376 protein-coding genes, 4 tRNA genes, 2 pseudogenes and 1 riboswitch (1 of these 383 cut by a window edge) are annotated in these 461,373 nt (G+C 38.7%); of the genes and pseudogenes, 227 read left to right on the top strand and 155 right to left on the bottom strand.

Annotated elements, in window-relative coordinates:
• The 4 genes from CPS_RS19600 to CPS_RS19585 all read left to right on the top strand — a co-directional run.
• Nucleotides 1-719, top strand: partial view of a DUF885 domain-containing protein gene (locus tag CPS_RS19600; protein ID WP_011045108.1) — the end only. It extends 1,069 nt beyond the left edge of the window; the window shows 719 of its 1,788 coding nt (coding positions 1,070-1,788); its start codon lies off the left edge, out of view; its stop codon occupies nt 717-719.
• Nucleotides 720-1,024: 305 nt separating this feature from the next.
• Nucleotides 1,025-1,107: riboswitch (cyclic di-GMP riboswitch) on the bottom strand.
• 115 nt (nt 1,108-1,222) lie between these two features.
• Nucleotides 1,223-3,166 (top strand): tetratricopeptide repeat protein, encoded by a 1,944-nt coding sequence (locus CPS_RS19595; RefSeq protein ID WP_011045107.1) that lies wholly within the window; start codon nt 1,223-1,225, stop codon nt 3,164-3,166.
• Nucleotides 3,166-3,702 (top strand): hypothetical protein, encoded by a 537-nt coding sequence (locus tag CPS_RS19590; RefSeq protein WP_011045106.1) that lies wholly within the window; start codon nt 3,166-3,168, stop codon nt 3,700-3,702. The genes CPS_RS19595 and CPS_RS19590 overlap by 1 nt, the downstream gene beginning before the upstream one ends.
• A 99-nt stretch (nt 3,703-3,801) precedes the next feature.
• Nucleotides 3,802-5,415: a GGDEF domain-containing phosphodiesterase gene (locus tag CPS_RS19585; RefSeq protein ID WP_011045105.1), complete on the top strand. Its 1,614-nt coding sequence runs from the start codon at nt 3,802-3,804 to the stop codon at nt 5,413-5,415.
• 47 nt (nt 5,416-5,462) lie between these two features.
• On the opposite strand, the gene rraA is transcribed toward CPS_RS19585, so the two are convergent.
• On the bottom strand, nt 5,463-5,960 hold the full coding sequence (gene rraA, locus CPS_RS19580) for a ribonuclease E activity regulator RraA (RefSeq protein WP_011045104.1): 498 nt from the start codon (nt 5,958-5,960) through the stop codon (nt 5,463-5,465).
• A gap of 336 nt (nt 5,961-6,296) precedes the next feature.
• Between rraA and CPS_RS19575 the strand changes: the two genes are divergently transcribed.
• Together CPS_RS19575 and CPS_RS19570 are read left to right on the top strand one after the other, a co-directional pair.
• Nucleotides 6,297-8,189, top strand: coding sequence for a putative bifunctional diguanylate cyclase/phosphodiesterase (locus CPS_RS19575; protein WP_187148279.1), 1,893 nt, complete (start codon nt 6,297-6,299; stop codon nt 8,187-8,189).
• Nucleotides 8,190-8,527: 338 nt separating this feature from the next.
• A complete protein-coding gene (locus tag CPS_RS19570) occupies nt 8,528-10,387 on the top strand; it encodes a methyl-accepting chemotaxis protein (RefSeq protein ID WP_011045102.1) in 1,860 nt (619 codons plus the stop codon).
• Between the two features lie 131 nt (nt 10,388-10,518).
• Here CPS_RS19570 and CPS_RS19565 read toward each other — a convergent pair whose 3' ends face one another.
• The 5 genes from CPS_RS19565 to priA form a co-directional block, all read right to left on the bottom strand.
• Nucleotides 10,519-10,896: a gamma-butyrobetaine hydroxylase-like domain-containing protein gene (locus CPS_RS19565; RefSeq protein ID WP_011045101.1), complete on the bottom strand. Its 378-nt coding sequence runs from the start codon at nt 10,894-10,896 to the stop codon at nt 10,519-10,521.
• 161 nt (nt 10,897-11,057) lie between these two features.
• The gene (gene hslU, locus CPS_RS19560; RefSeq protein ID WP_011045100.1) at nt 11,058-12,389 is read right to left on the bottom strand and encodes an HslU--HslV peptidase ATPase subunit; all 1,332 of its coding nucleotides are present in this window, start codon (nt 12,387-12,389) and stop codon (nt 11,058-11,060) included.
• A gap of 75 nt (nt 12,390-12,464) precedes the next feature.
• Nucleotides 12,465-12,983 (bottom strand): ATP-dependent protease subunit HslV, encoded by a 519-nt coding sequence (hslV, locus tag CPS_RS19555; RefSeq protein WP_011045099.1) that lies wholly within the window; start codon nt 12,981-12,983, stop codon nt 12,465-12,467.
• A 307-nt stretch (nt 12,984-13,290) separates the two neighbouring features.
• Nucleotides 13,291-13,866, bottom strand: a complete 576-nt coding sequence (locus CPS_RS19550; protein WP_011045097.1) for an SPOR domain-containing protein — start codon at nt 13,864-13,866, stop codon at nt 13,291-13,293.
• 85 nt (nt 13,867-13,951) lie between these two features.
• Entirely contained in the window at nt 13,952-16,162 is a 2,211-nt protein-coding gene (gene priA, locus CPS_RS19545; protein ID WP_011045096.1) for a primosomal protein N', read from the bottom strand.
• 306 nt (nt 16,163-16,468) lie between these two features.
• Between priA and rpmE the strand changes: the two genes are divergently transcribed.
• The 5 genes from rpmE (at nt 16,469) to dnaB (ending at nt 20,805) form a co-directional block, all read left to right on the top strand.
• The gene (rpmE, locus tag CPS_RS19540) at nt 16,469-16,681 is read left to right on the top strand and encodes a 50S ribosomal protein L31 (protein ID WP_011045095.1); all 213 of its coding nucleotides are present in this window, start codon (nt 16,469-16,471) and stop codon (nt 16,679-16,681) included.
• A gap of 296 nt (nt 16,682-16,977) precedes the next feature.
• On the top strand, nt 16,978-17,598 hold the full coding sequence (locus CPS_RS19535) for an RNA polymerase sigma factor (RefSeq protein WP_420794798.1): 621 nt from the start codon (nt 16,978-16,980) through the stop codon (nt 17,596-17,598).
• Complete coding sequence (locus CPS_RS19530) at nt 17,591-18,166, top strand: hypothetical protein (protein WP_138140321.1); 576 nt, start codon at nt 17,591-17,593, stop codon at nt 18,164-18,166. The genes CPS_RS19535 and CPS_RS19530 overlap by 8 nt, the downstream gene beginning before the upstream one ends.
• An 86-nt stretch (nt 18,167-18,252) precedes the next feature.
• The gene (locus tag CPS_RS19525; protein ID WP_011045092.1) at nt 18,253-19,218 is read left to right on the top strand and encodes a DUF4097 family beta strand repeat-containing protein; all 966 of its coding nucleotides are present in this window, start codon (nt 18,253-18,255) and stop codon (nt 19,216-19,218) included.
• 168 nt (nt 19,219-19,386) lie between these two features.
• The gene (gene dnaB / locus CPS_RS19520) at nt 19,387-20,805 is read left to right on the top strand and encodes a replicative DNA helicase (protein WP_011045091.1); all 1,419 of its coding nucleotides are present in this window, start codon (nt 19,387-19,389) and stop codon (nt 20,803-20,805) included.
• A gap of 246 nt (nt 20,806-21,051) precedes the next feature.
• On the opposite strand, the gene CPS_RS19515 is transcribed toward dnaB, so the two are convergent.
• From CPS_RS19515 to CPS_RS19490, 6 genes are all read right to left on the bottom strand, one after another.
• Nucleotides 21,052-21,471, bottom strand: a complete 420-nt coding sequence (locus tag CPS_RS19515) for a secondary thiamine-phosphate synthase enzyme YjbQ (protein WP_011045090.1) — start codon at nt 21,469-21,471, stop codon at nt 21,052-21,054.
• A 33-nt stretch (nt 21,472-21,504) separates the two neighbouring features.
• Complete coding sequence (locus tag CPS_RS19510) at nt 21,505-22,458, bottom strand: LysR family transcriptional regulator (RefSeq protein ID WP_011045089.1); 954 nt, start codon at nt 22,456-22,458, stop codon at nt 21,505-21,507.
• Between the two features lie 396 nt (nt 22,459-22,854).
• Complete coding sequence (locus tag CPS_RS19505) at nt 22,855-23,385, bottom strand: VOC family protein (protein WP_011045088.1); 531 nt, start codon at nt 23,383-23,385, stop codon at nt 22,855-22,857.
• A 185-nt stretch (nt 23,386-23,570) separates the two neighbouring features.
• Nucleotides 23,571-24,431 carry a formyltetrahydrofolate deformylase gene (gene purU / locus CPS_RS19500; RefSeq protein ID WP_011045087.1) on the bottom strand — a complete coding sequence of 287 codons (861 nt, stop codon included), beginning with the start codon at nt 24,429-24,431 and terminating at the stop codon, nt 23,571-23,573.
• A 128-nt stretch (nt 24,432-24,559) separates the two neighbouring features.
• Nucleotides 24,560-24,811 carry a VF530 family DNA-binding protein gene (locus CPS_RS19495; RefSeq protein ID WP_011045086.1) on the bottom strand — a complete coding sequence of 84 codons (252 nt, stop codon included), beginning with the start codon at nt 24,809-24,811 and terminating at the stop codon, nt 24,560-24,562.
• 148 nt (nt 24,812-24,959) lie between these two features.
• Nucleotides 24,960-25,688 carry a glutathione peroxidase gene (locus CPS_RS19490; protein WP_011045085.1) on the bottom strand — a complete coding sequence of 243 codons (729 nt, stop codon included), beginning with the start codon at nt 25,686-25,688 and terminating at the stop codon, nt 24,960-24,962.
• Between the two features lie 295 nt (nt 25,689-25,983).
• On the opposite strand from CPS_RS19490, the gene hutG reads away from it, so the two are divergent.
• Both hutG and CPS_RS19480 read left to right on the top strand, forming a co-directional pair.
• Nucleotides 25,984-26,772: an N-formylglutamate deformylase gene (gene hutG / locus CPS_RS19485; RefSeq protein WP_011045083.1), complete on the top strand. Its 789-nt coding sequence runs from the start codon at nt 25,984-25,986 to the stop codon at nt 26,770-26,772.
• A gap of 89 nt (nt 26,773-26,861) precedes the next feature.
• Nucleotides 26,862-28,256: a formimidoylglutamate deiminase gene (locus tag CPS_RS19480; RefSeq protein ID WP_011045082.1), complete on the top strand. Its 1,395-nt coding sequence runs from the start codon at nt 26,862-26,864 to the stop codon at nt 28,254-28,256.
• A 47-nt stretch (nt 28,257-28,303) separates the two neighbouring features.
• Here CPS_RS19480 and CPS_RS19475 read toward each other — a convergent pair whose 3' ends face one another.
• A complete protein-coding gene (locus CPS_RS19475) occupies nt 28,304-28,660 on the bottom strand; it encodes a hypothetical protein (RefSeq protein ID WP_041737144.1) in 357 nt (118 codons plus the stop codon).
• A 174-nt stretch (nt 28,661-28,834) separates the two neighbouring features.
• On the opposite strand from CPS_RS19475, the gene ccoG reads away from it, so the two are divergent.
• The 3 genes from ccoG (at nt 28,835) to CPS_RS19460 (ending at nt 32,012) form a co-directional block, all read left to right on the top strand.
• A complete protein-coding gene (gene ccoG / locus CPS_RS19470; RefSeq protein ID WP_011045080.1) occupies nt 28,835-30,298 on the top strand; it encodes a cytochrome c oxidase accessory protein CcoG in 1,464 nt (487 codons plus the stop codon).
• Nucleotides 30,298-31,284: a serine/threonine protein kinase gene (locus CPS_RS19465; RefSeq protein WP_011045079.1), complete on the top strand. Its 987-nt coding sequence runs from the start codon at nt 30,298-30,300 to the stop codon at nt 31,282-31,284. The genes ccoG and CPS_RS19465 overlap by 1 nt, the downstream gene beginning before the upstream one ends.
• Before the next feature lie 83 nt (nt 31,285-31,367).
• Complete coding sequence (locus CPS_RS19460) at nt 31,368-32,012, top strand: thiol:disulfide interchange protein DsbA/DsbL (RefSeq protein WP_011045078.1); 645 nt, start codon at nt 31,368-31,370, stop codon at nt 32,010-32,012.
• A 143-nt stretch (nt 32,013-32,155) separates the two neighbouring features.
• On the opposite strand, the gene CPS_RS19455 is transcribed toward CPS_RS19460, so the two are convergent.
• The 3 genes from CPS_RS19455 to CPS_RS19445 form a co-directional block, all read right to left on the bottom strand.
• Nucleotides 32,156-33,226 (bottom strand): trypsin-like peptidase domain-containing protein, encoded by a 1,071-nt coding sequence (locus tag CPS_RS19455; RefSeq protein WP_011045077.1) that lies wholly within the window; start codon nt 33,224-33,226, stop codon nt 32,156-32,158.
• Between the two features lie 137 nt (nt 33,227-33,363).
• Nucleotides 33,364-34,743 carry a Do family serine endopeptidase gene (locus CPS_RS19450; protein ID WP_011045076.1) on the bottom strand — a complete coding sequence of 460 codons (1,380 nt, stop codon included), beginning with the start codon at nt 34,741-34,743 and terminating at the stop codon, nt 33,364-33,366.
• 127 nt (nt 34,744-34,870) lie between these two features.
• Complete coding sequence (locus tag CPS_RS19445; protein ID WP_011045075.1) at nt 34,871-35,326, bottom strand: YhcB family protein; 456 nt, start codon at nt 35,324-35,326, stop codon at nt 34,871-34,873.
• A gap of 419 nt (nt 35,327-35,745) precedes the next feature.
• Between CPS_RS19445 and zapE the strand changes: the two genes are divergently transcribed.
• A complete protein-coding gene (gene zapE / locus CPS_RS19440) occupies nt 35,746-36,861 on the top strand; it encodes a cell division protein ZapE (protein ID WP_011045074.1) in 1,116 nt (371 codons plus the stop codon).
• A gap of 113 nt (nt 36,862-36,974) precedes the next feature.
• Here zapE and CPS_RS19435 read toward each other — a convergent pair whose 3' ends face one another.
• The 4 genes from CPS_RS19435 to folB form a co-directional block, all read right to left on the bottom strand.
• Nucleotides 36,975-37,817: a tetratricopeptide repeat protein gene (locus CPS_RS19435; protein ID WP_011045073.1), complete on the bottom strand. Its 843-nt coding sequence runs from the start codon at nt 37,815-37,817 to the stop codon at nt 36,975-36,977.
• A 95-nt stretch (nt 37,818-37,912) separates the two neighbouring features.
• Nucleotides 37,913-38,731, bottom strand: coding sequence for an undecaprenyl-diphosphate phosphatase (locus tag CPS_RS19430; RefSeq protein WP_011045072.1), 819 nt, complete (start codon nt 38,729-38,731; stop codon nt 37,913-37,915).
• Nucleotides 38,732-38,792: 61 nt separating this feature from the next.
• The gene (gene folK / locus CPS_RS19425) at nt 38,793-39,290 is read right to left on the bottom strand and encodes a 2-amino-4-hydroxy-6-hydroxymethyldihydropteridine diphosphokinase (RefSeq protein ID WP_011045071.1); all 498 of its coding nucleotides are present in this window, start codon (nt 39,288-39,290) and stop codon (nt 38,793-38,795) included.
• On the bottom strand, nt 39,290-39,661 hold the full coding sequence (folB, locus tag CPS_RS19420) for a dihydroneopterin aldolase (RefSeq protein WP_011045070.1): 372 nt from the start codon (nt 39,659-39,661) through the stop codon (nt 39,290-39,292). The genes folK (CPS_RS19425) and folB overlap by 1 nt, the downstream gene beginning before the upstream one ends.
• A gap of 155 nt (nt 39,662-39,816) precedes the next feature.
• Here folB and plsY point away from each other — a divergent pair, with 155 nt between their 5' ends.
• On the top strand, nt 39,817-40,407 hold the full coding sequence (plsY, locus tag CPS_RS19415) for a glycerol-3-phosphate 1-O-acyltransferase PlsY (protein ID WP_011045069.1): 591 nt from the start codon (nt 39,817-39,819) through the stop codon (nt 40,405-40,407).
• Nucleotides 40,408-40,664: 257 nt separating this feature from the next.
• Here the strand turns inward: plsY and tsaD are convergent, their stop codons facing one another.
• The gene (tsaD, locus tag CPS_RS19410) at nt 40,665-41,714 is read right to left on the bottom strand and encodes a tRNA (adenosine(37)-N6)-threonylcarbamoyltransferase complex transferase subunit TsaD (RefSeq protein WP_011045068.1); all 1,050 of its coding nucleotides are present in this window, start codon (nt 41,712-41,714) and stop codon (nt 40,665-40,667) included.
• A 565-nt stretch (nt 41,715-42,279) separates the two neighbouring features.
• Between tsaD and rpsU the strand changes: the two genes are divergently transcribed.
• The 12 genes from rpsU (at nt 42,280) to CPS_RS19350 (ending at nt 63,933) form a co-directional block, all read left to right on the top strand.
• A complete protein-coding gene (gene rpsU, locus CPS_RS19405) occupies nt 42,280-42,495 on the top strand; it encodes a 30S ribosomal protein S21 (RefSeq protein ID WP_011045067.1) in 216 nt (71 codons plus the stop codon).
• A 51-nt stretch (nt 42,496-42,546) separates the two neighbouring features.
• Nucleotides 42,547-42,996: a GatB/YqeY domain-containing protein gene (locus CPS_RS19400; protein ID WP_011045066.1), complete on the top strand. Its 450-nt coding sequence runs from the start codon at nt 42,547-42,549 to the stop codon at nt 42,994-42,996.
• A 188-nt stretch (nt 42,997-43,184) separates the two neighbouring features.
• Nucleotides 43,185-44,942, top strand: a complete 1,758-nt coding sequence (dnaG, locus tag CPS_RS19395) for a DNA primase (RefSeq protein ID WP_011045065.1) — start codon at nt 43,185-43,187, stop codon at nt 44,940-44,942.
• Nucleotides 44,943-45,159: 217 nt separating this feature from the next.
• Nucleotides 45,160-47,010, top strand: a complete 1,851-nt coding sequence (gene rpoD / locus CPS_RS19390; RefSeq protein ID WP_011045064.1) for an RNA polymerase sigma factor RpoD — start codon at nt 45,160-45,162, stop codon at nt 47,008-47,010.
• A gap of 108 nt (nt 47,011-47,118) precedes the next feature.
• The gene (locus CPS_RS19385; protein ID WP_011045063.1) at nt 47,119-47,736 is read left to right on the top strand and encodes an outer membrane beta-barrel protein; all 618 of its coding nucleotides are present in this window, start codon (nt 47,119-47,121) and stop codon (nt 47,734-47,736) included.
• A gap of 177 nt (nt 47,737-47,913) precedes the next feature.
• A tRNA-Ile gene (locus tag CPS_RS19380) sits at nt 47,914-47,990 on the top strand.
• A 658-nt stretch (nt 47,991-48,648) separates the two neighbouring features.
• The gene (locus tag CPS_RS19375) at nt 48,649-49,362 is read left to right on the top strand and encodes a hypothetical protein (RefSeq protein WP_011045060.1); all 714 of its coding nucleotides are present in this window, start codon (nt 48,649-48,651) and stop codon (nt 49,360-49,362) included.
• Nucleotides 49,362-55,943 (top strand): beta strand repeat-containing protein, encoded by a 6,582-nt coding sequence (locus CPS_RS23030; RefSeq protein ID WP_011045059.1) that lies wholly within the window; start codon nt 49,362-49,364, stop codon nt 55,941-55,943. Before CPS_RS19375 ends, CPS_RS23030 begins: the two co-directional genes overlap by 1 nt.
• 310 nt (nt 55,944-56,253) lie before the next feature.
• Nucleotides 56,254-58,953, top strand: coding sequence for a tetratricopeptide repeat-containing sulfotransferase family protein (locus CPS_RS19365; RefSeq protein ID WP_011045058.1), 2,700 nt, complete (start codon nt 56,254-56,256; stop codon nt 58,951-58,953).
• A gap of 70 nt (nt 58,954-59,023) precedes the next feature.
• On the top strand, nt 59,024-60,439 hold the full coding sequence (locus tag CPS_RS19360; protein ID WP_101157394.1) for a TolC family protein: 1,416 nt from the start codon (nt 59,024-59,026) through the stop codon (nt 60,437-60,439).
• Nucleotides 60,429-62,732, top strand: a complete 2,304-nt coding sequence (locus CPS_RS19355) for a peptidase domain-containing ABC transporter (protein WP_011045056.1) — start codon at nt 60,429-60,431, stop codon at nt 62,730-62,732. Before CPS_RS19360 ends, CPS_RS19355 begins: the two co-directional genes overlap by 11 nt.
• Nucleotides 62,722-63,933 carry an HlyD family efflux transporter periplasmic adaptor subunit gene (locus CPS_RS19350; RefSeq protein ID WP_011045055.1) on the top strand — a complete coding sequence of 404 codons (1,212 nt, stop codon included), beginning with the start codon at nt 62,722-62,724 and terminating at the stop codon, nt 63,931-63,933. Before CPS_RS19355 ends, CPS_RS19350 begins: the two co-directional genes overlap by 11 nt.
• Nucleotides 63,934-64,054: 121 nt before the next feature.
• Here CPS_RS19350 and CPS_RS19345 read toward each other — a convergent pair whose 3' ends face one another.
• Entirely contained in the window at nt 64,055-64,330 is a 276-nt protein-coding gene (locus tag CPS_RS19345; protein ID WP_011045054.1) for a metal/formaldehyde-sensitive transcriptional repressor, read from the bottom strand.
• A gap of 104 nt (nt 64,331-64,434) precedes the next feature.
• On the opposite strand from CPS_RS19345, the gene dmeF reads away from it, so the two are divergent.
• From dmeF to CPS_RS19310, 7 genes are all read left to right on the top strand, one after another.
• On the top strand, nt 64,435-65,346 hold the full coding sequence (dmeF, locus tag CPS_RS19340) for a CDF family Co(II)/Ni(II) efflux transporter DmeF (protein WP_011045053.1): 912 nt from the start codon (nt 64,435-64,437) through the stop codon (nt 65,344-65,346).
• A 332-nt stretch (nt 65,347-65,678) separates the two neighbouring features.
• Nucleotides 65,679-66,341, top strand: a complete 663-nt coding sequence (locus CPS_RS19335; RefSeq protein ID WP_011045052.1) for a fused MFS/spermidine synthase — start codon at nt 65,679-65,681, stop codon at nt 66,339-66,341.
• On the top strand, nt 66,334-67,269 hold the full coding sequence (locus CPS_RS19330) for a spermidine synthase (RefSeq protein WP_011045051.1): 936 nt from the start codon (nt 66,334-66,336) through the stop codon (nt 67,267-67,269). Before CPS_RS19335 ends, CPS_RS19330 begins: the two co-directional genes overlap by 8 nt.
• Nucleotides 67,270-67,454: 185 nt before the next feature.
• Nucleotides 67,455-68,081, top strand: coding sequence for a uracil phosphoribosyltransferase (gene upp / locus CPS_RS19325; protein ID WP_011045050.1), 627 nt, complete (start codon nt 67,455-67,457; stop codon nt 68,079-68,081).
• Between the two features lie 56 nt (nt 68,082-68,137).
• On the top strand, nt 68,138-69,463 hold the full coding sequence (locus CPS_RS19320; RefSeq protein WP_011045049.1) for a uracil-xanthine permease family protein: 1,326 nt from the start codon (nt 68,138-68,140) through the stop codon (nt 69,461-69,463).
• A gap of 472 nt (nt 69,464-69,935) precedes the next feature.
• Complete coding sequence (locus CPS_RS19315; RefSeq protein WP_011045047.1) at nt 69,936-70,376, top strand: YtoQ family protein; 441 nt, start codon at nt 69,936-69,938, stop codon at nt 70,374-70,376.
• Between the two features lie 149 nt (nt 70,377-70,525).
• Nucleotides 70,526-71,398, top strand: coding sequence for an urea transporter (locus CPS_RS19310; protein WP_011045046.1), 873 nt, complete (start codon nt 70,526-70,528; stop codon nt 71,396-71,398).
• A gap of 61 nt (nt 71,399-71,459) precedes the next feature.
• Here CPS_RS19310 and CPS_RS19305 read toward each other — a convergent pair whose 3' ends face one another.
• The 11 genes from CPS_RS19305 to CPS_RS19260 all read right to left on the bottom strand — a co-directional run bounded on the left by CPS_RS19305 (nt 71,460) and on the right by CPS_RS19260 (nt 80,035).
• Complete coding sequence (locus CPS_RS19305) at nt 71,460-71,972, bottom strand: GNAT family N-acetyltransferase (RefSeq protein WP_011045045.1); 513 nt, start codon at nt 71,970-71,972, stop codon at nt 71,460-71,462.
• An 87-nt stretch (nt 71,973-72,059) separates the two neighbouring features.
• Nucleotides 72,060-72,926, bottom strand: coding sequence for a pantoate--beta-alanine ligase (gene panC, locus CPS_RS19300; protein WP_011045044.1), 867 nt, complete (start codon nt 72,924-72,926; stop codon nt 72,060-72,062).
• A gap of 110 nt (nt 72,927-73,036) precedes the next feature.
• Entirely contained in the window at nt 73,037-73,831 is a 795-nt protein-coding gene (panB, locus tag CPS_RS19295) for a 3-methyl-2-oxobutanoate hydroxymethyltransferase (protein ID WP_011045043.1), read from the bottom strand.
• An 82-nt stretch (nt 73,832-73,913) separates the two neighbouring features.
• The gene (gene folK / locus CPS_RS19290; protein WP_011045042.1) at nt 73,914-74,414 is read right to left on the bottom strand and encodes a 2-amino-4-hydroxy-6-hydroxymethyldihydropteridine diphosphokinase; all 501 of its coding nucleotides are present in this window, start codon (nt 74,412-74,414) and stop codon (nt 73,914-73,916) included.
• A 10-nt stretch (nt 74,415-74,424) separates the two neighbouring features.
• Nucleotides 74,425-75,849: a polynucleotide adenylyltransferase PcnB gene (pcnB, locus tag CPS_RS19285; protein WP_011045041.1), complete on the bottom strand. Its 1,425-nt coding sequence runs from the start codon at nt 75,847-75,849 to the stop codon at nt 74,425-74,427.
• Between the two features lie 196 nt (nt 75,850-76,045).
• Nucleotides 76,046-76,267, bottom strand: coding sequence for a hypothetical protein (locus CPS_RS24195; protein WP_011045040.1), 222 nt, complete (start codon nt 76,265-76,267; stop codon nt 76,046-76,048).
• 81 nt (nt 76,268-76,348) lie between these two features.
• The gene (locus tag CPS_RS19280; protein WP_011045039.1) at nt 76,349-77,041 is read right to left on the bottom strand and encodes an SDR family oxidoreductase; all 693 of its coding nucleotides are present in this window, start codon (nt 77,039-77,041) and stop codon (nt 76,349-76,351) included.
• A gap of 64 nt (nt 77,042-77,105) precedes the next feature.
• Nucleotides 77,106-78,053, bottom strand: coding sequence for a tRNA glutamyl-Q(34) synthetase GluQRS (gene gluQRS, locus CPS_RS19275; RefSeq protein ID WP_011045038.1), 948 nt, complete (start codon nt 78,051-78,053; stop codon nt 77,106-77,108).
• A gap of 41 nt (nt 78,054-78,094) precedes the next feature.
• On the bottom strand, nt 78,095-78,541 hold the full coding sequence (gene dksA, locus CPS_RS19270; protein ID WP_011045037.1) for an RNA polymerase-binding protein DksA: 447 nt from the start codon (nt 78,539-78,541) through the stop codon (nt 78,095-78,097).
• A gap of 273 nt (nt 78,542-78,814) precedes the next feature.
• On the bottom strand, nt 78,815-79,528 hold the full coding sequence (gene sfsA / locus CPS_RS19265; protein ID WP_011045036.1) for a DNA/RNA nuclease SfsA: 714 nt from the start codon (nt 79,526-79,528) through the stop codon (nt 78,815-78,817).
• Nucleotides 79,529-79,603: 75 nt separating this feature from the next.
• A complete protein-coding gene (locus CPS_RS19260; RefSeq protein ID WP_011045035.1) occupies nt 79,604-80,035 on the bottom strand; it encodes a hypothetical protein in 432 nt (143 codons plus the stop codon).
• A 553-nt stretch (nt 80,036-80,588) separates the two neighbouring features.
• On the opposite strand from CPS_RS19260, the gene hrpB reads away from it, so the two are divergent.
• Nucleotides 80,589-83,120 carry an ATP-dependent helicase HrpB gene (gene hrpB, locus CPS_RS19255; RefSeq protein ID WP_041737143.1) on the top strand — a complete coding sequence of 844 codons (2,532 nt, stop codon included), beginning with the start codon at nt 80,589-80,591 and terminating at the stop codon, nt 83,118-83,120.
• A gap of 85 nt (nt 83,121-83,205) precedes the next feature.
• Entirely contained in the window at nt 83,206-85,515 is a 2,310-nt protein-coding gene (gene mrcB, locus CPS_RS19250; protein WP_011045032.1) for a penicillin-binding protein 1B, read from the top strand.
• 76 nt (nt 85,516-85,591) lie between these two features.
• Here the strand turns inward: mrcB and CPS_RS19245 are convergent, their stop codons facing one another.
• Nucleotides 85,592-85,936 carry a DUF3718 domain-containing protein gene (locus CPS_RS19245; RefSeq protein WP_011045030.1) on the bottom strand — a complete coding sequence of 115 codons (345 nt, stop codon included), beginning with the start codon at nt 85,934-85,936 and terminating at the stop codon, nt 85,592-85,594.
• Nucleotides 85,937-86,447: 511 nt separating this feature from the next.
• On the opposite strand from CPS_RS19245, the gene CPS_RS19240 reads away from it, so the two are divergent.
• From CPS_RS19240 to CPS_RS19195, 11 genes are all read left to right on the top strand, one after another.
• Nucleotides 86,448-86,759 (top strand): YebG family protein, encoded by a 312-nt coding sequence (locus tag CPS_RS19240; RefSeq protein WP_238383561.1) that lies wholly within the window; start codon nt 86,448-86,450, stop codon nt 86,757-86,759.
• Between the two features lie 30 nt (nt 86,760-86,789).
• On the top strand, nt 86,790-87,545 hold the full coding sequence (locus tag CPS_RS19235; RefSeq protein ID WP_011045028.1) for a M48 family metallopeptidase: 756 nt from the start codon (nt 86,790-86,792) through the stop codon (nt 87,543-87,545).
• A 597-nt stretch (nt 87,546-88,142) separates the two neighbouring features.
• Complete coding sequence (locus CPS_RS19230; protein ID WP_041737142.1) at nt 88,143-88,508, top strand: response regulator; 366 nt, start codon at nt 88,143-88,145, stop codon at nt 88,506-88,508.
• Nucleotides 88,505-89,113: a hypothetical protein gene (locus CPS_RS19225; RefSeq protein WP_011045025.1), complete on the top strand. Its 609-nt coding sequence runs from the start codon at nt 88,505-88,507 to the stop codon at nt 89,111-89,113. The genes CPS_RS19230 and CPS_RS19225 overlap by 4 nt, the downstream gene beginning before the upstream one ends.
• Entirely contained in the window at nt 89,113-90,117 is a 1,005-nt protein-coding gene (locus tag CPS_RS19220) for a GGDEF domain-containing protein (protein ID WP_011045024.1), read from the top strand. Before CPS_RS19225 ends, CPS_RS19220 begins: the two co-directional genes overlap by 1 nt.
• Before the next feature lie 147 nt (nt 90,118-90,264).
• Complete coding sequence (gene thrL / locus CPS_RS24375; protein ID WP_011045023.1) at nt 90,265-90,339, top strand: thr operon leader peptide; 75 nt, start codon at nt 90,265-90,267, stop codon at nt 90,337-90,339.
• 152 nt (nt 90,340-90,491) lie between these two features.
• The gene (gene thrA / locus CPS_RS19215; protein WP_011045022.1) at nt 90,492-92,969 is read left to right on the top strand and encodes a bifunctional aspartate kinase/homoserine dehydrogenase I; all 2,478 of its coding nucleotides are present in this window, start codon (nt 90,492-90,494) and stop codon (nt 92,967-92,969) included.
• The gene (gene thrB, locus CPS_RS19210) at nt 92,969-93,955 is read left to right on the top strand and encodes a homoserine kinase (RefSeq protein ID WP_011045021.1); all 987 of its coding nucleotides are present in this window, start codon (nt 92,969-92,971) and stop codon (nt 93,953-93,955) included. Before thrA ends, thrB begins: the two co-directional genes overlap by 1 nt.
• Before the next feature lie 72 nt (nt 93,956-94,027).
• Complete coding sequence (gene thrC / locus CPS_RS19205; protein ID WP_011045020.1) at nt 94,028-95,332, top strand: threonine synthase; 1,305 nt, start codon at nt 94,028-94,030, stop codon at nt 95,330-95,332.
• Nucleotides 95,333-95,523: 191 nt separating this feature from the next.
• Complete coding sequence (gene ung / locus CPS_RS19200) at nt 95,524-96,201, top strand: uracil-DNA glycosylase (RefSeq protein WP_011045019.1); 678 nt, start codon at nt 95,524-95,526, stop codon at nt 96,199-96,201.
• Between the two features lie 145 nt (nt 96,202-96,346).
• On the top strand, nt 96,347-96,649 hold the full coding sequence (locus CPS_RS19195) for a hypothetical protein (RefSeq protein ID WP_011045017.1): 303 nt from the start codon (nt 96,347-96,349) through the stop codon (nt 96,647-96,649).
• A 49-nt stretch (nt 96,650-96,698) separates the two neighbouring features.
• Here the strand turns inward: CPS_RS19195 and CPS_RS19190 are convergent, their stop codons facing one another.
• The 4 genes from CPS_RS19190 to trxA all read right to left on the bottom strand — a co-directional run bounded on the left by CPS_RS19190 (nt 96,699) and on the right by trxA (nt 100,196).
• On the bottom strand, nt 96,699-97,271 hold the full coding sequence (locus CPS_RS19190; RefSeq protein WP_011045016.1) for a GNAT family N-acetyltransferase: 573 nt from the start codon (nt 97,269-97,271) through the stop codon (nt 96,699-96,701).
• A gap of 104 nt (nt 97,272-97,375) precedes the next feature.
• The gene (locus CPS_RS19185) at nt 97,376-98,329 is read right to left on the bottom strand and encodes a D-2-hydroxyacid dehydrogenase (RefSeq protein ID WP_011045015.1); all 954 of its coding nucleotides are present in this window, start codon (nt 98,327-98,329) and stop codon (nt 97,376-97,378) included.
• 143 nt (nt 98,330-98,472) lie between these two features.
• Nucleotides 98,473-99,678 carry an NnrS family protein gene (locus CPS_RS19180; RefSeq protein ID WP_011045014.1) on the bottom strand — a complete coding sequence of 402 codons (1,206 nt, stop codon included), beginning with the start codon at nt 99,676-99,678 and terminating at the stop codon, nt 98,473-98,475.
• A 188-nt stretch (nt 99,679-99,866) separates the two neighbouring features.
• Nucleotides 99,867-100,196: a thioredoxin gene (gene trxA, locus CPS_RS19175; protein WP_138140320.1), complete on the bottom strand. Its 330-nt coding sequence runs from the start codon at nt 100,194-100,196 to the stop codon at nt 99,867-99,869.
• A 215-nt stretch (nt 100,197-100,411) separates the two neighbouring features.
• On the opposite strand from trxA, the gene CPS_RS19170 reads away from it, so the two are divergent.
• The 5 genes from CPS_RS19170 to CPS_RS19150 all read left to right on the top strand — a co-directional run bounded on the left by CPS_RS19170 (nt 100,412) and on the right by CPS_RS19150 (nt 108,087).
• A complete protein-coding gene (locus CPS_RS19170; protein WP_011045010.1) occupies nt 100,412-101,350 on the top strand; it encodes a LysR family transcriptional regulator in 939 nt (312 codons plus the stop codon).
• A gap of 95 nt (nt 101,351-101,445) precedes the next feature.
• A complete protein-coding gene (locus CPS_RS19165; protein WP_011045009.1) occupies nt 101,446-102,135 on the top strand; it encodes an alpha/beta hydrolase in 690 nt (229 codons plus the stop codon).
• Between the two features lie 73 nt (nt 102,136-102,208).
• Nucleotides 102,209-103,135 (top strand): tetratricopeptide repeat protein, encoded by a 927-nt coding sequence (locus tag CPS_RS19160; RefSeq protein WP_011045008.1) that lies wholly within the window; start codon nt 102,209-102,211, stop codon nt 103,133-103,135.
• Nucleotides 103,136-103,703: 568 nt separating this feature from the next.
• Nucleotides 103,704-106,100 (top strand): TonB-dependent receptor, encoded by a 2,397-nt coding sequence (locus CPS_RS19155; RefSeq protein ID WP_011045007.1) that lies wholly within the window; start codon nt 103,704-103,706, stop codon nt 106,098-106,100.
• 403 nt (nt 106,101-106,503) lie between these two features.
• Nucleotides 106,504-108,087 carry a tetratricopeptide repeat-containing sulfotransferase family protein gene (locus CPS_RS19150; RefSeq protein WP_011045006.1) on the top strand — a complete coding sequence of 528 codons (1,584 nt, stop codon included), beginning with the start codon at nt 106,504-106,506 and terminating at the stop codon, nt 108,085-108,087.
• A 382-nt stretch (nt 108,088-108,469) separates the two neighbouring features.
• Here CPS_RS19150 and CPS_RS19145 read toward each other — a convergent pair whose 3' ends face one another.
• From CPS_RS19145 to CPS_RS19135, 3 genes are read right to left on the bottom strand one after another with little or no spacing between them, the layout of a single operon-like run.
• On the bottom strand, nt 108,470-109,843 hold the full coding sequence (locus CPS_RS19145) for a sigma 54-interacting transcriptional regulator (protein ID WP_011045003.1): 1,374 nt from the start codon (nt 109,841-109,843) through the stop codon (nt 108,470-108,472).
• A 15-nt stretch (nt 109,844-109,858) separates the two neighbouring features.
• On the bottom strand, nt 109,859-110,458 hold the full coding sequence (locus tag CPS_RS19140; RefSeq protein ID WP_011045002.1) for a hypothetical protein: 600 nt from the start codon (nt 110,456-110,458) through the stop codon (nt 109,859-109,861).
• Nucleotides 110,455-111,990: a HAMP domain-containing sensor histidine kinase gene (locus tag CPS_RS19135; protein WP_011045001.1), complete on the bottom strand. Its 1,536-nt coding sequence runs from the start codon at nt 111,988-111,990 to the stop codon at nt 110,455-110,457. Before CPS_RS19135 ends, CPS_RS19140 begins: the two co-directional genes overlap by 4 nt.
• A gap of 353 nt (nt 111,991-112,343) precedes the next feature.
• Between CPS_RS19135 and CPS_RS19130 the strand changes: the two genes are divergently transcribed.
• Nucleotides 112,344-112,712: a hypothetical protein gene (locus CPS_RS19130; RefSeq protein WP_011044999.1), complete on the top strand. Its 369-nt coding sequence runs from the start codon at nt 112,344-112,346 to the stop codon at nt 112,710-112,712.
• A gap of 612 nt (nt 112,713-113,324) precedes the next feature.
• Complete coding sequence (locus CPS_RS19125) at nt 113,325-115,517, top strand: M3 family metallopeptidase (protein WP_041737140.1); 2,193 nt, start codon at nt 113,325-113,327, stop codon at nt 115,515-115,517.
• 151 nt (nt 115,518-115,668) lie between these two features.
• Here CPS_RS19125 and CPS_RS19120 read toward each other — a convergent pair whose 3' ends face one another.
• Entirely contained in the window at nt 115,669-115,926 is a 258-nt protein-coding gene (locus CPS_RS19120) for a DUF2164 domain-containing protein (RefSeq protein WP_011044997.1), read from the bottom strand.
• A 194-nt stretch (nt 115,927-116,120) separates the two neighbouring features.
• Between CPS_RS19120 and CPS_RS19115 the strand changes: the two genes are divergently transcribed.
• Complete coding sequence (locus tag CPS_RS19115; protein WP_011044996.1) at nt 116,121-117,041, top strand: putative porin; 921 nt, start codon at nt 116,121-116,123, stop codon at nt 117,039-117,041.
• 139 nt (nt 117,042-117,180) lie between these two features.
• On the opposite strand, the gene CPS_RS19110 is transcribed toward CPS_RS19115, so the two are convergent.
• Nucleotides 117,181-117,639 carry an Lrp/AsnC family transcriptional regulator gene (locus CPS_RS19110; RefSeq protein WP_011044995.1) on the bottom strand — a complete coding sequence of 153 codons (459 nt, stop codon included), beginning with the start codon at nt 117,637-117,639 and terminating at the stop codon, nt 117,181-117,183.
• 365 nt (nt 117,640-118,004) lie between these two features.
• On the opposite strand from CPS_RS19110, the gene iscX reads away from it, so the two are divergent.
• The gene (gene iscX, locus CPS_RS19105; RefSeq protein ID WP_011044994.1) at nt 118,005-118,211 is read left to right on the top strand and encodes a Fe-S cluster assembly protein IscX; all 207 of its coding nucleotides are present in this window, start codon (nt 118,005-118,007) and stop codon (nt 118,209-118,211) included.
• Nucleotides 118,212-118,473: 262 nt separating this feature from the next.
• The gene (locus CPS_RS19100) at nt 118,474-120,162 is read left to right on the top strand and encodes an NAD-dependent malic enzyme (RefSeq protein WP_011044993.1); all 1,689 of its coding nucleotides are present in this window, start codon (nt 118,474-118,476) and stop codon (nt 120,160-120,162) included.
• 130 nt (nt 120,163-120,292) lie between these two features.
• On the opposite strand, the gene CPS_RS19095 is transcribed toward CPS_RS19100, so the two are convergent.
• The 4 genes from CPS_RS19095 to CPS_RS19080 all read right to left on the bottom strand — a co-directional run bounded on the left by CPS_RS19095 (nt 120,293) and on the right by CPS_RS19080 (nt 126,553).
• Entirely contained in the window at nt 120,293-120,994 is a 702-nt protein-coding gene (locus tag CPS_RS19095) for a response regulator transcription factor (protein WP_011044992.1), read from the bottom strand.
• Nucleotides 120,995-121,018: 24 nt separating this feature from the next.
• Nucleotides 121,019-123,028, bottom strand: a complete 2,010-nt coding sequence (locus tag CPS_RS23025; protein WP_011044991.1) for a cache domain-containing protein — start codon at nt 123,026-123,028, stop codon at nt 121,019-121,021.
• Between the two features lie 466 nt (nt 123,029-123,494).
• Nucleotides 123,495-125,120, bottom strand: coding sequence for an acyl-CoA synthetase (locus CPS_RS19085; RefSeq protein WP_011044990.1), 1,626 nt, complete (start codon nt 125,118-125,120; stop codon nt 123,495-123,497).
• 17 nt (nt 125,121-125,137) lie between these two features.
• Nucleotides 125,138-126,553 (bottom strand): solute carrier family 23 protein, encoded by a 1,416-nt coding sequence (locus tag CPS_RS19080; RefSeq protein WP_011044989.1) that lies wholly within the window; start codon nt 126,551-126,553, stop codon nt 125,138-125,140.
• A 370-nt stretch (nt 126,554-126,923) separates the two neighbouring features.
• Here CPS_RS19080 and CPS_RS24190 point away from each other — a divergent pair.
• From CPS_RS24190 to CPS_RS19025, 11 genes and pseudogenes are all read left to right on the top strand, one after another.
• Nucleotides 126,924-127,123 (top strand): annotated as a pseudogene (locus CPS_RS24190) (hypothetical protein); the annotation flags it as partial.
• A 138-nt stretch (nt 127,124-127,261) separates the two neighbouring features.
• The gene (gene ndk, locus CPS_RS19075) at nt 127,262-127,693 is read left to right on the top strand and encodes a nucleoside-diphosphate kinase (protein ID WP_011044987.1); all 432 of its coding nucleotides are present in this window, start codon (nt 127,262-127,264) and stop codon (nt 127,691-127,693) included.
• A 267-nt stretch (nt 127,694-127,960) separates the two neighbouring features.
• Nucleotides 127,961-129,121: a bifunctional tRNA (adenosine(37)-C2)-methyltransferase TrmG/ribosomal RNA large subunit methyltransferase RlmN gene (locus tag CPS_RS19070; RefSeq protein ID WP_011044986.1), complete on the top strand. Its 1,161-nt coding sequence runs from the start codon at nt 127,961-127,963 to the stop codon at nt 129,119-129,121.
• 75 nt (nt 129,122-129,196) lie between these two features.
• The gene (gene pilW, locus CPS_RS19065) at nt 129,197-130,771 is read left to right on the top strand and encodes a type IV pilus biogenesis/stability protein PilW (RefSeq protein ID WP_011044985.1); all 1,575 of its coding nucleotides are present in this window, start codon (nt 129,197-129,199) and stop codon (nt 130,769-130,771) included.
• Nucleotides 130,764-131,756, top strand: coding sequence for a RodZ domain-containing protein (locus CPS_RS19060; RefSeq protein WP_011044984.1), 993 nt, complete (start codon nt 130,764-130,766; stop codon nt 131,754-131,756). Before pilW ends, CPS_RS19060 begins: the two co-directional genes overlap by 8 nt.
• Nucleotides 131,757-131,823: 67 nt before the next feature.
• Nucleotides 131,824-132,954, top strand: a complete 1,131-nt coding sequence (ispG, locus tag CPS_RS19055) for a flavodoxin-dependent (E)-4-hydroxy-3-methylbut-2-enyl-diphosphate synthase (protein ID WP_011044983.1) — start codon at nt 131,824-131,826, stop codon at nt 132,952-132,954.
• A 182-nt stretch (nt 132,955-133,136) separates the two neighbouring features.
• Entirely contained in the window at nt 133,137-134,417 is a 1,281-nt protein-coding gene (gene hisS / locus CPS_RS19050; RefSeq protein WP_011044982.1) for a histidine--tRNA ligase, read from the top strand.
• Between the two features lie 23 nt (nt 134,418-134,440).
• On the top strand, nt 134,441-135,112 hold the full coding sequence (locus CPS_RS19045) for a YfgM family protein (RefSeq protein ID WP_011044981.1): 672 nt from the start codon (nt 134,441-134,443) through the stop codon (nt 135,110-135,112).
• Between the two features lie 51 nt (nt 135,113-135,163).
• Nucleotides 135,164-136,408 carry an outer membrane protein assembly factor BamB gene (gene bamB, locus CPS_RS19040; protein ID WP_011044980.1) on the top strand — a complete coding sequence of 415 codons (1,245 nt, stop codon included), beginning with the start codon at nt 135,164-135,166 and terminating at the stop codon, nt 136,406-136,408.
• 483 nt (nt 136,409-136,891) lie between these two features.
• Nucleotides 136,892-138,388, top strand: coding sequence for a ribosome biogenesis GTPase Der (gene der / locus CPS_RS19030; RefSeq protein ID WP_011044978.1), 1,497 nt, complete (start codon nt 136,892-136,894; stop codon nt 138,386-138,388).
• 97 nt (nt 138,389-138,485) lie between these two features.
• A complete protein-coding gene (locus CPS_RS19025; protein WP_011044977.1) occupies nt 138,486-139,160 on the top strand; it encodes a PilZ domain-containing protein in 675 nt (224 codons plus the stop codon).
• Here the strand turns inward: CPS_RS19025 and CPS_RS19020 are convergent.
• Both CPS_RS19020 and xseA read right to left on the bottom strand, forming a co-directional pair.
• Nucleotides 139,152-140,585, bottom strand: coding sequence for a sensor domain-containing diguanylate cyclase (locus tag CPS_RS19020; RefSeq protein ID WP_011044976.1), 1,434 nt, complete (start codon nt 140,583-140,585; stop codon nt 139,152-139,154). The genes CPS_RS19025 and CPS_RS19020 overlap by 9 nt on opposite strands.
• 113 nt (nt 140,586-140,698) lie before the next feature.
• A complete protein-coding gene (gene xseA / locus CPS_RS19015) occupies nt 140,699-142,033 on the bottom strand; it encodes an exodeoxyribonuclease VII large subunit (RefSeq protein WP_011044975.1) in 1,335 nt (444 codons plus the stop codon).
• 220 nt (nt 142,034-142,253) lie between these two features.
• Here xseA and guaB point away from each other — a divergent pair, with 220 nt between their 5' ends.
• The 6 genes from guaB (at nt 142,254) to CPS_RS18985 (ending at nt 150,845) form a co-directional block, all read left to right on the top strand.
• Nucleotides 142,254-143,726 (top strand): IMP dehydrogenase, encoded by a 1,473-nt coding sequence (gene guaB / locus CPS_RS19010; protein WP_011044973.1) that lies wholly within the window; start codon nt 142,254-142,256, stop codon nt 143,724-143,726.
• Nucleotides 143,727-144,077: 351 nt separating this feature from the next.
• Complete coding sequence (gene guaA, locus CPS_RS19005; protein ID WP_011044972.1) at nt 144,078-145,655, top strand: glutamine-hydrolyzing GMP synthase; 1,578 nt, start codon at nt 144,078-144,080, stop codon at nt 145,653-145,655.
• A gap of 337 nt (nt 145,656-145,992) precedes the next feature.
• A complete protein-coding gene (locus CPS_RS19000; protein WP_011044971.1) occupies nt 145,993-146,340 on the top strand; it encodes a RidA family protein in 348 nt (115 codons plus the stop codon).
• A 203-nt stretch (nt 146,341-146,543) separates the two neighbouring features.
• Nucleotides 146,544-147,263 carry a glutathione S-transferase family protein gene (locus CPS_RS18995; RefSeq protein ID WP_011044970.1) on the top strand — a complete coding sequence of 240 codons (720 nt, stop codon included), beginning with the start codon at nt 146,544-146,546 and terminating at the stop codon, nt 147,261-147,263.
• Complete coding sequence (locus CPS_RS18990; protein ID WP_011044969.1) at nt 147,264-148,769, top strand: protein adenylyltransferase SelO; 1,506 nt, start codon at nt 147,264-147,266, stop codon at nt 148,767-148,769.
• Between the two features lie 3 nt (nt 148,770-148,772).
• Nucleotides 148,773-150,845 carry a RecQ family ATP-dependent DNA helicase gene (locus tag CPS_RS18985; protein ID WP_011044968.1) on the top strand — a complete coding sequence of 691 codons (2,073 nt, stop codon included), beginning with the start codon at nt 148,773-148,775 and terminating at the stop codon, nt 150,843-150,845.
• 130 nt (nt 150,846-150,975) lie between these two features.
• Here CPS_RS18985 and CPS_RS18980 read toward each other — a convergent pair whose 3' ends face one another.
• On the bottom strand, nt 150,976-151,554 hold the full coding sequence (locus tag CPS_RS18980) for a bacteriohemerythrin (protein WP_011044967.1): 579 nt from the start codon (nt 151,552-151,554) through the stop codon (nt 150,976-150,978).
• Between the two features lie 421 nt (nt 151,555-151,975).
• On the opposite strand from CPS_RS18980, the gene CPS_RS18975 reads away from it, so the two are divergent.
• Nucleotides 151,976-152,851 (top strand): DMT family transporter, encoded by an 876-nt coding sequence (locus CPS_RS18975; RefSeq protein ID WP_011044966.1) that lies wholly within the window; start codon nt 151,976-151,978, stop codon nt 152,849-152,851.
• 155 nt (nt 152,852-153,006) lie between these two features.
• Nucleotides 153,007-154,833 carry a DUF885 domain-containing protein gene (locus CPS_RS18970; protein ID WP_011044965.1) on the top strand — a complete coding sequence of 609 codons (1,827 nt, stop codon included), beginning with the start codon at nt 153,007-153,009 and terminating at the stop codon, nt 154,831-154,833.
• Nucleotides 154,834-154,926: 93 nt separating this feature from the next.
• Here the strand turns inward: CPS_RS18970 and CPS_RS18965 are convergent, their stop codons facing one another.
• Both CPS_RS18965 and CPS_RS18960 read right to left on the bottom strand, forming a co-directional pair.
• A complete protein-coding gene (locus CPS_RS18965; RefSeq protein ID WP_041737137.1) occupies nt 154,927-155,814 on the bottom strand; it encodes a prenyltransferase in 888 nt (295 codons plus the stop codon).
• Nucleotides 155,815-155,828: 14 nt separating this feature from the next.
• On the bottom strand, nt 155,829-156,284 hold the full coding sequence (locus CPS_RS18960) for a hypothetical protein (protein ID WP_011044963.1): 456 nt from the start codon (nt 156,282-156,284) through the stop codon (nt 155,829-155,831).
• Nucleotides 156,285-156,711: 427 nt separating this feature from the next.
• Here CPS_RS18960 and CPS_RS18955 point away from each other — a divergent pair, with 427 nt between their 5' ends.
• Entirely contained in the window at nt 156,712-157,716 is a 1,005-nt protein-coding gene (locus CPS_RS18955; protein WP_011044962.1) for a tetratricopeptide repeat protein, read from the top strand.
• Nucleotides 157,717-157,751: 35 nt separating this feature from the next.
• On the opposite strand, the gene CPS_RS18950 is transcribed toward CPS_RS18955, so the two are convergent.
• The 10 genes from CPS_RS18950 to CPS_RS18905 form a co-directional block, all read right to left on the bottom strand.
• Nucleotides 157,752-158,612 (bottom strand): hypothetical protein, encoded by an 861-nt coding sequence (locus tag CPS_RS18950; RefSeq protein WP_011044961.1) that lies wholly within the window; start codon nt 158,610-158,612, stop codon nt 157,752-157,754.
• A gap of 268 nt (nt 158,613-158,880) precedes the next feature.
• The gene (locus tag CPS_RS18945) at nt 158,881-160,509 is read right to left on the bottom strand and encodes a nitrite reductase (protein ID WP_011044960.1); all 1,629 of its coding nucleotides are present in this window, start codon (nt 160,507-160,509) and stop codon (nt 158,881-158,883) included.
• 292 nt (nt 160,510-160,801) lie between these two features.
• A complete protein-coding gene (gene cobA / locus CPS_RS18940; protein WP_011044959.1) occupies nt 160,802-161,680 on the bottom strand; it encodes a uroporphyrinogen-III C-methyltransferase in 879 nt (292 codons plus the stop codon).
• Nucleotides 161,681-161,817: 137 nt separating this feature from the next.
• Nucleotides 161,818-163,050 carry a heme d1 biosynthesis radical SAM protein NirJ gene (nirJ, locus tag CPS_RS18935; RefSeq protein ID WP_011044958.1) on the bottom strand — a complete coding sequence of 411 codons (1,233 nt, stop codon included), beginning with the start codon at nt 163,048-163,050 and terminating at the stop codon, nt 161,818-161,820.
• Between the two features lie 368 nt (nt 163,051-163,418).
• A complete protein-coding gene (locus CPS_RS18930; RefSeq protein ID WP_011044957.1) occupies nt 163,419-163,970 on the bottom strand; it encodes a siroheme decarboxylase subunit beta in 552 nt (183 codons plus the stop codon).
• A gap of 89 nt (nt 163,971-164,059) precedes the next feature.
• Nucleotides 164,060-164,572 (bottom strand): Lrp/AsnC family transcriptional regulator, encoded by a 513-nt coding sequence (locus CPS_RS18925; RefSeq protein WP_011044956.1) that lies wholly within the window; start codon nt 164,570-164,572, stop codon nt 164,060-164,062.
• Complete coding sequence (locus CPS_RS18920) at nt 164,565-165,683, bottom strand: siroheme decarboxylase subunit beta (protein ID WP_011044955.1); 1,119 nt, start codon at nt 165,681-165,683, stop codon at nt 164,565-164,567. The genes CPS_RS18925 and CPS_RS18920 overlap by 8 nt, the downstream gene beginning before the upstream one ends.
• Before the next feature lie 2 nt (nt 165,684-165,685).
• The gene (locus CPS_RS18915; protein ID WP_011044954.1) at nt 165,686-166,927 is read right to left on the bottom strand and encodes a cytochrome D1 domain-containing protein; all 1,242 of its coding nucleotides are present in this window, start codon (nt 166,925-166,927) and stop codon (nt 165,686-165,688) included.
• 121 nt (nt 166,928-167,048) lie between these two features.
• Nucleotides 167,049-167,420, bottom strand: a complete 372-nt coding sequence (locus tag CPS_RS18910; protein WP_011044953.1) for a c-type cytochrome — start codon at nt 167,418-167,420, stop codon at nt 167,049-167,051.
• A gap of 351 nt (nt 167,421-167,771) precedes the next feature.
• On the bottom strand, nt 167,772-168,338 hold the full coding sequence (locus tag CPS_RS18905) for a bacteriohemerythrin (RefSeq protein ID WP_011044952.1): 567 nt from the start codon (nt 168,336-168,338) through the stop codon (nt 167,772-167,774).
• Between the two features lie 399 nt (nt 168,339-168,737).
• Here CPS_RS18905 and CPS_RS18900 point away from each other — a divergent pair, with 399 nt between their 5' ends.
• From CPS_RS18900 to CPS_RS18885, 4 genes are all read left to right on the top strand, one after another.
• The gene (locus tag CPS_RS18900; protein WP_011044951.1) at nt 168,738-170,366 is read left to right on the top strand and encodes a cytochrome D1 domain-containing protein; all 1,629 of its coding nucleotides are present in this window, start codon (nt 168,738-168,740) and stop codon (nt 170,364-170,366) included.
• A gap of 291 nt (nt 170,367-170,657) precedes the next feature.
• Nucleotides 170,658-172,469, top strand: a complete 1,812-nt coding sequence (locus CPS_RS18895) for a NapC/NirT family cytochrome c (RefSeq protein ID WP_011044950.1) — start codon at nt 170,658-170,660, stop codon at nt 172,467-172,469.
• A gap of 471 nt (nt 172,470-172,940) precedes the next feature.
• Nucleotides 172,941-173,354 (top strand): VF530 family DNA-binding protein, encoded by a 414-nt coding sequence (locus CPS_RS18890; protein ID WP_011044949.1) that lies wholly within the window; start codon nt 172,941-172,943, stop codon nt 173,352-173,354.
• A gap of 34 nt (nt 173,355-173,388) precedes the next feature.
• Nucleotides 173,389-174,021, top strand: coding sequence for an alpha-ketoglutarate-dependent dioxygenase AlkB family protein (locus CPS_RS18885; protein ID WP_041737136.1), 633 nt, complete (start codon nt 173,389-173,391; stop codon nt 174,019-174,021).
• 40 nt (nt 174,022-174,061) lie between these two features.
• Here the strand turns inward: CPS_RS18885 and CPS_RS18880 are convergent, their stop codons facing one another.
• The 3 genes from CPS_RS18880 to CPS_RS18870 all read right to left on the bottom strand — a co-directional run bounded on the left by CPS_RS18880 (nt 174,062) and on the right by CPS_RS18870 (nt 178,501).
• On the bottom strand, nt 174,062-174,637 hold the full coding sequence (locus CPS_RS18880; RefSeq protein WP_011044947.1) for a hypothetical protein: 576 nt from the start codon (nt 174,635-174,637) through the stop codon (nt 174,062-174,064).
• A 242-nt stretch (nt 174,638-174,879) separates the two neighbouring features.
• A complete protein-coding gene (locus CPS_RS18875; RefSeq protein ID WP_011044946.1) occupies nt 174,880-176,217 on the bottom strand; it encodes a multifunctional CCA addition/repair protein in 1,338 nt (445 codons plus the stop codon).
• A gap of 118 nt (nt 176,218-176,335) precedes the next feature.
• A complete protein-coding gene (locus CPS_RS18870; RefSeq protein ID WP_011044944.1) occupies nt 176,336-178,501 on the bottom strand; it encodes a TonB-dependent receptor in 2,166 nt (721 codons plus the stop codon).
• A 166-nt stretch (nt 178,502-178,667) separates the two neighbouring features.
• On the opposite strand from CPS_RS18870, the gene CPS_RS23020 reads away from it, so the two are divergent.
• Nucleotides 178,668-180,359 (top strand): AAA family ATPase, encoded by a 1,692-nt coding sequence (locus tag CPS_RS23020; protein ID WP_011044943.1) that lies wholly within the window; start codon nt 178,668-178,670, stop codon nt 180,357-180,359.
• Nucleotides 180,360-180,473: 114 nt separating this feature from the next.
• On the opposite strand, the gene leuD is transcribed toward CPS_RS23020, so the two are convergent.
• From leuD to gmd, 11 genes are all read right to left on the bottom strand, one after another.
• The gene (gene leuD, locus CPS_RS18860; RefSeq protein ID WP_011044942.1) at nt 180,474-181,070 is read right to left on the bottom strand and encodes a 3-isopropylmalate dehydratase small subunit; all 597 of its coding nucleotides are present in this window, start codon (nt 181,068-181,070) and stop codon (nt 180,474-180,476) included.
• Nucleotides 181,071-181,099: 29 nt separating this feature from the next.
• Nucleotides 181,100-182,515 (bottom strand): 3-isopropylmalate dehydratase large subunit, encoded by a 1,416-nt coding sequence (leuC, locus tag CPS_RS18855; RefSeq protein ID WP_011044941.1) that lies wholly within the window; start codon nt 182,513-182,515, stop codon nt 181,100-181,102.
• A 1-nt stretch (nt 182,516) separates the two neighbouring features.
• The gene (gene leuB, locus CPS_RS18850; protein ID WP_011044940.1) at nt 182,517-183,605 is read right to left on the bottom strand and encodes a 3-isopropylmalate dehydrogenase; all 1,089 of its coding nucleotides are present in this window, start codon (nt 183,603-183,605) and stop codon (nt 182,517-182,519) included.
• Between the two features lie 73 nt (nt 183,606-183,678).
• Nucleotides 183,679-185,259 (bottom strand): 2-isopropylmalate synthase, encoded by a 1,581-nt coding sequence (gene leuA, locus CPS_RS18845; RefSeq protein WP_011044939.1) that lies wholly within the window; start codon nt 185,257-185,259, stop codon nt 183,679-183,681.
• A 393-nt stretch (nt 185,260-185,652) separates the two neighbouring features.
• On the bottom strand, nt 185,653-186,696 hold the full coding sequence (locus CPS_RS18840; protein WP_011044937.1) for a CDP-glycerol--glycerophosphate glycerophosphotransferase: 1,044 nt from the start codon (nt 186,694-186,696) through the stop codon (nt 185,653-185,655).
• 18 nt (nt 186,697-186,714) lie between these two features.
• Nucleotides 186,715-187,113 (bottom strand): adenylyltransferase/cytidyltransferase family protein, encoded by a 399-nt coding sequence (locus CPS_RS18835; protein ID WP_101157157.1) that lies wholly within the window; start codon nt 187,111-187,113, stop codon nt 186,715-186,717.
• 28 nt (nt 187,114-187,141) lie between these two features.
• Nucleotides 187,142-188,533: a capsule assembly Wzi family protein gene (locus CPS_RS18830; protein ID WP_138140316.1), complete on the bottom strand. Its 1,392-nt coding sequence runs from the start codon at nt 188,531-188,533 to the stop codon at nt 187,142-187,144.
• A 701-nt stretch (nt 188,534-189,234) separates the two neighbouring features.
• The gene (locus CPS_RS18825) at nt 189,235-190,329 is read right to left on the bottom strand and encodes a glycosyltransferase family 4 protein (protein WP_011044934.1); all 1,095 of its coding nucleotides are present in this window, start codon (nt 190,327-190,329) and stop codon (nt 189,235-189,237) included.
• 133 nt (nt 190,330-190,462) lie between these two features.
• Nucleotides 190,463-191,635: a DegT/DnrJ/EryC1/StrS family aminotransferase gene (locus CPS_RS18820; RefSeq protein WP_011044933.1), complete on the bottom strand. Its 1,173-nt coding sequence runs from the start codon at nt 191,633-191,635 to the stop codon at nt 190,463-190,465.
• Entirely contained in the window at nt 191,628-192,569 is a 942-nt protein-coding gene (locus tag CPS_RS18815) for a GDP-L-fucose synthase family protein (RefSeq protein WP_011044932.1), read from the bottom strand. The genes CPS_RS18820 and CPS_RS18815 overlap by 8 nt, the downstream gene beginning before the upstream one ends.
• A gap of 13 nt (nt 192,570-192,582) precedes the next feature.
• On the bottom strand, nt 192,583-193,707 hold the full coding sequence (gmd, locus tag CPS_RS18810) for a GDP-mannose 4,6-dehydratase (protein WP_011044931.1): 1,125 nt from the start codon (nt 193,705-193,707) through the stop codon (nt 192,583-192,585).
• A gap of 185 nt (nt 193,708-193,892) precedes the next feature.
• Between gmd and CPS_RS18805 the strand changes: the two genes are divergently transcribed.
• Entirely contained in the window at nt 193,893-194,777 is an 885-nt protein-coding gene (locus tag CPS_RS18805; RefSeq protein WP_011044930.1) for an alpha-1,2-fucosyltransferase, read from the top strand.
• Between the two features lie 447 nt (nt 194,778-195,224).
• On the opposite strand, the gene CPS_RS18800 is transcribed toward CPS_RS18805, so the two are convergent.
• Nucleotides 195,225-195,830 carry a TIGR04211 family SH3 domain-containing protein gene (locus CPS_RS18800; protein ID WP_011044929.1) on the bottom strand — a complete coding sequence of 202 codons (606 nt, stop codon included), beginning with the start codon at nt 195,828-195,830 and terminating at the stop codon, nt 195,225-195,227.
• Between the two features lie 302 nt (nt 195,831-196,132).
• On the opposite strand from CPS_RS18800, the gene CPS_RS18795 reads away from it, so the two are divergent.
• The gene (locus CPS_RS18795) at nt 196,133-197,740 is read left to right on the top strand and encodes an inorganic triphosphatase (RefSeq protein ID WP_011044928.1); all 1,608 of its coding nucleotides are present in this window, start codon (nt 196,133-196,135) and stop codon (nt 197,738-197,740) included.
• 5 nt (nt 197,741-197,745) lie between these two features.
• Complete coding sequence (locus tag CPS_RS18790) at nt 197,746-198,657, top strand: L,D-transpeptidase family protein (RefSeq protein ID WP_011044927.1); 912 nt, start codon at nt 197,746-197,748, stop codon at nt 198,655-198,657.
• Nucleotides 198,658-198,766: 109 nt separating this feature from the next.
• Here CPS_RS18790 and CPS_RS18785 read toward each other — a convergent pair whose 3' ends face one another.
• From CPS_RS18785 to CPS_RS18745, 9 genes are all read right to left on the bottom strand, one after another.
• Entirely contained in the window at nt 198,767-199,024 is a 258-nt protein-coding gene (locus CPS_RS18785) for an Lpp/OprI family alanine-zipper lipoprotein (protein ID WP_011044926.1), read from the bottom strand.
• 118 nt (nt 199,025-199,142) lie between these two features.
• Entirely contained in the window at nt 199,143-199,481 is a 339-nt protein-coding gene (locus tag CPS_RS18780) for a hypothetical protein (RefSeq protein WP_011044925.1), read from the bottom strand.
• A gap of 12 nt (nt 199,482-199,493) precedes the next feature.
• Nucleotides 199,494-200,135: a hypothetical protein gene (locus tag CPS_RS18775; RefSeq protein WP_011044924.1), complete on the bottom strand. Its 642-nt coding sequence runs from the start codon at nt 200,133-200,135 to the stop codon at nt 199,494-199,496.
• Nucleotides 200,136-200,270: 135 nt separating this feature from the next.
• Nucleotides 200,271-200,960, bottom strand: coding sequence for a PspA/IM30 family protein (locus CPS_RS18770; RefSeq protein ID WP_011044923.1), 690 nt, complete (start codon nt 200,958-200,960; stop codon nt 200,271-200,273).
• Between the two features lie 51 nt (nt 200,961-201,011).
• Nucleotides 201,012-201,425: a YjfI family protein gene (locus CPS_RS18765; RefSeq protein WP_011044922.1), complete on the bottom strand. Its 414-nt coding sequence runs from the start codon at nt 201,423-201,425 to the stop codon at nt 201,012-201,014.
• A 169-nt stretch (nt 201,426-201,594) separates the two neighbouring features.
• Complete coding sequence (locus CPS_RS18760; protein ID WP_011044921.1) at nt 201,595-203,301, bottom strand: polyamine aminopropyltransferase; 1,707 nt, start codon at nt 203,299-203,301, stop codon at nt 201,595-201,597.
• 60 nt (nt 203,302-203,361) lie between these two features.
• Nucleotides 203,362-203,640 carry a hypothetical protein gene (locus tag CPS_RS23780; RefSeq protein ID WP_041737135.1) on the bottom strand — a complete coding sequence of 93 codons (279 nt, stop codon included), beginning with the start codon at nt 203,638-203,640 and terminating at the stop codon, nt 203,362-203,364.
• A gap of 42 nt (nt 203,641-203,682) precedes the next feature.
• Nucleotides 203,683-204,585: a DUF350 domain-containing protein gene (locus CPS_RS18750; protein WP_011044919.1), complete on the bottom strand. Its 903-nt coding sequence runs from the start codon at nt 204,583-204,585 to the stop codon at nt 203,683-203,685.
• A 31-nt stretch (nt 204,586-204,616) separates the two neighbouring features.
• Nucleotides 204,617-205,603 (bottom strand): hypothetical protein, encoded by a 987-nt coding sequence (locus CPS_RS18745; protein ID WP_049757935.1) that lies wholly within the window; start codon nt 205,601-205,603, stop codon nt 204,617-204,619.
• Between the two features lie 130 nt (nt 205,604-205,733).
• Between CPS_RS18745 and glnE the strand changes: the two genes are divergently transcribed.
• Entirely contained in the window at nt 205,734-208,592 is a 2,859-nt protein-coding gene (glnE, locus tag CPS_RS18740; protein ID WP_011044917.1) for a bifunctional [glutamate--ammonia ligase]-adenylyl-L-tyrosine phosphorylase/[glutamate--ammonia-ligase] adenylyltransferase, read from the top strand.
• Between the two features lie 36 nt (nt 208,593-208,628).
• Here glnE and CPS_RS18735 read toward each other — a convergent pair whose 3' ends face one another.
• Complete coding sequence (locus CPS_RS18735; RefSeq protein WP_011044916.1) at nt 208,629-209,327, bottom strand: TcpQ domain-containing protein; 699 nt, start codon at nt 209,325-209,327, stop codon at nt 208,629-208,631.
• A 176-nt stretch (nt 209,328-209,503) separates the two neighbouring features.
• Nucleotides 209,504-210,442 carry an LpxL/LpxP family Kdo(2)-lipid IV(A) lauroyl/palmitoleoyl acyltransferase gene (lpxL, locus tag CPS_RS18730; RefSeq protein WP_011044915.1) on the bottom strand — a complete coding sequence of 313 codons (939 nt, stop codon included), beginning with the start codon at nt 210,440-210,442 and terminating at the stop codon, nt 209,504-209,506.
• Between the two features lie 130 nt (nt 210,443-210,572).
• Here lpxL and CPS_RS18725 point away from each other — a divergent pair, with 130 nt between their 5' ends.
• The gene (locus CPS_RS18725) at nt 210,573-211,667 is read left to right on the top strand and encodes a glycosyltransferase family 4 protein (RefSeq protein ID WP_011044914.1); all 1,095 of its coding nucleotides are present in this window, start codon (nt 210,573-210,575) and stop codon (nt 211,665-211,667) included.
• A 102-nt stretch (nt 211,668-211,769) separates the two neighbouring features.
• Here CPS_RS18725 and tolC read toward each other — a convergent pair whose 3' ends face one another.
• Nucleotides 211,770-213,119, bottom strand: coding sequence for an outer membrane channel protein TolC (tolC, locus tag CPS_RS18720; protein ID WP_011044913.1), 1,350 nt, complete (start codon nt 213,117-213,119; stop codon nt 211,770-211,772).
• A gap of 143 nt (nt 213,120-213,262) precedes the next feature.
• Between tolC and CPS_RS18715 the strand changes: the two genes are divergently transcribed.
• The 12 genes from CPS_RS18715 (at nt 213,263) to CPS_RS24185 (ending at nt 227,256) form a co-directional block, all read left to right on the top strand.
• Entirely contained in the window at nt 213,263-213,907 is a 645-nt protein-coding gene (locus CPS_RS18715; protein WP_011044912.1) for an NUDIX domain-containing protein, read from the top strand.
• A 79-nt stretch (nt 213,908-213,986) separates the two neighbouring features.
• Entirely contained in the window at nt 213,987-214,481 is a 495-nt protein-coding gene (locus CPS_RS18710; protein WP_011044911.1) for a DUF1249 domain-containing protein, read from the top strand.
• A 62-nt stretch (nt 214,482-214,543) separates the two neighbouring features.
• Nucleotides 214,544-215,335 carry a metallophosphoesterase gene (locus tag CPS_RS18705; protein WP_011044910.1) on the top strand — a complete coding sequence of 264 codons (792 nt, stop codon included), beginning with the start codon at nt 214,544-214,546 and terminating at the stop codon, nt 215,333-215,335.
• Nucleotides 215,336-215,458: 123 nt separating this feature from the next.
• Complete coding sequence (locus CPS_RS18700) at nt 215,459-216,076, top strand: YqiA/YcfP family alpha/beta fold hydrolase (protein ID WP_011044909.1); 618 nt, start codon at nt 215,459-215,461, stop codon at nt 216,074-216,076.
• A 97-nt stretch (nt 216,077-216,173) separates the two neighbouring features.
• Nucleotides 216,174-218,060, top strand: coding sequence for a DNA topoisomerase IV subunit B (parE, locus tag CPS_RS18695; protein ID WP_011044908.1), 1,887 nt, complete (start codon nt 216,174-216,176; stop codon nt 218,058-218,060).
• Nucleotides 218,061-218,127: 67 nt separating this feature from the next.
• The gene (locus CPS_RS18690; protein WP_011044907.1) at nt 218,128-218,505 is read left to right on the top strand and encodes a hypothetical protein; all 378 of its coding nucleotides are present in this window, start codon (nt 218,128-218,130) and stop codon (nt 218,503-218,505) included.
• Entirely contained in the window at nt 218,506-219,747 is a 1,242-nt protein-coding gene (locus tag CPS_RS18685) for an HlyD family secretion protein (protein WP_011044906.1), read from the top strand.
• A 198-nt stretch (nt 219,748-219,945) separates the two neighbouring features.
• Nucleotides 219,946-221,847, top strand: a complete 1,902-nt coding sequence (locus CPS_RS18680; protein WP_138140315.1) for a tetratricopeptide repeat-containing diguanylate cyclase — start codon at nt 219,946-219,948, stop codon at nt 221,845-221,847.
• Entirely contained in the window at nt 221,844-223,139 is a 1,296-nt protein-coding gene (locus CPS_RS18675) for a GGDEF domain-containing protein (RefSeq protein WP_011044904.1), read from the top strand. Before CPS_RS18680 ends, CPS_RS18675 begins: the two co-directional genes overlap by 4 nt.
• Nucleotides 223,140-223,638: 499 nt before the next feature.
• The gene (gene parC, locus CPS_RS18670; protein ID WP_011044903.1) at nt 223,639-225,948 is read left to right on the top strand and encodes a DNA topoisomerase IV subunit A; all 2,310 of its coding nucleotides are present in this window, start codon (nt 223,639-223,641) and stop codon (nt 225,946-225,948) included.
• A 125-nt stretch (nt 225,949-226,073) separates the two neighbouring features.
• A complete protein-coding gene (locus tag CPS_RS18665; protein ID WP_238383560.1) occupies nt 226,074-226,928 on the top strand; it encodes a metallophosphoesterase in 855 nt (284 codons plus the stop codon).
• The gene (locus CPS_RS24185; protein ID WP_238383559.1) at nt 226,891-227,256 is read left to right on the top strand and encodes a hypothetical protein; all 366 of its coding nucleotides are present in this window, start codon (nt 226,891-226,893) and stop codon (nt 227,254-227,256) included. Before CPS_RS18665 ends, CPS_RS24185 begins: the two co-directional genes overlap by 38 nt.
• 79 nt (nt 227,257-227,335) lie before the next feature.
• On the opposite strand, the gene CPS_RS18660 is transcribed toward CPS_RS24185, so the two are convergent.
• Nucleotides 227,336-228,061, bottom strand: coding sequence for a YebC/PmpR family DNA-binding transcriptional regulator (locus CPS_RS18660; protein WP_011044902.1), 726 nt, complete (start codon nt 228,059-228,061; stop codon nt 227,336-227,338).
• A 556-nt stretch (nt 228,062-228,617) separates the two neighbouring features.
• Here CPS_RS18660 and CPS_RS18655 point away from each other — a divergent pair.
• The gene (locus tag CPS_RS18655; RefSeq protein ID WP_011044901.1) at nt 228,618-229,478 is read left to right on the top strand and encodes an N-formylglutamate amidohydrolase; all 861 of its coding nucleotides are present in this window, start codon (nt 228,618-228,620) and stop codon (nt 229,476-229,478) included.
• Between the two features lie 87 nt (nt 229,479-229,565).
• On the opposite strand, the gene CPS_RS18650 is transcribed toward CPS_RS18655, so the two are convergent.
• Together CPS_RS18650 and CPS_RS18645 are read right to left on the bottom strand one after the other, a co-directional pair.
• The gene (locus tag CPS_RS18650) at nt 229,566-231,731 is read right to left on the bottom strand and encodes a cation:dicarboxylate symporter family transporter (protein ID WP_011044900.1); all 2,166 of its coding nucleotides are present in this window, start codon (nt 231,729-231,731) and stop codon (nt 229,566-229,568) included.
• Nucleotides 231,732-231,859: 128 nt separating this feature from the next.
• A complete protein-coding gene (locus CPS_RS18645; RefSeq protein WP_011044899.1) occupies nt 231,860-233,386 on the bottom strand; it encodes a response regulator in 1,527 nt (508 codons plus the stop codon).
• A 94-nt stretch (nt 233,387-233,480) separates the two neighbouring features.
• Here CPS_RS18645 and CPS_RS23015 point away from each other — a divergent pair, with 94 nt between their 5' ends.
• The 4 genes from CPS_RS23015 (at nt 233,481) to CPS_RS18625 (ending at nt 242,035) form a co-directional block, all read left to right on the top strand.
• Nucleotides 233,481-238,532, top strand: coding sequence for a response regulator (locus CPS_RS23015; protein ID WP_011044898.1), 5,052 nt, complete (start codon nt 233,481-233,483; stop codon nt 238,530-238,532).
• Nucleotides 238,533-238,634: 102 nt separating this feature from the next.
• Nucleotides 238,635-239,693: a response regulator gene (locus CPS_RS18635; protein ID WP_011044897.1), complete on the top strand. Its 1,059-nt coding sequence runs from the start codon at nt 238,635-238,637 to the stop codon at nt 239,691-239,693.
• A 154-nt stretch (nt 239,694-239,847) separates the two neighbouring features.
• The gene (locus tag CPS_RS18630; protein ID WP_011044896.1) at nt 239,848-240,969 is read left to right on the top strand and encodes an HlyD family secretion protein; all 1,122 of its coding nucleotides are present in this window, start codon (nt 239,848-239,850) and stop codon (nt 240,967-240,969) included.
• Nucleotides 240,959-242,035, top strand: coding sequence for a DUF2955 domain-containing protein (locus CPS_RS18625; RefSeq protein WP_049757933.1), 1,077 nt, complete (start codon nt 240,959-240,961; stop codon nt 242,033-242,035). The genes CPS_RS18630 and CPS_RS18625 overlap by 11 nt, the downstream gene beginning before the upstream one ends.
• Nucleotides 242,036-242,040: 5 nt before the next feature.
• Here the strand turns inward: CPS_RS18625 and CPS_RS18620 are convergent, their stop codons facing one another.
• From CPS_RS18620 to mutY, 13 genes are all read right to left on the bottom strand, one after another.
• Nucleotides 242,041-242,553 carry a hypothetical protein gene (locus CPS_RS18620; RefSeq protein ID WP_011044894.1) on the bottom strand — a complete coding sequence of 171 codons (513 nt, stop codon included), beginning with the start codon at nt 242,551-242,553 and terminating at the stop codon, nt 242,041-242,043.
• 124 nt (nt 242,554-242,677) lie between these two features.
• Nucleotides 242,678-243,559: a LysR substrate-binding domain-containing protein gene (locus CPS_RS18615; protein ID WP_187148317.1), complete on the bottom strand. Its 882-nt coding sequence runs from the start codon at nt 243,557-243,559 to the stop codon at nt 242,678-242,680.
• 455 nt (nt 243,560-244,014) lie between these two features.
• Nucleotides 244,015-244,491, bottom strand: a complete 477-nt coding sequence (locus tag CPS_RS18610) for a hypothetical protein (protein WP_011044891.1) — start codon at nt 244,489-244,491, stop codon at nt 244,015-244,017.
• A gap of 100 nt (nt 244,492-244,591) precedes the next feature.
• The gene (locus CPS_RS18605) at nt 244,592-244,846 is read right to left on the bottom strand and encodes a cytochrome C oxidase subunit IV family protein (RefSeq protein ID WP_011044890.1); all 255 of its coding nucleotides are present in this window, start codon (nt 244,844-244,846) and stop codon (nt 244,592-244,594) included.
• Between the two features lie 9 nt (nt 244,847-244,855).
• Nucleotides 244,856-245,473: a cytochrome c oxidase subunit 3 family protein gene (locus CPS_RS18600; protein WP_011044889.1), complete on the bottom strand. Its 618-nt coding sequence runs from the start codon at nt 245,471-245,473 to the stop codon at nt 244,856-244,858.
• 88 nt (nt 245,474-245,561) lie between these two features.
• A complete protein-coding gene (locus tag CPS_RS18595; protein ID WP_238383558.1) occupies nt 245,562-246,380 on the bottom strand; it encodes an SDR family oxidoreductase in 819 nt (272 codons plus the stop codon).
• 123 nt (nt 246,381-246,503) lie between these two features.
• Nucleotides 246,504-247,430, bottom strand: coding sequence for a helix-turn-helix transcriptional regulator (locus tag CPS_RS18590; protein WP_011044887.1), 927 nt, complete (start codon nt 247,428-247,430; stop codon nt 246,504-246,506).
• The gene (locus CPS_RS18585) at nt 247,423-248,244 is read right to left on the bottom strand and encodes an SDR family oxidoreductase (protein ID WP_011044886.1); all 822 of its coding nucleotides are present in this window, start codon (nt 248,242-248,244) and stop codon (nt 247,423-247,425) included. The genes CPS_RS18590 and CPS_RS18585 overlap by 8 nt, the downstream gene beginning before the upstream one ends.
• A gap of 283 nt (nt 248,245-248,527) precedes the next feature.
• Nucleotides 248,528-249,079: a DUF4136 domain-containing protein gene (locus tag CPS_RS18580; RefSeq protein WP_011044885.1), complete on the bottom strand. Its 552-nt coding sequence runs from the start codon at nt 249,077-249,079 to the stop codon at nt 248,528-248,530.
• Nucleotides 249,080-249,361: 282 nt separating this feature from the next.
• Nucleotides 249,362-249,437, bottom strand: a tRNA-Thr gene (locus tag CPS_RS18575).
• Nucleotides 249,438-249,538: 101 nt separating this feature from the next.
• Nucleotides 249,539-249,614, bottom strand: a tRNA-Phe gene (locus CPS_RS18570).
• 214 nt (nt 249,615-249,828) lie between these two features.
• Nucleotides 249,829-250,101, bottom strand: coding sequence for an oxidative damage protection protein (locus CPS_RS18565; protein ID WP_011044884.1), 273 nt, complete (start codon nt 250,099-250,101; stop codon nt 249,829-249,831).
• 98 nt (nt 250,102-250,199) lie between these two features.
• Nucleotides 250,200-251,288: an A/G-specific adenine glycosylase gene (mutY, locus tag CPS_RS18560; protein WP_011044883.1), complete on the bottom strand. Its 1,089-nt coding sequence runs from the start codon at nt 251,286-251,288 to the stop codon at nt 250,200-250,202.
• A 139-nt stretch (nt 251,289-251,427) separates the two neighbouring features.
• On the opposite strand from mutY, the gene CPS_RS18555 reads away from it, so the two are divergent.
• Together CPS_RS18555 and trmB are read left to right on the top strand one after the other, a co-directional pair.
• The gene (locus tag CPS_RS18555) at nt 251,428-251,766 is read left to right on the top strand and encodes a YggL family protein (protein WP_011044882.1); all 339 of its coding nucleotides are present in this window, start codon (nt 251,428-251,430) and stop codon (nt 251,764-251,766) included.
• 156 nt (nt 251,767-251,922) lie between these two features.
• The gene (trmB, locus tag CPS_RS18550; protein WP_011044881.1) at nt 251,923-252,657 is read left to right on the top strand and encodes a tRNA (guanosine(46)-N7)-methyltransferase TrmB; all 735 of its coding nucleotides are present in this window, start codon (nt 251,923-251,925) and stop codon (nt 252,655-252,657) included.
• Between the two features lie 303 nt (nt 252,658-252,960).
• On the opposite strand, the gene CPS_RS18545 is transcribed toward trmB, so the two are convergent.
• Nucleotides 252,961-253,323: a hypothetical protein gene (locus CPS_RS18545; protein WP_011044880.1), complete on the bottom strand. Its 363-nt coding sequence runs from the start codon at nt 253,321-253,323 to the stop codon at nt 252,961-252,963.
• Between the two features lie 403 nt (nt 253,324-253,726).
• Between CPS_RS18545 and CPS_RS18540 the strand changes: the two genes are divergently transcribed.
• The 5 genes from CPS_RS18540 (at nt 253,727) to CPS_RS18520 (ending at nt 258,220) form a co-directional block, all read left to right on the top strand.
• Nucleotides 253,727-254,776, top strand: a complete 1,050-nt coding sequence (locus CPS_RS18540) for a S1C family serine protease (protein ID WP_011044878.1) — start codon at nt 253,727-253,729, stop codon at nt 254,774-254,776.
• Nucleotides 254,777-254,937: 161 nt separating this feature from the next.
• Nucleotides 254,938-255,606: a GntR family transcriptional regulator gene (locus CPS_RS18535; RefSeq protein WP_011044877.1), complete on the top strand. Its 669-nt coding sequence runs from the start codon at nt 254,938-254,940 to the stop codon at nt 255,604-255,606.
• Nucleotides 255,607-255,839: 233 nt separating this feature from the next.
• Nucleotides 255,840-257,369, top strand: a complete 1,530-nt coding sequence (locus CPS_RS18530) for a SulP family inorganic anion transporter (protein WP_011044876.1) — start codon at nt 255,840-255,842, stop codon at nt 257,367-257,369.
• Between the two features lie 286 nt (nt 257,370-257,655).
• Nucleotides 257,656-257,976 carry a DUF1289 domain-containing protein gene (locus CPS_RS18525; RefSeq protein WP_011044875.1) on the top strand — a complete coding sequence of 107 codons (321 nt, stop codon included), beginning with the start codon at nt 257,656-257,658 and terminating at the stop codon, nt 257,974-257,976.
• A gap of 168 nt (nt 257,977-258,144) precedes the next feature.
• Nucleotides 258,145-258,220 (top strand) — tRNA-Phe (locus CPS_RS18520).
• 327 nt (nt 258,221-258,547) lie between these two features.
• On the opposite strand, the gene mutS is transcribed toward CPS_RS18520, so the two are convergent.
• Together mutS and CPS_RS18510 are read right to left on the bottom strand one after the other, a co-directional pair.
• On the bottom strand, nt 258,548-261,166 hold the full coding sequence (gene mutS / locus CPS_RS18515; protein ID WP_011044873.1) for a DNA mismatch repair protein MutS: 2,619 nt from the start codon (nt 261,164-261,166) through the stop codon (nt 258,548-258,550).
• A gap of 133 nt (nt 261,167-261,299) precedes the next feature.
• Nucleotides 261,300-261,920 carry a LysE/ArgO family amino acid transporter gene (locus tag CPS_RS18510; RefSeq protein WP_011044872.1) on the bottom strand — a complete coding sequence of 207 codons (621 nt, stop codon included), beginning with the start codon at nt 261,918-261,920 and terminating at the stop codon, nt 261,300-261,302.
• Nucleotides 261,921-262,042: 122 nt separating this feature from the next.
• On the opposite strand from CPS_RS18510, the gene CPS_RS18505 reads away from it, so the two are divergent.
• Nucleotides 262,043-262,939 carry an ArgP/LysG family DNA-binding transcriptional regulator gene (locus tag CPS_RS18505; protein ID WP_011044871.1) on the top strand — a complete coding sequence of 299 codons (897 nt, stop codon included), beginning with the start codon at nt 262,043-262,045 and terminating at the stop codon, nt 262,937-262,939.
• A gap of 273 nt (nt 262,940-263,212) precedes the next feature.
• A complete protein-coding gene (gene recA / locus CPS_RS18500; protein ID WP_011044870.1) occupies nt 263,213-264,250 on the top strand; it encodes a recombinase RecA in 1,038 nt (345 codons plus the stop codon).
• A gap of 133 nt (nt 264,251-264,383) precedes the next feature.
• Here the strand turns inward: recA and CPS_RS18495 are convergent, their stop codons facing one another.
• Nucleotides 264,384-264,875, bottom strand: a complete 492-nt coding sequence (locus CPS_RS18495; RefSeq protein WP_011044869.1) for an FKBP-type peptidyl-prolyl cis-trans isomerase — start codon at nt 264,873-264,875, stop codon at nt 264,384-264,386.
• Nucleotides 264,876-264,922: 47 nt separating this feature from the next.
• Complete coding sequence (gene ygfZ, locus CPS_RS18490) at nt 264,923-265,897, bottom strand: tRNA-modifying protein YgfZ (RefSeq protein ID WP_011044868.1); 975 nt, start codon at nt 265,895-265,897, stop codon at nt 264,923-264,925.
• Between the two features lie 196 nt (nt 265,898-266,093).
• On the opposite strand from ygfZ, the gene CPS_RS18485 reads away from it, so the two are divergent.
• Together CPS_RS18485 and CPS_RS24330 are read left to right on the top strand one after the other, a co-directional pair.
• Complete coding sequence (locus tag CPS_RS18485; protein WP_049757932.1) at nt 266,094-266,399, top strand: succinate dehydrogenase assembly factor 2; 306 nt, start codon at nt 266,094-266,096, stop codon at nt 266,397-266,399.
• Nucleotides 266,332-266,823 (top strand): protein YgfX, encoded by a 492-nt coding sequence (locus tag CPS_RS24330; RefSeq protein WP_337998950.1) that lies wholly within the window; start codon nt 266,332-266,334, stop codon nt 266,821-266,823. Before CPS_RS18485 ends, CPS_RS24330 begins: the two co-directional genes overlap by 68 nt.
• 29 nt (nt 266,824-266,852) lie before the next feature.
• Here the strand turns inward: CPS_RS24330 and nadB are convergent, their stop codons facing one another.
• Nucleotides 266,853-268,451: an L-aspartate oxidase gene (gene nadB / locus CPS_RS18475; protein WP_011044866.1), complete on the bottom strand. Its 1,599-nt coding sequence runs from the start codon at nt 268,449-268,451 to the stop codon at nt 266,853-266,855.
• Between the two features lie 509 nt (nt 268,452-268,960).
• Here nadB and rpoE point away from each other — a divergent pair.
• The 11 genes from rpoE to CPS_RS18420 all read left to right on the top strand — a co-directional run bounded on the left by rpoE (nt 268,961) and on the right by CPS_RS18420 (nt 278,655).
• Nucleotides 268,961-269,587, top strand: coding sequence for an RNA polymerase sigma factor RpoE (gene rpoE, locus CPS_RS18470; RefSeq protein WP_011044865.1), 627 nt, complete (start codon nt 268,961-268,963; stop codon nt 269,585-269,587).
• Nucleotides 269,588-269,633: 46 nt separating this feature from the next.
• Nucleotides 269,634-270,335, top strand: coding sequence for a sigma-E factor negative regulatory protein (locus CPS_RS18465; RefSeq protein WP_011044864.1), 702 nt, complete (start codon nt 269,634-269,636; stop codon nt 270,333-270,335).
• Nucleotides 270,336-270,407: 72 nt separating this feature from the next.
• The gene (locus CPS_RS18460; protein WP_011044863.1) at nt 270,408-271,421 is read left to right on the top strand and encodes a MucB/RseB C-terminal domain-containing protein; all 1,014 of its coding nucleotides are present in this window, start codon (nt 270,408-270,410) and stop codon (nt 271,419-271,421) included.
• Complete coding sequence (locus CPS_RS18455; protein WP_011044862.1) at nt 271,414-271,893, top strand: SoxR reducing system RseC family protein; 480 nt, start codon at nt 271,414-271,416, stop codon at nt 271,891-271,893. Before CPS_RS18460 ends, CPS_RS18455 begins: the two co-directional genes overlap by 8 nt.
• Nucleotides 271,894-272,102: 209 nt before the next feature.
• A complete protein-coding gene (gene lepA, locus CPS_RS18450) occupies nt 272,103-273,893 on the top strand; it encodes a translation elongation factor 4 (protein WP_011044860.1) in 1,791 nt (596 codons plus the stop codon).
• Between the two features lie 106 nt (nt 273,894-273,999).
• Nucleotides 274,000-274,932, top strand: a complete 933-nt coding sequence (gene lepB / locus CPS_RS18445; protein WP_011044859.1) for a signal peptidase I — start codon at nt 274,000-274,002, stop codon at nt 274,930-274,932.
• A 44-nt stretch (nt 274,933-274,976) separates the two neighbouring features.
• On the top strand, nt 274,977-275,771 hold the full coding sequence (gene rnc / locus CPS_RS18440) for a ribonuclease III (protein WP_041738109.1): 795 nt from the start codon (nt 274,977-274,979) through the stop codon (nt 275,769-275,771).
• Between the two features lie 3 nt (nt 275,772-275,774).
• Nucleotides 275,775-276,692, top strand: coding sequence for a GTPase Era (era, locus tag CPS_RS18435; protein WP_011044857.1), 918 nt, complete (start codon nt 275,775-275,777; stop codon nt 276,690-276,692).
• 14 nt (nt 276,693-276,706) lie between these two features.
• On the top strand, nt 276,707-277,417 hold the full coding sequence (gene recO / locus CPS_RS18430) for a DNA repair protein RecO (RefSeq protein WP_011044856.1): 711 nt from the start codon (nt 276,707-276,709) through the stop codon (nt 277,415-277,417).
• Between the two features lie 43 nt (nt 277,418-277,460).
• Entirely contained in the window at nt 277,461-278,201 is a 741-nt protein-coding gene (gene pdxJ, locus CPS_RS18425) for a pyridoxine 5'-phosphate synthase (RefSeq protein WP_011044855.1), read from the top strand.
• 220 nt (nt 278,202-278,421) lie between these two features.
• Nucleotides 278,422-278,655 carry a hypothetical protein gene (locus CPS_RS18420; protein WP_232769248.1) on the top strand — a complete coding sequence of 78 codons (234 nt, stop codon included), beginning with the start codon at nt 278,422-278,424 and terminating at the stop codon, nt 278,653-278,655.
• Nucleotides 278,656-278,737: 82 nt separating this feature from the next.
• Here CPS_RS18420 and barA read toward each other — a convergent pair whose 3' ends face one another.
• Nucleotides 278,738-281,584 (bottom strand): two-component sensor histidine kinase BarA, encoded by a 2,847-nt coding sequence (barA, locus tag CPS_RS18415; RefSeq protein WP_011044853.1) that lies wholly within the window; start codon nt 281,582-281,584, stop codon nt 278,738-278,740.
• 187 nt (nt 281,585-281,771) lie between these two features.
• Here barA and rlmD point away from each other — a divergent pair, with 187 nt between their 5' ends.
• The 5 genes from rlmD to CPS_RS18390 all read left to right on the top strand — a co-directional run bounded on the left by rlmD (nt 281,772) and on the right by CPS_RS18390 (nt 287,638).
• Nucleotides 281,772-283,181 carry a 23S rRNA (uracil(1939)-C(5))-methyltransferase RlmD gene (gene rlmD, locus CPS_RS18410; RefSeq protein ID WP_011044852.1) on the top strand — a complete coding sequence of 470 codons (1,410 nt, stop codon included), beginning with the start codon at nt 281,772-281,774 and terminating at the stop codon, nt 283,179-283,181.
• Between the two features lie 66 nt (nt 283,182-283,247).
• Entirely contained in the window at nt 283,248-285,461 is a 2,214-nt protein-coding gene (gene relA, locus CPS_RS18405; protein WP_011044851.1) for a GTP diphosphokinase, read from the top strand.
• Between the two features lie 84 nt (nt 285,462-285,545).
• Complete coding sequence (mazG, locus tag CPS_RS18400) at nt 285,546-286,394, top strand: nucleoside triphosphate pyrophosphohydrolase (RefSeq protein WP_011044850.1); 849 nt, start codon at nt 285,546-285,548, stop codon at nt 286,392-286,394.
• 10 nt (nt 286,395-286,404) lie between these two features.
• Entirely contained in the window at nt 286,405-286,989 is a 585-nt protein-coding gene (locus tag CPS_RS18395) for an RNA methyltransferase (RefSeq protein ID WP_011044849.1), read from the top strand.
• 244 nt (nt 286,990-287,233) lie between these two features.
• Nucleotides 287,234-287,638 (top strand): YbaN family protein, encoded by a 405-nt coding sequence (locus CPS_RS18390; RefSeq protein WP_238383557.1) that lies wholly within the window; start codon nt 287,234-287,236, stop codon nt 287,636-287,638.
• A 117-nt stretch (nt 287,639-287,755) separates the two neighbouring features.
• Here CPS_RS18390 and CPS_RS18385 read toward each other — a convergent pair whose 3' ends face one another.
• Nucleotides 287,756-288,352, bottom strand: coding sequence for a DUF4202 domain-containing protein (locus CPS_RS18385; RefSeq protein WP_011044846.1), 597 nt, complete (start codon nt 288,350-288,352; stop codon nt 287,756-287,758).
• Nucleotides 288,353-289,146: 794 nt separating this feature from the next.
• Here CPS_RS18385 and CPS_RS18380 point away from each other — a divergent pair.
• Together CPS_RS18380 and eno are read left to right on the top strand one after the other, a co-directional pair.
• Nucleotides 289,147-290,775, top strand: coding sequence for a CTP synthase (locus tag CPS_RS18380; protein WP_011044844.1), 1,629 nt, complete (start codon nt 289,147-289,149; stop codon nt 290,773-290,775).
• Between the two features lie 166 nt (nt 290,776-290,941).
• Nucleotides 290,942-292,240, top strand: a complete 1,299-nt coding sequence (gene eno, locus CPS_RS18375; protein WP_011044842.1) for a phosphopyruvate hydratase — start codon at nt 290,942-290,944, stop codon at nt 292,238-292,240.
• A gap of 203 nt (nt 292,241-292,443) precedes the next feature.
• Here eno and CPS_RS18370 read toward each other — a convergent pair whose 3' ends face one another.
• Nucleotides 292,444-293,247 (bottom strand): alpha/beta fold hydrolase, encoded by an 804-nt coding sequence (locus tag CPS_RS18370; protein WP_041737133.1) that lies wholly within the window; start codon nt 293,245-293,247, stop codon nt 292,444-292,446.
• A gap of 396 nt (nt 293,248-293,643) precedes the next feature.
• Nucleotides 293,644-294,606, bottom strand: a complete 963-nt coding sequence (gene tal, locus CPS_RS18365) for a transaldolase (protein ID WP_011044840.1) — start codon at nt 294,604-294,606, stop codon at nt 293,644-293,646.
• A 266-nt stretch (nt 294,607-294,872) separates the two neighbouring features.
• Between tal and yaaA the strand changes: the two genes are divergently transcribed.
• The 4 genes from yaaA (at nt 294,873) to aqpZ (ending at nt 298,864) form a co-directional block, all read left to right on the top strand.
• The gene (gene yaaA, locus CPS_RS18360; RefSeq protein WP_011044838.1) at nt 294,873-295,646 is read left to right on the top strand and encodes a peroxide stress protein YaaA; all 774 of its coding nucleotides are present in this window, start codon (nt 294,873-294,875) and stop codon (nt 295,644-295,646) included.
• Between the two features lie 78 nt (nt 295,647-295,724).
• Complete coding sequence (locus CPS_RS18355) at nt 295,725-296,258, top strand: DUF2062 domain-containing protein (RefSeq protein WP_011044837.1); 534 nt, start codon at nt 295,725-295,727, stop codon at nt 296,256-296,258.
• The gene (locus CPS_RS18350) at nt 296,258-298,057 is read left to right on the top strand and encodes a TIGR03545 family protein (RefSeq protein ID WP_011044836.1); all 1,800 of its coding nucleotides are present in this window, start codon (nt 296,258-296,260) and stop codon (nt 298,055-298,057) included. The genes CPS_RS18355 and CPS_RS18350 overlap by 1 nt, the downstream gene beginning before the upstream one ends.
• 108 nt (nt 298,058-298,165) lie before the next feature.
• A complete protein-coding gene (aqpZ, locus tag CPS_RS18345; RefSeq protein ID WP_011044835.1) occupies nt 298,166-298,864 on the top strand; it encodes an aquaporin Z in 699 nt (232 codons plus the stop codon).
• 95 nt (nt 298,865-298,959) lie between these two features.
• On the opposite strand, the gene CPS_RS18340 is transcribed toward aqpZ, so the two are convergent.
• From CPS_RS18340 to fldB, 3 genes are all read right to left on the bottom strand, one after another.
• Nucleotides 298,960-300,189, bottom strand: coding sequence for a porin (locus tag CPS_RS18340; RefSeq protein ID WP_011044834.1), 1,230 nt, complete (start codon nt 300,187-300,189; stop codon nt 298,960-298,962).
• A gap of 311 nt (nt 300,190-300,500) precedes the next feature.
• Nucleotides 300,501-301,754, bottom strand: a complete 1,254-nt coding sequence (gene srmB / locus CPS_RS18335) for an ATP-dependent RNA helicase SrmB (protein WP_011044833.1) — start codon at nt 301,752-301,754, stop codon at nt 300,501-300,503.
• A 307-nt stretch (nt 301,755-302,061) separates the two neighbouring features.
• Nucleotides 302,062-302,580 (bottom strand): flavodoxin FldB, encoded by a 519-nt coding sequence (gene fldB / locus CPS_RS18330; protein WP_011044832.1) that lies wholly within the window; start codon nt 302,578-302,580, stop codon nt 302,062-302,064.
• A gap of 244 nt (nt 302,581-302,824) precedes the next feature.
• Between fldB and dsbC the strand changes: the two genes are divergently transcribed.
• The 3 genes from dsbC to CPS_RS18315 all read left to right on the top strand — a co-directional run bounded on the left by dsbC (nt 302,825) and on the right by CPS_RS18315 (nt 306,244).
• On the top strand, nt 302,825-303,619 hold the full coding sequence (gene dsbC / locus CPS_RS18325; protein ID WP_011044831.1) for a bifunctional protein-disulfide isomerase/oxidoreductase DsbC: 795 nt from the start codon (nt 302,825-302,827) through the stop codon (nt 303,617-303,619).
• A 130-nt stretch (nt 303,620-303,749) separates the two neighbouring features.
• A complete protein-coding gene (gene recJ / locus CPS_RS18320; RefSeq protein ID WP_011044830.1) occupies nt 303,750-305,504 on the top strand; it encodes a single-stranded-DNA-specific exonuclease RecJ in 1,755 nt (584 codons plus the stop codon).
• Nucleotides 305,505-305,527: 23 nt separating this feature from the next.
• Nucleotides 305,528-306,244 (top strand): ABC transporter permease, encoded by a 717-nt coding sequence (locus CPS_RS18315; protein ID WP_011044829.1) that lies wholly within the window; start codon nt 305,528-305,530, stop codon nt 306,242-306,244.
• Nucleotides 306,245-306,386: 142 nt separating this feature from the next.
• Here CPS_RS18315 and phbB read toward each other — a convergent pair whose 3' ends face one another.
• Nucleotides 306,387-307,109: an acetoacetyl-CoA reductase gene (gene phbB, locus CPS_RS18310; protein ID WP_011044828.1), complete on the bottom strand. Its 723-nt coding sequence runs from the start codon at nt 307,107-307,109 to the stop codon at nt 306,387-306,389.
• A 688-nt stretch (nt 307,110-307,797) separates the two neighbouring features.
• Between phbB and CPS_RS18305 the strand changes: the two genes are divergently transcribed.
• Nucleotides 307,798-308,574: a 3-hydroxybutyrate dehydrogenase gene (locus CPS_RS18305; protein ID WP_011044827.1), complete on the top strand. Its 777-nt coding sequence runs from the start codon at nt 307,798-307,800 to the stop codon at nt 308,572-308,574.
• Nucleotides 308,575-308,664: 90 nt separating this feature from the next.
• Here CPS_RS18305 and CPS_RS18300 read toward each other — a convergent pair whose 3' ends face one another.
• Nucleotides 308,665-309,882, bottom strand: a complete 1,218-nt coding sequence (locus tag CPS_RS18300; RefSeq protein WP_011044826.1) for a polyhydroxyalkanoate depolymerase — start codon at nt 309,880-309,882, stop codon at nt 308,665-308,667.
• A 479-nt stretch (nt 309,883-310,361) separates the two neighbouring features.
• On the opposite strand from CPS_RS18300, the gene CPS_RS18295 reads away from it, so the two are divergent.
• The 8 genes from CPS_RS18295 (at nt 310,362) to CPS_RS18260 (ending at nt 320,050) form a co-directional block, all read left to right on the top strand.
• Entirely contained in the window at nt 310,362-312,125 is a 1,764-nt protein-coding gene (locus CPS_RS18295) for a PHA/PHB synthase family protein (protein ID WP_011044824.1), read from the top strand.
• A 154-nt stretch (nt 312,126-312,279) separates the two neighbouring features.
• Nucleotides 312,280-312,711, top strand: coding sequence for a polyhydroxyalkanoate synthesis repressor PhaR (phaR, locus tag CPS_RS18290; protein ID WP_011044823.1), 432 nt, complete (start codon nt 312,280-312,282; stop codon nt 312,709-312,711).
• 104 nt (nt 312,712-312,815) lie between these two features.
• Nucleotides 312,816-313,679: a TIGR01841 family phasin gene (phaP, locus tag CPS_RS23010; protein WP_011044822.1), complete on the top strand. Its 864-nt coding sequence runs from the start codon at nt 312,816-312,818 to the stop codon at nt 313,677-313,679.
• Nucleotides 313,680-313,862: 183 nt separating this feature from the next.
• Nucleotides 313,863-314,234 carry a phasin family protein gene (locus CPS_RS18280; RefSeq protein WP_011044821.1) on the top strand — a complete coding sequence of 124 codons (372 nt, stop codon included), beginning with the start codon at nt 313,863-313,865 and terminating at the stop codon, nt 314,232-314,234.
• A 233-nt stretch (nt 314,235-314,467) separates the two neighbouring features.
• Nucleotides 314,468-314,839 (top strand): TIGR01841 family phasin, encoded by a 372-nt coding sequence (phaP, locus tag CPS_RS18275; protein WP_011044820.1) that lies wholly within the window; start codon nt 314,468-314,470, stop codon nt 314,837-314,839.
• 660 nt (nt 314,840-315,499) lie between these two features.
• Nucleotides 315,500-316,598, top strand: a protein-coding gene (gene prfB, locus CPS_RS18270) for a peptide chain release factor 2 (protein WP_011044819.1) whose coding sequence is annotated in 2 segments (ribosomal slippage) — nt 315,500-315,574 and nt 315,576-316,598 — 1,098 coding nt in all. Because the reading frame shifts where the segments join, the coding sequence is not laid out codon by codon here.
• Nucleotides 316,599-316,677: 79 nt separating this feature from the next.
• The gene (gene lysS, locus CPS_RS18265; RefSeq protein ID WP_011044818.1) at nt 316,678-318,252 is read left to right on the top strand and encodes a lysine--tRNA ligase; all 1,575 of its coding nucleotides are present in this window, start codon (nt 316,678-316,680) and stop codon (nt 318,250-318,252) included.
• Nucleotides 318,253-318,703: 451 nt separating this feature from the next.
• Nucleotides 318,704-320,050 carry a sodium-dependent transporter gene (locus CPS_RS18260; RefSeq protein ID WP_011044817.1) on the top strand — a complete coding sequence of 449 codons (1,347 nt, stop codon included), beginning with the start codon at nt 318,704-318,706 and terminating at the stop codon, nt 320,048-320,050.
• Nucleotides 320,051-320,187: 137 nt separating this feature from the next.
• Here CPS_RS18260 and CPS_RS18255 read toward each other — a convergent pair whose 3' ends face one another.
• The gene (locus CPS_RS18255) at nt 320,188-320,880 is read right to left on the bottom strand and encodes a TIGR01621 family pseudouridine synthase (protein WP_011044816.1); all 693 of its coding nucleotides are present in this window, start codon (nt 320,878-320,880) and stop codon (nt 320,188-320,190) included.
• Between the two features lie 78 nt (nt 320,881-320,958).
• On the opposite strand from CPS_RS18255, the gene CPS_RS18250 reads away from it, so the two are divergent.
• The 3 genes from CPS_RS18250 (at nt 320,959) to CPS_RS18240 (ending at nt 328,037) form a co-directional block, all read left to right on the top strand.
• Complete coding sequence (locus CPS_RS18250) at nt 320,959-323,838, top strand: M16 family metallopeptidase (protein ID WP_011044815.1); 2,880 nt, start codon at nt 320,959-320,961, stop codon at nt 323,836-323,838.
• A gap of 167 nt (nt 323,839-324,005) precedes the next feature.
• A complete protein-coding gene (gene gshA, locus CPS_RS18245) occupies nt 324,006-325,595 on the top strand; it encodes a glutamate--cysteine ligase (RefSeq protein ID WP_011044814.1) in 1,590 nt (529 codons plus the stop codon).
• A 1,821-nt stretch (nt 325,596-327,416) separates the two neighbouring features.
• Complete coding sequence (locus CPS_RS18240; protein ID WP_011044813.1) at nt 327,417-328,037, top strand: hypothetical protein; 621 nt, start codon at nt 327,417-327,419, stop codon at nt 328,035-328,037.
• 335 nt (nt 328,038-328,372) lie between these two features.
• On the opposite strand, the gene CPS_RS18235 is transcribed toward CPS_RS18240, so the two are convergent.
• From CPS_RS18235 to CPS_RS18225, 3 genes are all read right to left on the bottom strand, one after another.
• Nucleotides 328,373-329,659 (bottom strand): HlyC/CorC family transporter, encoded by a 1,287-nt coding sequence (locus CPS_RS18235; RefSeq protein WP_041737130.1) that lies wholly within the window; start codon nt 329,657-329,659, stop codon nt 328,373-328,375.
• Nucleotides 329,660-329,751: 92 nt separating this feature from the next.
• A complete protein-coding gene (locus CPS_RS18230; protein WP_011044811.1) occupies nt 329,752-330,549 on the bottom strand; it encodes a cytochrome C assembly family protein in 798 nt (265 codons plus the stop codon).
• A 114-nt stretch (nt 330,550-330,663) separates the two neighbouring features.
• Nucleotides 330,664-331,764 (bottom strand): SO_0444 family Cu/Zn efflux transporter, encoded by a 1,101-nt coding sequence (locus CPS_RS18225; protein WP_011044810.1) that lies wholly within the window; start codon nt 331,762-331,764, stop codon nt 330,664-330,666.
• A 197-nt stretch (nt 331,765-331,961) separates the two neighbouring features.
• Here CPS_RS18225 and ffh point away from each other — a divergent pair, with 197 nt between their 5' ends.
• From ffh to rplS, 6 genes are all read left to right on the top strand, one after another.
• Complete coding sequence (ffh, locus tag CPS_RS18220; RefSeq protein ID WP_011044809.1) at nt 331,962-333,353, top strand: signal recognition particle protein; 1,392 nt, start codon at nt 331,962-331,964, stop codon at nt 333,351-333,353.
• Nucleotides 333,354-333,672: 319 nt separating this feature from the next.
• Complete coding sequence (locus CPS_RS18215; protein WP_011044807.1) at nt 333,673-335,298, top strand: putative bifunctional diguanylate cyclase/phosphodiesterase; 1,626 nt, start codon at nt 333,673-333,675, stop codon at nt 335,296-335,298.
• A gap of 178 nt (nt 335,299-335,476) precedes the next feature.
• Complete coding sequence (gene rpsP / locus CPS_RS18210) at nt 335,477-335,722, top strand: 30S ribosomal protein S16 (protein WP_011044805.1); 246 nt, start codon at nt 335,477-335,479, stop codon at nt 335,720-335,722.
• Between the two features lie 28 nt (nt 335,723-335,750).
• On the top strand, nt 335,751-336,281 hold the full coding sequence (rimM, locus tag CPS_RS18205) for a ribosome maturation factor RimM (protein ID WP_011044804.1): 531 nt from the start codon (nt 335,751-335,753) through the stop codon (nt 336,279-336,281).
• Between the two features lie 39 nt (nt 336,282-336,320).
• Nucleotides 336,321-337,082, top strand: coding sequence for a tRNA (guanosine(37)-N1)-methyltransferase TrmD (gene trmD / locus CPS_RS18200; protein WP_011044803.1), 762 nt, complete (start codon nt 336,321-336,323; stop codon nt 337,080-337,082).
• A 35-nt stretch (nt 337,083-337,117) separates the two neighbouring features.
• Nucleotides 337,118-337,471, top strand: coding sequence for a 50S ribosomal protein L19 (gene rplS / locus CPS_RS18195; RefSeq protein WP_011044802.1), 354 nt, complete (start codon nt 337,118-337,120; stop codon nt 337,469-337,471).
• Between the two features lie 309 nt (nt 337,472-337,780).
• Here rplS and CPS_RS18185 read toward each other — a convergent pair whose 3' ends face one another.
• A complete protein-coding gene (locus tag CPS_RS18185; RefSeq protein WP_041737129.1) occupies nt 337,781-338,017 on the bottom strand; it encodes a hypothetical protein in 237 nt (78 codons plus the stop codon).
• A 164-nt stretch (nt 338,018-338,181) separates the two neighbouring features.
• Between CPS_RS18185 and CPS_RS23530 the strand changes: the two are divergent.
• Both CPS_RS23530 and CPS_RS18180 read left to right on the top strand, forming a co-directional pair.
• A pseudogene (locus CPS_RS23530) lies at nt 338,182-338,394 on the top strand (RidA family protein); the annotation flags it as partial.
• A gap of 409 nt (nt 338,395-338,803) precedes the next feature.
• Nucleotides 338,804-339,460: a TetR/AcrR family transcriptional regulator gene (locus tag CPS_RS18180; RefSeq protein ID WP_011044798.1), complete on the top strand. Its 657-nt coding sequence runs from the start codon at nt 338,804-338,806 to the stop codon at nt 339,458-339,460.
• A 185-nt stretch (nt 339,461-339,645) separates the two neighbouring features.
• Here the strand turns inward: CPS_RS18180 and ribA are convergent, their stop codons facing one another.
• From ribA to CPS_RS18165, 3 genes are all read right to left on the bottom strand, one after another.
• Nucleotides 339,646-340,254, bottom strand: coding sequence for a GTP cyclohydrolase II (ribA, locus tag CPS_RS18175; RefSeq protein ID WP_011044797.1), 609 nt, complete (start codon nt 340,252-340,254; stop codon nt 339,646-339,648).
• Between the two features lie 279 nt (nt 340,255-340,533).
• Complete coding sequence (locus tag CPS_RS18170; protein WP_011044796.1) at nt 340,534-342,024, bottom strand: CoA-acylating methylmalonate-semialdehyde dehydrogenase; 1,491 nt, start codon at nt 342,022-342,024, stop codon at nt 340,534-340,536.
• Nucleotides 342,025-342,126: 102 nt separating this feature from the next.
• Nucleotides 342,127-343,470: an aspartate aminotransferase family protein gene (locus tag CPS_RS18165; RefSeq protein WP_011044795.1), complete on the bottom strand. Its 1,344-nt coding sequence runs from the start codon at nt 343,468-343,470 to the stop codon at nt 342,127-342,129.
• Between the two features lie 313 nt (nt 343,471-343,783).
• Here CPS_RS18165 and CPS_RS23005 point away from each other — a divergent pair, with 313 nt between their 5' ends.
• The 6 genes from CPS_RS23005 (at nt 343,784) to CPS_RS18135 (ending at nt 351,158) form a co-directional block, all read left to right on the top strand.
• A complete protein-coding gene (locus CPS_RS23005) occupies nt 343,784-344,134 on the top strand; it encodes a LysR family transcriptional regulator (RefSeq protein ID WP_049757929.1) in 351 nt (116 codons plus the stop codon).
• 781 nt (nt 344,135-344,915) lie between these two features.
• Nucleotides 344,916-346,457, top strand: coding sequence for an NCS1 family nucleobase:cation symporter-1 (locus CPS_RS18155; RefSeq protein ID WP_041737128.1), 1,542 nt, complete (start codon nt 344,916-344,918; stop codon nt 346,455-346,457).
• A 105-nt stretch (nt 346,458-346,562) separates the two neighbouring features.
• Nucleotides 346,563-348,005, top strand: a complete 1,443-nt coding sequence (hydA, locus tag CPS_RS18150; RefSeq protein WP_011044792.1) for a dihydropyrimidinase — start codon at nt 346,563-346,565, stop codon at nt 348,003-348,005.
• A 186-nt stretch (nt 348,006-348,191) separates the two neighbouring features.
• Nucleotides 348,192-348,920: an outer membrane protein OmpK gene (locus CPS_RS18145; protein ID WP_011044791.1), complete on the top strand. Its 729-nt coding sequence runs from the start codon at nt 348,192-348,194 to the stop codon at nt 348,918-348,920.
• A 210-nt stretch (nt 348,921-349,130) separates the two neighbouring features.
• Nucleotides 349,131-350,066: a LysR family transcriptional regulator gene (locus tag CPS_RS18140; RefSeq protein WP_011044790.1), complete on the top strand. Its 936-nt coding sequence runs from the start codon at nt 349,131-349,133 to the stop codon at nt 350,064-350,066.
• 198 nt (nt 350,067-350,264) lie between these two features.
• On the top strand, nt 350,265-351,158 hold the full coding sequence (locus tag CPS_RS18135) for a DMT family transporter (protein ID WP_011044789.1): 894 nt from the start codon (nt 350,265-350,267) through the stop codon (nt 351,156-351,158).
• 651 nt (nt 351,159-351,809) lie between these two features.
• Here CPS_RS18135 and CPS_RS18130 read toward each other — a convergent pair.
• Nucleotides 351,810-352,103, bottom strand: coding sequence for a DUF4172 domain-containing protein (locus CPS_RS18130; protein ID WP_041737127.1), 294 nt, complete (start codon nt 352,101-352,103; stop codon nt 351,810-351,812).
• 488 nt (nt 352,104-352,591) lie between these two features.
• Between CPS_RS18130 and CPS_RS18125 the strand changes: the two genes are divergently transcribed.
• The 12 genes from CPS_RS18125 (at nt 352,592) to CPS_RS18070 (ending at nt 365,250) form a co-directional block, all read left to right on the top strand.
• A complete protein-coding gene (locus CPS_RS18125) occupies nt 352,592-353,545 on the top strand; it encodes a DMT family transporter (protein ID WP_011044788.1) in 954 nt (317 codons plus the stop codon).
• A gap of 535 nt (nt 353,546-354,080) precedes the next feature.
• Complete coding sequence (gene cofG / locus CPS_RS18120) at nt 354,081-355,259, top strand: 7,8-didemethyl-8-hydroxy-5-deazariboflavin synthase CofG (protein WP_011044787.1); 1,179 nt, start codon at nt 354,081-354,083, stop codon at nt 355,257-355,259.
• Between the two features lie 11 nt (nt 355,260-355,270).
• Nucleotides 355,271-356,560: a 5-amino-6-(D-ribitylamino)uracil--L-tyrosine 4-hydroxyphenyl transferase CofH gene (gene cofH / locus CPS_RS18115; RefSeq protein WP_011044786.1), complete on the top strand. Its 1,290-nt coding sequence runs from the start codon at nt 355,271-355,273 to the stop codon at nt 356,558-356,560.
• Complete coding sequence (gene cofD / locus CPS_RS18110; protein ID WP_041737126.1) at nt 356,557-357,543, top strand: 2-phospho-L-lactate transferase; 987 nt, start codon at nt 356,557-356,559, stop codon at nt 357,541-357,543. Before cofH ends, cofD begins: the two co-directional genes overlap by 4 nt.
• Nucleotides 357,544-358,176 carry a 2-phospho-L-lactate guanylyltransferase gene (gene cofC, locus CPS_RS18105; RefSeq protein ID WP_011044784.1) on the top strand — a complete coding sequence of 211 codons (633 nt, stop codon included), beginning with the start codon at nt 357,544-357,546 and terminating at the stop codon, nt 358,174-358,176. It abuts the gene before it with no gap.
• Nucleotides 358,161-358,934 carry a coenzyme F420-0:L-glutamate ligase gene (gene cofE / locus CPS_RS18100; protein ID WP_011044783.1) on the top strand — a complete coding sequence of 258 codons (774 nt, stop codon included), beginning with the start codon at nt 358,161-358,163 and terminating at the stop codon, nt 358,932-358,934. The genes cofC and cofE overlap by 16 nt, the downstream gene beginning before the upstream one ends.
• Nucleotides 358,931-359,608, top strand: a complete 678-nt coding sequence (gene npdG, locus CPS_RS18095) for an NADPH-dependent F420 reductase (RefSeq protein WP_011044782.1) — start codon at nt 358,931-358,933, stop codon at nt 359,606-359,608. Before cofE ends, npdG begins: the two co-directional genes overlap by 4 nt.
• Before the next feature lie 51 nt (nt 359,609-359,659).
• Nucleotides 359,660-360,661: a TIGR03842 family LLM class F420-dependent oxidoreductase gene (locus tag CPS_RS18090; RefSeq protein WP_011044781.1), complete on the top strand. Its 1,002-nt coding sequence runs from the start codon at nt 359,660-359,662 to the stop codon at nt 360,659-360,661.
• Nucleotides 360,662-360,930: 269 nt separating this feature from the next.
• Complete coding sequence (locus tag CPS_RS18085) at nt 360,931-362,166, top strand: Zn-dependent hydrolase (RefSeq protein WP_011044780.1); 1,236 nt, start codon at nt 360,931-360,933, stop codon at nt 362,164-362,166.
• Between the two features lie 200 nt (nt 362,167-362,366).
• On the top strand, nt 362,367-363,554 hold the full coding sequence (locus CPS_RS18080; protein ID WP_041737125.1) for a Re/Si-specific NAD(P)(+) transhydrogenase subunit alpha: 1,188 nt from the start codon (nt 362,367-362,369) through the stop codon (nt 363,552-363,554).
• The gene (locus tag CPS_RS18075; protein ID WP_041737124.1) at nt 363,554-363,841 is read left to right on the top strand and encodes an NAD(P) transhydrogenase subunit alpha; all 288 of its coding nucleotides are present in this window, start codon (nt 363,554-363,556) and stop codon (nt 363,839-363,841) included. The genes CPS_RS18080 and CPS_RS18075 overlap by 1 nt, the downstream gene beginning before the upstream one ends.
• A 2-nt stretch (nt 363,842-363,843) precedes the next feature.
• Entirely contained in the window at nt 363,844-365,250 is a 1,407-nt protein-coding gene (locus tag CPS_RS18070; RefSeq protein WP_011044779.1) for an NAD(P)(+) transhydrogenase (Re/Si-specific) subunit beta, read from the top strand.
• Between the two features lie 811 nt (nt 365,251-366,061).
• Here the strand turns inward: CPS_RS18070 and fdhA are convergent.
• The 9 genes from fdhA to CPS_RS18025 all read right to left on the bottom strand — a co-directional run bounded on the left by fdhA (nt 366,062) and on the right by CPS_RS18025 (nt 377,378).
• The gene (fdhA, locus tag CPS_RS18065) at nt 366,062-367,258 is read right to left on the bottom strand and encodes a formaldehyde dehydrogenase, glutathione-independent (RefSeq protein WP_011044778.1); all 1,197 of its coding nucleotides are present in this window, start codon (nt 367,256-367,258) and stop codon (nt 366,062-366,064) included.
• Between the two features lie 435 nt (nt 367,259-367,693).
• Nucleotides 367,694-368,293 carry a helix-turn-helix domain-containing protein gene (locus tag CPS_RS18060; protein WP_011044776.1) on the bottom strand — a complete coding sequence of 200 codons (600 nt, stop codon included), beginning with the start codon at nt 368,291-368,293 and terminating at the stop codon, nt 367,694-367,696.
• Nucleotides 368,294-368,507: 214 nt separating this feature from the next.
• A complete protein-coding gene (gene purU, locus CPS_RS18055) occupies nt 368,508-369,377 on the bottom strand; it encodes a formyltetrahydrofolate deformylase (RefSeq protein WP_420794794.1) in 870 nt (289 codons plus the stop codon).
• 181 nt (nt 369,378-369,558) lie between these two features.
• Nucleotides 369,559-370,155, bottom strand: a complete 597-nt coding sequence (locus CPS_RS18050; protein ID WP_011043291.1) for a sarcosine oxidase subunit gamma — start codon at nt 370,153-370,155, stop codon at nt 369,559-369,561.
• Complete coding sequence (locus tag CPS_RS18045) at nt 370,148-373,171, bottom strand: sarcosine oxidase subunit alpha (RefSeq protein ID WP_011043290.1); 3,024 nt, start codon at nt 373,169-373,171, stop codon at nt 370,148-370,150. Before CPS_RS18045 ends, CPS_RS18050 begins: the two co-directional genes overlap by 8 nt.
• Nucleotides 373,168-373,467, bottom strand: a complete 300-nt coding sequence (locus tag CPS_RS18040) for a sarcosine oxidase subunit delta (RefSeq protein ID WP_011043289.1) — start codon at nt 373,465-373,467, stop codon at nt 373,168-373,170. Before CPS_RS18040 ends, CPS_RS18045 begins: the two co-directional genes overlap by 4 nt.
• A 12-nt stretch (nt 373,468-373,479) precedes the next feature.
• Nucleotides 373,480-374,730 carry a sarcosine oxidase subunit beta family protein gene (locus CPS_RS18035; protein ID WP_011043288.1) on the bottom strand — a complete coding sequence of 417 codons (1,251 nt, stop codon included), beginning with the start codon at nt 374,728-374,730 and terminating at the stop codon, nt 373,480-373,482.
• Nucleotides 374,731-374,807: 77 nt separating this feature from the next.
• On the bottom strand, nt 374,808-376,061 hold the full coding sequence (gene glyA, locus CPS_RS18030) for a serine hydroxymethyltransferase (protein WP_011044775.1): 1,254 nt from the start codon (nt 376,059-376,061) through the stop codon (nt 374,808-374,810).
• Nucleotides 376,062-376,280: 219 nt separating this feature from the next.
• Nucleotides 376,281-377,378, bottom strand: coding sequence for a hybrid-cluster NAD(P)-dependent oxidoreductase (locus CPS_RS18025; RefSeq protein WP_011044774.1), 1,098 nt, complete (start codon nt 377,376-377,378; stop codon nt 376,281-376,283).
• 352 nt (nt 377,379-377,730) lie between these two features.
• On the opposite strand from CPS_RS18025, the gene CPS_RS18020 reads away from it, so the two are divergent.
• Nucleotides 377,731-379,014 carry an aromatic ring-hydroxylating oxygenase subunit alpha gene (locus tag CPS_RS18020; RefSeq protein ID WP_011044773.1) on the top strand — a complete coding sequence of 428 codons (1,284 nt, stop codon included), beginning with the start codon at nt 377,731-377,733 and terminating at the stop codon, nt 379,012-379,014.
• Nucleotides 379,015-379,761: 747 nt separating this feature from the next.
• Nucleotides 379,762-381,354 (top strand): BCCT family transporter, encoded by a 1,593-nt coding sequence (locus CPS_RS18015; protein ID WP_011044771.1) that lies wholly within the window; start codon nt 379,762-379,764, stop codon nt 381,352-381,354.
• A gap of 836 nt (nt 381,355-382,190) precedes the next feature.
• Here the strand turns inward: CPS_RS18015 and CPS_RS18010 are convergent.
• Genes CPS_RS18010 through CPS_RS17990 form a run of 5 tightly spaced genes read right to left on the bottom strand, consistent with a single transcriptional unit; the run spans nt 382,191 to nt 388,298 of the window.
• The gene (locus tag CPS_RS18010) at nt 382,191-382,418 is read right to left on the bottom strand and encodes a formate dehydrogenase subunit delta (RefSeq protein ID WP_011044770.1); all 228 of its coding nucleotides are present in this window, start codon (nt 382,416-382,418) and stop codon (nt 382,191-382,193) included.
• Nucleotides 382,419-382,456: 38 nt separating this feature from the next.
• Complete coding sequence (gene fdhD, locus CPS_RS18005; protein ID WP_011044769.1) at nt 382,457-383,308, bottom strand: formate dehydrogenase accessory sulfurtransferase FdhD; 852 nt, start codon at nt 383,306-383,308, stop codon at nt 382,457-382,459.
• Complete coding sequence (gene fdhF, locus CPS_RS18000; protein WP_011044768.1) at nt 383,295-386,195, bottom strand: formate dehydrogenase subunit alpha; 2,901 nt, start codon at nt 386,193-386,195, stop codon at nt 383,295-383,297. The genes fdhD and fdhF overlap by 14 nt, the downstream gene beginning before the upstream one ends.
• Before the next feature lies 1 nt (nt 386,196).
• The gene (locus tag CPS_RS17995) at nt 386,197-387,810 is read right to left on the bottom strand and encodes a formate dehydrogenase beta subunit (protein ID WP_011044767.1); all 1,614 of its coding nucleotides are present in this window, start codon (nt 387,808-387,810) and stop codon (nt 386,197-386,199) included.
• Nucleotides 387,807-388,298, bottom strand: coding sequence for a formate dehydrogenase subunit gamma (locus CPS_RS17990; protein WP_011044766.1), 492 nt, complete (start codon nt 388,296-388,298; stop codon nt 387,807-387,809). The genes CPS_RS17995 and CPS_RS17990 overlap by 4 nt, the downstream gene beginning before the upstream one ends.
• 457 nt (nt 388,299-388,755) lie before the next feature.
• On the opposite strand from CPS_RS17990, the gene CPS_RS17985 reads away from it, so the two are divergent.
• The 15 genes from CPS_RS17985 to CPS_RS17915 all read left to right on the top strand — a co-directional run bounded on the left by CPS_RS17985 (nt 388,756) and on the right by CPS_RS17915 (nt 408,374).
• Complete coding sequence (locus CPS_RS17985) at nt 388,756-389,817, top strand: GlxA family transcriptional regulator (RefSeq protein WP_011044765.1); 1,062 nt, start codon at nt 388,756-388,758, stop codon at nt 389,815-389,817.
• A gap of 169 nt (nt 389,818-389,986) precedes the next feature.
• Entirely contained in the window at nt 389,987-391,879 is a 1,893-nt protein-coding gene (locus CPS_RS17980) for a hypothetical protein (RefSeq protein WP_011044764.1), read from the top strand.
• A 228-nt stretch (nt 391,880-392,107) separates the two neighbouring features.
• The gene (locus CPS_RS17975; protein ID WP_011044763.1) at nt 392,108-393,094 is read left to right on the top strand and encodes a dipeptidase; all 987 of its coding nucleotides are present in this window, start codon (nt 392,108-392,110) and stop codon (nt 393,092-393,094) included.
• 3 nt (nt 393,095-393,097) lie between these two features.
• Nucleotides 393,098-393,652: a 4-vinyl reductase gene (locus tag CPS_RS17970; protein ID WP_011044762.1), complete on the top strand. Its 555-nt coding sequence runs from the start codon at nt 393,098-393,100 to the stop codon at nt 393,650-393,652.
• Nucleotides 393,653-393,700: 48 nt separating this feature from the next.
• Nucleotides 393,701-395,761 (top strand): dimethylglycine demethylation protein DgcA, encoded by a 2,061-nt coding sequence (dgcA, locus tag CPS_RS17965; protein WP_011044761.1) that lies wholly within the window; start codon nt 393,701-393,703, stop codon nt 395,759-395,761.
• Nucleotides 395,762-395,880: 119 nt separating this feature from the next.
• Nucleotides 395,881-397,866, top strand: coding sequence for a (Fe-S)-binding protein (locus tag CPS_RS17960; protein WP_011044760.1), 1,986 nt, complete (start codon nt 395,881-395,883; stop codon nt 397,864-397,866).
• Nucleotides 397,863-399,113 (top strand): electron transfer flavoprotein subunit alpha/FixB family protein, encoded by a 1,251-nt coding sequence (locus tag CPS_RS17955; RefSeq protein WP_049757927.1) that lies wholly within the window; start codon nt 397,863-397,865, stop codon nt 399,111-399,113. Before CPS_RS17960 ends, CPS_RS17955 begins: the two co-directional genes overlap by 4 nt.
• Entirely contained in the window at nt 399,100-399,891 is a 792-nt protein-coding gene (locus CPS_RS17950) for an electron transfer flavoprotein subunit beta (RefSeq protein ID WP_011044758.1), read from the top strand. Before CPS_RS17955 ends, CPS_RS17950 begins: the two co-directional genes overlap by 14 nt.
• A gap of 163 nt (nt 399,892-400,054) precedes the next feature.
• Complete coding sequence (locus tag CPS_RS17945) at nt 400,055-401,251, top strand: MFS transporter (protein WP_011044757.1); 1,197 nt, start codon at nt 400,055-400,057, stop codon at nt 401,249-401,251.
• Nucleotides 401,252-401,948: 697 nt separating this feature from the next.
• A complete protein-coding gene (betI, locus tag CPS_RS17940) occupies nt 401,949-402,554 on the top strand; it encodes a transcriptional regulator BetI (RefSeq protein WP_011044756.1) in 606 nt (201 codons plus the stop codon).
• Nucleotides 402,541-404,004 carry a betaine-aldehyde dehydrogenase gene (betB, locus tag CPS_RS17935; protein ID WP_011044755.1) on the top strand — a complete coding sequence of 488 codons (1,464 nt, stop codon included), beginning with the start codon at nt 402,541-402,543 and terminating at the stop codon, nt 404,002-404,004. The genes betI and betB overlap by 14 nt, the downstream gene beginning before the upstream one ends.
• A gap of 50 nt (nt 404,005-404,054) precedes the next feature.
• Complete coding sequence (gene betA, locus CPS_RS17930; RefSeq protein WP_011044754.1) at nt 404,055-405,740, top strand: choline dehydrogenase; 1,686 nt, start codon at nt 404,055-404,057, stop codon at nt 405,738-405,740.
• Nucleotides 405,741-405,858: 118 nt separating this feature from the next.
• A complete protein-coding gene (locus CPS_RS17925) occupies nt 405,859-407,076 on the top strand; it encodes a BCCT family transporter (RefSeq protein WP_011044753.1) in 1,218 nt (405 codons plus the stop codon).
• A 48-nt stretch (nt 407,077-407,124) separates the two neighbouring features.
• Nucleotides 407,125-407,844, top strand: coding sequence for a TorF family putative porin (locus CPS_RS17920; protein ID WP_011044752.1), 720 nt, complete (start codon nt 407,125-407,127; stop codon nt 407,842-407,844).
• Between the two features lie 83 nt (nt 407,845-407,927).
• Entirely contained in the window at nt 407,928-408,374 is a 447-nt protein-coding gene (locus tag CPS_RS17915) for a MarR family winged helix-turn-helix transcriptional regulator (RefSeq protein WP_011044751.1), read from the top strand.
• A 162-nt stretch (nt 408,375-408,536) separates the two neighbouring features.
• Here the strand turns inward: CPS_RS17915 and CPS_RS17910 are convergent, their stop codons facing one another.
• From CPS_RS17910 to CPS_RS23000, 3 genes are all read right to left on the bottom strand, one after another.
• Complete coding sequence (locus CPS_RS17910) at nt 408,537-409,763, bottom strand: carbohydrate porin (protein ID WP_011044750.1); 1,227 nt, start codon at nt 409,761-409,763, stop codon at nt 408,537-408,539.
• 479 nt (nt 409,764-410,242) lie between these two features.
• The gene (locus CPS_RS17905) at nt 410,243-410,980 is read right to left on the bottom strand and encodes a dienelactone hydrolase family protein (protein ID WP_011044749.1); all 738 of its coding nucleotides are present in this window, start codon (nt 410,978-410,980) and stop codon (nt 410,243-410,245) included.
• 81 nt (nt 410,981-411,061) lie between these two features.
• Nucleotides 411,062-411,652, bottom strand: coding sequence for a TetR/AcrR family transcriptional regulator (locus tag CPS_RS23000; protein WP_011044748.1), 591 nt, complete (start codon nt 411,650-411,652; stop codon nt 411,062-411,064).
• A 101-nt stretch (nt 411,653-411,753) separates the two neighbouring features.
• On the opposite strand from CPS_RS23000, the gene CPS_RS17895 reads away from it, so the two are divergent.
• The gene (locus CPS_RS17895; RefSeq protein WP_011044747.1) at nt 411,754-412,677 is read left to right on the top strand and encodes a DMT family transporter; all 924 of its coding nucleotides are present in this window, start codon (nt 411,754-411,756) and stop codon (nt 412,675-412,677) included.
• A 292-nt stretch (nt 412,678-412,969) separates the two neighbouring features.
• Here the strand turns inward: CPS_RS17895 and CPS_RS17890 are convergent, their stop codons facing one another.
• Nucleotides 412,970-413,827 (bottom strand): PD40 domain-containing protein, encoded by an 858-nt coding sequence (locus tag CPS_RS17890; RefSeq protein WP_011044746.1) that lies wholly within the window; start codon nt 413,825-413,827, stop codon nt 412,970-412,972.
• A gap of 85 nt (nt 413,828-413,912) precedes the next feature.
• The gene (locus CPS_RS17885; protein ID WP_011044745.1) at nt 413,913-414,812 is read right to left on the bottom strand and encodes a TolB family protein; all 900 of its coding nucleotides are present in this window, start codon (nt 414,810-414,812) and stop codon (nt 413,913-413,915) included.
• A gap of 391 nt (nt 414,813-415,203) precedes the next feature.
• On the opposite strand from CPS_RS17885, the gene CPS_RS17880 reads away from it, so the two are divergent.
• The 3 genes from CPS_RS17880 (at nt 415,204) to arfA (ending at nt 416,190) form a co-directional block, all read left to right on the top strand.
• Nucleotides 415,204-415,386: a hypothetical protein gene (locus tag CPS_RS17880; RefSeq protein ID WP_011044744.1), complete on the top strand. Its 183-nt coding sequence runs from the start codon at nt 415,204-415,206 to the stop codon at nt 415,384-415,386.
• A 55-nt stretch (nt 415,387-415,441) separates the two neighbouring features.
• Complete coding sequence (locus CPS_RS23520; protein ID WP_081428748.1) at nt 415,442-415,765, top strand: tyrosine-type recombinase/integrase; 324 nt, start codon at nt 415,442-415,444, stop codon at nt 415,763-415,765.
• Nucleotides 415,766-415,971: 206 nt separating this feature from the next.
• Entirely contained in the window at nt 415,972-416,190 is a 219-nt protein-coding gene (gene arfA / locus CPS_RS17875; protein ID WP_011044741.1) for an alternative ribosome rescue factor ArfA, read from the top strand.
• 74 nt (nt 416,191-416,264) lie between these two features.
• Here the strand turns inward: arfA and hemF are convergent, their stop codons facing one another.
• Complete coding sequence (gene hemF, locus CPS_RS17870) at nt 416,265-417,203, bottom strand: oxygen-dependent coproporphyrinogen oxidase (protein WP_011044740.1); 939 nt, start codon at nt 417,201-417,203, stop codon at nt 416,265-416,267.
• A 289-nt stretch (nt 417,204-417,492) separates the two neighbouring features.
• On the opposite strand from hemF, the gene CPS_RS17865 reads away from it, so the two are divergent.
• From CPS_RS17865 to CPS_RS17850, 4 genes are all read left to right on the top strand, one after another.
• Nucleotides 417,493-418,794: an ammonium transporter gene (locus CPS_RS17865; protein ID WP_232769242.1), complete on the top strand. Its 1,302-nt coding sequence runs from the start codon at nt 417,493-417,495 to the stop codon at nt 418,792-418,794.
• Nucleotides 418,795-419,053: 259 nt separating this feature from the next.
• Nucleotides 419,054-421,957 (top strand): hypothetical protein, encoded by a 2,904-nt coding sequence (locus CPS_RS17860; protein WP_011044738.1) that lies wholly within the window; start codon nt 419,054-419,056, stop codon nt 421,955-421,957.
• Nucleotides 421,958-422,135: 178 nt separating this feature from the next.
• Nucleotides 422,136-424,829, top strand: coding sequence for a TonB-dependent receptor domain-containing protein (locus CPS_RS17855; protein ID WP_011044737.1), 2,694 nt, complete (start codon nt 422,136-422,138; stop codon nt 424,827-424,829).
• A 257-nt stretch (nt 424,830-425,086) separates the two neighbouring features.
• Entirely contained in the window at nt 425,087-425,719 is a 633-nt protein-coding gene (locus CPS_RS17850; RefSeq protein ID WP_011044736.1) for an SOS response-associated peptidase, read from the top strand.
• 20 nt (nt 425,720-425,739) lie between these two features.
• On the opposite strand, the gene CPS_RS17845 is transcribed toward CPS_RS17850, so the two are convergent.
• Nucleotides 425,740-426,801: an AraC family transcriptional regulator gene (locus tag CPS_RS17845; RefSeq protein WP_011044735.1), complete on the bottom strand. Its 1,062-nt coding sequence runs from the start codon at nt 426,799-426,801 to the stop codon at nt 425,740-425,742.
• Nucleotides 426,801-427,736 carry a GGDEF domain-containing protein gene (locus tag CPS_RS17840; RefSeq protein ID WP_011044734.1) on the bottom strand — a complete coding sequence of 312 codons (936 nt, stop codon included), beginning with the start codon at nt 427,734-427,736 and terminating at the stop codon, nt 426,801-426,803. The genes CPS_RS17845 and CPS_RS17840 overlap by 1 nt, the downstream gene beginning before the upstream one ends.
• Nucleotides 427,737-428,127: 391 nt before the next feature.
• Here CPS_RS17840 and CPS_RS17835 point away from each other — a divergent pair, with 391 nt between their 5' ends.
• The 3 genes from CPS_RS17835 (at nt 428,128) to CPS_RS17825 (ending at nt 433,359) form a co-directional block, all read left to right on the top strand.
• Entirely contained in the window at nt 428,128-430,965 is a 2,838-nt protein-coding gene (locus tag CPS_RS17835; RefSeq protein WP_011044732.1) for a TonB-dependent receptor, read from the top strand.
• Between the two features lie 98 nt (nt 430,966-431,063).
• Nucleotides 431,064-432,452 carry a metallophosphoesterase gene (locus tag CPS_RS17830; protein WP_011044731.1) on the top strand — a complete coding sequence of 463 codons (1,389 nt, stop codon included), beginning with the start codon at nt 431,064-431,066 and terminating at the stop codon, nt 432,450-432,452.
• A 229-nt stretch (nt 432,453-432,681) separates the two neighbouring features.
• Nucleotides 432,682-433,359: a hypothetical protein gene (locus tag CPS_RS17825; RefSeq protein WP_011044730.1), complete on the top strand. Its 678-nt coding sequence runs from the start codon at nt 432,682-432,684 to the stop codon at nt 433,357-433,359.
• 384 nt (nt 433,360-433,743) lie between these two features.
• Here the strand turns inward: CPS_RS17825 and pdsO are convergent, their stop codons facing one another.
• A complete protein-coding gene (pdsO, locus tag CPS_RS17820) occupies nt 433,744-434,580 on the bottom strand; it encodes a sortase-associated OmpA-like protein PdsO (RefSeq protein WP_011044728.1) in 837 nt (278 codons plus the stop codon).
• Between the two features lie 288 nt (nt 434,581-434,868).
• Between pdsO and pdsR the strand changes: the two genes are divergently transcribed.
• The 3 genes from pdsR to CPS_RS17805 are packed head-to-tail and all read left to right on the top strand — an operon-like array spanning nt 434,869 to nt 439,519.
• A complete protein-coding gene (gene pdsR, locus CPS_RS17815) occupies nt 434,869-435,585 on the top strand; it encodes a proteobacterial dedicated sortase system response regulator (RefSeq protein ID WP_011044726.1) in 717 nt (238 codons plus the stop codon).
• A gap of 1 nt (nt 435,586) precedes the next feature.
• A complete protein-coding gene (gene pdsS / locus CPS_RS17810; RefSeq protein ID WP_011044725.1) occupies nt 435,587-437,803 on the top strand; it encodes a proteobacterial dedicated sortase system histidine kinase in 2,217 nt (738 codons plus the stop codon).
• A gap of 12 nt (nt 437,804-437,815) precedes the next feature.
• A complete protein-coding gene (locus tag CPS_RS17805; protein WP_011044724.1) occupies nt 437,816-439,519 on the top strand; it encodes a SulP family inorganic anion transporter in 1,704 nt (567 codons plus the stop codon).
• A gap of 132 nt (nt 439,520-439,651) precedes the next feature.
• On the opposite strand, the gene CPS_RS17800 is transcribed toward CPS_RS17805, so the two are convergent.
• Together CPS_RS17800 and CPS_RS17795 are read right to left on the bottom strand one after the other, a co-directional pair.
• Entirely contained in the window at nt 439,652-439,861 is a 210-nt protein-coding gene (locus CPS_RS17800) for an NF038104 family lipoprotein (RefSeq protein WP_011044723.1), read from the bottom strand.
• Between the two features lie 180 nt (nt 439,862-440,041).
• On the bottom strand, nt 440,042-441,241 hold the full coding sequence (locus CPS_RS17795) for an NADH:flavin oxidoreductase/NADH oxidase family protein (RefSeq protein ID WP_011044722.1): 1,200 nt from the start codon (nt 441,239-441,241) through the stop codon (nt 440,042-440,044).
• A 123-nt stretch (nt 441,242-441,364) separates the two neighbouring features.
• Here CPS_RS17795 and CPS_RS17790 point away from each other — a divergent pair, with 123 nt between their 5' ends.
• The 11 genes from CPS_RS17790 (at nt 441,365) to CPS_RS17745 (ending at nt 457,673) form a co-directional block, all read left to right on the top strand.
• Nucleotides 441,365-442,258 carry a LysR family transcriptional regulator gene (locus CPS_RS17790; protein WP_041737122.1) on the top strand — a complete coding sequence of 298 codons (894 nt, stop codon included), beginning with the start codon at nt 441,365-441,367 and terminating at the stop codon, nt 442,256-442,258.
• A 549-nt stretch (nt 442,259-442,807) separates the two neighbouring features.
• Entirely contained in the window at nt 442,808-443,629 is an 822-nt protein-coding gene (locus CPS_RS17785) for a DUF3450 domain-containing protein (RefSeq protein ID WP_011044720.1), read from the top strand.
• A gap of 116 nt (nt 443,630-443,745) precedes the next feature.
• Nucleotides 443,746-445,119, top strand: a complete 1,374-nt coding sequence (locus CPS_RS17780) for a MotA/TolQ/ExbB proton channel family protein (protein WP_011044719.1) — start codon at nt 443,746-443,748, stop codon at nt 445,117-445,119.
• Between the two features lie 3 nt (nt 445,120-445,122).
• Nucleotides 445,123-445,650, top strand: coding sequence for a MotA/TolQ/ExbB proton channel family protein (locus CPS_RS17775; RefSeq protein ID WP_011044718.1), 528 nt, complete (start codon nt 445,123-445,125; stop codon nt 445,648-445,650).
• Between the two features lie 76 nt (nt 445,651-445,726).
• On the top strand, nt 445,727-446,137 hold the full coding sequence (locus CPS_RS17770; RefSeq protein ID WP_011044717.1) for an ExbD/TolR family protein: 411 nt from the start codon (nt 445,727-445,729) through the stop codon (nt 446,135-446,137).
• A 44-nt stretch (nt 446,138-446,181) separates the two neighbouring features.
• On the top strand, nt 446,182-446,829 hold the full coding sequence (locus CPS_RS17765; RefSeq protein ID WP_049758058.1) for an energy transducer TonB: 648 nt from the start codon (nt 446,182-446,184) through the stop codon (nt 446,827-446,829).
• A gap of 73 nt (nt 446,830-446,902) precedes the next feature.
• Nucleotides 446,903-448,267, top strand: coding sequence for a tetratricopeptide repeat protein (locus CPS_RS17760; RefSeq protein ID WP_011044715.1), 1,365 nt, complete (start codon nt 446,903-446,905; stop codon nt 448,265-448,267).
• A 188-nt stretch (nt 448,268-448,455) separates the two neighbouring features.
• Nucleotides 448,456-448,680 (top strand): hypothetical protein, encoded by a 225-nt coding sequence (locus CPS_RS23965; RefSeq protein ID WP_011044714.1) that lies wholly within the window; start codon nt 448,456-448,458, stop codon nt 448,678-448,680.
• 95 nt (nt 448,681-448,775) lie between these two features.
• Nucleotides 448,776-453,773, top strand: a complete 4,998-nt coding sequence (locus tag CPS_RS17755) for an alpha-2-macroglobulin family protein (protein WP_011044713.1) — start codon at nt 448,776-448,778, stop codon at nt 453,771-453,773.
• 7 nt (nt 453,774-453,780) lie between these two features.
• A complete protein-coding gene (gene pbpC, locus CPS_RS17750) occupies nt 453,781-456,195 on the top strand; it encodes a penicillin-binding protein 1C (RefSeq protein ID WP_202944296.1) in 2,415 nt (804 codons plus the stop codon).
• 368 nt (nt 456,196-456,563) lie between these two features.
• Nucleotides 456,564-457,673, top strand: a complete 1,110-nt coding sequence (locus CPS_RS17745; protein ID WP_011044711.1) for a DNA alkylation repair protein — start codon at nt 456,564-456,566, stop codon at nt 457,671-457,673.
• A gap of 34 nt (nt 457,674-457,707) precedes the next feature.
• Here CPS_RS17745 and CPS_RS17740 read toward each other — a convergent pair whose 3' ends face one another.
• Nucleotides 457,708-457,998: a hypothetical protein gene (locus CPS_RS17740; protein ID WP_232769240.1), complete on the bottom strand. Its 291-nt coding sequence runs from the start codon at nt 457,996-457,998 to the stop codon at nt 457,708-457,710.
• Between CPS_RS17740 and CPS_RS17735 the strand changes: the two genes are divergently transcribed.
• The 4 genes from CPS_RS17735 (at nt 457,976) to CPS_RS17720 (ending at nt 461,211) form a co-directional block, all read left to right on the top strand.
• Nucleotides 457,976-459,103 (top strand): Kelch repeat-containing protein, encoded by a 1,128-nt coding sequence (locus tag CPS_RS17735; RefSeq protein ID WP_138140311.1) that lies wholly within the window; start codon nt 457,976-457,978, stop codon nt 459,101-459,103. The two genes, CPS_RS17740 and CPS_RS17735, sit on opposite strands and share 23 nt — an antisense overlap.
• 197 nt (nt 459,104-459,300) lie before the next feature.
• Complete coding sequence (locus CPS_RS17730; protein ID WP_011044709.1) at nt 459,301-459,678, top strand: DUF2237 family protein; 378 nt, start codon at nt 459,301-459,303, stop codon at nt 459,676-459,678.
• A gap of 85 nt (nt 459,679-459,763) precedes the next feature.
• Nucleotides 459,764-460,720 carry a prolyl aminopeptidase gene (pip, locus tag CPS_RS17725; protein WP_011044708.1) on the top strand — a complete coding sequence of 319 codons (957 nt, stop codon included), beginning with the start codon at nt 459,764-459,766 and terminating at the stop codon, nt 460,718-460,720.
• A gap of 173 nt (nt 460,721-460,893) precedes the next feature.
• Nucleotides 460,894-461,211 (top strand): DUF6172 family protein, encoded by a 318-nt coding sequence (locus CPS_RS17720; RefSeq protein WP_011044707.1) that lies wholly within the window; start codon nt 460,894-460,896, stop codon nt 461,209-461,211.
• The last annotated feature ends 162 nt before the right edge of the window (nt 461,212-461,373 follow it).

Here is a 461,373-nt window from a genome sequence, read left to right as displayed (position 1 = left end):
GGTTATTTAAAACATTACCAAGAACACCTTATGGTGTGATGGCAGTACCTGCCAATATAGCGCCTAAATATACAACGGGACGATATGCTGGATCATCACGTGATGATCAGCCAGGAAATTATTGGGTCAATACTTATAGGTTAGATCGTCGACCACTTTATGTTTTAACAGCACTAACCTTACATGAGGCCGTGCCAGGACATCATTTGCAAATATCATTAGCGAAAGAAATGAAGGATGTAGCGAAGTTTAGGAATAGAAGCTACATTTCTGCTTTTGGTGAAGGTTGGGGGTTATATTCTGAATATTTAGGAATAGAAGCAGGTATGTATGAAGACCCATATCATAATTTTGGTCGCTTAACCTATGAGATGTGGCGTGCCTGCCGTTTAGTTGTTGATACTGGAATGCATACGCAAGGATGGAGCCGAGAACAGGCAATGGACTTTTTAGCCAGTAATACCGCATTGTCACTACATAATGTAAAAACGGAAATAGATCGATATATCTCATGGCCAGGGCAAGCTTTATCTTACAAAATAGGTGAGTTAACGATTAAGCGCTTACGAAAAGAGGCGGAACAAACATTAGGTGAAGATTTTGATTTACGAGAGTTTCATGATCAAATACTAAAGCATGGTTCAATGCCATTATCTATGTTAGATAAAATCATAACGCAGTATATAAACGACAAAGATAATAGTGTGACAAAATCATAAAATAAACTTTCTGAACTTCAATCCTAGTTTAGTGCGGCCTGGCGCAAAGAACTTTGTGTTAGGCTCTTATACTTATCGGATTAATTCGGGCTAACTGAGTAATAAATTAGTCCGATTGGTCTTACTTTCAAATGCAGACATACAAGCACTATTTTTATTAGCAATTTTTAAATAGTGCTAAATAAATTATAGGTAAAGAGCAGCAAGTGATGGGTTGAGAAATACAGGGAAAGAGGCCACGCAAAGAAACCGGAAGAAACAGATAGTGAACTATCGAATTAAGATAAGCCCCCACTATATCTAAAATTTGCAGTCCCGCTATCATAGGTTTCCCATTAGACCGGTAACTTTGCGTCTCTAACTTTCATTAGATTTGCCCTTATCAAGCTTGGTAGCTCAACCCCATTATTATAAGATGAATTCCTTAAATGTAAACAGAAAAGGCTATTTTTGTTTACCTTTATGAGGTAAAAAGAGTGATGAGTAATATTGGATAACCTCCAATGTTTTATTTTTCAATTACTAACGGTATAGATATGACGATAAAACGATTGTTTCTGTTTATAGTATTTACTTTTAAAGTGCAGTTACTTTCTTTTATTTTAGTCAGTACTGCTCACGCACAAGCCGCGTCTGAACAAGCCGTATTAAGTAATCAAGTTCAGCAATTATTGAAAGTAGATAATGAAATGATTGATGCTGATATAGTGAAGTCACTGTCGGAAAAAATCATTAATAATCGACACGATTACTCAAATGATATCCTCGCAAAAGTCTATTTACTTTCTGCAAAGGTTGCTAGTAATCAAGGAAATATGAACAACGTTTTTGAGTTTACTAAAAGAGGCTTAGCAGCAAATAGTTTAGATAAAAAAATTAAATTGGCGCTGTTATTCAAATTAGCGGATGTATATGTAGCCAGAAAAGAATACAAGCAGTTGTTAGAAGTGACTGAAGAAGCAGTAAGGAATAGTGAATTTAGTCGTAGTGTTAAGTGTCGACTATTGTCGCTAAGTTATCGTAGCGTCGCGTTTGCAATGCTAGGAAAACATCAGCAGGCTTTGGCCGACCTACAACAAGTCGAGCTTGGTATCAGTAGTAGTGAACTAACAGAGCATATTCAATTACTGACTATTTTAGCCTTGGCTTATCACCATTTAGGAGACTATCAAACATCACTAACCATGCAGTTAAAAATATTAAAATTAAGATTTGAAATGAATCAAAAAAGAAATATTGCTCAAACCTATTTATATCTAGGGTATGCCTATTTTTATCTACAACGCTTTGATGATGCATATAATGTTTTTTGGGAATCTAAGAAATCTGCTGAGGGTAATAATGCACCTATTAATGTTGCTCATGCTGATAAGTGGTTAGGTATCGTTTTAATGAGACAAAAACAATTTCATGCAGCACTTGAACCTTTACAGCAAGCAATAGAAGTTTTTCATCAACATAATATGCTTTCTGAACGTATAGAAACGTCGGTTGCTCTGGTTAGTGCTAAATTAGGTGTTGAACAAATAACTGAAGGTTATGCCTTACTAAATGAAGTGGTACGCCTTCTTAACGGTAAGAATATTGCGTCAGAATATACAGGCTTTTATCGAATGGTTGCAGAAATGCACTTTTCTCAAGAAAACTACCGACTTGCTTATGACTGGCGTAAAAAATATAGTCAAATATTACTCGACAACCTTAATGATAAAAGAAAATCGTTTAGTATAATGCAGGGTTTATCTCATTTAGCGGTTGGGAAAACACCCAAAATTGAGCCTGTTGAAGAGTCAAAAAGACTTGCTGTTAAATTAGCTGAAAGCAGTGAGCTATCAAGTAGCTTTATAGGGAAGTATGAAAAACAACGTATCATTATTATAAGTTTATCGGTATTAGTTGCTTTATTAATACTCACCTTGGTAGGTTTGTTCTTGAGGTCAAGAGCGCAAAAAATAAATAGGGCATATCAAGAGCTTGAAAAGCCAAGTCATAGTATGGCGAGTCCGATGCAAACAAAATTCACTTACCAATTGGCCTTTAAAAAGGCAAGGAAGTTTCGATACCCTTTCCATGTAGGTTACCTGGTTGTTGAGAATTGGCAGGAGCTTGTTTTTCATTTTAATAGTAAAACGATTAGTGAAGTGACTAAAGGTTTGGCCAGTGTAATTAATGAACATATAGCAGAGTTTGACTATGTGGGATTGTTAAATGAAGGTGAGTATTTACTGCTTTTTGAGCACCAAAGTAGCCAAGAAGTTAATGAAAAGTTAGACAAGCTAGTGCAAGCTGTAAATACAAGAGCTTTTGCAAATTTAGGTGATTTTTCAGTGACAATGAAATATTCGTTAAATATGGCAGGTTTTAAAGATATTGATCCGTATCTATTTTTGGCACGCATTGATGAGTCTGTTAATATTGCGCAAGTTAATCCGTCTAAGGCACCTTAATGTTTTTTGTTTCAGTTATAACGATTGTTTTTGTATTTATTAGTATTTACTTCTTTTTTCGTGCAGAAAAATTGCAGAGAAAGCTAATAACTCAACAGCGAGAAAGTTCATCTACCCGCAAGGAAAATAAGGTGTTAGTAGAGTCGATGACCCTTGTTGCTACACGTGAGCAGGAATTTGCTAAGGAAAGATTAAAGCGTTTAATCGCTTATGCTAAGGCGAATGAGCATGAGCAACTTTTAATACATACAGAATTGATCACTCCATTAATTAATAACTACAGTATTATTTTCCAAGAATGTTTAAAAGGGAAAGGTCGCCTTAAAGCTATTAGTCAGAAGTGTTTTGAAAATCAAGACAGCTCAGCTTATAAAAAATTTGTTGCTATGTTAGTCACGAGTAATAAACAATTAAAACGCTATTGGTCTAGTGATAGTTTAAATGGTTTTCTTTTTTTAGTTGAAGCCTTACTAACCGTTGATGGTGATTGCGCCCACGCATTAGTAATAGATCAAAAAAGTAGCTGTCTATCTTAAAAGGGCATCCTTAAAATTTAGTATTTCTGTACAAAAGGTAATAATTTTATTAGGCTAACTAATTGCTTTGATAAAATCTCCTAGGATAGGTGATTAAATATGAATCGTTTTAACGTTAAGTACTTTGTATTACTTATCATAGTAATTATAATTATTGCTTTATCGGCTCTTTTTGCGCAACTTTATAGTGATAAGCTCCCGCTTAATTTGACCGCTATTGTTAGCTATGTTTTTATGGTTCTTACGGCCAGTGTTCTGGCTCTATTCTGTATTCAAAAACTACTTATCTCTACATCGTTAACTGACGATAGTAAAGCCATTAGCGTTGAAGAGCTATTTTCTTATACGCATGATCCGACAACAAACTTACCAACTGCGCAGCAAGCGCTAAGAGCTTTTGACGTTGCTATCAAGGCTGACACTGGGCAACGTTACGCTGCCGTGGTATTCAAGCCTATCAATTTTCAACAAGTAAATAGTTTGCTGGGCTATCATAATTCTGACTTGTTATTATTGCAGTTTGCGTACTGTTTACAGCAAAGAATAGAGGATAATACAAGTTTACTAAGCTTTGGTGTTAATCCTCAACCAGTAAGAATAGCTCGCTTACAAAGCCTACAATTCTTGGTAGTTTACAATTTAACTGATAGCCGTTTTGATGATAAAAGTATGCTTAATGAATTGTGTCATCAATTAGCTGACTCTGTGCCTGATGCTATGAGTTTTAAGAGTTTTTCTGTAAATTTTGAACTTGCTTTTGGTGTTGCTATTTCAGGGGAAAATGGTGATGACTTTGATGAAATTATTGATCACGCAGGTGATGCTTTACTTAAGGGTTTAAAGACGCAGCAGCAAATTAATTATTTTGATAATAACAGTATTTCATATAACCAAGTTCAGCTTGCTCGAATGGAAGCGTTACGTCGAGATATTAAAGAAGAGAAGTTATTTTGTTATTTAAAGCCCCAAGTAAATATTAATAACCATTATATTGTAGGTTTTCAGTTAAAGGTTCATTGGTATGAACATGACTCGGTTAAACCATTGGAGTTATCTGAATTTTCTGAGCTTGCTGAGCATAGTGGTGAATTGTATTTTTTGACCAAATATATGCTTAACAAAGCTTTCTCTACTTTAGATAGCTTGCATAGAATAGGCGTACATCAACGTATTTCTGTAACTTTGTCGAGTGAAAGCTTATTTGAAGTAGATTTGGTTGATTATATTGAGCAACAATTAAAACAGTTTAATATTGCCGGTAAATACTTAATGATTGAGCTAAGTGAGCAAGTATTGCTTAGTGCAAGTCATCGAGTAAAAGCCATTATTGATCAGCTAAAATCATTAGATATAAACATTTCCATCGCTAATTTTTCAGGTAGTTATGAGGCGTTACGTTATGTCAGAAAAATGGCAATCCATCAACTTAAAATAAATTGTCAGCAATTAACGAATGATAGTAGTAATCGGGTAGATAAGGCGATAACTAATGCACTTGTTACACTGACTCGCAGTATGAAGATTCCACTTGTAGGTACTGATATTGACAGACATGAAGCTTCGGAAGCATTTATTGCCATGGGCGGAGAGTTAATTCAAGGTAATATTATTCACCCAGGAGTAGTACCTGAGGAGATAGAAATTTGGTTAGAGAAGTGGTATTTGCAACACCCAGCATCAATACCGCCAGAAGTCAGACCATCTATCTATTAGATCTTAGGTACTAGGAGTTATGTCTCTGGTTGTAGGCTAAGTTATTACTAAGCCATACTTGATGCAATCTCGAGTGCTTCAGGCGACAGTATAATACCGGTATTATCAGCGTAGATATAATCATCAGGTAATAAGGTCACTCCGGCAAAATTAATCGCCATATCAGTTTCTCCAATATTTTGCTCACTTGCCCCAACTGGAATTGCTCCGAGCGCCTGTATACCAATATCTACTCCATCTAAAGCATCTACATCACGTACACTGCCATAACAAACAATTCCTTCCCAACCATTGTTAGCAGCACATTGCGCGATACCTAAATCAATCAGAGCGCGTCTCGTGGATCCTCCACCATCAATGACCAATACTTTCCCTGTGCCATATGTAGCAACGAGTTCATTGATCAAACCTAGATGCTCAAAACACTTTAACGTAACAACTTTGCCAGCAAATGAACTGCGACCACCGTAATTACAAAAAATGGGATCAACAACATCAATCAAATCGGCATAAAAGTCACATAATTCAGAAGTGTTATATTGCATGTTAGTTCTCTTTCGTCTGAAGATTAGGGGCTATGCCAGTATATATTGTTATGTTAAAAATAAAACCTATTATATATTTATCGGGTATGACTTGAATTTAAAGGTAAAAGCCTCTTTAATAGCACACATGTTTAGTGGTTTAACCTAAAGTACTTTAGCAGCTTACACGTTCCAGACAGGTATATTAATAGCCATGATTAAAATTTCTTTATGATCGAATTTATAACACCTCGAACTTTTTTATTTTCGACACAAACAGTGGTTTTTTCAGTACTATTATTTGTCTTTTATATTTTTTATCGCACCTTTTCGCGTAAATATGTTAAATATTGGCTAATGAGTATAGGTGCACTAAATTTTAGTTATCTGATTAAGTCTTTTGTGCCGTATTCTAGTCGTAATTTTTCAAGTGACTCTTGGCAAATATTAGCTGAATTATTACTACAAATTTTCCAATATTCGTTCTTGATTTTCCTGATTTTTGGCGTTTACATTGCAAAAAACAACAAGGAATTGTCTAAAGAAATATTAAGCGGTGGCATTGGTGCAATTATAATTCTCAGTGTCATCTCGACAATGTTTTTTGCCTTTGACCCAAGCCAAGCATTTAACCACTTTTATTTAACCATAAGCCTTCCTAGTTTTATTTTTGGCTGCACTTTTCTTTCATTAGCCTGTTATCTTTTATTTGACAAAAAAAGCTACTTTTCAAGTCAAGTTTTAATGTATTTCTCTGCCATTTTTGGCTTGCGGTACTTAATGCATTCTTTTATTTCCATTGTTGCTTTAACGGAGCCTTGGTTCCGTCAATTAGAACTATTCCTATTATATTTCGATGTTGCTGCACATAGTATTCTTGGCTTTACCTTGCTTATTTGGATGCAAGGAGCTGAAAGGTTTGCCACGTTGAGTGCGATAAGTAGAGCGCAGTACCTAGGTAAACATGACTCTTTGACCGGGGCACTGAACCGTGAACAAGTGATGGCTAAATTGTCAGATAAAATGCAAGAGCTGACACACGCCAATAAAATAAACAAGAATCAGATGAAGTTGGCAGTTTTTTTAATTGATATAAAACAGTTTAAATTTATAAATGATACTTATGGTTTAAAAGTTGGGGATTTTATACTGGGAGAAATTGCCAGCCGTCTGAATCATAGTGTATTTATACCACAAGCTGTTGGTCGCTTAAGTGGTGACTCTTTTATGTTTGTCATTGAATTTGAACAAATATCACATGTTGATCGAGCGGTAAATCATATTCATGAACTCATTGAACGTTGTTTTCGCTATGAGCAACAAGAAATAACAATTCAAGGTAGCGTAGGTTATTGTTTCTATCCCGATGATGCGGATAAGTCTGAAGATTTACTACAAAAATCCAACCTTGCCCTACATCACGCCGAAACCAATAATATTCCTTCTGTTGCTTTTGAAGAGGGGATGCAGGCACAGGGCCGGCATTTAGTCTTGATGGAGAAACAGCTACGATCTGCCATAGCTAATGATGAGTTTGTTTTATATTACCAGCCACAATTAAACTTATTTACCAATAAACTCGAAGGGGTAGAAGCCTTAGTACGTTGGCAGCATCCTGAAAAGGGCTTACTCTCCCCTGGTGACTTTTTAACAGAACTCGAAACGTTAGGCATGCATAATGAGTTTGATAATTATATTTTAGTCAAAGCTTGTCAAGCAAGTGAGCGTTGGTTCAAGTTATATCAACGACGTGTCGCTATTGCTGTGAATATAACGGCAGTCGAATTTCAGAATGAACAACTGGTTACTAATATTCAAATGTTATTGCATAAATACGGTATACCCTCTAAATATATTGAATTAGAGATTACTGAAAATGTAGTGATGACTGATATTACCAGAGCAATGGATAGCATAGTGAAACTACAAAGCATGGGGATTAAAGTCTCCATTGATGATTTTGGTACAGGTTATTCATCTTTAGCGTATTTGCGAGACCTGCCAATAGATAAAATAAAGATCGACCGTAGTTTTATTAATGAAGTTGCTATCAATGATTCTGACCTCACTATTGTTAAGTCTATGGTTGACCTTTCACATGGCTTGGGTAAAAGGGTTTTAGCTGAAGGTGTTGAAACTATCGAACAACTCAATCTGCTTCGTCATTTAGGTTGTGATGCAGTGCAAGGTTATTTTATTAGCAAACCACTACCTGAGAGTAAGTTAGTACGATACCTTAAGAAAAAATAATTTAAGTTAAACCATTTTGAGGGGGAATACACGTAAGCCACTCTTATTCATAATAAATGTAGTTCATTGTCTTTTGTTATGATTGACGATGAATGGATAACTGCCTGTAGTTTATAATTTAAAACTAAAAAAAAACCGATACTTACCGATACAGTTCTATAATACACGCAGAAAAGGCAAAAATAGTACATCTTAGGCTTATTCAACTCTGTACTAGGTTGCCACCATCGAACTAAATCACATTGAAAAGACAAAAATAAATTGACTAGTAATACCAATCGAATTTCCGTTAATTCACGCTTTATACAATATATGTTAAATTTTTAAGGTTAGACCCTATGCTTATTAAGAACAAATTAATCGCTAATACTGCAATTTTAGTACTGGCTATGATCCTAATGTTAATGTTGCTGAACTATGAAAGTTCGGCATTACAACATGATATAAATATTGCAAAAAGTATAGGTAATATTAAAGCGTCAGTACTTGAACTAAGACACGAAGAAAAAGACTTCTCTGCTCATAAAAAGTTAACAAATTCAGACCAATTTAATAAACAAATGAAAAACGTTCAGCATCAAATTAATGCGTTGTCAGATGACTTTGCAGAGGTTGGTCTTTCTATGCCGGAATTGACAAGTATGGGGAATATTCTTGTTCAATATCAAGATCAATTTACGCATCTTGTCGGGTTACAAAAGAAAATTGGCCTAGATGCTAAATCAGGTTTATATGGAGAACTTCGGGGTGCGGTTCATAGCGTTGAGACGCTTATTGGCAAAGACAATTATCGTCTACGTAGTGAAATGTTGCAGCTTAGACGAAACGAAAAAGATTTTATGTTACGTCTTGATGAAAAATATGTTGATAAACTTAATAAAAATGTTAACAAGTTACTGACCTCAGTCCAAGCAAGTAACTTCACCTTCGCTAAAAAGCAGGAAGTGAATAAGCTAATCAAAGCCTATCAAAATTCTTTCTCAAATCTAGTCATATCCCAAAAAGAGCTCGGTTATAATGAGAAGATGGGCAGCAGAAATAAAATGCGTCATGTAGTTAATCAAGTTGATAATGAATTGAAAAAGCTACTGTCTCATAGTGAATCTGCGGTGAAAGAAGATGTGAATTTTATTAATACATTGGCCTATAGCCTTTTTTCGGTTGTGCTCGTAGTTGCTTTAGTAAGTGCTTGGTTAATCGGAAAAAGTATTTTGAATCGAATTAGCAATCTACAAAGTAGTATGAATAGTATCGCTCAGAGTAATGATTTAACTATTGCAGTCGATGTTAGTGGTGGAGATGAACTATCGGATATGGCGACAGTGTTTAACCATATGTTAACTAACTTTAGATCACTTATTGTAGAAGTAAATCATTCAGTTAATACTCTCAATACCGCTACAGGCAGCTTGGCTGAAAATATTTACAATGCTAATGAGGGTGTAGAAACTCAGATGCAGCAAACGGATCTTGTAGCAACTGCAGTAACAGAAATGGTGGCAACAGTAGATGAAATTGCGACTAATACGCGAGAAGCAGCCCATAAAGCTGAAGTAACGAATAGTAATGCAGGTAAAGGTAAAGCAGGGGTGGAACAGACCATCAACCAAATAGGCCAATTATCAGAAAAGCTATTGGATTCAGAAAACGTCGTTAAAGAATTGGAAAAAGAAAGTGTCACTATTGCTTCAGTATTAGGTGTTATTCGTGGCATTGCCGAACAAACAAATTTATTGGCGTTAAATGCAGCAATTGAAGCAGCAAGAGCTGGAGAGCAAGGTCGCGGTTTTGCTGTAGTTGCTGATGAAGTGAGAACACTTGCCAGTAGAACTCAAGACTCAACGCAAGAGATAGAAACAATTATTGGCTTATTGCAAAAACGTACTCAAGAGATAGTCACTCTAATGGCGGAATGTCGTAATCAGGGGAAAGAGAGTGCTGAGCAAGCAAGTTCTGCCGGAGCAATGCTTGATGAGATAACACAAGATGTTGCTTTGATTATGGATATGAATAGTGCCATTGCTACGGCGATTCAAGAGCAAAGTACTGTTGCATCGGAAGTTAACCAACATGTAGTGATGATCAGAGATGTGACAGAGCAATCGGGTGATTCTGCGAAACAAAATGAGCAAATGAGTGAAGAGTTGTCTCAACAGGCCCAAGTGCTAACTACAGAGGTTAGTCGCTTTACTGTATAAGATAATGGTATAGCATTATCATTTTTAATGATGTAAATAAAAATGCCCTGACTCTTTGAGCGTCAGGGCATTTTTTATTAGGTATGAAACGTAAACGTAAAACTGATATCTAGTCGGTGAAGCTGAGAGGTTTATAACTGTTTAAAGTCAATCATAGCTTCGCGGGAGTGACCGCTATCTTTAAGAGCACTTAAATAAGTTTGCCACCTAGTTTCATATTCAAGTGTTAATGTTTGCAGATACTCTTCACTAAATATTGCACTATGCTCATCATCAAATATCAAGCGATAACCGTGCTTAGCGACGCTCTCGATACTTATTAAAAGTACATTCTTTTTATGGCTAGTTACTTGAATTTGACCTGCTTTGTTTTTTTTAGCTGAGTTTGCATCAGAGCTAATACGCAAATATTCAAAGCTTAGTTGAGTACTAGTGATATTCTCATTTGCAGAGAACTCAACCGTTAGATTGTGTAGGGCACTATCTATAATAAAACGAGTAATTTTCATTGTAGTAAACCATCTAACCTTTATTTATCTACCAGATATTCGATGGACCAGTAAATAAGTCCGTTGAGTAACACGTAATAAGTATCTATACCCGTTCCACTTGAAGATGCATGATTCAGCCTTCCTGAAACGAGCATCTTCAAATGGAGCGGGTATTGTTATTAAAGAATAAAGCGACTTAAATCTTCGTCTTTAACTACTTCACTTAATATCTTAGTAACATAAGCTTGATCTATGCTGATGGTCTCACCACTGCGTTGGTCAGCATTAAATGATAAATCTTCAACCAAACGTTCCATCATAGTATGTAAGCGACGAGCACCAATGTTTTCAGTTGTCTCATTCACTTGCCAAGCTGAATCAGCAATTGCTTTAATACCATCATCGGTAAAAGTTACTGACACACCTTCAGTAGCAAGTAATGCGATATATTGCTCAGTAAGTGAGGCAAAAGGTTCTGTTAATATACGAACAAAATCATCGGCAGTTAATGCTTGTAATTCTACTCGTATAGGTAAACGACCTTGTAATTCCGGGATTAAGTCAGATGGCTTAGTCATTTGAAAGGCGCCGGAGGCAATAAATAAGATGTGATCTGTCTTGATCATGCCATGTTTAGTACTTACGGTTGAACCTTCTACTAACGGCAGTAAATCGCGCTGTACACCTTCACGAGAAACATCCCCACCGCCAGAGCTATCAGCACGTTTACAAATTTTGTCAATTTCATCGATAAAGACAATACCATTTTGCTCTACTGCATCAATAGCTTTTTGCTTAATGTCATCCTGATTAACTATTTTAGCCGCTTCTTCTTCTTGCAACGCTTTTAGAGCATCTTTAATCTTAAGTTTGCGCTTGTTAGTTTTCTCACTAGACATGTTTTGGAACATGTTTTGTAATTGTGAAGTCATATCCTCCATACCTGGAGGTGCCATGATCTCAACACCAACTTGTGGTGCTGCTAAGTCAAGCTCAATTTCTTTATCATCTAATTTTCCTTCGCGTAATTTCTTACGAAAAATTTGACGAGTATTACTGTCATCACTTTTTTCATCGTTACCAAAGCCGTCACGAGCAGGAGGAAGCAGAACATCTAAAATACGCTCTTCAGCCGCTTCTTCAGCAAGATGTTTAACACGATCCATCTCACTTTCTTTAACCATTTTTATTGCCATATCAGCAAGGTCACGAATAATAGTTTCTACTTCTTTACCAACATAGCCCACTTCAGTGAACTTAGTCGCTTCCACTTTAATAAATGGTGCGTGGGCAAGTTTTGCCAAGCGGCGAGCTATTTCAGTTTTACCAACACCCGTAGGCCCAATCATTAAGATATTTTTAGGAGTAACTTCGTTACGCAGATCTTTATCAAGCTGCATTCTACGCCATCGGTTTCTTAGCGCGATGGCAACAGCGCGTTTGGCATCACTTTGACCAACAATGTGGCTATCTAATTCATGAACAATTTCACGTGGGGTCATATTTGACATAATTTATTCCTCGTTGTTGCCTAAGGAGTGTTTTACTCATACTCAGGCAGCATGTTAATCAGTTTCTGCTAAGGGCTATAGTTCGTCTATAGTTTGTTCTTGGTTGGTAAATACACAGATATTACCAGCAATAGTAAGTGATTTTTCTACTATTTCTTTGGCACTTAAGTCGGTATTTTCTAAGAGAGCTGTTGCGGCTGATTGCGCAAAATTACCGCCACTACCTATAGCGATAAGATCATGCTCAGGCTGAATTACATCGCCGTTACCGGTAATGATCAATGATGCTGTTTCATCAGCGACAGCAAGTAAGGCTTCAAGTTTTCTTAACGCTCGGTCGCTTCGCCAATCTTTAGCAAGCTCGACAGCGGCTTTGGTTAAATGACCTTGATGTTGTTCAAGCTTACTTTCAAAACGCTCAAATAATGTAAAAGCATCGGCTGTACCACCGGCAAAACCAGCGAGTACTTTGCCATTATATAAACGACGTACTTTACGAGCATTTCCCTTCATTACCGTATTGCCAAGTGATACTTGACCATCACCACCAATTGCCACTTTGCCATTACGTCTAACTGAAACGATAGTAGTCACATTAACCTCATTTTAACTCAATTCTTTGATGTTAATGTAATTGGGATCTTTACTGGCTTTTCAAGGAGTGTGATGAATATTATAGCCATTACTATTCAAAGTGCAGAATTTCAGAGGGAGTTAAAATGACTTTAGGCATGATAAATAATCGAAGCATAGTCATTCTATACATTGATTATTTAACGGAGTATAAAGTGATTTTAAAGCCATCGAAGAAGCGCTTGGGTAACACTACTTGATCACAGCGCCTTGAATTGAAATTGCTCAAGTGCTCTGAAACCTGCATCTTGATTGGTAACGGGTATTATTATCGCCATAACCAAATTTGACAGTAATTAATATTATTACGTTTGAGCTTATGTTTATCTTTTTCAGCGAGACGTTTACGGGGGTAGGGGCCTAAGAAAACTTTATGCCAAGTGCCGTTTTTACCTGAGACACTTTGTACTTGCGCTTCGAGTCCAGAAAAAGCTATGCGTGCTTTTAATGTTTCAGCTTGCTTCTGTGTTTTGAATGAACCACATTGCATTTTATAAGGACCTTTTTCTTCGACCTTATATTCGCCAACTTCAATTTCTTTGGTTTCTAAATCTTTAACATAAGTCCATTTTTCTTTCGGAGGCTTAGGTAATTCATCTGTTTTGTTTAATGATTTTTTTTCTTTTGTAATTTTTACGGGTTCAATTAATGGTGTCTTAGTGCTGGGGTCCGTTTTTAATGACCATAAGCCATAAGAAAATACACCAATGAGTACTATCAGTAACAGGCTAATTAATTTTGCTTTAAGTGGTACTGCGCTGGAGTTTTTAGATGCCTTTTTACCATTACGGTTATTTTTTTTCTTTTTTGCGGGGGCGCGGGAAACGTAATCTTGATTAGCCATGAAATGCGGAGAGTCGCTAAGAGGAAAATTTTAGCTAGTGTAACCGAGCTGACATAAAAAAACACGGTTACCTTAGGCTTTTTTGTTACCAATTAAGATCGATAGGATCAATATCTAAACTCCAACGAACCTTACCCTGCCATTCATTGTTAGGTATTTGAATAAGTAACTGCAAAATTGCGCGATGTAAATCTTTTCGTGATTTCGCTTGAATGATCAAGTGATATCTAAATTTACCTGCTTTTTTTTCCATTGCCGCTGGAACTGGGCCGGCAAACTCACAGCCCTCTAGTCGTCGTTGTGTTAAAGCGCGTAAAAATTTTTCTGGGTAAGATGGATAATTCGCATCAGCTCGTAACAGCGCTTGAAAAGTAAAAGGTGGTAATAGTGCTTGTTTTCGCTCAGTGAGTGCTTGGTGGGCAAAATGGTGATAACCATTGTGTACTAAATCTTGCAACAAAGGATGATCAACAAAGTTACTTTGCACTAATACTTTCCCGGGTTTACTGGCACGTCCAGCGCGTCCTGCTACCTGAATCAGCAATTGAGCCATTTGCTCACTTGCGCGAAAATCAAAACTAAATAAAGCACCATCAACATCGAGCACAGCTACTAGCGTGACATCAGGAAAATGGTGTCCTTTTGCTAACATTTGTGTTCCAACCAGTAATTGATGTTTTTTATCAGTGACCTCTTGTAATAATTTTGCTAATTCACCTTTTTTACGAGTGCTATCTCGATCGATACGCACAATAGAACTTTCAGGAAATAGTTCTTCTAAACGAGACTCTAATTGCTCTGTGCCCTGGCCTAGTGGCGCTATACGAACACTACCGCAACTAGGACACTGCGGAGGTATGCGCTTTTGACTGCCACAATGATGACAAATCAGCAGTTGTTGCTTTTGGTGTAAGGTATAAGGTTTATCACAGCGTTGACATTCTGCAAGCCAATGGCACTCTTGGCAGTTTATAGCTGGCGCATAACCTCGACGGTTTAAAAATAATAATACTTGTTCACCACGGGCTAAGGTTTGCTTCATTTCATGTTTAAGTGTGCCAGATAAACCAAACTCGACTTGCTGCTGGTTCATATCAATAAGGGCTATTTTAGCTTTATTACTTTTACCTGCTCGGTTAAGAAGTTGGTGGTAGCTATATTTTCCAGATAACGCATTTTGCAAAGACTCAAAACTAGGCGTAGCGGTGCCTAAAACGATTGGAATATTTAATTGCCTTGCGCGTAAAATAGCCATGTCTCGGCAATGGTAGCGAAAACTATCTTGTTGTTTTAATGAAGAATCATGCTCTTCATCGATAATGATCAATCCAAGGCGATGTAAGGGCGTAAAAACTGCTGAACGAGTACCAATAACAATAGCGGCACTTCCTTGTTGAGCACTTAACCAGGTGGCTAAACGTTCTTTATCATTCAGCCCTGAATGGTGCAACGCAATAGGCACATTAAAGCGTTGTTCAAAGCGGTTTAATGTTTGGGGTGTTAAGCCAATCTCTGGCACTATCACTAATACTTGCTGATTATTGGCAAGTACTTCTTCCATGGATTGCAAGTAGACTTCTGTTTTACCACTCCCCGTAACCCCATCAATTAGATGGCACGAAAATTGTGCTAAAGAATGGTTTATAGCACTAACAATAATGGCTTGTTCACTTGAAAGTACTAACCTGTCAGCTTGATTGAGGGTATTCTCTTGCCAAGTATATTGGCTCGCTACCTGTTCTTTCTCAATGATTAACGCTTTGCTCTGCAAAGCGTTTAACTGTGCTTTGCTATATCCCAATGTGCGCAGCTCTACCCAACTGATGCCGTTATGGTTGTTAATTATTTGATAAAGAGCGAATTGCTTAGCGGCTTTTTTCTCTAATTTGGCTAATAGGTCACTGTTATCTTCACTTGGGCATTGTGCTTGCCATACCATCGGAGGGCTTAAGGTAATATTTTCTATTTTTCGAAGCAAAATAGGCAAGGCTTGTTGGAAAACATCGCCAACGGGGTGGTGGTAATAATGAGCACATAATTGTAAAAAACTAACCAGTGACTGACTTAAGTTGAAATTATCATTAAGACGAGTAGTAATGTCTTTTACCTTACTTATCTCAAAGTCACATTGTGCTTGTGCATCAATAACGATACCAATCACCTTTCGTGGACCAAAAGATACCGCAACGCGTTCACCGACTTTAATAGCAGGGGAACTTAGCGCTTCTGGTACTCGATAAGTAAATAACTGTCGCATAGGAACAGGAATCGCAACTTGAATGTATTGTTCAGGCACTTTGAATCAGCTGCTTTTTGGTTGGCAATGGTTAGGGCTATTTTGCCCCGTGTGATGAATACTGCCAAGTAACAATATCGCTTATTTTCTAAATAACCTTAACGAGCCTTTTTTTAGTCAGTATTGGCTTATTTATGTTGCAGTTATTCAGGCTATCCTTTATTATTCGCCCCCATTAATTTTTAACTACGTATGGTGCTTGGCATTTCGGTTATCCTTATTAGAGTAAACTCTCAAAGGGTACACAGTAAGTAAATGGCTAAGTGGCGATGCGCCCAATTTCTCTTTAAAGAGATAGAGGTTCCTATGAAAAAAGATATTCATCCTAATTACGTTGAATTCAATGCAACTTGTTCTTGTGGTAATGTTGTAACAACTCGTTCTACTATAGGTAAAGACATTCACCTAGACGTATGTTCAGCTTGTCACCCATTCTACACTGGTAAGCAAAAAGCTGCTGAGACCGGTGGTCGTGTTGATAAATTCAACAAACGTTTTGCTGCAATCGGTAAGAAGTAAATACTTCCCCTGTTGTAATAAACGTAAAAAAAGCGCCTATTGGCGCTTTTTTTGTGCCTATTAATTGATGCTATTTCTCACCTCGATTTCTCCACTGTAATCACAACTATCAGTTATACTTTTTTATCATATAAATTTTATTAAATACTCTTTAAACCTTTTTGCTGGGTAAGGTATCTTAGTTAATATTGCATATCATTTTAGAACATTATTGTAGATAACTTATTGGATAATTATTTTGAACCAAATAGAGACTTTAGCTTTTGGATAGCCAAATAAGACAAGATAAAAAAGTCATTGACCTAAAGGCGCGCTTTAGTGCCAATAAAGATCATCACTCCGGTGATAGTGATGATGAACAGTTATGGATAACAGAAGCTAAGCAAGGGTCTCAAACCGCTTTTTATCAGCTTTATGAAAAATATCATCGGCGAATTTATGCCTTGTGTTGGCGCATGTTGGCAGATAAAGACAGTGCTGAAGATGTCTGCCAGGAAGTTTTTGTCGTCTTGTGGCAAAAAATTAATAATTTTCGTGGTGAAAGTAAATTTAGTACTTGGCTACACAGTGTCGCAACAAATGTAGTGCTGGGACACCTACGTAAACATAAAAATTGGTTGCAGCGTGTTTTTAGTATTGAAGAGCAAGGGGTTGGCGTTCAAGAACCTAGTGTTAGTTTAACCGATGATTCAACGCTCACGCTATTAGACCAGCACATTGCCCGTTTACCAGAACGAGCACGCTTAGTTTTTGTTTTGTTTGCTGTTGAGGGCTATCGCCATGAGGAAATTTCCACCATGTTAAAAATGGCAGTAGGCTCGAGTAAGTCGCAATACCACAGAGCGAGAAGCTTATTAAAAGAATCATTAATAGCTAATGGTTTTGTATCGATTGAGGAGGAAATAAATCATGAGTAAATATAACCCTCAAGACCACATGCATCTAAACAATAAAATTTCAGATAAAACACTCGCAGAGCAAGTGGCAACGTTACCCGTTGAAATGACACCCGAACGAGACTTATGGTCAGGTATCGAGCGAGCCATCAATCATAAGAGGCAAGAAGTTGCAGCAGAAAATCAAGGTAATCTTTTTATGCCAAGTGCTTGGGCTGCTTCTATTGCACTGGTAATGTTGGTGTCTTGGTTTACTTTTTCACCGTCGATTAATAAAGAAAGTGAACCCGTATTGGTAAAAACTCAAGAAAAAAATGGCGTTACTCAAGGGCAGTTGGTTAATTTTATGCAACAAAACTTTAAAAAACAAAAACAAACGTTATTAGCAAGTTATGGCCAGCCTACTGTTGATAAATTACCTGCAGCAATGCAACAAGAGTTAACGCAATTATCTGATGCAAGAGCATCAATAAGAAAAGCACTGCTAACAGATGAAAATAATACCGACTTATTAAATTTATTAGACTTTACTCAGCAACAAGAATTAAAGCTGCTACAGCAATTATATCGCCAATATCAAGTGATTTAGCTATTTACAATGTTAACGCCCAGCAGAGTTAACTAAAGACATAGTTCGCTAAACACCGTAATAAATAGCAAAGATAAGAGGTTACAATGAACAAATTAACAAGAAAAACACAGCAATGCGCAACTATGCTCACAATGACAACTTGTTTACTACTAAGTGGACCATCATTTGCAGATACTGAAATTGCAGAAAGTATATCAAGTAATAATGTCACTAATGTATCGATTAATAATCACAGTGGTCTTATTAATGTTGTTGGATGGAATAAAGATAAAATATCCGTTACCGGCACACTAGATGATGACGCAGAAAAACTCATTTTTGAACAAAAAGGTGCACAAGTTCTTATTAATGTTGAATACTCTAGAATGGATAATTGGAGTGCAGATGGTTCAAAGATCACTGTTTTTATGCCAAAAAATATCCGCATGAAATCTTCAAGTGTTTCTAGTGATATTCATTTATCTAACTTACATGGCGGTGTTGAAGTTATATCGGTTAGCGGTGATGTTTTGGCAAAAAACGTAACGCAAAATGTTGAACTAAGTAGTATTAGTGGCAATATAAATAGTGACAAATTGTCTGGGAAGATCTCATTGTCAGCCGTTAGTGGCGACATAAATGATACCGACTCCACCGGTCGGTTAGAAATTAGATCGGTCAGTGGTGAGGTGATTATTGACAGCCAAGCGAAGGAAGTTTTTTTCAATAATGTTTCAGGTCGAAGTCAGCTTAATTTAGCTGAAGTGATAGAGCTACGTATTAGAACGGTTAGTGGTGATTTAGAAGCAAAGCTCATCTTAAATGCAAAAGCCTTGCTTAAAGCGTCGACAGTAAGTGGTGATTTAATATTTACTTTTCAAAAAGGTGTCGATGCTGGTTTTAACCTTAAATCAAGTGTTGGCGGCGACATAGATAACAATATCACTGATGTTAAAACTGAGCATGATGAATATGGCCCAGGTGCTGAGTTAAATTTTCAAACGGCCAATGGCAGTGCTTTAGTAAGAGTGTCAACGGTTAGCGGTAATATTGAGGTTAGCAGCAAGTAATCTTTTTAACTTCACGGCTCTTTTAGGTGAAACTTTTATATTCTGATAGGCTAAATTCTGCTACATTAGCACTCCTTTTTTAGATACTCGTTTACGTTGTTTTGTCTTAGTTATAGTAAGAGTTAAAGCAAGCGCGAGTATGGTGATGTAGTAGAGTAGGGTTAGGTAATGGCCGACAAAAAGCCAGGTAAATTTTCAAAAGAAAGACAATTCATTAAAGACAAACAAATCGATGAATTAAAAGTACCTCCGCATTCGCTAGAAGCTGAACAATCGGTTCTTGGCGGACTGCTACTTGATAATGAAACGTGGGATCGAGTTGCTGAAAAAGCCGTTGCCGCTGATTTTTATAGTCGCTCACATCGCCTTATTTTTGAAACCATTGGTGGGTTAATCGAATTAGGCGAACCTGTTGATTTAATCACCCTGTCTGAAGCCCTAGAAAACGACCAAAAACTTGACGATGCTGGCGGTTTTGTTTATCTCGCAGAGATGATGAAAAACACGCCAAGTGCGGCAAATATCACTGCTTATGCTGACATTGTACGTGAACGTGCAGTAACCCGTGAAATGATCAGCGTGGCGAATGAAATCGCTGAAGCAGGTTATGATACGCAAGGACGAAGCAGCGCCGATTTACTCGATTTTGCTGAAACCAAAGTTTTTGCAATTGCTGAAAAACGAGCCAACAAGAATGAAGGCCCTGAAAGTCTTAATTCAGTGTTAGAAAAAACTGTTGATAGAATTGAAAAACTCTGTTCAACGCCATCAGGTGGTGTTACCGGTGTGCCGAGTGGTTACGCTGACTTAGATAAAATGACAGCAGGTTTACAAAAGTCTGATTTGATCATTGTTGCAGCGCGTCCATCGATGGGTAAAACAACCTTTGCGATGAACTTGGCCGAACATGCTGCGATGACACAAGAACATCCTGCACTTATCTTCAGTTTAGAAATGCCTGCAGATCAAATCATGATGCGTATGCTGGCGTCTTTAGGCCGTATTGATCAAACTAAAATCCGTACTGGTCAGTTAGAAGATGAAGATTGGGCTCGTCTGTCTTCAACCATGGGCTTGCTCATGGAAAAAGGCAAAATGTTTATTGATGATGCGGCAGGGCTAACGCCGACAGAAGTGCGTTCAAGAGCGCGAAGAATACATCGCGATCATGGCGGTATTAGTATGATCATGATTGATTACTTACAATTAATGCGAGCACCACAATTCTCTGATAACCGTACCTTAGAAGTTGCTGAAATTTCGCGTTCACTCAAAGCCTTAGCTAAAGAATTAAAAGTGCCTGTTGTGGCATTATCTCAGTTAAACCGTGGTTTGGAGCAACGTTCGGATAAACGACCAATTAACTCAGATTTACGTGAGTCAGGTTCAATAGAGCAGGATGCAGATTTAATCATGTTTATTTATCGTGATGAGGTTTATCACGATGACAGTGAATTTAAAGGCATGGCAGAGATTATTATTGGTAAGCAACGTAACGGACCGATTGGCCGTGTGCCATTAACCTTCCAAGGTAAGTATTCTCGCTTTGATAATTATGCCGGACCACATGTATTAGAAGAAGACTAAACTAATAGCTAAATAACATTCATCTTGTCGTTGTATGGTCCAATTTAGGCGTCAAAAGTATTCATTGATAGTCATCAATTCCGTGCTTTTTTCTTTAACTTGAACCATACAACTTAAAGCTGAATGCCATTATCGTAAGTCAATTCGGCAATGACGTCGTTGAAGTTAGGTTATTAAATAGTAACCTCTAAGTCGTCATCCTCGTGGTGTTTGAGTCGAGGATCTAGCTTGTTATCTCTTAGCTATTTACTCTCCATTGATGGTAGCCACAATCGTTCGGTTGCTGGCATGGTCTCTATGCTCACCTAAATATATTCCCTGCCAAATCCCAATATTTAATTGCCCATGACTAATAGGTAAACTAAGGCTATTACCCAGTAGACTGGCTTTTATATGGGCAGGCATATCATCATCACCTTCGTAAGTATGCTGATAATAAGGCGCTCTTTCAGGGACAAAGTGATTAAAATGCGCTTCCATATCTGAGCGTACCGTTGGGTCGGCATTTTCATTAAGGGTAATGGAAGCAGAGCTGTGTTTTATAAAAAGATGAAGAATGCCACAGTTAACCTTGTTCAGCTCGTGCAGTTGTTTTAGGACTTCATCAGTGATTAAATGAAAACCACGTTTTCTTGCTTTCAACGTTATTTCAGTTTGATACCACATGGTTTACCTCAATTGTTAGTTATACCAACCGTATTAATCATTTATATACAAATTTGTAAACTCTCTGATAGCTTCAGGTAATAGTTTTTCTATCATATCAATTTGTTTACTATTTTTATCATAACGGGCATAGAGCTTTTTATGAATGCCTGTTTCACCTAAGCGCATACAACGAAATAGTGACTGTTTGGTTACGCTTGATACTAGCCAATCAGGTAATGTAGCCACGCCCATATTAGCTGAGACCATTTGCAACATAACATGGCTATTAGTCACCTGCTTTATCTTACTCGGTTTGCATTTGGCTGGCGTTAGAAATAATTTAAATATATCTAACTGCTCGGGTGGCAAAGGATAGGTTAGTAAAGTCAACTGGCTAAAATTCTCGGGCAGTAAATAGGGCGTTGTTGTCACACCACCTTGAGAAAAAGATCCGACCCGTTCTGATAATTTCAGTTTGCTAGCTTGTTGATTAGAAAGAACAGCCATCACCTCAAACTGACCAATTTCTTGGTAAATGACATTTTCTTCTGCTAATTTCTCGTCAGTAAACAGAATGTCAGCTTTCTCTTCACTTTGATTTTTATGTTTATTAATTTCAAACGACTCATCAATAAACTCGAGTTCAACGTTATTTTTTTGCTGTGAAAAATGGCTTGTTACCGGCAATAACCACTGAAAGCAGGCATGACATGCTATGGCTATTTTTAAAGAGCTTAGGGCTAAAGATGGTGATTTTAAGGTGATATTAGCTTCTTTAATTTTTGGCAATAACTCTTCACCAAGACTAAGTAATACTTTTCCTGCTTCAGTAAACTCAACCGGTGAAGTATTACGAATAAACAAAGGCGCATTTAAGCGTTGCTCAAGATCCTTTATTTGATGCGACAAAGCAGACTGACTACTAAATAACACTTCAGCTGCTTTGCGAATATTCCCTGTATTGGCAAGGGTTGTAAGCGTTTTTAAATGTTTTATCTCGAACATAATTAATTTATTTCAACTCCTTGATGAATTTATTGAGCTTGTCTCGAACGTTCTTTTCCTAGAGTATAACCATTTAAACGTCTAGACGTCCATTTGTTTTTTTGTAAGGGATGACAACTAGCCCGTTAACAGAGTTATACCCAAGCTCCTTGAGAATATGTATTTCAGAGTTACTCAGTTGAGTAAGCACAAGGTACATCAATGTAGAAATGCTTATTGCCGTTAAGCAATTATGTAAAGAGTATGAAGCGTAATTTTTCTGATTTATCTTAGTGAGTTTTAGCTGCTATTAATTTGAGTTGACGAGACAAACTGCAAAAAAAAGCACCTCAGTGATAACTTAGGTGCTTTTTATCTTTTTGTCTGTAAAGTGAGTGAAACGTGAGCGATAGTAAATTAATCTTGCTCGTGTAACCAAGCAGCATGTCGCGGTGCACGTTTAGTCACTGACCATTCTTCAATCATATCGTGAGCAACTCTGTTAAGTTCTTTATATTGCTCTTCTGTACCTGTGTCGGCAGCAAGTTCTAAACGGTGGCCGTTAGGATCAAAGAAATAAATAGACTTAAAAACACCGTGGTTAACTGGACCTAAAATTTCAACGCCTTTACTTTCAAGCTCTTCTTTAGCAGAGACTAATACATCATAACTCGCTACTCTCAAAGCAATGTGCTGCACCCAAGCCGGAGTATTCTGATCTCTGTCCATGGCTGGAGAATTAGGTAATTCAAAAAAGGCTAAAACATTTTCATTTCCCGCATCGAGGAAAATATGCATATAAGGATCTGGCGCTTTGGTTGAAGGTACTTCATTTTCAGCAATAGCGAGCACTAAATCCATGTTTAGCTTGTCTTTGTACCAAGCGGTTGTTTCTTTGGCGTCTTTGCAGCGATAAGCAACGTGATGAATTTTTTCTATATTAATCATGATCAGGACTTTTTATTAAAATAGGTTATGAGGTAATTTTAATCACAAAGTGGACACTTAGGCTAATTTTACCCTTATTTAGTAAAACACTTTACGTCAGGGGGAGTTGACGGCTGTACAAAATTAATTACAGCCGACCTTGAAATGTATCGTTAGACTAAAATCAAACTAAAATTAAAACAAAGCTAAGCCAGAATAACTGTTTTATCGCCATTGATACAAACGCGTTGTTCAGCATGTATCCTTACGGCATGGCTTAATGCTGTCGCTTCTAAATCATGGCCCATATGTACCATTTGCTCTATGGTAAAAGCGTGGTTAATTGGTTTTACTTCCTGAGCAATAATTGGACCTTCATCAAGATTCGCTGTTACATAGTGCGCGGTTGCCCCAATGACTTTAACACCACGAGCATGAGCTTGGTGATAAGGGCGAGCACCTTTAAAGCTAGGTAAGAATGAGTGATGGATATTAATGGCCTTACCTTGTAGTTGCTGGCATAAACCATCAGAAAGTATTTGCATGTAACGGGCTAATACTAATAAGTCGATATTAAGTTCTTCCATTAAGTCGGTAATTTGAGCTTCTTGTTCGAGTTTGGTCTCTGCATTGACGGGTAAATGGTAAAAGGGAACATTATGCCATTCACTTAACGCCTGACAATATTGATGATTAGAGATAACGCCAACGATATTGATCGGTAAAGCACCAGAACGCCACTTAGTTAACAATGAGACTAAACAATGATCGTCTTTTGACACCGCAATCAGGACATTGGGTACATCAGCACGTTTACGTAATTGATATTGCATGGCGAGTGGTTTGGCTAACTCATTTAATGCTTTAACGAATTCACTACTGGAAACCGTTAAGTTACGATCATCAAAAGCAATACGTGAAAAAAAGGTTTCACTATACGGGTCACTGTACTGTGATGTTTCGGTGATAAAAGCACCGTGTGAAAACAAACTTTGCGATACTTTGGCTAACACGCCAGTGTTGTCCGGGCATTGCCAAGTTAAAATATAATGAGTAGCTGAAGACATAATGTACTTATGTGCCTATTTAGTAATTAGTATTACCGCCATCATTAGATATTTTTCGTTGCAATACCAGTACTTTGATCCTATATCTTATTAAATTAGTAGCCAGAGATGCGAATGAATCTGTCGACCTAATCCAAATCACCTGATTCAAATGAATTTTGAATTTTAATTTTATTTTTAATGTAAAGCTGCTCAACCTTTTCTCTAGCCCACGGCGTTTTACGCAGAAACTTTAATGTAGATTGAATACTTGGGTCATCAGTAAAACATTTAATTTTGATTGTTTTACCTAACGTTTCAAAACCAAAGTAGGCTTCTAATTCAGTAACTATGGTCTTGAGAGTTAGGCCATGAAGAGGGTTATAAGGCTGGTTATCCATTATTTATTCCAATAAGTAACATTGTTACTAGCTATTGAGAACTAGTAGTAGCATGTAAACAAAAAACACAATAACGAGAGTATATCATTATTGTGTTTTTATTGGGGTATAGCTTAGTTTTTTAGTGCTTTAATAGTCTAAATACGTACTAGCTAAAGTGCTTTACTAATTCATCATTACCGCCAATATGTTTACCATCGATAAATATCTGTGGTGTAGTATCAGCATTTGAAATAGCACGCATTGCCGTGATTGTTGTGTCTTCACCTAATACTAATTCTTCATACTGTAAACCTTGCTCAGCTAATAATGCTTTAGCTTTAGTGCAGTGAGAACAACCATGTTTGGTGAAAATCGCCACTTCAGTGCTTTGAACTGCTTCAGGGTTGATGAAGTTAAGCATGGTATCAGCATCAGATACTTCAAATGGGTCTCCTGGTAAATCAGGTTCAATAAACATTTTTTCAATAACACCATTTTTAACTAACATAGCATAGCGCCAGCTGCGTTTGCCGAATCCTATTGCCGCTTTATCAACTAATAAACCCATGCCTTGTGTAAATTCACCATTACCATCAGGAATGAAACTAATGTTATCGGCGTCTTGATCTTTTGCCCAAGCATTCATTACAAAGGTATCATTTACAGAAATACAAATAATTTCATCAACGCCGTTGGCTGAGAATTTAGTCGCTAATTCGTTATATCGTGGCAGGTGAGATGATGAACACGTTGGTGTAAATGCACCAGGTAATGAAAAAACTACTACGGTTTTGTTGGCAAAAATTTCCTCTGAATTGCGAGTACTCCATGTGTCATCAGCTATAATTGGAAAGGTAACTGAAGGGACTTTTTGGCCGGTAATATCAGTAAACATAATGAAATCCTTTAGGGTTAGTTGTCATTCTTTGCCAAGTAACTACTTGACTCAATTCGTTAAGATGCAGCTATTATGATAGCTCAACTATTTTAAGTAAAATCTATTAAACCTATCAATGTAATAGGTAGCACCTATTACAAAGGTGAATTAACAACATATCAAAATTCTCAGATTAAAACGAGCAAAAGAAAAGAATTCCATCTGTCCTTGCTCAGAGTAACTAACGCGTGATAAATTAGCTGTCACCAAGTTGTATATACAATTTGATTGGTAGTCAATTTTAGGGGATAGTATGAATACAAGTTATGACTTGGTCACGGGTAATATTGCTATGCTAATCAGCATGCCGCATAACGGGCAATTAGTTCCCGAGAGTATTGCCTGTAACATGACAAAGACTGGTCATCAGGTCCCTGATACCGATTGGTATATGGATAAGCTCTATGATTTTGCTCAAGATCTTGGTATTTATATTATTAAACCTAAATACAGTCGCTATGTTATCGATTTAAATCGAAATATTGATGGTATAAATTTATACCCAGGAGCAAACAGCACAGAGCTTTGCCCAACGACCTCATTTGATTTATCTCCATTGTATATAACGGGTAAAGAACCTGATGAAGCGGAAATTAAGCGAAGAATTGACGGCTACTGGCAACCTTATCACCAAGCCTTAAAAAATACGTTAGCCGATATGAAAGCACAATATGGCAGAGTTGTCTTACTTGATGCTCACTCAATATTGTCACATGTACCTCGTTTCTTTGAGGGTCAATTGCCTGACTTTAATTTTGGTAGTGCTAATGGTGTAAGTTGTAGTACTGAACTGATTAATAAAATCGAAAACCTTGATTTATCGCCTTATTCTACGGTGATAAATGGCCGCTTTAAGGGCGGATACATTACGCGTGGTTATGGTAATCCAGCAGAGAATATACATGCGCTTCAGTTAGAGTTATCACAACGAACTTATATGGATGAACCAAGTGATCATTACAATGAAGATAAAGCAGAAAAAATAAAAGATAAATTACAGATATTTGTACAGTGTTTAGTTGATTTCACTCGAGAGAAATAAGTGATATAGCGAGATTGATTTCATCTTTATGGCAAATTACTCAGGTAATTCCAAATAACAAATTCAGTAGAGTAAATTAGTAGAGCAATATGAAACTATACGCAGAGAATATTTTATTAAACGATGGTTGGGCAAGTAAACAAACTATCACGATAGAGCAGGGCATAATCACTGCCGTAGATGCAGGCAAGATTGAAGGCGCGGAAATAGCTAAAGGTGCTGTGATTCCTGGCATGGTTAATTGTCATTCACACGCTTTTCAGCGCGCTTTTGCAGGTTTTAGTGAGCAAGGCAGTGAAGGACAAGACAGTTTTTGGACGTGGCGAAAAATCATGTATCAATTTTTGGCACAGCTAACCGAGCTTGATGCTAAAAATATTGCGAAGCAGCTGTATATTGAAATGCTAAAAATGGGTTATACCCGTGTCGCCGAATTTCATTATTTACATCATGATATAGATGGTAGTACTTATAATTCTAGTGTTACTACAGACAAGTCAGCTAGCTTAGCAACGATGGCACAAGCTATTTTTGATGCCGCAAAAGAGTCTGGTATAGGTTTGACCTTGTTACCTGTACTTTATCAACACAGTGGCTTTGGTGAACAAACGCCGAGTGATGGACAAAAGCGATTTATCAATTCTACTGAGCAATTTAATCAATTAGTCAGTGATTGTTTCACCTTAAGTGAACAATATTCGAATACTAATGTGGGTATTGCGCCTCACTCTCTACGTGCCGTTGATAAAACATCATTACTTAGTGCGGTGAAACATGTGCGTAGCTTAGACAATCAAGCCCCAATTCATATTCATATTAGTGAGCAACAAAAAGAAGTTGATGATTGTTTGGCCCATTTTGGCCAAAGACCAGTGCAGTGGCTGCTTGATAATGTCGAACTTGATAAGCATTGGTGTTTAATTCATGCAACGCATATTGACGAAGCAGAAAGAAAAGGCATTATCGCTAAAGAGGCTATTGCAGGAATTTGTCCGACAACTGAAGCTAATTTAGGTGATGGAATTTTCCCAACGACAGAGTTTCTAGCAGATAAAGGCACTATAGCCATTGGCTCTGATAGCCACATTTCAGTAAACCCGATTGAGGAATTACGTTGGCTTGAATATGCACAGCGCCTAATTAAGCAACAACGTGCTATTTTAGCTACAGATGAACAGGCTTCCGTTGGGCAAAATTTATGGCAGCAAGCGGCAATAGGTGGAGCGCAGAGTACCAATAGCAATACCGGAAGTTTAGCCATTGGCAAGCAGGCTGACTTATTAGTACTGGACAAGGATAAAACCAAGTTATTTGCCAGTGCTAGCCAACAGTTACTTGATAGTATGATTTTTGCGAGTCAGCAAAATCCAGTGTCAGATGTGATGGTTAATGGTGTGTGGCAAATAAAAGCGCAACAGCATGTTGAACAAGAGCAAGCGAGCGATAACTTTGCTAACTTACTCGTTAGGTTATCTGCTAGCTAGTATTGTTTATATCTATAGATCTGGGGAATGTGCTTTAAATCTAAGATTTAAAGCATGCTTGTATAACGATCTATAGTTGAACAAACTTTCTTTTCATTGGTAATATGAAAATCAATGTCTCTGGTATCGGTTTTACAAATGCTTAAGTAAAATGCCTTTACATTATCCCTTGACGAGGTGATTTCTTTTAATCGCTCAACTTCTTTCTCTGAAAAATTCTCTAGCTCACTTTCTAAATCTAGATAAATCTTATCGGCTTTCAAACGGACTTTAGTATCACTGAATTCACCGAAACCATCAAGCAGAGCTTGCTTCTGCTCGTTATAAAACTCAGTTACTTTCTCGTTTGGATAGAAATGTAAATAGAGTGATGCGGCCACGATTAAGATCAATAAATGCTTCATAAGATGCCATATAATAAATGAGAAGAGTCGATTTTATATTAATTAGTTGTTTTAAGGTATAAATTATTAGCTATTGTCGGCTTTTGTTAATAAAATCATTTATCTTTTTGATACTAGCTTGTAGCCAGTTAGTCATATTTTTAGTAGTTATTTTTCGCTTAACAAGGATTTATCGTGAGAGCAAACGACCAATCATCCTCTACGCCTAAGACAAATAAGCCTGTGGTAGAGCAGCATATCCCAATCAAAAACGTCAAAATTCATGGCAGTAAAAATACTGGTAAAGAACGTTATAAGCCAGGTGACCAAATATATGTTCGTAAAGTATCTGGTTTTTTCCAAAAGCTAAGACAGCGTATGAACTTGGTTTATTTTGCTTTCTTTTTAATTCTTCCTTGGCTTCAGTTCAATGGTCATCAAGCTATATTGTTCGACATCAGTGAACAACGCTTTACCATCTTTAACTTAACACTCTGGCCACAAGATTTAACCTTATTGGCATGGTTTTTTATCTTAGGTGCATTTCTCCTCTTTTTTGTTACCACTTTTTTAGGTCGTGTTTGGTGTGGCTATATGTGCCCACAAACCGTTTGGACTTTCATTTTCATATGGTTTGAAGAAAAAATTGAAGGTACGGCTAACCAGCGCAGGAAGCTAGATGGGCAAAAAGTGACGGGTAATAAGGTTATTCGAAAAACCTTAAAACATAGTGCTTGGTTATTATTTTCCTTGTTTACCGCGATGACATTTGCTGGTTATTTTTCACCGATGCAAGAGCTATTCGTTGATGTCTTTACTTTCGATACCAGTGTGATGATGGCGGGAATTTTAGCTTTCTTCACCTTTGCCACCTATGGCAATGCGGGTTGGATGCGAGAGACTGTCTGTTTGCACATGTGCCCTTATGCGCGCTTTCAGTCAGCTATGTTTGATAAAGATACTTTAACTGTTGCGTATGATGTTGAACGTGGTGAGGGACGAGGTGCTCGTGGTCGAAAACAAGATCATAAGGCGATGGGACTTGGCGACTGTATAGATTGTAATTTATGTGTTGAGGTTTGCCCTACCGGTATCGATATTCGTAACGGCTTGCAATATGAATGTATTAACTGTGGTTCTTGTGTTGATGCTTGTTCGGGCGTTATGGATAAGATGAATTATCCTCAAGGTCTCATTCGTTATACTACAGAGCATGAATTGCAAGGCAAGAAAGTTCACTTAGTTCGTTCTAAGCTTATTGGTTATGCGGTCTTGCTTGTTATCATGAGTACCATGTTAATACTCGAAATTGTTAATCGTGTACCTTTATCGTTAGATATCATTCGCGATCGCACTGAGTTAGCAAGAGAAAACTTTAATGGTGACATTGAGAATGTTTATACCTTAAAAATTCTTAATATGTCACAAACAGATAATACTTATAAACTTTCTGTAAAAGGTATTGAAAATACCCAGTGGCATGGTAAACAAGAAGTGGTGGTTGAGGCTGCGACAGTCTACACACTACCTATCAGTATTTCGGTTGATCCTTATGAATTGGAAAAGTACATGAGTAATATTACCTTTGTTGTAGAACAAGTTTCACCAGAAAGTGAGGCAAGAATCGAGCAAGAAAGCCGATTTTTTAATAAACGCTAATGGCATCATTTGATTTCAGTGCCTTGTCACCAGATTTAATAATTGATGGCTTAGAGAGTGCTGGTTTTAGTGTTGATAGTGGTTTATTAGCGCTTAATAGCTATGAGAACCGTGTTTATCAATTTCATGATGATAATTTAGTTAAATATGTAACTAAATTCTATCGGCCGCAGCGTTGGCAGCTTGCGCAAATAAATGAAGAGCATGACTTTTCTTTTGAGTTGGAGGAACAAGAGTTACCGATTGTTGCACCACTTAAAATAAATGGACAAAGTTTATTTGAGCATCAAGGTTATCATTTTGCGGTATTTCCTTGTCGAGGTGGACGTATTTTTGAGGTTGATAATCTTAACCAGTTAGAATGGATGGGGCGCTTCATTGCGCGCATCCATGCTGTCTCGTCGCAGAATGATTTCATACAACGACCAGATTTCAACAGTGATGAATTGCTTTTTCAAGCGCGTGAAACTATCAAAGCTTCAAATTATGTACCCAAGAGTTTAACGACAGCCTTTTTTACTATTTTGGACCAAGTCATTGCGGTAGCAGCTGAGCAGTATTTACCTGCACAAGGCATGCAACAAATTCGCTTACACGGTGATTGTCACGCAGGTAATATTTTATGGCGTGATGAAGGACCTCACTTTGTTGACTTAGATGATTGTCGAACAGGACCTGCTATTCAAGACCTTTGGATGATGCTATCAGGTGATAGACAACAGCAGCTGTTACAACTTGATACACTATTAATGGGGTATGAGGAGTTCTTTACGTTTGAAAATGACCAGCTTCTTTTGATAGAATCACTAAGAACTATGCGCGTTGTTAATTACATGGCGTGGTTATGTAAACGTTGGCATGATCCAGCTTTCCCACAAAACTTTCCATGGTTTAATACTGAGAAGTACTGGGAGCAGCAGATACTAATGCTTAAAGAGCAAATGTCAGCACTGCAACAACCGCCGTTAAGTTTGAATAATTTTTAGCCTTAATTACGGATAATGAATAAGTAATGTAAATTACTTAGGTTAGTTACTGTAATAGGGCAATTTTACTTTAGGAAATAATAATGAATAAATTACTAAAATCTCTTTTGTTAATGCCGTTGTTGGCTTTATCGGTAAACGCCGCAGCTGCACAATACACTGAGGGTGAGCAATATACTAAAGTGAATGAAACGGTAACTAAGAAAAAAGAAGTGAGAGAATACTTCTCAGTATATTGTGGTCACTGCTTTAAATTTGAGCCTATCATGCATAGTCTTAAAAAGAGCTTACCTGAAGATGCCTCATTTGAACGTAATCATGTTGATTTTCTTCGAGCAGCTAGCCCTAAAATTCAACAAATGATCACTAAGGCTACCGTGGTCGCAGAACAATTAGGTGATTCAGATAAATTAATTGGTGCAGTATTTAACTATATCCATGTACAACGTGCTGTGATTACGACAGAAAAAGATTTGCGTAATATCTTTGTATTAAATGGTGCTGACGGCGACAAGTTTGATAAATTGATGAAAAGCTTTAGTGTTAATTCACAAGCGAAAACAATGAAAAAGTATCAAGAAAATATGACGGCTAAACGTGTATTAACCGGCGTACCAACGATTATTGTTAATGGTAAATATAAAATTGATCCGGCAAAATTAGATCGTAACAATTTTGAGCAAGACTACCAAAATTTAGTAAAATACTTACTTGAATTAGACTCATAAGCGCTATAACCAATAGCGTTTAGTTGGTATTACTATCAGTTAATATAAAAAGTTAATAAAGGTAGTTAACAAAAAAGGCAGACGGTATAAATACCGTCTGCCTTTTTTTTATGAGTATCTAAATTGATTTGTTGTGGCTTAAATTAGTTTCTTAATTCAATGATTTTTACCTTAGCTTCTATGGTATTACCTTGTCGGTAAATCTTGAAGGTTAGCTCTGTATTTGGCTGGGTTTCAGCAATAATATCTAAGGCACCAGTTACGCTATTAATCGACTCATTATCGATCTGATAAACTACATCGCCAACTTGTATTCCCGCTGCTTTTGCAGGGCTATTATCCATGACTTCTTCAATAACAAAGCCTTTTAGTTCTTTATGGTAACGGTTAGTGGAAATACCTAACCAACCTCGTACCACTTTGCCATTTTCAATGATTTGTCGCATTACCTTGTAAGCCAATTGATAAGGTACAGCAAAGAAAATGCCTTGGATTGATAATTGTGGATTTGACTGGGTGAATTTTCTTGAATTAATGCCGACTAAAATACCATTACTGTTGATAAGTGCTCCACCGGAATTTCCTTCATTGATGGCAGCATCCATTTGTAAAAACTCTAAATAGCTAGTGTTACTCAAACCATTACGGCCTGTTGCACTAATAATGCCTTGAGTCACTGTTTGACCTAAATTTAGTGGGTTACCAATCGCAAGAACAATATCACCAACTAGCGATGTTTGCTGCTCCTTTTGTGGGATTACAGGCAAGTTGTTAACATTGACTTTGAGAACCGCTAAGTCAGTATAATGGTCAAAACCTATCAACTCGGCTGGATATATCTGGCCATCTTGCAGTAGTACCTGAATAAGGTCTGCTTGGCGAATTACGTGTAAGTTAGTCAATATATAACCATGGGTGTCCATAATCACGCCTGAGCCTAAGCGAGTACTTTTACGCGCTTTTCGACCGTATTGTGGATTCACTTCAATTTGTTGAGAATAAATATTAACAACAGCAGGGCTAGCGATGCTAACTGCTTTGGCAAATGAAAGTGGTGCTTGTTGCGCTTGACTACCTTTAAAAAGGCTTGTTGCTAAACTGGTATCGTTTAAGCCAGGAACTAATCCAGGTATTAGGAGTAATAACACTACAGCGATCAGGACACCGTAACTTATTGCTGTAATTGTATATTTGATTGAAGAAAAGAGTTTCAAAGGTTATCTTATTTTATGTTGTACCAATGTTTTCAGTGTAACATAAAAAAAGCTGATTACATTGAGTTCGACCGATGCAAGTCGGTCTCGTCAATCTAATCAGCTTTAGGTATTATTTACTCAATAACCTTATATTATTAACGGATCATTATGTACTGGGAATGATTATCCCGAACAATATTTAGCGCTAGTACACCACTTTTATCTTTAAGGTAATCACGTAATTGAGCAATATCTTTGATACGACTACGGTTAACGCCCGTGATAATATCACCTGCTTGAAATCCTGCCCTTTGTGCCGGAGAGCCTTCGGCAACTTGTTCTATGATAATCGCCTGTTTCTTGGTGTCATTTTCTAATTTAGTACCATCTAACATAGTGTGAATACTGGCGGCAGTAATATCTGCACTTTGATCTTGCTTTAACTTAACGGTAAATACTTTGTTGTCTCCATCTCTTATCACCGTTAACTTAACTTTTTTATTCGCACCAATTGAACCAATTTTAGCGCGTAGTTCAAAGAAGCTTTTAATGGCTTTACCATTCACGGCAATGATCACGTCACCTGCCTTAATACCCGCTTCGTCTGCAGCAGAGTCAGGCATCACTTGCTCAATAAAGCCACCTTGACTTGTTTCTAGCTCCATTGCTTTGGCAATTTCGCTGTTAACACTTCGTCCAGATACACCCAGAATACCGCGGTGTACTTCACCAAATTCAATTATCTGCGTAATTAGGTTATGCATCATATTACTCGGGATAGCAAAGCCAATACCGACATTACCACCACTAGGCCCTAATATCGCTGTGTTGATACCAATCAACTCACCGCGCAAGTTAACTAAAGCGCCACCGGAGTTACCACTATTTATGGCAGCATCGGTTTGAATAAAGTCTTCATAATGTTCGATATTTAGATTACTACGTCCTAGCGCACTAACAATGCCAGAAGTAACGGTTTGTCCTAGACCAAACGGACTACCAATCGCGACAGTGAAATCTCCAACACGCAAATTATCGGAATCGGCTAATTTGATTTCACTTAAGTTTTCAGAATCAATCTGTAATAAAGCAATGTCACTTTTTGCATCGCTACCGATTTTCTTCGCTTCTAACTGACGACCGTCTTTTAAGGTGATCATAATTTTGTCAGCATTTTCTATGACATGGTTATTGGTAACAACATAACCTTCATCACTATCAATAATTACACCTGAGCCCAAGCCGCGAAATGGTCTTTGTTGAGGTTGTCCTTGATTTTTTTCTTTATTACCAAAGAAAAATTTGAATGCGTCAGGTACATTTTGTTGTGGCACATTATGGGTGCCTATTACAGAGATACTAACAACAGCTGGAGTCGCATGTTCAAGCATTGGAGCTAAGCTGGGCATTACATGGCCATCTACTTGGGCAGGTAAGTTTGCTAATGCAGGAGCGCTAGTAAGTGCTAAGGTCGATGATAATAATGCGGCACTGATGACAATTGATAATTTAGATGATGTAAATGATTTTTTCATATTTAAGCGTTCTCCGAGGTTTATTGTTAACCCAATAAAAAAAGCTAACTATAGTTCAGTTAACTTTAATAAATACTCCTAAATAGACTGAACTAAAAAGCTTTAGTTCAGTTAATCATGTATCAAATTACACTGTAGTTGTAACTTTTTGTTTCTGGTCGGCAAATAAACCACTTGGGTTTCCTGAATAATCAAGCGGTGCTTCAGTCATGGCTTCAACTGCTTCACTAGCGCGCTTTTGGTGACGTAAAGTCGCCGTTTGTGCTAGTTGTTGCTGAGTTTCAGCAGAGAAAAATGGCATACCTTCAGCTTCTACTGTAGTTGCTTTTTGCAATAACTGAGTACTTTCTTTCATTTGCTTCATGGCTGTTTGACAAGTGTTATTCATTTGGTCAAGTAATTTGGCTGAGCTGTCTAAATGCTCGGCAACATCTAACTTGTATTGATCTAAAGCTGCTTCACTTTTATTGACTTGGTCCGCTAATTTACGTTGCTCTTGGCTTGTACTAGAAAGAAGACGATTTGCGAAAAAACCACCGATGCCGCCGATGATAAAAATGACTAGAGCTATTACTACATTCATAGGGTGTACCTTACATTGTAAATAGAAATTAAATATGGTGCCAAGATAGATTATACTATCATCTAAACAATTTACTTAGTAAAAATATCTAGGTAAAAATTTATTTTTCAAGTGTATATTCCGGTTATCAATCAAGATGCATGTTTCAGAGTGCTGAACAATTTCATTTTAAGACGCTGTAATGAAATAATGGTTATTCCATTATAAGTCACAGCAACAATTAAGTGATGTTGCTCAAGTGCTTCTTCGATGGATTTTAAATAACTTTATACCGAGCTAAATAATTAAATCATAGTAATAACTATGTTTAAATTATTTTTCTTGCTTAAAGTGATTTTAATCTCTACTGAAATTCTGCATTTTGAATGGTAACTGGTATCGACATATTAATAATTGATTCAAAATAACATAGGCTCTCAATGATAAAGCTCTCTCCTATAGATAAGTATAAACAAGATTTAACCAGAGATGATTTTCTCTTTGATGCAGCACAAGAAAATGCGGTTATTCACTTACAACGTTTATATGACGACTTACAAAGCAAGCCATTAGCTGTTTCTGGTTTTAAAAAAGTACTTAACCGTTGGAAAAAAGTTTATAAAAAACAAGAGCAGGAGCCTATCAAAGGATTATATTTTTGGGGAGGTGTAGGTCGGGGGAAAACATATTTAGTTGATACCTTTTTTGAGAGCCTACCTTTCAATAATAAAATGCGTGTGCACTTTCATCGTTTTATGCACAGAGTGCATCAAGAACTCAAAAGTCTGTCTGGACAATCCGATCCGCTAAAAATTATTGCTAAGAAATTTGCAGATGAAACACAAATTATCTGCTTTGATGAGTTCTTTGTTTCTGATATTACCGATGCCATGATTTTAGGCACATTATTTGAAGAGTTATTTGCGCATAATGTCACGTTAGTAGCGACATCTAATATTATCCCTGATGAGTTGTATCGCAATGGTTTGCAACGTGAGCGCTTTTTACCGGCTATAAAACTTATCAATAAGCATACTCTCATTGTTAATGTAGATAGTGGTGTTGATTATCGTCTAAGAACCTTAGAGCAAGCGGAAATCTTTCATTATCCACTTGATGCCCAAGCAGATGAAAATTTAAAGCACTACTTTAAGCAACTCTCTACAGATGAAGGTAAATCAGGGCAATCCATTGAGATTCATAACCGTCCATTAAAAACTGTTTTAGTGAGTGATGGCGTGGTGTACTTTGACTTCTCAGTACTTTGTGAAAGTGCACGTAGCCAAGGTGATTATATGGAAATTAGTCAACTTTATCACACGGTATTAATGGCTAATGTTAAAGAAATGGGCCCTGATAGCGATGACACAACTCGCCGCTTTATTGCGTTAGTTGATGAATTCTATGAACGTAATGTGAAGTTGATTATGTCGGCAGAGCTGCCTTTAGATGATTTGTATAGCGGTGGTCGTTTAGCCTTTGAATTTAAGCGTTGCCTAAGTCGTTTACAAGAGATGCAATCTCATGACTACCTTGCCAGTGAACACCTTCCATAGGCGGTTACTTTTAACTGGAAAGTGTCTCGACCAAAATAAAAAAGCCCGATTCATTAATGAATTGGGCTTTTTATTAGTTCTAACGCTAATTTTGAAGCGTTTAGTGATAGCTATTAATACATTAAGGTGTATAGCTTTCTACGAAACTTTGCTGCCAGCGGATCGCCATCAGGTAAGGCTTTTAATACATCAAGAAATAGCTCTTTGCTTCTCTCTTTTGTACTTTCATCACCTGCTTGTACTAAACGAAATAATATGGTGAGTGCATCTTCTTGACGATTAACTTGGCTGTATTGAGCTGCAAGTTGTTGACTGACATTGATATCATCAGGCGTTGCTTCTAATTGTGCTTCTAATGCTTTTATTTCTGGAGAGTTTTCCGCCTGCTCAGCTAATTCTAGCTTGGCTATTAAAGCGTGATATTGACTATCTTGGTCAACCATCATTATGGTGTCTAATAATGCCTTTGCTTCACTGGTCTTTCCCGTTTGTAAGTAAAGATCAATTAATATTACCTTAATATCAGCGCGATTATTATCAATTTGATAGGCCTGCATGATGATATTTTCAGCTTCAACTAATAGATTATCCCCAAGTGCAGCTTTTGCTTGTGCAAGCAGTATATCTTCAGGTTTTGGTAAGTGACTATCTAAAAACGTAGCAATGCTTGCATCATCTTGTGGTCCAGAAATTCCATCTAGAGGCTGGGCATCTTTTAATAAAATAGCCGTAGGTAAGCCTTTAATACCAAATTGCTCAGCGATTTGCCCTTGGCTTTGACAATCAACAGTCGCTAAAGTGATATGTTCGCTTAGGTTTGATAGCTTAGCCGCTAGTTTATTTCTTAGTTCAACACTCTCAGGTACTTGTTCAGCCCAAAAGCTAACGAGTACTAATTTGTTTTTTGATTCTTCAACAACGACTTGTTGAAAATTATCTAGAGTAATGGCAATCATATTTTATTCTCGAATGTGTTAGTAATATCTTGAAAATTATATTTTTAATATGTAATGGGTGCTGTTTCTACTGAGCCTAGGTATAAGAAAGCCTATCACAAGATAAACCAAAGTAAGCCAACACCTAGAATTAATCGATAGATAACAAACGGCATCATCCCTAGTTTCTCTAATAAAATGAGAAAATAATGAATACAAGCATAGGCGCTAACAAATGCTAACAAACTACCTAATCCCATAGCAAACCAATCGACACTCTCAGTTGATAAAATGAGTTTTAATGTTAGATAACTGCCGGCCATAGCAATCGCAGGAATAGACAGTAAAAATGAAAAACGAGCGGCATTATCACGGCTTAAACCTAACATTAAACCGATAGTCATGGTGATGCCTGAACGTGAGGTTCCAGGAATTAAAGCAACAGCTTGTGCTAAACCAATTAACATTGCCCCCTTAAGCCCCAGTTTCTCCATTGGCTTATGTTCAGTGCGTTTACCGGCCTTGATATCGGCAAAACCTAAAAGGAAACCAAATAACAGGGTAGTCATGGCAATCACTAACGCAGAACGTAAGTGTTCTTCGATAAAGTCTTTACCCAATAAACCAAATAAACCGGCGGGAATTGTAGCGAGTAGAATCCACCATGATAATTTGGCATCAAAACCCCCACGACCTTTCTCTGGACCGACTCCAACAGTACCTAACCAAGCAACTGCCATAACGCCAAGTTCTTTACGAAAATACATCATAACGGCTAATAAAGTGCCAACATGAACGGCAACATCAAAGGCTAGTCCTTGATCTTGCCATCCTAAAACTTGCGAGGGTAATATCAAATGCGCTGAACTTGAAATAGGTAAGAATTCGGTTAAGCCTTGTAATAAGGCTAGGATAATTATTTCTAAAGTGCTCATGGGGTGTTAGTTGTCCTTTACTATTTTGGATGGGGGGAAATAAATTCAATCAGAATCGTCACTACCAGCAGTTAGCTACTATGCTAAGTTGCTGACTGGTTTTATTATAACCTTGCCATAAATCTCGATAAGTTTGTTTTACAATCGGGTGGGTAAGCTCAGGTGCAACTTGACTCAATGGCCATAAAACAAAGGCGTTTTTAATTATTTCATCTCGAGGCAGTTGCGCAGGTTCGTTAATAATTAAATCATCAAACAATAACAAATCAAGATCTAAGCTACGCGGGCTAAACTTCTTCGCGTTATGGTCACGGCCGTGAGAAAATTCTATGGCGCGTAACATACTCGCCACTTCTTCGACATTTTGTGTGCATTTGATGCCTATCACCATATTATAAAAAGCAGCACCATCAAAACCAACGGCCTTGCTTTCAAATAAGGAAGATAATGTTAACTGTTCAAAAGGCAGCTCAAATACTTTAGCTAATGAGAGTAGACCTTGCTTAACGTAATGCTCACGGTTAATGTTGCTGCCTAATGAAATATAGATTTGAGCCATTAAGAGGATATCTCAACAGCTTGCGTGCCACGTTCAATTTCAACACCAACAGTTTGGGCATTATGAACTGCGCCAGGTTTGCCAATGAATAGCTTTAACCAAGGGATTTGGTATTGTGTCATTAAATAACTGGCTAAGCGCTCAGCAAGCGTCTCAATTAAGTCAACGGGATTGTCGTTGGCAAAGCGCTCTATAGCGACTGAGATATCGGCATAATCCAATGTTTTGGCTAGTTCGTCATTGAGTGCTGCATTGGCCGTGTTCCAGCCCATGGCCAGATCAATAACCAAGGTTTGTTTTATTTCTTTTTCCCACTGAAAAAAACCAATGGTGGTTTGGATACTTAAACCCTTAATGAACACCTTATCCATGATTTACCTGTTATGTTGTTAGAAGAACTATTGCAGTACTTAAGCAATTGTTACAAAATAAGAAAGGATTTTACCTGCGAAGTGGTAGAAAAACTAGCAGAGATGAAGATAGAATATTAACCTTATAGTACTTAACAATGGATTTCGTCATTTAGATGTTGCTACTTACGCTCACTATGATCATTGCGGCTTACCTAATAGGCTCTATTTCGAGTGCTATTTTAGTATGCCGATTTTCAGGTCTTCCAGATCCTAGAACAACAGGATCGAAAAACCCTGGTGCAACTAATGTGTTACGTATAAGCAATAAGTTCACTGCTGCAACGGTATTATTTCTTGATATTCTTAAAGGGACTATTCCTGTTTGGGGAGCTTACTTTTTAAAAATAGATTCTCTCTATTTAGGTTTTATTGGTGTTTCCGCTTGCTTAGGGCACATGTATCCAATATTTTTCAATTTTAAAGGCGGAAAAGCAGTAGCTACTGCGCTGGGGACTTTATTACCCATTGGTTTTACGTTGGGGGGATTGTTAATTCTTACGTGGGTATTAGTGGTGAAGCTTACTAAATATTCTAGTCTAGCAGCCATTGTCACTGTCTCTATAGCACCACTTTATGTCTATTTCTTAAAACCGCTATATGTTTACCCAACTTTGATGCTTAGCGCTCTGATACTCTTTCGCCACCGAGATAACATTAAGCGTTTACTTAAAGGGACAGAAAGTAAAATCACTCATAAAATTTAATAAAACCTCTAATAAAACTTAGTAATCACCTATAACACATATAGTGTACAGGTGATTCGTGTTTTATGTTCAGTTGTTAATTAACTGGAGGTAAGGAATTTAAAGCCCATCGTGGATTAGCTTAAAAGGTTAAGTCTGCTTGGTTACTGCTTTTAAATGTTATAAATTTACGTAATCATCCAGCATAAGCAATCATAGCGCCCTGAATATCAGTAGTGAAAAATTCAGGGCAGCACTAGCTGCTTTTTACTTGTTGGCTATTTTACTGGAGGTAATGAATCGAGCGCCCATCGAGGGTTAGCTTTAAAAGTTAAGTCGGCATCTGTTCCTGCTTTTAAACGCTGTAAACCAGCATAAGCAATCATAGCGCCGTTATCAGTGCAAAACTCAGGACGTGGATAAAATACACTGCCACCAAGTTTCTTTGTGGTTATCGCCAGTTGCTCTCGTAAAGCTGTATTGGCGCTTACACCACCAGCAATTACTAATCTGCTTAATTTTTCTTGTTGCAAGGCGCGTTTACATTTTATCGCTAAGGTGTCTACCACTGCTTGTTGAAACGCATTGGCAATATCAGCATGGGTTTGCTTAAGATCGCTATCTGACAAATTCAAACATTCTTTGCGAACTAAGGTTCCTGCCGCTGTTTTTAAACCACTAAAGCTAAAATCTAAACCAGGTCTATCAGTCATAGGGCGGGGTAATTTAAAGCGTCCTGCTTCACCGCTTTCAGCCATCTTAGATAAAGCCGGTCCACCAGGGTAGTCTAAACCTAGCAATTTAGCTGTTTTATCAAACGCTTCACCGGCAGCATCATCAACTGATTCACCAAGTAGTTTGTATTCACCAATAGCATCGACACGTACCAGCATGGTATGTCCGCCAGAAACTAATAAAGCGACAAAAGGAAACTCAGGTACATCATCTTCAAGCATAGGCGCTAATAGATGACCTTCCATATGATGTACAGGAACTGCGGGTAGCTCCCAACCATAAGCCAAACTTCGACCAATGGAACAACCAACCAAGAGTGCGCCAACTAAACCAGGACCAGCAGTGTACGCAACACCGTCTAGATCTTTGGGGGTAAGGTTGGCATCTGCCAATACTTCCTTAATCAGAGGAATAGTCTTACGTACATGGTCTCTTGATGCGAGTTCTGGTACTACGCCACCGTAATCAGCATGAACGGCTATTTGACTATACAAACGATGGGCGAGTATACCTTCAGGACTATCACCTAAACCGTCATCATAAATGGCGATACCTGTTTCATCACAAGAAGTTTCAATACCCAAAATACGCATAAATATGTAATCTCAAAAAAAAGCTCAAAAGGAGGCTCAAAAAATAGGAATAGTAGCCAATAATTACTTGGCAAAATCCCCGTAATTATTGGAGGGACGATTTTACTGTGTTTATACCCGTTACCAATCAAAGTGCAGAGTTTCAGTGGGAATTAAAACCACTTTAGGCAAGGTAAATGATTTAAGCATAGTCATTCTATGGTTAGATTATTTAACGCAGTATAAAGTGATTTTAAACCCATCAAAGAAGCACTTGAGAAACATCACTTCATCGTTGCAGCGACTTATAATGGAACAACCATTATTTCATCACCGCGCCTTGAATTGATATTTCTCAAGCGCTCTGAAACCTGCATCTTGAATGATAACGGGTATATAAGACAGACACCAGCGTATTCAAACAATAACCCTTAAATTAACCTTTACATTAGCGGTGGCTTAGCAGTAGAATACGGCACCAATTTTTAATAGAGTGGGTGTGGATGAGGCAAGCAATGCAATTTTTTGCATTGTTCAGTCGAAATCAGTCACCAATTTATATAGCTACCCTAAGGTAATAAAGTACATGCCAGTAATTAAAGTAAGAGAAAACGAACCATTTGACGTTGCATTACGTCGTTTTAAACGTTCATGTGAAAAAGCAGGAATCCTTTCAGAAGTTCGCCGTCGCGAATCTTATGAGAAGCCTACTTGGGAACGTAAACGTAAGAAAGCCGCTGCTGTTAAACGTGCTGCGAAAAAAGTTTCTCGTGAGAACGCTCGTCGCGTTCGCATGTACTAAGAATTATCTTAGTATAACTATTCTAAGAGATTGCCTATTATGGAGAGAGAAATGTCACTTCTAATACAACTCAAAGATGAAATGAAGATTGCTATGCGAGCCAAAGACAAATTACGTCTTGGTGTAATTCGCATGGCTATTTCTGCAATTAAGCAAGCAGAAATTGATCATAAAACCGAAGCAACTGATAAAAACATCATTGTGATTTTAACCAAAATGGTTAAACAGCGTAAAGAGTCTATTAAGATGTTTACCGAGGGTGGTCGTGATGAATTGGCTGAAAAAGAAGCAGCGGAAGTTGTTGCTTTGAAATTTTTTATGCCGCAACCGCTTAGTGCAGAAGAAATTAATGAATTAATAAGCAAGGCAATCATTGAATCTGGAGCAGCCTCTATGGCTGATATGGGCAAAGTGATGGCAGTGTTAAAACCTTTAATGCAAGGCAAAGCTGACATGGGCGCAGTAAGTGGTCAAGTCAGAGCAGGTCTTCAAGGTTTATAGTTAAGGTTTTATAGCTAACACTATATTAGTGCATTAAACAAAACCGTAATGGCTTTAGCTATTACGGTTTTTTTATGACTTTTTTTTAAGATTTCTTTAACTGAAACTTAAGAAATCGAACTACATTCTTATTCGTATTGTGTAGAATACGAATGTGATATTTCCTTTAACGGTGACGCTTAAACATTATGGCTGGACGCATTTCTCGACAATTTATTGATGACTTACTCAACAGAGCAGATATTGTTGATCTAGTTGATAGCCGAGTACCGTTAAAAAAGGCGGGTAAAAACTACCAGGCCTGTTGCCCATTTCATAATGAAAAATCACCTTCCTTTACTGTGAGTCAAGATAAACAGTTTTATCACTGCTTTGGCTGTGGTGAACACGGTAATGCTATTTCTTTTTTGATGGAATTTGATCGTCTTGATTTTGTTGATGCGGTTGAAGAACTTGCTTCTCATTGCGGAATGGAAGTAGTCCGAGAAGAAAATACTGCTAGCCCAGAAGAGCAACGTCGACAGCAGCAAGTTTACCAACAAAAACAAGATGACTATGAGCTAATGTCGCAAATTAGTCGTTTTTTTCAGCAGCAATTAAAAGTGGCTAGTGACAAAGAAAGAGCTATCGACTATTTAAAAGCTCGAGGGCTCAGTGGTGAGGTTGTTAAGCGCTTTGGTATTGGCTACATAAGTGACGCTTGGGACGGCGTGATGAATAGTTTTTCGCGTAATGGTCAAGCCAATCAGCAATTGATCGACTTAGGTATGGCCATTTCAGGCGATAAAAAACGTCCCTATGATCGTTTTCGTGGACGTATCATGTTTCCCATCAGCGATAAACGTGGTCGAGTCATTGGCTTTGGTGGGCGTGTTTTAGGCGATGAAAAACCCAAGTACTTAAACTCGCCAGAAACACGTGTTTATCATAAGGGCCAAGAACTTTACGGGTTACATGAGGCTAAGCAAGCCAATAAACAACTTAAGCGCTTGATTGTTGTTGAAGGTTATATGGATGTCGTCGCGTTAGCACAACATGGTGTCGATTATGCTGTTGCTTCGCTGGGAACCGCAACGACTTTTGAGCAATTACAAACCTTATTTCGCACTGTTCCTGATGTTATCTGTTGTTATGATGGTGATAGAGCGGGTCGCGACGCTGCCTGGCGAGCGATGGAAAATGCCTTACCTCTTATTCGTGACGGTTTTTCATTAAAATTTGTATTTCTGCCTGATGGTGAAGACCCCGACTCTTTGATTGGAACTCAAGGCCAGCAGGCTTTTGAAACTATTATTGATAACGCCGTGCCGTTATCCAAATTCCTCTTTGAGCAACTCATGCAGAAAGTTGATATGAGCTCTCTAGAAGGAAGAGCTGCATTAGTTGAGTCATTTCAGCCTTATTTATCTAAGCTTCCTGACAGTATTTTAAAAGATGCAATGCTTAATGAAATAGCTAACAATTTTGGTACTGGTAGCGAGCAATTTCTAGCCAAGTTTACTAAGAGTATAAAAAGTACGGCAGTAAAAACGGCAGTTAAAACCAGAACAAAGGTCACCCCAGTAAGATCAGCACTTGCTTTATTGTTAGAACATCCCCATATAGCAAATAGCTTAGGTGATATAAATGTGTTGCAACCATTAACTGTGCCAGGAATACCGCTGTTAATGCAAGTGTTAGGTATATGTCAGCAAAACCCTGATATTAAATCACCACAATTGCTTGAAAGTTTTCGCGGAACTGAGCAAGGCACACAATTAGCAAAGTTGATGTGTTGGCAGCACAATGTGGAAGCTGATGCAGCAACTGATGTGTTTCTTGATAATATTGAGAAGCTTCTGAATGACTTTGTTGAGCAACGTACTGAAGTATTATTACAAAAGGCACGCGCTGGACAAATGACAGCTGAAGAAAAGCAAGAGTTACAAGCATTACTGAATGCTTAATGGTTAGTTTTAGCTATACTTAGTAAGCATGAATGAGATTAGCGTTATTATATTAGCGTTAAATGCTAACAAGCGATTAAGACAGGATATTTGCTGGTAACTGCTTTAAAAATTCGCTATAATTTCCGGCTTTATTGCGTCATTTATTAGCTTTTACTAATGTTTTAAGCGCATATTTTACATCCCATATTTATAATATACAGGTGGACACTCGTCAATGGAACCAGCCCCTCAATCTAGACTTAAAGACCTGATAACCAAAGGTAAAGAACAAGGTTATCTAACGTTTGCGCAGGTTAACGATCATCTTCCACAAGACATAATCGACTCTGATCAAGTTGAAGATATCGTTAGTATGATTAACGATATGGGTATTCAAGTATTTGAAAATGCGCCGGATCAAGATACCTTGATGATGGCTGAAGCAAATACAGATGAAGATGCAGCCGAAGCAGCAGCACAAGCACTTGCGACTGTAGAAAGTGAAATTGGTCGCACAACAGATCCTGTACGTATGTATATGCGTGAAATGGGTACTGTTGAACTTCTAACGCGTAAAGGCGAAATCGTCATTGCTAAGCGTATAGAAGAAGGTATTAAAGAAGTTCAGCGTAGTGTTTCTGAATACCCACCAGCAATAAACTATTTATTAGATATGTGGGATAACTTTGAAGCGGAAGAAGTCCGCTTAACTGATATTATAATCGGCTTTTTAGACCCAGATGCTGAAGATGACGATGTTGCCGCTGCAGCGACGCATGTTGGTAGTGAATTATCGAAAGAAGATCTCGCCAATGAAGATAGCGAAAAGAAAGAAGGCGACGCTGAAGAAGAAGATGAAGAAGAAGAAGATACTGGACCAGATCCAGAGCTAGCGCGTGAAAAATTCACTTTGCTACGCGAAGCACATGAGAATGCTACCAAAGTAGTCAAGAAGAAAGGCCGCGGCCATAAAGACGCTCAAGAAGCTATTGATGCGGTTGCCGAAGTTTTTAAAGAATTCCGTTTAATTCCTAAATTATTTGATAAGTTAGTTAAAAACATGCGTGGCATGATGGACAGACTACGTGTTCAAGAACGTTTGATCATGAAGCACTGTGTTAGTGCTGGTATGCCTAAGACTACATTTATCAAAATATTCCCGGGTAATGAAACCTCAAAAGAATGGTTTGAAGCAGAAAAAGCTGCAGGTAACCCGTATTCAACTAAGCTTGGTGATATTGAGCATGATGTTGAACGTTGTATCTACAAACTTAACCAAATTGAAGAAGAAACCCACCTAAATATTCACGGCATTAAAGATATTAACCGTCGTATGTCTATTGGTGAAGCGAAAGCACGTCGTGCAAAGAAGGAGATGGTTGAGGCAAACTTACGTTTAGTTATCTCAATTGCGAAGAAGTACACCAACCGTGGCTTACAGTTCCTTGATTTAATCCAAGAAGGTAACATTGGCTTAATGAAGGCCGTTGATAAATTTGAATACCGTCGTGGTTACAAATTCTCAACTTATGCAACATGGTGGATCCGTCAAGCAATCACTCGTTCTATTGCTGATCAGGCGCGTACCATTCGTATTCCTGTGCACATGATTGAAACCATTAATAAGCTAAACCGTGTTTCTCGTCAAATGTTACAAGAAATGGGACGTGAACCTACGCCAGAAGAATTAGCTGAACGTATGGTAATGCCTGAAGATAAAATTCGTAAAGTATTGAAAATAGCTAAAGAGCCAATTTCAATGGAAACGCCAATCGGTGATGATGAAGATTCACATCTTGGTGACTTTATTGAAGATGGTAGTGGTGAGCTTCCTGTTGATTCAGCGACTTCAGAAAACCTTAAAGGTGCAACTCATGAAGTACTTGCTGGTTTAACTGCTCGTGAAGCGAAAGTACTTAGAATGCGCTTTGGCATCGATATGAATACTGACCATACTTTGGAAGAGGTTGGTAAGCAATTTGATGTTACTCGTGAACGTATTCGTCAAATTGAAGCGAAAGCTTTACGTAAATTACGTCATCCATCTCGTTCAGAGCAGCTTAAAAGCTTCTTAGATGGTGAATAAAAGTTAAAATTTAAAATAGTACTTTAAATTCTATTTTAAATAGACATAAAAAAGAGTAAGTTAGTAACCTAGCTTACTCTTTTTTACTTTCTAAGATAAGGAATCTTTATGCGCGTTATTTTAGCCCTGTTTTGTGCTCTTACCATCATATCTATGCCCTCTATGGCAAAACAAGCACTAGAACTTGAAGTTACTCCTTTGATTGGCTATCGCTTCGGTGGTGATTTTGATACTACTCAAGATAATATTAACAATAGAATAGAATTAAGTGATGATACTAGCTACGGCTTATTAACTGCTTGGTCTTTTGATCGAAAACGACAAGGTGAATTCTTAATAAGCCATTACAATACTAACTTTTCTGAGTCGAATGATTTTTCAGCAAGCAATACGGGGCTTGGTATCACCTATGCTCACCTAGGCGGCAATGTACCTATCTCTGAAGGACCGATTCCTTTTTATCTAACAGGCGGCCTTGGTTTAACTCACCTTGCTCCTAATGATAAACAGCTCAGTAATGAAACACGCTTTTCAGTGAATATTGGTTTAGCGAGTAAAATTGAATTAAGTGAAAAATTTAGCCTGAGGCTAGATAGCCGTGTATACGGAACATTCTTTAATTCTGATAGCGCAATATTTTGTGATGTTGAAGCTTGTGCTATATACATCTCTAGTAGTATTTGGGTTCAAACTGAGGTGAGTGTAGGGTTAACTTACCGATTTTAGTGCGAAGATACCTCTGTTTGTTTAAGAAATGAGCGGTCAGTAAAAAAACACGATTATTTAAAGTTCATTAGGTGACAATAAAATAAAAAATGCTTATACTGCACCCGCTTTGTTAGTTCACTCATTTAATTGTACTAACAAACGCATTAGAATATATCAGGCCAAACATGTGAAAATGGGCCTTTAGCTCAGTTGGTTAGAGCATCCGACTCATAATCGGCAGGTCCGCAGTTCAAGTCTGCGAAGGCCCACCATTTTCCTAGGCACATCCACAGTAAACAATCATTAATCTAATCAATGAAAATCAAATCAAGGTTTGCCTGTGAGTTTAGTAGGAATTTATTTTTGCTATTTATCCCTGACCTAAAAAATTACTCACGTGTCTCTTAAAATATTTTACACTTATTTTAATGTTCTGATTAATTTCCACACTTTTGAAGTGTTAATTTTTTAAGTGAAACACTGCCAATGCCCTTGTACGATAAAGCATCTATCTCTTTCATTTTATTAAACTGACAAATACTATTCATATTAGAAAATATTGAGCCATCTCTTGAGGCTTTGTTTAGGCCATTAAATAACCATCTACCTTTCCATCAACACTAGTAAAACTATAATCATATAAAAATCCGACGTCTCTAACTGTTAATTGTACTTATAGAACATGGTTTTTTTATGAATTGAAGGCCGCTTAGGTAATTAATTTTATTCGTTAATTTTATCCTTGATAGGGCTCGTACTTTCTACTATTTTCACTTCAATTCTGGCTTTAACCCTAGGTTGTTTTTATAGTTATTTAACCTCGAGTTATGATCTCCTGCCTCTATTTCAATTTTAAAAACGCTATTAGCGTTAATTGTAGGTCTCTACTAAACTAATACCATGTCGTTGATATAGACGAGATGGTTTCTTATGAACAACCACGTATTTAGACAAATTATTCATTCACTTTTCAATCTTACCGACACACAAAAACGTGAGTTGCTTGATGCGGTTAAAGCTAAATTAAATCGTACTCAAACTGAATCAATGATTGAAAATATTAAAGGTGAAGTAATTTGCTTTCCACATTGCGTTAGCACTGCAATTTTTCGATGGGAACATTGGCTTTTTACTGCGCAAACGGAAGCAAGATCTAATGAGGGCAGTGACAAAACAGAAGCGGATGAGATGTTCTTTTCAATCTCATTTGGAGGTGCTCAAAATATCTTCAAATATATACCCAGAAAACGAAGTAAACAAGACGAAAAGTACTCTGATAAAGATAAAAAAAAGTCACGCACTGTTAAAGAACGAAGCGATAAAACGGCAAACTATCTGCTTGGTAAACACAATAATGACGCTTTAATTGAAAAACTCGAACAGATTGTAAATACATATTTAATTCTCTGCACAGATGGCGCACACGCCTGTAAAAATTTATTAAAAAAGCATGACATCATTCATCATCTGCTGATCGCTTTTCATTGTGTGAGCAGTTATTTTGGTTGGCGTAGATTTCTTGAAAGTGGAGTCAGTAAAACAATAAAAACAGATGCGTTGAGCATAGTATTCAATAATGGATTAATTCAGATATTTCAATCCTACAACATTGAACGCTATAGAGCCGCTTTAAAGGGCATATAATGATAAAGTTAACTTTACTTGTTGAATTAGCAAATGGCGAACGTCAAACATTTACTTTGGTCGAATTACAGATTTTGACCGCATTAAATGGTGCAATTTATACGGTAGTTAAAGAAGGAACTCAACAAGCTCCTCAAGAGTTAGTGTTAAAGCGTAAAGATGATGATTTAACAGTAGAGGTAGAAGGAGTAATTGTTGCTCAAGTTGAAGGTTTTTATAGTGAATCGATGAATGCGACTTTCTCAGCGGATGGTAGTTTTACGCCCGCTGAAGGGATGAGTATCAGCAGTACGGATAAGCCAGTGATCGCTGAGGGCAATGAACCTATTGTTCGAAAAGCACAAGAGGATAATGATTTTTTAGGACTGTCCCCTTTAACATGGGGTGTTGCCTTATTTGGTGCTAGTGTGCTTGGCTCCGTAGCGTTGGATAGTGATGATGAAGATTATCCAAGCTACCAGGTGACCTTGGATCCAGTAGCTGGTCCTTTTAAGTCAATTGCGACTATTACATTGTATGATAAAGATGGTAATGAACTGGCAAATAAAGAGCATGATTTTAGTGATGGACCGGTTGTTTTCACCATTGATAATGGTTATCAAGGACCACTATTAGCTAAGGTTGTCGATAGCAATGGTAGTGAAGGTGATTATATAGATGAAACTACTGGGAAACTTGTTAGTTTAGGCGATTCGTCACTGCGTGCAATGGGACACACTGATGGCTTTGGTGATGTCACTATGAGCATTACTCCTTTAACTGAGCTTGCTTCGCGTCAGGCAGGTATTGGTGAAGACAATAAAGTAACAACAGAAAATGTTGCAGTAAACGCTGAGGTTTCCAAGTTATTTGATGTTGAAGACATATTAGCCCCAGTAACAACTATTTTAGATGACGATTATGACAGTTCAGATGGCCTTAATGCCGCCGAGCAATATGGTAATATTTTGGCATTGCTATCAGGAACAGAGAATGCATTAGCAAGCTCGGGTGGGAGTGATTCAACATCAATGCTGAGTATTGATGTGACCATTAATAAAATAAGAATCGAGATAGAAACGCAGGCTGATGGTGAGTTGGCCTTTACAAAGTCTGGATTTGAATTACTGCAGGACGGGTTGGAGGCATTTGAAGCAGGTGTGAATGCTGAAAAGGCTGACTTAGCCGCCGCATTGATTAAACCTCCTGTCATTGATACGGAGCGGGGCAGTGTTAATAAAGTCGAAAGTGAAGCAGGTGTAGCTGTTCAGGTAGACAATGTAAACATTGGTGATTCGGTTGTTATCCAATGGGGTAACCAATTTCATATTGTTGAAATTAGTGGTGCTGAGCTGATAGATGGCGTAGCAACCATTTTAGTCCCTGGCTCAGTTATTAATGCTGCCGGTGAGGGACGTATTGCAGTTACCTCTCATATAAGTGAACAAGTTATAAGTCCGGCAGCCTTTATTAATGTAGATACCACTAGCGCAGTTTTTGATTCTAGCTCTCTTGCGTCTGATTTAGATGAAAACAGTGGTACTCACCAGGTTGTTTATCAAGCAGTCACTAATGATGAGAATGCCAGGTTTAGCTTAACGGGTGATGATGCATCTTTATTTGCTATCAACAGTAGTACGGGGACGGTGATCTTAACGGCAAATCCTGATTATGAAAGCAAAGCCGATTACAATTTTACCTTAGTGGCGAGCGATCCGGCAGGTAACATTAGTGAGCAATCAGTCACGTTCGATATTACCGATCTTGATGAAGTCGCGCCGACGATTACGTCAGCAAGCACGGCTAGCACAATCGATGAAAACAGTGGCTCCGGACAAGTGGTGTACACAGTCACGTCAACTGATAGCAGTGATATTACCACGGGCGCAACGTCTTACAGCTTAAAAGCCGGTGATGATGCGGCCCTATTTAACATCAACAGCAGTACCGGGGCAGTGACGTTAACGGCCGATCCGGATGATGAAACCAAAGCCGATTACAACTTTACCGTGCTGGCGAGCGATGCCGCTGGTAACAGCAGAGAACAAGCGATCACGCTTGATATTATCGATCTTGATGATGTTGCGCCAACAATCACCTCAGCTTCAAGCGCGACCGCCCTTGATGAAAACAGTGGTGCCGGTCAAGTGGTATACACTGTCACGTCAACTGATAGCGATGATGTTTCTTCGGGCAGCACGGATTACAGCTTAAAAACCGGTGATGATGCAGCCTTATTTACCATCAACAGCAGTACCGGGGCGGTGACTTTATCTGCCGATCCGGATGATGAAACCAAAGCTGATTACAACTTTACCGTAGTGGCAAGTGATAGTGCTGGTAACAGCACTGAGCAAGCGATCACACTCGATATTATCGATCTTGATGAAGTTGCGCCGACGATTACCTCGACGGCGATAGCGGCAGCCCTTGATGAAAACAGTGGCGCCGGACAAGTGGTCTACACGGTCACGTCAACCGATAGCGGTGATATTGCTACGGGCGCAACGGCTTACAGCTTAAAAATCGGTGATGATGCAGCCTTATTTACCATCAATAGTGGTACCGGGGAGGTGACGTTAATAGCCAATCCGGATGATGAAACCAAAGCCGATTACAACTTTACCGTAGTGGCAAGTGATAGTGCTGGTAACAGCACTGAACAAGCGATCACGCTCGATATTACCGATCTTGATGATGTCGCGCCGACGATAACCTCGTCGGTGACAGCAACCGCTATAGATGAAAATAGCGGCGTGGGTCAAGTGGTGTATACGGTCACGTCAACCGATAGCGGTGATATTGCCACGGGTGTAACGGCTTACAGCTTAAAAGCGGGAGATGATGCAGCCTTATTTACTATCAACAGCAGTACCGGGGCGGTGACGTTAACTGCCAATCCGGATGATGAAACCAAAGCCGATTACAGCTTTACCGTGGTGGCGACTGATACCGCTGGTAACAGCAGCGAGCAAGTGATCACGCTCGATATTACCGATCTTGATGAAGTTGCACCAACGATCACTTCAGCTTCAAGCGCGACCGCCCTTGATGAAAACAGTGGTGCTGGCCAAGTGGTCTACACGGTCACCTCAACCGATAGCGGTGATATTGCCACGGGCGCAACGGCTTACAGCTTAAAAACCAGTGATGATGCGGCCTTATTTACCATCAATAGCAGTACCGGGGCGGTGACCTTAACAGCCAATCCGGATGATGAAATCAGAGCCGATTACAACTTTACTGTGGTGGCGACTGATACCGCCGGTAACAGCCGTGAGCAATCGATCACGCTCGATATTACCGATCTTGATGAAGTCGCGCCGACGATCACCTCGGCGTCGATAGCGGCAGCTATTGATGAAAACAGTGGTGCCAGTCAAGTGGTGTATACGGTCACGTCAACCGATAACGGAGATATTGCTACCGGTGCAACGGTTTACAGCTTAAAAGCGGGAGATGATGCGGCCTTATTTACCATCAACAGCAGCACCGGGGCGGTGACCTTAACGGCCAATCCGGATGATGAAAGCAAAGCCGATTACAACTTTACCGTGGTGGCGAGCGATGCCGCTGGTAATAGCACTGAGCAAGCGATCACACTTGATATTACTGATCTTGATGATGTCGCGCCAACAATCACCTCGGCGACAACAGCAACCGCCCTTGATGAAAACAGTGGTGCTGGCCAAGTGGTATATACGGTCACGTCAACTGATAGCGGTGATATTGCCACGGGCGTAACGGTTTACAGCTTAAAAGCCGGTGATGATGCAGCTTTATTTACCATTAACAGCAGTTCGGGGGCGGTGACCTTAACGGCCAATCCGGATGATGAAAGCAAAGCCGATTACAACTTTACCGTAGTGGCAAGTGATGGTGCCGGTAACAGCAGCGAAAAAGTGACCACGCTCGATATTACTGATCTTGATGAAGTTGCACCAACGATCACTTCAGCTTCAAGCGCGACCGCCCTTGATGAAAACAGTGGCGCTGGCCAAGTGGTCTACACGGTCACGTCAACCGATAGCGGTGATATTGCCACGGGTGCAACGGCTTACAGCTTAAAAGCCAGTGATGATGCGGCCTTATTTACCATCAATAGCAGTACCGGGGCGGTGACCTTAACGGCCAATCCAGATGATGAAAGCAAAGCCGATTACAACTTTACTGTGGTCGCGAGTGATGGTGCTGGTAACAGCACTGAGCAAGCGATCACGCTTGATATTATTGATCTTGATGATGTTGCACCAACAATCACTTCAGCTTCAAGCGCGATAGCCCTTGATGAAAACAGTGGCGCCGGCCAAGTGGTATACACGGTCACGTCAACTGACAATGGTGATATTGCTACCGGCGCAACGACCTACAGCTTAAAAGCCGGAGATGATGCGGCCTTATTTACCATCAACAGCAGTACGGGGGCGGTGACCTTAACGGCCAACCCGGATGATGAAAGCAAAGCAGATTACAACTTTACTGTGGTGGCAAGTGATGGTGCCGGTAACAGCAGCGAAAAAGCGATCACGCTAGATATTACCGATCTTGATGAAGTTGGACCAATTATTACTTCAGCTTCAAGCGCGACCGCACTTGATGAAAACAGTGGGGCTGGCCAAGTGGTGTACACGGTCACGTCAACTGACAATGGTGATATTGCTACCGGCGCAACGACCTACAGCTTAAAAAGTGGGGATGATGTGGCCTTATTTACCATCAATAGCAGTACCGGGGCGGTGACCTTAACGGCCGATCCGGATGATGAAAGCAAAGCTGATTACAACTTTACTGTGGTGGCGAGTGATGGTGCCGGTAACAGCAGCGAAAAAGCGATCACGCTTGATATTATTGATCTTGATGAAGTCGCGCCGACGATAACCTCGGCGGCGATAGCGGCAGCTATTGATGAAAATAGTGGTGCTGGCCAAGTGGTTTACACGGTCATGTCAACTGACAATGGTGATATTGCTACCGACGCAACGACCTACAGCTTAAAAAGTGGAGATGATGCGGCCTTATTTACCATCAACAGCAGCACCGGGGCGGTGACCTTAACGGCCAATCCGGATGATGAAGGCAAAGCCAATTACAACTTTACCGTAGTGGCAAGTGATGGTGCCGGTAACAGCAGCGAAAAAGCGATCACGCTCGATATTACTGATCTTGATGAAGTTGCACCAACGATCACTTCAGCTTCAAGCGCGACAGCTATTGATGAAAACAGTGGTGCTGGCCAAGTAGTATACACGGTCACGTCAACCGATAGCGGTGATATTGCCACTGGCGCAACGCTTTATAGCTTAAAAGCCGTTGACGACGCAGCCTTATTTACCATCAACAGCACTTCGGGAGCGGTGACCTTAACCGCCAATCCGAATGATGAAACCAAAGCCGATTACAATTTTACCGTGGTGGCTACTGATTCGCCCGGTAACAACAGCGAAAAAGCGGTCACGCTTGATATTACCGATCTTGATGAAATCGCGCCGACGATCACCTCGGCGGCGACAGCAACCGCTATTGATGAAAACAGTGGTGCTGGTCAAGTGGTGTACACGGTCACGTCAACCGATAGCGGTGATGTTGCTATAGGCGCAACGGTGTACAGCTTGAAAACCGGTGATGATGCCGCATTATTTACCATCAACAGCAGTACAGGAGCAGTGACCTTAACGGCCAATCCGGATGATGAAACCAAAGCCGATTACAGCTTTATCGTGGTGGCGACCGATACCGGCAATAACAGTAGTGAACAAGTCGTCACGCTTGATATTAATGATCTGGATGAAGTCGCACCGATTATTAACAGTGTTGTATTAAGTGATACAGACTTAGCTAAAAGTGAAACGGCGACTTTAACAATTACTTTTAGTGAGGCGGTAACCAATTTTACTAACGACGACATTGATTTAACGAGTGCAAACGGCACACTGTCGGCAATTAGTACAAGTGATAGCGGCGTGACATGGACCGGTACATTTACACCAACAGATGGGATCACAGATACGAGCAATACTATAACCGTAGTCAATACGGGGATAGCTGATTTAGCAGGAAATGTGCCAACAGACCCCGTTACATCAGATAACTTCGCTATAGATACTGCAGTGGTGGTCAATGAAACTGTCGTGGTGTTTGATTTAGTCGGAGGGACTTCATCGGACCATTCAAGCCGAACATTCGACAGTAATACAACTTATACGATCTACATTAAGGTCAATTCGAGTGTTAGTACTTTACTCACTAATGAAAACAGTGCAAATGGGACATGGGGTTTATGGTCGGGGGCGGATAATTTGGGCAGCGATGACCGAGTGATAATCGCCGGGAATGGCTTGGATTTAAAAGGTGGAGCGGGTAACGTTTCGGTGACTTCCGTATCCGAAACGAATAGTGCATTAAACCTATTGGCTGCTGGTCCAACGACAGTCGTGGTTATTAATCAGGAGGGGACGTTGTTTCGTAATGTAGACGGAGGAAGCGACACTTTTGATATTTGGACCGGAATAGTACCTAATATGCAGCTAGACGCTGGGGCAGGCGGCGAGTTATACACTAATACCATGCCAGTGGGCATAATGACCAGCCAAGGTCTCGCGTAGCGCTTCATCGGTAAAGGTTGCCAGTTACCATTGTTACCAACACTGATCATAATTTGTCGCCAACGACATTGTTCGTTGGCTTGATAAACAGCGTTGTTTAGTGTGTTCGTAATGCTGACATATTTTTGTTATATCATGTTTTAGGCTCTGGGCAGCGGCATAAAACCTTTGTTCATTAATTTGATAACTTAGCTAATCAAAGCCTTTATACATTCGTCCTATTAAGGTTTTATTGGGATAGTGCTTAAATAAAAGTGAATAAACCTTGATTCACTTAGAAATTAACTAATAACAATATGAAGAAGTAGTGATGAACGAATTAATTCTGTTGCGACAACTTGCCGAAAATCAACAATACCCTAGTTTGCTCGAATTAGCGCAATCACTTTGGTATGACAGCGGCAACCCAGCAGTATTGCCCTTGTTAGCTACAGCTAACGCCCATATGGGATTAAAAGAAAATACCCAAGCCTTATACCAACAATCGCTTAAACATTTTGACGTGCTTGATGTCGATGCCCGCTGTGATTTGGCTGTGGTGTTAATTGTGATGCAGCGTATAGATGACGCCATTAAAATGTTAAGTGATATCTTGATGGAACAAGGTAACCATGCATTAGCTCTGGCACGCTTAGCATACTGTTATTTAGCTTCTGGTCGCTTAGCTGAAGCACAACACTTTTTTGAAAAATCACTAATAATCACTCCTGAGCGCTTCATCGTACACCGCAATTTAGTGGCCGTATATATTGCACAAAATGAGCTCAACCAGGCACAAAAACAGCTCGATAGCGCAACAGAAGTGTTAGTTAATTATCATAAGGTCGGTGATCCGCTTTACCAGCAATATTGGTTTCAACTGAACACTACGCAATTACAACTATGGGTAGTACAAGGTTTATTTTGCCCTGCTGAAGAATGGCTTACTCAGTTAAGTGTGCGACAACAAGCGGGTGACTATGATGAAGCCGTATTAGTACAATACGTTAAAAGCTATAGCCAAGTGTTAGCGGAAAAAAATTTTCATCAACAAGCAACGAATATTCTACGTGAATACTTAAAGCAGTATAACAATAACGTAGAGCTATGCATGGCACTTGCTGAACTAGCGCAGGTACAAGGGCACTTTATGCAGGCGATTAGTTTACTGCAAAAAGCGTTAAAAAAGGATGAAGGAAATAGTGACCTTTGGGTGCAGTTATCAACAGCCTGCTTGCACCGTTTTGATAAAAAGGCACGCAAAGCGGCAGTACGGGCTGTCAGTTTGGCAGAAGCGCTAGAGATTACAGATGAACAATCCTTAGTGTTGATTAAAATGAAACAAGCACAGGCAAACAATGCTTTAGCTGAAGTGGAATGCCAAGAGCAAAATTTTGAAGTTTCAGAGAAGCTCTATCGTGATATTTTGGCTGAGCACAGCCATTTTTTACCGGCACTGCAAGGATTAGGTCAGCAACAAATGCAGCAGGGGAATATTGATGAAGCAGTAGCCTTATTTGAACGTATTAAAGATATTGACCTACTGAAAGGGTGTTCGGCACTAATTAATGTCCGGCGTTTTCCTGATGATGTAGAAGCCTTAGATAAAATGGCTATCGCGGCCAATAAACCTAGCATGGAAGGCTCGTTGCGCGCCGGTATTTTGTTCCAATTAGCAGCCGCGTGGGAAAAAAAGAAGGACTATAATAAAGCCTTTAGATTTGCTGAACAGGCTAATAACGCCAGTAAAAAGTTTTTATCATACAATGCTCAAAAACACCGCGAAGACTGTGCAAGATTACGTGCTTGTTTTAACAAAACCTTGTATCAGCATCGTCCTAACTACGGTATTGAATCAACAATACCGGTATATGTGTTAGGCATGCCGCGCTCGGGTACTACTTTGGTTGAACAAATATTATCCGGGCACAGTGATATTTTTGGTGCCGGTGAGTTAGGTGTTATTCCGCAAGTTATACAAGGGATAAATCGCTGGGAACGCCACACTGGCTCTGGTCGACAATACCCCGATTGTATTGACGATTTTAATGCCGATACCATCGCAGGTATTGCCAATAATATGTTAAAAGAATTACAAGAACTCGCCGCTGAAACTAAGCCAGAATCAAAATACGTGGTGGATAAAATGCCGCATAATTTTGAAAATATTGGTTTAATTAAATTTTTATTTCCCAACGCTAAAATCATTTCAGTACGTCGCGACCCACGCGACATAGCTATGTCGAATTATTTTACTGATTATCAAGCTAAGCATGGCGGTATGGGCTTTGCCTATGATCTAGAGCATATTGGAGAACAATTAGCCGATCATAATCTGTTAATGCATCATTGGCAGCAAACCTTTCCTGATGAAATTCTAGAAATTAATTATGAAGATGTCGTTGACGACATAGAAGGCTGCGCCCGTAAAATGTTGAGTTATATTGGCGTAAACTGGCAACCCAAAGTACTTAAATTTAATGAGTTAGTACGTACAGTGAAAACAGCCAGTGTTTGGCAGGTACGACAACCTATTTATAAAACATCAAAAGGTAAGTGGCTGCGTTATCAAACTCGGTTAACACCATTAATCAAAGGTACTAATGCAAAAATAGTATCACACCCTATAACTGATTTGCTCACCTTGCCTGAGCCCGGTTTTTTAACTGACGGTGTCGCACTATACAAAGAGGGTAAGCTTGATGATGCTGAAATGTGCTTTAAAAAGATGCTACATCATAACCCTGGTCATGCAGCGTGTCATTATATGATCGGGCTGGTTTATTTGACTAAAAACCATGCTCAAGATGGTATTAGGCACTTTGAAAAAGCAGTTGCTAGCTGTCCTTGGCAAAAAGAATGGCGACAAAACTTATTGAAAGCATACGAGCAAGAAGGTGAAACCAATAAAATAGCGGCGTTTAAGAAAGGTAACCAACGAACGACTGCCAATGATGCCAATAATGCCGTTACCTATGATGAACATTTCACCAGTGATGCTTTTACGACGAAAACGACAGTTTCTCAATAAAAAATAGCACAACTACGTCTTACTATTCAGACTTGAGGTGTTTATTAATCGAACAGAGGCTTAATATTTAATGCAAAAAAAAATGCAAAAAGTATGGACAACTAATGGCAGGTTAAGTCGCAGGTATTCCTTATCTATGCCTAGCTTGTCATTACTCATGTTGTCGTTAATCGTACTGGTATCAATGGCAATAGAGGCAGCAGAGTTTCAGGCCCAGTATACTCCTAATATAGAGGATAATACTTCGACTATGTCATCAGTTACGCTATTTAAACAGGGGGATTTTACACAACTTAAAAAGCGAACCTTACCACGTGATTTTTTAAACGCGTTACAAGCGGTTATCATTCATAACCCAGCATTAAAGGGCCAACAAGCGGCTCTTAATTCGTATGAGGCGGATATAGACAGTGCAAAAGCGAGACGCTACCCCACGCTGTCTGCACAGGCTAACAATTTAAATAATGATGCAGACCAAGGAACACTACGCTTAAATCAACCGCTGTGGGCCTTTGGTAAAATAGATACGGCGATTGATGAAGCGACCGCCAATTATACCGCTGAGCAATGGGGCTTAATACAAAATCAGCGTGAGTTGATAAGCGATACCGCAAAAATTTACGCTAAAATACAAGGGATTAAACTACGTATTACCGTGGCAAAACAGAATATTAAGGAACATGAAAACTTACATGGTCGCATTTCTCGTCGTCAACAAGGTCAGTTAGCCTCTAATGCCGATACCCGCTTAGCTTACTCGCGTTTACTGCAAGCCCGTTCAAGATTACAACGTATTATGGGTGAGGAATTAGTGGCTCAAGCTGAGTTACAGGCATTAACACAAATACGGGTTTCAACGGAAGGCGCTATTGATGATAGTTTATTAGGTTTGCCCGATCGTTTGGTGGTTAATAAATTAGTAATGAAAAATGATGCAAATATTCGCTATAAGCGTGAGCAACTTAAGGTGGTGCGTTTAAATTTAAAACAGGAAAAAGTGGCATCACTGCCGACCATTTCTTTTCGTGTTGAGTATGATTTTTTAGATAACGATATAAATGTCGACCAAACTCGGGCTGGCTTAGTATTTGAAAGTAATATGGAAGGACTTGGCTTAGTAAGTGCAGGGCGTGTAAACGCCGCTGCTGCGCGTTTAAATGCCGCAGATGAAGAGGTGAAATCTGCCTTGAATGATGTTAGGCGCCAAGTTAATGTGTTAATGATTAATAGGGGCGTGCAGCGAGACTTAATGCGTTCACAAAAAGATATAGTAGATGAAGTTGAAGCGACGATGGCATCGTTTTTACGCCAATATAATTCAGGACGTAAATCATGGGTAGAAGTACTTAATAACCAACGCGAGCTAACAGAGTTACGTTTACAACTCGTACAGATAGCAAGTGATTGGCAACAGTTGTCGTTACAGTTATTGACCTTAATGGGAACCTTGGATGATCCCGCAGGATTAAAGCATTATGAACAGTAATCATATCGCAGAACAGCAAACTGTAGAAAACGCATCCCCACAAACTGCTGCACCCGATGTAGTCGATGAATTAACGTTAGAGCAGGCTTTATTACAACAAGCGCTGCCTGTTAACGTGTTAAAAAATTTATTGGATAAGTTAGAGACTTCGGTGCAAACAGGTGCTTTAGTTAACGCTTGTCAGCAGGCTGAAACGCAATTGCCACAAGCGCCGGTGATTAAACGACTGTACTTTGTTTTCAATGCATTAAAATTAAAAGGCATACAAGCAGCCCAAGTCAGGTGGACGCGTTTTGATCAACGTCGATTACCGGCCATGCTTTTTACGCACTCGGGCTGGATATTGGTTGAACATGCAAAAGAGAATAAGTTATTAGTGACGAATGAGGCAGGTGAGAGCGAGCATTGCACACACGAGCAACTCGAAACGGGCATTGTCTTGTGGCTGCGCGTCGCAAAAAAAAGTGAGCAAAGCTCCATTTTTTCATTAAAGGGTAATATTGCCGCTAGACTTGTATTTAGTAAAATGTTTAAAAATCGTCGTTGGTTAATCGATATTATCGTTGCCACGGTTATTATTAATGTTTTGGCGGTATCAACGGCTATTTTTGCAATGCAAGTTTATGATCGAGTGGTTCCAACTTTAGCGTATGCCACTTTAACTACCTTAGTCATGGGGATGTTTATTGTCGTTGTACTGGATTGGTTTTTAAAAACAATCCGTGCACGTACCTTAGACAGTGTGAGTTGTGCGGTAGATAAAGCGGTATCACAACAAGTATTTGACCATGTGATGCATTTGCAGTTAGATGAGCGCCCTCGTAGTTTGGGTACACTGGCCGCGCAAGTGAGTGGTTTAGATTCGGTCAGGCAATTCTTTAGTTCAGGGGTTGTTTTTGCTTTAGTAGACCTACCTTTCGCCTTATTTTTTATTGGTATGATTGCACTTATTGGCGGCCATATTGGCTGGGTTTATCTGATGTTATTACCTATAGCACTAACTTTAGGCTGGATGACACAAAGACGATTACGCCGATTACTTAAACAGCAAATGATGCGCTCTAATGAACGTCAAGGGTTATTAGTTGATGCTATTAAAGGCGCTGAATCTATTCGGGCGAATAATGCAACATGGCGTTTTTCAGCACAATGGCAAGAGATAACGCAAACTATTTCGAGCTATAATATACGCCAAAAAGCGATCAGTAATTTTGCCACTGTTAGTACAGGCAGTTTATCTACTGCTGCTTATATCAGTGCTATTGTTGTTGGTGTTGGCCAAATTGAAGCAGGTAATTTAACCATGGGGGCCTTGATTGCTTGTAGTATTTTAGGTGGCCGTGTTATTGCCCCTGTTGCACAAAGTGTGCAGTATTTTTCGCAGTGGCAAAATGTTGCGCAAGCATTAGAAATGGTGAATCAGGTATTATTATTGAACACGGAGCGCCGCGTAGATCAAAATTTATTATTACCTGATGAGTTACCTAAAAAAATCAGTTTAGACGGGATAATGTTTTCCTATCCTGAATCACCTATACGGCAATTAAATATTAATAAATTAACCTTTACTGCGGGTGATCGTGTTGTATTGCTCGGCGCGATAGGATCAGGTAAATCGACCTTACTTAAAGTGTTAGCAGGTTTATATAAACCTGCGGAAGGCAGAATTAAATTGGGTCAGGCTGACTTATGGGAAATAGAGCCCAATATTGTCGCTGATCAGGTCAGTTACTTACCCCAAAGTGTGCATTTATTTAAAGGAACTTTACGTAGCAATTTAGCATTATCTGGCGCGGTAAGTGACTCTCACTTGTTACAGGTATCTGAGCAACTTGGTATAGATAAAATTGCTGCGGATGATTCGTTAGGTATGGAATTAGCCATTAGTGAAGGTGGAGAAGGATTATCTGGTGGTCAACGTCAGCTGGTTGGTCTTGGTCGAACCTTTTTAGCACAACCTAAAATATGGTTGTTGGATGAGCCTACAGCGACTTTAGATAACGAATCGGAACAAAAAGTATTACAGGCATTGCTAGACAATGTTAAAACCGATGATATTTTAATTATTTCAACTCATCGCCCTGCTTTAGCGGCGAAGATGGCGAATCGCGTTATTGTGATGCAGCACGGTGAGATAATCAATGATGGGAAACCTGAGGATGTTCTGTCCAAAATCATGTCTAATGTTACGAAAAATAAAGCAACTGTCTCAAGCAGAGATGCTCCAACATTACGCACACCAAAAGGTTTTGTCGCGGCTAATGTGAATCAAGGTGACAATCATGTTATTTGATAGTTTTTTTTCCAATGATGACGATAATCAAGAGTCAACTGCGCGTTTAGAGAGTTATTACCTGCGTAACTATTCATTAGTGTTATGGGGGATATTGATCGGGCTGGTTGTTTTTGTGCTGTGGGCTTCAAACTTTCGACTTGACCAAGTGGCGCGAGGTACAGGCGAAGTGATTGCTAGTAGCCGTGTGCAAATTATTCAATCAGTTGATGGGGGAGTGATTTCCAATTTATATGTAAAAGAAGGGGATAGTGTTACTAAAGGGCAGGTAATTGCGACATTAGATACCACGCGTATTGGCGCTGCAGTGAAAGAGGTTGATGCTCGCCTTTCTGCATTAAGAGCAAAAGCAACGCGATTGCGTGCAGAAATTCTTGGCAATAAAACGTTAGTTTTTGCTGATGATTTACTGCGCTTTCCTGAGCAGATAAAGGTTGAACGTGCTTTATTTGAGCAAAAAAGTACCACCTTGGCTGAAGAGTTAAAGGCTTTAAAAAAGGGTGTGGATTTAGCGCGAGAAGAGTCTGAATTGATTAAAAAATTATCAGCATCAGGTGATGTGAATCGTACCGAAGTTATTAGAGCCGCTAGAAGCTTGAATGACAGTGAAGCTAAATTATTGAATAGAAAAAATACTTACCTTGAAGATGCAGGGGCAGAGTTAGCAAAAGCTGAAGATGAAATTGCACAAAATGTACAAGTTTTAACGCAACGTAAACAACAATTAGAAGATAGTATTTTTAAGGCATTATTACCAGGCATAGTGAAAAATGTGCGCGTAACGACCATCGGCGGAGTCTTGCGCGCAGGGGAAGAGTTGATGCAAATAATTCCTGTGGGTGATGAGTTAATTCTTGAAGCGAAAATTAGTCCTGCAGATATTGCTCAAGTGCGTAAAGGACTTAATGCCACTATACGTTTTGACCCGTTCGATTACACTATTTATGGCGGTGTTATTGGTGAGGTCGTTTATGTTAGTGCTGACACCTTAAAAGAAGAAAAAGGCCAAGGTGAAGAGATTTATTATCGGGTACACGTTTCAACAAAAACAAACCCTGTGACAACGACTTCGGGTAAGGTTTTAGATATTTTACCGGGTATGACAGCTCAGATTGATATTAAAACAAGTGACCGTACAGTGTTGAATTATTTACTGAAACCTTTGCGTAAAACATTGGCAGAATCTTTTGGTGAACGCTAAATAACGTTAAGCACTACTTTTCACATTAACATTAATGCATAAGGCTGAATAAAAGGTAAACATCCACACTTTTTATTGATAACCCGTCTCGAAGAAAAAATAAAATTCGCCATCGCTCCTTTTATTTTAGATAACTCTTTAGAACAGTAATAACTTGCTCAACTTCTTCTGCTCTTTCTTCTTGAGTCAAATCATCGGCACCTAAATGTTCTCTCAAGTGACCTTCTAATACTTCTTTCATCAGTCCATTAACAGCGCCTTTAATCGCCGCTACCTGTTGTAAAACAGCCATGCAGTCTGGCTCACCCTCTAAAACACTTTCTAAAGCAATAGACTGACCTTTTATCCGTCTAACGCGACTGAGCAACTTCTTTTTACTTGCTATGGTATGTGACATCTTCTTCCTTTACTTGAAAATAAATATACAGGGGGGTAGTATATTTCAGGTTTAAAATATATGCTATTTCTAAGTAATGTAAAGTAATAAGTTTAGGAAGTTCGATGGAAAATGATAGTAGTATTCAATGGGAGCATTCTCATGATTTCGGTCTTGATAATAAACTTCATGAAAATAAAGTTAAAACTGTTTTCTGGTTAACTACAGTGATCATGGTGCTTGAAATTGGCGCTGGTACTTGGTCGGGCTCTATGGCCCTTCTCGCTGATGGTTGGCATATGGGCACTCATTCCGCAGCATTTTTAATTGCTATTTTCGCTTATTCTTATGCAAAAAAACATGCAAACAATAAGGATTTCAGCTTTGGTACTGGTAAGGTCAATTCTTTAGGTGGTTTTGCCAGTGCAATTGCATTAGCAATAGTTGCTTTGATGATGATCGTTGAGTCGGTTCAAAGGCTATTAGAACCACAATCAATTCATTTTAACGAAGCAATCGTTGTTGCCATTATAGGTTTAGTTGTCAATGTTGCCTCTGTTTTTATCCTACATGATGACCATCATCATCATGGAGAGCACCATCATGATCACGACCACAATATGAAAGCAGCCTACTTTCATGTACTTGCGGATACACTCACATCGCTATTAGCCATTGTTGCTTTATTAATAGGAAAATATGTCGGCTTAATATGGATGGATCCTTTAATGGGGATTGTTGGCGCTATCGTAATCTTACGTTGGTCATATGGTTTAATTAAGGATTCTAGTAATGTTCTTCTCGATAAATCGGTAAAAAAATCAACGTTAGAACAAATTTCAAAGGCATTGAGCAAAAAAAACACGGTAATTAACGATATACATGTTTGGACAATAGCGACTGCTCACCAAGCTGCAATTCTTAAAGTAACTTCTGCGCAACCGCTTAATTCAGATGAATATGAAGGTATTTTAAGGGAAATTTTGCCGCAGCTTTCACATATATCCATTGAAATTCGCCATGATTATAGCTTATGACACTTTGAGATGACTGAATATCATGATGACTCCCACGGTTCATTGAAATAACGAAAGGCAATTATTTGGGGTCGTTAATAAGTGGTATAAGAGCTTTATTACTACAAGTATGATGCTCTTTCATCATGATGATTTTATCTTATTTCATGACTTTCATCAGTTCGGAAAGAGCTACTTGTTATATTTTTGTGAAGCCAACTTGCTAATTAACATCTGAAATAATACAGAAAAGAACAACGTATTATTAGCTATATAGTGTTGCTTACTACCCAAAATCAGAAAAATAATTTACAGTGCCTATATAAATTTACATAATAAAAATTATATAAAGCATGCAAGAATCCAAAAATTCTATTAATTACAATAACCTTTTTATTTATTTTCTCGCTTTTACTAGTGGCTTTTCCATAATGTGTATTGAGCTGCTAGCAGGACGGATTCTTGCGCCGTTTTTTGGCAGCAGTGTCCATATATGGGGCAGCATCATCACAGTGTTTATGCTCAGTTTAGCGTTAGGTTATTTATTTGGCGGTAAGCTATCCACTCGCTCTGCATCACTTACCCGCTATGGTGCTATTTTCATTATTGCTGGTCTCACCTTGCTTCCAATAGTCACATCAAGCACTTGGTTAATGGAAAGTATTTTCTTAGCGATAGAGGATTCTCGTTATGGGTCTTTATTAGCCTCAACAGCACTCTTTTTTATTCCAACGATTATTTTAGGTATGTTATCCCCTTACTCGGTAAGATTGTTGGTAAGAAACTCTAATGAAAGTGGTCAAGTTGCCGGAAAGCTATATTTCGTTTCTACTTTAGGTAGTGCTATAGGTACCATTATTACTTCTTTTTACTTAGTCTTGTGGTTTGATATAGATACGATTGTGGTAAGTATTAGTCTGTTACTTAGTTTATTAGGTTTCATCACGATTGTGGTTGCAAAAGCGAACGAAAATTTATTTAAATCGAAAGCACAACGAGATATTAGTCATGCTTAATTCAGCAGGTAAGCTTATCTACGGCCTTTGTTTTTTGTTGGTAGTTTGTGTCAATAATGCAATGGCTGAAGTTATTCACAGTGAGCGCTCTTTATATCGAAATATTCTCGTGGAAGATAATGGCGATTTACGTTGTTTAAAATTTAATGTTAAGAGTACTAAAACGCGGCAAAGTTGTCTTCTTAAGAGCCAGCCACAACAATTAGTGTTCAATTATACTAAACAATTACTCACAGGTTTATTGGTTAATCCTGAGCCCAAGCATATTTTGATCATTGGTCTTGGCGGCGGCACAATGTCAAATACCTTGCACCAATTGTTGCCTGATAGTTATATTGATAATGTCGAAATAGATGAGAGTGTTATTAAAGTAGCTCGACAATACTTTGGCTTTTTAGAAAATGATCAAATAAAAACCTATAGTCAAGACGGGAGAGTTTTTGTCAAAAGAGCACTATTAAAGAAGCAAGAGTACGATTGGATTATACTTGATGCTTTTAACGGTGATTATATTCCAGAGCATTTAATGACCAAAGAGTATCTAGAAGAAACTAAACGTTTGCTTTCTCCCCAAGGTATACTCACAGCTAATACCTTCTCTTCTAGTCAGTTATATAGATATGAATCAGCAACATATAAAGCTGTTTTTGGTGACTATTATCAAGTGAGTAATCCTGATAATAGTAATCGAATAATATTAGCCCGTAATAGTGGACTTGATGAAAACCTTTACAAAGAGCTAGCGGCTGCAGAGCAAAGCGAAAGTATCACTCAGTTAGCGATTAAATTACTCGCCATTGGTGTCGAGGTAAAGCAACTTTATAAAAATATAAAATCAACTGCTACACATCAAGACTGGCCCGATGATAGTCCAGTACTAACGGATCAGTTTTCTCCAGCGAACTTACTTAATATTGATGTTGATTAACGGTGACGTTACTACAAAAAGTTGACTACAATTTTTACTAGCGAGAAATAATTTTCTCGTTAGTAATTACCACAACTCATTTTCTTTGATCTTGCTGACTAAGTAGAGAAATATAGTTAAAATCTCTCCAATATCCGATCAATTTATGTGAAAATAAGCAAAATTTTTTCATTGGATTATAAAGCATGTCAGTATTCGAAATAAAACACCCTCTAGTACAACACAAAATTAGCCTAATGCGCGCCAAAGACATGAGTACGCGCAGCTTTCGTCAATTATCAGCAGAAGTCGGCTCCTTATTAACTTACGAAGCGACTAAAGATCTTGAATTGGAAAACTTCCAAATGGAAGGTTGGGATGGTGAAATTACCGGTCAACGTCTAGTTGGGAAAAAAGCGACTGTAGTGCCAATTTTACGTGCTGGCATCGGCATGTTGGACGGTGTATTAGAGCTAATGCCTAGTGCAAAAATTAGTGTCGTGGGTCTTTATCGTGATGAAGAAACGCTTGAGCCCGTTACTTATTTCGAAAAGTTAGCTGGTGATATAGATCAGCGCCTCGCCTTAATTATCGACCCTATGTTAGCGACTGGCGGTTCAATGAATGCGACCATCGACATATTAAAAAAAGCAGGTTGTAATGACATTCGTGCTTTAGTATTAGTCGCTGCACCAGAAGGCATTGAGAAGGTTAAAAGTGCTCACCCAGATGTAGATATCTATACCGCATCGATAGATGATCATTTGAACGAGAGTGGTTATATCATTCCTGGTCTTGGGGATGCAGGCGATAAAATATTTGGCACCAAATAAAGCTAGTCAATAGTCGCGAATGAATTTAATAATAAAACCACTTAATAGGACGTTTTATGTCAGAACCTTCTTTAGATAAAAGTAGCTTCAACCAACCTTCTTGGCGTAATGCCCTTGCTGGGTTGCAAATGCTGTTCGTCGCTTTTGGCGCATTGGTATTAATGCCGTTAATCACAGGGTTAGACCCAAGTGTCGCCTTATTTACAGCAGGTATTGGTACTATTCTATTTCAGTTTATTACCAAGCAGCAAGTGCCATTATTTTTGGCATCTTCGTTTGTATTTATTGCGCCAATAGCCTACTCAGTCCAAACCTGGGGTATTGCAGTAGCTATGGGCTCTTTATTCGTAACTGGCTTAGTCTATGTACTGATTGCCAGCGTCGTTGCCGTTCGTGGGGCTGGTTTTTTACATAAGCTAATGCCTCCGGTAGTAACAGGTCCTATCATTATGGTTATTGGACTCAGTCTTGCGCCGATCGCAGTAAATATGGCTATGGGTAAAGCTGGTGATGGCTCAGCTGTGCTGTTCCCTTATGCTGACTCACTAATTGTTTCTATGTCGGCATTAATAACCACATTATTGGTTGCGACATTAGGTAAAGGCATTTTCCGTTTAATTCCAATTATGGCTGGAGTGTTTGTTGGCTATATCATGGCGTCAGTTATGGGCATGGTCAGTACAGAAGCCATTGCTAATAGTGAATGGTTCGCCATTCCTAACTTTGTAACACCAGAGTTTAATTTAACCGCTATTCTTTTCATGCTACCTGTAGCCATCGCACCTGCAATTGAACACGTCGGTGATATCATCGCGATTGGTAGTGTAACCGGTAAAGATTACACTAAAAGTCCTGGTTTACACCGCACACTATTAGGTGATGGCCTAGCTACTTCACTAGCTTCGTTATTCGGTGGACCGCCAAACACCACCTATTCAGAAGTTACTGGTGCGGTAATGCTCACTAAAATGTTTAACCCTAAGATCATGCTTTGGGCTGCCGCTTTTGCTATTGGCCTCGCATTTGTTGCTAAGTTTGGACTTGCACTGCAAACCATTCCAGCACCAGTTATGGGCGGTATCCTGATCCTGCTTTTTGGTTCGATCGCAGGTGTAGGTATGAACATTCTAATAAAAGCTCAAGTAGACCTTGCTGAACAACGTAATCTGGTAATTGTCTCAACTACGTTAGTCTTTGGTATTGGTGGCATGGCTATTGGCAATGATGACTTTAGCTTAACAGGTATTAGTTTATGTGGTTTAGTCGCCATTGCACTAAATGCAATTATTCCACAAACCCAGCTTGAAGAAGAGAGCCTTGTACAAGAAGAAACTATTGTAGAAGATCTGGTTGAGCATGCTAAGGGCAAAGAAATTAACTAAAACATTCTCTGTTAATTGAAACAACTAATACCAATTCCATTAAGTTTGTGAGCTGATTGCGTAGGAAAAGTAATTCAAGGGTAGGCGCTTGATTGACCAATAGCAGGCTATTGGGATTGAGAGCAACGCTGCCTTGGAGTATTTTAACCAACACAAGTGGGCAATAATTTAATGGTATTGGTATAAAGCCCTTTTATGGTTACTTAACTACAAAAGGGCTTTATAACTTACAATGTTGGTTTTGTCTGTCGCCTTTTAGCAAGATTGTTATGATGGATTAGCATTTTGAGTTTAAATCCCGTTTTATTTCAATTTCGCTTAAAATTAAACACACCCCCATTTTTGTTGTATCCCACATAGTGGAATGTTATTCCATTATATTCACATAGTGAACAACAATAATTCATGTATTATGGGTAAATATAACCTTCGCTAAATATAGCTTTAGCTAACTCTAACTAGGGGCTTAATGATGAAATTATCAGTATATCTTTCCGGTGAAATTCATACCGATTGGCGCGAAAAAATTATTCAAGGTTGCCAAGAGAGCAACTTAAACATCGTCTTTTCTTCGGCGGTTACTCATCATGAAACGAGTGATAGTGCGGGTGATCATCTTGGTGCTGAAACAGAACAGTTTTGGCGTGATAATAAATCGGCCAAAGTGAACGCCATACGAACAAAAACGCTTATTGAGCGTTGTGATGTTGCTATTATCCGTTTTGGTGATAAATACAAACAATGGAATGCTGCTTTTGATGCCGGTTATTGCGCTGCATTAGATAAGCCTTATATTACCTTACATAGTGAAGAGTTGATTCACCCGTTAAAAGAAGTGGATGCCAGTGCACAAGCTTGGGCTACATCGGTTGAAAAAGTGATAACAACGCTAAAGTATATTAGTAGCAACTAGCTTTAAACACTAATTTCACTAGCCACTGATAGTTTTAGTGGTAGTGAATACCTAAGGTTATCCTTCCTTTATTCTAGCGGTATAACCGTTAGGATAAGTCGCAGCTTGACTTGTTACTGTCGATACAGTTTTGCGGTCAATAAATAATCATGAATTATCCAGCTGAAAATTTCACTAAACGTTTTTTAAGTAGCTTAGCTCAAGTTATGTTGCAATCAAATACTGTCACTGGCTTCCTATTTTTGGTAGGTATTGGATTAAACTCACCTACAATGTTGCTAGGATGTATACTGGCAATTTTATCGAGTTTAGCCGTTGCTAAATTATTTCAGTATGATTCAAACTGCGTAACTAAAGGTTTTTATGGCTTCAATGCTGCTTTGGTTGGTATCGCAGTATTCTCCCTTTTACCTCTGAGTTTTATCTCTCTTGTTTTGGTGCTATTGGGAGGTGCTTTTTCTGCGCTTCTTATGCATGTGATGATAACTAAAATACCAAGCATTCCCGCGTTGACTACACCCTTTATTCTTTCAACATGGACGATTGTGTTGATCATTGATTCTGTAGGATTAGCAGATCCAATGTCGGGGAGTTTTACTGGCTCTATATCACCGACACTCATTGATTCTTTGCACGGAGTTCTTCGTGGTGTAGGGCAAGTTATGCTGCAAGACAGTTGGCTTTCAGGTGCAGTATTTTGTTGTGCACTGCTGTTCAGTTCCTATAAAACCGCAGTATGGGCAATATTGGGATCACTTATCGGCCTGCTGGTCGCGACTACTTTTGGTTTTTCTCAAGAGAAAGCAATGATGGGACTTTATGGTTTCAATGGCTGCCTTGTCGCTATCGCGCTTGTCGATCGCTACCCTAATAAGTATTGGCTTATCATTTTGGCTATTTTATTCTCAGTACTGTTTACAAGAGTTTTTGAGATGATAGCCATACCTGCTTTTACCGCGCCGTTTGTTATGACTACTTGGCTTATGATTGGCATTGTTAAATTAAAGGCTGACTTTGATTAAATGACTAGTTAATTCTTCAAATCAAGCATTGTATAAACAAGGCTGATTCTTATTACATCACTTATTGATGAATAAAAGCTTTGAGTTCAGGTTTATGTTTTAAATACAGTTGGAATCGATTATATAGAGCAGGATTTAAAAATTTACACAATAAGTCGTCTGCAATAAGAGTAAATCCATTCTCTAGGTATAGTTTACTTAACGAAGTGTGTGCAAAACAAATTAGCGGCTGATGATGCGTTATCGTATGTTTTAGTAGTTGCACTGCATAACCTTGCTTCTGATAATCAGGTGAAACAAGCAATGCATGTAGTAAGTATTGTGGTTTATCTTGGCTCAAGTCTTGAAAAATATCGGTGGACGTCACTTCAGTAGCTGTGTCTATCTGTTGCGATTTATTGCCTTGTGAGATAATTACGCTAGCAATAATGTTGTCACCCATCTTGATAAGGTAGCAATTATCAAAGCCAATAAATCTTGCTGAATAATGGTTATCTTTATAGAAGCGTAAAATGGCCTTTTTATCGGTTTTCTTCGACAGTTTTGGATAAGAACTTAATGAACTATGAGACATTGTTATGATTGTATCGGCACTAATTAAATGTTTACTCAGCTAAAAAGAATAAGCGAAGTAAACATTTAAAGTAATGAGCAAAGGGCGTTAAGCTAGGTTTACTTGCAAGTTATCAATTAAACGAGCTTTACCACAATGTGCTGCCGCTAGAATAACTAACTGAGTATCATCTTCACTTGCTGGCTGCAATGTTTCTGCGTGACAGACATGTAGATAATCTGTGTGTAAACCAGCATCATTAATTGTCTTAGCAGCATGTTTAGCTAAGCCAATAAAATCAATACTATCTTGCTGAGCATAACCTGCTCTAATTTGTTCGCCTAACCAATGTAAGCTTTGGTGTAGGGCAGGTGCGATAGCTTTCTCTTCCTCTGTCAAATAACCATTACGAGAACTCAGAGCCAAACCACTTTCTTCTCTTATGGTTGCCACTGGAATTATAGTGATTGGCATCGACAAGTCTTCAACCATTCTTTGAATGACTTGTACTTGCTGATAATCCTTTAAGCCAAAACAAGCCACATCTGGTTGTACTAGATTAAATAGTTTACAGACAATCGTGGCAACACCACGAAAATGACCAGGACGACTCTCCCCACAATATCCGTCAGAGATATTTGGTACTTCAACAAAGCTTTGTTTAGCGAGGCCTTTGGGGTAAATAATGTCAGGTGACGGTGTAAATAGTAAATCAGTACCAGCGGCAGTCAATTTTTGCTCATCATTGATCATCGTGCGCGGGTAGTTTTCAATGTCTTCATTTACGCCAAATTGCATTGGATTCACAAAAATACTGGCAACAACCTTATCAGCATGTTTGTGTGCTTCAGCTACTAACGAAATATGGCCTGCATGTAAGTTACCCATAGTAGGGACAAAAGCAACGGTTAAACCTTGTTGACGCCATGCTTTTACTTGTGCACGTAATTCACTAATTTGACTGACTGTTTTCATAAATTTATCTTGCCGTTATTTTTTATAAGTATTCTATTGTTAGTATCTTATTAATAGAGCTATGTTTTGAATTTTTGCTAAAAAGCACTAAATTCATTTGTTTGTTGGGATTACTTGAATATATGCTCATCACCTGGGAAGTTACCTTCACTCACTTCACTGATATAGAGCTCAACGGCTTTTTTAATATCACCAGTATCTTTTAAGAAGTTGCGCGAAAACTTAGGCATATAATTACACGCAATACCTAAGGCATCGTGCATAACTAAAATTTGTCCATCAGTGTCTTTACCTGCGCCTATACCAATAGTTGGAATAGTAAGCGCTTGCGTGATGGCTTCACCTAAAATCGCTGGAATACATTCAAGTACCAATAGTTGAGCGCCAGCTGCTTCAAGTGCTTTTGCATCAGCGATCATTTGTTGGGCTTTGTCATCGTCACGGCCTTGCACTTTAAAGCCACCGAAAATATTAACTGATTGCGGTGTTAAACCTAAATGAGCACAAACGGGAACACCGCGTTCAACAAGGGCAGAAATAGTGCCGTTAAGCCAAGCACCACCTTCTATTTTTACCATACTAGCGCCTGCTTGCATTAACAGCGCTGCATTTGCTAGAGCTTGCTCTTCGTTGGCATAGCTCATAAAAGGCATATCGGCGATAATAAGGGTCTCTTCAACGCCACGTTTTACACAACGTGTATGATAAGCCATATCTTCGATTGTCACAGGTAATGTGCTGTCTTGCCCCTGTAATACCATACCTAAAGAGTCGCCAATAAGTATGGCGTGTATGCCTGCTTGATCAAATAATTTTGCAAAGCTGGCATCATAGGCAGTAATAGTTGATATCTTTTTGCCTTGTTGTTTCATGTTAAGCAAGCTTGCAGTAGTGATTTTAGCCATGACTTTTCCGAATAGGTTAATTAGCTTATTAAGCAGTTAGCGTTAATGAGTATACTGTTAAGGGTAATAATTTTAATATTCATTATGTTGATAATGATAATTTGACTATGCCATTACTGTTGATTTCGCTAGCAAGTTCGCTGATTAAGCTACGGTCTGGTAATTGTAAAGAAGGCGCAATCTCTGCGAGAGGAAGGAGAACGAACTCTCTCAGCTTCATACCATAGTGAGGAACAATTAAGCGCTCATTCTCTATGAATTCATTACCGTACAGTAAAATATCACAATCGAGAATTCGTGCGCCCCAACGGTTATCTTTTCGTACCCGCCCAGCCAAATTTTCTATGGCTTGTAAAGCGTCTAATAATTCAAGTGCAGATAAACTTGTCTCGATGGCAATTACCGCATTGATGTAATCATCTTGATCTTGTGGGCCCATCGGCTTACTCAAGTACAAAGAGGAAAAGGCAATAACATGACTTGCGGATATTTTACCTATTTCTTTAGCTGCGTTGCTCACCTGAATCCTTGGATCTGATAAGTTACTACCTAAACCAATATAAGCTGTTACTTTGTTTTGCATCAGCTTGCCGTTATGCTTCAGGTGGTTTTGCAGCAGGCTTACGACGTTTCTTTGCTGGGCGCCTTTTTGCGCCTTGTGGTAATTTTACGCCTTTGATCATTTGAAGACGAGCTTCGTTTGAGACCTCTTGAAAATCTGTCCACCAGTGTGCCAATTCTTTAAGCTCATCAGTATCTTCTATTTGTGCGCGTAGTAACAAGAAGTCATAACCTGCTCTAAATTTAGGATGCTCTATCGTTTTAAATGCTCGTTTTCCTTCGCGGCGGCCTAACTTATCTTGCAGGATCCAAATATCTTTAATGACGGCTTGGAAACGTTTAGGAATCGCAATACTGCGTTGCTGCTCTGGCATTATTTCATTTAGGGCAGCAAAGAAGATATCTTGTGGAGTCAGTTGAGTCGTGACTTTAATTTGTTGAATATGCTTTTGTAATGGATACCAAAGCATAGCAGCAAATAAAAACGCAGGCGTTACTCGTTGATCATTGTTTATGCGTTTGTCAGTGTTTTCCATCGCCAGCATAATAAAGTCGAGTAAAAAACGTTGCTGGTCTGATTCATCGTTAAGTGCTTGTTCAACAGCAGGGAAGAAATAGCCAAAGAGGTTATAACTACGTAGTTGCTCAAAGTTAGCGACAGCTTTACCTGCAATGAACATTTTTAAGAATTCTTCAAATAAACGAGCCGCAGGAATATTGGCCATTAAAGTAGATAATTCTTTGATCGGTGCTTTAGTATCATCACTTATTTGCATATCAAGCTTGGTAGCAAAGCGAATGGCTCGTAGCATACGTACTGGATCTTCACGGTAACGAGTTTCAGGATCGCCAATTAAGCGAATCACCTTATCGTTTACATCTTGAACGCCATTAGCAAAATCATAAACTTTAAAGTCTTTAGCTGAGTAATATAACGCATTGATAGTGAAGTCTCTACGTTCAGCATCTTCCTCGATACTACCGTATATGTTGTCACGCAATAGCATGCCATCTTCGCTTTGCTTAGAGGTTTTCTTGCAGCTTTTTTCTTGTTCAGAAGCATTATCGTGATGGCCCCTAAAGGTTGCAACCTCAATTATTTCACGACCAAAAACAATGTGTGCTAAGCGAAAACGTCTACCAATTAAGCGACAATTTCTAAACAGCTCTTTAATTTCATCAGGTGTCGCATTTGTTGCAATATCAAAATCTTTAGGTTTAAAGCCTAATAAAATATCACGAACGCCGCCACCAACAAGGTAGGCATCAAAACCACCTTTATTTAAGCGATATAATACTTTAAGTGCATTTGGGCTAAGTAATTTACGTGAAACGGGATGCTGATCTCGTGAGAAGATCAATGGGTTATCAAAGGATGCAGTTGTAACATTAGTGTTGCTACGGGCGCTTTTCTTAGCGTCCTTTTTAGGGGTCGTTTTGGCGATAGTTTTACTCACTTTTTTGGAGAAAACTCTTTTGCATAAATTAATAACGCTTTTGATAGTCACAGGCCTTTAATACAGACATAAAATAGTGGCGCAATGATATAACAGTGGAGGGCAAAAGAGAATAACTGTCATGGCAAATAGCATGAAAAAGCAGCAAAAAAAGGATAGAAAAATAAGCTTGAGAAGCAAAGCTCATTTTTCTTTCTTAAACTGACTTATTTAGACTAGGGTCTGTTAATCTTTCGAGATTGTTTTTGCAGCGGTTTGCTGGGTATTTATACAAGGCAGAGCCTTTGCTATGTGGTTGTTCCACATAAAAAGGCGATAACGCCGTAAAAATGTCCAACAAATGCTGTCCGAAGGATTCGGCTAAAAGTGTTTTACTCTTTGTTGAGTAGAATTTGCTTAGAATGACTAGGCTACACACTACTCGCCGCGATTAAAGCGCTTTACTCTCTTTTAAAAAAGCGAACAAAATTTAACCGCAAAAAATCAACAGATCCTAAATTTACCAAGGTAATGTTTCGCCATTTGAGTGCTTAAATACACCTGAATCTGCCATGGATAAGTTATCCATTAAGGCAATTAGTCGCTCAGCTGCTTCGCTCGCGCTAATGTCACCATTACTCAAAACGCCATCGCGATTTACCATCTCGGTTTGTACATAACCAGGATGATAAATCCCGACTGCAATATTTTTATCATCGAGATCTCTTGCCAATGATACTGACGCGATATTAAGCGCCGCTTTTGACATGCGGTACCCATATCTTCCTCCTGAAGTATTATCAGTGACAGAACCCATTCTAGAGGTGATTAAGCCAATTTTACTACCTGAAGATAAGTTAGAAAGTAAAGCGTGACTCAAACAGAGTGGCGCAAGCGCGTTAACATTAAATTGCTCAATAATGGTGTCTTTGTTTAAATCACTAAGTTGCTCATCACGTAAAATACCCGCATTGTTGATCAATAAATCAATGTTGATACCGTTGAGAGATGTTACCGCTTTCTCTATACCTACCTGGGTTGCAATATCAATTTCCTCAACCACATTGACACCAAGTGCATCTAAATCCTTAGAGCTTTGACGACAAAGTGCATAAATGATATCACCACGTTGTTGAAAAATTTTAGCCATGGCATACCCGATGCCACGATTGGCACCAGTGATTACGATAGTATTGCGTGTATTAGTAGACATAATATTTCCTTTATGGACGAATATTTTTAAATGAGTAATGCTTCAAAAACTACTTTAGCTTAGTTTAATCAATGTTTATTTCAAAAGCTTTGGGAACAAGGTCCCGTTGCCAATGAGTTATGGCCCATTGAATGATCTCTTCAACGCTAGCACTGACTAAGTCAGGTATGGATTTTTGGCCCAAAAAGATTAGCGCCGCAATAAGCGCAGGTTGTGGGTTAGCATTATTAATCGCGGGTGCTTTATTTTGTTTACTAAGCTTATAACCTTCACTCGTGATTGCTAAAGGAATGTGACCGTATCGTGGCGTTGTGCATTTTAAAAAACTATTGTTTAATGTTTGAAAAAGAGTCAGCTGTCTAGCGGTGGGTTCGAGTAAATCACAGCCTCTGACAACATGGGTAATGCCCTGTGCTATATCATCAGCGACTACCGCAAGCTGATAAGCAAACAAACCATCTTTGCGATGAATAATAAAATCTTCATTAGCTAAGGCTTTATTACAAACAACGTGATCTTGAAATAGGTCATTAAATTGATGTAAACCGTATTGGTTAACAAGCCTAGTGGCGTTGCCTTGTGATTTATAATTAGCTGTGCGGCAATGGCCTTGATAGATACCACCGATAGCCTTGATTTGAGAGCGAGTACATTGACAATAATAGCTTAACTTCTGTTGTGCGAGATTAGATAAAATATCACGATAGTATTGAGATTGTGTACTTTGATAAAGCGCAGTTTCATCCCAGTGTAGCCCAAAAGCTTCAAGTGTCGTTAATATTGCGGTGCTGGCGCCTTTTTGCTCACGAGGCCGATCAATATCTTCGATGCGAATTAACCATTTTCCTTGCTCGCCGTGATCATTAACAAACGCTTTTGCATCAAGAAAACTCGCTAAAGCAGCGATGAGAGAACCAAAGTGAAGTAAACCGGAAGGGGATGGTGCAAAGCGACCACGATATTGAAAAGCCTGCTTAGGCTCTAGTGGTCGCTTGATATGCAAGTTTTGCATGTGAACTATGTCTAGTTACAAGTGGCTAAGGTTAGCTACTTTTAGCCAGCCATTTGGCGTTCTTTAATTTCAGCTAACGTTTTACATTCAATACAAAGATCGGCAGTAGGACGGGCTTCTAAACGACGAATGCCAATTTCTATGCCACAAGACTTACAAAAGCCAAAGTCGTCATCTTCAATTAACTGCAACGTTTTTTCAATTTTCTTGATAAGTTTACGTTCACGGTCTCGTGTACGTAATTCAAGACTAAACTCTTCTTCTTGAGCCGCTCTATCCACAGGATCTGGAAAGTTTGCTGCTTCGTCTTGCATATGCGATACGGTACGATCAACTTCTTCACGTAACTGTAAGCGCCAAGCATCTAAAATTTTCTTAAAATGCTCTTGCTGAGGCTCTTCCATGTACTCTTCGCCAGCTTTTTCTTGATATGGCGCAACGCCTGCTAAGGCAAGAATACCTAGTGGCTTGTGTTTATTTGTTGGCATGCTTATTCTCCCAATGCTACATAGACCAAGGCAATTTATTAATATATCACGTTTTACGTAATATGATGCCTTTGTTGTAAGTGCCAATATGTTATATATGACCCGATGAATCAGGACTATATTGTGTCGCTCATGATAAAAATCAACAAATTAGCTAAAATAAATATTTTGTCTAACGTTATCAACTAGTTAATGAAAATTATAATTTTCACACTGTTTTTTAAAAATTTTGAGCAAGCTTTTTTAGCAAGTTTTACTAGGGTGAGTCAATCTTTATCGTTCAATAAAGGGAATTTTTTCTACTAACTTAACATCTAGCTCTCCGAGTTGTAGTGAAAAACCTGCTTTATAGGCGATTATTTCAACACCGGCAAGGCGAGCTTCTTTGAGTAATTTTGCATAAATTGGATCAACATGACTAGCGGCAGAAATATCATTGATGCCACTATGTAAAACGGCAAATAATAAAACAGCCTTGTGTCCTTGTGCGACCATGTCCATTAATTCACGTAAGTGTTTTTGTCCACGTGTGGTAACCGCATCAGGGAAATAGCCATGACCACTCTCTAATAATGTGACTGATTTAACTTCAATATATGTGTCAGGGGCATTATTATAAGTTGCTAAAAAATCAACTCGGCTGTTTTCATTGCCGTATTTTACTTCTCGTTTTAATTCATTGAAGCCAGATAATTCTTTGATTAAATCTAAGTGTAACGCCTCTTCCACCAACTGATTAGCGCGCAAGGTGTTGACGCAAATAAAATGGTCATCTTGGCTTTGGGTGATCTCCCAGCTAAATGGATATTTTCGCTTAGTATTGGTTGAGGTGGTGTACCAAACAGTATCATCGGGCTCTGCACAACCTTTCATCGCACCCGTGTTAGCACAATGTATGGTTGTTTCCTCACCACAATTAAGTTCAATATCAGCTAGAAAGCGTTTATAACGCTTAATTAATTTGGCGGGTTGCACTTGAAGTATCATAGTAAAATGAGCTAATTAAGTTAGTAGCTCATTATAATGTCGTTTTTTTTTGGTATTGTCATTTTAATTAACAAGTTAAGCCTTTCGTTGTTTGTTTTTTAATGAATTTGCTTGCTCTATAAAATCATTGAGCCAATCAGCAGCAATTTCACTATCACTAAAAACATGAAACTCTATTTGGCAGTCATGGTAAATACGCTGCAATTGCATTTGTTGCATATCTGCATAGGCGCTATTTAAAATAACAACAGCAATAGCAATCATGCCTTTTTCTTGTCGATATTGAGTTGTTTCTCTTAACTGCTGTTCGGCATCAGGGGTGAAAACACTACTACCACGAAAGGTGATTAATGACCCCCATGGTTCACCAGTCATTTTTTCTATTAGTTGTTTTATATCTTGGTGGTAATTTTCCGCAGTCACGTCATTAAATGGTTCTTGTACATCAACCAATAAAATATTACTTTGTTGTTCAATGATATAACTTCCATGTGCCGAATGTTGCATGTTATTTCCTCTCTGATTGTCTCTGATTAATAAAGGGGAACGTTAAGTAATAACAGGCTTTAATTAATTTGCCAAGTAAGCAGATAAATATTTTTTTGCAAGTTTTCGCCATCATTCTCTTAGATTCTGAATGATCTTTTTTTACTTCAGCAGGGAGTATATGTTTTTTAAGCTTTTATCTTAGCTTCTGCCTAAGTTTTTCTTAAAAATTTAGACCAACTGGGATAAAATTATTTTGCATCTCTTGCCGTTTAATCTAACTTTCTATTTTATCCATTTTATGTCACAAGCTCATAGGTTTGCTTAATCAGTTTCATCGTCATGCCAACGTAGTTCTTATCGAAAAATTCACGCCTGTTGATTAAGTTAAGAAACATTATGCAGCCATATTATCGAGCTTCGCCATTAAAATTCAAAGCATCTGATTGAGTAATAGCCAGCTATTGAGATTGAATAAAGCGATGAAGTTGATTGTTTAAACTGTTTGGCAATATGCCCGACAACTAATAATTGCTATGATAGCAGCCCTGTTTTTAATAATTTAATTTTGTCGATGACCGTGACTACTTATTTACCAATAGAAGCAATTAAGCAACAATTTTGCCAAAGCCTCGATGAGCAAAATACCCTCATATTATCGGCTCCTCCTGGAGCGGGTAAATCAACTTGCTTACCTCTATGGTTATTAACGTTGCCAAGTTTGGCTAATAAGAAAATTTATTTGCTACAACCTAGACGTTTGGCCGTTAAAAATATAGCAACATTTTTAGCTGCACAGCTGAAAGAAAAGGTAGGGGAAACTGTTGGTTATCGATTACGTAATGATAGTAAAACATCAACGAGTACCCGTCTTGAGGTCATTACTGAAGGCATATTAACGCAGATTATTCAAAAAGATGCCGAACTATTAGGTACGGCATTGGTCGTTTTTGATGAATTTCATGAACGAAGTCTTCAGGGCGACTTAGCTTTTGCACTCACCCGTGAAGTACAAACAGAATTACGTGATGATTTAAAAATACTGCTTATGTCGGCAACGTTAGATATTGAGTATTTAAGCCAAGCATTGCCTGATGCTTATTTGTTAAATAGTGAAGGACGGAGCTATCCTATAGAAGTGAGTTATCAAGCCCCTAGGGCTCATCAACGTTGGCGTGAACATGCATTGGCGGTTATTAAAGATAAAATGTATAACCACATAGGCTCAATCTTAGTTTTTTTACCGGGTGTGGCCGATATTCGGTTTTTACTTGATAGCTTAATGGCTCAAAAAGTGGAAGGTGTCAAAATTTGTCCCTTGTTTGGGGAGTTGAGTTTAAAGGAGCAGCAGCAGGCAATAGCACCCTGTCTAAGTGGACATCGTAAAATTGTTTTAGCTACAAATATTGCAGAGACTTCATTGACCATTGACGGCATTGATCTTGTTATTGATTGCGGCCTTGAAAAAGTTGCTGTTTTTGATAGTGCTAGTTTGATGAATAAGCTAATGCAAAAGCAAATATCAAAGGCTTCAGCTGTACAAAGAGCGGGGCGAGCAGGGCGATTAATGCATGGGCAGTGTATTCGCTTATACGGCAAAGATGATTTTGAGCGTAGACCGCTGCACAGTGTTAATGATATTCAACAAGCTGATTTACTACCTACACTCATCGAAGCTGCTCGATGGGGAGTCACAGCCTTAGCTGAGTTGCCTTTATTGGAACTGCCCAGTAAAGCTAAAGAGCAACAAGCGTGGCAAGAACTACAAAGCCTAGACATTGTTGATGATAAATACCTGCTAACCAAACACGGTGAAAAAGCATCCTGTTTGCCTTGTCACCCACGGTTTGCTCATATGATATTAATGGCACAAACCCAAGGGCCGAATATAACGCTGTTGGCTTGTTTAATCGCCGCTTTACTCGAAGAACGCGATATTTTAAAAGGAGAACAAGCGAAATATGATTGTGATTTAATTCATCGGTTGCAATTACTTATTCAGCATAAAAGTAATAAAAATCCATTGTTAGAACGGATTCTACAACAAGCGAGTCGACTGGCTCAAAATGTACAATTACGTTTTAGGGTTCATGATCTGGATTTAGCAAAAACAGGTGTACTGCTCGCTTATGCTTATCCAGAACGCGTGGCTAAAACCAGAGGGAATCATGGTGATTTTATTTGCGTTAATGGCAAAGGAACCTTAGTGAATGAACAAGATGCTTTAGCAGGTGAAGACTTTATTGTTATCGCTCAAACGAGTCAACTAGGTGGCCAGTTAACGGTGAGATTAGCTAGTCAGATTAGCTTAGAAGAAATAACCAATACCTTTGCTGCACAGATAAAGCAGCAAGATATAGCAAATTTTGATAATAAAAGCGGTAGAATAATCGCTAAAAGACAAACCTCATTAGGTGCAATAGTCCTATCAGATCAGCCATTGAAACAAGAGGTAACCGCTGAATCAATTAGTGCTATGTGGTGTAGTTTAGTGATGAAAAAAGGGTTAAGTTTTTTATCCTGGCAGGCCAAAGATTTAGCACTAAAAGCGCGTTGGTTATGGTTGAACAAGTACTTTCCGGAATATGATTTAGTGGTAATCGATGATGAACTGCTATTGGCAAAATTAACAACGTGGTTTGCTCCGTTTGTTGGCGGTATAAAAACTAAAGCGCAGCTCGATAAACTCGATTTATCATCGATGTTATTATCTTTACTTAGCTATCAAGAACAAAAAATATTAAAACAAGCTGCACCTACTGTTTATGTTGGACCAACGGGAAGGCATTGCCCAATTAGTTATTCTCAAGATGAATCTCCAAAAGTTTCATTACCTATGCAAGAATTATATGGTCTAACAATAACGCCCAATGTTGGCGCTATTGCGGGTATAAGTGAACAAAATCAAGGCATACCTCTACTTTTAGAGCTACTTTCACCCGCGCAACGCCCTATTCAAGTAACACAAGATTTAGTTAAATTTTGGTCTGGTAGCTATCAAGCAGTGCAAAAAGATATGAAAAGCCGTTATCCTAGGCATTATTGGCCAGATGATCCTGTTAACGCTAAGGCAACTAATAAAATGAAGCGTCATATAAAAGAATAACTAGCTTTGGAGTTGGAGAGTATTTAACTTTTCAGTTGCAAAAGTAATCATTACAAAACAACAGCCTCAAGCATATCGAAAAATAATGTCAATAAATAAAGCAACAAAACGCAGCAGCCCTGTGGTCAAAGAAAAATCAGTAATGCGCCGAATAGGTATAACTTTAGGCAAGTTGATGATTGCCACTGTGTTTACGGTAGGAATTTTTTCTATTTATCTTGATGCTAAGGTAAGGAAAAAGTTTGAAGGTCAGCGTTGGCAAGTACCTGTACAAGTTTATGGTCAAATAAAAAAATTGCAGCTAGGTGAACAGGAAAACCTAGAAGAAATAGCACAGTCACTAAAAATTAATGGTTATCAGAAAGTTAAATTTGCCACCCGAGCAGGCCAATTTTCTCAGTCGGCAGAACGTTTGAATATTTTTCAACGTGCTTTTGACTTTGCTAATGGTGCCAATTACGCACAACAACTCAGCATTGAAGTCGTTAGCGAAATTGTTGTCTCCCTGAGTGTTGATGAGCAAGCTGTTTCTACTTTAATACTTGAACCACAATTACTTGCGCGTTTAGTTCCTGATAATAAGGAAGATCGTGTACTGGTGTCGTTAGAAGAACTACCTAGTCAATTGATTGATACATTATTGTTAATTGAAGATCGTGATTTTTATCATCATCATGGCGTTTCTCCCGTTGGTATCTTTAGAGCACTACTTAATAATATTCGCGCTGGACGTACGGTGCAAGGCGGTAGTACCTTAACTCAACAACTCGCAAAGAATATGTTTCTAAGTCGCGAACGCACGCTGTCTCGAAAGATTAAAGAAGCACTAATGGCGGTGATCCTAGAGCTTAGATACAGTAAAGATCAACTGCTAGAAGCTTACATTAATGAAGTCTATTTAGGGCAGAATTATGCTAATGGCGTTTATGGTTTTGGCTTAGCCGCACAGTTTTATTTTGGTAAAAAAATTAATGAATTAAGTCATGCCCAAATGGCTTTATTGATAGCTCAAGTTAAAGGACCAAGTTACTACGACCCATGGCGTCATCCAGAACGTGCGACAGAGCGCCGAGACCTTATTCTTAGGCTTATGTTTGAACAACACTTATTACCACTTGTTGATTTTGAACAGGCAGCAGAATCAACACTATCTATTAGGTCTAATCGACGATTAGCCAAAAAAAATTACCCGGCTTATTTACAACTAGTTAATGCAGAATTAAATCAACACCTGTCGAGTTTTACTCAAAAGTCAGGTATTAAAGTATTTACCGGATTTTCACACAGAAGCCAGCAATTATTAGAGCAAAGTGTTGCCAAGCAATTACCTTTACTAGAACGGAAATACCACCAAAAGAATCTAGAAGCGGCGATGGTGGTTACTGATATTGCTAGTGGTGAAATTAGGGCGCTCGTTGGTGGTCGGGAAAGTGGATATGCCGGCTTTAATCGAGCACTTAATGCTAAGCGTCATATTGGTTCATTAATTAAACCAGCCATTTATGTTGCGGCACTTGAGCGTTATCAGCAATATAATTTTGCTACTATTTTAGATGATAAGGCGATTACCTTAAGAAATGGTACCGGTAAAAAGTGGCAACCAAAAAACTATGATGGGAAATATCGAGGGCAGGTTTCGTTAATTGAAGGGTTAGTCTTTTCACTCAATGTACCCACTATTAATTTGGGTATGAGTTTAGGTTTGGATAGCGTAGCCGATGCTATTAAAGCGTTGGGCTATCAGCAGAAACTTAAAATGCGTCCTTCTGTTTTATTGGGTGCAGTGAATATGTCGCCATTGGAAATCAACCAATTATATTTAGCGATTGCTAATAATGGTTATTACCAAAAGACCCATACCATCACCAAAATACTCTCATCAAATAACGAGACGCTCTGGCAAAAGCAGCAATCAAGCGAGCAACGTTTATCAAGTAATGCGGCCTATTTACTTGATTACGCTTTAGAAAGAGTCACTCAAGTGGGCACAGCTAGATCACTTACTTGGCGTTTAAATAACAAAAAAGTCGCGGGTAAAACAGGTACAAGTAACGCCTTACGAGATAGTTGGTTCATCGGTTATGACAGCAAGCATTTAATAACAACCTGGTTGGGTAAAGATAATAATAAACCAACGGGTTTGACGGGGAGTAGTGGAGCGTTACCTTTGTTCGCTGACTTCATAAATAAACAGGGCGTAATAAATAAAGTTGAAGCTAAACCAGAAAGTATTGTGGTCACTCTTTTTGAGCAGCAAACGGGTAATGCAGTCACAGATAAATGCGCCAATACGGTGATCTATCCTGCGGTGCGAGACGGCATTGTAACTTCAAAGGACTGTTTACAAGAAAAAGAGGATCATAGGTCTTGGTTTGAAAGGGTTTTTGGCGAGTAGTGAGTTTTTAAGTTTACTAGCTGTAAATATGAGCGCTCAAAATTATCATGTTGAGCGCTCTTATTTAGTCATCATATTAAAAAGTTACTTGTACTTTTGTTAATGCTGCAACATCTGTAATGCGCACATTACCTAAACTTTTTTGTAATCTAGCTGCCGTTTTATCAGCACCATAGCTTTCTGCAAAGGTGATAACATCCTCACCGTTACACATTAATTTCAACGCAACTGTTTTAGTTTTTAAGCGATAATATTTAGTTGTGCCTTTGAACTTTATAACACTATTGCTCTTAGCGGCTTTACAAACATCTATCAAGGCTTTTTCCATATAGGGAGTCATTGCTGCTTGGCTGGGTAAACTAATAGCTAATAAAGGTAAAGTAGCGGCAAGAGCAAGTAAGGTTTTTTTGAAAGTAGTCATGGTAGTTCTCCATAGGTTTATTTTATATCGTTAGTTTTTATTTGGCCCTGTTATGCAAGGCACACCATAATAGTGGACTCTTTTTAGTTAAAAGTTGTAACCATTTACCCAGAGGATGTAAGTAAAAATCAAGCGTTAAAACGTGTATATTCGCTAAGTGATTGATTGCCTTTTTATTCAGCAGAAAATGTTGTTTAATACTGACATTAATATTTACATTTGGTGATACATTGACATCTGAAAGTTGCAGTAGAGGCTATTAAACTTGCGATGATTAACGCGTTTTTAAAGCTTCAATGATCTGGCTTATTGAAAGTAGTTATATTTAACTGTTTTTATATACAGCTTGAGTGCTAATTATGCTATTGTGATGAATATTATTTATGTAAACGTTAATTTTTTAACAGCGTTATGAGCCTTTAATTAGCTCAAAATGTAAGAATGGGGAAATCTAATGGCAGTTGAAAGTCGGTTTGTAGTAATTAGAAACGGGGTAGAGGCGAAAACATTTATGGATAAGAAATCAGCTGATGAATATGACAAAATGTTGGATATGGCTGATAACTTGAGCCAAATGTTCTCTCAATCTTCGGTAGAATTAAGCGATAATGCCAATGAAGAGTTGAGTATTTTCTTAGCACAACATCGAGAAGAAGTACTTGTCGCCTTATTAGCAAAAAAACCGACAAAAGCAATCATTAAAAAGTCAGTTGAAAAAGTAACTGATTTACCTATTGCTGAAATTGAAATAAAAAAGCCGGCGGCTAAAGCGAAAAAGAGTAAAGCAAAAGTAACGACCACCAAACTGAGCGAAGCTAGTTAAGTGAATATGATGTGTTGCGGTTAACATTCTATGCTTGAATATAAACTTATTCGCAGTAAGCGTAGGAAAACACTGGCACTGCAGGTTAAACATGGTCAAGTGACTGTGAGAGCCCCTCATTATGTTACATCAGCTTTTATTGATACTTTTATTCAAGAAAAGTCAGCTTGGCTGCGTAGTAAATTAGCTGAGCAACAAAAAACACCTGAATATTGTGACTTCAGTCAAGGTTCAAACTTGCTTTACTTAGGCGAGAAAGTCATTCTCAATATCTGTATAGCAAAAAAATCTGAGGTGTATTTTAGCCATCTTGTGATTGCTGAAATAGAACCAAAGAATTATCAAGAAATTACGACTAAGCAACTTAATGTTGCTATAAGTGAAAAAATTCATTCTAGGTTAATAAATCCTTTAGCAATATCTAAACAGATAAAAAAACAACTCGAAGTCTACTTTAAACAGCAAGCTGAACAGTTATTCAGTGAGCGCCTTGAAAGGATTAGTAAACAAATATCCTTGTGCCCAACAGCGATAAATATTCGTCAGTACCGTGCTCGTTGGGGAAGTTGTAATAATCGAGGTGAAGTAAGTTTTAATTACCTCTTAATGATGACGCCTTTAACTGTTATTGATTATGTGATCGTTCATGAGTTATGCCACTTAGAGCATTTAAATCACTCTAAAGAGTTTTGGCACCTCGTTGAAAAATTCTGCCCAAACTATGAAATTGCCAAAAAATGGCTTAATACTTATCAATCGCAATTACAGTGGCAAAACCCTCACTAAAGCCAACAAAATATTTGAAGAACAATGATCTTTGTCACAAAATTGGACAATATACCTACCCTTAACTACACTTTTTGCTGTAGCAATAAATTATAATTAATTCATTAACTCGCTGTTATTTATTATTTAAATTTTAAAAGGCATTGTGATGAAAATTAATTTCGATAGCATTAAAATTATCACGGTTTATATCAGCTCAGCGGTATTCTCTATTGCTTGTGCTTCTTTTATTATTGGTGGCTAATTGTAATGGCATATATGCGCCGTTGTTGATTAACCATTAGCTACACCTACTTTGTATTTACCCTTCAACCTCACTATCTAACTAAATAGATACTTATTATATTTTGTAGTATTTATATTTCAAAACACTAGTCCCCTCTTATGTAGATCTGAAGTCAGTTACGTCGCACTTATGCTCTTTTTTTATCTATTTAGTTAGATACAAAGTGGAGTGATTTCGTGTTAAAAGTACGAGTTTGTCACTTATAAATGAACTATCTACATAATATTGTTAAAAAAATGAATTGTTGATTAACAATTGCTTTTATTTAGGGTAAATTATCACCAATAAAATAAAATAAGGTCCCTCCTTCTATGAGCCCATCGGTGCTTATTTGTGATGATTCAAACATGGCCAGAAAGCAAGTGCTTAGAAGTCTTCCTGAAGAATGGAAAGATTCCGTTCAGATTGCCTGTAATGGTGCAGAAGCGCTAACAATTTTACGTGATAATAGCATCGAAATTCTCTTTCTTGATCTTACTATGCCGGGTATTGATGGTATTGGTGTTTTACAGGGCATAAAAAAATTAAACCTTAATTGCAGTGTTTTTGTTATTTCAGCAGATATTCAGCCTGAAATGCAAAATAAGGTAAAAGCACTAGGAGCAAAAGAGTTTATGCGTAAGCCTGTAAAAGCAGATCTATTACTTAATAATTTGCGCCAACATGGCCTTTTATGAATCAATTTCACCTAACTGAAGACCAACAAGATTGCTTACAAGAGCTTATTAATATTGCTATGGGACAAGCAAGTGATCAACTTGCCCGTTATCTAGATACTTTTGTTTATTTGAAGGTCCCGAGTATTGAGAGTGTAGAAGCTAAAGATTTGATGAAAACCTTGAGTCAACAGAAAAATACCGTGGCCGTTGTAAGCCAAGGTTTTTTTGGTTATGAAGGTATTCGAGGTGAGGCTTTATTGGTTTACAAAGAAGAGAACTCTGGTCGAATTGCTGATTTATTGGGATATGAACCAGATGAATTATCACAAGATGAGCAATTAATTGATATTAGTTCCATCTTAACGACAACTTTTTTAAATGTATTTGCTCAGCAAATTAATAATCAATTGTCTTATAACGCGCCCAAATTACTGCCGAATGTACAGGAAATTTTATCTGAGCATTTACAACAAATGCCATTTACTTGGGATTTAGCATTAAAAGTAAATATTAATTATCAAGTGACAGATTATTCTTTTAATTGCAATATGATCTTATTGATCCCTGAAACAGCGATAACGAATATAAAACATGTGCTTGACCGTATTTTGGAAGAATTTTAATGTCTGATATTAAATCACACACTACGCCAACAGCTTCGGATGTACCGGTTGTAAATGAGCTGGCTCTTAAACAAATTAATAGCCAAATTGCTAACCAATTAAATACCGGTGTTTTGGTAATCGATGCTGATTTTAATATTGTTATTTGGAATCGTTTTTTACAGGTCCATACCGATAAAGTACCAGGTAGTATTATTGGGCAATCTATTTTTAGTGCATTTCCAGAGCTGCCACAACGTTGGTTATCTCGCAAGCTTAGTTCTGTTTTACAATTAAATACGCCGAGCTTTTGTTCCTGGCAACAAAGACATCACTTATTCGAATTACCTCACACTAGACCGATCACGACAGATAGTGAGTTTATGGCGCAAAACTGCACCTTTCTACCTATAGAAACTGATGTTAACGGCAAACATATTTGTATCTTAATTGAAGATGTTACCGATGCTTGTCATTATCAAATGCAATTACAAAAGACCTTAGCTGAAATAGCGCAAATAAGTCGTATAGATGGTTTAACTCAAGTTTATAATCGAAGGCATTGGCAAGACTCCCTAGAACAAGAATACGCAAAAGCACGACGACATGATAAAAAGTTATCCTTGATAATGCTTGATTTAGACCATTTTAAATTGCTCAATGATAATTATGGCCATCAAGGTGGCGATATGGTGTTAATTGAGGTCAGTGCTTTAATAAGTACCTTATTAAGAGTTGAAGATACCTTTGGGCGTTATGGTGGAGAAGAGTTCGCTATTATTTTACCTGAGACAGATTCTGCAGGAGCAATAGAACTTGCACAGCGTATTTGTAGAATAATAGCCACAACACCTTTCACTTATAATGATCAGGTGATAAAGGTAACAGTCAGTTTAGGCGTTGCACAACTTAGTAGCAAAGAGTCTAATTATGAAGAACTGATTACCCAAGCAGACAGTGCTTTATATCAAGCAAAATCTCAGGGACGGAATCAAGTATGTAATGCTGCGGAACTTGTTTCTTGAATTAGAAGTAGAAGTAGAATGACTATGTGTCTGTGCTAATACGTTATTGTCTAATATTAAATTTTTATGCATAAATTATAACTTTTTATTTAATATTATTTGTCATTAAAGATTGACAGTTACGGTAACTTAAGGCATTTTAAGGTTATGAAATTAAACACTAGCCACATTACTATTATTACAACCACTACCACCCTAATTAGGATGGCGGTCGCTGGCTAACGTGTAAAAATAAAAATTTTATCGAAGCCCGTGACCTGAAAAGGTTACGGGCTTTTTTACGTTTACAATGAAGAGTATTAACTCTAATAGCTTAAACAGCTCAATAAGCAAAGAGTATCTTTATTCACTATTTCTTTATAAAGGAAGAAAACATGCGTGTACTTAAATTTGGTGGCTCTTCACTAGCTTCAGCAGAGCGTTTTCGTCAAGTTGCCGATATTATCCATGATAAAAGCAAATCATCAAAACTTGCCGTTGTTGTATCGGCCCCACAAGGGGTTACCAACCACTTAGTTGCTATGACTGAAAATATTAGCGATGAAGAAAAAGTAGTGGCAGATTTAGGTCACTTCAAACGTGCAATTACTACTATTATTGATGATTTATCGGCAAGTATAAGCAACTTTAACAATCAACATTGTGAGCAAGCGTTAGCGAATTATGAACATCAAATTTCACGCTATATGCAAGGTGCAATGTTACTAACCTATTGCCCAGATCATATCCGTGCCCGTATTATCAGTACTGGTGAACGTTTAAGTGTGGCAATACTTGATGCCGTGTTACAAGCTTATAGCGTACAAGTATCACTGTTAGCACCAGAAAAGTTTTTGTATACCAACAAGTCATCTTTAAATGCAGTAGCAGATTTAGTGTTGTCGAAAGAAAAATTTGAGCATGAATACACTGAATTAAATCAAGTATCGTTAATGCCAGGCTTTATTGGGGTGAATGCGGACAACAATGATGGTACGCCAGAAGTAACTACATTAGGGCGTAATGGCTCTGATTATTCGGCAGCGGTATTAGCTGTTTGTGCTGTCGCTGAGTGTTGTGAGATTTGGACGGATGTAGATGGAGTCTATAACGCAGATCCGCGTTACATTAAAGAAGCTAAATTACTCGATTATTTATCGTATCAAGAAGCAATGGAGCTCTCTTATTTTGGCGCCAGTGTTTTACACCCAAAAACAATTGGACCAATTGCTCAGTATCATATCCCTTGTTTAATTAAGAATACCAGTAACCCAAGTGCACCAGGTACCTTAATTTCCAATGAGAATGACCAACAAAAACGCGTTAAAGCAATTTCTAACCTTGATGACTTAACCATGGTAAACGTGTCAGGACCTGGCATGAAAGGCATGGTAGGCATGGCGAGCCGTGTATTCGCAACTATGAGCAGAGAAAATATTTCTTTGGTGCTTATTAGTCAATCATCTAGTGAGTATTGCATTAGCTTCTGTATTTATTCAAGTGACTCTGCGCGTGCTAAACAAAGCTTACACGAAGAGTTTGAATTAGAGCTGTTAAATGGCCTACTTGAACCGTTAGCGCTAAAAGGTGAACTATCAATTGTGTCACTTGTTGGTGATGGTATGCACCATCAACGAGGCGTGGCAGCTAAATTCTTTAGTTCATTAGCACAAGCACGAGTTAATGTGGTTGCTATTGCTCAAGATTCATCGGAGCGCAGTATCTCAGTTGTTGTGGAACAACGAAAATGTATGGATGCGATGAAAGTAAGTCACCAGAACTTCTTTTCTCATAAACCAACGATTGATGTTTTCTTAGTCGGCTGTGGTGTTGTTGGCAGTGAGCTAATAGCGCAAATATCTCGTCAACAAGCGAGTTTGAAAAAGCAAAACATTGTCTTGAAAGTTTACGGTATTGCTAACTCGAAAGGCATGGTATTTGATAAAGAAGGTATCGACTTAAATAACTGGCAAGATGCTATGGCGAATGCAACTGAAGCGCTAGCAGTTAATGTAGATAATCTTAAAGGTTTTGTTCGTGATAACCATCTAATCAACCCTGTTTTTGTTGACTCAACGTCAAATGAAACATTAGCAATGAGTTATGTAGATTACCTTGCTGAAGGTTTTCATATTGTTACGCCAAATAAAAAAGCAAATACTGACTCTTGGGAATATTATCAAGAGTTACGTAGTACTGCACAAAAAACCAATCGTCGTTTCTTATATGAAACAACGGTCGGTGCTGGTTTACCTGTTATTGATACCCTACAAAGCTTAATTAAAGCGGGCGATGAGTTACAGCGTTTCGAAGGTGTCTTGTCGGGTTCGTTATCTTATATGTTTGGTAAATTAGAAGAGGGTATGTCGTTATCAGAGGCGACTGCAATTGCTAAAGAAAATGGTTTCACTGAACCAGACCCTCGTGATGACTTAAGTGGTATGGACGTTGCGCGTAAATTATTAATTATGGCTCGTGAAGCTGGCATGCAGTTAGAGTTATCAGATATCAATATTGAGTCAGTATTACCCGACGATTTTGATGCCAGCGGTGATGTTAGTCAGTTTATGAGTAACTTAACTAAGCTTGATGGTGACTTTGCAGAGCGCGTAGCGAGTGCAAAATTAGAAGGTAAAGTACTTCGTTATATTGGTAATATTGTTGATGGTAATTGCCAAGTTTCTATAGAGTCTGTAGGAATTAACCACCCGTTATATAGCATTAAAGATGGCGAAAACGCCTTGGCTATTCATAGTCGTTATTACCAGCCTTTACCGTTTGTTTTACGCGGTTACGGTGCGGGCGCAGCGGTTACAGCTGCAGGTGTTTTTGGTGATTTATTAAGAACCTTAGCATGGGAGCAACAGCACTAATGTCAGTTAGTAATACCAATGTTAATAAAAGTGTTTCGGTATTTGCACCGGCCTCTATAGGTAATGTTAGTGTAGGCTTTGATGTTTTAGGGCTGGCAGTAAAGCCGGTAGATGGTACATTATTAGGCGATGTGGTCACTGTAAATGCAACAACTAGCAATGACAATAGCCTAACAGTTATCGGTAACTTTGCTGATAAGTTACCAAGTAATAAGGAAGACAATATTGTTTGGTCTTGCCTATTATTGTTTAATGAGCAATTAATCAGTGTGAAACAAACACCTGTTTTTGTTGCCATTACTTTAGATAAAAAAATGCCTGTTGGCAGCGGTTTAGGATCAAGTGCCTGTTCTGTTGTCGCAGCACTAGCCTCCTTGAATGCGTTTTATGCTAAATACCATAATTTTAGCTTTTCTGAAAATGTCGTATTAAAAATGACAGGCCAAATGGAAGCACAAATTAGTGGCAGCTTACATTATGATAATGTTGCGCCATGTTATTTAGGTGGTTTGCAATTAATGGTTCCGGATGAAAATGTGATCTCGCGCATTTTACCTAGTTTCGATGATTGCTATTATGTAATGGCGTATCCTGGTATTGAGGTATCAACTAAAGCAGCCAGAGAGGTTCTACCTACAACTTATAGTCGTAGCGACGTTATCAGCTATGGTCAAAACTTAGCGACATTTGTTGATGCATGTCATCGCCAAGATAAAAGCCAAGCATTCTCAGTACTAACCGATGTGATTGCAGAACCATATCGCACAGATTTGTTACCAAAATATAAAGCCTCTCGAGATTATTTAAGCTCGCAAGGGGCGTTAGCCGTTGGAATTTCAGGCTCAGGGCCGACACTATTTTGTGTTTGTGATAGCGAAAAACAAGCAGAGCAATTTGCCTTATGGTTACAAGAGAACTATTTACAAACAGCATTAGGCTTTGTCCATGTGTGTAAAGTCGATGATGTTGGCGCAACAGAAATTTAATAGCAATGTGCTTTGAAGGTATATAAGCATGATAGCTAACCAATATTAGTGAACAGATTATTAGGAAAAACAGTGAAATATTATAATTTAAAAGAAAATGATGAGCAGGTAACTTTCGCTCAAGCAGTTAAACAAGGTTTAGGTAAAAATCAGGGCTTATTTTTCCCTACCGATATGCCAAAACTTGATAATATCGAAGAGCTGCTAGCACTGCCTTTGGTAGAGCGTAGTGTTAAAATATTAGCACCATTTGTTGAAGGTGACTTAACAAAAAGTGAATTAACTGACATTGTTACCGATGCTTTTAATTTCCCTGCTTTATTACAGCCGATTAGCCCAGACCGTGCCATTTTAGAATTATTCCACGGGCCAACGTTAGCTTTTAAAGATTTTGGTGCCCGCTTTATGGCCAAGTGTTTACAAGTATTTGTTGCTAAAGATGCTAAAGCAAGTGGTGAGACAAAACCTTTGACCATTTTAACCGCTACGTCTGGTGATACCGGTGCGGCTGTTGCTCATGCTTTTCACGGTATTGATAACATTCGTGTTGTCATCATGTATCCGAAAGGAAAAATTAGCTTACTACAAGAAAAAATGTTTACCACGCTAGGTGGAAATATTGAAACATTAGCAGTGGATGGTGATTTTGATGATTGCCAAACATTAGTAAAGCAGTCTTTTGATGATAAAGAATTGGCAAATACTATCGGTTTGAATTCGGCAAACTCAATAAACATCAGTCGATTATTGGCACAAGTATGTTATTACTTTGAAGCAGTAGCACAATTATCACGCGCAAAGAGTGATTTAAGTAGCATTGTATTCTCTATCCCTAGTGGTAATTTTGGTAACCTAACCGCTGGTTTATTTGCCAAAGCAATGGGCTTGCCAATTAAACGCTTTATTGCCGCAACTAACGCTAATGATACGGTGCCACGTTACTTAGAAACAGGTGAGTGGACACCCAATGTAACCGTCGCTACTATTTCAAATGCAATGGATGTGAGTAACCCGAATAACTGGCCGCGCGTTGAGCATATGCTCAAGAGTGGTATTGTTGAACAAGGTTGTGTCAGCTCAGTATCTATTGATGAAGAACAAACCCAATCAACCGTTATTCAACTTCGTAAGTTAGGTTACATCAGTGAACCACATGCTGCTGTTGCTTATAAAGCGCTACAATATAGTGCTGTAGAAGGGGAGTTTGGTGTCTTTTTAGGAACAGCTCATCCTGCGAAATTTAAAGAAGTTGTTGAAAGCATTCTTGGTCAACCGTTAGGTTTACCAAAAGAGCTTGCGGATTGTGCTGGTGAGCCTATCTTGTCGCAAGATCTTGCTGCAAACTTCAGTGATTTACGTAGTTATCTTTTAAGTTAGGCTACTCGATAAATACTCTATCACTAGAGTATTACTGACTTTAGCGTGGTTAACTACATTACTTAAGTTAAGATATAACGTAAAATATAAAAGCTATCACCTTTGGTGATGGCTTTTTTACTATTAGCGTAGGGATAAATACTGCTAATAGTTACAGAGATAATTTACCGGTATAACGTAAAGGCAGCATGATGATAAAACCCCAATGGCAGCAGTTAATTGCTGGTGAAGCGAAGCAAAGCTACTTTAAAAACTTAGTCAAAGAAGTCGCAACGCAAAGAGCATCGGAGATTTCAATTTATCCAGCAGAAGGTGATGTGTTTAATGCTTTTAACCACGTTGATTTAGCAGAGATAAAAGTTGTCATTCTTGGGCAAGATCCTTATCACGGAAAAGATCAAGCACATGGTTTAGCTTTTTCAGTGCAGGAGGGCATCAAGGTACCGCCATCACTTGTTAATATTTATAAAGAACTGGCGACCGATGTTGAAGGCTTTGAAATACCAAAGCATGGCTGTTTAACACATTGGGCAGAGCAAGGAGTACTGTTGTTAAATACGGTATTAACAGTGCAGCAAGCCAATGCGCATTCTCACGCTAAGCTGGGTTGGGAGACTTTTACCGAGCAAGCTATTAACGCGTTAAATGAGCACAATGATGGTTGTGTTTTTATTTTATGGGGAGCACATGCACATAAGAAAGGTAAAAATATTAACCAAGAAAAACATTTAGTTTTAGCGGGTCCACATCCGTCGCCATTGTCTGCTTACAGAGGTTTTTTTGGCTGTAAACATTTCTCTCAAGCTAATGCTTGGTTAGCTAAACACGAGGTTAATCAAGTTGATTGGCATTTACCTTTGGAGGCTTAGGCGAAAATAAATTAATGGTAATTCTGTTACCATTGAAAGTGCGTGATTTCAGTGGCGGTTACCTCCGAGCCTTAACAACTTTATAATGCATTTTATTCTGCTATATTTTAAATAGCATGGAGTTCTACAGAGAGGGGAAAACCTAATGAGCATAAATTTTTCACAATTCGATGAGTCGTCAATAATAACGCTAAAACTATTAGCACAGCACTTTCCTACGCCAACAGAGATTGGCTTTAACGATGTTTTTGTCGACTCTGAGACGGATATTGACAAACGTGCTGCTCATATTGGCACGATAGCGTTTTTACGTCATGAAGATCTTATCGCTCATGACGTGGGTAGCGCATCGTCTTTTATTCTTACTCGAAAAGGATTAGCGCTATTTAATGAAGATATTATTAAGCGTTTAAAAGACCAGCTCAATAGTGACGCGAATTTTATTTAGTCAGCCCTTTACTCGCAGAGAAAATTTGATATCAACAGTATATTAAGTATCAAAAATGAATAATCATTTCGGCAGCTTCACAATGACAATCATGCCCACATAAAATGCAGTTATAGCCTTGCTTACTCTCTTCATTCCACTTGTCAGGGTGTGATTTTATTAATTTTCCACCACATTTACTGAAATATGACACGGCGCTATTATTAGGACTCTGTTTCCATAAATGACTTATACCCGCTTGAGCGCCTTGATGCTGTGCAGCTTTTATAGCGAGTTGTAATAGTTGTTTACCAATGCCTAATCCACGGTATTTTTCATCAACGGTATTACATTTGAAATAACAGCAATGCTGGCTATCTACTTGCCATAAGTCTGGACTGCACCATTGATCTATTTGCCATTGATTGGCTGAATAAGTACTTCGAAAGCCGATAACTTGGTCATCAAGCAGAGCAACAAAACTACAGTTAATGTTATTCACTATGCCTTTATTGGTCCACTCAACAATTTTCTCATCATCTAAATAACCATCGCCATGAACCGAATTAGCGAGTGTAATAACTTGTGAAAAATATTTTGCTGTTAGCGGCAAATATTTAATGGTGTCTTTTTTAAGTGTCATGATTTTCTTAACGCATAATTGATTATCTCAAGGCTAAGATAGCAAAGCTTTAACTAACTTGCAGTGAAATTTACTTATCACTTAGTTGGATTAACTGAGTTAATTCAAGTTAAACGATTTAATTGTTCGCCTTGGGTAAAGGCAATAATATTTTGGCTTAATAAATCAATCAAACGCTGTTGAGCTTCACTGCTAGCCCAAGCGATATGTGCGGTTATTTTTAAATTAGAAAGCTTGTTATTAAGTAGTATGTGATCAGCTGGAGGCGGCTCTTGTGATAATACATCTAAAATAGCATAGGCAATTTCTTTTGTTTTTAAAGCATCCAATAACGCAGGTTCATCAATTAATGCACCTCGAGCAGTATTAACTAATACGGCAGTATTTTTCATGCGAGCTAGTACACTTTCATTAATGAAGTTTTCAGTTTCAGGGGTTTGTGGGCAATGTAAACTGATAATATCAGCCTCTTCAATAACCTGTTCAAAAGAAACTCGCTCTGCGCGAATAGTGCTGGCCTGAGGGCGTTCACTAATGAGCACTTTCATATTGAAAGCCTGTGCTATATCAACAACAGCTTTACCTAAACTTCCGTAACCAATAATACCGAGTGTTTTTCCTGCTAATTCGCTGATGCTATTACCGTGATAGCAAAAAGTATCATTTCTTGACCATAAACCTTGTTCCGTGTTGCTATTATGGTGACTCGTTTGTTGATAATACTCGAGTAATTGGGCAAAAACATATTGTGCAACAGATTGCCCTGCGTAACCGCTAACATTCGTTACGGCAATATCTAAGTGACGAGCAGCTTCAATATCTACATTGTTATAACCCGTTGCGCTGATACAGATGAGCTTTACGTTTGGTAAGGCAGATAGCATTTCTGCCGTTAACTGTACCTTATTGGTAATAATAATATCTGCATCTAGGCAGCGCTTTATAACCTCATTAGGTGATGTATTGGCATAACAAACTAACTGGCTTACCTGTTGTTCAATGACAGAAAAATCAATGGTAGAACTGAAGGTTTGTTCATCTAAAAATACTGCACGCATGTTGTTTACTCTATTTTTATTAATTTGTTTATAGTTGCCCAATAAAAATAAGCTAGGTAATTCGAATAGAACTAGCTAGCTTATTTACTTATTTAGGTACAACAAAACATTGCTGTCATGGTAGATAGTTAGTGTAAATCACTCTATCCAGGTCGACCATCTTTTCTTGCGTTTATTAACATAGGACCGTAACCCGCAATAAAGATAACAAAAGCAATAATCCAAAACCCACCACTGATATCAATAAATAATAACGTTTTTTCAGGAACAGCCCAAGGGCCAAAAGAACGTACCAGTGCAGCTAAGTTAATTAATATATAGGCAAGGGTCATTGATTTTGGTGGTGTTAATGGACGCCCTGTATGACCTAAAGACACACGCGAAATCATGGCTAAAATCATACCGCCAATACCGCCAATAGTCAGTAAGTGCCAAACATGATTACTTGGTACTTCAGGTATTAAATAACTTGCACCAAGTACGAATAAACCGAAGCAGATAAATTTCATAGCGCCGTGAATAGACCATAAAAGAGGAACATGTAACGTTATCCAAGGACGCCATCTTACCCAGCGCATCGTTTGAAATACGCTAGCAATGATAAGTAATACGCCGAAGAATGTTGCCGAAAAACCCACTATCGGTTCTAGTAGGAGACTGAACATAGCAATAGCTAAACTTCCATTGGCGGCTTTATCTAACCAAGGTAGTGGCGCTGCTTTCTCGGTTTTTGTGCCATTGGCTGTAAACATAGGCGCAACACGACCAGCCATTACTGACATTAAAAAGGTCACTAACATAACGCCCGCATAACCAGAATATACGCTATTGAATGTTGTAGGGTAATGTATTGCTAAGTGCATCTCTAAATTAGCGATGGTGAATAAAGCGAGAAGCGGTACGAAGAACAAATTACGGTATTGCTTCATAGCAATAATTGGTTTAGCTAAGACATACGCAACAGTTGGTAGAAAAAGTAGGTCAATTAAACTGCTTAGTGATGAACCAAGTAAATCAGGCACGACTAGCAAAGTGCGACCCGCTAACCAGAGCAAGAACAAAGCGAGTAATGTATTGCCTTGAGCGCCTCTAACGCCAGTCCAGTTTTGTACAGCAGTTAATAAAAAACCTGCAATAATAGCGCCGCCAAAACCAAAAATCATCTCATGAATGTGCCACCAATAACCACCGCCCAAAGGTGATAAGCTAATTGTTCCCTTATACATTAATAGCCAAAGCGTAATGGCGAAAATGCTAAATAACGCCCCGCTTAGAAAAAAAGGTCTAAAACCTAAGCGTAAAAGCGGTGGGATTTTTTGTTCTGTTTTTAAGTCGGTGATTTGCATCATTTGCGTGCCTTGTATACATCTAAGATATTACGACGATATTTTGAGGAATGATTGTTAAGAATGATTGTAATGAATAGTCAGTAGTGATGCCCGAAATAGATCAAGGTATGGTCAATAATATTGTGCAGGTAACGAAAATAGTTAGGTTATCAGGTGTTGATAGCCTAACTAGATAACGGGAAAGTTTATTACTGTTGAACGAACTTTGTCACTTGGCTGACAGAAGCGGCTCCAACTTGTGTAGCGACTAACTCTCCTTTGTTCATTAAAAGCAATGTAGGAATACCTCGAATACCAAACTCAGCCATCAATTCTTGACTGTTATCAGCGTTGATTTTTATAACTTTAATGTCTTCATGTTCTTGTGCTATTTGCTCAACAACAGGTGCTAGCATTTTACATGGTGCACACCACGGAGCATAAAAATCGATTAATACCTTGCCTGAGGCTTGTTCTACTTCTTGATAAAATTGTTCGGCTAAAATCTCTTCAACTTTAATCATTGTTTCTGTGCTCATGATGTACTCCATTATGTTGTTTTTTTGGTAAAGGTTTAGCAAATATTTACCAATTATTTAGTAAAGGCTAGCTAATTGCTTTCTAACTAATTCGTACGTTCTAGATAATTAGTGGGTGATTAGTTAGAAGGTGCAGTGTACTGAAGTTGCAATTACTTTATTAGATGTGTTTAATGGGATTCATTGTTCTAAAAATGAAACAATAGAAAGGGAATATGAAATTGAGCAATTTAGATGATTTGCATTTATTTGTTAGTTTAGTCGAAGCGGGATCTTTTACCGCAGCAGCAAAAGATCTAGGTATAGCAAAGTCTAAGTTAAGTCGGCGTTTAGTGTTGCTAGAGAAAAAACTAGGCTGTGAGCTTCTTCTACGTACTACGCGAAAGCAAGAGCTTACCGATAGTGGTCGATTACTTTTTTGTGCCAGCAAAGAGCATATAGATGCCTTAACTAAGGTAGAGGAGGAGCTTTCTTCATCACTACATCAGCCCCAAGGTAAGCTGAATATTTTATTACCCTTAGAGTTTTTTAATCAAATTATAAGTACGTTAATTGGTGATTTTTTAAGTCGCTATCCTAAAATTCACTTACATTGTCAGCATTACTCAGGATCAGTGCCTGAATTTGATCCCAAGTTTGATCTTTGTTTTGTCTTGCATGAACAAGCGTTGCCAACAACAAACTGGATTGCTAAAGAGTTGTTGAGTTTTCCACAATCTATTTATTATTCACCGACAATGTCGTCGAAGCTAGCAAGTAAGTTGCTTCAAGAAAAAGCAACTAAACCAGAACAACTTAGCCAGCATGACTGCATATTAGAAGAGGAAGGTCAGCCGTGGCACTTTCGTAATGGTGATAAAATTGAGCAAGTTAATGTTAACGGCAGAGTGGTACTGTCTAGTCCAGAAATGCGTCTTCGTGCGGCGGAGCAGGGCTTAGGTCTGTGTAAATTACCGGACTATGTTTTAAAAAATAGTGTGCTAAAAAACAGAGTATTAAAGGACAATTCACAAGCGCAATCACTTCAACGACTATCGCTAAGCCATGAGAGTGTTGCACAGCGTTTGAGTGTGCTTTATCAAAATCGCCATGTTGCCAGTAAAACCAGAACATTTTTAGACTACTTTCAAAGTCATGTAGGGCAATTATTGTGAACCTTATCGGAGTAGTTGAGATGCAGTTTTGCCACAGACACAAACGATTGTTATGATGTGGCATCTTCTTATTAACGAATAAATCATTGAATTTTATGTCAGCAACATCACTTGAACGAATTACCATAGAACCTGAAACTCCAGCAACTTCCTGTGTCATCTGGTTACATGGTTTGGGAGACTCAGGTGCCGGCTTTGCACCTATTGTCCCTATATTTTCTTTACCAGAAAATCACGGTATACGCTTTATTTTCCCTCATGCACCTGAGCAAGCCGTAACCATTAACCAAGGTTATGTTATGCGATCTTGGTATGATATCAAAAGCCTAGATTTACATAACCGTGCTGATATGGACGGTGTTTTAGCCTCTGAAAAAAAGGTGCAGGCGTTAATCCAAGAACAAATTGATTCGGGTATAGCTGCTAAAAATATCGTATTAGCTGGTTTTAGCCAAGGTGGTGTTTTGAGTTTATTTACGGGTTTACGTTTTGGGCAAAGCTTAGCGGGTATCTTGGCATTATCTTGTTATTTACCAACATCAGATACTTTACCAGAGCTATGTCATAGTGCTAATGCAGCGACGCCTATTTTACAAAATCATGGTGAGCGAGATGATGTCGTGCCAATGAGTGCAGGTAAAATGGCAAATACCTTATTAACAGCGGCTGATTATGATGTGACTTGGAAAAGTTATGCAATGGATCATTCGGTGTTACCAGATCAGCTAAGGGATATTTCTGCTTGGTTACAAGCGAGGTTGCTAGGTCATCAAATCCCTATTTAGTGATATAAATAGGGTTAATTTCTTTGCATTGTGGCTTTGTTTGTAATTGACACATAAATATTGAGGATGGTGGATGGACAGGGTAAAAAAAAGAAACGGTGTGGATAATACCGTGAAGGCAGCAATAAGGCTGAGGCCAGATAATGGCTGGTTTAACAGCCAATATTTTACTGTTGCTAACGTGCTGAAAATCGTAGTTTTTATAACACTATGTTTTTTTATCTATCAAAAATCTACCCAGTCTCAACAAGAAAAGGATGATAGTTTACTCTACCTCGCCAGCCCTAAAGTAGATGACATTTACTTTTTAGATTTCAGAATTCTCAGTGATAACCTTAGACCAAATGAAAAATATAGAATTGCCAAAGTAGTCGATATTACCGGTGATGTGGTAACACTACTTTATGGCAACATCTTTTACCTGCGCCAACAATCGCTAAAAGATAGCATTCGTTATGGTCAGTTAAGGTATAAAGATTATTTTGAATCTAAGCGTTATGACTTATCGTTAATGCAGATAAAGACAATGCATGACTCTGGCGCTATTTATATGGTCAAACGTCCAGATAAAAATATGCTGTTCGGGAATTATGTTAATGATCCTAAAACGGAACTAAGTACTAATTTGTATATTCCAGGTAAGCGTGAAAACCTCGCAGGTCTAAGTTTGCTAAAATCTGACTACCTTGAAGATAATGTAGAACAAGCTTTTGAGCGTTTTAGTAGTTCAGGCCAGTTAGGTTTTGCACCAGGGCAAGTAAATCTAGGGCAAATGTACTTGAATGGTAATTATATTGATAAGGATCTCACTCAAGCGCTGTATTGGTTTAAACAAGCAGCACTTCAAAGTGATAAAGCAGGCGTGCTTAAGTACGTTATTGTTTGTCGGCAGGTTAGTTATTGCCAAGAGGGTGACTTTTACCAAGAGTTATTAGATGCTGGCGTAAATATAAAAGTGAGAGAAATCGACTTTACCTTATCAGCCAATGAAATAGGTTAAATTTGTACAATCTACGTAGACTAATCTCCTTTAGTCTACGTAATTCTATCGAGAAGTTACTGGCTATAAAAGCTGAGGCTTACCTCGTTCATAAAAATAAGCACATTACTTCAAGCCATTATGGTATTTGTTTATTATTAAATCGGTCTACAATTTTGTTAGCTTTGTCAGGAAGGTTAATTTACCTGACTCAGTTCCCTCTCTATTTTCCTTTCATGTATTTACCTCTTAGTAAAAATAGTTATGCGAAAAATAATCCAACAAACTAATTGAAATATTTAGAGTTAAATTATTTAAAGCAGTTGTTAGCCACATAAGATGAGTTTTTCTTTATGCTCCTAAGTTTTTATTTAATTATTATAGGTAGGTAGTTATTCAATAAAACTGCATAACCATATATAATGCCGTTTAAGATAGAATAGCTGTCATAAATACAATGATTTAGTGTTAAGACCTGCTATTTCTTCATAATAAAATTGATATTTGAATCAGAAAAACTTTCAAATAGTGAAATAATTAACTATAAGAAGTGGCTATAAGCCATATATATAATTTCGGAACAGACCACATGAAAGTAAAAAAATCGCAGGTATTTAAAAAGTCTACACTATGCTTAGCATTGAGCTCTGCACTGGCTTTACCGGTAAATAGTTATGCAGAAGAGTCTGCAGCGGATGGTATAGAGCGTATCCAAGTGACGGCCTCTCGTCGAGCATCCACCGTGCAAGAGGCGCCTTTAAATATCACGGCACTGGATGGTGATGTGATGAAAGATCAAAATATAACTCAGTTATCTGATGTTGCTCGTTGGGTGCCAGGCTTAAGTGTTGCTGATCAAGGTGGTCGTACAGGTTCTCCAATTATTGTTCGTGGTTTAAATACCAATTCTTCCGGTCCTGATTCTGATGCAGGTACTGTTGCCACATACATTGGCGAAATTCCCCTTGTTGTCGATATGAAACTTATTGATGTTGAACGTGTCGAGGTTTTAATTGGTCCACAAGGCACTTTATATGGCGCGGGCACGCTTGGCGGCGCTATCCGTTATTTACCCAATAAGCCGATACTAGACGAAACATCAGGCTCACTTTATGGTGATTTTTTTACCTTATCTGAAAGTGATGATACCGGTGGGGAAGCTGGTTTTGTGTTTAATACGCCACTTATTGACGATGAATTAGCAGTACGTTTTGCCGTTAATTATTTGGATGAACCTGGCTATATTGATTACAATTATGTGGTTCGAGAAGGTGGCGTGTCATTACCTGACCCTGATTGGTCAGATACTGATGCCGTTGACAGTAACTTGAGACAAGTGGCAGACGCTAATTTTGAGCAAACAACGACGGCAAAAGCGATGATTCGCTGGCAACCCAATGATATTTTCGATGCAACCTTGTCTTACTTTTATCAAAAACAAGAAATTGGTGGCCGTTCGATCGTTCATCACAATAGTTTAAGTGAAACGAATCCTTTATCTACTGTGATAGGTGAATATGAATCAGGTTATCGTTACCAAGAGCCAAGAGAAAAAGAAGATACTTTACTTAGTTTAGAAATGACTGTTGATTTAGGTTTTGCGGAGCTGACTTCTGCAACCGGTTATTCAGAATTTGAAGCCCTTGGCCAGCGCGATCAAACCGATTTATTGATTCGTTTAGATTATAGCTATGAAGAATTCCCAGGCTTCTCTGCGTTTACGCGAGAAGTTGATGAAGCTGAAAATTTCACCCAAGAAATTCGTTTAGTCTCTACGGGAGATTCAGCATTCTCTTGGATAGTTGGTGCTTATTATAATAAATTTGAAAGCTTTAACGATAGTCGTGAGTTCACACCGGGTTTTGATCAATACGCGGTTGATAACTTTGGAGCAGAGCAGTTACGTCCTGACTCTCTGGAATATGTCTCTGTGGATAAAGCAGAAATTACTGAGTCGGCACTTTTTGGTGAAATTACCTATAGCGTAACGGATAAGTTAACTCTGATGTTGGGAGCACGCTTCTATCAATATGATGTCGTCGCTCAATCTGATGCGGATTTACCTTTGTTAAACACGATTTATGATGCGAGTTATGATCCAACCTTCATTGATATAGAACTAATGGAGTCGAAAGCTGATGATGATGGCAGCCTATTTAAAGTTAATGCCAGTTATCAATTCAGTGATGATGTCATGGGGTACGCCACGATAAGTGAAGGCTTTCGAATTGGTGGCTCAAATGGAATCGCCGCTTGTGATGAAGATATTGGACAGCAGCAAAGCGTTTGTGCTCAACCTGATGAATTATTGTATGAGCCAGATACCACCACAAACTACGAGTTAGGCTTTAAGAGCACTTGGTTCAGTAACCAATTACACTTTAATGCCGCACTCTTTATGGTGGAGTGGGACAATGCTCAAATTGAGGGAGCAACGGAAGTTGGTCAACAACCTTATACCTCTAATGCGGGTGAAGCTGAAGCGTCAGGGGTTGAAATATCAAGTAGAGCGATGTTGACGGATAGTCTTATTGCTTATGCAACTTATGCTTATACTAAGGCAGAATTGACCAGTGATGATGTTCCTGATATTGGTTTTTCAGGAGATCGCTTACCCGGTTCACCAGAGCAACAATTTTCATTAGGTGCAACCTATTCAACTGAAGTTTTTGGTGGTACAGGTTTAGATGTTAACTATGGTTTAACCTATCAAAGTGATGTTTATTCTAAAGTTGGACTACGAAATAATGGCGAAGCATTACCTGGTTATGCGTTAAGTAATATGTCGGCACGATTCTCTGAAGATGCTTGGTCGGTGACCTTATACGTAGATAACATGTTTGATAAGTATGCCTACAGCTCTGTACGCCGCGATGTTGGTGATATAACTACTGCAAACGACCCCGCAATTCAGCGTAATTATGGCCACTACCTAATTACGCCACGTAAAGTTGGCGTGCGTTTTGATTACTTATTTGACCTATAATATCCATTAACTTAATGAGAGTTATGAGGTTTAATACACATAGACTTTCAATAAGAGATGTTTTATTTAGCAAAAACTAGCGATTGAAAGTATGAACACAAAAACACAGTATTATTAAGCTTAGCTAAATGATACTGTGTTTTTTTATGCTTTACTTAGTGATTTATCAATGGATATACTTATACCAATCAGACGAACTAAGTAATATTTTTAAATGGCCTAATTATCCAATAACATCGTTGCTTTCAATCCCAATAGTCAGCTATTACTCAATCAAGCGCCTTGTTATTGAAAAATTATTTTCATTGCTGATGTGGCACTGAAGTTGAACCATTAATTAATCTGAACGATATTAATCTAAGCCTTTCCATGATTATCAGTAACCAATTTAAGTATCCGATGCATGTCTAGCACAATAAAAGTATTACACCAGCAAGCACAACAAGCCTTAAATCAAGGTTTGTATCAACAGGCACACCAACATTTAATTTCAATTTTACAGCAAGATAAGTATTTTGCTGACGCCTATTTTTTATTAGCTATGATTGCCAGTGCCCATCATAATTTGGCAAAAGCAATTGAATTAATTAAACAAGCTAATAGTCTTGCTCCTAATAACCCTGAGTATTTATCACAACTTGCCAAACATTATGCGCTCGAAAATAATCATGTTGAAGCACTGTACTTTGCAGAACTTGCCGCTAAGTTAATTGCTCAATTAACGGTTCAATCCTCACTAACCTTAGATACGCTTGGCGTAGCGTATAGTCAAATGGGATTGCATGAAAAAGCCGTTAAATTTTTTAAAAAATCAGTCGCTATTAATGACAGAAATCCAAATTACTTTTTTAATTTAGGTGCTTCATTAAAATTCATTGGTGACTTTGAGGGGGCTAGAAAAGCCTATAAAAAAACTATTTCAATGGCGCCCAATTATTACAAAGCACATTCAGCATTGACGGGTTTAGGCGGAATATCAGAAGACTACAATCATATTCCTCTACTTGAGCGATTATTTAAGCAAACGCAACATGCGGACGACAGGTTACATATAGGCCACGCTCTAGCACGTGAATATGAAGCCTTAGAAGATTTTGACAAAGCATTTTACTACTTGGAAACAGCTAAAAAATTCAAACTTGAACAATTGAAGTACAACATTGATGAAGACAAAACGCTGTTCAAGAGTCTTGCAAGCCACTTTAAAGACAGCAAGTATTCCCTATCTCAAGGCTTCGAAACAGATGAAGCAATATTTGTCGTGGGCATGCCAAGATCAGGTACCACCTTGGTTGAACGAATCATTTCACAACATACTGACGTAACTAGTGCAGGGGAGTTGCAACACTTTGGTTTATTAGTTAAAAAGATGACTAAAACCACTAGTAATCGTGTGATCGATGCAGAGACGGTAACAGCAACAAAAGATATAAATTTTAAAGCGTTAGGTAAAGCGTATATTGAAAGTACGAGAGCGATAACGGGTAAAACAGCAAGGTTTGTCGATAAGATGCCATTAAATGTACTTTATGTTGGTTTTATCCTACAAGCATTACCCAAGGCAAAAATCATCTGCTTGGATAGAAACCCATTGGACACTATTGTGAGTAATTTCAGACAGCTTTTTTCTGTTAATCAATCGTACTACAGTTATGCGTATGATCTGCAAACTACGACAGAATTCTATTTGTTATTCAAACAACTCGCGGAATTGTGGTTAGCACTTTTTCCTGACAATTTTTATTTAATTAATTATGAGAAATTGGTTAACGATCCTATCAATGAAGCTAAGCAGCTTATTGAGTTTTGTGATCTTTCTTGGCAAGAACAATGTGTTGATATTCATCAAAACTCAGCACCCGTTGCGACTGCTAGCGCGCTACAAGTACGTAGTCCTATTAATAATCGTTCAGTAGATAACTGGAAAAAATACGATGCTTATCTTGATGGTGTAAAAAAGAGTTTAGCCACTAAGGTCGATACTTAATCGTTTCAATCAATGGATTATTATACGGTTCGAGAGCTAGACCCTAAGCTCTCGCTTGATGAAGTATTACCATTCAAGCACTCTGAAACCTGCATCTTGATTGGTAACGGGTATATACCTAAACGACATGAAGGTGCAGGTTTCAACTGGAATTAGAAACGTTTTTAGGCAAGGCATTGATTGAAGAGAATAGTTATTCTATTGTCGAAATTAATAACGCAGTATAAGGCGTTTCTAAACCAGCCCTACGGAGATATCTAAGCAAACCATGCTCTTCGTTGCCTCCTTTTTCAAGGGAATAGCCCTTAATAAAATGAGGCTCCTTGATCATGAATCGCTCAGGTGTCCTGAAACACGCATCTTCAAGTCGCTTGGGTATAAGTTACTCTTCTCGGTATGATTCAGCGACTAGATGATGACGATTTAACAACTTATAAAACTCAGTACGGTTACGTTGAGCAATTCGAGCTGCCTGTGATACATTTCCTGCGGTAATTTTTAATAATTTTGATAAGTAATCTCGCTCAAAATGATCACGTGCTTGCTGAAAAGAGGGAAACTGAGTTGAATCATCACGCAGCGCATTTTTTACTAAATTTGCACTGATAATGCTTTCACTAGACAGCGCAATACTTTGCTCTATAACATTTTGCAGCTGTCTAATATTACCCGGCCAAGGGGCACTAATAAGTAATTCCATGGCTTCTTGATTGATGCTTTTGATAGGGACATTCGATCGAGCAACTGCTTGATTTAAGAAATATTGTACCAACAATGGAATATCTTCTCGTCGTTGCGCCAAAGTAGGTAATTCCAACTCAACTACATTAAGTCGGTAGTACAAATCTTCTCTAAAGGTATTGGCTTTAATGGCATTGGTTAAATTAACATGGGTTGCTGAAATGATGCGAACATCGACCTTTACCGCTTGTGTACTACCTACCGGCCTGACTTCTCGTTCCTGTAAAACCCGTAGAAGTTTTACCTGAAAGCTAAGTGGCATATCACCAATTTCATCTAAAAATAAAGTACCGCCATTGGTGGCTTGAAATAAACCTTGGTGATTTCGCTCTGCACCAGTAAACGCCCCTTTAATGTGACCAAACAATTCAGACTCAAGGAGTTGTTCAGGTATAGCGGCACAATTGATTGCCGTGAATACCTTATTTTTCCTGTTACTCGCTTGGTGAATTGCTTTTGCCAATAGCTCTTTACCGGTACCGCTTTGGCTATGAATAAGTACACTAAAATCACTGTTAGCTACTTGTTTAGCTTGTTGTAATAGTGAAGTCATCACAGTACTTCGGCTAATTATATTATTTCGCCATAGCTCTGTTTCTCCGGTTTTCTCATTCTGTGAAGGCTGTAATCGTATGGCTTGTTCAACGGTATCAAGTAGCTCTTGGCTTTCAAAAGGTTTAGTTAAAAAACTAAACACACCTTGTTTAGTGGCGTTAATTGCATCTGGAATGGTGCCATGAGCAGTCATAATGACGACAGGAATATTAGGATGCTGTATTCTAATTTGTTCGAATAAAGCCATGCCATCCATGCCTTCCATACGCAAATCACTAATAACTACTTGAGGAATAAAATTTTGTAATCTTCCTAAAGCAATTTTTGCATTGGCGGCAGACTCAACATCATATCCTGCCGCAGATAAACGAATACCAAGTAAACGTAATAAACTTGGGTCATCATCCACTATCAGTATTTTGGCTGAATTACTGGTAACTGTTTGGTTGCTTAGGCTCATAAAATGTTATCTCTCTTAGCCACGTTCGTTAATGTTTTTATCAATTTTTTTGAGTAATATAAGTTGTTTATTTACATGTTCTAATTGTTGGTTCAGTTGTTCAATGGTTACGTTATGTTTATCGTTCTGCTCATTATATTCTTTATCTGAGAGTGACTGTTTTTCAAGTAAACGAAGTTGAATATTTAATTGATCTCTTAATAACATGATAAAAGCTAAGTTGCTTTGACTCATTTCATTGCTTGCTAATAGATGCTCATTTAGCAGGCTTTTTGCTTTGTAAGGCTGATACAGCCCCGGATTTGGCAAACTATAGAGTAGAATGAGTTTGCTTTGACTAAGCGTTTTGTCATTGAGTTGATTAGTCATTAAGGACTGCAGCTTTTTCTCTTCTGACATAAGCTGCTTATTATTTAGGGTTTTTAAGGTTAAATAATACTGACTATATTCGACCGAATTATTAGTAATAGTCTTTTCATTATGTGTAATAACCGTTGGCTCAGTCACTTGGCAAGCGGTTGATAAACTAGTTAATAGCAAAATAAGTGCAATCGAAAAATACTGTTTAGCTGGTCTAATTGCTGAATTTTTTACGCTCAGGTTAGGTCTTTTCATAATTCATTATCTGTTTGTGTATTAGGTAAAGTGATGGTGATACAGGCGCCGCTCTCATTAGCCGCGCTAATTTTCCTTGCTGGTATAACTTCGATTTTACCATTAAGGCGAAGTAATAGCTCTTTGACTATGGTAAGCCCTAAGCCACTACCTTTTATCTGGCTATTGATCGGTGCTTTACCTTGATAAAAAGCATCAAATACTTTTTCGCTAAGTGATGGGTCTATCCCCGGTCCTTGGTCAATTATGTTAATAGTTATGCATTCCTTGCTGCTGCTATAAGTTATGGTGATATCTCCATTCACCGGAGAATATTTTATCGCATTAGAGAGAATATTATCTAGAATGACACTGAGTTGTTTACTGTTGCTGTAAACAAAATACGGACTGTTATTACACTTCATGGTCAAATTCTTCGACTTTATATCGAGTTTTCGAACATTACAGGCATCGTTTATTAACTCAGACAAACTAATTTTCTCTAAGCCATGAAGGCTTGTTGAATCAAGAACAATATTGAAATCGAGTAAGTCTTCAATTAAACGCTGGAGACGATTAACACTCACGCGAATAATATCGCAAATTTCTTGCTGGTCCTCATTGAGCGGGCCAACACTATTATCATAAATAAGCTCGGTGCCTTCCCTAATTGCGGCAAGTGGTGTTTTTAATTCATGGGATATATGACGGATAAAACTCGACTTTTGTAACTCAAGTGCATGTAGCCGTTGGCGCATATTTTCTAGCGCATCTGCTATTTCCCTGACTTCAGCAGGGCCGTGTAAGTTAATTTCTTGTTCAAAACTACCTTGCTCAAGCAATTGAATTTCATCAGTGAGCCGTTTTAATGGTTTGGTGATCAAAATGATAAATACACCGGCAATTAGCAAAGTGATAGGGATAATATATAAACGCTCAAGAATGTTATCGCTAATTTCTTCGGTGGTCTGTTGTATATCTAAAACCTGTTGATTAACAACAAAAGTACTGCGTTTCTCTAGCTGCTCATTGATAAGCTGTAATGGTTTAAATTCTTGTTGGATTTCTTCTAATGAAAACGTATCGATATTCTCGTTTAGCATCAGTTCTTTTATTCTATCACTTTCAGCTTTCAACGACGTTAACTGCTCTTTTAGTACTTTATCTTGCTGTTTAGCCGATGTTTCTTGAATTATATCTATTAACGCTTTGTGGTGACCACTAAATATGGCAAGCAATTCATCGTCTTTGAGTACTACAAATTGACTTGCAGAGCGCTCTAGTTTGGCAATAGTTTCATCCAACTTACTGTTAAGTTGTGTCAATTGCGCAACATTATAAATAGCGCTAGTACTTTTTTGGGCTAATTCACTGGCTTTATTAGCGCCAAAAATCAACGCCATTACTAATGGCATTGCAACGAAGGTAAAACCAATTAACGTTAGTTTCTTAATAGAAATTTTATTAAGGAATGATAGGCTAAAACCAAAAAAAGAAAGTGTTAACTGCCTTGGTAATCGCTTACTTTTTTTTGGGTTGTTAAGTGAAGTCATAAAATCTAGCCTAAACGCTTTACATGGTTACATCTGAGTACCCTTTGTATGACAAAAATAAAGTAAAAACAAGGGTGTCTTTATTTTGAGACAAGGATAAATGATAATTTTAACTTTCTTAAGTCTTTGTAAAATAATGTTTTCTTTTGTTTTTTTATTTAACAATAACTGGCAATATTTTATTGTGTTGTTATTTGGTGACACTTTAGTACGTTATTAATGCATCATTTGTTAATTAAATTCTTTTAAATCAAATGGTTATATTGTTTGGCATGCTCTGTGCTAAACCTTGGTTGATAATGGATTTAACTAGCGCTTATAAAACGCTTTAATATTAAAAAAGAGGATTCACCATGGATAGTATCAGTTTAACTCAAGTAACCGCATTTGTAGTAGCCGTAAGTATGGCATCTTTTTTCGTCAATGCTGATGATGAACTCGCGTATAGCAATGAAGATAATACCGTCGTGAATGCTGAAAACTCGGCTAACGCAGAAGCAATTACAGCAGCTATCGAAGAAGTAAAAGAGCCAAGCGATAAATTTACTTTTACTTCATTAGACATCGACAAAAATGGCATGTTAAGCCGACAAGAAGTTGTTGATGGAGAAAATAGATGGTTAGTGAAGTCCTTCACAAATATAGATAGTAATGCTGACAACTCAGTGACAGAACAAGAGTTAGTTGATTTTGTCGCTAAAAAGGCGGCGCTTACTAAATAGTAAGTAAATAACAAGTAAACAGCGAGTAGTACTTGCTCGTGACAGTTTTAGGGGAGCCCCCAACCCCATATCAAATCAGTTAGTCATCTTTCTTAAGGACTGAGAAAGTTTCTGCATCGATTTGGTATATACCCTTTCTCTCCCCTTGGGTCGGCTACTTAGGTAGTCGGCCTTTTTTATGTGTTGTAACATATAATATACCCGTTACCATTCAAAATGCAGGTTTCAGAGTACTTGAGCTATTTCAATTCAAGACGCTGTGATGAAATAATGGTTATTCAGGAGAATTGCTCCTGCATTCTCTAATAACACCATCCATGTAGCGTCATTATAAATCACATCAACGATGGAGTAATGTTGCTCAAGCGCTTCTTTGATGGGGGTAAAATCACTTTATACGGCGTTTAATAATCAAAGCATAGAATGACTATGCTTTGATTATTTGCCTTGCCTAAAGTGGTTTTAATTCCCACTGAAATCCTCACTTTGATTGGTAATGGGTATAAATGAGATTAACCGCTTTGATACTGCGGTAGATGGTAATTACTGATATATCGCCTCTAGTTGATGCTTGGTATAGTAATGGCAATTACTATAAAAAGAGAATATTCAATGAAACCACTGTTTATCAAAGCATTTTTAGTTTCTAGTATTTTAATGGGTTGCTCAACAGCAACAGAAGTTACCGATGTAAAGCCAGCAGCTAACACAGTAACTAAAGCTACTGTCAGTGTTCAAGCGGTAAAAGAATCCGAAGCACTTCTCTTAGCTAAATGGCAAGGGCCTTTTCAGGGCGTTCCTGCATTTGATCAAGTAACATTAGCAGGCCTAGTGCCAGCAATGGAAACAGCGATGGCGACTAATTTAGCTGAAATCGATTTAATTGCTAATAACCCCCAAGCGGCTACATTTGAAAATACAATTGTTGCTATGGAAAAAACGGGCAGTGACCTAGATAGAATTTTCACGTATTACGGTATTTGGAGTGCAAATAAATCAAGCAGTGAATTTAGAAAAATTGGTACAGAACTAGCACCGAAATTATCTACCTTTTCATCAAGGATCAAACAAAACAAAAAATTATTTAATCGTATTTCAGCTGTTTATAATTCTGATGAAGTTAAATCATTGAGTCCGGCAAAACAGCGTTTAGTTTTATTAACTTATAATAGTTTTTCACGTGATGGTGCGACATTAAATGATAGCGATAAAGAGCGTTATGCCGAAATTAATCAACGGTTAGCGCAGTTACAAACGAAGTTTGGTAATAACGTTTTAGCGGATGAAGAAAGTTATGTTGTTTACTTAACTAAAGCACAGTTGGGCGGCTTACCAGAGTCTATAGTAAATGTTGCCGCTGCTGCTGCGACTGAGCGAGATCATCAAGGTGAGTTTGCAATTACCAATACTCGCTCTTCTATGGACCCCTTTTTAACGTATTCAACAGAGCGTGCTTTAAGAAAACAGGTTTGGCAAAACTACTACAGCCGTGGTGATAATGGCGATGAGTTTGACAACAATGCCATCATTGCAGAAATATTACAGCTGCGTCATGAACGTGTCGGCTTATTAGGCTACAAAAACTATGCCTCGTGGCGATTAGAAGATCGCATGGCTAAATCACCAGAAAATGCGATCGCTTTAATGGAATCTGTTTGGCCAGCAGCCATTGCACGTGTTGATGAAGAAGTTGCTGATATGTTAGCTATTGGGAAAAAACAAGATGGGATAGAACAAGTACAAGCTTGGGATTACCGCTTTTATGCCGAGAAAGTACGTAAAGATAAATACGACCTAGACTCTGATGAAGTTAAACAGTATTTACAGTTAAATAATTTACGTGAAGCTATGTTTTATGTAGCAGGGCGCTTATTTAATTTTAATTTCGTGGAAGTGACTGATGGTTCAGTACCGGTATTTCATGAAGATGTTCGTGTTTGGGAAGTAAAAGATAAAACTTCAGGTGAGCATATTGGCCTATGGTATTTAGATCCATTCGCACGTAAAGGTAAACGTTCAGGGGCATGGGCGACTACCTATCGCTCTCACACTACCTTTGGCGGTAAGACAAATGTACTGTCTTCTAACAACTCTAACTTTTCTAAAGGTGTTGCTGGACAACCTACTTTGATTTCTTGGTCAGATGCAGAAACCTACTTCCATGAATTTGGTCATGCTTTACACTTTTTAGCCTCAAAAGTTGAGTACCCAACACTTAACTCTGGCGTGCGTGATTACACTGAATTTCAATCACAACTATTAGAGCGTTGGTTATCGACTGATGAAGTGATTGACAACTACCTTGTACATTACAAAACGGGCAAAGCCATGCCTAAAGCGCTTATAGCTAAAATTAAACAAGCAGCAACCTTTAATCAAGGCTTTAGCACTACTGAATATTTAGCGTCTGCTTTGGTTGATATGAAGTTTCATACTGTAGACCCTACAGGTATTGACCCAGATAAATTTGAGCGTAAAACACTAGCTGAATTAAAAATGCCTAAGCAAATTGTTATGCGTCATCGTAGTCCGCAATTTGGTCATATCTTTAGTAGTGAAGGGTATGCGTCAAGTTATTATGGTTATATGTGGGCTGAAGTCTTAACGTCTGATGCGGCAGAAGCTTTTGCAGAAGCTCCTGGTGGTTTTTACGATAAAGGTGTTGCCGATAAACTGGTAGAGCATTTATTTAGTGTCCGCAATGCGGTTGATCCAAGTGAAGCTTATCGTGCCTTTAGAGGTCGAGATGCAAAAGTAGAAGCATTAATGCGCGATCGCGGTTTTCCGGTAAAAACTAAAGATTAAAGATACGCTGTAAATAGCAGTAAGTATTACAGTAATTAAAACTCGCTTCGGCGAGTTTTTTATTGGTTTAAATTAGCCGACTAAAGCCATTATTATAGCTGCGAATTTCTGTGAAACTTTAAAGTGTCAATATTACTTGTACGATAAGAACTTAACTTATAGGCTTTTCTATTTCACTAATGCCTTCTTGTATCATTTCACTAACATTGTCCAGTTTAGCGGCAATAACCAATTGCGCATCAGACAAACCACGATTATAAAAGTGAGCGCCGACTTCTTTAGAAAAAAAGTCGAGTAAAAATTCAGCATCAAACTGACCAAGGTCTTGATCGAGCTCTTTGGCAAAATAGTCTTGAATCTTAATAACTAACTGCTCTGTTTCTGTACTTGAGAATTTTATTGTACTCATATTAAATCTGCAAAAGGGTATGAAAAAGTGATAAATGATATTTTATTATTATACCGGTTACCAATCAAGAAGCATGTTTCCTGCTAATTGTATGAAAAGTGTAAGATTCTTAGTGTATTGGTAGACGAGGGAAGTGGGAACTGTCATATTTACTTTGTTTTATATGGATATTACAATTAAAGGGATCTTACACATTGAAACTATCAAAACTATCAGCCTTAGCAGTTATTCTCCTAAGCAATACCGTACTTGCCGAAAGCTACCAGTCGTTTACGTCACTATCTTACGCCCATGAAAGTTACTTTGCTGATGCACCAGAATATGGATTTTACAATAAAGGTGATTCGGATAATTTTTCGTTATCCAGTAAATATTATTTTGATGAAAGGTTGGCACTCGGCCCTTTAAATGAGTTTGCTTACATTAATACTAGTAGTAATGTCTTTGCTTCGGCGGTCAACCGAAATAGGGATGGCTCTTCTTTAATGCATGGTCAGGACACTAATTTTGATTCAAGCGCTACTACCTACGGTATCGGTGGTCAATGGATAGTAAATAGCTTTATCATTGGCGCTAGTTACGACTATAACGAGTCAAAAGGTAAGTGGAATGATTATAGCTTTGATAACGATGATAGTGACGTCTCATTATTAATAGGGTATTTATTTTCTGATAATTTTCTTATTAGTGCTGGTTGTGAAGAAAATTTCGATAATATTTGTGGTTATACTATGAGTTATAATTGGCAGCTAGAGGGGACTGATTATATTGGCTTTAGCTATAATGCGAGTGATAATTTTGATATTAACGAACTTTCATCTCAATACTTTTTTAGCGTAGGAGAGCAAAGTTATCTCATGATTGGTGGTGAATACCTACATGATAATAGGGACTATTTTTTTGCTGATAATTACTGGAGTGTAAATGGCAGTTATTATTATGATACAAGAACATCTATTACCGCTTATTTTAGCGAAGATGATGCTTATGGTGTGAGTGCTAATTATTTCATTAATCAGAATTACTCAGTGCAAACGGGTTATAATTCAGTTGTGAACGAGAAAAATAGAAATGAATACGAAGGATATTATTTTAACGTTACAGCACAATTTTAGTAATGAATAAAAGTAAAACTCTCACTAATTAAGCCGCGCTACCCTATTGAATTACTGCTACATGTTTAATAGGGTCACTACTTAGGTGGTTTTATAAAGACTTATTGAGCAGCTGTTAGGTTTTCCCCATATTAAAAAGCTAAATATAATCAATAGGCAGGGCAGTGGTGTACTTTATTTCTTCCATAGCGAAACTTGAACTTATGTCAGAAAAATCTACCCGAGTGATAAGCTCTTTATAGAATCGGTCGTAGGCTTTCATATCGGGCACCACAACTCTAAGCAAGTAATCTACATCGCCACTCATGCGATAGAACTCGACAATTTCAGGGAAGTCTTCTGCAACTTTAGCAAAGGTCGTTAACCAATCGGGATTATGTTGATTAGTCTTTACCATAACAAAAATAGATAAACCCACGTTTAACTTTTCTGGATCCGCCAGGGCAACACGCCCTTTAATGACACCTGATTTTTCCATTGCTTGGATTCTTCGCCAACAAGGGGTCGTCGAAAGTCCCACTCGCTCAGCAATCTCGCTGGTTGATAAAGTACAATCTTTTTGTAAAATACTTAAAATGTGTTTATCAAAAGAGTCCATGCTTCAGCCTGTTTTTTATGTTTATTGATTATTTATGGAATTTAAAACCAATTATTCACTGTATATTAGCATTGTGTTGCTTATTTTGTGGTTATTTGGCTAATTTTGTTTTATGGTTTTAATCACTAAATACGTTAATATTGTGACAAGGTGTATTTTGTGGAGTGTGAATGAAGAGTAAACTTAAAAATTGGTGGCATACCGATTGCCCTTTTTGTCGAAAAGCAAGGTTGCTATTCATTTGGCTTATACTAATGTTAATTGTAGATTTCTTTTTCTTTCATTTGTTATTTTAGTGTTAAACGTATTGTTAAATACATAAGTATAAACTTACTAAAGTAACGGCTTCATTATAGGAAAACATCATGGCTACAGGACTACTTTGGAGTGATTCGCAAGAGATAGCGTTGGACTTAATTGAAGAGCATCCTAACGTTGACCCCTTTAAACTGCATTTCACTGATTTAAGACAGTGGGTACTTGATTTGGAACGTTTTGATGATGATCCTAAGCATTGCGGCGAGCGAGTATTAGAAGCGATTCAATTAGCTTGGATGGCAGAAGTAGATTAGTTCTGTTGCTTTGTCGATATTACTTTGACTGCACTGGCTTCAAATCATCAGCTAGTAGAGTCCTGCTGTTCTTGCTTATAATATATGCTGATTTCACATAGTAGAATCTAATTTTTTATCAAATAGATTCAACTAATTATTCTAATTTTTAACATATTCAACCATTCTCCTGCTTTGCAGCAGGTTCAATATCATTTATACTAATGGTATTATCAATTTCACCTATTTCGATTATTCACAAAACAAATAAGTAGTCATCCAAATGCCTCAATCTCAACGCCCACTTTACATCCCTTATGCCGGTCCATCATTATTAGAAACCCCTTTACTGAACAAGGGCAGTGCTTTTAGCAAAGAAGAACGCGGTAGTTTTAACCTAACTGGGCTTTTGCCACCACGCTTTGAAAGTATTGATGAACAAGCAGAGCGTGCATTTCGTCAGTACAGTTGTTTTCAAACTAACATCAATAAGCATATTTATTTACGTGCTATCCATGATAATAATGAAACGTTGTTTTTTAAATTGGTACAAAATAATCTGGCCGAAATGATGCCTATTATTTATACCCCAACGGTTGGCGATGCTTGTGAGCAGTTTTCTGATATTTACCGCAGCTCACGCGGTTTGTTTATCTCTTATGAAGATAGATTTAATATTGATGACATGCTGCGTAATGCGACTAAAAATAAAGTAAAAGTGATTGTAGTTACCGATGGTGAACGTATTTTGGGTCTTGGCGATCAAGGCATTGGCGGTATGGGTATTCCAATCGGTAAGCTCTCTCTTTATACCGCTTGTGGTGGTATTAGCCCAGCGCATACTTTGCCGGTAATGCTTGATGTAGGTACTAATAACCAGAAACTATTAGATGACCCTATGTACATGGGTGCTCGACATAAGCGTATCGATCAAGATTCCTATGATGAATTTTTAGAGTTATTTATCAGCGCAGTTAAACGTCGCTGGCCAAATGTTTTGTTGCAATTTGAAGATTTCGCACAGCCAAATGCGATGCCTTTATTGCAACGTTATAAAGATAGAATCTGTTGTTTTAATGATGATATTCAGGGAACTGCTTCGGTAACTGTTGGGACTTTACTGGCTGCTTGTCGTAGTAAAGGCTCTAAACTCTCAGAGTTGAATGTTGCTTTTGTTGGTGCAGGCTCTGCAGGTTGTGGTATTGCCGAACAAATTATCAGCCAGATGATGAATGAAGGCCTTGGTGCCGAGCAAGCCCGTAGCCAAGTGTTTATGGTTGATAGGTTTGGTTTGTTAACGCAGGGTATGGGCGAACTTCGTGATTTTCAGCAAAAACTAGTACAAAGCAATGAAGCCATCGCTGAGTGGGATATTGCTGGAGAGTTTGCCTCACTTGTTGAAGTAATGCACGGCGCTAAACCTGATATTCTTATTGGTGTCTCTGGCCAAGCGGGATTATTTACTGAAAAAGTTATTACCGCGATGAAGTCTCATTGTGAGATGCCGATAATCTTCCCGTTAAGTAATCCATCTCGTCAAGTTGAAGCAACACCTAGCCAAGTTATTAATTGGACACAAGGGCAAGTAATTATTGCAACAGGAAGCCCGTTTGATCCTATTGAGTATCAAGGAAAAACGTTCCCAATTGCTCAATGTAATAATAGTTACATCTTCCCTGGTGTTGGCTTAGCTGTTGTTGCGGCAAATATCAGTCGAATTACCGATGGGATGTTACAAGTGGCGAGTGAAACCTTAGCTGCGGCATCACCGCTTGCAAATGGCGAGTCTGATGAGTTATTGCCACCGTTAACGTCTATTGCACAATTAAGTAGGGATATTGCTTTTGCTATTGCTAAAGTAGCTTATAAACAAGGATTAGCATTGGAGCTAACTGATGATGAGTTGTTAGCAAAAATAGAGCATAATTTTTGGAAACCTGAATATCGTCAATACCGTAGAACAAGCTTGTAATATTCGGTGACTGCTTAATTAACCTCAACTATGCTTAAGCAGAATTGAGGTTATTGAGTCATGTTCAAAAGCAAAGTAGCGAACTCACTAATGTTTAGAATACGTTAGTTTACTTTGCTAGCAACATAACTTACTGCCAAGTGACTTCCAAAGTAAAAATATACCCTGCACCGTACACCGTTTTAATGATTTTGGGGTTTTTATGATCGTGTTCTATTTTTTTTCTTAATCTCGACATTCTAACGTCAATACTCCGGTCGAAAGATGTTGCATCTTCGCTCAGTAAACGCTCTCGTGATAATATTTGTCTGGGGGCATTCAGTAATACCATCAGTATTTCAGTTTCAGCAGCGCTTAGCATAAAGCTATCGCCCTTGTTGTTGGCTAAAGTCAGTGTTGATTGTTCAAATGTCCAATCGCCAAAGCTTGCGGTATGAAGTGATGTGATAGGTGATTCATTGACTACAATCCGACGAATGATACTTTTTACTCGAGCAACGAGTTCTCGCGGATCGAAAGGTTTACTAATATAATCATCAGCACCAAGCTCCAAGCCTAAGACTTTATCGGGCAAGCTGTTACGACCTGATAAAATAATAACGCCAATTTTTTTATCATCAAAAAGCTTCTTCACTAATGACAAACCATCCATATCAGGCAAACCAAGATCAATAATACAAAGTGATGGTAACTGTTTTTTAATTGCCAATAGGGCTTGTTCGCCTGTAGTGAATGCTTGCGCACTGAAGTTATAACGCTCCAGTTCTTGGCAAACTAAGTCACATATTTCGGCTTCATCATCGATAACGTAAATTAAGGGTTTAGTATTCACAAGTGTTATCACCTCGATTCTTTTTTATTGTAATGCTTGAAATAACTTACTTGCCACAAAAGGTTTTTTTAACAAAATAGGCGTGTCTTTATTGGGTTTTTGCTGCTGTTGAAAATAGCCACTCATGAGTACAATCTTACAGTTAGGGGAGCGACTTTTTAGCAAGGTAGCCAGTTCAAAACCATCCTTATTACCCGGCATACTAATATCTGAAACCATACCATATAAGTCATTAATAGTATCAATAAGTTGCTCGGCTTCATCACTATCATTTGCCTCGATAACATTTAGGCCAAATGAAATTAACTGCTCTCTAATAATCGCGCGAACATCATGATCATCTTCAACTAATAAAATCAGTTTATTCGAGAAGCCAGTTTCTTTCGTTATTCTTGTATCGTCATGAAGTATTGCTTTTGAGTTGTTTTCTTCTTCATAAGTAAGTAAGGGCAATAATAACGATATTTTAGCGCCGCCATTTTGTTGGTTAGCAATGCGAATATAACCTTGGGATTGTTTGATAAAGCCAAACACCATACTCAAGCCAAGACCCGAGCCTTGGTGAGTATCTTTGGTAGTAAAAAAGGGTTCGAATGCTTTGTTTATTGCTTGTTCTGAGAAACCATTACCATCATCAGTGATAGTGACATCAAGGTAGTCCCCGAAGGTGACTTCTTCATCAAACTGTAAAAATTCATTCACTACTCTTTTATTGACAATGATAGTGATAATCCCGCCATTTGGCATGGCATCTTTGGCATTTAACACCAAATTAATTAAACAATTCTCTAGCTGATTAGCATCGACATAAACCTGCAAATTGTCACATGAATAATCTATGTTAATTGTAATTTTACTGGGTAAAGAACCTTTTAATAATTCGATTGTTTCGTCAATTAATGCCTTTATATTCACTCTACAAGGCACTAAATATTGTCTTCGGGAAAAGGCTAATAAACGGTTAGTAATGTCACTGCCTTTACGTGAGGCTTTTATTGCAGGCAACAAGCGTAATAATAATGGCCTATTATTCTCATTATCTTGTTGTGCTGCGAGTAGGTTACCTAAAATAATAGTGAGTATATTATTAAAGTCGTGGGCTAATCCGCCAGCAAGTTGCCCAACAGCATTGATGTGCTGTACTTGTGCTAATTGCTGTTGTGCTTGTTGACTCTCGCTCAGTGCTTGTTGTAGTTGTGCATTGGTTGTGGCTAACGTTTGTGTACGTGAGGCAACTTTTAAATCAAGCATTTCAATATTCTCACGCATTTGCTCTACCATGTCGTCAAAGGCTTTGCCTAAAATACCTAATTCATCGGTACGTGATATTCCACTGGTTACGGTTAAGTCGCCTTGACTCACTTTTCTGGCTATTAAAGCCAGTGTATTGATTGGTTTGGTTACCCAATAGGAAAAAATTAACGCTAAAAAAATTGCACACATGAAGGTAATAAAACCCATGGTTAAAATGCGCTGGCTAAGCAGTTTTCCGCTGCTTTGCAATTCGTCGATATAGACAGAAGAACAAATATACCAACCCAGTTCAGGTAGGTGTCGTACCAAGGATAATTTACTATAGCTATAGTTATTGGCATCGCTAGGTTTATCCCAAAGATATTCAAGCTCTTTTCCGGTATCGGCAACAGCAATGAGCTCTTGTAAAATGGGCTTTCCTGTTTTTGGATCTTTAAGCTGTAAAGCGTTGGTGCCGTTAATATTGGGGTTAGGGTGATGCAGCATATTTCCTTGTTCATCAAAAATGAAAAGGTAACCCGTCTTGGCAATGACACTATTTTTGATTATTTGACGTAGTCTATGAACAACTTCTTCTTTTTGAGGTTTTAGGTTGAGTTGCATGGTACTGGCTAACTCAAAGACATTATTCAAGACTAGACGACTGGCATTTTTTTCAATTTTGTAGACTTCTTTATTAATTAAAGGCACTGAATACCAATAAATACCAATAAGTAATACGAGTAAAATAGAGGTGATGGCAGAAAAGAAAGTACGGGACAATTTTTGCTGTAAAAACATTAGTCACCTAGTTCAAATAAACGATAAAATAATTAAATGATTATAAAAAAAGGGCTGGCGATAAGCCAGCCCAAAAAAATAGTAGGAGGTTGGAAGGGACTATACTAAAACAACGTCAAAATACAGGGTCATGTAGTTCGCAGTCGTTTGAGTATATAACTACTATTTAAAAAACAGTGTTCATATTTATACCCGTTCCACTTGAAGATGCATGATTCAGCTGGAATTAGAAACGCCTTTAGGCAAGGCATTGATTGAAGAGAATAGTTATTCTATTGTCGACATCAATAACGCAGCATAAAGCGCTTTTAAACCAGCCCCTTGGGGAAGGCTGAGCAAATCATACTCTGTGTTACATTTCTTTTTAAGGGAATGACCCTTAATAAAAAAATGTGCCTTGATTATGAATCGCTCAGACTTCCTGAAACGAGCATCTTCAAGTGGACTGGGTATATTACTTGCCTATTTATTCATTTGCTTGTTGACGCAAAACAAATTTTTGTATTTTACCCGTTGATGTTTTTGGTAACTCACCAAATATTATGGTTTTTGGTGCTTTAAAGTGCGCCATATTATCACGGCAAAAGCTGATCATTTCCTGTTCGGTTATTTCCACATTTGGCATTGGTGTAATAAACGCACAAGGTGTTTCTCCCCATTTATCATCTTTTTTCGCGACCACTGCCACTTCTTGAACTTTGGGATGGCGATACAAAATATCTTCCACTTCAACGCTAGAAATGTTTTCACCGCCTGAAATAATGACATCTTTAGAGCGATCTTTTATTTCAATATAACCATCACTGTGCCAAACCGCGATGTCACCTGAATGAAGCCAACCGCCATCAAAAGCAGCTTGCGTGGTTGAAGGGTTTTTTAGATAGCCCTTCATCACAAGGTTACCTCGCATAAAGATTTCACCGACTGATTCACCATCTTTTGGCATAGGCTCTAAAGTTTCAGGATCGGCTACCATCAATTGATCAAGCATCGGAGATCGAACCCCTTGGCGAGATTTTAATTTAGCCTGCTTCTCAGGGCTTTCTTCATTCCATTCGTCATGCCAGGCACAAACAACAGAAGGACCATAAGTTTCGGTTAAGCCATAGGTATGAGTTACTTTGAAACCAGACGCTTCCATGCCTTCTATCACTGAAGCTGGAGGTGGAGCACCAGCAGTCATTACTTTCACTGGGTGATTAATGTCGGCTTTTAATGAAGGCTCTGCGCCGTTAAGCATATTCAATACAATAGGAGCACCACAAAAGTAGCCCACTTTTTCAGATCTAATTAAATTGAATATAGGCTCTGCACGCACATGACGTAAACTTACACTGGTACCTGCAGTTGCTGCAATCGACCAAGGAAAACACCAGCCGTTACAATGAAACATAGGTAACGTCCATAAATAGACTGGATGCTCGCCCATACTCCATGACATAACATTACTTACGGCGTTAAGGTAGGCACCACGATAGTGGTAAACCACGCCTTTAGGATCGCCGGTTGTACCAGAAGTATAATTTAAAGAGATAGCATCCCATTCATTCTTAGGACGTATTGATTCAAAGTCACTATCACCTTCTTCTAACAACTGATCATAGGTTAACGAGCCGATTAATTGACCTTCGTTAAAATTAGGATCATCAATATCAATGACTAAAGGTTTATGTGGGATCATGCGCAATGCTTTTTTTACTATTGGGCTAAATTCTTTATCGGTGATTAATACTTTAGTTTCTGCATGCACTAGTATAAAAGCAATAGCTTCAGCATCAAGACGAGTATTAATAGAATTGAGTACTGCACCGCTCATAGGTACACCGAAGTGAACTTCAAAGTGTTCGCTAATATTTGGTGCTATAACTGAAACCGTATCGCCTCTGCCAATGCCTCGTTTTGCTAAAGCACTAGCAAAGCGTGAACAACGTTGAAAAACTTCTAACCAAGTATGACGAATATCACCATTAACGGTTGCTGTTTTGTCTGGATAAACAAAGGCTGCACGCTCTAAAAACGAAATGGGAGTCAGGGCCATATAGTTAGCTTCGTTTGGCTCTAAATATTGCTCAAAAATGTTTATAGTAGTCATTTATATATTCCCTATTACTAAGTATTATTACTGTTAGTTACAGCGACTTCTTCCTGCGTTTCATCAGCAAAAATAATGTTATCTTCGCTGTTATGCTTACCCATTAATCTAGGACGCTCAATGAGGAAATAAAGTATTACACCAATACATACTGCATACATGGTTGATTTAGGATCTGGCATTGCTAATGTAACCGCAACAATTCCAGCAACGCCGCGTTCCGTTGAATTTTTTAGTTGTTCCATACCAACCATGATACATATGTAGGCTGTAAGCACTAAGGTCAGAGAAAGTGCGATGGGTAATACCGGCTTAAATAAGGTCACTAACGGTAATGCGAATAGTGCAAGTAAACCACTCATCCAAAAAGTACCACCACCACTATAAATAGATTCCATCGATTTACGACCCATAGCATAACGCTCTGCAACGGTAGCGTGGGCAGCTGTCCATAGTGGTCCTGCTAATCCAGGCCATGGTGCTAAAAATGCGTGAAAACCATTACGAATAGCGGTAACAAGATGAACACGGTCAACATTCTCTTCAATTTTTTCATCTTTACGAATATGATCAACACGATTAACTAAGGTAAAACCAACAAGGATATCGCCAAAAGCAATCACATAAGCTATTAAGGCTGTTGGGATGGCCAGTAAGAATATTTCCCAATCAGGATAGCCAACAGTAAAGGGTAAATACTGCCACATTAACGAGAAATCTGGGTTAGTAATGCCCCATTTTATGTCAGGTAATGGGTATTCACCGACAGTCCAACCTACGAGCATGGCAATGATCATTCCAGGTACCATACCGAAGTTTGCAATTTTGCGGGCAAAAGAGTTTTCGTTGATAACATTTTTAAAAGAAAGAGAAAATAAGATATAGGCTGAAATAATAGAGCCAACAATTAATGAAATAGGTGTTGCATCAATACGACCACCAATTTTTAGTTCACCCATCATGGCTGCCATGCCGGCGCCAATAATTATTCCACATTTTAGTGAGTTTGGAATGACATCAACTAATTTAGAGCCTAGACGAGTTGCGCCCAAAATAAGAAAAATAATAGCGACTTCAATTTGTAAGGCAAACAATGCTCTGATTGCTTCAGGACCTGGTTCAAAGCCTTTCAAGTAAAGTAATACCACAGGAATTGCTGGTGTTATCCAACCGGGCACTAAAGGAACCCCGAGTAAGGCGGGTAAAATATAACCTACACCAGCAACAAAGGTAAAAGCTAATGCTGCTTCATATGGCATACCTAAGTAACTTTCAAGCAAAGGGATCATGGCTAAACCAACCACGAACATGAAAAAACCTTGTATCATTTCTGGTAATTCCCAGCGGTAATGAACAAAAGGTAATCTAATTTTAAATGGCCCTGCTGGCCAGTATGGTTGTTCTTCCCCATGCGCACGTTTTATAAATTGCATTGATAATCCTGCAGTTGTTTAATTTTAACTCGCAGTGAACTATGAAAGCATTTCAGAATTTTTTCGACAATGTGACCAAATGTAACAACCAAAAATGACAATTTAAGATGAAAGGATGAAATATTTATTATTTTTTTTACCAATGAAATGAAAGAAATCACAACCCGCTTGAGTTACAGCGAAATTTAGCAAATGGCCAATAAACGGAACTTTTCATTATAAACTTGAAGAATGCTTTGACTATCTAGTTGGTGACTACGACTAAAGGACCAGTAAAAAATTAGCAAAATATCAGGGGCTGTTGATCTTTCGCAGTTAAATGTTGTTCGCCCTTTTTAAAGAGAGTAAAGCGCCTTATTCACGGCGAGTAGTGTTTAGTCTAGTCACTCTAAGCAAACACTACTCAACAAAAATAAAGCGCTTTTAGCAGAATCCTTTGGACAGCGTTTGTTGGTCATTTTTACGGCGTTATCGACTTTTGATGTGGAACAAACACATGACAAAGGCTCTGCCTTGTATAAATACCCAATAAACAGCTGCAAAAATAACCTCGAAAGGTCAACAAACCCTATGATAATTATTCAACGGTTAATGTTAGCAGTTTACTATTATTTCGTTTATAATCGCGCCAAAATTTGTAGATGTCAGTTTGTTAATTTGATCTCTACTTAATTACACTAAAATTTAAATTTATTATAAGGGCTTATCATGGCTATCGAACGTACTTTTTCTATCGTAAAACCAGACGCAGTTGCTAAAAACTTCATTGGTCAAATCTACAACCGTTTTGAAACTGCTGGTTTAAAAATTGTTGCTTCTAAAATGATCCACTTAAGCCAAGAAAAAGCTGAAGGTTTCTACGCTGAACATAGCGAACGTCCTTTTTTCGGCGCTTTAGTTGAATTTATGACTTCTGGCCCAGTAATGGTTCAAGTTTTAGAAGGCGAAAACGCTGTTCTTAAAAATCGTGAAATCATGGGTGCTACTAACCCTGCTGAAGCATTAGCTGGAACTATCCGTGCTGATCTTGCTGATTCAATTGACGAAAATGCTGCTCACGGTTCTGATGCTTTAGAATCAGCAGCTCGTGAAATTGCTTATTTCTTCTCTGATGACGAAATTTGTGCACGCACTCGTTAATTAGATTTTAAATATTGGCACTTTTTATTCGCTTACCTTGGTAGGCAATTGAAAGGTTGATGTTTAATTGCTTAATAATTTATTAAGCATTGAAAAGGATTTTACTGAGCAATTAGTAAAATCCTTTTGCTATTTTAAGCGGATAATAATTTCGCTGAAAATAATTTAGTAAAATTGCGATTGTCGCTTAAAAAGCGTACAATATGCGCCTTGTTTTTTAGGCTACTTACATTAGTAGTTTAATCTTAGTTATTGAGAGTTTGTTCTATGAGTGATGTAAGCGGAAAAGTAAACCTACTTAATTTTGATCATAAAAGTATGCGTGAATACTTAGAATCTATTGGTGAAAAGCCTTTTAGAGCCGATCAAATCATGAAGTGGATTTATCACTTTGGTTACAGTGACTTTGAACAAATGACCAATATCAATAAGAAGTTACGTGAGAAACTACAGCGTAACTGTATTATATCTGCACCAGATATTTCTGAAAAACAAGTGTCAGAAGACGGTACTATTAAATACGCTTTGAAGCTTGAAGGCGGACAAGAAGTAGAAACCGTTTGGATCCCTGAAAATGATCGCGCAACGCTATGTGTATCATCTCAGGTTGGCTGTGCATTAGAATGTACCTTCTGTGCTACCGCTCAGCAAGGCTTCAATCGCAATTTATCTATGGCCGAAATTATTGGCCAAGTATGGCGTGTCGCCAATGATATTGGTGCCACTCGTATCGCCGGTACTCGCCCGATTACCAACATTGTTATGATGGGTATGGGTGAACCATTATTAAATATGAAAAATTTAATACCAGCGCTTGATACTATGTTGAACGACTTAGGTTATGGTTTATCTAAGCGTCGCGTAACTGTGAGTACCTCAGGTGTTGTTCCTGCATTAGATATGCTTAAAGCAAAAATCGATTGTGCCTTAGCTATTTCAATTCATGCACCTAATAATAAGTTGCGTGATGAGTTAGTACCAATTAATAAAAAATACCCATTAGAAGACTTCATTGCCGCAGCAGGTCGTTATATCGAAGGCTCAAAAGCGAACAAACAAGCAACAATTGAATACGTTATGCTTGACCACGTTAATGACAGTACCGACCAAGCCCATGAATTAGCGCATGCATTGAAAGGGTTGCCAAGTAAGATTAATTTAATACCTTTTAATCCTTATCCTGGTTCACCTTATTCACGTTCAAGTAACTCTCGCATCGATCGCTTTGATAAAGTATTACAAAGTTATGGCCTAACTGTTATCACTAGGCGCACACGTGGAGAAGATATTGATGCAGCTTGTGGTCAGCTTGCAGGTGATGTTTTTGATAGAACTAAGCGAAGTGTTATAAATGCAGCCAAAAACGCTGAAATAAGTTCATTGAAAAATCAACCTAAAGCTGACACTATCTCTATAAAAGTAGTCTAATCATTAGTCTACTGATTTTTGGTGAAAAAATAACAATAAGAGGCGGTTAACGCATTGCATATTATGGATAAAGCTATGGCTAAATATTTAATTTCAACCCTTTTGACAGCAATCTCTATGACGTTGTTAAGTGGTTGTGTTACCCAAAGCTTTGAAAATAATGAGCCTATCGTAAAAAACCAAGCAAATCGTGATGAAATGGCGGCGACGCGTATTTCCTTAGGATTAGGTTATTTAAAAATGGGTGATATGTCTCAAGCAAAACTTAATCTTGAGAAAGCAAAAAAATTCTCACCGAATTTAGTCCAAGTACATACAGCATTTGCCCATTATTATGAAACAGTAGGCGAAGGAACGCTCGCTATTGAGTCATTTGAACAAGCCCTATCCATTAAAGCTGACAGTGCCGATACCTTGAATAATTACGGGGTATTCTTGTGTCGACAAGGTAACGTTGCTGCAGCAGAAGTACAATTTCTCAAAGCGATTGCGGTACCTAGTTATTTATTAGTATCGGAAAGTTATGAAAACCTTGCCTCTTGTTATTTACAAAATGACAATTTTGAAAAAGCAGAAATGTACTTAAATAAGTCTATTTACCATAGTCCAAACAGAACAAGTACGTTATTTCAAATGGTACGTCTGCAATATGCCATGGGCAATTACAAAGAAGCTAAGCGTTACTTACAAAAATTTGAGCGAAGTACACAACGTTTTACTGCCAATTCATTATCACTTGCGTATAAATTGTATTGGAAACTAGGCCAACGCAGAACTGCAAGAAATTACGCGAATATGTTAGTGAAAATGTATCCACAATCATGGGAGGGTAAACAATACCTACTTAATGAGTTGGAGCTGATCGACGCTGATAATTTGGCAAAGAAGTACCAACTAACGCAAAAAGAAAAGAATCGCACATTATCACCCTCTAATAATAAGCGTGTGGTAAAACTTTCGCCGAGAAAATCAGCGAACACACCTTATACCAGTAGTATTAAAACAGTTACCCCGACAATGAGTACTGCTAATGCGACAAATAATGCGGCAACTACTGCGGTTAAAACGAAAGCAGTGTCTACGCCATTGATAACAAGTACCACGCCAACCGCCGTTGTTTCAGGGGCTGCTTTACTTTCAACTAAAGTAGCAAGTACAGTTGCAGTGACAAATAAGCCAACAAGTGACATCGCAGTAACAGATAAGCCAGCAAGTGATATGGCAGTAACAAAAGTAGAAGACGTGGTGCCGCTTAATGAAGCAGTAGATAAAGTAATTCCTTTGGCAACAGAAGCTGTTGTAGTTAATCAAGTGGTTTCAAATTCGATTGAACCGACTTCAACTATGCCTATAGCTGCGACACGTGATGTACCTTTACCAGAAGCCTTACCTGAAGAAGTAGAAACTGAAGTCGTGGTAGCTGAAGTCATAGCGGTTGCAGCAGTAAGTAATGAGTTTGAACTGGTTGATACGCAAGAAATAGTACATACAGTAGTACCAGGTGAGAATTTGTATAGTATTTCTGTGGAATATAATGTCAAACTCAATACATTACGTAAGTGGAATGATATCTCCGAAAAAAATAAAATCCGCATAGGCGATAAGCTCTATGTGGTTGATCCTCAAACAGTGAAAAATATTAATGACTAATGATGTATCCCCTGCTGTAGAAGTAGATAAAGAACAACAAAGTGATGTTACCGAACAAGTCACTGAACTAAATGATTACATAGAAGTTTTGAGTCCTGGCGCTATGCTGAGTGAAGCTCGCAAAGCGTTATCACTTTCACAAGAGTTTATTTCCAGTAAACTGAACTTAAAAGTAGCACTGGTTCAAAATATTGAAGACGATATCTTTGACCCCTCAATGCCCGTTACTTTCAATCGTGGCTATTTAGCCAATTATGCTAAATTGGTTGGCGTTGAAGTAAAAGAGGTACTGGCAAGTTATGATGCGCTTGATGCTGCGACTATTCAACGCAGCGAAATGTTGAGCTTCTCTAAAGAAACATCTAAACAAGCAGAGCATAGCCGTGTTATGTGGTTAAGCTATTTGATCGTGGCTGTTTTGGTGGGATTGACTGTATTATGGTGGCTACAAGAAAGCAGGCAGCAGGCGGATGACTCATCAAATATGATTCCAAATACAGCTCCTGCTGAAAACGTTAGTGGTGATGTTGTAACGACGAATATCGAACCTTCTTCTTTGGCTATTGAAACGGCGCCCGTTAATGATAATGCTCAGCTAAGTGAAAAAAAAGATGAGATAGAATTAGCATTAGACACGAGCACTAAAGCGCTAATAAATGATGCTAATAATGATCTTAAAGCTTCAGCTAATATTGTAGTAAATGACGTTTCTCAACCTGCAGAACCAGAAGTAGCAGCGATAAGTACTGCAGTGTTTACCTTTAAAGGTGATTGTTGGGTAAATATTTATGATGCAACGGGTGAGCGAATTGCTTGGGGTGTGAAAAAGTCAGGTTATGTAATGACTGTACAAGGTAAAGCACCGCTGAGTATTACTGTTGGAAAACCAGAGTTAGCCAGTATTGTTTTTAATGATCAGCCAGTAGATATGTCGGCTTTTAATGTTGGCAATATTGCTAAATTTAACTTACCTATTGTTGAGTAGTCACTGTTTTAGGGGAATCCTTAATTTAGTTACTACTTTGCATACAGAAAAAATATAAAGAAATATTATGTTTAAAGAATCACCAATTATACGCCGTGTCTCTCGTCAAATTATGGTCGGTAATGTACCTGTTGGCGGCGATGCGCCTATTACTGTGCAGTCAATGACAAATACATTGACCACTGATGTAGCGGCAACTGTAGCGCAAATAAAAGCGTTGGAAGCCGTTGGCGCTGATATTGTTCGTGTTAGTGTACCGACAATGGATGCTGCAGAAGCTTTTCGTGAAATAAAAAAACAAGTGAACGTTCCTTTAGTTGCTGATATTCATTTTGATTATCGTATTGCCTTAAAAGTTGCGGAATACGGCGTTGATTGCTTGCGTATTAATCCCGGTAACATTGGTAATGAAAATAGAATCCGTAGTGTGGTTGAGTGTGCTCGCGACAATAATATTCCTATTCGAATTGGTGTAAATGGTGGTTCCTTAGAAAAAGATATTCAAGAAAAGTATACTGAGCCAACGCCAGAGGCTTTGTTAGAGTCGGCTATGCGCCATGTTGATATTTTAGATAGACTCAATTTCAATGAGTTTAAAGTCAGTGTTAAAGCGTCTGACGTTTTTTTAGCGGTCGAATCTTATAAATTATTAGCAAAACAAATTGATAACCCATTACATTTAGGCATTACCGAGGCCGGCGGTTTGCGCTCTGGTTCGGTAAAGTCCTCCGTTGGTTTGGGCTTATTATTAGCTCAAGGAATTGGCGATACTATACGCATATCACTCGCAGCTGATCCCATTGAAGAAATTAAAGTGGGTTTTGATATTTTAAAATCACTTAAATTACGTAGTCGCGGTATTAACTTGATAGCTTGCCCAAGTTGTTCTCGACAAGAGTTTGATGTGGTATCAACAGTTAATGCTTTAGAGCAACGTATTGAAGATATTATGACGCCGATGGATGTCTCAATTATTGGCTGTATTGTTAATGGTCCAGGTGAAGCGATGGTCTCAGACCTTGGCTTAACGGGGAGCAGTAAAAAAAGTGGTTATTATTTAGATGGTATACGCCAAAAGGAACGCTTTGATAACACTGATCTTGTTGACCAACTAGAGCAACGTATCCGCGCGAAAGCACGTTCAATGAGTGAGCGTCTTGATGAAAAAAACAAAATTGATATCCTAACAAAAGACTAAAGCCAGCGTTAACTTATCGTGTCAGGCAATTAAAACACTATAAGCACCATGGTTTATTCGATTGCTATTATTAGGTATACTGCGCGCTGCGCAATTTTAACACAGTATTAAGTGCCAGAAAGTGAGCCCAAAAGGGGCATGCTGCTCGGCCTTATAGAAAAATAAAAAGAGAGAACAGCTCAGTGGCTAAACAAAAGGCTCTACAAGCAATACGTGGCATGAATGATTGTCTTCCAAGTGAAACTAATATTTGGCAAATGGTTGAAACGGTACTGCGCCGTGTTGCCAGTAATTACGGTTTTGCTGAAATTCGCATGCCGATTGTTGAGTCAACCGCTCTATTTAAACGCGGTATTGGTGAAGTAACCGATATTGTTGAAAAAGAAATGTACACCTTTGATGATTTAAATGGCGATAGTTTAACGCTCCGTCCAGAAGGTACTGCAAGTTGTGTCCGAGCAGGTAATCAACATGGTTTATTATATAACCAAGAGCAACGTCTTTGGTATATGGGACCTATGTTTCGCCATGAAAGACCACAAAAAGGTCGTTATCGCCAGTTTCATCAATTTGGCTTGGAAGCCTTTGGAATTGCGACTCCAGACATAGATGCAGAAATTATTTTACTAACTTCGCGCTTATGGCGGGAACTTGGTATCAATGAATTTGTCACACTAGAGTTGAATTCATTAGGATCAAACGAAGAACGTGCTAATTACCGTGAAGCTTTGATTGCTTATTTACTTGAGCATGAAGAGTTACTAGATGAAGATTCTAAACGCCGAATGCACACTAACCCGTTAAGAGTATTGGATAGTAAAAATCCACAAGTGCAAGAAGCTTTAACGAACGCGCCTAAGTTATCAGATCATTTTGGTGAAGAAACGCAAACACACTTTGATACGCTATGTGCTCGCTTGGATGCGGCAGGTATCAATTATGTATTGAACGAGCGCTTAGTACGTGGCTTAGATTACTATAATCGTACCGTTTTTGAATGGGTAACTACAACACTTGGCGCACAAGGTACTATCTGTGCTGGTGGTCGCTATGATGGTTTAGTTGAGCAATTGGGTGGTAAAGCAACACCAGCCTTTGGTTTTGCCTTAGGTATTGAGCGTTTAGTTTTAATGCTAACAGAATTAGAAAAAGTAACTAATATTCGTCCACAGGTAGATGCCTATGTCGTTATATTGGGTGATGATGCACAAGTTGCAGCGAATAAGTTAGCTGAACAATGGCGTGATCAAGTACCAGAAATAAGATTGCAATGTCACTGTGGTGGCGGCAATATGAAAAAACAATTGAAACGTGCCGATAAATCCGGTGCACAAATCGCGTTAATCTTAGGTGATGATGAAATTACCCAAGAGAAAGTCATGGTGAAATACTTACGCGGACAAAAAGAACAGGAAAGCATCGAATTTACTCAAGTTTCGAGCTTGTTATCTGAATTAATTTAAAGGCTTTAGGCCAAGGTGAAGTAGTGGAAATTTATCAAACTGAAGAACAACAAGTAGAAGCAATTAAAAGTTACTGGCAACAAAATGGTTATACTATTATCGCGGGTGTCACCCTAGGTTTTGCTGGATTTATCGGTTTTAACCTTTATCAGGATAATAAGTTTGATGAAGAAATAGCCGTATCAGATAGCTACCAAACACTTATCGAACAAAGTGGTAAAGATGCTAAGGCTTTTACCGCGAATGCTGAAAAATTTATCAGTGAAAATGGTGACAATAGCTATGTTGCGTTAACTGCATTGGCCCTTGCCAAAGAATCGGCGAGCCATAAAGACTGGCCACAAGTTCAAAAACAGTTAACGACTGCAATTGAGTCTGCGCCAACTGATGGTATTAAAGCAATTGCAAGTTTACGTTTGGCTCGTGTTCAAGTTCAACTTGAGCAATATTCAGAAGCCCTTGCCACATTAAATAGTAATTTACCTGAATCATTTACTGCTGCTATTGAAGAAGTCAAAGGTGATGCGTATTTGCAACAAGGTAAAAATGATCTTGCTCGTAATGCTTATCAAGCCGCTATTGCTGCTGACGGTATTGCTACAAGCCCAAGTTTACAGATTAAATTAGATGATTTAGCACAAGTTACTACTTTGCCTGTGGCTGAAGTGGTCGCTGCTGAACCTGCAGCTAAGTAACCTATTTAGGTTTTTTAGCAAGATCATTTACTGTTGTTAATAAGGCAAACTATGCGTTGTTTTGATAAAGATTTTTTTAAAGGTTTGAATACTAAAAAAGTACTCGCCATTATTTTGCTGACTTCAAGCTTATTCGCTTGTTCATCAAGTGATGAAGAAGACCTTAGCACTAAAGTTGCAGAGCTCTCTGATTTAGATAATGCTTTTGATGTGGAAATATTGTGGGACCAAAGTGTAGGCGATGGTGTAGATGACTACTTTTCGCGTATAAAGCCTATTGTTGCATACAACAAAGTCTATAGCGCCAGTCGTACTGGTGATGTTGTTGCTTATGAAAAAGAGAGTGGCGATAAAGTTTGGCAAGCTGATTTAAGTGACATTAATGATGAACGTAGCTTCTGGGATAGTCGTGTTTCTGCCTTAGTCGCTGGCGGTCCTATTGCAGGTATGAATAAAATATTTCTTGGTACTGAAAACGGTGACGTTTTTGCCTTAGATGCTGAAACAGGTGAGCTAGTATGGCAAGCCAAAATCAAAGGTGAAGTTATTACTCCTCCTGCCATTGATGCTGGTATTTTAGTGGTGAATTCTGCATCAGGTGTACTTAAAGGTTTTGATGCTAGTACTGGTGAAGAGTTATGGAAAGCCGAACAAGATGTTCCTGCTTTAACATTACGTGGTATTAGTACACCGGTTATTGCATCAGGTGGCGTATTAGTAGGCTCTGGCAAGGGTGAGTTAGGTGTATACATTCTTGAGAAGGGTCAAGCAGGTTGGACAACAGAAGTAGGTGAAGCGACAGGTTCAACAGAATTACAACGCGTTATCGATGTTGATTCAGCGCCAGTAGTATTTGGCGATAAAGTTTATGCCATCTCTGCTCGCGGTAACTTGGTTGCAATCGAATTAAAGTCAGGGCGAATTTTATGGAAACGTCAATACTCTTCATACAGACAAATTGCTGTTTATCGTAACGATATTTATATTACCAATACTCGCGGTCATATTTATGCTCTTAATCGAATTGATGGTATTGAACGTTGGAGTAATGTTGAGTTAACTAATCGCAGTGTAACTGGGCCAGCAGTTGTTGATGACTATGTTGTGGTTGGCGATTTTGAAGGTTACTTGCATTGGTTAAATCAAGAGACAGGTGAAATAGTGTCTCGTCATCAAATTGATAGTAGTGGTATATATTCAACGCCAACCGTTGTTGATGATGTAATGTATAGCCAATCACGTGATGGTGACTTACAAGTTATTATTACACCAAAAATTGTCAGTGCTGCTCAATAAGTTGTACTGTTTATATACCCAAGCTACCTGAAGGTTCAGATTTCAGCGGGAATTAGAAATGCCTTTAGGAAAGGCATTGATTGAAGAGAATAGTTATTCTATTGTCTCAATCAATAACGCAGCGTAAAGCGTTTCTAAACCAGCCCTTCGGGGACGTCTGAGCAAACCATGTTCTTCGTTACCTCCTTTTTTAAGGGAATAACCCTTAATAAAATGAGACGCCTTGATCATGAGTCGCTCAATCGTCCTGAAATACGTACCTTCAAGTGGCTTGGGTATAAGTTGCTTTTTTTTAAATAAAGCAACTAAAGTTAATAACGGCTCCTATGCAAAGTGCATTAGGAGCCGTTGCTTGTTTTTAGCAATATCATTTTTAACTGAGCTGACTGAGTAGCTTTGTTTTTAATCTTTGATATTTAGTTTTTATATTTGTTTGAAAAACCGTGCATTACTCGCTTGCATGGTGATTCCTTTGAGGTGCTCATGCTTCCTGTAGTTGCTCTAGTTGGCCGTCCTAATGTCGGAAAATCAACGTTATTTAACCGTTTAACCCGTAGTCGTGATGCTCTTGTAGCCGATTACCCTGGTCTAACTCGCGATCGTCAATATGGTCAAGCTGAAGTAGAAGAACATCCTTTTATTGTAATTGATACTGGTGGTATTAATGGCGATGAACAAGGTATCGATGTGAAAATGGCTGAACAGTCATTAATGGCGATAGAAGAAGCCGATGCGGTACTGTTTTTAGTTGATGCTCGTGATGGTTTGACTGCAGCTGATCATGGTATTGCTGATCATTTGCGTAAGCAAAATAAAAAAATATTTGTCGTTGCCAACAAGATTGATGGAATTCATGGTGATTCGGCCGTGGCTGAATTTTACTCGTTAGGATTAGGCGAGCATGTTCACCAAATTGCGGCTGCTCATGGTCGTGGTGTTACGCAACTTTTAACGATTGCACTAACGCCTCATATTGAAGAACTTGGCAAGCCCAAAGTAGAAGAGGGTGAAGCAAGTGAAGGTGAGTTTGATGATGCTTTCTTTAGTGATAAGGACGTTGAGCTAACAGAAGAAGAACTTGCTAAGAAGCTTGAAGATGAACCTCAAGAAAATGACAAGATAAAATTAGCGATAATTGGTCGCCCTAATGTCGGAAAATCAACGTTAACCAATCGAATTTTGGGTGAAGAACGTGTTGTCGTTTATGATATGCCTGGTACAACGCGTGATAGCGTTTATATTCCAATGGAACGCAATGGTCGTGAGTACACCTTAATTGATACTGCTGGTATTCGTCGTCGTAAAAATGTTACTGATGTTGTAGAAAAATACTCAGTGATTAAAACGTTGCGCGCCATTGAAGATGCCAACGTTTGTCTTCTTATCATCGATGCTCAAGAAGGCATTAGCGATCAAGATTTGAGCTTATTAGGCTTTATCCTTGAAGCAGGTCGTTCACTGGTTTTAGCCGTCAATAAGTGGGATGGATTAGAAGATCATGAGAAGGATCGTATTAAGACGGAACTTGATCGACGCTTAGGTTTTATTGATTTCGCTCGTGTACATTTCATTTCTGCCTTACATGGTACAGGTGTTGGTCATTTATATGAGTCAGTTGAAGAAGCGTTTGTTTCTGCAACTAAACGTATTTCAACCGCAATGGTAACCAAAATACTTGATATGGCGGTTTTTGATCATCAACCTCCTTTACATCAAGGGCGACGTATTAAGCTTAAATATGCGCATGCTGGTGGTTATAATCCGCCTATAATTATCATTCATGGTAACTCAGCGAAGAAATTACCTATGTCTTATAAACGCTATTTAATGAACTATTATCGTAAGTCATTAAAAATGATGGGAACACCTATCCGTATTCAATTTAAAGATACCTTGAACCCGTTTGCTGGTAAGAAGAAACTGAACTATACCGAGCAAAAGAAAATTGCTCGTGCCACGCAAGGTTATAAAAAAGACTAGGATTCACCGCAACTTGCTATGAAAATAGCAAGTTGCAATCTAGCCTTGGTTTTACTAAGGTAACAAATATGCTCCACATAGTATCTCATCGAAGAATATGGCCGAACCAGAAATCTTAATTGATCCAACTAAACCTTCTGCACGTAATTTATCTTATTTGAAAGCGGGTGCGCCAATCATTATTGATATCTCTACGCCTGCGGGTCAAAAAAGAAAGTTTAATACCTATTTCATTGGCTACTTGCCTAAGAAATATGTCCTCATTGAATTCCCGGATTCCTCAAAATTAGGTGCGTTTTCTCAATATATTGGTCAAGGTACTGTAATTACGGTTCGTGGCCTTATTGAAGGTCGAGATGGTGCCGCAGTTGCTTTTATTAGCACCATCAGGCAAACCTTACAAATTCCCTCCCGTATCATGGTGTTAGACATCCCAAATACCGTAACATTGCAGCAATTACGTTCTTCTGTGCGCATTGACACTCAGATAGTAGCTAAAGTTAAAATTGATGATGTTTACTGGCAAACTACCATGACAAATTTATCTGTTAATGGTGGTCAGTTAGATATTATCAATGGTGAAAAGTTGGTACTGGCTGAAGATAAAGTTATTGAGGTTTTGGTGGAGACGAGTGAAGGAGAAGACAACATTAAGCTTGATGCGACCGTCTGTAATTTTAAGAAGCAAGTTGATGGTGTATCTTTTGGTGTTAAATTCAATCAAGTGAATAAACAACAGGTAATAGAGTTACTCTATCAAGCACTAGTCTGACACAACGCAGTTTTTTCCCTTAGATTTAGCTTTGTATAAAGCCAAATCAGCACGTTTTAAAATCGTATCGATATTATCTTCATTAGTCACAGACGTTGCCCCTAAACTAATGGTAACTTGTTGTTGGGCATATTGGGATAAATGTTTACTATTGGCAATTTGTGAACGAAGTTGCTCAGCAATAACTTGGGCTTGATTAATATCAGAGCCGATTAAAAGGATAATGAATTCCTCTCCTCCCCATCGCGCAACAAAATCACTTTTTCTCACATTACCATTTAAAACATTTGCTAAAGACTTTAGTACTTTATCACCAACGTCATGTCCCTTGGTGTCGTTAACCTTTTTGAAGTTATCAATATCAATAAATAAAAGAGACAGCTCGCTATTATAACGTTCTTTGAGTAATAATTGCTTTGCGAGTTCATCATGAAAACTACGTCTGTTAGGTAAGTTAGTTAGGTCGTCATTACTGGCCAGTTTATCTAATTTTAAATGAATTTTTCTAACATAAAGCACAATGATAAAGCTGATAAGTAGGGTGATAACTGTTGAGAGTAGTACGTTGAGATAAAAGGTTTCTTCAGCCGCTTGGGTAAAGTTGTTAACCTTGGCCTCAACGATAATATATAAGTCTAATTCACTAATATATTTTCTATTAAGTAGAAAAGCTTCTCCCGCCTCTGTGTATTCAAACACCTGACTTCCTTTGCCAATAATGTCTGAAAGTTGCCTCGCTAGATCAGGTATATCGCTCAGGTTATTCAATTTTTTCACGTTTTGTTCAGCAATCACAACCTTGCCATTAACATCTACAAAGTAAACTGAAAACTGATAACGTTGTCTGAAAACTTTTAACATATCATTGATGTAAGATGTTTTTAACCCTACACCTGTGGCGCCTATCATATGATAATCACTATCAAGGATTTTATGGTTGATAAACATGATAAGTTCACTGCCCATATGGGTATTGTAATCTATATTTATTTCGCTTAGTTCAGAGGTCTTTTGAAAATCTAAATACCACTGACTATTAGGACTTTTTTTATCAACTTTATCCAACATTCCTTTGGCTGAGTAGTAGTTCCGGCTTTTATCTGATACAAGAAAGGCGGTAAACATCTGGTATTTATTTTGAATGGTTTCTAAGTAATGTACAATTTGCTGCTGATCATCTTCTTCATGTGATAGCCAGTCAATTAAAAAAGTATCGTGCGCCATCATTGAGGCAATGAGATTAGGTTCAATGATATTTTTCTGAATTTCAGTATATATATTATCTATTGTTAACGGCAGGGCACTATTTTTTAGTTGCTCCCGAGTCGTCTCCATCGAAGTTAAATAGTTAATTACCGTTAAGGTGGCAGACAAAGTAAAAACTAAGGCAGTGATAATAAAAACAATTCGGTAATTAAAGCGCATAGCATAAGTTGTCTTAGTAAATATATCGAAATCATATCAGTTATTTATACATTTTAGTAAGTTTACTAAGTAAGCTTACTAGTGGTTAGTAATGATGAATAATAGTGTAAGCGTTATATCACTCTAGCATTAATGTGCCCATCGCTAAGCTGCACACTGATTTCTTCATCTATTTTTACTTGTGCGGTTTTGCTAATTACTTCGTTTTTACTATTACGAGTCACACTGTAACCCCTTGCTATCGTAGCAAGTGGACTAACTAATTGTAATTGCTCAATCAAATGCACAAATTTTTCACTGTTATGTTGCAATGAATTTTGCATTGCTTGCGTGATCCTATGTGCATTTTGGTCAATTTTTTGTTGCTGTAATTGAATAGTCTTTAGGGGAGATTGCTGCAACAGTCGTTGGCTAAGCTGAATAGGCTTACTCTGTACTTGTTCTATATTACGCTTCATTGCTTGCTTTAATCGTAAGCTCAATTCATCAGCTTTTTGCTGTTGTAACTGTAACTGTTGTTCGGGATGCACTTGCGATAAACGATGTTGTAAATAACTTTGTTCATTGCCTAAATACACTAACTTGTTTTGTTGAGCTTTGATCAAGCGCTGTTTAAACATGAGTAATTGATTTAGTAATTCACTACTATCACTTGATACTAACTCTGCAGCTGCAGAGGGTGTTGGGGCACGTAAATCGGCCACATAATCACTCAGGGTAGTATCAATTTCATGACCAACGGCACTAATTATCGGTAATGCACTTTTATAAATGGCGTGAACAACACTTTCCTCATTAAATGGCCATAGATCTTCTAAAGAACCACCACCCCGACCAACAATAAGTACATCACATTCGTTGCGACTGTTAGCACTCTCAATGGCATGACAAATATCGCCTTGGGCATATTCGCCTTGCACTAATGAAGGATAGATTATTGCTTTAATATTTGGATTACGACGTTTCAGTACGGTTAAAATATCTTTAACGGCAGCGCCTGTCGGTGAAGTGACAATACCTACACAGCTGATATTTTTTGGTAGCTGCTGTTTACGAGATAAATCAAAAATACCTTGGTTATTAAGTTTATTCTTTAATTGTTCGTATTGTTGACGTAATAATCCCGTGCCAGCATCTTCCATATGCTCGATTATTAATTGAAAGTCTCCACGTGGCTCATATAAAGATACTTTTGCTCTAACTAATACTTGTTGGCCATTACTCGGAGCTGCACCCGTACTTAAGCGGACACGTCTATTGCTTCCCTTAAACATGGCGCACTTAACTTGTGACTTTGCATCTTTCAATGATAAGTACCAATGACCTGAACTGGCGGCAATAAAATTTGATACTTCGCCAGTTAACCAAACAGTGTTTAATTCGCTTTCTAGAATAAAACGTACTTTTTTAGTTAACTCACTGATTTGTAAAATATGCTGTTGGCTCATAAGGGTGAGAAATCAAGGCTTAATAATTGATAAGATTTACTATTATTTAATGAATAGAGCTGTCTTTCAATTTATTTTCATCATTTAAATATGTTTCTAGTTTATTTTTACAAACTTTTAATAAAAAGTTAATAAAAATAGGTTTACCTAAAACAAGAAAACGGTTAAAATTCTGCCGCAATATTCACTCCCTAACCAACCCTTTTAGAGAGATGTTGCGATGCTAAGAATTGCCCAAGAAGCTTTAACTTTTGATGATGTATTACTTGTACCTGCTCATTCGACAGTACTCCCACACACGGCTGATTTAAAAACTAAATTAACCCGTAAAATTAATTTGAACGTACCTTTGGTATCTGCGTCTATGGACACAGTAACTGAGTCACGCCTAGCAATTAAGTTAGCGCAAGAAGGTGGTTTAGGTTTTATTCATAAAAATATGACTATTGCTGAACAAGCGAAACATGTTTGTAAAGTGAAGAAATATGAAAGCGGTATTGTTTCAGATCCTGTAACAGTAAGTACTGACTTTACTATTGAACAAGTCATGCATAAAGCTGACGACTTAGGTTTTTCAGGTTTCCCTGTAGTAGATGATAAAAACAACTTAGTTGGTATCATTACAGGCCGTGATTTACGTTTTGAAACTGATTTAACTAAATCGGTCTCTTCACTAATGACAGTGAAAGAAAAGTTAATCACGGTTAAAGAAGGTGCTGCACGCGAAGAAATTTTAGGTTTAATGCACACTAACCGTATTGAAAAAATATTAGTAGTTGATGATGCTTTCAAATTAGTCGGTCTTATTACTGCAAAAGATTACCAAAAAGCTGAAAATAAGCCTGACGCGTGTAAAGACGAATTAGGTCGTTTACGTGTTGGCGCTGCTGTTGGTGTTGGTGCAGGAACTGATGAGCGTATTGACGCGTTAGTTACTGCTGGTGTTGATGTTTTATTAATTGATACTTCACACGGCCATTCTCAAGGTGTTATTGACCGTGTGAGTGAAACCCGCCAAAAATATCCTGATTTACAAATCATTGCAGGTAACGTTGCAACAGGCTCTGGCGCAAGAGCACTAGCCGATGTTGGTGTTGATGCGGTTAAAGTAGGCATAGGCCCAGGTTCAATCTGTACTACGCGTATTGTTACCGGTGTTGGTGTTCCACAATTAACAGCTATTTCAAATGCGGTAGAAGCATTAAAAGGTACAGGTATTCCAGTTATCGCTGATGGTGGCATCCGTTTCTCAGGTGATATAGCTAAAGCACTAGTTGCTGGCGCACACTGCGTAATGGTTGGCAGTATGTTGGCTGGCACTGAAGAGTCACCAGGTGAAGTTGAACTTTATCAAGGTCGTTATTACAAGTCTTACCGTGGTATGGGGTCTTTAGGCGCTATGGCGCAAAAAGATGGCTCAAGTGATCGATACTTCCAAAAATCTGAAGGCGAAGCAGACAAATTAGTACCAGAAGGTATTGAAGGTCGTGTTGCTTATAAAGGTCCAGTATCAGCTATTATTCATCAGCAAATGGGTGGCATACGTTCATCAATGGGCTTGACTGGATGTGCCACTATTGAAGAGATGCGTACTAAGCCAGAGTTTATGAAAATTACCTCTGCGGGCATGGGCGAGTCGCATGTTCATGATGTAACCATCACCAAAGAAGCGCCTAACTATCGTATGGGTTAGTCGAACAGCTTATTTCTTTGCTTGTTAATACAATAGCGGCATCAGAAGTACTCACTGACTAGCGTCAGCTCCGTGCTTCTTCTTTGCTCTAGTGCTAACAAGCTTTGAACTAAACTATTCTTAATTGTTTTCGGTAAATGGAAACAAAACAAATTTAAATAGACTGAGTAAACTCTCAATAGAGATGCTCAGTTTTTTACTTAATATATATCGCTCTAAATGAACGAGCTTTAGGCAAAGCTGTTGAGTGATTTAGCAAATGAGTTTATGTTCCATAAATGATTTTGCTAAATTATGAAAACAATGCAGCATAAAGTTTGTTCATGACGAGCCGTCAACATGAGAAACAGCATGAGCAAAGACATTCATGATCACCGCATACTAATTCTAGATTTTGGTTCACAATACACACAGTTAATTGCTCGTCGCGTACGTGAAATTGGCGTTTACTGTGAACTTTGGTCTTGGGATGTTACCGAAGAGCAAATTAAAGGTTTTAATCCAACAGGTATTATTCTTGCAGGTGGCCCAGAGTCAGTAACTGAAGCTAACTCTCCTCGTGCACCTGAATATGTATATACTGCTGGCGTACCTGTATTAGGTATTTGTTACGGTATGCAAACAATGGCTGAGCAGCTTGGCGGTGGCGTTGAAAGTTCAAGCCATAAAGAGTTTGGTTATGCTGCTGTTGAATTGATTGCTCAATCTGCGTTATTTAACAAAGTTGAAGACAGTATTGGCGATAACGGTAATGCTTTACTTGACGTTTGGATGAGTCACGGCGATAAAGTGTCAGCTATTCCTGAAGGTTTTGTTACCGTTGCACAAACAGCAAGTTGTGCTTATGGCGCAATGGCTAATGAAGAAAAACAATTCTACGGCGTACAATTTCACCCAGAAGTAACACATACTAAACAAGGTTCTCGTATTTTAGAAAACTTTGTTGTCGATATCTGTAAATGTGAAAAATTATGGACTTCAGCATCAATCATTGATGATGCAATTGCTAAAATGAAAGCACAAGTTGGTGATGACGAAGTTATTCTAGGCCTTTCAGGTGGTGTAGATTCATCAGTAGTTGCTATGTTATTACATCGTGCTATTGGCGATAAACTTACCTGTGTATTTGTTGATAACGGCTTACTTCGTTTAGACGAAGGCCAGCAAGTAATGGATATGTTTGGTGATCACTTCGGTTTAAACATCATTAAGATTGAAGCTGAAGATAGATTTTTAAATCGTTTAGCGGGCGAAAGTGAGCCAGAAGCAAAACGTAAAATTATCGGTAACGTATTTATTGATGTGTTCGAAGAAGAATCGAACAAGCTTGATAATGCAAAATGGTTAGCACAAGGCACTATTTATCCAGACGTAATTGAATCAGCAGCGTCAGCTACGGGTAAAGCACATGTGATTAAATCACACCATAATGTTGGTGGTTTACCTGATTACATGAAATTAGGTTTAGTTGAACCATTACGTGAATTATTTAAAGATGAAGTACGTAAAATTGGCTTAGAGCTAGGTCTACCATACGACATGCTTTATCGTCACCCATTTCCTGGACCTGGTTTAGGTGTACGTATATTAGGTGAAGTGAAAAAAGAATACGCTGACTTATTGCGTCGTGCCGATGCTATCTTCATTGAAGAATTGCACAAGCATGATTTATATACAAAAGTAAGCCAAGCCTTTACCGTATTCTTACCAGTAAAATCAGTGGGCGTTATGGGCGATGCGCGTAAATATGATTGGGTTGTATCTTTACGTTGTGTTGAAACAATCGACTTTATGACGGCGCGTTGGTCACACTTACCATATGATTTCTTAGGCTTGGTTTCTAACCGAATTATTAATGAAATTGATGGTATTTCTCGCGTAGTTTACGATATATCAGGTAAGCCGCCTGCCACCATAGAGTGGGAGTAAAAATTAGCGCTCTTTTTTGCTATTTCATCTAACTTCAGCGTTGACTGTACTCACTGACTAACGTCAGCTCCGTGCAGTCGCCTTGAATTAAGATGAACTATCTGTAAATAGCACTATTTTACCTGCGAGTAATTTATACTTTATAAAAAACAACTAAAGCCCCATTGTTGAAAAACACTGGGGCTTTCTTTTAACAATAACCAACAAGGACCTCAAACTAGTTGGGATTTTAGCAAAGCGTTTGAGTTTTATATTTTTGAGCTTATGACTATAAGTGATGAAATATAAATCGATAACAATGCAGCTAAAATCTCAAATAGGAAGAGCCTACATCAAAATGATTGAAAGATTAGAAACTAAACCAAGAATGAGTCGAATAGTTAAGCATCACGGGACTATTTACTTATGTGGTCAAGTTGCAGCAGATGCGACTAAAGATATCACCGAACAAACGCAAACCATGCTTGATAAAGTTGATGCATTATTAATTCAAGCAGGTAGTGATAGAAAGCACATATTATCTGCGACTATTTATGTTAAAGACATGAGCTACTTTGCTGATATGAATGCCGTATGGGATGCATGGGTGCCAGAAGGATATGCACCAGCACGCGCTTGCGTTGCTGCTAAAATGGCGAGAGAAGCATTGCTTGTTGAAATTTCAGTGGTTGCAGCAGAAATATAATTCTGTATAAAAGTGATATTTACAGAGTAATCTAGCGGAAACTGGATTAAATTGCAGCATTGATAATGTTGGCGCTCAATTATATTCAGTGCTTCTTACTTGTAAAAAAAGGCTAATATAGATACTGTATAATAATACAGGTTTGTTGGCCTTTTTTTTTTTCGTGTTAATTTTCATTTTCTATATGTAAACAAGGATGAGTAATGATTACACTTTATGGGTTTGGCAAGTGCTTTAATGTGATGGACGCTAGTCCATTTGTGGTTAAGGTTGATCTTTTTATGCGTATGGCGAATATTCCATGCCAGGTTAAATATGGCGCCAAGTATTTAAAAAAATCACCAAAAGGTAAATTACCTTTCATCAATGATAACGGTACAGTGGTGGCTGATTCTGATGCCATAATCACCTACTTAACAAAACAGTATCAGGTAACTTTAGATGCCGAATTAACACCAGAGCAGAAAGCACAAGCTCATTTAATAACTAAGTCATTAGATGAAGGTCTTTATTGGTGTTTGGTTTATTCTCGTTGGGCGACGGATGAATGTTGGCCGTTAACCAATGAAGCTTTCTTTGCTACTTTACCGATACCACTGCGCTGGTTTTTACCTAATATTATTCGTAAATCGGTAAAGAAAAACCTTCATGGCCAAGGCGTTGGTCGTCACTCATTAGAAGAAATTCTCGCTATTTCAGATAAGAGCTTAGCGTCATTGTCCACGCTTTTGGCAGATAAAAATTTTTTCTTTGGCGACACTCATACCTCATTTGATGCCGTCGTTTATTCGCATTTATGTGAGTTTATTTCAGTGCGCTTTGATAACGGTTTTGAAAGTAAATTTACTAAAAATGCCAAAAGATACCAAAATCTAGTACAATTTTGTCAACGTATTGAAGACAAATTTTATCCCGAGAAATAAATGTCCCTAATTCTTTCTAATAACTACCAAGCACTTGGCGAAAGCTTTTCACAGCAAACATTGCCTGCGCCTGTGGGCCAGCCATCCTTATTATTGTGGAACGAACCATTAGCCAAAGCTTTAACTATACCGTTCACTAAAGATAATGATGCCGAACTACTCTCACAATACTTCTCAGGCAATCAATTGATTGAAGGAAGTAAGCCAGTTGCACAAGCTTATTCTGGACATCAGTTTGGCCACTTTAATCCGCAGCTTGGCGATGGTCGTGCGCATTTATTAGGGGATATTGCAGATACTCAGGGACAACGTTGGGATATTCAGCTTAAAGGCTCAGGCGTCAGTGATTTTTCACGTCAAGGTGATGGTCGTTGTGCGCTTGGCCCAGCATTGCGTGAATATATCATGAGTGAAGCTATGTTTGCTCTTGGTGTACCTACTACCCGTTGTTTAGCCGTGGTCACTACCGGTGAAAATGTTTATCGCGAGCGGCCTTATGATGGTGCCGTTGTTACGCGTATAGCAGCAAGTCATATAAGAGTTGGAACTTTCCAATATTTTGCTGCGCGTGGTGATACAGACTCGCTTAAAAAGTTAACAAATTATGCCATCAATCGTCACTTTCCCGAGTTAATAGCTAACTCATCAGAAAATTCGAGTGACAATAGTGATGCCCTTAAAGCTGACAATGTAATTAGCAGCCAACAAGTGCTTGAATTTTTCTCTGCTGTTTTATCAAAGCAAATTCCTTTAGTGCTTTCATGGTTAAGAGTTGGTTTTATTCATGGTGTAATGAATACAGACAATACGACTATTTCAGGTGAAACCATAGATTACGGCCCTTGTGCTATGATGAATGCTTATCATCCAGAGACTGTCTTTAGCTCAATTGATCGTAATAGTCGTTATGCTTTTGGTAAACAGATAAGCATTATGCAGTGGAATATGACTCGGTTAGCTGAAACATTATTACCGTTAGTTGATAGCGATGAAGATGATGCAGTAGAAAAAATTGAACCATTATTAACTCAATTTCATCAAGACCTTCAGCAAGGTTATTTGACAATGATGGCCGCTAAAATAGGTATCGATGAACCGGCGGAAGGTGATGGTAAGCTGATCAATGATTTGATTACACTTATGAAAGAACAAAAATTAGATTACACGCAAACGTTCACGGCATTAACTGATTCACTTAACGATAATACTACTGAAGAGCCGTTAACTGATGTGCTTAATGAATGGTTACCTCATTGGAATAGTCGAATTGAGTCATTTAAATCGTCTGCTCATACGCTAATGGTGAGCAATAACCCGATTGTTATTCCAAGAAACCATCATGTTGAAGCCTTCTTAGATAGTTGCCAAGAAACAGGTGACTTAACTGCGCTAAATAAATTCTTGGCGGTATTGCGACAGCCTTATACCGAAATAGCTGAGACTAAAAACTATCAAGATGCCCCTGTCGATGGTGATAAAGATTATCATACCTTTTGCGGTACTTAAATTATGAATAACCCACAAGATTACTCTCATAAAGAATGTCTTAAAGCATCACTTCTCGAGACCTTTGGCTTCGATGGCTTTCGCCCCGGGCAAGAGCAGACCATTACGCAATTGCTTAAAGGCCAATCAAGTTTGTCTATATTCCCGACAGGCTCGGGTAAGTCGTTATGTTATCAGTTAACTGCACTGCATTTACCGCATTTAACCTTAGTGGTATCGCCTTTATTAGCTTTGATGAAAGATCAATTGTCGTTTCTTGCAAGCAAAGGTATTAAGGCGGCAAGTATTGATTCGACCTTAAAAGGCAACGAAGCACAAACCGTCATGGCAGGTGTGCGCGATGGCGATATTAAAGTATTAATGGTGTCAGTTGAGCGTTTTAAGAATGAACGCTTTAGACAGTTTATTGAATCTGTACCTGTTTCTATGCTGGTGGTTGATGAAGCGCATTGTATTTCTGAGTGGGGGCATAATTTTAGACCCGATTATTTAAAGCTACCGAGTTATTGCCAAGCGTTGAATATTTCATTAGTGTTGTTACTTACCGCGACGGCAACGCGTAAAGTAAAACAAGATATGGCAGCTAAGTTTGCTATTCGAGATGAACATATTGTGCAAACAGGCTTTTATCGATCTAACCTTGATTTAAGTGTGCTACCTGTTACGCAAGCGCATAAAAACAAGCAACTTGAGCAAATCATTTCTGCTCAACAAGGTGCTGGTATTGTTTATGTTACCTTGCAACATTCAGCTGAAACAGTCGCGCAATATTTAAAACAGCAAGGCATCAATGCTTGTGCTTACCATGCTGGTTTTGACAGTGATACGCGCAGTCAAATTCAACAAGACTTTATGGCAGGTAAAATACAGGTTATTGTCGCGACTATTGCCTTTGGTATGGGCATTGATAAAAGTAATATACGTTTTGTTATTCATTATGACTTGCCAAAGTCTATAGAAAACTACAGCCAAGAAATAGGACGAGCAGGGCGAGATGGGCTGCCTTCGCAGTGTTTTACCTTAGCTAATCTTGATGGCTTAAATACCGTTGAAAACTTTGTTTACGGAGATACACCTGAGTTTACCGGCATTGAAATGTTATTAAATACAATAAAATCAGAGGTAATAACAAGCACTCACGTAGGCATAAGTGACAATCGGTCTGAAGGAAAGTGGGAGTTACAAATATTGCAGTTGTCTAATGCTGTTAATATTAAACAACTTCCGCTAAAAACCCTATTAGTACAGTTAGAGTTAGCGGGCGTGATTGAACCACTTTATGCTTACTTTGCTGACTTTAAAATTAAACTATTAAAACCTAAAGCTGAAATTATCAATAGTTTTAATGATCAACGTAAAGACTTTTTACAACGTATCTTTAATGCTACAGACTTTAAAAAAGTCTGGGGTAGTTTGAATTTTGATACTTTACTGCAAGATCAAAGTATTGAACGTAATCGTGTTATAGCCGCTCTTGAATACCTACAAGAACAACAATTGATAGTGCTTGAAACTAAAGGTATGACTGAGGTATTTAATATAAAGCTGAATGAATTGGCAGATCCTAGTTTGTGCCAAACACTCAGTAATTATTTTAAAGATAATGAAGAAAAAGAAATTAAACGTATCGCCACTTTAGTACGTTTTTTCCAGCTCGATACTTGTTTAACGGTAAATTTGGCGCGCTACTTTGATGATACTAGTTTCGATGATAAAAGGTTTGACGGTAATAGCTCCGATAATAATAGTCTCGATTCAGCTCGCAATTCAGGAACAGTCCCACAATGTGGTCACTGTAGTGTTTGTCGTGGTCAAGTGGCAGTACTTGAGCATTCTCAAGCTCAGATCCCATGGCCGAGTGATGAAGCCTTAAAGCAGGGCATGACGGAATTGGCTGAACGACTTAGCGGAAAAATAAATCAGCCATTATCGATTGAAAGTTTTTGCCGATTTTTTGCTGGTATGTCAGTGCCATTGTTTGGTCGCAATAAAGTAAGACAATTATCTGGCTTTGGCGTGTGCGAACAGCAACGATACCAAGCTATACTTGAAAAACTGGCCAGTTTAAGCAAGTAAATATGTGCTAATAAAAACAAGCTACGCCTAAATCCTCAAAGATTTCGACGTAGTTTTTTAGTGTTTATCTTCAACTAAGTTGAGAGGGACAAAGAAAGTAGAGTACAGAAAATATAAATCAGAAAAAATACTAAACATCAAACTCGTCAGCACCTAGCTCAACTAGATAATCACGATATTGGGTATCAGACTCTTGGATGTGGTTAATTAGCCAGTAGGTGAGTAAATTAGTTACTTGTTTCAGTGAATCATGACCTTCAATGTTATAAATGGCGACATACTCTTCAACTTTATCAATCATGGCTTGATGTTCTTCTTGATGTTCAGCCAATCCAGGGTAGCCATAATCTTCCATTAACTTTTCTTCGCGCTTAAAGTGATACTTGGTATAGCTTACTAACTCTTCTAAGGCTTCACGTTCAAACTCTTCACACTGGGCATAATCGAAAGCGATACTAAATTGGTTTAATAAGTGCAACAGCTTCTTATGGTCTTGATCAATATACTCAATACCTATGCTGTACTCTTTGCTCCATTTAATTTGCTTGATGTGTTTCTGTTTTATCAGCGGCATCATGCACAATGCTGCGATTAACACCCAAGGTGTTGGACTAACAGGGTTAGTCAAAAAACTGAGAATAACCGACAACAATATGAGAATAGAAATAATGATAAAGCTAACAGACTTAACACGATTATTAACAATCACGATAGTAACCTTAAAGATAATAGGGAATTGAATAGAGCTGCTACTCTACTCTTTAATAAGGACTTTTTGCATTTAACCGACACTTTTGTTGATATGAGTCAAATTTACGATGCATTAACTTTATTTTGTTATTTTTGTTGATCTATCTCATTGTTTTATAGCTATTTTAAAGCTAGTTCTAAAGCTCATTTAGAACACCTTTTCGATATGTCTTCTTCTATCAATGCACTATCAATTTTCCAGGCAGACTTTTTTCGGCTTAACGTAGGGACGCAAATACCAAACACAGATAACAAAACCCTGAGTAATAATCTGACCAAGCTAGTTCGCATCGACACTAAATGAGATAGAATAGCGCCCAATCACCGAACTAATCCGTTTGATATAACTTTCTTTCTTCTTTATTCGAGTACAACTGTAAATGTTCACAACCATAAAAAATTCAGTGCCAATGAGCGTTTGGTATATGTTGATCTCGGCGTTAGGCTTTGCCCTAATGGCGGCTTGTGTAAAAGAAGTTAGCGGCTTAGGTATTCCAGTCCTGGAAATTGTTGCAGCAAGAGCCATTGTCTCGGGCATTATTAGTTACGCTGATATAAAACGTAAAAAGATATCCCTATGGGGCCATAATAAAGCGCTATTGATTGCACGCGGTACTGTCGGTTCATTTGCTCTGATGTTTGTTTACTATGCCGTAACAACTTTACCCTTAGCAGAAGCGACCGTATTACAATATTTGCATCCTGTATTTACCGCAGTGTTGGCGGTGTTTTTTTTGAAAGAAACCATACAGCGCTCAACCATCGCTTGTATCGCCATCAGCTTACTTGGCTTATTCATAATTATTCAACCGAATTTGCAATTAGACAATGCCATACATTATCCATGGATTAGTATTGGCGCGGCTGTAATGGGAGCATTTGGTAGCGCTGTTGCTTATGTCATTATCAAAAAACTGACAAAAACTGACGACAGCTCGGTCATTATTTTTTACTTCCCTCTGGTTGCCCTTCCTATTTCAGTAGTCATGTTAGGCAGTGATTTTGTTGTGCCAAGTCTAGCGGCGACCGGGTTACTGGTTTTAGTGGGCATATTCACTCAAGTAGGGCAGGTGGGCTTAACCAAGGCACTCCATAGTGCCGATGCTAACAAAGCAACCGCGTATGCCTATGTGCAAGTGCTGTTTTCAGTCTTTATTGGCTGGGCATACTTTAGTGAAGTTCCTATGGCCACTACCATTATGGGCGGTGGGTTTATCATGGTAGGTGCGTTAATCAACGTACTTTGGAAACGCTAACGAGTACTAATTTGTACTCTAACCCATAGATTCGTCCCAAAATATCCATATAGTTCATTTGTTACCAATTGTAAGTTTCCCTGATTAGCTCTTGAAGTACCCTACTATTGAGGTTTAGGATAAGCCAGCTGTAAAATAATAGATAAGGAAATCACATGGTTAAATCAATTTTTAAATGGATAGGACTCTCCCTATTGTCTGTCATAGTACTAGGGGGTGCATTTGCATCACACGAATGGTACGCCGAAAAACCTTTTATGTTACGTTCATTTCTTGATAGAACTGTTTTACAACAAGCATTTGAAAGTCCGGAAACGCTGACTTCATTGGGTTTCTTGGAGTCTATCGGCATTACCGGACATAACGCTGAGCTTGATGATGATCGCCCAGAAAAGACCGATGCTCTTTTTGCTGAAATGAAAAAAGTAAAAGAAACACTGCTTACCTATGATGATAGTGACTTAGATGAATCGCAGCTTTTATCTAAAGAAATAGCCATGTATTTATTGGATATCTTATTAGTCTCTGAACCATACCGATATCACAATTATCCAGTGAACCAGTTGTTTGGTATTCAAAATGGTTACCCTAGTTTTATGGATGCTCAACATCAGGTCAATTCAGTTGGTGATGCCGAGAACTATATTGCTCGACTTAATAAAGTAAAAGTTAAGTTCTCCCAAAATCTTGAAGGTTTAAAATTACGGGAAGAAAAAGGCATTTTACCTCCTCGTTTTGTTATTGACCGTGTTCTTGAAGAAATGACAGCGTTTGTAGCTAAGCCTGCTGAAGAAAATATTCTCTATTCATCATTAAAAGCGAAGTTATCCGATGCTGAAGATATTTCTCCTGCAGAGCAAACTAGATTATTAAACTTAGCTAAAGAGGAAATTATTGCTTCGGTACATCCTGCTTATCAATTGCTTATAGATTATTTTAATCAAGTCGCTGATAAATCTACTACCGATGATGGCATTTGGAAGCTACCTGATGGTGATAAAGTTTATGCTCAAGCGCTTAAGTTTTTCACTACTACCGATTACAGCGCAGGTGAAATTCATAATATCGGTCTACATGAAGTTGATCGAATTCAGTTAGACATTTTGACCATTTTAGAAAAAGAAAACTATGACGTTAGCCAAGGATTCACTGCAGCAATTGAAACCTTAGCTGCTCAAGATGAATTCTATTACCCTGATACCAAAGCGGGTAGAGAACAAATATTAACGGATTATCAAACCATTCTTGATGAAATTAATGCGGGTTTAGAGTCGGCTTTTCGAATTCGTCCAAAGGCGAGCATGAAGGTGCGGAGAATCCCTGAGTTCAAAGAAAAAACGGCTCCAGGAGCCTATTATCAGCAACCATCGATTGATGGCAGTCGACCGGGTATGTTCTTTGCTAATTTATACGATATTAAAGCAACACCGAAATACAGCATGAGAACCCTTGCTTATCACGAAGGTATTCCAGGTCATCACTTTCAAATAGCTATTGCGATGGAGTTAGAAGGTATGCCTTTATTCCGTCGGATATCACCCTTTACCGCTTATACAGAAGGTTGGGCGTTATATACTGAGCGTTTAGCTTGGGATTTAGGCTTTCAAGATGATCCTTTTGACAATATAGGTCGCTTACAAGCTGAATTATTTCGTGCGGTACGTTTAGTGGTTGATACCGGTATTCATCATAAACGTTGGACTAGACAAGAAGCGATTGATTACATGGTCGCTAATACAGGTATGGCACATAGTGATGTAGTTTCAGAAATTGAGCGCTACATCGTTATGCCGGGACAAGCCACGTCTTATAAAATAGGTTTGATGAAAATCCTAGAGTTACGTAAGAAAGCTAAAGCCAGTTTAGGTGATAAGTTTGATTTACGAGATTTTCATGATGTAGTTTTGAAAAACGGTGCTGTCCCTTTAGATATTTTAACCCGTTTAGTTGATCAATATATTGCTGATAAATCATCTAAGTAAAAATTAGTACGAACAAAGCGGAGTATCACTTTGTTGTTAAGTAGAGCAAAATACACTGAAATATTTTGCTCTACTTTAATCAACCATCAACCATCAACCAATCAGTATTGATAGTCCTAATAAAAATGGCGTTATTATGGTTGCTGCTACATTCGCGCCTAAGTGTTGCTGAAAGTCCCCGATGTTCTCTTTGTGTTTAATCGCTCCAATCCATGCAAAAACGGATAGCGGCATTGGAACTAACGCAATCAATCCCATGTTTGGCAGTATACCCATCACTACATACAGTAAAATTAATGAATAAGTTAGTAACATAAATACCCCATAAACTTGATTACTGCGCTTAATACCAAAAGCTAACGGAAAGGTTTTACGACCGACACTGGCATCAGCTTTCATATCCGGATATTGATTTAACAAAAGTAGGTTATTGATCAGAAGAAATGGTATCAACGATACTAGCCAAACCAGTAATGAATAGTCCAATGTTAAAACGATATGCGTACCAACAACCATTAACAGTCCAAATCCCATACCGGGGGCAATTAAACATAATCGCGGCATACGATTTAGCCATTGGGTATAGGTGACAATAATCACCAGTCCCACTAGCCCAATCGGCAAAATTGTCGCGCCAATAGTGCTAATAAAATATATGCCAATTGCCATGGTGATAAACAATGTTAATAGCCCAAACAACAATACTAAATTCGCAACTTTAGGGTTATTAGGTAGCGCACCACTACCACCACTAAAAGGGGTTTTAATGGTTTTAAAATCTAAACCACTTTTGAAATCATGATACTCATTTAGCATATTTACACTGATATGAGCAGACATTGCACCAATGAAGATAAGGATAAATACTACTTTATCTATCGATACACCTGTAGCTAATGACGTGGAAAGTCCTAAAAATACACAGGCTAGTGTTAATACTAGGAAAGATGGGCGCATTGTTTGTAATATAGTCTTTATCATTATTTTCTACTTTATCAAATTGAGGTTGGCTTAGTGGAGCATATTCGATAACCAACTAAATACAGCAAGCCAGTCATTAGCCAAACAATACCGACATAAAAAACAGTATCATTTACTTTTTCGGGGTGACGAAGCCATAGTTGTAATGGTAATAGACCACGAATGATGCAAAGCGTTGCTATGGCATATATTGCATAGTTTACGAGTGGCAGTTTATCTATCAATTTCCCCGTAAAGCCAGCACCAGATAGGGCATAGAGTCCTAAAACAACAAAAATCCCCGAAGCAAATACTGTGCCTATTGGTGCTAAATAGGTACCATTAATCGCTGACTCTACAATTTGCGGGGGAGCCATTTGAGCTACATAGCACTTTGGGCCTAAATAGATGCAAGATAAATGTGCAGCAGCTGTTCCTATCGCAACTAGGGCTGCTAGCACTAAAAATACAACGCCAGTTTGTCGTTTCACATTAACTCCACTTAAGTGAATTGCTAGTTGTTGTGTCGTTGCCAGAGTTATCCTAGCGACTATTTCAACTGCTAATTTACATCAAACATCACTGAATTCAAACTGTTAAATGTGTTTCGAATTAGATGAAAGATTTGCAGGACAAGCTGCGATGAATTAGATGGAATAACTTTATGTTATCGAGTATTTTCATGGTATCACTTTAGGTTGGATACCTTAGTTTATTGTGCGGAAGGAGGATGTTAGGAGGGAATTTAACCGACTTTCTAGATAAAGGAGGAAGAGGTGCTATAATTTTTACTGTATTTTAGGCACTTTAGAATTTTATAAAAATTTCTAAGCGGTTTACTTAGACTACAAGCCAATTTATATCATTGAAGATACTCAATCAATATTGGATGTTATGCTTAGATTACTGATCTTTATAATGATTACTTTTATTATTCATTCTGTAAGTGCAGAGACTGCATCAGAAAGTTTATTGAGTAAGCTAGCTGAAGCAAAAGACTACTTAAGAATACAACCTTCCGTTTCATCAAGAATACTTAAAAAACACCTTGCTAATATTGGCCAGCTGACTATCAATGATCAATTATCCTGGCATCAAAATCTATTAAGAGCTTCTATTGCGCTAAATGATTTAAACCAGGTTGAAAAAACGGTAAAAGTAATGCTCTCTTATCCTGAGCTAGAGAAAAAAACAGATAAATTTGTTTCTTTGTTAAGTAGCTTAGGTATATTTTTGCGCCGAACTGGGCATCCCAATGAATCTATTTTGCTATTTAATTGTGGACTTGAACAACCGATTAAAAACGGCAAACAAAAAATAAGTTTATTGATTAGCAAAGGAAGTAGCTTAAGTTCCCTTAATAAATATAGTCAGGCTAAAACAACGTATGCCCAAGCTTTGCAATTAGCTAAACAGCAAAATTCTGAAGTATTAATAAGCGCTATTTATAATACTTTAGGAATAATGGCTCTTAAACAAGGTAATTATACGTTGGCCAAAGAGTACTTGGTAAATGCTTTACAACTATCACAGAAAATTTCAAGACGTTCAGGTCAAATTGTTGCAGGATTACAGTTGCTTAGATTGTCGATATTAAGCGATGAGCCTATGCTATATGACAGGTTACATTACCGTATCAGTAGACTCACCTTAGTCAGTGAAAGTGAAGTGAGACATGCTTATCTTTTTTGGTTAGAAAAAGCACATAAGGCATCTAAGGGTAATAAATTGTCTGCACAAGAGCAAGATGAGTTGCTAAGTAAACTCGACCAAATTAAACCGATTAGCGTTAGCTTATATAACCAGTTGGTTGAAACACTTGCCGAGCCAATGGGGATTACCTCTTTAGCCCTTATAAATGAATCTAGCGAATATCAAGGTGATTTATTAAACAATATACACCAATGTAAAAATATAGAATAAGCAAAGCATAGATTAATAAAGCAAGCTTGCTAGCATTAACCGTTAGTAGCGATTAGTCGAGCATGAATAGGATTACTGGGCTGTTGTAAATACAATGAAATTTCTTTGTGAGCTTGGCGAAATGGCTTAGTAAGATGAGATTTTAGCGCTTTCTTTACCGGCTTAATATCAATCCCTTTTATCACGCAAAATAATGCCAAAGCGTAAACCGTTTCTAACTCAGGTAGCGCAGCTTGTCGGTTAAGGTTTTGATTGTTACAAGAGCCACATCCGCCTTTAAATTGGTAAGCTGTATTAGCAAAGATAACACCAAAACCCATAAAACAAGCGACTAAATCTATTGTTTGAGGCAATACGTCTTTACCACCAGGGGGAAGTATTCCGTGCTGGTTAACTAAAATACCGGCCTGTACTTGTACTAGATAGGCGATTAAATCTTGCGGTTGATTAAGCTGACTTGAGTGAAAAGCAATGTCTATCGTAGGTATTTTTGGTGGTATTGAAGATACTAGTGCTTCACCTTCTACTTTATAACTGATAGTAGAGCTTACATTCGAAGCGACTTTAGTACTTACCTTAGCATTCTCACCACGTAGCCTTGATTCAAAAGATAATTGAGGCATAGGCTTTTGGGTGAAATTATCAGCTGAGATCAGTTTTAGTGGCCAAGACGTCATGCCAGTATAATTTAGGGTATTAGAGAATATCTTATCTGCCATTGCTTCTATACTGCTTGCACTACCCGGATAAAAGTTATTGTTAGGTAATATCAATTCACTGTTATTTTTGAAAAAGTCGCCATCAAGTTGATCCATACACCAAGCAAAGGTATCAAAAATCCATTCTTTACTTTCTTCATCAATGACAGGTTTTGCTTTAAAAAAAGTTGATAACATGAATGGATAGCCTTTATTTATGTTTTAGTGATGGTTAATAGATTATTTAGTGATCGTTTATCAGCCCATGATGACTAAGCTTTAATATTATAAAGCTTAGCTAATTAAGAACCAGCTAATAGCAAATTAATTTCAATATAGTAACAATATCTCCAATAACATTACACAAGGCCTACCGACTATGGAATGTTTAGTCGGCATAAAAAAGCCCGTAACATTTGATGTCACAGGCTGTTAAATAGTACGTTATTTTCTGGGCTAGGTGATATTAATGACTTGTGCCTCGTTCATAATTAATTTTGTTGTAAACATTGTATTTACCTGACGGTTTTTTCATCGGCATACGTTTTACTATTTCCAATGTTTGGGCATCGTACACAATGAGTTCACCCTCCATATCCCACACGCTTAACAGTACGAATTTACCATCTTTAGTAAACTCAACATGAGCGGCATTTTTACCCGGTGATGGTGATAAGGTCTTCACTATTTTCAATGTACTCTTGTCAATAACATGTACTTTGTCATTGTTCGGGCCAAAAAAGACGTCGGTCCATGCATAACGTGACTTGCTGTGGCTGCGCATAAAGAAACCTGGGCCTTCAGTTTTAATCTCTTTAATGATGTTCCAGTTCTCCATATCGATAACGGTAATTTTACCTTCTTTGATATTGGGGGAAGCAAATACTTCTTTACCTTGATAATTCCAGGTTATACCTGAGCCTAAATGTGGCATACCAGTTAAACCGATAGAGGCAATTTTCTTTTTAGTGTCTAGGTTAATTACTTGGCCATTGTGACTATTACGCGCAGTACCAATTAAGTTAATGTAATCAGGGTCGAAGAAAAAGTCATTCAAGTAATCGTCGGTTTTTATACGGCGAACTGGGAATTGCTCACTTTTTTTAGATAAGTCGGCCTTCCAACCTTCCGCTTTCGCTTCTACTCTATAGTCATGTGCCCAACCTTTATATACTTCAACGCCACCCTCATCACTGTAAGGAATTTCCCAGACTTCTTTTACGTCTTTTAAGGCGACGATAAAGCTGTGGCGTGGTGGTGCATTATAAACGGCGCTGACGCGTGAGCTATTGCCGTTACTGTCTTTGGCGTTAATCACTTTAAGGGGGGATAGGTCAGCGGTATTGAGTATCACAACATTGTTGGGCAAGTAATTACCAACAATTAGATACTGACCGTCATTTGAGATAGCGATGTTGCGTGTATTAATCGCAGCGCGAACTTCACTGACGGTTTTGCGATTGTAAATATCGTATTTACTGATCCAACCATCGCGCGAGGCAAAAAATACAAAGCGACCGTCAGGTGAATATTTTGGCCCACCATGTAAAGCAAAGCGAGTTTTAAAGCGATCTAAGCGTTCAAAGGTATCGCCGTTCAATAAGGTGGCACTGTGGTCACCTAACTCAACAACAATAAATAAATTCATTAAATCAGCGTCAAATTGTGCTTCATTGGGTAATTTACTTTGGTCAAAATGTTGTACTTTTGAGGCGTTAATATCAGCAACGGTCCAGCTAAGTGAGGCTTTTGATGGCGTATATATATAGTTTGCTAAGCTGGTAATTTCAGACTCAGTCAACGTTTTATTGAAAGCGGGCATTTGCGTGGCAGCACGACCGGTATTGATAACCTTAATTGCTTTGTTTTTGCGAAAACGGGCAAGATTTTCTGGTAATAATGCAGGCCCCATAGCGCCTAATCGATCAACGCCATGACAGCTTTGACAATTGTCTTGATAAAGTTTTTTGGCTGCAACTTTCTCTGCTGCTGACATTGTGGTCTTTTTGGCTGGCGCTGCGTTGGCAGTATTGACGGCAAAAAAAACACATAAAAGGGCGATAGAAATCGACATTAGAAAAGGATGTTTAGTCATGGGGTAACCTTGTTTTCTTGATATTTAGCCAATGGATCTCCGATCAGGCACTTCGGAGATGACGGCGGGAAGGCTGGTCGAGTTAAGCTATCTTCCAAACTTTCCAATTGTCATGCTCGTAGTATCTTAATCGAGGATCCAGTTTTTCAAGCTATGGACGCAGGATAATTACTCCCGCATTACCTAATAAGGTACTTCCTGTACCGTCTGTGTCTACTAAGTAGCATCCATGCCACGTCCGATTAGTAACCTCGGAAATGACGACTGTTAGCTGGCAGTTATTTAGTCTTACTTAAGCTATTTTAATTGCTTGTGGTTGAACATAGTCATTAGCATCTAAAAAACCAGGGGTTTTTAATTGTTGTTCAGTTAGCTGATTTACTACATCACCAATAACAATAAGTGTTGGTGGGGTAATGTTGTGTTTTTCAACAAGCTCCGCCAAGTTACCGATAGTACCGCGATAGGTTTTTTGTTCAGGCTGTGTGCCTTTGCGAATTAATGCCGCTGGCGTATTAATATCTCGGCCATGCTCAACAAGTTTTTCTGCAATTTTAGATAAGGTATTAATGCCCATGTAAAACACAACCGTTTGGGTTGGACAACATAAACTCTGCCATGGCAAATTAAGCTGACCATTGTTTTGAATATGACCAGTAATAAATGTACAACCTTGTGCAACACCGCGATGTGTTAACGGAATACCTGCATACGTTGTACAGCCAGAAGCGGCGGTAATACCTGGGCAAATATGACAACTTACACCATGTTGCAACATGTATTCTGCTTCTTCACCACCACGACCAAAAATGAACGGGTCGCCACCTTTCAGGCGTAATACTCTTTTACCTAAGCGCGCTTCGTGTACTAAAATTTCGTTAATTTTATCTTGTGGTACACAATGTTTAGCTTGCTCTTTACCCACGTAAAATCGTTCACAATTATCAGGCAATAGCGCTAATATTTCATCACTTACTAATCGGTCATAAATTGCGATTTCAGCTTGCTCAATAAAGCGCATTGCACGAATAGTTAGTAATTCAGCATCACCAGGGCCAGAGCCAACTAGGGCAACTTCGCCTTGATTTAATACTGATTTCCCTCTCGCTGATATTTTATCGTTATCTGCTGAGATTAGGCTGTTTGGTTGATTTGCTGATGGTGTATTCATGCTCTCGCCTTATTGCACTTGAGCCTATTTTCAGGACAGGCTCGGTTGCTTAATTAGTTTCTTTAGTTTTGTATCATTAAGAATTAGTTAGCTACGTGTTGCTAAGTTTTCTTTAATAATTAGTGTACTTACTACGGTTAGACTTCAACAAATTGAATCGGATTTTCTGTGTTAGTTAACTCGTCGGCAAACTTTGATGGCGACGGGATAAAACCAATTTCATCGTCATCTAGATAACAGCCAGGATCTTCAGCCCAAGCATCACCCGATTGAGCGAAAGCACGCGTTCGCGTATTACCACCACAAATAGCTAAGTGTTCACAACTTGCACAACGTCCTTTTACTGGGCGTGGTGTTTGTCTAAAACCTAACATTAACGGGTCTTGAGTATCACGCCAAACATCAGAGAATTTTTCAGTGGTTACATTGCCGATAGGGTGATTCCACCAGTAAGTATCAGGGTGAATTGTGCCGGTGTTATCAATGTTAGCTACGTTAATACCACTAGAATTACCGCCCCAATTGATTAAACGTTGCTTTAAATTAGCAATAGCTTCTGGATACTCTTCAGCAAATTGTTTGCTTGCCCATTGTAATAAAAATGGACCATCTGCATCATTGTTGCCGGTAACAAAATCAGTTTCTATGCCTTGGTTAATATGTGTCCAAGCGCGTTCATAAAGAAGCTCCATAGCGTCTTTAGTCATTTTGAACATGGCGTCATTTTCAGCGGTGCGTTTGCCACGGCCTGAATAGTTAAGGTGAGATAAATAGAATTTATCAACGCTATTTTCTTCCATTAAATTCAACATGGCAGGTAAGTCTTTGAAGTTTTCGCGCGTTAAACATAAACGCATACCTACTTTAATACCGGCATCTTTACATAACTTAATGGCATGCATTGAGGTTTTAAAACTGCCTTTTTGACGACGGAATTCATCGTGGAACTCTTCTAAGCCATCAATGCTGATACCAACATATTGATATTCTGCGGCTTTAATGGCTTCAATGTTGTCTTCATTAATTAAAGTGCCATTGGTAGACAGTGCAAGGTAAAAACCTTTTTGCTTAGCGTATTCAGTAATTTCATAGATATCAGGGCGTAATAAAGGCTCGCCACCTGACAAAATTAATACGGGTACATGAGCAACTTTTAAATCATCTATCGTGGTTTTAACTTGTTCAGTTGATAGTTCGTCTTTAAAGTCGATATCAAGAGAGGTTGAATAACAGTGCTTACATTGCAAGTTGCAACGACGGATCAGGTTCCATATAACCACAGGACCCTTCATTTTACGTGATGCTTTAACAGGCTTAAGTTCAGCCATGTCGTCATGAAGTGTTTTTAATAATTGTGAAATTCTAAACATAATATTATACCAATTCTATTAAATTTATTCCCAGCTCAGAGCTACTATTAGCGAGCTTAGAATAAGTGAAATTGATTAAATATAGTTATTCTATATTTCACCAATTTTGCGATGTTATCAGTTTGCTAATAAGCTCCCGAAGGGCGAGTACCTATAAAAGGCAAAGACTTATATACAGCGTTATTTATTTTGATAAGGGAATAACCATTATCTTTAATTAAAGCCTTGCCTCTAAACCTTTTAATTCTCGCTGAGCGGGAAATAACTTAATAGGCTTGGTATTACATACCTTGTTTTTCGGCGTTGCTCTTTATACGATTAATGTAATCTGGTTATAAGTCAGTTATACCTTTGGTATTACGCTACTATTACTTTTTTAATCGCAAACCTGTTTTTTTCAGTATTGCTGTGCTGGTTAACATATCATTACTTTTGGTAATAATGTCTTGACTTGAATCATGGTTGCGGGTGACCAAGACCTCTTTTAACAATTCTTTGATCTGGCCCCGATACTTGGCTATTGATTCTTCTGTTTTTCCATGCACCATGGCGAATAAGTTGTAATTCCAGTCAGGTAAAAAGCGTGGTCTTAAATAACAATGACTAACAAAAGGTAATCGGCCAACAGCATCGCCAAATTTTTCAGCTTGCTCATCATCAATATCCCATACGGTCATTCCGTTAAATTGATAACCTAATTTATAGTGATTAGGTACAGCGGCAATGCGTCTGATAATGCCACGTTCCTGCATGCTTTTGGTCAGGCTAAGTACTTGCTCAACACTAAGGTTCATTTGCTCTGCAATCGCGTGATAAGGCTCCTGAATAATAGGCAAACCATTTTGGGTTAATAAAATGTATTGTCTTTCTTGATCGCTAAGTTTTTCTTGCGTTATTTTTTCTTGAGTGACTGTAGACATAATGTAAACTCTTTTGTATGTGGCGTTTGGACTCAGTAATTAACAAGCTTCGCTGCTATTTTTTAACGAGTAATCGATTAAACGGGTAGTTATACTGGTAGGTATAAACTCACATAGAACTCTTTTAGTTTCGGTACGTTGAGCACCTTTAAACCGGTTTTTATTTCAATGGCTTGTACTACTTGCTCAATTTCTTCAGCCGACTCAGTGGCGATAACAAACCACATATTAAAATCATGATCTCGGCGGTAATTATGGGCTATTTGCTCAAAACTATTCACTTGCTCGGTAACAAAGTCAAAATCAGCTTCAGGTACTGCTAAAGCTGCTAGGGTAAAAGCGCCACCTAGACTAGCTGCATCAAACATGGGGCCAAAACGGGTTAGTACTTTTTCACTGCGCAATTTTGTTAAGCATTCAATTACGGCTTGTTCTGTACTTGATATTTCTTCGGCAATTTGTGCAAAAGGGCGCTCACAAACAGGTAAGCCATGCTGTAGTAGGTTGATTAATTGTTTCTCTAGCGCAGAAAGTTCAACAGTTTGGCATTTTCGGCTTTTGCTTATACTTTCGGTCTTAAGTGGACTGCTGCTATTATCCATGGGCTTGTCCTTGTTTTTTCATGTCGTTGTTATTTTCTGTTTTACCCGCACTTATATTGTTGGTTTTCGCCTTCTTGCTGTTTGTTTTAAAATAACGAGCACCATGTTGTTTATAAGCTTTGAAGCTAAACAGCACATCTTTTTCAATAGACTCAAGGCCAAGCTGCTCGGTGATTTGGCTTATTTGCTGTAAAACTAAGCTTCTATCCGTGCCATGAATCATGCAGAACAAGTTATAAGGCCAATCAGGTAGGCGTCGAGGGCGCTGGTAACATAGTGATACCGGAGCACACTTTGCTAATTTCAGGGCAATGGCATCCATGTTTTCATTCGGAATATTCCAAACAACCATGGCATTGGCGTCATAGCCTAACTTTCTGTGCTTAATGACTAAGCCAAAGCGACGGATCAAACCTTCTTCTTGCCAAAGCGAAATTTGCATAAGCACTTGTTGCTCAGATAACGCGAGTTGCTGGGCAATGGCTTGGTAAGGGAATAAATGCGTTGGTAAGCCTTTCTCAATAGCTCGACGTAAGGCTGTTTTTTCAATGTCAGTTAAGCTGGTTGTGTCATTATTATCAAAAGTAACAGGTCTATTTTCTTGATTGGAAGTAGGGCTTTCTATGCCAGTAACATTGATACTGAACGCTAGATCAATATGATAGGAGGCTTCCATGGGTAAGACTAAAACAGGTAAACCTGTGAGTAATTCAATGTTTACTATGGTGCTATTGAGTGCCACCATATCGCTGGCTGTTACTACAAACCATAAATTATAAACATGCTCTCTGCCGTAGTTATGATTCACTTGGTCAAATTGGTTAACAATGCCGGCAATTTTATCGAGGTCTTTTGCTGGCACAGCAAGGGCAGCTAATGTGCTAGCGCCTGCTTTTTTATGATCAAATACTGGTCCAACACGTGATAGCACTTCTTGGCTGTTTAGATCATCAATGGCTTGAAATACTTCCAACTCATTCGTAACGATATTAACGTCAGCCAGCTGCTCAGCAATCGTTTTATAAGGCTGGCTGGTAAGTGGAAAACCCTTTTGGCTATTATTAATAATGTCTTGCTGTAATTGACTAATGGTTGCGGTTTCTTTAGTCATGATTATAAGCCTATTTGGTGTGCGCGACTGGTAAAGAAAATACCGCTCGGGCTTGATGATTTGAGTGTTTTTTGTAACGTTTGAGTTTTGGTGTCGTATATCTGAATTTCATTGCTATCGCGTACTGACATCCATACGTGTTCACCACGTGGCGTAAATTCCATATGCAAAACAGCAGGACCAGGCGTTAAGGTTTTTACTAGCTCAAAAGTTTCGGTATTAAATATCTGAATGGTGTTGTTGTCAGGGTGGGCAAAGTTAACCCATATTTGTCGGTTATCAGGCTGCGCCATAACAAATATTGGTTGGCTATGCGCAGGTATTGCAGTTACTTGTTCCCATGTTTTAGTGTTTACTACTAAGACTTCATGTCGACCCACTGCAGGCATAAAAGCGTAGTCGCCAGCGATTGCCCAACCTTCTAAATGCGGCATCTTGTACACGGGTAATTTCTGTTGGCCTTTACCGTAATTGGGTAAAATGCGTTTAACACCTTTTTCTATATGCCATAAGTCAACGAGCGCCATGCCGTCTTCACCAAATAAACCTGCTATATAATAGCGACCATCAGGGCTAATTAAGGCGTCATAAGGAAATAGGCCAATATCCGTAAACTTGGTTAATTTAGGCGTTTTATCTTGCTCAATCGTTGAGAAGTCGGCAATCCAAATTTCATGACTATCAAATAAGCTAAAAACAAATTTGTTGTTTGGCGCATCCACTAAGCCAACTACTTTAGAACGTACAGGACTACCATCTTTATTTTTTGGTTTAGTGGTTAAAATAGAGCTGTCGATTGTGGCAACCAATTCAAGAGTTTCACTATTAAATACTTTTACGCCGCCAGGTGTGTAGTTTGAAACGGCAACTAATTTACCATCTTGGCTAATTGCCCCGCCAATGCTATTACCTGACTGCATTACGCGTTTAGCAATTTTGTCTTTAAGAATATCTATTTTAGTTAAACCACCATCACGGCCAAAAACATAGGCGTAGCGTTGGTCACGTGAATAAACAATAGAAGCGTGAGATAAATCACCTAGACCATCGATTTCTGCTAACACTTCTTGATGGGTATGGTTAACAATTTGCACTTGGCCAGTGGCGCGTTCAATAACAACCCCCATATCCCCTGTTGCGCGAAGTGGTGTTTGAGCTGTTTCATTAGACGTTTGACTAGCGCAAGCGGCAATCACGCTAGACAGTATTGCAATGCTCGCTAGTTTTAATAAAGATGTGTTCATCAGTTATCCTTTCATGGTGCTTTTATTAGTGCTAAAAGTCTTTGCTGTTATATTTGGTAAAAGTGTTTTTGGTTTTGAGTATTATTTTTTAATACATTGCATTAGCTATTACATAGTTGATTTATTGTTTAGCTACTTTTCCCGCTTTTAATTGTTGAGAAATCCACAATGCTTCTTGCTCAGTTAATAGTGGCTTCCATGGCGGCATTGCCGTACCAGTTCGGCCATATAAAATAGTATGCTGTAAAAACGGTACTGATTTTCCTTCAAGATTTTCGGGTAATAACGCGGGGCCTAACCCCCCTTTTAAGGTCATACCATGGCAAGAGCCACAATCTTGTTTAACGATATGAGTAAGTTGATCTTTGCGTGCTTTAGATAACTCTTTTTCACTGGTGATATCGTTAGCTGCAACAGCAGCTGTAACAAAGGTAAGGCTTAATAAATGAGTAGCGAGAGCTAAGCCGCTTAAGGTGATTTTGATAGAACTCATTTTATTTCCACTGTGCTTTTTAAGTTGTCTTAACCTTATAACGCTTAGGGAATTAGTTTTTTGTCAAAGATCATACTTTACTGATGAAGTGCGAGGCTTTTTTGATTTAAATCACTTTATGCGGAATTATACCCATGATACTTCAAAATTCGATTTTCAGGATACCTGTGCAATTCATGATTGAGGTTCATATTTTTATTAAGGGTTGCTCCCTTAAATAGAGAGGTAAAGTGGATGTATACTAATTTTTACTGAATTTGAACTCATTCCGTTGATTTGGTATTTATCAAAAAAAAGAGCTTCTAGGAAGCTCTTTTTTGTGTTCGTCTGTGAAAGGCGTGTGATTAAGTGTTAATGGATACCTTTACTATGTAAGTGTGCAGAATACTGTTTATCAGTACCATTTATATGATTTATTAACCAATCAGTTAAGAAGCTAGCAATTTCTTCAAGTGCATCATGGCCTTTGTCATTGTAAAGCTGTACAAATTTTTCAACTTGCTCAATCATCACTTTATGCTGCGCTTTATGAGCGATTAAATCAGGATAATCGTTGTCTTCCATCATCTTTTCTTCACGCTCAAAATGATACTTGGTATAGCTAATTAATTCGTTTAATGCTTCTTTTTCAAACGACTCACTCATGGCGTAGTCATAAGCGATACTGAAATTATTTAATAAACTAATTAGTTTTTTATGATCATCATCTATATGTGCAATACCAACGCTGTACTCTTCGCGCCATTGTACTTGCTTTGGATTAGACTTTTTCTTGTAAAGAACAGGAATGAGTAATAATACTGCAATGAGAATCCAAGAAATGGGGTTCGCCATACTTGATAAGAAACCTAAAAAGATGGCAACAATAATTAAGCCGATGATAGCCGCATAAATAAATGACTTAGTGCGATTCTCCATGAAAATACCCCTAAAAAAAATATGGTTAAATGATTAGTAACGTTGACTGAATAGTAGCGCTTAATACTGATGAACAAGTAGTTTTTTTATAATTCAATGCGCAATTTATTGACCTTGATCAACTTGTGTATTCATTAAAAGTTATTTTTTTTTAAACTTGATCTGAATCACATTTTCAAAAGTGGATATAGCTGATAGTGCTGATAGTAATATTTCGTTACATAAATGACGCATCAACGTTTTACACATTATTTACAAATTATGAGTAAACAAAATTTCCTGAAGATGCCTTTTTTATCAGGATTTCAGTCGATTGGTTCTTAATAGTTCCGATCTACTAAATAAAAACGACTAACAAGTTAAACAAAAATATAATTTTTAATATCTGGAGAGTACCCAATGAAAACAGTAAAATATGGTCTTTCAGCACTTGGACTTGCAATAGGTATGGCTGCTACTGGTGTTAGTATGTCAGTATCAGCGGCAGAACCAACTTTAGCTGAAGCTGATTATGAAAAAGCAAAACTACAATACTTCCAACGCTGTGCTGGTTGTCATGGTACTTTGCGTAAAGGCGCTACAGGCAAAAACTTAGAGCCAAAAAGCACAATGAAAAAAGGCCAAAAGCGTCTAGAGAAAATTATCGCTTTAGGTACTGAAGGCGGCATGAACAACTTTGATGATTTGTTCACTAAGAAAGAAATTGCCAACATGGCAACGTTCATTCAAATGGAACCACCTGTTCCACCAGAAATGTCTTTAGAGCAAATGCGTTCACATACTAAAGAATATGTTGCTCCGAAGGATTACCCAACTAAACCAATGCACGGTTTAAACTGGAAAAACTTCTTTGTTGTTATCGAACGTGACGCAGGTACTGCGGCAATCATCGATGGCGATACTAAAAAAATCATCACTCATATCGATACAGGTTACGCAGTACATGTAATCAAAGGTACTGAGCATCATAAAGTTGACCATGCAAAAGATGTTGGTCGTTTTTGGTACACCATTGGTCGTGACGGTAAAGTTAACAAAATCGATTTATGGCAAACACCTGACAAAATGTTAGTTGCTGAAACTAAAATGGCTTATGACGCTCGTGATATCGCTGTTTCTGGTGACGGAAAATACGTAATTGCTGGTGGTTACTGGCCTGCGCATTTCGTTATTATGGATGCTGTAACGTTAAACCCACTTAAAGTTGTCTCTACTCGTGGTTACAATACTAAAGGTGAATTCATCAATGAAGCACGTGTAGCTGCAATTTACACTTCGCCGCTAACGTCTTCATTCATCGTTGCTGTTAAAGAAACTGGTCAAATGTTACAAGTTGATTATACCGACTTAGAGAACTTAACCATTACTTCGATTGCTTCTTCTGAATTTTTACATGATGGTTTCTTTGACCCATCAGGTCGTTACTTCCAAATAGCAGCAAATGCTTCAAACCAAATGGTTGTTGTTGATACTGTAGAACGTAAGTTAGAAGCGATTATCGATGTTGAAAGCCTTCCACATCCTGGTCCAGGCGCTAACTGGATTGATAAAAAATGTGGCCCTGTTGGCGGTACAACTCATTTAGGTATGGGACTTGTATCTGTATGGGGTAACGATCCAATCGGTCACCCTGCAGAAGCGTGGAAACTTTGTTATGAAGTTGAAACAGATGGTGCTGGTGCATTTATCCGTACTCACGAAACTTCACAATACGTTTGGGCTGATCAACTTAAGCACCCTGAACCAGAAGTTCAACAGTCAGTGCAAGTATTTGATAAAGATACTCATGAAATTGTTAAAACTATCCGTGTAACAACTGAGCCAGGTAAAGCGGCTTTACACATGGAATTTAACAACGATGGCTCTGAAGTTTGGGTTTCAGTTTGGAACCGTAAAGATGCTAAAAACCCAACAGGTGAAATTGTTGTTTATGATGCAAAAACTCTTAAAGAGTTACACCGCATTAAAGGCTTAACAACGCCTACTGGTAAGTTTAACGTTCATAACCGTATGAACCATAAGACTTAGGTAATTATCTTACCTTTATAGGTAAGCGTTACTAAATATGAATAGGGCATGGCTGATGCCATGCCCTTTTTATTTTCATTTAACTTGTTATACAGATCATGGTTGATAAGTAAGTAAATAAGTGAAAATAAAAAGGGTTGTAATAATTACCTTAAAATTATTACTACGCCTTATAAGCATTGTGACTTCCTTGTTTAAATGAATAGGAAGGCAATGGATAATAATTTCCCTCAACTTTATTGTTAATGGGAAGAGAGCTGAACTTATTAAGAGTCAATTCAAGAGTCAATTATGGCAAATAACACTTTCTTAAAACCAAGTTTTTGGTCACGCCGATTAATCCTCGGCACTACTGTCTCAGGCGCTGTTATCTTCTTTATCGTAGGTATTGTCTTCTGGGGTGGTTTCAATACTGCCATGGAAGCAACGAATACCACCGAGTTTTGTATCGGTTGTCACGAAATGGAAGCCAACGTTTACCAAGAATATAAACCATCAATACATTTTTCTAACCGTACCGGCGTAAGAGCTGGCTGTCCTGACTGTCACGTTCCTAAACCTTGGATACATAAAGTCGTTCGTAAAATTCAAGCGTCAAAAGAAGTTTTTTCTTGGTTAACAGGCAAGCTTGATACCAAAGAAAAATTTAATGAGCACAGATTTGAATTAGCGCAAAGTGTTTGGCATGCCATGAAATCAACTGACTCGAGAGAGTGTCGTAACTGTCACAATTTTGAATCTATGAATCCTGAATTCCAAAAGCCACGTGCACGTAAACAACATTTAAATGCTTTTGAAACAGGACAAACCTGTATCGATTGCCATAAAGGTATTGCGCATCATAACGTACGTGACAAGCTTTCTGATGAAGAATTAGAAAAGCTAGAAGCGCCAAATCCAGACTATATTCGTGAAGTACCACAAGCTTATCGCGAAGGTTTAGCACGTGTAGAAGCGAAAGAAGCTGCAGCTGCTGCGAAAGTCAAAGAAGAAAAAATGGCTGAAAAAGCAAAAACTGAACAGAAAATAGCCTCTGCTGTTGAAGAAGCATTAGCTAATGCTGGTTCTAGCAAAGCGACTACAAGTAAATCATCGAAAGGGTCTGTAAGTGCTGCACCTAGTGCAAGTAATATTAATGTTGATTGGGGCAAAGCAAGCTCGAAAGATATTGGTGTTTTCTATCCTGGTACAGCGTCTATTGAATGGATCCTAGGTCGTAAGCATGGTGGTAAACGTGCCTTTACTAAAGGCGACCGTTGTATTGAATGTCATGGTGAAGAGATTGCGGATATTGGTAACAATATCGTTACTGGTGAAAGTGAGAAGAAACTAGAACCTAATGTTATCCCTGGAAAACGTGGCCATATCGATGTAACGATTGATTCAACGTACGATGCTGAAAATCTATATTTGAGATTTAGTTGGGCTGATGGTGAACATGCAGCTGTTCCATTTGTTGATGGCGGTAAAATGGACCCAGAAAACCCAATGAAATTAGCCTTTATGCTAGCAACTGATGATGTTGAATACGCAGATAGAGCAGGCTGTTGGGGTACGTGTCATGCCGATGCTAACTCTATGCCGTTTGCACCAGATGCTGATACATTGAAAGGTAGTGATTTAGCTAAGCGTCTTAAGTTCGATACGGGTTCAGGTACAGGTGTTACTAAGTATCTTAAAGAATCGCGTACTAAGTTAGAGCTTAAAGGACGTGGCGGTAAAGCGCTAGGTGGTTGGGATAAACTTAAAGATCAAAGCGACATTGATGCGGCACAAAAGTCTAATCAATTTATGGATGTTATTCGCTATAAATCAGGCACCAAAGAAGTAGAAGATGGTCAGATTTTAGCAGAACGCGACATGCATAAAGGCGTTGGCGCAGCTGTTGAAGCTTCACTTAAAAATGGTACTTGGTCGGTAGTTGTTAAGCGTAAGCTTAAATCTGACAAAGCGGGTGATGTGAGTATTGAAACAGGTAAAGTATATAACTTTGGCTTTGCAATACATGACGATTATTCAAGCGCACGTTATCACCATGTTTCATTTGGTTATAAACTAGCACTTGATAATGCTGATGCAGAACTTAATGCTACTAAGCAGTAAATCAATTTAATGATGACTTAGTTACTTTGGTAACTAAAGTAGTTAAATACAAGCCCCTTGTCTTACTTGAGAAAGTAAACAAGGGGCTTTTTTGTTTATACCCAAATGAACTCAAACAGCGGATTTCAGGACAACAGAGTGAGCCATATACAAGACGCATCTTTTTGTTAATGGTTGTTTTCTTAAAAAAGGATGCAACGAAGTAGATGGTTTTCTTCGTTGTCCCCGTAGGGTTGGTTTAGAAATGTTTTATGCTTCGTTATTGGTTTTGATAAGGGAATAACCATTCTCTTCAATCAATGCCTTGCCTAAAGACGTTTCTAATGCCAACTGAAACCCGCATTTTGAATTCACTTGGGTATATATTAAAAGGGATTAACCATGACATCACTCTAGCAAGTGGTATAATTGGTTCATTCGCTGCTGTCAACTCATAGTACAGTTGCCACTTTAGGCCGTTTAGGAATAATAATGACCAATAAAGACATTTATAAGAATAACCCACTACATGGCACTAGCCTTGAAACTGTATTAACAACCTTAGTTGACCATTACGGTTTTGAAATTTTAGCCGCTTACATGAACTTAAATTGTTTTAAGCAAAATGCCAGTATTGAATCGAGTTTAAAGTTTTTGAAGAAAACCCAGTGGGCGCAAGAAAAGGTTGAAGCTTTTTATATGTATCAATATAACAGCTTACCTAAGGCGGACGATGCAAACTTTGAATTGCCACCACGTGACCGTATTGTGCCATCAGGGTTAGAGCAAAGACCACCGAAAGAACTAAGTCTTGACGATGCTGAAGAGTTAAGAATTAAACAAGCTAAGAAAACGCGTGAGCGTGCTGCAGCTGCAACTTCAGCTAATCCTTGGGGCAGTAGATAATCGTTAACTTACGTTAAGATTATTTTATTTAATCATGGACTTATTTTCTTCTTTGCTCGATGAGCCGATTAACATTTTGCCAAATGATGGTGTGGTTAATTACTATGGCGAAATCATGCCTCTTAGTGAGAGCAGTTATTACTTTGAGCGATTATTTAACACTATTGCATGGCGTAACGATCAAGCCTTAGTGTTTGGTAAGATCATCGAAACGAAAAGAAAAGTCGCTTGGTGCGCAGATACGATTGACGGTAAACCTTTTGCCTATAGTTATTCTGGCGTGACCAGATATTCGATCCCGTTTACTGAAGAGTTACTTACACTCAAAAAACTAGTTGAACAGCATAGTCATGAAACCTATAACTCGTGTTTGTTAAACCTTTATCATTCAGGTGAAGAGGGCATGGCATGGCACAGTGATGGTGAAGCAGATTTAAAAGAACAAGGTGCTATTGCTTCATTAAGCTTTGGCGTGGAGCGAAAGTTTGCTTTTAAGCATAAATGTTCAAAAGAAGTTGTTGCCTTACAGCTTAAACCAGGCAGTTTGTTAGTGATGAAAGGCACTACGCAGCAGCATTGGTTACATCGCTTGCCTCCGACAAAAAAAGTCTCTGAACCCAGGATAAACCTCACCTTTAGAACCATAGATAAACCGGAACTTAAGTAAACCTTTGTTCTTTAAGTGCTAAATTTCATGTAGCAGATAGCTAAGCACTAAGGTGCACATAAGAAGACGTACTTGGCATCATAAGGCTGTTGTAAGCATCAAGTTGTTTATTGACCAATGGTTGACTAGCTGCACTGTTGATAGCTTCATTGGTGCGGGTAACTGAACTTGCTGGTAATGTGTCAATCCCTTCATAAGCTGCGCTAACTCTCGGTAATTGACCTACACCTTCTTTTACTGTTTGGTGTAATTGATATAATTCAGCATAAGTAGTTGTTAATGCTGATACCGCACTGCTATTTTCACCCAATTGAGTCGTAGTTGCTGCAGCATCGCCATCGGTACTTGTTTGTAAGTAGACATCAAAAAGTTTCTGCTGTTGTTGATAGTATGACTGCATCAAATCAATGTCTTTGGCTGTTTGGTAATTTGATTTCACATTTTCAACTTGCTCAGCTATTTTGTCATCAGCACCTTGCTGTATCGTGTTCTTTTGTTCAGGTGTTAAAACACCAGTAAAGTCTGGTCTTGGCTCTGGTTGAGGCCAACTAGGCTTAATAGCTTGAATGGTGAACGTTGCTGTTGAGTTATTTGAAGACGCTATTTGCATTGTCATATTAATCACCTTGCTTAGTTAACTTGGTATTACCCAAACCAGACCCTGATTTGATGTAAATATGATAGTTAAAGTGGTGCTAATAAGTTGTTGTCGTTTGTAAATGTCTTGCAATAAATTGTTGCTTGTATTTTATACAGACTGTTTGGTTGTTATAGCTGTATTTCACCATTTTTATAAGGCTATTTAGCGAATATTCTCACTAAACAACACAGGATTTTAAATTGAAAGGCGTATTTTCTTTATTGCGGTGTAGGGTTTAAATGCGCGAAATCGGCTTTAATATTTGCAATAACGCTGAGCCTTTCTTTTGCCATTGCTTCTTTTATAGCAAGACCCTGTAAGCCTTTTTCTAAAAAGGGTTGGGCTGTTACTTTTCTAGCTGCTTTGACTGCTGCTTGTAGATATTGCTCTTGTGGATAGGCACGGTTTTCAAAACCTAAACGACCTAAAAAGTCAGATTTACACGCCATTAAAAATAAATCAAATTCTTCTGGTTTGCGCCAAATATCGAGCTGGTTAAACATTTTCAATAAGGTGCTGGCTTTAAGTTCAAAAGCTTTATGACAATGTAAATGAAATTCACACACTTTCAAAGCAAGTTGTTTGTAATGTGAAGGTACTTTCAGCTGTCCACAGATTCGCTCAACTAAGGGTAAACCCGACGTTTCATGTCCTTTGTGGCTAGGCCATAATTTATCAGAGGTAACACCCTTACCTAAATCGTGGCATAAGGCAGCAAAACGTACTGCAGTTCTATGGTCACTGTGCTCATCAGGTATGGCTTGTGTTAACAACACCGCTTGTTGTAATACCATCATGGTATGTATGCCACTGCATATTTCAGGATGCCAAAGCGCGGGGTTTGGAATGCCCCACAAAACGGCCAGTTCAGGCCATAATTCTTCTAAGGCATTACATTGCTGTAGTACTTCAAAGAAGACTTCAGGGTTACCTGAATTAGTGTCAGAATTAGCACCACCGTCAGCCAAGCTTAATTGCATTTCTTGCCATACTCGCTCAGGCGTTAAACATTTTAGCTCGCCACTAGCACTTATTTCTTGCATTAAAGTAAGCGTTTCATCGGCAATGGTAAAACCATACTTATGATAACGTGCGGCAAAACGTGCGACGCGAAGAACACGTAGAGGATCTTCAATAAATGCATCACTGACATGGCGTAATATACGATCGTTAAGATCGTTTTGGCCGTTGTAGGGATCAATTATTTTACCGTTGTGGTCCATTGCCATGGCATTAACGGTGAGATCGCGTCTAAGTAAGTCTTGTTCAATAGTAACATCTGGGGCGAAGTAGCAGCTAAAACCAGTATAACCTTGACCTTGTTTACGTTCGGTACGGGCTAAGGCATATTCCGCTTTTGTTTTGGGGTGTAAAAAAACAGGGAAATCTTTGCCTACTTGATGATAACCAAGCTTTATCATTTGCTCAATACTGGCACCAACGACTAAATAATCTTCATCTTTTATTGGGCGATTGAGTAACTTGTCGCGTACCGCACCACCGACTAAGTAACTGTTAAGTTCGCTATTTTTAATTTCAGGTTTGCTGGTTAACAAAGTACGACCAAAATGAAGAGAATGTTAAATAAAGTGTATCATAAGATAAGCATAAGTTCAGAGATTGTCCGTTTGGCAAAGCAGCAGAAATTGCTGCTTTGCCAAAAATCATAGGTGTTTAGAATTGATAATTAACGCCCATATTCACTGTGGTTCCTAAACCTTTGATGTTGTAACCACCGTAGGTGTAACCTTGTGATTTTGTCGGGTAGTAATCTTGGTTAAATAAATTTTCAACGCCAATAAATGCTGACCAATCGCTCGCGAAATTATAATTACCGCTTAGATTAACAACCTGATAGCTATCAATAGGGCCTTGATCACCCACAAATTTGCCATCAACCTGTTCAAAGCGTTTACGATCGCCAACATATAAATAATTGATCGCTACGCTGATATCGCTATTAGGATTCCAGTTTACATTTACTGTCGCTTTAGGTGGACTGATCTGCTTTGCTCCTAAATAAACGTCAGCTTCAGTATTTTTGCCTTCTACCCAACTATAGGTAGCATTTACGGCCCAAGCATCGTTAATGTTATAATTAATCAACGCTTCGTAGCCATAGATTTCTTGTGGTGCGCGTACTGGCATATAGACACCCGTAGTTGCATTAAATTTATTGGTTGTTCCTAGCTCAGAGGTACTAAAATAAGTCGCAAATTCAAAATGCACTTGTTCAAAATCAGAACTGAAACCTAATTCATAATTATCGATGATTGAAGCTTCAGTACGAATAAGTGAAATATCGGTTACTGTTGCTGTTCGTAATAATCGACCGGTATCAGAAATATCAGCGCCTTGTGAGTAACTAACAAAAGGACTAAATAATGGCAGCGCATTATATTTGATTCCAATATTGTAGGTGGTCGCTTTATAATTTAAGGTATCTCCAGTGACGTCGACGGGAACAGAGCATTGTTCAGCACTCTTACATAACTTAAGCGTACTGTAATCATTTACCGTTAAATCAATATCTTCTTGTCTGATACCTAACTTAATAACAAGGTCATTATTATAAATTAACTTGGTTTGCAAGAAACCGGCGAGGTTTTCCATATCCATTTCTGGTACCCAAACTCTGCCATCCACCATAGATTGAGAAGTGACATCATTAAGGGCATCTATGCCGTAAATGAAGGTGGCTTCAAGTGAGTCACCATTATCAAAACTGAAATCAACCAGTGTATTAAATGTTACCCGTAGACCCTTTTTATCTGAATTTATTAATGATTGTCCGCCGGCATAACCAGCATCAGGATTAGCGAGTACTGGCGAGTAAAAGAAAGTATTGTCTACTTCTTGGCTGTAAAGGTCGACCATCAACTGTGTTTGTTTGAATACTTCATCATCAACATATTTAAGCATCATATTATGGTTGCTTGGGCCCTGCGGTTCACCTAAGACAGTTTGGCCTTCGGGTACAGGTATAGCTTGCGTTTTTTCGCCGGTATTAATATTGCCAACTTGATCGATTAAATCGACATCTTGCTTCGATTCATAATAGTTATAAGTGAACTGTAATGATTTTTCATCGTCAAAATGATAACCCACTTTAGCAAAGTAATCTTGCATCACCGCATCAGATAGACCGTATTTCAAACCTAAAATATCGCCGTCAGCATCGCGTTGTAAGCCATTTTCTTCGTAGCTGGCATTGAGAACATAATCGAAGTTATTTATCTCTCCATTGATACCAGCTTCATAACGCTGACCTATTGAATCTTCTGTTTCCACGGCACTAAAGCGACTAGAGATACTGGCATGGCCGCTTAGTGCTTTATCACTATTCGCTTTTTTAGTGATGTAATTAATGATACCGCCTGCAGCACCATTACCATAAATGGAAGTGGCACCTTTAATTACTTCAATACGTTCAATGACGCTGGCGTCGAGTGTTCTGATACCTAATGAGCCATTACGTAATGGTGTAGATTGCGGTACACCGTCAATCATCACTAATGGAGAACGCCCTCGAAGCGTTTGCCCTGAATTACTCGATGAACCTGTACTTGGTGCCATGCCAGGGACAAGGTTCGCTAATAAGCTTTGAATTTCTGAGGAAACTTTTAGCTGTGCGGCAATTTGCTTTTGGGTGATTATGGTTATTGAAGCAGGTACTTCATCTATATTTTCTGCAATACGACTACCGGTAACGATAATTCGCTCAATGTCTTGTTCTTTAGACTTTTGTTGGGTCTGATTTGGTTCTGATTTATTTTCTTGGCTGAGTGCTTGGCCGCTGATAATAAGTGCCAATAGAGTAAAGGATGTTTTTAACACCATGTATTCCTTCTAAGTATTATTGATAGTAATTAATTAACTACATCTTAATGATAATTGTTATTATTTGCAATTAAATGTTACGCAATTGCTCTAAATTTAGTTACTCTTTGACATCCTTCAAGCAAGCGGTTAATTTTGTACCTTATTTTTCTTGCCCAGACATACCATGTACCGCAATTTTTTCTCATTAAGTGAACTACCTTTTTCAATTTCCCCAGATCCTAAATATTTATTTATGAGTGAAAGGCACAGGGAAGCATTGACACATTTAACTTATGGATTAGGTGAGGTGGGTGGTTTCGCATTATTAACCGGAGAAGTAGGAACGGGGAAAACCACAATTAGCCGTTGTTTAATGGAGCAGTTACCACAAAACACACAAGCTGCTTTTATTCTTAACCCGACCTTGTCTTGCCAAGAGTTACTCGCCACTTTATGTGATCAATTAAAAATTCGTTACCGAAAAACAGGTGCTAGTTTAAAAACCTTAACCGATAAAATTTCTGAAAAACTGCTGAAAAACCATGAAAATGATATCAATACATTATTGATTATTGATGAAGCTCAGCATTTACAGCCCGAAGTGTTAGAGCAATTGCGTTTACTTACCAACTTAGAAACCAATACTAAAAAGTTGTTACAGGTAATTCTAATAGGTCAGCCTGAATTACAGCAATTATTGCAACGGCGTGATTTACGCCAATTAGCACAACGAATAACGGCTAGATATCATTTAATGCCGTTAACAAAAAACGAGCTAAGCCAATATATTCAGCATCGTTTAACGGTCGCAGATTGCGCAAGACCACTCTTTGATAAAGGTGCGTTAACTAAGATTCATCAATTGTCTCAAGGTGTGCCAAGATTGATTAACTTACTGTGTCATAGCGCATTGATGTTGGCGTATAACCAAAATGATAGTGTTGTTAATAAAAAAACGGTTGTTGCAGCAGCAGACCGTGCATTAGGAGAAGACGTAACCCGCAAGCAGGGGCGAGTTAATTATAATGGTGTCATGCTGTTTTCTACTGTTTTAAGCATCGCTGCTTTCTTTACTTTAGCTGGCTTTTGGTGGGGACAAACACCCGTTAAAGATGTCGTGGAAATGAGTAATCAAGAAAATGTAATCAGCACCGAAGAACATCTAAACGGTACTGAATTGGCAAAGGTTGTCGAAAATAGTGAACAAAAACTGCTGTCAGATGAGGGTAAGGTTCAATCAGAGCAAGCTAGAGCCGATATCAATAACAAAACACCTAAAACTAGAATAGACAATTCATCGCCAAATACCGCACTTGTTAGCGTTAAAAAATTGAGCAAGATCGAAGCCGAGCGCAAATCGAATAATTCACAGGTAATTGAAAATAAAATTTATGAGCCTATTAGGGAAGAAACTCTGCTAGTTAGCGGTGAAAAGAATGACTTGCCTCATGAAAATAAGCAGGATACTAATTATAAAGTTACTGAAGTTGAAGGTGTTTCTAGTGATTTATTAGCCCGATTTCAAGCCGCAATAGATGAAACTAACGTAGGAGACTCACCTAGAGAACAGTCAGGTGATAATCGTTTAGAAAACAGCAGTAATGCTTATGAGTCGTTTATCAACCCTAATGAAGAGATTTCTGTTAGGCCACTCACTCAAATGCCACAACAGCTACAAAATGCTTTACCAAGTTTAGAGTTTGAACAGCACATTTATGCTTCTGACGGTCAGGGTTGGATAAAGGTTAATGGTCGAGATCGTTATGAAGGTGACTACATAGGTGATAATTTGATAGTTGAGAAAATATTACCTCAACAAGTCATTCTCTCTTTTCAAGGTGAAAAATTCAGTTTACCGGCGCTTACAAATTGGTAGCCTTAGCTATTTCAGTTAAGTGACATCGTTGCTGAAAAGAAAAAAAAGCCCCGATAAGTTGTCACTGATCGGGGCTTTTTTAATTATTTTATTTTGTCATTATACAAACAGAGTTTATTGCCACGCAGGCATTTTCTCTTCAAAGGCTTTGATGGTATCAAGTTTATTTAACGTCCAACCGACACTATCAACACCATTTTCTAAACTATATTGTTGAAATTCATTCAAGCTAAACTTAAAAGATAATTCGCCACAAGTTACAACATTATTTGGTAAATCAACAGTCAGCGTTAGTTGGGCGTTAGGAGATAATTTGAATAACTGCTCAATTTCAGCTTCAGTCAACTTAATCGGTAACAGGCCAACGTTGATACAGTTACCATAAAAAATATCAGCAAAACTTGATGCTATGATGACTTTAAAGCCATATTCTTGTAGTGCCCAAGGTGCATGTTCACGACTTGAACCACAGCCAAAGTTTTCACCGGCTAATAAAATACTAGCGCCTTTATATTCTGGCTTGTTGATGACAAAATCAGGATTTTCCTGCGTGCCATCATGATCTAAGTAGCGACTATCGTGAAATAAATGCACGCCAAAACCTACGCGTTCAGTTTTTTGTAAAAACTGCTTAGGGATGATTTGATCCGTATCGACGTTTGCAACATCTAATGGCACAACCAAACCTGTATGTGTGTTAAATTTTTCCATTTTATATTTCTCAGTAAGGTTATAGGCTATTAGGCGTTTAAATCAACGAAGTGACCAGTAATAGCTGCAGCGGCTGCCATTTCAGGGCTAACTAAGTGAGTACGACTACCACGGCCTTGACGACCTTCAAAGTTACGGTTACTGGTTGATGCACAACGGTCACCTTCTTCAAGGACATCGTCATTCATGCCCAAACACATTGAGCAACCAGGTAAACGCCATTCAAAACCTGCATCGGTGAATATTTTGTCTAAACCTTCACTTTCAGCCTGCTCTTTAACGCGATATGAACCAGGAACTATGATGGCATCAATAGTTTTGACTACTTGCTGACCTTCATATTTTTGAACAACACCGGCAGCGGCACGTAAATCTTCAATACGTGAGTTAGTACAAGAACCAATAAACACCTTATTCACATGAATATCAGTCATCTTGGTGCCTGCAGTTAAGCCCATATAGTTAAGCGCACTAACACAAGACTCTTTTTCAACCGGGTCACTAAAGTCTTCTGGAGAAGGCACAGTACCGTCGACACTGATAACTTGCCCTGGATTTGTACCCCAAGTAACTTGCGCCTTAATGTCTTTGGCATCTAACGTTAATACCGCATCAAATTGTGCATCAGCATCAGATTTTAGGTTTTTCCAATCAACAACTGCTTGTTCAAATACTTCACCTTTTGGTGCGTACTCTTTACCTTCAACATAATCAAAGGTAGTTTGATCCGGTGCTATTAAACCTGCTTTTGCGCCAAATTCGATACTCATGTTACAAACCGTCATGCGCTCTTCCATACTTAGCGCTTCGATAGCTTCGCCACAGTACTCAACCACATAACCTGTTGCACCAGCACTACCGGTTTTCCCGATAATAGCTAAGATAATATCTTTTGCACTAATACCGGCACCGACATGGCCTTTAACTTCAATCTTCATTGTTTTTGCTTTGTTTTGACGTAAAGTCTGCGTTGCAAAAACATGTTCTACTTCAGAGGTACCAATACCAAAAGCAAGAGCACCAAAAGCGCCATGAGTAGCGGTATGTGAGTCACCACAAACAATAATAGTACCTGGCAATGTCAACCCTAGTTCAGGCCCAATAACATGTGCTATACCCTGGTTTTTATGACCCATGTCAAAAAGTTCGATACCAAAGTCTTTACAGTTTATTGCTAATGCGCGTAATTGGTTGGCAGCGCCTTCACCAGCGGCATCAATTTTAATCGAACGCGTTGAAATATTATGATCCATGGTCGCAATAGTACGTTCAGGATGACGAACTGGGCGGTTATGAAAACGTAAATTTGCAAAAGCTTGTGGTGAGGTCACTTCATGAATTAGATGACGGTCAACATACAGTAATGGTGTTTCCCCCTTCGTTGCTTCAACTAAGTGGGTTTGCCATAATTTTTCATACATGGTTTGCGGGGTAGAAGTTGTCATCTTATGCGCTCTCAATCTGTTTACAAATATAATCACCCACTTCACTGGTTGATTTAGCATTTTTTCGTTCGTTGGCTGGTAATAAATCAGCAGTTAACACACCATTATCAAGTGCATTTGATACTGCATCTTCAATCGCTTTGGCTGCTGCACCTTGATTTAAGCTATAACGAAGCATTAATGCCGCTGATAGAATTTGAGCAATAGGGTTAGCTACGCCAAGGCCTGCAATGTCTGGTGCGCTGCCACCAGCAGGCTCATACATACCAAAACCGTCGCTGTTTAAGCTCGCTGAAGGTAACAGGCCCATAGAGCCGGTAATCATGGCGCAAATATCAGATAAAATATCACCGAACAAGTTAGGGCAAAGCATCACATCAAACTGGTTAGGATCGCGAACTAACTGCATAGCAGCGTTATCAACATAAAGGTGCTCTAATTCAACGTCAGGATACTCTACTGCAACTTCTTCAACCACTTGACGCCATAATTGACTGGTTGCTAATACATTGGCTTTATCAACAGAAGTCACTTTGTTATTACGCTTTTGCGCTGCTTGAAAAGCAAGGTGGCTGATACGTTTAACTTCACGGCGTGAATAAAACATAGAATCAAAACCTGTTTCTTCTTCGCCTTCACCTCTACGGCCTTTTGGTTCGCCAAAATAGATATCACCGGTTAATTCACGGATCACTAATACATCAAAACCTTGCTCGGAAATATCGCTACGCAAAGTAGATAACGAGGATAACGCAGGTTGTAATGTTGCTGGGCGCATGTTGCAAAATAAATCGAAGTGGCTACGTAAACCTAATAAGGCACAGCGTTCTGGTTGCTCTGTTGGCGGTAAATTTGCCCATTTAGGACCACCAACGCTACCAAATAAAATAGCATCGCTCTCTATACAACCAGCCATGGTTGAATCAGGCAAAGCATTACCGTGATTATCAATGGCAGCACCACCAATATCATAGTCTTGAGTTGTTATTTCAAAATCAAACTTGCTCGCTACCGTGTTTAACACTTTTTTAGCTTCAACCATGACTTCTGGGCCGATACCATCACCGGCTAGAATTGCTATGTTGGACATTTTTATAACCTTTTATATTTTAGAAACTTTTCAGCGATTGATTCGCTACTGCTAATTTTAATTTTTTCGGCGATTAAGCTTGTTTTGCGGATTTCAAATCAGCAATAGTCATCGCTCTATGGATGCTGTTTAGTGCATTAATTAATGCTTGTCCTGATGCTTCAATTACATCAGTTTCTAAACCATAGCCGTGGAAATTTCTACCTTGCCAAATGATTATTAAATCGGCTTGGCCTAAACCATCTTCACCTGAGCCTTTATTAGATATTTTGTAATCACTGACTTCAAATTCTATATCAACACTTTGCTTAATTGCTTGATACAGCGCATCAACAGGACCGTTACCTGTAGCAGCATGTGTCTTGCTATTCTCTTTATCACCTGTTACTTCACCAGAGATGAGCTTGATGCTAGCGGTAGAAAACTCGCCATCACCACATTGCACATTAATCGTGTCTAACTGGAAAAAATCTTGTAAATCTTTTTGCTGTAACTTAAACACTAACGCCTCTAAGTCATCATCAAATACTTGACCTTTTTTATCTGCCAATGTTAAAAAGTCAGCATATAATTCTTCAATTTCATAATCACTTTCTTGGTAACCTAAACTTTCCATGCGGTGTTTTATGACATGACGGCCACTGCGAGAGGTTAGGTTTAATTTAGTTTTGGCGATACCGACACTTTCAGGTGTCATGATCTCGTACGTATTACTAGCTTTTAACATGCCATCTTGATGAATACCTGATGAATGGCTAAACGCATTACCGCCAACAATGGCTTTATTTAATTGTACAGGCATATTACATACTGTGCTGACTAACTTAGACACACGTGCTATTTCTTGGTGATTGATATTGGTTTTTACACCTAACAATGCTTGACGTGTTTGCATGATCATGGCGACTTCTTCTAACGAACAGTTACCCGCACGTTCACCAATACCATTGATAGTACATTCAATTTGACGTGCTCCAGCTTGAACTGCAGCCATAGAGTTAGCGACAGCTAAACCTAAGTCATTATGACAATGGACAGAGATTATCGCTTGGTCAATATTAGGTACACGATTAAACAAGTCAGTTATGATGCCTTGAAATTCGAAGGGTAGGGTGTAGCCGACTGTATCGGGAATATTGACTGTGGTGGCGCCGGCTTTAATAGCACCTTCTACCATGCGACATAAATTATCAATTGGCGTACGGCCTGCATCCTCACAAGAGAACTCGACGTCATCAGTGTACTTTCTTGCATGCTTAACCGCGTGAATTGCCATTGCTTCTACATCACTAAATTCTTTTTTTAGTTTTTGCTGTACGTGCACATCAGAGGTTGAAATAAAGGTATGGATACGAAATTGGTCCGCAACTTTTAACGCTTCTGCACAGGCATCAATATCTGCTTCTACTGCGCGCGCTAAACCACAAACACGAGCATTTTTTATTGTGCGGGCAATTTGCTGTACTGATTCAAAATCGCCAGGAGAAGAAACCGGAAAACCGACTTCCATTACGTCTACCCCTAAGCGTTCAATTGCTAAGGCAATTTGAAGTTTTTCATGTACCGATAAGCTGGCATTTAATGCTTGCTCACCATCACGTAAAGTAGTGTCAAAAATTATAACTTGGTCATTATTAATTTGTGGGTTGCTCATTTTTTATCCTTTAAAATCTTTGCTGATGTCTGCATTCATACTTATTCACGACTAACCTAACTGCGGACATAAAAAAACCCGCGATTGTTAGCGCGGGTTTTATTTTATTTCTACTTAGTTCTCAATATTTAAACTTTTGAAGAAGCAACAAAACCTAGCCGCGCACGATGAGTGCGAGGAGGAGGTTGTTTTTAATGTGCTTAATCAATTTGGTCATGTGAGTCATTTTAATCTATTTCTAGCCTTTGTGTAAAAATACGAAAAAAGCTAATAAATATTCTTTTTAAGCGAAAACTATTCAATGTACTATTAATAGCGCAGATACTCTAACTATGTCAAATGAAAAATATTTTATCGCTAGACGGATTAGTTATATGTACTGCTATAACTCATTTAAATAGTCCAGTATTTGAGTTTTTTTCTTTGTTTTAAATTCCGAAAAAGATTTAATGGTTTATTCTTCTTCGCTTGTTTACCATGTATTAAAATATTCTCTGTCGCTGATAAAATACGCTGAGCAGCCTGGCCATCTTGATATGGGTGAAGATCGTCAGCATATGCCTTAATTGCTGTCTTCAATTCCTTACTTGGGTTGAGTGCTTGCTCAATTGCTGGTTCAAGTTGACCTGCTGTCTGAATATTGACTAGGTAATCACCAGGCTCTTTATTATTTAAACTTACGGTCACTTTATTGAGTAACGAAAACTCGCCAATAACTGATGAAGTATCGGAGACCATAATATCAGCAGTTTGTAATAATTCATTTATGCTTGATGTTTCGATAATTTGAACGTTGTCTTTTATTAAGGTTTTATATTGCTTGAGCCATTGTGTTGCCATTTTAGGATGAAACTTAATTAACCAATGATAATTTTTTTGCTCACTTAAACGTTTTATTTCATCAAATAATGCAGGGGCTGAAGTTAATGTAGGGGAGAAAGTTGGCGCATACAGAATGATTTTTTTTTCTTGAGCGTGCAAATTATCTTTAATTGGCATCGAAGGTGATGTGAATAAATAATCAAGCTTTGGCCAAGCAGTTTCAACTACATCGAAAAAGCCATGTTCTTGAGCTAATGTATTGAAGCGGCTTGTGGTTGCTGGACCATGAGTACAATATAGGTCAAAAAAACCTCGAATAACAAAGTGACCTTTTTTCTTCCATTCAAGGCCATGAAAAATTTGAACTTTTAAACCAGGAATGAAACTTGGGATTTCATTCCCCGGCGCGAAGCTAGCATCGGGATTGTAAGCTCTAGCGTCATCAATAGATCTCAATACAGATTCATTACTTTGAAAGTAGCTGAGATTGACTTCTTGGCCAATAGCTAACCATTTTACCTCATCACCATTTGCCCAAATTACTTGTTGTAAGGGTCTTAATATTTCAAAAGAATAGTTATGAGCGATATAAAATAAATAACGTTTGGCTGTCATAAGTGGGCTCTAATTAAGTTATAGACGCTTAGTTTTAACGACTTCAATAATTTCTGTAGTCGAAACTGAAGGGGTACGAGGTAAATAAATTACCTGACAGATATCTTTTAAATGGTCAAATTTACCTTGCCAATCATCACCCATGACTAATATGTCTGCATTATAATATTTAATGTAATCAGCTTTGAGCTCTAATGACTCTTCTAAAAAAACCTCATCAACGCAGCGCATAGAACGAATTATGTGTTGACGATCGTCTTCACAGTAAATAGGTGGCCGTCCTTTTTTGGCAATATTTAATTTATCAGAAGAAACACCAACGATAAGATGATCACCGTGCAGTCTTGCTCGTTCAATAATATTCACATGGCCAACATGAAAAATATCATAAGTGCCAAAGGTTATAACCCTCATTATTGTTTACTCCTAACGTGTTAACTTTAAATTACCAAGTATATGAGATGCCAGTTTGTACAAAATTATCACCTAAATTACTTCTACCTAAATATAACTTCAGAGTTAAGAAATTTGTGTCAATTACTTTGTGATACTTCATTTCTAATTCATGTGATTGCTGGTAATCAGCAAAACTTGATTGGTTAAAGTTAGCAGTGCGATATAGAAATGATATTTGAGAGTCACCACTGTTTTGCCAATCAAATCGAATACTTCCAGCTTCACCACCAACTTTGTCTTTAGGGTCTTTCATACTGCCCCACCAATGACCCATCACAACACTATCATTTGAATAGCCCTCACCATAAATATGATGAGTGTACCATTCAGATTGGAATGTAGTAAATTCCATATTCATTGATAGTGAATCACCAATATAAGGCAGAAATAAACCAAAACTATTAGCTAGGTTACCAAGTTTATAGTTCTTATGTCCGGAAGTATCTTCACCAGCATATTCATAATAAAAACTAAAAGGAACATCAAACCAATTAAGATCAAATTTGTTGCTAACAGAAGCTATTTGGTTACCAAACTCTTCGCTGCAGTCTTGTAAATCTGTACCGTCACCACCACAGTTATCACTATTCACAGGGTCTATGATTGCATTCCAAATATCGCCCAAAGAAAGACTATCTTCACCGCCAGCAAAAACAAAAGTACGATTAAAACCTATTGTCCACCAATCGAAGGGTTGTGCGCTTAAATGCATGGTAAGTAATGCGGGCTCTCCAGAAACGGGCGGCTTTTCTGTGTCAAATTTGATATCTGTTTGCTCATCTAGTAAGCCAATAGATATTTCATATTTTATATTAAAATCGGTAAGTAAGTTTGGGTTGCTAATAGTCACGCTTAATGGTGGTTTTGCTTGTGTAGATAGAAGTACTGAACTTTCTTGAAATGGCGAAAGCCAGTGCTCTCGATAACCGATATCAACTTGAAAAACATCAGCACCAATAGAAATAAAACTATTGTTTCTAAGGTAATCACCGTTTTCGTAATATATGGCGCCAGCATTGATGATCACATATTGGTTTGCTTGCCAAAAGCTACTAAAACTGGCTTGGTAATTGGCATCAGCCATTTGACCTCGCTGATTTGGTAAAACAATATTCTCTTGATTTGCATAGTTTAATTGTACTGAAGCATGGGTTAGTGCAGCCGTTTTTTTATAACGTTTTAAATAAGTATTAATACGACGATACAAGGTTGGATGGCTATCTACGATTGTTTTCAAATAGCGATTTACAGTTGCAGCATGATAAGGTTTTGTTAATAAAGGCAGCTTTGCTACGGTCGCTAAACGTTGTAACTCAAGCTCGATTAAAGGCTCCATTTGCAATGGTAGGTAGGGAGATGGCCCCTTGGCATAAGTGTTCACGCTACATAGTATTACTATAGTAAAGGTTGTGATAACCAAATATAAAATTTTAAATAAATTTAACAAGTTAAAATTCACTGTTAGACGTTAGGCGAAAGGAAGCATTTTACCTAGCAAAGGATGTAATTACTAGCATGGGTATTCTAATTTTAGGTTTGTTTTACTAATTAATAACAAGAGTAAACTTTGATTTTATCTTTCATAATTTCTCTATGTCATCTCTTTTACTAAATACATTCGTATAAGCTGTAATTAAGGCGGTGTGTCACTAACATTTTAACTTTGTTAACAAAACAGTGACATAATAAGATAATTACACATGTGTGAATCTAAATTACTAGCGCGGTAGAATTGAGATATTTATTTTGATAAAGAGGAAGATAAGATAGCTCTATAATATTGGTAATGATAATCCAGTCAAATTGACTGAGTTTATTGAATCATTGGAAGACTCTATTGGTATTAAAGCTAAACAAAACTTAATGCCGATGTGGATGATCTTTTTAATACTACAGGCTACAAACCTGCTATGAGTGTTAGTCAAGGTGTTGATAATGTTGTCAATTGGTATCGCGATTTTTATCAAGTATAGATTATTCCTGACTTAGTTTAATCTGGTTATCATATTTAAAAGAAAGTTAAAGGGGATGTTTATCATCCCCTTTGTTTTATAACAGCTTTAATCTTTAAGGCTAAATGACTTAGTTTTGAGCTATTATTTTCTCAAAATAAGCTTCCATATGTGTCACCGTTTTGTGGTGTGACATTTTGTCTTTAATAATATCTTGAGCATGATTAGATAACTTTTCTAGCAACACTCTATCGTTATAAAGCATTCTAATTTTATCCGCCATAGCTTGTACATCACCAATAGGCACGAGGTAACCATTAAAGCCATTTTCTATAGTTTCTACTACACCATCATTGGCTGATGAAACAACAGGTGTTCCATTTGATAGAGACTCTAATACTGTCCGTGTTAAACCTTCTTTACTTAGTGAAGGTAGTATCAGCAAGTCACATGCTTTAGCTATAGCGGGCACATCACTTCTAAAGCCTGGTTGTAAAATATGTTCGCTCATACCTGAATTATTGATTTGATCAATAAAAGCCTGCTTATCTAAATTATCACCCACTAAAATAATGCGTAAATCTTCTATATCATTGAGCTCTTTGGCTGCATCAAGCAATATGTGAGTGCCCTTATGATGTCTAGGGCTTCCGACACACAGTATGTTGAAATACTTTTTATTACTGCCCAAGCTGACTAAATCAGCAGCATCTTCTTTATACCAACTTAGATCGTGGCCTTTATATATAGTTTCAACGTTAGCTTTAATTGCGCCTCTTACTTTTTCTCTAACATTAGCTGAAACTGCGCTTGAAACACCAATAACTCCGTTAATACGTGGATGTAACATGCATAAGTAATTACTAGGATCCGTTTTATACATCCCGCCAGAGGTACCACGATAAACGACCAATTTGGCCTTGGTTCCTATACAAGCAAAAGCGGCATTGGGAATGCCCTTTGATTCAGTAGCGTAAACAATATCTATGTTATTGGCTTTGATATATTGACGAATTTGTTTGATTACAGCCCAGCTATGCTTTTTAAGTGTTTTCAACTCAATAAACTTAACTTTGGACTTTTTGTATCTATCAATATAAGCATTAGTACCACTAGATATTACGGTAACGTCATGCCCAGCTTCAGCTAAGGCAATGTAACACTCAGCTTCTGGACGAACTGCGTTATATGAGCGGCCACGATTTGGAATGATTAAAATTTTCATTTATTTCCTTGTTAACCTTAAATTTAAGCCGATAAAAGCTTCAGCTATTCGACAAATCATCTGTATAGGATTGATTGAAGCGTATGTGTATTACCACGCTATTGTCTGATGATATTTAAAGTTAGTCATAATTTTATAACAATACCTTAGCGAGCAGTTTAATTTCTTTTTCAATATCATTTTGATGATTACCAACAAATAAACCATGTTGGTCGATATATTCTGCTACTTCTACGGTGCCTGACACTTCATAATCAAAATACTCTAGAACCTGAGTATTCTTTAGAAAATTTCCCGTTACAATGGGACGGCATTCAATACCATTTTCAGTTAATAATTTTACTAATTCTGCTCGGCTGTACGGTGCATTTTCTTTCAGCACTAAAGAAAAACCAAACCAACTACTTTTGCCGATTTCTTGTTGAATTTCTATGTAGGCATGATTAGCAAACAAGTCTTGAAATAAACGTGCATTTTTTTGTCGGATATCAATAAAACTAGGTAGTTTTTTAAGCTGTTCAATACCTAATGCACCACTCATTTCTAAAGGCCTAGCATTGTAACCGGGTAACATAAATTTGAATGACTCTTCAAAGGGATCATCACTTTTTTCACCACTCACTTTATTAAATTTAGGTAAGTTTCTGGTCCATCCATGAGCACGAATACAGAGTAATATATGATAAAGCTCTTCGTCATCAGTAACAATACAACCACCTTCCATCGTGGCGATATGATGCGAAAAAAATGAGCTAAATGTGCCCATAACTCCAAAAGTCCCTGCTTGTTTACCCGCTATCGTGGCGCCCATAGACTCACAGTTATCTTCGAGAATAAAAATGTCGCGGTCGCCAATAATATCATTCATTTTGGCGTAGTCATTTGGATTACCGAGTAAGTTTACCGACAGTATCGCTTTAGTTTTGTCAGTAATTGCTGCTGCTAGTTTTTCTAAGTCGATATTGAGTGTTTTGCGGTCAATATCGACAAACTTAACTTTTAGCCCATATTGTTGTAGTGGGAAATAAGTAGTTGACCATGAAACTACGGGGACAATAATTTCGTCACCACGTTGTAATTTAAGCGCAGGATTCTTAGTAAAAAATAGTGAGGCTATCATTAATAAGTTAGCGGTAGAGCCAGAACTCACCATAACTGAATATTTTGAACCGAAAAAATCAGCAAAGTTTTTTTCGTATTGTGCAACGTGCTTACCCATAGTAAACATGTCTGAATCTATTACTTTTTGAATTGCGCCAAATTCACGCTCATCCCATGTACTGCTTGCCAGAGAATAATTAGTCATTAGCTTGCTCACTTAAATTTTGTTCACTTAAAAAAAACTGCACTGTATTCTTTAGGCCTTCTGTTAAGTCCGTTTTGTAAGACCAGCCAAAGGCATTAAGTTTGTTATCATCTATTAATTTTTGCTTCATACCGACAGGTTTAGTTAAATCATGTTTAAAGGTACCTGAAAAGCCAATAATCTCTGCAATACGTTGATAATAATCATTAATTGTGAAATCTTCGCCTAACCCTACGTTAAGGTTTTGTGGCATACGGGAAAAGTTTGCTATAGCGTAAAAAATAAAATCAGCCAAATCGCCGGCATACATAAATTCACGCCTTGCTTTACCATCGCCCCAAATATCTATTTCAGTTAAATCTTTTTGCTTTGCATCAATAACCTTTCGAATAACGGCAGGGATCATATGGGAGTTATGAGGAGAAAACTTGTCATGACGGCCATATAAATTACAAGGAATAATGGTCTTATATAATAATTCTGGTTCTTCGTGGCTGATGTATTCACATAAACGGGTTGAGGCAATTTTTGCTAATGCATAACCTTCGTTGGTAGGTTCTAATTCGCCTTTAAGAATTAATTCTTCGGATAACGGATTTAAAGCATCTCGAGGATACATGCATGAGCTGCTTAAATTTAAAAATTGCTTTATGCCACAATTTTTAGCCGAGTTAAGGATATTTAGTCCCATCTGCATGTTATCAACTAAAAATTTGACGGGATGCGCCATATTGGCCTGAATACCACCAACAACACCTGCAGCATGAATAATCATGTCGGGTTTATGTTCAACTAAATATGCTTGTGTTGAAGCTGCATCGAGTAAATTTAGTACTTTGCTACTTGGAGTAAGAAAAGTATGTTGATGCTTACTGGCAAGTTCAAGGATATTCTTGCCGACCATGCCATTAGCACCAGTTAATAAAATTTTCATTGATGTCCTTGCGTTATTCTACGCTAGTCGAATTTTGGTAGCCATGTGCTTTTAAAATGGCGTGTTGTTTTGCTTTACTGAGATCGTTAGCGACCATTTCACTACACATTTCTTCCACTGTAATTTGTGGTACCCAGCCTAGTTTTTCTTTCGCTTTAGATGGATCACCTAACAGAGTTTCAACTTCAGCAGGGCGGAAATATCGTGGGTCAACTTTAACCATGATATCTCCAACGCTTAATGCTGGGGCGTTATCTCCGATAATTTTAGTTACTCGTGCTACTTCATCTAAACCTTCACCACTAAACGTTAGCTCTATACCTGCTTCAAGTGCTGACAAAGTTACAAATTCACGAACACTAATTTGCTTACCTGTGGCAATAACAAAATCATCAGGATGTTCTTGTTGTAACATCATCCATTGCATTCGCACATAATCTTTTGCATGTCCCCAATCACGTAATGCATCCATATTACCTAAGTATAAACATGACTCTAAACCTTGAGCAATATTGGCAATCGCGCGAGTAATCTTTCTGGTCACAAACGTTTCACCACGACGAGGAGATTCATGGTTAAACAAAATACCGTTACAGGCATACATGCCATAAGACTCACGATAATTTACCACTATCCAGTAAGCATACATTTTGGCAACAGCATAAGGGGAGCGAGGATGAAAGGGCGTCGTTTCTGATTGTGGTATTTCTTGCACTTCACCATATAACTCGGAAGTAGAGGCTTGATAAAATTTAGTCTTCTTTTCTAGGCCTAAAAATCTAATAGCTTCAAGTAGTCGCAAGGTACCAATGGCATCAACATCGGCAGTATATTCGGGGCATTCGAATGATACAGCGACGTGAGATTGAGCACCTAAATTGTAGACTTCATCAGGTTGAACATCTTTTAATATACGGGTTAAGTTTGATGAGTCGGTTAAATCACCATAATGAAGGAAAAATTTTTGATTCTTTTCATGATTATCTTGATATATATGATCAATTCGCTCGGTATTTAATGAAGATGAACGACGTTTAATACCATGTACCTCATAACCTTTTTCTAATAAAAGCTCCGCTAAATATGAACCATCTTGTCCAGTAATACCGGTAATTAGAGCCACTTTCTTTGTTGTCATGTTAACGTTCCTTGAAGAGGGGGGAATTTATATCAAGTGATTTTTACTGATTATAACGATAATTACAGGGTAAATCTTGGTTTTATTGTGCGATAAGTGTCAATAAAATAGGTCTTCACTTTGTAGTAATAGTAATGGCTGCTAATATACGGCTATATGTAAATCATAACTAGGCAGTTTAGCGTATGAAGGTAGTAAGAGTGTGTGGTGGTTTTGGTAACCAGTTGTTTCAATATGCATTTTATTTGGCAGTTAAACATAAATTTAATGAAACGACTAAGCTAGATATTCATGATATGGCGAGTTATGAACTGCATAATGGTTATGAGCTAGAGCGTATTTTTAATTTAAATGAAAACTATTGTTCTGCAGAAGAAAAGCTTGCGGTGCAAAGCACTAAAAATATTTTCACTAAGTTACTCAAAGAAATAAAAAAATATACGCCATTTATTCCACGTACATATATTAAAGAGAAAAAACATTTGCATTTCTCTTATCAAGAAGTTGATTTAGGTACTAAAGACACTTCTATTTATTACCGTGGCTCATGGCAAAACCCACAATACTTTAATTCGATTGCCAGTGAGATTAGAGAAAAACTTACCTTTCCAGAGTTTACTGAACCTAAGAGTTTAGCGCTGCATCAGGAAATCTCTGAGCATGAAACAGTTGCGGTACATATACGACGAGGCGATTATTTAAAACATAAAGCTTTGGGTGGCATATGTGATTTACCTTATTATCAGAATGCGATTAAAGAAATTGAAGGCTTAGTAGAGAAGCCACTATTTGTTATTTTTTCGGATGATATTACCTGGTGTCGAGCAAATATAAATGTTGAGAAAGTACGGTTTGTTGATTGGAATTCCGGCGAACAGTCTTTTCAAGACATGCACCTAATGAGTTTGTGTACACATAATATTATTGCTAACAGCAGTTTTAGTTGGTGGGGAGCATGGTTAAATGCTAACCCTAATAAAATAGTGATTAGTCCTAATAAATGGATTCATTATACTGACTCAATGGGCATAGTACCTAGTGAGTGGATAAAAGTTGAAACGTCAATTTAATATGTGATCTTTATTCGCCGATATCTTGGGTTATTAAAGTTGTGAGATGTTAATAGAGTTCATCTTAGCTGGGGTTTAAGCAATCATTTACAGTTTATTAAGCCACTGTAAGTCTAGACTCTTTGAGCTTTGAATAACTCTACTTGATGCATTACTGTCGATAACAAGTATTTAGTACCTAAGTCCAAAGAAGACCTACGAAAGATTAACAGGTCTATTAAGTCACTTTTAGTGCCTAGAAGGGAACTTAAAGCACTAGCGTAGGTGAATATTCGGGTATTAATAATAAACTGATTTAAGCAGAATTTCAGTAAGGTCGCAGCAAGTGATGTCGCTTTTCAATATTTTAATTTAGCAAAATAGAAAGTGTTAACGGATTAGTTGATTTTCTATTAGTACCTCAAACTGAGATCTGAGGTACTAAGTGTTACCTATAAATTTATCAATTTATGACCAACTATCCATCGCACCACGGCGGCGAGCGAAGAAACGCGGTAAAATCAAGCCTAAAATCAAACCTACGCCTAACACTAGAGCGCCATTGAAAAACCATTGTTTCTTAATATTGGTATCTTGATCTTTAATTTTAGCTTGAGTTTTTTCCAATGTAGTAGTCAATTTTTTAAGTTCTGCAGAAAGCTTTTTCTTATCATTAGTTAATAAGTTAACTTTACTCTTGAGCTCGTTTACTTCACCGTCAAGCTGGCTACTATAATCACTACTATTAGCTATTTTTCCATTAAGTTCGGCAACAACAAAACGTAGACCTGGTTGAGTGGTTACATATTTATTTTCAACCCATGCAGTTCGATCTTTATTATCTATGATCTCACTATAACCACCGTCTACCGCGCCGGTAATTTTAACTTTTGAACCCGCAATGATAGTACCCAAAATTCTAAACTGCTTACCTGGTCCTGTATGCATATATATGAATAATTCATCAGAGATATAGCCCTGCTTGTAATTGTTTTCTGCAGCCTGAGCAGAGATAAAAAGCGAGCTAGCTAAAGTTATAGCAAGAAATGCTATGACGTTAATAACGTTATTCATAGAAAAACCAATGTAGTAAATAAGTCAAAGAAGACAAGATATTATGTGTTTGCTGCTTTGATGGCAAGCTAAGAATGACTTCATTACCTACAAAAGTTAACTCAAGCCTTGAGTAAGTTTACTTTTTCGATGATTGATAACTAAGTTAATCAATAAGTTTCGTTACATTCTATTAAGTTTTACTTAGGTTAGGTCGCATTCTATATAAGTTTGCAACAAATAATGGGGAACTCGCTATTGGCATATTGATGTACTAACGGTATGCTTGTTAAGTGATAAGTAAACACTTAAATTAGGGCATAATGGTTACAGAAATAGAACTAAAATATTCATTGCTTGATAGCAATGAACAGACCAAACCAGAGAAAATAAAAACCACTATAAGCCAACTACTCTCTGAACACGACGTCACCTTCGTTCATCAGGAGAAGCAGTTGAGTAACCATTACTTTGATACTGCTGACCTAACACTACGTAAAAATAGAATTGCCTTACGTACACGTGGTACAAAATGTTTTGATGAAACTAAACGTTTTGAACAAACGATAAAAACCTCAGGCACCATCATTGCAGGTTTGCATCAAAGACCCGAATATAATGTCGACATTGGTGATGCTAAACCTATTGTTTCACTATTTCCCGATATTATTTTTCAACCTAATATCGATATTAATCTATTGCAGCAACAGATTGTCGAACTATTTTCCACCCATTTTACCCGTCATACTTGGCTTGTTAGTTTCGAAGATGCTCAAATTGAGATTGCATTTGATTGTGGTGAAGTTGCTTGTCAAAACTATGTTAAAAAGCCGCGTATATATGAAATTGAATTAGAGTTCGTCAGCGGTGATTCTCAAGCGTTATTAGGATTAACTAAGCTGTTATTTAGTCAATTAGCTTTACGACCCGGACAGTTAACAAAAGCAGCCCGTGGTTATGCTTTATATCATGAGAGCCTTACATTAGCTTCTCATGTTGAAAATAAGCCGCCTAATAACAGCGCTATTGTTGAGCAAATAGAGCTTTCAATGATTAATTTACCCAAAAAAATACCACTCCATAACGCTCTCACTCATGGCATCGAGTTTTCGTTAAACCAGCTGCAACTCTGTGTTGATAGTTATGTGGAAGTTCCTTCATTTAATATGCTCAGCAAAGTAAGTGAACAGCTTATATTACTTAGACAAGGGTTTTGGTTGTTTGATGAGCTATTATCTCCAGATGAAAAAGCACTTCGCACTGAGCTTAGTTATTTTATCCGAACGATTCATTGGGTTGAAAATGCACGTTATATTCAATTACTAATCAACAAACAAAGCTCATATCAAAAAGAGAACTTAATTAATCAAGAGTTGATAACAAAATTACAATTACGTCAAAGCCGTTATCCAAGGGAGTTGCAAGTTTTAGAACTATTGCATAGTGAACGCTTTAATAATCTGCAAGTTGACTTACTTTCTTTATTACTTAAAAGAAATAGTGATGAGACGCTTAAAATTGATAACTCTTCCTCATTAGTTGAATTTGCAACTAAACACTTAACCAACAGCACTAAAGCACTAAGTGATGAATTAGTTAAATTGCAAAAACCACAAGATTCTACCTCTATTGAGTTATATTTAACTGCACATAGCCTATTGATTAGAGCACTATTAACTACAAGTTGGTTTAGTTGCTTGTTCGCTGAGCCAGAGAGTGACATTGTTAAGAGATTCAACATGCCTTTGTTAGATATTAAACAGGGTATTATTGAGTTACAATCGTTGAGCTTATTACTGCAACAGTTAAAGCACCTACCAAAAAAAGAAAATAAATTAACGCAATGGTTAACCAATAAAAGTGAAAATTTAATCACGGCATTAGATCAGTCCAGAGCAAAAGCCTTAACAATGAAACCTTACTGGCCATAAATAACATGATAAAAAATAAAAGATCCCTTGTTACTTCGTTAAGCTTCTTTATCGCACTGATATTTATTAAGCCTTCGACGGCAACTGTGTATGAAATAGAAAGTGAGAACAAGCGTCTAATAGGTGAACCTATCATTCATACTGTAGTTAAAGGAGACTACTTTCAGCAATTAGCTGAGCAATATGATGTTGGTTTTTTAGCATTACTGGCGGCTAATCCCGAGCATGACCCCTTTTTACTTAAAGTTGATACCGAGGTGGTAATACCAAATCAAATGTTATTACCCTTTATTTCACGAAAAGGAATAGTCATCAATCTGCCTGAATTACGCTTATATTACTATTCACCCGAAGAAAATAAAGTCCATGTTTTTCCTGTAGGTATCGGTCGACAGGGCTTGTCTACACCGTTAACTAGCACTGTAATTGGTGAAAAGAGAAAAGATCCCGACTGGCGTCCAACCAAAGAAATGCAAAAGCGTCACTTTGCTGAGCATGGAGAGTACCTCCCTGACGTAGTTCCCGCAGGACCAAACAACCCTTTTGGTAAATATGCCTTACGACTAGGCACTAGTGAATACCTAATTCATGGTTCTAATAAGCGTTTTGGTATTGGTATGCGCGCTAGCTCAGGTTGTATTCGAATGTATGATGATGATATTAAATGGCTTTTTGATAATGTTCCGGTAAATACTAAAGTGAGAGTCGTTAATCAACCAGTAAAAATGTCTTTTGAAAATGGTGATAAGCAATTAATAGAGATACATCAACAGTTGTCAGATCTTGAGACAACTAAAGGCAATGTTATTTTAACTAAAGCGATGCAACGATTTGTTGGTACTAATCGTGAATATTGGCAGCAACTACTACCTGTTATTGAAAAACCACACGGATTAGTTGTTGAACTAGCTAAATAACCTTAAAGGTTAACCTGTTTTATTAATAAACTACTCTAGCAATAGACAATAAAAAAGCACCATATGGTGCTTTTTTATTGTCTATTGCTAAATAAGCTAGCAAAAATAACTATTTTTTATATGAAGCTACAACATTATCAATACGTTCATTTGCTGCTTTAGCATCAGTTGCTGCTTGCTCAGCTGCTGCTTTTGCTGCTTTAACATCAGCCGATACAGATTGTTGCTGTGACTCTAAATCTGCAACTTGGCTTGATAAAGCATCAACTTTACTCGTTAGTGAAGTGATATTTGCATCAAGTGCATCAGTGTTGGCACAAGCTGTTAGGGCTAACGCCAGAGATACTGCGATAATTTTTTTTAACATAATGATATCCTAAGTGAAGTTATTGTTTATTCATGTTCATTGCAGTATGGCACAAAAAAAAACTTTCACAAAGCCGTTATATTTGAATTTTAACTAGTGATATTAGACATTGATATCACTATTCCTTTTCGTCGCGGTTGCACGAATTAATATGAGCGATTAAATCATCCATAAGTTTCTTCTTAATTTCTAGTTGATCTTCGGCTTGTAGTTGATATTTATCAGCGAGAAGTTGATAGTCACTAGGAGCTAAACTCACAGTTAAGCGTGGTCGCTTGGGTCTTTTATTGATTGGTAAGCCTAAAATATCACGAATTTGATCCGAAGGACTTAAACCAGCATCAAGTGCCTGTTTACGAATAGACAGTTGGATCTTTTCATCCATATCAAAAGCGACCTGCACCGCTTTTATCGCTTTCACGGAGGATTGCCATTTATCGGGGATTTTTCTCGCCATAATACTTTCCGGTTAACTTGCTGGATACATATCAATTATATCACTAAGCGGCCTAAATAAAGTTAAGCACACTTCAGTATCGCCATCTTGCCATACTTCAATATCAATGCCTTTACTCTGATCTTCATTATACAAGCTATATAATTCAAATTGCTCCCCGCTATCTTTTCCTTCATAAGCCGAGAGGTTCTCACTACGGTGATCTTTACGGTGAAAAAATCCAACCTTAGCAAACACGCTTTGTTGATATTGCTCGCTACTCCACAGGGCAGCGATATTGGAGTCAGCCTTTTTTTCTAAAAAAGCCTCTCCTGGTTCATCGAATACTTCGGAAAAACTGTCTAAGTCAAATAAGGTTTCGACATCTTCATGCTGAATTTTTAATGATAATTTGAGCTCGGTAATATCATCCACTTCGAGTGATAAAAATATTTCTAGTGCGTTAGTCCCTATTAAGGCCCATTCGGTTTGCACTTTTTCTTCAAATTCATAGCTATTAACGGCTTTTACTTGAAACTCTTGTCCACGCAAGGACTCAGGTAAGGCAAAGCTATCTGTCAAAACAATAATATCACCAACCAGTAATTGATTAACATTTGTTAATTTTCTTGGTTCGTTAGATGATTTATTAAATATCTTTTTAAAAAAACTCATAAGGTTACCTGAAGTAGGATGGATATTGATTTAACACAAAACTAATGAACGAATAAAGTCCCGCTCAGACAACATATTTATTTAGTAATCATTACAAAGTAAGCCAGTTAAATAAATTAACTGGCTTAGGTAAGGTTACTTTTGTTTAGCTTTTAAACGCTCTAATACTGAGTTAGCGCTATTGTCTTGTGAGCCAATACCTGCGGCTTTTAACTGCGCTTGTAATGATGAATCCGAATTTTCAGATTCAAGTAACTCACCCGCTTTCATTTTGTCATCAAACTTTTGTTGCTTAGCTTTAATACGTTCTAAAGAATCTTTCGCACTTAATAGCTTAGAATTGCTTGATGAAAAGTTATCGGTAATAGCTGACGTCGCTTTTTGTACACTTTCAGTGGTTTTAACCATAGACAGTTGACGTTTATGCTCGGCAACTTGACGCTCACTTCTCTTAACTAACTCTTTCAAACGTTCAGCATTGCCACTAAAACTATCGTGAGCTTGTTGCTGATCGGCTAAGGTACCTTCTAAGGTAGCAATTTTTTCTGCTACAGCAAGTGCTAGTGTTTCATCACCTTTTTCGAGTGCTTGTGTTGCATAACCTTCGTGTTCTGAAACTTCACGGGTTAAACGATCAACTTCACGTTTTGCTGACATTTGCTCAGCCATAACACCTGTTAAATCACGTTTTGCTTTGGTAAGGTGATTTTCAGCATCACGTATTTCTTGTTCAAAGATACGGGTTGCATTTGCATCAATGATAGCTTCACCAGCTTCTGATGCACCGCCACGTATTGCGGTCATTATTTTTTTAAATATACTCATTAGTAACTCCTAACTAGGGGTAATCAAAGTGACGCTTAATTAGTTATTTAACTAAAGTAAGTAATCACTCATATCATCAATCACTTCTATAGCATTGTTGCTTAACACTGCTAATTCATGCTCAACATCTGAAAAGCTTGAACTGATAGATAAAGCGCCAAAGACTACATATTTATCACCAATTTTTGAAAATGATGATAAGGGCATAGGGATATTCATTTCTAACATGCTCTCATGCATGGCATGAATACATTCAGGTTTAACTTCTTCTGCTCCCCATAAGTAGCTGATGCAAATAATTTGGTCTTCGGTTACCGAAACAAAAATTGGTAACTCTTCACGGTCTGAAATGCTAATTTGCAGGACGTCGACTTCGCCAGATATTGGTTGGCAATCAAAGCTCATTCCTGTGTCTGAATTATCTGCCAAGCTGTTTAAGTGATCGGCTATAGTATGAATATTCATGTATTTCCTATCCTTCCTTTCTTTAGTGAAAAAGTAGATGACATAATATGTCGTCTGAGTTAAATTTAACATCCTGACATATTATGTCAAGGTGTTTTTATAAACTAATTGTTACTCTTTGTAGTTACTTTGTATCAATTGTCTTTGCGAAACATTTTGGTATTATCGATTAATTTAAGCCTTGTTGATCTTGCCAAGCGCTTTGGTGTAATTGATAAATCGTATGACTGCCTAAAATGTTAATACCAATATTATCTTTGTTCTGATAAAAATCATTAGGGAAAATGAAAGCAGCCTTTAATATAGCCAAGTTTAACCATTGATGCGCTACTGGAAGCTTAGTTAGTTTGTTTAATCTTGTTAACGGACTAGCGCCACTCTTAGAGGCAATGGTCCATCCCCATTCACCAAAACTGGGCACATTATCGTGATATTGCTCTACATGGGAAAACTTAGCTGCTGCTAAAGTATTACCAATAGCAATAAAAGAGTCTTTAGCGTGATAAGGGCTAGTTGATTGAATTGCAATTAAACCATCACCTGATAACAACAACTTAAGTCGTGCATAAAAGTTTACCGAATAGAGTTTGTTAAGATCGGGATGACTTGGGTCTGGTAAATCTACAATAATTGCGTCGAATGTTTGTCGATCCTCTAACAATTGATTAATGGCAATAAACGCATCAGCACGATAAATTGTGACTCGTTCATCTTGTAAACTATTTTTATTTAACTGTAAAATTTGACTCGCTAAGCGAGGGTTTACTTGCTTCTTTGGTTGTTTGAAAATATCAATTAATTCACTATCTAAATCAATTAGCGTCACGTGTTTTGGATTGTATTTTAAAACATCTCTTAACGCTAAACCGTCACCGCCGCCAATAATTAATATCTTATCATGTCGCGCAGAGCCTGCCATTACAGGGGCAACAAGGTAATCATGATAAATATGTTCATCAATAGATGAAAACTGTAAACGACCATTTAGATAGAAATTGATTATATTGTCTTGCTCAAGACCCATATGACGTTCGGTAAAGGTTAACTGTTGATAACGAGTTTTATCGGTGTGAACCACTTTATCAAGATAGAGCAGACTATTCATTTGATTAAGCCATTGATTACCATAACTAAACATTAAAACTATAATTAAAGCTAAGGCACAATGTAAAGCAACAAAGGTTTTACGCCAATTAAGGTGTTGCCAATAACGGAGAATAAAAAAAGCACCGGCAATTAGGTTTAAACTTGCGGTGAGTGCTGCTGCTTTACTAATGTCTAAACTCAGTAAAAAAACAACCCAAATCGCCGCACCAATACCAGCACCAACATAATCTGCGCCATAAATAGTGCCTAAATTATTGGCAAGGTGTTGCTGGTGAATGCTCTCACGAATGCGAGCAATTAATGGGATCTCCATACCAATAAAAAAGCCGAGTAATACCCCAAAGAAATAAGGGCTATTAAACGCTAGCCAACTTAAATCCTTGAAAAGCCCACCTTGAGGTTTCATATCAGGCGGAAGTGATAACATATCTGCAATCAGTTGCGGGAATATTTGCGTAATAGCGATTAAACCACCAATGATCAAAATGGCAGAGCTACCCAGTAAGGCAATAATAAGTTCTAGCCATACGAAACCATTAAAAGCACAACGTACTTTTCGAGCAGCAAAAGCACCAAGTCCCATCGACACTATCATTAAGCCAATCATGGTGTAGATAGTGCTTTCCATCACGCCTAACACTCGACCGGCGTAATGAGAGAGTAAATACTCATAAATTAGCCCACAGCCTGCTAGAACAGCCATCGTTAGAATAAGTAAGATATCGTCGAGTAGGTGAGACTTCTTTTGAGGTAAAGTGTTTTGTGCCATAGGTATTAGTGACTAGTAATTAAGGTAAAAGGAGAGTGATAGATGAAGTTTATGCAGTGTTTAATGATGCTCACCACCAGCACCTGAGCGCACTATGGTGGTGAGTTTATACCCGTTACCAATCAAGATGCCTGTTTCAGAGTGCTTGAGCAATTTCAATACAAGGCGCACCTTTGTAGTAATGCTTATTCCCTTACAAAAAGGTGCAACGACGTAGTGATGATGCTCAAACGCTTCTTCGATGGGGCTAAAAGCGATTTGGGCGGCGTTATTAATTTGAACAAGAGAGTAACCATTGTTTAAAATTAATGCCTTGCTTAAAACACTTTTAACTCCCACTGAAATCACGCACTTTGAATGATAACAGGTATAACACTTTTATTAGGCCATTAGTGCCGTTAATATTAAGGCTATAGCGATACTGGTTGCCATTTCAATACTGGCAACACCGATATTATGTTGTTGATCAACTTCTTCAACTAGGTTTATTCCCCAAAGCACGATGCGCTTAGCTATTGCAGAAAGTAGAGCAACAAGTAAAGTCATCCCGATACCAAAAACTAACCAGCCGAGTAAATTGACGACTAATGTTTCAGGGCTATAAATTAGGAAGTGACTGGCAGCAGTTACCGCTAAAGCGGTACTAATGACTTGGCCACTATAACGAATGGCTAAAGCAAGTTGACCATTACTTAACGCTTCTTGTAAGCAATCTTCTTGGTTGTTTTTAGCATACTGTCGTTCGCGTAGTCGAGTAATTATGACTAACATGGTTTGAGCAACAATAAATCCACTTGTGATAGCAATGAATGTACTTAAATCGAGCCCGTCTACCCACAGTAATACAGCACGAATGATTATCGCTGTTGCAATAGCACCAGCGGCGTCGATAATACCTATAGTTAAGTTTTTCTCTATTATCAGTGCATTTTTATCTAAGTGCTGCAGTGCAATTTTATCATGGATAATACGACCTACTTTAATCAGTATTAAACCATAACCGCCGTATGCCAGCATACCAATAGCTTCCATAGCATAGCTACTTGCTGATTCGCCAGTAATAGCACCAGTAAGAACAATGCCTAGCGCTAATACACTACCAGCAACACTGATGCCAAAAGCGAAGTTATCTTCTTTGGCTAATTCATCAGTACTGTTTACCTTTGCACTAAGTCCTGAAAGGAAACGCATAGCCCCTAATAATAATATGGCTATCGAAACATCGATGGCCAAATAAACGAGCAAGTCTTGATTAACACCAGTGAGTTCGATGAATGAGTTCATAATTTGACTGTTCCTATTCTTTATTTATTCATTACTTCCCGCGTCTAAAACCGCGTGATGTATTGGTGTTTGAGTTTCTAAAACTAGAATTTTTGCTTTTAGATTTACTGGCATAATTGCTTTTCTTCACACTATTGGTGCGAAAGCGATTAGCACTCGTTTGGGCTGTTTTACTTTGGCTTGATAAGCTTGACGATCCCGCTCTATTTTTACTATACGGGCTGGTAAATTTTTGCCCGCGACTACTGAACGACTTCTTAGTGCGAGTATCAAGCGACGTTTGTTTCTTTAATTGGCTTGGTGAACTGTAACGTGTTCTGCCGTAGTCGTTGTAGTAGCTATAATTACGCTGTCTACCCCAATCATTATAAGAGGTACGTCGGCCAAACATGTCACCCATCATTGAGTACATGCCATACCAAGCCCAAAAAGACATGCCATTGCTGCCTGTTTGCCAGTTACCGTAACTGGGGTTACCAATTAATTGCTCACCGGTACCGAAATCTTGAGCATTGTTGGCTTGCTGACTCTGCGATTTTGATAATGAATTAATACGAGGCAGTTGACCATCAGACATATCAGCCAATACATTAAGCGGGTCGCTCAATGCATCAGAATAAAGTACGGGATCTGCTGCTTGGTAAATATTTAGTAATTCATTATAAAGCGCCTGAGAAGACTCAAACATTTGTGGTTGATTTTTTGCTGTATTAATCCTATCTAATAGCGATTTGTACATAGGGCCATCAGTAGAAGCATCTTTACGAAACTCATTGATCAAGGGGGCTAAGTTCGCCTTATTAACCATTACTGTATCAGCATATTTTTTAATTAAGCTGGCATTGCGAACTTGACCATTATTTAAAGCATCACCTAACTGAGCAACTCTTTGCTCGGTCATGGGTAATTGCTGTTCGATTTGCTCTTTTACAGGATCACCACAGCCAACTAAACTAAGCGTGGTAATTATGATCAAGAGCAATAAAAAAGGTGTTTTTAGTAAGTGCATTTCTGCCATCATCTCCTTAAAAATGCTATGTTATCGTAATAGTTAATTAATATTAGCGACAAATCATAGACAAGTGTCAATTAATACCATTAACGACATATTATGTCTATAGCAACGCTTGCTTATATAAGGAATTCTTGTGACGTTATCTTTTTCTCCTCTTTTACACGACCAACAAAAAATCAGCTGGCAGCAATTTAGTGATCAACATGCAGATGCCTGTAATGAGTTAACACAAGATCAGCTTAGTGCGTTTAAACAAGCGATAACCTTGAGTGATTTCATCTTAAACAGTGCCTTACAAGCACCTGAACTCGTTCTTGAGCTTTTTCAAGAACCTAACGAAGAAGCATTACCTGATTATAAAAGTCTTTTGGCTGGACAATTATCTCCTTGTACTGATGAAGTTCAGTTGCATCGAATCCTTAGGCGATTTCGCTTACAACACATGGTTAAGATAGCGCTTGATGACTTGATTTTTAGCATTAGTCTAGATATTTCATTGGCAAGATTATCCTCATTAGCGGACGAACTTATTTTAGCTAGTTTGCAGTGGCTCACTGATTTTTGTCAGAAAAAGTGGGGTACACCGACAAATGAACAAGGTGAAAACCAGACTTTATTGGTCTATGGCATGGGGAAACTTGGTGGCAAGGAATTAAACTTTTCCTCCGATATAGATTTAATTTTCACTTATCCCGAAAGTGGAGAAACCCAGGGCTGTCGCCGCAGTATAGATAACCAGCAATTTTTTACCCGCTTAGCCCAAAAGCTTATTGCCTCATTACATCAAGTTACCTGTGATGGTTTTGTTTATCGTGTAGATATGCGATTACGTCCTTTTGGTGATAGTGGGCCACTGGTGCTGACATTCAATGCAATGGAAGATTACTACCAAGAACAGGGACGCGATTGGGAACGTTATGCCATGTTGAAAGCACGGGTTATTGGTGAGTCTAAATACCATGAGCAGTTATCAAGCATGCTCAGACCCTTTGTTTACCGTCGTTACATCGATTTTAGCGTCATCGATAGTTTACGTCGCATGAAAATGATGATTGCGCAGGAGGTTCGTCGTAAACAATTAATTAATAATATTAAACTTGGTGCTGGTGGTATTCGCGAAATTGAATTTATCGTGCAAGTTTTTCAGTTAATTAGAGGCGGGCGGGTAAAAGAGTTGCAACAACGCAGTTTATTAATTGTGTTGCCAAAACTTGTCGACTCAGGCGAAATTAACGCTGCAAATAAAGAAGTGTTAGAAAATGCTTACCGTTTTTTACGACGTGTTGAAAATATCATTCAAGCTTTAGCTGATAAACAAACGCAAACATTGCCCGATAATGAACTTGATCAGCAGCGATTATTAACCGTACTTGCTATTAAAACCTGGCCTGAATTTTTAGTTATATTAGCCAAACATATGGATGGTGTTCACCAAGAGTTTGACCAACTTATCGGACTTGATAGTCCGAACCATCAAGCTGCAGATGAACACTGGGTAACCCTTTGGCATAGCCGCTGGAGTGATGAAGAGTCTATTGCTTGGTTAGAACAAGAAGCACATTCATGGGAAAGCGATAAAGTTTGGCAAATACTGCATGATTTTCGAGAGGATACGAGCAAACGCAGTTTAGGTAACAGAGGTCGTCAGGTGTTAGATAAATTAATACCATTACTGTTATGTAGATTACAAAAAAATGAAATGGCTGAGCAAGTTATCGCAAGAGTATTGCAAGTCTTCAGCAAAATAGTGACACGTACTGCTTATTTAGAACTACTTTTTGAAAATGAAGGTGCGTTAAAGCAACTTATTCATTTATGCCAAGCAAGTAGTTGGGTGACAGATTATATTGCTAAATATCCTATTTTACTTGATGAACTTATTGATCCCAAGTTATTACACAACCCACCACAATTGTCATCTTATGGCATCGAGTTGCGTGAGCGCATGTTAAGAATTCCAGAAGAAGACCTTGAAGCACAAATGGAAGCTTTGCGTCAGTTTAAACAATCTCAACAATTACGCATTGCCGCCGCTGAAATTGCCGATGTATTACCGGTAGCAACAATCAGTGACCACTTAACGTCCTTGGCTGAAGCCATTGTATCAGAAGTGATAAACCTTGCATGGCAACAAGTTAGTGAGCGCTTTGGTATACCAACCTCTTGCTTAGATGGCGCAAAGGAAAAAGGTTTTGGTGTTATTGCTTACGGGAAAACCGGCGGGGTAGAGTTAGGTTACAGCTCAGACTTAGATTTAGTCTTCGTCCATCATAGTGAGGCAAGTGAAGACACAACGGGTAGGGCTGATGGCAGTAAAGTCATACCAGCCAGCCAGTTTTACGTGAAGTTAGCCCAGCGTATTATGCATATTTTTAACACCCGCATGAATAGCGGCATATTATATGAACTAGATATGCGTTTAAGGCCGTCAGGTAATTCCGGCTTATTGGTTGTACATTTAAATACTTTTGCTCAGTATCAACATGAAGAAGCTTGGACATGGGAGCATCAAGCGTTAGTCAGAGCCCGAATGATTTTTGGTAATGAGAAGCTTCAGCAACAATACATCAATATTAGGCAAGATGTTTTATCAAAACCAAGAGTATTTCTCGAGCTTAAAAACGATATTATTACTATGCGTGAAAAAATGCGTAGCCATTTAGATAAATCAAGTGAATCGCTCTTTGATATTAAGCAGGGTAAAGGTGGCTTGGTTGATATTGAATTTCTTGCTCAGTTTTTAGTACTTGCCTACGCTACTCAGCATAGGGAGTTGATGCTTGTATGTGATAATTTAGGTATTTTTAAAACCCTACTGAAGTTGGACTTATTAGAAAAGTCAGAACAACAACAGCTAAGTAATATGTATCAAAAATTAAGGGCTTTAGGGCATCAAGCGACTATGCAAAATGCGGGGCAACTAATTAATAGGGAAAGCATAGTTGGTGAAAAAGCGATTGGAGACATTTGGCAAAACCGCCTAGTTGATTAAATCAGGCGGTATATCAAGGACGATTAATAAGCCAGGCTAATAAGGATTCTCACTAGCAAGTAAAATACACTCCTCATCTAAAAAAGGTTGAGGAGCACTCTTAATGACTACAACCGCGCGTTGACGATAACAAAAGAAAATAGAGAGGCCTGATTCAAAATGTCCTTCAATGGCTTTTGCTACTTGAAAAGTGGTTTTTAAAATATCTTTTTCAATTCGAAACGGATCTTTTACGACATAATCACGGTTTAACCACCAAATTAAATCAATACCGTCTTTTTCAGAATATTCTACTAACTTTTGGTTTAAAGTATCACCTGTTCTAAAGGGTCTTGATTCAATACTTCCTTGCCAATTTTTATTATATGGACGAACTACCATTTCTCTTGCTTGTAATAACTTAGCTAAGTCACCTTTAGGGTCAGGAAGATAAACAATGTTATTACGAATTTTAGGACCTTTGCCATCCATATCACCATGTAAGTTTGCATAAAACTTAGATAAACCATCTGCCGCAGCATTGCCTGAGCTTCTCCCTTGCTGATAAAGGCTAGTTTTACTTTCAACCTCCACTTCTTTTGGCGTTGAATCAACAACCGTTTCAGTCGTTTTTATAGCGTTTTCTTTCGTATTAGAGCCATCGAGAGAAAGTAAAAAGTCCTGGTTGGCAAAAAATAACCAAGCCAATATCGTAAGAAAAAGCCCTAAAATAATGTTCCGCAGCCAAAAGTTCATCGGTTAATCAACACCTTTGTTATTATCACCTGAATTATAGTGAAGGTTAGCTTACTTTACGTAAAGAAAAATATTTATACAAATTATCAATGTAAACTTTAAACTTTAACCTTTTAAGTTTTAGAATATTAAAGAAAACTCTCTTTATTTTCTATCGCTAAAGGTATCGTTGAACATTATTTATATAATGAAGCATCATCAGGATTTGGCCTCGTTTTAAAACGTCTGTGCAACCACATGTATTGTTCGGGTTTTCGTGAAATTGCTTTTTCCAACTCTTGATTGATACGAGTGACATCAGCAATATTATCTTGAGTGGGAAAGTTTTCTAATGGCGGCATGATTTCCAACGTATAGCCACTGCCATCGTCGTTTCTTACTGGGATAATCATCATGGTTTCTACATTTTTTTGACGAGCAAAGATTAAAGTACCCGTTGTCGTTGCTGCCTCTTTAACACCAAAAAACGGCACAAAAACACTACGATTTCTGCCATAGTCTTGATCGGGTAAGTAAATACATGCTTCGCCATCTCTTAGCGCTTTCATTAAGCCTTTTACATCACGCTTACCTAACATGTACTTATTCGAACGACCTCGACCTCTGAACTGAAAGAACTCCATCAATTGATTATTATGAGGACGATAAAAAACAACCATAGGGTGGCCATAACCAACGCCTCTTGCATTCATTTCGACACTTAAATAATGCATCGCAAGCAGTAAAACGCCATTGCCTTCTTTACGTGCTTTTTCAAGGTGCTCTAAACCTTTGACTTTAAACTTTCGTTTTACTCGCCAATCAGGCCACCACCAGCCCATGCCGGTTTCAAAAAGTGCAATGCCTGTATTTTCAAAGTTTTTCTTTAATAATATTTGTAATTCATCTTCACTTTTGTCTGGAAAGCATAATCTAAGGTTCGTTAAGGCTACGTGTTTACGCTTGGAGCCAATTTTCATTAATAATCGGCCGAGCATACGTCCCATGAACAGCTGAAGTTTGAAAGGCAGCCATGAAATAGTGTAAAGAATAAAAACGCCTAACCATGTAAGCCAATATTTGGGTAATAAAAAAGACAATTTAAAATCTGGCTGTAAAACTTTATTGCTACTCACAGTGTTCTCTCTGAGGAATATGTAGGTTCATGATTATACCTAAGTTACTTTTAAATAGGCAATTAACTTATTATCTGCTTTCAAGTAGAATGGTGAGTATTATTTTACATACTATTAATTGCTGGTCGCTATGGTTCAAAGAGAAAAAAATGTCGTCAATGAACAAGAGATTGAATTGATCATCGGTAATTCAAACTCTAATTTTTCTGGCGTAACATCAACTATGTTGCAAGTTTTGTCTCATGAGCAAAGTTTGATCAATTTACGAGTGATGGGTAAGCATCATTTACCTGATGAATCATTATCGATTAGCTTTTGGCAAGTTGCGAATTTATCTACAAAGCCACTCCCTAAAGGTAAGTTTAGAATTTTTCATGCCCGTCGTGTTGATGAGATGATCCAAGCTCTATTATTAAAATATGTATTTCGCGTTAAATTAAAAATTGTTTTTAGTAGTGCAGCTCAGCGTTATCGATCAGGTTTTACATTATGGCTAACGGATAGAATGGATGCGGTACTTGCTATGTGTAAAGCCTCAGCAAGTTATTTACACCGAAAACCTGATGCTATTATTTACCATGGAGTAAAAACGGATATTTATCTGCCAGCAACAGATAAAAGTAAAGCGTGGCAATCTCTTGGTTTACTTCCAGAAAATAGCGCTAAAGGTAAAAAGGGCATTGCTATATTAGGGCGAGTCCGTAAGCAGAAAGGGGTGCACCTATTTGTTGAATCGTGCATCGACATATTAAAAGATAGACCTGATTATACAGCGGTGATTGTTGGCTCAATATCTTCGAGCAATGAAAGCTTTGTCAATGAATTACAAAGTAAAATTGACCAAGCTGGGTTAACTGAACGTATCGTGTTTGCTGGGGAGCAAAACTTTGCTGATATTCCTAAAATATTTAGCAGTTTGTCATTAGTCGTTGCCTTGAGTGAAAATGAAGGTTTCGGTTTAACTATTTTAGAAGCTATGAGTAGTGGTGCAGCAGTATTGGCCAGCGAGGCGGGTGCTTGGCCTGAAGTTGTGCGTCAAGGTGTTGATGGTTACGTTGTGCCTATTAATGATTTAGACGCAGTTACCGAAAAAATGTCGCTGTTATTAGCTGATGAAGAGAAACTAATGCAAATGGGGCGTGATGGCCGTGAGCGGGTTTTAGAACATTATTCAGTTGAGCGAGAAGCAAAAGAGCTGGTAACGTTTTTTAGAAGTTTGATGTAAATAAAATAAACTAAAGTTATATAAGTATTATTATAAAAAAAAGTGACAAGTAGCGTTGTAATCTACTTGTCACTTTGATTGTAAACAATGGGTTATGAGCGACTAATTAGCGACCATCAAACCAGAGTTAATAGCATTTATATCTTGATCAGTGATTGTACCTGCAGCACGTTTTAATAATAAAACGTTTTGGATATAAGCATAACGCGTTGATGATAAATTACGTTTAGCGTTATATAAATTACGCGTGCTATCTAATACATCAACAATAGTACGAGTACCCACTTCAAAACCAGCTTCAGTCGCTTCAAGAGCTTTTTGAGCACTTAATACCGATTGTTCAAATGCTTTGATAGCCGAAATAGCAGCAATTACCGTATTGTAAGCATTACGGGTTGTGCGAACTACGCTACGGTGTGTTAAAGATAAATCTTGGCTAGCAAATACAAAGCTATTTTGTGCTTTACGCACTGAACTTTGAATAGCGCCACCTGAATAAATAGGAACATTTAACTGTACGCCTATCGAGTAACCATTAACGCCAGGTAAGTCTGCGGATGCCGCACTTCCAATCGTTTGCTCTTCATCCTTGCCATTATAGTTTGCACCAAAGTCTAGCGTAGGATAATGACCAGCGCGGGCAATATCGATATTATCTTGCGCGATATCTATGCCTACTTTAGCGGTAATTAAGTCGAGGTTTTTCGCTTCTGCAGTGACTTGCCACTCATCAGCGCTATTTGGCACCGGAGTACTAGTACTGAAACGTTGAGTATTTAATACACTAACGTTTTTAGGGTAGCTATTCGTTATTACTCGTAGTTCTTCTTCGGCTTGGAAAATCGCATTTTCCGCACGAATCTCTTCGGTAACAGCACTATCAAATTGTGCTTGTGCTTCATATACATCAGTAATAGCGGTTAACCCAACTGAAAAGCGTTGCTTAGTTTGCTCAAGTTGACGAGCAATGGCATCTTTTTCAGCGGTAGCAAAAACGAGATCATCTTTAGTGCTAAGTAAATCAAAATAAGCCTTAGCAACGCGAGTAATTAAATCTTGCTTTGCTACTTGATAAGTTAAATCACTTTGATGGGCTGCTTTTTCTGCATTATTTAAACGTAACCAGCTATCGTGATGATAAAGCTGCATATTTAAGCTAGCGCCATACGTTAAGCTGTCTGACTCTTGATTGATAATTGAAGTGTTATCAGTGCCGACAAACTCTTGTTCACCTATAGAGTAGCCACCATTAGCAGAAATTTGTGGTAATAAAGCAGAGCGTGCTTGTACTATATCTTCTTTTACTATCATAAACTGAGCTTGTGATTTAAGTACCACAGGATCGTTTAATAAAGCCTGTTGATAAACGGTAAGTAAATCATCAGCCTGTGCTTGTGTACTACTAATAGCAGTAGTTATCGCTATAATTAGTGTGCTTAGTGTTTTATTCATGAGTAAGGAATTCCTTGGGTGTATTACTCTTGTTCTATATTTATAGATATTCGCTGGTAGAGTATCCTACATGGATTTTTAAATTAACCAAATAAAATAACTGTTTACTAGTGTAACAAATTATTATTAAAAAGAGATACTTGATGAAAAGTAATAAAAATAAGCCGGATGCTATGCTGAAGTTTGATAATGAACAGGTGTCTGTGCACTCAGTGGTAACGAAATATCAGGGCTTTTTTAAGATGAATGAATATTCACTGCAGCATAAACTTTTTTCGGGAGAGCAAAGTCAGCTATTTACCCGAGAAGTTTTTGAACGTGGTGATGCTGTGGTCGTCATGCCTTATGATGCAAAGCAAGATAAGGTGCTATTGATAGAGCAGTTTAGACCTGGTGCTTTAAGAGGGGATGACAGTCCTTGGTTATTAGAATTTATTGCGGGGATGTTTGACGAAAATGAAACGCCAATAGAAGTCGCTATAAGAGAGGCCAAAGAGGAAACTAATTTAACACTTTGCCCTAATGATTTAGTACCTATGATGCAATATCTTTCTAGCCCTGGCGGTATGAGTGAGCGGATTCACCTATATTTAGCGCACTTTAATAGTGATCTAGTAACGGATGGTGCTATTCATGGTTTGCCTGAAGAAAATGAAGATATTTTGTTACATATTGTCAGTCGCACTCAAGCTTTGGCGCTATTGACCGATGGCAAAATCACTAACGCAGCTACTATTATCGGGTTACAATGGCTGGCACTGAACTATCAATCGTTATCGATTCAATAGACAAGCACTAAATAGTCATGCCACTGGAAGTAATATTTCTAAAGATATTAGTGTTTGAAATGGCAGTTAAGAGGCAACCATGAGTTTTTTTCCTAACAAAGCGTTTAATAACGCAGGTAGAAAAAGTTACCAACCTAACTTAGTTAGTTTGATGACCTTGTGTGCCAACAATTATATGTTACTGCAAAAAGTATTAGCAGGTAAAACGGCACTTAGTGAAATTCGACAATTTTTTATCAGTGACTTCCTCTCCTATAGCGTAACGATAACAGAAGTAACTCGTTACACCTCTGTTATCTGTTTTGAGCAAGATAGTTTAAGCTCATCTTTTAAAAATATTCCGAACATTGTTGCCACTGCACTTCATCCACGCATGACTATTCGGTTATATCATGATGCTCGTATGGCGGAAGTTCTTTCAACACAGGACATCAGGCAGGTAAAGCCTCGTTACGATTACCCTAATAGTCAAATGCACCAACAAGATGAAAAACAACAAATCAATCAGTTTTTAAATGAATGGCTACATTTATGCTTACGCTTAGGGCAAGTAAATGTAGAGCTGCACTCTTAATTTATAAAGAGCTAATTTATAAAGAGCTAATTATAAAGAGTTAACTGATGAAGTATTAATTTATGACCATAACAGAACCTTATTCTCCAAATAACCAACCTATTACTTTTGCACAAATAACTGATAGTCATCTATTTTCATCAGTTGACGGCTTACATCATGGCCATAATGTCCTCGCTAATCTTAAAAAAGTTTTACTGAGTATTTGCGATAACCCATCCATAAAATATATCATTTTTACTGGGGACTTGACTCAAGACCACACTGAGCAGTCTTACCAAAATTTTGTTGATTGTGTGCTTGAGTGTCATATTACTGTGCCTATTTATTACTTGGCAGGCAATCATGACGAGCCAAAACTATTAGACAAATATTTTTCAGCATCACCGTTTCAAGCAGACAAAGAAATTAACTTGTCGCATTGGCAAGTTCAACTCGTTGATAGCAAGAGTGCCACTCCAGCAGGGTATGTTGGAGAACAAGCACTGGTGAAACTAAAAGATGCTATCCAGAAAAATAAAAATCAGTTACTTATGATGCACCATCATCCGATTGATGTTGGTTACTTTATTGATAAGCATGGTTTACAAAACAAGGATGCTTTTTGGCAAGTTATTAACTCCTATGACAATATAAAAGCGATTGCGTGTGGGCATGTCCATGGTGATATGACGTTAACTAACGCTATAACCAGCCCAATAAATGAGCCGGTTGTTTTATATACTTGTCCTGCTACATCGATTCAATTTGATCCAACGGTTGATGGTGTAGCTGCTTTAAGCAAAGGGCCAGGATATAGACTTTTTTCTTTATATGCAGATGGCCAATTAAACACTGAGGTTGTCATGTTATAAATAATGAAGCATAACGAGAAGATGATAAGTCAAAGCGTTATGGTTATTCTTTTCTAAATAGAGCGCCTATTTAGTAACTAAAATTAACTATTAAAATTAATAACTAAAAGTAAAAGCTTAATAATGAAAAAAAACATCCTCCATATTCATGGTTTTAACTCTTCTCCATTATCGTTAAAAGCAGAACAAACCCGTAAATACATGGCTAAAAACTTCCCTAATGTCGGATTTTACTGCCCTCAATTAGCAACAACGCCAGCGAACGCGATGAGTCAATTAGAGCAGCTTATTGAAACACATGATTCAAATGCAAAATGGTATTTAATCGGCTCTTCATTAGGTGGTTATTTTGCTCATTATCTTGCAAAAAAATATGACTGTTTAGCGGTATTAGTCAATCCAGCAATAACACCTTATGAACTGTTGCACGATTATATTGGTGAGCAAGTTAATCCTTATACCGAGGAAGTCTACCAAGTGACCGAAGATCATATGCAGCAGTTGAAAGCGCTTGAGCAAACTGCACCAACAATTGATTGTACGGAAAAAAATAATTACCTTGTTATGGTACAAACGGGCGATGAAGTGTTAAATTACCAACAAGCTGTGGAAAAATATCAATATTGTCGATTAATAGTACAAGAGGGTGGTGACCATAGTTTTATCAACTTTGATAATTGCTTACCTACTATCAGTGATTTTTTTCAACTTGATAATACCAAACGGATTAATTCTCGCTAAGTGATTAATATAGTAGTCAGGTTTATATAGCCACAAATAAAATTAGCAATGTGCAATATAGCCTAAATCTTTTAACTGCGATCAAATTGAGTTTCAAATGACTGACCAATACAATTCCGACTCCATTGAAGTACTTAGTGGTTTAGAACCCGTTCGCCGCCGCCCAGGCATGTATACCGATACCACTAGACCTAATCATTTAGGTCAAGAAGTTATTGATAACTCAGTGGATGAAGCGCTTGCCGGTCACGCACAAAATATTAGTGTTATTTTAGAAAAAGATCAGTCACTTGAAATAATTGATGATGGTCGTGGTATGCCTACCGACATTCACCCTGAAGAGGGTGTGTCAGGGGTTGAGCTTATTTTCTGTAAGCTGCACGCAGGCGGTAAGTTTTCTAATAAAAGCTATCAGTTTTCAGGTGGTTTGCATGGTGTTGGTATTTCCGTAGTTAATGCCTTATCAACGCGTGTTGATGTCAGTGTTAGACGAGACAGTAAAGTCTATGAAATGGCATTTGAAAACGGTGACAAAGTTGAAGAGCTGCGAGAAACAGGCACAGTAGGAAAACGAAACACAGGTACGAGTGTTAAATTTTGGCCCGATGCTAGCTATTTTGATACTTCGAAATTTTCGGTGCGCCACCTTACGCATTTACTTAAAGCTAAAGCGGTATTATGCCCAGGCTTAACCATTAAATTTCATGATAAAATTGAAGATAAAAAATATCAGTGGTGTTATGAAGATGGTCTTACCGATTACCTAAAAGATTCAGTAAAAGATTATGTTTCATTACCTGAAGACCCTTTTGTTGGCAGTTTTACTTCACAACTTGAGGCGGCCGATTGGGCTGTTACTTGGTTACCGGAAGGTGGTGAAAGTATAGGTGAAAGTTATGTTAACTTAATTCCAACCATTGCCGGCGGTACACATGTTAATGGCATGCGCCAAGGGCTACTTGAATCGATGCGAGAATTTTGTGAATTTCGTCATCTATTACCACGCGGTGTCAAACTAACGCCGGATGATATCTGGGATAAATGTAGTTATATCCTATCTATCAAAATGCAAGACCCGCAATTTGCCGGGCAAACCAAAGAACGATTATCGTCACGTCAATGTGCCGCTTTTGTTAGTGGCGTAGTCAAAGATGCTTTTAGTTTATGGCTAAACGAGCATACAGATAAAGCAGAACTCTTAGCTGACTTTTGCATTAATAACGCCCAAAAACGTATGCGTGCTAGTAAAAAAGTAGTGCGTAAAAAAATCACTCAAGGACCCGCGTTACCTGGTAAGTTAACTGATTGTGGTAGCCAAGATTTAGCGCGTACCGAGTTGTTTTTAGTGGAAGGTGACTCAGCTGGCGGTAGTGCTAAACAAGCTCGCGACCGAGAGTTTCAAGCGATAATGCCACTGCGAGGTAAAATCCTAAACACCTGGGAAGTCGATTCAGGGCAAATTCTTGCTTCGGTAGAGGTGCACGATATTTCAGTGGCACTGGGCATTGACCCCGACAGTGATGATTTATCTGAATTACGTTACGGTAAAATTTGTATCTTAGCGGATGCCGATTCCGATGGACTGCATATTGCGACTTTGTTATGTGCCTTATTTATGCAACACTTTTTACCTTTAGTACAAGCTGGTCATGTCTACGTTGCCATGCCACCGCTTTATCGCATTGATATTGGAAAAGAAGTTTTCTACGCATTAGATGAAGCAGAAAAAGACGGTATTTTAGACCGAATTGAAGCAGAGAAGAAACGTGGGAAGGTAAACGTGCAACGCTTTAAAGGTTTGGGTGAGATGAACCCACCGCAATTACGTGAAACTACTATGGATCCTAATACCCGTCGATTAGTACAGTTAACCGTTGATGAACATAGTGAAACGATGGAATTAATGGATATGCTACTTTCTAAAAAGCGTAGTCCAGACAGAAAAATTTGGTTGCAAAGTAAAGGTGATATGGCAATTGTTTAAAGTTAACGTAGATATAAATTAGCCATAAGTTCGCTATAAGAGATAATTCAATAACTAGGGAGAGGAAATGAATACAGAGCATATTCCAGGGTATTTGGCTGGCGCTAATAGTGATCCTTTAATGGTTGTAATGGCTGTTATTCTTATCGTTTTAGTTTTAATCGCGGGTGTTTTCTACTTTAAATTACATGCAGTTCCTGAGCATATTGCTCACGGGAAAAATCATACCCAAATACAGCTGATCACAATATTAACTATTTTAGCTTTATTTACTCATAACAATATTTTTTGGGTTGCAGCTTTGGTGCTAGCCGTTGTTGAACTACCTGACTTCTTAACCCCTTTACAATCTATTGCTAAGTCTTTAACGACTATTGCTCAAAGTAAAGAGCAAAAAACACAGAAAAAGACTGAAGATACAGTAGCAGTAAAGGAGGATAACTAAATGTTAGAAGTTTTACTTTGTTCGCTTATTACTATTTTGCCGGATTATTTATTCCGAAAATATCGCCAAGGTAAGGCTTGGGGAAAAGAAATTACCTTTTTCACCATGTGGTATGAGCTACGGTGGGGCATAACAGCGTGTGCGATGTTATCTATATCATTAGTAACGCTAATTTTTTATTATCACCCATCAACCACTAACGCTGCACCACTATTTAGAACCGTTTCTATAATGCCGGAGAAAAGTGGCAGGGTTCAGCATGTATTTGTTGAAAATCATCAGAAAATTAAAGCCGGTACGGCTATTTTTAGCATGTATGATGAATCTCAAATGGCGGCAATTGAACAAGCAGAAGCAAATATCAGGCAAGTTGAGGCTGAGTTTTCTACCGCCTATGCACAACTTACGGTAGCAAAAAGTAACGTGGAAAAAGCTAGAAGTGCTTACATGCGTTCGAAGAATGAATATGATCGTAAAAAGGAGCTCTCACTAAAAGGTAATAATATTATTAGTGAAAGCGAAGTGCAAAAAATGGCTGATACTGTGGCAATAAATGAAGCGGGTTTATCAGCATCTTCAGCCAATCAAGTTTCAGCCCAAGCCGTCATTGATAATATTTTACCGGCAAAAAAAGCCAGCGCAATTGAAGTGTTAGATAGTGCAATTGTTGATGAAGCTAAACGTACTGTTTATGCCCATATTGATGGCGAGTTACAGCAGTTCGCGTTGCAACCAGGTGACTTTGTTAATCCAATGATTCGCTCTGCCGGTATGATAGTACCTTCTTCTGGTGAAGCATCAGGTAGAGAAGCCGTTCAAGCGGGTTTTAACCAATTAGCGGCGAATGTTATTAAAGTAGGTACTTTTGCTGAAATAACGTGTTTATCTAAACCTTTTACCATCATTCCTATGAAAGTAGATAGCGTTCAAAGCGTTATTGCAACAGGTCAAGTTAGAACCAATGAGACCTTGTTAGACGTGCAAGAACGTGCGCGACCAGGCACGCTAACGGTAAGATTAGTACCACTGTATGAAGGTGGGCTTGATGGCGTAATCCCTGGAACAAAATGTGTAGCAAATGCTTATAGTTATCATCATGAGTTGATTGCCAGCGGAACACTCAGTACTCCAGAGACACTTTATTTACATATGGTTGATGCTGTAGGGGTTGTTCATGCCATTATCCTTCGCATGCAAGCCTTGTTATTACCTGTTAAGGTTTTAGTCTTTTCAGGGCATTAAACACCTAAGTGTTAGTGAATAACTCATGCAATAACATTGTTATGATTATGTAATAGAGTTAAGTTAGAAAATCCTCTTTTATAGAGGATTTTTTATGGCTTAAATATTACGATTTAACTCTCAGGCTAAATAGTTCTATACTGCCATTCTCGGTGAATGCCGACCTGCTTATTTAGGAGTTAGTATTTGTTGTGCTTTATGAAAAAAATGCCCCATGCGAGTCAAATCGTTATCAGTATTTCCCTTTTCCTTATGTCAATGGTTGCTGTCGCTCAAAAGACGATTGATATTAAAAAATTTAATCTCGTTGCCGAACAAGTAACAGAATTGAAAAAGACTGATCTAGTACTTTCCCTTAAACAATTAACTACTTTTGAAAATGTGCTTAGTGCGCTCACTGTTGAACAAAATTTGGTTTATTTCAAACTACTTGCGGAAATACAAATTGAACAAAATAGATATAGTGCGGCTAAAAAAACGGCGAATGAAGGGCTCATCATAGGGAGAAGACTTGCTAGTCCAAGCATATTAATGAGTGAACTATTGTACTTAAGAGGTTTTTCATTTGAAAGTTTAGGGAATATTCCTCGGGCAACTAAAGAGTATAAAAAGGGCTTAGAAGTAGCGGAGTCTTTACACAATAAGATACAAGTAGCTCTTGGGCTTATTAACTTAGGCGCTATTGCTTATTTAACGGATAACTATAAGCGCTCTTTAGTTTTGCTTAATGATGCTTATAACATCGCAGGACAAACTGATGATGAAGAGCTTAAAGGTACCGCTAACACTGAATTGGGTATTCTCTATTCTCTGTTACGACAAGGTGATCAGTCTATGGCTTATTATCAGCAGTCATATAAACACTTTAAAAAGGCTGGCCTGTTATTATCTGCACATAACAGTTTGCATAACATTGCCATCACTCATATTCGCGAAAAACGTTACGAACAAGCAATAACCGTCTTTAAAACGATAATAGCTGAATCAAATAAAGATACTTCAAGTGACAGTATGTTTACTGTTTATTCAGGTATGGCTTGGGCTCATTTAAAGAAAAAAGACAGTAATATTGATGCCGCGCACCAATATTTATTGCTGGCCAAACAGTATTTACAGTTCACTGAGAAAGTAGATTACCGTTTACAGTTTTATTTTGATGAAGCGAGTGTTTTATACAAATTAGAGCGCTTTGATGAAGTATTGATAAGTATAGCTCGTATTGAAAAAATACTAGTTAATCATGAGGATATGCCTAAGAGAAAAAGAAAAGGTTATGTCAATATCATCAACCTTAAAGCTAAGGTTTTTTATAAACAAGAAAAATTTAAACAAGCTTATGAGACAAAGTCTAGAGTGATCGCGTTAACAGAAAAACTCTATGAAAATGAAGATAATCGCTCCATTGCGCAAGTTCGTCTAAAGCTTGAAGCCGAGCAGGCAGATAAGCAAAATGAAATATTAAACAACCAAAAATCCCGTTACGAAGCTAGCTTCAATGAAGCAAAATTAGAGAATGAAGAGCAGCGAATATATCTGATTATTAGTGCTTTACTTGCCTTAGCTTTTGCGTGGGTGTTAGTTAAATTAATTCAAAGTCAGAAGAAACTAAAAGTCGCCTTGAACGTTGATAAACTTACCGGGACGGCTAACAGGCGTCGCTTGATGGTAAAGTCTCAACAGGCTTTTGAATTAGCAAAAGTTAAACAATATCATTTGAGTTTAATGATGATTAATATCGATCATTTTAAAGGTATTAATGACAGCTTAGGCCATAGTATTGGTGATGAAGTTTTAGCTAAAGTCGCTTTTATTGGCGCTAATATGGTGCGAAAGAATGATGTTTTTGGTCGTTTTAGCGGTGGAGAGTTTATGGTGTGTTTACCAAAAACCAACTTGAAGTTGGCAATGGAAACAGCAGAGTGTATTCGCGCTGCTATTAATGAACATACATGGCAGCTTAACAATATTGAAAAAATTAGCGTCAGTATTGGTGTTGCTACCTTAACTGATGATAGTGAATTAATCAGTTTAGTTAAAAGAGCTGAGGAACAACTTTATCAAGCTAAAGCCTCGGGGAAAAATAAGGTGTGTGCCCAATGAAATTTATCAGTCACATCATATTCATAATATTGGTTGTCCCGTCGATTTGTATATCGATGTGTCAGGCGAATGAGCTTGCTAAAGTACCTGTTTTAGATGAGGGAGAAACTAAAAAAAGTAACTTGTTGCATATTCCACCAACAAAAATGTTACCCATCAACCCTGAATTACTCTTCTTAATTACACAGTTAAAACTAAAAAGTATCGAAAAGAATAAAATTGAAATAGCACTTGCACAGCTGACTTTATCCACAGCACCATTAAACCCTGCAGAGCAATATTTACTTTTAGTCGCGCAAGCGTTATTGAAAGAAAATGCAAATGATAAAAATTCTGAGAGTCGTAACAGTAATAATAGCAGTAATATTATTACTGTTTTGGAACAGGCAGGAAAGTTATCGGAACAAATTTCTGAACAGCAATTAGCACAACCTGAATTTTTACAGCTGCATTTATTATTAGCCGATCACTACGCAAGACAAAGAAAATATGATTTAGCTTACCTAGAAAAAAAATCCTATTTAACAACATATAATATTTATCGTAAAAATAAGCGTATAGCTATGATTGCCTCTTTAGAGCAATCATTTGAAGTTAAAGATAAAAAAGCCAATAACGCATTGATGGAAAGTCAAAATAAGTTAAAAATTCGCCGAGTTGCTGAAGTACAAGACGAAAAAGCTGCGCAGCAATATAATTTCACGCTGATTATCAGCACAGGTATCGTCTTTGTATTGATTTTATTCAGACAGTTAAGAATACGTAATAAACTTATCCTCTTGACTCGAACAGACGCTTTAACTGGCTTATCAAACCGTAATACTTTGTTTAAACACGGTGAGAAAATGGTGTCTAGTTTTACAGAACAGCCAGAAGAGTTATCGATATTATTGTTAGATTTAGATCACTTCAAAAAAATTAATGATAGTTTTGGCCATGATATTGGCGATGAAATCTTAATGGCAGTATCAGATTTAGTTAAAGAAACCATGCGTTCTCGTGATTTGCTTGCTCGTTTTGGCGGCGATGAGTTTGTTGCATTATTACCTTTTGCAGACAGCAATAAAGCAAAAGCTATTGCCATGCGTATCAATGAAAAAATTTCGCAGTATGATTTTTCATCTTTAGTTTTACAAAGTAGGGTAACTTTCAGTATTGGTGTTGCAACGATGGCTGATAATAAAATGAGCTTCGACGACTTATTACATGATGCCGACTTAGCTATGTATCAAGCGAAAGATCAAGGCCGAAATACCGTTATTTGTTATCAAAATATCTCTGTAGCAGGATGAAGGTATGCTAATACCCATTCTATTAAATTAATTACTACGGAATCCTGCTCTTTGATTAGTAACAGGTGTAGACTATGTATTATACCAAACGGATTAACTTATTGGTCAGCTTAGAGCTACATTAGCGAGCTTAAAACAAGGAAAATGAGTTAACCATAGTTATTCTATATTTGATTCATTTTGTGATGTTGTTAGTTTGCTAGTGAGTTCCCGCAGGGCGATATTAAAAGGCTTACATACAGCGTTATTGATTTTGACAAGGGAATAACCATTCTCTTCATTCAATGCCTTGCCTCTAAGCCTTTTAATTCTCGCTAAGTGATCAATAAGTTAGTCCGATTGGTATTATTAAAGCTTTTGTTACTTTTATCTATTTTGTCTAAGGTCATAATCAGATAAGCTATAATCGTTATCCTCAGGTTACTTTGGTTTACTTTAACCAATGTCATAACCTTAATAATAAAAATAATTAGACTCGTAATATCAGGAAAATCAATTCATGTCAGATGCGCTCGAATATAGCCTTGATGGAGTAGAACAGGTCCCATTAAGACGTTTTACTGAAGAAGCTTATTTAAACTATTCCATGTACGTAATTATGGACCGTGCTTTGCCACATATTGGTGATGGCTTAAAGCCCGTGCAAAGACGCATAGTTTATGCAATGTCAGAGCTTGGTTTGTCTGCGACTGCTAAATATAAAAAATCAGCCCGTACTGTTGGTGACGTATTAGGTAAATTTCATCCCCATGGTGATAGTGCTTGTTATGAAGCTATGGTATTGATGGCGCAACCTTTTTCTTATCGATATCCTTTGGTGGACGGGCAAGGAAACTGGGGAGCACCCGATGATCCTAAATCGTTTGCCGCAATGCGTTATACCGAGTCGAGATTATCACGTTTTAGTGAAGTATTACTTGCTGAACTAGGGCAAGGCACTGTTGATTGGCAGCCAAATTTTGATGGCACCATGCAAGAGCCAAAAACACTGCCTGCGCGTTTACCTCATATTTTACTCAACGGTATTACGGGCATTGCCGTCGGTATGGCAACGGATATTCCACCACACAATGTGCGTGAAGTTGCTGATGCTTGTGTGCATTTAATTGAAAATCCTAAAGCAGAAGTGAGTGACTTACTTGAGTTTGTTAAAGGGCCTGATTATCCTACAGATGCTGAGATTATTACCCCGAAAGCCGAAATTGAAAAAATATACCAAACAGGGCGTGGTAGCATAAGAATGCGCGCTGTTTATGATGTAGAACAGGGTGATATTGTCATTACCTCACTTCCTCATCAAGCCTCGGGTGGTAAAATATTAGAGCAAATTGCGGGACAAATGACAGCGAAAAAACTGCCTATGGTAGTCGACCTTCGTGATGAATCTGATCATGAAAATCCTGTACGTCTTGTCATTATTCCGCGTTCAAACCGTGTTGATGTTGAACAATTAATGCAACATTTATTTGCCAGTACCGATTTAGAAAAAAGTTATCGCGTTAACATCAATATGATAGGTTTAGATAACCGTCCTGCAGTGAAGAACTTGCTGGTCATTTTATCTGAATGGCTTGAATACCGTCGTGAAACAGTACGCCGTCGTCTGCAATATCGTTTAGATAAAGTATTGGCGCGCTTGCATATTCTTGATGGTTTGTTGGTCGCTTACCTAAATATTGATGAAGTCATTGAAATCATCCGTGGCTATGATGATCCAAAAGCAGAGTTAATGTCTCGCTTTGCCTTATCGGACACTCAAGCTCATTCAATTTTAGAGATTAAATTACGTCAACTGGCCAAGCTCGAAGAAATAAAAATTCGTGCCGAGCAAGATGAACTTCGTATAGAACAAGATTATTTAGAGAAGATCCTTAATTCAAAAGCACGCATGAGCACGCTGATGAAAAAAGAGATCCTTGCTGCAGCAGAACAGTATGGTGATGATCGCCGCTCTCAATTAGTTGAACGTAGCGAATCAAAAGCACTTACCGAAAAAGATTTAGTACCAAGTGAGGCGGTAACCGTTGTCGTTTCTGATAAAGGTTGGGCCCGCTGTGCTAAAGGTCATGATATTGATCCTACCAGCTTAAGTTATAAAGCGGGTGATGGTTATTTGTGTGCTTCAAAAGGGCGAAGTAATCGCCCTGTGGTATTTATAGGTTCTGATGGTCGTGCTTTTACTACTGACGCGCATACCTTACCAACAGCACGCTCTCAAGGTGAACCATTAACGGGACGCTTTAACCTTTCAACAGGGAAAACCTTCGTCCATAGCATAATGTCGGATGACGATGCTCAATATCTGCTAGTCAGTGATGCCGGTTATGGCTTTGTTAGTAGTTTTGGCGATATGGTTAGTCGAAATAAAAATGGTAAAGCATTAATTAGCTTACCTGAAGCCGCTAAAGTGTTGATGCCGCAATGCATCAACAATATTGAAAATGATAACTGCCTCACTATTACTAGCGAAGGGCGTATGTTGGTTTTTCCGGTTAAAAACTTACCAGTACTCAGTAAAGGTAAGGGTAATAAGATTATCAATATCCCTTCTGCACGATCAAAGTTACGTGAGGAATTTGTTAGTTTACTTTGTATCATCCCAGAAGGCGCGGCAATTACTCTGCATGCAGGCAAACGCAAGCTTACGCTAAAAGCGGCAGATATCGAGCACTATAAAGGTGAGCGTGGTCGTCGTGGCAATAAACTACCTAGAGGTTTACAACGCGTGTCAGCAGTAGAAATTGAATCGGGTTCTGTGACTAACTCTGATGAGCAAAGTGAAAATGAAGAGCCTAAAGCGAGCGAGTAAAGCTATTACGGTGTACTCATAAACGAGTAGTTTGCTTGCATTACATAATAAAAAGGCCAACAAATGATTCACATTTGTTGGCCTTTTTATTCAATATATTAATTTCCTTACTTTCTGGAGTTGCCATGTTTCACTCTTTTTACATTAACCTGCGTTCAATTATTCTCACATCAACATTATTATTGGCCAGTAGCCTTTCAACCTTGGCTTATTCCAATGAAAAATCTAAGATTGAAACATTACCACCGGTTGATGATGGACCTTATGTTTTTGTTAATGAACAACAACAACAACTTGAGTCCTATTGGTTGTGTCAAGGTGATGTTATAACTCGTACTACTGAAGCGGTTAGTTTTCCGTTGTCTATTTCGGCTTGTAACATGCCTGCGGATATACACGCATTGAGAAGTATTGAAAACAAAGTACTCGAATTTTATGGTGATTATCCTGTTGCGGCATTAAGTGATTTTCATGGTAAATATGACTTGATGATTGAGCTACTAACTAATAACAATATCATTGATAAAAATAAAAACTGGGCTTTCGGAAAAGGGCATTTTGTTATCACTGGCGATATCTTCGATCGAGGTGATAAAGTCACTGAAATATTATGGTTTTTATACGATTTAGAGCAACAAGCCCAAAAAGCAGGGGGGGATATTCACTTAACGCTAGGTAACCATGAAGTGATGATACTCAATGGTGATTTACGTTATTTACACCCTAAGTATGTTGAAACGGCGAAGCAACTAGATAAACCTTTTGAACAACTATTTAGCCAAAATAGTATTATCGGTAATTGGTTACGCAGTAAGCAGGTATTGGTTAAGGTTAATAATATGCTGTTTGCTCATGGTGGTTTTCATCCTAGCTTAGCCACTGAACAGCGTAGCTTGGTTGAAATCAATACTGTCTTTAAAGAGAGCTTAGTAAAGTCTGAGCTTGAGCAGCCACGAGCAGCCACGAGCAGGTTGGGCTAAATTTCTTCACACCACCAATGGTCCTATTTGGTATCGCGGATATTTTGCCGCAGATCGTGAAAAGGCTACTAGTGCAAAAGGCGCTAGTTCAAAAGACAAAGGCGCAACTTCCAAAGAAATTGATTTATTGCTCAAACATTTTGATGTTGAAAATTTAATCGTTGGTCATACCTCACAAAAACAAATTGAAAGCCGTTATCAAGGAAGAGTCATTGCCATTGATTCAAGTATTAAAGAAGGACATTATGGTGAGGTATTGTTTATTGAACAGGGTAAGAAATGGCGCGGTAGCTTAAGTGGTAAAGTGTTGCCGCTATACCATCAATAACAGTACTTTTTTACAATTTAGAGCACAAAAAAACCAGTACTAAGTACTGGTTTTTTTATTAAAGCTAAAACGATTAACGTTAGTCTTTGATTTCAGCATTATGGTAAACGTGCTGAACATCATCACAGTCATCTAACATAGCGATGAATTTTTCAAAATTCTCTAAGTTTTCTTCGCCTTCAACATCAATGTAGTTTTGTGGTACCCAAGAAAGCTCTTCAATTTCTAATTCATATTCAGGCATTGAATTAGTAAACTCAGTTTTAATTTTGAAAAACTCAGTGTGAGGAGCGTAAACAGTAATAATACCGTCTTCTAATTCCACATCAGTCACATCAATATCAGCCATCATCAGTGTTTCTAAAACGGCCTCGTCATCTTCACCTTTAAAGGCAAATACAGCTTGATGGTCAAACATATGAGATACAGAGCCAGAAGTACCTATTTTTGCATGATTTTTACTGAAACATTGACGAACATCTTTAATGGTACGGTTACCGTTATCTGTTAAGCAATCAATAATAACCATACAGTTACCAGGGCCGTAACCTTCATAACGGGCTTCAACAAAGTCTTCACCGCCAGCACCAGAAGCTTTTTTTATCGCATTATCTATAACATGAGTAGGAACTTGATCTTTCTTTGCACGGTCAATTAAGCCACGTAAAGAAAGGTTACCATCGGGATCAATGCCACCAGTTTTAGCACAAACGTAAATTGCTTTACCGTACTTAGAGTAAACTTTAGTTTTGGCCCCTGCGGTTTTGGCCATAGATAATTTGCGGTTTTGGTAAGCTCTGCCCATCTCAATGTCTTCTTTTATGTTCAAAAATATAATGCGCTAGATTCTACCAGTCTCAATAGGCGCTTGACTAGTGTTGTTGCTTATAAATTATCAATAAACTTGTGGTAACAGTTCAAAATAATGAGAAAGGTTAGTTCACAAGACTAAGTAAAGTAATCACTTGTTATTGTGGCGTTTTTATTATGTGTTAGTTATTGTTTTTAATGATAATTGTAATAGTAGTTTTAAGGTTTTACTATCAGTGGTAATGAGGAGTGCAACGTGCTTTATGCTATAGCGGAGGTTGTGGCACCTTATCATCAAATTTTAGCCATCTGCTGCTTTAATAGGTGGTGGTTTGATATAACTAGGAATTGTTTTTTAATTAGCGAATGAAACATATACTTAAACAAGTAAGTCGTTAGTTGGCTGTAAATATCTATATGATAAACAGTGCAAACAAAATCATTTAATTTAACTACTTGAAATAACAGTTAATAGCTTAATGTTACCTATCTTTAATGTACGATTAACCTATGATATAAATATCTTTACTATTTAGCCAAGGAGTTGGATTGTGACTGAGCAACGTACCGAAGAAATAACCGAGCAATTAACAGAACAACAGATTATTAAGAAAATTAATAAACGTCAGTGTTTTATCGCTACCGTAGTTGGCGGTGCTTTTACCCTCAAAATTGATAAATATTTGCCTGCTATGTCGGCGGCTATTCATGACGGTAGTAACTTTAGAGCAGAGCTTGAAGATAACTGCTTGCTAGAAAAGAGCGATCGTTATTATGAAGAAGATCCCTACACGGGTAGTTTCATTGCCAAACAAGCGATTACTTTAATTGCCCATGACTCACGTTATGAATATGATTTAAATCGTGGTACTGATGAGTGTGTCTATGAAACAGCTTGGGGTAAAGAAATATGGAAAACCCCGCTTAGTGAAGAGATGATTGCCAAAAGTAAGGCCAAGCATGCACAATTTTATCGCATTGTTGCGGCTGTAGTTGAGGCATTAGCAGCAGATTTTGGCCAATGTGTTGTTTACGATAATCATTCGTATAATTTTAAGCGTCATGAGCGAAAAGATTTACCCGTACTTAATGTGGGCACAACGTCAGTAAAAGGCGAGCAATGGCGACCGATTATTGATAGTTGGCTTAGTGCATTACAAAACATGAGTGTGGATGGTATTGAAGTGACGGCGGCAGAGAATGATATTTTCTACGGTAAAGGTCGCTTAGCTGGTTTTTGTCATAGTCGATATGACAATGTTTTAGTACTGGCAACTGAAGCTAAAAAAGTCTTTATGGATGAGCTTACAGGTCAAGCTGATGCCGTTGTTTTACCTTCATTGCAGCACGTTTATAATAATACTGTTGCTGAGCATACTCAGTGGTATATCAATAACTATCATAAAAGCTAATTTACAATTCTCTGTTCTCTGAAATAAAAAAGCACTTTAAAGTTAATTAAAGTGCTTTTTAGTTTTCTATATTCTATCGAATATTAATTAAAGCCAACCTAACACGTCTTTCATAACCGACCAACGTGGTTTTTTCGCTTCAGGATTTTTACCTAAAATCCAATAGTCGTATACTTTCTTTTGTAACCCATTCTCTTTTTTGAGTTTGAGCCAAGTATTCATATACTGTACATAATCTAACTGGCCTTTAGGTAATACAAAGGCTACCGGAGCTCTTAGTTTTAAACCTTTAGGTATAATCGCCGAATAATTTGGGTATAACATAGCCCACGCAGAAGCCGACTCGGTTGAGTAAATTAACGCGTCGACATCTTCATAGTTACCTTTAAGAAATTGTCTAACATTATTCACTTCTGTTAATTGTGCATTAGGTAAATATTCTTTCACCATGTCTTGGTAATACTTACTATTTCCCACCCCTAACTTTAATGTTTTCATTGCTTGAATGGTATAAAGGTCAGAAAACTGATCACGTTTAGCATCTGTCACTAATAAACCAGCAGTATGGAAAGTGTAAGCATCTGAAAAGGCCATTTTTAATGCGCGCTTTGGTGTGATTACATGACCACCAATAATGATATCAATACTTCCATCCGCTAATAATTCGGCTTCATCCGCTCCCTCTTCAATGCGAATCATGGATAAATTGATATCAAGGTCTTTAGCAAATTGGTTCAATAACTCAACATCAAATCCAACCATTTTATTATCTTTATTTCTAAAGGCATAAGGCAAGCTAGCGTCGTTATAACCAACACGAATACCTTTACGGGCAAGGATTACCTCAAGGCGAGGTTGTTGCTGCTCAAAGTAGCCTAATGGTGTCAATTCTTTATATTGATCGAGGTTAGCACTTGCATTCATCGACTTCATTGATTCAAATGTTTGTACACCTTCATACTTGTAAGGAATTAATGACTTTAAAGTAAAACCAGCTGCAATCATAACACCCAAAGTAACGGCTAAATGCACACCAATGGCTTGCATCATTCGATGCCATCTAAGCTTTTTCAATACCGCAGAAGCGACCAATAAAGTAACGACAAAGCCGTGTAGTGCAGCTAAACCTGTAGCAAAACGAGCAGTAACGACACTGCCTAATAGATATAATTGGAATTGATCAGCAGGTAAGTCAAAAAAGTCGAGTAAAAATGGAATGGCAACAGCCATGCTACCAAAAGCGGTTAAGGCGCCCATAATAACAAAAGAAATATAGTCATCAAAGCCAAGTGGCGAGCCGACATACCAAGCGGAAAATAGAATAAAGCCTAAACCCAGTAAGGTACCTGTACTGGGAAAACTGTACGCAGTAGGTACAAGCACATCAACGGTTGAGTCTGTTTCTTCGCACTCCATACCATGTTTAGCCAATAAAGCTTTACTGCGCTCAATGATCATTGGAAGCACGACTAACACTGTACCAGTAGCTAACGCCGTTATCACGGCTTCACCAGCGGTTGATAAAATTTCACGATAGGAAAAAGGCGTGGCCCAATGAATCAGTAATGGCAAAAATACAAAAGCTAATAGGGCTGCGGCGGTGATGTATACCCATAAGAATACTTGTAATCGACCAAGTTCTTCAACTTCTAGTGTACCTGCAGCAGAAGCTGAAATAGCAAAAATCCCTAATGGCGCTAATTTAGCTACATAAGAGGCAACTTTCATTAAGCTATCACCAATATTGGTGGTTAAGGTTAATAGTGTTTCTTTATTTTTGACTTGTATTAAGGCAATCCCCATTAATAATGAAAACAGCACGACTGCTGGAACAATAGTTTCTGAGAGTGAGGCAAAAATATTACTCGGAATATAAAGTTTTACAAAGTTAAAGGCGGCGGGCTCTGCCAGCATGCTGGTACTGAAGAAACCGGCTGTTTCCCAATTAGGATAAGCTAAGGGGAGCAATAATAAAGTCGCCATGACAGACAACCACATGATCACGATTACTTTGACTGCTCGGTAGCCTATACGGCTTGCCATCGTACTATCTAATCGACCTAGGCCACCAATAATAGAGACGAGTACGTAGGGTAAAACGGTCATTTGAAGCAAGCGAATATAAACATCGCCAATGACTTTAATATCCCCCGCCGGTTCACCAACAAAAATACCTGTAGATATACCGAGTATTAAAGCAATAATTACCCGTTGAAAAGGGCTCAGTTTTTTATATAGGTTTACTAATGGCATTTTCTCTCCTGAGGAATGACCTATTTACTATGATACTTAGTGTATGTACTTATAACTTGACGTTATTATCGCTGTTCTAAAGGGTTATTCAAGTAACTATTACGTTAATTCTTTATTAATGAGTAACTTTAGCAAGGTAACTTTAGGTAGAAAGTGGTCCCAAACTCCTTACTGCTATGAAAATACAGTTCACCTTGTAGTATGTTCATGACTAAGAAAGCTAGATTGATACTCATATCATTAACCTCATTCGTTTTATTTGAATGCGATAAGTGCGCAATCTTATCTAAGGCTTCTTCGGGTATTTCTGTAATATTGTGTATTTTGATGAGTACGAAGTCTTGATAGCTTGCTGAAGTAATTGACACTTTAGAGCCCCTAGGTGCGACATCTAAGGCATTGAGGTAAAGACAAGCAAAGATAATACCCAGTAGTTTTTTATCGCAATTGATATTGATACTCTCATCAATATTGTCGAAGGCCTCTATATTTTTGCTAGCAATAATGAAATCAAAAATACTCAAAATTGGGAATAAGAGATTTCCAAGTTTTTCTTTAGTAAGAGTTAGTGTGTAATTATTCTGTTGTAATTTTGCTAAAACATGGCCGCTATCAAGTAACAAGGTACTCATGCCAATATTGTATTTTAATTGTGATAAAGAACGTCTGGAAGGTTTTGTATTAACAGTGGGAGACAGTTCAATTAATGTTTCAGCACTATCATGCAATAGCCTAGTTAACTTATTGTATGTGTTGTCATTATACTGAACGAATATCTCATTTTTCTGCAAAAAATCATCTATTTGACCTTGTATGGTGCGTTGATTCAAAATGATTTTACTGTGCACTTCTATGCGGGCTAACAATATTGCTGGAACAATAGGTTTAGTAATATAATCGACCGCACCAAGAGAAAGCCCCTTAACAACATCCTCTGTTTCAGAAAGTGCGGTTAAAAAGATAACGACAATATTTTGTGTTAACGGGTTTTCCTTAAGTTGCTTACACAAAGTTAACCCGTCAACTTCTGGCATCATAATGTCGAGTAGTATTAAATCGGGTGGTAAATCAGACAAGCAAATCTTCATTGCTGTCTTAGCATTTAACGCAGCTTTGACTCTATATTTGTCTTTAATGAGTTCTTTGATAATTGCAATGTTATCGGCAATATCATCAACAACTAATACATTTAATTCACCACAATGGACTTTTTGACTAAATCGCTTGCTATTGATAGTACGGGATAGGCTTGTTGCACTTGCCTGTATTGGCATTTTGAGTGCTTTATTTATACGTTTTTCAAATATTTTTTTATTAAATGGGGGAACTAAATACTCTGACACACCCATTGCAATCGCTTGTTTAATAAGGTCTTGCTCGATCATGGTAGAGACAATCACAAAGGGAGTTTTCATGGTGTTTTCATTGTCACGTAACTTTTTTAATACTGAAAGAGCGTTCAGTTTTGGTAAGTTCCAACCACAGACCACTAAATTGATGTTTTCTGCAGTAATTAGCTGCATACATTGACTTTCACTATTGGCAACTATCACAGTCTTCATGCCCATAACGCGCAACATTGAGACCATGATTTGTCTCATACTGCTGTTGTTATCGATAACTAAGGCATTAATATCACTAAAATTACTTGGCATAACTATATGTTCTAATCGCTTAATCTTTAATCCATAATAGACTAGACTGTATAAAAATAATAAATGTTATTTATAATTTAAGTGTTTATTTCTTATGATAAAACTAAACAAGTCTTCATTCATCGTATTTTTCTTTCTACAGTCCTTCTTCCTACAAAATGGAATGGCAGAAAACTTACCTACCGACTTAGTGACTTGGGCTCACGCAAATCCTGTTGTTCATATTGGTGTTGATGGCACTTTCCCACCCTTTGACTATATCGACGAACAAGGGGTTACTGCTGGTGCAGGCAAGCTCATTCGTCAACAATTATCAGCAATACTCCCGGTCGATTTACAAGAGACCTCAGTATCAGATTTTCGGCTTGAATATGATGATATGTTGCGTGGCAATATTGATGCAATTTCAGTGTGCGGCAATATTGAACAACGAAGAGATGAGGTTTTATTTACTAAACCCTTTTTGCAAATGACACCTATCGTGGTGGTTAATAAAAATAGTGATATTAAAAGTGAAATGGATATCACCTCTGAATTAAAAATTGCCTCAATTGCAGGATATGCCGATGCTAATTTCGCAAAACAATTATCAGTCAATTCAAAAGGGTTAAGTAGTAACCTCCAAGGCTATCAAAGCATAGAGAGCGGTAAATATGATGTATTTATCACTTATTTATACCTTTATAAATATATGCTTAAAAAGCATGATTTTAAAAATATTAAACCCATCGCAATCAGTCAATTTGAAAGTTTACCTATTGGTTTTTGTGTTAATAAAAACAAACCACAATTAGTGGGGTTATTAAATTGGGGAATAGATCAATTAGGTGATGATTTTATACTTGCGATGCAAAGTAAGTGGGCAGAATCTAGCCTCGATGAAGGTCAAAACAGTAGAGCACATATAGATAAGAGTATTAGTTTAACGAGCGTCTTTATCTATGCTGTAATCTTTGTTTTACTCGCGTTGTTTTTTGCGCGAAAATTTGCCAGTACCATTGCGATAAAACTGGATACGTTAGCCTTTAGGACGACCTATTTCACTGTACTTATCCTTATTATCTCCTTGTCCACCGGCGGTATTTACTTGTTCCTGAATGACTTTAAGGATCAGTTACTTATTGATCAAAAAGAAACGTTTAATGTTACAAGAGATGTTACTAAAAAAACATTGGCGGGTTGGTACCGTGAACGTGAATTATTGGCACATAACATTGCTAAATCTAAAAGCTTTAAACGGTTAGTTAATCAGCTGGTTATCGCTAGTGAAATAGATGACACGATTAAGCTTGCCCAAGCCAAAAAAGCATTGAGGGTGTACTTTAGTAAGCGACCTTACACTACACAAGGAGGAAGAGCTTATACCATCACTGATGTTCAAGGGCGATATCTATTAAATCTTGTGCAAAGTGCTGAAGGAAAAAAATCCCCGATAATTAGCCAGCGTCCTGAATTATTTAATGAAGTCCTCATGGGACGTACAGAGTTCATTCCTCCTGTTTGGGCAAATGTAAATATTGACGGAAATAGAAATGCAGAGGATAAAGATGCTGAAGTTTTTATTGCCACACCTGTTCGCAACGAACAGCAGGAGATTATTGCCGTATTAGGTTTTCGGTTCGATCCTGACAGAGAGTTTTCGCAATTATTTATTGATGGCCGACTAGGTAAAAGCTTCGAGAGTTTTGCAGTAGACTCTAGAGGTTATATGATTTCAAGTAGTCGTTTTACCTCAGAGTTACAACAAAAAGGCATTGTGCCTGCCGGCGAGAGCACTGTGCTTAATGTTCGCTTGCAAAACCCTGAAACTAATCCGATAGTGCAAGCCGCAAAGTTTAAGCTCAACGGACAAAACTTGCATGGCTATACCAATTACCGAGGAAAAACTGTTGTTGGGCAATGGATCTCATTAAAAAATTCGAATATTACCGTAGTCAGTGAAATTGAACTCAGCGAAATGCTGGCTGAGTATTACGATGTCAGAAATCTACTACTGATAGGACTCATTATTTCAAGTGCCTTTATTCTCTCTATTTCTATTTTTATGATCACTATTTCCAATAGGGCGAATGATATTAGTCGACGGTCTCAGCAAGAATTAGCAGAGCAAGTTACTATTCGAACGAAAGAATTGGCGGCATCAGAACAAAAAAGCAAACTGATTAATAGCTCTGTCGCTGATGGTATTTTAGGTGTAGATAAACTTGGTCACTTTATTTTTGCCAATGAATCTGCCACAAAAATAACGGGATATAGCGAAGAGCAGATTCTTTCAAGTGATCTTATTTCACTGTTTGCTGGAGATAATAAAGAAAATTTAACTTTTGAAGACACAGAAGTTTATAAGGCAATTCAAAGCAAGGAAGTCATCCGTATTAGCAATGAATATGTATTAATGAGCGGAGCGAGAGAACTTCCTCTTGAATATAGCATTTCACCTGTTGAAGACGATGAGTCAGAATTAGCCTGTGTGATTGCACTACAAGATATCACCTTACGTGTACAAGAGACTGAACGTCTCGAAAAAATGCTAGAGCATTTACCAGTTTGTATGGTCATCATGAATCAAAATGATGAAGTAGAACAGATTAACCAAACGGGCATTGAATTACTTGGTTTTGAAAGAGATGAAATTGTAGGTAATCCGGTAGATTTATTTATTCCTCAAGAACAAGTAGAGAGTCATAAAGCTTTACTTAAAAAGTTCTTTCAAGAAGAAACGGTCATCGATACTAGAAGTTTAGAACGAGATTTTAAAGTTAAGCATAAATCAGGCAAGCTTATTGAAATTCAGGCGGTGTATACGCCTGTTCATTTTCACAATGGTTTGTATGCGGCGGTAATGGTGCGTGATATCACCTTAGATAGACAAGCTGAATTTGCACTGTTAGAAGCAAAACGTATCTCTGATGATGCTTCAAAAGCAAAGTCCGACTTTTTAGCGAACATGAGTCATGAAATTCGTACGCCGATGAATGCCATTATGGGCATGTCTCATTTAGCATTGGGGTGTGAGTTAGACAGAAAGCCAAAGAATTACGTGACCAAAGTTTATAAAGCGGCAGAATCCTTATTAGGGATTATTAATGACATCCTTGATTTCTCGAAAATTGAGGCGGGTAAGTTAGATATTGAGGTTATTGAGTTCAGTTTGCATGATACCTTTGCAGACCTAGCTAATATTATTGGCTTAAAAGCTGGAGAGAAAAACTTAGAGCTGTTGTTTGATATCTCTCCAGATGTCCCAGTCAACCTTAAGGGGGATCCCTTAAGGTTGAATCAAATCCTGATAAATTTAGCCGGAAATGCGGTTAAGTTTACCGAGCAGGGACAGGTGGTTATTTCAGTCAACGTAGTGACTAACGTTAGCACAAGTCATTGTGATGATATTAACTTGGAGTTTTCAGTAAAAGACTCCGGGATAGGTATGGATGATGAACAACAGAAAAAGCTATTTCAATCCTTTAGTCAGGCTGATAGCTCAACCACCCGAAAGTACGGTGGTACTGGTTTAGGGTTAACTATTTCTAAAAAATTAGTAGAGTTAATGAATGGCCAGATATGGCTAGAAAGTAAAGCGGGTGAGGGCAGTTGTTTTTCTTTTACCACCACACTACAAGTGTCTGATGTCATTGATAATAGGCTTGTTGAGCAGCAAAAGTCTTTTCTAGCAGATAAACGTATTCTTATTGTTGATGACAATTTGCTCGCATTGGATGTACTTAGCTCTATTTTAAAATCCTTTCATTGTCATGTGGTTGCTGCTAATAGCGGGGAAGAAGCAATTGAACTCGTTAAGCAAGCAACACTGACGTTTGATTTCATTATGCTTGATTGGAATATGCCTGATTTAGATGGCATTGAAACCTATCACATCATTAAGTCACAAAATAATTATCAAGATAACCAATTTATTTTAGTAACGTCTAATGCCAATGATAATGAGGCGGTTGACCAGCTCAAAAAGCGTATCAATAGCGTATTGGTTAAACCTGTCACTTCTTCGAGTATTTTTGATGAAATGATGCGCCTTAATGGTGATGAGGCATACAGCAATACTCGGGAAATGAAACGAGACGATGAGCTTATTCAAAATCAGCAACATTTAAGCGGCGCGAAAATATTATTAGTAGAAGATAATGAGTTGAATCAAGAACTAGCACTTGAATTATTGAAGCAATCTAACATTGATGTTGAGTTAGCTGAAAATGGTGCCATCGCGGTAGAAAAATTCTCTAGCAGGCACTTTGACGGAATTTTAATGGATTTACAAATGCCGGTAATGGATGGGTTTACTGCAACAAAAATTATTAGAGAAAGTGATTCTTCAATTCCTATTATTGCCATGACAGCTAATGCTATGGTGAGTGATAAAGAAAAAGTTTTAGCTTCAGGAATGAATGATCACATCACCAAACCTATTAATGTAAACACCATGTTTGCCACCATTGCAAAGTGGGTTTCACCGTCGATTAAGCTTGACCATGACATTGATAAGGCTAAATTAAGTGTTTACACCTTACCTGAAAAGGTTATATCAATACCTGATTTTAATACTATTAATACCAGTGCTGGTTTAGCGGTGGCTAATGGTAATAAATCATTATATGTTAAATTACTAGGTCGATTTGTTAGTGGACAAGACGACTTTGTAGAACGTTTTAAAGTCGCTATGTTAAAACAAGATAAAGAGGAAGTTACCCGTTTTGCTCATACCTTAAAAGGAAGTGCCGGTAATATCGGTGCTAACGCTTTACAGGGATATGCCGATCAATTGGAACTGGTTTGTGCAAATGATGCTAATACAGATGAGTTAGTTAATTTACTTGACCAAGTCACTGAAGAGTTAACGCTGGTCTTAAATGAATTAACTGAGTATTTAGCTAAAGAAAATAGTGTTGAAAGTACTGCACCCATTAATGATTTTAACTTTAATGAAGAGTTTACGGTGCAATTAGCTCAGTTACTTGAGCTAATTGAAAATTTTGAAACAGAATCAATTGAACTCGCTGAAGATATTTTAAATCAATTAAAGGGCACTAAACAAGAAGCCTTATTTGAGAAAATTTATCAGCAAATAGAAAGTTATGAATTTACTGAAGCGGAAACCGCTTTGAATGAATTCATCGATGTACTAAATAACTAAATACTGAATCAGTAGTAACTTACAAGAAACTAATAATAAAGTAATCAATAGTGCATGTACTCCCTTCGATGTACTATCGATACAATAATAGTAGAGGTGCGTATGACATTATCAAAGCATGAAGTAGTAGACGGAGATAAAGCGACAGTACTTATTGTTGATGATAACTCAGATAATCTAGATGTATTAAGTGGTGTATTACGTCCTTTTTATAAAGTAAAAGCAGCGATTAATGGTGAATTAGCGCTTAAAGTCGCCTCAGCAAAAAATAAGCCAGACATTATCCTGCTTGATATTATGATGCCAGGTATGGATGGTTATGAAGTTTGTCAGCAATTAAAGTTGAATCCGAGCACAGCAAATATTCCAGTGATTTTTGTTACCGCTAAAACAGAAACAAAAGATGAAGAAGCGGGATTTAAATTAGGCGCAGTAGATTACATTACTAAGCCAATCAGTGTGCCTATCGTACTTGCGCGTGTACGTGCACAATTAGCGCTATATAATCAACAGCGTGAACTTGAAATATTAGTGAAGCAACGTACAAAAGAGCTCGATGATACGCGACTAGAAATTATTCAGCGATTAGGTTGTGCGGCTGAATACAAAGACAATGAAACGGGGTTGCATGTTATTAGAATGAGTTGGTACTCTAAGTTTTTAGCTGAGCAAGTTCAGGCTAATGATGAATGGGTTGAGTTACTCTATAATGCTGCTCCGATGCATGATATTGGTAAAATAGCGATACCAGATAGGGTGTTACTCAAACCAGGTAAACTCGATAAAGAAGAGTGGACTATCATGCAGACACATGTTGAATGTGGTGTAGAAATACTTGGGGAGCATGAGTCAGACTTGATGATAATGGCACGCGAAATAGCCCTTTGTCATCATGAAAAATATGATGGTAGTGGTTATCCAAATGGCATATCAGGGGAAGATATTCCCTTAAGCGCTCGTATTGTTGCTATCGCCGATGTATTCGATGCATTAACGTCAGTACGTCCTTATAAAAACGCATGGTCAGTAGAAAAAGCCATCGCATTATTAGTAGAGGAAACTGGGAAGCATTTTGATCCCGTATTAGTGCCAGAGTTTATAAAGTGTTTACCGAGAGTACTCGAAATTAAGGATAAATATATGGATGTATTTGATGAATAACTATTTATGAAAATCATCCATAACACATGGATCAACGATGATAATATTTACGATTATCTACCCTAAAATGACTTAGAAGTGACGCTGGGTATTTATATCAAGCTAAGAGTGACGTTATTTTAAAGCAACAGATTATTACGGAAGAATAAACAACATGTCAGAGCAAGAACAACAAAAAGATGCCACAGTTCAAGAAGCAAAAACGGTAATTGAAACACAAGATCCTGTGCGAAAAATTACTAAATACGTGTTAATCATAACAGCCTTGATTTTTGTTTGGTACATCATTGCCGACAGACATGCGCCATGGTCAGATCAAGCACGAGTGCAAACTTATGTCATTCCAATTGTGCCGCAAGTTTCTGGTCGGGTAATAGAAGTATTAGTCAAGCAAGATCAGATAGTCGCTCCTGGCGATATATTATTTAAAATTGATCCAAGTGATTATGAATTGGCCGTAGAAAATGCAGAAGCTTCTTTAGAAATGGCTGGTCAAGAAATTGGTGCGGGTATGGCATCAGTTGTTACTGCGCAGGCACAACTTGTTGTTGCAGAAACCAACGTTGAACATGTTAATGCACAAAGTTCGCGTGTTTTTGAAATGGAAGACAAAAATGTGCTTTCTCATTCTGAAGGCGATAAAGCACGTGCCGCAATCAAGGCGAGTAAAGCTCAAGTAGTCAGTGCAGAAGCTAACTTAGATAAAGCTAAGCAGTCTTTAGGTAAAGAAGGTAATGCTAACCCTAGAATTCGTGCCGCGATGGCGCAACTTAAAAAAACACAATTGGACCTCAGCCGAACTGTTGTTCTCGCCCCTTCTTATGGTGGCATCACTAACTTGCAAATCGATACTGGTTTTTATGCAAAAGCTGGCGCTGCGTCAATGACCTTTATTGAAGGTAATAATGCCTGGGTTCAAGTGAATTTACGTGAGAACAACTTAGCAAATTTAGCCATAGGAAACTCGGTTGAAATAGCTTTAGATGTTAACCCTGGTACTATATATCAAGGGAAAATAAGTAGTATAGGATTTGCCGTTGATACTTCTTCGACCAGTGCTGTCGGTGGTTTAGCTACGGTTGAATCAAAAACTGGCTGGCTTAGAGATGCGCAACGCTTTCCGGTAATGATTACCTTTGATGACGATAGTACTAAAGGTAAGCGTCGATTAGGCGGTCAAGCAGATGTACAAATTTATACTGGTGATAATTGGTTCGTTAACAGTCTTGGTTGGCTTTGGATTAGAGTATTAAGCATACTTTCTTATGTCTATTAAAGTGACAAATCATTCTGCTAATATAGGTACTTACATTCGTAAGAGTATTTTTACTGATGTTAGCACCATGCGTGTATTACGTTTTGCCTTTGGGGTCACACTTTCCTGCGGGCTAGCGTATGGCATTAATTGGCCTTTAGCTTTTTTAATGCCTGTTTTCACCGCGATGATTTTGGCCATGCCATTACCGAAACCATCTGTTAAAGCCAGTTTTAATAATATGATGAGTACCCTAAAGGCCTTTGCTATAGGGTTAGCTTTCTCATTGTTTTTTTTACAGTATCCGATTGTCTATCTAATCGCGTTAGCCTTGGTTTTATTTCATCTATATTACTATTTAAATCGTGGTGGCTCATTTTGGTTTACCTTAATGTCGATGATCGCTATTTTAGTCTTACCTATGATTGCCAATAGCAACGAAGGTTTAGCAATAGGTTTTTCAGCAGGGTTTGTTTATTCCAGTTGGTTAACTATTGCGATGCTTTGGCTAGCACACTTTGTTTTTCCGGATCCTAATTTCACCCAATTTCCTATAAAGCCTAAATACAGTAAGGCTTATTCAAATATTGCAGCGAAAACTGCTTTAAAAAGTACTTTGGTCGTTTTCCCCATTGCGGCAATTTTTATCAGTTATGGTTTGAGTGATTATTTATTAGTGATGGTTTTTTCGGCGCTTTTTATTCTTAAACCTGATTTGGCTGAAGGTAAGCAGGCTGGACAAAACTCATTGTTGTCGACCTTATTAGGCGGGGCATTTGCTTGTGGTTTTTATTGGTTGATTGTTGCTGTGCCACAGTTTAATTTTTACTTATTATTGCTGCTTGCTACCGCACTATTTTTTGGTAGACATATTTTTTCTGGCTCGCCAATGGCTAAGTATTATAGTTCAGGGTTTATCGCACTACTCGTGATTGTAAATAGCGCTATGGCGGCAGATAGTAACTTTAGCGAGATTTTAATCCAACGAGTATTACTTATTTGCTCTGCAGTCTTTTACATTATGTCAGCCTTAAAAGTGCTTGAACGTTATTGGTTTAAACCCAATAAGTCAGTCGTTTCAAAGTGAGATTTTTAATCAGAAAGTAGACTTTTTCTCGTTTCATTAGGCTCAACGGAAAGACCACTGATTAGTCTTAAATTACCTTTGGTAATAGGATTCGAGTTAATTGATATTGCCGTTGTTAAATCATCAATCGCACCTGATAAGTTATCACTGAAATAACGTGCAATACCTCGGTTACTATAACTAAGAGATTTAAGGTAAATGGCTTGTTCATTGTGCAATGGCATTGATTTTGTGCTTTTAATTGCAGCAGAACAACTTGATTCTGATTTGGCTTTGTTATTCGACTGTATATATGCAACACATAAGCTCATATTACTTTCGAAAGTTTGCTCAACCATATTCATTCTAGTAAGTCTTTTTATTCCAGTAGTTAAGTCGCCAGTCATTATATTTTTACTACCGACAGTATCTTTAATTACCGCAACTTTTAATGCTAGCTCGCTAGCCGAAGCAGAGACAAGGCTACTTAATGCAATACTTGCTAGAAGGGTATTAAAAATTATAGATTTAGTTGTCATGTTAATTCTCCAGTTTAAAGGTGTATCACCTTGATACACCTTTAATTTAAGGAATTGTTATATCCCTGACAAACTATTAAAAAACACTCATCAAATGAATTTATTTCACTTATTAAACGACTACCTACAGGTAGTCAGTCATGAAGGTTTCTTTCACCCAATTGGCAAATAATGTTAACTCTACTTTACTCTCCATATTTTCATGTTGAATTAAATAATATCTATCATTGGTATTTAGCTCTTCGTCAAATAATTTAACTAATAGCTGCTCACTAAACCATGTTTTACTCATTGGTAAAGGGACTAATGCTATTCCCATACCTTGTTGTGCTGCGCGAGCGACACCAAACATACTATCAAACTGTATAATTTGCTTAGGATCAAAATCGTTAACACCTAGATTTTCAGCCCATTGATGCCAAGACCAAGGTCTGGACCTATGTAATATTAGCGGAGTATTTTTTAGTGCTTTAAAGCCAGAGTTTTTAAGTTTTTTGTAGAGCTTTTTATTACAAGCCGCAGCATAACGAATTGGAAATAGTTCCTGAACGATACTTGCATTTGGCTTTCCATTAGCTAATACGATAGATAGATCGGCAATCTGTGATGGTTCACTGCCTGCCTTTACAGTCTCTAACTGAAGATTAATTGATGGGTTCTTTTCAGACCATTCGCTTAAGCGAGGAATAAATAATTCACTGGCAAAAAACTCGGGCAAACTAATTACAATGGTATGATTTTGTTGGTTGTGGGTAAATTCCGATATGGTAGATTCCAATTGGTGAATTATTGGCTGTATTGACTGGTAAAATTGTTTACCTGAACTTGTTAGTTCAATTGAGCGGGTGTTTCGTTTGAAGAGCATAAAACCTAATTGTTCTTCTAGTTGTTTTATTTGGTGACTAACCGCTGATGGAGTTAAAAATAATTGTGCTGCTGCATGTTTAAAGCTTAAGCATTTTGAGGCAACACAAAATGAACGTAAGCCACGTATTGGTGTTTGAATAGACATATTTAAAATTATATGGATAACGACAAATATCTAATAGCAAAATTTATGCCTACTTTTAACTTGTTAACTTTAAAGGTTATTTTTTATTATTTAATAATTTATATCTTTTTAAATGCACCGTTTTGGTTTGTATGCACCATTTTGTTTTTTTTAGATAAAACCGTCATTGAGTAGGTAAAATAAGAATAAAAAAAAGGACATCAAAAGATGTCCTATAAGTGAATCAAATTAAACAATATACTTAAGTGTTACAAAAGAATCGGGGAAGATTCAAGAAACAAGATCATACTAATTTTTTATGTTGAGTTCATCAAACGAAATAATTTAACTTGATGAGTTAAATTATTTCACTTACTAATGTTGAGTAGCTTGGGTTTATGCACAGCGATAGGTTTTTGAGGTTATTATTTTACTACTCGACACACGTAAGTCTTTATTAAATATTACATTTAGTGTTGCAATGATTGCCACTCTTTATCATCAAAATAGTGAGGATATTTCTGCAAGGCTTTTATTGTTGTAATAGCCCCTGCACGCGGATTATCTGACGATTGCATTTGTTTACTAGCTTGCATCATATCAAATAGCAAAATATGTAATTGTGCATCAGCATCTGCTGGCAACTTACAGTGTTCAAATAAATATGCGAGTTGTACATCTACTTTACCAGCGAGTGATTTATACTGTGCGTCGGTAAATTGCTTATGGTGGATCTCTGAAATGTTTTCTTCGATTGAGGCTTTTATCTTACTCATGCCAATATGTAAGCTTGCATCAATGGGCCATTTTTTTCCTTGATCTAATTGCATACCTTGTTCAGTGGATGCGTGCCCATGACTATGTTCATGTTCACTAGCTACAACAGAGGTAGTTACTGTGGTCCCTAGTAGCAATAAACACGTAGAGATTAATTTAGATATATTCATATGATTTCTTGATGATAAATAATAAGTTTATGAACTCATATTACCTCAAAATGAATAATTCATCTGCAATCGTTTTTCGTTTTTTTAAAGAACTCACCGACTAATAAAAAGCACTCACAATTATCAGTGAGGGGAAAATAACAAAGTACAATCGCATTAAAAAGCGTAAGTTCTTATTGGCGCCTTTTAGTTCCATAAAGTGATCTATGACGATAAAACCTTTATAAGTTACTGTTATTGCAATTAATACACTCACTAAGGCTGTGGAGGAAAATTTCTCTCCTAAGAAGGTATTTAGTAATGTTATTACAATTAAGGCAGCTAAATAGTATTCTAATTTTATTGGGTGTTTCATTATCATTTCCTACCTAAGTACATATAATAATGGGAAAATAAGTATCCACATTAAATCTATCATATGCCAATACACGGCCAATGCTTCTAAGCCTGAATGCTCTGTTGATGAATAAGCACCGCTTCTCAAACGATATATTACCCACAAGATGGCACATGAAGCCCAACCAACATGAATAAAATGGTTAAAGGTCATATAGTAATAAACGGTAAAAAATTCATTAGTATTGGCACTAAAACCCTGCAGCGTATTCCAGTGAAACTCCCAGGTTTTAATGATCAAATACAACACACCACAACTTAATGCCAACCATAAATATCGCTCACATTTAATTTTATTATTTACCCTTATAAAGGACATGGCTTTGGCCATAAAGTAGCTAGAAGATAATAATACAATGGTATTAGTAACACCCAATGAGGTGTGTAAACTTTGAGGACCTTGGGCAAAAGTATCGGGGTAATAAAATTTAGCAATAAAGTACGCAGCAAAAAAAATACCAAACTCTGTAAGCTCTGAAAGTATCCCTACCCAGATAGGAATATTACCTGGAATTCTTCCGGCATGTTCTTCACTCCATGATTTTGGAAAAATACCAAGTGAATTTTTTATAGGGTGACTATCCATTACTTTTCCTGCAGTGCAATTATCTGTTAGCGAGCAGCCACTTAACAACTTTGATTAAGTGGCTTTATACTTTGGTTATATTTTCTAGTTAAAGACCAAATGTTTCTTTAATTTTAGCTTCAAAATCTTCATCTGATAATTCTTTTCTTAGTGGTACGAAAGAAGTCGCCTCACTGCCAACAGGTATGGCAATAGGTGAGTCTTCATTTTCAATGATGGCTTTGACTGTATCGGCAATAGGTTGCGGGCTTGGACCTTCGTTAATCGCTTTTGCAACAATAGGGACAAAGTGGGCAACGAGATCTTTATAAGGTGAACTTTCACTGGTTGTGTTGGTATTGGCGACTAAGCCTTTTTTAACAAAGTTAGTACCAAACAAGCCTGATTGAATAGAGTGAACGCGAACATTATAAGGTGACATTTCAAAGCGAATGGAGTCAACAAATCCTTCTACCGCATATTTGCTGGCATTGTAATGAGAAAGCAATGGCAAGCCCATTTTACCAAGAAAAGAGCTGATATTAATAATGACGCCAGACTTAGCCTCACGCATATAAGGCAGTACAGTTCTTGTCATTTTCATTAAGCCAAAAACATTAACGTCAAACTGCTTGAAAATTTCTTCGTCTGTGGCTTCCTCAGCACTAGAAACAAGGCCATACCCAGCATTATTGACTAATACATCAATCTTACTTTCTTTGGCCATAATTGTGCTTACTGCAGCTTCCATTGAATTGGTATCTGTTACATCAAGATAAATATTGTTCACACCTGAGATCGCTGGCGTAGCCAAATTTTTATCTCGCGTACCGGCATAAACGGTATAACCATTTTCATGTAAAAAGCGGGCAGTCATTTCACCCATTCCAGAACTTGCACCTGTGATCAAAACAACTTTAGTCATCATAGTATCCTTGGTCGTTATTTAATTAAGTAAATTTGTAATTCAGTAATTTTCTTAACTGAATTTTACCTTGCCTAATCAGTGATTATTATATGCTTTTATCACTAGCGGGATTTTTGCGTATCACTATAGGGAATTTTTTAAGTCTTTTGGGTAAACCCCGTATGTTTTAAAAAAGATGGCACTAAAATGGCCTTGGTGTTTATAGCCAACTTCATTGGCTATTTCAGCTACGCTCATTAGGTGCTCACGCAGCAATAAATTCGCTTTTTCTAAGCGGATTTTTTGAATATAAACATAGATAGTCGTTTGATATATTTTTTTAAAGTATTTTTTAAGCTTAAAATCATTGGTGCCACAAAGCCTAGCTAACTCTTTAATAGAAGGGGGCGTCCGAAAGTCTTGTAAGATGATTTTTTTTGCTTTAGCTGCGATTTCTATTTCTTCGACGGTATGTTCTGTAGGCACACGTAAATCAAGCTGTGAGAATCTGTGTATCATATATTCAATGGCTCTATGCTCACTGATCATACTGCTCATCTTTTCGCTATGTTTAGCACTAACAATTTTATCAATCAGATACAGGCTTAAAGCATCTGTTGGTGTCTCATGAATGAGTTCAAGACTGACTTCTTCTTGCAACTTTTTATATAAAAAGTTGATTGGTTCGTAAGCATTATCACTCAAGTAGCGTTTAATAAAAAAGTCGCTGACAAAGAGGATAAATATTTCTGATTTACTCGCCCCTTGAAGAGTTATTTCCATATCTTGTCTTGATGTAGCAAATAAATAGGTACTATGATCAGCTAATGAAAAACTGTTTTTAGTTAAGTTATCTTTTATCAAACAACTACCTTGACCAACCGAAACAATAAAGTTCATTCGGTCAATATTTTTAAGGTTAAGTGTTTTGTCCTCGTTGAGCATGAGTACTATATCGAAAAAGACTAAACCGTTAGATATATCAACGCGAATAACATGTTGCTCTTGATGTTTAAAAAGCTCGGTTATTTTATAACGTCTATCGGTAATGTTAAAAAAGAAACTATCCATTAAGGTTGTAGTACTCCTTAACTCTTCGTTCAAAATCTTCATCGCTAAGTTCGCGGCGCATTGCGATGAACTTACTGGCTTTATCTCCAACAGTCGAACGTGCTGGTGAAGTATCATCTTCAATTGTTTTAACGATAAGTTCTGCAGCTTCCTTAGCTTCATTGCCGCCATTTATTTGCGCTAATATATCAGGTAATAGATTGCTAGCTAGTTCGCTATAAGGACTATTCTCATCTAGTGTCGTATCATTAGTGACCAAATTACCTTTAGCAAAGTTGGTATTAAAAAATCCAGGCATGATGGAATGTACTCGAATATTGAAAGGCTCAAGTTCATATCTAAGTGAGTCGGTAATACCTTCAACAGCATATTTGCTGGCGTTATAAAAAGTGAAAAGCGGCAAGCCTATTTTTCCCAGAAAAGAGCTAATATTGATGATGACACCATGACTATTCATTCTCATTAAGGGGGTAACGGCTTTGCATAATCGAAGGATGCTAAAAACATTAATATTAAATTGATTGAACATCTCTTCTTCACTGGCTTCTTCAACCGTTGATACCAAAGCATAACCTGCATTATTGATAAGTACGTCAACTCGGCCTTGTTCAGCTTGTATAGCGTCAATAGTGTGTTTGATGCTTTTATTGTCAGTGATATCAAGTGCTATCACATGTAAGTTATCAAGCTTAATAGTAAATTTTGACGGATCTCTAGTGCCGGCATAAACAATGTAGCCATGTTGAGCCAATAAAATTGCTGTGATCCTACCTATACCTGAACTCGCGCCAGTGATGAGTACTACTTTTTCCATGTGAGACCCTTACTTTCTCTTATTAACCGTATTATGTTACTCCGCTAGCACTTTTGGCATGTGTGAGATCATCATCTGCTTAAGTAAAGTTGAAAATATTATTAAGCTTTAGTGATAATTTAATGCCACTTGTAAAAACATAGCGTTTTTCAATTTATCCACAGACAGTTACTTAATGGTGGTGAGATAGTTAATGGCGTAGTTATTTATCATCGGTACTTTTTAATTACTAGGAATAATTAGTCGTTCTTATGTTAAGCGTATGATTTTCAAGGAGTGAGTGTTATTCCTGTATTTTCTTAGGCGGAAAGTTGGATAACAAGCGATTAACTGTTGTGGTAATCGCTAACTCTTTTTCTTGGAATGGCATATCACCTTTACCTTCATAAACATCAGTACCGTGCCAAATAGCTTCACCATCATGGCTAATATCTACAAAAATTTTAGTAATTATGGTGGCATCACTGTCGATAGGAATGCTGGTACTTACACCGACACTAGCAGCGCCACTACCGCCAATTTTGGCCCCACCTAATCCAATGCTAAAAGAGGAGTTATTAGCTTTTTCCTGTTGAGAAAAATGAAATTCTATTTGCAAGTCGGCGAACTCAGCTTGAGGAAGTAATAGTTGCCGCACTAAAGCACTCTCAATAGCTTGCTTAATACGATTATCCATCACTGGATTTGCATCAAGATCTGGAGATATTTGTTTAACAAATTGAAAGCTTTTGAATAATGAAAAGTTAGTTTTTTCGTTATAATCAAACTTAGTAGTTGGCTCACTACTACAGGCAGTTAATAGTAATGTGAATAAAACAGTGATGAGACTTTTCATTAATTCACCTAAAATATTTTACTGGAAAACTTAAATAAGTATAACTAATAATTATCGTTATGCTGGTTATTGCTAATGTATAAGTTGAATTAATAAAGAGATCTTTCTGTACCTGGTAAACTTCAGGCGAAACGAAGAGAATAAATGGTGTCGATTACCTGAATCGAACTGCTGCAAGTTAATGAGTCATTGACTCAATTAGTAGCATAGCTGATAAACTCCAGACGAAAAAAAACCTTAACATTACTGTTAAGGTTTCGTTTCTTCTCCGAAGAGAATAAATGGTGCCGACTGCCGGAATCGAACTGGCGACCTACTGATTACAAGTCAGTTGCTCTACCAACTGAGCTAAGTCGGCACACAAAGCTGTGTGCAATATCTAAGCTTAATCTAAACAACTTAAATACTTTTGGCACCGAAGTATTACTTAATATTTCTATTGAGCACCACTTCTGTAAATGGTGCCCCGACCCGGATTTGAACCAGGGACACGAGGATTTTCAATCCTCTGCTCTACCAACTGAGCTATCGGGGCACAACATGTTTAACTTGGCTGTAATTCGCTACCTCGTTAAGACGGGGCGTATTAAACTGTTTTTCCTTTACCCCGTCAACTGTTTTCTACTAAGTTTTTTATAAAAAGTGTTTGTTTGCTGTTTTTTACAGCAAGTTTGTTTTTCATGCACCTTTTATAAGCATTAACGAGCTATAAAATAAACAGTCAAAAATTGTGTAGCTGTTAATTGTGATTATTTGCTTGGCGGCACATAACCTTCAATTTCTGGTTCTTTACCTTCAAATAGGTAAGCAACCATAGCTGCTTCTAAAAAAGCACGGTCATCAACATTCATCATATTCATTTTTTTTTCATTTATTAGCATGGTTTGTTTTTTTTGCCAGATAGTCCAAGCTTCTTTAGAAATGTTATCAAAAATGCGTTTACCTATTTCGCCGGGATAAAGTTGGAAACCTAAACCTTCGGCTTCTTTGTTTAGGTTTTGACAAAATACTGTGCGACTCATAATGGATTCTCTTCTCTTTATTAGGTAGGTAGTAGTTAATTAGTACGGCTGTTGAACTTTACTGATTATTTAATTTGAACAGATATAAACATCAAAGATTAACAGTCTCTAAGCAAAGTAAGTAGTTTTTGTGTGGAAGCCGCTAGGCCGACACTCAATCCTTGGTGTAAATCATACCACTTTTGCTGATTAGGTTCGTTTATTTTTGAAACTTCAAGTTGCTGGCAGTCTACTACCACGGGAGTAATATCTAAATGAAAATGACTGAAAGTGTGCCTAAACTCAGTTAGGGTTTGTGATGAAATTTCCTTAAGTGACAAACTCGTCATTAAGTCATTAATTTCGCTTAGCTCATCAACCTCATGAAAACACCATAAGCCGCCCCAAATACCAACAGGAGGACGCTTTTCCATTAAAACTTTATCGCAGTTTTCGTTTTTCAATCTTGGGATCACCATGATTGTTTGTTTTTCAGGAATTTTTTTCTTAGGTTTTTTCTGAGGAAAATTCATTTGCTGATCACCCGCTTTGGCTAGGCAACTTTGCTCAACGGGGCATATATCACAGCTTGGTTTACTACGAGTACACACAGTTGCCCCAAGATCCATCATCGCTTGATTAAAACTATCGGTTTCAATGGCAGGCGTTAATTTCTCACTTAATTGCCATAACGCTTTATCGAATTTACTTAAGCCATTATAACCTTCAACAAGGTAACTTCGTGCCAGCACCCGTTTTACATTACCGTCTAAAATAGGATGATATTGTTTTAACGATAAACTTAAAATAGCGCCAGCGGTCGAGCGACCTATGCCAGGTAAAGCGATAACTTGCTCAATTTCAATGGGAAAATGGCCATCATAGTCATTGAGCATGATTTTAGCTGATTTATGTAAATTACGAGCTCGAGCATAATAGCCTAAACCAGTCCAATGATGTAAAACCACATCTTCATCAGCATTGGCTAAGTCGGTAATTGTCGGAAAACTTTCCATAAAACGTTGATAGTAAGGGATAACTGTCGCAACTTGTGTTTGTTGTAACATTATCTCTGAAATCCACACTCTATATGGGGTTTTATCTTGTTGCCAAGGTAAGTGCTTTCTACCTTGTAGGTGATACCAGCTTACGACTTGCTGGCCAAATTGTTCAGCCGATTTGGCTGATATTACTATAGGATTATTCATAGCGCGCAGTGTAACTAAATAATGTGTTGAGCTCAAATAGGCAAATTCGCATCTTGATGTTAACGAGTATATAATGTCGCCTTTAAAATTCGCTCAGCTTAGTTCCAACTTAGCATTAAGAAAAATATAAGGCTTTATAATGAAAATGAACGCAAAAAACCGTAGTACCCGTATTCGTAAAAAATTACGTGTTGATGAGTTTCAGGAATTAGGCTTCGATGTTGCTTGGAAATTAAAAGATGGCATAAATGGTGAAGAACTTGATGCTTTCATTAATAAGTTTTTTGCAGAGGCTATCCAACCAAATGGCTTAGGTTTTGGTGGTGAAGGTGATACTTTATGGCATGGTCTTATTTGCACTCAAAAACTAGGTTCATGTACTGATGAGAATCGCAGCACTGTTGAAAAATGGTTGACTGATAATGGAGCAACTTCAGTAGCGGTAAGCGACCTATACGATGTTTGGTGGGCTGAATAGTTTTATTCGTCATAAATGATTTTTATACGGCATTGTCGGCGCTATTCATTACCATTACTTATGTTCCATAAGCGCAGGCACTGAATAACTTGACGGCTTTGTCTAAAATGCCATTTATTTAGAATAACGAACTAACTTTTTTAATAAAGAAAACTTATGACTGAAAAAAACGAAAAAACACATAAAACCATAGAACAAGCCGAACAAGAAGGTAAGTACATTCGTAAAGTACGTAGCTTTGTTAAACGCGAAGGCCGGTTAACTAACAATCAAGAACGTGCGATTAACGATCATTGGCAAACTATGGGTTTAAACCATAGTGATGGCGTTATAGATGCTCCAACATTATTTGCCAATGAAAACCCTGTGGTTTTAGAGATTGGTTTTGGTATGGGTAAATCTTTAGTCGAAATGGCTAAAGCAGCACCAGAGCTAAACTTTATTGGTATTGAAGTTCACAAACCTGGTGTTGGTGCGTGCATTTCATCAGCGGTTGAAGAAAGCGTTAGTAATTTAAAAGTTTGTGAACATGATGCTATCGAGATTTTAGCAGACTGTATACCTGACGATACCCTAACAACCGTTCAGTTGTTCTTTCCAGATCCTTGGCACAAGAAAAAGCATCATAAGCGCCGAATAGTTTCAGCTGAGTTTGTCGAAACGATCAGACAAAAGTTGAAAGTTGGTGGTGTATTCCATATGGCAACAGACTGGGAAAATTATGCAGAATGTATGCTAGAAGATATGCAAAGTGCACCCGGTTATAACAACTTGTCTGAAAGTAATGATTATGTGCCACGCCCAGATTCTCGTCCGTTAACGAAGTTTGAAAATCGTGGTCAAAACCTAGGTCATGGTGTATGGGATTTACAATTTGCTAAAAAGGCTTAACTATACCCGTTACCATTCAAAGTGCAGATTTTCAGTGGGAATTAAAATGACTTTAGGTAAGAAAAATTATTTAAGCATAGTCATTCTATGCTTTGATTATTTGACGCAGTATAAAGTCATTTAAAACCCATCGAAGAAGCGCTTGAGCAACATCACTTCATCGTTGCTGTGATTCACAATGGAATAACCATTATTTCATCACAGCGCCTTGAATTGAAATAGCTCAAGCACTCTGAAACCTGCATCTTGATTGGTAACGGGTATATACCCGTTAAACCTTTTGCTTAGTTTTAGTTTGCCGAATTAGGCTTCGCTTTGACTTGGTAAGGGTAAATATTGACGTTCAATGAAAAATAAATGTTGGGCGTTACGTAAGTTTCCGCTGTCAATTAACCATTGTTGGTCAATAATTTCACGTGCTAAGGCCGCATGCAATATGCGGCTTTTATATTGAGTCCAATAAGCTAATGTTGCAGTTTGATGGCAATCATTATTAGGAAATTGTTCACAGCGAGTTGATGCTAATTCTTCAATAATATTAGCAATGACTTTATCTTTTAATTCTGAATCAATTTGTTGTTTAAAACGAGTAAAGCGTTTTGCTTTAACTAATTGCCAGAGCAACCAAACCAATGACAGTAACGCCAGTATGGCGATAATTTCCATGTTCTGTTCCTATTCATACCCAAACCACATGAAGATGCAGGTTTCAGCTGGAATTAGAAACGCCTTTAGGCAAGGCATTGATTGAAGATAAGGGTTGTTCTCTTGTCGAAATCAATAACGTAGCATAAAGCGTTTCTAAACTAGCCCTACGGGGACACCTGAGTAATTTATACTCTTCGTTGCCTCATTTTTTAAGGGGATAACCATTAATGAAATGAGGTGCCTTGATCATCAATTACTCAGGCGTCCTGAAACACGCAGCTTCAAGTGGCTTGGGTACATATAATCACCTTTACTATATCATCTTAACTCGACTATTTATCTATTCAAGTACATAAAAAGAATGATAAAAAGATTACACTTAGTTACACTGTTATCAATTTCATCATAGGCGGATTTTTCAATGAGCAGAGCTCTTCTATTTCTTAGTATTTTCTTCTTAAGTGGCTGTGGAACACCAATCCAAGCATTTCAAGTCAAAGAAAATTCAATTCAAACACTATATAAGAAGGTCAACCCTTCAGTGGTTGAATTACATGTACAATCACTAGCTGATCCAAAAATTGGTCAAGTAGCATATAAAGCAAAAACTGCAAATTCATTAGGGTCAGGAGCTTTAGTAAGTAGCGAAGGTCGTATTTTAACAGCAGCTCATGTTGTTGATAAAGCAACAGCAATTGAAGTTGAATTTGCTGATGGCACTAAAACTACCGGTCATGTTGTTTGGGTAGAGCCGCTTATTGATTTGGCGATGATTCAGGCTGGGGAAGTTCCTAGCACAGCTAAACCATTAAAATTAGCTAAAAGTAACGATTATCAAATTGGTGAACAAGTTATTATTATTGGTGCACCTTTTGGTGTTAGCCACAGTTTATCTGTTGGCTATCTAAGTGGTATTCGTGACGGTAACGCAATACCGGGCAGAACCTTAGTGCCACGTTTATTACAAACTGATGCTTCAATTAACCAAGGTAATTCTGGCGGTCCAATGTTTAACCTCAATGGTGAAATTGTTGGTATTGTTAGCCATATATTATCTAAAAGTGGTGGCAGCAATGGCTTAGGTTTTGTTGTTTCAGTTGATACCGTACGCCATATAATTGATAGTGACCCAGGTACATTCTCGGGTTTTATTCCATTGTTACTTAATAAAAAACAGTCGTATGCTATTAACAATACAGCAGGCCACGGCATGTTAATTCAGCATGTTATACCAGGTACTTTAGCAGATAAATTAGGCTTTAAAGGTGGTAACCTTAGTGTTGTCATTGGTCGCAGTCCTATTTTACTTGGTGGTGACATACTGCTGGAAGTGGGCGGTCGTGCTATTATTGATTTGGCATCAGCGGTTCAAATTAAGAAGCATCTAGCTACCTTTGAAAAAGGCGATAGAGTTACTTTTAAATATTTACGCAATGGTCAAAAGAAAGAAACTTATTGGATAGTTGAGTAGTTACCGTTAATCGCTAGCTATAATATTTATTCAAGTTAACCATAGTAAAAAGGCGGATAAATTTCTGCCTTTTTTAGATAATTTAAACGGTAAAAGTACATTTTTAATGGTGTTATACTACTGACTCCTTAATAGTTGCTAATATTGTTCGGAAAAACTTTATGACTATAGTATATAAAACAAGAACACAGTTAGTGGTTGAAACACTTAGAGAAAAAATTCTTAGTGGTGAGTTGAAGGCTGGCGAATCACTTCGTCAAGCGGCGTTAGCGACCGAATTAAATGTAAGTCGTATTCCGGTAAGAGAAGCCTTATTGCAGCTTGAAGGAGAAGGCTTAGTTGTCTTTGAACCACATAAAGGCGCCACAGTAACTGAACTTAACGCTAAGCATGTTGTTGAGCTTTTTGAATTGCGAGCAATGCTTGAAGGGCACTTATTAGCTGCATCGTTACCACTATTAACTAGTGAAAAGCTAGCTGAGGCAAGTGAGATTTTAGGCCAATTAGATAAAGCCCTTGGTAAGGAAAATGCCGCAAATACCTGGAGCGAGCTGAACTCTCGCTATCATAATTGTTTATACTCGGCAGCTAATCGTCCACAAACACAAGATTTAGTTAATACCTTAAATAAAAATGCGGATAGATATATTCGTATGCATTTATTGTGGGCAGGTGGCATTTCAAAAGCAGGACCTGAACACAATCAGCTATTAGCTTTTTGTAAAACCGGCGATGTTGACGAAGCTGTTGCGGTATTAAAGCATCATATTTTAAGCTCTAGAGATGAAATAAAAGCTTTTTTAGAGCAACGTGAAGCAGCTAACAATTAATTTAATTGTCAGTGTAAAATTTATTTGCTTACTTGTGTTGTAAAAGTAAGCAAATATTGACTTTTCCTCTTTATTTCTATAGTATTCCCGCCCCTCAAAATCACGTAAAACTTGTTTGTTTTTGTCTATGTTTAACGTTAATTAAACATAAATGAATCATGTTCGCCAATTCGTCTTCGCCAATGATTTAACCGGAAAAGTTAACTATTAGCGATAAACCCAATGAGATAAAAATGTTTGAATTACACGCCAGTAAAGTGTCTAACTTGAAAAATGATGTGTTATCAGGTCTAACAGTTGCGTTAGCACTTGTACCTGAAGCGGTAGCTTTTGCTTTTGTTGCCGGGGTAGAGCCTTTAGTTGGTTTATATGCTGCTTTTATAGTTGGTTTAATTACCGCTATTTTTGGTGGTCGACCTGGAATGATTTCTGGTGCCACGGGCGCCATGGCTGTGGTAATGGTAAGTTTAGTTGCCATTCATGGTGTTGAATACCTATTTGCCACTGTGGTGCTCACGGGCGTAATACAAATTCTGGCGGGAATATTTAAATTAGGTAAGTTTATTCGCTTAGTACCGCACCCTGTAATGCTAGGTTTTGTTAATGGTTTAGCGATTGTTATCTTTTTAGCTCAGTTAGGGCAATTTAAAGTAACTAACGCTGCTGGTGAACTTGAATGGATGCAAGGTACACCATTATTTACCATGGCAGGTTTGATCCTTCTGACAATGGCAATTATACACTTCTTCCCTAAACTTACTAAAGCAGTACCTTCTACTTTAGTGGCTATTGTGGGTGTGTCGTTATTAGTTTTTGGTATTGGCCTTGATACTAAACTTGTTGGTGATGTTGCTTCAATCGCTGGCGGTTTACCAACTTTCTCGATTCCTCAAGTTCCGTTCTCATTCGAAACCTTTAAAATTATTCTTCCTTTTGCGCTTGTTCTTGCGGCAATTGGTCTTATTGAATCTTTATTAACACTGACTTTAATTGATGAATTAACTGGGACACGTGGTCGCAGTAATAAAGAGTGTATTGCTCAAGGTGCAGCTAACACAGTTACGGGTTTCTTTGGCGGCATGGGTGGTTGTGCGATGATCGGTCAGTCTATGATCAACGTAAACTCAGGTGGTCGTGGTAGAGCATCTGGTATAACTGCAGCTTTAGCCTTATTAGGTTTTATATTGTTTGCTTCTGGTTTAATTGAAGCGATACCACTAGCTGCATTAGTTGGCGTAATGTTTATTGTGGTTATTGGTACGTTTGAGTGGTCAAGTCTACGTATCTTAGGCAAAGTACCTAAAGCAGATGCTTTTGTTATTATATTGGTTTCAGGTGTCACTGTTTATTCAGATCTAGCTGTTGCTGTTATCGTTGGTGTTATCGTATCAGCGCTAGTTTTTGCTTGGGAACACGCTAAACATATTCTGGTTCACCGTAGCGTTAATGAAGATGGCTCAACAGTATATGAAGTGAATGGGCCAATATTTTTCGGTTCAATTGCTAATTTCCTTGAGCAATTTACGCCAGAAGACGACAGTGATGATGTTATTGTTGAGTTCAAAAATGCACGTGTTGTTGACCACTCTGCTATTGAAGCAATTGATACTCTGGCTGAGCGCTATTTATCGCGTAACAAAAACATGCATTTGAAACACTTAAATAAAGAGTGTAAAGAACTGTTGCATAAGGCAGATAAGTTAGTTGAGCTTAATATCATTGAAGATCCTGAGTATCATATTGTTAGTGATAAGTTAGCGTAAACATAGCTTTTAAAAAATCTTAGAGCCAGTTTTAACTGGCTATTATAAAAATGCGTTGATAAGTTATACTTAACTTACAGCGCATATTTTTTATTTTTTTTTTAGATATTCCAACACCATTTTTATTATATTTGTGATCTTGTTGAGCGTAGTGAAAATAAAATAAGGTAAGACAAAATTTGCAAAGTAGCTAGCTATTACTATTGAGAATAATGCGGTCTTGGCGCACTTTAACCAGCATAAGTGAGTAATAACTTACTAAAATAGGTATTAGGGAGGAGGTTAAATGCAATTAGAGTTTTTTGACGTTCCTAGCCCCTGTGTCGGCATTTGTCAGTCGGATGAGAAAGGTCATTGCCTAGGTTGCATGCGCTCGCGTGATGAACGACTAGAATGGAAAACTTTTAACAACGATGAAAAACAAAAAGTCATAAAACGTTGCATTCAACGAAAAAAGCGTAAGAAAAATCAGCAAAAACCAAAGGAAAAACTGATCATCGCCATACAAGAAAATGAAGCTGATATGCAGCCATCGTTACTTGATCCTCCAAGTAAAACTCAGACAACACCAGATACTGATTTAGATTTTAGTGAGTTTGAGCTTTAATTCCACTAGTGCTGTTATTTAAGCCGTTTTAACTCGCTTAACGGTATGTTAATTAACCACTATCAATAAATTTTACTTTTAATACAATATTTTTTACAAAACGGTTGCCACTGATAATTTTTAACTATATTATACGCGCTCTTTAGAGAGTTCGACTCGATAAAGAATGCCCCGATAGCTCAGTTGGTAGAGCAGAGGATTGAAAATCCTCGTGTCCCTGGTTCAAATCCGGGTCGGGGCACCATAAAAAGATAAAGCCTCAGCACTAATCATGCTGAGGTTTTTTCGTTTCTGAAGACCATATTTTTTAAGCGTGTAGTTTATACCAATTTCATTAAATTATTGCCCTCTTGTCCAGGTTAAAATACTCCAAGGCCGCGTTGCTCTCAATCCCAATAGCCAGCTATGACTCAATCAAGCGCCTTGCCTTGAATTACTTTCTCTACGTACAACAAGATCACAAACTTAATGAAAATGGCTTTATTAAACTTGATAGCGGTTTACTTATTGTAACTTTAGCCAGCTGAGTTTGTAGACTCAACTAGCTAAAATAGGTCATTAGTGAATTAGCTTAGAGTTGTTCTTTTAAGCTAAATAATAAGTCTAGTGCCTGTCTCGGGCTTAGCTCATTAATATCGGTATCAATAAGTGTTGTTACCACTGAATGCTCTTCAGGGGCGAAACTGAGCTGTTCAAAGGCATCATTTTGTATAGGTGCTGGTAGTATGCTTGGCGTTTGCTGTTGCTCTAATTCACTTAACCTTTGTTTAGCACGCTTGATCACTGTTTTTGGTACACCTGCTAACTGTGCTACCTGCAAACCAAAACTTTTGCTAGCCGCTCCTTCTTGTACTGCATGCATAAAGACGATGTTATCGTCATGCTCCATGGCATCTAAGTGCACATTGGCTAAGGTTGAAATTTGACCGGCAAGTAAAGTCAGCTCAAAATAATGGGTCGCGAATAAAGTAAAAGCTTTGGTTTTAAGTGCTAACATTTCAGCACAAGCCCAAGCGAGTGATAAGCCATCGTAAGTACTAGTTCCACGGCCAATCTCATCAAGCAGCACTAAACTTTTATCCGTAGCGTTGTGTAAAATGTTTGCCGTTTCAGTCATTTCGACCATGAAGGTTGAGCGGCCACTGGCTAAATCATCGGAAGCACCAATTCGGGTAAATATCCTATCAACTAAACCTATGGTCGCGTTGTCAGCAGGCACATAACAACCTATATGAGCAAGTAAAACTATTAAGGCCGTTTGGCGCATATAGGTAGATTTACCGCCCATATTTGGACCAGTAATAATTAACATCTTTCGCTGTTCTGTTAACAACACTGGGTTGGCGATAAAGGCATCGTTAGTCATTTGTTCAACGACAACATGACGACCAGCATCAATACTAATGCCTGGTTCTTCAACTAAGCTAGGTTTTACGTAGTTTAGCGCTAATGCACGTTCTGCGAAGGTAGTTAATACATCGAGCTCAGCAATGGCTTGACTTAATTGCTGCAGTTGCGCTAAATCAGGTAATACTTTATCGAATAACTCTTGATAGAGTGATTTCTCTAGGGCTAAAAACTTACTTTGAGCGCTAAGTACTTTCTCTTCATGTTGCTTTAATTCTTCGGTAATAAAACGTTCATTATTTTTTAATGTTTGACGGCGAATGTAATCATCAGGTACATCAACGGCGGCGGTACGACTCATTTCAATAAAAAAGCCATGAACCCTGTTATAACCTACTTTCAATGAGTGGATGCCAGTACGTTCTTTCTCACGTTGTTCAAGTTGCGCTAAAAACTCAGTCGCACCATCACTTAAATCGCGTAGTACATCAAGCTCGTTATTATAACCTGGTGCGATAACACCACCATCACGTATTAGTACGGGTGGGTTTTCAACAATGGCATGTACTAGCAAGCCTTCTAGTTGAGGCATTGGCTGGCTTTGCTGAGCAATAGTGGCTAAGTAGTTAGTAGGGGATTCTGTTAATCCACTTTTTAACTCATTCTGTAACTCTGGTAATTGTTGTAGAGCATGACGTAAACGAGCAAAATCACGAGGCCTTGCAGAGCCTAAGGCGATTCTAGAAACAATACGTTCAATGTCACCCAAGCCTTTTAATAATGGCTGAATAGGCGCGATAAGATCTAATGCTATGATATCACTCACCGTATTTTGGCGGTTATTAAGAACCGTTAAATCACGTAATGGAAAGTGTAACCAGCGTTTAAGTAAACGAGACCCCATTGGTGTGGAAGATTTATCTAAAATAGCAGCAAGGGTATTATCTAAACCGCCATGTAAGTTTTGGGTCAGTTCTAAATTTCGTCTAGTGGCTGCATCAAGTACCACACCTTTATTGGCAGACTCACAAACAATGGCGCGAATATGAGGCAGGGCAGTACGTTGAGTATCTTTAACGTATTGAAATAAACAACCTGCAGCAGCCAGACCTAAAGGCTTGTCATCAACACCAAAACCAGTTAATTCTTTGGTATCGAACTGCTTATTCAATAAACTAATGGCAGTATCAAGATCAAACTCCCACTCTGGACGACGACGTAAACCTTTTCTTTGCTCGATTAAACTAAAGTCTTGTAGAGATTCACTATAAAGTAATTCTGCAGGAGATAAACGTTGAAGTTCAGCTTGGAGTTGTTCAGCAGTTTGTGGTTCAGTGAGTACAAATCGACCACTGGCCATATCTAAATAAGCAAGACCAAAAGCGGGTGCTGAGCTTGTTTTTAGTTTTGCATTTGGGGATTGATTATCGACGATGGCAACAATGAGATTGTCTTGCCTGTCGACTAGCAGTGCTTCATCACTAACAGTACCGGGTGTAATAACACGTACGACTTTTCGCTCTACTGGGCCTTTACTCGTGGCAGGATCGCCAATTTGCTCACAAATAGCGACCGATTCACCTAGGGCGACTAGCTTCGCTAAGTAGTTTTCAGCCGCATGATATGGCACACCCGCCATTGGAATAGCATTACCGCCAGTTTTACCCCGAGCGGTAAGTGATATATCTAATAAGTCAGAAGCTTTTTTGGCATCGTCAAAAAATAATTCATAAAAATCACCCATGCGATAAAAGATCAAAGTATGTGGAAATTCAGCCTTAATAGTTAAGTACTGGCGCATCATAGGGGTGTGTGATGAAAGATCTTTTGTGGCAGTGGTCATGAAATGCTAAAACTCTTATGTTATTACTAGCTTTATACTAGGGATATTTATACCTAGCGGTATTTCCCTAGATTATGCCATAAGCAGTATTACCATTTCTTCACTTTTTAATAATTATTCCGTGCTACTGGGATTATCTGGCCATCCATGTAGTAAACAGCGACCAAGCAATTAACCACATTACTAAAGCAATAATTATATCTATCGTCATTTTTACTTTTGGTTTGCTTAATTGTTTTGAAAGTTTGGCTGCGCCAAATGCTAAACAGCTAAACCAAGTTAACGAACCAAAAATACAACCAATAAGGAAATACACTTTTACCTCATCTGAGTATTGCCCGCCAACACTGCCAATAACCATTACGGTGTCAATGTAAGCATGTGGATTTAAAAAAGTAACGGCCAAGGTTGTCAGAAAAATAATTTTTGCTGATTTCTTTTTCAAAATAGTATCAGCAGTATTCTTACTTCGCACAAATGCAGATTTCATCGACAATAGGCCATAAACACTTAAAAACAAGATACCACCCCAAGTGAGTACATTGAATAAAGTGGCGTTATGTGACAGTAAAATGCTACCGCCAAGTACGCCCATACTTATTAATAAAGCATCGTAAAGAACAAAAAGAGCGGCGGTCATTTTATGATGATTTTGATGAATGCCCTGATTGATTAACATAGAGTTTTGCGTACCAATAGGTATGATCATACTTAATGTTAGGGTAAAACCTTTTGCTAAAACTAATAAGCTCATAATGGTACTCGATAAATAGTCTGTAAATTTGATAAGCGCTAGTTTGCATTAATCCTCCATTTAAATATAATTAATAATAATTAACTATCATTAGTAAAACTTATGAAGGATTGTGTGGGATTATGGCAAATTTTGACTATAAACTGCTTGCTGCGCTGGCTGAAGTTATCGAACTACAAAGCTTCGAGTTGGCGGCACAAAAACTATTCATTTCACAATCAGCAATATCTCAACGCATTAAAGCGTTAGAAGAGCATGTTGGACAACCGGTTCTTATTCGTAATCAACCTATCGTCGCGACACCCGCAGGTGAACAATTACTAAGTCATTTTAAAAAAGTGAAACAACTTGAGCATGAGCTGGTACCACTATTATCTCCAGATCAGCCAATTAAGCCGATGAAAATCTCACTAGCGGTTAACGCAGACAGTATTGCTACCTGGTTTATTGATGCAATTACACCAGTACTTAAAAATCACTTAGTTGAGTTGAATTTAATTATTGAACATGAAGAGAGAACTTTAGATAAGTTACGAAGCGGCCAAGCTATTGGCGCAGTAAGCACTATTGAAAAACCCTTAAAAGGTTATCGCTCTTTCAAGCTTGGTGAGATGGAATATTGTTTGGTGGCCAGTAAAGCTTTTGCTAAAAAATACTTTCCGGAAGGGGTAAACCAAAACTCATTAAAGATGGCGCCAGCGATAAGTTATGATCATAAAGATGATATGCACGTACGTTATATTGCAAGACACTTTAACTTGGCAGCCAGTGAGTATTATTGTCATAGTGTTCGTTCATCAGAAGCGTTTATCCCGTTAGCGAAGCAGGGCGTTGCTTATTGCTTGATACCCAAATTGCAAATAGAGCAAGAGTTAATCGCGGGTCAATTAATAAGTTTATGCCCTGGTAAGGAATTAGTAGAGACATTATATTGGCACAGTTGGGTACTAGTAAAAGGGGTTAACAAAAAGATTTCAGAGCAAATTGTTAGTATTGGACGTGAAAAATTAGCACATTAGTATTGTCTATTAAATCGTAATATTCATGATTGATAAAGTACTGTGTAAGCGAAGTTATTTATCGGGATTAAAAGAGAGAAGTAACTTTTTTCGTTTGAATTGTGAAAAGTTATTGTTATGTTTTTATTCTTTATATTTCAATTGATTAAAAGTAACGTTAAGTTGTTTTTTTATTTAAAATAAAAAAAGTTGTAATAAAACTTGATACTGTACGAACTTACAGTATACTTGTCTCATCAAAACGAAATAACACAACTGCTCGCGGAGTAATCTATGAAAGACGATAAAGAAAAAGCACTATCAGCAGCCTTAGCCCAAATTGAACGTCAATTCGGTAAAGGTTCAATAATGAAGCTTGGTGATAATACCACCATGGATGTAGAAACTATTTCTACGGGTTCATTAGGCTTAGATATCGCCTTAGGTGCTGGCGGCTTACCAATGGGTCGAGTTGTTGAAATTTATGGTCCTGAATCAAGCGGTAAAACCACGTTAACTTTAGAAGTTATTGCTGAAGCACAACGCAATGGTAAAGTTTGTGCTTTTATCGATGCAGAGCATGCTCTTGACCCTGTTTATGCTGAAAAATTAGGTGTTAACATTGATGAGTTATTAATTTCTCAACCTGATACCGGCGAACAAGCTCTAGAAATTGTTGATATGTTAACGCGCTCTGGTGCTATCGACGTTATTGTAGTTGACTCTGTTGCCGCGCTTACACCTAAAGCTGAAATTGAAGGCGATATGGGTGATTCACATATGGGCTTGCAAGCACGTATGTTGTCACAAGCGATGCGTAAACTTACCGGTAATTTGAAAAAATCTAATACTATGCTTATCTTCATTAACCAAATTCGTATGAAAATTGGTGTTATGTTTGGTAGCCCAGAAACGACGACCGGTGGTAATGCGTTAAAATTCTACGCTTCTGTACGTTTAGATATCCGTCGTATTGGCGCGGTTAAAAACGGTGATGAAATCGTTGGTAATGAAACGCGTGTGAAAGTCGTTAAAAACAAAATTGCGCCACCGTTTAAACAAGCTGAATTCCAAATTTTATACGGTGAAGGAATTAACAACTTAGGTGAGTTAATTGAATTAGGCGTTAAGCATGAGTTTGTAGAGAAAGCAGGTGCTTGGTATAGCTGTAATGGTGAAAGAATTGGTCAAGGTAAAGCTAATGCTGCTAAATATTTAGATGAACATCCTGAAATGGCTAAAGATGTTGATACTAAATTACGCGATATGTTTTTATCAAAAACTGTTGTGGCAGAAGATAAATCAGAAGTAAAAGAAAAAGAAAAAGCATAACTGAATAATTAGCACGAGTTTTTGTTAATAACATTTAGCAAAAACTCAGCGAAAAAAAACGTAACCTTAGACGTAAGGTTACGTTTTTTTATGTCCGATAGTTTGTAGCATGTTACAAACTAATCAGAAAACTTTATTCGTGGTCGTGCCCACAACCACCTTCACTATGAACATGGCCATGTTCAAGTTCTTCAGCAGTGGCTTCACGTACTTCGATAACTTCAACGTCAAAGCTTAAGTCTAAGCCTGAAAGAGGATGATTACCGTCAACAGTAATAACATCATCTTGCACGTCAATAACAATAACCGTTTGCTCACCATCATCAGTTGTTGCACGTAGCTGGGTACCAAGAGCAAGATCTTCAACACCAGCAAGTACTTCCCTTGGTACCGTTTGTACATAATCATCATGACGTTCGCCGTAAGCTTGATCACAAGCAACAGCAACTTCAAATTTATCACCAGCTTGATGATCGACAAGGGCATCATCTAAGCCAGGGATTAAATATCCACTACCTTGGATAATAGCCATTGGTTTATCTTCGTAAGAGCTATCAATTAAAGTGCCTTCACTGTCAGATACTGCATAGTGCATAACAACGACATTATTTTTAGCTATTTTCATGTTTCATCCTAATTTTTTTAAAATTTGAGTTTATTCAGCTGTAAGAGTTATTCAGCTATAAGGGTATAAGGTAATGTTTGATTTGTTACTACGGAGTCAGCTTGAGAAGCAATGCGCAGTATAGGCAAGTCACCATCATTCGCTAATATCGCTTGAATGACACAACTACCATCATCAGCTTGATAATGGGCGAGAATATCGCCAGCTTTTCGCCAGTTTTCACCTAATTGCTTTTCAATAACATCATCCGATTGAAAAGGTTGCTCAAGTTGAGAGTTTAAGCAAAATAATGCACGTTTGTTTTTTCCTAAATATTGCATTCTAGCGACAGTTTCTTGTCCTAAATAGCAACCTTTAGTGAAACTTATGCCATTAATCGCTTGTAAATTAAGCATTTGAGGTACGTAATGACCACTAGTATTTGCTGTTAAAATAGGAAAACCTTGGGTTATTTCTAATAAATTCCATACTGATTGTGAATAAGTAGGTAGTGCTAATTTTTCAGTGATTGCTGTGATAGTGGCTTTGTCATCAATAATGATATAACGCGGTTGTTCACCAGAAAGATAGACTAAACTAGTTGAACCAATTTGCACTACTGGCGTTAAGCTATCAGGAACTTGAGAGAACTCTTGCTGTATTAGGGAACTTGCTTGTTTGCCAATTAAAGCTATAAAGCCGAGTTCTTCAGCAATATCGATAGTAACTTTAGCGAAAACACCAAACTTTTTCAGTTCTTTAAGTGAACCTTCAATGCTAGCAGTTGGTTGTAATAATAGGTGAGCAGATGAGCGATTAATTAATCGGAAAACAGAAAATACTTTTCCTTTTGCATCACAGTGAGCCCCTACAAGTAAGTTTGACTCAGTTATGCTATTAACATCACATGTTACTTGCCCTTGTAAATATTTACTTTGCTCTTCACCAGATAAAGAAATTGCCCCAAATTCACTAAGTTCAATAAGGTATGTCTCTGGTAGTTGTGCTAGAGATGGTAATTGTTTGCTGGTGGTAATTGTCATAATGAACTCTATGAGAAAGCGCGGGGTTAGCTATGCTTATATATTAAAGGTTAACTATAGAATAGGGGCGAAAATAGCAAAAACAACTCGAGGACAGTTTTTATTAATGATAATTAGCATTTTTAATAGCTGTGCCATGTGAGTTATTGTTACAATATGGAGGCTAATCAATTGTGTTAATCAAGAAAGGGTACTTATGTCTGGTAACGAAGCTTCAAGCACTACAGTGACAAATAATGAAAACTCGACTAATCTTTTAAAAGTCAATAAAGCTCGTTTAAAATGGGCCTGTCGTCGCGGTATGTTAGAGTTAGATGTGTTGTTTATTCCTTTTGTTGATGAAGCATATGATGAGTTATCAACGAAAGATCAGTTTACCTTTGAACGTTTACTTACCGGTCAAGATCCTGAATTATTTGCATGGTTTATGGGACATGAAGTTTGTGAAGATACAGAGCTCAACGCAATGGTCCAACTTATACTCAAACGCGTCAAAGTATAATATAAATGTAAGAAGTTCCCGTTACAAGCTAGCAGTTTATAGCTTTATAGGAATATTAACTTGCTTAGTTATTCTTGTTAGCTTTACCTTTCATTATAATTTAGCTTTAGTGCTTGCGGTTTTCAGCCTTATATCACTTAGCTTATTCTTATCAATTAGTGATAACAAGCCTATTACCAGCTCACTCATCTTGACTAATACGGGGGGGATTGTGCTTGATAACGAGAAAGTAAGTTATCAACTATTAGCTGAAAGTAGGCTCAGTTTTATTGGCTGTTGGTTAGTTCTTATGCCAAATAACAGTGCATCTGACCAACATAGTAGTCTTAGTAAAGGATACCCTAAACAGTTTTTCATATTTAGGGATAGCTTACATGAGCAAGATTTTTCTCGCTTAGCCAGAGTGATCAACCAATTAAAATAGCTCTGCGGTTTTGAGTTAAGTGATTTTTATTATACTGGCGAAAGTATTGTTGGTTTAGCTGTTGTTAATAAGTCAGGATAATCTAAAGTGTAATGTAGACCCCTGCTTTCTTTACGTTCCATGGCACACCTTATTATAAGCTCTGCCACCTGCACCAAGTTTCTTAACTCAAGTAAATTATTACTTACTTTAAAGTTTTGATAATAATCTTCAATTTCTTGTTGAAGTAATTCAACACGATGTAATGCGCGCTCTAGACGTTTGGTAGTACGTACAATACCTACATAATCCCACATAAATAATCTAAGCTCGTGCCAGTTGTGTTGAATGACAACTTCTTCATCTGAGTCTGTTACACGACTATCATCCCAATGAGGTAGGGTTAAATAGTGATTACTTTGTACTAAGGTTTCACCAATCTCTATGGCAGCAGCGCGGGCAAAAACAAGACATTCAAGTAGCGAGTTACTCGCTAAACGGTTTGCACCATGCAAGCCTGTATATGACATTTCGCCAATAGCATAAAGTTGGCTAATATCTGTTTTACCTTGATGATCAACCATTACTCCACCACAGGTATAATGTGCGGCCGGAACAATAGGAATGGGTTGCTTAGTGATATCTATGCCAAGGGACATAGTTTTTTCATAAATGGTTGGGAAATGTTGTTTGATAAAATCACTGGGTTTATGACTGATATCTAGATACATACAATCTGCACCTAAACGTTTCATTTCATAATCAATCGCTCGCGCAACTATATCACGGGGTGCTAATTCAGCGCGCTCATCAAAAGCAGGCATAAAACGGCTGCCATCAGGACGTCTTAATTTAGCGCCTTCACCGCGAAGTGCCTCGGTAAGTAAAAAAGTTCCAGCAGAAGGGTGAAATAAGCAGGTAGGATGAAATTGATTAAATTCCATATTCGCAACGCGACAGCCTGCTCGCCATGCCATCGCAATACCATCACCGCTCGCGACATCGGGATTTGAAGTATATTGATAAACTTTACTCGCACCGCCTGTGGCTAAAATAGTTTTTTGTGCGTAAATACTTTCAACTTTCTCGGTATTTCTATTCCAAATATAGGCACCAATACATTGTTTGGGTTGGTTACCAGTAGTACTAGCTTGGCAAATAAGATCAATGGCATTGAAACGTTCAAAGATTCTAATACGTGAATGTTGTCTTACTTGATCGGCTAAAGTGGTCTGAATTGCTTGGCCAGTAGCATCCGCTGAATGCAAAATTCTTCGATGACTATGTCCGCCCTCACGAGTTAAATGATAACGTGACTCGCCCTTACTACTTTGTTCTTTATCAAATTCAACGCCTTGGTCTATCAACCACTCTAAACAAGACTTAGCATTTTCAGTGGTAAATCGAACCGTATCTTCATCACACAGACCTGCACCAGCAACGATGGTGTCTTCAACGTGGGAAGCAACACTATCGTTTTCATCAAATACCGCCGCAATCCCACCTTGAGCATAAAAGGTGGAACCTTCGTTTAATGGACCTTTACTTAAAATGACGACATCGGCATTTTGAGCTAAATGGAGTGCCAAAGTTAAACCTGCGGCGCCACTGCCAATGATTAAAACATCACAATTGTTTTGTTGAGTCATACTTTTTGATTAAGTTCAGCTATAAAAGCGAATATATAAGTAAGGGATTTTCAGGTATTCTATAATACATGGGTATAAGTCGCCAGATAATAGCGTTTAATTAACGTTTAATTATATACCCATGCTATCTCAATATGCAGGATTCAGCGAGAATTAAAAGGCTTATAGGCAAGGTATTGATTGAAGGGAATAGTTATTCTATTGTCAAAATAAATAACGCGGATTATACGCCTTTTAAACTTGCCCTGCGGGGGCTACAGAGGAAATCATGCTCATCGTTGTATCTATTATTAAGGGAGCGACCATTAATAAAAAGATACGCCTTGATCAAGAGTTGCTCTGTAATCCTGAAACCCGCATCTTGAGGTAGCATGGGTATAGTCTGGTAATTAATAATGTCATTGCTGACAAGCCAATAATTCTAATTATTAAAAAAGATTGAAATAAATAGAACTTTTTTGAAAAACGTTAGTCTTATTTTATGCGTTTGTTATGAGCCAATGGAAAATATGAGTACAAATCAATTGTCAGTGTTAAAGGATACGGCTCAAAAGAGCGAACCAAATATAGATCAACAGTTAGTTGAGCGGGTTCAGCGTGGCGATAAAAATGCGTTTAATCTGTTGGTTACTAAATATCAGCATAAAGTTGCAAATTTAGTCAGTCGTTATGTTAAAAATCATAGCGATGTACCTGATATTGTCCAAGAAGCCTTTATTAAGGCATATCGAGCATTACCTAACTTTAGAGGCGATAGTGCTTTTTATACTTGGCTATATCGTATTGCTGTTAACTGTGCCAAAAATCACAGTGTAGCATTAGGTCGTAAGCCACCAAGTAATGATGTCGAAATTAGTGATGCTGAACTTTATGATACTGGTGATGCGCTAAGAGAAAATGCTTCACCAGAAAAAATATTACTAACAGCTGAAATTAAAAAAGTAATTTTTAGCACCATGGAGTCACTCCCTGATGATCTGCGCTTAGCAATTAACTTTCGAGAAATTGAGGGTTTAAGCTACGAAGAAATTGCGACGATAATGGAGTGTCCCGTAGGCACAGTGCGCTCACGTATTTTTAGAGCACGTGATGCTATCGACAAGAAGATTAGACCCTTGTTGCAGAAAAATAATTAAGTCATTTGTCAAAGCAGAATTTAACTAAGTGTTTTTAAGGTAAAATATGAGTGAAATTAAAACAGAGTCAATATCTTCATTAGTCGATAATTACTCTCCATCAACAGATGATAGTATCAGTGCGCATTTAGTTGATAACATGCTCAAGGATGAACACTTATCAAGTACGTGGCAAAATTATCATTTAATCGGTGATGTATTACGCGATGAAGTGCCACAATCGTTGCAACTAGATTTAAGTGAAACTATTTCTGCTGCGATTGCGCAAGAGGCAACTATTTTATCGCCCAATTCCTCTATGAAAACCTCTGGAAAAAATAGCCATCTAGCTACTGATGAAAATGTTTCTATCAATAATCATTCAGCAGCTCAACAGACTAACAGTGTAGTAGATGCAACAAATCGTTTTAAAGCAAAAATTTCTAGTTTGATTAAGCCGATGGGCCAGGTTGCCATAGCCGCTTCTGCTGCTGCTTTAATGATTGTAGGTGTTCAAAATAATGTGACTGACAATTCCATTGTTACGCCAAGTCAGGTTGTACAAACTGTACCTTTATCAGGTTATGCAAACCCTGTTAGCTTCAATGTCCAATCTAGTCAAACTCAGCAAAGTCAACAAAGTAAGCAACAAACTCAGCAAGCAATGAATGAACAATTAGCTTCTGATAGAATTGCGCAACAGCGCCGCTTACAAGCACTTTTGAAAGATCATAATCAACAAGTTAAATTAGGCAGCAATATAAAATAGCTTGATTGGCTGAATTAGTTGATAATACTAGTTGGTATAATTTTACTTTCAGCCATCATTTTTTGAGAATATATGAAACTATCGGCATTTTTATTATTGCTGTTAAGCTTTAATGTATCAGCAATAACTGCTGATACAGAGTCTGCGAAATTTTCCCTAGAGCGACTCTCCAATTCACTTCGTCAACTCAATTTTTCTACTTCATTTGTTGTTGTTAAAAATAACCAAGCAGAGCCCTATCATTGGTTGCATGGTATTGGTGATAATGAGCAAGAATTAGAAATATTTACTCGACTCAATGGTCCTCGCCGTGATGTTTTACGACAAGGTAAGATTGTTAGTTATATCGAACCTGAGCAAGAACCATACTCCATAATTTCTAGTGATGTTAGAAGCCCAATTCCAAGCATTTTTCGTGGTAATATCAGTGAACTAGAAGAGAGTTATCGTTTTATTTCTGTTGGACGTAGCCGGATTTTAGGGCGTGTGGCTCAACTTGTTCGCATCGTATCAAAAGATAAATATCGTTTTAGTTATTGGCTTTGGCTTGATCAGAAAACCGGGTTGTTGTTAAAAATGGCGGTACTGACACGTCAAGGGCAATTACTAGAGCAAATTCAATTTACTCATATCGAAGTCAATGAGCAATTAACAGATAACCTAGAACAGTTTCAGTTAACGGAATTACCAAAGGTTGTTGAATTAACACAACAACAAAATAAGGCACTCTCATGGCAAGTTGACTGGCTACCTCAAGGGTTTTCAGTGGTAAAGTCTAATCAACATAGATTAAATAGTCATAATCAAGGTAATGAAAAAGCGGTTGAATTTATGCTATTTTCCGATGGTCTAGTTGAGGTATCTGTTTATGTTAATCCTAGCCAAGAAAAATTTAGAGCGCCTGAATATGCCAGCGATGGTGCCACAATAGTTTTTAATCATATTCTGCAAGGGATAGAAGTTGGCATTGTTGGTAATATCCCATTAGCAACGGCCAAAAAAATTGCTGAATCAATCGCCCCAGCTGTGATTGATAATGTAAATAACAATGCTCAGGGCTCGAAAGGAGAACAGCAAGATGATTAAAGAATTGGCTAATGTTGTCGCTATCGAAGCAGGGCAAGTTACCGTTACCAGCCAAATAAAATCTACTTGCAGTGGTTGTGCGCAAGTTGATACTTGTGGTAGTGGGCAAATTGCTAAAGCATTGCCACAAGCTAAACTTACCCTAACCTTGCCCTATGATATCAGTGTCACGGGAGTACCATTGAAGGAAGGCGATTGCGTTGTTTTAGCCTTACCTGAAAAACATATTTTATCGAGTGCTGGTCAAGTTTATTTATTACCTTTACTTGGTCTAATTACTTTTTCCGCTTTAGGGCAATGGTTGTTAAAACAACAAATATTACCCCATGAATTATTTGCTTTAGGGCTTGGTCTTATTGGAGGATATTTAGGGTACCGGTTTGCTAAATTTCAGCAAAAACAGGGTAAACAAAGTGAAAATTTACAACCGAAAATTATTGAAGTACTCCCTTCACCAAACATAGTTAAATAATCAAACCATAGAATAAATATGTTTAAATTATTTCCCTTGCCTATAATCATTTTAATTCCCACTGAAATCCTGCACTTTGAATGGTAACTGGTATTAGCCTGTTACGGCTTGAAACAAAAGATATCTGAACAAAAGATAGCCCCAAGGCAGTAAATTCGTTAAAATCACGCCATAATATTATTTTAACGCTTTTTATTTGACTGCCTTTTATGAAAAATATTCGAAACTTCTCAATTATTGCCCACATCGATCATGGTAAATCAACACTTTCTGACCGTTTAATTCAACATTGCGGTGGTTTACAAGCACGTGAAATGGAAGCGCAAGTGCTTGATTCAATGGATATTGAACGAGAGCGTGGCATCACAATTAAAGCGCAGAGTGTTACCTTAGATTATAAAGCGAAAGATGGTGAAATTTACCAGCTAAACTTTATCGACACGCCTGGACATGTTGATTTTTCTTATGAAGTATCACGTTCATTAGCTTCTTGTGAAGGTGCATTACTCGTTGTTGATGCCGGACAAGGCGTTGAAGCACAAACGGTTGCTAACTGTTATACCGCACTTGAAATGGATTTAGAGGTTTTACCAATTTTGAATAAAATTGATTTACCTCAAGCTGATCCAGAGCGCGTATGTGAAGAAATTGAACACATCATAGGTATTGATGCTACAGATGCTGTAACTTGTTCAGCTAAAACTGGTATCGGCATTGAAGATGTTTTAGAAACTATTGTCAAAAATATTCCTTCTCCTGCAGGTCAAATAGATGCGCCACTACAAGCGCTAATTGTTGACTCATGGTTTGATAATTACCAAGGTGTTGTTTCACTTGTTCGTGTTATCAATGGTGAAGTTAAAAAAGGTGATAAAATGTTGGTGATGTCTACTGGACAAGTTCACCAAATTGATAAAGTCGGTATATTTACACCAAAACAAACAGATACTGGAGTATTAAGAGCTGGCGAAGTTGGTTTTATCATTGCTGGTATTAAAGAAATTCATGGTGCGCCAGTAGGTGATACCATCACTATCAGTAAGAAAGAAACAGCAAATGCTTTACCTGGCTTCAAAAAAGCGCAACCACAGGTTTATGCTGGTATTTTCCCAATAAGTTCAGATGATTATGAAAACTTCAGAGATGCGCTTAACAAATTAAGCTTAAATGATGCGTCTTTATTTTTTGAACCAGAAAATTCTTCTGCACTAGGTTTTGGTTTCCGTATTGGATTTCTTGGCATGTTGCACATGGAAATTATTCAAGAGCGCCTAGCTCGTGAATATGATCTAGATTTAATTACCACAGCGCCAACAGTAAACTATGAAATAGCTTCTACTAACGGTGATGTTATTTCTATTGATAACCCTGCCGATCTTCCTGCAATTAATAATATTGAGGAGATTCGAGAACCCATCGTTCAAGCGAATATTTTAGTACCTCAAGAATATTTAGGCAATGTCATTACCTTGTGTATTGAAAAACGCGGAGTGCAAAAAGATTTAATTTATCACGGAAACCAAGTTGCTGTTACTTATGAGCTTCCTATGGCTGAAGTGGTAATGGACTTTTTTGATAAGCTTAAATCAACAAGTCGAGGTTATGCTTCATTAGATTATCATTTTATCCGCTTTGAAGCGGCAGACATGGTTCGAGTGGATGTCATGATTAATGGCGATCGCGTTGATGCCTTAGCTATGATTACTCATAGAGCAAACTCAGTGGCACGTGGACGATTACTGGTAGATAAGCTTAAAGAGCTGATACATCGTCAAATGTTTGATATCGCTATACAAGCCGCTATTGGTAATAATGTTATAGCGCGTACTACCGTGAAGCAACTACGTAAAAACGTTACCGCTAAATGTTACGGTGGTGATATTAGTCGTAAGAAGAAGCTTCTACAAAAGCAAAAAGATGGTAAAAAACGTATGAAACAAGTGGGTAATGTTGAAGTACCACAAGAAGCATTTTTAGCCGTTCTTAAACTTGATAGTTAGTTTAAGCCGTTAAGTTAATTTCTAAAGTAGCGACAGTAAATAAATACTTGTCGCTAAAACTTCCCTAATAGGATTTAGCCTAATAGGACTTTAAAATAGGAAGTGTATGGCCGTTTATTTTTCCATTATCTTAGTGATAATTACCGTATTAACTGGAATCGTTTGGTTTACTGATAAGTTTTATTTAGCACCACAGCGAAAATTGAAAGCTAGTGCCGCACAATTATCAGCAAAAGAGTTGTGTGCAGCCGAATTAACACCACAAGCACTAGCAACGTTAACAGAGCCGTCGCCTTTAGTAGATACTGCGGTGCAAATTTTTCCAGTGATCGCGTTTGTTTTAATTCTACGCTCATTTTTGTACGAACCCTTTCAAATACCATCAGGCTCAATGATGCCAACATTACTTGATGGTGATTTTATTCTGGTGAATAAATTCAATTATGGCTTAAAAGATCCAGTGCTAAGACATAAGTTTATTGAAAACGGCTTACCTGAACACGGTGATGTTGTTGTTTTTAAGTATCCACAAGATCCAAAAGTCGATTTTATTAAGCGTGTAATAGGTTTGCCAGGTGATCGAATTATTTACCGAAATAAATCACTTTATATCAAGCGAGCTTGTCAAGAGTCTGATACTAAATGCCCCGATTTTGAGCAAATACAACAAAATCTTGTTGGTAAATATGTAGGGCCAGATGCTGAACTTGGTATGAATGAATTCGAATCTAAGATGTTAAATAAAAGCCATCAAGTTTTAAATGATAGCCAAACCTTACCTCGGGTAGCTCACTACTTCCCGCAAACAGGTACTGCCGCGGATGAATTTTTGGTACCAGCTAAGCATTATTTTGTTATGGGTGATAATCGTGATAACTCTTTAGACGGACGTTTTTGGGGCTTTGTTCCTGAAGAAAATCTTGTCGGTGAGGCTGTTGCTATTTGGATGAGTTTCGACTTCGATAGAAGCGAAGACAGTATTTTACCTCAATGGTTACCATCAGGTGTACGTTTTGATCGCATCGGCGCAATTATTTAACATGGCTATTTATTTTACATGGCATAAAGAGTTACATCGTGAAAATTAACCCTCACAATCTTGCTAGATTAACCAAAAAGCTTGGTTATGAATTTAATGAACCATTATTATTGGTGCAAGCACTTACACATCGAAGTGCCAAGGGCGCTCATAATGAAAGACTAGAGTTCCTCGGGGACTCTATTTTAGGTTTTGTTATTGCTGAAGCGCTTTATGATAAATTTCCAAAGCATGACGAAGGCGATCTTACTCGCATGCGTTCTAGCCTAGTTAAAGGGGTAACGTTAGCTGAAGTTGCACGAGACTTTAACTTGGGTGAGTGCTTAATATTAGGGCCAGGTGAATTAAAAAGTGGCGGTCATCATCGTGAATCTATATTAGAAGATGCGATTGAAGCCATTATTGGTGCTGTATATTTAGATTCAAATATCGAGTGTTGTAAAGCACTTATCTTAAGTTGGTTTGAAAGACGCTTGATGGTGATTAAACCGGGTAATGAACAAAAAGACCCTAAAACTCGCCTGCAAGAATTTTTACAAGGAAGAAAGATCCCTCTTCCTACTTACGAAGTAATTGATACAACGGGACAATCACATAACCAAGAATTTACCGTTCGTTGCCAAACGTCAGTGATCAGTGAAGTAGTTATCGCTAAAGGAACAAGTCGTCGAAAAGCAGAGCAAGAAGCTGCGCAGCAGATACTTGCTTTAATTGAAAAAGAAAGAGAACAAGAAAAAGAAGTAAAAATAAAACCAACAAAACAAGCTAAATTAGCAAATCCCCGACATACTAAAAGTAACCCAAGCAGCTCAAGCAAAAAAAGCAGCACGAGAAAATAAATTATGCACAACGATACCTCGAATACCTATGCAGGCTTAATTGCTATTGTCGGTCGCCCAAATGTTGGTAAGTCAACGTTATTGAATGCCTTGTTAGGGCAAAAAATTAGTATTACTTCTAAAAAACCGCAAACAACTCGTCACCGTATTTTAGGAATTTTGACTGAAGAAAATAGACAAGCAGTATTGGTAGATACCCCTGGTTTACACACGGAAGAAAAACGCGCTATAAACAGATTGATGAACCGTGCTGCAAGTAGCTCAATTGCAGAAGTTGAGTTAATAATGTTTTTAGTTGAAGGCACTCATTGGACAAAAGATGATGAGCTAGTGTTATCTAAAGTTAAACAAAGTGGCACACCATGTATATTGGTCGTTAATAAAACAGATAACATACCCGATAAAGATGAGTTATTACCTCATTTGCAAAAATTAGGTGCTATGCATGACTTTAGAGATATTGTTCCTATTTGTGCGACCAAAGGCCATGGCGTTGATACCATTCGCCAATTATGTTTAACATCCCTTCCAGAAGGAGTCTTCTGGTTTCCTGAAGATCATATCACTGATCGCTCTAGCCGTTTTATGGCCTCTGAAATCATTCGTGAAAAGCTAATTCGCTTTACTGGTGATGAATTACCTTACTCTATTACGGTAGAGATAGAGCAGTTTAAGATGGATGATAAGGGCATTATTCATATAAATGCGCTCATATTAGTAGAGCGAGATAGCCAAAAACGCATGGTTATTGGTAATAAAGGTGAGCGTTTAAAAACTATTGGTCAAGAAGCTAGACGAGATATGGAAAATTTATTTGAGAGTAAAGTTTTCCTCGAAACTTGGGTAAAAGTGAAATCAGGCTGGGCAGATGATGAACGAGCATTACGCAGCTTAGGTTATGGTGATGATTACTCAGGCTAGTTGGAATGCGATAAATGATTGAACAAAACGCATTTGTTTTACATAGTCGCCCGTACCGGGAAAACCAGCAGTTAGTTGATTTATTAACAGAGCAAGATGGTAAGGTGACGGCTTTAGTATATGTTGGTCAATCTAAGCGTTCTATAAAAAAAGGCTTAATTCAGCCTTTTTTACCGTTAAAACTAACATTGAAAGGTCAGGGTAATGTTAAGTATATTACTCAAATAGACTCAATTTCAAAGTCATATTCGCTGGTAAAGTATAGCCTGTTTAGCTCTTTTTATATCAATGAATTATTGATTCGTTTATTAACAGAGCAAATTGCTTGTCAGCACTTATTTTCTCAATATCAAACAACTTTGACAGCCTTAGCTCAAGGCGAAGAAATTGCCCCGCAATTACGTTTATTTGAATTAGCGCTGCTTGAAGAGTTGGGATTGTCATTTGACTTTAGCCCTGTATTTGAGCACGATGTTAATTACTTTCATTATATCGCCGAGCAAGGCTTTGTTCCTGTATATGATCCTTTTCCAAAAAACAGCACTCAATGCTTCGATAAAACCCATTTACAAGCGATTGCCCAGCGGGGATCTCTATACCAAAATGGAATGTCTGAAGACGTTAGTTATACTTTCAAGTTACTAATGAGACAGGTTATCAACCAGTTGTTAGGGAATAAGCCATTAAATAGTCGTAAACTTTTTGCAAACAAAGCATACAGTTGAGCTAGTTAGAAAAATATTATAAAAAATTAAAAAGAGATTAAAAATGTCTGAATTATTATTAGGTGTAAACGTTGACCATATTGCCACTTTAAGACAGGCGCGTGGTACTAATTATCCTGACCCAGTTTATGCTGCAAGCGTTGCAGAGCATGCCGGAGCAGATGGTATTACTGTGCACCTGCGCGAAGATAGGCGTCATATCCAAGATAGAGATATTCATGTTTTAAAACAAACATTACATACTCGTATGAACTTTGAAATGGCTGTCACTGATGAAATGATAGCGATAGCTTGTGATGTGAAACCAGTATTTTGTTGTTTAGTTCCTGAGAAACGCGAAGAGTTGACTACTGAAGGTGGTTTAGATGTTGTAGGGCAGTTAGATAAGATAACTAAAGCAACAGAGCAATTAACAGCTGCAGGTATCGCTGTAAGTTTATTTATTGATGCGGATAAAGCACAAATTGATGCTGCGGTTGCCAGTAAAGCTCCTTATATAGAAATACATACGGGACATTATGCAGATCTAAGCTCAGAAGAAGAGCAGCTGATAGAACTTGAGCGCCTAACTGTCGGTATTAAGTATGCGCATAACTTAGGATTAAAAGTTAATGCAGGTCATGGTTTAAATTATTTTAATGTCAAACCTATTGCTGCTATTAAAGAAATTATCGAGTTGAATATTGGCCATGCCATAATAGCGCGTGCGGCTATTGATGGCTTAGATAAAGCTGTTAGAGATATGAAACAGCTGATGTTAGAAGCAAGAACTTATAATACTTAATATACCCGTTACCATTCAAAGTGCTCAAGCGCTCTGAAACCTGCATCTTGATTGGTGACGGGGATCTATAGTTACCGTTAGGTATGATTTAAAAACTCACTAATTTTATCTTTGTTAAAATTATAGTCTACACTTTAGAAATTATGGTCTACACTTTAACGAATACGCTGTATAAAGGATTCAGCATACAAATAGGTGGGAATTAATGATGGAAACACAGATGAAGCCAATGCTCGAGCGTAGAAAGGAGTCTCCGGAGCAGTCTGTTTGGTGGAATAAATTATCATTGGCGCAAAAATTTTCTGCTAGCAGCCTAGGAAAATTTGGTTATGAGCTTACTTTCGTTCGTAATGAAAATGGACATAGTTTAGCTGTGCTTCAATGTAGTGGAGGTATTGCCGTGATTACTGAGGATGGTGATATAGATACATCACCAAACATCACCATTCGCTAACTAAAAAAAGCTATTAATTAACAAAACACCAGTTATCCCCTAGTAAAATAACATCAATAGTTTCTTACTCTTTTCTGCTCAACTAATGACTATTTTCACTCATTTCTTTTAGCGCTTCAGGTACGGCAAATAATACCTGCTCTATATGTTCGAAAAACTCTAAAAACTCAGGTTCAAGCTCTTCAGTACTCAAGCCCATTTTTAATTGGGTTTCTAATTGAATAGTGATTTTGGCTAAATTTGGGGTTCCAGTATAACAACAAGCGCCATTGAGTTTATGAACCAGACGTTTTATTTGAGCGATATCTTGAACGTCAATTGCTTCACGGATGCTGAGTTGAGTTTCGGGTAAACTTTCGACTAAACCTAATAACATCTCTTTGGCTAAATCAGCTTTATTGGCGCTACGCTTTAGTGCTAAAGGCCAATCAATTACCTTTGAAGCAGACTCAACCTGGTTAATAACATCAGTTGAAATGACCGGAACCGTTGAATTGACTAGGTGATCGAAATCGCAATATTCATAAATAATATGACGTAACATCGTTTCATCTATTGGTTTTGTCATGTAAGCATTAAAGCCTTGTTGATGCATTTTTTCTCTTTCACCACTCAATGCATGTGCAGTAACGGCTATGATGGGAGTGTTATTATTGTTAGTTAACTGTTTTATTTCTTTTAGAGCACTAATGCCGTCCATAATCGGCATTTGAATATCCATGAAAATTAAAGAAAAATTTTCTACTTTACAAAGTTCTACGGCTGACATGCCATTGTCGGCTTCAACAACCTCAGCTACTTGCTCTAACAGCAATGCCTTAATTAATTTTAAGTTAGCCTCATTATCATCAACAGCTAGTACTTTTATCGGTAATACTTTATCCATAGCTGCATTCAAAGTGAGCTTTTCGGCCTTAGTTTCCATAACTGGCTGTAGTACTCGGCTTAAGGTTGTTGGTGATAGAGGTTTACTCATACAACTTATTGCACCGCTGGCAATCAAGGCCTCTTGCAAGCTTGGTGATGTATTATTTAAAGCTAAGTGGATATTGCTGGAAATTGGCTGTACTTGTGCAATCGTTTTCTTCAATTCACTTAGTGCTGTTGCTGTTTGATTATGGCCTATAAGTGCATAGTCAAAACCTCGTTGGGTCTGACTGCTATGTGAGAGTACTTGTGATAATTCATGTCTATTTATTACACTAGTAACACGCATTTTCCAGTGCTTTAACAAGTTTTTGGTTGCTTCTCTACTATGATTATTTTCTTCAAAGTAGAGTACCGTTTTATTGGCTAAATGCTGATTATCTAATTCCAACATTAACGGCATTGCATTAATCTCACATTGGAAAGTAAACCAAAAACTTGAGCCATGATTTTTTTCACTGCTAAAACCTATATCGCCATTCATCTCTTGGGCAAGTCGCTGACAAATTACCAGACCTAACCCAGTACCACCATATAAGCGGGTGATACTTTGATCTGCTTGCGTAAAAGCATCAAAAATGGTTCTTTGCTGATTGGTTGTCATACCAATACCGGTATCGGTAACAATGACTTTTAATTTTATATTGTTCTGACTTATTTCTTCACTGGTTATATCGACAGCAACAGAGCCTTGTGGCGTAAATTTTATCGCATTACTGACCAAATTGGTGATGATTTGTTTTATTCTCATGGTGTCACCAACAAGAGAATCAGGTAGTTCTTGTGGAAGGTTTATAGATAATTCAATATTCTTTTTATGGGCTGATGGCGCCAATAGTGTAAGGGTTTCATCAATAGATTCCCTTAAAGAAAAAGGAATGTTTTCAGTAACCATTTTGCCGGCATCAAGTTTTGAAAAGTCGAGAATATCATTAATTATGGTTAATAAGTTGTTTGCAGAGCGGTCAATTGTTTGTAAATAATCACGTTGATTTTCAGTGAGTGGCGTTTTTAGTACTTGTCGGGTAAAGCCTATTACTCCATTGAGTGGCGTTCGCAACTCATGACTCATATTAGCTAAAAACTCTGATTTTACTCTGTTGGCTTCTTGCGCTTTACGCTTGGAGATACTGAGTTCGACATTTTGAATTTCAAATTGTTCTAAACTTTCTCGTAAGTCTATTGTTGCTTGATCTATGCTGGCCTGCATTTCATTTTGGTAACCGTCGAGTGACTGCGCCATGGCATTAATACCATTTTTTAAAAAATTCAGCTCACCAATGAGTTGACCACTCACTCTACTTTCTAATTTCCCTTCTCTTATTCGCTCAATTGCTTGCACCATAGAGTTAATAGGCTTCGTTACTTTCTTAATGAGCCTAATTGCAAAAATAGCGCTAAGTAATGAGCCTAGTAAGGCAAAAGCAAATGCGACTATAAATTGGCTTTGTTGCTGAAAATTAAGATGGCTTTTATCAATTTGCATGGCTATATAGCCAATAATTACTGGTTTTGAATTATTGGTAGCATAATTATATTCAGAACTGGCCATTGCGGTAATATTTGCGTTGCTTTGATTGTTGTAGTTCTCATCAATAATGGGGGTTCTAAAAATTATATAATCAGATAATGTTTCAGTGTTCGTGTGGTGTGGTAACTCTACCCCAGCTTTTAGTCGCATTAAATTGGTATCACCATGGTAAGCACTGGTAACAAAAACCTGGTTATCTTCAGTAAAAATAACAATGCTTTTTACTATGCTTGATTGATTACGGTGAGTAAAGCCGATCAATTGACGAAGTTTATCTCTGTTCTTGCTCAATAAAGGGTCTTTACTGGCAATGGCAATCGGTTCAATAATGCTTTTAGCGCGTTGTTCGAGAAAGTCATTAAGTTCAACGGAGCGGCTATAAGAAAAATAACTAGCTAAACCAAAACCGATTAAGGTGGTTGGTATTATAGTGAGTATGATAACCCAGTCTTTCAGGCTTATTTTATGCATTTTTTTGTTGAACTTTTGTGATAAATTTAGGGTAAAATACCCACTGAAATAATTAGCTATCTTAATGATTATCCAACTTAACATAAATAATCTCATAAGCTGCGATAAATTTATAGTGTAGATGGCTAAGCTACTTCAAAATAAGCATTAATTGGTTAATTATATTATCGTAAGTTCTAGGGTGAAAATGGCAAATTATTTTAAAGCAGCAGTAAAACCAAAAACGTCTAATCAACGATTGACCGTCACCGTTGATAAACTTGACATGAATGGTGTAGGTGTTGCCCGGTGGCAAAATAAGCCAATTTTTATAGCGGGCGTTTTACCCGATGAAATTGTCGATGTAAAGGTTATTGAGCAAAAAAGTAAGTATGCTCGTGCTAAACTTATTTCAATTGATAAACAAAGTGCTAGTAGAGTTATACCCCAATGCCAGCACTTTGGTCTTTGTGGAGGTTGTGATTTGCAAATGCTTGCTTTAGAGGAACAGTTACTTTTTAAGCAACAAAAAATTACTGACCTGTTTTCTCGAAGCTTTAGTACTCAGAATATAACTCCTGAAATTAATACGGCACACTTGCCTTGGCAGGCTGCAATAAAAAGCTCTCCATGGCATTATCGTCGTAAAGCCCGCATAGGCGTGCAATTCGATAAAAATGCTCAAGCGACCATTGGTTTTAGGCAAAAATCAACCAATCAACTAGCAGCAATTAAGTCATGTCCTGTTTTAGTTGAACCGCTTAGTGCTATTTTCCCTTTACTAAAGAAGTTATTGGCACAACTTACCGTAAAATCTGCCATTGGCCATATAGAAGTAATTCAAGCTGATATTAGTGATACAAGCTCAGCAGATAAAATACAAAAAGATAATCAAGTTGTAGTCGTTGTTCGACAGCTAAAACCTATGAACGATACTGACATCGGGCTTTGGCAATTATATGCCCAGCGACATTGTTGGCATGTCATTATTGATGATGGTAACAAGCAACTGCCGCTAGCTGATATCAAAGGGGGAGACTCTTTTGAACTTTCCTATGAATTAACTGATACCAGTAAAGTCTATTTTTCGAGTAATGACTTTATACAAATTAATCATCAAGTTAATAATGCCATGATAAGCCAAGCCTTAGCTTGGTTAAATATTTTAGCTACCGATAATGTTTTGGACTTGTTTTGCGGTCTTGGAAATTTCAGTTTAGCGCTGGCAAAACACGCAAAACGCGTTGTTGGTGTTGAAGGAATGCAAACCATGGTGGACAAAGCCACTCAGAACTCACTTGTTAATGGACTTGATAATTGTCAGTTTTACCAAGCTGATTTAAATAGTCATTGGCTATTAGAGCCTTGGGTACAAGGACAAGTTTTTGATAAAGTATTGCTTGATCCCGCAAGAGCGGGCGCAGAACAAGCGGTGAGTCAAATCGCTGAACTAAAAATACCCTGCGTGTTATATGTTAGCTGCGATCCAGCAACCTTAGCGAGAGATAGTGCAATACTTGTTTCTAAGGGGTATAAGCTTGAGAAAATATCGCTCATGGATATGTTTTCACAAACAAAGCATGTTGAGACTATGATATTGTTTACTCATACTAGTTAGCATTAAATATCAGAAAACCCTTAAATTTCAATGTTAAGCTAACCAATCAAAGAGAAAGGAATACCCATGGTTTCCGTGCGTAAATCACATCAAATAACAGAGCAAAGCTTTGAGCATTGGCTAACCGATTTAGCGTTAACTGATATCAAAAAAAATGCTTTGTCAGCTTTATGGTTACAGGTATCGAACTGTTATCAGCCTGAGAGTGCTGAGAAACAGCAGTTACTTCATAAAAGTATGGAAATGGTTGAGATTTTAAGTGGCCTGAACCTCGATGCTGATTCGTTAGTTGCGGCTTTTATCTCACCATTATTAGCAAATGACATTATTGAAATAGAATTTGTTAAAGAACACTTTTCTAAAGATATCCTGATGCTCTGTCAAGGTGTTGAGCAAATGGCAGCCATTAAAGCATTACGCCAACAAAGTAGTCAGTCAAGCGATCAGGCCCCACAAAATATAGACAATATTCGTCGTATGTTATTGGCTATGGTGGATGATGTACGTGCGGTCGTGATCAAGTTAGCTGAGCGCTTATGTGATTTACGCGAAAAGAAAAATAGTGATGAAGAAACGCGGGTGCTGGTGGCAAAAGAGAGTGCGAATATCTACGCACCATTAGCGAACCGTTTAGGAATAGGTCAATTAAAGTGGGAACTTGAAGACATTTCCTTTCGTTACCTTCACCCACAGGTCTATAAAAAAATTGCCAAGCTTTTAGATGAAACTCGACTGGAACGCGAGCAATACATGGCCAGCTTTGTTGGTCACTTAAATAGCGAGTTAAATGCTTTAGCTATTAAAGGTGAGGTTTATGGACGTCCTAAGCACATCTTCAGTATCTGGAAGAAGATGCAGCAAAAATCACTTGATTTTGACCAGCTGTTTGATGTTCGAGCTGTACGTGTGGTGGTTGAAAAAGTTCAAGATTGTTATTCAGCTTTAGGCATTGTTCATACTGAATGGCAGCATATTGCAAAAGAGTTTTCTGATTATGTAGCGACACCTAAAGCTAATGGCTATCAATCAATACATACGGTTGTCTTAGGGCCAGAAGGTAAGTCGGTTGAAGTGCAAATTAGAACTAAGCAAATGGATGATGATGCTGAGCTTGGTGTTGCGGCGCATTGGCGTTATAAAGAAGGGAATGCTAGCGGTAAAAGTAATAGTTTTGATGATAAAGTTGGCTGGTTAAGAAAAATTTTGCAATGGCAAGATGATGTCGCTGAAAGTGGCGAGTTACTTGATGAATTACGAAGCCAGGTATTTGAGGACCGAATTTATGTCTTCACTCCTAGTGGCGATGTTATCGATCTACCTATGGGGTCAACTCCTTTAGATTTTGCTTATTATATTCATTCTAATGTAGGCCATACCTGTATTGGTGCAAAAGTATTTGGAAAAATAGTACCTTTTACCCACCGATTGCAAACGGGTGATCAGATAGAAATACTTACCAGTAAACAACCTAACCCGAGCCGAGACTGGCTTAACCCTAATTTAAATTATATCCACTCTTCACGGGCTCGTGCAAAAGTTCAGCACTTTTTTAAGTTACTCGATAGAGATAAATACATTGCACTGGGTAAAGAATTATTTGATAACGAAATAGCTAAACATGATTTAGCATCTACGGACTTATTAGCGGCAGCAAAACGCTTTAATATGAAAACTGTTGATGATCTTTATGCTGCTATAGGTAGTGGTAACGCGAGATTACAGCAAGTTATCAACCACTTTACCCAACTGGATAGTAAATTAAAGCCTAAACCTGAAATAGATCCGCAAAGTTTAGTCAAACAAACGACAACCAGTAAAGCTTTAGCGCAAGACGATAATGGTATTACTGTTTCTGGCGTTGGTAATTTGCTCACGCATATGGCTAAGTGTTGCCAGCCTGTTCCCGGTGATACAATTTCGGGGTTTATTACCCAAGGTCGAGGTATTTCTGTACATCGTCAGGATTGTGAACAATTGGCCAATGCCCTTACCTTACAACCCGAGCGGTTAGTTGAAGTACAATGGGGAAGTGAGAATAAAATAAGTTACCAAGCCACCGCACAAATTATCGGCAGCGATAGACAGGGCTTGTTACGAGATATCTCAACCATTATTGCTAATGAAAGAGTCAGTATTGTTGGCATGGATAGTCATACTGACAAAGTGAAACAGACGATGAGTATGAACTTGAAATTAGAAGTCGAAAGCAGTGAGTTATTAACGCGAGTTTTGGATAAGTTACGTCAATTAGATGATGTTACCCAAGTAAGACGACTTTAGTTACTTCGGGAGTTGCTCTGGAAAGTAACTAAATCGGGTGTATTAAATAATGACAAATATAATAAAACAAAGAAGTAAAATACAATGTTAAATGAACAAGCCTCAATCGAAAAATTACGTTGGATTATGACTCAATTACGGGATCCTACAACAGGATGTCCTTGGGATATTAAGCAGGACTTTGCTTCTATAACAAGTCATACGCTAGAAGAGGCTTATGAAGTGGTTGATGCAATCGAGCAGGGTGATTTCATAGAGCTTGAGAAAGAGCTGGGAGACTTACTCTTTCAGGTGATTTTTTATAGCGAATTAGGCAAAGAACAGCAGCACTTTGACTTAGATACTGTGATAGCAGCAATCTGTGAAAAACTCATCCGACGTCATCCTCATGTATTTGCTCAGGCAAGTTTGCAAACCGATGAAGAAATTAAAGCCAATTGGGAAAATGAAAAGGCGCTAGAAAGAGAGCAAAAAAATCAACAACAGATGGGTGAAAATGCGGTTCTTGATAAATTGAGCATTTTGGCCGATATTCCAAAAAACTTACCCGCGTTATCACAATCAGCTAAAATTCAAAAACGCTGTTCTCATGTGGGGTTTGATTGGGATAACATGCCTGATGTCTTCGCTAAAATTGAAGAAGAAGTACAAGAAGTTAAAGACGAGTTAGAAGCGGACACACTCGATAAGAAAGCATTAGCCGAAGAGTTAGGAGATCTAATGTTTGCGGTAGTAAACTTATGTCGCCATGCCAAAGAAGATCCAGAAACGCTACTTCGCCAGGCGAATAAAAAGTTTAGTAAGCGCTTCGTTGGGGTTGAAGAACAAGTAAATCAATCAGGCAAAAGCTTTACTGAACATGACTTAGCTGAATTAGAAAGCTATTGGCAGCAAGTTAAAATCCAAGAAAAGCAAGTTAATAGCCAGAAATAAGATAATGAATATGACCGAAAATATGACTAAGAAAAACGAACTAAATAAAGCGCACGTTACCATAGCGTTGACTAACCCAAAAACCCCAACGAATGTTGGTGCAGTGATACGTGCAGCAGGTTGTTATCAAGCGGATCAAATCATTTATAATGGTAATCGATATGCACAAGCCGCCAAGTATCATAAAAAAACATTACAAACTGATACTTTCAACATGCAAGATAAAATTCCGTTATTGCAGGTGGAAAGTTTTATAGGTATTAAAGACTCACTGGAAAGTATTCCATCGTCTGCTAAAATCATCTGTGTAGACTTAGTTGAAGGCGCAACGCCGTTACCGCATTTTATTCATCCCCCAGAGGCTGTTTATATTTTCGGCCCTGAAGATAGCTCGGTAAAACAAGAAGTCATTGATATAGCGGATGATGTTGTTTATGTGCCAACGGTGGGGTGCATGAACCTAGCGGCAACGGTTAATGTTTTGCTTTATGATCGGTTGGCAAAATCTTTGACTAATCAAAAAGACTCAATGTTAGCGGACAATGAGTTGATTAGAAAAAGTCGTGATACCAATAACACATCAAAAGTTAAATAATACCAATCAGATTAATTAATGGTTCAAATTTTAATGAGGGTAAATTTTCAAGAATAAGGCGCTTGATTGAGAAATAGCTGGCTATTAGGATTGAAAACAACGATTTTATTGAGTATTAAGACTATTTAAAGAGATCACTTAGTTAGTCTGATTGGTATAATACTAACTTCAAATGTATACCTAATTGAGATGAACATTTATTATATTCTTTCACCTATAATTTATGAGCAAAGGGAGATATTATTTGAATTCAAAAATGGAATACCAATTATCCCAAGCTGGAAATAAAGGTAAAGTGTTAATTCTAAAAGTAACAGGAATATTCTTTGTTGCTTTAGCCATTTTAGGTGTGGTATTGCCTATTTTACCAACCACACCATTTCTACTTGTAGCGGCTGCCTGCTTTGCTAAATCCTCACCTACAATGCAGCGAAAACTTTTAGCGAATAAAACATTTGGGCCATTAATTCATGATTGGCAAAAATATCGGAGTATTCCTAGAAAGGCTAAACGCATCGCTTTATTAACTATGATTCTCTCAGTGTGTTGGTCGGCTTTTATGTTGCAAAGTGTAATGCTAACAGCGCTTGTCGTCGCTTTGGTTATTGGTCCGTTTATTTTTCTATTACGCTTACCTGAGAGTAAATAACTAATAAGTTAATGATAAACAAATGGTGCTGACTCTACCGTTGTAATGACTATATACATTAAACTAGAGAAATCAGCATTATCATTTTGAGTATCAAGAGCATGGCTAATAAATCGACTAACTAAGCGCTTTGGTAACTATGGCAGCTAAATGATCCGGCAGCGTTAAAGTTAAAGCAATATCATGTCCTTGTTCAGACATTTTTTTCCATGTTAACTGCACAATGCGAACAATCTTAGCTTCATTGTCTTGCTCGGTATATTTTGCTGCAAACTCATCAAAATAATGCATAAGAAAAACTAAGCAGGCGACATCTTCTAAGGTTTGGCTATCATTATTAGTGCCCAAGTTTTCTTTTCTAATAATCGCAGCGCATTGCTCAGACTCTTCTACAGTGTAACCTTGTTCAATCATAATGCTTGCTGTTAGCTCTGCATGAAACTTACCTTGGGCAATTCGCCATTGATAGTAACCGGCTTTCCCTTCAGAAAATTCAGTACGCTTTAGCTGCCAACGCTTTATATGTTGTGCTCTAACTGCAATTTTTAATAACTCATTCGCTTCAGGCCAATAGTGTTTTAAACAGTTAGTCATTTGTTGTCCGTAAACTAACTCTTTTGCTTGGTTCTCACCATTAAGCAAAATTGTATTTGGGTCTTGGCGATTAATATCGTCTATGGCGGATAAAGTGTTGTTTAAATTTTCTATAGTCATTTTAACGTCAATCTAAGGATTAATTCTGGTAAGTTGCGTCATTATACGCAACTACTCATAAAAAAGTATCAAAGCAAATAAAGTTAACATTAAAAATAATACGAAATAGACAAATATATAACTGTGATGACTTGTTGTTGGTCTATACCCAAACCACTTGAAGATGCGTGTTTCAGGACGCTTGAGCGACTCATGATCAAGGCGTCTCTTTTTATTAAGGGTTATTTCTTGAAAAAAGGAGGCAACGAAGTACATGATTTGCTCAAACGTCCCCATAGGTCTGGTTTATAAACGCTTTATGCTACGTTATTGATTTCGACAATAGAATAACTATTATCTTCAATCAATGCCTTGCCTAAAGGCGTTTCTAATTCCAGCTGAAACCTGCATCTTCATGTGGTTTGGGTATATATTAAATCAAACAAACTTATGCCGTTATTGTTTTCCAAGCATGCTCCGAAAGGCAAGTTCAAAAACCTTATATACGGCGTTATTGTTTTTGATAAGGCAAAAGCCATTCTCTTCAATCTATGCCTTGTTTATAAGGCGTTTGATTCTCGCTGAGTAAGGAAAAACTTAATTGAATTGATATTGTCTTTTACGTATAATACTTTCCCGTCCTGCTTGTTTGGCAAAACTCCTATTTCAACAACTTAATATTCACACTAATTACTGTGTTTTAGTTTTACTAATATGCAAGTATATAGAGTCATTTATAAAAGTTAGCTTGAAATAAAGTTATATATATTAACCAATTAAGCACAAAATTCTGTTTTTCTGACATCGGTGTAGACATGACAACTAGATATATTTTTGTAACTGGCGGTGTAGTATCGTCTCTTGGTAAAGGCATTGCCGCAGCCTCATTGGCAGCAATTCTTGAAGCGCGTGGTTTAAAAGTTACCATGCTGAAACTAGATCCGTATATTAACGTTGATCCAGGTACCATGAGCCCTATACAACATGGCGAAGTTTTTGTTACCGAAGATGGCGCAGAAACCGATCTTGATTTAGGCCATTATGAGCGCTTTATCCGCACCAAAATGACCAAACGTAATAACTTCACTTCGGGGCGAATTTACCAAGATGTGTTAGCCCGCGAGCGTAAAGGTGAATTTTTAGGCGCTACCATCCAAGTTATTCCTCATATCACTAACGATATTAAACGTCGTGTTATTGAAGGTGCTGAAGGTTACGATATCGCCATGGTAGAAATAGGCGGTACGGTTGGTGATATGGAATCACAACCTTTCTTAGAAGCTATTCGTCAATTGGCATTAGAGGTAGGTCGTGATCGTGCTATGTTTATGCATTTGACCTTAGTGCCATATTTAGCAGCAGCAGGTGAAATCAAAACTAAACCAACACAGCACTCAGTAAAAGATTTACGCTCTATCGGTATTTTTCCTGACATTTTAGTATGTCGTTCAGACCGCGCTATTCCTAACGCCGAACGCGCTAAAATATCTCTCTTCACTAATGTTGAAGAGAAAGCGGTTGTATCAATGCGTGATGTAGACAGTATTTATAAGATTCCTGCTTTATTAAAAGCTCAAGGTACCGATGAAATAGTTGTTAAGCGATTTGGTTTAGATGTACCTGAAGCCGACTTAACTGAATGGGAAGAAGTGCTTTACCATGAAGCAAATCCTATCGGTGAAGTGACTATTGGTATGGTTGGTAAATACACTGAATTACCTGATGCGTACAAATCAGTAAACGAAGCGTTAAAACATGCAGGTCTTAAAAACCAAGTCACTGTAAATATTAAATACATTGACTCGCAAGATGTAGAAGTCAAAGGTGTTGAAATCTTAGCTAACTTGGATGCTATTTTAGTTCCTGGTGGTTTCGGTGAACGTGGTGTTGAAGGTAAAATTTTAACGGCACAATATGCGCGTGAAAACAAAGTACCTTATTTAGGTATTTGTTTAGGTATGCAAGTAGCCTTAATTGAATTTGCTCGTAATGTTGCCGGTTTAACTGATGCGCACAGTACTGAATTTAATAGCGAAACTCCACACCCAGTGGTTGGTTTAATCAGTGAATGGTTAGACGAAGAAGGCCAAGTTGAGTACCGAAATGAGCAATCAGATTTAGGTGGTACTATGCGTTTAGGTTCACAATTGTGCCACTTGGTGAAAGGTACCAAGGCTTGCGACGTATATGGTAGTGAAACAATCAATGAGAGACACCGTCATCGTTTTGAGGTAAATAATAACTACCGAGAACAATTAAGCAAAGCAGGTTTGATTTTCTCGGGTTTATCGTCAGATAAAAGTTTAGTTGAGGTGATTGAAATAGCGGATCATCCATGGTTTATTGCGGGTCAATTCCATCCTGAGTTTAATTCTACTCCACGTGATGGTCACCCGTTATTCGAAAGCTTTGTTGCAGCGAGTTTTAAACTGCAAAAAAGCTAACCGAAGAAACCATATAAAACCGTAGCTATTGCTGCGGTTTTTGTTTTAAGTTTAGGAAGAATATTAGGCTGCATAATTATATTTAGCTGTGGCCATAGCAAGATTAAAAATTAACTTTATTGCTCAGCAGTTTGTTTGAGCGTCATCAAAATTAGTAGGAATGATAATGTCAAAGATTAGCAAAATTTTAGCACGTGAAATCATGGATTCTCGTGGTAACCCAACCGTTGAAGCCGATGTATATCTTGAATCAGGTGCTTTTGGTCGTGCCGCAGCTCCTTCTGGTGCATCAACAGGCTCACGTGAAGCTCTTGAATTACGTGATGGTGATAAAGCACGTTATTTAGGTAAAGGTGTTTTAAAAGCTGTTGCAGCAATAAACGTTAACATTCAAGCAGCTCTTATTGGTCAAAGTGCTTTAGACCAAGCTAACATTGATCAAATCATGATCGATTTAGATGGCACAGAAAATAAAGAACAATTTGGCGCTAACGCAATTCTTGCTGTTTCTTTAGCAAATGCTAAAGCGGCTGCAAACGAAAAGAAAGTTCAATTATTCGAACACATCGCTGACTTAAATGGCACGCCAGGTGTTTACTCATTACCATTACCAATGATGAACATCATCAATGGTGGCGAACATGCTGATAACAACGTTGATATCCAAGAATTCATGGTTCAACCTGTTGGCGCTAAAAGTTTCCGTGAAGCTTTACGTATGGGTGCTGAAATTTTCCATGCACTTAAAAAAGTATTATCTTCAAAAGGTATGAGTACTTCTGTTGGTGATGAAGGTGGTTTTGCTCCTAACTTAGAATCTAATGCCGATGCATTAGCTGTAATCAAAGTGGCTGTTGAAGCTGCTGGTTACGAATTAGGTAAAGACGTAACGTTAGCGATGGATTGTGCTGCTTCTGAGTTTTACGATGCGGACAAAGGTATTTACGACCTTACTGGCGAAGGCAAGCAATTTACGGCTAACGAATTTTCTGACTTCTTAGGCGAGCTTTGTAAAGAATACCCAATCGTTTCAATTGAAGATGGCTTAGACGAGTCAGATTGGGATGGTTTCAAATACCAAACTGATTTATTAGGTGATAAAGTTCAAATCGTTGGTGATGATTTATTCGTTACAAACACTAAGATTTTAGCGCGTGGTATTGAAAACGGTATTGGTAACTCTATCTTAATCAAATTTAACCAAATTGGTACATTAACTGAAACGTTAGCTGCTATCAAAATGGCTAAAGATGCTGGCTTTACTGCTGTTATCTCTCATCGTTCAGGTGAAACTGAAGATGCAACTATCGCTGATTTAGCGGTAGGTACTGCTGCAGGTCAAATCAAGACTGGTTCTTTATGTCGTTCTGACCGTGTTTCTAAGTACAATCAATTATTACGTATTGAAGAGTTCTTAGGTGATAAAGCAATCTTTAACGGCTTGTCAGAAGTTAAAGGCCAATAATGCTCAATACTTTTGCCAGTGAATAAAATTACTTCGTAGCATGTACTCACTGACTATCGTCAGCTCCGTGCAAGCGCCTAGTTCTTTTAACCACTAGCTTCAGTATTAATCATTATGAATGCTATTTGAATAGATGAATATTAGATATTAAAAACGCGACTTAGGTCGCGTTTTTAATATCTAATAGTTTTAAACCTTAATAGTTAAGTATCAGGAAAATCTTTTATAATCTCAGTGATTAACAAAGCTGTTTGTTCAGGACTTTCAAGAGGAAACATATGTCCGCCTGTAACCGTTTTAAGTTTTATATGCTTATTAAGTTTAACAAAGCGGCTAAAAATGTGATGAGGGAAAACATCGGTAGTGTCACCGTATACCAAAGTTGCTGGCACGGTTAATTTATTTTTATAACTGGATAAATTCGAAGGGATATTCCTAAAAATATTCGCTTCAACTTGCGCATCAAAGCTCAATTCTAATTGATTATTACGCTTACAAATACCATGGGTTATATAATCAGCTAAACAGCGACTATCGAATGATCTAAACAGTTTCCTTCCAGAAAATAACGCACCAATATCTGACCCTAATGGCCACTGACTACGACGGTTTTTAGCACGACCTGCAGGACTAAATTTATCTATCCATTTAGTTTTCTTTAATAATCTAGCAGCAAGTGCGCCAGCCCCGCTTAATGCAGGTGGGTCTAGCATAATAAGCCCTTTAAATAAGTCGGATCTTTGACAGCAAGCAATAAAAGAAATCACACCACCAAATGAATGGCCAAGACAAATGACCTTATTGCCATCAACTTGTTGTGATTCAACATGATTTATTAATTCTTCAACTTGGGCCTGCCAGTTATGGTTAATGGGCATTTTCGGATCATGGCCATACTTATCCAATGCGATAACTTGTGTATCATCAGGGAGGTAATTAAATAACGTTTGATAGCTACCTGCGGGGAATCCATTTGCGTGGGCAAAATTTATAACATTTTTTGGCATTGAGTTTATTTGATGATAAAGGTGAACACAAAATTTAAACGGGTGTTTCAATTTTGTCAACAAGTTCTTATTTTTCAGATATAAAACTTCATTGATATACATAAGTTCAGCTGATTGTATCTTGATGCCTCTTGTTGGTCATGCTTATCTATTCACTTGGTTATTACGCTTCTCACAACGGCTCAAGCGAGTATGAAAATGTAGATATATTTTTTTAGCTAAATTTCTTATAGCAGGATCTTTTAACGAAACTTTCTTTTAATGATTGATATGACCAACGTAACTTACCAAGCTTTTCACTAGGAACTTTATATTTTGAAATTAAAAAGGGCATATTTATAATAAAATATGCCCTTAAAATAACTAATTTATGTCGGTAAAGTAATTAACTACCGTTTAGAGTAAATCTGTTAATTGCTTTTCAAGCTTGACCTGATCAATGGTGAAGTTACGAATACCTTCAGCAAGTTTCTCTGTTGCCATTGGGTCTTCATTCATCTGCCAGCGGAACTCTGCTTGGCTTAAAGCGGCTTCTTTTTCTGCCGTAGCTTCACAAGCCGTTAACTTTTGGATTACCGTGTCTGTGCTGTTTGCTAGTTCTTCCATTAACTGTGGGCTGATTGTTAAACGATCACAGCCGGCTAATTCAAGAATCTCGCCGATATTTCTAAAGCTGGCACCCATTACTACGGTGTTAAAACCTTGTAGCTTGTAATAATTAAAAATACTGGTAACAGAAACAACACCAGGGTCTTCATTACTTGCATAGTCATTTCTACCGGTATCTTTTTTATACCAATCTAAAATACGACCAACAAATGGAGATATTAAATAAGCGCCTGCTTCAGCACATGCGCGTGCTTGTGCAAAGCTAAATAACAAAGTTAGGTTACAGTTAATACCTTCTTGCTCAAGTTGTTCTGCTGCTTTAATTCCTTCCCAAGTAGAGGCAAGTTTAATTAAAATTCTATCGTTACTAATGCCTGCTTCGTTATACATAGCAATCAGTTTGTGGGCTTTAGTAATAGATGCAGAGGTATCAAAAGATAATCGAGCATCCACTTCAGTAGAAATACGACCAGGGACAATTTTTAGAATTTCCAGGCCAATTAATACTGAAATTTTATCTGCAGCATCTATAACTTGCTGTTCTGCATTGTCAGATTGTGTTTTAGCCCATGCAACAGAGTCTTTAACTAACCCTTGATAATTAGGTAAAGAAGCTGCTTTTAATAAAAGCGATGGGTTTGTTGTCGCATCTTGAGGTTGAAATTTTGCAATAGCCTCAATATCACCTGTGTCAGCCACAACAGTGGTCATTTGTTTTAATTGTGCAAGCTGTGAAGAAGAATTTGTCATGGCGTTACCTTAATTGTGTTCCGGAAATGTGATTACTATGTATTTCTAAATTCGATAATGAATGTAGCTGGTGAAATATTACAACATAAAAATAAAAAAGCACCCTTTATTGCGCTATTTTTAACAAGATATTGTATTTCTGTTTGTAAGTTACGCCAAATTGCATTAATTAGACACAGATTAGCATTGATTAAACGCTGTTAACTTACTTAAAGCTTATGATATATTACGTGTTATTAAGTACTCCCAAAAATCGGCTTAAAAATATGTTACTTGTTGTTTCACCTGCGAAAAAATTAGATTTTGAATCTCCTCTGGCTACAGAAAAATTTAGTCAACCTGGCTTGCTTGAGCAAAGCCAATTATTAATAGATGACTGCATTAAACTTTCACCAAGTGAAATCGCAAGCTTGATGAAACTCAGTGATAAACTTGCTGGTTTAAATGCTGCACGTTTTGGGCAATGGTCAACACCTTTTACTCAAGATAACGCAAGACAAGCTATATTGAGCTTTAATGGTGATGTTTACACTGGACTTGATGCGCAATCTTTTAGTGATGAAGATTTTGAATTTGCACAGAAAAATTTCAGAATCCTGTCAGGTTTATATGGTTTATTAAAGCCCCTTGATTTAATGCAAGCCTACCGTTTAGAAATGGGCTGTAAGCTTGGTAACAGTCGAGGTGATAATTTATACCAGTTTTGGGGCGAGATTATTACCGATGAACTGAATAAAACCTTGAGTGAGCTAGATGATGATGTGCTTATTAACCTTGCCTCAACCGAATACTTTAAATCAGTAAAGAAAAAATCGTTAAACGCTACAATTATTACACCAACCTTTAAAGATTGGAAAAACGGTCAATATAAGATAATCAGTTTTTTTGCTAAAAAAGCACGCGGACTGATGGCGCGTTACATCATTCAGAATAAGCTAACATCCGTAGAGCAAATCAAAACATTTGATTTAGCGGGTTATCAATATAACGAAGCTATGTCTAAAGACAATGATTGGGTTTTTACTCGTAAAGAAAGCTAATAATCATCTAAACCAATAACCAACTGGGTTTATTGGTCTTGATGATGACAAATTTTAAACATTTTAACAGGAGGTGACATGTTAACTTTACTAGCAAAGCTACTACATGCCTTAAACAGTGATAGTTCCATTAGGCAAATAGCCTTAGCAATAGCGTTAGGTTTTATCGTTGGTTTATCGCCAATATTAACCTTGCATAATATTGTCATAATATTTTTTGTATTAATCATCCGAGTGCATTTAGGTAGTTTTATCCTTGCGGCCGGTTTCTTCTCTGGTCTGAGTTATTTATTATCTCCCTTGATTGTTCAAGTGGGTGAATCCCTACTAACACAATCAAGCTTGACTGATTTCTTTACTTCATTATACCAACTCAGCTTGTTTAAATTAGCACACTGGCATCACACCTATGTATTAGGTGCGTTTGTTTTAGGCGCTGTTTTATGCGCACCTATATATTTTATCAGTAAGTTTATTATTGAGAAGTATCGAGTGCATATCATGACGTTTTTTGAGAAATTTAGAATTGTTAAAGCATTAAAAGCATCTAAGTTTTATGGTTTGTATACCAGTTTTACAGGTGAGTCTAGCCTAACTAAAGGAGGCCTGTAATGGCACGGTTTATTCGTTGGCAAGGAATGGTTGCCTTTGTTCTGTTAAGCGCATTAGTTGCTGGTTTGTTGTATTTATTTGCTGAAAGCTTAGTCAAAAGCGCTATCGTGAGTTCTGCAGAGAGTGCTTTTGGTGCTGAAGTGAATGTAGCAGAAGTACAACTTGGATATTCGCCTTTACAATTAAGTGTTCTAGGTTTGCAAGTCACCGATAAAGATTCCCCCACACAGAACTTATTTAGTTTTGAGCGCGCTACTGCGGCTGTTGATGTTTGGCAATACCTATTTGGTAAAATTATTATTGATGAACTCGAAGTAAGCGAATTAGCATTTTCTGGTGTTAGATCTCAAGCGGGTAAAGTTTATGTTGATGACGTAAGTGATAAAGCAGAAGATAGCTTATCAGATCAAGCAAAAGCAATGCTGCCAGAAGTGGATATGCAATTACCTGATATTAAAGCACTACTTGATGACAGTAATTTGTTAACGGTTAAAGCTAGTAATGAATTAAAAAATAGCTATAAAGTTGAGCAAGCCAAGCTTAAAGCGTTGAAAACACAATTACCCAGTAAAGCTAAATTAAAGTCTTACCAAGATAAAGTAGAAGCGCTAGGGAAAATGAAAGTTAGCTCACTTGCTGATATCGAAAAAATAAAAACTGAATTTGATAAAATTAAAGTTGAATTTAAGGCCGATCAAGCCCTAATTAAAAAAGCTAAACAGCAAGTATTAAACAGCAAAAAAATATTAGCTCAGCAAATTGATGCGTTAAAAAATGCGCCGACAAAGGATTGGCAACAAATAGAAAAAACGTATCAGCTAGATAGTATTGATACGGAAGATTTTGCTCATATTCTCTTTGGTGAAAAAGCGAGAGGCTACGTACAAAAAGCACAATGGGCCTATGAACAAATATCACCGCTTATGACTGATATGAAAAGTGATGGCACAACGAGTGAAGTAAAATCTCACGCTGACGGACGTTTTATCTTTTTTAAAGAAGATTCTCCACTACCCGCTATATTAATTAAGAAGGCATTGTTCTCAATTAAGATCGAACAGGGTGAAGTCAAAGTCACTGGCAGTGAGCTTACGCATCAACACTGGATAAGAGGTAAAGATAGTCTTATCAATATTAATTCAATTGATAATGGTGAGCTTAAATTGAGTAGTAACTTTAAGTTAACGCAATCAGGTGAATTTAGCGCGAACGGTGAGTGGCTTGTTAATAACAGAACATTATCTAATACTGAGTTAACACAAAGCAAAGCGTTAAGCTTATCACTAAGTGCGGGGATACTTGATGGTATAGGCAGTTTTAGCGTGGTTAATGGTGACGTTGAGGCAACTAATCAATTCTCACTTAAACAAGCGAGCTACCAAGGTGAGGCTGAGTCAAAAATTACCAAGTTGTTACTTGATACCATTAAATCATTAGATAGTTTGACTGTTGATGTTGGCGTCAATGGCGAGCTTAGCAAGCCAAGTTTTACTATCGCTTCGTCATTAAATGACGCACTGACCGGTGCTTTCAAACAGCAGGTTTCTGCTAAGCTGGATGGCTTTAAAAAGAAAGTTAATAAAGGCCTAAATGAAAAATTGAGCAATGCCTTGAAACTAGGTGATAGTCAATCTGCAGAGTTACTTGACCTTGAAGCGCTATTAACTGATTCAGATAAAGCGTTAGCTGACTTAAAAAACTCAGATATTGTCAAACAGCAACAAAAGAAGTTAGAAGACAAAGTTAAAGATAAAGCTAAAGATAAATTGAAGGATAAACTTGGTGATTTATTTGGTTAAAGTAGATATTCGCTACAGCGAGCAATGAAAGGGTATTTTACGCGACTTTTTGTTTATTAATTATCACAGCTCTTAAATATAAATTTATTAACTGGTAAAGGAATGAAAATGAATAAATATATAGCAGAATGTATTGGTACCTTTTGGTTGGTTCTTGGTGGGTGCGGTAGTGCAGTACTAGCCGCAGGGTTTCCTGATGTAGGCATTGGTTTACTTGGTGTATCATTCGCCTTTGGTTTAACCGTGCTAACTATGGCTTATGCGATAGGTCATATTTCGGGTTGTCATTTAAATCCTGCAGTATCGGTAGGTCTTTGGGCTGGAGGACGTTTTCCTGCTAATGAATTAATGCCTTATATCATTGCACAAGTCATTGGCGCGATTCTTGGCGCTGGCGCTTTATACCTTATAGCGAGTGGTCAACCAAGTTTTGATTTATCAGCTGGTTTCGCGTCAAATGGTTATGGAGCACACTCACCTGGTGGTTACTCTATGACAGCTGCCCTTGTCGCTGAAGTCGTATTAACTATGATGTTTATTTTTGTCATTATGGGAGCAACAGACAAACGTGCCCCTGCAGGTTTAGCACCTATCGCGATTGGTTTGTGTTTAACCTTAATTCATTTGATCAGTATTCCGGTAACGAATACGTCAGTGAACCCTGCACGTAGCACCGGTGTTGCATTGTTTGTTGGTGATTGGGCTGTAGCGCAATTATGGTTGTTCTGGGTTGCGCCCATTGTTGGTGGTTTTATTGGTGCTAAGTTATATCGCTTAGTTGCGAAAGAAGAACAAGAGGATAGTTAGCTAAGTATTTCCAAGTAGTTTGGGTATAAATATAAAAAAGACCGGGTTTGCTACAAGCAACCCGGTCTTTTTTATGTGCTTATATTTTTATATTGTTACCAGTAACTACGCATAGCAAGGGTAAAATTCCAGCCATCATAAGCGCCACCATCATTGGCATTATCATCCATTTTTGCATACTGTAAGCCAGCTTGAAGTTTTAATTTATGCTCGTTTATAAACCAGTTAACGCCAGCATATACTTCTTGGTATTTGTCACCGCGCTCTCCATCTACGCTGCTTTGACCATAATCATCAACTACTTTACTATCATAACGGCCTAAACGAACGCCATTATCTTCTGAGCTACTTAAGTAGGTATAACGAGCAACCCACTGAATTTTTTCACTTTGTTGATAGGTTGGCATGACGACAATACCAAAGAGATCACTTTGGCCTAAGTCTCCTTTACCCCAAGATATATCACTCTGTAACCCCCAGTCGTTTTGTTTAAACTTACTTGAAGTACTAATAACTTGAGAGAAGTCACGGGTATTGCCGTCTTCATGGGTGTCGTTATAGACATAATCAAAGCTAACTTCACCTTTGTCCCAAAGGTTATTTTTTGCTAACTTTTTACTGGTCGAAAACATAGCGAAGTAACTGGCATCGTTAATCGATATTTCATCAGAGCCGTCACTAGAAAATACCCCTGTCTTATACGACCAATCATCAGCGAGCTTACTTTTTACGCTAACGCCGGTAAAGTACTCTGAGGTAAACCATAAATTATTTGTTAGGTTGTTGCGCTGTGGTGTCAGTAGCTTTTTAGATGAAGTCTTACCGTCTAATGTGAAACCGGTAGATTGCTTTAAGAATTTAAGTTCGGTGTCTTTATCTAATGACCAGCTAACATTGGCATCAGTTAATCGATTATAAGCATCACTTAATGAATCGTTTAAATTTACATCTGCTTCTAAAGCAACTTTAAATTCACCGTACTTGCCTTTAAAACCGAAGCGAAATCGACGCCATAATGTGTCGTTAAAATCGCCTTGGTCGCTATCAACCCAAGTAGAGTCTAATTGCAAACGACCAGACAATTTAAGGTAATCACCCTGTTCATTATCATATAAGTCAGCAAAATCCCAAGCATCTTCAAAGCTACTTTCAGTGCTTTTATTTACTTCAGTGTCCTGGCTTGCTTTCGTGCTTATTTCATTGTTTTCACGTTCTACATTCGCTTTTGCATGCGCAAATGAAATACTAAGTGACGTTGCCACAGCAAGTGTGATGATTGTTTTAACTCGTGGGGATGTTTTATTTGTTAATGGCTGATTTTTCATATTAATTACTATCATAAAGTTGAAGACCCAATTATTAGGACATTACTCAGCATTTGAGCAAAACCCTCATAAATGTCGGACTATTCAATACCAAACAGATTAAGTAACAAGTTAATGTTAGGTTGTTATTTAATGCGTTTGCTATAACTTCATCCATAAAGTGAATGCGGCGCTATTACAGCATTGCTTTATGACAGAAATATTACATACCAAGGCTTAAGTGCAATAAAAGTGTCACAATAATGTAACTATTGTATGGCAGGGACATACCCAAGCTACATGAAGTTGCTTGGGTATAACTTGGTAAAGGGTTACTTAGCTGCTTTTGCTCGCTTAGCCTTTTTCTTCACTTGTTTTTTGGTTTTAGCTTTTTTCTGAGAGGTCGTAAGTTTAATTTTTGCCTTTTTATTTACCACGCGAGATTCTTTGTTTTTTGGTCTTAACTCTTGAATAAATCGGCGTGACAGGCGTTCTTTGGTATAACGTTCTATTTTACCAATAACACCCATATCATGGGCTTCAACTAAGGAAATAGCTGTACCCTTTTTACCTGCGCGACCAGTACGGCCAATTCGATGAATATAAATATCGACCTTACGTGGCATATCAAAATTAATAACATGACTGATATCATCTATATCAAGACCACGTGCTGCAACATCTGTTGCCACCAACACTTTAACTTCACCTTTTTTAAAACGTTCTATTGCTTTGTTACGCTTATCTTGTGGCATTTTTCCTTCTAACCAAACACAAGGTAACTCTTCAGCATAAAGCTTACCTGAAAGGTATTGCACGGTTTCACGCTTATTAGCAAAAACAACGGTACGTTCTACGCCTTCTTGTTTTAAGGTGTTTACTAGTAGGTTTAGCTTATGGTTCGCATCATCTGCTAAATGAAGCCACTGATGAATGACGGCTTTTTCTTTACGAGATGGTTTTGATTCTAAGAAAACTGGCTCATTAAGCACTTCTTCGGCAAAAAGTTGTACGCCTGGACTTTCAAGAGTCGCTGAAAACAACATGGTTTGCTTACGCCAGCGTGCTTCAGCAACAATGCGATTAATGGTTTCACTAAAGCCAAGATCGAGCATGCGGTCAGCTTCATCTAACACTAATATCTCAATTTCACGGGCATCAAACTGTTCATTTTCAATATATTCTAATAATCTACCTGGTGTGGCGACTAAAATATCGGTTGTGCTCGTTAAAATATCAGCATGACTACCGTAGTTAACACCACCGGTAATAACGCCGGTTTTAATTTTCGTTAACTCGGTAAGCTGTTCACTGTCTTCACCTATTTGTATCGCTAACTCACGAGTCGGCGTTAAAATTAATACACGCGGGAAACCAGGTTTGGTACGTGGATAATCTAATAAATGCTGAGCAATAGGTAATAAAAATGCGGCAGTTTTACCTGTGCCAGTCGGCGCTGATGCCAATACGTCTTTGCCAACCATCGCTTGAGGGATGACAAGTTCTTGAATTGAGGTAGGTTTGGTGTAACCAATTTTATTAATACTGGCTAATAATTCTGAGTCTAGATCGAATTGCTCAAACATAAGGGATAGTTCACTAAGAGTTAATAATACCCATTTCATTAAATAATTGATCTACTTTATACGTAGAAAAAATTGCCAAATACAAGACATTTATTTAAATAACTAGTTGTTCTAATTATTAAATAAATAACGAAGTCATTGGTAATTTTAACCAGTAGAAATGATTAATTAATTAGTGAGATTGGTATAATGATAATATGCCGGCAATTATAGTGGTTTTAGCCCTTGCTGTAACTATTTATCGCAAGGGCTGAGTAATTGACGGAGTAAATTTTCCAAGGACATATTTTGAATAAACGGACAATATCTAAAGTAGGCTGCTGTACTCTAGTAATACTTGTTCACACCAAGTATCTAAGCGCTCATCGGTCAAGTTATATTGGCTATCTTCATCTAAAGACAAACCTACAAATTGGCTACCATCAGCCGTTAATGCTTTCGATGCGGTAAAGTCATAACCTTGATTTGGCCAATAACCAACAACCGTTCCACCTTGTGCGATTACTTGATCGTGTAACATGCCAAGTGCATCTTGAAACCATTCAGTGTAACCAACTTGATCGCCCATTCCATATAGCGCAATAATTTTATCCGAAAGATCTATTTGACTGATATCACTCCACATCGATTCCCAGTCTTCTTGCAACTCACCATAATCCCAGGTGGATATACCTAGAATAATAAAGTCATAATCAAGACAAAGGGCTAATGGCTGATCTTTGATATTGAATATATCAACCAAGTCGGCACCCATTATCGCCTGGATTTTTTCGGCAATTATTTCAGTGTAACAAGTGGTTGAGCCATAAAATAAACCAATTTTCATTATGCTATTTCCAGTTTTTATTTTAATACGAACTATATTAAACGGGATTTTAGCAAAAACAATTATCTTTGTTTACAAGTTAATTCAATTTACTGGCTATTTTAAGTTGCAAATAATCTCTCATGGCTGTAATTTCCTTGCTTATATCTAGGTCTATTCATATGAACACGACCATTAGACTCATTATTATCGATTTATTGCTTTCATTTATTCGAAAGCTGTTAGGAAGTTGTTAGGAATCATTATGTTTAAAACATTCATTATTAGTGCTCTACTTGCCACATTCACTTTACCCCTGTTGTTGCAATACACCAATGCAGCCGAACAAACTAATGTACCAGCTACATTGGCCAAGCCAGTAAGTGATCAAATTGCGCTTGATGCAGATTTTTTGAAAGAAAAAATTAACAGCTCTATAGGATTAACTGTTGTTAAAGTTGAAGAAACAGCATTACCGGGTATTGCTTTACTCGTTACCAACCAAGGTTTGTTTTATGCAAGTTATGATGGTGAGTTTTTCATTCAAGGAAAAGTCTACAATTTAGGCTCTACCGTGAAAGATATAGGCGAAGAGAGCTTAGCTAAAGTCCGTCTAGAGGGATTGAAAAGCTTTGAAGATAACATGATCGTTTACAAAGCTGAGAATGAAAAATACGTGGTGTCAGTCTTTACTGATATTACCTGTGGTTATTGCCGTAAAATGCACGAAAAAATGGCAGACTATAATGCTCGCGGTATCACCTTTCGTTATTTAGCTTATCCACGAGCAGGTATTAAAGACCAAAACGGTAACTTAACTCAAGGTTTCAAAGATTTACGTTCAGTATGGTGTAGTGAAGATAATGCAACAGCGTTAACTAAAGCTAAATCGGGTACTGGTATTGCGTATCGAATTTGTGAAGCACCAATTGAAGCTCAGTTTAAATTTGGTCGTCAAATTGGTGTAAGCGGTACGCCAGCGATTATCTTATCAAATGGTATGATGGTTCCTGGTTACCAACCACCAGAGCAATTAGAAGAATTGTTGAAAAACACTTAATCTATTTTCCTTATAGATAAACCTTTAAAAGTACTTGCTGATTTTCACCAAGTACTTTTTTTATAGTAAAAATAAGCTATAAACGTTATTACAATTATAATTATCACCAGCAAAATTGAGACCGAATAGTATGAGTAAAACAATTGTTCGCCGAGTGAAAGTAGCTACCGACCATTTGCCTGATAACCTACCTGAAATCATAAAACAAATTTATGCTAGCCGTGGTATGGAATCTGCACAAGAGCTTGAACTTAATGTTGCTCATCTACAAGGTATGGTCGATGAAACAGCGCTTATGGGCATGGACAAAGCTTGTCAGTTATTACATGACGCGCTAGTGAATAAATTACGTATTGTTATTGTTGGAGATTTTGATGCCGACGGTGCGACTAGTACTGCTTTAATGATGACTGCATTGAGCCTGTTTAACAGTAACAATCATGACTTTATTGTGCCAAATCGTTTTGAATATGGCTACGGCCTAACCCCTGAGATTGTTGACATTGCAGCACAGCAAAATACGCAAATGTTAATAACGGTGGATAATGGCATCAGTTGTATTGCCGGTGTTAAACGTGCAAAAGATTTAGGTATGCAGGTAATTGTTACGGATCATCACTTGCCAGGACATTCATTACCCATTGCCGACGCCATTGTTAACCCTAATCAGCATGGTTGTAACTTTCCGAGTAAAGCTCTTGCTGGCGTGGGGGTAGCTTTTTACTTAATGCTAGCTTTAAGAAAGTATTGCCGTGAGCAAAACTATTTTTCAGAGCAAGGTATTGCTGAGCCTAATATTGCTCAACTATTAGATTTGGTTGCTTTAGGTACTGTGGCCGATGTGGTTTCATTGGATGCTAATAACCGAATTTTAGTAGAACAAGGCTTGAAGCGTATTCGTGCAGGGAAAACTAGACCTGGCATTCAAGCGCTTATTGAAATTGCGAATAAAAATCAGCAAAGGCTCGTTGCCAGTGATTTTGGTTTTGCCCTCGGCCCGAGAATTAATGCTGCAGGTCGGTTAGATGATATGTCTTATGGTATTAACTGTTTACTTGCTACTGATTTGTCTAGTGCTCGTGTGATGGCTGCAGAGCTTGATGATCTCAATAAAACACGCAGAGAAATAGAGCAGGGTATGCAAGCCGAAGCTGAGCAAGTACTTACTTCTCTCAAGTTTGATGAAGATAATCTACCTAATGCGATTGCCCTTTATCAACAAGACTGGCATCAAGGTGTTATCGGTATTGTTGCTGGCAGGTTAAAAGAGAAATTTCATCGTCCTTGTATTGTTTTTGCTAATGGCAAAGATGATGACTCAGTTGATGTTTCCGAGAGAGAAATTAAAGGCTCGGCGCGTTCTATTCCTGGCCTGCATATTCGAGACTTATTAGAGCATATTGACAGTCAACACCCAGATATTATTCTTAAGTTTGGTGGCCATGCAATGGCGGCAGGTTTATCTATAAAACACGGTAACTTTGCGCGTTTTCAGCAACTATTTAATGAATTAGCGGGTAAATGGTTAAAAGAAGAAGATTTGCAGAGTATTATTTTATCTGATGGCGAGCTTATGCTTGAACATCTTAGTTTAGATTTTGCCGAAAAATTGCGAGACGCTGGTCCTTGGGGGCAAAACTTCCCTGAGCCATTATTTGATGACACTTTTAAATTGGTACAGCAGCGTATTGTTGGCGAAAAGCATCTTAAAATAGTGGTAGAAAAACAGGGAGAAATCTTTGATGGTATTGCTTTTAATGTTGATGTTAAGACTTGGCCGAACGCTCAAGTAAAACAGGTACATTTAGCTTACCGGTTAGATGTTAATGAATTTCGTGGTAAACGCACGGTGCAATTCATGGTTGAAAATATCACAGCTATTTAGCTGAAAAGTAATGAGAACTACTGATGGAAAAATCACTGGCAATAATTGAATTACCGCAGTTAGCTTTAGCTTTTATTCCTGTATTGGTGGTCATCTTTATACAATTTAGCTGGTCGTTACCACAAAAAAGAACAATACATGCTCTAGCGCGAATGTTGGTGCAATTATTGTTAGTAGGCTTTTTTCTTAGTTATGTATTTGAGTCAGATAGCGCTTGGTTAGTACTAATGTTACTGATTATAATGGTCTTCTTTTCTAGCTGGATAGCATTAAATAACATCGAAGCACCTAAATGTGAGCTGTTTCAAAGAGCGGTATTCGCTATTTCAATTAGTAGTGTTTTAACGTTATTAATTATCACCCAAGGTGTTTTACAACTATCTCCTTGGTATCACGCCCAAACACTTATACCTCTTGCAGGTATGGTATTTGCCAGTAGCATGAATAGTATTAGTTTATCTGGAGAGCGTTTTTACTCTGAATTGGCAAATAAGGTGAGCTATAAACAGGCTCGAAATATTGCCTTTCAAGCATCAATGATCCCCAACGTAAATGCACTATTAGCGGTTGGAATTGTTTCTCTGCCAGGCATGATGACAGGACAAATTCTCTCGGGGGTTTCTCCTTTTATTGCCGCAAGATATCAAATTATGGTGATGTGTATGATTTTTGCCTCTGCGGGTATCTCCTCTGCTTATTTTCTTTATTTGGCTAAAGCTAAACCAAACGCTAGCTCTTAAAATTGGTAATACAGGTCGTTCACGGTACCGATTACTGAGTTTATTGATTAGATTGCAGAGTTTAAGGGCGTATAAACAAAAAACGTAGATGATTGCTCATCTACGTTAATTTTATAAAAGTAGTATGGTGATACTTTTATAGTTAGTACATGTGCTGACCACCATTAATGGATAGGGTCGAACCAGTAACAAAACCGGCTTCATCGGCCACTAAAAATAATACTGAACGAGCAATATCTTCGGGTTGACCTAAGCGTCCTACCGGTATTGTTTTAACAATTTTTGCTAAAACGTCTTCAGGTACCGCGCGAACCATATCTGTTTCAACATAACCTGGTGCAATAGCATTAACTGTAATGCCTTTTGCTGCGCCTTCTTGTGCTAATGCTTTAGTAAATCCATGGATACCAGATTTAGCTGCCGCATAGTTTACTTGACCGTATTGACCAGCTTGTCCATTAACCGATCCTATATTAACAATGCGCCCAAATGATCGTTCTCTCATTCCTTCAATGACAGCGCGAGAGGTATTGAAACATGAGGATAAATTGGTCTGAATAACGGCATTCCATTTTTCAAAGTCCATCCTATGCATAGTGCCATCCCTTGTAATTCCTGCATTATTTACAAGAATATCAATTGACCCAATTTCAGACTCTATATCATTAATGCTTTTAGTTACACTTTCAAAATCACTGACATCAAATTTAGAAGTTCGGATACCTGTTCGTTCTGAAAATTCTTGAGCTGCCTGATCATTGCCAGCGTAGTTTGCTATGACAGTATAACCATGCTCTTTCAGCATAATGCTAATTGATTCGCCTATTCCACGAGTTCCACCTGTTACTAATGCAATGCGTCCCATAACTGTGCTCCTTGTTATATTTCATATTTGTACATAGAGGTTTCTAAACTTTATATTTTTTGAGCTGTTTGCTCAATTTTTATCATATATCAAGCTGAATCATTCAACTAATTAACTTTAGTCGTAGTATGTGCAAAATTAAATTTTATATTTGGCTGTAAAGTCGACTTTTATTTGTCTTAAAAGGGGGAGTTGGTACTCATTATAGGGTGAGTTGTTTTTGTACACGATAACTGGTTGATAAGTGAACGCCTTACTCGTATATAATTTATTGGTATAAGTTATTTCGTCTTTTGTCTAGACTGTATGAGGCTATTTCAGCTTAAACGTATATACCCATGATACTTCAAGATACGAGTTTCAGGATGCCTGAGCGATTCATGATCAAGGAGCATCTTTTTATTAAAGGTTGTTCCCTTAAAAACAGATGCAACGAATAGCATGATTTGCTCGGACTTCCCCAAAGGGCTGGTTTAGAAACGCTTTATACTACGTGATTAATTTCGAGAAGGGAGAACCATTCTCTTCAATCAATGCCTTGCCTAAAGGCGTTTCTAATTCCAGCTGAATCCGGCATCTTGAGGTAACATGGGTATAGTTAGAAAGTAAATAATTGAAGTGTTTAGTTAACATTAACAAACTATCGTTATATTCTGTTTAGAATACAAACAAACTAATGGAATAAAATATGACACTTAAAAAAACGGCTTTAGTAACGGGTTCTGTCAGTGGTATTGGCTTAGGAATAGCAAAAGATTTAGCCAAGCAAGGTTATAAAATCCTTATTAGTGATATAAATTTATCTGTGGCTGAAGATGTAGCACAAAGTATTAACCAGTCAGGAGGAGATGCGTTAGCGTTTAAACTTGATGTTACTGTGCAAGCAGACATTGATAATGTTATTGCTCGTGCGGAAGAATTTAATAATCGCATTGACGTATTAGTTAACAATGCAGGTATTCAATATGTTTCGAAATTAGAAGAGTTTCCCGCAGAGAAGTGGCAGTTGATTACTAATGTACTATTAGTTGGCCCAGCAATGATGACTAAAGCGGTATTACCTTTAATGCGTGCTAATAATTTTGGCCGTATTATTAATATTGGCTCTTTGCATGGCTTAGTCGCCTCTCCATTCAAAAGTGCCTATGTTGCAGCTAAACATGGGATTATCGGTTTTTCTAAAGTTATTGCGTTAGAAACAGGAGATCAAGATATTACTATTAATACTATTTGTCCTGCCTATGTGAAAACGCCACTGGTTGAGAAACAAATTGCAGATACGGCTAAAGAGCATGGTATCAGTGAAGAAGAAGTTGTTAATAATATTATGCTGGCGCCAATGCCGAAAAAAGCGTTTATTGATATAGAAGAAATATGTGGTTCAGTAAGTTATTTAGCCAGTGATCTCGCTAAAAATATGACAGGACAAACCATGGTATTAGACGGTGGTTGGGTAGCAAGATAGTTTAATTGTCTAAATTATAAAATAAAAAAAGTAGGTTTGATAAAAACCTACTTTATATGTACTTAATAACTTACTTCTCTCAGAGGAGAGTTATTTATGTTTTTGAATAAATTCTGCAATACTCGGTGCTATTCTTTCACGGAAAGCCGAGCCACTAAACGTTCCAAAATGGCCTACACCATCAAAAACTTGATCCAATTTGTTTTGCTCTGGAATACCAGAACATAAAGCCTGTGCTGCTTGAGTTTGGCCTAATGAACAAATATCATCATTTTTCCCTTCAATGGTATGTAATGCAGTATCAGTTATTGCTGATAAATCAACAAGCTCACCATGGTAAGTCATTTTACCATTCGCTAAATCTTGATTAATGAAAACACGATCTAGAGTTTCTAAATAGAACTCACTATTAAGATCTAATACAGCTAAGTATTCATCATAAAAATCACGGTGACTTTCTTGTTTATCTTCTTTGCCATGAAAAACATGACCAAAATAATCAGTGTGTTTCTTGACGTGATTTTCAATATTCATCGCCATAAAAGAAGTTAATTGAATAAAGCCCGGATATACTTTTCTTCCTGCACCAGGAAAACGCTCAGGCACCGTCATTATGACGTTATTTTCAAACCAACTTAAATCTTTACTACTGGCATATTTATTGAGTTCGTTTGGATTGATACTGGTATCAATCGGGCCTGCAATTATTGTTAGAGATTTAGGTGTAGCGGCATCTTTATCTTTAGCCAATACAGCGGTTGCTATTAGTGCTTGAACTGCAGGTTGGCAAACCGCTAATACATGGGTATCTTCGCCAATTTCCTTCATAAACTCGATAAGGTAAGTTACATAATCATCAAAATCAAAGTTGCCTTCAGATAAAGGAACGTTTTTAGCATCTAGCCAATCAGTTATGTAAACGTCATGATCTAAAATTAAACGCTCTATTGTTGCTTTTAATAACGTTGCATGATGACCTGAAAGTGGAGCAACCAAAAATAGTTTAGGTTGTTGAACTTTAGTATCTTGTTTGAAGTGGATTAAATTACAAAAAGGTTTTGCTAAAATAACTTGTTCGTCAATGTTAACCGTTTCACCATCAATTATTGTTGTTTTAATGTCAAAAGGTTGTTTATCGTAAACTTTAGTATGATGGTAGGCACTATCAAGTGCTGCATTGATACTTTTTCCCAGTAGGGTGTTTGAAAACGGGTTAAACGGATGAGTCAGTAATTGTTGATTCACTGAGATAAAACCATTCATCATTTCGGCGGAGCGACTATAGAGGTCGTAAGTTTGATACATCATGTGTTTTATCCTTCAAATAAATTTTCAACGAGTATTATCTTTCGTATTGCTCTTAAAATTTTAAAAAAAGCCAATACCCTAATATTACTGATTGATTAGTTTCCGTTAGCGTTAATTAAGGTTCCTCTTTCATTATTTAGAGTAAATTAAGGTTCCAATCGTTATTTTTATATTGCAGCGCAGCATTCATGTTTGGAGCGAGTGTACCTAGCAAAATCACCTTGGTCAATAATTTCTTGCTGCACCGCGTCAAAAATAAAGGTATCCTAAGTATTCTCCATACACTAGACACGCACGCTATGTTTATCGTTAGGGTTGATGAAGGCCGTTAAAATAGATAATTATCAAATAAGTTTGTATCTTATTATTATTGTTTGTAAATTGTTTATTAATAATTTATGAAAAACATTTAAAATTTTTAACTTTGGGCTGCTTTAAAGGCAAATAAATTATAACCAGACCATTTACAAGGATATATTATGGAATCGAATGAGCAGAAAGAAGTAGCTGATTTTTTAGAGCAATACTCAGAGATATTTAACACCATGGTTAAACAGGTTTTAAGTGGTTCTGATAAAGAAAATTTAAATTCAATGATGGATTCAGAGAAATTAACTGAACTTTTATCAAAAGGGGTACAAGTTGATACTGCTGAGTTATTTAGTAAACAAATGTCTTTTATGACTCAACAAGCCGAGCTTTGGCAAAATGCGACTAAAGCATTATTGGGTTCAAAAGTTGAGTCAGTGGTGTCAGAGGAACGTAATGATAAAAGGTTTAAAGACAGTGAATGGTCTGAAAATCCTGTTTATAACTATTTAAAACAGTCTTACCTTTTAAGTTCTAACATGATGCAAGATACGGTTAATAGTTTGCATTTCGATGATCCCAAAGCTGAAGAGCAAGTAAAGTTCTATACTCGACAATATATCAGTTCTGTTTCTCCAACCAATAATGCATTAACGAATCCTGAAGTTTGCCGAGACATATTAGAATCTAAAGGCGAGAACCTCATCAAGGGGCTACAAAACTTTATGCAAGACTTACAACAAAGTCCTGCGGATGCCCTTAAAATTAACCAAACTGACGTGGATGCGTTCACTTTAGGCGAAGACTTAGCATACACGCCAGGTGATGTAATTTACCAAAATGACTTAATCCAACTTATACAGTACAAAGCCAGTACTAAAAAAGTCAATGAAGTCCCTTTATTGTTTATCCCTCCTTTTATTAATAAGTATTATGTCTTGGACATGGATGAGCAAAAGTCACTGATCAAATGGGCTGTAGGTCAGGGCCATACAGTCTTTGTAATTTCATGGATCAATCCAGACAAGACACTTTCTCATAAAGGCTTTAATGACTATATGAAAGAAGGACCAATCGCATCACTTGATGTTATTGAAGAATTAACTAAATCAAAGAAAGTGAATGTCGTTGGTTATTGTATTGGCGGAACATTATTAGCAACAACCCAATCATACTTATTGGCAAAAGGTGATACTCGAATAAACTCATTGACCTTTTTAACAACATTATTAGATTTTGAAGAGCCGGGTGAAATAGGCGTTTATCTTTCTGAGAAAATGTTACCGTTCTTGAAAAAGGATATTAAAGAAAAAGGGTTATTAGATGGTCGAGTGCTTGGTTTGGCGTTTAGCATGCTACGTGAAAATAGTCTTTTTTGGTCGTATTTTGTTAATAATTATTTAAAAGGTAAAGATCCTGCTCCGTTCGATATTTTATACTGGAACAGTGACTCTTCAAACTTGCCGGCGGAAACTTTTGATTTTTATATGACCAATACTTATCAAGAAAACAACTTGATAAAAGATGGTGCTGTTGAAGTTGAAGGTGTTCCTATTGAACTAAGTAAAATTGATACGCCGAGTTATTTCTTAGCTACAATCGCGGATCATATTGTTTTATGGCAGGCATCATACAAAGGAGCCAAAGCTCTTTCTGGACCTACAAGGTTTGTTTTAGCTGGCTCTGGCCATTTAGCCGGTGTTATTAACTCTGTAGATCACGGTAAATATCCACATTGGGTTAATGAAGAGCTTTCTGATACCGCGGAACAATGGTTTGAAAGTTCAACCAAAAAAGAAGGTTCTTGGTGGACAGATTGGGAAAACTGGGTTGAACCTCAATCAGGTAAGCAAGTAACAGCACGTAAACAAGGCTCTAAAAAATACCCAAGTATTGAAGCTGCTCCTGGCAGCTACGTTAGAAAGCGTATTTAGCATTTGTAACGATAATCCCTACTACAGAGTAGTTAATATGAAAGGCGACCAATAAGGTCGCTTTTTTTATAGATAGTATCTCTGTTATACTAGCAGTTAAGACTACTTCCTCTACCCTAGCGTAAGTAAAATTAATAACCAACCGAGGTTGACGTTGATCACAATTAAAAGATATCCAAACCGCCGTCTTTATGACACTACAAAGAGTCATTATGTAAACTTGGATTATATTCGAGAATTAGTTATTGCCAATGAAGAATTTAAAATAGTTGATTCGAAAACAAATGAAGATAAAACGCGTAGTATTTTAATTCAAATTATAAGTGAAGAAGAAACTAGTGAGAAACAATCGTTATTAACCAATACCTTATTGAAACGGTTGATATGTTTTTATGGTAATGATAACCAAGACTATTTACAACAATTTCTTGAGCAAAGTCTTTCTGCTTTTATTGAACATCAAGATGATATTTTAAAACTGAGTAGTGATATTAATAAAAATTCACCTTTTGGTTTATTCAGCAGTATTGTTGAACAAAATATGAATATGTGGACTAAATTTCAGAAGCCAACAGATAAAAAATAAAATTTTGTTGCACCGCAACAAAATAATGATTGACTCCAAACTAAAAAATTGATTAAATTCTCATCAAGTAATGCTGCTTAGCAGCAAAATTATAGGAGAAGTGCATGTTTAATCAATTTACAGAGTTATTTCAGACCTCATTAAAACCAATTGAAAAATTGGTCGAATTAAATATATCAACAGCGAGTACTGTTGCACATCAGCAAGGATTGCTTATTGCAAGTTTGGTCGACGACAGTATTTCATTTAGCCAAAATATACCTGTAACGACAGACATAACTGAATTTGTTGCAGAACAATCTAAATTTAATGCCGATGTTCAGAGCCAATTGACTGAAGCGATTAAACAAACATCTGAAACGCTTACCAAGGCGAAAAAAGATGCAGAAATTATTCTCAGTGACTCTTTTTCAGTATTGTCAGCTAACGTAAGTCAGACTTCAGTTGACAATCAACCGCTTGTTCCAAAAGTACTTATTAAAGAAAAGTCGCAGTCCGCGCCAAAAGCAGTAGTTAAAGCCGCGCCAAAAGCAGCCGTTAAAGCCGCGCCAAAAGCAGCCGTTAAAGCCACGCCAAAAGCAGCCGTTAAAGCCACGCCAAAAGCAGCCGTTAAAGCCACGCCAAAAGCAGCCGTTAAAGCCACGCCAAAAGCAGCCGTTAAAGCCGCGCCAAAAGCAGCCGTTAAAGTCGCGCCAAAAGCAGCCGTTAAAGTCGCGCCAAAAGCAGCCGTTAAAGTTGCGCCAAAATCAGCAGTTAAAGCAGCGCCAAAAGCTGAAGTTAAAGCAGCGCCAAAAGCTGAAGTTAAAGCAGCGCCAAAAGCTGAAGTTAAAGCAGCGCCAAAGACTGAAGTTAAAGCAGCGCCAAAGACTGAAGTTAAAGCAGCGCCAAAGACTGAAGTTAAAGCAGCGCCAAAGACTGAAGTTAAAGCAGCGCCAAAGACTGAAGTTAAGACAGCACCAAAAAAGTAATCAATTTAAATGAGTAATAAATATTTATTTTTAAATTTTATTCTTCAATATCAATTATTTGCGTTTTATTTTTGTGGTTTGATGCGGTGCAGCAAAAAAAATGTTGACGACCATCTTTTGACCTATTATACTAGTTTTAATCAATCTGCTGCGATGCAGCATACTTAAAAAGGAAGCTTTATTATGTTTACACAATTAACGGAACAATTTACTACTGCAATGAAGTCATTCAACAATGAAGACCAGTTTTCGGCAGCTATGAAGCCATTTAACAGTCTTGTAGAAATTAATACTAAAACGGTTGAACAATTAATCAATCAACAAGCTGCATTAATTACTACAATCATGAACGATAGCGTAGCTCAAACTAAAACGTTATCAGCGCAAACAGATTTAGCAACAGCAATTGAATCACAAAAAGTTTTCACTGAAGAGCTTCAAGCAAAAGTTTCAGCTTCAGCTAAAGAAGCTTATGATGTTGTAACTAGAACTTCTGAAGAAGTAACTAATCTAGTTAAAGACTCTATGGCTGAAGTAACGACCATTGCTAAATAGTTTATCATCAAAAAATAAGCCATTTTTGTGCTTATGATTGAAAAAGCCAGTATCTCGATACTGGCTTTTTTATTGCTGATTATTGGTAAATCGTAGAGGGTATTGAGGATATATTATTATTTTGTTGCGGCGCAGCAAATAATTATTGACCAATACAATATTGCTAGGTATACTCACTTTAAATCTGATTGCTGCACCGCAGTATAATACGAAATAAAATAGGAATCTTAATTATGTTTACTCAATTAACTGAACAATTAACAAATCAATTTACTACTGCAATGAAATCTTTCAGCAATACAGCGCAAGTTGAAACTGCAATGAAACCATTGAATAGTTTGGTAGAATTAAATACTAAAACTGTTGAGCAATTAATCAGCCAGCAAACAGCTTTAATTACTTCTATTCTTAATGACAGTGCTGCTCAAACTAAAGCATTATCATCACAAACAGATTTTACAGCCGCTGTTGAATCTCAAAAATCATTTAACGAAGCGCTTCAAGCTAAAGTTTCAAATTCAGCTAAAGAAGCTTTTGATGTTGTTTCAAAAACTTCAGAAGAAGTTACTTCTCTAGTTAAAGACTCAGTTAAATTTGATAAATAAATTTTTATCACTAAAAAATTAGCGATTTAATTATCGTATTTAAAGGCCAGTATGATCACATACTGGCCTTTTTTATTGTTTAGGGTCTGTTTATCTTTCATTTTAGTCTCTGCTATAGGCTAATTTTTAAGTTAACAAGGCGAAAAGAGTGCTATGTAGTCACTCTACTTTAATGATTTCCAACGATGTTAGGTTGAAAATTAGACATAGCCCTTCGGGTTGCCTTGAAAAAACGTCACTCTTTGTTGCTTCATTCGCATTTGGAACAACCAAAGATTAAATGAAGCGCCTCGATTGCTATCTTTTTCAAGTGCAACAGCGTTACAAACTGAAAGAACAACAGATCCTAGTTTTCTGAAGTACCAATACAAGTATATTACATTGAAAGTAAAGTCTTTATTGTCTCTCTATGATACCTCAAACTGCGAGTTTTCGGATGACTTAGGGATGTATTTAAATCACTCAAAAATGCTCACTTAGTTAGTGTAATTGAGATTATTTCTGATTTTATTAAAGATTATGAATTTTATAGCGAAAGGGTCCAGTGTTAGCCGTTTATTTGCTCGTCTTTTTACGCTACAATGCGCGACTATTTTTTAATTATCTTAACGAGTGAAATCGTTGTAAAAGATATATTTGAAAACTTATTTTTGAAGGCTTATGTTCGAAACAAACCCTATATTAAGTAAATTAAAAGAAATCCGTGAGCGCGCTAATTTGCTTCGGGGGTACCTTTGACTACGATGTTAAAGCGGAACGTTTAGTTGAAGTTTCTCGCGAACTAGAGCTCCCTGATGTTTGGAATGAGCCAGAACGTGCTCAAGCCCTTGGTAAAGAGCGAAGTTCTTTAGAAGAAGTGGTTAATACCATTGTTGAACTCGAAACGGGTTGTGAAGATATTGAAGGTTTAGTTGAACTGGCTGTAGAAGAATCAGACCAAGAAACTTTTGATGATGCTGAAGTTGAAGCTGATGCTTTAGATAAGGTGTTAGAAAAACTAGAATTTCGCCGAATGTTTTCTGGCGAACAAGATGCTAATAATAGCTATTTGGATATTCAGTCAGGCTCAGGCGGTACAGAAGCGCAAGATTGGGCAGAAATGCTGATGCGCATGTATTTACGTTGGGGCGAAGCACACGGCTATAAAACTGAAGTGATTGAAGTGACCGATGGGGATGTTGCCGGAATAAAAGGTTGCACCATTAAGTATACCGGTGAATACGCTTATGGTTGGTTACGTACTGAAACGGGTGTACATCGTTTAGTGCGAAAATCACCATTTGACTCTTCAGGTCGTCGTCATACCTCATTTGCTTCAGCGTTTATTTACCCTGAAATTGATGACAATATTGAAATTGATATCAACCCTGCAGATTTACGTATTGATACTTTTCGTGCTTCTGGCGCTGGCGGACAACATGTAAATAAAACTGATTCAGCTATTCGTATTACCCATGAGCCTACAGGGGCCGTGGTTGCTTGTCAGGCAGATCGTTCTCAGCATAAAAATAGAGCGACGGCGATGAAGCTACTGAAAGCTAAATTGTATGAAATGGAAATGCAAAAGCAAAACTCAGATAAACAAGTATTAGAAGATGGCAAATCAGATATAGGTTGGGGCAGTCAAATTCGCTCGTACGTATTAGATGATAGCCGTATTAAAGATTTACGCACGGGTGTTGAGAATCGTAATACCCAAGCTGTATTAGATGGTGATTTAGATAAGTTTCTAGAAGCCAGTTTAAAGTCTGGTTTGTAGCTTACGTTTAACAAGATAAAACATAAGCAAAGCCAAATAAAACCAATTGAAAAATTAAAGATAACCACGAGAAATTAACATGACAGATAAAGCCAATAATACACCCGTAGCACAAGATGAAAATAAACTGATTGCTGAGCGTCGTGTAAAACTTGAAAAAATTCGCTCTAATTGTTCAGCTAATGGTTTTCCTAACGATTTTAATCGTGAACATTTAGCCGCTGATATTCAAGCTGAACATGGTGAAAAAACCAAAGAAGAACTTGAAGAGCTACAAGTAACTTATGCTATTGCCGGTCGTGTTATGGCGAAGCGTGGACCATTTTTAGTGATACAAGACTCGTCTGGTCGTATTCAAGGTTATGCTGAAAAAACAGTGCAAAAAGAGATACGTGCTAAATGGGGTTCATTAGATATTGGTGATATTGTTGGTATTAAAGGTATTTTACATAAATCAGGTAAAGGTGATCTTTACGTGAACATGGATCATTACTCATTATTAACTAAGTCACTTCGTCCATTACCTGAAAAGTTTCATGGTTTATCCGATCAAGAAACTAAGTATCGTCAGCGTTATATTGATTTAATTATTAATGAAGATACCCGTAATACCTTTAAAATGCGTTCAAAAATTGTTGCGGGCATACGTAACTTCTTAACGCAGCGTGACTTTATGGAAGTTGAAACGCCGATGTTGCAAATCATACCGGGCGGCGCAACGGCTAAACCTTTTATGACGCATCATAATACTTTTGATCTTGATATGTACCTACGTATAGCACCAGAGCTTAACTTAAAGCGTTTAGTCGTTGGTGGTTTTGACCGTGTGTTTGAAATTAACCGTAGTTTCCGTAACGAAGGTATTTCAACGCGTCATAATCCAGAATTCACCATGATTGAATTCTATCAAGCTTACGCTGATTACCATGACCTGATGAACACTACAGAAGAAATGTTACGTACTATTGCACAAGATGTATTAGGTACTACCACTATTCGTAATACCGTTAAAAATTCTGAAGGTGAAGTAGTAGAAGAGAAATTCTACGACCTAGGTAAGCCGTTTGTACGCTTATCTATGGTTGATGCTATTTTACAATACGGCAAAGATCATCGTGGCGCTGAGCAACTTGATGAAGCGGCTTTACGTGACCCTGAAAATAATTTTGATGCAATCAAAGCCATGGCTAAAGCTGTTGGTGTTAAAGAAAACAGTGCTTCTAAAGTTTGGGGCCCAGGTAAATACATTTGTGAAATATTTGAAGAAGTTGCAGAACATTTATTAGATCAACCTACCTTTATCACGGAATACCCTTGGGAAGTTTCACCACTGGCGCGTCGTAACGATGAAAACTCATTCATAACCGATAGATTTGAATTCTTTGTTGGTGGTCGTGAACTAGCTAATGGTTTCTCTGAGCTGAACGATGCAGAAGATCAAGCTGAACGTTTCCAAAAACAAGTAGCAGAAAAAGATGCTGGCGATGATGAAGCTATGCATTATGATGCCGACTATATCAACGCCTTAGAGTATGGTTTACCACCAACAGCAGGTGAAGGTATTGGTATTGACCGTTTGGTGATGTTATTTACTGATTCGCCAACTATCAAAGATGTAATTTTATTCCCACATATGCGCCCAGAAGCGGAATAAGGATCATAACGCTCTGTTTTGTTAGTAAAGCTTGAGCGTTAAAAATATTAGCCCTGTGTAAAGTCTGTAAAAAGAGCTATACACAGGGCTTTTTTTTTTTTTAATGTATAACTCTATTTTTCTTTATCGTAATTGCGTAGATTAGTGTTTTTATAGAAGTTCGTCATTATAAAAACACAGCAATTATAAAAATAAAAACAACCTTGAGGAAATTATATATACCCGTTCCACTTGAAGATGCATGATTCAGCTGGAATTAGAAACGCCTTTAGGCAAATCATACTCTGCGTTACATTTCTTTTTAAGGTAATAACCCTTAATAAAAAAATGTGTCTTAATTATGAATCGCTCAGACTTCCTGAAACGAGCACCTTCAAGTGGAGCGGGTATAGAGCGTTACTCAAAGGTAAATAGTTAGCAAATAGTGTTCGTAAGAAATTTGGGGAAATGAATGGGTGTTTCAAGAGGCGGCTTTAGTTCGCGTTTCGGTTTTATTATGGCGGCGGCAGGCTCCGCTGTAGGCTTAGGTAATATTTGGGGTTTTCCAACCCAAACAGCGAGCAACGGTGGTGCTGCTTTTGTGCTCGTCTATTTAGTATTGGCGTTCTCTTTAGCTTACCCCGCTTTTATGGCAGAGCTGTTAATTGGTCGATATGGTCAGGCAAACGCCGTTAGCAGTATGCAAAAGATTGCACGTAATACTTGGCAAAAGCGCTTTGGTTTTGTTGTTGGCTTTGGCGGTATTATTTGTGCGGCACTTATTTTAAGTTTCTATAGCATCATCGCCGGTTGGATGATGTCTTATGCCATAGAGCCCTTAGCAAGATTAGGTGGTTTTACGGGCGCAGCTGACTGGCTGATAAATCACTCATTAATTCGCAATATACTCTTCACCGCGCTCTTTATGGGACTAACCATTTTTATCATTCGTCGGGGTGTTGAAGAAGGTATTGAAAAATGGTCAAAACGCCTAATGCCTATGTTAATCGGTTTATTGATCTTATTAATTATCTACGTCTTTACGCTTGATGGGGCAAGAGAAGGTTTCAATGCTTATTTAAATCCTGACATTTCTCGTGTATTTGAACCCGACCTTTTAATAAGTGCTTTAGGACAAGCGTTTTTCTCTTTGTCATTGGGTACTAGTGTAATGATCATTTATGGCTCTTATATTGCTAAAAAAGAGAATTTAGTAACGCTTGGTGCACAAGTAACGTTAATAGATGTTTCTATCGCCTTTTTAGCCGGTTTATTAATTATTCCTGCTATGTATGTTGCTCAAGCACAAGGTGTAGCTATATTCGCAGAAGATGGCAGCCTCATATCAGGTTCAAATTTGGTATTTACTGTATTGCCTGCACTGTTTACTGGTATGGGGGATGTTGGTCTTTTCGTTGCTTTTGGTTTCTTCGTGTTAATGTCAATAGCGGCGCTCACCTCAAGTATATCGATGCTTGAAGGTCCTGTGTCTTATGTGGTGGAGCGTCACGATACGCCACGTGAAAAAGCAACAACCTTTATTGGTTTAGGTATTCTAGTACTGAGTATTCTTATCGTTATCAATTTAGAGTGGATGTTAGACTTCGTTGCTACTTTATCAACACAATATGGCCAGCCAATTATTGCTATGTTGTGTTGTGTATTTGCTGGTTGGATATGGCATAGAAGTGATATTTTGTCGGAAATTAAACAAGGCAATGAACATGTAGAACATAGCCTATTTTGGAAAATTTGGCCTTGGTATACTAAATTTGTTTGTCCAACAGCCATTGGTTTAGTTTTCTGGCATTCATTATAGGTAACTACTAATAAGGCCAAGGCCTTGGTACTTTGTTATTTACGGTTAATTTGTGTGTCCAACAGCCATAGGTTTAGTTTTTTTGCATTCACTGTAAACAAATCAGAACACTGAATTATTAGTAATTAATAATCGAATTAAAGCCTTGGCCAGTTTAACTGCCAAGGTTTTTTTATTGCCGATAATTGCTCAATCACTTCAGTATTTAAATAGAGTTCACCCATAGTAGGTAGAGAAATAAACTCGAAGCTTTCCCCTAAATAGTTAAATCTTAGGACAAAAGCATGTAAGTAACCTCTGTCTGCCTGCGATGTTGTGTAATAAAGTGGATCACCAACAATAGGGGCACCAATACTTGCTAAAGCAACACGCAATTGATGGGTTTTACCTGAATGTGGTTTAAGCAGGTATAAGCGCTGTTTGTTAGGTATGCTAAATGAAAAAAACTGCGTAACAGCAGGATTTTCCATCGACCGTAATAACTTGAACATACCACGTCGGCTTTTCGCCATGTCACCTTTAATTAAACCTTGTTTTTTAATTGGCTTTTTATCACCAATAGCCAAGTAATACTTTTCTATGTCGTGATCGTTAAATAGTTGACCAAAGATCTGCGCGCAAGCTAAAGTTTTGGCAAAAACAACTAAACCTGAGGTCATCTTATCTAATCTATGTACTGGGTATAATTCAGTATTGTTATTTTGGCTTTGTAACTGTTTTTTCACCAGAGAAAACAGTCCTGAGCCTATGTCACCTTCGTCATGAAAATTTACACCTGCTTCTTTATCAACAACAATAAAATCATGATGTTCTGCAATAGTTTTATACATTTAAATTTACCGAGTAGTCTCTATGTTTGTTATGATAATTCAAACTATTCATTTTTACTCTTTTTACAGGATGTTATTTTGCGACAATCTCCTCAAATCCGCTTTCCGGCACAAATAATCAATAAATTTAGAATCACGGCAATAGCTGCTAGTACAGCATTATTATTTGCCTGTAGTAGCCAAGAAACTATAACCTTACCCACAGGCGTGAGTTTGGTTGAAACGGTTACCGCTCAGCAAGATACTCTGAATATTCCTTTTAAAAAGTATAAATTAGCTAATGGCTTAACAGTTATTTTGCATCAAGATAATTCAGATCCCTTGGTGCATGTTGATGTTACCTATCATGTTGGCTCCGCTCGTGAACAATTAGGGAAGTCTGGTTTTGCGCACTTCTTTGAACATATGATGTTTCAAGGCTCACAAAATGTGGCTGATGAACAACACTTTAAAGTCGTGACACAAAGTGGTGGTGACCTCAATGGCACCACTAACTCAGATCGCACTAACTACTTTGAAACAGTACCGAAAAACCAGTTAGAAAAAATGTTATGGCTTGAGTCTGACCGCATGGGTTTTTTACTCGAAGCTATCACTCCAGAAAAGTTTGAAATACAACGTGCGACGGTAAAAAATGAGCGTGGGCAGAATGTTGATAATCGCCCTTATGGCCGATTAAATGAAACTGTTAATCAAATGATTTTCCCACGTGAACATCCATATTCATGGCCAGTTATTGGCTACATGTCAGATCTAGACCGTGGTACGGTAACTGATTTAAAAGAGTTCTTCTCTCGTTGGTACGGTCCAAATAATGCGGTAATCACTATTGGTGGTGATATCGATGAAGCGCAAACGCTGGCTTGGGTAAATAAGTATTTTGGTAGTTTAAATGCGGGACCTGCGGTAAATAATATCGCTAAATCGTCAGTGACATTAAGCGAGAACCGTTATTATTCATTTAGCGACAATGTATCTTTACCTTTACTTTACATTAGCTTCCCTACTGTTTATGGCATGCACGAAGATGAGCCAGCTTTAGATGTACTTGCTAATATTTTAGGTAGTGGTCCAACTTCATTACTTTATAAAAATCTCGTTAAATCAGGTATTGCTGTGCAAGCTGGTGCAAGCCATCCTTGTCGTGAACTTGCTTGTCAAATGAGCTTCTATGCGCTGCCAAACCCACAGCAAGGTTTATCATTAGCAAAAATTGAACAAGTGATTAATGATACTTTAGTTGAGTTTGAAGAGCGCGGTGTTAATGCCGATGATTTATTGAAGACTAAAGTCGGTATCGAAACGGGTACTATATATGGACTGCAAAGTGTCTCAGGCAAGGTCTCTAATTTAGCGCATTATCAAACCATGTTAGGGGATGCAAATTATACGGAGCAACAAGTTGCTCGTTATAATAAAGTGACCAAAGTTGACGTTATGCGTGTATTCAAAAAATATATTCAAGGTAAAGGCGCAGCAATATTATCGATAGTTCCTGAAGGTCAAGAAGCGTTAGTTGCCAAAGCAAATGATTTTGTTTTACCGGACGTAAGTAATCCTGCGAAACTAGCACAACTTGATACGCCTATTATGAAGAATGCTAGTGATTTTGATCGCAGCGTGATGCCGAGCTCTCCTGCTAATCCACAAATTACAGTACCAACTCTATGGCGTGAAACTTTTGAAAATGGCATTGAAATTATTGCGACTAAAAATAGTGAAACACCGACTATTAGTTTGCTACTAAGTCTTGATGGTGGTGTATTGCTTGATTCTGTGGAAAAAGCGGGTTTAGCAAGTTTAACAGCGAGTTTGATGAATGAAGGCACCACTGTTCACAGCAAAGAAGAGTTATCGAATGAATTAGCTAAACTGGGCAGTAATATTTCTATTGGTGCAGCAGGGCGAAATACTTACATTAAAGTTAATAGCTTAGTTAAAAACTTCGATGCTACCTTAGCGTTAATGAACGAGATGATGTTTAAACCTGAATTTGCACAAGATGATTTTAATCGTGTTAAAAATCAACTGATTCAAGGATTAGAGCAAGGTAATAAAGATGCTCGATCGTTAGCTAACAATGCTTTAAAGCAAGTGACTTACGGCAAAGATAATCGTTTTGGTTTAGCTGATAGCGGTACTATTGCTACTGTATCTGCGATAACGCTAGATGATATTAAAGGTTTTTATCAAACATACTTTTCGCCAGCTAAAGCAAGTTTAGTGGTGGTTGGAGACATCGATAAAGCTGAATTATTAATAAAACTTGCTTCATTAAGCACTTGGCAAGGTAAAGATTATACGATTAGTGGCGATTATAACTTCCCTGAGGTAACACCTAACAAGCTGTATTTTGTTGATTTACCTAATGCCAGCCAATCGGTGATAAAGCTATCACGTAGAGCGATGACTTATGATGCAACGGGTGAACACTTTAAAGCGACGTTAATGAATTACCCACTAGGTAGTGCGTTCAATAGCCGTATTAATTTGAATTTACGTGAAGATAAAGGTTATACCTATGGCGCATCAAGCTACTTTTCTGCGGGTAAAACTTTAGGTCGTTTTAGTGCAGGTGCCAGTGTTAAAAAAGAGCATACTTATGATGCTATGGTTGAAATTGAACAGGAATTGAAAAATTACCAACAACATGGCTTAACAGAAAGTGAAGTTACTTTTATGCGCCAAGCCATTTCGCAAAATGAAGCATTAAGCTTTGAAACGCCGGGCCAAAAAAGTGGTTTCTTAAGACAATTGTTACAGTTCAATCTGCCTGTTAATTATGGTGAAGAACAAAGCAGTATAATTAACAGCATAAGTATTGAGCAGTTAAACGCTATAGCGGCACAAGAATTATCAAAACCTATGCAATGGATTGTTGTAGGAGACGGTCAAGTAGTTAGGCCACAACTTCAAAAGCTTGATATCGAAGTAGTTGATCTTGAACTAGCTAAATAAACTATTTGGCAATTAAAAATAGTTAAGTATTGAAAAATACCAACAGACCCCTTATTTATATGAATATCTATAAGGGGAGGCTTTTTACCCTTTTCTCGCTAAATACTAAATCAAACTAAGCTAAACTGAGATAATAGTTAGGCTGATTAGTATATATAGGAATTATTTTGACACTATCATTAACTGATTATATTGGCGCTTTTAGCCAAAATAAAAACTTGGCTGCCGTTGCCGGTATTGGACGCGGTATAGAGCGAGAAGCCTTGAGAATATTACCAGAGGGTAAGCTATCGGAGCATGGTCATTATCATCAACTTGGTTCCGCGCTCACGCATGGACAGATAACTACTGATTACTCGGAAACCCTGCTTGAATTCATTACTCCGGTTAGTTTTTCTCCAGAGCAAACCATTGCACAACTTCAAGATATTCAAAAATATACCTTTGATAACATTGAAGGTGAATTATTGTGGCCAATGAGCATGCCTTGCTTTGTTGATGATGCTGAAAAAATACCCTTAGCGCAATACGGCAGTTCAAATATCGGCACCATGAAGACAGTTTATCGTCAAGGTTTGAAAAATCGCTACGGCTCAATGATGCAAGTTATTTCAGGCATACATTTTAACTTTTCATTCTCTCAAGACTTCTGGCAAGTGCAGCAAGATTTGCATCAGTCATCCGGTGAAAAGTCATTACCTATTAATGATTTTATTTCTGAACGCTACTTTTCTATCTTAAGAAATTACAAACGATTCTGTTGGTTAATCCCTTACTTATACGGAAGCTCTCCAGCAATCTGTGGATCATTTTTACAAGGTAAAGAACATAAATTGCCTTTTAAGAAATCTCCATTTGGCGCGCTTTACCTCGAACATGCCACCTCGTTGCGTATGAGTGACTTAGGTTATACCAGCTCTGAGCAGTCAGCACTGAAAATTTGTTATAATAATTTAGCTGATTATGTTGATGGTGTTCAACAGGCTATAAAACTTAAATCTAACGACTTTGCCAGCCTTGGTGTAAAAGTTGATGGTCAATACCAACAGCTTAACGATAACGTACTACAAATTGAAAATGAGCTGTACGCACCTATTCGCCCTAAACGAGTTGCTAAAGCAGGTGAAAAACCCTCAGATGCTCTAGGAGAGCGTGGTGTTGAATATATTGAAGTGAGGGCGCTTGATGTAAATCCTTTTTCAGATACAGGCATTAGCCTTGAGCAGGTTCACTTTTTAGATATATTTATAACTTATTGTGCTTTTATTGATAATAAAGAGTTTGATTGTACACGCCAGAAATTTCATGAAGATAACATGAATGCAGTGGTTCTTCGTGGTCGAGATCCTGAATTATTACTTAGCGATGCTAATTGTAGTGGTGAAGTTACGCTTAAATCGGTTCCTGAGTGGGGCAATGAATTATTCGAGCAGATGAAGCAAGTTGCACAACTGTTAGATAAATCATACCAAACCAGTAAATACAGTGAAGCTATTGTTCGTGAACAAGCTAAAATTAATGATTCAAGCTTAACACCTTCCGCACAGTTGTTATCGATTATTCAAGAGCAATCTTTATCGCAATTTGCTTTAGATAAAGCGATTGAATATCAACGAGAAGCTAAAGTGCGTGATTATCAATCCTATGATCAAGCATTTTTTGATGCAAGCGTTCCTGACTCTCATAAAGCTCAAGCAGATATTGAAGCAGGTGACGAACTAAATTTTGATGACTTTTTATCAGATTATTTCGCATAAAACAGACTGGAGTTTGATTGGTTCAATTATTGATAGAAAAGTAGTAAAAACAGAATAATAGCTATAAAAAAAGCGCGTCAAGGTGACGCGCCGGTTATTTAAGCAAACAAAACTTAAATCAAATGAAAGCAATCCAGGGAGGAATGTTTCATTAAATAAGAGGACGAAATTAGTGATAAGTTCATTTTATTTAAAATATTTTCATTGCCATATATTTCTTGCCAAAAAATCCATTCATATTGAATAGCTAATCAGCATTTTTCTTAAAATTCATTTTATATACAGCTAATAAATAACTATTTTTTCATTCGTGTCATCGGTTAGTTAAAACAGTTAGCTATTGATTCATTTATTTTAAGCAAAAAAAAGCGCCAACTAAAAATAGTGAGCGCATAAAACATGAAACATTACTAATAACTAAGGGAATAACATAACTGTTAAGTAAGAGTGCTGTTTTGTTACTTAGTTCAAATTAATTTTCATATTAATCCTTGTTCTTACTAATATTGTATAGCTTAATCTTTAACTAACACATTGCTGTTATTTAGGAGTGCAGAATTTTAGGCGATAAAAGGGAACCCTCTAAAAACAGAGAACGCATAAAAAAATGAACCATCACTAAAAGAGAGCGGAATAACATTATTGTTATTTTGACGTACTGAATTTTAGGCAAAAAAAAGCGCCCAACTGCTTATTAAAGACAGGAGGGCGCATAAAACATGAAACACTAAGGGAATAACATAACTATTAAGTAAGAGTGTTGTTATGTTGTTTAGTTCAAATTATTTTGATATTAATTCTTGTTCTTACTAATATTGTACAGCTTAATCTTTAACTAACACATTACTGTTATTTAGGTGTGCTGAATTTTAGGCAAAAAAAAGCGCCCAACTGCTTATGTTAGATAGGAGAGCAAATAAAAGTGTGAACCATCACTAAAAGAGAGCGGAATAACATTACTGTTATTTAGGAGTGCTGACTTTTAGGCAAAAAAAAGCGCCCAACTGCTTATTAAAGACAGGAGGGCGCATAAAACATGAAACACTAAGGGGATAACATAACTGTTAAGTAAGAGGGGTGTTTTGTTGATTAGTTCAAATTAATTTTAATATTAATTTATGCCCTTACTGGAATGTGCAACTGAGCCTTTAATTAACACATTACTGTTATTTAGGAGTGCTGACTTTTAGGCAAAAAAAAGCGCCCAACTGCTTATTAAAGACAGGAGGGCGCATAAAACATGAAACACTAAGGGAATAACATAACTGTTAAGTAAGAGGGGTGTTTTGTTGATTAGTTCAAATTAATTTTAATATTAATTTATGCCCTTACTGGAATGTGCAACTGAGCCTTTAATTAACACATTACTGTTATTTAGGTGTGCTGAATTTTAGGTGGTAAAAGGGAACCCTCTAAAAATAGAGAGCGCATAAAACATGAAGCATCACTAAAAGGGAGCGGAATAACATTGCTGTTGTTTAGGAGTGCAGGATTTTAGGCAAAAAAAAGCGCCCAACTAAAAATAGAGAATGAATAAACATGAACCATCACTAAAAGAGAGCGGAATAACATTATTGTTATTTTGAGGTACTGAATTTTAGGCAAAAAAAAGCGCCCAACTAAAAATAGAGAGCGCATAAAACATGAAACACTAAGGGAATAACATAACTGTTAAATAAGAGTGCAGTTCTCTTGTTTAGTTCAATTTATTTTAATTATTCTTTGAATTTAATTAAACTGATAATTTTATTAGCAAAAACTGCCATTAACAATCTATTTCTGTCATTATAAATGACAAATTATAATAACCGTTATTTGTTTATGTCTTCATGTAAAACAGTACTGTTAACAGCAGCCAGCGTCTTATTACTGGCAAGCTGCGCTACCCCGCCACCAAAAAATCCTGAAAATATATGTGAAATTTTTCGCGAACATCGTGATTGGTATTTTGCTGCCAAAGAAACCCGTGAACGCTGGGGCGTACCTATCCATGTTCCTATGAGCATGATGTATCAAGAGAGTTCTTTTCGTCATGATGCAACGCCTCCTATGGATTATCTCTTTGGTTTTATACCTTGGGGCAGGGTAAGTACTGCATATGGTTATTCACAAGCGAAAACGATGACCTGGAAAGACTACATTAGGGAAACGGGTAATTCAGGGGCTGATCGTGATGACTTTGATGATGCAATAGACTTTATGGGCTGGTTTATTTTTAAAACCCAAAAAGTTAATGGTGTATCTAAATGGGACGCATATAGTCAGTATTTAAATTATCATGAAGGTTGGGGTGGCTTTAAGCATAAAAGCTATAAAAAGAAGCCTTGGTTGGTGAAAGTGTCGAGGAAAGTAGATAACCGCGCTCGACGTTATAGCAGTCAACTAAAAAGTTGTGAAAAAGACTTAGATCATGGTTGGTTATGGCGATTGTTTTTCGAATAAGTCGGACAATATTGTGAAAACTAGAATGGCATTATTTAGTCAGTTAATCGATGTGTTTAATAATGCGACAAGCGCATAAAGCTTGCCAATTTGTTAATTTTACAATAAAAATCCGTTAAGGCTAGCTGCGATAACCGCTCCAAGAATAGCTAGTATTATCATTAAAAAATCAGAAAAAAAAGAATGGTTTTTCGTTAAATAATTGTTGAAATAGCAAAATGCTGCTGCTGATAGGGTTGGCTATTGTTATCCACAGAAATTGTGGAAAGCTATTGAGGATTTTAGAAACCCTCATTCTGTGGATAACTTTGTGATTAACTTTTATATTGCTCTAATTACTCTTCTTCAGGACTTTCATCGATAAAGTGCTCAGGCATGACCCTAACAGTTTTAATCTTATTGCCTGCAACGTCAATGATTTCGACAGGGTAGCCAGAGATACGCAAGCTAATATTACTTTTTGGTATCTCTTCCAAATACTCGATAATTAAGCCGTTAAGGGTTTTAGGGCCATCTGTGGGCAATTGCCATGACATCTCTTTATTAATATCACGAATACTCGCGCTACCATCCACTAAATAGCTGCCATCAGGCTGTAAGGTTACCTCATCACTGGTTGTTGGGGTCATGGTGGTAGTAAAGTCACCAACAATCTCTTCAAGAATATCTTCTAACGTTACTAAGCCTTGAATATCACCGTATTCATCAACCACTAGACCTATACGCTCTTTAGCATGCTGAAACTTTAATAGTTGAATATTTAATGGAGTACCTTCAGGTACAAAATACAACTCACGTACCGCTCTTAGTAAAGTAGCTTTGTTGAACTGATTTTTTGATAACAATTTTAAGGCATCTCTAGCATGGATATAACCAACAACATCATCGATACTATCGCGATAGAGTAATACACGGGTATGATTAGCTTGAGTAAGCTGTTTTTGAATTTTTTTCCAGTCATCGTTAACATCAATGCCAACTAAGTCACTGCGTGGGATCATTATGTCTTCAACGGAGACCTTTTCTAAGTCTAGAATACTTACTAGCATATCTTGATCACGCTGATGTAATAACGCGCCAGATTCATTCACAACGGTTCTTAGCTCCTCACTACTAAGGCTATGTTGCTCTCTTTGTTCAGAGCTAACACCAAGAAGCCTTAAAATACCATTGGTTATCCAATTGACGACAACCACAATAGGAAAAAGGATTTTAAGCAATAAGCTTAAAACTATTGAACTAGGGAAAGCTACTTGTTCAGGATAGAGTGCCGCCAATGTTTTTGGCGTGACCTCTGCAAAAATTAAGATGACCAAGGTCAGTACTAAACCAGCATATAAAATCCCAGCATCGCCGAAGTATCGATTAAAAATAACCCCAGCAACTAATGATGCAAAAACATTAACTAGGTTATTACCAATAAGAATTAAACCAATAAGGCGATCTGGTCGAGCGAGTAATTTACTAACTCGCTTAGCACCTCTGTGTTTTTGTTTTTCAAGATGACGTAATCGATATCTATTCAATGACATCATGCCAGTTTCAGAACCTGAAAAATAAGCAGAAATCAGTATTAAGATGCCAAGAATGGTAAAAAGCATCTGGGTGGATATACTGTCCAAGAAGGGAATTTCCTTTTCTAATAGTTAAAATAACACTGCTAGCTTATACCAGCAGTGTCATTGCGACAAGGGAGGGGAGGAATAGTTGTTATTTATAAAATAAATTCTTTAACGAATCGGCTACCAAAATAAGCAAGAGTAAGTAAGGCACTTGCACTCACCATTAACACAAGCACTTTGTGCCCACGCCAACCTTTTTCAAAATGTCCCCAAAGAATTAGGCCATAAATAGCAAAAGAGAGTAATGAAAGTATTGTTTTATGGGCATTTTCTTTTGCTAAAAAACCGTCTAAAAAAACAAAACCAATAATTTGACTGATAAATAAAATTGCAGTGCCAACAGTTAAGATACTAAAAAGTTGCTTCTCTACCTGCATAAGTGGTGGTAAATGTGCCACCGCAGTCAAGTTCTTACTCTTGAGTTTTAAATTGATATAGGTCACTTGAAAAGCATATAAAGTAGCGATAATCAGCACACAATAAGCGATTAACGCAAAACTGATATGACTTAATAAAATAACTTTTTCTACCACCAAAGGAATGGAATCAATAGGTGGGATAAAGAGAATGACTAATTGCCATAGACCTGTAAATCCATAGATAACCGGCAATAATAAATTAACTTTAAAGCGTAATGATACTAGCGTTACCGCTATCGTTATAATTAAACTGACCAAGGAAATTACATTAGGCAAGTTAAAGTTAATTGTATCTTGTGAAAAAAATAATAAACCGTCATTAAAACCATGCACAATAATAGCTGCAGTAGCTAAACTTAAAACTAAGGTGATATTCGGTCCTTTAGGATGGAATAATCGTGTAACGATTGCCAACGTAGCAAGTATATAAAGCAAGAATGCTAAACTTGAACCTATAACCAAAAAATTCACTTAAAACCCCTAAAACAACTGAAAATATGCATTAAAAAGTTGATTCTATCAGATAAAATCTTTAGCGCCATGTGATTAGCGCAAAGTATTGACTTAAATTAAGAAAGCTAAGGCTTATTTAATCAACAAGTGTCTTAGTGGCTTAATTGATAGAAAAGCAATCAAGCCAGCACAGCTTAATCCAAACCATTTAGGTAAAAGTTCATGGCTATGCTGCATTTGCTCAGTAATATTAATGTCATAAAAACTTAATGAAAAATCCAATAATAACGCGAAGCCAATAGCGCAACCTGCCACGCCAAGCAAGTATCGTATCAATACAGCACTACCCATTTCATTGCGAATAACGCCTAAAGTTGAAATGTTTGTTGCTGGGCCCGCCATCATAAATACCAAAGCTGTACCAGGTGATAGCCCCGCCATAATAAACCCAGCGGCAATAGGCGTTGAGGCTGTTGCACAAATATACATAGGAATTGATATCAAAATCATCAGTAGCATGGCAGGTAAACCGCTGCCATAACTTAATAGAAACTCTTGAGGTAAAAAAGTTCGCACTAGCGAGGCAAAAATTAAACCAATTAAAAGCCAAATAATAATATCATCGATAAGTTTAGTTGATGCGTAATAAACCCCTTGCTGAGTTTTACTTACAAAAGTGTTTTTAATTATTTCTGGTGTAACTTTTTTACTGCCGCAACAGGGTTTTTTGCTTTTAGGTACTTCTTCTACTTTAACTGTCTCTTTATTGCTGCAACATCCAGATTTTTCATTCTGCAGTTGTTCAGCTGGTGATTTCATCTGTTCCTCTTTAATCGTCGCAACCAATAAACCTGTGATGATGGCAGACATAATCGCTGCGATAGGGCGGTAAATAGCAAAAACAGGGCCTAATAAAGCATAAGAAACTGATACTGAGTCAATGCCAGTTTCGGGGGTTGCGACCAAAAATGAAGAAGTTGCTGAAGCTGAAGCTCCGCTTCGTCTAAGCTCTGTTGCTACCGGAATAACCCCGCAAGAACATAAAGGTAATGGAGCACCAATAAGTGCCGCTTTGATGATGGCAAGTTTTCCTTGGCCAAGATGTTTACTTAATACTTTACTAGGTACCCACGCTTTCATTAGCCCCGCAATTAATAAACCTAATAATAGCCAAGGACTTGCTTCAGCACTCAAGTCGAGAAAATTTATTGTTAAGGCGGTCAACTGTTCCATAAAATACCTAGGTTAATGTCTAATATATCGAAGAAAATCACCGTTACTATACCATGGCTAGTATTGACGCTTGGCCTATTTTATCAACTTTATATAGCGACTAAATCATATGTGGAACTATCTGCTGTCGCATCTTAGGTATATTTGGGTATAATAGCAGCATTAACCTTATCCATATTTCGCTGTTAGAGTATTTCATGTTTGACAATCTTTCCGAACGCTTAAGTAAAACGCTTAAAAATATTAGTGGCCGTGGCCGTTTAACCGAAGACAATATCAAAGAAACTTTACGCGAAGTGCGTATGGCATTACTTGAAGCTGATGTAGCTTTACCCGTCATTCGTGAATTTATCGCCAAAGTAAAAGAAAAAGCTGTTGGTACAGATGTTTCTAAAAGCCTCACTCCTGGGCAGATTTTTGTCAAAATAGTTCAAAAAGAACTTGAATCAGCGATGGGTGAAGTCAATGAAGGTCTTGATTTAAGAGCTGCGCCACCAGCGGTTGTGCTAATGGCCGGTTTGCAAGGTGCAGGTAAAACAACTTCTGTAGCTAAACTAGCCAAATTTTTAACAGAACGTGAAAAGAAAAAAGTATTAGTAGTAAGTGCAGATGTCTATCGTCCTGCCGCTATTAAGCAACTTGAAACGCTAGCTGAAGAAATAAGTGTTGGTTTCTTCCCGAGTGATATCAAGCAAAAACCTATTGATATTGCCAATGCTGCCATTGATCACGCTAAGAAAAATTTTTACGATGTGCTAATTGTTGATACTGCAGGTCGTTTGCATATTGATGAAAACATGATGGCTGAGATCCAGCAACTTCATGCTGCTATCAATCCAATAGAAACCCTTTTCACTGTTGATGCTATGACAGGCCAAGATGCTGCTAATACAGCGAAGGCCTTTAATGATGCGTTGCCACTAACTGGTATTATCTTAACCAAAACCGATGGTGATGCCCGTGGCGGTGCTGCGTTATCAATCCGTCATATCACTGGCAAGCCTATTAAATTTATGGGTGTTGGTGAAAAAATTGAAGCCCTTGAACCTTTCCATCCAGACCGTATAGCTTCTCGTATTCTTGGTATGGGAGATGTGCTTTCATTAGTTGAAGAAATTGAGCAAAAAGTTGATAGAAAGCAAGCTGAGAAATTAGCTAATAAAGTTAAAAGCGGTAAAGGTTTTAGTTTAGAAGATTTTCGTGACCAGCTTGTACAAATGAAAAGTATGGGCGGGATGACTGGCATGATGGATAAGCTGCCTGGCATGGGCAACATGTCTGGTAAAATCAAAGATCAAATGGATGATAAAATTACCGTGCAAATGGAAGCTATTATCAATTCTATGACTCCTGGTGAACGTGAGCGTCCTGACATTATTAAAGGTTCTCGTAAACGTCGTATTGCTGTTGGCTCAGGTACTCAAATTCAAGATGTAAATAAGCTACTTAAGCAGTTTACTCAAATGCAAAAAATGATGAAAAAAATGTCAGGTAAAGGCGGCATGAAAAAGATGATGCGCAGCATGCAAGGCATGATGCCACCAGGCGGTGGTGGTATGGGCGGTGGCGGCGGAATGTTCGGCCGTTAATTCTATTGCAAAAAACACTTCAAACAAAAAAAAGCCGTATCTACGGCTTTTTTATTTTCAGAAATAATACAATTATTGCTTAATCGGTTAATACAGATCATGTCAAACATGATGGAATTAGGCAAACTGTCACTTATCGGCAAAAGGTAAGTTATTTTCTTATCGTCTAGCTATACTTAATTCGTTTTACCATCACTTAATTTATAAAATTTCATGAGTGTTAAGTATTCGCTTGCCCAATTAAAGTGATCAAAAGGCAACCATCCCATGGTTGTCTGTTCAATTAAGCTCTAGTTTGTAATTTAAGGTAATCGATTCAATGGCTATACATAAAGTTAGCAAAGCTGTCGCTCGCAGCTCAGTGAGTCAGACTGAAGACGTAGGGTTTTTTCAACGTTTTGCTATGGTATTTGAAAGTCTGTTTATCGTGCTTATTACTGCGGCACTGATGTGGTCAACACGTTTTTTCGATATCACTGAATTTGTAATGAACTTATCTAGCAGTCAACCGCATTGGCAATTAGGTAACATTATCACGCTAGTTAGCATTTCAGCCTTAGGCTCACTGGTTTTACTCATTCGTTATAGTTTGCATTTACGTAAAAAAATGAAGCTACAATTTGTTGCTGAAGAGGAAATTAAAAGACTGGCTTTTTTTGATAGTTTAACTAATTTACCTAACAAAGAACTTTGTCAAGATCGTATCGAACAGGCTCTAGCGCGTGCGGCAAGAAACAATACTTCAATTGCCGTATTATTTATTGGCATTGATGACTTTAAAGCCGTTAATGATCAACAAGGTCATGTGGGCGGCGATAAGCTTTTGAAACAAATAGCTAAACGTTTATCTGGTCAATTACGTTCAGGTGATACCTTAGCGAGAATAACTGGGGTGGAATTTATTATCATACTCGAGACTATTTCGCCTAAAGATAATATAAATATGTTTGCTGACAAAATATTGTTAAAGCTCACTAAATGTTATCGAATTGCCATGCAAGAGGTCTATATCACGGGTAATATCGGAGTTGCTTTATACCCAAGTGATGGTGAATACGGTAAAGAGTTAATTCAACATGCAGATACGGCGATGTGCTTTGCCAAAGAAAAAGGCCGTAATCGCCTAGCTTTTTTCTCTAAAGAGCTACAAGAGCAAGTTAATATCAAGAAGAAAATTGCTGAACAATTACGAGGTGCAATGGAAAGGGATGAATTAGTCCTACACTACCAACCTATCATTGCAACCCACTCTAATGAAATTATTGCTGTAGAGGCCTTGTTACGATGGAATAATGAGTTACTCGGTGATTTGGCGCCAGATGTCTTTATTCCGATAGCAGAAGAGATTGGCATCATTACAAAAATTGGTGATTGGGTACTTGCACAAGCTTGCCTGCAAAATAAAACCTGGCAGCAGCAGGGTTATCCTTGCATCGTAATGACCATTAACATGTCAGTGATGCAATTAGCTATTAGCAATTATGCCCGTACGGTATCCACGTCTCTTACCGAAACAAGTTTGGAGCCTCAATACTTGGAGTTAGAGTTCACAGAGAACACGCTGATGAAAGATGCAAAACAATCGATAGTGCAACTTAGAGAGTTGAGTGCTTTAGGTGTTTCTATTGCACTTGATGATTTTGGCACCGGTTATTCGTCTATCAAACATTTAGCTAAGTTCAAGCTCAACAAATTAAAGATTGATGGTAGTTTTATAAAACATATTCCTGAAAGTGCAGGAGATATCATTGCTACAAGAGCCATCATTGCTCTAGCTAAACAACTAAAACTACACGTAACCGCTGAAGGCGTTGAAACAGCCAATCAATGTGAGTTCATGATGACTAATAATGTTGACTCTATGCAGGGTTATCACTTTAGCCGCCCCGTAGCTGCCAAAGCCTTTGAACTACTCTTACAATCCCCGTCATGGCAATCAAATTAATCTATTTGACCTAATTTGTTCTCTTTAAACAACACCCGTCACAACGCTCATTACCCGATAGGTAAATAAAACTTGTAAAAATATACTAGAAGCGTAAAATACGCGAGCTTTTCTGTCGCTTGTTGACAGGAAGTGTCTGGAAAATCCGTTTTTACACTTAACATATATAGAGGACGATATGGTTACCATTCGTTTAGCTCGTGGCGGCGCTAAAAAGCGTCCATTCTATCAGGTTGTTGTTGCAGATAGCCGTAACTCTCGCGATGGTCGTTTCATCGAGAAAGTTGGTTTCTTCAACCCAACAGCACAAGGTCAAGCTGAAAAATTACGCTTAGATCTAGACCGTATTACCCATTGGGTAGGTCAAGGTGCGACAGTATCTGATCGTGTGGCTAAGTTAGTTAAAGACGCAACTGCGGCTTAATAGCTTAGTAGGCAGTAGGAGAATTTTTGTGAGTACAGAAGAAAAAAAAATCATCTTGGGTAAAGTAGGCGCAGTTTACGGAATCAAAGGCTGGTTAAAAATTCATTCATTCACTGATGAAACTGAAGCCATACTTGACTATTTCCCTTGGTCATTAAAATTAGGGAATAATACACAAACAGTTGAAATAACTGATTGGCGCAAGCATAACAAAGTACTTATTGTGAAAGTGGCTGGTATTGATGACAGAGATGAAGCGCAAGCATTAGTCGGCTCTGAAATATTAACCAATGAAGCAGCGTTGCCAGAATTATCGGAAGATGATTTTTACTGGCGCGATTTAATAGGTATGTCTGTTGTGACTAACAAAGGTTACGACCTGGGTGTAGTTACAGACATGATGGAAACTGGCGCTAATGATGTACTGGTTGTGAAAGCTAATTTAAAAGATGGCTTTAGTAAAAAAGAACGGTTAATCCCGTACCTTTTTGAACAAGTAATTGAGTCGGTTAGCATTGAAAATAAACAAATTTGTGTTGACTGGGACCCGGGTTTTTAACTTGTGACTAGCACTATCTCTGATAAAGGGAAGAACAAAATGTGGATTGGGGTGATAAGCCTTTTTCCCGAAATGTTTAATGCTATCACGGAGTACGGGGTAACAGGCCGAGCGATTCGCAATGGGTTAATTGATTTTCATTTATGGAATCCAAGAGACTTCACCCATGATAAGCATCGTACCGTTGATGATCGTCCTTATGGCGGTGGTCCGGGCATGTTAATGATGGTGCAACCATTACGAGATGCCATTGCAGCTGCGCGTAAAGCGGCAGAAGTTAATGGCGGTAAAGCTAAAGTTATCTACTTGTCTCCGCAAGGAAGAAAGCTTGATCAACAAGGCGTAAGTGAATTAGCACAACATGATCGACTAGTATTTATTGCTGGTAGGTATGAAGGCATAGACGAGCGACTAATCGCGTCAGATATTGACGAAGAGTGGTCGGTTGGCGATTACATTTTAAGTGGTGGTGAACTCCCTGCTATGAATGTTATTGATGCTGTAGCACGCTTAGTGCCAGGGGTATTAGGACATAAAGAATCAGCAGAGCAGGACTCCTTCTCTAACGGTTTATTAGATTGTCCTCATTACACTCGGCCAGAAGTACTAACAACTCCTCAGGGAGATGAAATGTCAGTACCAAAAGTATTGTTAAGTGGTAATCATGAACACATACGCTTATGGCGACAAGAGCAATCTTTGCTAAGAACGTGGACTAGAAGACCAGAACTATTAAACAACCTAGCTCTGACAGCTGAGCAGGAGAAAGCACTTACTTTGATTAAAAAGCAAGTGAAATAAACCACTTAGACTGTGCACACTAGGAAGAAGGTAATATGAGTAAAATTCTTGAAATGCTCGAACAAGAGCAAATGAAAACAGATCTACCAGCATTCGCCCCAGGCGATACTGTTGTAGTTCAAGTAAAAGTTACTGAAGCTGATAAATCACGTCTTCAAGCGTTTGAAGGTGTAGTTATCGCTGTTAAAAGCCGCGGCTTACATTCTGCTTTCACTGTTCGTAAAATTTCGAACGGTGTTGGTGTAGAACGTGTATTCCAGACACATAGCCCTATTGTTGATTCAATTGAAGTTAAACGTCGTGGCGATGTTCGTCAAGCTAAACTTTACTACTTGCGCGAGCTATCTGGCCGTAAAGCACGTATCAAAGAAAAATTGGCTAAGAAATAGAAATATTTCCAATACAATTTTCTGTAAAGAAAGTTTGAATAAAGGCCTGAATAATTCATTATTCAGGCCTTTTTGTTTTTAGAGCATAACCTTATTATTTTTATATAGTGGTTTAAATAGCTAATTCAGTGGCTTGAATTTGCACCCATTCAACATGCCCTTCTTTGTATTTTTTCGTGGTCTTTGCGTCCGAGTGAGCAGCGCGTTCTTGTGGATCTAAACCTTTTTTACTATACAAGAGTATTGAGAGATAACGGATCTTGTGAAATATAGGACGATTTTTTTTCCTTCACTTTTGTCTATGAATTCTTAGCGTACCAAATACAAGTAAGCATCTTGCAATGTAGTTTTTTTCAGCCAAGCACAATCGTTATATTTCGCTGAGCTGATTTCATTAATTGCGTGTGTGGTTTGTAAAGCTAGACGCATGGCAGTGCTGAGGTAATGTTCGGCAGAGGTTAACATTGCTTTGTAGTTGTCGATATCAATTTTAATACGATCTTTTGTTGGTTTTTTTCTTCTTTTGGTGACATAGTTTGTAACCATTGCAACCTCGTCAAGAAGATAATTAAACACTTTACGTAAAATGAGATCTTAGCATTGTAAACATGGTTAGATTTATCCGCCACATAAGTTTTTAAATATTGATCAACATGTGAGAGTGATAACGCTTTGGTAATAACTTCTGCATATAATTCATTTAATCTATCCATATCAAGGCAATTGTGGGAAGTGTCGATCACGTTATGGATGATGTAGCTAAAGTAAATACTAAACTTAAAAATATCACAGATATTAATGCTGTAAACGAAGTTTACAAAAAATTCTTTAACAGCTCTCTTTTTGCAAGAACAACAATTGGCATTTCGGCTATCCCTATGGATGCTTTGGTACAAATTGATGCCGTTGTTTCTAACTGTTAAGGTATACCTCTACGAGCATAACAGGCATTTGATTCCAACTGATAGCTTACAAAGATTGGGACAGCTTTTTATCATAGGTAAAGTTAGCCCTCTATTTTTATAACTTTCAAAGTCTTTATTTTATCTGAGATTTATTTTCTATAGCTGAAATTGCAAATAAGTGGATGTAAATTGGAATCAGAGATTGCTTTTTTACGCTATCGTTCAGCACTCAATAATTTAGTAAAGTTCAATGTAGCTTGAACATATTTATACCCCAAAATATTGATTTAACTGTGATCTTAGTCTGTGATAAGGGAATATACTCACATAAAACAACTGACATAGTATTTTCATTGGCATATAATGCCGATTCATTAATAGCTATTATTAGTTGTTTTCTGTCCTATATTTTGTAGTGAAAGTCCCCATGTTGTTAAATAGACCTGAAGAGAAGCCAACTACCAAACGTCGTCGTTCAAGAACCCGTGAAGCCCACGAAGTTAAAATTATTGAAGCGGCGGAACACATCTTTGCCCACCGTGGTTATAATGGTGCTACTATAGAGTCCATTGCTGAGCAAGCAGGCTTCTCCAAGCAGAATATGCTATATTATTTTTCCTCCAAAGAGCTACTCTATCAGAAAGTGCTGAAAAATATATTAAATCTCTGGTTGGCAAGAATGAATCTAATAGACCAGGAAGGCACAGATCCGGCCACCATGTTATCCAATTACATACGCGGTAAGTTGGAGATTTCCCAGAGCCACCCCAACGGCTCTAAAGTTTTTGCCAATGAAATAATCAATGGTGCGCCGCATATTAGCCAATACCTTAAGGAAAATCTAGCGCCGGCGCTGGAAAGGGATGTCGAACTGGTTAAAGGCTGGATTGTTCAAGGGTTAATTGATGATATTGATCCCCATCACTTATTTTTTGTGATCTGGGCGTCCACCCAGACCTATGCCGACTTCTCCACTCAGATCCAGATAGCTTTGGGCAAATCTTCGCTTGAAAATGATGATTTCAAAAGTGCTGGTGATTTCCTCACCCACACCTTGCTAAAAGGTATCGGCCTTAATATTTAGGACAGGAAGTGAAACAAGTCCATAACCGCAGTCCCTTTTATTCAGCCAGTTAAGACATAGGTAAATTCAAAAATAGACGGTATAACAGAATACCTAATATTAAGGTGAATGCATTTTTAAACGATAATAATACTGAATTGTTCTAGTTGACCACATCATAGTAATCAACGATGCGACATAATCCCTTACCCTAAATCACTTAACAATCCATGTGTCATCATATGACCCATTCTTTCGGCTTTAGTGTTTAAATACTCATGATTGTACTGGTTGCGCCCAACTTGAATTGGCATCTGTTCAACGACTTCGATACCCAAATCTTTTAATGCCTGTACTTTTTTCGGATTATTGGTCAATAATTTAACTTTGTTAACACGAAAATGTTCCAGCATTGGTTTACACATAGTGTAACGGCGCAAGTCGGCGGCAAAGCCAAGTTGTTCATTCGCTTCAACAGTATCGGCGCCATCGTCCTGTAAATGATAAGCTTTAATTTTATTAATTAAGCCAATACCACGACCTTCTTGGCGTAAATAAAGTAATGCACCCTGGCCAGCATCAACAATGTTTTCTAATGCTGTTTCTAGTTGATAACCACAGTCACATCGCATACTAAATAAAGAATCACCAGTTAAGCATTCAGAGTGAAGTCTAATTAACAATGGCTTATCTGGAGTTATCTCACCATAGGTTAACATTATATGCTCCTGACCACTTTCTTCCACGAAACCATACATTTCAAACTCACCTAAATGCGTGGGTAGTCGACATGAATCAACAAAATTAACTGACATATAATAACCTTATTTACTTTAGCCTGTACCTACACTGATGGAGGCGTTTAGATTTTCTGGAACGAAAGCCTTAATATAAATGGTGAAATCACAATTTATATTAACAATGTTACTATTAATTATTTGAGTAACTGGCTCATGTTATTTTTGTAAATTCAGAGTTATAGTATTTTTATTTTTCAGTTTTTCTACATTTATATAGTCATAATTATCAGGAAATAGCCATTAAAAATGGGACACCACCTTGTTGTCCCGCTGATAAAGACTAAACGCTAGGGGTTATGAAGGGAATGCGAACTCAGCGCCTTCACGGACACCGGTCGATGGCCAACGTTGGGTAATAGTTTTACGTTTGGTGTAAAAGCGAACTGAATCCGGGCCATAGGCATGTAAGTCACCGAACAATGAACGCTTCCAGCCACCGAAGCTATGATAAGCGACAGGTACTGGTAAAGGTACATTGATACCAACCATGCCTACCTGAATATGATCAGAGAAGTATCGTGCAGCTTCGCCATCACGGGTAAATACGCAAGTGCCGTTACCATACTCGTGGGCATCGATAAGATTCATTGCTTCTTGCATGCTTTCTACACGCACTACCTGTAATACCGGACCAAATATCTCTTCTTTATAACTGATCATTTCCGGGGTGACGTTATCGATTAGCGTGCCACCAACAAAAAATCCTTCGCTGAAACCTGCAATTTTTGGATTACGGCCATCAACAACAATCTTGGCACCGTCTTCTTCAGCACTATTAATATAGCCAACAACCTTTTCCTGGTGCTGTTTGGTGATCACTGGACCAAAATCATTACTGCTATCGTTATGAGCGCCGACTTTGAGACCTGTCATCGCTTGTTTCATTTTAGCAACTAGCGCATCACCGGCGGCGTTACCGACAGTGACTGCCACAGATAAAGCCATACAACGTTCACCTGAAGATCCAAAGGCAGCACCGAGTAGTTGATTAACAGCGTTGTCCATATCTGCATCGGGCAATACGATGGCGTGGTTTTTAGCGCCGCCTAGTGCCTGACAGCGTTTGCCGTTAGCGCTAGCAGTCGCATAGATGTATTCGGCAATAGGGGTCGAACCTACAAAACTAACTGCCTGAATTTTTGGTGAATGGAGCAGTGTATCTACCGCTTCTTTGTCACCATTAACAACGTTTAGCACGCCTGGTGGTAACCCCGCTTCTTCTAATAATTGAGCAATAAATAGTGTGGAACTAGGATCGCGCTCTGATGGTTTTAGGATAAATGTATTGCCGCAAACAATTGCCATTGGGTACATCCATAAGGGTACCATCGCCGGGAAATTAAACGGAGTGATGCCCGCAACAACACCCAGTGGCTGGAACTCACTCCATGAATCAATCGACGGGCCGACATTACGACTATGTTCACCTTTAAGTAATTCTGGGGCACCACAGGCATATTCAACGCTTTCGATACCGCGTTGCAATTCTCCTTGGGCATCGTGTGATATTTTTCCGTGCTCTTCGCCAATCAGGGTAATGATCTTATCAGCATGTTGTTCCAATAGCTCTTTAAAGCGGAACATAACCCGGGCGCGTTTTGCCGGAGGGGTAGCGCGCCAAGCTGGAAAGGCAGCATTAGCAGCTTCAATTGCTTCTTCAACGGTCGCTTTACCAGCAATTGCTAACTGATTACTTACTTGGCCCGTTGATGGATTAAATATATCTTGGTGACGTGTTGCGTCTGTGCGATTTTCGCCGTTGATCAAATGTCCTACGATACTCATTTTGTTCTCCTTTGGGAGGCGCAGTGCCTACCCGTAGCTAATTATTGTTAGTATGTAATGTGCTTGTTTGTATTGTTCACTTATATAGGTATACCTATATAGTTAACTCAATTCGTTAATTGACTCTCCCACCGCGTTGATTACATCATCAATTTCTTGATGCTCAACAATAAATGGCATGCCAAGTTGGATAGTGTCGCCACCATAACGTACATAAAATCCTTTTTCCCAACACTTCTGGGCAATTTGATATGGACGTAATGCTGGCTCTCCTGGTGCTGACTCAATAGTTAGTGCACCTGCCAGACCATAGTTGCGTATATCACTAATGTACTGGGTACCTTTAAGTGAGTGCAGGGCATGTTCAAATACTGGACTCATCTCCCGTACTCGGGTGATCAACTGATCGTTTTTCAATATGTCCAGTGATGCCAGAGCAGCGGCACAGGCGACCGGGTGTCCTGAATAGGTATAGCCGTGTGGCAATTCCATCATATACTCGGGACCACCGTTATCCATAAATGTCTGGTAAATGTCATCGTTGACAATCACCGCGCCCATAGGCACCGCTCCGTTGGTCAGTTGCTTGGCGACATTGAGAATATCCGGTACCACACCGAACTCTTCAGCACCTGTATTAGAGCCCATTCGGCCAAAGGCGGTGATCACTTCGTCAAAGATTAATAGTATTTCATGTTGATCACAGATCTCACGTAAGCGTTTTAGGTAACCTTTAGGTGGTGGCAGCACCCCTGCAGATCCTGCGAGCGGTTCGACGATCACTGCGGCAATATTTGACGCATCGTGTAGCGCTATGAGTTCAAGTAACTCTTCGGCTTTTTCTGCACCCGTTTCAGGCATGCCACGGATAAACTTGTTTTCAGGCAACATAGTGTGTGGCAGGTGATCGCAATCAACCGCTGGTCCATAAAGAGTGCGGTTGGCACCGATACCACCAACGCTAAAGCCACCGAAGTTGACTCCGTGATAACCTTTGCTACGACCGATAAGTTTGATTTTGGTACCTTTACCTTTTTTTCGCCAGTAAGCGCGGGCCATTTTTAATGAGGTGTCAGCGCTTTCTGAACCTGAACCAGTAAAAAATACATGGTCAAGGCCGTCTGGGGTCAACTCCTTAATTCTATTTGCCAGTTCGAAGGCGCCCTTGTGACCGTACTGGAATGCTGGCGCATAATCGAGTTGACCAAGTTGTTTGTAAACTGCTTCGGCAATTTCGGGGCGGTTGTGACCTGCACCACAAGTCCATAGTCCGGACAAACCATCGAATATTTTGCGACCATCGGCGTCTGTATAATAGGCGCCTTTGGCACCCACAATCATCCGAGGTTTTTCTTTAAACTGACGATTGGCAGTATATGGCATCCAGTAAGCTTCTAGTTCTTCTCGGCTCATACTGGCAGATTGTTGGATATCAAAAGCTGACATTATTGTTCCCTTAGATTGACAGTTGTTTGTTAAGCGAGGCCAAAGCGGGGCAAATAGCCCAGGATCTAGCCTGTTTGATTGAAATTCAGTTTGCTCGGATGACAACAAGTGATAAATACATTTGTACTAACTTTTAGGTTAGCCTTTACTCACCTATATTTATTTTTATTTATAATCAATATGTTATAAGTAAAAAACTAATAATTTACTTATTAAATAGATTATTGACAGGGTGTATCAATGAAAAAAACTGCCTGCATTGTCCGGAAAACTGACTGATACTGAGCTCCGTACGTTGCGGATATTTATTAGGATGGTGCAGTACAGTAGCTTTACGTCGGCGGCATCGGAACTCAATGTCATCCGTTCTGCAGTGAGTATTGCGATAGCCGATCTTGAACAATACTTATCATTGCGAATACGTGAACGGGGACGTGCTGGTATTTCGCTGACCACTGATGGACGGGAAGTCTATCGTTCAACCTGCCAATTATTTTCTGCACAGAATGAATTCCGAATTCAGATCAATTCGATCCATTTTAACCTCAAGGGTGAACTCAATATTGGTATTACCGATAATCTTGTGATGATACCGAAAATGCTGATCACCTATTCACTCAGGGAAATTAACAGGTGGGGACCTGATGTGCAGATCAATATTTAGATGATCCCGCCCAACGAAATAATAAGTGGGGTGCTCGATGGTCAGTTGCATACCGGAGTTATACCCGTACAGAAACACTATGAGGTGCTTGAATATTTACTTCTGTATGAGGAGCGCTCGTCACTGTATTGCGGGCAAGAACACTAGCTGTTCTGGCGGTATGATGGCGAGTTTTTTCCATCGATATTGAAATAATACAACGGTGTGTTGCCAGCCTATGATCAAACCTCGGAGGTCAAGGCGTTGCATCATGAACTCCAGCCGTCGGCATCAGGAAGGACAGGCAAGGGGTAGTGTTTTTGATTATGATCGGGCGTTATATCTCAGCACTAAAACCGGCGACTATTTCAGTCAATCTTAGTAAGCTGTTTTCGTCAATACGACCAAAGGTCTACTATTGAAATAATTTTTTAACGTCTTTTCCTGCCAATTTTCAGACAAAACCAATTACCCCTGAAAGTCCCTTTCCTCCTAAAAAACGGCCTAGTTTTCGACGCCATTTTTGAGTCAAGATCCGGATACTTATTCGACACTAAAATTGACCAAATGGAAAAATAACACTTGCAAACTGTAATTTACACAGCTAGAGTTTAATTGAAAAATAACATTGAGAATTTGAAGATGACAAAAAAAACTTATTTATAACAATAGGTTATCGTGGCTCTGTGCTTGGGTGTAAATCTAGGTTCACCACAGGAAATTGTGAGTTCTTAATATAATAATAATATCATAAATAACTAAGGCAACAGCTTTAGTTGATTGGTAACAATGGGGAATGAAGATGAGCAACAGTAATTTAAATTCTTCGTCAGTCGTTCAGGTTGGCGAATTTTATGAGCTAGAAGTGGGCAAAGATGTCCAGGATAGTGATCACTATAATGAAGATATGGCCCCGACGAGTGTGAAAGACAGGACTTGGAATACCTGGAATGTCGCGGCGTTGTGGGTGGGCATGGCAATTTGTGTGCCGACCTATACCCTAGGGGGGGTCTTGACGGCTTATTTCGGTTTGAGTGTAACTGAAGCGCTGATCACCATATTACTGGCAAATATCGTAGTATTGATTCCCTTGACCCTTAATGCGTATCCTGGTACAAAATATGGCATTCCTTTCCCGGTATTATTACGTTCTTCCTTTGGTATCAAAGGCTCCAATATTCCCTGTATGATCCGAGCGCTAGTCGCCTGTGGCTGGTTTGGGATCCAAACCATGTTTGGCGGCGTCGCTATTCATATTTTGATGTCAAATCTGTTTGAGTCCTGGGCGACCTTGGGAGGAACGGGTGAGGTTTTTGGCTTCTTTACTTTTCTCGCTATTAACCTGTTTATCGTTATCAAGGGCTCCGAATCAATTAAGATCCTTGAAACCGTTGCCGCACCGCTGTTGCTTGCGGTAGGTATTGGTCTGATGATGTGGGCCTATCCACAGATCTCTGTGACTGAAATTCTAGCCACACCCGCTAACCGTCCTGAAGGTGCATCATTCTGGGGTTACTTCTTTGGCGGGTTAACTGCGATGGTTGGTTTTTGGGCAACCTTGTCGCTGAACATTCCGGATTTTAGTCGTTATGTTAAGTCACAGAAATCACAAATCGCAGGCCAAATCATAGGCCTGCCAGCTACCATGTTCTTCTTTTCCGCTTTAGGGGTAGTCTTGACTGCCGCTTCAACGACCTTGGTTGGTGAAACTATCTCTGATCCAATTAACCTTATTGGCAAAATCGACAGCCCAGTATGGGTGGTGATTGCAATGGTGATGATTATTATCGCGACGCTGTCGACTAATACTGCCGCCAATGTTGTGTCACCTACCAATGATTTTCAGAACCTAGCACCCAAGAAGATTAGTCAAACACGCGGTGTATTACTGACTGGTCTGCTGGGTGTGTTACTGATGAGCTGGGAGCTGCTTAAAAAACTGGGTTGGATTGAGTCTGATGTTAGTGTTGAAGCCATGTACACCGGCTGGTTATTGGGCTACTCCAGTTTGCTGGGGCCGATAGCCGGGATCATGGTGGTCGATTACTTTATTATCAAAAAACAGCGTCTGGAATTGGCAGAGCTCTATAAATCAGAGGGTATTTACGGTGGCTTCAATAAAGCTGGACTGCTTGCTTTCGGAATCCCTGTCACCTTGACGCTCATTGCGATAACTACAGGCATGTTCTCCTGGTTTTATCAATTCGGTTGGTTCACTGGGTCTATTATGGGTGGTGTGGTGTATTTCATCGCCGCCAGCAAACAGCAAGCAGAAAGTAGTGTTGGGATCCAGCAAACAGCGTCGGATGCCAGCGAACTGAAAAGCCTGAGAAACAACGCATAACTACTCGCTGAATACATTAATTTGTAACAGCACCATTGTGGTAACAGGCAGTTATTGTCTGTTCGCCACAGCACGACTGAATTCCGTTTTATTTAGGAGATAAAAATGTCGATAATTATTCGTGGCGGGACAGTAGTCACTGCCGACATGACCTTTGCCGCAGATGTATATTGTGATGAAGGTAAGATTGTAGCCATCGGTGACAATCTGGATGTCCCGGAGAACGCCGAATGCATCGATGCCACTGGCCAGTACATCATACCGGGGGGGATAGATCCTCATACTCACATGCAGCTCCCTTTTATGGGTACGGTCGCTAGTGATGACTTTTACACCGGCACCGCCGCAGGCCTAGCTGGCGGCACTACGACTATCATTGATTTTGTCATCCCCGCGCCAGGCCAGTCATTGATAGAAGCTTTTCATCAATGGCAGGATTGGGCAAGTAAATCTGCCGCGGATTACTCTTTCCATGTTGCTATTACTTGGTGGGATGACTCGGTTTATGAAGATATGGGCACTCTGGTCAACGAATATGGGGTTAACAGCTTCAAACATTTTATGGCTTATAAAAACGCTATAATGGCCGATGATGAAACACTGGTAAAAAGTTTCCGTCGCTCAATGGATCTCGGTGCTATTCCAACAGTACATGCGGAAAATGGCGAGCTGGTATTCCAATTACAACAGGAAATGCTAAGCCAGGGAATCACCGGCCCAGAAGGTCATCCACTGTCACGACCACCGGCAGTGGAAGGGGAAGCGGCCAACAGAGCGATCCGCATAGCCGAGGTGATGAATGTGCCAATTTATGTAGTGCATGTCTCCTGTAAAGAGTCATTAGAGGCGATCACCCGTGCTCGCAACGAGGGCCAGTTGGTATACGGTGAGGTACTTGCAGGACACCTGCTGGTAGATGACAGTGTTTATCGTCATCCAAATTCTGAATTTGCCGCGGCTCATGTCATGAGTCCACCGTTCCGTTCAAAAGACCATCAGGCAGCTTTATGGAAGGGACTGCAAAGCGGAAATTTGCAGACCACGGCGACCGATCACTGTTGTTTTTGTGCAGATCAGAAGGCTGCAGGAAAAGATGATTTCACCAAGATCCCCAATGGTACCGCAGGGGTCGAGGATCGTCTTGCTGTACTTTGGGATGCTGGGGTTAATACCGGCCGGTTGACTATCAATGAGTTTGTGGCGGCGACGTCCACCAATGCCGCCAAGATATTTAATCTGTATCCGCGTAAAGGATCGGTCAGTGTTGGCGCCGACGCAGATCTGGTGGTCTGGGATCCTAAGGGGACCAGGACGATATCAGCCAAAACTCACCACCAGAATATAGATTTCAATATTTTTGAGGGACGGACGGTGACAGGGATACCGTCCCATACCATTAGTCGCGGTAAACTTGTTTGGGCAAATGGCGTGTTGAATGCAGTCAGGGGCGCTGGTCAATATGTTGAACGTCCTCCGTTTAATCCTATGTTCGACGCTCTAACAAAACACGCCGAGGTGAATGCGCCTACGGCTGTCAATAGCGATTAATTTATTCCTGGTTAATAGGACTCACTGCTTTTACCGGTGAGTCCTGGATAGGCAATACTTTCCACACTTATAGATACTCGCGTCCATTACTTTGTTTCCAAAAATAGACGCATGGATCAGTGTGTGCAGTATTTACAATAAAAATAACAACACAGCACACTCTTTAAACTTTAAAAGGAAAATAGCATGAGTAATTTTAAAAATATGGCACTGGCGATGGTATCGATTTGTAGCACTCTTACATTTAGCCCTATGGCGAGCGCTGAGATGCAATGGAGCGACTTTAGTCTCAGTTATCTTACCAGTGATCAATATGAAGTGGGTGACAATAGCCGTCAATTCTTGACCGTAGAACATGCCAGTGGCCACACATGGGGTGATACCTTCTTCTTTTTGGATCGTTCTAAATATGATGATGGCACTCTGGAAAATTATGCTGAGTTTTCTCCGCGACTGAGTCTTGGCTATGTCACTGGTAACGATCTGTCGTTTGGCATTGTCAGTGACGTGTATGTTGCTAGCACTTGGGAGATGGGTGAGTCATTTGATAATTACCTAATTGGTCTGGGTGTAAGCCTTAATATACCTGGCTTTAATTACTTCACCGCCAATGTTTATCAGGCCAATAACATGTTGTGGGACAACGATCAAATGTTGACCATCACCTGGAGTAAAGGCTTTAAATTGGGCAGTGCTGATTTCCTATATGATGGTTTTATTGATTGGAGTACGTCTTCAGATAGTCAGGCCTCTGAAATGAATTTCACCTCACAGCTGAAATATAATGTAGGTCAGTTATTTGATTTAAAATCGCCTGTTTATGTGGGTATTGAGTACGCTTACTGGAACAATAAATTTGGCATATCAGGTGTGGATGAGCGTAGCGTATCATTGCTGGCTAAATGGCATTTCTAACACTTAACTTCTAATTTTTTAGTCTCTGAGATTTTAAAGGAGTGTAACGAAAATCTCAGAGGCTTGTCTCTGCGTATAATCTTCATCGCATGGGAATTTAAAGAATAGATATTATGTACTTAGGTTAATTTATATTGTTGTTTATATACAACTATTGATAAATAAAAACGAATAACTCACTTATCCATAGACTGTTGACAGGGTGTATTCATGAAAACAAAATCGCCGGCATTATCCGGAAAACTGACTGACACTGAGCTCCGTACGTTGCGGATATTTATGGCAGTGGTTCATTACAGTGGCTTTACGCCAGCAGCATTGGAACTCAATGTCAGCCGTTCGGCAGTGAGTATTGCGATGGCCGATCTTGAGAAACGCTTATCATTGCGACTGTGTGAGCGGGGTCGTGCTGGTTTTTCGCTGACCACTGAGGGAAGGGAAGTCTATCGTTCAACCCGGCAATTATTTTCTGCGCTTGATCAATTCCGAATTCAGATCAATGCGATCCATTTTAACCTCAAGGGTGAACTCAATATCGGCATTACCGATAACCTTGTGACGATGCCGCAAATGCGCATCACCTCTGCGCTCAGGGAACTCAATAGGCTGGGACCTGATGTGCAGATCAATATTCAGATGATCCCGCCCAATGAAATAATAAGTGGGGTGCTCGATGGTCAGTTACATACCGGAGTGATCCCCGTACAGAAACACTATGAGGGGCTTGAATATTTACTCCTGTATGAGGAGCGCTCGTCACTATATTGCGGGCAAGAACACGAGCTGTTCTGCCGACATGATAGCGAGTTGTCTCCATCGATGTTGAAACAATACAACGGTGTGTTGCCTGCCTATGACCAAACATCGGAGATCAAGGCATTGCATCATGAACTCCAGCTGTCGGCATCAGCAACAGACAGGGAAGGGGTAGCGTTTTTGATTTTGACTGGGCGTTATATCGGTTATTTACCTGATCATTATGCCCACCGGTGGGTCAAAGAAGGAGTGATGCGAGCTATCCTGCCAGCAAATATGAGCTACCTGACGCCCTTTGCAACGATTACCAAAAAAGGCGCTCCCAGTAATCTGGTGTTGGAAAATTACCTTGAACAATTAAAACTAGCCAGTACGACAGCTGGAGGCTAGTTCAGCCGACCATAGTGAATTTTCGTTGAATTAGATCAGAAATAAATTCAGAACAGCTGGACTTATTTTAAAACTCGGTCGCCTGCGACCGAGATAATTACAATATCTTAAAATCAAATGATTACGGATAACTAATGGCTTCATTAGTAAGTTTAAACAAGAAAAATTTGCGGAATTGAGTAGCAGGAAAAACTTAAAATGAACTATGTTAAATACCATCTATTAGCACTATTGGTAACGTTATTAGTAGCGGGTTCATTTATTTCATCAGAAAAATTATCTGGTGTTGTTAACCCTTTCTCATTAACTTTACTTAGGTTTGTTATAGCTGCTTTTACATTATTACCTTTTGTGCTGTTTAAAGCACAATATAGAAAAGGAATTATTAGAGCGCTGCCTAGGAGCCTAATAATGAGCGTATTTTTTTCTGTTTTTTTTATTTGTATGTTTGAAGCTTTAAAAACCACAACGCCATTAAATACGGGCACCTTATACACCTTAGTACCATTTCTAACGGCTATATTTAGCATCTTTGCTTTCAAAGAGAAAATTACTAAAAAAAGGCTAGTGGTATATCTAATAGGCTCTGCTGGTACATCCTGGATTATCTTCGGTGGCGATATTGAAGCACTGTTAGCATTTTCCCTCAACGGTGGGGATGCTCTCTTCATAGGAGGTTGTATCTCAATGGTTTGTTACTCTATATCCATGAAATTTCTTTATAGAGGAGACGAAATCATTGTTATTGTCTTTTGCACACTTTTTTGTGGTGCTCTTTGGATGTTATTGGCGCTACTTGTTTTTAATCAGCCGCTTCAGTGGCATTTATTGAAATCAGATTTATGGTTTCATATGGGTTATCTAGCATTGTTTGCAACACTAGCATCTACCTTCATTATTCAAAAAACGACTGTGGTATTAGGCCCCTCGAAAGTTATGGCCTATATTTACTTAAATCCTATTTGTGTTGCTTTTCTAATGCTATTTATTGAAGGAAAAAGCATACCTTCTATTGTTTTTCCCGGAATGATTATATCGTTGATTGCAACTATCGTACTGCAATTTCAAAATAGAAATAATGCTAATAAATAAAATATTTCAGACGCTTAAAATTAATAAAGAGTCTATTTTGTAATCTATTCTAACCGGCATCCCGTATATGGATTTCACCTATTCCTTCAAAATAGGCACTGAGTACACCTTCAATTAAGGCTGCAGATTTTGAGTTTGCGACAGAACCTTTGTGTCACCTCAAGAAGATTATCTATTTCGCCTCGTTGTTGATTTTCTAGTTGTTGGTAATATTCATTCCTATTAGCCTCAAATACCGAAGATAATGAGAATAAACGCAAATTTTTTTGGCTCAGTTTCTGCTAAACAACGCTCTGTTATGACACGAGATAACAGAGCGTAACCATTATCAAAGGGGTGAACAGTAACAAACCAAAATTTGGCAACGGCAGCACGAATATAGGCTGACCTCTCATAGGGTTAATTTAGCCAATTGAAAAATATATCCATTTCATGAGTTACTTCTTTTTAGTTTAATCCAGGAGCTAGGTAGTGAATTTGCTGTTTTTCTTAGCGACCAGAGAGTCGTTGCATTTTATCATTTCGATATTCACCAATCGCTTTAGGGGTAACTAATGGTTGGGAAGGGAACAGTAACTGATGCCAAGCTTTAATGGTTCTATAACTTAGCTGATTATCAAAAAAACGAAAACGGATAGTTCTTAATAATAATTAAACCATTGAATCACTTTGTTGAGGATACTTATTTCCTTTACTGATCCCTAGCTTATTTACGATACTAGAGCGTACAGAATCACGATAAAATAACTCACCTTTAATTTTAGCTGATGAAAGTGTTTTATTTAGTAATACGACAGCTTCCCAACCTAAATACTGCTCAAGAGTGAGCATATTTCTTAGTTGCTTGAGAGGAGAAACCCCTTGGATACATTTTTCTAATCTAGGTACAATAGTGGAGTTATCATCAATGAACTTTGGCCATTTTTTATCTTCCCATACCCACATAATACCCTCTGAATTAATTAAACCACTAATCAGGCTCTCTATTCCAAAGTTCAATAAAGTTACCGACGAGCCACGGCCTGAAAGTCAGTGGAATTCCATTGAAAAGCCTATAGATATTATTTTATTAGAAGAGTAGTGCTGGGGCGTACAGTCACAAACTGACGAGTAACTACAAGTGCCAATTAATGAACTTAAATTACAACATGACGTTAACGGTGAGTGGCGTAATTAAGCTCATATCGAGGTAGCCCGACTATTTGAACTAGGTATGCAGCTTGAGAGTGCTAGTTTGTCTACGTCCAATAGTTAATTAGTCGAGTAAATTGAGCAGACGGGAATACTCCTGCACCAATCAATTAAGACTTTGCGATCGAGTAATAGATAATTATTGACCAATTGGTAAAATATGATTAGTGTTAGTCTTCATTAATCGTATCAAAAAGTGCGTAAGTCGCAGTTCTTATGTATTTTTTAACCAGAGTGCCTTTATGGAAACCAATCAATTACGCGGTATTTTTTACATGATGGCTGCCATGTTGCTGATATCCGTTCAGGAAGCGTTAGCTAAATATCTGGGACAGGCACTGCCTGTAGCACAGGTGGTTTGGGCTCGATATCTGGGACATCTGGTGTTGATGATAATATTACTCTGGCCGAAGAATGGCATGAGCCTGCTGAAGACCAATAAACTATTTATACAAATTGCTCGCTCTCTGATCCTGCTGATTGATACTGTGCTGTTCTTTTTTGGATTGACGATGCTTGGTCTGGCTGAAGCCACCGCTATTTTCTTTACTGTACCGTTGTTAGTGTTATTGCTATCTATTCCTTTGCTTGGTGAGCGGGTGAGCGCTTCATCAATTGTGGCTGTTATAGTCGGATTCATTGGCACTTTGATTATCGTTCGGCCTGGCATCAATGGCCTGGGTTCTTCGGATCTTGGCATAGGTGCACTATTTATATTTGGAGCGGCTTGCTGTACTGCTATTTATAACGTCACCACACGAAAACTTTCAGCTAGCGAGCCGATACCAGTTACTTTGTTCTATACCGCTATAGTCGGAGCTGTAGTAACCAGTTTATTTTTGCCCTTCATTTGGGAGACTCCAACTAGTCTAGAGGTATGGGCTGCACTTATTTTTATCGGTCTATTTGGCGGGTCAGCTCATAGCCTGATTATCATTTCTCATAAATATGCGGCTGCCACGACAGTCGCTCCTTTTATATATTCACAGATATTCTGGGCCTTGGGTCTTGGCTGGTTGATGTTCGGGGAACTACCTGATTTTTATGTCTACTTTGGTGGAGCGATAGTTATCAGCAGTGGACTGTACCTATTTTATCATGGACGAACGCGAGTAAATACTGCTAGCCAGCAGTTGGGTAAGGATCCACTTTTGGTGAACGCTGCGAAGATTAAAGCACTACAGAATAGGCCGTAGGGTGACGTAGTTAATTTGGCCACCAACTTCTATTTCTCATTGAATTAGCACCTTGTCTTCCTCTATTGTGCCGTCGTTCAAATTAGGTGTGTGGACCTCGGATAACGAATGAAAATATTTTGGCTAAATGTTATCCCCGATATTAGCAACTGTGGGTTTTAATACATCCTAATCGATTGAATGATGGCTTTAAATGGTATTTTTCTACCATTAATATCTTATTTATCAAAACTTTAATTGCTTAGTTTACCTTTGTTGTATCTGTCATTCATATTTCATACTTCCTCCCTATTTGTCTTTACCTGTTTAATAATCGTATTCTCTCGTATAAATAATAAATTATTAATAATATATAAATAACAATGACTTAAATATAGTTTTAATTTATTTATTAAAAATGCTTGACCATATGGTAAAACTTAAACTAGTATAAATTGACCAAAGGGTAAAACTTAGTGGTGATGAATTGATTTCATACTGCCGATCATTTAAGCCCTTAGATAACAAAAACAATAATTATAATCTGGGAGTCGTCATGGATAAGTTAACAGCAGTACAGGCCAGCCAACTAGGCGATGTTCGCGGCAAAGCGTTGAATACGCTCCGACAAGCCGCCTGTGCTGTGCGTGATCAACATTGGGGCAAGATCATGACGTATTCAAGAAAGGTTTTTATTCCTCTGACCAACATGTGCCGCGATGAGTGCCAATACTGCACCTTCGTTCAGCGTCCAGAATCCGGTAATGCAACCATCATGACGCCGGAGCAGGTATTGACCGTCATTCGTCAGGGTCAGGCAATGGGCTGCAAAGAAGTGTTGTTGAGCCTAGGTGAAAAACCTGAACTACGCTATCGCGAAGCAAGAGAAGCACTCGCTGAACAAGGTTTTTCCACGATGATGGAATACGTAGCTGAGATCAGTGCACTAATACTGCGTGAAACCAGCCTGTTACCACACGTTAATGCCGGTACTATGACCGCTGATGAGTTGGCAAATATTAAAAAAGTCAGCGCTAGCATGGGCATGATGCTTGAAACTGTCAGTGAACGATTATTGCAAAAAGGACAAGCGCACTACGCCTGTCCAGACAAAGTTCCCGCTACACGTTTGGCAACCATCAAAAGTGCGGGCGAGCAGAACATTCCTTATACCACTGGTATTTTGATAGGTATTGGTGAAACGTGGCAGGAACGTGTAGAAAGTCTTGAAGCCATTAATAATCTTCACCTCAAATATGGTCACATTCAGGAAGTTATCGTGCAGAATTTTTGTGCCAAATCCGGCACGGCCATGGCTGACCATCCAGAGCCTGATCTTGAAGATATGTTGCGGACTTTGGCCGTCGCTCGTCTAATGCTCGATCCGAGTATTAGTATTCAGGCACCACCAAATCTACAACAACGCTATAAAGATTATATCGGCAGCGGTATTAATGATTGGGGTGGAATTTCGCCGTTAACCAAGGACTTTATCAACCCAGAAAGAGCCTGGCCTCAAATTGAGCAATTAGCCAAGGCGACTCAGGACTGTGGTTATCAGTTACAAGAACGCCTAGCTGTTTACCCTGAATATCTTAAACAACAATATCTTAGCCCACAAATCTCAAAGCGACTCGAAGGTATGGCTCGCGCCGACGGTTTAGCCTCTCAACAATGTGTTACTGCAGAATCGGCAAAGCATGCCGCTGATATGATCTACCACGTGGCCCTTTAAGGAGAATAGTGATGAATAATTATATTTCAATGGTACCTCTATCGTCAGGTGGTGATGGTTCGTTAACTGCTTTATTAACGTCAATTTCTCCAAAAGTCAGCGACATCCTCAATAAGGCGCTCAATGATGAAGATATCAGTGAGCAAGAAGGATTGGTCTTATTCGATACCCAAGGGCTTGAGCTTGATGCTTTAATTGCGACTGCCGATGAGTTGCGGATGAAGACTGTTGGTAATTGTGGGACCTTTGTGATTACCCGTAATATCAACTTCACCAATGTCTGTAATATGGGCTGTAAGTTCTGTGGTTTTGCCAAACGTAAAACCGAAGCAGGTGCTGAATTGTTGTCGATGGATGAAATTGCAAATCGTGCCCAGGAAGCTTGGGATCGTGGTGCCACTGAAGTTTGTATCCAAGGCGGTTTACACCCAGATCTTAAGGGCGATCACTATCGTAATATTTTAAAAGCTATCAAGACGCAGGTGCCTGAGATGCATATCCATGCATTTTCACCGTTTGAAATTTGGTATGGCGCTCGCAAAAGCAGGATGTCTACAGCAGATTTTATCCAGGATTTAATCGATCATGGGCTCGGATCTATGCCAGGCACGGCGGCGGAAATTCTTGATGTGGAGATCCGTAAACAACTGACCAAGGATAAACTCAGTACTGAACAGTGGGTAGATATAATCACTACAGCTCACAAACTGGGTTTACCAACCACTGCTACCATTATGTATGGCCATGTTGACAGCCCGAAACACTGGGTAGAGCATATTGGTAAGATCCGCAGTATTCAGCAACAAACCGGCGGTTTCACTGAGTTTGTGCCACTGGGATTTGTCCACTATGAATCGCCACTGTATCTGAGCAACCCTAATGTTCGTCCAGGCCCGACGCCAGATGAAAATATCAAGATGCATGCCATTTCACGAGTAATGCTCAATGGCTGGATCGACAACATCCAAGCATCATGGGTCAAACTAGGACCGGATTATGCCACCGCAATGTTACGGGCAGGTGCCAACGATATTGGCGGCACTTTAATGAATGAAAGTATTACCCGGGCCTCCGGCGGTAAAAACGGTCAAGAGATTATGCCAGCCGATATGGTAATGATGATCGAAAAAGCAGGTTTAAGCGCTGTGCGTCGTAATACCCTATATAAATCGGTTGAAACCTTCGAGCGATCTTCACCTCTTGAAATTGTCAAAAATACCTGTCCCCAAACTATTTCTGTGGTGGAAATAGCAGTAACAGAAGATGCTGCTTTGCCAAGAGTTTCTGGAGGTTTGTTATGAGCCATTCAACGATGAAAATTTTGCTGTTATCCGGTGGTGTCGGTGGCGCCAAAATGGCCGAAGGTCTGTATCACAGTGAATATGGAAACGAGCTGTCAGTGATAGGTAATGTAGCCGACGATATGTTATTTCATGGTCTGTGGGTCTCCCCTGATATTGATACCCTTACTTATACACTAGCGGATCTGATTGATACTAAAAAGGGTTGGGGCCTAAAAGACGAAACGACCAATACCCTTGAAGCACTTGAGCGTCTGGGCTGTGATACCTGGATGTACTTGGGCGATAAAGATTTTGCTACCCATATATACCGCACCCAACAGAAACAATCAGGCATTCGACCGTCGGTGATAGCCAAGCATATTGCTAAGCAGCTTGGTGTGACCGCCAATATATTGTTACCTACCGATCAGGTGATTCAAAATCGTATCCATACAGAGCAGGGTTGGTTAGATTTTCAGAGTTACTTTGTCAAAAAGGGCTGTCAGCCGGAGATCCTTGATATTTTCGTGTCGGGCATTGAAGATGCGCAACCTACTCCAGAATCACTGAAAGCCATCAACGAAGCCGATCTGATCATCATTGCGCCGAGTAATCCCATTGTCAGTATCAACCCCATTGTGAATGTGCCGGGGATTCGAGCGGCACTAAAATCTTCCAAAGCCCCTGTGGTAGCGGTATCACCAATGATTAATGGCAAGACGGTTAAAGGTCCTGCTGATCGAATGATGGCTGCGATGAACTTTAGCAGCGATGTCTTGGGGGTAGCGAACTGTTATCAGGGGTTGATTGACGGTTTTGTTATTGATATCGAAGACCAACAATTTACCTCTGTACTTGAAGCAAGTGGTCTGAAGGTGATGGTGGCACAAACGTTGATGAAAAACCGCATAGATAAGGTTTCTCTTGCTGAAAACGTGGTAGCCGAAATGAGCACAAAATTTGGGCTTAAATGCGGTACTCAATTGGCAGAGGAGGTTTAGATGAGAACCAATATTGTCATACCCATGAAAGATCCGCAGTTGTCTAAAACTCGATTAGATCCACAACTGAGCAGCCGACAGCGCCAGGCACTGGCGCTGTCGATGTTTAAAACTACTTTGTCATTTTTTAATAAGTATTTTCCCCAGCATCACTTGTTGGTGGTGACAGCTTCTGAGTTCATATCTGATATCGCCTGTACCTATGGTGCATCGGTATTGATAGAAACTAAGCTGGGCTTACGGCAGGCTGTTGAAAGTGCCGCCCGCTGGAGTCTTAATAATGATTTTCAGTCACAACTGTTAATCCCCGCGGATATTGCCGAGCTCGATTACAGGGAGTTTGAACGGCTGTTGATGATTTACCGTCCAGTGCCGTCAGTTTTATTATGCCCTGCATTTGATCTAGGTACTAATGCATTGCTGACTACGCCACCTAATGCGATCCCGTTTTTATACGGTATTGACTCTAGTCTCGCCCATCAAAGGGTGGCACAGGAGCGGGATATAGTTTGCCAGGTGATTAAGTTACCTGCATTAGCGTTAGATATTGATACCCCAGACGATTTAGAGTTGTTGGCACTATTGTCAAGTCCAGTTACTCAGGAGTTAAATAAATTATGCAAAACAGCGTAACAATTCAAACCATCGACGGTATTGGTGATATTCAACCGGGCGATGATCTGGCGCAGATTTTAATAAGCGCCATGGACAAAACGGAGCTTTATATTGAAGACGGGGACATTCTAGTCATTGCCCAGAAAGTGGTATCCAAAGCAGAGGATCGTTATGTCGCTCTCAAAGACATTATCCCATCGACAGAGGCTCTGGCTCTGGCGAATAAGGTCAACAAGGATCCGCGTAAAATTGAGGTCATTCTTGCTGAGTCAAAAGGTGTTTTGCGAGCGGTAATACATGCAGGGCAATCAGAAGGCATTGTTATCACTGAGCATAATCTAGGGTTTGTCTGCGCCAATGCGGCGGTAGATGAATCTAATATCGACCAGAAAGACACTTTGCTACTCTTGCCTGTTGATCCAGACGCTAGTGCTCGTGCTTTACGTGACCGTCTAGAAGAAGCCTATGGCGTAAGGGTTGGAGTGGTGATCACCGATACTTTTGGCCGACCATGGCGCATGGGGCTAGTGAATGTAGCCATTGGCCTAGCTGGTGTCCCTGCGAAAGTGGATTTAGCTGGTGAAAAAGATGCTTTTGGCCGCCCATTAGCAGTCACCGCTCCGGCACTAGCTGATGAACTGGCCGCCGCGTCTGGTTTATTGATGGCAAAAGATGGTAAAAAACCGGCACTCATTTTTAAGGGGGTTAACTGGCAATCAGAAGTGAGTTCAGCCCTCGATTTAGTTAGACCATTAAAAGAGGATTTATTTAGATGAAAATAGCAATTTTAGGTGGTACTGGTCCCCAGGGACGAGGTCTTGCATTACGCTTGGCAAAAGCAGGTGTTGATGTTGTGTTGGGTTCTAGGGATGCAGCACGCGCTGATGAAATAGCCATTGAGCTCAATCAAATTATTAAACCTTCAAGTGATGAACTGGGTGTTATCTCCGGTGCAAATAATGAGGATGCGGTAGATGCAGCCGATAAGATGGTTGTTCTAGCGGTGCCATATAGCGCGCACAATACCACTTTAGAGGCCATCAAAGCACAGCTGGCCGACAAGATCTTAGTGGATATCGTTGTGCCACTGGCTGAAGGTAATCCTAAAGCGGTGGATATGCCGGCTGAAGGCTCGGTGACCGAAGAGGCTCAGGCGCTGCTAGGTGATGATATTCCTGTGGTAGGAGCACTGCACAATGTGTCTGCTCATACCCTCAACAAACTCGACCAGGCGATCAATTGCGATATCCTGGTTTGTGGTAACGATCTAGCAGCTAAAGAGCAGGTCATTGCTCTTATCCAGCGAATGGATGTGTGTGCGTATAACGTAGGTCCGGCGGTGAATGCCCGTTGTGTAGAGGCTATTACGCCGATGCTGATCCGTCTTAATATTTCCAAAAAAGTACCGTTTACCCATTCAGGTCTTAAAATTTGGGCGCCTGGTACTTAATAGCTTCAACAATAAATAAAAATAACAATTTTGTTAATAAAGGAGAAAATCATGGATTTTGGTATTACTTTCAAAGGGTTTGTAAGCCCCGAACGTGCACGTAGTTTGGTCAAACAGGCAGAAGACGCAGGATTTACACATTGCTGGTTTTACGATTCACACGTGCTGTGGCGCGAATGTTATCCGGCCATTGCGATGTGTATGGAACACACCTCTAAAATAAGTTTTGGTCCTTGTGTGACTAATCCAAACTCACGTGACTGGTCAGTGGCCGCGAGTTTATTCGCCAGCCTTGCGCTGCAAAGTAAGGGGCGTTTTCATGTTGGTCTGGGTCGTGGCGATAGCGCTATGCGAGTTATGGGGAAAAAACCGGCTAACCTGGCCCGTGTTGCTGAATTCACTACTAAGGTGAAAGCAATGGTCCGTGGTGACGAAGTTCAGTACGGCGACAGTCCTGAAGCAGTGAAATTACCATGGGCAGAAGGTTATGAGTTGCCGGTATACATTGGTGCCTATGGTCCTAAAGCGTTGAAAACCGCTGGTGAAGTAGGTGACGGTGTTGTTATCCAAATCGCAGAACCATCACTGGTAAAATGGTTTGCAGATCAAGCAATTAAAGCTGGTGTAGAAGCGGGACGTGATATGTCTAAGTTTGAAGTTATTGCTTCTGCACCTGCCTATGTGGGGGACATGGATTATTGTGTCGAAGCCACTAAATGGTTCCCTGCTATGGTGGGTAATCATGTAGCTGATATCGTTGAAAAATATGGAGCTCACAGTGGTCTTGTTCCTGAAAGTCTGACGGCTTACATCGAACAACGTAAGGGTTACGACTACTCAAAACACGGTCAGAGTGATAACCCATATCTGGATTTTATTTCTAAAGAGATTGTTGAGAGTTTCTGCGTTCTGGGTGATATGGATCAGCATGTCACTAAGATTAAAGAGCTTGAAGAAGCGGGTACTACCCAGTTCAACGTTTACTTGGATAACGGTGATGAAGAGAAAATTATAGAGAACTACGGTAAACATATCATCCCGTTGTTCCGTTAATTTTCAGTTGTAATCTATACCACATAAAAAAACGCCAGTAGTACTGGCGTTTTTTATGTTCTGAATATATCAATTCGTAGGAATATATAGAGTGATTGTTATTTAAAAGTATTATTAAACATGCTGTTATCATTAAATTTACCATTGGGTAAAATTAATTTTTGAAATAGGCATATATTTCTTGACCACTAGGTAAAAGATTGCTAATTTTACCTAGTGGTCAAATTTCTTGGTCGTCCTGTCGGTCGACACATAAGGAGCAATAATAAATGTTAAATAATAAAATCAATGGTCAGCGTTTGTGGGATAGCTTGATGGAGATGGGGCAAATTGGTGGCACACCCAAAGGTGGTGTTTGCCGGTTAGCTCTGACAGATCTCGATAAAGAGGGGCGCGACCTCTTCGTTGACTGGTGTCTGGAGGCTGGTTGTACTGTTCGTGTTGACACTATGGGTAACATATTCGCCCGACGGGCTGGTAAAGATAATAGTCTGCCACCTGTGGTGATGGGCAGCCACCTAGATACTCAGCCGACGGGCGGTAAGTTTGACGGTATTTATGGTGTATTATCGGGACTGGAAGTGATCCGCAGTTTAAACGATCACAATATAGAGACCCTTGCTCCTGTTGAAGCTTCTGTTTGGACAAATGAAGAAGGATCACGTTTCCCACCAGCGATGGTGGCCTCTGGGGTATTTGCCGGGGTTTTTGATCTTGAGTACGGTCTCAGTCGTGCCGATCTCGATGGTAAAACTATGGGGGACGAGCTTGCCCGCATTGGTTATGCCGGTGAAGTGGAGTGCGGTAATCGTGAATTCAAGGCGTTCTTCGAAGCGCATATCGAGCAGGGACCGATCCTCGAAAATGAAAAGAAAACCATTGGCATTGTGACTGATGCTCAGGGACAGCGATGGTATGAAGTGACACTTACAGGGCAGGAATCCCATGCCGGACCAACGCCGATGCTGAGTCGGAAAGATGCACTGGTAGGCGCTGCTAAGATTATTGATCAGGTTAACCGTATTGGTCTGAGTAACCAGCCTAGCGCTTGTGCGACTGTTGGTCTGTTGCAGGTATTCCCTAATTCGCGCAACGTCATTCCGGGAGAAGTGTTTTTTACAATTGATTTCCGTCATCCCAATGATCAGATTCTGGCAGCAATGGACCATGAACTACGTGAGTTAAGCCAACGAATTGCCGATGAGCAGGGCCTAGAAATGAAGTTCGAGCAGATCTGGCACTCACCACCGGTACCTTTTAACAAAAACTGTGTCGATTCGGTACGGAAAGCTGCTGAAACGTCAGGTTACAGCCACCAGGATATTATCAGTGGCGCTGGTCACGATGCCTGTTATATCTCGCGGGTGGCACCCACCGCTATGGTATTTGTCCCTTGTGAAAATGGTATCAGCCATAATGAAGCCGAAAACGCTGATCCTGCCGATTTAGCGGCTGGCTGTGATGTGTTATTCCAAGCAGTCGTTGAACAGGCTAACGACGCCTAAGTTTTTCAGAATAACCTGACACCGCTCTCTGGGGTCAGGTTTCACCTTCGGTATTTATGTTTATTATGGTTATAAAAATAGCCATCAGGATTTTTGCGCTTAAAAAACAGTTGTGATCACTGTTGATGCCAACGTCTTCTGAAGCATTATCGAGGTTATATCAGGTCAAGTTACACCGAAATTAATAACAGGAGTTTGAAATGATTATTGGAATTACTAAAGAAGCTCAAGCAAACGAACAACGAGTGGCGATGGTGCCAAAAAATGCTGCGGTACTGATAGCCAAAGGCTGTCAGGTGTTGGTGGAAAGTGATGCTGGTGTCAAAGCTGGTTATACAGATGAGGATTATAGGACTGTTGGAGCGGAGATAGTTGATTGCCGCCAGACTCTACTCACCCGCGCCGAAGTCATCACTCAGGTGAATGTCTCACGGACACAGACTGCCGATGAAGCCAATGAGTTTCGCGCAAACCAGTGGGTCATCGGTTTGATGGATCCATTAGGTGAACCGGAACAAGCGGGTTTTTTGGCGAAACAGAATATTACTTCACTAGCTATGGAGTTGATCCCGCGGATCAGTCGGGCACAAAGTATGGACGCTCTTTCCTCGATGGCGACGATTGCCGGGTATAAAGCCGTGTTGATGGCGGCGAGTATCTGTCCTCGAATCTACCCTATGTTGATGACTGCTGCGGGTACCTTAAATCCGGCACGGGTGTTTATTATGGGGGCTGGCGTTGCAGGATTGCAGGCGGCAGCGACCGCTAAACGCCTTGGTGGGATAGTTGAGGCTTACGATGTACGTCCAGCAGCGCGTGATCAGATTATTTCTGTGGGTGCCAAGGCAATTGAACTGGCACTGGACACCGGAGCTGCAGAAGGTCAGGGCGGCTATGCCAAGGCCCAGGGCGAAGAGTTTCTGAGCCGTCAGCGTGAACTAATGAGTGAGGTGTTGGCAGAGCAGGATGTGGTGATCACCACTGCCGCGATCCCTGGCGCAAAATCCCCTGTATTGATCACTGCCGATATGGTCAGTCGGATGAAACGTGGAGCGGTGATCATCGATTTGGCCTCTGAACGAGGTGGTAACTGCGAACTGACAAAACATGGTCAAACTATTGAAGCCCACGGGGTTACGATTGTAGGTCCTGATAATATCGCTGGCAGTATTCCTCATCATGCTAGTCAGTTATATGGAAAAAATATTGAGAATCTGTTGCTGCAGCTAATGACTGACAGTGGTGAGATGGTATTGGATTTCGAAGATGAGATAGTCCAAGGCACTTTGGTGAGTCATCAAGGCACAGTATATCATCCTCGACTTCGGAGCCTACTGGGACTGCCGGAGTTGATTAACGAGCAAGAACAAATGACAGAGGTAGCATAATGGAAATTTTAGTCTTACAGATAGCCTTGTTTGTAATAGCTGTTTATCTGGGTGTGGAATTGATCACCAAGGTACCAGCGACACTTCATACACCACTGATGTCCGGCAGTAATGCTATTTCGGGGATCACCATAGTTGGTGCTCTGATAGCAGCGGGTGCTGGGGAGGGGGCATCCACAATGGCGTCTATATTGGGTTTTATCGCTGTTGTATTGGCGACGATTAATGTGATCAGCGGGTTTATGGTAACTCACCGTATGCTAAGCATGTTTAAGAAGAGGGCATAAGAATGAATTTTATATGGATTGATTTATTATATCTGGTGGCGGCGGTGATGTTTATCACTGGCATCAAGGGACTAACCCGACCGAAAACTGCAGTCAGGGGAAATATTGTTGCGGCTATCGGAATGTTTATTGCGGTAGTTGTGACACTTCTTAATAGTAAGATCGTCAGTTACGAGTTGATCATCGCAGGTATCTTGTTGGGTTCACTGGTTGGTGCGGTATTAGCTAAAAAAATGCCAATGACTAGCATGCCGCAAATGGTGGCCTTGCTAAATGGCTTTGGTGGTGGTGCTTCGCTAGCCATAGCTGTGGCCAGTTACCTGGTAATGAGTGTAGGTGCAGAACAGAACAACGGTCCTTTGTTGATTGCCTCGCAAGTAGCAATAGTGTTAACCGTATTGATCGGTGGTGTGACACTGTCGGGTAGTGCGGTGGCACTTGCCAAGTTGCAAGAATGGTTACCAGGAAAATCGATAGGGTTTCCCGGGATCAAGTTTTTCAACGTACTGTTGGTAATTAGCGCTTTGTACATGGGGTATGGTTTATTTGAGTCGCCCGTCAGTGGTGGTTATTTGGTGTTATTGGTGGCTATTGTCCTTGTATTGGGGGTTACTCTGGTAATACCTATCGGCGGAGCGGATATGCCGGTAGTAATTGCTTTGTTAAATGCTTATTCCGGTATTGCTGCAGCGGCGGCTGGTTTTATCATGGGAAATACAGTGCTAATAATTTCTGGTGCGCTAGTCGGCGCGTCGGGTCTTATCCTAACCCAAATTATGTGTGTGGCGATGAACCGTTCGTTGGTGAATGTGCTATTTGGTACCATCGAGACTGGTAGTGGCGAAACTATGGATGCTGATGAAGTCTATGGTGGTAAGGTCAAGTCGTCTTGCCCAGATGAGGTGGCTATGGTTTTGGAAACTGCTAGTCGAGTAGTGATTGTTCCAGGATTTGGAATGGCGATGGCACAGGCTCAACATGCCGTAAGGGATCTCGCTGATACACTCCAGTCACAAAATATAGAGGTGGAATATGCCATTCATCCTGTTGCTGGCCGCATGCCTGGTCACATGAACGTACTCTTGGCGGAAGCCGAAGTGGATTATGACCTGATGAAAACCATGGACGAAGCTAACCCCACATTTGATCAGACCGATGTGGTGATCGTAATTGGCGCCAATGATGTAACGAACCCGATGGCGAGGGAAGATAAAGGCAGCCCTATTTATGGTATGCCAATTCTTAATGTCGACAAAGCCAAAACTGTGGTTGTGGTTAAACGTAGTCTCAGCGCGGGATTTGCGGGATTACCCAACCCGTTATTTGCCAATGACAATACTCTGATGTTGTTTGGTGATGGTAAAAAAGCAATTCAGGACTTAACTGCGGCTGTTAATAAAGCTGCATAAACTGGTTGCCCGTGGGGAGTTTAGTAATAAAGTGAGTGTATGGCGATCTTCACAGCGTTAAGTTTTACATGCCAAGGCAACAACTTTTATCAGCAATGGAATCACGGGCAATCTATTAAAAGTAGTGTGAAATATACATTTGAAACGCTCTGCATTTATTTGCTAAGCGTTATGTGTATATATAATTTGTGCTTTCTGGGGCAATAATAATTTTAAAGTTAATATCGATAATATAGACACATATAAATAGGACCGAACTTATGGATAATTACAAGATTTATCAGTTAGTAGACGTTATAATTTCTGCTATAAAAATATGATATTTCTATACATCAAGACATCAACATTGGGTTTACAGCCTTGTCCGATGTGTTTATGTGAAGTTAGCTTTAGATTTGATAGCTGAGATAAAATACAACAACATGTTATTAATAAAATTAACAAAATCGATATCTGTTTAGCTTATCATTAACACCTTGTTGTTAGTGTTAAGTATGGTCGTTGGTTTTGGCATTTATGATTACGAAAATCAAAGTCAACTTTTAAAAACTGAGTAAATAATTCAATTAGATCTTGTCGAGTATCGACTCAAACTTAACTTACCGTCAACCATCTGGAATTATGAATATCAGCAGTTAAAACTGGTCATAGATTCAGAACCTAGGCTTGTTTAAGCGTTTGGGGGAATTATTGCTTTGTAGTTGACAATATCAATGCTAATAAGCTCTTTGCTGACACTGTTATGTCTACGTCACTCTGTAGTTACTAAAACGGCACAATAAATGTGCCGTTTATTATAGATAAACTAGAATTAAACCACCATTGAATGAGGGTCAATGACAAACTTTTGTGCGGCGCCTTTATCAAAGGCATTATAACCTTCAGGTGCACCATCAAGTGAAATGACTTTCACGTTAACCGCTTTAGCAATTTGAACTTTATCCCACAAAATAGCCTGCATTAGGTTGCGATGATATTTCATTACTGGACATTGACCGGTAACAAAATAATGTGATTTCGCCCAACCAAGACCAAAATTCATACTAAGTTGGCCAGTTTTAGCCGCTTCAGTAGATGCACCTGGATCGCCAGTTACATAAAGCCCTGGAATACCGATACCACCCCCAGCACGTGTTACTTCCATCATAGTATTAAGTACAATTGCAGGCTGTTCTTTATGATGACTACAACCGTGGCTGTGGGCTTCAAAACCAACACAATCCACAGCAGCATCTACTTCTGGAACACCTAATATTTGTTCTATCATATCTGGCACTGTGGCATCTTGACGTAAATCGATAGTTTCACAGCCAAAGCTACGAGCTTGAGCTAGACGCTCTGGATTCATATCACCTACAATGACACAAGCCGCGCCAAGTAATTGTGATGAAGCTGCAGCAGCAAGACCTACAGGTCCAGCACCAGCAATATAAACTGTGGCACCAGGAACAACACCAGCAGTTACAGCACCATGATATCCCGTTGGGAAAATATCAGAGAGCATGGTCAAGTCACGAATTTTTTCTAATGCCTGATCTTTATCAGGAAATTTTAGCAGGTTGAAGTCAGCATAAGGCACCATCACATATTCAGATTGACCACCAACCCAGCCGCCCATATCAACGTAACCAAAGGCGGCACCAGCGCGACCAGGATTAACGTTTAAGCAAATACCTGTGTTTCCTTCGCGACAGTTTCTACAGCGACCACAAGCAATATTAAAAGGTACAGAGACAATATCACCAATGTCTAAAAACTCTACATCGCTGCCTTTTTCAATGATCATACCGGTAATTTCATGACCTAAAACAAGCCCAGGTTCAGCGGTAGTACGGCCACGTACCATATGTTGATCACTGCCACAAATATTGGTAGTTACTACTTTTAAAATAACACCGTGCTCACATTTTCGATTGCCAATGGCAAGCTTAGGGTAGGCAATATCTTGAATTTCAACACTTCCAGGGCCAGTATAAACAACGCCGCGGTTTCCATGATTTGAGCACATATCAATCTCTCTTGTTGGTTAAATGACACTAATAATATTTTTAAAATGTTGCTTTGGTCATTAATTAAGAATCGAAGCCAATCTCCTTATCATTATTGAAATAGTTACTGGCTAAGGTGAAAAGCACTGTGTTTAGGGTACCGTTTTGATGATTATATGGGCATACCTAAAAAAGACACTAGCATGCCAAAAACAGACGGAACTAGTTTAAAAAGAATGAGAAGTGCTACATTAGAGAATAAAATGATCGACAAACTTTACTCTTCTTCGAATGATTTTTAGTTGAAAGATCTGATCGTTAGATGGTTAATTGGTTATCACAGGTTAGGTGTCAACTTCACTAAAGAACTATAAAATCAGCGAATAACGTTCGATTTTAGTCGTGTTAAACTAAATTGAACCGATGGATCGTTTGTGGATCGCTATATATCGAGGTTACTTGGCAGTTACCCAGAGAATTTGTGCATCGTCTTCACTTACAGAAATAACTAAATGCCCCATCATTGCATCATAATAGACGCTATCACCCTCTACCAAGTTCACTGGTTCATAGAATTCAGTCACCAACTGGACTTCGCCTTCTAACACCAACATGTACTCTTCGCCACTATGGCGAACCCATTCACCGAAGTCATCGAAACTACGGGCGTGAACTCTGCACTTGTATGGCATCATTTTTTTATGGCTAAATTGCGTGGACAGTAATTCATGCTCATACGTGGAAGTTAAATGATAATTTCCTTGGTCCTTTAACGTTATATCACGACGCCCAACTGCTTGAGCCACAGTTGGCTTAGTAAATAATTGCGGTAACTCAATATTTAAACCGGTTGCTAACTTTTGCATCACAGTAAAGGTTGGCGAAATTTGTTCATTCTCAATTTTAGATAAGGTTGAAGCTGCCAAGTTAGTCAGGTTAGCCGCCTCTCTAAGGGTTAGCTTGTTCCTTATTCGGATCGACTTTAGCTGCGCGCCTATGCTAATAGCGCCAATTGCTCGCACATCATGTTTACTGCTTGTTACTGTCATTGACATTTAGATGTCCTTTTTTCACTATTGCTCATCATGTCATTTAGCAAGCAGAGTGAGCAGTTCAAGAGACATTAATACGCTATAAATAGACAAACGTACCTTGGCAAATGAGGGTTAATACTTAACAAACAGCGACAATGTTTACGATAAATGAATAAACGTTGTCGTTGATTACTTCTAATAAGATGGCGATTAGTAAGTGGCGACTAAGAGCCCGCTACTTAGAAAAGACCACGGTCTTTTTCCCATACATGAATATGCGATGTTCGATATGACAACGCACCGCGCGCGACAGCGTTAAACATTCTATATCACGTCCTTTAGCCGCTAAGTCTTTAGGATAATAACCGTGGTCAACCGTCTCAACGCCTTGGCTGATGATTGGCCCTTCATCGAGGTCATCACTGACATAATGCGCAGTCGCGCCCACTAACTTAATGCCACGGTCATAGGCTTGAAAATACGGTCTTGCGCCTTTGAAACCGGGTAATAACGAGTGGTGAATATTAATGGCTTTACCGGACAACTTCTGACACAAATCGCTCGATAAGACCTGCATATAACGCGCTAATACCACCAAGTCCGCATCAGATTCTTGAATAATCTGCCACACCTTGGCTTCTTGCTCAGGTTTAGTGTCCTTCGTGATGGGCAGGTGGTAATAAGGAATTCCATGCCACTTTGCTAGCTCTTCTAAATCTGGGTGATTAGAGATGATCGCGGGGATCTCTATATCCAAATCGCCGGTGCGATAACGGTATAATAAGTCATTCAAGCAATGATCGTGTTTGGACACCATGATCACAACTTTAGATTTATACGGACTGGAGGCTAGTTGCCATTGCATCTCAAATTCACTGGCGCGTTGCTCAAACTCTTGGCTAAAGGTTTCAGCGCTAAAGTCTGTCGCCGTCTGTGCTCTAAATTCTATGCGGATGAAAAAACGATTGACCGCGGTATCATCAAACGAGTGAATTTCATTAATATAGAACCCTTTTTCGCACAAAAAACGGGTCACCACATCAACCGTTCCCGGCCGACTAGGACAATCTGCGGTAATAATATGCGTTTGCGATACAGGTTTGATATCGGACATGTTCGATCCTATTTTGAAGTGAAAACCGCTTAGTTTGAACAGAATGACTTTATGCATTCAAGCTATTCAGTTAAACATAAGCGGTTTTATAATGAGTGATCGCTACCCTTAACGCGCATTGAAACAACAAACAATGTGCGTTAAGGGGCGATTGGTTTTAGCTAAACAAGCGTTAAACGATCGTCAGGCCGTATTCTTGGCTACCTTGTTGGATCCATAACCACACATAGTCAGAAAAACTGCGGCGTACCACCAGCTGAAACGAATCTTCGCTCACGCGCAAGATATGCGCACCCGTTTTAGCAAAGGTAGTACCCACGACTTTACCCACGGGAAAGCTATCCAGGTGTAAATCATAACCAGTTGATTTTTTCATCAAGTCGATAACATGCTCACCACTCAGTTCAATCAGAGTTTGCGCGCCACTGATATCACTGACGGCAAAGTGGCCGGTTAAATACGAACGCAGCTTTTGCTCGACTTCATCTTCATTGCCTGAGGCGACAATAATTAACCATTCATCGGGCGCTAACCACATGATTTGTGCGAGCTCACTCTTGGCGCTGCTACACGGCGTAATAGGCAGTGCGACCCCGAGTGCTTCTTGTACACCAGCTAAAAATTCAGCATCCGCACAGTTGCCACGTAAGTTAAGGTGACCCAATAACTTATGCTCATGCAAGACAATGCCACCCGCGCTTGATTGGCCAATTAATTGGTCAAGTTGAGCATGGTGTAGCGGCGATTCTACCTGGATTGAGTTAGACATTTTGACGGTCTCCCTTTGGATCATAAAATACTGGGCTGCAAATTTCAGCTTCCACGGTGGTGCCATCACTTAATGGCAAATAGACACTCTCACCTTTGCGGCTAATACCGCCTTTAACGACTGCTAAGGCAAACGAGTAGCCCATACAAGCACTGTAATAACTTGAGGTAACGTGACCCACCATTTTCATTGGGATGGATTGGTTTTTCTCAAAGACAATTTGTGCGCCTTCAGGCAGTACAAAAGTAGGGTCTTTCGGTTTCAAGCCCACCATTTGTTTACGATCGTCACGTTTATTGTCAAAGCGCGTCCAAGAGCGTTTACCAATAAAGCTAAAGTCTTTTTTCTTACCCACAACCCAGTCCATGTCTAAATCTTGTGGTGTCACCGAGCCATCGGTGTCTTGTCCGACAATGATAAAGCCTTTTTCTGCACGTAAAATATGCATGGTTTCGGTGCCATACGGGGTGATATTAAATTCTTCACCCGCCGCCATCACCGCTTTCCAGGCATGCATGCCATAGTTTGCTTGCACGTTAATTTCAAACGACAGCTCGCCGGTAAACGAGATACGGAAAATGCGTGCTTTAACCCCCGCAACCGTCGCTGCGCGCCAATCCATGTACTTGAAACTGTCATTACTGACATCAATATCACAGATTTTCTCCAAGACTTTACGAGAGTTAGGTCCTGAGATAGTCATGGTTGACCAATGGTCAGTCACGGTTGAGAAATACACCTCCAGCTCAGGCCACTCGGTTTGATGCCATAGCTCTAACCATTGCAATACGCCCGCCGCCCCGCCAGTGGTGGTGGTCATGATAAAACGATTATCGTCAAGACAGACGGTAACCCCATCATCAAAGACCATACCGTCTTCTTTACACATAACGCCGTAGCGACATTTGCCTACGCCTAACTTGCTCCATGGGTTGGTATAGACGCGGTTTAAAAATTCGCGTGCATCTTTGCCTTGAATATCAATTTTACCTAAGGTCGAAGCATCTAAAATACCGACACTGTTACGTGTTGCTAAACATTCACGCTCGAGTGATTGCTGCATGGTTTCGCCTGGCTGTGGGAAGTACCACGGGCGTTTCCATTGGCCAACATCTTCAAACTCAGCGCCATTTTCTAAATGCCATTTATGCATAGCGCTAAAACGTGCTGGGTCGAACAAGTGCTTCACATCCGCACCCGCTAAGGCGCCAAACGTGGTGGGGGTATACATAGGGCGGAAGATAGTGGTGCCCGTTTCAGGGATAGTTTTACCTAACGATTTAGCGGTAATTGCCATGCCGTTGATATTACCTAACTTGCCTTGGTCCGTACCAAAACCTAACGCGGTGTAGCGTTTGACATGCTCAATCGATTCAAAGCCTTCACGGTTTGCCAGTTCAATACCTGCGGCGGTGACATCATTTTGATAATCAACAAACTGTTTTGGCGCGCGACTGGTTTTTTTACTGTGCGGTATGTGAAACAGCGCCATGGACGCATCTTCTTGTGGGTCGCTGGTTGTTGGCGAGTTCCCCGCATAACGTCCATCACCTTTGCCTGCGGCCTCTGCTGCGACAGCGCCAGTGGTGAAACCATCACTGATGACTTTTGATAACGCGTAAACGCCTTCCAGTCCACCGCAACTGTGTTGCTTTTGCACGGTATCACCGGGTACAAACCCCGCAATGTCGTCGTTCCACACCGGACGCGAGCCTGTGTGTGATGACAAATGAATAACAGGGCTCCAACCACCTGAGCTGGCAACCGTATCACAGACAATATGTTTCGCTGGACCAGTAACACTGTGATTACTCGCATTGATTGGCGCAACCTCAACGCCTTTGACGCGTTTGCTGCCTTTGACTTCAATCACGCCATGGCCAAAGATGATATCGATGCCCAGTTTTTTGACCTTATTGACCAAGTCGCCATTTGAGGTGCTTCGCGTATCAACGATAGCGACCACTTTACGACCGGCTTGATGCCAATCAATCGCGGTTTTGTAGGCATTATCATTGGTGGTCATTAACACCAATTGCTTGCCTGGTACTACATCATAGCGATTAATGTAGGTAGAAATTGCATTGGCTAACATACAACCTGGCACGTCATTGTTACCATAAACAAGCGGACGCTCATGAGCACCGGTGGCTAAAATCACTTGTTTAGCGCGCACTTTATGCACGCGTTGACGGGTGCTTTGCAGTTGATGCTCACCTAAATGGTCGGTGCGACGTTCATTAATGCCCACTAGGTTATGGTCGTAATAACCAAACACCGTGCTGCGAGGAAGTAACATCACGTTATCCATCTCGCTAAGCTGTGCCACGGTTTTTTCTACCCATTGACTCGGCAATTGGCCATCTATTTGCTGCGTTGAGCATAATAAACTGCCGCCAAATTCATTTTGCTCATCACTGATGATAACGCGTGCGCCTGTTTGCGCAGCAGATAACGCTGCGGCTAAGCCCGCAGGACCACCACCGACAATCATCACATCACAATGATGGTGCATTTTGTCATAACTGTCCGGGTCATTTTGCTGAGGACTTGCCCCTAAACCAGCGCCTTTGCGAATTAAGTGCTCGTATGACATCCATAACGATTGTGGAAACATAAAGGTTTTGTAATAAAACCCGGGCGGCATCATCGAGCCACCTAATTTGCCCACGGTGCCCATTAAATCGAAATCAACATTAGGCCAACCGTTGGTTGAGCTTGCGGTTAATCCTTGGTACAAGTCGGTTTGTGTCGCGCGTGGGTTAGGAATAGTGGTCGCTTGCGTCGAGCCAATTTGAAAAATGGCGTTCGGCTCTTGCGAGTCACTGGTAATAATACCGCGAGGACGTGAGTACTTAAAACTACGCCCAACGACATCAACACCATTAGCTAACAAGGCTGATGCGACGGTATCGCCTTCAAAACCTGTATATTCTTTGCCGTTAAAGCTAAAGGTTAAGGTGCGGTTGCGATTAATGCGTTTGCTGCTTCCAGCGATTCGATTAACTTGGCTCATGATTGGCCCTCTTCACTAGCGGTGACGCTGGGCTTTAGGCCCATTTTGTAAGTTTCCATGATTTCATAGGTCACGGTGTTTCGGGTCGCGTTGAAATATTTGCGACAACCGGCCGCATGTAGCCACATCTCGTGATGTAAACCGCGCGGGTTTTTACGGAAAAACAAGTAACGTGCCCATTGCTCATCACTAATTTCTTCGGGTTGAAGTGGGCGCACGATATGAGCTTGCCCAGCAGGGCTAAACTCTTCTTCTTCGCGCAGCTCTTCACAATAAGGACAGTGGATAAGTAACATAATAAATTCCTCTTAGTGCGCAACACCGGCAGCGCCGTGTTCGTCAATTAATTCGCCTGATGAAAAGCGGTCGATACTAAAGGGTTTGGCTAACGGGTGTGGCTCATCGTTGGCGATAGTATGCGCAAAGACATGCCCAGCGCCCGGCGTAGCCTTAAAACCACCCGTGCCCCAACCACAGTTAAAATACAGTCCTTTGATGTGTGTTTTCGAAATGATAGGACAGGCATCTGGGCACGTATCAACCACGCCGCCCCAGGCGCGATTAAGACGCACACGACTGAAAATAGGAAACATTTCGATAATGGCGGCAATAGTATGCTCAACCACATTAAAAGAGCCGCGCTGACCATAACCGGTATAACCATCAATACCCGCGCCGATGACCAAGTCACCTTTATCGGATTGACTGACATACCCGTGGACATGATTGGACATCACCACGGTATTTAAAATTGGTTTTAATGGCTCTGATACCATCGCTTGCAGTGGATGAGATTCAAGCGGTAATTCCATGCCCACCATCTTGGCGATAACACTGGAGTTACCCGCAGCGACACATGCCACTTTACCGGCCGAAATAAAGCCGCGATTGGTTTCAACGCCCTCTACTGCGCCATCTTTACGGCGAATGCCAGTGACTTCCGTTTGCTGTAATAAATCAACCCCTAACGCATCGGCTGCGCGAGCAAAACCCCAGGCAACCGCGTCGTGACGAGCCGTACCTGCACGGGCTTGCCATGAAGCGCCCATCACCGGAAAACGTGCATTGGTTGAGCAATCTAAAATAGGCACCATTTCTTGTACTTGTGCGGTGGTTAAGACTTCACCATCAATGCCGTTAAGACGGTTAGCATTCACGCGGCGTTCAATATCACGCATGTCTTGTAGGGTATGGCCTAGGTTTAATACACCGCGTTGACTAAACATCAAGTTATAGTTCAGCTCTTGTGCTAAGCCTTCCCATAATTTTAAGGAATGCTCATATAAGTGAGACGCTTCGTCCCATAAATAGTTTGAACGCACAATGGTGGTATTACGCGCGGTATTACCGCCGCCTAAATAACCTTTTTCAATCACGGCAATGTTAGTGATGCCATGCTCTTTCGCTAAATAATAAGCCGTTGCCAGACCATGTCCACCACCGCCTATGATAACAACATCATAGTGTTTTTTCGGGGTAGGATTACTCCAAACCCGTTGCCAATTCTCGTGGTAAGTTAACGAGTGTTTTAATAAACCAAATCCTGAATATTGTTGCATGGTATACCCTTTTTCTACATTGTATTATTGGCTAAACAAAGAGAGCTAAACTGCTGCTAAGCTCTCTGTCGGGTTACCTAGCGGTAGACCGGATTTTTTTCACATAAGTCCAACACTTTACTTCGCACGTCATCAATCACTTGCTCATTGCTAATGTCATCTAACACATCACAAATCCAACCCGTTAATGCTGCTGCTTCTTCAAGTCCAAAACCACGACTGGTGATGGCCGGTGTGCCGATACGCAGACCACTGGTGACAAATGGCGATTGCGGGTCGTTAGGCACTGAGTTTTTGTTGACCGTGATATTAGCGCGGCCCAGCGCAGCATCCGCGTCTTTACCGGTAATACCTTTATCGATTAAATCCAATAAAAATAGGTGATTGTCCGTACCACCAGAAACTACGTTATAACCACGGGTTTGGAATGTTTTCGCCATTTCACGGGCGTTATCGATGACCTGTTGCTGATACTCAACATAACCCTCACCAAGTGCTTCTTTGAAACAAATCGCTTTGGCAGCGATAACATGCATCAATGGGCCACCTTGACCTGCTGGGAAAACCGCTGAATTTAATTTCTTAGCCAGTTCGTCATTTTGTTTCGCTAAAATCAAGCCGCCACGTGGACCACGTAAGGTTTTATGGGTAGTGGTGGTTACCACATCGGCAATTGGTACTGGGTTAGGATACAGACCTGCGGCCACTAAACCGGCAACGTGGGCCATATCAACAAATAACCAGGCACCAATGCTATCGGCAATGTCACGAAAACGCTGCCAATCAACTACACGTGAATACGCTGAGAAACCGGCAATAATCATTTTCGGTTGATGCTCTTTTGCAAGACGTGCTACTTCGTCGTAGTCAATTTCACCGGTTACTTCATTTAAGCCGTATTGCACCGCGTTATAAATTTTACCGGAGAAGCTCACTTTGGAGCCGTGGGTTAAATGACCACCGTGCGCTAAGCTCATGCCCAGCACCGTTTCACCGGGCTTAAGCAAGGCCATAAAGACTGCGGCATTGGCTTGTGAGCCAGAATGAGGTTGTACATTAGCGTAATCAGCGCCGAACAATTCTTTTGCACGATCAATCGCCAGTTGCTCAATCACATCAACGTGTTCACAGCCGCCGTAATAACGTTTACCAGGATAACCTTCGGCGTATTTGTTAGTCAGTTGACTGCCTTGGGCTTGCATCACGCGCGCACTGGTATAGTTTTCTGAGGCAATTAATTCAACGTGATCTTGTTGACGTTTGTCTTCTTGCTCCATGGCTTGCCAAATACTGTCATCGAAACCGGCTATTTGATCATTTTTGTAAAACATTTTGCTTTCTCCGCGGCTCAATTCGCCGTAGTTTTTTTGTTTTGGATTAAGTCGATAGTAGCTTGCTAAATAGTGGCTAACCATTCAGCTAACGTCTTTTTTACATCTATTTACGACATAAAAAAAAAAGATGATATTTTAGTTAAAATATCATCTTCAAGTGGAACGGGTATATATACCCGTTGAATCCTGTACCTTCATGTGGAATGGGTCTAAATTTTAATATTCGACTGAAACATCACCTTGAGGAACACTACAGCAGCTAAGAATATATCCATCAGCAACATCTTCATCTGTGATGCCACCGTTATGTGACATAATCACTTCACCATGAATTTTTTTCACTTTACAGGTGCCGCATATGCCCATACCACAAGCTTTAGGAATATGAAGGCCAACTTGTGAAGCGGCTAAATGCACTGTGCCACCGGGTTGTATCTTGACTGATTTACCCGTTTTGCTAAATGCTACTTCTATTAAAGTATCGTCATCGATTGATTCGCCTGCGGCATCTTCCATTTGCTGTTCAGCGTCGAGTTGTGCTTCTTCCGGTGGCGCACCAAAACTTTCTTCATGGTAATTGGCCATGTCAAAGCCTATATTTTGCAACATACTTTTGACAGCAGTCATATAAGGCGTCGGTCCACAACAATAAATGGTGCGATCGAGAAAATCAGGCGCTATCATTCGAAGCTTTTGTTCATCGAAGAAGCCACAAAAACCGCTCCAGCTATCGCCAATGTCATACCTCTCACAAATAAAGTTGAGATTGAAGTTAGTTATTCTGGAATCCATATACTCAAGTTCGCGACGATATATTATGTCCTTAGGGGTGCGGGCACTATGGGCAAAAACCATATCAACATCACCGTTGGTATCAAACCACCAACGGGCCATTGACATCACTGGTGTTATACCAACACCACCAGAGAGTAATAAAACTTTTTCGGCCGTAATATCGATGCAATTGAATATACCTACCGGGCCATGCACCGCGATTTGATCACCTTGTTTAAGGTTATCATGCAGCCAATTTGATACTTGACCTCCAGGCATTCTTTTTACAGTGATTGAAAAACTGTATGGCACTGAAGGAGATGATGAAATAGTGTAACTACGCAATACTTGCATACCGTCAATTTCTAATTCTAGCGTCACGAATTGGCCAGGTTTGAAAAAGTGCATTACAGGCTCTGTGCTGGTAAAGCAATAGGTACGTGCATCAATGGTTTCGTCAATCACTTTAACGCATTGAACATCGTGACGCCCATTGGTCCATGTTTGCGTGTTAACAGAGTATTGGGAGGTGTTTATCATGAGTGGATCCGAATATTATAGTTATGGCAATACGATGCGCTAAGTACTTATCAACCACTTAACTAAAAGCGACATGAATGTAGTCGTTTTTGCCAGCTCTAAAAATTATCCTTTGTGTAATAATTTTGATCTAGATCAATTTATTTAATAATTACTTTTTTTGGCTGGTATTAATTCGCTTTTTGGTCGGTATTAATTCGCTTTTTGGTCGTTTTTAGGTAAACCGATTGACGCCGTGGGACTCAATATCTAACAACAAATAATGTGAACACTTGATTCGATAAAGTTGTTCATTTTAACTAAAAAAAAGCGACATCTATTTTGTCGAATATAAAGAACAGAGGAATTACTTATGTCTTGCTCACATGAACACGAAAGTTTACTAGTTACTTCACCAAATAAATCAGCGCAGGCTGTTGCGGATGCATTAGAAAAACACCCAATAACGTTTTCTTTACCACAGCAGTTTTATAGCGACGCCGATGTTTTTCAAGTAGAAATGGAACAAATTTTTTACAAAGAATGGCTGTTCGTTGGCATCACTGGCGAAATTCCAGATAATGGTAATTTTATCACCTTAGATATTGGCGATAACCCGATTACTGTTATCAGAGATCAAAATGGTGAAGTACGCGCTTTTCATAATACTTGTCGTCATCGTGGTTCTAAAATTTGTTTAGTTAAACAAGGTAAGGTACCTAAGTTAGTATGTCCTTATCATCAATGGACTTATGAATTAGATGGCAATTTACTCTTTGCAGGCACTGAAATGGGCGATGATTTCGATAAGAATGATTATGGTCTGCACAAAGTTAATTGTCGTGTTGCTGGTGGTTATATTTTTGTTTCTCTGAGTGAAAATCCAACAAATATCGATGGTTTCTTCGATGATTTAACCCATTACCTAGAACCATATGATTTAGATAATTGTAAGGTCGCTGTAGAAAGCACTTTAATTGAAGATGCTAACTGGAAGTTAGTGATTGAAAATAACCGTGAGTGTTATCACTGTAGCGGCAATCACCCTGAACTATTAAATACTTTATTAGAGTGGGATGATACTGAAGATCCACGCGCTAGTGATGAATTCAAGGCACAGGTAGCGGCTAAACAAGCAATGTGGGAAGCAGAAGGCATTCCATATAAGCATGTTTCACATGGCCATGGTTTACGTAACCGCATAGTACGTATGCCGTTACTTGAAGGCACCGTATCGATGACGATTGACGGTAAAGCGGGTTGTAAAAAATTAATGGGCCGTATTAAAAACCCTGATCTGGGTTCGATGCGAATTTTGCACCTACCTAACTCGTGGAGTCACGCGATGGGAGATCATTTAATTGCCTTTCAGGTGATCCCATTAGGCGCACAAAAAACTCAAGTAACCACCAAGTGGATAGTCCATAAAGACGCAGTAGAAGGTGTTGATTATGATGTTGCCCAATTACGCCAAGTATGGGATGCAACCAATGTGCAAGACAGAACGTTAGCTGAGAATAATCAAAAAGGTATTAATTCTAAGGCTTACCAACCTGGACCTTACTCAACGACCTTTGAGTTTGGCGTGGTGAATTTTATCGATTGGTTCAGCCATACGATGCAAAGTAATATTAAAGCGTCAGCTGAAAAGAGTTAAACAGCTAGTGGATAACGCCGTCTTTGAATAATAAGGGGGCCATTTCCACCGTGTTGTCGAGTTAATTCATGACCAGCCTTGAAACCAGTGATTTATATCGCTGGTTTTTTTTGTCTGAATATATACCCAAGCCACATGAATATGCAGGATTCAGCTGGAATTAAAAATGTATTTAGGCAAGGCTTCGATTAAAGAGAATAGTCGTTCCATTGTCGAAATCAATAAAGCTGCATAAATCGTTTTTAAACCAGCCCTGCGGAGATGTCTCAGCTAACCATGCACTTCGTTGTCTCCTTTTTTAAGGGAGTAACCATTAATAAAAAGAGACACCTTGATCATGACTAGCTCAGGCATCCTGAAACTAGCATCTTCAAGTAGCTTGGGTATAGACAGATTTCAATAAATTTATCACTTAGTGAGCATCAAAAGGCTTACCTAAATATGTTTATAATTCCAGCAGAATTCTGAATCTACAAGTGGAATGGCTATAAGTCGGTACATGTTCTTTCGGTGTCGTGTTTAGATACCTTGATCTAAATCAACTCTGACTTAATGGGATAAGTTGATTTTTTCAATTAACTTGACAGAAAATTATTGTAAGTGAACTCCAATTATAAGTAAGTCACTTATTAATAATAAATGTAAATGCACATTTTTCATCTAGATGCTTATAAACTGATACCTAAATTAACAGTTTATAGAAATCTATACTTTTACTTATAACAACTAAAAAAAAGGTGGTTTCTCATGGTAGCGAATCATGGTCTGTTAAAAGGCATGAATCCAGTTACAACACTTGTATCAATGGCTATAATTACTCTGTTTGTTTTGTGCGGTGTGTTTTTCACTGAACAAACAGCAGCATTATTTACGGCGGTATCGGGTTGGATACTGTCTTATCTTAAATGGTATTACATTGGCATTGTTGCAATATTCTTGTTCTTCTGTATCTGGCTGGCATTTAGTCGCTACGGTAACTTACGTTTAGGTGATGATGACTCAAGACCTGAATACAGTAACTTCTCGTGGTTTTCCATGTTATTTAGTGCAGGAATGGGTATAGGCTTAGTCTTTTGGTCTATTGCGGAGCCTATTTACCACTTTCAAAGTAATCCATTTATCACTGAAGGATTAACGCCGGAAGCAGCACAAGTAGCGATGCGTCTAACCTTTTTCCATTGGGGGCTTCACCCATGGGCAATTTATGTAGTTGTTGGTTTGTCGTTGGCTTATTTTTCTTATAGAAAGAAATTACCTTTGACCATCCGTTCAGCACTTTACCCATTAATTGGGAAAAAAATGTACGGTCCAATTGGGCATGCAGTTGATGTGCTTGCCGTGTTTGGTACTGTATTTGGTGTAGCAACGTCGTTAGGTTTAGGCGTTACTCAAATGAATACTGGCCTTAATACCATGTTTGGTATGGAGGTTTCTCTGAGTAATCAAATTATACTGATTGCTGTTATTTCTGCTATTGCGACAATTTCAGTGGTATCAGGTGTCGGTAAAGGTGTAAAAATCTTATCGGAAGTCAATATGTGGTTGACCATTGGTATTTTGGTATTTTTACTTTGTTTTGGTCCTACTCGTTATTTATTGGGTGCTGTATTGCAAAGTACTGGTGATTATTTAGGTAATGTCTTATCACTAAGTACCTGGACTGATGCTAACGAAAATAGTCAGTGGCAATCTTGGTGGACCGCATTTTATTGGGGTTGGTGGATGTCTTGGGCACCATTTGTAGGTATGTTTATTGCGCGTATCTCTAAAGGTCGTACCATTCGTGAGTTTATTGTTGGCGTATTGTTAGTACCCACTATGCTAGGTTTTATTTGGTTAACTCTTTTCGGAGGCACCGCTATATACCTAGAGCTGTTCCATCAAGTAACCAATGAAGCAGGAGAACTAGTTGCTGCTGTTGGACAAGCGGGTATTGTTGATGCTGTTAAGGCAGATGTAACTTCAGCGCTATATGTAACATTAGACAAGCTTGATGCTGGCTTCATGGGTACTATCGCAGCATTTATGGCGACATTACTTATTGCGACCTACTTCATTACTTCATCAGATTCAGGCACGTTAGTGGTTACCACTATTTTGTCAATGGGTAATGAACATCCACCAACGGCTCATCGTGTAGCATGGGGATTAGGTGAAGGCGCTGTCGCGGCCATCTTATTATTGGTAGGAGGACTGAAAGGTCTGCAAACCGCCGCTATTACCGCCGCATTACCTTTTTCATTAGTCATGATAGTTATGATGTGGGGGTTAATGAGATCACTAAAAGAGGAGAAGTTGACTCCTGCGGTATACGCTCCAGCTAAGCTAGTGACTAACTAGTGAAAAACTAACACGAGTGTTAATTAACAAAGCCAGAGCGGTAATATGCTCTGGCTTTTTTGTCACTGATTATAGTTTTTTTTTACTTTAGGTAAAGGAAAAATTAAAGGCCGATTAATACCAGTTTCATTAATTAAGTGATCTACTTTATACGAAGTAAAAATGGCCAAATACAAGGCATTTATTAGTCCGAACGTGGGTTAAAACCCCCATCTTTAGATGAGTAGCTTTAGCTAGCCGTTGACTTTAGAACGCAGTAGGAAAGAACGAAATCACAGTGTTAAGTGGCAACTGAGTTAACCGAAAAGATATATAAAGAACATGCTGATTTATATCGACAATGAAAAATTGATAGGCGAAAGTCCTGGTGTAATTCTTTTTGTCGAGGCAAGCATCGACCTACGGAATAAACCAGCTTAGTTTTTGTAGGTCGGCACGAGCGAAGCGAGGCCCGACAATTTAACTTGGAAGGATATGAGTACAACGATCACTATAGGACTTTCAGTCCGCAAAAGAACCTACCGTCTTTAGCCGGTATGTAGTTCAGTTTAATAACTAGTTGTTCAGGACAATATGCTCTTGCATTGTCTAATAAGCTGCATTCATGCAGTGTTATTTATTAAATAAATAACGACGTAGTTGATTATCTTTAAAACGACTAGCGACGTTGTTTTGGACAATATATCATTGCTTAAAGCTTTGTGAATTCTACTATTGGTAATACGGGGAATTGGATGAAAAGGGGCGTGATTGGATAGTTTTGACAATTAACAGCGGAAGTTTGAATGAAAAAAATGGCGATTATCATCGCCATTAATACTGTGATATCTAGTGTGTTATTGCTCGTTCTTGATTTGCTTGAGCGCTAAAATAACCATAGCTTCGAGCTGATAGTTATCATTGTTTGCCGCTTCTGCAAGTTGTGCACGCATGCTTGGCGCCCAAAAACGATTGATGTGATGACTAATCTCAGTCACACATTGTTGCTGTTCTTTACCATGTAATAAATTAACCGCAATTTGATTGGCCATATCTACCACATATTTTAAACGATCATCTGACATATGCTGCTCTCTTGCTTCTTTGTTTTACTGTAATTAGTTTAACTGTAAATGGTATGACGACCGTTACGGGCAAACCCCACTAACGTCATACCAGTGTTTTTTGCTATGTTTATCGCCAAAGCGGTTGGGGCCGAAACCGCTACCAACATACTAATACCTGCAACTTGTGCTTTGCTGATCATTTCATAACTAGCACGGCTAGAAATGAGCAAAAAACTGCTATGGTTAATGACAATGTTTGACGCACTGAGTGCGCCAATAAGTTTGTCTAATGCGTTGTGTCGGCCAATATCTTCGCGAATGAGTTTAATGCTGCCATTTTCATCACACCAAGCAGCAGCATGCACTGCACCAGTCATCTGTTGCAATGGTTGGTGCCCTTGTAAGTCAACTACAGCTTTTTGTATCGCCAAATTAGTTAACTCACTCAATTCTCGCGGTGCTTTTTTGTTTTTTTGTCCATCAGCTATCGAAGTTTGTTGATTTTTCATCGCTTGTTGTAACGACTCAGCACCACACAAACCACAACCAGTGCGCCCCGTCATATTGCGACGTTGTTGTTTTAAGCGCCAAACTGCTCGATTGGATACTGTGATATTTACTTCAATGCCTAAAGCTTGTTTAGTCGCACTTATATCAAGTATTTCACTAGCGTCATCGACAATTTTCTCGCTTAAACTAAAGCCGATTGCCAAGTCGTACAAATCATGCGGTGTACTCATCATCACCACATGAGAAATGCCGTTATAAACCAAGGCAATAGCAGTCTCTTCAGCGATGTCGTCCATCGCTGTTGTTAGGGTGTCATTAGTACAGCGCAGCACTTGACGCTGTTGTGCTGTAGGCACATTAACGTCGGTGTCTGCTACTGTAATGTCATGTTTTAGCAACTTCCCCCCCATTTTTATTCTTTAAGTATTTCGCTTGTCGCTGACTGAACTGGGCGTATTCTGCTTGCCATTGCGACGGCTCATCAACTTTAGTTGCTTGCACTGCTGTTACCTTATATTCAGGACAGTTAGTTGCCCAATCAGAATTGTCAGTGGTGACTACATTGGCACCACTTAACGGGTGATGGAAGGTAGTATAAACAACCCCTGGTTGAACGCGTTGGCTAATGAGTGCGCGTAGTGCGGTGGTACCTGCACGACTGGCAATACCTACCCAATCACCATCATTGATGCCACGATCTTCAGCGTCATTAGGGTGGATTTCTAATACATCTTCATCGTGCCAAACTTGATTGGCAGTACGTCTTGTTTGTGCGCCAACATTATATTGGCTTAAAATACGGCCTGTGGTCAATAACAACGGAAAATGCTTATTCGCTTTTTCAGGTGTGGCCACATACTCAGTAATCGCAAACTTGCCTTTTTCGCCAACAAAATCCTCGGTATGCATAATTGGCGTGCCTAGAGGCGATTTTTCATTACATGGCCATTGAATAGAGCCAAGCTGATCTAACCTTTCATAACTGACACCACTAAATGTTGGTGTTAAGCGGGCAATTTCATCCATTATCTCACTTGGATGCTCATAATTCATTTCATAACCGAGTACTTTGGCAAGTTCAATCGTTACTTGCCAATCTTCTTTACCTGCTAGTGCTGGCATCAATTTACGTACTCTAGAAATGCGTCGTTCGGCATTGGTGAAGGTACCATTTTTTTCCATAAACGATGAGCCGGGTAAAAATACATGGGCGTATTTTGCCGTCTCGTTAAGGAAGATATCTTGTACAATGATGCATTTCATCGAACTTAACGCTTTTTGTACATGCTGAGTATTTGGATCCGATTGAGCAATATCTTCGCCTTGGCAATACAAACCTTTAAAGTCACCGTGTATTGCTGCTTCGAACATATTTGGAATGCGCAAACCAGGCTCACAATCCAATGAAACTTGCCATTCTTGTTCAAATAAATTACGGGTGCTTTCATCGCTAACATGGCGATATCCTGGCAACTCATGTGGAAACGAACCCATATCACATGAGCCTTGTACATTATTTTGGCCGCGCAGTGGATTAACACCAACACCTTCTCGACCAATATTTCCGCTAACCATTGCTAAGTTAGCAATAGCCATGACAGATGAACTGCCTTGAGAGTGTTCTGTAACACCTAAACCGTAATAAATAGCGCCGTTACCCGCGTTAGCATATAGTCTGGCCGCTGCGCGTAACTCTGTTGCGTCGACACCGGTAATTTCTGTTGTGCTTTCTGGTGAATGGCGTTGGTCTTGAATATGTTTGTACCATTGCTGGAAGCTAGCATCATCACAACGACTTTGAATGAAGTCAGCATCTTCTAAACCTTCATCAACAATGACATGGGCGAGGGCATTGATTAATGCCACGTTTGTCCCAGGACGCAGTTTAAGATGATGTTGTGCTTTGGTATGCGGACTGTCGATAAGATCGATGCTGCGCGGATCGGCCACTACTAATTTAGCCCCTTGGCGTAAACGACGTTTAAGTAATGAACCAAATACCGGATGCGCATCGGTAGGGTTGGCGCCAATGATGAGTACCACATCAGCTTTCATCACCGATTCAAAGGTTTGTGTTCCTGCTGACTCGTTTAAGGTAGCTTTTAGGCCATAACCTGTTGGCGAATGACAAACGCGGGCACAGGTATCGACATTATTATTTTGAAAAACTGCACGGACTAGTTTCTGTACTAAATAGGTTTCTTCATTGGTACAACGAGACGACGTTATCGCGCCGATACTGTTGCGGCCATGTTCTTCTTGAATATCGGTTAAGCGCTTAGCAGCAAAGGCTAATGCTTCTTCCCAACTCACCTCACGCCAGTCTTGTTCTATATTATCGCGAATCATCGGGCTAGTTATTCTGTCCTGATGAGTAGCGTAGCCAAAAGCAAATCGGCCTTTAACACAAGAATGTCCTTGGTTCGCTTTACCATTTTTATCTGGCACCATTCTCAGTACTTTATCGCCTTGCATATCAGCGCGGAACGAACAGCCTACACCGCAATAAGCGCAGGTAGTAATGATGCTATGATCTGGCTGGCCATTATCTATTACAGATTTTTCAGTGAGTGTAGCTGTTGGACAAGCTTGTACACAGGCGCCACATGAAACACAGTCAGATTCTAGAAAGTTAGTGTCTTGACCAGTACTTATACGTGAATCAAAACCTCTACCTTCAACCGTTAAGGCAAAGGTACCTTGTACTTCTTCACACGCTCTGACACAACGAGAACAGGAAATACATTTAGAATCATCAAAGCTGAAATAAGGATTCGACGAATCAGTTGCTCCGTCGAGGTGATTTTTTCCTTCAAAACCATAGCGTACTTCACGTAAACCGACGGCACCTGCCATATCTTGCAGCTCACAATCACCATTGGCCGGACAGGTAAGACAATCTAATGGATGGTCTGAAATGTAAAGTTCCATAACATTACGACGTAATGTCGCTATTTTAGGATTTTGCGTTTGTACCTTCATGCCCTCTCTTACCGGTGTAGTACAAGAAGCTGGCATGCCGCGCATGCCTTCGATCTCTACCGCACACAAACGACATGAACCAAAGGCTTCTAAATTATCACTGGCACATAATTTGGGAATATTAATATCGGCAATAGCGGCAGCGCGTAATACTGAAGTTCCTTCAGGTACAACAATAGTAACACCATCAATTTCTACGCTAACTTGTACCGTAGATTTAGAAGGCGGTGTGCCTAAATCTTTACTAAGGTCGGCTGATTGATTGGCAGCAGGCTCTGTTTTGGGATCATAATAAGTTATCATTTTATTGAGCCTTTTGTGTTGACGGTTGTGGCAAAAAATCATCAGGGAAATATTTTAGTGCGCTGCGCACCGGGAATGGGGTCATGCCACCCATAGCACATAAAGAACCGAATTCCATGGTGTCACATAGGTCATGTAATAAGTCTACGCTGTCTTGTCGTTGTTGTTCGTCATTGTTGCCATCGATAATTTTATCAATGACTTCAACGCCACGTACGGCGCCAATTCGACATGGGGTACATTTACCACAAGATTCTACTTCACAAAATTCCATGGCAAAACGAGCCTGTGCAGCCATATCGACAGTGTCGTCAAAAACAACAATTCCACCGTGGCCTAATACGGCACCAATACTGGCAAACTCTTCATAATCAAGGGCGGTATCCCATTGCTCTGCGGGCAAATAAGCACCTAACGGTCCGCCTACTTGTACACTGCGCATAGCACGTTTGCTTTTACAGCCATTGCCATATTGCTGTAGTAATTCATTAAGGGATATACCGAAAGCTAATTCAACTAACCCCCCTTGAGCAATGTTACCCGCTAATTGAATGGGTAAGGTGCCACGAGATCGGCCCATGCCGAAATCACGATAACTATCACCGCCATGGCTTAAAATATAAGGTACAGAAGCGAGTGATATGACGTTATTTACCACGGTTGGTTGACCAAATAAACCTTCAATAGCGGGTAGTGGTGGTTTAGCGCGAACTAAGCCACGTTTGCCTTCAAGGCTTTCTAATAAGGATGTTTCCTCGCCACAAATATAAGCACCAGCGCCTAAACGCACTTCTAAATGAAAGTTGTGCTCAGTGCCACAAATATTATCACCTAGATAACCAGCTGCTTTTGCATTGCTAATGGCTTTATTTAATAGGTCATGGGCCTGAGGATACTCACTGCGTAAATAGATATAACCTTGGTCAGCTCCTACGCTAAGGCCTGCGATGATCATGCCTTCAACTAGTACTAACGGATCGCCTTCCATTAACATACGATCGGCAAAAGTACCTGAATCACCTTCATCGGCGTTACAGACAATATATTTCTGCTGCTCTGGTTCATTCAAAACGGTTTGCCACTTTATACCTGTAGGAAATGCAGCACCGCCACGACCTCTGAGACCAGACTCTTTTACTTCATCGACTAACTGTTGTGCAGTTTTTGCGAAAGCATTAGTTAAACCGACAAATCCACCATGGCTAATGTAATCATCAACATCGATAGGATCGATAATGCCCACTCGGGCAAACGTTAACCGTTGTTGAGATTTAAACCAGGGTAATTCTTCGGTTAAACCAAGGCATAATGGGTGTTCAGTAGCATCATCAAAACATTGCAGGTTAATGATGTCGTTTACATCTTCCGCTTTTACCGGACCATAAGCGACTCGACCTTTGGGGGTATTAATTTCTAATAAAGGCTCTAACCAAAACATGCCGCGAGAGCCATTTCTTACTAATGTTGCTGCTAGTTCTGGTTGTGCGTTAAGTACACTTTCAACCTGCGTTGCTACCTTATCACTACCGCGGGAGCGGGCAGTAGTATCTAAAGAAACGAAAATTTTTCGTGACGCTACTGGCATTGAGCTGTCATCGGAAGGTGAGTGATTCATTTTAACTCCAACGAATAAGTATTTAACGATGCAATAATTTGTTCAAATTTTTGTAGATCTAATTCACCATGAATGTCATCACCAATACGCATTGCAGGTGAGCACGCACAATTACCCAAACAATAAACCGGTTCTAAAGTATATTGTCTATCTTTGCTGGTTTGATGATAATCAATTGACAAATTTTGTTTGATATTTTCTTCTAACGCGCGTGACCCCATGGCTTGGCATGATTCGCCTCGGCAGATTTCAATCACATGAGCACCGGGTTCTTCAGTGCGAAAATGATGGTAAAAGCTAATCACCCCGTGAACTTCAGCTTTAGATACGTTTAAAGCCTTGGCGATTAAAGGTAGTGCATTGGACGGAATAAAAGACAAGTCATTCTGAATGGCATGTAATATTGGTAACATCGCTCCGGGCAATGTTTGGTGTTGCTCGATAATAGTCGCAATCTGTTGCAGGCCTTTGTCGTTGGTAGCAGTCATAATAATCCTCTGGGCATTTTACATTAATACCATTATCAAATAAGTGATTATAATAAATATAGCCGATTAAGACATCTTCATAGCTAATAGAGACATTTGTCCCTTGCCAATGCCTTTGAAGTGCTGGTTAATTAATCAACAATAAATCAAATGCTTATCTTTGAATGTCGCTAATTGGTATGAATAACGTCGTAATTGGGATGATTTTAAAGTACTGTAAATCTATTGTATGCGTAGATTTCAACTTTGAACTTAACGCTTTTATTGATTCAAATCATGCGTTGTTATTAATTAAAACCTGGCTTTTTGATCTAAATCAATCCCTGGGTGATAAATTTTGACTAACTAGATTTAAACGAGTGAATAATTAAGTTATTAGGGAAATCTACATGCTGTTTTAAAAAAAACTGCAATAATAATAATAAGAACTGCAATCTTCAGAATAGGAATAAATCACATGCCATTAGTACCATCAACTAGCAGTCAGGCACAGATAAAATGTAAACATATTGGTTTTTTATTACAACCCAACTTTACCATGTTAGCGTTGTCCTCGGCAATTGCGCCATTGCGAATGGCCAATCAATTGTCTGGAGAACAACTATATCGTTGGACTATTCTCAGTGAAGATGGCGGCGTTGTTACTGCCAGTGATGGACTGAAGATCGAGGTTGATTCTTGCATCAATAACTATGTTGAGTTTGATACTGTGTTGGTTTGTGGCGGTGTAGATATAAAAGGCACAGTGACGCGAAAAGTGCTTAGCTGGTTAACCCATTTATCTCGCTGTAATATCGTGCTAGGCGGCATTTGCACGGGCAGTTATTTATTGGCTAAAGCGGGTTTATTAAACGGCTATCAAAGCACCATTCATTGGGAATTGTTGGCGAGTTGTCAGGAAGAGTTCCCTTTAATAAAAAGCTCCAATCAATTGTTTATACTTGACCGTAATCGCATGACTTGTTCAGGCGGTACAGCACCTATTGATATGATGTTGCAGGTGATTTCTAAAGAGTACGGTAAAGCTTTAACAACGGCTATTTCAGACATGTTTTCTCATGAACATATTCGTGATGAAAACGACCAGCAACGCATACCATTACAGCATATTGTTGGTGCTACTCAGTCAAAATTGCAAGATGTAGTCGCGTTAATGGAAGCAAATATTGAAGAAATATTATGCCTAGATGAATTAGCTAGTTTTGTTGATTTATCTCGACGTCAGTTAGAGCGATTGTTTCAAAAATATCTCAACTGTTCGCCGCATCGTTATTATTTACAGTTACGATTAGGAAAAGCACGTCAGTTATTAAAGCAAACCAATATGTCTATTATTGAAATTGCTATAGCATGTGGTTTTGTTTCTACGCCGCATTTTAGTAAGTGTTATCGTAATTCTTTTAGCATTCCGCCCCGAGATGAGCGCAACGTTTTAGCTAAAAATAAGCAATTTGCTTCCAGTAAAGAATCCAGCTTGGGATCGGTTAAGGTTCAACATCAACATCAACAACATCACTAACTAACAAAACACAGCAAGATACCGTTTACTCTTGAGGTTAAACGGTATCTATACTTCAAGAGGCTATTTCAGGATGATTGAGCATGTCTAAGACGTTTCTAATTCCCGCTGAATCCTGCACTTTTGAAGTCGTTTGGTAATACAACTTACTTTATGAATACTTAACGATATGAAATTATCCTCCTTGTTAAATTCCGAAAACTCAGAAAAAAATCATCTTCAAATTCAACAGAGTGGCCAACGCCGTATTGATCGCATGGCGCAATCTGGCGTCGGAAAATCTTCATTATGGAGTCTCGCTGAAGTTGGTTGGACTGCAGGTCCGGTAACCTTCTTAGCGGCCCAAGGCGGATATTATCTAGGATTTGGGACTTGGTTGCCCAATGAGAATTTGATATTTTTTGTCGGTTACACCGTATTAATGGGACTGATTGCCGTCTTGGTAAAGTTCATCTACAAAGCGACAAAAGGGCAAGAACTTGATGATGCCAAAGAGCAGTTGTTATTGGTTATTGGCAGCTTGCCTGATTTCATTCTGTCGGTCAGAGATCTCACCCTAAGTCGTATGGAACCTGAGTCGAGGCGTTATGAGTCGGCACGTATACTGTTGCAAAAATCGGATCTTGGTCCGCAATGGTTAACGCTTGCGGTAAATAGCATTATTGATTCACCAGTGATTGCTCAGGCCGTGGCGAATATTGAAATTTATTGGCGCGCGGGTATGTATAGTCGTATCCACGATATTAACCAGGAACTTTCAACGGAAATCTCTGCTGCCTTAGCAAGCTTAGAACCAGATCGTCCGCGATTGGCCCGGCTGTTAGAACAACGCCTCCAAGGTAAAAAAAATACTTTGCGTAGCGGTGTAGAACGAGAGCCCTTTTTTATTGAGCGTATATTTTCAGCGATTGAAGAAGATAACGAAGACATCATGGGCTTAAGCGATGTTGAAGAAGTCTTAACCTTGGCCTTTGAGCTTTTATCTGGGCGACGTATTCCAATGTTAGTAGTTAATTGTGTTGGCTCATCGCAATTGACCATAGCCACCAAAAAATTAGAAAAAGAGCGCTCTAAGTACCGCATTGCTAGAGCACGTGGTTACAGCCAGTTATTGGCGTTGGCTAACTTTTTAAGTGACAGTAATTTACTCGATTACTCCACCGTGGCTGAGCGTCTGCCAAGTAGTGACTTATTGCAAATATGTCTCGAAACTATAGATCGGCTTTGTCAAAATATTTGCGACGATATCGGGTGTGTGCAAAAGCGTGAAAACGTCGATATGCGTGCGTTAAAGCTCAATCATAGCGTGTTGATTAAGGCACTGGAGTTATATCAGCAAGCCTATCGAAGTAGTGCTATGGTGCTCAATGAACATGCTGATTTCTTAAAAGATATTAATAGCTGGCAGCGAATTAATCTAAAGTATGCCGATGCTAACACTAAGGTATCGGTCACTGGTAAGCAGGGCTTACACATAATCGAGCGGCAAATACAGTTAACGGATGCGGATAAAATTACCGTTGTTAAAAAAATAGCCCATCATTTTGATAGTCAAAGCATATTGTCAAAGGGTTTAAGAAACCGCACGCAACAAAGTAACTGGCAGGTTAGTAATCAGCATGTGCGGGCCGCAAAACAGCTGGCAATAGATTTGGCATTAGCCCTAAATCCCTGTGTTTTTATTAGTTTACCTGAGGTACAGGGCGCCATATATTCCTCTAATGCTGTCGATTTAGGTAGCTTCGAACCTGGTTTGAGTACCACCACCAAAGTTGGCTGGGGCGAGTCGGTAGCCAAAGAAGTCAAAAAAGACATGGTTAAAGCATCTGAGCAGATAGCACAGGCGATACATAGGTACTACGGTATTTGCTTAGGGGACAAAGAACTCGACTTTATGCACCAAACCTATGGCATGAATAAAGAACATGTTATTGACTATTATCTCGAAAATGAACAAGGCGAACAATCGAGCAATGTTTTTGAGCCGCGCTCGCCATTGATGATCCCCGAAGTTAAGTTTGCTTGGCGTAAAACGTTAACTTTGTATCGACAACATATATAACCCTGACTTAACTGATCTTATATTAGCGCCATGAGTTAGCGTCATGAGCAAATGCTGATTACCCCTATCTCTGGTCAGCTATCCAATTAACGACACCTACGCCGTTTTTAGTAAGGTAGGTGTCGCATTCTCCCAAACCACGCTATTTGCCTTTGTTAGACTGACTTTAGTTTAAATTTGCCTGTGATTGATCAGTAGAGATCTCACAGCATAGATGAGGTTAATTTAATGAATACAGATCAAGCTTTAGCGTTACATGAAAGCTCAATAATTTTCGATGGTTTAGTCATCGCAAAATGGAACCGAGATTTATTTGAAGACATGGCTAAAGGTGGCTTAACCGCTGCCAACTGTACCGTATCAGTGTGGGAAGGTTTTAAAGATACCATTGACAACATCACCGAATTTAATCAATTTTTCTGTGATAACAGTGATTTAATTATGCCTGTACATACGACTGCTGATATTGCTAAAGCGAAAGAGCAGGGCAAAACTGGCATCATTTTAGGCTTTCAAAATGCTAATGCTTTTGAAGATAAAATTGGTTATGTCGAAATATTTAAAAAATTGGGTGTTGGCATTGTACAAATGGCTTACAACACGCAAAACCTGGTAGGCACGGGTTGTTATGAACGTGACGGTGGATTATCTGGCTTTGGTCTTGAAATCGTTGCTGAAATGAATCGAGTTGGCATCATGTGTGATTTATCTCATGTGGGACCAAAAACGTCAGAAGAAGTTATTTTAGCGTCCACTAAGCCAGTGTGTTATTCACATTGTTTACCTTTCGGACTAAAAGAACATCCGCGTAATAAAAAGGATGAAGAATTACGCTTTATCGCCGAACACGGCGGTTTTATTGGCGTAACCATGTTTGCTCCCTTCTTAAAAAATGGCATTGATTCTACGGTTGATGACTACGTTGAAGCGATAGATTATGTAGTCAATATAGCTGGTGAAGACTGTGTTGGTATAGGCACTGATTTTACGCAAGGCCATGATCAAGCATTCTTCGATATGTTAACTCACGACAAAGGTTATGCCCGTAACTTAACTAACTTTGGCACCATTATTAACCCTGAGGGCATTCGTACCTTAGGTGAATTTCCTAACTTGACCGCTACGATGTTAAAACACGGCTGGTCAGAATCTAAAATTAAAAAAATCATGGGCGAGAACTGGGTTCGCGTTCTTAAAGACGTCTGGGGAGAATAGACAATGAGTAATGTAAATAACCTGAATACCGCGAGCCACAGTCCTGATATGCCGATTTTAGTCGACAATGAGACTGGCGTTTGGACCACTGATGCTTTACCTATGCTGTATGTACCGCGTCACTTTTTTGTTAACAACCATATGGGCATCGAAGAAGAACTTGGCGCCGAAAAATACGCCGATGTTTTATATAAAGCTGGTTATAAATCTGCTTTTTACTGGTGTGAAAAAGAAGGCGAAGAGCACGGTATTCGTGGTGAAGAATTGTTTGAGCATTACATGAAACGTTTATCACAACGTGGTTGGGGCTTTTTCATTACTGAAGAACTCGATCTTGAAAATGGTACAGCAAAAGTTCGATTAGAAAATTCTGCTTTTGTTTATCAATACGGCAAGGTTAATCGCAAAGTCGATTATATGTTTACTGGTTGGTTTGCTGGTGCGATGGATCAAATTGCTGAAACCTTAGGTTACCCAGTGAAAACCGTTGCAAAACAAACACAATGTGCCGCTGAAGAGGGTTGCGATGTTGGTTACTTTGAAGTAACACCACGCTAACTTTTTATTATAAACAGCTTTTTAAAGAACTAATATCAGGAGCTCATCATGGCGCAGTTCGATGCACTATTTCAGCCATTAAAAATTAATCAACTTACCATACGAAATCGTGTGGTTAGTACGGCACACGCCGAAGTATATGCTACCGAAGGTGGCATGACGACCGAACGATATGTTAAGTATTACGAAGAAAAAGCCAAAGGTGGGGTTGGTCTGTCAATTTGTGGCGGCTCTAGCGTAGTATCGATTGACAGTCCACAAGACTGGTGGAAGTCGGTTAACTTATCTACTGACAGAATCATCCCTCATTTTCAAAACTTAGCCGATGCTGTACACAAGCACGGCGGTAAAATCATGATTCAAATTACCCATATGGGACGTCGTTCTCGTTGGGATGGTGGTAATTGGTCAACGTTAGTTAGTCCAAGTGGTATTCGTGAGCCTGTGCATCGCGCCACGTGTAAAACTATTGAAATTGAAGAAATGCAACGCATTGTTGGTGATTATGCCAAGGCGGCGGGGCGTGCAAAAGCGGGTGGTTTAGATGGTATTGAACTGTCAGCAGTTCATCAGCATTTAATCGATCAATTCTGGAGCCCTCGGGTTAACCAGCGTGACGATGAATATGGCGGAAGTTTCGAAAATAGAATGCGTTTTGGTATGGAAGTACTACATGCTATTCGTGAAGAAGTGGGTCGTGACTTTGCTGTGGGCTTGCGCATTTGTGGTGATGAATTTCATCCAGATGGACTAAACCATGAGGACATGAAACAGGTCGCTGCTTATTATGATGCCACTGGTTTACTCGATTTCTTCAGCGTAATCGGCTCTGGTTGTGATACTCATAATACCTTGGCCAATGTTATTCCGAATATGAGTTATCCACCTGAACCATTTTTACATTTAGCCGCAGGCATTAAAGAAGTGGTTAATGTGCCGGTAATGCATGCACAAAACATTAAAGATCCTAATCAGGCACAGCGTATTCTCGAAGCTGGTTATGTTGATTTTGTTGGTATGACCCGTGCACATATTGCTGATCCGCATTTGATCGCTAAGATCAAACTTGGCCAAGTTGACCAAATAAAACAATGTGTGGGTGCTAACTATTGTATCGATCGTCAGTACCAAGGTTTAGATGTATTGTGTATTCAAAATGCCGCTACATCACGTGAATCGACGATGCCACACATCATCGCTAAAACCGAAGGAAAAGTACGTAAAGTTGTCGTTATTGGTGGTGGTCCAGCTGGTATGGAAGCAGCACGCGTTTGTGCCGAGCGTGGTCATGACGTTACCTTAATTGAAAAAAATCCAGAACTTGGCGGGCAAATCACTATTGCCTCAAAAGCACCACAGCGCGACCAAATTGCCGGTATAACCCGTTGGTTTGCTTTAGAGCTAGACCGCTTAGGAATTGATCTACGTCTTGATACCGCTGCTGATGAAGCAATGATCCGCAGCCTAAATGCCGATGTGGTTATTTTAGCAGTTGGTGGCCAACCTTTCTTAGCACAAAACCCGCATTGGGGTGTTGAAGAAGGTTTATCAGTAAGCACTTGGGATATTTTAAGTGGCAAGGTTGCGCCAGGTAAAAATGTTTTAGTGTATGACACCATTTGTGAATTTAGTGGCTTGTCAGCCGCAGACTTTTTAGCACAAAACGGTTCATTGGTTGAGATGGTAACTGATGATATTAAACCAGGTGCTGCAGTGGGTGGAACAACGTTCCCTACCTATTACCGTAACTTGTATGAAAAAGAGGTGATCATGTCCTCGGATTTAATACTAGAAAAAGTCTATCGTGAAGGCGATAAATTGGTGGCAGTGCTAGAGAATGAATATACCGGACAGCAAGAAGAGCGTGTTGTTGATCAGGTTGTGATTGAAAATGGCGTGCGTCCTGATGAAGAAATTTATCTGCAATTGAAAAGCGATTCTCGCAACAAAGGGCAAATTGATATTGAAGCACTTTATGCGGCTTTACCTCAGCCAATGTTGTCAGAAGAAGGCGAAGGCTACTTACTCTATCGCATTGGTGATTGTGTATCGCAGCGTAATACTCATGCGGCAATATATGACGCATTGCGTTTATGTAAGGATTTCTAGCTTAAGTTGCTTTTAGAATGCATACCATCGTTCTGTGCGGTGGTATGCAACTCAAGTTACATGAAAACACATCATCAAGTAGCTTGGGTATACACCTAGGATAATTAATAGGTCTTGTTATGTCATCATCCGAATTTCTTTCCCATTTTCTGTTTACCCTCATTTCGTTTGCCTTATTGCTAACGTTAGTCGGTGCAGTTAAACGTATGTTGCTGTGGTCACAGGGACAATCATCAACGATACATTGGCTTGGGTTATTACAGATCCCTCGTCGCTACTTAGTTGACTTACATCATGTCGTTGCCCGTGATAAATATATGTCCAATACCCACGTTGCTACGGCGGGTGGTTTTGTTTTGTCTTCGATATTAATCATATTGCTTTATGTCTTTCAGCTAAAACTGCAGATATTGACCTGGTCATTACTTGGCTCTTCGTTATTAATGTTTGTGGGCAGTATCTTTGTGATGATCAGACGTCGTAATCCTCCGCCTAATTTATCGTTAGGGAAATGGCAGCGATTACCAAAGAGCTTGATGATTTTTTCATTGAGTTTTTTTATCCTCACCTTACCCGCAACGGGAATATTACCGAGTGATACTGGCGGTTGGTTACTCGCACTGTTGTTAGTTGCTGGCATTATTTGGGGCATTGGCGAAATGTTTTGCGGCATGACCTGGGGCGGGCCAATGAAGCACGCTTTTGCGGGTGCTTTGCATTTGGGCTTACATCGACGCCAAGATCGTTTTGGTGGCGGTCAGTCAACGGGGTTAAAAGCAATAGATTTAAGCGCCAAGAAACTTGGCGTAGAAAAGCCAATCGACTTTAAGTGGACTCAACTATTAAGCTTTGATGCTTGTGTTGAATGTGGACGTTGTGAAAATAACTGTCCTGCATTTGCTGCAGGGCAACCGCTAAATCCGAAAAAGCTGATCCAAGATATGGTCATTGGCATGGCTGGGGGCGATGACGCAAAATTTGCAGGCAGTCCTTATCCAGGCATTAAAGTGGGCACCCATAAAGGTGGTGCGATCATTCCTATTGTTAACGTATTGGTTGAAAGCGATACCTTGTGGTCATGTACTACTTGTCGTGCCTGCGTTGATGCTTGTCCTATGATGATTGAACATGTTGATGCAATAGTTGATATGAGACGTTTTGAAACCATGGAGAAAGGACAAACTCCAGGCAAGGGCAGTGAGATTTTAGAGAACCTGAGCGCAACAGATAACCCGAACGGTTTTGCTCCGAGCTCTCGTATGAACTGGGCGGCAGATCAAAATCTTACGGTGTTTGGTCATAATGAGAAAAAGCAGGAAGTCACTCAAGCCGATGTACTTTTATGGGTTGGTGACGCGGCTTTTGATATGCGTAATCAACGCACACTGCGAGCAATGATTAAATTATTACGTGCTGCTAAGGTTAATTTTGCTGTCTTAGGAGATGTGGAATGTGACAGTGGTGACTTGGCTAGACGTTTGGGCGATGAAGCGACTTTTCAGCGCTTAGCCAATAGTAATATTAGCACCATGAATAAATACAAGTTTAATACCATTGTTACCGCTGACCCGCATGCCTTTCATTGTATTAAGAATGAATATGGTGAATTTGGTGGTAACTATAACGTTATGCACCACACCGGATTTTTTGCTGAGTTAGTGAGCCAACAGAAAATTAAGTTAGACAACAGTAAAGAACTGGCACTGACCTATCACGATCCTTGTTATTTAGGTCGTTATAACGGTGAGTATGATGCTCCTCGATTCTTGTTAGAAAGTATGGGAGTCAAAATAAAAGAAATGGATCGCAGCAAATCAACCGCCCGTTGTTGTGGCGGTGGTGGTGGCGCTCCGGTTACCGATATACCGGGTAAGCAGCGTATTCCTGACATGCGAATGGCGGATGTTATTGAGACTAAGGCTGAAATTGTTGCAGTGGCCTGTCCAGGGTGTAGTGCGATGCTTGAAGGTGTAGTTGAACCAAGACCTGAAGTGAAAGACATTGCTGAATTAATGTTAGATGCGCTCATTGAAAATACGGGCGAAGGTGTAGTTGAAAATACGGCCGAAGTTGTCGTTGAAAGCATGGTCGGAGGTGCAGTATGAGTGAATTATTCCGCCGAGACCCAAGAGCGCAATGGATAGCCCGTAATCGTCTACATCCAATGCATCAAGCATTAGTTATTGGACCTGTATTTGGACCCTCAGGATTACTGCGTAAAAACCTGCATATCATAGGTTTTATTGGTCCTAATGGTCTGAAACGGATCGATCGCTCAGGGGCATCTAACGATAGTGAGCAAGGCTCACGTCGCTCAGCTACTGCAAGTGAAGTGATATTGCCATTACATCAAGTGGTAGAACCCGCATTTTATATTGTGGTAGTACTGGACTTGGTATCAGGGCGTTTGAATGGCCATGACAAAGATACACTTGGTTTGGCGCAGCAATTGGCCAATCGCAACAGCGGTGGTGGCGCAGTAGTCGCTATTGCCTTTGGTGAGCTAAAAGATGACTCGTTAAATAAGGCGGGTGTTGATCGTTTAATCCACATTAACGATGAGCAATATGACCAATATAATCCTGAGCAACGATGTAATGACCTTCAAGGCATTATTGGTGAGTTAGATCCACAACATATCCTGTTGCCCGATAGCATTAATGGCGGTGGCGATTTAGGTCGTCGCTTGGCGGCTGCATTACAACAGCGACCTGCGTGTGGCGTATGGAAACTAAATGATGACACTGTTGTTTGTCGAGGTAGTGCAGGTAAACGAGATATTACCCGACCTTTAAGCAAGTTATTGTTGGTCATGGAAGAATGTAGCGAACCCATTAGTGAAACGCGACACGAGAATTTATTAATGTCGCAACTGCCAAGCCCATTAGCTAACGGAAAACTGCTTGATCAAGGCAATATTAGTGTTGATCCCAATGCAATTCCTCTGGCAGAGGCTGGTTTTATTCTCTCCGGTGGTAATGGTATTAACGACTGGGAACAATTTCATCATACGGCAAGTGTGTTGGGTGCTACTGAAGGTGCTAGTCGTGTTGCTGTTGATGATGGCAATATGCCACGTGAGCGACAGGTAGGAGCCACTGGTACTTGGGTAACTGCGCAAGTGTATATTGCAGTCGGCATATCGGGCGCTATCCAGCACATGCAGGGTATTGGTCAATGTGACAAAGTGGTAGCGATCAATACTGATGAGGGTTGTGACATGGTTAAACGTGCCGACATAAGTGCCATTGGGGACAGTACTGACATATTAGCTCGATTGGTTGAACTCGTTGAGCAAAGAAAGCTGGCCAAGCAAACAATTAATGAGGGGATGACCAATGAGCAACAATAACTTGTCGGTGATATCGTTAGTTTCTATTGGTGAACATCCAACGTCACGTCGCCCAAGGCGTGCTGAGCAAGATGCTAGAGCGATAGAGTTAGGACTTAAACTTGTTGGCGATAACTTACAAACCTTGCACGCTGGCGAATTGTCTGATGATGCTAGCCAACAAACGGCATTGCGAAGTTATCTAGGCATGGGGCTTGCGGAGATAAATCTGTTAGAAATGCCAGAAAATGCAGACGCTGTTCTGGTGATTGCTGAGTATTTGAAGCAGCAAAAAATAGATATTATATTGACTGGTGTTTGCGCTGAAAGTGGCGAATCATCGGGCATGTTGCCTTACTTATTGGCAGAGCAGCTTGGCATGGCAATGGTTACTTCGATTGCCGAGATTTTATCTATCGATGAAGTCAATAAACAAGCGGAAGTCTTACAAGCTTTACCACGTGGCCAGCGCCGTAAACTCAAAGTTGATTTACCCTTTATCGCCAGTGTTGATATGGCAGCTGCACTGCCAAGGCAGAGTGCTTTTGGCCCTGCGATGCGTGGTCAATTTGAAGCAACATTGGGTGCTAATTTCACGGATGAAGAATCTTCAACATGGCAAACAGCTGATGCCAAAAAACGTCCTAAACGTCTTAAAATAATCAAGGCGAAAACCGCAGCAGACCGCTTTAAAGCGGCTACGGCCAAAGCATCTGGCGGCGGTGGTAAAGTGGTACATGGCGTGGAAGAGTCGGCACAAGCTATTTTAGATTTACTGATCGAAGAAGGCTTGGTGTAATACTTTTCTTATTTACATTACCGTATAAGGCAGTTGTTTTATGCGGTAATTTTCTATTTAAATACCTGTCGTAATCACTTTACGTTTTTCATCCATTTCCTAAAGAACACTCAAGGCAAACTTGCCAATATCGATGATATAAAATTAAGTTGGAGAATTCATTTTGCGCATTTCTGCTGTTTTTGGCTTGAACCAAATTGTTAGCCACGGGTTTGGACTATTTCTCTTTGCAGCTTTAGTGCCGCTGATGCGAGAATCTATTGCCATAACCAATTGGCATTTAGCCGCTATTGGCGCACTTACCCAATTGTCATACCTTGCGGGGGCGTTATTACTCGGGTTTATTGGCAATAAAGTTTGTTCTGCACGACTGGTCTTAGCCACTGGTTCACTCACCACAATATTGCTTTATAGCATGTCACAATTACAACATCCTCTAATTATTACTGTGGTACTGGTTGTGTTAGCCGCTAGTGCTGCTATAAGTTGGGGGGCGATTGTTGAAATTGTTGGGCGTCACTCTAAACCTGAAAGATGTTCTACTTATTTGTCTTTTGCTTCAAGTGGTACAGCTTGGGGGTATGGGCTTAACGGCTTACTTATTTTAATGGTAGTACCTACGCTGGGTTGGCAAAGTAGCTGGCAAATAGCCGCATTAGTTGGTTTGATAGTTGTTTCATTGACTTGGCGCTTGCTAACAAAATTGAACCGTCAGCCATCCACTCATACCATCCCAGTACAAGCTATGATCCCAGCATCAAAACTGTTCTCTACTATTATACGAGAACGAACCGCACTGTTTGCCTGCGTGGTGAGCTTATTGCTTGGCTTTTCCACTATGCCATTTGCCAACTGGCTTAGTACTTACCTGAATGAATTACAATTACCCGCGACACTTGGCGGTTATACCTGGACTATTGCCGGAGTAACAGGCATGTTTGCTGGCGTCATTACTGGTTGGATTGCCGATCGTACCAGCCATGCTACGGCATTAATGATTATCTTTACCGGCTTTGCGCTCAGTTTAATGGCCTTTGTTTATGATCCTACACAGTTTGCAGTTTTAGCTGGCTTTGGTTATGGACTCATGTACTTTCCTGTCTGGGGCATTTTAGCAGGTTGGATTAGGCAATCTTTCTCTTCTACTGCCACCATGCAAATTTGCAGTATCTGTATGGTTACTTTTGGCTTAGGAGGCGCTTTGGGTAATCTGTTAGCCGGATATATTCGTGACGCTACAGGGTCCTTGGAACTTGTCTATATAATAGTGACATTGACGGTAATATTAATGGCATTGCTAACGTTAATAATAATGCGGACCAGCCCAAGTAGTGATAGTAAGTTATCACTTACCGTATAGCGCTACTTTTAAAAGCTTCTGATACTTAAAGATAACGATGAACGCTTTGACCTAGTTATAGGTGTTCATCTTTAGGGTATAGGTGAAGGTATATTCGCTGATTCATAATAGCCTTTATGCCACTCAACTGATGCCAAAATCCTTACTTACAATCCCCCCATTTAAACCAACTCTGCACTATCGTCATTTTTATCGCTATTTATTATTAAAGCTGACTTTAAATCACGCCAATTTTTATAAATATCATTCATAAATGTACCTGTTTAGGAATTATTTTAAATTATTTTCAAATTTAATTATCTCAAAATCCGGACCTTTTGACTTGTCATGACACTGTGCAGTTTACCTTGATACTTCTTAAAATCGATTCAGCTAAAAAATAGTTAACGAGTAGTCGTTATTTATAACTTAACTAATGCCGACATTATGTTTGTCAAAAGCGTCGTTTTTTACGGTTTGATGTAAAAATAAGCAAATTTTTGTTTGGTTATTAGTCAATTATTATTAAATTTAGTTAGTGTACAAATTAAATTCTCAGTGAGGATTGTCTATTTTTAGTGCGTTAACTTGATTTAAATCAAGTTTTAATAGCAGTAAATATGATTTTAGAAGCTACTTACACGCTTGACAGTTCGTTTACTAAGCATTACTTTTGTTATTAATTGAACGTTCAATTAAAAACAAGAAGAGAGTTAATATGCCGAAATTAGGTATCAAACCGTTACGCAGGCAACAGCTTATTGATGCTACGTTAAGATCTATTTCTGAGCGTGGTTTGCAAAATACTACCATCGTATCTATTAGCAAAATTGCCGGTATGTCGTCGGGGATTATCAGTCACTATTTTGGTGGTAAAAAAGAGTTAATAGAAGAAACCGTTAGTTATTTACTTGACCAATTACAGCAATCTCTTTTAGAGCGAATTACCGAAGAGAATCCACCCGCACACATCAGGCTGAATTTGATTGTTGAAGCCAATTTTACCGAATTTCAGCGTTCTCTACTGGCGACTAAAACTTGGCTAAGTTTTTGGGCGATGTCGATGCATGACCCTGCAATGGCGCGATTACAATCTATCAACAGTAATCGTCTTCACAGCAATTTACTTTTCTCCTTTAAAGAGTTACTTGACCCTGAGTCTGCTGCCAACGCAGCCAAGCAAACGGCAGCGATGATTGATGGCTTTTGGCTTAGAAGTGCTTTGAGTGAAAATTCAGAACAAGAATTTATAGCAGCTGAACTGCTATGCAAAAAATTTATTAATGATGTTATTAAACAGGAGATATCGAATGCCTCTAATTAAATATAAAAACTATGTTGATGGTGCATATACAAGCAATGGCACAGGGGAAACGTTTGATGTTACGAACCCGGCAACGGGTCAGGTCATTTATCAGGTAGAAATTGCTGATGAACTGATAAAAAGTAAAGCTATCGAAAGCGCTAAGCGAGGATTTGCCCAGTGGTCTGCGATGAGCGCGACCGAGCGCAGCCGAGTATTATTAAAAGCGGTCGACTTACTGCGTGAACGAAATGATGAATTGGCAGAAATCGAAGTTTTGGATACGGGTAAACCATGGCAAGAGGCTAGCGTGGTTGATGTGCAGTCGGGCGCCGATTCTATTGAATTTTTTGCCGGTCTGGCACCAGGCATTGAAGGTAATCAGCAACAAGTAGGGGCTGATTTTTACTACACACGCCGCGAAGCTTTAGGTATTTGTGCCGGTATTGGCGCATGGAATTACCCATTACAAATTGCTTGTTGGAAGGCTGCTCCTGCTCTTGCTTGTGGTAATGCAATGATATTCAAACCCTCTGAAGAAACACCGTTAGGTGCTCTCAAATTGGCGGAAATCTTTAGTGAAGCCGGTTTGCCTGATGGGGTATTTAACGTGCTGCAAGGAGCAGGGGATGTCGGTTCGTGGTTAAGCCATCACCCAGAGATTGCTAAAGTTTCTTTTACTGGTGAAGTGGGTACGGGTAAGAAGGTCATGGCAGGTGCTGCCACCACGTTAAAAGATGTCACCATGGAACTGGGTGGAAAATCACCGCTTATCATCTTTGATGACGCTGATGTTGATAACGCGGTATCGGCGGCGATGTTAGGTAATTTTTATACCCAAGGCGAAATTTGCACTAATGGCACACGTGTTTTTGTGCAGAAAGAAATTTATCCAACCTTTATTAAAAAACTAGTAGAGCGCACTAAAAACAACATTATTGTTGGCGACCCCATGGATCCTGAGACTAACTTTGGTGCGCTGATCTCAGCCAAGCATCAACGCTTAGTACTCGATTATATCGACCTAGGCCTAAAAGAAGGTGCGACCTTGTTGCAAGGTGGCGCTGCGCTAAACCCAATAGGTTGTGATGCTGGCTATTTTGTCGAACCCACCATATTTACTGATTGTAATGATGATATGCGTATTTGCTGTGAAGAAATATTTGGTCCAGTAATGTCGGTGTTGACCTTCGACGATGAAGACGAGGTTATCAAGCGTGCTAATGCAACTGAATTTGGCCTTGCTGCTGGCGTATTCACCCAAGACATCACTCGTGCTCATCGGGTTATACATCAAATGCAAGCAGGCATTTGTTGGATTAATAGCTACGGACTTTCACCAGCAGAAATGCCTGTGGGCGGATATAAACTCTCGGGTATTGGCCGAGAAAATGGTCTAGCGACATTAAACCACTACACCCAAATTAAAGCGGTATACGTTGGTTTAGAACCACTCGAAAGTCCTTTTTAAAGTTGGTTTTTTAAATTTGGTCCTCTTTGAACTTACTTGGTTATAAAATTATGAAAACACATCTATATGATTACATTATTGTTGGCGCGGGCTCTGCGGGCTGTGTATTGGCTAATCGCTTGTCTGAAGACGGCAACTCAAATGTATTGTTGTTAGAAACAGGAGGCAGCGATAAAAGTATTTTTATCCAAATGCCGACAGCCTTATCTATTCCGATGAATAGCAGTAAATATGCTTGGCAATTTGAAACAGAGCCAGAGCCTTTCATTGATAATCGACGTATGCATTGCCCTCGAGGCAAGGTGTTGGGTGGCTCATCATCGATCAATGGCATGGTATATGTCCGTGGACATGCCCGAGATTTTGATGAATGGCAGCAGTATGGCGCTGATAATTGGGATTATGCTCATTGCTTACCTTACTTTAAAAAGGCTGAAACGTGGGCTTTTGGCGGCGATGAATATCGCGGCAACGACGGACCACTAGGCGTTAATAACGGCAACAAAATGGCTAATCCACTTTATAAAGCCTTTGTTAATGCGGGCGTTGATGCCGGGTATTTCTCCACCGATGACTATAACGGTAGTCAACAAGAAGGCTTTGGCGCCATGCACATGACGGTTAAAGATGGTGTGCGTTGTTCTACAGCTAATGCCTATTTACGTCCAGCGATGACGCGTAAAAATTTAACCGTGATCACCCATGCGCTAGTGCATAAGGTATTACTGGAAAATAAAACTGCTGTTGGCATTCGTTATGAACGAAAAGGGCAGGTCCTTGATGTAAAAGTTAATAAAGAAGTTATTTTATCTGCGGGTTCTATTGGCTCGCCGCATTTATTGCAACTCTCAGGCATAGGTGCAAAGAACGTACTGACAGAAGCTGGTATTGAAACATTGCATGACTTACCTGGTGTAGGTCAGAACTTACAAGATCATTTAGAATTTTACTTTCAGTTTAAATGCAATCAGCCAATCTCCCTCAATGGCAAATTGGGCTTGTGGAACAAGTTTTTGATCGGCACACGCTGGATCTTAAATAAAGACGGTTTAGGTGCAACGAACCATTTTGAATCTTGTGGTTTTATTCGCTCGAAAGCCAATGTTGAATGGCCAGATCTGCAATATCACTTTTTACCAGCGGCAATGCGTTATGACGGTAAAGAAGCCTTTGCAGGTGATGGTTTTCAAGTCCATGTTGGCCATAACAAACCTAAGAGCCGTGGCAGCGTCAATGTTGCGTCTAACGATCCTAAAGCTCCACCTAAAATTAGTTTTAACTATCTTGAGCATGAAGAAGACCGTGCTGGATTTAGAGCCTGCGTGCGTTTAACGCGAGAAATTATTCATCAACCTGCGCTTGATGAGTACCGCGGTGAAGAAATTCAACCTGGCGCTCATATTCAAACCGATGAAGAGATTGACGCCTTTGTACGTTCAGCAGTGGAGAGCGCCTATCACCCATCATGCTCATGCAAAATGGGTGTTGATGACTTGGCCGTGGTTGATCCGCAAACCAGAGTCCGAGGTATTAAAGGCTTACGTGTTGTTGACTCATCAATTTTTCCAACCATTCCAAATGGAAATTTAAATGCGCCAACTATCATGGTAGCGGAGCGTGCTGCTGATCTCATTCGCGGCTTGGATACGCTCGCCCCATCGAATGAAAAGGTCGACATTACACCCAACTGGCAACAGCAACAGCGCCCTAGGGAGGCAACACGAAATATAAAATAACCACCTGAAATATATTACAAAACTTTAAAATTAATTAAAAATAAAATAAAAACTAAACATTAGTTAAGGAGAAAAGTATGAATTATTTAAATCAGCAACACAGTAGGGAGCAACTATTATGACAGCTTGGCTATCGGCAGGATTAATATTCACCTTTGTTGCAATCGTATTTATTCTAATACGTTGGGGTAACGTGAAATGTATTGGGGTGACACCCGTACACACTTTCACCTTTATCGCCATTCTTTTTACCTCTGGGCTTGATGTGGGACTTATTATGTTTCCACTGACTGAGTTCGCTGGCTATGCTGATTTAGCGGCCAGTCCGGAATATGGCTTTACTAATCCACTCGCCATCGAGTTTGGCTTCTGGGCCTTCCTCATTTGGGGCTTTTACTTCCTGACTTGTTTCTATTTTTGTGTGATAGAACCACGTGTTAAGTTTTTTGAACTGCCATTGATTAAGTTTATTAATAACTTCGTGATTATTGGTACTTGTGCCTTCACAGCCTACTTACTATTAACCAATTTGCCTTGGTATATGCCGGAGCTGGGCGATGGAGAAACCCTGGTCAGTAGTTTCTATTTAATTGTGTTTGCCGTGATATGTGCCTCGGTTTATTCAAGCACTAACATTCGTTACGTTCGTTTATTAAGCCTGGCAACTACTTGGGCATTTTTAGCCTTAATTGTTGTGATGTGGGCCGGTGCATTTATGGGAGAAGGTTCAAATGTTGGTGAGTTTGCTTCAACGTTAGGTCTACTTGGCGGTTATTTCGGTAACTTAGATAAATTTGTGCTGCCGCTTAATGATTATCATGAATTCTATCTTTACTGGTGGTTTGCTTGGAGCATTATGATTGGTCAGTTTACCTCGCGTTTTGTTGGTGGTTTGCGTACTTACCAAGTGTTGGCGGCGATGTTAGTTATTCCGTCACTCCCCATAGCGGCTTGGTTTGCCGTGTTGTATTACTACAGTATCAACAGTATCGATACCAGCGGATTTTATAACTTAGCCATGGCTATCGTCGGCATCACCTTTGTTATCAACTCGCTTGATTCACTGGTTCGCCTGTATACCGACAACCTTGGAATTGGTGTGGATAAACTGGGCAAAGCAAAATATTTAGTAGGTAATATCGTTGCGTTGAGCTTGTTAACCCTGTTATTCAAACTAGATTTTCTACAAATACAATGGGTTGGCGCGGTAGTTATTGGGCTGTTCTTTACCTGTCTGGGCTACATTTTGGTGAAGAAATTTAAGGTAGTAAAAGAAATAGACTGTTCGCCAACAGAGTATGAAGTTGATTTTCAAAAGATTGAATTAGCTAAATAATTTACAAAATACACAATAAAAACTAAAAAATTATTACAGGAATACAAAATGAATATAATGAATAAAAAACTAATAACATTAGCTTCGACCTGCTTATTGGCTGCGGGTAGTGCGCATGCTGATGTCTCATCAACGGTCAACCTAACCTCGGATTATACCTTTAATGGCGTGAGTCAAACTGACAGTGACCCAGCTTTACAAGCAAGTCTAGATTATGCCGGCGATGGTGGTTTTTATGTGGGGACTTGGGCGAGTAATGTAGATTTTGGTGCGAGTGACGATACCAATATTGAATGGGATTTTTATGTTGGTAATTACTGGCAACTGAACGACAAAGTTGGCTTAGATGCCGGGGTAGCCTATTACACCTATCATGGTGATGATGGTTCAAGTGATTATCAATATGGTGAGGCATATACCAAGTTTGGCTATAACTCATCTATGGGTGATACCGAATTAAACTTTTGGTACGCCTGGGATTACTTTGGTACCGGCGCAGGTCATTACATTATGATGGCTGCACACACATTCACCGTAAGTGAAGGTCATAATATCCGTGTAAGTATCGATCGTTCAACGTCGGACGATGTGAGTAAGTGGGGTTGGGGTAATAATTTTGATGAGAAATCATATAACCATTACCGTATTGAATACACGACCAGCTTCAGCGGATTTGACTTTAACCTAGCGGCAGAAGACACCAGTATGGACTGGGATACGTCAGACAGTCGAGTGGTATTATCGGTGTCCAGAACGTTTGGTTTTTAAATTATAGAGTAACCCCTTTGATTTAGGCGAAGGGGTTTATCTTTTAGTCACTTAGTTATTTAATTAATAGTTGGATCGATACAGTGGAAATATATGAGCAGCTTATATTGTCTTTACGGCAAGTTAATCGTGCAGTTGACTTGCACTCTAAACAATTAAATAAGAAGTTTGGCTTAACCGGACCTCAGTTATTAGTCATAAAAAAAATAGTCGAATTAAAGGGACCAATGGCAAAAATGGTAGCGAAAGCCGTTAATCTTAGCCCTGCTACGGTCACCACCATTATTGATCGTTTAGAAGTAAACAAATTAGTGCAACGCAAGCGCAGTGATTATGATAAACGCAGGGTAGAACTGTTTGTAACTGACAAAGGGGCAAGCTTGTTGCTTCAAGTACCACAATTATGGCCGACTAATTTTATAACACAATTTCAAGCGTTGGGGTCATGGGAACAAAACCAATTGCTTTCTTCAGTGCAACGCATTGTCGATATGATGGAGTCAGAGTTTGATACAGGACCAAGTGTATAAATGATGTCTTAGGTGAGTAATTAAAAGTGATATTTGGTAATGATTATAATTTGAATTGACTAAAATGGAGCAAAGGGTGATGGATAGAAAGAGAAGAAATAAAAGAGGGTAATGCCGTATTAAAGCAGGTTACTGCTAAAATACGACAGAGATAGGAAAGGCTTAGAAGTAATAGCCGATATTGATGTTTAATCGTTTGTTCCAATCATCAGCATTGCCTACTAAAGTACCACCGATAAATGGTTGGTTTTTAGCAATAACAAAGTCAACATAAGCGTAAACGCCACCAGCACTGATCGCAACACCGGTTACGTTCATTGTGGTATCGTCTAATCCGGCTGATTTATCAGTGATTAAGTTGTAATCGTTATAGTAAGTCAGGTTAGTGATAGGTCCAAGAGACACTGACTGGCTGTAAGATAAGTTAAGGTTATACGACGTCGCTTCCGTTGGAATTGTGTCATAGAATGCCCAAGCGCCTACAGCGACAGCATCAGAGCCGTTGTCTAGGTCATATTCATACTCTGAAGCTTGGAACATAATACCGATATTTTCAATTTTGCTTTTTACATGAAAAGCGTATGCAGTGTGATCGCCCACAGAGCCAACACCTGAGCCACCTTCAAGATCACCTGATAATAACGATACACCTACTTCTGTATTAGAGAAGAAATTATATGTATATCTTAAGTTTATGGTATTACTCTCGCCCATTTCTTGCGCAGGAGCACTGTAAATACCTTCGCCACCAGCATAGTCACGAATGCCAACTACATCGTAAGAATAGCGATGAGTTTTGTCACCTGAATAACCGTCAACACCACCTTTTTCGTCATTTAAAAAATAGGCAACACGGATATCATGTTTGTCATACTTACCTATAAATGATAAACCTGAGTCGTAGTCATCTTCTAAACCGGCATAATAACCAGAGCTAAAGAAGAAGTTGTTAGAGTTATAGTTTAAGTTACCAAAAGGAACTTGAGTAATACCCACTTTTCCTTCCCAGTTATCACTGAACTGGTAGGCTACATCGGCGTGATGAATTACATTCATGTATTGATACCAGCGATATTGAGCTGATAATTTAACATCACCAATACTGCCGTTTACATCTAAACGAAAGACGTCAAAATCAAAATCTCCACCACGATCTTTATTGTCATCATCGTAATCTTCATAGCTATACTGAAAACGTACGGCACCGCCAACTTTGATTTTAGGTGTTAAATCTGTGGCGGTTTTTGTATTGGTATTAACTTCTTTTTTAAGCTCAGCAACTTGTTTCTCAAGTTGTTCTAGTCGCTCTATTTTAGTTTCTTCTGTGGCCGCCCAGGCTGTTGTTGAGCTTGCTAACAATAAACCAAGTAATGGGATGGATGTTTTCATTCGTTATTCTCCAAAAGATAATTCGCATTTGTTTTTATATTTAGTTACGTTTTTGATGTTGTTGTTCTGAACCGAACAATATTCAACCATTTAAGTGTAAAACGTTACTGATAGGGGCAACTAAGCCATTTACGACGTCAAACAGATGAATAACACCGTTATAACCGAACACTTGACGAATCGTGTTAATGGTATCCTGGCTAAATATCAGATGCGATTAATAGAAACTCTTAACTAACATTATAGCGTTAGTTAATCATTTTCTCTTGAACGGGGTTAAAAGTATTTGTCATTAGTACAATACTGAATAATGAAAATTTGTAGTTTTTTAGAGTGGATGTCGTTTTATTCTTTAGTAAAATAACTCAATGAATAATTCTTTTGGAAGCGCCTTTCTACTAAGGAGCTTCACTTATAATCAATAGAGCTATTAACTGATAGAGGTATATTAAGTTTGGTTAGGATTAAACTAGTTTCGGTTAAGCTAACGTACGGTTAAATAATTCAACAGACATGCCGTAAACTCTTAATGCAAGTTGAGGATCATAACGCTCGCCTTCATCACGCATAAATGCATGTGAAGCATTAAACTCATGCCATGAGAAAAGGTTACCTGAAGCTATTAAGTTTTTATGAATCATCATGCGACCTTCATCAGGAATATGTGGGTCTTGTTTACCCCAAATCATCATCAGCTCCGCGCTAATGTCTTTGGTACGCGTTAGTGAATCATTGCCTTCTGCGCTGGGTAAATCACCTGAATGAATATCGGTAGCGTATAAGCAAGCGGCGGCTAATACACTCTTATTTAAGGCAGCGCGATAAGCGAGGTGACCGCCAATGCAAACACCCATAGTGCCAATTTTTCCAGAGCAGTAATCTTGCTGTTGAATAAAATTGACTAAGGCTTGTGTATCGCTATCGTGATGCTCTAAAGGTTTAGCCCATTTATCTTGGTTACCTTTGTCTTTACCTGCATCATCGTAGCCTAATACCGTGCCTATTGGGTTGAGTTCATGAAAAACCTCAGGCACTAAAACCACAAAACCATGGCCAGCCATTAGCGCTGCTGTTCTTGCTATAGGCGCAGTTTGTTGGAATATTTCAGAATAAAAAATAATAGTCGGAAACTTACCTGATGCTTGAGGACGATAAACATAAGTACGCATGGTTCCCGTTGGAGTTTCAATATCAGTGCTGTGCTGTTGAATGATCATTAGTCTTTATATGTCCTGTACTTTAGAAAAAGGATAACGGTGTAAGAGCTTTGTTGTTGGCAGTAAGTTCAATACAGTAAACTACGTTAATCCTAATTGTTTCGCCAGACGTTTCAGTGTATTAACTTGGAGATCATCACTTTGATAGATCCTCGACATTATATATCCACCTTGTACTTGTTCCATCAGAATAGAACTTAACTCTTGGGCAGAGAAATCTGATGAAATTAATCCTTGGTTTTGCGCTGTCTGAAAGTTATGACTGAGAAAGCGCTGCAGTTCATCAAAGAATCCTTGAATAGGTTTATTTAATTGCTGTTTTTGCCCTGAAGTCTCATACATGAAACGCCCAAATTTGCAGCCTTCGGTTCCTTTGCGAGGTAATTTTAGGTATGCCTCTAAACGCTTCTTTGGATTAGGTATAGTGCTCGTAATGTGATTTAATTCAGCGGTTTTTTCTTCTACTATTCTTTCCAAAACTGCATTTGCCAAATCATCTTTACTGGCAAAATGATGGTAAAAACTTCCTTGCCCGACACCACTTGCCGCATAAATTGCTTGAGGACTGGTTGCTTCAAAGCCATTTTTCAAAAATAGATCTGCAGCCGAAGATAAAATACGTTCTCGTCCTTGACCACGTGGTAACCGCTTTTTTTTGGGAGATTCTGACATCTATCCATTCCTAATTATTTGCATTTTTAATCATTGTACCATAAGGTACATAACTTAATTGTACTACCTAGTACATAGCGTTGTGTGTTGAGGATAAAAAAATGAGTAAAAGCTTAGGGTTTAAGGTCTCAGTAAGCTTCGTTAATATATTTGCATTACCCTTCTTTTTTGTATTGCTTTATGGCAGTGGGTTTGTAGGTGCAAAACTCGGATTACCACACTCCACTCCTTTGAGTTTTCTAAGTTTACGCTTCATGGCTGCAGGTTTGATATTACTAATTATTGCGAAATTGATTGGTAACCAACTCCCGAACTGGCGTGAAGCGATACATATTTCGGTAGCTGGAAGCTTAACTGTCTGTCTATTTTCTGTTGGTGTATTTGTATCAATTGATATGGGGCTTTCCCCAGCAGTTTCGGCATTAATTGTTGCACTACAGCCTATTCTGGTAGCTCTATTTGCACGAAAACTGGTTAATGAACAACTTAACTTAGCCCAATGGTTTGGATTGCTCTTTGGATTTTTAGGAGTCATCGTCGTTGTCATTGATTCAATTGAAACAACGTCTTTCAGTTGGGTTGCTATAGCTATGTCCGTGCTTGCTTTGTTTGGTGTTACCTTTGGAAGTCTTTATCAGAAGCGTTATTGCGCAGATATGGAGATATTTTATGGAGGTGCGATTCAGTCTCTGGTTTCGGGCTTAATATGTTTAGCATTGTTACCGTTTTTTGAAAGCTTTAAGGTCGTTTGGACAGGTGAATTTATTATATCGCTAGTTTATATGGTCGTCGGGGTATCACTAGGGGCATTAAGCTTGCTTTATATAATGATCCAGCGGGGAGAGGTAAGCAGAGTCGCAAGTGTATTTTATTTAGTCCCTGTTTCTGCGGCAGTTAGTGCTTATCTTTTATTTGGTGAAACCATTGAGAGCACTACATTGTTCGGGGCAAGCATTATTGCTTTGGGTATTTTCCTGACCAACCGTAAATCTCAAAATAACATGGTGGTTTCTATGAATAAATAGTAGTCATTTTGGTTACTTACTGCAGTTAACGGAGTTCAAATTGTGTCGCCTTACCTTTTGCCATTAATTCGTTATAGGGGAGGCGGAGCATCTTATTAGCACCTTAGAAATAATGCTCTTTTCATCTGAATCTTTTAAAAACGTCAATTACTTCTTTGGTAGCTAAGCTGAAGCTAGAAGTGACAGCATCACTACTTACGCTTATCACTAAAAACAGTCGATTCGATCCCACTCTGTGTCAGTGGGATCGTAGCGACTCTTGCTCCGAGTGAGTAGTTTATTCTAGAGCTAACTATTTTGGCCTGAGGGTTTCAATAATCTGTGCATCCACCCAGTAAATATCTATATTACCCTTATCATCCATGCCTCTGTTGAAGAGTATGTACTTACCATCAGAGGTGACACTCGCATAGAATTCATTTTTATCAGAATTAACCTTGTCGCCCAAATTAATTGCAGGGCCCCATGCATCATCCTTTGTCCGGAACCTAATATAAAGATCAGAGCCTCCATAGCCGCCTTCTCGTTCGCTATCCCAAATCAGGTAGCTTTCGTCTGGCGCAATAAAGGGGTGAGCTGTCCATTTACCTGTGTTGACCACTGGGTCCATCATTGTTGGCGCTTGGCGTTTTCCGTCCTTGAATGTTGATATACGAATTACGTCATTGCTTTTATAATCGTCAAAAACATAGGTGCCTTTGGCTGAGGCCGACAGGCGCATAATACCCCAGTCTTTTCGGTCAAACATAGGTCCAAGACTTTTGCGTTCTGACCAGCCGTCGCCAATGCGGTCCTTATAGCCTTTTGCCATATGCATACGTTTTCCGTCAGGCGAAAATACAATTTCACCTGTCCTAGGGAATTCTATATATTTCTTCCAAACATTATTTTGCTGACGAAAACCGATAACGGTTGCGCTTTTTCGGTTTGTCGTGAAGTAAAATTCTTTCATGCCGGGCGCAAACACGCCTTCAAGCTCCCAGCCTTGTTTAGAAATAATGCCAGGTGCAAATGGCTCTGCCACCAAACCTGGTGGTTCTTGTCCCATATAGGGGCCTTTCAGTACTGGAAATTCATATTGACTAAAGCTTTTGTTACTCATCGTTAGAGTAGAAAGCAGTAGAGTCATTGATATACAAATATGTTTCATGCTGTTGTCCCTATTTTTTATTTAGCAGAATGCTTAATTTAAGCGCCTTCTTCAACGCATACACTCAGATTCAATTATTAATGCATCACAATTTCGGTCGTACATTTTCAATAACTTCTGTTCTCACCCAATACAAGTTTGCTATTCCGCCTTCTTCGTTATATCGGCTGAAAAATAAATATTTACCATCTGGCGTGACGCCTGGAACTCTTTCATGAAAGTCAGAATTTACTGTATTTCCAAGATTAATTGGCTTGGTCCATGCCCCATCTTTTTCCTTAAAATAAACGTAAATATCGCTATTTCTTTTTTGATCTTCTTTATTTTGAGCTTGTACCAATAAATAATCTTGAGATGAGGAAATAAAAGCGTGAGATCCAATTTCAACGTCAACCTCCTGCACTTTGGGAAACCCACCATTTTTGCTGGATGAATAATACATTTTTCGTTTTGAACGGTTGTCATAAAAAACATCGCCGTTTTTGGCTTGAGTCAAATTCATCACATCATCGTCATTTATAGGTGAATCAAGTTTTATTGCGTTGCTCCACCCCTTGTCCAAACGATCTACATACCATATTTCTTCACCCGAAAAGTCAGAGCTATACCCGGTAAAATAAATTCTTTTACCGTCAGCTCTGACGAATGGTTCCATTTCTCCAGCTTTTTGTCCTTTGGTAAATTTTGCTTTTTGAATGGCTTTCCATTTTTTATCTTCGATTTTTGAAAAATAGATATCAGCCGTTCCTTCCTTTGGTTGTACTGAAAAATATACTTCATCTAAGTCAGGGGAAAACGAAATACCGAAGTCATATCTTCCATTGATTGAAACAATACCAGGAGCGAAAAGTTCAGGAATTAAGCCGGGTGGCTTTTGCCCCAAATAGGGACCTTGGAGGATGGGAAACTCATCGTGACTATAACTTTTGCTACTGAAAGCTAGAATAGAAAACAGTAGAGTAATTGAAATACAAATATATTTCATATTATTGTCCTTATTTTATATTTAGCAGAATGCTTAACTTCTGCGCTCTAATAACAGCTATTAATACTACGCTTTGTTAAATAATGTCCACGCAGTCGCAGTACAAACAAGGTCAAAGTGGCAGAATTTACGTTGAGTAACTTATTTGAGCTGAAATTCATCAAATCCCTCAAAGCGAAATTTCATGCCATGGTGTGAAGTTGACCAGATTATGGGATGCTTTTGTTGATACTTTTAAGGTATGTTTTTTGGAGAGACTCTTGTGTTTCAATAAATTCTATTTTTATCAAATTAAATATCAGCTCTTTCGTTCATGAAAACAAAGGTGGCTAATAAGCCTAAATTTAGTAATATGTGGCGATAAATAGCAGTAAAATCTTAAGGAAACATTATGAAAATATTTATAGCCATCGTGGTAGCTTGCTTGGCAGCATTTCTGTTCCATCATGCGTATGGCATTGAAGGCGTTAGCCTAGAGCGCTTGGGTTATATAGCCGGTGGCGTTATCTCAGTCGTTGTCGTTTTAGCACTTTTCATCCCTAAACTGGAAGATGGGCAGGAGCGAAAATTCTAAGCTATTTAATTAAACAAGCCTCCCTTTAGGGTTAGCTCGAAAGTACCCTTATGCCATTATTGACTTTAAATGGCAGTTTGTCTTTCCTTCAACGGTTAGATGCCTACATCCAACTGACGGCTACTATTGTCGCCATCACCTTCATTGGACAGCTTTGACCAAATCGCTGCGAAAGGCGCTTAACCAAACAAGTATTAGGAAACATGTAACAGCACACACCTTTCGTCATAGCTTTGCTACACAACTATTGTTAAACGGTGCCGACATTAGCACAGTGCAAGAGCTATTAGGACATAATGATTTGAGAACCACCCAAATATATACCTATGTAATTGGACAGCACTCCTCTGGTACAACGAGTCCTATGGATAGAAAATAATTATAAATAACTTGGACGTTTAGCGCTGTTTTATCAGGAAAGTTGTCGCTTTAATTTAAAGTATAATGACTGCAATGGTGGCGAAGCAGACTATTTATTGTTACTTGTAACGATCCACATGTATAATAAACAGGCATTACATTGTCGTAATGACTTAACGTAATAATTTGAACGTATATAAGTAACAAACTTTTAAAGGATAAATCATGAGTAAGCAGAAAAAGCCATTAGCGAAAGCTGGCACTGTTAAAGTAAATAAAAGTGAAACAGAGTTGGGAAGAGGACAAATTAAAGGGAATTTTTTAGCCGCATTAGTAACATCAAAGGTTTATAAGATGCAGGTGGTTAAAGCGAAAAAAGGTAAAGGTTCATATCAGCGTAAAGCTAAAAATGTAAGACGAGAGTCTTATTTAATGGCGGCTTAACTAGTTAGTACTAGCCATCATTAAATAAGACTCTCATTCAAAACGTTACCTAAGCCTTAAATACCAATCACACTTTATTTCAATACGTTAAGCCAATCTTTTGGACTTAAGTAATCCGCTAATTTAGCTTCTGCACTACCTTCATCAGCTTGGAAGTTATATTCCCAACGTGCAAGTGGTGGCATAGACATCAAAATTGATTCAGTTCTACCACCAGATTGTAAGCCAAATAACGTGCCTCTATCGAATACCAAATTGAACTCGACATAACGACCACGGCGATACAATTGAAATTGACGCTCTTGTTCACCAAAAGCCTCATCTTTGCGACGCTGCATAATAGGCACATAAGCATCGATAAAACCTTGGCCAACGGCTTTGACGTAATCAAAACAGGTATCGAAATCCCACTGATTTAAATCATCAAAGAATAAACCACCAACACCGCGGGTTTCATCACGGTGCTTTAAATAGAAATACTCATCACACCATTTTTTATGATCGTTATAAACATTGTCACCAAATGGCTGACATAAGTCGTGCGCTGTTTGATGCCAATGCTGAATATCTTCATCGTTTGGATAAAAAGGTGTTAAATCAAAACCACCACCAAACCACCATACGGGTTTTTCACCTTCTTTCTCAGCAATAAAAAAGCGCACATTAGCGTGTGAAGTCGGAATGTTAGGGTTTTTTGGGTGGATAACGAGTGAAACACCACAAGCTTGCCACGTTCTGCCGGCAAGCTCAGGACGATGAGCCGTGGCTGATGGTGGTAATTTATCACCTGATACCACAGAAAAATTTACGCCTCCTTGCTCAACAACCGTGCCATCGGTCATCACGCGAGTTCTACCGCCGCCGCCTTCTTTGCGCTTCCAGTTATCTTCAACAAATTTTCCAGTACCGTCAGCTTCTTCTAATGCCTGACAAATTTTATCTTGGAGGCTTTTGAAAAACGCGATGATTGGCGTGATTTCAATGTTCGCAGTCGAGCTTAGTTGTGAGTCCATTTTATTACCGTCGATTAACCATTAATTATATGGCGGTTATTGTATCAAAGAGCAGGATCTCCGTGGGAATTAAAATGATACTCCTAAGGGGAAAATATAAACTTCACTTATTTTGTGCGTACTTGCACTCTTTTAGAGCGTTCGGTGCGTATTTTGTGCTTTTATGGTGCGCTATGGCACTATATTAAGGCATGCTGTTTTTAAGGTATTGAAAGTTAATGTTTTATTTTTTGGCTTGTTTTGTGCTTTGTTCATGTCAGTTATTGAATTATTTACTATGGAAACAACTATGAGCAAAGCATTAATCTTGTGTTTAACCTTACTTAGCTTTTTTATCTCAGGCACTGCTTGGGCGGAAGAAGGGCAACTAAATGGCGCAAACACCAGTTGGATTTTAACATCTACCGCATTGGTATTATTGATGACCTTACCGGGCGTTGCTCTTTTTTACGGTGGCTTGGTTCGTAAAAAGAATGTGTTATCAATATTAATGCAATGTTTTGCTATCGGCTCAATCTCATCAATTTTATGGCTATTAGTAGGCTATAGCTTAGCTTTTGGTGAGGGTAATGCTTTTATCGGTGATTTTAGTAAAGTGATGATGCATGGTATTCCTAAAGATGCTTTGTCAGGAGATATCCCTGAAAGTTTATTTATGCTGTTTCAAATGACTTTTGCCATTATTACGCCAGTGCTTATTATTGGTGGTTTTGCAGAGCGTATGAAGTTCTCTGCGGTATTACTCTTTAGTGGTATTTGGTTACTTGCTGTTTATGCACCTATTACTCATTGGGTATGGGGCGGCGGTTGGTTAGCACAAATGGGCATTTATGATTTTGCCGGTGGTATTGTTGTACATATTACGGCGGGTACTGCGGCATTAGTTGCCGCTCTTGTTATCGGTCCACGTCGAGGTTTTCCTAAAACACCTATGTTGCCACATAACTTAACCATGACTGTTACTGGTGCTGGTATGTTATGGGTTGGTTGGTTTGGCTTTAATGGTGGTAGTGCACTAGCCGCTAACGGTGATGCTTCTATGGCTATGCTTGTTACACATATTTCTGCCGCAGCAGGTACATTAACTTGGGCAGCTATTGAGTGGAAAAAATTTGGTAAAGCCAGTGTTTTAGGTGCTGTTACCGGTATGGTCGCAGGTTTAGGTACCATTACGCCTGCCTCTGGTTTTGTCGGCCCTGGTGGCGCGTTAATTATTGGTATTAGTGCAGGCTTTGTTTGTTTTTATTCAACGGTTTATATTAAACAAAAATTAAAAATTGATGATTCGTTAGATGTATTTCCTGTACATGGTGTTGGTGGTATTTTAGGTACGTTATTAGTCGGTGTTTTCTCAGCGACCAGTCTTGGTGTATTTAGTGGTTTTGGTTTTGCTGAAGGCATTGCTACGATGGCGGAACAAATTGGTGTTCAGCTTATCGGCATATTCTCTACACTGATTTATACCGCAGTCGTTACTTATATTATCCTTAAATTGGTCGGTTTGATGACGGATGGTTTACGTGTTGGTGAAGAGCAAGAGTCTAACGGTTTAGATCAGGCTGAACATGAAGAAGTCGGTTACCACTTGTAGGTCATATTCATAAACTCCTTAAAAAAAGCGCTTCGGCGCTTTTTTTGTGCCTGTCGTTTCACACCACTGTCATTTTTCTGAAATATTAACGACATCAAATAGTCACACTTCTAAAACATTTCTGTCATTTATTAACCTTAGTATGTAGTCAAATTTACTTTATGTGAAAAATTGTTACCTGATAATGTGCAACTTGATAAAGCTGTGTATTTGCTAGGTAAAGTAATCTTTCTTCATTAATTGCTGCGGAGCAAATGAAATGCAAACTAAAAAACTATTTAAATACAGTATGATAGCAACAGCTTTAACCTTAGGTTTAGCTGCTTGTGGTGGTGACATTAATTTAAACTCTAGTGTTGATGAATCAGTGGGCGATACCATTATTGAAAACCCAGCACCAACGCCTGATGCGGGTAAATCATTACCTGGTAAAGCAAATACAGCATTAAGTACTGAAGTATCGGCAGCACTTGGTTTTGACGTACAGGTTCAAGTGCTCGACAGCATTATTAATGAAAGTACCACCTTAGTGGCGAGTGTTGATGGCAAAACCGTTATGTATGCAATTAGTGGTGGACTTGAGGTAGGCGGCGCAGTAGCACCAGCCGCACAATCACGCAGCACTAATGGTCAAAGCGGTAAAATGCGCAACCCTGATACGGATGTTGTACTTACTATCGAACCAGGCGCGGTATTATTTGGTCAATCAGGTAACGATTATATTGTTGTTCACCGTGATGCACAAATCATGGCAGAAGGCAGTAAAGCTAAGCCAATTATCATGACATCACTGCAAGATGTTAAAGGTGAGGCTACAGCTGCAGGACAGTGGGGTGGTTTAGTTATTTTAGGTAACGCTCCTTCAAATAAATGTCCAACTGACGGCAGTGATTGTGCCTTACAAGTTGAAGGTGTTGCTGAAGGCGCTGTTTTTGGCGGCACAGACTGGGAAGATAACTCAGGTATTTTAAAATATGTTGTCATTAAGTACGCTGGTTTTGAAATTAAGCCGGACAATGAATTAAATGGTATTACTTTTGGTGGCGTTGGATCAGGCACCACAGTTGATTATATTCAGGTACACAGCAATGCTGATGATGGTGTTGAGTTCTTTGGTGGTGCAGTTAATGCAAAACATTTGGTCTTAACGGCTAACAAAGATGACAGTGTTGATTGGGATAACGGTTTTAAAGGAATGCTTCAGCACGTTTATATTGAACATGCGAAAAATGCTGGCGAAGCAAACCGTGGTATAGAAGGTGATAACGACGGTTCAAGCCCGGCTAAAGAACCGCAATCAAATCCTACTATCGCTAACATGACGATTATTGGTAATAACTTTACTACCAGTGACAAAGACTCTGAAGGTATTTATTTACGTGAAGGCACCGCCGCTAAAATTTTCAACACGGTAATAACCGGCCCAAGTGAAATGGGTGAATGTTTAGAGTTTGAAGGTGGCAAAACCTCATCGGTTACCGTTGATAATGCCAATAGCGATAAAATTGTTATGCAAAATGTGGTGATGGCTTGTAATAACGATGAAAACTTTAAAGATGCAAAAGCTGAAGATAAATCAATATTACTTGATTTAGCGACTTGGTTTGAAGCTGAAGACTCTAATAGCATAAGTACTTCTGTGCTTATTGGCGCAAGTGGCATACCAGATAGTGGTTCACCGCTAATCGCTGAAAATGCAGGGCAAGATGTTGCTACTACTCAGAATGCTTGGTTTGATAGCGTTGATTACATCGGTGCATTAGATGGTGCGGATGTAGATGATTGGCGAGAAGGTTGGGCATTTGGCTTTGGTGGTGGTGTTGTTACTGCCCAAGCAGAAGTTGAAGGTTGTCCAACGGGTACTAGCGCCATTTCACCTGCCGATGGTGTAACAACTACCTGTCAGCTAAGTGGCGATATCACCAGCGATTTAACGTTAACGGCTAATAACCTATATGCCTTAAGTGGCCCTGTTTTTGTCGGTCAAGACAGAACGACTTCTACAGAATCTACAACGGCTAAAAGTGCAACCTTAACAATTGAAGCGGGAACGACTATTTTTGGTCGCTCTGGTGGTGATTACTTAGTTGTTAGTCGTGACTCAAAAATTGAAGCAAATGGCAGCGCTAGTTCACCTATCATCTTTACATCTAGTGAAGATATTAGCTCAGGTGTTACAGGGGCTGGACAATGGGGAGGTATTGTTCTGTTAGGTAATGCGCAATCAAATAAATGTCCAACAGATGGTAGTGATTGTGCCTTACAAGTTGAAGGTGTTGAAACAGGTGCCGTATTTGGTGGCACTGATGATACCGACAGTTCAGGTACTTTACGCTATGTTGTCGTTAAACATGCGGGTTATGAAGTTAAACCAGACAACGAACTTAACGGTATAACCTTTGGTGCAGTAGGCTCAGGTACTAAAGTAGAATACATTCAAGTACATGAAAATGCTGATGATGGTATTGAATTCTTTGGCGGAACTGTTAATGCTAAATATGTAGTGCTTACCTCAAATAAAGATGACAGCGTTGATTGGGATAACGGTTATCGCGGCAACTTACAATATGTATTGGTTAAACACGCTAGCGACAATGGTGAAGCTAACCGTGGTATTGAAGGTGATAACGACGGCTCTACCCCGAACAAACTGCCACAATCAAACCCAACGATTGCCAACATGACTATCATAGGTAACGCTTTCACAGCACCAGGTAAAGACTCTGAAGGGGTTTACCTTCGTGAAGGCACTAAAGCACAGTTACATAACTTTGTGGTAACGGGTCCTACGGGCATGGGCGAGTGTTTTGAAATCGAAGGCGGCGCGACAACTTCAGTGACAGTAGACCAAGCAGTTGCCGGTGAAACGGTAATATCCAACTCAGTATTTGCTTGTGAAGAAAACTTCAAAAGTGCCAAAGCGGAAGACAAAACAGTATTGCTTGATACACAAGACTGGGTGCTTAATCAAAACCCAACGTTGAATGTGAACAATACGACCGCACTTGATACGTCGGCAGTACTTGACGGTATATTCACGATTGATACCACTGAAGCAAAAGACTTTACCGGCAATGCATTTTTTGAAAATGCGAAGCACATCGGTGCGGTCTCTGCGGATAATGACTGGACAGCTAACTGGACTGTTGGCTTAGACGACTAATAAGCGTTGATACCCAATGCTGTAGCGAAAAGAATCGCTACAGCATTTATTCCGGTTATTTATTAGTCCGTAATAAAGGGTAATTAAAAACTAGATTTCCGATTAAGACACCTCGGGAATGACAAGTTTGAAGCGGTTTTTTTGCTTCTCCCAGTAAAGAAGTTTCAAGAGGTTTCCAATGAAAACAAAATTCAAACTATCCATTTTAACTCTAGCACTTGCTACAGGCTGTGGTTTATCAACCGCCTATGCAGAAACTGCACTAGAAGAAAATGCTGATGGGCAAGCCATGGAAGAGGTGATTGTCAAAGCAAGTCGCTTAAAAGGCACTGCTAGTGCGGTCATGGAAGAGCGTAAAAATCAGGCCTTTATTGCTGATATCCTCGGCGCTGAGCAAATAGCACGTACCGGTGATTCAGATGCGGCTGCGGCGTTACGTCGTGTTACCGGTATTACCTTGGTGGATGGAAAATACATTTATGTGCGTGGTTTAGGTGAGCGCTTTTCAAGTACGCAACTAAATGGCGCGGCAGTACCTAGCCCAGATCCAACGCGAACGGTTATTCCACTCGATTTATTTCCTTCATCAATCATTGAATCATTGTCGGTACAAAAATCCTATTCTGCTGCTATGCCTGCCCATTTTGCTGGCGGTAATGTCGATGTGCGTTTGAAAACAATTCCTTCTGACTTTGTTTTTTCCATGCAAGGTAAGCTTGGCGGTAACACCAATAACTTTGATGATGGTTTATCCTATAATGGCGGAGACGACGATTGGTATGGTAAAGATGATGGTACTCGTGCAGCACCAGCGTCATTGCAAAAATTGTGGAAAAGTCATAGCCCTATAAATGATTTATCACAGCAAGATAACCGTGAGATTGCTGCGCAGATGAATCGCGATTATGATCCAAAAGCCACTAGCATTAACCCGAATACTGGCTTTGATGTCACATTAGGTAATCGATTCGACTTTGATGACTTTCGATTAGGTTTCCTTACCGCGGTTTCCTATGACAATAAATGGGAAGTATCAGAAGAATACGAAGGACAGGATTTCACCTATCAAGAAGGTGTTGATGGCGAAGACAGCAGTTGGGCTTTAGTACGTGGTTCCGATGATATTAAATCTACTGAACATACGGTACGCTTTTCTGGCATGTTCAACGTTGGCTTAGAATTTCAACGTGATCACCGCATTGATTTCAGCTCGTTAATTTTGCACGATACCCGTGATGAAATACGCGATAAACTCGGCAACACCAACAATGTCACTATTAGTGACGGTTTGCGAGTACGTGATAGCGACGTTATTTATGAAGAGCGAGAAATGATCGCGAATCAAATCAGAGGTACACATAACTTCTCAGGACTTTGGAACTTAGGTGCTGATTGGTTTTACTCAGATGCGCGCTCCAATCGCTATGCTCCTGGCAATATCTCAACACGCTATATCATTGCCGATGGTTCAAATGGTCAACCTGAAGATGGCATTTTTGATCCAATCAATGAGAGCTCTTTACGTAAAGCGACCACTTCTTCTCGTTATAGTTTTCAAAACTTAGACGATAATGTTGAAAACTATGGTTTTAGTTTTTCATTGCCAGTTAACTTTAGCAATGTAGAACTAGAGATAAAAGCAGGCGGGAACTTTATTGAAAAGACACGTGACGCTATGGCAAGACGCATAGATGTCAACACACTTGCTTTTGATAACCTAGACCTAACTGGCCATCAAATGGGCGTCATTTTAAATGATGATGTTATGCTAAATCACCCATTATCGGGCAATGAATTAATTATTCGTGATACGACTGCTAGCGGAGATGATTACTACTCTGCTCAACTGGTTGATGCTTACTTTATTGATACCGATTTTTTCATCGCGCAAAAGTGGCGAGTAAACTTAGGATTGCGTTATGAAGATTTTCGCCAAGTCGTTGCCCCGTTAGATCCCGCAACTGGTAAGTTTGAGTTACCTGCAAAGCCGACGAATGAAGATTTAGCAGCACTTGCCTTTAAAGATGATGATGTTTTTGGTGCACTAGCATTCACTTATTTGCTTGACGATGAAATGCAGTTTCGTGCTTCTTACGCACAAACGACTATTCGTCCAGATATCCGAGAAGTCGCGCCGGCGACCTACATTGATCCCCTTACTGGTTTCCCTATTGGTGGAACGCCAAGTGTAACCAGTACCGCTATTGATAACTATGATTTACGTTGGGAGTGGTACTTACCTGCGGGAGATAACCTTTCTGTAGGTTTATTCTACAAGGACATGGATCAGCCAATAGAAGCGGTACAATCACCTGCACAAGATGGCCCACCATTAATCAGAATTGCTAATGCAGAAGACGGTTATGTGTACGGACTTGAGGTAGAGTTTTTAAAAGACTTTGGCTTCTTAGGTGATTTTGCGGGTATGAACGGGACAGACTTCTTCTTATCGGGTAACTTTACGGTAAGTGAGTCAGAAATAAATATTGATACCCAGAACGTGGTTGAACAAACCGGCGTTTCTACCTCAATTACTAATCCAACACGTGCCATGACAGGTCACTCACCTTGGGTAGTAAATATGAACTTAGGTTGGGATGCGCCGAATGGTAATCACAGTGCTACCCTTGCTTATAACGTGTTTGCTGAGCGTATTATTATACCTGGCATTGACGGTAAGGATGATGCTTATGAGCAACCATTCCATTCACTTGATATGGTCTATACCTACTATCCTACTTACTCATCAACATTGAAATTTAAGGTGCAAAACATCTTAAATCAGAAAAAAGAAATTGAGTTTGAAGATACCTTAATGCGCAGTGAAACCAAAGGTGTTGCCTTTGAAGTTGCCTTGAAGTGGGACTTTTAAGTAAGCCTAGTAATAAGAAGGTTCTGCAATAATTAGCACTTTCTTTGTATTCATTATTTACGCAGTATAGCTATCCCAATGGCTGTACTGCGTTTTTTTATGGGTATTAACAATTTTTCCTAGCTCTCTTCTTATTCAAATAAATTAACATTCCTAGCAATTTAATACGCTGATACAATGACGTACCTAGCCACGAAATATTAATCTAATCGATGAAGAATATTCATTGAAGTATAATGTTAATCATTGAGGTTTTTATGTGTGGAAGAATGAACTTTGATAATAAGCACAGTAAGATAATCAGTGACTTTTTTGGCTGTGATTTTAGCGCTGCTTCAAACAATAACCTTAGTCCTGGGCAGACAGTTTCCACGCTGGTTAACCGTGATATAAATGACCATTCAAACAGTGTTTCAAATGACGAGGCAGCTTTTCAGCAGCTTGATTCTACTTGGGGTATTCAACCCAGTTGGTCAAAGCGATTACTTATTAATGCTCAAAGTGAAACTGTACTTACTAAAGCTACTTTTAAAGACGCGATAAAAACACACCGATGTTTAATTCCTTGCGCTGGCTGGTATGAGTGGCGAACTGAAGGGGACAAAAAACAAAAGTACTTATTTAGTCATGTTAATGACGAGCCCTTTCTCATGGCGGGAATTTGGTATGTGAAGCAAAACCAAAGTAATAACGAAGCATTGACTCCTGAGCCCAAACAATTGGTCACTCTCACCACCGCGCCTAATGACAAATGCGCTGAATATCATCAACGTATGCCAGTCATTGTATTACCGCAATATCGTGATTATTGGTTCCATTCAACTGCAGAGCAATTATCGCCTTTATTTGAAGCGATAGACCAAGGTTATATCAAAGTAACTGCTGCTTGAAACTGTAAAACTTGTTATTTCTAGTTAAAGCAGTGTTGCTCACGCATAGAGTTTGGCGTCACTCCTGTCCAGCGTTTGAAGGCTTTACGAAAGTTACTCACGTCATTGAAGTACAGGGCATCGGCAATCTTTTCATTACTGTGCTGACAAATAACCAACTGAAAAATTGCCTGCTGGCTACGTATGGCATCAATGAGACCTTGATAATTGAGTTGATGATTCGCAAGTTTACGTTTTAACGTGGCACTGCTATAACCAAAATGTTGTGCACAGCACTCTTGCGATAAGTCACCTTTATTTGATAAACGTTGACTAAGGTAGCTATTGAGTTGCTGTATAAAACTAATGGGGTAGGGTTTTGGGTTTAATTGACTTATTTGCTGTAGCGCTACTGCTTTTAAGCTATTTGCGCTGTCGTTAAAGGGCAAATACAGTTGTTTTGACGCTATAGTAACCATGCAGATCTTCTGGTCAAACTGTATGTTTATATTTGCTTTCATGTTGAGATGTACATGATATTGCTCGATATGTTGTACCTCAGGATAATCAAGGTGAATGTCTAACTTAGGTAATTCTCCACAGCGATATTTGATGGCACCCAGTAAAGCACTCAACATAAACTCAGTTATAAAGGTCTGTTGATTTTTTGATAATTTGCCAACTGCACTTTGAAAAATAAGGTAACTATTATTGTTGAAGTGTTTTAGCTGTAAGTTCATTAACGGAAAGCAAGCAAGCTGAAAACATTGGCATAATCGTAACATATCGCCTAGGTGCCGACAGTTCATTAGTGCTTGGCCTAATAACCCCAGATGTGAAGGAAAATATCGTCTGCCAAGTAGAAAGCTAATTTCATTACCCTGAACTAACTTTGAGCAGTTTTCTATTACTGTTAGCAACGTATTTGCCGAGCAGGTTAAGCTATTTTTTGCTAAATTCTTTTTGCTTAAATCATTGTGAAATAGCTTGGTACCTTTGAGTAATTTATCAGGGTGGGCGCCTCTTTGCGTTGCTAAGTCTATCAAGCTCAGTAGAACTTGCTGAGCATCGAGTACTTCGTCGTAGCGTTCATAGCCTTTCATTAGGCAACCTGTTTATTATGATGTTTGTTGTTTTGTTTCTTGGTGCTGTCCATTTGTTGACTCATCAGCTCAAGCACTTGGTAATCACTTTGACTACCATCAAACTCTTTGCTGCACAGCGTGATTTTCTGGTAATTTGCTTGTTGATCACTCCCCACTTTGAACGCTAAGTTGGCTAGACTATTTTCAATATGCCAAGCAAACGTTTCCGCGAATGTTGTGGTGGTATTGGGCAATAAAACAACAAAACGATCACTGGCATATCTGCAGGCTAAATCTTGATCTCTAATATTCATGGTGATCACTTGCCCAATTTCTCGTAATAAAATATCCCCTTGTTGATGACCATACTGTCGATTGAATTGGTCGAACTGGCGAATGTCTATCATCATCATAGTAAAAGGTTGTTTAGTTTTTTTACTATAAAGAAGCTGATGTTTTATTTGCTTTTTCATATATTTAGCACTGTATAAACCCGTGATAAAGTCAGTAAGACTGTGGTCCCGATAAAAACGTTCTGTACGTCTTAATTGTGCATTAATCGTCATTTGTTCTTGATACCAGTGATACAAGGCTATGCTCATTATCACCATGCCTACTGGGGCAGGTAATGATTCGATGGCAGTCAACCAAGCACTGTTTTGGGGATAAATAACAAACTCGTCAATAAAGTCTAATAACATCGAGATATTCATCAGTATCAATCCAGAAAAAAGCCAGTTAGTGACTTTTCCCGCAGGTCTACTGATTAAAATAAAGCCTATCCATACCAAGGTCATTAAAGTCATGCCACCTTCACCTAAGGCGTCAAGGTAGTCAAATTCACTGCTTGGTTTTAAATCCCCCAAATTGAATGTACAGGTTATAACTGCACCTAGGGTAAAGAATAATATGGTTAAAAGGTGGGAATGATATTTTATAAAAGAGGTGTTCATGGTCAGCCCTGTTATTAAGGTGAAGGTGTTTATGAAAGTGATATTAGCTCACACAGATGACAGTTTTTTTACCTAAACATGATGATTGCTCATTTATTAGCAATCGATAGGTATGCTATTTACCGTATTGGTTAATAGGCGGGTAGGGGAACCGTTAGTTTTTAGTAAAATTAAGGGGTCTAATTAGCTCGTCCTCCTGTTTTTTATCGCTAAATAAAGCGGAGATTAACAATTTTTAACCTCAACGGTTCAGTCACCGTTTTACTGTCATCGTGTTGTCATATTTTTTACTTACTTTAGCGTCAATATCAATTTGTACCTGAGTACTTTGCCTTGCTAGTTCGCTATGTTGAGGCAATAAAATTAAAACAATATGAGAGCACTAGATCACATGAAACTTTCTTTAACGAATTTTAACGGTAATAATTTTCGCCTTAATAAACTAACTATCGCCTTAGCGGGCAGTTTAGCGTTATTAACAGCACCTTTAAGTTGGGCAGACAGTGTTATTGAAGGGCGAGTAACCGACGCAAGTAACAAGGTTTACTTTCAAGGCGCCCAAGTGCAGATAAAAGAGTTGGATTTAACGGTAATTAGTGAACGTGATGGATCCTTTCGTTTTGCTAAATTGCCTGAAGGCGAATATACCTTAATCATTAAATATATTGGTAGTGATGATTTAGAGCAAAAAATCTCGGTTGTTGATGGTGAGGTTTTATCGAAAAACTTTGTTATTGGTGCGGCTAACTCGGACCAAAAAGAGTTAGATAATATTATCGTCTATGGGCAAAGAGCAGGGCAAGCGAGTGCTATTAACCGACAAAAAAATGCTAACAAATTAGTTTCAGTTATCAGTAGTGATGGTATAGGCCAATTGCCGGACCAAAATGCTGCTGAGGCTTTACAGCGTATGCCGGGAATATTTATTGAACGTGACCAAGGCGAGGGGCGTTTTGTTGGTATTCGCGGTATAGATCCAAACCTGAATAATGTCACTATCAATGGTCTAAATGTTCCTTCACCCGAGGCGGGCGTTCGCAGTGTCGCCTTAGATGTTATCCCGAGTGAACTTATTTCATCATTAGAAGTGAGTAAAACAGTTACGCCAGACATGGATGCCAGTGCCATTGGCGGTTCTATCGAAGTAAAAAGTTTATCAGCTTTTGATCGTAACGACAGAAGTTACTCTTTTACTGCACAAGCATCACATAATGAATTGGTCTCAGAAACTAGCCCTAAACTTTCGGGAAGTTATACCGATATTTATACCTTAGCGGGCGGAAGTCAGCTTGGCGTTGCCGGCGCTGTTTCATGGTTTAAGCGAGAGTTTGGCTCTCATAATGTCGAAACAGATGGCGGTTGGAGCGTATTTGATTATGAAGACGCTGCAACAGGCGAAGATGTTGAAGCGTTTGGGGCAGAAGAAATAGAGCAACGTGCATATAGTATTGAACGTGAACGTTTGGGCGCGGCTTTAAATTTTGACTTATATACCTCAGCAACAGATAAGTACTATTTACGCACCCTGTACAGTAAGTTTTCAGATGATGAATATCGTTTAAGAAATCAATTTAAATACGATAAAGGCCAAATTGATTTAACCTCAAACACCCAGAATAGTGCCCAGTTTTCTGATGCCAAAATGGAGCGTGATACCAAGGATCGTTATGAAGCACAAAAAATATTCTCCATCATCACTGGAGGGGAAAACCAGATAGGCGATTGGCTTGTTGAATACAGTGCGGGTTACTCTAAAGCCAGTGAAGCTGAACCGGATCGTATCGATAGTACTTTTGTGGCTAAAGATTTAACTTTTGGCTATTTGAGTTCTGGTCCTATTCCACAGCTAACGTTTGATGCTGCATCTCAAGATTTGAATAACTTTGCCTTAGATGAAGTGGTTTATGAAAATAACTTAACACAAGATGAAGAAGTCACCTTAGCATTAGATTTCAGCAAAGACTTTGTTTGGCAAAACAACAATGGTCAAATTAAGTTTGGTGGAAAATACCGTACCCGTGAAAAGTTTAACCGTGTTGATGCAGCAATTTATGATGGTGGTTTTACCGATGCTGCAGGCGTTGATACCAGCGCACAAGCATTCAATACAGGACCTGTTGATTACAATTTAGGGGATTTTGGCCCTGGTCTTTCTCAACATCAGCTGAGTGATTATGTTCTTACAAATATTAATGATTTTGAGTTAAACAGCCTTAAATCTGATATTGAAAGTCAAGGTAGCTCCTATACCAGTAATGAAGATGTATTAGCCTTATATGCCATGGTCAGTTTTGACATTAATGATTGGTACATTGTTGCGGGTGTTCGTTATGAAGATACCAGCTTTAGTACCAAAGGCAGTAAAGTCGACTTAATTGTTGATGAAAGTGATGGCAGTGAAACCGTCAATATCAGCCCTTGGCAGGGCGCTAAAGACTATGATGATTTTTTCCCAAGTCTAAATGTGCGTTATAACATTAGCGACAAGTTAATCAGTCGTTTTGCTTATACACAAACTATCGCCAGACCAACCTTCAGTGATACTGCGGCAAACCAATTGATAGAAACGGAAGTGTCAGAAGATAATGGTCAAATCATAACCGAGCGAAAAGCTGTTGTGGGGAATCCTGATCTTGAACCGTATGAAGCTAACAACCTTGATTTAAGTCTTGAGTATTATCCTGGACATATTGGTGTCTTATCAGCAGGTCTTTTTTATAAAGACATTGATAATTATATCCTTAAAGAAGAGGTGCAGGATAATGGACAGTGGGATGGTTTTGAAGAAGTTATTCAGCCGAAAAATGGTGGTAATGCTGCACTAACAGGTCTTGAACTGGCGTGGACTAAAACGTTCGACTCGGGGGTATTGTTAGGTGCCAATGGTACCTTTGTTGATGCGGATGAAAAATTGCCAAATCAAGCAGATACCGTGGGTAATTTAATGTTTGGCTTTGAAAATAATGATATCAGCTTACGATTAAGCTCAACCTATAAAAGTGAGAACTTCAAGTTTACCGATAATGATGCTGATGTTTATCAAGACGCACATATGCAACTTGATTTTAGTGCGAAGTATTATCTGAATAACACCACGCAAATTTATTTTAACGCAATAAATATTAATGATGAGCCGTATTACCTCTATCACGGTGACACGCAATATAACTATCAGTTTGAAGAGTATGGTCGTAGCTATGAATTAGGCATTACCATCACATCTTTTTAACTGTCACTCCTGTTAAGTCACCTAGCATGAATCAAAGTCAGTAGTTGAAAAACGCTGACTTTGATTACCTATAAATTGTTACCATAATTGAGTTTATTATGAAAAACCAAGATGTAACCCCGACAGTTAGACAAAAAGACGTGCTGTTAAAAGCAATCAAGCCGAAGAAATTATCACTAGTGATGTTATCTTTATCATTACTGAGTTTAGGTATTATAGCTAGCTGCAGTAATACGCAATCAATTGATAGCGTTGATAAGAATATTACCGATAAAACAGCTACCAATAACATCAATTTTCTTGCCTTCGGAGATGGTGGTTATCATGTGGATTACCCCAAGAAAAAGCATATAGAAAATCCCAGAAACAAAGCAGACTTTATCATTCATGAAAAAGAAGACTGGGTAGCCGAATATAGACCTGAGTCTGAATTTGATCATGCGCCCATTTATGTTTATCCCAATACCAATACTGCCACAGAGCAAGGTGGGGCTGAAGCGGTAGGACTGGCAATGACCGAGGTTTGTATTAATAAACCTTGCCAGTTTGCTATTCAATTAGGCGATAATATCTATCCTGATGGCGCTGGTGCAGATGATGGCAAAGATGATCAAAAGCGCATGAATGATTTAATACTTTCGCCGTTAATGCCCTTATTCACCGAACACCCTGATTTAATGGTGTATTCAGCGTTAGGAAATCATGACTGGAAAAGCTCTCGCCAAGGTGTTGCTTTGCAAACTCAATGGATGGCAGAACAAAAAAACTTCACCTTAGATGAGCAAGGTTATTATAAATACACCTTAGGGAGTAAAGGCAATGATGTTGAGTTTTTTGTCCTTGATACCAATATGTTACTTTCGGGGCAAACGTTCCATGAAGTACCCCTTAATAGCGATGGCAGTGAAGGGGAGTTAACGAAAGCACTTAAGGATGGCAGCGCCGAATTAGAACAAGCAGATCTGCATGAGTTACCGATAAAAGGTGAAGACGAACAGCAACTTGCCTGGTTAGCAAAGGGATTAAAAAACTCTACCGCTAAATGGAAGGTTGTTTATGGGCACCATATTTTGTGGTCAATTGGTGGTAGTAAATACAGCGAAGGCCATGTACTAAGGGATTTATTATTACCTTCTTTGTGCCAATATGCGGATGCATATATCGCCGGACATGAGCATGATTTAGAGCTTATTACCGATGATTGCTCTAATTACATTGCAGATAATACGCGCCCACCATTACCTCTCATTATCAGTGGCGCCGCAGCAAAAATGCGTGGTAAACATAGCCCATTTGCAGAGCAACAAGCCAAACGTTATCCACAATATAAGCTGCATTGGTCGCAAAGTTTTGTTTGGGGTTTTGCTCATATAGAGCTAAATAACCAAGACGATGCGCTTAATGTTGAATTTTATACCACACCTAGAAACCTTTCAGGAAAAACAGAGCTTGCGGCACAATTCTCTTTTGATAAGCGCAGTGATTAATTTAACGTGATCTAGTGAAATATAACGTTAGCGTTAGCTTTTTTTGGCGATGCCTAAAAGTACTTGATGACTCAAAAAGGTAAGCTCCAAGGGGTATAAAAGACCATTAAGTGTAAAATCTTGCCTCAATAGGATACTTTTGCTTTTAAAAACAAATTATAATGTGCAATTGGATTTGAAATCTTGGTTGTAGAAATCGCGCCAACCTATGTGTAGTGAGAATTAATTTATGAAAAAAGTGTTATTTGGTCTTGTGTTTTTATTAAGTCAAGTGAGTTTTGCTGAGGATGAGGTCAAGAAGTTACCGCCATTAGACCCAGGATATATGGGCGTACACGGTATGGTTTTGGTGACTCACGGTTCTAGCATTTATGCGTCTCATATGCCGCTTTATAACAAGCCTCATAATGTACAACTACTCTATAAATTAGATAATAATGATTTGGCGGTATTACAAACGGTTAGAGATAGCCAACTTATTACTATTAAACCCAAACCGTTTAATTTACAACGCTTAATGCGTGGCGAGAAAATGGTTATAGAGGCTGACTTATATGCGGGGCATTTTGAGCGTGATGGCATGTTAGTGTATAGCAATATTTCATTGTCTTTTGATAAGCAGTTGTATGTTCGTACGTTTGACGACATTAAACCTTCAAGCACAAAACAAGAATACGATATTGTTTCATTAAGAAAAAATTATAAATTTTATATTCACAGAATTCAGCAAGCACCTAGCTTTGATCATATATTGGGTGTCGATTTAGAAGCAGGGTGTTTAAGCCGTTTTAATACCTCATCAGCAGTACCAAAAGAAACTGAACTTCAATATAAGTTTATAAACTGTGGCACGATAAAACCTTTGTATTTTGAAACCGAAGATTTTCAGGCGGCTGACTCTCATTAAATAACCTGAACTCGGTTTAATAAGTTTTTAACTACCTGAAATATATAAATTAAATATTTCAATGTATCTCTGGCTAGATAGTTTTGCTTAATTCAAGGCAAATTGACGCGTCAATAGCGAGTCTATTGCAAGTGAATTTAACGCAGAAGTCAGTAAAAGTAGTTGCTAGAGAATAATTTATTAAGCCGAGCTCAGGTTAAATAGCTCGGTCGAAAACAATCGCGTTTTAATTTGTCCATGATATCAATAAAAAAGTCGCCTTACTGGGCGACTTTTTTCATTACTTTATTACTGATATAGATTTCTTATACTAATTAAATGGCCATAAACACCTCCTTTTTTTATCAAATAAAATGACTGACTGGGAGTTAATGAACCGGAGAATTAATGATTATTCGCCATTTGGTTGTTTATCGTTTGAGACTCTTCTTTTGATGGTGGAGTATGTAATTTCAGCACAACACGACGGTCATAAAAGCTAACTTCACTTTCATTATTGGCGACCACAGGTGACTCTTCACCAAAAGCAAAGGTCGCTATTTGTTGTTCTTCCACGCCTTGTGCCATCAACAAGGTTCTTACTGATTCAACTCTGGCTTGTGATAACGTTTGATTAAGTGATTGTTCACCGATTGAATCGGTATAACCAGACAAGTCAATTTTCATCTCGGGTGAGCTATTTAATATTTGTGCGAGAGCGGCGACTTGCTCTTGATAGTGTGGCGCTATGTCACTTGAGCCAGTAGAGAATTGTAGGCTCATTAACAGGTTGTCTGCTTGCAATTGGCCCGAATCATGTTGTTGTGTTTCTAAGGCGACTAATTGTTGTTGATACGAAGCTTCTAAACGCTGTAACTTAGCTTGGTATTGACTTTGTATTTGCTCATTAGAGCGTTGCTTGCGTTGTTCATTGACTAACGCAGTACTTAGTTCGTCATTTTGATCATTAACATTAATGTACTTAGCAACAAATACTCCACCTATTCCTGCCACGATAGCGCCTAAGGGACCAGCCACAATAGCACCAATAACAGCACCGGTACCAAAACCAATATTTTCTTCATTGGTTGCTTCTTGATGAATTTTTTCTGGCGGTAAGGTGTTTTCTGTCGCATTCACTGAACTCGTTGCTAAAGCAGCAATAAGTGCCGTGGTGATGAATAATTTTTTTCCAGTAATTTTGTTTAGTTGAGTTTGTGGTAATTGAATCGTGTTTTTCATGAGTTATCCTTTTATGCCATATTTTTTGTTAACAGTGTTGTTAAACAGTATTGTTAATTTATGCTGTTAAGTTATGTTGATAAGCCTGTGTTGTTGACAGGAGTTATTAAACCGCAAAAAATGGGCATTGCTCTGCCCGAATAAAGGCAAAGCAGTGAGCAATTGTGGCAACAATATGGCAATTTCAAAAATTAAGCGCGTTAACGAGTAAAGTTAGATATAGTCGAGAAATGAACAGGCAACAGCTATTAGCTTCAAGTTAATCTAAACAATCAAAAGTGACCATAAATGAGTAAAAGAATTGCCATTGTAGAAGATGAAGCTGCTATTAGAGAAAACTATGCTGATGTATTACGTAGCCAAGGCTATCAAGTGCAAACCTATGCAGATAGATCTAGCGCTACCCAAGCTTTTAATTTGCGTTTACCCAACCTAGTCATTTTAGACATAGGTCTGAATGATGAATATGATGGTGGTTTTGTTTTGTGTCAGCAACTTAGGGCTAAGTCGGCTACCTTACCTATTATATTTTTAACGGCACGTGATAATGATTTTGATACGGTATCTGGTTTACGAATCGGTGCCGATGATTACCTTACCAAAGATATTAGTTTACCTCACCTAACGGCGCGAATATCAGCATTGTTTCGTCGCCAAGAAGCACTAAAAAAACCCATTAACGATGACCATATTACTCGTTCTGGGGCGCTTACGGTGGATAGCCAGCGTATGAGTATTACCTGGCAAAATAGCTCTATTGATTTAACTATTACTGAATTTTGGTTAGTTCATGCCTTAGCCAAAAATCCTGGTCATGTTAAAAACCGTACCCAGTTGATGACTGATTCAAAAATATATGTGGATGACAGTACCATCACTTCTCATATCAAGCGAATTCGCAAAAAATTTATGTTACACGACAACAATTTTGACTGCATAGAAACCGTTTATGGCATGGGTTATCGCTGGTTAAGTACTAATAGTATTGCTGATGAAGAAGGCTAACATGGCTAACGGTAAACGCTTGAAATTGCGCTTTGGACTTAGATCAAAACTGTTATTGCTTTCAAGTTTTCTGTTTGTCATTCCTTGGTTTGGTTATCAATATGTCTGGGAAATGGAAAAATATTTGCGCTTTGGACAAGAGCAAACATTAGTGGGTACAGCGCGGGCGTTAGCGACTGCTTTGCATGAGCGTGAAAACCTATTTAATAACCAAGCGAGTTTTTTACCTAATGTTGAACAAGGTAAAGATCTTTATGGCTATAAATTAACAGAAGCCGTGAATTTAGACGGTTTACCTAATGATTGGCCTGACTTCAATCAACGCACTCATTTTTATAACCAGCAACAGCAGTTATTTGCCAACGAGCCATTAAGCCTAAATTTTAAAGCGAGTGTCGGTAAGTATAATAATTACTTGTATTTGTTTTTTCAGGTGGTTGATAACCGCTTGATCTTTCGTGGTGAAAATACCCGAAGTATTACCAATAACGATCATTTAGCCCTGTCTTTTAGTGATACCAACAATAAGTTAAATCGCTTTATTATCAGTAATAAAAAAGCAGGTTGGATATCTGCCTTTGCACTTACTGATGATGAAACTGCTATCCCTGCGCCGGCGCCACAGATTCAAGGACACTGGTTACCAACGTCACAAGGTTATAATATCGAGTTAAGAGTACCTTTAGACAACTTAGGCGATAACATTGCTTTTGCTTTTTATGACGTAGATAAAACCAATAGTGAAGCCGTCTCTGCGATTGGTTCAGCAGATCCCAGTAAAGAAGAAAGCTTGGGTACTATTGTTGTCCCTTCGCCAGAGATTGAGCGTATTGTTAAGGGCATGCGTTATACCAATTCTAGCATTTGGGTTGTTGATCAACACCACCGAGTGCTCGCTAGCGCAGGCTCACTAAATTCAGCCAGTGGCGTTTGGCATGCGAAAGAAAAGCAGCCCAAAGAAGGTGAAAAAAATAGTCTCTGGTATCAGTTTAAGCAACAACTTTTATTGCCTCTGTATTATAAAATTCTAACTAAACCGTCGACAGACTTTATCGATCAACTCTATGATGCACAGCATTTACAAGGCTCACATATTGTTAATGCCTTAAGTGGTAAGGCAACCTCTCAATGGCGTTTAACGACCGATAAAAAAGCCCTAGTGCTTTCTGCTGCTTATCCTATTTTTATTAATAACCAAGTAAAAGGTGCTGTCATTGTTGAAGAGACAACAAACGGCATACGTAGTTTACGAAATCGCGCGTTAGAAAAACTATTTACCGTCATTTTAGCGATTATGAGTTTAGGCGCGTTGACCTTTATTTTATTTGCTTCACGTATTTCATCGCGAATACGACAGTTATCTAGTCAAGCCGAACTAGCTATTGATAAGCAAGGTCGAATTATTGGCCAAATGCAGGCATCTAACAGTAATGATGAAATAGGTGATTTATCTCGCAGTTTTACCACCGCAGTTAACCGCTTAAGTGAGTACAACCACTATTTAGAAAATATGTCTTCTCGATTATCTCATGAATTAAGAACGCCAATCGCCGTGGTTAAAACCTCATTAGACAACCTAAGTTTACTAGAAACGCAGCAAGCTCAAACAGGTAAAACCAATAATCCATATATCGAAAGAGCACAAACCGGCATCAAAACGTTGAACTTAATTCTTACCAATATGAGTGAAGCAACTCGCCTTGAACAAATGTTATCTAGCACTGAAAAAATTGATTTTGATTTACAGCAAGTTGTTAAAGGCTGTATTTCTGGCTATCAGCAAATATACCCAACAATGCAGTTCATCTTGAATATTGACGTTAAAGCTCTCAATGCAAGTACATTTCTTTTGCATGGCTCTCCTGAACATATAGTGCAATTGTTAGATAAAGTAGTCAGTAATGGGGTTGAATTTAGCCAAGATAATATCATCACTATTGAGTTGAAAAAGAGCAGTAATAAGCACAATGCTGAACTGCTTATTAGTAATAATGGCATTTTATTACCAGAGCAACTGAGCGAAAGTTTATTTGATTCCATGGTGTCATTGCGTGATAAAAACCAAAACGCACAAAATAAGCAAGTTGTGCCACACCTTGGTTTAGGGTTATATATTTCTCGCTTAATTTGCCAGTTTCATCAGGGAAATATCAGCGCTTATAATCATCAAAACCCAGCTGGTGTTACGGTTCATATTAGTTTGCCTACCAAGGTCTAATAACAGTTTTTTTTGAGTCGCGCGTATACTGGGGCCCTCTCTTATCCACAAAAGATAGTCATTATTTTACTAAACAAAATATCTAGTCAGCATCTTAAAGGTGATATCTTCGGCGGTTTAACCGCTGCAGTAATAGCATTACCCTTAGCATTAGCCTTTGGCGTATCATCAGGAGCAGGGGCTATAGCCGGTGTTTACGGCGCGATTTTTGTTGGTTTTTTTGCGGCGCTCTTTGGTGGAACTGCCACACAAATATCCGGTCCAACCGGACCTATGAGTGTAGTAATGGCTTTAGTGTTCACTCAATTAATCGGCAGTCATCCTGACACTGGCTTGGTGCTCGCTTTTACCTGTGTCATTTTAGCCGGCTTATTCCAAATATTATTTGGTTTACTCAAACTAGGTAAGTATTTTGTTATGGTTCCCTATCCTGTTATTTCTGGCTTTATGACAGGCATTGGCATCATTATTATTCTGCTGCAAATATCGCCACTGTTAGGTAGCGCAGGGGACAGTAATGCGTTAGCAGCCTTAATGAATATTCCGAACGCACTCAGTCAGCAAAATACTTTAGCGACGGTACTGGGTGTGATCACCTTGTTGCTTATGATCTATTGGCCTGAAAAATGGACCAAAATAATTCCTGCACCATTGTTTGCCTTAATCACCTTAACGGTTATTAGTGCTACCTTTTTTAGCCAACAAGGCATCTCTGTTATCGGGGAAATTCCGACAGGATTTCCGAGTTTATCAATGCCTAGCCTATCGCTAGAGTCACTGTCTCAGGTTAGCTATTTTGCCTTTTTATTAGCGGTATTAGGCGCTATCGACTCATTACTTACTTCAATGGTTGCTGATACGCTGACCGAAACTCACCACGATAGTGATAAAGAGCTGATCGGCCAAGGAATTGCTAATACTATTGCGGGTTTTTTTGGTGCATTGCCGGGCGCAGGGGCGACCATGCGTACTGCCATTAATATTCGTGCTGGCGGTAAAACAGCCCTGTCAGGCATCATACATTCTATTACCTTACTCATTGTTATTCTTTGGGCAGGAGATTATGCACAGTATATTCCTCATACCGTTTTGGCAGGTATGCTCATTAAAGTGGGTCTTGATATTATTGATTGGCGTTTTATTTTTCAGATAAAAAAAGTTGGATTATTTTCGGCAACTCTAATGTTATTGGTGTTGCTGCTTACCGTTTTTGTTGATTTAATCACTGCCGTATTAGTCGGTATGTTCATCGCAAACTTAGTGACATTAGATCGGTTAACTCATATTCAACTTGATAATATTACCTTTAAACGAGGGGATGAATTACTTAGTGAAATATCATCAAACGAGACAAATATAGCGTTAACGGATGATATTCAAAACAACCTGAGTAAGTCCCTAGCAAATACGCTTTTACTCGAAATAGACGGTCCAGTTAGTTTTGCTGTTTCTAGGGAGTTATCACGTCGCTTCACTGAGAACCTAGCGTTCACTACTTTAGTGATAGATTTATCGAACGCCAAATTGATAGGAACAACCACCGCAATTATGATCACCGATCTTATCGACCGGACTAAATCAAAAGAGAAAACTGTGTTGGTTATCACGGGTAATGAGAAAATTAATCAGTCATTAGATAAGTTATCTTTAGCAACCTTATTAGATAAAAAATATCAATTCACCAATAGAGAGCAAGCACTGCAAACGCTTATTTAAACAGTAATAAATCAAAGCTAATTATTATGGCTAACTGTAGGCAACTGTGGATCTTGATAAATAATGAAAAAGGCGTCACGCGATGAGGAATGCTAACCTTATTCGACTGATTTGTTTATCAAACCAAGCCGTTTAATTTTTTCCGTTGTCGTTATCATTGTCGTCTGCTTGTTCATCATCGTCATCAATAATATCTGGAGTCACAGTATCGACAACGTCGATAGTCCCACCAACAACTGTTGTAGTGACATCTACCGCGGCAGATAAAACCGTAGCGGCAATACAACCAGATAAGCTAAAAAGCACGTATAACAACAAAAAACCTTGCGCAATTTTTTTCAAGATGACCTTTCCAAATGAATAAATATAGAACTATTTAGAATACGCTAATTTAATGGCGAATCAATCATTGTTTCAATGCCATATTAAGCGATAACACAGCTGAATATGCGTTTAAAAACCAAACAAGGCGTAGGTTATTGGTGTCTATTTTATCATAATTGCATAGCTACTCGGCTAACTCTACTGGTACTTAGCTAGCCATTTGGTGATACGAGCTTTATCGCGATTTTCATATGCCTGAATTGCTGGTAATAGAGCCAAGTTAACGTCTATTTCTTTGTCATTACCTATCACTGTTAAAATCATTGTGTACCATGCCGTTATCCCTCCATGAGGTGGTGACTCGAATTTTGGAAAATGAGGAATGAATCCTATACCGCTTATCCACTCTTTTGGTAGATCAGGTTTAAGTATCAAAGCACGTCCTAAGCCAACAAAGTCCACGGTATCTGAAGAGAGAACATTTGTTGCCTGCTCGCGTGTTTTAAAGCCACCTGTAACTACCAAAGGTATATTGGTCACACTTCTAGCTTTTATCGCAAAATCAACAAAGTATGGTCCACCTGAAGCGGAATCAGAGCTTGATTTAGCTCCCGGAAAATAAGAGCCACCACTTAACTCAATCAAGTCGATTGAAGTCTTATCAAGAATGCGCACTACCTCTAAAGCATCTTCCTGAGATAGACCACCTTCTAATTGATCAGAAGAGTTCATCTTGATGCCAATAGGAAAAGTACGTCCAACCGTTAATCGAATTTTTTCAATTATTTCTACAATAATTTGGCTGCGATCCTCTATACAACCTCCATACCGATCTTTTCGACGATTAAATAGGGGAGAGAGAAACTGACTGAGCAGAAAGCCATGACCAGCATGAATTTGAACACCTGTAAATCCGGTATCTTGTGCGATTATCGCAGCTTTGGCATACATGTCTGGTAAACGAGATACTTCTTTTTCTGTCATACCTGAACATTCAAATTCACCTATCTTAAGATGTGATGGACCTTTAAGTTGGCTAAGTGGTTGGTATGCAAGCGCTCCAGCATGACCTAATTGAGGCCATATATGAGCATCATTAATTGCGGCTCGAGAGGTTAATGCCTGCAAAGCTTTTTTGTTCGAATTCTTGTCTAATACTAGATTTCCAGGATTTTCAGGATATTTGGCATCCACTTGCACTTCGCCAACTATTGATAATCCAATACCACCCTGTGACCATCGCTCGTAAAGTCGAATTTGAGTTCCCGTTGGGTTGCCTTCCCCGTCAGCAAGTGAGTCCGACATTGCTGACTTTATGAGACGGTTTTTTATGATTGCTCCACATGGGAGTTTCAATGGGCTATTAAGTAAATCATCGTTGTGTAATGGTTGAGCCATTTTTACCTCTCAGAGTGCGAATAACTATAAAGTGAAGAACCATTTATGATAGTGACATTATCCATAACTTTTACTAAACTAAAACACACTAATAGTACGAACACTTTCAAATATAAGTTAATAATGAATACTTCAGATCTAAATCTATTCATACGAATTGTCGAAACAGGCAGCATAACGGAAACCGCAAACCAAGTTAATCTAACGCCTGCGGCAGTCAGTTCAGCTCTCAAAAGATTAGAAAAACAGTTAGATGTACAGTTACTTATTAGAACGACAAGACAATTGAGGATTACGCCACAAGGAGAGCAATTTCTGTTTCATTGCCGCAATGCGTTAGCTAGTTTAGAGCAAGGGCGTATATCGGCACATCAGACACAAGGTAAGGTGAGTGGGAAGCTGAGGTTATCCGTTTCGTCTGACTTAGGTCGTAATACCCTTTTACCTTGGATAGAAGAGTTGCTTGAAGAGCATCCTTTATTGTCGATTGACTTGACTGTAGGTGATTCAGTTTCAGACTTTTACTTAGATCAAGTTGACATGGCCCTTCGTTTTGGGAAGCCAGAGGACTCATCCATGGTTTCATTTCAGATTGCAACTATGAGTAGAATCACTTGCGCATCTCCTGCTTATATATCGAAGTATGGAAATCCAGAAACCCCAGAAGATCTGCGTAATCATAATTGTTTATTACACCGTAGAGCTGGTCGTTTATTTGATCATTGGGAGTACACTGATAGTTTAGGTACATACAAAATCAAAGTTAATAGCAATAGAATAAGTAATGACACAGATATAGTGAGACGTTGGGCTGTTAGTGGTAAAGGTATTGTCTACCGCTCCCTGATTGATGTTTATTCAGATTTAAATAGCGGACAGCTTGTACAGCTCTTATCGGGTTATGATTCGTCTTCTGTTGAACTGCATTTGATTTGTCCAAACAGAGAGCAGGTCAGCCCCGCAGTGATTGCATTTAGGGAGCTTCTTAGGAGCAAAATTTCAAAAGTTCTCTCTTGATGATTGCCTCCCAAAACTTATCAAAAATACCACATGTTGAAAATATACAGAAACGAATTAGAGCAAATAACTGCTCAAGGATCGTAATTAACGGTAAAATATAAAATGAATGTCGGCTTAGAGCCTTGAAGCGGACGTTAGTATTAAAGAGTTATTAACTTCCGCTTCGCGCATCATTTAGTTGACTTTTTTTTATTTTATTACGATGTGTGATGTTTGTTGTGATTTCCTTACTGATTTTAACTAAAAATAGTCATTAAATTTATCCTATTCCGCTACAGCCCAGAAAGTATTGAGCGAGACTCTTACTTTATTTGAATATTCAAACGACTCACTATTTCTGCTGTTTTTGGTTGTCATTAAACTGAAACCTTAATGCAACATAAGCGTCATGATTTTTCAGTTTAACTGTCATATTTCCTCGGTACACTTTGTCATATTCTTGAATACCAATAATTTAACCTCTGTTCTAACTATGCAGATTACTGTTGGTATTTATAATTTATGACGCTCTTATCAATAAGAGCTAAAAAGAGAAAGGGTAAACCGATGATGTTGTCTAAACTCACCAAAGCAAGCCTATTAATTAGCCTTACCACGAGTAGTTTAATCTTCGCTACTGCAGCGAGTGCTACTGATCCTTCAAGCAGTACCTCGTTAAATAAGGTGGTTAATGCTGGTCAGCAAATCAATCATTCTGCCGCTAAATCACAACAAAAAGTAAACACTTTAACTAACCAAGCACAAACTAAGTTACAGCAATTTCATGTGGTCACAAAAGAAGTTGATGGCCTCAGTGTTTATAACCAACAAATGCAAGCACAACTTGATAGCCAAATGACCGAACTAGCCCAGTTAGCAAGGTCGATGGAAGAAGTGAGTATTATTGAGCGTCAAATATCGCCATTAATGGCACGTATGATTAGCACCTTAGATACCTTTGTTACCCTTGATGTTCCTTTTTTACCAAGCGAAAGAACCAAGCGTGTTGAAGATTTAAAAACCATGATGAATCGTGCTGATATTGCCGTTTCTGAAAAGTTTCGCCGGGTATTAGAAGCGTACCAAATTGAAGTTGATTACGGTCGTACCATTGAAGCCTACAGCGGAATATTACCTATTGATGGTAAAAAAATGGATGTTGATTTTTTACGCATCGGGCGCGTGAGTTTGGTTTATCAAACGCGTGACGGTAGCCGTTTAGGTGAATGGAAACAATCTTCAAAAGGGGGAGAGGGTCAATGGCAAGCACTCTCACAAGATTATCGTTTAGGTATTAATAAAGCCTTACGTATAGCCCGTAAACAGTTAGCACCAGATTTAATTATGGTACCGGTGTCTATTAATGAAACCTCGACACAAGCAGAGTAATAATGATGACTAATTATCCTAATAAAATACGAAACACAGTAGCTAAAACGTTAAAAAACTCGGTATCTAAGCTAAATAAAGCAGGTAAAAAAGCGTTAACTGTTTCTGTGCTTTCAATGACATTTGCTTCATTAAGTTGTTTAAGTGCTGTTAGTCATGCACAAGATGCGCTCACCCTTGATGATTTACTAAATCAACTAGAGCAGGGCCAAATAACGCAAACTAAGCAAAACCAAGCAAGAGAAAGTCAATTTAAATCCAAAGTAAATCAACAGCAAGATATGCTGAATGATATGAGTTATCAGCGTGATAATGCGTTAGTACTCAGTGTACAGCTTGAACAAAACTTTGCGGATAACGAAATTAAGCTGGCAAACAAAGCTGAAGCGTTAGATAAACGTTTAGGTGAATTAAAAGAATTGTTTGGTGTATTACAGCAAGTATCAGGTGATACCCGCAGTAAATTTCAGACGTCAGTTATTTCTGCGCAAATACCAGGGCGTGGTCAGTTTTTAGATGAATTTGCACAAAGCATGGGCTCAAGCTCAAAGCTAGCATCCATTGCAGAAATTGAGCGTTTATGGTTTGAATTACAACGCGAAATGACACAAAGCGGCAAAGTCACCACCTTCAACCGTGAAGTTGTCTTAGCGAATGGCGATCGTAACAATGCCGCAGTGACGCGTGTTGGTGGTTTTAACTTAATCTCCAATGGTAAATATTTAGAATATATTGATGAAACAGGTACGGTTGCTGAGCTAATTAGACAGCCTTCTAATCGGTATTTAGCATCAACAAGTGACTTGGTTAACAGTGGCGGTAACACCACCTCTTTTGCCTTAGACCCAACAGGTGGTTCAATTTTAAGCTTATTAGTGCAAGCACCTGATTTGAAAGAACGTGTCGACCAAGGTGGCCCAGTAGGTTACATCATCTTAGCGATTGGTTTAGTCGGACTACTTATCGCGCTAGAACGTCTTATTAGTTTAGTGTTTATTGGCTCTAGAGTTGAACGACAACTTAAGTCAGCAGTTGCATCAAGTGATAATCCTCTGGGTCGTGTTATGCAAGTTAAAGATAACAATCCGAACCTAGATACTGAAACCTTAGAACTTAAATTATCTGAATCTATTTTAAGAGAAGTCCCTAAGCTATCTAAACGCTTAACGTTGATTAAAATCATCTCAGTGGTTGCACCGCTAATCGGCTTACTCGGAACGGTAACGGGTATGATTAATACCTTCCAAGCCATTACCTTGTTTGGTACCGGGGACCCTAAACTGATGGCTGGCGGTATTTCTCAAGCGCTTGTTACTACGGTTTTAGGCTTAGTGGTTGCCATTCCAATGGTCTTTATCTTTGCTTACTTAAATGGTCGTAGTCGTAATATTGTTAATATTTTACAACAAGAAAGTACTGGCATCATTGCAGAAAGAGCTGAATCAGCAGAGCTAGCTCAAAGCCAAACACTTGCAGGTCAAGGAGCATAAATAGTGATTGCCTTAATGGAAATGTACGATGCCATTAATGAGTTTATGGATACCGGTGGTCAAGTATTAATCGTGATTGCCGCTGTTATCTTCATTATGTGGTTGTTGATTTTTGAACGCTTTGTCTTTGTTTTTTACAGCTATCGCAGTGTAAAGAAACATATGGTCAGTGTATGGCAAGGTCGCAAAGATCAAACGTCTTGGTACAGCGAACAAATACGCAACGCGCTAATTTCTCGTGGTACGACTAAGTTAAATCGTAATTTAGCACTTATTCAATCCCTGGTTGTCTTGTGTCCGCTGTTAGGTTTACTGGGCACGGTAACAGGCATGATTGAGGTGTTTGATGTGATGGCAATATCAGGAAGCGGTAATGCAAGGTCGATGGCATCGGGTGTATCACGAGCTACTATCCCTACTATGGCAGGTATGGTCGGTTCACTATCAGGTGTATTTACTGCAACTTGGTTACGCCGAAACGCTAAAAAAGAAGCTGAATTGCTCGCCGATAGTTTAACGGTTAGTCATTAAACATTAAGTTAATAATGAGTAGCTATTTAACCTCAGGTGAAATGGCTATTCAAAATAGAAATTGTTGGAGTTAGTTATGCGTCATTTAAATCAAATGTTACAAGATCAAGATGAAAAAGAAGAAATTGATATGACACCCATGCTTGATGTGGTGTTTATTTTACTCATATTTTTTATTGTAACTGCCTCATTTGTTAAAGAAGCAGGTATTGATGTTAATCGTCCTGAAGCCGCTACAGCGGTAAAGAAAGAGCGTGCCAATATCTTAGTTGCTATTAGTGATAAGGGCGATATTTGGATCAATAAACGCAAAGTGGATATTCGCAGTGTACAAGCGAATATTGAGCGTTTAAAAGCAGAGAACCCACAAGGTACTGTTGTGATTCAAGCGGATAAAAAGTCGACCACTGATACCTTAATTAAGGTGATGGATTCTGCCCGTGCCGCCGGGGTTTATGATGTATCTATTGCCGCGCAAGAGGCCTAGGAATAGGTTAAGGATCTAATATGTCAACAAACATGCCAATAAATATGTCAACAGATACGTCACAACAAATCATAGTACGCAGTGGCGCTCGATACGTTATTGCGGGCGCATTAGCATTAAGTATGACCTTTCTCTTACTGTGGGGAATGCAAAAGTTAATTGCCGGTGGCAATGAAGTGATGACAGACCCTGCCAAAGGCAGTGTGCTTGATTTCATCCGCTTAAAAAAAGATGAAGCGATTGTTAAAAAAGAGCGTAAACCGCAAAAACCAGCTAAGCCAAAAGAGCCGCCACCACCAATGAACGCACCTCAAATGCAGCAGTCCACCCCTAATGCGAATGCGGCGAAAAGTAGTTTTGCAGCGGATATTCAAGGGGATATTGGTTTATCGGGTGGTTTGAGCTTAGACAGTGGCGATGGTGATTATTTGCCGATTGTTAAGGTGGCTGCTATTTATCCACGACGTGCGCAATCTCGTGGTATTGAAGGCTTTGTTATTGTTGAGTTTGTTGTGACCAAAACAGGCTCAGTCAGTCATGCCAAGGTAGTGCAAGCAAAACCTGAAGGGATATTTGATAGAGCTGCCCTTGATGCGGTTGCTAAGTTCAAATACAAACCACGTGTTGTTGATGGTGTTGCCATGGAAGTGGCTGGCGTACAGAACAAAATTAGTTTTGAAATTGATGGTTAACCCTTTTGGGATAACCTTACAAATCACTTATTACTAATTAATAGTTAATTAATAGCTAATGAAGGAGCAAATTATGAAAAGTAAAAATTCCTTACTTCTGACAACCGTATTTACTTTACTTGTCACGATAACAACCAGCAACGTTTTCGCTGCTGAAACAGCAACAGTTAAAGCAGATGAAAACAGCACTGATAAAAAAAACGTCTCTAAAAAGAGCTATCGCGTCAGTAAAAAAGTACCGGCAATGCGTAACCGCGTATATTCACAATTATCACGGGCCCAACAGCTGGCTGATGACGGTGATAAAATAGAGGGCTTTGAAGTCTTAGCCGAAGTAGAAGATCGACTTAATAGCTTAAATAGTTATGAACGTGCCATGTTATTCAATTTTTACGGTTTTATGTATTATGCCAATGAAGATATAACATTAGCAGTTGATAGCTTTAATAAAGTGATTGCTGAAACCGCAATACCTGACAGTTTGATTATTTCTACGCTGTATTCTTTAGCGCAATTGAGCATGCAGCAACAGCACTACAAAGAAGCACTAGATTACTTAACCCAGTGGCGCGAGATTAACGCTAAAGAGCTAACCGGCACGCAAGAAATGTTATTTGCCCAAGTTTATTACCAAGACAAAGATTTTGTTAATAGCTTAAAACATAGTGAAATGGCCATCAGTTTAGTCGAAGCGAAAAACAAACACCCTAAAGAGAATTGGCTCACTTTACAACGCGCTACTTATTATGAGCTAAAGCAACCTAAGCAAGTAACCAAAGTAATGGAAAAGCTCATACGCTTATATGATAAACCACAATACTGGTTACAACTGTCAAGCATGTACGGTGAAATTGGTGAAGAAGATAAACAAATGGCCGTCATGGAAGCAGCTTACCAAGCGGGTTATATCACCAAAGCGAGCGATATCCTTACCTTATCGCAACTCTATTTGTTTCATGGTGCGCCTTTTAAAAGCGCTGCAGTTTTGGAAGACTCAATTGCTCAAGGCAGTATTTTTGCCGATGAAGATAACCTAAGCATGTTGGCTCGTGCCTATTTGACCGCGAAAGAATATGATAAAGCGACCAAAGTATTGGTTCGCGTGAGCGACATTGCCCAATCAGGAAAGCACGATGCTTTGTTAGCACAAACGTATTTGAATACTGAGCAATGGCAAGCGGCGATAAACTCTTCAACGTTAGCCTTAGCTCGATACGCTAAGCATAAGGAAAATAAAGGCAATCAAGTAAATGATATTGCCAATATGCATTTAATTTTGGGCATGGCGAATTTCAACCTGAAAAAATTTGAACGATCTTTAACGTCCTTTGCCAAAGCGGCACAATTTACCAGTACTAAAAAAACGGCTTTGCAATGGGGCAAGTATGTTGAGCGAGAACAACAACATCATAAAGTACAGTTAGCCATGCTTAATTAGTTTACGACGGTTAACGAATGACAACAAAAAAGCGCCTAAGGGCGCTTTTTTGTTGTGGGCATTTTATTGCCGATAGTTCAGTATTTATATCTTTATAATTTTAGCCATACATTCAAATTAATTAGGGTCTGTTGAACTTTCGCGGTTAAATTTTGTTCGAGATAAAAGCGTTTTAATCGCGGCGAGTCGTGTGTAGCCTGGTCACTCTAAGCAAATGCTACTCAACAATGAGTAAGACGCTTTTAGCCGAATCCTTCGGACAGCGTTTGTTGGTCATTTGTACGGCGTTATCGCCTTTTTATGTGGAACAACCACATGACAAAGGCTCTGCCTTGTATAAATACCCAACAAAACGCTGTAAAAACAATCTCGAAAGATCAGCAGACCCTAGTGTTAGTAACGCTATTTCTTGAAGTTTATTCCTGTTAATACAAATACTTTGAGTTTGAACTATTTAACGGGTATATAATCCTATTTATGGAAACTGTGAACTTTTAAAGGGTATTTAATGAAAACTAACTTTATCTCTCCAATCTTTCTTTGGACACTACTATTACTCGCCAATATGATGCTGTTCGGCTGTGGCGAGCAAAATAGCAAGCCAGTGAAAGAGGGATCAGATGTTAAGGTGTCAGTTGATGCTGAAGTCAGTGCGAAACAGACAATCGCTAGCGGTGAACCTAATGAAAGCAGTTTTAATTTACAGCAAGTACAAAAAGACTATGGTGAAACACCTCTTAGCGTACTAGACGTTTCTGAACGTAGCAAAGACGGTAGAAATTCTGTTGCCATTACATTATCTGTTCCCCTAGACCCTTCTAAAAATCACCAGCAATATTTTAATATCAGTGCTGCAGATAAAGGCGCTATCGACGGTGCATGGGTTATTTCAAAATCAGGCAAAACTATTTGGTTTCCGTATGTCGACCCCGATACTTCTTTTGATGTCACCATTTATCAAGGTTTAGTGGCTGCTAATGGCAAAGTTTTAAGTAAAACGATAAACAAAAAAGTTAAAACCAGTAGCATCACTGCGAGCATTAACTTTGATACTACGGGAGCCTTTTTAACTCAGGGTTTAGGCAATGGTTTACCGGTAGTATCGGTAAACATTGATGCAGTAGATCTTAATTTTTATCAAGTAAACGATAAAGATCGTCAACATTTTTTGCAAGAAATGTCCTATAAAAACTATCGCTGGGATATGAAGAGAATTACTCAATTTAGCGAGCTTGTTTATAGTGGTCGGTACGATCTCGACCAACCTAAAAATACCCGCGTTAAACGCAGTATTAACATTGAAGGCATAGCACAGCTCTCAGAGCCAGGTATCTACTTAGCTGTGATGACCCAAGCGGGTGCCTATGATAATCATCAGGTTATGTGGTTCTCTGTGACGGATATCGGTCTTCATGCCCGTTTCTATAATAAACAATTAGATGTTTACGCCTCTTCATTAAAAACCGGTAAAGCTATAGGAAACGTTGCTGTGACCTTAGTGAATGACAAGGGCAATATCTTACAGCAAGGTGTTACCTCGCCAAGTGGTGAAGCTTCATTTGCCAGTGATTTAACTGCAGCGTCATTAATCATTGCGCAAAATGAACAGCACTTCTCCATTATTGAGCTTAATAAACCGGCACTAGATTTGTCAGACTTTGATCTTGGTCTTCGCCCATATAGAGCCCAAGAGTTATTTATATATGCACCGAGAAATTTATATCGTCCAGCAGAGTTTGTCGATTTTAATGCTTTATTACGTAGTGATGATGGCAAATTAACTGTAAAAAGTATTTTATCTGCCGCGATAAAAAGCCCCGATGGCAGCAAAATAAAAACCTTTAAGTGGCAAGGAGATGAACAAGGTTTTTATCATTATCAGTGGCAAATCCCCAAGAGCGCTGCATTAGGTAATTGGCAACTTGAAGTAGTGAATGTTAATCGAGAAAGTTTTACTTATGACTTTAAAGTGGAAGAGTTCTTACCTGAACGATTAAAAATCACTTTCAATGCTAAAGCGCCACAAGAACGATTGCTAGCCACTAAAAAACAACACATTAAGTTGCCGATTTTAGGCGAGTATTTATTTGGTGCGCCAGCGTCAGGTAATCGACTTTCTACCCAAGTGAATACCACACAGTGGCGAAACCCTGTTGAGACCTTACCAAAATTTGAATTTGGCGATATTAGACAAACGCGTTTCAATAATCGTACGGAACTTAAAGACATTGAATTAGATGCCAAAGGACAAGCAATTATAAGCTACCAAGGTGATTGGAGTGGTTTGCATAGCCCATTAAAAGTTAATTTTATCAGTAGTTTATTTGAATCGGGTGGTCGCCCTGTAACACGTGCCTATTCAGCTTTAGTGTGGCCCAGCGATAAAATGTTAGGGATTAGAAGCAGTTTTGGCGAAGATAATCCGGCCGCAAATTCAACGGTTATTTTTGACATTGTTAAAGCGTCACTTGATGGCACTAAACATAGCGCGAATGCTTTAGATATTAAATTGATACGTGAAGACCGACGTTATTTTTGGGTGTATTCTCAAAATAGAGGTTGGCATTATGAATGGAATGATAATGAGTTTGTTGAGCTAACAAGCTCGTTGACGATAAAAGACGGTGTAACAGCAAGCGTTGATTTTCCTGTTACTTGGGGCCGTTATCGCCTCGAAGTACGTGATGTTAACAGCGGTTTATTATCAAGTGTGCAGTTTTATGCCGGCACCAATTGGTATGCAGATTGGAAAAAAAGTCAATCAGGCAGCGGTGCTGCTAGACCTGACAAAGTGACCATGGCGCTGGATAAAGCAAGTTACGCCGCAGGAGATCTGGTCAAAGTGAATATTGTTCCTCCCCAGGCCGGTGAAGCCATCATTCTAGTGGAAGGAAATAGCCCGCTATGGTCAACGCGTCAGTTTATTCCTGCTGAGGGTGCCATAATTGAAATCCCTGTATCGGCGGATTGGCAACAGCATAATATTTATATCAGTGCGCTGGTCTTACAGCCGGGCGATAAACTCAAAACCATAACCCCTAAACGTAGTTTTGGCTTGGTTCACCTACCACTTCAGCGTGAATCACAACAACTCAATATTGAGTTTGAGGTTGCTGAAAAAGCACTTCCCAATAAAATATTACCAGTGCAAATAAAAGTGACAAATGAAGTCGGTCATCAAGTAGGTCAGAACACGGAAGCAGCGCCAATAGCTGAAAAAGTTTTTGTGACACTTGCTGCAGTTGATGTAGGTGTATTAAGTATTAGTGAGTTTAAAACGCCAGATCCCTTTGAGGCATTTTTTGGCCAGCGACGATATGAAGTCGATTCTCGGGATGTTTATAGTAAAGTTATTGAAGTTAACCAGGCTGAAAATGCCCGCTTACGTTTTGGTGGCGATAGTGATTTAACGCGAGGCGGCAAGGAGCCACAATCGGATGTGCAAATTGTTTCTTTATTTAGTGGTTTAGTGTCATTAGATGAACAGGGCGAGGCCATCATTCCATTAGATATTCCTGATTTCAATGGTCGGATTCGCTTAATGGCCTTATCTTTTTCTGCCGATAAATTTGGTCATAACGATAAAGAAGTCACTATAGCAGCCCCCGTTGTTACCCAGCTGGCTATGCCGCGATTCTTAGCGATGGGAGATGAAACTACCCTGGCCTTAGATGTAACTAACCTCAGTGGTGAACAGCAGCAGTTAACTGTACAGCTAAGCAGTTCAGGACCCGTTGCAGCCTTTGAACATACTAAAAAAATCACCCTTAAAAAGGGCGAGAAAACCACTCTTAACTATGCTGTGAAGGCCTTAGCACATGAAGGCAAAGCAAGATTTTCACTCAATGTCTCGGGTACAAAATTACTTGAAGATGTTAATCGAAATTGGTCTCTAGGTTTGCGGCCCGCTTATCCGGCAACGTTAACTCGCAGTCAGAAAATTCTTCAACAAGGTGATAGCCTGCGTCTTGACCCAAGTATTGCTCAAGCGTTATTTCCTGAGACTGTGCATGCCTCTTTAACTATATCGCCTAAAGCAAACATTGATCTTCAGGCGCAACTGACTCACTTATTACAATATCCTTATGGTTGTTTAGAGCAAACCAGTAGTCGTGCTTATCCATTGCTTTTTGCCACGCCAGGCAAACAGAAAAGTATGGGGATTAAAGCGGTTAGTGAAGATAAACGGTTAGATATGATCAATAAAGGCATCGAAAGATTAGCGATGTTACAGCTGAGTAATGGTGGTTATGGTTTATGGAATAATACCTCTGCAGAAGAGCACTGGTTAACTGCTTATGTTGCTGACTTTTTATTAAATGCCCGTGATATGGGCATAGCTGTACCTGAAGAAATGTTAGCTAAAACTTTAACGCGTTTGCAAAATTACTTAGCGCGCACCCGACCGTTTTATAACGAACGTTGGAGTGATGATGGTAAACACTATTACTTCGCTTACAAAGCTTATGCCGCTTATGTACTCTCTCGGGTGAATCAAGCGCCACTTGGCACCTTACGTAACTTGGCTAAAAACCATAGTGCTAACGCCAAAACTGGGTTGTCGCAAACACATCTTGCATTGGCATTATTTAACATGGGTGATAAAAAACGTGGTGAGCAATTAATGGCTATCGCGTTAAATAATCTACCGAATAAACGACAACAATATCTTGCTGATTATGGCAGCCAAATACGTGACTTAGCACTAATGATCCACTTAATGTTAAAGGAGGATAAAGCTAAAGAAGAAGCTATCGCCCTTAGTTTTACCTTGGCTGAAGAGGTTAATTTACGTCAGTACTTGAGTACGCAAGAACGTAATGCTTTGTTCTTAGCCGGTTTATCACTGCAGGCGTTTGAAGGAAAACCTTGGTCTGCCAACGTTATTCTTGGCGCGGCTAACAATAAACTTAGCCAAACCTCGGTTTATCAGCAAGGTTTGTCGAGCGAGGTACTGCAACAAGAAGTAACTATCACTTCTGACAATAAACATCCGCTGTTAGCAAATATTAGCGTCAGTGGTTACGGTAAAAAAGCCCCGAAAGAAAGTGCCAATGGTTTGTCGATTCAAAGACAGTGGTTAAGCGTAAAAGGTAAAGAAACCAGTATTGATCAAGTCAAAGTCGGTCAGCTATTCTTGGTTCACCTGCAAGTCTCTGCTAAGCAGCGAACACCTGATGCCCTAGTGGTTGATTTGTTACCTGCGGGTTTTGAATTGGAAAATCAAAATCTCGGTAATTCGATAAAACTAGATGAGCTTAAAGTTGATGGGAAAACGATTGAATATTGGCAAAAAAATACGCCGATAACTTATCAAGAATATCGCGATGATCGTTTTGTTGCAGCACTTAACATTAGCAAACGTCGCACTGCGCATTTGTTTTACTTAGTGCGCGCGGTGACTCCCGGTGTTTACAAGGTACCAGCATCTTTAGTTGAAGATATGTATCGACCAGAGCTTAGAGGCATTGGTGCTACTATTGGCGATATAAGTATTAGTCAATAAGTATTGGTTGAAAACTATTAATCCAAAAGGAATACGTGTTGGTACTGTCATGATTAAACAAGGGTTAACAACCATTATTCGTTGGTGTAAACATCAACGAATAGTGGTCTTTTTGGCGTTAGCCTTGTTTATGTCACTCGCTGTGTTATTTACGCTTGATAGTCTTTACCCATTAAACTTACCTGAGAAAAATAACTTATTTGCCCGTGTTGTGGTGGATGAAAATGATCGACCATTACGAAGCTTTGCTGATAAAAATGGTATTTGGCGTTACCCGATAAAATTGCATCAAGTCTCCCCACTCTATATCGACGCATTAATTAATTATGAAGATCGCTGGTTCTGGCATCACCCGGGCATAAATCCGTTTTCATTGCTCAGAGCGACAATGCAAAATGTCGCGAGTAATAAAATTGTTTCTGGTGGCTCAACACTCTCAATGCAAGTGGCGAGGATTTTACATCCGCACAAGCGAAGTTTATGGGGAAAAACCAAGCAAGTATTAAGAACATTACAACTAGAGTGGCAGTTAGATAAAAAGCAAATTCTACAGCTTTATCTTAATACTGCGCCTTTTGGTGGAACGATTGAAGGAGTGCAGGCGGCAAGCTTTACCTACTTAAATAAATCGGCAAAAGAGCTTACTCATGCGGAAGCTGCTTTACTGGCGGTTCTCCCACAAGCACCTACTCGATATCGTCCTGATTTACATGCCTTAGCAGCTCAAAAAGCGAGAAATAAGGTATTACAAAGGCTTGCAGATTTTGATGTATGGCCACAAGAAATTGTGGATGATGCAATGTTAGAGCAAGTTTTTAGCTTTAATTTTCGCCCTAAGCAATTAGCGCCATTACTGGCTCGGCGGTTATTGAATCATTCCAATGGTCAATCGGTGGTAAAAAGCACTATTGATAGTGACTTGCAGCTGGCGTTACAAGATTCACTTACCTCTTATATGACAAGGTTACCTAAACAAAGCTCAGCGGCTATTTTAGTGGTAGACAATAAAAACTCGGCAGTGAAGGCCTATATTGGCACCGCTGATTTTGCTAATGCAGAGCGACATGGTTATGTCGATATGGTGCAGGCCATCCGTTCTCCGGGGTCTACCTTAAAACCGTTTATTTATGGCTTAGCATTAGATGAAGGCTTGATTCATTCACATTCTTTACTGGCTGATGTTCCGCGCAGTTGGGGGGATTATCGCCCCAGTAATTTCAATGGTGCCTTTAATGGACCTGTGTCAGCGGCAGAAGCCTTGAAGCGTTCTCTCAATATGCCAGCAGTAGATCTTTTAGAGCGCTATGGCGTTAATCGTTTTGTTGCGCAATTAGAAAATGCGGGTTTAACCCTATCAATTCCAGGTGGAAAACCCAACTTAGCCATTATTTTAGGTGGCGCAGGAACCTCATTAGAACAACTCGTTGAAAGTTATTCGGCTTTTGCTAACCAAGGTAAAGTAAGTCAATTACGCTTTTTACAGAAAGAGTTAACACAAGATAAGCAAACACGTAATTTACTTTCCTCAGAGAGTGCTTGGGTGGTTCAAGAGCTCTTAGCTGGCATTGAACGCCCTGGCAGTATTGATACTTTTGCCTCGTCTTTACAACAAGGAAAGATGGCATGGAAAACAGGTACAAGTTACGGTTTTCGTGATTCTTGGGCAATCGGAGTAACCAAAGAATATACCTTAGGCGTATGGCTAGGTAGACCCGATGGCACCGCCATGCCAGGGCACTATGGCAGTATTAGTGCAGGGCCGTTATTATTTAATGTTGCTGACCGTCTTAATTTGAATGCACAACAGATCACAAAACCTGACAAGGTAACGAAAGAGACAATATGTTGGCCTTTAGGCACCAGAAAAAGCGACAACCGAGCGAGTGATTGTCAGGAAGATCACCAAGCGTGGATTATTGACGATACTGTGCCGCCTACTTGGCATACCAGCGATGTAGATGCATGGCAAAGTGGACTTTTTACCTTTTGGACTAATCCAGCAAACCAATTGAGAGTTGCTATGGATTGCGCGACAGTGCCGAAAAAAGTTAACCATGTTGCTGTTTGGCCTAAGGTATTAGAGCCTTGGATTAAGGTAAAACAACGACGATTTACCTTGATACCTATGCTTGACCCTAAGTGTGCTAGCCCAGATATAGCCTCAAGTGCGACCTTAAAAATTACCGGTATTGAAGAGGGCAGTATTTATCGAAAGTCAGGGGATAAAGGCAAAATACCGAGCGTATGGTTAAAAAGCATTGGCGGCTTAGGTACACACAATTGGTATATCAACGGCAAACACAGTTATCAAATCAAGCCAAACCAAGGCAAAGAGCATTTATTATCAACCATAGGTAAGCAGCAAATCATAGTGCAAGACCAGCAAGGTAACAGTGATATGGTTACCCTGTATGTTGAGTAAAAATAACTAAAGAAACGTGACTGTATTTATATACAGCTTTAGTGCAGTATAGTGTTATACCAATTTGATTAAATTTCTTCCCAACTCAGAGCTCTGCTCGATGTTCAATAACAAAGAAAATTTGTTTCGGTTTAGTCATTCTAAATCAAATAAATTTAACGATGTTAGTGGGCATCGAGTAAGCTCCCAGAGGGCGAGTTTAAAAGGCTTACATGCTGCGTTATTGATTTTGATAAGGGAATAACCATTCTCTTCAATCAATGCCTTGCCTCTAAGCCTTTTAATTCTCGCTGAGTGGGAAAGAACTTAATCAACTTGGTATTATACCTATTTTACCCTTTGAAAAACTCTGGATTCAAATCATCACTATGGAACCTTTTAAAAATTTATACAACGAGCGCTTTTATTTAACCTTATCGATACATTTAAAAGCCTGTTTGCCAGACTTTGATGAGCAAGAGTTCATGGCACTTATGTTATGCGATAACTTTGAAGTATTAGAGCTAAAAGAGCGCATGAGTCATACCAAAGCGGTAATGCATCAGTTTATGCCAACTGATTTCCCTCAAGCTGCCGACATTTTAGTTAAGTTAATTGCAAGTTTAACCGATGCTGGCATTACTGAAGGTAGTGTTGAATATATGTTCTTACCAGAATATATAGAAACCTATGGCATAAATCACTTTCAAGAATCGGTTGAGGTTATGGAGCAAGTAACGCAATTTACCAGTGGTGAATTTGCAGTTCGACCTTTCTTAATTAAATATGGCAATCAAATGTTAGCGCAAATGATCTTATGGAGCCAACATGAGCATTACTTGGTTAGGCGTTTAGCGACTGAAGGTAGCAGACCCCGTTTACCTTGGGCGATAGCGCTGCAAGAATATAAGAAAGATCCCGTTGAACTCTTACCTATATTACATCGTCTAGTTGATGATCCGACAGAAATTGTTCGTCGTAGCGTTGCCAATAACTTAAATGATATCGCCAAAGATAATCCTCAAGTGGTGATTGCTTTTGTCAAAGAATACCTAGGTACTAGTGAACAGTTCGACCGAACGCTTAAACATGCTTGTCGAACGTTATTAAAACAGGCTTGCCCTGATACCCTGGCACTTTTTGGTTACGACAGCACAGGCATTAAACTCACTGAATTTGCGATACTAACTAATGAGGTTAATTTTGGCGAGTATGCTCAATTCAGTTTTACTGTAAAAAACACCTCAACAAGAAGTAAAAAAATACGCTTGGAATATGGGCTGTATTTTATGAAAAAGAACGGACAGTTATCGAAAAAGGTTTTTAAGATCAGTGAACGTAACCTTGGGGCGAATGAGTCACATCAAGTGGATCGAAAGCAGAGTTTTAAAGCAATAAGCACACGAGTGTTTTACCCAGGAAAACACCAAGTATCAATCATACTTAATGGTAAAGAGTTCGCTGCTAAAGACTTTGTCTTGATAGCCACTTCTGACTAACTACTTATACCCGTTCCACTTGAAGATGCATGATTCAGCTGGAATTAGAAACGCCTTTAGGCAAGGCATTGATTGAAGATAATAGTTGTTCTATTGTCGAAATCAGTAACGCAGCATAAAGCGTTTCTAAACCAGCCTCTTGGGGAAGGCTGAGCAAATCATACTCTTCGTTACATTTCTTTTTAAGGGAATGACCATTAATAAAAAAATGAGCCTTGATTATGAAGCGATCAGACTTCCTGAAACGAGCATCATCAAGTGGAGCGGGTATATATAACATGTTAAACATTCGGATTATATTTATGCCTAAATCATTTTTTTTCACTGCTCATCTATTTACTAAAAGTATATCGGCGTTCTTTTATTTAACAGTTCTGTTTAGTTTTACCCTATCTGTTCGAGCTAATTCACTACACGAAACTGAATTAGCTTTATTACCCGAGCCTGTCGCTAATAACGCAGTTACTCAGCTTTCTATTGAGAATAAAGACTATCTATTGTCTTTTTCTGGTTTAGGTAAAAATAAGACCTATCAAGATGTTCATAATAAGGCATTTATCTATGATGTTAATCTGAAAAAATGGCAGTCTATTGCCCCTGTGCCGATTGAAAAACCGATTAATGGTTTAACGGGGCGCTTGGCTAGTGTTGCAACGAGCATAAATAATAAAGCGTATATCTTTGGTGGTTATACTGTTGCGAAAGATCATAGTGAAGTATCAGTTCCTGATGTTTATTCTTATGATGTGACTAATGCGAGCTATAAAAAACTGGCATCTATGCCTGTGCCTGTCGATGATAGCGTTGCTCTGCCTTATGATAACCGATATATCTATTTAGTTAGCGGTTGGCATAATGATGGAAATGTTAACTTGGTTCAGCTATACGACATAAAAACAGATACTTGGCAGCAAGCAAGCCCATTTCCAGGGAAACCGGTATTTGGACAAGCAGGCGGAATCGTTGGTAATACGCTTGTTATTTGTGATGGCGTACGAGTTGATGTTCATATCAATAAACGTCGAAGTTATGCAGCTGAAGCAAGTTGTTATGTAGGAAAAATAGATCAAAAAGATCCAAGTAAAATAGCATGGCAATTATTACCTCACCCGACAGGAAAATCAAGATACCGCATGGCAGCGGTCGGAATCGATCAATATCAAAAAATTATTTTTATTGGCGGTAGTGACAATCCTTATAACTTCAATGGTATAGGTTATAACGGACAGGCCTCAACGCCTGATAATGGCGTATGGATTTATGATATTAAAACCCAAGGTTGGCAAGTTAAAACAACACCTAACGCAACAATGGACCACCGAGGTTTATTACTTTTAGATGATCAGTTAATAACGATTGGCGGTATGGGGGAAAATCAACAGGTGCTACGAACCATTAATCAGCACGGTAATATTAACGATTACTTGTGAGTGCTGTCTAAAAGTCGTGCAAAAAAACTACTCATATTTTTTGTGATCCTTTATGTCTCACTATTTCTAGGATGAGAATGTAAGGTGTATTAGGCAGTAAGTCTGAACTCTTTTTTCAGGTATTCCACTGAATTCTACATTTTGAATTAACATGGGTATACTGTCAGCTAATTAGTAGTAGCAATGGGAACAAAAAAATGGAAATGGATGAATCAATTAACGTTTTTGGTGAAGCGTTAATAGGCTGTGGTGGAGATCCGGTAACTGGATTTTTTCGTGATAATAAATGTAATACCTCTGAGCAAGATGTTGGTTCACATACCATCTGCATTGAAGCAAGCGAGCAGTTTTTAGAATTCTCTCGTTTTAAAGGCAATGATTTATCAACGCCAAGACCTGAGTTTAACTTTGAAGGCATAAAACCTGGAGATACTTGGTGTTTATGTGCAGAGCGATGGTTAGAAGCTTATCAAGGCGATAGAGCACCGAGAGTTCACTTACGAAAGACCCATATTAAAGCTTTAGAGATAGTGCCTATTGAGATATTGAAAAAATTTGCATTAGATTTAAGTTAATCAAAATCAGTTAATTAAATTAACGTAATCAAATTAATTCAAGTATTAGCTTATTATCAGGATATGCCTGAAGAGAATTTATAAAATGAACAAGATGAATCAGTTTTACCCTGAAATATCCCCGTTTAATGACTTTCTACTTGATGTTGATGGCCAACATCGAATTTATGTAGAGCAGTGTGGTAATCCTAAAGGGCAACCCGTGCTTTTCATTCATGGTGGTCCAGGAGGCGGTTGTTCAACTAATGACAGGCGTTTTTTTGATCCTGAGCAATACCATATCATTTTATTTGATCAACGTGGCTGTGGTCGTTCATTACCTCATGGTTGTCTAGATAACAACGAAACCAATTTCTTAGTTGCAGATATAGAAAAGATTCGCCAACACTTGAATATTGAACAATGGCATGTGTTTGGTGGTTCGTGGGGCTCTACGTTATCTTTAGTCTATGCTGAGGCGCATCCGGTCAGTGTTAAAAGTTTAGTCTTACGTGGTATTTTCCTTGGACGTGAGGTTGATACTAATTGGACATTTTCAGGTGGCGGGGCAACACGTATTTTCCCTGATTATTGGCAAGATTATATTGATGTACTTCCGCTAGGCAGAGAACAAGCGACGACTAAAGCGGCTTACGAAATGTTGATTGGTGAGGATAAAGCCCTAGCGCAAAAAATAGCAACGGCTTGGAGTATTTGGGAAATCCGTTGCTGTACCTTAATACCTGATCAAGCCTTTGTTGATGCAGCTACAGGTGACGACCATGCTTGGACATTAGCTCGCCATGAGGCACACTTTATGGTGAATGATTGTTTTTTAACTGACAATCAGATCTTAGCGAACTGCGATAAAATAAAAGATATTCCAACGACTATCGTTCATGGTCGTTATGATATTGTTTGTCCTGCTGATAATGCGTGGTTATTACATCAACAGTTACCTAATTCGCGTCTTGTTATTAGTGAGGCATCAGGTCATGCTTCTGTTGAACCAAACACTAAGCATCACTTGATTGCGGCAACTCAATCAATGTTGTCATTGTAGTGTTAAGGCTATAAAAACAGGTCTATCGGCAACACACTCAGGTTTTTATGCTTGTGTTGCTATCCTATCTCGCTACTTGCGTGAAAGTAACGTAAAATAGCCGACATTATACTATTTACACCTTTTTCTCGTCTTATAGACGAGTAATTGTAGCCATTGACTTAAGGCCCACCATGAAAAAAACGTTTGAATTAACCCACCCGAAAGTAAAACTTGAAAGACGCGTTGATGCTGTAAAGCATGAAGTTAAAAAGTATCTTAAAAGAGAGCGCAACAAAAAATTACCAGCAGGTGCTGACTTTTGGGATTTTGATTGCCAATTTGGTAACACCAAAGAAGAAGCAGAGCCAGTACAATTGTCAGAGATTAATAAACGTATTGATCAAACTCAAGTTGAAGGCTTAACGTCATTTTACATTGAAATCGAAGCAAAAGAAGGTATTAGAACCTTTACGCCAAGAGATGAAGAAGAAAGTGACTTTGAAGACTAGTTAGCACATCGCTACTGTTTAAAGTTAATAAATGACCGAGCCATGTGCTCGGTTTTTTTATGCCTGTAATACTTCAATTAAAGTAACAATTAGCACCATAATTAACGTGATAGTTAAAGCCCTCAGTAAAATAATTATTAAATTTAATTAATTATTTATTCC

Origin of the sequence: Colwellia psychrerythraea 34H (assembly GCF_000012325.1) — a bacterium.
GTDB classification, from domain to species: domain Bacteria; phylum Pseudomonadota; class Gammaproteobacteria; order Enterobacterales; family Alteromonadaceae; genus Colwellia; species Colwellia psychrerythraea_A.
This window is presented reverse-complemented; position numbering and strand designations above follow the sequence as displayed.

What these genes read in the sequence shown, in the direction of transcription:
- rpsP (WP_011044805.1), top strand. Translation starts at nt 335,477, where the DNA reads ATGGTTACCATTCGTTTAGCTCGTGGCGGCGCTAAAAAGCGTCCATTC.
- CPS_RS23030 (WP_011045059.1), top strand. Translation starts at nt 49,362, where the DNA reads ATGATAAAGTTAACTTTACTTGTTGAATTAGCAAATGGCGAACGTCAA.
- CPS_RS18135 (WP_011044789.1), top strand. Translation starts at nt 350,265, where the DNA reads ATGAACTATGTTAAATACCATCTATTAGCACTATTGGTAACGTTATTA.
- CPS_RS18350 (WP_011044836.1), top strand. Translation starts at nt 296,258, where the DNA reads ATGGCACGGTTTATTCGTTGGCAAGGAATGGTTGCCTTTGTTCTGTTA.
- CPS_RS19355 (WP_011045056.1), top strand. Translation starts at nt 60,429, where the DNA reads ATGAACAGTAATCATATCGCAGAACAGCAAACTGTAGAAAACGCATCC.
- CPS_RS19550 (WP_011045097.1), bottom strand. Translation starts at nt 13,866, where the DNA reads ATGGCTAATCAAGATTACGTTTCCCGCGCCCCCGCAAAAAAGAAAAAA.
- CPS_RS18280 (WP_011044821.1), top strand. Translation starts at nt 313,863, where the DNA reads ATGTTTACACAATTAACGGAACAATTTACTACTGCAATGAAGTCATTC.
- CPS_RS18020 (WP_011044773.1), top strand. Translation starts at nt 377,731, where the DNA reads ATGTCTTGCTCACATGAACACGAAAGTTTACTAGTTACTTCACCAAAT.
- bamB (WP_011044980.1), top strand. Translation starts at nt 135,164, where the DNA reads ATGCGTTGTTTTGATAAAGATTTTTTTAAAGGTTTGAATACTAAAAAA.
- CPS_RS18535 (WP_011044877.1), top strand. Translation starts at nt 254,938, where the DNA reads ATGACTATAGTATATAAAACAAGAACACAGTTAGTGGTTGAAACACTT.
- CPS_RS18315 (WP_011044829.1), top strand. Translation starts at nt 305,528, where the DNA reads ATGGAAAAATCACTGGCAATAATTGAATTACCGCAGTTAGCTTTAGCT.
- tsaD (WP_011045068.1), bottom strand. Translation starts at nt 41,714, where the DNA reads ATGCGTATTTTGGGTATTGAAACTTCTTGTGATGAAACAGGTATCGCC.
- CPS_RS19190 (WP_011045016.1), bottom strand. Translation starts at nt 97,271, where the DNA reads ATGACACTTAAAAAAGACACCATTAAATATTTGCCGCTAACAGCAAAA.
- CPS_RS18050 (WP_011043291.1), bottom strand. Translation starts at nt 370,155, where the DNA reads ATGTCTAACTCAATCCAGGTAGAATCGCCGCTACACCATGCTCAACTT.
- leuD (WP_011044942.1), bottom strand. Translation starts at nt 181,070, where the DNA reads ATGGAAAAATTTAACACACATACAGGTTTGGTTGTGCCATTAGATGTT.
- CPS_RS19530 (WP_138140321.1), top strand. Translation starts at nt 17,591, where the DNA reads ATGAGTAAATATAACCCTCAAGACCACATGCATCTAAACAATAAAATT.
- CPS_RS18395 (WP_011044849.1), top strand. Translation starts at nt 286,405, where the DNA reads ATGACCGAAAATATGACTAAGAAAAACGAACTAAATAAAGCGCACGTT.
- CPS_RS19590 (WP_011045106.1), top strand. Translation starts at nt 3,166, where the DNA reads ATGTTTTTTGTTTCAGTTATAACGATTGTTTTTGTATTTATTAGTATT.
- cofE (WP_011044783.1), top strand. Translation starts at nt 358,161, where the DNA reads ATGCAAAACAGCGTAACAATTCAAACCATCGACGGTATTGGTGATATT.
- gmd (WP_011044931.1), bottom strand. Translation starts at nt 193,707, where the DNA reads ATGACAACAAAGAAAGTGGCTCTAATTACCGGTATTACTGGACAAGAT.
- CPS_RS19385 (WP_011045063.1), top strand. Translation starts at nt 47,119, where the DNA reads ATGCGCGTTATTTTAGCCCTGTTTTGTGCTCTTACCATCATATCTATG.
- ispG (WP_011044983.1), top strand. Translation starts at nt 131,824, where the DNA reads ATGTTTAAAGAATCACCAATTATACGCCGTGTCTCTCGTCAAATTATG.
- CPS_RS17790 (WP_041737122.1), top strand. Translation starts at nt 441,365, where the DNA reads ATGAATACTTCAGATCTAAATCTATTCATACGAATTGTCGAAACAGGC.
- CPS_RS18965 (WP_041737137.1), bottom strand. Translation starts at nt 155,814, where the DNA reads ATGATAAAGACTATATTACAAACAATGCGCCCATCTTTCCTAGTATTA.
- CPS_RS17760 (WP_011044715.1), top strand. Translation starts at nt 446,903, where the DNA reads ATGAAAAGTAAAAATTCCTTACTTCTGACAACCGTATTTACTTTACTT.
- CPS_RS18610 (WP_011044891.1), bottom strand. Translation starts at nt 244,491, where the DNA reads ATGAATATATCTAAATTAATCTCTACGTGTTTATTGCTACTAGGGACC.
- CPS_RS18510 (WP_011044872.1), bottom strand. Translation starts at nt 261,920, where the DNA reads ATGAGCTTATTAGTTTTAGCAAAAGGTTTTACCCTAACATTAAGTATG.
- CPS_RS18600 (WP_011044889.1), bottom strand. Translation starts at nt 245,473, where the DNA reads ATGGATAGTCACCCTATAAAAAATTCACTTGGTATTTTTCCAAAATCA.
- CPS_RS18590 (WP_011044887.1), bottom strand. Translation starts at nt 247,430, where the DNA reads ATGGATAGTTTCTTTTTTAACATTACCGATAGACGTTATAAAATAACC.
- recO (WP_011044856.1), top strand. Translation starts at nt 276,707, where the DNA reads ATGATTGAACAAAACGCATTTGTTTTACATAGTCGCCCGTACCGGGAA.
- CPS_RS18970 (WP_011044965.1), top strand. Translation starts at nt 153,007, where the DNA reads ATGGTTAAATCAATTTTTAAATGGATAGGACTCTCCCTATTGTCTGTC.
- rpsU (WP_011045067.1), top strand. Translation starts at nt 42,280, where the DNA reads ATGCCAGTAATTAAAGTAAGAGAAAACGAACCATTTGACGTTGCATTA.
- era (WP_011044857.1), top strand. Translation starts at nt 275,775, where the DNA reads ATGCACAACGATACCTCGAATACCTATGCAGGCTTAATTGCTATTGTC.
- CPS_RS17785 (WP_011044720.1), top strand. Translation starts at nt 442,808, where the DNA reads ATGATGTTGTCTAAACTCACCAAAGCAAGCCTATTAATTAGCCTTACC.
- CPS_RS23020 (WP_011044943.1), top strand. Translation starts at nt 178,668, where the DNA reads ATGTACCGCAATTTTTTCTCATTAAGTGAACTACCTTTTTCAATTTCC.
- CPS_RS19150 (WP_011045006.1), top strand. Translation starts at nt 106,504, where the DNA reads ATGTCTAGCACAATAAAAGTATTACACCAGCAAGCACAACAAGCCTTA.
- CPS_RS17895 (WP_011044747.1), top strand. Translation starts at nt 411,754, where the DNA reads ATGAGTAAAAGCTTAGGGTTTAAGGTCTCAGTAAGCTTCGTTAATATA.
- cofG (WP_011044787.1), top strand. Translation starts at nt 354,081, where the DNA reads ATGGATAAGTTAACAGCAGTACAGGCCAGCCAACTAGGCGATGTTCGC.
- CPS_RS18555 (WP_011044882.1), top strand. Translation starts at nt 251,428, where the DNA reads ATGAAAATGAACGCAAAAAACCGTAGTACCCGTATTCGTAAAAAATTA.
- CPS_RS17835 (WP_011044732.1), top strand. Translation starts at nt 428,128, where the DNA reads ATGAAACTTTCTTTAACGAATTTTAACGGTAATAATTTTCGCCTTAAT.
- CPS_RS18840 (WP_011044937.1), bottom strand. Translation starts at nt 186,696, where the DNA reads ATGACAGCCAAACGTTATTTATTTTATATCGCTCATAACTATTCTTTT.
- parC (WP_011044903.1), top strand. Translation starts at nt 223,639, where the DNA reads ATGTCAGATGCGCTCGAATATAGCCTTGATGGAGTAGAACAGGTCCCA.
- thrB (WP_011045021.1), top strand. Translation starts at nt 92,969, where the DNA reads ATGTCAGTTAGTAATACCAATGTTAATAAAAGTGTTTCGGTATTTGCA.
- CPS_RS17825 (WP_011044730.1), top strand. Translation starts at nt 432,682, where the DNA reads ATGAAAAAAGTGTTATTTGGTCTTGTGTTTTTATTAAGTCAAGTGAGT.
- cofD (WP_041737126.1), top strand. Translation starts at nt 356,557, where the DNA reads ATGAGCCATTCAACGATGAAAATTTTGCTGTTATCCGGTGGTGTCGGT.
- plsY (WP_011045069.1), top strand. Translation starts at nt 39,817, where the DNA reads ATGTTGCTACTTACGCTCACTATGATCATTGCGGCTTACCTAATAGGC.
- phaP (WP_011044822.1), top strand. Translation starts at nt 312,816, where the DNA reads ATGTTTAATCAATTTACAGAGTTATTTCAGACCTCATTAAAACCAATT.
- CPS_RS18525 (WP_011044875.1), top strand. Translation starts at nt 257,656, where the DNA reads ATGCAATTAGAGTTTTTTGACGTTCCTAGCCCCTGTGTCGGCATTTGT.
- CPS_RS19525 (WP_011045092.1), top strand. Translation starts at nt 18,253, where the DNA reads ATGAACAAATTAACAAGAAAAACACAGCAATGCGCAACTATGCTCACA.
- CPS_RS17995 (WP_011044767.1), bottom strand. Translation starts at nt 387,810, where the DNA reads ATGAATCACTCACCTTCCGATGACAGCTCAATGCCAGTAGCGTCACGA.
- CPS_RS17950 (WP_011044758.1), top strand. Translation starts at nt 399,100, where the DNA reads ATGAGCAACAATAACTTGTCGGTGATATCGTTAGTTTCTATTGGTGAA.
- CPS_RS18915 (WP_011044954.1), bottom strand. Translation starts at nt 166,927, where the DNA reads ATGAACACATCTTTATTAAAACTAGCGAGCATTGCAATACTGTCTAGC.
- CPS_RS18380 (WP_011044844.1), top strand. Translation starts at nt 289,147, where the DNA reads ATGACAACTAGATATATTTTTGTAACTGGCGGTGTAGTATCGTCTCTT.
- CPS_RS18625 (WP_049757933.1), top strand. Translation starts at nt 240,959, where the DNA reads ATGTCTATTAAAGTGACAAATCATTCTGCTAATATAGGTACTTACATT.
- CPS_RS18985 (WP_011044968.1), top strand. Translation starts at nt 148,773, where the DNA reads ATGAATAACCCACAAGATTACTCTCATAAAGAATGTCTTAAAGCATCA.
- trmB (WP_011044881.1), top strand. Translation starts at nt 251,923, where the DNA reads ATGACTGAAAAAAACGAAAAAACACATAAAACCATAGAACAAGCCGAA.
- mutS (WP_011044873.1), bottom strand. Translation starts at nt 261,166, where the DNA reads ATGACCACTGCCACAAAAGATCTTTCATCACACACCCCTATGATGCGC.
- npdG (WP_011044782.1), top strand. Translation starts at nt 358,931, where the DNA reads ATGAAAATAGCAATTTTAGGTGGTACTGGTCCCCAGGGACGAGGTCTT.
- thrA (WP_011045022.1), top strand. Translation starts at nt 90,492, where the DNA reads ATGCGTGTACTTAAATTTGGTGGCTCTTCACTAGCTTCAGCAGAGCGT.
- CPS_RS17880 (WP_011044744.1), top strand. Translation starts at nt 415,204, where the DNA reads ATGAAAATATTTATAGCCATCGTGGTAGCTTGCTTGGCAGCATTTCTG.
- CPS_RS17770 (WP_011044717.1), top strand. Translation starts at nt 445,727, where the DNA reads ATGCGTCATTTAAATCAAATGTTACAAGATCAAGATGAAAAAGAAGAA.
- folB (WP_011045070.1), bottom strand. Translation starts at nt 39,661, where the DNA reads ATGGATAAGGTGTTCATTAAGGGTTTAAGTATCCAAACCACCATTGGT.
- CPS_RS18905 (WP_011044952.1), bottom strand. Translation starts at nt 168,338, where the DNA reads ATGGAGAATCGCACTAAGTCATTTATTTATGCGGCTATCATCGGCTTA.
- upp (WP_011045050.1), top strand. Translation starts at nt 67,455, where the DNA reads ATGTCAGTATTCGAAATAAAACACCCTCTAGTACAACACAAAATTAGC.
- CPS_RS17910 (WP_011044750.1), bottom strand. Translation starts at nt 409,763, where the DNA reads ATGAAAACATCCATCCCATTACTTGGTTTATTGTTAGCAAGCTCAACA.
- ffh (WP_011044809.1), top strand. Translation starts at nt 331,962, where the DNA reads ATGTTTGACAATCTTTCCGAACGCTTAAGTAAAACGCTTAAAAATATT.
- ung (WP_011045019.1), top strand. Translation starts at nt 95,524, where the DNA reads ATGATAAAACCCCAATGGCAGCAGTTAATTGCTGGTGAAGCGAAGCAA.
- CPS_RS18340 (WP_011044834.1), bottom strand. Translation starts at nt 300,189, where the DNA reads ATGAAAAATCAGCCATTAACAAATAAAACATCCCCACGAGTTAAAACA.
- CPS_RS18295 (WP_011044824.1), top strand. Translation starts at nt 310,362, where the DNA reads ATGGAATCGAATGAGCAGAAAGAAGTAGCTGATTTTTTAGAGCAATAC.
- CPS_RS17890 (WP_011044746.1), bottom strand. Translation starts at nt 413,827, where the DNA reads ATGAAACATATTTGTATATCAATGACTCTACTGCTTTCTACTCTAACG.
- CPS_RS18620 (WP_011044894.1), bottom strand. Translation starts at nt 242,553, where the DNA reads ATGACAACTAAATCTATAATTTTTAATACCCTTCTAGCAAGTATTGCA.
- CPS_RS17780 (WP_011044719.1), top strand. Translation starts at nt 443,746, where the DNA reads ATGACATTTGCTTCATTAAGTTGTTTAAGTGCTGTTAGTCATGCACAA.
- CPS_RS23015 (WP_011044898.1), top strand. Translation starts at nt 233,481, where the DNA reads ATGATAAAACTAAACAAGTCTTCATTCATCGTATTTTTCTTTCTACAG.
- CPS_RS19350 (WP_011045055.1), top strand. Translation starts at nt 62,722, where the DNA reads ATGTTATTTGATAGTTTTTTTTCCAATGATGACGATAATCAAGAGTCA.
- CPS_RS19345 (WP_011045054.1), bottom strand. Translation starts at nt 64,330, where the DNA reads ATGTCACATACCATAGCAAGTAAAAAGAAGTTGCTCAGTCGCGTTAGA.
- CPS_RS17960 (WP_011044760.1), top strand. Translation starts at nt 395,881, where the DNA reads ATGTCATCATCCGAATTTCTTTCCCATTTTCTGTTTACCCTCATTTCG.
- CPS_RS17735 (WP_138140311.1), top strand. Translation starts at nt 457,976, where the DNA reads ATGCCTAAATCATTTTTTTTCACTGCTCATCTATTTACTAAAAGTATA.
- pip (WP_011044708.1), top strand. Translation starts at nt 459,764, where the DNA reads ATGAACAAGATGAATCAGTTTTACCCTGAAATATCCCCGTTTAATGAC.
- CPS_RS19195 (WP_011045017.1), top strand. Translation starts at nt 96,347, where the DNA reads ATGAGCATAAATTTTTCACAATTCGATGAGTCGTCAATAATAACGCTA.
- CPS_RS19475 (WP_041737144.1), bottom strand. Translation starts at nt 28,660, where the DNA reads ATGAAGCATTTATTGATCTTAATCGTGGCCGCATCACTCTATTTACAT.
- CPS_RS19260 (WP_011045035.1), bottom strand. Translation starts at nt 80,035, where the DNA reads ATGCAACATTCGGCACATGGAAGTTATATCATTGAACAACAAAGTAAT.
- CPS_RS18725 (WP_011044914.1), top strand. Translation starts at nt 210,573, where the DNA reads ATGGTTCAAAGAGAAAAAAATGTCGTCAATGAACAAGAGATTGAATTG.
- CPS_RS18140 (WP_011044790.1), top strand. Translation starts at nt 349,131, where the DNA reads ATGAAAACAAAATCGCCGGCATTATCCGGAAAACTGACTGACACTGAG.
- dnaG (WP_011045065.1), top strand. Translation starts at nt 43,185, where the DNA reads ATGGCTGGACGCATTTCTCGACAATTTATTGATGACTTACTCAACAGA.
- CPS_RS19320 (WP_011045049.1), top strand. Translation starts at nt 68,138, where the DNA reads ATGTCAGAACCTTCTTTAGATAAAAGTAGCTTCAACCAACCTTCTTGG.
- CPS_RS18775 (WP_011044924.1), bottom strand. Translation starts at nt 200,135, where the DNA reads ATGAGTTTTTTTAAAAAGATATTTAATAAATCATCTAACGAACCAAGA.
- tolC (WP_011044913.1), bottom strand. Translation starts at nt 213,119, where the DNA reads ATGAATAAAACACTAAGCACACTAATTATAGCGATAACTACTGCTATT.
- CPS_RS18225 (WP_011044810.1), bottom strand. Translation starts at nt 331,764, where the DNA reads ATGGAACAGTTGACCGCCTTAACAATAAATTTTCTCGACTTGAGTGCT.
- CPS_RS18955 (WP_011044962.1), top strand. Translation starts at nt 156,712, where the DNA reads ATGATTACTTTTATTATTCATTCTGTAAGTGCAGAGACTGCATCAGAA.
- CPS_RS19165 (WP_011045009.1), top strand. Translation starts at nt 101,446, where the DNA reads ATGTCAGCAACATCACTTGAACGAATTACCATAGAACCTGAAACTCCA.
- CPS_RS18130 (WP_041737127.1), bottom strand. Translation starts at nt 352,103, where the DNA reads ATGTGGGTATGGGAAGATAAAAAATGGCCAAAGTTCATTGATGATAAC.
- CPS_RS18705 (WP_011044910.1), top strand. Translation starts at nt 214,544, where the DNA reads ATGACCATAACAGAACCTTATTCTCCAAATAACCAACCTATTACTTTT.
- CPS_RS19435 (WP_011045073.1), bottom strand. Translation starts at nt 37,817, where the DNA reads ATGATTGCCATTACTCTAGATAATTTTCAACAAGTCGTTGTTGAAGAA.
- CPS_RS18750 (WP_011044919.1), bottom strand. Translation starts at nt 204,585, where the DNA reads ATGAACTCATTCATCGAACTCACTGGTGTTAATCAAGACTTGCTCGTT.
- CPS_RS17730 (WP_011044709.1), top strand. Translation starts at nt 459,301, where the DNA reads ATGGAAATGGATGAATCAATTAACGTTTTTGGTGAAGCGTTAATAGGC.
- betA (WP_011044754.1), top strand. Translation starts at nt 404,055, where the DNA reads ATGAAAACACATCTATATGATTACATTATTGTTGGCGCGGGCTCTGCG.
- fdhA (WP_011044778.1), bottom strand. Translation starts at nt 367,258, where the DNA reads ATGTGCTCAAATCATGGAAACCGCGGCGTTGTTTATACTGGCCCTGGA.
- CPS_RS18260 (WP_011044817.1), top strand. Translation starts at nt 318,704, where the DNA reads ATGGGTGTTTCAAGAGGCGGCTTTAGTTCGCGTTTCGGTTTTATTATG.
- CPS_RS18385 (WP_011044846.1), bottom strand. Translation starts at nt 288,352, where the DNA reads ATGACTATAGAAAATTTAAACAACACTTTATCCGCCATAGACGATATT.
- srmB (WP_011044833.1), bottom strand. Translation starts at nt 301,754, where the DNA reads ATGTTTGAGCAATTCGATCTAGACTCAGAATTATTAGCCAGTATTAAT.
- CPS_RS18680 (WP_138140315.1), top strand. Translation starts at nt 219,946, where the DNA reads ATGAAAAAAATGCCCCATGCGAGTCAAATCGTTATCAGTATTTCCCTT.
- xseA (WP_011044975.1), bottom strand. Translation starts at nt 142,033, where the DNA reads ATGAGCCAACAGCATATTTTACAAATCAGTGAGTTAACTAAAAAAGTA.
- hydA (WP_011044792.1), top strand. Translation starts at nt 346,563, where the DNA reads ATGTCGATAATTATTCGTGGCGGGACAGTAGTCACTGCCGACATGACC.
- cofC (WP_011044784.1), top strand. Translation starts at nt 357,544, where the DNA reads ATGAGAACCAATATTGTCATACCCATGAAAGATCCGCAGTTGTCTAAA.
- zapE (WP_011045074.1), top strand. Translation starts at nt 35,746, where the DNA reads ATGATAAAGCTCTCTCCTATAGATAAGTATAAACAAGATTTAACCAGA.
- CPS_RS18605 (WP_011044890.1), bottom strand. Translation starts at nt 244,846, where the DNA reads ATGAAACACCCAATAAAATTAGAATACTATTTAGCTGCCTTAATTGTA.
- tal (WP_011044840.1), bottom strand. Translation starts at nt 294,606, where the DNA reads ATGACAAATTCTTCTTCACAGCTTGCACAATTAAAACAAATGACCACT.
- CPS_RS17765 (WP_049758058.1), top strand. Translation starts at nt 446,182, where the DNA reads ATGTCAACAGATACGTCACAACAAATCATAGTACGCAGTGGCGCTCGA.
- CPS_RS18255 (WP_011044816.1), bottom strand. Translation starts at nt 320,880, where the DNA reads ATGTATAAAACTATTGCAGAACATCATGATTTTATTGTTGTTGATAAA.
- leuC (WP_011044941.1), bottom strand. Translation starts at nt 182,515, where the DNA reads ATGACAACTTCTACCCCGCAAACCATGTATGAAAAATTATGGCAAACC.
- CPS_RS19240 (WP_238383561.1), top strand. Translation starts at nt 86,448, where the DNA reads ATGGATAAGAAATCAGCTGATGAATATGACAAAATGTTGGATATGGCT.
- CPS_RS17845 (WP_011044735.1), bottom strand. Translation starts at nt 426,801, where the DNA reads ATGAAAGGCTATGAACGCTACGACGAAGTACTCGATGCTCAGCAAGTT.
- CPS_RS18880 (WP_011044947.1), bottom strand. Translation starts at nt 174,637, where the DNA reads ATGACAATGCAAATAGCGTCTTCAAATAACTCAACAGCAACGTTCACC.
- pdsO (WP_011044728.1), bottom strand. Translation starts at nt 434,580, where the DNA reads ATGAAAAACACGATTCAATTACCACAAACTCAACTAAACAAAATTACT.
- rpoE (WP_011044865.1), top strand. Translation starts at nt 268,961, where the DNA reads ATGAGTACAAATCAATTGTCAGTGTTAAAGGATACGGCTCAAAAGAGC.
- folK (WP_011045042.1), bottom strand. Translation starts at nt 74,414, where the DNA reads ATGCAAAACAAAGTAACAGCTTATATTGGTTTAGGTAGTAACTTATCA.
- dsbC (WP_011044831.1), top strand. Translation starts at nt 302,825, where the DNA reads ATGTTTAAAACATTCATTATTAGTGCTCTACTTGCCACATTCACTTTA.
- arfA (WP_011044741.1), top strand. Translation starts at nt 415,972, where the DNA reads ATGAGTAAGCAGAAAAAGCCATTAGCGAAAGCTGGCACTGTTAAAGTA.
- betI (WP_011044756.1), top strand. Translation starts at nt 401,949, where the DNA reads ATGCCGAAATTAGGTATCAAACCGTTACGCAGGCAACAGCTTATTGAT.
- CPS_RS19430 (WP_011045072.1), bottom strand. Translation starts at nt 38,731, where the DNA reads ATGAGCACTTTAGAAATAATTATCCTAGCCTTATTACAAGGCTTAACC.
- CPS_RS18075 (WP_041737124.1), top strand. Translation starts at nt 363,554, where the DNA reads ATGGAAATTTTAGTCTTACAGATAGCCTTGTTTGTAATAGCTGTTTAT.
- CPS_RS18895 (WP_011044950.1), top strand. Translation starts at nt 170,658, where the DNA reads ATGGCAAATAACACTTTCTTAAAACCAAGTTTTTGGTCACGCCGATTA.
- CPS_RS23025 (WP_011044991.1), bottom strand. Translation starts at nt 123,028, where the DNA reads ATGTTTTTACAGCAAAAATTGTCCCGTACTTTCTTTTCTGCCATCACC.
- CPS_RS19400 (WP_011045066.1), top strand. Translation starts at nt 42,547, where the DNA reads ATGTCACTTCTAATACAACTCAAAGATGAAATGAAGATTGCTATGCGA.
- CPS_RS19120 (WP_011044997.1), bottom strand. Translation starts at nt 115,926, where the DNA reads ATGAGTACAATAAAATTCTCAAGTACAGAAACAGAGCAGTTAGTTATT.
- CPS_RS19125 (WP_041737140.1), top strand. Translation starts at nt 113,325, where the DNA reads ATGAAACCACTGTTTATCAAAGCATTTTTAGTTTCTAGTATTTTAATG.
- CPS_RS17980 (WP_011044764.1), top strand. Translation starts at nt 389,987, where the DNA reads ATGAAATTATCCTCCTTGTTAAATTCCGAAAACTCAGAAAAAAATCAT.
- CPS_RS19495 (WP_011045086.1), bottom strand. Translation starts at nt 24,811, where the DNA reads ATGGATAACCAGCCTTATAACCCTCTTCATGGCCTAACTCTCAAGACC.
- ndk (WP_011044987.1), top strand. Translation starts at nt 127,262, where the DNA reads ATGGCTATCGAACGTACTTTTTCTATCGTAAAACCAGACGCAGTTGCT.
- CPS_RS18990 (WP_011044969.1), top strand. Translation starts at nt 147,264, where the DNA reads ATGTCCCTAATTCTTTCTAATAACTACCAAGCACTTGGCGAAAGCTTT.
- guaB (WP_011044973.1), top strand. Translation starts at nt 142,254, where the DNA reads ATGCTAAGAATTGCCCAAGAAGCTTTAACTTTTGATGATGTATTACTT.
- CPS_RS23005 (WP_049757929.1), top strand. Translation starts at nt 343,784, where the DNA reads ATGGTGCAGTACAGTAGCTTTACGTCGGCGGCATCGGAACTCAATGTC.
- CPS_RS18930 (WP_011044957.1), bottom strand. Translation starts at nt 163,970, where the DNA reads ATGTCTACAGTCACTCAAGAAAAAATAACGCAAGAAAAACTTAGCGAT.
- CPS_RS17970 (WP_011044762.1), top strand. Translation starts at nt 393,098, where the DNA reads ATGAGTAATGTAAATAACCTGAATACCGCGAGCCACAGTCCTGATATG.
- CPS_RS18815 (WP_011044932.1), bottom strand. Translation starts at nt 192,569, where the DNA reads ATGAAAATTTTATTAACTGGTGCTAATGGCATGGTCGGCAAGAATATC.
- CPS_RS18465 (WP_011044864.1), top strand. Translation starts at nt 269,634, where the DNA reads ATGAGTGAAATTAAAACAGAGTCAATATCTTCATTAGTCGATAATTAC.
- CPS_RS17885 (WP_011044745.1), bottom strand. Translation starts at nt 414,812, where the DNA reads ATGAAATATATTTGTATTTCAATTACTCTACTGTTTTCTATTCTAGCT.
- recJ (WP_011044830.1), top strand. Translation starts at nt 303,750, where the DNA reads ATGAGTAAAACAATTGTTCGCCGAGTGAAAGTAGCTACCGACCATTTG.
- mazG (WP_011044850.1), top strand. Translation starts at nt 285,546, where the DNA reads ATGTTAAATGAACAAGCCTCAATCGAAAAATTACGTTGGATTATGACT.
- CPS_RS18715 (WP_011044912.1), top strand. Translation starts at nt 213,263, where the DNA reads ATGAAAAGTAATAAAAATAAGCCGGATGCTATGCTGAAGTTTGATAAT.
- CPS_RS19180 (WP_011045014.1), bottom strand. Translation starts at nt 99,678, where the DNA reads ATGATGCAAATCACCGACTTAAAAACAGAACAAAAAATCCCACCGCTT.
- CPS_RS18035 (WP_011043288.1), bottom strand. Translation starts at nt 374,730, where the DNA reads ATGCAACAATATTCAGGATTTGGTTTATTAAAACACTCGTTAACTTAC.
- CPS_RS19310 (WP_011045046.1), top strand. Translation starts at nt 70,526, where the DNA reads ATGAATTATCCAGCTGAAAATTTCACTAAACGTTTTTTAAGTAGCTTA.
- pdsS (WP_011044725.1), top strand. Translation starts at nt 435,587, where the DNA reads ATGGCTAACGGTAAACGCTTGAAATTGCGCTTTGGACTTAGATCAAAA.
- CPS_RS18820 (WP_011044933.1), bottom strand. Translation starts at nt 191,635, where the DNA reads ATGACTAATTATTCTCTGGCAAGCAGTACATGGGATGAGCGTGAATTT.
- CPS_RS18645 (WP_011044899.1), bottom strand. Translation starts at nt 233,386, where the DNA reads ATGCCAAGTAATTTTAGTGATATTAATGCCTTAGTTATCGATAACAAC.
- CPS_RS19230 (WP_041737142.1), top strand. Translation starts at nt 88,143, where the DNA reads ATGAGCCCATCGGTGCTTATTTGTGATGATTCAAACATGGCCAGAAAG.
- CPS_RS17975 (WP_011044763.1), top strand. Translation starts at nt 392,108, where the DNA reads ATGAATACAGATCAAGCTTTAGCGTTACATGAAAGCTCAATAATTTTC.
- CPS_RS18635 (WP_011044897.1), top strand. Translation starts at nt 238,635, where the DNA reads ATGACATTATCAAAGCATGAAGTAGTAGACGGAGATAAAGCGACAGTA.
- CPS_RS19160 (WP_011045008.1), top strand. Translation starts at nt 102,209, where the DNA reads ATGGACAGGGTAAAAAAAAGAAACGGTGTGGATAATACCGTGAAGGCA.
- CPS_RS19000 (WP_011044971.1), top strand. Translation starts at nt 145,993, where the DNA reads ATGATTGAAAGATTAGAAACTAAACCAAGAATGAGTCGAATAGTTAAG.
- CPS_RS19070 (WP_011044986.1), top strand. Translation starts at nt 127,961, where the DNA reads ATGAGTGATGTAAGCGGAAAAGTAAACCTACTTAATTTTGATCATAAA.
- lysS (WP_011044818.1), top strand. Translation starts at nt 316,678, where the DNA reads ATGACAGATAAAGCCAATAATACACCCGTAGCACAAGATGAAAATAAA.
- CPS_RS18420 (WP_232769248.1), top strand. Translation starts at nt 278,422, where the DNA reads ATGAAGCCAATGCTCGAGCGTAGAAAGGAGTCTCCGGAGCAGTCTGTT.
- CPS_RS19100 (WP_011044993.1), top strand. Translation starts at nt 118,474, where the DNA reads ATGCCTCAATCTCAACGCCCACTTTACATCCCTTATGCCGGTCCATCA.
- nadB (WP_011044866.1), bottom strand. Translation starts at nt 268,451, where the DNA reads ATGACTCAACAAAACAATTGTGATGTTTTAATCATTGGCAGTGGCGCC.
- CPS_RS18180 (WP_011044798.1), top strand. Translation starts at nt 338,804, where the DNA reads ATGTTGTTAAATAGACCTGAAGAGAAGCCAACTACCAAACGTCGTCGT.
- CPS_RS18125 (WP_011044788.1), top strand. Translation starts at nt 352,592, where the DNA reads ATGGAAACCAATCAATTACGCGGTATTTTTTACATGATGGCTGCCATG.
- iscX (WP_011044994.1), top strand. Translation starts at nt 118,005, where the DNA reads ATGGCTACAGGACTACTTTGGAGTGATTCGCAAGAGATAGCGTTGGAC.
- CPS_RS18870 (WP_011044944.1), bottom strand. Translation starts at nt 178,501, where the DNA reads ATGGTGTTAAAAACATCCTTTACTCTATTGGCACTTATTATCAGCGGC.
- CPS_RS18700 (WP_011044909.1), top strand. Translation starts at nt 215,459, where the DNA reads ATGAAAAAAAACATCCTCCATATTCATGGTTTTAACTCTTCTCCATTA.
- CPS_RS24330 (WP_337998950.1), top strand. Translation starts at nt 266,332, where the DNA reads ATGAAGTTTGTGAAGATACAGAGCTCAACGCAATGGTCCAACTTATAC.
- CPS_RS19145 (WP_011045003.1), bottom strand. Translation starts at nt 109,843, where the DNA reads ATGAGCCTAAGCAACCAAACAGTTACCAGTAATTCAGCCAAAATACTG.
- CPS_RS18925 (WP_011044956.1), bottom strand. Translation starts at nt 164,572, where the DNA reads ATGGATAATAGCAGCAGTCCACTTAAGACCGAAAGTATAAGCAAAAGC.
- leuB (WP_011044940.1), bottom strand. Translation starts at nt 183,605, where the DNA reads ATGTCCAACATAGCAATTCTAGCCGGTGATGGTATCGGCCCAGAAGTC.
- CPS_RS17925 (WP_011044753.1), top strand. Translation starts at nt 405,859, where the DNA reads ATGACAGCTTGGCTATCGGCAGGATTAATATTCACCTTTGTTGCAATC.
- recA (WP_011044870.1), top strand. Translation starts at nt 263,213, where the DNA reads ATGAAAGACGATAAAGAAAAAGCACTATCAGCAGCCTTAGCCCAAATT.
- CPS_RS18185 (WP_041737129.1), bottom strand. Translation starts at nt 338,017, where the DNA reads ATGGTTACAAACTATGTCACCAAAAGAAGAAAAAAACCAACAAAAGAT.
- CPS_RS18785 (WP_011044926.1), bottom strand. Translation starts at nt 199,024, where the DNA reads ATGTTAAAAAAAATTATCGCAGTATCTCTGGCGTTAGCCCTAACAGCT.
- CPS_RS18585 (WP_011044886.1), bottom strand. Translation starts at nt 248,244, where the DNA reads ATGGAAAAAGTAGTACTCATCACTGGCGCGAGTTCAGGTATAGGTAGG.
- CPS_RS19305 (WP_011045045.1), bottom strand. Translation starts at nt 71,972, where the DNA reads ATGTCTCATAGTTCATTAAGTTCTTATCCAAAACTGTCGAAGAAAACC.
- CPS_RS17905 (WP_011044749.1), bottom strand. Translation starts at nt 410,980, where the DNA reads ATGATCATTCAACAGCACAGCACTGATATTGAAACTCCAACGGGAACC.
- CPS_RS18015 (WP_011044771.1), top strand. Translation starts at nt 379,762, where the DNA reads ATGGTAGCGAATCATGGTCTGTTAAAAGGCATGAATCCAGTTACAACA.
- lepA (WP_011044860.1), top strand. Translation starts at nt 272,103, where the DNA reads ATGAAAAATATTCGAAACTTCTCAATTATTGCCCACATCGATCATGGT.
- CPS_RS19505 (WP_011045088.1), bottom strand. Translation starts at nt 23,385, where the DNA reads ATGATTAATATAGAAAAAATTCATCACGTTGCTTATCGCTGCAAAGAC.
- purU (WP_011045087.1), bottom strand. Translation starts at nt 24,431, where the DNA reads ATGTCTTCAGCTACTCATTATATTTTAACTTGGCAATGCCCGGACAAC.
- CPS_RS17850 (WP_011044736.1), top strand. Translation starts at nt 425,087, where the DNA reads ATGTGTGGAAGAATGAACTTTGATAATAAGCACAGTAAGATAATCAGT.
- CPS_RS17720 (WP_011044707.1), top strand. Translation starts at nt 460,894, where the DNA reads ATGAAAAAAACGTTTGAATTAACCCACCCGAAAGTAAAACTTGAAAGA.
- CPS_RS19135 (WP_011045001.1), bottom strand. Translation starts at nt 111,990, where the DNA reads ATGACTTCACTTAACAACCCAAAAAAAAGTAAGCGATTACCAAGGCAG.
- CPS_RS18460 (WP_011044863.1), top strand. Translation starts at nt 270,408, where the DNA reads ATGAAACTATCGGCATTTTTATTATTGCTGTTAAGCTTTAATGTATCA.
- phbB (WP_011044828.1), bottom strand. Translation starts at nt 307,109, where the DNA reads ATGGGACGCATTGCATTAGTAACAGGTGGAACTCGTGGAATAGGCGAA.
- CPS_RS23000 (WP_011044748.1), bottom strand. Translation starts at nt 411,652, where the DNA reads ATGTCAGAATCTCCCAAAAAAAAGCGGTTACCACGTGGTCAAGGACGA.
- CPS_RS18805 (WP_011044930.1), top strand. Translation starts at nt 193,893, where the DNA reads ATGAAGGTAGTAAGAGTGTGTGGTGGTTTTGGTAACCAGTTGTTTCAA.
- CPS_RS17745 (WP_011044711.1), top strand. Translation starts at nt 456,564, where the DNA reads ATGGAACCTTTTAAAAATTTATACAACGAGCGCTTTTATTTAACCTTA.
- CPS_RS19360 (WP_101157394.1), top strand. Translation starts at nt 59,024, where the DNA reads ATGCAAAAAAAAATGCAAAAAGTATGGACAACTAATGGCAGGTTAAGT.
- CPS_RS19515 (WP_011045090.1), bottom strand. Translation starts at nt 21,471, where the DNA reads ATGTGGTATCAAACTGAAATAACGTTGAAAGCAAGAAAACGTGGTTTT.
- CPS_RS19330 (WP_011045051.1), top strand. Translation starts at nt 66,334, where the DNA reads ATGCTTAATTCAGCAGGTAAGCTTATCTACGGCCTTTGTTTTTTGTTG.
- CPS_RS18765 (WP_011044922.1), bottom strand. Translation starts at nt 201,425, where the DNA reads ATGAATATTCATACTATAGCCGATCACTTAAACAGCTTGGCAGATAAT.
- CPS_RS19080 (WP_011044989.1), bottom strand. Translation starts at nt 126,553, where the DNA reads ATGCAATTTATAAAACGTGCGCATGGGGAAGAACAACCATACTGGCCA.
- pdsR (WP_011044726.1), top strand. Translation starts at nt 434,869, where the DNA reads ATGAGTAAAAGAATTGCCATTGTAGAAGATGAAGCTGCTATTAGAGAA.
- lepB (WP_011044859.1), top strand. Translation starts at nt 274,000, where the DNA reads ATGGCCGTTTATTTTTCCATTATCTTAGTGATAATTACCGTATTAACT.
- CPS_RS18485 (WP_049757932.1), top strand. Translation starts at nt 266,094, where the DNA reads ATGTCTGGTAACGAAGCTTCAAGCACTACAGTGACAAATAATGAAAAC.
- pdxJ (WP_011044855.1), top strand. Translation starts at nt 277,461, where the DNA reads ATGTCTGAATTATTATTAGGTGTAAACGTTGACCATATTGCCACTTTA.
- CPS_RS19220 (WP_011045024.1), top strand. Translation starts at nt 89,113, where the DNA reads ATGTCTGATATTAAATCACACACTACGCCAACAGCTTCGGATGTACCG.
- CPS_RS19375 (WP_011045060.1), top strand. Translation starts at nt 48,649, where the DNA reads ATGAACAACCACGTATTTAGACAAATTATTCATTCACTTTTCAATCTT.
- CPS_RS18045 (WP_011043290.1), bottom strand. Translation starts at nt 373,171, where the DNA reads ATGAGCCAAGTTAATCGAATCGCTGGAAGCAGCAAACGCATTAATCGC.
- aqpZ (WP_011044835.1), top strand. Translation starts at nt 298,166, where the DNA reads ATGAATAAATATATAGCAGAATGTATTGGTACCTTTTGGTTGGTTCTT.
- cofH (WP_011044786.1), top strand. Translation starts at nt 355,271, where the DNA reads ATGAATAATTATATTTCAATGGTACCTCTATCGTCAGGTGGTGATGGT.
- trxA (WP_138140320.1), bottom strand. Translation starts at nt 100,196, where the DNA reads ATGAGCACAGAAACAATGATTAAAGTTGAAGAGATTTTAGCCGAACAA.
- panB (WP_011045043.1), bottom strand. Translation starts at nt 73,831, where the DNA reads ATGGCTAAAATCACTACTGCAAGCTTGCTTAACATGAAACAACAAGGC.
- ygfZ (WP_011044868.1), bottom strand. Translation starts at nt 265,897, where the DNA reads ATGACAATTACCACCAGCAAACAATTACCATCTCTAGCACAACTACCA.
- CPS_RS19020 (WP_011044976.1), bottom strand. Translation starts at nt 140,585, where the DNA reads ATGCGCTTTAATTACCGAATTGTTTTTATTATCACTGCCTTAGTTTTT.
- CPS_RS18685 (WP_011044906.1), top strand. Translation starts at nt 218,506, where the DNA reads ATGTTAGAAGTTTTACTTTGTTCGCTTATTACTATTTTGCCGGATTAT.
- CPS_RS18975 (WP_011044966.1), top strand. Translation starts at nt 151,976, where the DNA reads ATGTTCACAACCATAAAAAATTCAGTGCCAATGAGCGTTTGGTATATG.
- CPS_RS17795 (WP_011044722.1), bottom strand. Translation starts at nt 441,241, where the DNA reads ATGGCTCAACCATTACACAACGATGATTTACTTAATAGCCCATTGAAA.
- CPS_RS19085 (WP_011044990.1), bottom strand. Translation starts at nt 125,120, where the DNA reads ATGACTACTATAAACATTTTTGAGCAATATTTAGAGCCAAACGAAGCT.
- CPS_RS19235 (WP_011045028.1), top strand. Translation starts at nt 86,790, where the DNA reads ATGCTTGAATATAAACTTATTCGCAGTAAGCGTAGGAAAACACTGGCA.
- CPS_RS19225 (WP_011045025.1), top strand. Translation starts at nt 88,505, where the DNA reads ATGAATCAATTTCACCTAACTGAAGACCAACAAGATTGCTTACAAGAG.
- CPS_RS18070 (WP_011044779.1), top strand. Translation starts at nt 363,844, where the DNA reads ATGAATTTTATATGGATTGATTTATTATATCTGGTGGCGGCGGTGATG.
- CPS_RS18165 (WP_011044795.1), bottom strand. Translation starts at nt 343,470, where the DNA reads ATGTCAGCTTTTGATATCCAACAATCTGCCAGTATGAGCCGAGAAGAA.
- CPS_RS18795 (WP_011044928.1), top strand. Translation starts at nt 196,133, where the DNA reads ATGGTTACAGAAATAGAACTAAAATATTCATTGCTTGATAGCAATGAA.
- CPS_RS18760 (WP_011044921.1), bottom strand. Translation starts at nt 203,301, where the DNA reads ATGGCACAAAACACTTTACCTCAAAAGAAGTCTCACCTACTCGACGAT.
- sfsA (WP_011045036.1), bottom strand. Translation starts at nt 79,528, where the DNA reads ATGATACTTCAAGTGCAACCCGCCAAATTAATTAAGCGTTATAAACGC.
- CPS_RS19480 (WP_011045082.1), top strand. Translation starts at nt 26,862, where the DNA reads ATGAAACTATACGCAGAGAATATTTTATTAAACGATGGTTGGGCAAGT.
- CPS_RS18920 (WP_011044955.1), bottom strand. Translation starts at nt 165,683, where the DNA reads ATGACTAAAGAAACCGCAACCATTAGTCAATTACAGCAAGACATTATT.
- CPS_RS17955 (WP_049757927.1), top strand. Translation starts at nt 397,863, where the DNA reads ATGAGTGAATTATTCCGCCGAGACCCAAGAGCGCAATGGATAGCCCGT.
- pilW (WP_011044985.1), top strand. Translation starts at nt 129,197, where the DNA reads ATGGCTAAATATTTAATTTCAACCCTTTTGACAGCAATCTCTATGACG.
- CPS_RS18745 (WP_049757935.1), bottom strand. Translation starts at nt 205,603, where the DNA reads ATGGCAGAAATGCACTTACTAAAAACACCTTTTTTATTGCTCTTGATC.
- CPS_RS19585 (WP_011045105.1), top strand. Translation starts at nt 3,802, where the DNA reads ATGAATCGTTTTAACGTTAAGTACTTTGTATTACTTATCATAGTAATT.
- CPS_RS18155 (WP_041737128.1), top strand. Translation starts at nt 344,916, where the DNA reads ATGAGCAACAGTAATTTAAATTCTTCGTCAGTCGTTCAGGTTGGCGAA.
- CPS_RS19450 (WP_011045076.1), bottom strand. Translation starts at nt 34,743, where the DNA reads ATGAAAAAATCATTTACATCATCTAAATTATCAATTGTCATCAGTGCC.
- CPS_RS18505 (WP_011044871.1), top strand. Translation starts at nt 262,043, where the DNA reads ATGGCAAATTTTGACTATAAACTGCTTGCTGCGCTGGCTGAAGTTATC.
- CPS_RS18825 (WP_011044934.1), bottom strand. Translation starts at nt 190,329, where the DNA reads ATGAAAATTTTAATCATTCCAAATCGTGGCCGCTCATATAACGCAGTT.
- CPS_RS18040 (WP_011043289.1), bottom strand. Translation starts at nt 373,467, where the DNA reads ATGTTACTTATCCACTGTCCTTATTGTGAAGAGCTGCGCGAAGAAGAA.
- CPS_RS18660 (WP_011044902.1), bottom strand. Translation starts at nt 228,061, where the DNA reads ATGGGCAGAGCTTACCAAAACCGCAAATTATCTATGGCCAAAACCGCA.
- CPS_RS18370 (WP_041737133.1), bottom strand. Translation starts at nt 293,247, where the DNA reads ATGCCAAAAAATGTTATAAATTTTGCCCACGCAAATGGATTCCCCGCA.
- CPS_RS18215 (WP_011044807.1), top strand. Translation starts at nt 333,673, where the DNA reads ATGGCTATACATAAAGTTAGCAAAGCTGTCGCTCGCAGCTCAGTGAGT.
- CPS_RS18910 (WP_011044953.1), bottom strand. Translation starts at nt 167,420, where the DNA reads ATGAGTTCTATCAAAATCACCTTAAGCGGCTTAGCTCTCGCTACTCAT.
- CPS_RS18495 (WP_011044869.1), bottom strand. Translation starts at nt 264,875, where the DNA reads ATGAAAATAGCTAAAAATAATGTCGTTGTTATGCACTATGCAGTATCT.
- eno (WP_011044842.1), top strand. Translation starts at nt 290,942, where the DNA reads ATGTCAAAGATTAGCAAAATTTTAGCACGTGAAATCATGGATTCTCGT.
- CPS_RS18650 (WP_011044900.1), bottom strand. Translation starts at nt 231,731, where the DNA reads ATGCCATTAGTAAACCTATATAAAAAACTGAGCCCTTTTCAACGGGTA.
- rplS (WP_011044802.1), top strand. Translation starts at nt 337,118, where the DNA reads ATGAGTAAAATTCTTGAAATGCTCGAACAAGAGCAAATGAAAACAGAT.
- CPS_RS18665 (WP_238383560.1), top strand. Translation starts at nt 226,074, where the DNA reads ATGTTTCACTCTTTTTACATTAACCTGCGTTCAATTATTCTCACATCA.
- CPS_RS18890 (WP_011044949.1), top strand. Translation starts at nt 172,941, where the DNA reads ATGACCAATAAAGACATTTATAAGAATAACCCACTACATGGCACTAGC.
- yaaA (WP_011044838.1), top strand. Translation starts at nt 294,873, where the DNA reads ATGTTACTTGTTGTTTCACCTGCGAAAAAATTAGATTTTGAATCTCCT.
- CPS_RS18710 (WP_011044911.1), top strand. Translation starts at nt 213,987, where the DNA reads ATGAGTTTTTTTCCTAACAAAGCGTTTAATAACGCAGGTAGAAAAAGT.
- CPS_RS18690 (WP_011044907.1), top strand. Translation starts at nt 218,128, where the DNA reads ATGAATACAGAGCATATTCCAGGGTATTTGGCTGGCGCTAATAGTGAT.
- CPS_RS18735 (WP_011044916.1), bottom strand. Translation starts at nt 209,327, where the DNA reads ATGAACTTTTGGCTGCGGAACATTATTTTAGGGCTTTTTCTTACGATA.
- CPS_RS19565 (WP_011045101.1), bottom strand. Translation starts at nt 10,896, where the DNA reads ATGAAAATTACTCGTTTTATTATAGATAGTGCCCTACACAATCTAACG.
- CPS_RS18025 (WP_011044774.1), bottom strand. Translation starts at nt 377,378, where the DNA reads ATGATAAACACCTCCCAATACTCTGTTAACACGCAAACATGGACCAAT.
- dnaB (WP_011045091.1), top strand. Translation starts at nt 19,387, where the DNA reads ATGGCCGACAAAAAGCCAGGTAAATTTTCAAAAGAAAGACAATTCATT.
- CPS_RS17985 (WP_011044765.1), top strand. Translation starts at nt 388,756, where the DNA reads ATGCCATTAGTACCATCAACTAGCAGTCAGGCACAGATAAAATGTAAA.
- CPS_RS19130 (WP_011044999.1), top strand. Translation starts at nt 112,344, where the DNA reads ATGGATAGTATCAGTTTAACTCAAGTAACCGCATTTGTAGTAGCCGTA.
- phaP (WP_011044820.1), top strand. Translation starts at nt 314,468, where the DNA reads ATGTTTACTCAATTAACTGAACAATTAACAAATCAATTTACTACTGCA.
- CPS_RS18580 (WP_011044885.1), bottom strand. Translation starts at nt 249,079, where the DNA reads ATGAAAAGTCTCATCACTGTTTTATTCACATTACTATTAACTGCCTGT.
- CPS_RS18945 (WP_011044960.1), bottom strand. Translation starts at nt 160,509, where the DNA reads ATGACTAAACATCCTTTTCTAATGTCGATTTCTATCGCCCTTTTATGT.
- hutG (WP_011045083.1), top strand. Translation starts at nt 25,984, where the DNA reads ATGAATACAAGTTATGACTTGGTCACGGGTAATATTGCTATGCTAATC.
- CPS_RS18170 (WP_011044796.1), bottom strand. Translation starts at nt 342,024, where the DNA reads ATGAGTATCGTAGGACATTTGATCAACGGCGAAAATCGCACAGACGCA.
- CPS_RS17860 (WP_011044738.1), top strand. Translation starts at nt 419,054, where the DNA reads ATGCAAACTAAAAAACTATTTAAATACAGTATGATAGCAACAGCTTTA.
- CPS_RS19575 (WP_187148279.1), top strand. Translation starts at nt 6,297, where the DNA reads ATGAGTATAGGTGCACTAAATTTTAGTTATCTGATTAAGTCTTTTGTG.
- CPS_RS18950 (WP_011044961.1), bottom strand. Translation starts at nt 158,612, where the DNA reads ATGTTATCAACTTTTTTTAAAGCAAAACCTGTCATTGATGAAGAAAGT.
- rpmE (WP_011045095.1), top strand. Translation starts at nt 16,469, where the DNA reads ATGAAAAAAGATATTCATCCTAATTACGTTGAATTCAATGCAACTTGT.
- CPS_RS17840 (WP_011044734.1), bottom strand. Translation starts at nt 427,736, where the DNA reads ATGAACACCTCTTTTATAAAATATCATTCCCACCTTTTAACCATATTA.
- fdhF (WP_011044768.1), bottom strand. Translation starts at nt 386,195, where the DNA reads ATGATAACTTATTATGATCCCAAAACAGAGCCTGCTGCCAATCAATCA.
- CPS_RS19140 (WP_011045002.1), bottom strand. Translation starts at nt 110,458, where the DNA reads ATGAAAAGACCTAACCTGAGCGTAAAAAATTCAGCAATTAGACCAGCT.
- CPS_RS17865 (WP_232769242.1), top strand. Translation starts at nt 417,493, where the DNA reads ATGAGCAAAGCATTAATCTTGTGTTTAACCTTACTTAGCTTTTTTATC.
- CPS_RS18995 (WP_011044970.1), top strand. Translation starts at nt 146,544, where the DNA reads ATGATTACACTTTATGGGTTTGGCAAGTGCTTTAATGTGATGGACGCT.
- CPS_RS17830 (WP_011044731.1), top strand. Translation starts at nt 431,064, where the DNA reads ATGAAAAACCAAGATGTAACCCCGACAGTTAGACAAAAAGACGTGCTG.
- CPS_RS17855 (WP_011044737.1), top strand. Translation starts at nt 422,136, where the DNA reads ATGAAAACAAAATTCAAACTATCCATTTTAACTCTAGCACTTGCTACA.
- CPS_RS18770 (WP_011044923.1), bottom strand. Translation starts at nt 200,960, where the DNA reads ATGAGTATATTTAAAAAAATAATGACCGCAATACGTGGCGGTGCATCA.
- CPS_RS18530 (WP_011044876.1), top strand. Translation starts at nt 255,840, where the DNA reads ATGTTTGAATTACACGCCAGTAAAGTGTCTAACTTGAAAAATGATGTG.
- rlmD (WP_011044852.1), top strand. Translation starts at nt 281,772, where the DNA reads ATGGCAAATTATTTTAAAGCAGCAGTAAAACCAAAAACGTCTAATCAA.
- CPS_RS17990 (WP_011044766.1), bottom strand. Translation starts at nt 388,298, where the DNA reads ATGACTGCTACCAACGACAAAGGCCTGCAACAGATTGCGACTATTATC.
- CPS_RS19465 (WP_011045079.1), top strand. Translation starts at nt 30,298, where the DNA reads ATGGCATCATTTGATTTCAGTGCCTTGTCACCAGATTTAATAATTGAT.
- CPS_RS18900 (WP_011044951.1), top strand. Translation starts at nt 168,738, where the DNA reads ATGAAAACAGTAAAATATGGTCTTTCAGCACTTGGACTTGCAATAGGT.
- der (WP_011044978.1), top strand. Translation starts at nt 136,892, where the DNA reads ATGCTTCCTGTAGTTGCTCTAGTTGGCCGTCCTAATGTCGGAAAATCA.
- rpoD (WP_011045064.1), top strand. Translation starts at nt 45,160, where the DNA reads ATGGAACCAGCCCCTCAATCTAGACTTAAAGACCTGATAACCAAAGGT.
- CPS_RS18675 (WP_011044904.1), top strand. Translation starts at nt 221,844, where the DNA reads ATGAAATTTATCAGTCACATCATATTCATAATATTGGTTGTCCCGTCG.
- CPS_RS18885 (WP_041737136.1), top strand. Translation starts at nt 173,389, where the DNA reads ATGGACTTATTTTCTTCTTTGCTCGATGAGCCGATTAACATTTTGCCA.
- guaA (WP_011044972.1), top strand. Translation starts at nt 144,078, where the DNA reads ATGAGCAAAGACATTCATGATCACCGCATACTAATTCTAGATTTTGGT.
- CPS_RS19245 (WP_011045030.1), bottom strand. Translation starts at nt 85,936, where the DNA reads ATGACTACTTTCAAAAAAACCTTACTTGCTCTTGCCGCTACTTTACCT.
- CPS_RS19595 (WP_011045107.1), top strand. Translation starts at nt 1,223, where the DNA reads ATGTTTTATTTTTCAATTACTAACGGTATAGATATGACGATAAAACGA.
- gluQRS (WP_011045038.1), bottom strand. Translation starts at nt 78,053, where the DNA reads ATGCAAAACTTGCATATCAAGCGACCACTAGAGCCTAAGCAGGCTTTT.
- CPS_RS19155 (WP_011045007.1), top strand. Translation starts at nt 103,704, where the DNA reads ATGAAAGTAAAAAAATCGCAGGTATTTAAAAAGTCTACACTATGCTTA.
- CPS_RS19570 (WP_011045102.1), top strand. Translation starts at nt 8,528, where the DNA reads ATGCTTATTAAGAACAAATTAATCGCTAATACTGCAATTTTAGTACTG.
- CPS_RS19510 (WP_011045089.1), bottom strand. Translation starts at nt 22,458, where the DNA reads ATGTTCGAGATAAAACATTTAAAAACGCTTACAACCCTTGCCAATACA.
- dgcA (WP_011044761.1), top strand. Translation starts at nt 393,701, where the DNA reads ATGGCGCAGTTCGATGCACTATTTCAGCCATTAAAAATTAATCAACTT.
- glyA (WP_011044775.1), bottom strand. Translation starts at nt 376,061, where the DNA reads ATGTTTTACAAAAATGATCAAATAGCCGGTTTCGATGACAGTATTTGG.
- CPS_RS18085 (WP_011044780.1), top strand. Translation starts at nt 360,931, where the DNA reads ATGTTAAATAATAAAATCAATGGTCAGCGTTTGTGGGATAGCTTGATG.
- nirJ (WP_011044958.1), bottom strand. Translation starts at nt 163,050, where the DNA reads ATGTTTAGAATTTCACAATTATTAAAAACACTTCATGACGACATGGCT.
- folK (WP_011045071.1), bottom strand. Translation starts at nt 39,290, where the DNA reads ATGGCTCAAATCTATATTTCATTAGGCAGCAACATTAACCGTGAGCAT.
- CPS_RS19445 (WP_011045075.1), bottom strand. Translation starts at nt 35,326, where the DNA reads ATGAATGTAGTAATAGCTCTAGTCATTTTTATCATCGGCGGCATCGGT.
- ribA (WP_011044797.1), bottom strand. Translation starts at nt 340,254, where the DNA reads ATGTCAGTTAATTTTGTTGATTCATGTCGACTACCCACGCATTTAGGT.
- CPS_RS19335 (WP_011045052.1), top strand. Translation starts at nt 65,679, where the DNA reads ATGCAAGAATCCAAAAATTCTATTAATTACAATAACCTTTTTATTTAT.
- barA (WP_011044853.1), bottom strand. Translation starts at nt 281,584, where the DNA reads ATGCATAAAATAAGCCTGAAAGACTGGGTTATCATACTCACTATAATA.
- CPS_RS19170 (WP_011045010.1), top strand. Translation starts at nt 100,412, where the DNA reads ATGAAATTGAGCAATTTAGATGATTTGCATTTATTTGTTAGTTTAGTC.
- cobA (WP_011044959.1), bottom strand. Translation starts at nt 161,680, where the DNA reads ATGAATACACCATCAGCAAATCAACCAAACAGCCTAATCTCAGCAGAT.
- CPS_RS18355 (WP_011044837.1), top strand. Translation starts at nt 295,725, where the DNA reads ATGTTAACTTTACTAGCAAAGCTACTACATGCCTTAAACAGTGATAGT.
- CPS_RS18540 (WP_011044878.1), top strand. Translation starts at nt 253,727, where the DNA reads ATGAGCAGAGCTCTTCTATTTCTTAGTATTTTCTTCTTAAGTGGCTGT.
- fldB (WP_011044832.1), bottom strand. Translation starts at nt 302,580, where the DNA reads ATGAAAATTGGTTTATTTTATGGCTCAACCACTTGTTACACTGAAATA.
- CPS_RS18790 (WP_011044927.1), top strand. Translation starts at nt 197,746, where the DNA reads ATGATAAAAAATAAAAGATCCCTTGTTACTTCGTTAAGCTTCTTTATC.
- CPS_RS18060 (WP_011044776.1), bottom strand. Translation starts at nt 368,293, where the DNA reads ATGTCAATGACAGTAACAAGCAGTAAACATGATGTGCGAGCAATTGGC.
- relA (WP_011044851.1), top strand. Translation starts at nt 283,248, where the DNA reads ATGGTTTCCGTGCGTAAATCACATCAAATAACAGAGCAAAGCTTTGAG.
- CPS_RS19025 (WP_011044977.1), top strand. Translation starts at nt 138,486, where the DNA reads ATGGCCGAACCAGAAATCTTAATTGATCCAACTAAACCTTCTGCACGT.
- CPS_RS18080 (WP_041737125.1), top strand. Translation starts at nt 362,367, where the DNA reads ATGATTATTGGAATTACTAAAGAAGCTCAAGCAAACGAACAACGAGTG.
- CPS_RS18240 (WP_011044813.1), top strand. Translation starts at nt 327,417, where the DNA reads ATGTCTTCATGTAAAACAGTACTGTTAACAGCAGCCAGCGTCTTATTA.
- mutY (WP_011044883.1), bottom strand. Translation starts at nt 251,288, where the DNA reads ATGAATAATCCTATAGTAATATCAGCCAAATCGGCTGAACAATTTGGC.
- CPS_RS18305 (WP_011044827.1), top strand. Translation starts at nt 307,798, where the DNA reads ATGACACTTAAAAAAACGGCTTTAGTAACGGGTTCTGTCAGTGGTATT.
- hslU (WP_011045100.1), bottom strand. Translation starts at nt 12,389, where the DNA reads ATGTCAAATATGACCCCACGTGAAATTGTTCATGAATTAGATAGCCAC.
- betB (WP_011044755.1), top strand. Translation starts at nt 402,541, where the DNA reads ATGCCTCTAATTAAATATAAAAACTATGTTGATGGTGCATATACAAGC.
- CPS_RS17920 (WP_011044752.1), top strand. Translation starts at nt 407,125, where the DNA reads ATGAATATAATGAATAAAAAACTAATAACATTAGCTTCGACCTGCTTA.
- mrcB (WP_011045032.1), top strand. Translation starts at nt 83,206, where the DNA reads ATGTCAATAAATAAAGCAACAAAACGCAGCAGCCCTGTGGTCAAAGAA.
- CPS_RS19185 (WP_011045015.1), bottom strand. Translation starts at nt 98,329, where the DNA reads ATGCGTGCAGTATTTTTAGATGAACAAACCTTCAGTTCTACCATTGAT.
- CPS_RS19060 (WP_011044984.1), top strand. Translation starts at nt 130,764, where the DNA reads ATGACTAATGATGTATCCCCTGCTGTAGAAGTAGATAAAGAACAACAA.
- hemF (WP_011044740.1), bottom strand. Translation starts at nt 417,203, where the DNA reads ATGGACTCACAACTAAGCTCGACTGCGAACATTGAAATCACGCCAATC.
- CPS_RS19110 (WP_011044995.1), bottom strand. Translation starts at nt 117,639, where the DNA reads ATGGACTCTTTTGATAAACACATTTTAAGTATTTTACAAAAAGATTGT.
- CPS_RS18010 (WP_011044770.1), bottom strand. Translation starts at nt 382,418, where the DNA reads ATGTCAGATGATCGTTTAAAATATGTGGTAGATATGGCCAATCAAATT.
- CPS_RS18800 (WP_011044929.1), bottom strand. Translation starts at nt 195,830, where the DNA reads ATGAATAACGTTATTAACGTCATAGCATTTCTTGCTATAACTTTAGCT.
- rraA (WP_011045104.1), bottom strand. Translation starts at nt 5,960, where the DNA reads ATGCAATATAACACTTCTGAATTATGTGACTTTTATGCCGATTTGATT.
- CPS_RS19365 (WP_011045058.1), top strand. Translation starts at nt 56,254, where the DNA reads ATGAACGAATTAATTCTGTTGCGACAACTTGCCGAAAATCAACAATAC.
- CPS_RS18090 (WP_011044781.1), top strand. Translation starts at nt 359,660, where the DNA reads ATGGATTTTGGTATTACTTTCAAAGGGTTTGTAAGCCCCGAACGTGCA.
- CPS_RS18565 (WP_011044884.1), bottom strand. Translation starts at nt 250,101, where the DNA reads ATGAGTCGCACAGTATTTTGTCAAAACCTAAACAAAGAAGCCGAAGGT.
- CPS_RS19315 (WP_011045047.1), top strand. Translation starts at nt 69,936, where the DNA reads ATGAAATTATCAGTATATCTTTCCGGTGAAATTCATACCGATTGGCGC.
- CPS_RS18145 (WP_011044791.1), top strand. Translation starts at nt 348,192, where the DNA reads ATGAGTAATTTTAAAAATATGGCACTGGCGATGGTATCGATTTGTAGC.
- CPS_RS18455 (WP_011044862.1), top strand. Translation starts at nt 271,414, where the DNA reads ATGATTAAAGAATTGGCTAATGTTGTCGCTATCGAAGCAGGGCAAGTT.
- CPS_RS18630 (WP_011044896.1), top strand. Translation starts at nt 239,848, where the DNA reads ATGTCAGAGCAAGAACAACAAAAAGATGCCACAGTTCAAGAAGCAAAA.
- hrpB (WP_041737143.1), top strand. Translation starts at nt 80,589, where the DNA reads ATGACCGTGACTACTTATTTACCAATAGAAGCAATTAAGCAACAATTT.
- dksA (WP_011045037.1), bottom strand. Translation starts at nt 78,541, where the DNA reads ATGCCAACAAATAAACACAAGCCACTAGGTATTCTTGCCTTAGCAGGC.
- parE (WP_011044908.1), top strand. Translation starts at nt 216,174, where the DNA reads ATGACTGACCAATACAATTCCGACTCCATTGAAGTACTTAGTGGTTTA.
- CPS_RS18300 (WP_011044826.1), bottom strand. Translation starts at nt 309,882, where the DNA reads ATGATGTATCAAACTTACGACCTCTATAGTCGCTCCGCCGAAATGATG.
- CPS_RS17755 (WP_011044713.1), top strand. Translation starts at nt 448,776, where the DNA reads ATGAAAACTAACTTTATCTCTCCAATCTTTCTTTGGACACTACTATTA.
- trmD (WP_011044803.1), top strand. Translation starts at nt 336,321, where the DNA reads ATGTGGATTGGGGTGATAAGCCTTTTTCCCGAAATGTTTAATGCTATC.
- CPS_RS19280 (WP_011045039.1), bottom strand. Translation starts at nt 77,041, where the DNA reads ATGTCTACTAATACACGCAATACTATCGTAATCACTGGTGCCAATCGT.
- dmeF (WP_011045053.1), top strand. Translation starts at nt 64,435, where the DNA reads ATGGAAAATGATAGTAGTATTCAATGGGAGCATTCTCATGATTTCGGT.
- panC (WP_011045044.1), bottom strand. Translation starts at nt 72,926, where the DNA reads ATGAAAACAGTCAGTCAAATTAGTGAATTACGTGCACAAGTAAAAGCA.
- CPS_RS18545 (WP_011044880.1), bottom strand. Translation starts at nt 253,323, where the DNA reads ATGGAAATTATCGCCATACTGGCGTTACTGTCATTGGTTTGGTTGCTC.
- CPS_RS18780 (WP_011044925.1), bottom strand. Translation starts at nt 199,481, where the DNA reads ATGGCGAGAAAAATCCCCGATAAATGGCAATCCTCCGTGAAAGCGATA.
- leuA (WP_011044939.1), bottom strand. Translation starts at nt 185,259, where the DNA reads ATGAGCAACCCACAAATTAATAATGACCAAGTTATAATTTTTGACACT.
- CPS_RS19490 (WP_011045085.1), bottom strand. Translation starts at nt 25,688, where the DNA reads ATGTTTACTGATATTACCGGCCAAAAAGTCCCTTCAGTTACCTTTCCA.
- CPS_RS19460 (WP_011045078.1), top strand. Translation starts at nt 31,368, where the DNA reads ATGAATAAATTACTAAAATCTCTTTTGTTAATGCCGTTGTTGGCTTTA.
- CPS_RS18595 (WP_238383558.1), bottom strand. Translation starts at nt 246,380, where the DNA reads ATGATGACTAAAGTTGTTTTGATCACAGGTGCAAGTTCTGGAATGGGT.